The following is a 448,279-nucleotide window of genomic DNA, read 5'->3' on the forward strand; positions in this document are numbered from 1 at the left end:
TGATGCATCTGGTGGAATTGATTCTACAGGAAAAATTACTGAAGCTGGAACTGGTGATCCGATATCTGATTTTGCAGATATTGAAGAAGAGTTGATCATGTGGTATCATAAAATTTTGGAAGGAAATAGGGAGAAGGTATCCAAATTAATCCGCACAGGAACTGATGTTTCTGATGCAATTACTGATTTGTATCGTGGCATTGGTGTGAACAAGAATCATGTAAAAGAAACATTTGTCGCAACAGGATTGGAAGAAAAAGACTTTGATAATTTTGATATGGTTGATAGCAAGAAATTTGCCTCTTATCTGAGAAAAATTTCAAAACCTACATTGATAGTTGCAAACAAAGTTGATGTTGATGGTGCAGACAAAAATTTTGCAAGACTCAGAGAGCGCTATAATGATTCCATAGTTATTCCGGTAAGTGGAGACAGTGAATTTAGCCTAAGACGCGCTGAGCAGAAAGGATTGATAAAATACTCTCCTGGTTCTGAGCAATTTGAAATTATTAAATCTGAAGATCTAAATGAGAAACAAATTAGCGCCCTCAATTTTATCAAAAAGGGAATAATGGGCGAATACATGCGAACTGGCGTTCAATTTGCAATTAATGTTGCAGTATTCAAACTACTCAAAATGAACTCCATCTACCCTGTTGCTGATGAGACAAATCTTACTGATAAAAAAGGACGAATACTTCCTGATTTAATATTGCTAAAGGATGGAGCAACAATAAATGATCTTGCAAAAGAAATACACACAGATCTTACTAAGGGATTACTATATGGAAAAGATTTACGATACAATCTAAGATTGCCTGTTGATTACCAACTAAGAGATAGGGATGTAGTATCTCTAGTTAGTGCAGGAAAAAATAATTAGTCTTTTTTCTTGCTTCTCGGTTTTGTTCTCAAAACTGCCTTACAGCAAATACATCTGGTGTCATCAATTGACAAAAATATTCCACAAAATGTGCATCTCTTCTGTCCAATCTCATATCTGATTTTATTTGGAACTGCTTCTGCCCTATGCATTGTACAAATTCCTCTACATATTCTACCCATCCATCTCACCTCCATTGTGTTTTTTCCTGCCAAATGATGTGCCACATTCCTCACATGACATTCCAAACTCAAAAGATTCAATTTTATCATATCCGCAAACGATGCAAATTTTAATTTCTGGATTAACTATTTGTAAAAATTCTTCTTCTATCATTTCCTGAATTATTTCTTGTCTCATGGTTCTACTATGACTTTAGAATATATAAAATCCAGAAAATTTCTTAACTAGTGCTAATTCATGCCCAAAACCCCTGAAAAAATGTTATAATTAGGCACTATGAACTATTTTCTTTTTTACATAAATATCAAAAACTCTTTTGATAAATTATGCCACATATCGTATTTGGTGAAAGAATTGATCTTGAAGATTTTTCAAAAAAATTTACAGAGATATTTCAGAAAGAGCCATTTTTGATTAAAATAACGAATATCTTTATTGATAATGAGAAACTAACTGCTCTGTTACCAACTATTGTTATATCTGAAATTCATCAACAATTTTTGATAGAAATTTCAACACGAAAATCAAAAACTACAATTAGACTATACCCAAACACCGATCCTGAAAAAACTGATGGTGTGAAAACTTCAATGGCATTACTAGCACAACAAATAATGAACCATTATCCTGGATTTGAGATTACAAAAACAAATCTATCTGATTATCTATCTATGGTGATTAAAAATTGAATACTTTTACTATGGAGCGCTGCTCTTCTCTACCCCAAAACAAACTTTTTCAATTAAGCACTGATATAGAAAATTTTCATAATATAATGCCTGAGAATTTCAAATCCCTTGAAATCATAAAGGAAAATGATTATGGGAAGATTGTAATTGAAAAAATAAATTTTTTAGGAATTCCTTTAAAAATTAAAACAAAACATGTTATTGCCAAACCCAATGTGCATGAGATCCATATTTTAAGTGGACCAACTAAAGGGACTGTCTTTACTGAAACATATGTTCCATCTGGAGATGGAACCATAGTCTCTATTGAGGTAAAATTAATTCTTAGTGGATTTTTTCGTATGTTTGGTTTTTTAGAGGGCTATATCAAAAATAAAATGAGTGCTACCATGGATGAATTCATTATCTGTGCTGAGAAATTCGATGATTCTCTTAGCCCCAATCAGAATTAGCACTATGCAAATTTGTTAGCACTTGCATAAATAGTAAATTTTCAGAATGAACTTATGGGTAAAACTACTGTGATTATTGGTGCCGGCGTTGGTGGTTTGACTACAGGGGCCCTATTATCAAAACAAGGCCATATAGTCAGAATTTTAGAAAAATTATCCAAACTTGGTGGCAGAACAGCCTCTATGAAATACCGAAATCACATTCTTGACAATGGATTTCACATAATGCCTTTTTACAAAAAATCTGCTATTTTTAGCGTTTTAAAAGAAATTGGAATACAAGATAGACTGAAACTGGCCAAAGTAGATGATATTGCATTTCATTCTGATTCTGGATTTCACAAATACCCAAAAGGGATGATTGATCTATTACAGCTCTCTTTAATTCCTTTTAAAAGTAGAATAATATTACTCAAGCTTTTACTTCCTATGGCATTTTCATCTATTGAAAAAACAGAAGAGTGGGATGACAAATCCTTAACTGAAATTACAAAAAATCTTGATCCTGACACAAATGCATTTTTTGAGGCAGTCTGCATGCTGGCATTTGCAGATACTGCAGATCACATTTCGTTGGGTGAATTTGCAAGAACCATCATTCGGGCTAACCCCTTCAAAGGAGGCACAAGTGAATTTGCCTATCCTGATGATGGTGGCTATGATTCTATTTCGAGAGTTTTAGGAGATTATATTATTGAGAATAATGGTACCATTGAAACAAATCATTCTGTGCAAAAAATTATCATAGAAAATTCTAAAGTTATTGGAATTATTGAAAATGATGGTACTTTTTTTAAATCTGACTGCGTTGTGGTGTCATATCCTGCATATGTCGCTCTCAATCAATTATTTGATGAAAACACCATAGATAGAAAATTTATTGAAAAAATAAATCGTTTAGATAAGAAAACTGCCGTAGTAGAGGTTCATTTTGCACTAAGCTCTAAAATTGATTCTCGTCAGGTTGTTTTTCCAGTTGGTGATAATTATACAACAAAAGGAATTTTCTTTATTTCAAATATTACCCCATCTGTTTCCCCTGATGGGGAGCACTTGATCATAGCTGGTACTCCTGTTGAGCCATCTGTAGCAGATGACTCTGTAAAAATTAAAGAAATTGTGGAAAAAATGAAAGATGAAATTTCATCTATTTATCCTGAATTTAATTCATCTTTGCTTTGGGAAAGACCTATGGCTTGGAAACTTGTAGAATCCGTTGTAAAAGAGCCTGGAATGGTTTGGAAATCAAAAATGCCTCACGAAATTCCTGGAATTGAGGGCTTGTTTTTTGTCGGCGATTCTACTATTAGTTATGGTATAGGTACAGACTCTGCAGCGCACAGTTCAATTTTATGTACTCCTAAAATTCAATCATTTTTGAAATCTTGATTTTTTAGTTATAATTTTCTTAGAATTTTTGGAATGTCTTCAAGATTAATGTCTGAGACTACTTGGGCATCAAACTTTGGAATTTTTTCTGACTGGACTGCTCTTCCTCCAACTAATATCGGAATTTCATACTCACTCTTGATTTTTTTAATTAGTCTTTGAGCTGCTGGCAGGTTATCATCTATAGTGATTGAAATCATCACTGCATCTGGTTTATCATTTTCAATGAATGTTAGAATCGATTCAGTTGGGATTGATGTTCCTATATTGAATATTTTATACCCTTTAATCGTTAGATATGTTTCCAGCACATCACATCCTAAATGATGTTCCTCTCCCAACGGAACACAAATGAGAACTTTTTTCTTATTTCCAGAACCTGATACTCTATCCATAATTATTTTTACCAGCGTAAGAGCTATGTTGCTTGCAACATGCTCTGTGGCAATGCTAATTTTATTACTTGCCCAATCTTCTCCAACTTGATACATTACTGGTTTGAGAATTTTATCGAAAAAATCTGATGTGCTAAATATTTTTTCATATTCTTCATAAATTTTAATGCAATCTTGAATGTTGCCGTCAGTTAATTTTTTGTATAATTGCTTCTTTGATTTTTTAGATGCGTCTTCTCTTTTTTTGATGTCTTTTGGATTAAATGATGCAAGAACTGACAACACTTTAGGATCATTTCTATAGTCCACTGGAATGTCATCTTTTACAACTTCTGATGCTTTACCGAGATATTTTACAATCTCTTGTTTTGACGTGCTTTTCTTTGAATCCCATACGCTCTTTACAAGATATAGGTATTGATCAGATTTTACTTTTTTAGCCCTAATGTACACCATTACTTTATTCGTAAATATTTGGCATATAACTAATGCTAATCATGTTAACTAGTGCTAAGTAATCTGATCTATTTTTTTGCCTTGATAAAATCAACAATTGATAAAATTTCGCCCATTTCTGCCAAATGACCATAGCTTTTACCTTTAGCATTGGACATGGGTTTGTTATTAACACTGATGAATAGCATATTATCGCCATCTAGCGGAACTGTTATTCTTTTAATTTTGTCATATGATGCTATGGTATACAATCCTGAGCCAACAATTCCTGTAATGCGTGAATTTTCATTCCATGCCTCTATGGCTCTTGAAATAGTATGTTTAGTTTCTTCAAGAGGGACGATGTTTTTTACTCCTTTTCGCTGACTGTTCCAAAGAAATTCCCCCTTTTTATTGCAAACAGCTGCAAATCTAATGGACTCATTAAAATCCATTAGCATGTTGAGAAGTTTTTCGTATTTATCCACATGTATTGTACAGCAATTCTGTTAATAAATATTCTAAATTAGTAAACTAGTGGTAAATGAATGAGTTCATTAAAAATTTTGAGTTTTTAATTTCTTATAACATGAATAAAATATTCTTAAAAAAAATTCTGTTACTTATTCTTCAAATGTGTTGACAAAATCTACTATGGACATTATTTTTCCCATCTCTACTAATCTACCATAACTCTTTCTTTTAGTTTTAGCTAGTGGCTCATTATCTACGCTTACAAACAAAAGATGAAACGCATCTATTGGGATGGTGATTCTTTTAATTTTTTCAAAAGATGTAATGTGATACATTGCCCTTCCTAGATCATTTCTATCTTCAAATTTTGAGCGATCTATCCAATCTTCGGCTTCACGTTTCATTGCTTTTTTTGTCTCTGCTAATGGGACCTTTAGTTTAACATCATTTCTTTTACTGTGCCACAATATCTTTCCATCTGTATCGCTAATTGCTGCAAATCTGATGGAATTATTGTAATCCATCAACATGTCTAAAAGTTTTTCATAACGCCCCATTATTTCTAGTCCCATCTTAAAGAATAAAAACAATTGGATTATGGCACTATGCGAATTTTAAAAGGATAACTTATATCTCATTTTAAAATTAGTCAATCATGGATAGTCCATATACAGATTTTGTCGGTCAAGTTTGGGCAGAATTCCCACAACTTGCAGAATGGCATAATTTGGATAAATCTATTCTGCCTCTCTGGAAACTAGATAAATTCATCGAAGCCGGATATCATAATTTTTCGTCTGACCGAAAGTCCTTATTTCATCTTAGTAAGTTAATTGAGGCGTATGCACAAGAAAATAGTCAGCCCCTTTTGGCCTCTTTTGAAGAGGTAAAACGATACAAATTTGTTGAAAAAAGATATCAGGAGATGATTAAAACAATTCCAAAAATATGGGTTATCGCCAATTTTGGAAAAACAGAATTAAAGACACCTCCAAAAATACAAGTGTTGAATTGTGGAAACACCAATTTGGCAAAGGTATGGACTGTAATTACTAGAGGACCTTATGGCCCATTTGGTCTAATTGCTGAAGAATTTGAAGATGGAATGTTTAGAGGATTTTTTACACTAAATCCCAATGTTTGCAGATATGCCCTAAAGGTAATGGGCAAAACACTTGGTGCAAAATTTACAATCCAATAACTGATTAAAGTTTTAAACTAACGATGTATGAAAAATCATTATTTATTTTTCGAAGAGATTTAAGATTAAATGATAATACTGGATTGATTAAATCTCTTGCAAATTCAAAAAATGTTATCCCATGTTTTATTTATGATGATAATTTACTAAAAAATTCAACCATTTCTGAATTTAGATGGAATTTTCTTAACGAATCATTGTTTGATTTAGATTTGGAATTGAAAAAGAAAAAAAGCACTCTTCATCAATTCCGAGGAGATTCGTCATTGATTGTAGATGAAATAATTCAAAAATTTAATGTAGATGCAATATTTACAAATACTGATTTTTCAGAATATTCAAAATCACGTGATTCCAAGATTAATGAAATTTGTAAGAAAAATAAAATTGATTTTCATTTGTCCCTTGATTATCTTTTACATAATCCTTATGACATCAAGACCAATGATGAAAAACCATACATGATTTACTCTCATTTTTACAAAAAGGCACGTCAACTTGCAGTTAGACTTCCTTCAAAAAATTCTAAAAACAATTACTCTAATGCAAAAATTTCTAAAGTTAAAATAAAAATGCCCGAAATTAAAAATCCTATAATTCCAGGTGGTAGAAATGAAGGTCTAAAAATCCTGAAAAATTTAGAAAAATTCATAGACTATGATAAATTTCGAGATTTTCCAAGTCTCTGTCATACTACAACATTATCTGCTCATAACAAATTTGGAACTTTGTCTATTAGGGAGATTTATCATGCAATTGAGCAAAAATTAGGCTTAGATCATGTATTGATGGGTGAAATCTATTGGAGGGAGTTTTTTAACCATATTTTGTTTAATTTTCCGTGGTCTCAAACAAAATCTTTTAGAAAAAAATTCCAAAAAATCAAATGGACTAAATCTAAAGAAAATTTTTCTGCTTGGTGCGATGGTGAAACTGGGTTTCCAATTGTTGATGCAGGTATGAGACAGCTTAATCAAACTGGATTTATGCATAATCGAGTTAGAATGATTGTGGCTTCCTTTTTGACAAAAGATCTTCATATTGATTGGCGATTGGGGGAGCGATATTTTGCAAAAAAACTAGTTGATTATGATCCTGCCGTAAATGTTGGAAATTGGCAATGGACTGCATCCACCGGATGTGACTCTGTTCCGTATTTTCGAATTTTCAATCCTTGGCTGCAACAAGAAAAATTTGATTGTGATTGTTTGTATATTAAAAAATGGGTTACAGAATTAAATAAATTGTCTCCAAAAATTATTCATAATTTATGGAAATGTTTTCCTGAAGATTTGAATTACGTACGTCCTATAGTAAACCACAAAATTGAATCTGAAAAAACTAAATTGATATTCAAATCACAAAAATAAAAATGGATTTGTATTTATGAAAATTTCATAATGCTTCTTCTCTTGAAAAATTAAATTGAAATGTAAGTCAATGCTATGTGATTTTATTTATATAAAAATGGGCTTTGACTAATTCATATTTTTTTGAAAGTAAATCTGCCCCTATTGTATTTTATTTTTAGTTTGAGCTATTTGAACTTCTTTGACTCTGTTTCGAATTGTAACCGCACTTATTCCTGATATTTGAGAAAGCCGAGTTTGTGAAATTCTCTCATCGTTTTTCTTTACTGCAAGATATACTGCAGCTGCTGCCATCGACATTGGATGTTTTCCAGAATTTATGCCTGCTTTTTCACTAAATTCCAAAATTTTCCTTGCATCACGAATAGTCTTTTCAGAAATCTGTGCCTCACTTGATATACGTGATACAAATTCACATGGGTTATAAGATTCAGAATGAACTTCTAGATTCCTATAAAGAAGACGGTATGTTCTTTGAATTACTTTCTTTTTTATTCCTGATGCATTTGCAATATCATCTAAAGTTCGTGGTGTGTCTGTCATTCTACAAGCCATGTATACAACTGCACAAAGAATGGAATGATTTGAACGACCTGCAAGTAAATTTTTTTTGCTCAGCCTTTCTAAACAAGTATGCTGATTTTTCAACAACATATTCAGGTAAGGCAATCTTTGATCTAATGCCATCAAGAAATGTGAATGCCTTGATGAATGACTGTTTTGTAATTGCTGATTTACTATTTCTATCCCACATTCTTAATCTATGAAATGATTGCTTGTTTTTGGTGGAGAGAATTTTTCCTGAAGAATCTTTATTTTGAGATTGAATTGATGTGGATAATCCCATATCTGCCATCTTTAATGATATTTTTTGTCCAGTCCTTGATGAATTTTGATAATCCTCCATAGTACTGTTTTGACTCTCTGGGCCAAAATCCATAATTTTTTCAGTTAACACTTGTGCACAATTTCTACATGCAATTTCTCCGGTAACAACGTCCGTGATCTTAAAAAAATGTTGACAAGATTTTTCTAAATTCTTTTGTTTCATAATTGGTATGTGTTTTTATTGAATTTTAACCACAAACTAATTTGAAAATAGTGCTAAAATCACTTTGGATGAATTCTATATTTGATTGCTAACTTTTTTGGAAAATATGTCCTAAATTTTGGCACTAGTGATAAAATTATCACTAGATTATATACTATAATCACAAAAAATGTTTATGGCTGAAGAACAAGAATGGGCAAATTTGCTAGCAGAAATTTTTGAAAAACTCACTCAAAAACATGCCTCAATCACATATGACTTTGAGGATCTTGCTATGAATGGAAGAGTAGAAAAAGATGGCAAAGTAATCCCAACAGGCACAGTTGCCTTAACTGGTAAACTGACTATTACTGCAAAGTGAGGTAAATGAGATGAAAGACTTTCAATTACCTGCTTATTTTTTATCCTATTTGGAGCATGGCTCCGTTAAAGTCACCTGTAATGGTGATCCTTCTATAGATTTTATCGTTAAAGATGATTTAAGAATCATCGATGTAATTGACATTCCTATAGAAATAACAAAAAGACCTGGTTTAATTAAACAATTATCTGAAGCTAAAGATCTTGCAAGAAATCTTGACGATCAAAACATCACTTTGGAAATTAGATTAAAAGGAGAACTAGTTTTAAAACTAGGTCAAAGGGCAAATCCAAAACTTGCAAAAATCATTACACTCAGCAATCATATTGAAATTACTGATATCAAAAAATTAAAAAAATTGAGTGATGTATTTTAATTGAGTGATACTTTGATGGGATCTATGTCTACTGAAAAAACTGTATCCAGTCAATCTCCCTCTGCTATGAATTTAAAAAACACCCCCTACAAAATTATGGTTACAGGGTCTACTGGATTTATCGGTTCCAGATTAATATCTAATCTTACAAAAAACGGATATTTAGTCAAAGGAATGTCAAGAAAAAAAATACTCTCAACATCTAAAGTGAAATATGTTCAGGCTGATGTCTTTAATCCTCAAGAGATTGAACGTGCACTAAGTGGTGTTGATGTTGCATACTACTTACTCCATTCCATGGAGGGAAATAAAGAAGAGTGGAAAGAATTTGCTAATCGTGAAAAAATTCAGGCTCAAAATTTCTTAAAAGCTGCTACAAATGCTGGTGTTAAACGGATTATCTATCTTGGGGGTCTTGTAAATGATAGTTTATCGCTATCTCCTCACATGAAGAGTAGGAAGGAAGTGGGCGAGATTCTTGCTTCGGGTAATATTCCTGTAACTGAATTACGTGCATCATTGATTATTGGAGCCCAAGGCGGTTCATATGCAATGCTGCGATATCTTGTGGAGCGATTACCTGTAATGGTTTGTCCATCTTGGGTTAAATCTTTGGCACAACCTATAGCTGTAGATGATGTTATAGAATATCTTAGAGGTTGCATGGAAAAACCTGAAACATCTGGAAACATTTACGAAATTGGAGGACCTGATAAAATTACTTATGAGGAATTAATGAGAGTCTATGCCAAATATTTGGGGAAGAAACTCTTTGTAATACAAATTCCTTTTTTGACTACTCGCTTATCTTCATACTGGGTTGATCTAATAACGCCTGTAAAGGCATCTCTTGCAAGGCCATTAATTGATAGTCTAGTTCATGACACTGTAGTAACAGATGACAAAATATCAAAAATAATTCCTTTATCTCTAAAATCTGTAATTGAATCAATAGATGTTGCAACTAAAGAAATTAGAGAAAATCCTCCCCCAACACCACTTAAGGAAGAACGGACTGGGTTTATAATTAATCAAAAACTTTTGATGGCTTCATTAATTGCAATGGCTATACTTGGTACAACATACTACTGGTTAGATGATAGATCTGAACTTTTTGAACCTGTCTGGATGATTGCTGGTATTCTATGGTATGTTGCAATTATTTTTGCTATAATTTTTATCAAAAGCAAGACTCGATTAGGATTTCTAATTGGGGGTCTTGTATCTTGGATTACTTTGGCTTTTTGGTTATTTGATAACTTCTATGTTTTGTTTGATGTGTCTTTAATTGTGGATCAGCCTAACGAATTGATTACTATACGAAATTTCATTTGGACTGGCTTATCTGCAATAGCAGTTTTTGCCTCTCATAATACTTTCCATAAAGTAATTGATTATCAATTTAAAGGAAAACCCATTTGATATTTAACATTCATTCAGTGTACTAAAATCTTGAATGTGTGTAATACATTATGTCACTAGATTATGTTATTACCACTAGGATATTTTATTACCACTAGTTTTATATGCTAAAGGAACATAATACATTCATGTCTGTGCAATACAACAGTTTTCTAGATGAACTATGGAATGAGTTTCCTGGATTGTCAGAAAAAGAAATAACTGATATTACTGATCATAATCTCCTTTGGACTCTTGAAGAGTATATCAAGGCAGGGTATGTAAATTTCAAGACAGATAGAAAAGAGCTATATCGACTCAGCATTCTATTAGAAAATTTTGCTGTAAAAAATAATTCCCCCCTGTTAGCAACTTTTGAGACTGAAAAAAGATACAAGTACGTTGAAGACAGGTATATTGAAATTCTTCAAAAAATTCCTAAATCTTGGATTATAGGAAATTTCAATAATCCATTTTTAGCTAAGCAACCACCAAAAAATGCTCAAGTTGTGAGTTGTGATGGAACAAATATCTCTGATATGTGGATTGTAGTTACAAAAAATTCTACAGGCCCTTTTGGATTGTTAGCTGAAAATATGGGTGATGGTCAATACCGAGGATTTTTTTCAATCAGTCCGCCACTTATTCAAAAAGCGATTGAGAAAATTTCAAAATCTCTAAGAATTTCAATTGAAATTTAATTCCTGTTGATTTTTTAGCATTTCTCAAATTTTGATTTTGTGTCTTAATTGTTTTTAAAAGGCAGTTTTATGATTGACTCGATCTATATTGGGATAATCCCTAGTGCCAAACTAATTTTTTAAAGAAATACAATAAATGTTAATTCATTTTAAACAAATTATGGTTGATATTATTTGGGGTAATGGGAATGCTGTTTTTTCAAGTAATTCATTCGTTCTTAATGTAACCCATAGAAAGGATGGAAACAAATCTGAATACAAAGACCAAGAAAAAATTTTAATAAAATCTGCTGACATTCCTGGATTGTCCAATGGATCTGATCATTGGGATGAGGAACTTCTTAAAAATTCTGTAATTGGGGCTTTTCTAAAATGTGAAATAGAATCTAGAGGTGATGATGATGTGCTTATTGCCAAAGTTTCTCATTCTGGTGTAGGTGGATACTAGTGTGGAATGCAGAAATTTTTGACATTTCTGAAATTCATTCTATAAATATTGAATCTTTGATACATGGTAAAGTTCCTGCAATAATAATCCGGAATCTTTATGATAAAAAAATATGTGAAAAAATAGTTGAGAGATTAAAAAATTTTGAAAAATCTCCATTCCTAAATAATGAATCTAACCACATAGGGCCTTTTTTAATGTCATACACTACAAGAAAAGATGAGTATTTTACTGCTGCCAAAAAAAATGAAAAAATATTTGAATCTGTTTTCTCTCAATTACCATCTCCTATAATTAAAATACGTCACGCGATTGGATGTATTTTTCCTGATTACTCTGTATGCTCTGCAAGGGAATTAGAGAAATTATACTCTTCATGTATTATTAGAATTCATGAAAAAGGAAAATTCATTCCACTTCACAAAGATGATGTAAAATACGAAGGGAAAGAATACGGTATATCCAAAATTGATCATCAAATTTCATGTGTGCTTCACTTACAAGAATCTGAAAGTGGGGGGGATGTAATAATTTTCAAGAAAAAATGGATTAAAGAAAATGAGAAATTTCGAAATATTGACTTTGGGTATTCTCCAAAACTAGTAGACTCGGCTGAATCATTTCAAATCTCCAATATTGAATCTGGAGATCTGGTAATTATCAATCCGAATTATTATCATATGGTCACAAAAATTACTGGAAATTTACCCCGGATCACTCTTGGGATGTTTTTTGGAATTTTTAGGCATAACAATAGAATTTTTGCATGGGCGTAAAATTCCCAACTGCGCAATTGAATGCCTATTTACAATTGTGAAAATGAATCATTGGGTAATCTGAGATTGTGAAATTTTTCAGGATTGATTATCTTGGCTAAAATTTCTAATCCCTCTACAGTTCTTATGCTCGGCTTACTGAAAAATGAATTTGCATCAACTGCATAAATTTGATTATCGTTTACGGCCTTGAGAGAATTCCACGTTTCATCTTTTTTTAGAATCTTGTTGTATTCATGTACTGTTCGTTTTGTGTCAAAACCACATGGCATCATAATTATGATATCTGGGTCAGACCCAATAACTTCTTGAATATCTAGACGTCTTGAATGCTCTCCTATCTTGCTAATCATATTGATTCCTCCTGCCATCTCTATCATTTCAGGTATCCAGTGACCTGCTGTAAAAAATGGTTCAATCCATTCTATTGCTAATACTTTTGGTTTTTTACCACGCTGCTCTTTTTTGATATGGTGAATTCTTTTTTCGAGAGATTCTCTAATCTCTTTGGCCTTAGTCTCTTCAGATAATATTTTGCCCAACTCTGTAACTGATTGCATAATTTCATACATGTTGTGAGGATCCATTGAATGTAGCAGTGGCTTTGTTTGAAGAATTTCCAGAGCTTTGTTTATTTGATTTGTATATGCCGCACACACCTCACATGTTTCCTGAGATATAATTAGATCTGGATTTGCTTTTTTCAGATTGGTCTCATTAATTGTAAAGATGTCTTTTCCGTCATTTAGTAATTGACATGTTTTAGTATCAATTTCATTACTTGTTAATTCTTCTGAGTTGATCACTGAATTGATAATTATTGGTTTTGTTAATGCATCTGGGGGAAATGTACATTCATGTGTTACACCATAGAGATCATCTTGCACTCCGAACTCGTAAAGTAATTCAGTTGCACTGGGTAAAAATGAGACTATTCTTCTTGCCAATAATTATACAATAATTTGGAAGTTCTTAAATCCAATTATGTGCTATGCACATTATGAAACCCCAGTCTTGTAGAAATTGCGGAAAGGAATTGTGGCAAAATCAAAATGCCTGCCCAAATTGTGGACGTGAACGTGAACAAGAAGATCCAGAATAGCACTGTTTACTATCTGTCAATTCTCACTATCAGGCAAGTTAATAGGCTCATTTTGAGCATAAATTTTGTTGCAATCGAATTCTCAGGATATTAGACGTGCAATTTTAGCCAAATGGCATGAGACTCTTTCAAAACATGGAAATCTCTTTTCATCTGATTCAATAAGTGGAACTAGTCCTCCTTCTGTCTTTGTAGGCTCTTATAATTATCCCAAAGTCTTTGTTGGTCCAATGATCCCACCAGTTCATGGTGATACTAGTCTACTTGATAGCCCTGAAAGATGGGGAGGAAAATCATTAGAAGATATTGTAAATTTTAGATTAAATCTAGTCCGTGGAATACAAAAAGTCTCCATTGAACAAACAGAAGGAAAATACATTGAAAACCTTCAGGAAGTTGCAATGTCTTCAAAACCCATTGATACTGATTTGACATTTGAGAAACCTACCTCTGCTAACATTTCTCTTGATGGGGAGAGTGCACCATTTGGGCCAGTCGGGATTATTAATTCTGCAAAATTCTCTGGAAGCACTTCTGAAAAATCTATTGAAAAAACTTTCTATGACAAAGATTTGAAAGCACAAGATGCCGTATTGAATCTATATAATTCTGGAATTGAAATTTCAAAGATTCAAAAATGTTTTAGCATTGGAATGCTTGGTCAAAAAAGAAAACTGGTTCCCACTAAATGGAGTATCACTGCAACTGACGATATAATTTCCAAATCGCTTGTTGATGAAATTTTGGATTTTGGAATTATTGATTCCTATAGGGTTTTCTTCTTTGAGCATTTGGGAAATGTTTTCACTGTAATTTTATTCCCTCATAGATGGATCTATGAAATGATTGAGGCGTGGTATTCTAATGGCATCTTGGGTTTTGGCTCTGATTATGAGGATGCAAGAGGCATTGATCATCCCCCTGCAATAGCTGGGGCCTATTTTGCAGCCAAACTTGGAGTTTTAGAATATCTAATAAAAAATCAAATTCAATCTGGAGTGATAATTCTGCGAGAAATTCGACCTGAATATGCAATTCCTGTGGGTGTATGGCAAGTTAGAGAAGGAATACGTACAGCAATGAAACAAAACCCGATTATTTCAGACAGTCTTGATAATGCTTTAACAACTGCATCAAATAAAATGAGTATTAGTAAATCTGAATGGCTATCACATGGAAATATTTCCAAATTGCTGAGACAAAAAACAATGTCTGATTATTTTTAATTTTTAGAATTGCTTTTTGCTAAAATTTTAAACAAATTCCCTTCTTCCTGATTTGAATACAGTAAGAAATACGTCTGACTGGCAAGATATGTGGAATTGAATCTGTATATTATTGGATTTATCTCCGATAACAATCTTCCAAGTGTGATCTTTTCTTCCTGAAATTGTTTTAATAAATCAAAAAACATTTCTTTTTCTGACTGGCTGAAATTCTTTGAAAAAAATCCAAAAACATGTAGTATAACATTACAATGTGTTTTGATTGTAGGCTCTTTTTCTAATGCGATTATTAGATGTTTTTCGTATTCTGCAACTGTTTCTGATAATTGCCCTTTTTCATAATTTGCAACAATATGTCCTAATTTTTTCAATTCTTCTTGATCATGTGACATTATCATGAATTTGTTATTGGTTTGAAATGAAATAAGATCATTTATCTTGTTTGATTTTTTTACCTCTTCAAATTTGTCTAAAACAAATTCCTTTGCATCTTTTTCAGAAATATTATTACTGACTGAGTCTCTTACTTCTAATTTCTTACTCATTCTTAACATTCTATTCAATTTACATATAAGCAGGAATCATTGAATTTTGAATTACCACTATGATTTTCAATTTTTTTGAATTAATTACCACTAGAATATACTTTGGCACTAGCTTAAATATCATTAATTGAATTAATGAATAATGAAAAGCGCAATAACTGCAATCACATCTATTCTACTCATAAGTTCAGTTGCATCCTTTGCTTATGCCGAAGGTGTTCCTGCTTGGGTAAAGAACAATGCTGGCTGGTGGGCAGATGGCACTATAGCCGAATCAGACTTTATCTCCGGCATAGAATTCCTAATTAAAGATGGAATTATCGTAATTCCCCCAACAACCGTATCTTCTGAATCATCAGAAGGTGTTCCTGCTTGGGTAAAGAACAATGCTGGCTGGTGGGCAGATGGCACAATTTCTGATGGTGAATTTGTAAATGGTATTCAACATTTGATAAAGACTGGATTAATTTCAGTCTCCTCAAATACTGAGACTACACAAATGGTATCTGAAAAACCAAAGAGTGATGATTCTAAATTAGCTTCACTTGAAGCTGAATTAGAGAAATGCTCTGAAATCAAAAAAGCATATGATAGACTAAACTGTGAAAGATCTGCAAAACATGAGATATTGGCATATGAATACATGCTAATTTCTCAACCTTATCCAGTTGGACCAGTTACCTTCTATTGGCCAGGTTTTGGTGTTGAAGGAAATACCTTTGAAATCACTTCTTCAGGTCAGGCATTACTTAGTCTTAGGATGCTAGTTGAGAATACTGGTTCAAATACTGAGGCATTGTTTTGTACAGGACCTGCCGTGTGCAACTATGATGTTACAAATGGTGATAGAAATTTCAAGTATTCCGGAATGGATTTCACTAATGGTCAAGTTGTAATCAAACCTGGAGAGACTCAGATATTCAATATGTTCTTTGGACCAAATATTGGTGGCGGTGGAACTACATTTGAGTATGATTCTGGAAAAGAGTACTACTTTAGAATCATGGAATCCTTTGGAAGTGCTTCTATCCCATTAAATCTGGGATGACCACTTTTTTATTTTCTCTTATTTTTTACCACTAGTTTGAAATAATTACTTGTTTAAATATTCTCGGCGATAAGAAAACACGATGGATAAATTCCTAATAATATTTCCATTGATTGTTCTAAGTGCACCTTTGGCATTTGCTGAATCCTCAAATGTTGGTATAATTTATTGGGAAAAGGAAATTGTATCAATTAACTCATTTGCTGATATTATTGTAAAAGATAATGATATGAATAAAAAAGAATATCCGAACTTTGCCGATAAATTCACGATAACTGTTTGGTCTGACACTTCTCCTGATGGTCTGGAAATTCAAGTTGTTGAAAATGGTGTCTATAGCGGAATTTTTAAGGGAAGTGTTTACATTGCAGATTCTGGGGAGCCTACAAAAAATCGTCTCATCTCATCCCCTGGTGATGTCTTGTATGCAAAATATGTTGATTCGACTTTACCTGACGGAGGGTCTTCTGAAATTATTTCAGCTGCAGTTGTAAAAATTTCTGGTGAGGATATGAGTCCCATTTTAAATAAAATCGATCCTAGTATGCGTCATTTGAAAACCCCTCAAAGTGAAATACCTGCTTGGGTAAAGAACAATGCTGGCTGGTGGGCAGATGGCACTATAGCCGAATCAGACTTTATCTCCGGCATAGAATTCCTAATTAAAGATGGAATTATCGTAATTCCCCCAACAACCGTATCTTCTGAATCATCAGAAGGTGTTCCTGCTTGGGTAAAGAACAATGCTGGCTGGTGGGCAGATGGCACAATTTCTGATGGTGAATTTGTAAATGGTATTCAACATTTGATAAAGACTGGATTAATTTCAGTCTCCTCAAATACTGAGACTACACAAATGGTATCTGAAAAACCAAAGAGTGATGATTCTAAATTAGCTTCACTTGAAGCTGAATTAGAGAAATGCTCTGAAATCAAAGTGGGCTACAAGAGAATTGATTGTGAAAAGCCGCTCAAAAAAGCAATCGCTCTTTACAAATACCAAACAAATGCACAAAAATTTGAGATAGGGCCAATCACATATTATTGGTTTGGAGTAGGTTCTGAAGGAAATGGATTTGAGATTAGTCCTACTGGTCAAGCTATTTTATCAATTCGAATGCTTGCTGAAAACACTAGTTCTGAGATTACTGCACTACATTGTACAAGTCCTTCAATATGCAGTTATGATGTTTGGGATGGGACTAACGCCTTCAAGTATTCCGGGATGGATTTCACGAGTGGTGAAATTGTATTGAACCCTAATGATTCAAGAGAGTTTAACATTCTCTTTGGTCCGAACATTGGATATGGTGGAACTGAGTTCAAGTATGATCCTTCAAAGACATACTATTTTAGAATAAATGAGAATTTTGGCAGTGTGGATATTCCTCTAGAATTAAAATAGTATTTCTAATCTTAATTCGAACTATTGATGATTAGTTGCTTTGATGATAGAGATTAAATGCAGGATTTTAGTAATTACTGATTGTGAGTGATTCTGAAAATAATTTTTCTGCTTATGGGATTTACACCATCGAAGATAAAGCTGAGTTTTCATTTAATGGCGTTACTATAAAAATTGAAAAAATTGGCGAACATGTTTTCTCGTACCTTCGAAAAGACACTGAAGATAACCTACTAAAAAAAGTCATCCCTGTTTCTTCTTCTGAACTTACTTTAGAAATTTCGCCGATAAGGCCACTAAATTATCCTGCTAGACGAGCTTCACATGTATATCTTGATTTTGAAACTCCTATTTTTTTATCTGAAGGTTCTGCAGCAAGTGTTTTTGTTAGATGTCCTGTTGAAATAGGCGTTTTTCTAGTTCATGATGGGCGTAAGGATTCTTTGGATTGGGTTGATTGTGAACCACAAAATGCTAGATTTTGTCTTTATGGTTCTCCCGAATCTGGAACCCTTTGTAAATATGCACCATCAGAAATAGTGGATTCTTATGATGATTCAACTGCATATACAGATGGAATATTAAAAGTAGATCTGAAAAATGATTTGGATAAAGGATTGACTATATCTAAAATTGTTTTTGCAGCAAATGATGTTTCCGTATATTATAAAAATTCAAAAGCAAAGTTTGATTCATTAAAAGTTGTGTTAAAGAAAAAACTCACTATTGAAATTCTAGATGTTACAACAGAACCGATTCAAACAGATTGGGTAAAATCACCAACATTTGAAAAAGTTGAAAACATTAAACGTGTGGATATGGGAATTGAATAATGCCATTTGAATTTTTACAAAATTTAGATACAATTGAAATTGTTGGTGGTTTAACTTTACTTTCCTTACTCATTGGTGGAATAATAATGGGTGTTGGAATAATTATTGCGAGAACTTTTAGATTATTATTTACAAAATATTATGCACCAAAACTTGCACAAGATTCTGCAAAAAACCTTGGGAAATTAATTTACTTTGGAATTATCATATTGGCATTTTTAGTTTTTACCTCTACCACCGGTGTTGATTTTTCAGGATTGCTTGTTGCAGGTGGAATCTTTGGAATTGTAATTGGATTTGCAACACAGTCTGTTGTTTCAAATTTAATTTCTGGTATTTTCTTGATGGTTGAAAAGCCTGTAAAACAAGGAGATAAAATTGAGATTCCCGGTGCTGATGTGTCTGGAACCTTATTGGATATCAGTACATTCTCTGTACGGGTAAGGCGATTTGATGGTACGATTATTCGAGTGCCCAATGAGGTATTTTTTACATCCAATATTCGTTCTCTCTCCTCTACTCCAGTTAGAAGATCTGAGGCAATAATTGGAATTGCTTACAAAGAAGATATTGATGGAGCAATTTCTGTAATGGGGAAGGAAATTCGAAAGTCTATGCCTTTTGTTTTAACATTACCTGAGCCTGAATTTAGAATTAAAGAGTTGGCTGATTCAAGTGTGAATATTGAAATTCTTGTTTGGCATCCTAGAGATGATTGGGATAAAGTGGGCCCATCTTTACTTAAAGTTGCCAAAAAAGCTCTTGATAATGCTGGAATTGAAATTCCTTTCCCTCAGCGTGTAATATGGCAAGCAAAGCAATAAAAAATTTATTTTTCAATAATGCCTAACTGATTTTTCTTTGCTCTTCGTTTCTTGATTAGGGCAAACATAATCATTCCAACATTAATGATGGAAATTATTTCAATTAAATCCACTCCATACAGAAACCAATCAATAACTGGATGTACTCTTGATACAATCCCTGCCTCTAACATAATATCTGCATTCCATATCATATGTGGAACTTGAATAAATTGAATAATTGCAATTAAGATTACACTACCGAGTATTTTATTTTCATACCAATTCCAAAACTTATTCCATGCGTTCATAAATTAAATTAGTATTTTATTGTAATAAACACTGTGAAAATTAGATTGAACTAATTAGACTGAACTAATTTTTTTACGCACAGATTTCTCTTCGATTAGCTTGAGCTTTTTTCTTTTTATTTTTTTGATAACAAGTAATGTTGGAATTATTATCAATCCAATTAAAATTAAAATTGATATTGCAATTGATGTGTAATCATTAACAAACAATTTTGTTTCAAGCCATGATTTTGGTAAAATTATAAATATATTTTCACCTGAAAAGTCTTCAATCGTCCCAATGGCTAAACTATATTTTCCAGCCTGATTTTTTTCATCTGACACTACGATGAAATATTTGCCATCCTCGGGAATCTCTTTTGTAATTTCTTGTCTTTCCCAATATGTTACTTGACCAAATGGCTCATAAAATTCTCTTCCAGGAAAATCACCTTCATAGAAAAATTTTTCTGTAGTTTGTAATTCTGATTGTGACATGTCAATTTGTGTCGTTTTGGGATTGACAAAAAATAATGTTGGTGCATACTCTTCTAATCCTGAAACTTTTGGAATAACGATGCTTGCATAAAATGAATCTCCCTTTTTTGCATCAAAAACATAAAATTTTGCTTCATTTATGCCTAAATTCTCATAAATTGCCCATGAAATTTTGTGATCCGGGATGACTAGTGCTGAATCAAAATCTCTGTGGGAATCATCGTGTGAAATTAATTTGTGCCCATAAGCTGGACTTGATGCTACCGCAATAAGGAAAAGTATTGAAATAATAATTTTTTTCACAAGCAAATTATGTAAAATCACTATATTAAGAGGAATAAAAAAATTTAAGGTTAGCACTAGCAAAGACTTTGAGCACTATTAATATGCATAAAATGATGAAACAAATCATGAGTTTAGAGAGTATTCAAAAATCCAACAAGTGTGGAAAAGAATTCCAAGAGTGGTCATGCGACTTTTGTTATTCCAAATCCGTATTAGTGGGCCGATTGAGGTGAACATATGCAGAAGTTATCTCCTCATAAATTAGATAGTATGGTTCATGATAAGAAAATACCTATAAGACTTGCTTTTATCAAACCTGATGGGACACCAAATGTTATTTCATTGTGGTATGAAATTGAAAATGAAAAAATTTTTTGTGCAACTCAGAAGACTGCAAAAATAGTTTCATACCTAAAGAACAATCCAAAATGTGGATTTGAAATAGCTGCTGATAAACCTCCTTACAAAGGAGTTCGTGGGGATGGTGCTGTCAAAATTATTGAAGAGAAAGGTGCTGAAATACTTGAAACACTAATGAAAAAATACTTGGGTGAAAAAGAATCTACACTCTCAAAATTTTTACGAGATAATTCTAAATCTGAAGTAGCAATTGAAATCACTCCTAACAAATTATTCAACTATGATTACTCTAAAAGGATGAAGGATGCCTAGGAATTTGATCGATGAAGATAGATGCCCAACTTGTGGGTCAAAAAATTTTCAAAGCACAGACTCGGAAAAAAATCCTGATGGCACACAAATTCTGAAAAATCAATGTGATAATTGCAAAAAATTTTGGTATTCATGAGTAATTTTAGTTAGCACTAGTAGAAAAGTTACCTCTAGATTATATCTAAGAATCACCTAAAGGGTATTGAGGAGAAATGCAACAAACAACAAACAAAAAAACACCACAGCTAAAGTTTCTAGCGATCTTGGCTGTTGCCACTTCAGTCATACTAGTTTTGACTATTACTCCTTGGAACATAATTCCAACCCTAGTAACTGAAGATGTCACAGTAATTGCTGTAACTGACTACGGTTGTGTTGGAGAGTCCACTTTTGGACATTCCGTTGTTGTTTCTGCATGTGATGTAGGTGTTGGAGATACAGTCTCTGCAACATTTTATGTCCCTGCAATGGAACAAAACGGATACTATGATAGAATTGAGGACAAGCTAGAAATGGTTATTCCTTAATCACTATCTTTTTTATTTTTTATTCTCAGCTTTAATCTTTTCTTTTTTCATCCAAATTGTTTTTTCTTTATGATCAATTAATTCCACGTTCATCTCATTTAATTTATCCCGAATTTTATCTGCTTCTACAAATTGTTTTTCTTTTCTAAATGTCTCCCTTGATAGAATTAGACTATCAATTTCTTGCTTATTCTTTTCAGTCATTTGTGGAATTTGTAATCCTAAAATTTCAAGCATTCTTTCAAGTTCCTTTTTGATGGTGTGTGCATCTTCTTTGCCCAGAATTTCATCAGCTGCCATTCTGTTGGTCTCTTTTACTAGTTGAAAAAATGCCGATAGTGCTAGATGTGTATTGAGATCATCGTTTAGAGCATTATCAAAATCTTTACATGTCTTATCAATTATTGAATTGACTTTTTGATTATTTTCACTATTTGCATGAATCAATTCATAGTAACACGTTTCTACTTGTCTCCATTTGATGAGATTCTCTTTTAGTAATTCTTCAGAGTAGTCAATTGGCTTTGAGTAGTGTCCTGAAAGACAAAATAGTCTGATAATGTTAGGACCCCAGTTCTCAAGGACATGCTTGATTGATTTGATATTTCCCAGTGATTTTGACATTTTCTCACCATTAATTGTAACCATTCCTACATGCATCCATATCTTTGCAAATTGTGCACCAGTACATGATTCTGATTGTGCTATTTCATTTTCATGATGTGGAAAAATCAAATCCCTTCCTCCACCATGAATGTCAAAATTTTCTCCTAGATACTTTATGCTCATAGCAGAGCATTCGATGTGCCATCCAGGGCGACCTTTGCCCCATGGGCTATCCCAAAGAGGCTCTTTACCAGAGAATTTCCATACTGCAAAATCTAGTGGATCATTTTTAGCCTCGTCTACTTCTATTCTTGAGCCTGATTGGAGCTCATCTATTTTTTTCTTTGATAGCTTTCCATACTCTGGAAATTTTGATACTTCAAAATATACACCATTTTTTGTAATGTATGCAATTTCTTTTTTAATTAGTTTTTCAATGAATTCTATTATGTCTCCAATATGCTCTGTTGCCTTTGGATAGTTTGTTGCATGCTTTACGTTTAGCGCATCAAAATCTTTAAAATAATTTTCAATGTATCTTGTACTGATTTTTTCAGCTGTAGTGTTTTCTGAATTTGCTCGATTAATAATTTTATCATCTACGTCTGTAAAATTTTGGATGAATTCGATTTCAACATTTTTGTTTTCTAAACACCTTCTTAACACGTCAAAAACTATGACTGTTCTTGCATGGCCGATGTGGGACTCATCATAAACTGTTACACCGCATAAGTAAATTTTGATCTTTTTGGAAACGTCTAATTCCTGCTGTGAATTCAGTAAAGTATCTTGAATTTTCATTTCCTAATCTCTGTTGGGTTTTTGTGGAGGTAATCTTTTATGTTCACTGTTAATGTTTAATTGGTAAATTTTCTCTACAATTGATTTTTCAATTTGGGTTAATTCTGCTGTTTCATCAATTGTTTTTCTCTTTTCAAATAAACAATACAATATTGAATCAATCTCTTCATATGTTGCTCCTAATTCCTCTTCTGCAACATGGTCTTTCCACAAGTGTGGGCTACTCTTTTTTAAAATAACATTTTCTGGAACTCCTAGATATTTCGCAATCTCTCTTACCTGTAGTTTGTAGAGTGAAATTATGGGGGTAATATCTGATGCACCATCTCCGTGTTTTGTAAAATACCCCATTAGGTATTCACTTTTGTCACTCGAGCCTAAAACAAGATAGTTTTTGGAATTTGCATAGTAATACAAAATATTTGTTCTAATCCTTGCTCGCAGATTCCCCTTTGCCCAATCATTTGGCTCTAGGTACATCGAATATTCATTTACAATTGGCTTGATGTCAATTAACTTGTATTCAATTCCTGTAAGTGAAATCATTTTGAGGGCGTCATCTGTTTCTGATTTTGGAGTCATCGAGGTATCGGGCATTATCAACGCCATTGTTTTTTCTTTGATCTGTCTTTTGCATAGGTAAGCTAAAACTGCAGAATCGATTCCTCCACTTAGACCTAGAATTACTCCTTTTACATGATTTTTTTCAATTTTATCTGATAGAAACTTTTCAATTGTTTGTGTAATTGAAGCATAATCTTGATTTTTTATTTCATTGATAATCTCTTGATTCAATAATTACTTTTGATAATATCTGAGGATAAAAATTCTCCTTAAATTGAAGGAAAAACAGTTCATTTTGAACATACATTATTCCTTATAGTGAATTATCGATGAAAAATTACAGAAAAATCTGTGCCCTACAAAACCCATACCTAACACGAGGGAAGGGAATTTGTCCCTTCTCTTTATTGATTATCTAAAATCTCAAATGATGTTGAAGCAATTTCCTCATCATGGTATATCAGAATTATTTTATGAATTCCTATTACTGAATCATCTGTAATATGGTATGGCATGTAAATCTCGCCATTTCTTGCAGCATAAGTGCTGATTTCAATTTGAGATTCATCTGGTAAAATAATTACAAATGTGATTAATGATCCTCTGCTATAATCCTCGATGAATCCTGAAATGATTAGTTGTTGATAGCTGTATTTTGATTCAGGTTGCTTGAATTTTTCTTCATCTACTGTGACAAATGTCACCTCTTCTAATTCCTCTGCAAATGTAAATTGCATTAATCCGATTGCTACAATACCTAACAATAATGGAACGATTACTTTACTGCTCAATACTATTCTGTGACTTATTGACATTAAACCCTGAAGGAATTAATGGGGAAAACTTGGTTCCATAATGGAATTTTTTAATTATATTTGAAAACTAATGTAATTTTTAAAAATCTGTAATTTGATGCTATTTTAGACATCCACATAGATGCCATCGTCTCTTGCCTCAACTTTGTATGTTTCTAGTTTAACATCTTTTAGGTAGTCTGTAAGCTGGCCTGTTTTGATGTTATAGTGCCAGAAATGCAATGGGCATTCTACAATATCTCCATCTAGTTTTCCTGGGGCAATTGAGCCATCCTGATGAACACATAGATCATCAATTGCATGATATCCGTCTTGATTAAAGATTGCAATTTGTTTTCCATCAATTTTGAAGGCTTTTCCTTTTCCAGAGGCAACTTCGCCTTTTTCAGCAATCTTTTTCCAAGTCAACGATATTCTGACATTTTTGTCATTTATTTAGATTCGCATGATAGAATTTTATAGTGTAGCACAAGGCTCTGTTTATTGAGTAAAGTAAAATCTAGTTCAAAATTGATCAAAGAGGGAAAATTATCTTATGAATGGGCTAGATCTCACATGCAGATTCTCGATAATACAATTAACAGATTTAAAAAATCAAAACCGCTAAAGGGTATCACTCTTGGATTTTGTTTGCATATTACAAAAGAGACATCTGTTTTGCTAATGGGTGCAAAAGAGCTTGGCGCAACTGTTGCTTGCTGTGGTGGTAACCCTTTAACAACACAAGATGATATTGCATCATTTTTAGCTTCACAAGGAATTCATGTTTATGCATGGCATGGTCAATCTGTAAAGGATTATGATTGGTGCATTGATCAAGTTCTAAAACACAAGCCTACAATTCTAACTGATGATGGTGCAGACATGAACATCAAAGCTCATTTTGATAAAAGATTCAATAAAATGGAAATTCTAGGTGCCACAGAAGAAACAACAGCAGGTGTTACAAGAATTAGAGCTGTTGAAAATCAAGGCAAACTTCGCTATCCTGTTATTTTGGTAAACGAGGCATACACAAAACACATGTTTGATAATAGATATGGAACCGGACAAAGTACCATTGATGGTTATCTTCGAGCCATGAATTTACTTATGGCTTCAAAACGTGTAGTTGTAATTGGATATGGCTGGGTTGGCCGCGGTGTAGCATCAAGATTCCAAGGAATGGGCTCTAAAGTTATAGTTACTGAGATTGATCCTGTAAAAGCACTTGAAGCTCATATGGATGGTTTTGAAGTAATGCCAATGTCTCAAGCTGCAAAGATTGGTGATATGTTTGTCACATGTACTGGAATGACTAGTGTGATTAGAAAAGAGCACATACTCCAAATGAAAAATGGTGCAATCATGGGCAACGTTGGACACTTTGATGTCGAAATTGATAGTAAATTCTTGTTAAAACAATCAAAATCTGTAAAACAAGTGAGACCAAGTCTTGATGAATGTATTTTGAAAAATGGTAAAGTAGTTTATCTTATTGGCGAGGGTAGATTGGCAAACTTGGTTGCAGCAGAAGGACATCCACCAGAAGTTATGGCTCAATCATTTTCAAATCAAATCTTATCTGTTTTGTATATTCTTAAAAACCATAAAAAAATGGAAAATAAAATTATCAATGTTCCTGAAGAAATTGATAAACAAGTAGCAGTAGATGCTCTTGCTGCCATGGGAGTTAAAATCGATAAACTCACCCCTGAGCAAGTAAAATATGCAAACAGCTGGTAAAACTTCTTAACCTCAATACCGTTCTTCTCAAGTATTAATGAATAACAAAGCCATCATTACAAGTGCACTACCGTATGCTAATGGCGAAATACATTTAGGTCATGTTGCATCGACATATCTGCCCGCAGATGTCACCACTAGATTTCTAAAACTAAATGGAGTTGAGGCCTACTATGTTTGCGCATCTGATGATTTTGGTACACCAATCTTAATCCAATCTGAGAAAGAAGGTAAGACTCCTGCAGAATATGTTGCCCATTGGAATAAACGTGATTATGATGATTTTTCAGCATTTAACATCGAGTTTGATTATTTTTACAAAACTAGCTCGCCTGAAAATATTGCATTTGTTCAAGATGTTTTCAAAAAGCTCAATGATGCTGGGCATATTTATGAACAGGAAATCATACAATTCTATTGTAATAATGATAAAAAATTCCTTCCCGACAGATATGTAAAAGGAACATGTCCTCATTGTAAAGCTGAAGACCAATACTCTGATCTTTGTGAGAGTTGTGGCCGTGTACCTGAAGAGATTACTGATCCTAAATGTTCACTTTGTGGACAAGTCCCAACAAAAGAGAAAACAACACATTATTTTTTCAAACTCAAAAACTTTGGTGACTCTTTAACTAAATGGCTAGAAGAGAATGAACATCTTCAAAAGGATGTCAAAAAATATGTTCAAAACTGGATAAAATCTGGATTAATTGATTGGGATATCACACGTGATATAACTTGGGGAGTTCCAGTCCCACTAGGTGATGCAAAAGACAAAGTCTTCTATGGTTGGTTTGACAATCACCTCGCATACATTTCAACTGCATTAAAATTTCTAAATGATAAAGGAATTGATGGAAAAGAATTTTGGAACTCTGCTGATATCTATCACTTTATTGGAAAAGATATTGTGTACCATCACTATCTCTTCTTACCTGCAATGCGATTGGGCATAAATAAAGAATACAAGCTACCTGATTACATTCCAACAAGAGGGCATCTTACATTACAAGGAAAGAAAATTTCTAAAAGCAGAAATTGGTATATCGGATTAAAGGACTTTTTAGAATTTTACCCTGCAGATTATCTTAGATACTATCTTGTATCAATTAATCCTTATTCTCAGGATGACTTGAATTTTGATTGGGATGATTTTACAACTAGGATAAATTCTGAATTAATTGGAAATCTTGGAAACTTTGTAAATCGTGCACTGGGATTTACCAAAAAAGCATTTGATGGCAAAGTACCTGAGATAGAATCCTTTGATGAAAAAGATTCTGAAGCAGAAGATAAAATAAAAAATCTTGCTTTGGAACTTGGCTCCCTCTTAGAAGAAAATCATCTTGATAGGGCTTTGAAAAAAATAATGGAATTTTCGTCATTTTTTAACACCTATTTCCAACACAAGGAACCTTGGAAAAAAGGACCAGGAACTGCTAATTGTGTATATCTTTCCGTTAATGCAGCCCATAGTATTGCCATTGCCCTCTTTCCATTTCTGCCTGAATCTGCACAAAAAATCTGGACACAGCTAGGAATTCCTGAAAATATTGTTGATTCGTCATGGGGTAAAATTTCTGAATTTGCTGTACCAGCAGGTCATGTTCTGGGTGATGCTTCTCCTTTGTTTGTCAAAGTGGAAGAATCTGACATTGAAAAGCACAAGAAGCAATTAGGATCATTTGAGAAATGAGGCCTATTCCAAGAATTTCAACTAGGGGGTACTATGATCTATCAAATGGAAAAACTCTCAAAAATAATCCATATTATTTTTATCCAAAACCTGATTTTAAGAAATTAATCAATTCTAAGGAAATCACCATTATGATTCATGGATTAAGAAACGATAATGCAGGTGCTGTAGCCAAAGTAATATTGGCAAAAAACCGGTTACGAAAATTAGGCTATGTATTTCCTATAATTGGGTATAGCTATGATTCTAACACAAAAGGTGCCCATTTGATAAAACATGCAAAACATGCTCTAGCAGTCGGGCAAATAATTGCAAAGAAAAATGGACGAAATCTTGGTCTGTTTATTGAAGATTTCAAGAAATTAAGTCCTACTACAAAAATTAGATTGATGGGTCATTCATTAGGATCGCAGGTAATACTGAGTACCTTGGAGTATCTCTCAAAAAATAAACAAAATGTTGGCTTGATTGAAGGTGTTTATTTTTTTGGCGCATCAATTACCGAAGATGTACCTTCATCAAAAAAATATGGAAAAATTCTTCAAAACATTGTAAATAAAAAAATTGTTAACCATTATGCTCCTTCTGATGAAGTACTTGGTTGGGCAGATAATGAAAAATATGTCAAAGGTCCGTTGGGTCTTAATGGTGCTATTGGAAAAACAATCAGCAAATATCATCAAAAACTAGTAAAACCAAAAAATCATAGATTTGCAAGTTATGCTGCAGTATTATCTTCATTTCCGTGACTATTTTTAGCTAATTCGCTAAATTTTTAGCTTAAATTTAAAGTCAGTTTAATACCTATTTTTGTACATCATAACATATGAGCAAAAAAACAAATATCTGTTGTCTTGGATGTGGGTTTGGAAAAGCATACTTGGTAATGGATTTTAGATATAATGGCTTACGTGGTAATTGTCCTAATTGTGGGGGAAATTGGCCAGAATCTTAGCAATAAAGTAAAAAACAATGTGTTTAATCATTTGTTATGTTAGGAAATTATGATGCAGAAAAAATAGCATCTGTGTTTCTAGAATTATCAAGCGAGCAACGCCTTAAAATAATTCTCAGATTGGAGCAGGAAAAAACAAAGATGTCTGTTCTTGCAAAAGAACTTGATGCGACTGCTCCTGAAATACACCGAAATTTTACACGCCTTTCCAAAGCTGGATTAATTGAAAAAGATGTTGATGGTAATTATGGTTTGACAAATTTTGGCAAAACTGTATTTGCTCAAATTAATTCACTAATGTTTGTGCCAAACCACAAGAATTATTTTAAAAATCATACTTTCTCTACTCTCCCTAACAAATTTATTCAACGAATAGGTTCTCTTAATGAATCTGAACTTGTTACCGGTTTCATCAAAGTAATGGAACTTTGGAATGCTATTTACAAAAACTCTGAAGACTATCTTTACAATGTCTTAGTTGAAGTTCCCTATGATGCTAATTTGATCAAAACACTTACTGATAGACTAAAAAATAATGTAAAGATAAAATCTATTTTTTCTGAATCGGCTAATGTTTCCAAAGAAAGAAAATCTGTAATCAATCAATCTTTTTTCAAGAAATTCATTATGGATGAATCTATTAAAAGAAAAATGAATAAAAAATCAGCATTGTCCTTGTTTTAAATCAAAGAGAAGCTGGAATTTGTTTTCCAACTACTGACGGTGAAATTGATATGAGTAAGATGCTATATGGTGATTCTGCCTTGTTTCATGAATGGTGTTTTGATTATTTTGACTATCTTTGGAGGGATTCTAATTCTTTTCAAGAGACTAAACTTGGTCCTAATAATTAGGGTGTATTTACCACCTGAATTGATAACAATCATGAACATTTATCACTTTATTTTTTAATGATTTCCAAACAATTTCAGTTTTCCCTCTTTTCACATTAGTTTGAGGTGGTGGTTTTGCAAGGATTTTTTCACCCAATTGATTAATTTTGAGCGCTTTTGCCTCAATTCTGAAATTTTTAGGAATTTTAAAAACATATTTGAATTTCTTACATTTTGCTAAAAACACATATTCAAAAATTCTATCTGGCTCTTCCCAATCATATTCTAAAGTGATTAAATCTGATTTGTTATGCTTAATCGGTTTTGCAAGTTCAACTAAGAATTTTTTTTCAAGTGGTTTATTTGTGTCTGTATGCCCAATTCTTAATTTATTTCCTTTTTTGTCTTTCACTGTTAAATTGATATCTTTGAGATTGTCTTTTGGAACCTCTCCTCCAATCTCGTAATATAGATCTGTTAGTGGTTTCTTTGATATGTTTTTCACATCCCATACCCATGTGTGATGTGTCATCATGTTTTTTGTGTTGCTCACATCTAAGCGAATTTCAATATTTTTGAACTCAAATTTTTTAGTTGGATCGGCATCTTCTTCTAAATTGATTTTATCTTTTTTGGGTATGTGCTTATTTCCAAAAGTTTTTCCAAAAATATTGTATATTGATAATTTATCTCCGTGTTTTATTTGATATTCTCCAATTGGATGCATGATGCTTTCATATTCTGGTGCTAATTTACTAATATCATCACCAATTCTACCTGAAGCAAATATCTGATTCTCTTCACAAAGATCCATGACTCTACGTGCCATTATTATTCCTGGGCCCCAAACTGTATCTTCATTTTCAATATCTTTGATAAAATATACCGGGCCTGTATCTAGCCCTATTCTAATAAAAATTCTATCACTTACTCTGTGAGTTTTATTGTATTTGTTTAGCAATTTGTGTAGATCAGTGGCTAATCGTAATGGTTGTTCTGGACTTTCTGAAAAACCAATTGCCACCCCGTCCCCTGTAGGCAATATGACTGTCGTGTTGACATCTCTTTTTTTAAATGTCTCTGTATTTTGAATTTGTTGATTCAAAATGCTGATTTTCCTAATCTGAGCTTTTGTGGAATTTTTGGGATTTGAACTTCCTACAATATCTGTGAAAAACCAATGAAGCGTTTTTGTAAGTGTTTTTACTTCACTTACGGAAAATTCTTCTAATTTTAATAATTTATGAATATAGTTAACCGTGTTGATTTGCATTGAATTTAAAATCTCATAACTATTTGATGTTGGGGATGTTTTTAGAGTGATTCTGTTTTTCTTTAGTTCTTCTAAGAGCCAATCTTTTGTTTTTCCATACTCTTCCATCCGGCCCTGAATTTCTGCAATTTTTTTTACTTTGTTATTTGAATTTCTATGTTTTTTATTTATCAATATTTTTGACTATGTGTACCAGATAAAATCATTTTTCGTGATATTTACTCTAAACAACTCTCAGTTTTCTCTGATTTGGGTCTCAGTGGTTCTTAAAACCAATGCCTAAATTAAGACAGTTCCGCTTCCTTTTCCAAAACACTCGGTTTCATTTTCTATTTTCATACGTTCATACTGCTCTGAAACTATACATTATTGGATGTTTTGATTGCAGCTAATTTCTTCTCATTTTAGCTAAATACCCTATATGTTAATTTTCTGACATTGATTCCTCATGGGTAAAAACTTCTCAGATTTGTATGGTAATTCGTTGCCTGACAATTTTTTTGATTATGCTGAATTATCTCCATTAAATGCTGATTTGCCTGAATCTACAGGTTCTGTCCTTTTAGATGACTTGAAGCCACGTGAATATTCTGTTGCTTTTGATAGTAAGTGCAAGAGCTATTGCATTGGATGTGTGGATATGGTGAACTCTACTAAAATCTCTGCACATCTAGGAACAGGAAAAATCTCTCGCTACTACCAGATCTTTCTAAACTCCATGTCAAAAATTATTGGAGAATATGGTGGAACTGTAATCAAAAATATTGGGGATTGTTTAATGTATTATTTCCCTTCTTCTGGAAGATACAATAACACTTTTGGGTTTATGAGTTGCATTGAATGTAATCTGTGCTTAGTTGAAGCCCATGATTTTATTTGTGAGCAACTTCGTCAAGAAGGTTTACCAAACTTAGATTATAGAATTAGTTCTGATTATGGTGCTGTTTGTATTATGCAATCTACTGATTCATCCTCTCTTGACATGATAGGGCCTCCTGTTAACATGTGTTCCAAGATTAACCGAATTGCCAAACCAAATCAGGTTGTAGTTGGTGGGGACTTTCATCAAATGGCAAAATCCTTGAAAGAATACAATTTCAAATCTACGAGTGATTATTCCCTAGGGTACAAGTTTTCTTATCCTGTTTATTCAGTTTCGAGGAAACTTTGAGGTTTTTAGATATGAATGATAAATTAATATATAAACAAAATAAAATGTTCTTAATAGAGTATGTTCTTATTCTAGCAACAAATGTTTCCAATAAAATACTATTTGATTATTATGGGATTTGGAAGGAATGAAGTCCTTCTATAAAATCTATGTTTTAGTTTTCATTTCATCTATCTTATTGATTCCTGCGTTTCCATTACAGGATGCTTATGCTGTAACTACAATTGTATGGAGATTATCTGGTGGAATTGTTACTGGTGCTCCTCTGAACCAAGGGGATGCCTTTGGCACTGATTTTGTTTCAGTACGTGTCACTGATACAGATTTGGGTGCAAATGGAAATTCTCTTGAAACAATTAATGTTGTACTTACTGGAACTACTACTGGCGATTCTTTTACACTGACTCTTACGGAAACTGGAGATTCTGGTGTTTTTGACAGTGGAGATATTGTTTTGATGAACGGAAATGATAGATTTCTGACTTCTGATACTGGTACTGCTACAATTGCTGATGCGAACTGTTCTGGCGTATGTGATGTCGGTGCAATTGATACACTGGTTGGAGTTTCTGGCGTTGAGGGAATGGATATTTTCTCTGATGAAGATGGTGGAACAACACCCATCACTTTAACCTTGGTTGAAACTGGTTTAGATACTCGCGAATTCATTGCTTCATTTGATTTTGTTACATCTGGTACCTCAAGCGGTTCCTCTCTACGAGTGAATCCTGGTAGTGTTATCACCTATATCGATAATGAGGATTTTGAATTTAACAATGGTTACATTCTAGGCGGACCTGCAAATGAAGGTGCTATCTCTGTAGTTCCTCCAAGTGATGAAGTAATTTCTGCTGGTGAACATGTTGCCCGTGCTACCTATAATGGAGTATCTGCCGATTTGGATATTACTGATGACTTTGCTGGTGGGAGGGGTTCTGGCGGATTAATTCGTCCTGGATTGGTAGTTGATTCTGTTGCCCCTAGTCCCACTAATACTGAATCAAGTTCTGGGAGTGGTTGTTCTGGAGATTGCACTCCACCAACTGTTGGGGTTGATTCAAATTTGAAGAGAATTGTAGAAAATGGCTTTTCTTTTAATGGCAATCCTGTAAATGCTGAGTTGTATTATACCCCATATCCTTTAGTCACAGTCAATGTTGGCCAACAAAATAAGGTTGAACTGAAAATATTTGATGATGCCGGTTTTGAGAATATTGCGCATGTGGGTTTGGGGTTTGGTCTTGGAAATGGTGAATCCTTTGATAAAAGTAGGGTCACAATTAATTTAGATATGACCCGTGATGGACAAAATATCTTATCTAAGGTTGATCCTGAGAATGTTCTAGAAAATGTTGCAATAATTACAGACAAAGTCCCATGCAATTCTACTAGTTCTGTTTTGTGTCTAAAGGTGATGATATTTCATACTTTTCGAGCCCCTCTAGAATTTAATATGCTTGCAACATACATTTGGGATCATTCAAAGAATGCATGGCAAAATTACTATAATCATGGGATACACATTGAAGGTGATTCTTTGAATCCTCCAAAAGAATATTCTGGAATCCATAAAGGTCACCTCATTCATTTATTTGAAACAGGGAAAAATATGGCAATTGACAGTAGTGGAAATACTTGGACATTTGACAAAACTTGGAAAATGGATTATATCCCACTTGAAAAACCAATTGATGGCATTACACAACATGGGATTGATAGGAATAACGCATGGTTTGAATCTTACAAAAAAGGTCAAGAACTACTTGCTGAAGAAAAACTTGATCTAATGTTGGATGATTTAGAAACCGAAGAAAATTCTAAGCATGCCCCTCAAACACACTATGGCGATTTCTATAATTCATCAGAAAACATTCAACTACAATCTGATATAAAATTTCAAAAACTAAAGGCAAAATACATTTTTTCACAATTGTATGATGTAAAACATAATTTCCAAAAATGAAAATTTTTTATTATGTTTTGATTCCCTACATTGTTTAGATTCTTAAATTATGGCTGTTAATACTATGATTGAAATACCTTCTGATAATTGGGAATAGAAAATTACTTGATAAATTTAATATCTTTTAAAATCGTGCCTAGCTAGCCTTCTATTTCTCATTCGTGTAATTCTGTTTTCTGAAAGTTCTCTTTTACCATATTTTTTTTGTAGTCTTGAAATGTCTCTCGGATGCAATACGAAGGCATTTGGATGATCAAGAGATTTTGAAAAAGGCCACATTATGGCATCCTTACTTTTAATATCATGACGTAGTCCAATTTTATGTATAAATTCATGCATGAACACATGTAACAGTGATTCTGATTTAACTTTGGTCTTACTATCTTTTTTGTAATGTATGGGATCAATTAGTTTACCTGGTATTTGATCTCCATAAACTGTCCAAAAATGATTGTCATTAAAAACAATTTTTTTATGATCTGGTTTTTTTGATAAATCTCTTGGGATTAAGTGTGCATAAGCTAAAATTTGTGGATTTTTTATAAATTCAGGATCATCCTGTGTAAAATAGATATCTATATCTGTATTTTTTGAAATGTCTCTTTCTCGTTTGAATCTGATATTTTTAATATGAAGCCCTATGGCTCTTACTCCTACCACTACTGCTTTGGTTTGAATTTTTTTTGATTTGATATCTTTTGAATGTGAAATTATTTTGTATGTGACAATTCCATCTGGATATTTGTATGGCCATTCTAATTGCTCAATTTCATTTTTTTTCTTATTTTCATTTACCTCTAAAAATTCTTTTCCGTAATACCCATCAGGACTTTTTATAAAATGACATTTCACGGTGTGTTCTTTCCCAATAGTTAAAAATAAGACTAATAATTAACTTTTCATATGTTCTTATTTTTCAATAATATTTTAATAATAAAAAATTCATTTAATAATATTAATTTATAAAAATATTATAAAATAATATATTAAAATCTTAAAAACTTATAATCATTTTATAAAATGATCATAGTTATAGCATAGTATGAATATTTGATTCTGTTGGGCGGTATGGAAAAATTAATTGGTACTTCGTTGCCAATTTTATTTACTATATTATTTCTCATAAATACTCCTAATGTAAATGCTCAATCCGTTGAAGAATTTGGGTTTGATCAACATCCATATGTTGTAAGTTCTGCAACTCCCACTCATGGAGGTTTGATGTATTATAATTTTGATTTGGCAGGAAATGGAAATCCTAATGATTCAAAAGTTGCACAAATTATTAGTTCCTGTTATTCTGAACCTTTCCCTGTCTTCTTAAATGAAACATCTGGACTTGATGATGGGTGGCTATACAGTAAAAGAATAAATTTTGTAGATACATTGTGCCCTAATCCAAATTCAACTCCTCCTTCTACTACTAATGTTGATTTTGATATGCATGTGGATCCAACATCTACTGATCCTCTACAAGCAAACTTGACAACATCTGTATTTTTAACTGATTCTTCTGATATTGTGCCTCCTTCATTATCCGGTTTACAGTGGTCTCCGAAAAAATCTGATGGAAATTACGCTGTTTGTGTAAATGATGTTGATAATGATGCAATTTGTGACGAATTTGAAAACAATGTGAGCCATTTAGAGATAAATTATCCTCCAGGTACTTCCATCTACAAACTTAATGATACGACATCTCTTGGAAATTGTGACTATTTTGCATTGATAGATTCTTCAGTACCTTGTTCTGGTTCAGATAAGAAGGATCTTTGGATTGAATTTGATTATATGGAGAGTTTTCCACTTAATGATGATGCATTAAAAGATGTACGGGAATCCTTTTGGAAACATGATATTAGAGTTCATTTTATTGTTGATGAAGCAATTCCTAATCAAGAATACCTAAAACCCGGAGGTGTTAACCATTTTAGATTTTTTGGAACTGATCAAGTAAAATCATTCTATTTTGGAACTCCCACAGAGCGTGATGCTCTTGATTGGAATTCATTGGGGTGGAAACAAAAAAAGCAAGTGTTTCATTACGGTCTTTCGATAGATAAACAAAAAGGTGCTCCAACAACCTCAGGATTTGCTGAAAAATTAGGAAATGACTTTGGGATTTCTTATGGAGGGTGGCCAAGTGGAGTTCCTACTCATAGTGCTTATCAATCTGGGACAATAATGCATGAGATTGGACACAATTTGGGTCTTGACCATGGTGGTGATTATGCGGATCCTTTGAACTGTAAACCTAACTATGTTAGTGTCATGAGTTATTCCCGTCAACTTCCAACAATATATGCCCAACCGTTAATTGATTTTTCAAATGCTACAATTCAAAGTCTTGATGAAACACAACTCTCAGAAATTAATGGGATTGGAAATTTACCTGATGAATATTCTGATGGGGTGGTAATTGTTTATGGTCCAACTCCCGAATATATTGAAATTACAGAAAACAATCAAGATATAGATTGGAATCAAGATGGATCGATTGAACAATCCCCTGTTCAAGCTGAGATTAATTACTTAATAGATGAGGGATGTGGATTAGTTGAATACACTTCCCTATCCGGACATAATGATTGGGAATCTCTTAATTTTGATTCCAGAGGAACTGGAAATTGGGTTGATGGTAGGATGACTTCTCCTTGCAAATATGATCCTAAAGATGAAGGAAAATCTAATTCATGTAAATCTGACAACCCCTATCATGGAAACCCTATGGGTAAAAACATCTTATCCAAATATGCTGATACAAAGAACAAGAAAGATTTCATTCCTAACTGGAATGAACGTGTTTGGTTTGGAGGTGCTGAAGAATTTACCTCTGAATTAGCTCGTGAACATTTTCTGGCAAATGCCAAGATAATAAATAATACATTTCAGAATCTTCCTGATGAATCTTTTATAGATGATCCAAAAAGTATCAAAGAAATATACAAAAAAAGTATCAAGAAAGTTGTATCTCTAATTGAACAGCATGAATATGTGCAATCAGCTGAAGAACTAGAATCTTTACTTGGAACTATTGATGGAGAAAATGGTGATGACCTTATCAAATCTGATTTTACAACAAAACCCATAAAACAATTGAAAAATAGTATTTCTACTCAAGAATCTTTAGGATCTGGTGGCATTATACTATATAAGAACAAAGTTTCAAAATGCGAGAAAGACGAAGTTAGCGATAATTCCGGATTGTGCTTTAAAAAATCAGAATTATGCAAACCCAATCAAATTTTAGATGAAACAGGAGTATGTGTTCCCAAAGGAAATTTCTGTGGTTCTGGAACTGTGTATAAAGATGGAGTATGCTTGATGGAAGGAAAATCGCCTGGAAAGCAAGACTTGTCAATTGTTTACGGTAGCATTGGAGCAGTTATCGCATCTATCGCATTTGCAGTATTCATGGCATCAAAATATACTTCACTGAAATCTAAAATTTCAAAATAGCAAAAAGATCTTTTTAATGCTATTTTTTGAAATAACGGTGTACATACCAATTATGCGTTAATGCTTTATAGATTGATCAAATTAATGGCGATATATCAAAAATGAATGACATGAACCCTTGTAGGTATTCCATTTTATTTCATCTTCATATTGTTGATGATGCCTCAGAAAACCTAGATGATCTTTTTGAATACCCTTGCTAATTTTTTTAAATTTAATTTTGACATTTTTTTATTTGTCTTGATAATTTTGAATATTAGATAACTAGTATTTTTTTAAATAAAGTCTGATGTTTAGATAATTTTTAATACTATCCATTATTAATTATTATGATGATCATATATGATTAAAAAAATAATATTTTTTTCATTGATGATCTTTTCTTTAACTCCTTCAGTTTTTGCACAAGGCACATTTACAGAAGATCTACCAATAAATTCAAAGCCATCTGATTGGATTATTGTCATCATTGGTGTTCTTGGTGGACTTACTACGGCAGGTCTTGGAATTGCCAAAAATCACAATAAAATACAAGAAAACAGGAAAATATTGAAAGAGATTTCTCATACTGGTGATTCTGAAGTAAGTAACAAAGTAAAAGATAGTCTAAATGGTGTTTTACCAACAAAACTATCCTTTGATCCTAGCAAATTTTCAAGGACTCTTTTGGTGTCAACCCTAACATCCATCTTACTAGCTGCAGGTTCTGCAGTAGTATTTACTGAATTAAACCCTATTACTATGATAATGATTTATGCTGCGTCCATTGGAATGAGCAGTATTTCTAAACCGGGACATAGGTAGTTTTTTGATGTTGCCGAATTAAACAGATTCTTCTTAAAAAAGCCGGTATATATCTAGGGTAAACTAGTTAGAGTATGTTTAAAAAAATATTTGAAAAATTAAAAATTGGTACATCCAAGACAAAATCTTCACATGATGTAAATGCATTCACAGAATCTGAAAAAAAGAAAGAGGCCAAGCTAAAATGAAATATCAATGCAGAATCTGTAATTTTCATTGGGAAGGAAATTCTGATACATTTTCCAAGGTGCTCATTCATGAAAAGACTCACACAAAAAAGGTTTCAGCATAATGCTTACTTGCAACAAATGCTATAACAACCATCATGATCAGTGTATGGGTAAAGCTGGAATGTTTGATTGTGCTTGTGAATGTTTTAAAAAATCAAAATAATAATTTTTAATTAATTTATTTTTTATTGAAACTAATCGTAAACCATTAAGTTTTTCTCTTCAAGCAAACTATGAATTTGATTTACAGAGCGATGAATATCTTTTTCAATTCGTGCACCAACACATACTAGTTTTCCTGATGCAAAAATTAGAATTACTGTTTTTGGATCAAGCATTCTGTGTATCAATCCTGGGAATTGCTCTGGTTCATACATACTTCTTGGAAGTGTTCTTGCTGCTTGCTCCAAATTCACTTTGCCTCCAAGATTAATTGATGAGACGATATTTTGAATTGTAACTATGGGTTCGTTTTTGATTTTGATTTTCCCCTTTCTTAAATTTTGAACAACAATATTTACTGCCTTGATTGCCATCTCTTCTGATTTTGCACCTGTACATACCATTTTTCCTGAGCCAAAAAGTAGTGTGGCAGTTCTTGGTGTTTTTAGTCTGAATACTGCTCCTGGGAATTGCTCTGGATGATATTCCACATCTGGAAATTTTTTTGTTATATCTACAAGATCTAATTTCTGCTCAATTGTTGCAGATGCTACTACATTGACAATTGCTATTACTGGCTTGGTTTCTGTCATGTCTTTTTGGTTATTTATCGACTATATCTCCGTATCTTGGTCTAATCTGAGGCCTTTGTATCTATTTCTAATGGTCACTTCAGTCACATTTGAGGCTTCTGCGATGTCTCTTTGAGTTCTATCTTCCCCATTTTTGACACATGAGAGGTATAATGCAGCAGCTGCCAGCCCCATAGGATCTTTTCCTGCTGATTCCTCATGATCTTGAGCAATCTGCAGAACTTTGGCAGCATAGCGTTTAGTCTTCTCCGAAATGTCTAGTTTACTTGAAATTCTTGCAATACACTGAACTGGATTAACTACTGGCATCTTTAGTTCTAATTCTTGATGTAAAATTCTATAACATCGTGAAATATCTTTTTTCTTAATATTCCCTGCATCTGCGACATCTTTTAGAGTTCTAGGAGTTTCAGTATCTCTGCATGCTGCATATAATGCAGCAGCAATTAGGGCTGAAATGGAGCGACCTCTAACTAGACCTTTCTCCAATGCTTTTCTGTAAATGTATGATGCTTTCTCAATTACTGAATCTGAAAGTGATAATTTGTCTTTTAATGTTGATAGCTGACTGAGGGCTTGTCGTAGATTTTTATCTGCAGATGCATTGACTTTGCTCCTACTATCCCAAGTTCTTAGTCTCTCAATTGTACTTTTCATAGATGATGAAAGTGGTTTTCCAGATGCGTCTTTATTCATAGGACTGATAATTGTTGCAAGTCCTCTGTCGTGCATAGCAAGTGATGTTGGGGCTCCTGTTCTTGTAGGATCTGCTCCGCCTTCTTTTGAAAATGATCTCCACTCTGGTCCTGAATCTTGTAATGTCTCAGAAATTACAAACCCACATTTAGAACAAAATCTTTCTCCTGTAACATTGTCTGTTAACATGGATTTTTGTCCACAACGTCTACAAACACTATCTGCATTAACAGTTTCTAAAACCAAAAATATTACCACAATTGTTTATTTTATTTCCTATAATAACTGACTTATTTTGTGAATTTACTCAAAAATCCCTATTTTTTATTTTTCAGGCACGTTTAATGGTTAAAATAAAATCATTTTCTTACAAAAGAAAAACGCCTAGTGCTTGGGCAAGAATTGATATTATTCCAACAATGACAATCTTCATACCCAATTTCATATTATCTGTGATCTGCTTATTCCTATAATCTTTACAATAACCTACATTAACCCAAATTTTTAATTCAAAACTAATGGTACTATCTGTAAATTTTGTAGTTTTAGGCAAGCAAGATATTGCAGCTGAATTTGGAAAAAAAGGAACCGTAACTGATCTTTCACTTTATGACAGAAAAGAGTCTGATATAATCAAAACATGGGTTACTCCAACAGGTTTTCCAGAAAAAATTCAGCCATTATTTCAAGCAATCAACTTAGCAGAATATGTCGTTTTTTTAGTGGATAAATTAGATAAATTCACAGGGGAGCAAATTATTGCGTTAGACTCTCTAAAAAAAGAGAAAGGCATTTTATCTCATACCTTTGATGTTGATGAATCAAAATTAGATGCTATGATCAAAGGAACTGTGGTTGAAAATTATACCAAAGTTGATCATGATAAAATTAAAGAAGCAATGGATAAACTGGAGCCACAATCAAATGATGACCCTTCTGAGATGGTAATTGATCATTGTTTTGATGTGAAAGGTGTTGGGACTGTAATTTTAGGTAAAGTAACTCATGGAAAAATAAAACAATATGATAACTTGAAACTATACCCTGCAGGAATTGACGTCTTGATAAAATCCATTCAAATGCATGATGATCCTGTAGATGAATCTACTTGTCCTGCTAGAGTTGGACTTGCAGTAAAGGGTGCAAAGCCTGATGAAGTAGGGCGTGGAGATATAATTTCGCAAGAAGGTGCAGTAGATGTAAAAAATGAGATTGAACTTGATTTTAAAAAGAGCCCCTTTTACAAAAGTGAAATTTCAGAAAATCAGGGATGTTTAGTGAATATTGGATTACAAATTAAAGCTGCAAAATTCACATCTCTCTCTCCGCTAAAGCTAAAATTTGAAAAACCTGTTGCATGCAAGAAAGGTCAAATTGCAGTAATTCTAAAACCTGAATCTCCAACAATTAGAATTCTTGGAAGCGGAGCAATTCAATAGACTAATTTAATTAAATCAAATTAATTCATAAAGCATGCGCGGATTGATGATGGGAAGGTTTCAGCCTTTTCATTTGGGGCATTTGGATTTAGCAAAACAAATTCTTGATGAATGTGATGAACTAATAATTGCAATTACTAGTTCTCAGTTTAATTATTTAGAAAAAGATCCTTTTACAGCAGGTGAACGAATAGAGATGATTCATAATTCTCTAAAGGAATCTTCGTTGGATTTGACTAGGTGTTTTGTAGTATCAATTGAAAACCAATTCAACGTCGCAACTTGGGCATCATATCTAAAATCTACATTACCACATTTTGATAAAGTGTATAGTGGAAATGACTATGTCTCAATGCTACTTGCTGATTCGGGAATTGAGGTGGTGATTCCTAAATTTTTAGATAGGACTCAATTCAATGCCACAAGAATCCGCTCAATGATTATCTCTGATGAAAACTGGAAAGATTTTGTTCCAAATGCAGTTTATGATTTACTGACAAAAATTAATGCAAAAAATAGGCTTGCCGTAATTTCTATATCTGATACCAATCCTACAAAACATTAATGGAACCTATCAGAGCCTGTCCAATTTGCCCTAAGTGTGGCTCGAAAAGATTTGTCCGGCTACCTGGAGAAAAGGTTACTGTAAAGTGTCGTTCATGTGAAAAAATTATTGAAATCTAAATTTCATAGTTAATATTTGCAGCATTCTTAAAAAATTCATGGCAAAAACATGGAAGGATAACGAAATCAGCCTTGATCCAATTAAAGATCAAACTGTCGCTGTAATCGGTTATGGAATCCAAGGTGATGCACAAGCTAACAACATGAAAGACTCTGGTCTAAATGTAATAATTGGTCTTAAAGAAGGCGGTAACAGCTGGAAAAAGGCAGAAGCTGATGGTCACAAAGTAATGTCTGTTGCTGATGCAACAAAACAAGGAGACATTATACACATTTTGATTCCAGATATGATTCAAGGACAAGTATACAAGGATGAAATCGGACCAAATCTTTCTGAAGGAAAAGCATTGTCATTTTCTCATGCAGCTGCAATCTATTGGAAATGGATTGAAGCTCCAAGTAATGTAGACTTAATCATGGTTGCCCCAAAAGGACCTGGTTCAAAAGTTAGAGAAACATATCTTGATAATTTTGGAACTCCTGCAATTGTTGCAGTAGAACAAGATTTTACAGGAAAAGCTTGGGATAGAACATTAGGAATTGCAAAAGCAATTGGAAGTGCAAGAGCTGGATTGATCAAAACTGCTTTCAAAGAGGAAGTAGAAACTGATTGGTTTGGTGAACAAGCAGACCTTTGTGGTGGTGCAGCTTCTATGGTTACAAATGCATTTGAGACTCTAGTTGAAGCAGGATATCAGCCTGAAATTGCATACTTTGAAGTTTTACATGAGCTCAAACTCATCGTAGATATGATTCAGAGATATGGAATTAATGGTATGTGGAGACGTGTAAGTGAAACTGCGAGATATGGTGGTCTAACACGTGGCCCCATGGTAATGGATTCTGCAAATAAAGAAAATATGAAAAAAGTTCTTACCATGATTCAAGATGGTACATTCAACAACGAGTGGATTTCTGAATATCAGAAAAACGGTAAAGATGCATTTGACAAATACATGAAAGAATATGACGGACACCAAATTGAAAAAGTTGGTAAAGAAATGCGTAAAATGATGTGGCCTGATTCCACAGAATAATCTTTTTTTCTTATATTTTTCTTAATTTTGAAACGCCCGTTGTGATGTGGTTGATTATTGTTGGTAATGGTGTACCTGGACCAAATACATGATCAACTCCTGATTTTATAAGATCCTTATGATCAATGTCTGGGATTACTCCTCCGCCAACTATTAGAACGTCATTAATTCCTTTCTTTTTTAACGCCTTTACTACTCTTGGAAAAAGAGTTCCATGTGCGCCATTAAGCAAACTCATTGCAACAGCATCAACATCTTCATCTTCTGCAATCTGTGCAATTCTTTCTGGGGTTGCAAATAACCCTGAGTAGATTACCTCCATCCCTGCATCCCTAAATGCTCTACATAACACTAAAGCGCCTCTGTCATGACCGTCAAGACCTAACTTGGCAACTAATATTTTGATGCTTCGTGATGCAGTTTTTTGCTTCATGGTGATTTCTATATTTTGTAGGTTTTAAAGGGTTTATTTGATTTTCGTCAATCTATTTTTTTATGTGTAATGCTTTAATCTCTTCAAATATATTGATTCAAAAATTAGATTGTATCGGGAATAATAGGTATGACAGAAGATGTATGTGATTTTTGTAAAGGAGTTGGATCCTCTGGTCCAAACACCTGTGTGTATTGTAATGGAACTGGCGAATGGAATAATGCAGCTCAAGCATATGTGAAAAATCATATTTGTCAATGCATTGTACTTGATAGAAAGTTCTGCCCTGTTTGCAACAAGGCATGCCACCATGACACTTCGCTTAATCCTAAACAAAAAATTGATCCGGGCTATGGGGGGATGTCTAGTCCTGAAATATCTGTAATTGCGTAAATTCTAGCAATTTTGATGATTTGCGATTTTTTTCAAATAATACCTACCGTTCTTATAGTTGAGAAAGTCAAGTTAACTATGTCCGAAGATAGAAAAATGTACAAATGTACATGTTCTGACTGCGGCAAAGAATCTGAAGTTCCTTTTGAACCCAAAGCGGACAGACCAGTCTATTGCCGAGAATGTTTACCAAAACATCGCAATTGATGAATTTAGACTAGTTTCGTTTAATTAATTTTGAACTAAATTATTTCCAAGTATATCAAAAATCTTTTTTTCTTTTTTACAGAATTTGCGACTAGTTTCATATACTCAGTTTAAATTATGCGCCAATACGAATGCAATATGTCAAACAATTCTAAAGATACAATTTTCATTGGAAAAAAACCATTGATGACCTATGTCACATCAGCAATTATTCAATTAGCTACCATGCCTTTAATCACAATTAAAGCAAGAGGTATGACTATTGCTCATGCAGTGGATGTAGCTCAAATAGTACTGCAAAAAACAAAACCAGCATTTGTCATCGGCGATGTTAAAATTGGTTCAGAATCATTAGTATCTCAAGATGGTAAAAACCGAGATGTTTCATCAATTGAAATTTCGCTAAAAAGGGCAGAAGCATAAGGTTCGTTTAGATGGTAACTACCAATCAAGACTCTCTTTGTTTACGTTGCGGAAAAAATTCTTTGCTTACCGACGATGTTACAGGAGAAAGATTTTGTGGTAAATGTGGGTTTGTAATTTCTGAGACATCTCAAGATTCAGGTCCTGAATGGAGATCATTTTCAAAAGACGGTGGTGCAGATCCTGCAAGAACTGGTGCACCATCATCTTTGATGATTCACGACATGGGATTGTCCACAGTAATTAATCCAATTAACAAAGATGCTTCTGGAAAGCCACTTTCCACATCAATGAAAAGTACAATTGAGAGACTCAGAACTTGGGATAGTAGAAGTCAAGTTCATGAACCTATTGATAGGAATCTTAGACAAGCGTTAAGCGATTTAAATAAATTAAAAGACAAGGTTGCCATCCCTGCAAATGTTCTTGAAAAAGCATCATACATTTACAGAAAAGCTTTGGAGAAAAAACTTGTTCGAGGTCGTTCTATTGCAGCAATGATTGCAGCATCACTTTATGCTGCATGCAGAGACACTGAAACTCCTAGAACCCTAAAAGATATTGCTGATGCTGCAAATGTAAAACGAAAAGATATTGCAAGATGCTATAGATTACTTCACCATGAATTGGAATTAAAAATGCCTGTTGTAGATTCCATTCAGTGTATTGCAAGAATTTCAAGTAAACTAGACATTTCGGAGAAGACTAAACGTTATGCTGTTAAAGTTCTAAAAGATGCGCAGGAACGCAAAGAATCTGCAGGAAAAGATCCTATGGGACTGGCAGCTACTGCATTATACTTGTCATGTGTTCATAATGGGGTATCGATAACTCAAAGAGACCTTGCAGAAGCTGCAGGTGTTACTGAAGTAACAATTAGAAATCGATACAAGGGTCTCAAAGCAGATCAGAGTTCCAAATCAGAAATTTAGATTTCAATACTCTAACATTTGTCTTGCAGTGCACATGATTGCCTTCCCACTCATTATAACTCAAAATCGCCTACTTATAGTATGCAAATCCTAAATCAATTAAAAATCGAAGAGCCAGAAAGAAAAGAAGTTTTTCTTGAAATCTTATCTGACAAGTATTGTAGATTAATCTTAGAATCTATAATGAATTCCTCAAAATCTGCCATTGAGATATCTAGAGAACAAAAAATTCCTCTAAGCACTGTTTATAGAAGAATACAACAACTTCATGACTCACACATGGTTCGCACTTCAGGAGTAATTACTGAAGAAGGAAAAAGACTCTTCTTGTATAAGAGTAAAATCAAAGAAGTCAATACACGATTCTATGATGGAAAGATTACTGTTGATGTAGTATTCAACACAAACTAATCTTTCTCTGATTTTTAATAATCGTGTTCGCTAAAATCATTACCTAATGCAATTGATGCTACAACAGTAGATTCGGTTGTCTGTGATTTCATCTTTGTATCTGGTAAAAATTCATGAAATATCTCTTGTAGTAATTGCTCTGTGAAGATTGACCAATTACTTCCAAGCTCGTGTTGGATTACAAAATGATGTATGTTTCCTTCTATTCTATGGTCTGATTTCATTCCTGATGCTCGCATATAGTCTTCTAATGTTTCAATGCATCTTTTCAAATCATATCCTCCCTTGATAAATAAGACTGTGTCTTTAATTACGGGTTTTATTACATTGATAATTTCATTGATGTCTTCTGAACTCATCTCTGCTCCAAAAATATCTAAAATTTTCTTTGGTACTGGAATAATGCCTATTTTTTCTGTATATCTATCCCATTGAACATATTTTTCTAAAATTTGTCTTGCCATAACATTGTGTGATATGTTGTGATTATTTGCTTCTGCCTCTATCTCTTCAACTAGTTTTACTGGTAGGCGATAAGTTACACTTCGAGTTTTTTCTTTTTTTGGTGGATGCTGCTGTGACTTTATTGTTTTTGAATCCAATTAATAGAAATCAAAGTAAAATGAGGTTATAAGTTGGATCTATTGTTCATATGGTATTGTTATCGTAAATGATATTTGTTCTCAGCATTGATAATTGTGGATTATTTTATACCCTTTTTCTATTCATAATGGAATAAGGAGTCGCTAGAATTTGGTGAAATGAAATATGGGAAAATATTGTGAAAACTGTGGAAAATATATGAAAATTTCAGAATTAACTCATTGCTCAGATGAGTGTTTACTATCAGGCCTTAGTGATAGCATTTCTATATCTGAGAATAGCTTTAATGCAATTTCTTGGGATGAAAGATCAGATCCTTGGACATGATCTCGGAAAATGGAAAATCTACTTAAAGCCTAAGTAAAGTATCTCAGTCGTGGACGTCATTCCGATTAATTATGAATTAACTTTTGAGCCGGATCTTAAAAACTTCACATTTTCTGGTACCGAAATTATTACTGCAGATTGTAAAAAGTCTACAAGTACAATTTCTATGGATTGTGCTGAATTAAAAATAATCTCTTGCCATGTGCATTCTAGAGGAAATCCTGTAAAATCCAAAACGTCTCTTAATGCAAAAAAAGAAGAATTGCAGATCAAATTATCTGAAAAGATCAAAGGTAAAGTTATCATCAATATTGAATTTCAAGGAATTTTAAATGATAGACTCCTTGGATTCTATCGAAGTCAATACCAGCAAAATGGTAAAACAAAATATCTTGCTACCACACAGTTTGAAGCAGCAGATGCCAGACGTGCATTTCCATGTTGGGATAAACCTGAAGCAAAAGCTACATTTGAAATTTCAATAATTGCCGATAACAAATTCTCAGCAATTTCAAACATGCCAATTAAATCCAAGAAAAAAATTGGTAACAAAACAATTTACAATTTTACAAAGACTCCTATTGTGTCAACATATTTGATTTATCTTGGTGTTGGCGAGTTTGAGTATCTGACAGGAAAAGTTGGAAAGATTCAGATCAGGGTAGTGACAACAAAAGGAAATAAATCAAAAGGAAAATTCTCCTTAGAACTTGGAAAAAAACTTTTAACATCATATGAAAAATATTTTGGAATAAAATACCCTCTGCCTAAACTTGATTTAATTGCAGTACCTGACTTTGCAGCAGGTGCAATGGAAAATTGGGGTGCGATAACCTTTAGAGAAACAATTCTGCTTTATGATCCTAAAACATCATCGACTAGAACAAAACAATTCATTGCAGAGGTAATCTCTCATGAAATTGCTCATCAATGGTTTGGAAATTTAGTTACTATGAAATGGTGGAATGATTTGTGGCTCAATGAAAGCTTTGCCACTTTTATGGCTACAAAGTTTGTGGACAAATTTTATCCTGAGTGGGATTTATGGAATCAATTCATTGAGGATGCAATGAATGTGGCAATGAGTCTTGACTCGCTCAAAACAACACATCCAATTGATGTTACAGTAAATTCGCCTGCTGAAATTCGAGAAATCTTTGATGCTATTTCTTATGATAAAGGTGGATGTGTCTTGAGAATGCTTGAGCATTATGTTGGAGAGCCCAATTTCCAAAAGGGCCTAAAAAAATACTTGTCTGATTTCAAATACAAAAATGCTGAAGGGCAAGATTTGTGGAATGCAATTGGAAAGGCATCTGGGATGCCTGTTTCCTCTATGGTTCACACTTGGCTAAAACAACCCGGATTCCCACTAGTTGAAATTAATCAAGATGGAAATGTACTGAAACTAAAGCAAAAAAGATACTTACTTGAATCAGATAAAAAATTCAGTAAGGGACTGTGGTCTATCCCATTATCTTTAGGTATGGATGATGAATTTTCTAAAAAACTATTTACAAAAAAATCAATGTCTATCAAATTACCTAAAAATACAATAGGCTTTGTTGCAAACTATGGGCGAAAAGGATTCTATCGTGTAAAATATGATGAAGGAATTCTTCTTGATTTGAAAATGTTAGTAGATGAAAAAAGAATTCCTGGAATTGATAGATGGGCTATCCAAAATGATTTATTCTCACTTTGTGTTTCTGGGAATGAACAAATTCGAAACTATCTTGACTTTTCTGATGCCTATTTTGATGAAGATAGTTATCTTGCCACAGTTAACGTTGCACATAATCTTGCATCGTTGTACTTTAGAGCATTTAATGAAAAATTTGCCGAAGAGATTAGAAGTTACGCTGTGAATTATTTTAGAAAAATTTTATTTAATTTGGGATGGGAGCCAAAAAAATCCGACAAACACACTGATGCACTTTTACGCTCTTTTGTAATTTCTGCATTGGGAAAAATGAATGATGATGAGGTTACAGACGAAGCCATTAGGCGATATAAAAAATTCTTAAAATCCCCTAGTTCACTCTCACCTGATTTGGTGGAGCCTATCTGCTCAATTGCTGCATGGAATGGAAATTCAAAAACTCATGCAGAATTAATGCGTCTATACAAGAATGCAAAAACAATGGAGGAAAAACTCCGCTTCCTTGGTGCAATGTGTAGTTTCAAAGACAAAAAACTCTTAATCAAATCACTTGACTTTTCTCAAACTCCAAATGTTCGCTCACAAAATATGCAATTGCCTATCATGAAGGTTGCTACAAATCCATATGGTGATAAGGTTTTGTGGCCATGGTTGAAGAAAAATTGGAAAAAATTAAACAAAAAAGTGGGACATGGAAATCCTTTGTTTAACAGAATTGTTGCCAGTATCTCTTCTGTAGCTGACGACTCTATGGAAAAAGAAATTAAAACATTCTTTAAAAAAAATCCTACTCCTGGAACTGAGAGAACCCAAACACAGACACTAGAAAGAATTAGAATTAACTCAAAACTCCTAAGACGAATGAGACAAGAATTCAAAGATGGCTAAAAAACTTGGCCCTCCAATATTTCTTGGAATTTTTACTGTTTTAGCCTTAGTCTTTCTAACTGGTGGGGCGACAGATGACAAAGATGACCTGCGTCAAACTTTTCAGGTGGATGCTGTATACTATGATACTGGACATGTGGAGATTTCTTTCTTTGATAAATCTGAAAAAACCACTACTGTTGTAATGGAGATTCTTGGAATGGATGAGTCCTTTCAAAAAACTTTCTCTGATTCACAATTTATTGAAATTGTGCCATTCCCAACTGAACCCAAATATGGATGGGCAATACATCCTGTAGTTTTAGAAATTGATCATGCTGACTTTGGACATGTACAATTAAAAACCGAGATTCATCTGCTTGGTGATCCTGCACCTCCTGTAATCTATTCTAAACCCTAGATCAGATACAAGATTTTATTGCACCTCTGAAATCTACTTGTGTAATGGATATGCTAGTAGATTTGAAAAAAGGAAAGCGAGGCGCAATTGCCAAAGCTATAACAATTATGGAAAATGATCAAAAAGAATCTAAAAAAATAATAAAGAAAATTTTCAAAGATACTGGAAATTCTATCATAATTGGAATCACTGGCCCCGCAGGTGCTGGAAAAAGTTCACTGATTAACAAAACAGCAGTTGAGATGAAAAAATTAGGCACAAAGCCTGCCGTTCTTGCAATTGATCCTACTAGTCACGTTACTGGCGGTGCCATACTTGGCGATAGAGTTAGAATGACAGAATCCACAGATTCTGGAACATACATTCGGAGCATTGCTTCTCGTGGTGCTACTGGTGCAGTTTCTCGTTCATTACGAAACAGTATTAGAATTTTAGAATATGCAGGGTTTAATCCGATAATAATTGAAAGTGTTGGTGCTGGTCAAACTGAAGTTGAGATTTCTAATATTGCAGACATTACAGTTGTTGTCTTTAATCCCAATACTGGCGATAGTATCCAAACAATCAAAGCTGGCTTAACAGAAATTGGTGATATCTATCTTGTAAACAAAAGTGATCTTGCTGGAACAAATCAACTATTTGATGCAGTAAGAGATTTTATTGGAGATTCTGTTAGAAATCCTACTATCCTTAAGACATCTGTAAAAAAGAATTCTGGAATTACATTATTTGCAAAAACTCTCAAAGATATGATGAAATCTAAAAAGAAAGTAAAGTCGGAAAAAGACCAAAAAAGACTTGAAGCCGAACTAAAAGATATTGTTTTAAATAACATCAAAGAAAAGATGGATCATATGTTGGATTCTGATAAATCATTCTCAAAATACCTCAAAAAATTACAAGCAAAAACTATAGATCCTTTTGATGCCGGTGATAAAATTACAAAATCCCTGTTGAAGTGATAATATGGCTGCAAAAAAGTCTACAAAATCAAAAAGTCCTGAAAAGAAAATTTTCACTGATTCTTCTTTTCCTGTAAAGCGTATTTATCAAAAATCTGCTAAAAAAAGACCTGTTGAGGATGCAGGAAAATACCCTTTCACCAGAGGTATTCATCCAGGAATGTTCCGTGAACGATTCTGGACTATGCGACAGTATTCTGGATTCGGTGATGCAAAACTTACAAATGAACGATTCAAATTCATGCTTGAAAAAGGACAAACAGGGCTTAGTATGGCCTTTGATTTGCCAACTCAAATTGGTTATGACTCTGATTCTCCCCAAGCAGAAGGTGAAGTGGGAAAAGTCGGCGTATCAATAACATCCATCAAAGATATGATGACTGCCTTTGATGGAATTCCTCTTGGCAAAGTCAGTTCTTCGATGACCATTAATTCTACAGCATCTACTCTACTAGCATATTACATCGCAGTTGGAGAAGCTCAAGGATTCAAAAGTCATGAACTGCGTGGAACAACTCAAAATGATATTTTAAAAGAATACATTGCAAGAAATACCTACATTTATCCTCCGCAACCATCAATGCGATTGATTGGTGACATGATTGGTTACTGTGCAGAAAAAGTCCCATCATGGTATCCTGTTTCTATTTCTGGTTATCATATGAGAGAAGCTGGATGTACTGCAACACAAGAAGTTGCATTCACATTAGCAAATGCTATTGCATATATACAAACTTGTTTAGATGCAGGTTTGAAAATTGATGACTTTGCACCTCGACTTTCATTCTTCTTTTGTTGCACTATAGAATTCTTTGAGGAAGTTGCAAAGTTTAGAGTGGCAAGAAAAGTTTACGCTAAAATTTTAAAAGAAATGTTTCATGCAAAGAATCCTCGTTCACTACAACTAAAATTCCATACTCAAACAAGTGGTGAGTCATTAACCGCACAACAGCCAGATAATAATATCATTCGAGTTGCAATTCAAACAATGGCAGCTGTTGCAGGTGGTACTCAATCACTTCACACTAATTCTAGAGATGAGGCATTGGCTCTTCCTACTCAAGAGTCTGCAAAAATTGCGCTTAGAACACAGCAAATTGTTGCACATGAAAGTGGAATTACCAAAACAGCAGATCCTTTGGCAGGTTCTTATTATCTTGAAGAACTTTGTGACCAAATTGAAGACGGTGTGTGGAAGTATCTTAAAAAAATCCAAAAGATGGGTGGCTCTGTTAAAGCAATCGAGAAAGGATTCTTCCAGTCTGAAATTAGAGCTAATGCATATCGTTTAAAGAAAGAAATCGATGATGGTGAACGAATTATTGTTGGAATGAACAAATATGCTGAAGAAGAGGAGCAACCAGAATTACTTCGTATTGGCGGTGATGTGGAAATTCAGCAGAAAAAGGCACTCAAAAAATTACGCGACTCTAGAGACAAAAACAAATGGGAAAAAGCACTTTCTGCCATGCAAAGTGCTGCAGAAACTGAAGAAAATCTAATGCCATACATAATTACTGCTGCCAAGGCATTTGCTACAACTGGTGAAATCAGTAATACATTCCGAGAAGTCTTTGGGGAATATCGTCCAAAAGAGGTCTTTTGATTAGACTCTCTTGATTTTGTTTTAATTGTATATGCTAATTATTGGATCTTGCAATATAAAAATCGGCATAAAAATTCCCATCATCTTCATATTCTTTAGTATTAATTTCCATATTGTTTAATAGAGAAATAGTCTGTTCTTTTTCTTTAGGACCAGAAAAACTTCTTTGATGTATTGGTTCTATGTCGCTTTTCGCAATAGAGTAATCATACATCTCAAAAACTTCTTCAATATCTTTCATATCGAACATTCTGAGAATAGAGAATGCAAAGATTGGAGCAGTATACACTGTTTCAGATTCTTTTGAATTAGATTGTCTGTTTTTAATTACCTTTAGTAGATTTAAAAATGCCTTGTATCCAATGTAACCAACACAACCAGTTGCTATAATTAAATCCATTTTTGGTAATGATCCTAGTAGATTTAATTTATCATCTTCAAGATCAACATTCATGCCCCTCTCACACAAATTCATTTCTTCGGAGAATTTTAGAGCCTCTTCTGAAATATCTATTTGATAGAAATTTATGTTATCATTACTTGTACATTCTTCATAGAATTGCTTAATTTCTTTTTTTGTAGGTTCAGTTCCATTTAAAAAGAAATCACTCAATTCTGACATTGTTAAATTATATTTTATTAATGATGAGTTGATACCATAGGAACTTCCCAAGTCTAAAACATTAACTGGTCTAGATAATTTCTCTTCAAGTTCTTCTATGATGGCGTTATACAATATTTTTGTAGAATCTGATATGGAATATTTTAATCGATTCATTTCCTTTAGATAACTATGAGGAGAATCCTCTGTGTAAATATCTGTAAAATCTTTTTTTATTTTTAATTCATTCATGTTGGAGTAATGTTATTCTTTGACCCTTAATAAAACCAGTATGCTATTAGTGGTCATGAAACACAACTTTGATTGATTTTCAAAATACGAAATCAAATAAACTCGCTGATTCTCTAATTGATATTTCTTTAATTTGACCCATTTGACTCTACAAAATTGTTCTGAATCTTCCTCATTTGATGGCTAATTTGATGGCTAATTTGACTAAAAGGGTCCATCCTTAAGTGGGGTGATTGTAAATTAAATCATGACAAAAAGAATAGAGGAAGAATTGGCAGAAATGAATCGATTGAAAAGATTAGAATTGGAATTTCTGTTTTTCCAAGCTAGGTTGGATACTACTACACTTCAAAAATACCGTGATGCTTTATCAAATAAAAGCACTATTTCTGAAGATGTAGACCCTGAACTCCAATACGTTTGAATTTGAATAAATTTGATCCATTGAACTAGATTTATGCCATTTCACAAGACTTGTGTATTTGTTTAATTGGTTTTTGATTAAACTAAAATAAATCCATTAATACCATATATTGAGGATGTCTTTTAGATGAAAATTGATCATATTGCAATTGCAGTAAATGATGTTGAGGAATCAGCCAAAGTGTATCAACAAGCATTAGGTGTAGATAGCGTTGAATTCGAAACAGTAGAAACTGAAGGGGTTAAAGTTGCAATTATTCATTTAGAAAACGGACGTGTTGAATTAATGCAACCGACAAATGATTCTAGTCCAATTAAAAAATTCCTTGATAAAAAAGGACCTGGTTTACATCATATGGCTTTGGAAACTGATAACATTGAGGATGAAGTAGAAAGAATGGAAGGTTGTGGAATTCAATTTTTAGGCAAAATAAGACCTGGTTCTGCAGGAACTAAGGTTACTTTTATTCATCCAAAATCTCTTCATGGTGTGCTTGCAGAACTCTGCTCTCATCCTAAAGAATAATTATTTTATTACTTAACAAAACTACAATAATTAATTAAATTCAGACGTGAATTTTGAACTTTATAGTTTTTCATCTAAAAATTATTTTTGGTCTGGTTCTGTTATTTTTTTCATTTTAATTTCATCCATACAGACTGTACATATTTTTTCATTTTCAAATTCCATTAATTTACCCCTCATGTGTGCAGGCTTGCCACACTTTGAACATGTAAGAGAATAGTAATCGTCAATCTCCTTTATGCAAATTTGACAAAGTAGTTTGTCTATTCCATGATTTTTGTATTGTGTAATTTTACCAATACTTGTATCTGATTTATTGCATCTTTCACACGTATTTTCTTCATTTACCATGTTATTTTTAGATGTAGAGTATATTTATCAAAATGTGATCATTATCAAATGTGATTTTCAGAAGAGATTGGAATCTAATCTGAATCTTCTGAAATAATTATTGATGAGATTTACAAAACCCATGCTATTTTCATAATTCTGGATTTTATTCCATCATTTTCAAAGTATCTGATGCTGTTATAATTCCAATAATTTTTGATTTTTTTGTTACAAGAATACATTTTGAATATCTAATTAATGGAACTAGTACATTTGCTGGTGTGTCAAAGTCTACAATTGGCGGCACCGGATCCATCGTGTCTGCAAGTTTTGCCTTTTTTAGTTCTGATTCCCCCACATCTGCTAGGTGCTTCACTATTCCGTCTTCAGATACTACTCCTACAACTTCAGAATTACTAAAAACAGGAATTTGACTAATTGATAACTGGTGCATTTTTTTTATTGCATCGTGAAGAGTGTTGGATGGTTTTAGCTTTACTATATCTTTACTACAAAAATCCCCTGCTGTATGAGATGAAGACTCTCCCTCCAGTTTTGCAAGATTATCAAAAATTCTCTTTGCTGTTTCATAGCTTGGCTGACTCCTTCCTGATTCAATTTGATTAATCATTGAAGTACTAACTCCTGTCATTGTGGCTAGTTTTTTTTGTGTTATTCCAATCTTTTGTCTTATTTGCTTGATTGAATCAATCCGTGGTAACAAATCATTTTGAATTACTCTAGTTGGTTTTAAAATCTATAGTTTAACGATATGGTTTTGCTGCCTATGGGAAATTTTAAATTTCTTTGATTAGCGATTTTATGCTGGATATTGATTCTGCATTTAGTTCAATTTCCTTGTGTTTTTCTATCACATGCTGGGTTACTTTTTCCATAAGTTCTTCTTCTGATGGTGCAGTTGTATACCATCCACAATCTTTTCCTGCATCGGCACAGCTAATGCTTTTTGTCATGATGATGATATTTTGATTTGGAATTATTTATTTTTTCTTTTTCTTTGATTTTGCTTTTTTTGGCTGCTCAATTGCAGCTTGTGCTGCTGCAACAATGGCAATAGGAATTCTATGTGGTGATGCACTAACATAACTTAGACCAATACTGTGACAGAATTTAATGGAGTTTGGATCTCCGCCGTGTTCTCCACATATTCCAATCTCCATATTTGGTCGTAATTGACGCCCTGCTGATACACCTATTTTTATCAAACTACCAACACCGTTAACGTCAATTGATTGGAATGGATTTCTCTCAAGAAGTTCTTTCTCCATATATTCTGGAAGGAATTTCCCTTCTACATCCTCTCTACTAAAGCTAAATGTACCTTGTGTCAAATCATTGGTACCAAAACTAAAGAATTCTGCCGTAGTCGCAAGTTCATTTGCAGTAAGTGCTGCTCTTACAACCTCAATCATAGTTCCAAAATTAATTTTTAATTTCATCTTGTGTTTTGTTTCAGTCTCTTTTTTGATTCGGTCATAGATTCTTTTAATGTGGTTTAATTCTGCAATACTGCTAATTTGTGGGATCATAATTTGTGGGTGTGCCTTTACTTTTTTCTTTGTTAGTTCCACTAGTGCATCAAATACTGCACGAATTTGCATCTCATAAATTTCAGGATATGTGATTCCTACTCTAACACCTCTGTGTCCCATCATTGGATTGATTTCGGCTAATTCTCTTGCTCTTTTCAAAATAATTTCTGTTTTGTTAACTCCATCTGTATCTCCGCTTGCTTTTAATTTTTGAATCCTCTCTGTTAATTCTTCTGGATTGGGCAAGAATTCGTGTAGTGGAGGATCTAGTAATCTGATAGTTACCTCGTATCCTTCCATTGCTTGTAAAATCTCAATGAAATCACTTTTTTGTAATTGGCCTAATTTGGTTAAAATTTTACTTCGTTCTTCAATATTTTCAGCCATTATCATTTCTACAAATAAATTAATTCTATCACTGCCGTTGAACATTCTTTCTGTTCTGCATAACCCAATTCCTTGTCCTCCGAACTTCCTTGCGAGTTTTGCTCCTTCTGGAGTATCTGCATTTGCTCTAATTCCTAGTGTTTTGGTTTTTTGTGCCCAGTCTAAAATTTGCTCAAAGTCTTTTGTCATTTGTGGCTCTACAGTTGGGACTTCTCCAATAAAGACAGTTCCCGCACTGCCGTCTATTGTAATTGTATCTTTTTCTTTGATAGTTATTCCATTTGCAGTACATGTGTTGTTATCATAATTGATTTTTAATTCGGGGCATCCTACAATACATGGTTTTCCCATTCCTCTTGAGACGATTGCTGCATGGGATGATTTTCCTCCCAAACTAGTCAAAATGCCTTCTGATGAAAAGAATGCTGGAACATCTTCTGGTTTTGTCTCCTTTCTTACTAGAATTACTTTATTTCCTGAATCTCCTAATTCTATTGCTTTTTTTACATCAAACACTACTATTCCACTAGCAGCACCTGGTGATGCTGGAATTCCTTTTGCCAATTGTTTATAATTTTTAATTTTTGATTCATCCATTGTTCTATGAAGCAATGCTTCTAATTGTTGAGCCGGAATTCTTACAAGTGCTTTGTTTTTGTCGATTAATCTTTCTTTTACCATGTCCACTGATGTTTTTACAAGTGCACTGGCACTCATCTTTGCAGTCCTTGTTTGCAACAAGTAGAACTTGCCTTGTTCGATTGTAAATTCAATATCTTGTGGTTCTCTGAAATGTTTTTCTAACTTTGCACATGCATTGCTTAATTCCTTGTATGATTTTGGCATGTCTTTTTTTAGAAATTCAATGTTCTTACCCGTTCTCACACCTGCAACAACGTCTTCTCCTTGTGCATTTATGAGATATTCTCCCTCTAGCTCTTTTTTACCATTATTACCATTTCTTGTAAATACAACCCCTGTTGCACTATCATCTCCCATATTTCCAAATACCATTGCAACAACATTTACTGCAGTACCATTTGCAATGTCTTTTGTAATGTTATTTTTTTCACGATAAACTATTGCTCTTTCTCCCATCCAACTTTTAAAAACGGCCTCAATTGACAAAATCAACTGTTCATCTGGTGTATCTGGGAATTTCCTTTTTGTATGGTCTTCACAGATTTTTTTGTATTCTGATACGATGTTTTTTAATGATTCAACACTTAGTTTACTGTCATCTGTAACCCCTTGTTTTGCTTTTGCAGAGTCTAAGACATGATCAAATTTTTCATCATTTACTCCAAATACAACTTTGCCAAATAATTGAATAAATCTTCTATACGAATCCCATGAAAAACGTGGATTTTTTGTTTGTTCTGCAAAACCTTCAACTGTTTTCTCATTTAGTCCTAAATTCAAAATTGTATCCATCATTCCTGGCATTGATATTGCGGCACCCGAACGGACTGAAACTAGTAATGGATTTTTAGTAGAATTCCATTTTTTACCTGTCTTTTTTTCCATTTTTGCGATATTTTTCATTACTGCAGGCATTACATCTTTGGGGAGTTTTCTATTGTTATCATAATACTTGTTACAAACTTCAGTTGTGATCGTAAATCCTGGCGGTACTGGAAGTTTTAGACGGGTCATCTCGCTTAGCCCTGCCCCCTTTCCGCCTAGAAGCATTCTTTTTTTACTATCTGCTTCTTCAAATGCATAAACTGGCTTTGTTTTTACCATGCAAAAATTCGTAAATTTTTTGGCTTTTTAAACTAATGCCTTGGCAAATTCTGAAATTATTTTATTCCAATCTTTTGCCTTGATAATTCCGCTTGCAACTAAGATTCCTTTTGATCCTAATTCTATGGCCTTTGCCACATCCTCACCAGAAACAATGCCTGCACCACAAAGAAGTTTTGTTTTGTTTTTTGAATTATTTATTATGCTAGCAGCTTTTGAAATTAATTCTGGTTGTTCTTTTGATACTGCTTTTCCTGATCCAATTAATTCTGAGGGCTCTATTGCAATGTAATCTGGATTTAATTTAACATATTTTTTTACTTCTGCAACATCTTTTACACAAAGAATTGATACCATTTTCAATTCTTTTAATTTTAAAATCAATCTCTCAATTTCTTTACTTGAAATTCTATGCTCACTGTGATTAATTAGGGATCCTTTGACTTTTGATTTCTTTAGCAACTCTGGAATGATAAATCCTGTAGTACTTCCAATTTTAGAGTCATCAATATGCTGAGCAAATATTGGAATTGTACTACTTGCAACTAATCCGATTAAATGTTGAGGTGGGGATATTGCAATTTTTACTTTGTATTTTTTTGATATTTTTTCAGCCGTTTTTACAAATTTGATTATTTTGTCTCCCGAAATCTCTTCGTAATTTTTACAATTTATGACAAACATCTTTCTTTGAAATTTTTTGTATTGTATTTAATCCTTCATTCTGATTGAGATGCATTTGCTCTAATGTCGTATCTTTTTTTCATTCCTAATACAATAATCATTAGAATCAATCCTGACATGTTAGTTCCAATAATGAAAACATCTGAGACTATAATTCCATATAATAGCCATAAAATCGACCCGGCTGCAATGAAAATCATTAGAAATTTTGAAACATCTTTGAGTCTTTTAGTCTTGTAACCTTTGTAGATTTGTTCAACCCATCCCATTAAAATTAAAATTCCTGCTGATATGCCCAATAATGTTAGAAGTGTTCCATCGACTTCCATTACCTATTCTAACTCCAAAAAAATTCATCTAATCCTGTTTGTTTTGGCTTTCCTAAAATCGTGTCAAAATCCAAATCCATTGATGATGTAATTTGTTCCAATGTAGATTCCATAAACTCCATGTATTTTTTTGAATCAATCTCTTCTTTTTTTGCCATTTCTACAGGTTTCACACCTGGTTTGTTCAAAATTTTGATAAATGAAATCCTATCCCCTTTTTTTATTTCTCTAATTGTTTCCAATTGTTTTGCAGCCCTGATATGTTGAGGAATAGTTTTTGTATATTCTGATGGGGCTTTGCTGAGCATTACATTGAATGTTAAATCTTCTAATGGAATTTCTTTTGCCTCTACTTTTTTCCCGCATGTGGCAATCTTTTCTGAAATCTGCTGTTTAGCTTTAACGAAATCTTCAACTGTTTGAACTTTTGATAACACATCTAGTAATTCATAAAATAATTTTCTGATAAATGGTGGTGTATGTGATTTCTTTCCAGTAAGTCCTTTAACATCAACGCTTCCATCTTTTGTTACTCCGAGATAATTCTTCTTTCTATTACTTAGTACACAATATCTGTATGTTTTATCAATCTCTAAATCTACACCGTGATCTTTTTTTGCTTGCTCAATTACTGTCTGAATTTGTTCTTTGGTTGGTTTTTTAATAAATAGCGAATCCGTATCTCCGTATAATACTTCGATTCCTGCTGTTTCACATTTTTTAATTGTCTCTAAAATTGTATGTCTTCCTATGGCCGTAGTGGCTTCTGCAACTGGTAGGAAATATAGTGGGAATATTTCTGCACCCATTACCCCATAGCTTGCATTTAGAATGACCTTGAGCGCTTGACTGACCACTGTGTATTGCTGCCTTTGCTCATCAGTAAGGGTCTCTTTTTTTGATAAACTCTTGTAATAATTTACTCTCAAATCCCTTAGTGAACCAATAATCATTGATGTTAGTCCGTTTCTTTTAGAACATGCCCAATGATTTGTCTGCTCAATGATATTTTTTTTACATTCTTCATGAGAGCATCTTACTGTTTCATATGAGAGATTTCTGACTTTGATGATGCTTGGATATAGACTAGCAAAATCCATTACCACTACATCAAAATGAATTCCCTCTTTTGGCTCAACTACTAGACCGCCTCGATATTTCTTATCTTTAATCACTGCATCTGATAACACTCCTTCTGATCTTCTCTGCAATTCTTCTCTTTTTGGAATTAAGCAGTTTCTTCGTCTATGCTCGTAGTATAGCAGACTTCTAATCCATTGTGATACTCCCATTCTTGCAATATCGTCAATGGGCATTCTGCCAATTCTTGCAATGATGACTAGGAGATTCATCAGCAAGTCTTTGTTGAAACTGGTAAGCTCAAATGTTAGAAGCGCATCATTGTAACAATAATTTGCAGTTTGATATAGAGACAATTGGTCAAATTCTAAACCATAATCTATCTTTTCTTTACCAAGTAGAGCTTTAGAGACACTGTTTAGTGAAAAATTTGTATACTTTTGACTGAATGCGTAAATTTGAAATGAACGATTAGAAAGTGTTCTGTACAAATCAAGATGAACTCCTTCCTTTAATGTTGCAGAATCCCTCATCATGTAAAATGGATTTTCAGAGTTTTTTATCCCTAGTCGTTCTGCTCTGTTGTAAAGATAAGGCAAGTCAAACTCATCTCCGTTATATGTTACAACAAAAGGAAATTCTTTAATGATTTTAAATGCATCATGAATCATTTCTTTTTCTTTGTCTAAATCGTAAAATGTGATTTTGATATTTTTTTCTAATTCATTAATCCCTTCCTCAGTTCCTTCTGTTTTGAGAACAAAAATCTGATCAAATCCATCTGAACCTTTCATTCCAATTGCAGTAACTTTTTTTTCTGCAATTTTGGGATCCGGTATTCTTCCTATTTCAGCTTCGACTTCAATATCTACACTAAGTCTCTTTATTTTTGGAATTGGCTGGTTTAGTAAATCTGCCCAATCTGTAATGTATTTCTTAAATTCTTCAGCATCTACCATACTTTCACTGTCTACTTTATCCCACAGCAAACTTTTCAATGCAATTTTTACTTCATCAGAAATTTCCAAATCATGTGGTTTTAGCTTTTTGTCTATAATCTCGTAATATTTTCCTACAATCAGCTTTCTATCATAAAGATAATTTTCATAATATTTGATATCTGATTCCCATGTTTCAATTATGTTTCTGATACTCTTATCCCCTGTCGTTCCACCAATTGCCAGAGGATCTGCTACTGTAATTTTTGACATGTCAATTTCTTTATCTGTGATAAGATCAAATCTTTGAACGGTTTTAATTTCAAAAACATCCTCTCTTTCTTGAAGAAAGTCTAATTCGTCAGGTGATAATCTTGAATAACAATAAGGCTTGTGTCCTGTTTCATCCTTCCATAAAATTAGTTTTTGGGATTCAGGGTTGTAGAATTTCAAAACTGCAGATTTTGAATTGTTATCATATGTGGCAGATACGAGCATTGATGGGGACATTGAATCAACTTGCTCAGTATTTCTAAGATTTACTTGCATTTTCTTACACAGAATTCTCGTATTTGTCGACTAGCTTGCTTGCCCATTTTGAAATTTCATTTTTATCCAGTTGAATTACTTCTACTCCTGCCTCTTTTAGTAAATCATAATCTGTTTCTGGATAAGAGTCAAGACATACAAATTTTTTAATTCCAATCGTGATTGCCATTTTTGTGCATTCCAAACATGGCACAAATGTTGTGTACAATACTGCGCCTTTTATTCCAGCTTCAATCCCTAAAATTGCACAATGCATTATTGCATTTGCTTCTGCATGATTACAAAGACATCTATCTAATGATGCTCCTGATTCTATCTTGCCCTCCATTCTTAGCTGGCATCTTTTACATCCTCCTTCAAAACAATTTTTGATTCCAGGTGGGGTTCCATTATATCCTGTTGCAAGCTGTCTGTGATTTCTTACAATCACTGCGCCAACCTGTCTTGTCATGCAGTTTGAACGAAGCTTTGCCAATTCTGCTTGAAGCATAAAGTATTCATCCCATCCGGGTCTCTCAAAGGAATCACTCACACTGAATGTCTTAACCTGCTCAATATATGGATCACGTTAATTCTGATGTTTAGTGCGATCAATTTTGAATAATTTGAAAATACTTGAATGTAAAATACATAAACTTCTTTAATCTCGTGTGGTACTTTGTTTTATGGCAAGCTATTCTGCACAAGTGAACGTAATTCACAAAAAATTTGAAAATGCTGTTAAAAAAGCCAAATCAAAACAGGCTTTAAACAAAGCATACAGTATTCACAAAAAAGATCATGAGGCCTTATTGAAAAAACATCTTCGTGAAGAGACTGTGATGATTAACAAAGCAAAGAAAAAACTAGAATAAGATTTAGTTTTTTCAATTTTTCTTTTTTTTATTTCTTAATTTTTTGATGGTCTCATTTTAGACTATTTTGCTTTGAGCAATATTTTATGGGGTCTGTTTTGATGGTATTTTCTATTTTTAGGCCTCTCTAGGCTCAGATTTCCTTTAATTCTCAATTTTCTATTTTTGGTTTATCTGATTTTTCATGATGAAATATCTGCTCATTTTTGAGTAATGGATAGTATTTTGCTACACGAAAGCATAAAATCAATAAATTATGATTAATTATGTAAGTTGGAACAGTATCTTGAGAAAAAATATGTTCAAAAAAACTCTATAGAAAAACGTGATTATCAGGTAAATCTTGCAAATCAGGCAATTGATGAGAATTGCATTGTTGTTTTGCCTACAGGATTGGGAAAGACTGCTATTGCATTACAAGTAATCGCTGAATATTTGTCAAGGGGAACTGGTGGGATATTGTTTCTGGCTCCTACTAGGGTGTTGGTAAATCAACATTATGAATTCCTAAAAGAAAATCTTACACTGGATGATATTTCATTGATTACTGGAGAAGACACAATTCCGAAACGAACCAAACTTTGGAATAATAGTGTTATCTGTGCAACTCCTGAAATTGCCAGAAATGATTTGAATAGGGGAATTATTACTCCTGATCAATTCAGCCTTGTGATCTTTGATGAAGTTCATAGAACAGCTGGGGATTATGCATATTCTGGAATCGCTGAGAGTTTTGAAAATTCTCCTGCAAGAATTCTTGGAATGACAGCTACACTTCCAAGTGAAAAAGAAAAGGCAACAGAAATTTTGACAAAACTTAGAATTTCAAGTGTTGCTGAAAGAAGAGAGGATAGCCCAGATGTAAAACCTTACACTCAAGAAACTCATACTGAATGGATTAACGTTGAACTTCCTCCTGAACTAAAATCCATTCAAAAATTGTTGAAATTGGCATTGGATGAACGATATGCCACTTTGAGAAAAAATGGAATTAAAATGGCAGAGCAACAATCTCTTTCTGCTTTATTAAGAATCAGGCAATTTGTATTAAATCAGAATAGGCGCTCTGCAAAACCTCTCTTCACTGGAATTAGGATTCATTATGCTCTAAATATCCTTGAAGCCCATGGGATTACTCCTTTTCTAAAATTTTGTGAGCGTGCACAAGCAAAAAAAGGTGTAGGAATTAAGGAACTTTTTGAAGTAGATCCTAATTTTACAAGGGCAATTCATCTTGCAAAAGAAGCACAATCACAAGGAATCGAACATTCTAAAATTCCAAAATTAAAAGAAATTCTTGAATCTGTTCCAGGTAAGGCATTGATATTTACCAGCTATCGTGATTCTGTAGATCTTATTTTCAATAAATTAACTGAAATGGGAATTTCAGCTGGAATCTTAATTGGGAAAGCCGGTGATGCTGGTTTAAAACAAAAAAGCAGATTGAAACCGTACAAAAATTCCGAGATGGGATTTTTCAGGTACTTGTCGCAACACGAGTTGGTGAGGAAGGCCTTGATATTGCCGAAGTTAATCAAGTTATTTTTTATGATAATGTTCCAAGCTCAATTAGGTTTATCCAAAGAAGGGGGAGGACTGGAAGAAAGGATACTGGAAAACTAGTAGTACTAATAGCAAAAAATACCATCGATGAGACATATTATTGGATTGGAAAAAGAAAGATGACTGCAGCAAAATCCATGGGAGATAAAATGACAAAGGTATTGGAAAAAAACCACGAAATTGAATCTCAGAAAACAGGACTAGATGCATTTCTCTAGATTTTATATTGCTCAGAAATCTTGTGAATAATTTTTTGCTTTCTCTGAATGACTTTATTTTTCATACCTGATTCTAAGTGATGAATACTACTTTTTTTAGATGTTAGTAAATTCTCCAGTCTTAATTCAAATTGATTTTCTAGAAAACTCATTATCCTATCAAATCCTCCCCCAATTTCCAAATTCTCAAATGATTCTTTTGCAAGATTGGAGATTGATTTTTCAAGGTATTCTAGAATCTCTTCTAATGTTTTTTCATTTAATAAAACCACAGAAAATTTTATTTTTTGGCACTCAAAAATGTTGTTTATTTTATTTTGGTTTAAAGGATGTGGAAATTGATTTACTCGCTCTAAACTATTTTATGATATGCATTGTTGATGCCCACGAAAAATACAAAATCAAATGATATGGCAAAATTACTAAAAAAAGAAAAAGAATTGCACGGCCAAATTCAAGATGATTTTAAGAAAATCAGTCAGAAAATAGATGATGATTTTGAAAAAATAATAAAGTCAAAGTCTGCGTGATTTGGCCTACTCAAATCTCTTGATAATATGATACCCGAATTCTGTTTTAATTGGTTCTGAAATCTCCCCGATTTGCAACTTGAATGCTGCCTCTTCAAATGGTTTTACCATCATGCCTTTAGTAAAGTAGCCTAAACTTCCATCTTTTTTCGCACTACCTGAATCAATTGATAATTCTTTTGCTAATTTACCAAATTTTTCTCCTTTTTTTATTCTCTCCATTATTGCAAGTGATTCACTTTGTTTTTCTACTAGTATGTGTGAGCATTTAATTTTGATTGCCATTAATGGATTCGAAATTAACTAATTCTTAATTGTTTTCTCTCTTTTCTTTAAATTCTGTTTGATTTAATCTTCATGTTTACAATAAATACATAGAATGATTTAATATCTTAGTCATATATGATTGTATGATGAATGAGGAAATGAATCCTTCATTACTTGTCAAATTTAGATTTGTGGATGATAAGAAATCTGAAGTTGCATTATTGTCTTTTGAACAATATTCTAACATTAAAGAATTACCTATCACTAAGGAATGTAAAATTGTTAAAAACCAAAAACCAACCTTGTCAAAAAATGATGTCGCTGCAATAAATGCAAAGATCAAGCGACTATCAAAAACACACACTCAATCACTATCTGAATAACCTGTTTACTTAAATTACTTTAATTATTTGATTTTAATCTGCACTGATTCTGTTCCTTAACACAAATAATCCTACTAGAACGCATCCAGCTGATGCAATATTTAGTATAGTTATGTTTTCTGATAAGATGAAAAATGAATAGATTATGCTGAATACTGTGGTTGTGGCATAAATTAATACTGTGCGGACAGCCCCGATTATTCGTAAGGCAATAACAAAAAACATCATGGTGACACCAATTCCCAAATATCCTACAATTGAGATTATGGATAATTGTTCTAGATTAATATCAAAAGGAATTTGAAACAATAGCATTAATGTTAACGCCATTATAGCACCTGTACATGACATTATGTGTACAATATGTCTGGTCTTGATTGAGTCGCTAAGCTTTTTTGCGATAAATGTGTCTAAACAATAAAAAAATCCTGACATTATAATAAACAAATCCCCAATCATGAAATTTGATAATTTCCAATTGTTGTGATTCATATCTACTCCAACTGGAATGATAATTGAACCGATGACGATCAAAATAAAAGGCAACATTTCTTGCTTGCTTAATTTTTCTTTGAAAATCATTATTCCTAAAAGAATTGCAAAGATTGTTTCGGAATTCACTAAGATGGATGCGTTTGTTGCACTCGTTTCTTGTAATCCTAGTGTATAGCTTAGTGTTCCGGCAGATTCTGCAATTCCTAGTAAAATTAGTAGGATGAGTGTGGTTCTTCCTTTTTTTATGTTAGCTGATTTTCTGTCTGATTTTCTAAATGGTGAAAATAATAAACTATTGACTATGTATATCACAAACACTAGCATCATTGGATTTGGAACAATTGATGCTTCTGCAACCTGTTCTTCCATCAATGATTTGGGAATTACATTTGGTAGTGCTGAAAATGCAGCTGCCATTATTGCAAACAAAAACCCTACACCTACTGTCTTGTTTTGCAGTTTTGAAAATAGACTAATTTTTTTAATATCGAATTTTCTCATTTGTTGGTATACTTGATTTTTTTTATCCCAACTCATGGTATTTTTGCCCCATAATCCCAATAATGGTATTGATCTCGTAGTAGTTGTATGTTTTTATAAATACTGAAATAGTAGTGAGATCTTATGTTAATACTGCATGAACATTCCTGCTGAGTTTGATAAGTCTATACGTACTCTTCCGATGGAAGAGCGAATTGAAAAATTAGATGCAATTTTCAAAACTTCTAAGGATGAATCTGAGCGTTGGGATGCAGTTTGGCTTGCTGGTGAAATTCCTGTTGAGGTTGATTTGAAAGGCCCAATTTTTGAGATAATGTCTGATTTATTTGCGTGGGTTTTAAAAAATGATCCTAATGATGTAGTAAGACATGAAGTGTGTTATCAAATTGCTGCAAGAAATATGAGAAGGATAATTCCTGATTTGGCACATGCTGCAAATTATGATGTAAGCCCTCTGGTAAGACATGAGGCAACAGAATGCTTGATGATTATTAGAGCAATTGATCAAATTGAAGCTGTTGAAAGATCCTTGCATGATGAAAATGAAAGTGTTAGAAATACAGCTAAATTAGTTCTAAAACGAATGAAGAGATACAAATCTGATTTTAATGCAAAATCTGAATGGGTTTCAATTTAAATAATTTTTAGATGTTTAATCAATGCATAAATGATAAATAAATTTGCAACATACCATATTACTGTGACTGGGTGTGCATCAAAATACTCTCCAAAAATCTCCAAATGATAATACCACACATCTCCTGCAGCATTAATCATCAATCCAATTACTAGTAGGAGCCATACTGCTCCTAATACACCTTCTTTGAAAATCACAGCACCGACTATGGATAATGACAAGGTCACTGATGCAGAAACCACAAAAATCAAACCATAGTAAAAGTCAAAACCCAATTCTGTATCTGGAATGCTAATGGATAACACTACATATACTACTAAAGCAATAATTGGAATTATAACTAGTGTGATTTTTTGAAAAATTGAAAATCCTGAATGAAAAAATCTTATGTTGAGTATTAAGTGGATTAAAGTAAATGGATATACTGCAAAAAAGAATATGTCTGCAACTGAAGGGTAGGGTTCAATTCCAAATAATGTTTCCATAGAATAATATAATAATTCGGCAATGACGTATGCTGTAAATCCTAGCCCTAATGAAAAATAGGATTTTGCTAAAATACCTGTATCATTTTGTTTAGAAACTATGAATGAAAATAATGCGACAACACCTGCTAGAAAAACCGCAAAAATTGATGCAATTGCTCCTGCATCATCTTCGGAAACTACATTCATGGAAACAAAAATTCCTATTCCTAAAGATAGAATTCCAATTATTACTATTGGATTAATCGGATTTGAAATTTTATCCGGTACTATTTCTGGAATTTTCAATATAAAAAATCCATGCTGATTCAATTCATAAGTATGTTGATTTTCTCCCTAAATTCCTCAGAAATATGGTTTTTTTGAATTTAGGCATGTTTTCAATCAAATCCCAGATTTGGAACTGGCTAATCTGAAAATTAATTCCTAAAAAACCTAATATGCTAGTAATACTATCATATTTTTAATGTCAGGAACAGAACATCTGTTTTCAAGATCCCTTATTGAAATTATTAAAAAAGATCTTGGTTCTAAGACAATTCAAAAGATTGAAAACAGACTATTTGAGAAATTTGGGCTTTCTCTTTCCCAATCTGTGGAAGAATTTCATTCCTTAGATTTAGTACTGCGTGAATTTTTTGGCAAAGGTGCAGATGCAATTGAACGTAAAATGTTTGAAAAGATATTTGTAATTAAATCCAAAAAATCCAATGATCCTTGGTATTCATTATCTGACGAATATGTAAATTCCATTATCCTTGAAGCCTATGGTGATATGGATAAAAGAAAAATTCTTGAATCTGTTTCTGAAACACCAAAAATTATTAATGATATTTTAAAAGATTGTAATTTGCCCCGAACATCAGGCTATAGAAAAATAAATAATTTAATTGATGAAGGGCTATTGTTGAAAACTGGTCATATTGAAATCGATAATAAAAAAATTAGTGAATATTTGTGCATCTTTAATAATCTAAAGATTAACATCGAAAAATCAAAAATGACTATTGATGTTCAATTTTCTAAATCTGAACAACTGCGTAGCCCCATTCTTCAATCAGTTTAAAAATAATCATTTCATCTAAAATTTTCTCATATTGTTAATTTGTGTTATAAATTACGCATAGTAATAAAAGAATACCTTATTACTTAGTTTATCAATACCAAATATGGGATTGACCGTTCAAACATGTATTATTGTAGATGATGATGTTCAAATCACTGAACTATTTTCTGAATTGATGTCTCTCCAGGGATTAACTGTTCTAGCTACCGGTCATAATGGACTTGATGCGATAAAACTTTATGAAAAACATAACCCTGACGTTGTTTTCCTGGATGTGGAAATGCCAAAATTAAATGGAATTCAGGCACTAAAAGAAATCAAAGAAATTGACTCATCTGCAAATGTGGTGATTGTAACAGGTAGTACTTCCGGTGATATTGAAAAACAATTAAAAGAAAATGGTGTCACTGAAATTGTTTACAAGCCTTTTGATATTAAAAAAATTGGTAAAATCATTGAATCCCTTAACGATACTGTTTCAATCTATCAATAAACAAACTTTGTTTGAAATTTTATTTTAATCCCCAAGATACTTTGTTGTTTGGAATAATCTTCAAAAATGGAGCCTCATTTTCGTCCCATGGATCCTCTCTAACCCATTCAAATTTCTTGTGAAAAATATCATAATATTTTTTAAACTCTGATCCATTTTCAACAATTTCTACCTTCCCTTGAATACAAATTGCTTTATGATTCCCTGATTGGTATATGTCAATTACAATTCCTATTTTTGGATTATCTTTAATGTTTGAAAATGTTCTAGTATTGTAATCTGTGGCAACTAAAATATTATTTTCATGAAAAATAAATGATACTGGTTTTACATGTGGAATATTCTTATGTGAAGTTGCTATTCTTGCTTCTTCTAGTGATTCTAGAAAATCTATCTCTTTTTGATTAAATTCTATCAATTGAAAATTCGTTCTCTTATCTCTGGTATGTGTTTGTATACGATGTCTCTAATTTTCATCTGATCCTCTGGAGTAGGTGCCTCTTTTTGTGCACTAAGTATAGCACCGCCCATTCCAAGTGCCATTCCCATTACTATTCCATATACAAATTCTCGGGGGTTTTCAACCTTTAGTGTATCCTTGTTTTCATTAATGTCCTCAAGATAAGCTGGAATCGTAGATACTGCACCGTTAATTACTTGGATGATAATTTCTTCAAATGGATCTTCACTCATGCACAATTTCTTATGGAATTCTTAATAAATTTGTGCCTAAGATTTTTAATCCCGCCTTACTGAAAATGAATATGTTCTCACTTTTTACAACAAATGAGGCAAATGCTGCACTTCCTGATGTAATTAAAAAATTTGAATATGCGCTTTCCAAAAAGAATGAAGTATCAAAATTAGAGCAACAAATTCAGATGAGTCTTTCCACTACAAACTCATTTGAAGAATTTATCACATTAAAGCAGAAATTAAATTCAGCAGTTACAAAATTCTATGAAGCAGTAGAAATCCTGGAAAACACTGGAGTTTCTGTTAAAAGTATAGAGCAGGGTTTACTTGATTTTCCCTCAAAGCGATTTGATGAGGAGGTTTGGCTGTGTTGGAAATATGGTGAAACAGAAATAAAATTCTGGCACGAAAAAGATTCTGGTTTTATGGGTAGAAAACCAATTGAAGTAAACGACGAGTCTCTAGTCTGACTATTCCTCACTTGCTTTTTTGATAAAATTTTTGACATCAATTGTTTTGAGTGGCTTTGATGAGTCCCACAAGAATGAGCATAATGTGAAGATGTTATCTACCATTTCATTAGAATTTGTACATAACGAAAAGTCCGAATCAGATCCTGAATGTTGAGATGATGCGGCATGATCAGACATTATCATTTTTTTATCTTTTTGAACTATGATTCTTCCCTTTGATGGAAGCTTGCCAATTTTAGTTTCAGTGGCATTGAATCTTTTTACAAAAGGTGCTAGTTTTGGATCATTCATGTCTACTAGCAATCTCACTGTTCCTCCATTCTTTTCACAAATGCTAATTTTTTCTGGGATTGTGCTGTGGTACATTCTTGAAACATCATCCAAAGTTGTTGCTATGTAAATCGTATCTACAGAATTTTCAATTAATTGTGCAATATCTGCATAGATGTTTTGTCTTCCTTGAACAACTCTGAATGTAGGAACAGTGTTGATTTGGTTAGATGTAATTTCATCATTAATTTTATCAATAATTGCCTCTCCTAGTTTTTTGATTTTATTTACTTCGTCTTCTTTTTTGCTTAGTGCAATTTTTAATGCATCATGAGGATCTGATGCAATACATAATTTGGGACTAGATAATGTGGTTGAAATAATATTTCTACTTACAAGTCTATCGACTGTTCTGTACATTCTTGCTCTGTCAATATCGAGCTCTTTTGCAAGTGCGCTTGCGGTTATTGGGCCTGCTCTGAGTAAATTAAGGTAAACCTTCGCCTCCAAGTCATCGAGATCTAAAATCTCTTCAAGCTCTGTTGCAATTCTACTTACTTGATCTTGGTAAGACATCCCCTTATTTCTCCCATCTCTAACAACCTAGACTCGTTTTGTGTAATTGCATTTAGTATTTTCGCAGAACTCCTATGCTTTACAAAATATTTTCCCCTCATCATCGATAAAAAATTTAGATCATAATAGAACTAAAGGCTCTGTTTGTGCGATAGTACACACAAAAAACAAAATATGTTGTTTTGTTATTACAACAATTTTTTCTGATGTTCATTTTTTTGAACATTTTTTTCTGATTTTTACCAATATGTCATTTCATTATCTGACAATTTTTTTTAATAAATGTCTGATGTGAAAACTAGATTACATTAAATGCAATTACTGAAATGACAATCATTGCTACCACATGCTTTGTTCCAGCCACGTAAGAACCCGAGCCAATCTTGCCTGCCGCAAGACCTCCAAATACTGCTTCGATTATTGCCATGTTAAATAATGCTGATTCTAATTTTTCAATCTCCATGCTTGCAAGAGAGCCAAATAATCCCTGTGTGCCACTTCCTGATGCCAGTAATCCTTCCTGAACTTTTTCTATTTCTGTGAAAAAACTAGTAGTTAACAAAACTGCTACTGCGAGAAATACTGCAAACGAAATGTAAATTGTATATGTGTATGGCTGAAGGGCTGATTTTCTACTCTTTTCAATATTTTGCATATCTGAGACGTGTTTTTGAATCATTTCCAGATTTTCAGATACATCCCCCCCAATCTTCATTGCCATCTCAAGTAATACTGTCACACGTCGTGAAACCCTAGTCCCCGTTCTTTCTGCAAAATTCTCAAATGCATCCTCGATTGGAGTTCCCCAGCTTATGTTTGCTCTGAGATTTTTTAATTCAGGAGTTAATGCTCCTAGATTTCTTTCTCCTGCTTGCTCTATTGCCTTGATTAAATTTGCCCCACTTTGGACAGAGCTTAGAAGTGCAAGTAAAAAAACTGGTAAATTTCTATCAATACTGTCTCTTCTTTGCACCTCTTTTAGCTGGTGCACAGTTAAGGGAATAATTCCTACTAGTATTCCAAAAATTAATCCAACATCTCTGATTGTAGTTGAATCTGAATATTCTGAAAAATAAAAACTCATAGAAATTACACTAATTGATGCAATAATTGAAAATACGGCAGTTTTTAGAATCTCGTTTTTTAAGATTGATTCTTTTGGTTCGATTTTTGCTACTCGTCGTTTTTTTATTTTTCTTTTTTGTTTGCTTTGAACTCTTTCCATTTTCTTTACCTCTTTGGTACCATTGTATCCATCATGACTAGCATCAAAACTCCGCTAAGCGGAATTACTGCAAATGTTAGAATATTCATTAGTGTTATCAAATCAAATCCTGCAAGACTAGGGCTCATTATTCCCATAATTGATAGCATGATTACTGCAAGTAATGGAAATACAATTAGTAAAATTGTGTAAATTTCTGCAACACTACCTAATGATTCGGTAGTTTTTTGCATTAGCATCTTTTTTTCTTCAAGCTGAACTTTTGCAGTCGCATTAAAATATTCTTTGAGATCCCCTCCTGATTGAACAGTAACTACTGCGCCTTCAAGTAATTCCGAATATGGTCCTGTAGGAGTCCTATGAATCAAATCTTTAATTGCGCTAATCAAATCCATTCCTAAAATATCGATATTTCTTACAATGAATCTGGCATCTTTGACAATGTCCTCTTCTGTCTCCTCTTTTGCTATTGCCTTGAAAATTCCCTCTAGTGTGAGACCACTTGTTGCTAATGTTGACATATACCCAATAAAATGGGGTATCTCCTCTACGAGTTTTGAAGATCTATTTGTTACTCTGATTTTGGGAATCACTTGTAGTATTCCAAATGTGATTCCAAATAACATGAATCCTGCTAATACTGGAAGTAGAATACTCAGACTTGCTGGCTGTATATTGATAAATTGCGCTACAATTAATGCAAAAACTGCCCCACATATGCCGGCAATCAAACTAAAGAAAACCATACTTGAAACATACACTTCAAATGGAATTGGCATCATGGCTTGCTTGATTGATTTATCTAGTGATTTTAATTTTGGATGTAAAAATTTTACATGCTCATTTAGTAATTTGTAACTATACACATGAATTTGACCAACTGATTCTTCATCATTCTTTTTTTGTTTTTTCCCCATTACATTCATAATTACACCTCCAGTCTTTTTCTTTCATAGAATCTTTCTGGATCTGCATAATACTCCATTACATTTGCAGTTACTTCTTTATGATCACGAATATCATTTTTAACCATCCATTCTAACGCTAATCTTCTTTTTGTCAATTCATAATTGATTTTTTCTTCACTATCGCCATCTCGTTCTTTGAGTTTTCTAAAAATTACACTATTTCCCAAATAATCATGGGTATCTGTTTTTGGATTCCATTTGAAAATTTCATGCGTTCTAATTTCTCCAGTTGTTTCATGAATTCCATCTATTTCTGAAACATGAATAATCCTTCTAGCTGATTTGTTACCTACTCTGATTTTTAATTGAAGTGTGATTAGATCAAGGCTGTTTGCAATTAGTGCTTTTGGAACATCCATGGGAGATGATGTTAATCTGGTGAGTGTTGCATCAACAGAATCTGCGTGAATTGATGAAAATCCCCCGTGACCTGTCGCCATAGCCTGAAATAATGTGTATGCCTCTCGCCCTCTTGTTTCTCCCACAATTATGATATCTGGTCTTTGTCTGAGGGCTGCCCTTAGAAGATCAAATTGATTAATTTCCCCAATCTGTGTATCTGTAAAATTTTGACGTGATACAGCCGGAATCCAGTTCTCATGGGGCAGATTTAGTTCCTGTGTGTCCTCTATACTGACTACCTTTTCTCCAGGCTTGATAAATGAGGCTAGAGCGTTTAGTGCGGTTGTTTTGCCACTGGCAGTTCCTCCAGCAATAAGCATTGTTGATTTTTTCTCTGCCAAATACCACATGAATGCTGCAATATCTATCGAAATTGTCCCAAATTTTATCAAATCAATAATTGTTATCGGATCTGCTCTGAATCTTCTTATTGTGAATGTGCTACCTCGCTTGGTAATTTCATGTCCAAGTGTGAGGTTAATTCTACTTCCATTTGGAAGTGATGCATCAATAATTGGGTCTGCCATAGAGACATGTTTTCCACAAATGTATGCCATTTTTCTTGAAAAATTGTTTAGCTCTGCATCTTTTTCAAAGATGATGTTTGTCGGCATTGATTCATGTTCTCTGTGCCATATGTAGATTGGAATGTTTGTCCCATCACAACTGATTTCTTCAATCATATGGTCTCTCATCAATGGCTCTATTTTTCCAAGATGAACAAAATCCCTAATTGCATAATAATTAATTTTTGAAATATTTTTTTTGGAATATTTAATCTGTATTTTTTAATCATTGACGAAATTTTCTTTTTTAATCTCCTCTCTGCATCTTTTTTTGATTTAATATCTTGAAGTGATACTGTTAGCTCTGTCATTAATAATTTTTTAATAATTTCAAATGCCTTTTGATCTCTTTCAGATAATATCGGCTCAATTACTTGATATCTTAAACCTCCTTTAGCTGTCGGATCTTTAATAATTCCTGCATGTATCTCATTATTGTCCCATTCTAATTTCGATAAGGTCATGAATTGAGGGATTTTTGTATCTTTTTCTTCATTTTTAGAATCTGTTTCATTTTTATTTTTATCATGCTTGATTATTTCTTTAGGTTCAGCCTGTAATTTTTGCAATCCTGATAACTTTTCTTTGAATATGTTTAGCCTCAATTTCAGGTTTAATACATCTCTGATGCGTTTTAACGCATGTTCGTTCATATGAACAGCATTTTCCTTTTACTGCTCATCTGCTTAAGAAAACAACTGTGATGTCTGATATGTTCATACTTTATGAGGTGAAAAAAATTGTTTAGGAAAAAAAATAATGAAAATTCTAAACTCGAATCAAAATCGGGTCACAAAATAGTTGGTCTAGATAACATATCTTCAATTTTCAAGGGAAACTCAAATGAAGCAAAAATTGAGCCTAAAATAGAAAAATTAATTGAAGAATCTACTAGAATTGATGATTCTGATTCTCCAAAACCATCAACCAGTAAGGCAGTCAAATTAATTCAAGAAGTTCAAAAACTCAAAGATAGGACGATAACTCCATTTGTTGATTACAACGAGGGTCTGATTTTTTATCCAATTCTTTCAAAAATTGGAGAAGTTCAGGACAACATTACATGTCTGGATGATTTAGTTTCTGATGGAATTTTAGAGAAAAATATCTATGAAAAATTAATTGTTTGCCCAATTCATCCTGATACTCATTCATCTAGTGTTCGTCTTTATTGCCCAAAATGCCATTCATTGAATGTTGAAAAACTAAATCTGTTTGAACATAAAATATGTGGGTATATCACAGAAAACACAAATTTTGATTTTACAGATCCTGAAAACTCACGTTGCCCATCTTGCAAGAAATCAATTAAAAATTTTGAAAAAGAAATACGTGTTCCCGCAATGTGGTATCAATGCATTGATTGTGTTGAAAAATTTGATAACGCTGTAATCAAATTACACTGCAGAAAATACGAGCATGATTTTGATACAAATTCTGGACAATTTGTTCCAACATATTGCTATAAATTAAAAAATTCTGAATCTTCAATCAATTCTGATACTAATCAAATCAAAGATGATTTGCTAAAATTATTACAGGGATTCAACTTTGATGCAAATCTCAATATTCAGATAAAGGGTAAGAGCAATAATGTCCATGAAATTCCAATTTATGGAAAAAGCAATATTACTGGTGAATCAATACTGATCTTTATAAAAAATCAATCTGATGGAATTAATCAGTCCGATATGAATTCTATATTAGTTCCCAAACTTGACATTGATCCAACAAAGACATTGCTCTTGACAGTATCTGGAATTAATGACGGTGTTGAAAGTCTTGCAAAACATTATGGAATTCATTTAATTGCTGAATCTGATTTCTCTCAAATTATTACACGAGTAGAAAAATTTGTTTCTGATTGGTATTCTGAGAATGGTGGCAAAAAGTGAAAAATGTCTTTTCAAATCATTTCTTAAAAAATCGTAGAGCAGTCAGTCAAGTAATGGGTAGTGTGGTGATATTGGGAATTGTTAGCTCCGTAGGTTCCGTGATTTTATTTAATGGGATGAATAGCATTAGTGCTTTTACATATGATCTTTCTTTCCATGAGGCCTCAAAAAATCAAATTCATCGTGAAGATTTGGTATTTGAGCATGTCCGATTTGAGCCTAATACGGATAATTTAGAAATTGATTTGGCAAATATTGGCTCTGTTGAATCTACTATTGCCAGTATTACTATCATAAATATTGATAATCAGGAAATTATTACGAATTGGGTAGATCTAGATCAAACTATTCAGCTAAAAGACAATCAGCAAATAATTTTGGATCTAATTGATGACACTCAAATTATATTGGCTCAAGGTTCTGGAACATGGAATGATCCTGCCTATGTCAATTCTGAATATAGGATATCATTAACAACTACTAGGGGAAATTTCTTCACAACTGTAGCTAGTCCATTTAATACATAAAAAATGACATCAAAAAATCATTCTAGTACACAGAAAAAAAATTCTCGATTGAAAAATAGACGGGGAATTACTGATATTATCAGTACGATGATGTTAATGGCTGTAACTGTTACTGGTGCTAGCACATTAACTTATTTTATGAATGATGCATTTCTTTCTGGAAATTTAGGTACTACCTCAACTCTTGAGGCATCGTCTTTGAATATTTTGCTTTTAGCATATGATACTCGGGATTCTTCAGGATTACTGACATTGACTGATGTTGATAACAAATATGATTCCCTTTTGTGCCGTTCTGGGTGCAGTAGTAACCCAAATAATATTCCTGCTAATGATGGTACAGAATTTATTGTCATTCAAATTCAAAATAATAATCTTAATTCAATTTTTCTAGAACATCTTTCTATAAATGGCCAACGCTACTCTTGGGATATTTCTACATCTGGTGTTATGTTAGATACTACTATCCCATTAATCAACGGCAAATATCCTGCAGACGGAATGTTTTCAATTTTACCTGTTACCGTAGGACCAATTATTCAAAATGAAAATACTGAAATTCAAAGTGGGCAAACAGTAAACCTTCTTGTAAAATTAGATTCTGTTGGAACTGATATTCAATTGAATAAAGGGATTAGATTGCTTTTAAATTCGGGACAAATTCAACCTGTGGAATTTTTACTTGAAAGTGGTGGTGCACAATAAAATTCCAATTAAAGAATTTTGCAAAAAATAGACGTGGTCTTTCCTCTGTTGTTGGAGCATTATTCTTTACAGTATTGATGGTTGCTGGTTTCTCAGTTTTGAGTTTGGCATTGGATGCTCAAACTGATATTGTTACAACACAGAGAATAGTTTCAGATGTTGAGCTAAAAAAACAACAAGAACGATTTGGAATTGCCGTATCTACTGATTCTAGCAACAAATTAGATATTTCTGTGACTAATTTTGGTCAAAATCCAGTTGAAATCTCTAGTTTTTGGATTATTAACAAAACTCTTGCTACTCAACCTGCCACTCGTTATACTGTAAACTATGATGACTCTTTTGTTACGGGTGGAATTCCTTCATCAATACTTGCTTCTCAAACACTCTACATGATCCCTGATTCGTATGATATCAAAGTTATGTCTTCTTTGGGTACTATTGAAATTGCAGAATTAGTTGTAGGACCTGGCGGTTCTTCAGTTAATAATTTACGTTCTGTTCTTGTAACTGATCCGCCTGATGTAATTTTGGGACAAAATGTAACAATTGCAATGGTTGTGACAAATACTGGACAATTAAAAATTAATGATGTTGCACCTTCAAACATATCTGTTAATCCTTCAGGAGTCGTTGTTGGAACTTCTGGTCCTAATCTTCCTTCAGTTGATTTGATTCCTGGTGAATCTTTTTTGTTTTTGTGGGATTATAATATTGATGGGACTGCCGATACTAGTATTGATTTTTCAAATTTTGCAACTGGATTGGATGTAAATAATAATTTAATTCAGAGCAATATTGCATCTGACAAAAGTGTATTGCGGGATAGTGCAAATTCAACGTCTGAGGAATTAATTGTTCTGACACAAGATCTTCTGGCAAAACCTGAACTGTTCATTGTAATGCCTGCTCCTTTTGGTGAATCTGGACAACAAGGCGTATGGGGAATTAACGTTGTTAATCCTATTGAAAAAGATCTTGAAGTCAGTAAAATTGTGATCACTGCAACATCTACAAGATATACTGGCGGTGATGAAATTTTTACTGATAACAACGGTAATGCTTGTCAAGCAGAACATGTTGATTTAAGCTTGGGTGGGACATGGAGTTGTCCTATGCCTAATCAATTAATGTGGAAAAGTCTCAGTAGTCCTGTTTCTGTTCCTGGTTTATCGACTGTTCCGTTTTTAGCTCTAGTTGAACCTGGTTTCATTGGCAGTAGTGGGGATTTCCTTGAAACCGTCCCTGTTGATGTTAGTGTCTATACTACATTAGGACAATTTGGAAAATCAGGATACGGGACATCATATAATGAAGGATCTACGACATTACCAAATGTGTATCTTACAGATGTTCCAGGGTCTTCTAGTAATGCAAATATTCTTTCAAGTATTGACAGCATATCTAGTGGGAGTGTAGTTAAACTAAATGCCACTTTGACTGATTTTGATGATAATCTTAGTCATGTAATTCAAGCAACAGATTCTAGATTGATAATCAACGTCCCTAAAGGTTGGACCTCTCCTTCCATAATCAACGCTCCTGGATTCACAATGGATCCTATTGAAACATTTGCAGATGGCTCTTCACAAATAGTTGGAGTGCTAAATTCTGATATATCTAGTACTGCAGATACTCAAACTATAGAATTTCAAGTAACTGCTCCAACTGTTACTTCTACACAACTATATGTCATGTATGTTCTAGCAGATGGGATTAGTAGTGGGGATGTTGCTATTGGTCCATTAGCTGAAATAGTATTACAAGTAATTCCTTGAATATTTCTTAAAGTGATTTATAAAATTACTTTGTTTTTATTCTGAGAAAAAAAAGAAAAAATGATGTTATTGACCCATAGTTGGATCAATCATAACATAATTGATTTTGTAGACTTTGCCAGCGTTAAGTTCTGCACATCCAAGGAATACCATTAGATTATCTGTTGGATCTTCTGGTGGCATGTCCTCATCATCATATAGGAATTCCGATTCACTGTTGTGAGGTATTATTCTCTCTAGCGTGCATTCTGCATTCTCAGCCCCAATAAGTGGATCAAGCGTTTCTTCTACTACACTAAATAAGACAATTGTAGTAGTTGAACTAAGTTCCGAATCGACAATTCCGATGTTTCCTTCTGTTCCCATCATCTCTATACATGGCTCTGTTTTGATTCCATCTACATAATTATCACAACTATCTTTTGTTGGTAGACCTACACCGTCTCCGTCAATTTCAATTTCCATTGAATTATTTTGGAAGACTATGCCGCCTGGTCCGCCTGAACCATCCCCATTGTCATCATTATAGATTGTACATGAGACAGTTTTGTCTTTTTTAATCATAAATGATTCATTAGTTGTTGCTGGGCATTTCTTGTCTCCTGAAATGAGAACTTCGGAATATGATTCAGTGACTGTTGATGCAATTATTTGACTTAATTTGTAATCTCCCTTAGGAACTTCTACAGAATGTATGGATGGATCCAGTGAATCTTGAACCAAATCAAATGTAGCACCTAATTCATCAGTTACTTTGTATGAGAAATCTTCTAACATGGCTTTTCCGCCATTGTCTTTTGTAAGTGCATTTCTAATCACAATCATCCCTGTTTTTTCAGGTTCTGGATCATCCCCACATGTGAGAGGATTTGATGCCGAAATTGATGTTTTACCATCTTTCAAACCGTCTGTGATTTCTAGAGAATACCCATTATCACTTTCTGTTTGTCCGATGTATAGATCCTGTGAACATGATGTGTGTATTTCAATTGATGAAACTAGATCATCGTCATCATTTTCTACTATTTTGTAAATTGCAAAGACTGTGTTTGAATTTAACTTTTCTTTACCAAAACTGGATGATTCAATTTGATAATCCCCCATATTGGTAACATCTACAATACTTGTTAATTTTTTGTCTTCATTGCCTATGTAATTGATTTTCTTATAAATTTCAATTCTAAATTCACTGTCTATCTCTGAACTTGGGGTAGAAAATTTGAACTTTAGTGTGTCTGGTTTCTCACAATCACATGGATCTTTTGGAACATCTTCACCACAATCATCATCATAATTATATCCATAATATCCGTGATCACAATCATCATCATCATAATTGCCGCCATATGTTGAAAATGCATTTGGAGTTGCTGTTACAAATCCACCAATTATCAAAATTGATGCAATTGCTGAGATTGTCAAAGTCGTCTTTAATTTTGTCATTGCCTTGACATATTTTCATGACTACAAATCAGGGATGTTGTAATGTTTGAACAACATTTGAAGCTGCTGTGTTGTTTGAACACAAATTGCTTTAACATCTCTTTCGCTTTTAATAACTTTAGAATGACAAAACTACAGTCAAAACAAAACAAGTTGACTTCAAGAAGAGCAGTTGCTCCAGTTATAGCAACACTTCTTTTGGTAGCAATTGCCGTAGTAGGTGGAAGTATTGTCTTTGTGTTTTCACAAGGATTCTTTAGTTCTGCACAAATTAGTGGTTCACCCAACATCGAATCAATAAAGTTCACTGGTTATGATGCTTCAGATGGTGTTGATTTGTTAAACCATGATGGTACAACATTTTCTGCAGGAAACACTGCAGGCAATGGACTTGTAGTAGATGAAAATGTAGTAATCTACATACAAAGTAATAGTGTAGGCAAGCTTACGCTAGGTGAAGTACGATTTGGCGGTACTGTCTACAACTACACTAATATTGCTCCAACTACCGGTGATTACCAAATCCTTACAAGAGGTCCAGGTACCATTTTGACTACATCGTCACCAGAAATTCAGCCTGGACAACAGGTATCAATTATTCTGCAGCTTGACGAAAATATCAAAAATGGTAGAGATACTCAGTTGAAATTATCAACTGCAAACGGCGCCGTCTTTGTGGGAACTATAGTAGCTGGTCAGCAAAGTGGATAACTCCACCCTTTTTTCCTTTTTACGAAAAAAAAACGGAGTAAAAACTGAAAAATGGAGAAAAAAATGATTGCAAAAAAACCCCTTCTTTTCTTACTGGCTGTATCTTTCTTAATGGGAGGAAACATACATTCTGTATCTGGACAAAATTTAGAAGCTCTATCTGATTATTCTATCAAATTAGCAATATCTCCGTCTCACTTAGAAAGTGGTGTTGCTGAGCATGAAATAGGATATCTTTTTGTTTTAAGTAAACATGGTGTTCCTATAACCTCATCTTATGACGTACCTGTTAGTTTGAGTTCTGATGATCCTTCTATAGTATCTGTTCCCAATAAAATTATTTTAAAAGCAAACGAGGAATTTGTATCTTTTCCTATACGTACCACCGAAAAATCAGGGACTACTACAATCACTGCTAATCTTAATGGAAAAATCACCTTTCAAAAAATTGAAGTAGGAACTGATGAAACATATCTTCCTGATGATTTAATTTTAGAACTAAATCTCCCAACAAATAAAATGCATGTTAATTCTGAAATGCCATTTACTGTATTTTTAAAAACTTTAGATGGTATTAACATTCGTGCTCCTTATGACGTTGATATTATTTTAGAATATGATGGTCTTCTAGCTTCTAGCGATACTAAAGTATTGACAATTCACAAAGGCGAATATTATGCATGGGGGATTTTACAAGCTCATGATAAAGTTGGCAATACATTCCTCCGTGCCATTCATGAAGATTCTGGTCTTGATGTTGCGAAAAGCATTCAAATTTCATCTACCTTGCCTAGTGGATTAAAATTAACAATCTTTCCAAAACTAATACCTGCAGAAATTGATAGAACTCTGAATATTTTTGTTAGTGTGGTTGACTCAGATGGAAATCCTACCAAAACTCCAAATGATATCCCGCTTGATTTTTTTTCTAGTGAACAATATCCAATTGGTGACAATTTAGATAAATTTGGAAAATCTGAAAAACCGAAAATTAAAAAAGATCAATTTGGTTATCTTCTTCAACAAAAATATAGTTTGCAAAATTTACTCACAAATGATATTTTAATTGGTGTTAGCTCTCCTGGTCTTGGTACTGCAACAGACACTTTCCGTACGGTTGGTGAATCTATGGAAATGGATCAAAATCAACGTCTAGGTAATCATCATTTTGATGAAAAAGACTATGATACAACTGTAAATGTTTTTGGGTTAGATAAAATACCTAGTAATGCTACTGCATTTTTTACTTACCAATTATCATTAATTGAAGATGATGAAGATGATGATGGAATTAGGCCTGATGGAACTAAAATTGAAATTCATCCTGATTGTTTTGATGCATCTGATGAAGATTCCTCTGGTGAATCTGCTTCTGAAGATATAACTCGTAACACTGAATTAGATCCTGAAGATATGGTTCTCTACACAATTGATTGTTTAACTGATGGCGAACTCTATCCTATCCAATCCAATGAAAATTTGTATACTGATGGATTTATCCAAAAAATCAATGTTATTTCTAGTGATGAGAAATTAGCTACAATTGAGAATGGTGGTAAAATTATTAGTTCTTATTCTTATGGAACTGCAAAAATTTCTACTGGGCAAAAAACTGGACCTGTTAAAATATCTACATCAATTAATGGGATGGGTACTGGTTCATTTACTTCTCAAGTCATTAATACCCTAGAACAAAAGGAGGTGCGATTGTTTTCTCCTACTGGTGAAGAGAGTATAATTTTTGATCGTGATGGATTTTTTGATATGTTTTTAATAGCTTTGGATGAAAAAGAAAGACCAAAAATATTGAAGGAGGCTGGAAAATATTTGGTAACTCCTACAAATGGGCTGATTGAAATTGATAAAGGCTCAACATTCACTTTTTCTCAATTACGAAGTGATTCTTTTAATATTTCAGATTCTGAAACAAAAATTACTCTTACTGTAGAACCAATTGGTGAACATGCAAATTTAAATTTAGAAGGTAGCAAAACATTTGTTACTTTTCCAACATCGCAAATGCTGGTATCTTTACCTCTAGAAAAAATTAATGCAAACCATCAGCAAAACATGGGCGTTGTCCAACTAGTTGATTTTCAAGGAAATCCTGTTATTCCAAAATTTGATGTAAAATCTAAAATTGTCTCTTCAAAGGATTCAATCGTTAAAATTATTGATGATGCTGTAATCCCTCAAGGTTCTTCGTATGCAATATTCCCAATTAAAACTACTGGTTCTTTGGGTAGTGCAATAATTTCTGCAAGTGCTAAGGGCGTTAATGGAACTTCATTTCATGTAAATACTGCTTCATCTCAAATGCAATTGCAAGTTTTTACTGGTGGATTAGATAATGAAATTCCTTCTGACAATCCAGTTGAATTTAGATTATTTGTTGACGATGAAAATGCTGAGGCAGTATCTGGTGCCTCGTTAAAAATAATAACACAAGGTAATGCAGTGATTACTCCCGAAGTTGTAAGGACAAGCTCTGATGGCAGTGCCATTGTAAGTTTAACTGCATTTGAAGGACCAAACATTTCATTTGATATTATTGCAACAGCTGAAGGATATGCTGAAGGAAAAGATTCCTTTACTGTAAATGTTGATTCACCGGATAAAACCTTCGGAGGAATTGATCTGGAATTACCTGAATGGATTGTCTATCTTGTAATTGGGGGAATTTTGATGATAGGTGTTGTAGTCTTTATGTTCTTAAAGAAATCAAAAGCCGACTTGGAAGAAGATTGGGAAGAGGAGGAAGAGATATGATCTTTTATTTGTCAACTCTTCTCTTGTCTCTGCAGACCCCACAAAGATAATTTCGCTTAAACTCTTTTAATTCTATTTTAAATTCATCTGTTTCAAAATAAGATTCTCCTGTTTGGAGTCCTCCTGGAACAATTATTCCGCAATTACTACAGTGAATATCCACGTTGAATTTCACTCTTTTTTCATTTTCTAAAATTCTACCAATTATCATGAATTCATCTAATAATATTATTTCATATAAACAATAATGAGTCTGAAAACTCATGAATATTATACTGAAAAATTGTGACTATTTCTATGCTCTCTGTTTGGTTTCGAGTAATTAGGATCAGATTCCTTCTTGCATCAGTCATTGCAGTTTCTGTGGGTCTGGCGCTTAATTGGTGGCAAAATTCTTCAATAGATTTACTCGATATGTTATTGACTTTTGCAGGAGTGATGGCACTTCATGCAAGTGTTGACTTGCTAAATGATTTTTGGGATTTTAAGCGAGGAATTGACACTAAAACTAAACGAACTAAAATGAGTGGCGGTACTGGTGTATTGCCTGAAGGATTACTCAAACCATCCTCTGTGTATCGTGCAGGCATTGCATTTTTAATTATTGGCTCACTAATTGGTGGATACTTTGTATTTACAGATGGAATATTGATTGCAATAATTTTAGGATTTGCAATACTGTCTATCTATTTTTATTCTACAAAAATTGTTGATTCTGGATTAGGTGAATTCTTTGTAGCAGTAAAGGGCTCAATGATTGTTATTGGCACATTTTTTATTCAATCAGGACAAATCAACATAGAGTCAATACTTGGTGGAATTGTTGTTGGTTCTTTATCTTCATTAGTTTTATTCATTGCATCATTTCCAGATCATGATGCTGACAAGTCAAAAGGTAGAAAAACTCTGGTTATAGCAGTCGGAAAGAAAAAAGCATCCTACTTGTTTTGGGTTTTTCCGCTAATATCATATTGTGCAATAATTGTTGGAGTCTCGACAACTCTGTTCCCTTTATTGTCTTTGATTAGTTTGCTGAGTATTCCCTTAATGATGAAATCTGGCCTTGGATTGCAAAAAAACTATGACGCTGTAGATGATTTAGTGCCATACATGTCCTCTACTTTATTATTTGGTAGAATTACTGGTGCTCTGTTTGTGGCTAGTTTCTTAATTGACATTTGACGCTTTAGACATAAATTTAGCAGTTCTTTATGATTAACATGATTTCGGGATTTGCAACTAAGGAGGGAACCAAAAAATTTGCCCAAAACTCGAGTATAAATCAAGCAAATTTCAAGAATTTTGAAAATCTTACTCTCTCAAATGTTGGAATTGGAACGTATCTGGGAGATCCTGATTCAAAAACTGATGATTTAGTTACAAATGCCGTAAAACAATCCATCTTATCTGGTGTTAATGTTGTAGATACTGCAATTAATTATCGTGCCCAAAAAGCAGAACGTTCTGTTGGAAAAGCAGTGTCTGAATTAATTAAAGATGAAAAAATCTCTAGGGACCAATTGTTTCTAAGTACTAAAAATGGCTATGTTACAAATGATGCCGATGTTCAATTAGGCTTTTGGGAATATGTCAAAGAAGAGTATTCTCAAAAAGGAGTGATCAAAGAAGGTGACGTCACATCTGGGTATCACTGCATGACACTTCCCTACCTTTCTGATCAACTAGACCGTAGTCTAAAAAATCTAAACATGGAATGTGTTGATTTAATGTACCTGCATAATGCAGTAGAGGGGCAAATAAAGGATGTCTCAAAAGAGCAATTTTTAGAAAATTTAAAATCTGTTTTTGAATTGTATGAGCAAAAACGCGATGAGGGGAAAATTAAATTCTATGGTATGGCAACATGGGAATGCTTTAGAGTTGGAAAAGATAATCCTCAATACCTTTCTCTTGAGGATACTGTAAATTTAGCTAAAAAAATTGGTGGCGAAAATCACGGTTTTCGTTTTATTCAATTGCCCTTTAACATGCATTATGATCAAGCACTTCTTGGAAAAACCCAAATGATTAATGACAAACAAGTTTCAATTTTGGAGGCATCCTCATCATTGGGAATTGGCGTGTTTACTAGTGTCCCATTTATGCAAGGACGATTACTTGCTCCAGGTGTAATGCCTGAATTCAACGAACTCAAACCATCTTTGCGTGCATTACAATTTATTCGCTCATCTCCTGGAGTCTTGGCTCCTTTAGTAGGGCAGAAATCATCTCAACATGTGTCTGAAAATCTAGAAATTATGAAAATTCCTCCCATTTCTGAGGATGAATTCCTAGCCTTGGTCAAAAAACTAACTTCTTGATTACTATGCTATTTTCAAAAAATTTAATGGAAAAATAATAAATGAGCCATTGTTAGGAAATAGATTCATGTCTGCAAAGATTTATGATTATACGAAAATATGTGAATCTGTATTGTTGATTGATCCTAAAATTCGATTTGCAGGTGTCATTAATGAAAGAGGCAGATTGGTTGCTGGTGGAATGCGAGAGAACGTCGAACCATTAGAAAGTGAAAAAGACGATGAAATGATTTTCATGGAATTGGCTTTACGTGTAAAAATGAGAAAAGAATTTGATAAACAATTGGGACTCGTAAATTTTGCTATGGCTTCACGAGAACGTGCCTTAGCTATTAGTGTGCTGATTAATGATGATATTCTGTATGTAGTCTCAGAACCTGATTCTGATTATGGCATATTGCCTAAGAAAATTCTTGAGATAGTTCATTCATAGATTCCATTTCCATTTTTGGGAATTTATGATCTTATTAATTAGCAATCGGAATTCATAGTTACTAACATGGCAGTAAATGGTAAATTAGATACAAATTATTTAGCAATTACAGAATTAACTTCTGAGATTAATTCAATCGCTCGAAGATCTTTTGATGGTGGGAATAAAGAATTATCCCCATCTGATGTAGAACATATCTTGAGAATTACATCTGATGTTGTATCTAAAATTAGACCACAGCTCAAAGAAATAACGGTATAATCACGGCAGAATCATAAATACTATTCTCATTCATCACAAAGATGGATTTCTAACTGTATCTATAAATAGAAATTAAAAAGACAATTTTTGTGCCAGTAGATCCTGTATGTGGAATTGAACTTGATGAGGAGCTTGCATTACTTCATGAATATGGTGGAAAAAAATTCTATTTTTGTTGTAATGGTTGTAGACGAATTTTTATCAAAAAACCTCGTAAATACAAAAATAATACCTAGATTGGAAAAGCACCGCACATTCTGCAGAATTTAGAATTTTTAACTTCATGTTTACAATAGGGACATGCGTTACCTGGGCTTTTTACAGGAACTCCGAATAATTTCTTGTAAATTTCATAATAATGCATCGACTCCCTACTTCTGATGATTACCTCGTCTTCTTTCTCTGTTGTTAATTTTTTCTCTACATATTTTTCTTCATTTATTATAGATTCAAACAAACCAGTTAGTCCAGCAGTGCCTGAACCATCTTGCATTGGTGATTTTTCCCTCCATGTTATTTGCTGAGGCAAAAATTTCTCAAATGTTTTACGAAGTATCCATTTCCCATGTCTCTGCTTGCCCTCATCTCTCACTTTCATATCTGCTGGAATTTTTTTTGCTAGATCTATTACTTTGTCATTTAGAAATGGTGATTCTATATCAATTCCAATTTCTTTTCCAATCTTTTGAGTAGGAAAATGCATTACCGAACAAACTCGAGTAATTTCTGCTTCTAATTCATTTTCAGGTTTGTTTACAAGAAAACTATACCCTGCAAATAACTCATCTGCCCCATCTCCAGTAATGATTGATTTTTCTCCATTATCTTTTGCCCATTTTATCGCAAGATACATTACAACATTATTTCTAATTTCAATGTCGTTGAAATTTTTCAAAATCTTTATTGTCTCTTCAACTGCTTCAAGAATCTCGGCCGTTTTTACCTGATAAATAGTAAGATTCAAACCAAATTCCTTTGCTATTCTTTGACAATATGTTAGGTCTGTTGAAACAAAATCTTCTGCAATAATTGCTATTGCATTAGGTTTTCTATTTTTTAAGAAATATGCTATGATTGAACTATCTAACCCTCCTGATAGTGCTATCAAATTAGATTTGCATGAATTACATGACTCTTCTAAAACTTTGTAGAGTTCCTTGGAAGCATTATCCAACATAACTCAGTTTGCTCTGAAATTAAAATATCTATGCCTACTCAATTCCTTTGATTAAACATGCATTTCATTGCAAACTTAAAATATGTTATAGGATTTTTGGGAATTAATGCTTCTTCCTGCTGAAATTGAATCTAAAACTCTAATCCCAGCATTACGTGCAATACTTGCCAAAAAGCTTGCAGAAGATCATAATATTCGAGAAGATGAAATTTCAAAAATGCTTGGAGTAACTCAAGCAGCTATCAGTAATTACATTCGTGGAACAAGAGGTGACCCATCTTTAATTGCAAAACTTTTAGCAGAAGAACAAGTTGCGATAATGATTAATGAGCTCAGTGATAGTCTTTCATCTGACATGGCATATACTCCATCCAGTCTTTCAAAATTCATAGGCCTTTGTAATTATATTAAATCTAGTCTGCTAATTTGTGAGATACATCACAATCTTGAATCTAATATTGATGAGCAAGTATGCAAAGAATGTGAAAATATGCTTCTCAAAGGCCCTGGAAGCGTTTACTAGATTTTATTTAAAATAATTTCAATTGTTGATGTCATACTTCCAATTCCAGGAGCTTCAGCTGTGTCTAGAATGATTTTTTGAATTTTAGAATTCCCTTTAAGCATTTTTTCAGTAATAATATTTGCAACTGCAACTGCATTTGGGATTGAATTTCCTTTTGATTTTAAAATAACTTGATGCTTACTTCCTAATGTTGATAATACATCAATAGCTGATTGCATTACAGGATCATTTCCGATGTGTATTATGGTGCCCTCAGACTTTTCGGTCTGCTCTTGACCATACGGTTCAGTTGTCTCTTCCATGAGCATTATTCAACAATCAGCAATTTTTTGTTCTTTTAAGTTTTATCGACCAATGATTCATTTTTCAAAGTAATCAATTGGTATATTTTGAAAATCTCCGTTTGGAAGGACCCTTCTAATTGTAATTGGGATCACTCTTTGTTCTAGCTCCTCCATTGCAATATCTAATGAAATTCTTGCAGTTTTTGGAATCGGAATGAATGGTGGTGCACCTAATGATAGTTGTAAAGCTCTTGCACCCATAATTCTTGCTTTTTCAAATCTTGTAAGTGTTGGAGGTCCAATTGTAATTTTTCCTTTCTCACAAGGAATTTCTTCTGGTTCATGTTCTTCAACTTTTTCAACAACTTCTCTGTTTTCAATCTCTTTGATTCTTTTTTCAAGGCTCTCTTGATCTTTTTCACTTAATGGTTCTAAGCCTCCTTTTTTCTCTATTAATTTTCGATAAGTATCTAGTGCTTTGTTTAGTCCGGCATTTGATTCTGGTATGTCTTCTAGCGTTTCTACAACTTCTTCAGTTTGAGGCACATCTACCAATGGGGCTTCTTTAACATCAGACAAGTAACAAAATTTTCTTAAAACGTTATATAATCTAATCATTTTAAAGTACGAATTGAGTACATCTTCTGTTTCAAGAAAACAACTAATTTTAGAAATTCGAGGAAAAGCAAAAATTTCATGTGATCTAAAACGTCATTTGTCCCCCCGCACCGTTGGAACAATCATGAGATCTTTACCATTAGAAGGAAATGCTCATCTTTTAGGAAAAAGTATTTTGTATTTTGAAACTAATATTGATTCTGGAACAGAGAGGGCAAGATCTGAATTCAAAAAAGGAGATGTGGCATTTTTATCGTCTTCTGGAAGTGTCTGTTTTTTCCTAAATGACGTTGTTTCCGGAAAAACAATGACGCCAATTGGAAAATTAGGTGGTGATATTGATGCACTAAAGAATGTTAAATCTGGAGATGTATTGTGTATCTATGAAGAGACTGCTTGATACAAATGATGTCCTGAATAACCACCAACTCTTTTCACAGTTCCTTTAATTGCAGAATTTTTTAGAAATGCATTTGCTGCAGAAATTTTAACTCCTGTTTGCCTTGCAAGGTCTTGGACTGTAACTACTTTAGAATTTTGAATAATTTTCATCGCTTGTTGCTCATTAACTTGAACTGTAATCTCTGCTTTCTTTGGGCCACTTTCGCCTTTGTCTTTTTTACTTTTTTTAGTATCCTTGCTTCCAGCTGACTTATCCTTGTTTGCAGCTGTTGGCTTTTTTGCTCCGCCCATAAATCTAGAAAAAATATTCCTCTTATAAACGATGAAAAACTTTGATGTGTGGGATTCTTATAGATTTTTTTAAAAAATTTGAAATATTTTCAAGTATAAATAACATCTTGCTTATCAGTAATTATGGGAATTGTATCTAAAGGCGCAAAATGCAATGTTGACGGATGTGATCAAGATGGTGCTCGTTCCTTAAACACCGGAAAGGTGGAAAATGCAGGTCTGAGAGTAACCTCAACTGGTAAAAAAACAGTACTTTGCAAAGAGCACTATAAAGAATGGAAAAAAGAATCTAAAGACGATCGTGATCTTGAACGTGCAAGATTTGATAAATTTTAGTTATCTGAATTAATTTTAAGGGTTTTTAGAATAATCTTCTCTGAGTTTCTCATATAGCTTGTCTAATTTCTTGTATAATCTCTTTGGCACTCTTTTCTTTTGGTTGCTCAATACATACAATGCAAGAATTGGAAATGCAATTGTTGCATCAGCATAAACTGTAACCATTCCGTTATGGGCATCCTGAACCTTGCCCCAGCTTTTTCCTTCTTGAAGTGTTGCACCTGACAATCCTCCGGTATCCGGACGTGCATCAGTGATTTGAATAATGTAATCTTGTCCTCCATCTGCCCTTTTTAGAATTTGGTCTAATAATGGACCTGTTTGCTGAGCAGTATTTTTTGGAACTCCTCCACCCAATTCTAAAATCCCTGATTTCTTTGAGTCATAAAGAATTGCTGCCTGCTCTATTATCTCCCTTACAAAATCTAAATTGTAAATCTTGTCTTTGAGTCTGTGGACTGCTAAATTCAAGGCCAATGACGAATCCTTTATTGTAGATATGTAGACTGGAACATCATATTCATATGCAGACGTGACAAAACTTTTTTCTGGATGCTTTGATTTTTCTTTACTAATCTTTCCCATCAAATTACAAAACTCTGCAGTTGTAAACGGCTTGTCTGGGAAATCATCTCCAAACATATTTTGAATTAACTGATCTTCAGCCTCTAATGTTTCATTAAATTTAATGTATACATCTCTAATTCTAACAATTTCATTTTCGTATAATTTCATATCATCTACATCAAAACTCCCTTGTTTTACTGGCAATCCCCATGCAAAATGATCTTCATGATAAACATTCGCACCAGTTGTAATTATCCAGTCGACAAACCCTCTTTCAATTAATGTTTTAATTATTCCACCAAAACCTACAGGTGTCATTGCTCCAGAAACTGTAAGACAAATTGTGGCATCTTCTTCAATCATCTGGGCATAAAGTTTAGCTGCATCTCCAAGCTGTCGTCCATTATACCCTGTACTTGCATAAACCTCGACTAAATCCTCTATGGTCATATTTGGATCTAGTTTAATGTGAGGAATGTCTTTGCCATGAAATTCATGTGGGTCCACTTTGAAAAATAATTTTTTATTCTAAATAATACTTGCGGAAAGACTGTGATATGAATTGTTTTTCATTCAAATATTACTTAATTAGTGATGATCTGAAATAATACTGGATGAAAATAATTGATCTTCATGACCCTCAAAGAGTTGACAAATCTCCAGATGATGTAGAAATTTTAATGTCTTCAGGAAATTTCACTCAAGATGAGTTTGTAATTTCTAAGGTGGAATTGCGTCTTTACAATGAACGAATTGATACTGAATTGGGTACTTTTTCTCTAATTACCTCTTTTGTAGTGACTGACAAGGGTTCAGTGGAAATGATTTATGATGAAGGATTTCGTGGAGATAATCCTTTGAAAAGAACTAGAGAGTTTTTGATTTCAAACTTGGGCATATCTGCTTTGATATTGCGCTCAATAATTTGTCTGCGTGAAAAATTAGATTAACTCAAATTCCTACTGAGTATTCTTACTGATAATTTCTGCTTGTCCCTTAAGTAGAAAATTCTCTTTTTTGCCAATATGAAACAAAATACCAAAAAACATTCATTGCTATTAGCACTACCTGTGCTTGCAGCACTTGTTTTTGGAACAATTGGAACTTCTAATGCATTTGCAGAAGATGCAAGTTTTGGAATTGTTCCAGATTTGGTTTCACTTGAAAAGACTGATGCGTTTTTAGATGTATCATCTGAATCCCCAGTAGACAAAGCTGTAGTTCAATTTAGAGGCGGTACTGATGGATGGGCAATCATAGGTGGTCAAGCATATGATTCAAAAATCGGAATTACCGGAAAAGCTGTTCATCAAGGTGATGGCGTTTGGAAAATAAAATCCAAAGCTGACATTGCTGTAGAAAACAGACATGCTACTCTAGAATTGAAAGGTAAAGCAGTTGATGGAAAACTTCGACTACATGGAACTGGAACATTAGATGGCGGAGAACCATTTAGAATAATTCTAAGAGGTAATTATGCTCCAATCTATGACCAACCAGGAGATTTCGTACTTGACTGGTCAATGGCTAAAATACAAAACATGGAAAATGGATTTAGAATTCCATTAGCACAAAACGGTGTAATTCATGTAGAGCCAGTAATGTCTATTGAAGAATTAGATTCTTTAGAAAGTGAAATAAGTATTGAGGAGTAATCCTCTCTTTTTTTATTTTATTCATAATCTTTTGTTTAAGACTGTATACAATATTTGCATGGAGAAAATTTCTCTTTCAATGCTTCTTCAAGGATATCTGGAACAAAGTATGTTTTATCCTCTTTTTTCACATAGTAAATTTTGCAATCTGGAATCATACTGGCCAAATCATGAACTACCATATCTGATTTATTTCCAAGATATCCTACCATGATAAAGAATCATTCCATTTTGCTGTCATGTGTTATTTTATACTATATGTCCTATAAACTAGATGAAAAATTGAAGTAATACTATGATTTATTTTCTAAACACAAATTACATAATTTTTCAAAAGTCATGCTTTTGTTTGGCTTAAATTTATTCCCGCAATCTTCACATGTATTTTGTAAAATCAATTTTTCAACTGTGTCTTCATTTTGTGGGTTAGTCAATTATCCTCATTATTACTATTTGATTTATCCAGTTCATTTTTTAAATTATTATCACATTTTTTGATCTCTTCTTCTATTTTATTGATTTCTTCAATTGATAGGGTGAACTTGAATTCATCTTTTTTTGATGATTCCGCTTTGGATGTAATTTTATTGCTCGACATGTTTTACAATCCAATCTTTAACGGCCATATCTGTGCGATGATCTTGGCATCTTACATGAGGACATGGAATTAGTCTCTGACAATTCTCGTCTTCACATTTTCGATAATTTCCAGGAATGTTGGTGTTTTTAGGTGTTATTTGCAAATTATGAATTCCATTTAGAAATGTAATGCTGCTTTTTAGTTAATTTATGAAAAATCATTTTTTAAATTAAATTTTTAGATGCTTTTACATTCACACTTTTGTTGTTTTTCAAATCTAGGATATTTTAGCTTATGGCATACATCACAGTATAGTTGATTTGACACATCTATCTAATGCTGATTTGTGTATTAAGAGTATTGTATGATTCATCTACACTGAAAATTCAATCTTGTATATTTTAGAATCATTGGTTTTGCGATGTACTGATGTTGCCTTTAATATCAAGTATGTTTCCACATGTATCACATTCCCACTCTCCATTACAACTTAACTGGCTTGAATTCATGCCACTTGAAGTATTGCACACTTTACATCTTAATGACATTATTTTTATCCTTGTTAGTTTTCACTTTGGTTTTTGTTAAATGGTGTTTTTCATGTTCTCGTACTTTGTCAAACGTATCAACTGTTCCTTCCCAGTGAAAATCACATTCACTGCATTGATATTTCATTTTAGTTTCTCACATCTTTTTGGTGTGTTGGAAGTTTTTTGCTTGCTTGTCTTAAAAGATTCAAATTTTAATTTAATGATATTTTTTAACATACTTTTAGTAGCGTTCCTTTCATATATACCGGCGTAATTCAAATTAAAAAAATACTAGTAGCCTTCTTCTCCTGGGAAAAGAAGACACCAATAGTTTGCATTAGTCTTTGCAGATTTTTTTTGACCAATCTTACATGGTCCGAATACCTTTCCAGCAGATAACTCTGACTGGTAATTTGGAACTCTCTGAATCTGCTTAACTATTGCTGGTGTTACAAAAAATGAACTTACCATTTGATTGTTCACATCAAATGTCTCCACAGTATCTATTACATTGTAATCTGTCAATCCATCATCTCCGATGGCCTCCTTTGGGGTATACGGAGATGGTTTGCCTCGATTGGTTCGAAAGTCTTTGATGTTGATGATTTTGCCTAAAATCTTGCCTATTCCTACGGCTTTGGTTTGTTCCTGTGGTTTGTTGTAATCACCTAAATTGATTTGAGTTTGTGTCGTTTCGTTCATTTGTGATTCAACATGATTTACTTCGAATTCTAAATGAGTTGTGTCTTTTAAGAACTAGTGACGCCAAGTCAACAGTAATTCGACATTTTTCAAATTTTAATTATCATCAAAGAGGAAAATCTGACTAAATTTTCTAAAATTTCCAAAAATACTAAGGATTTTAAACTTAGGATAATTGATTTGAATACATGCGAATATTGCAACTTCATTGTGACAGCATAGAGTACACTCCGACAAAAAAAGAGATCAAATCTGCTGAGGACATTGAAAATCCTGAAACTCAAAGATTAGAAGAACTTGTGGTAGTTTTTGTCGCAATAGAAGATGGTGATGACTCTTCTGTAGCACAGGATGCTATTTCACAAATAAAAAACTCTATGGAAAAAATTGGCTGTAAAAAATTATTGTTATATCCATACGCTCATCTTAGTTCAAATCTTGCAAAACCTTCTACTGCTATTTCTTTGCTCAAAGAGATGGAGTCATCTGCGTCTGATCTTGATGTTTCTCATTCTCCCTTTGGATGGACCAAATCATACAAACTTCAAGTTAAGGGACATCCGTTAGCTGAAAGCTCCAAAGTTGTAACAAAAGATTCAGCTACACAAACTGAAGAACTTACTTCTGATGCGTTAAAGGGCGAATCAAAAATTAGATCTATTTGGAAGATAATGTCTCCTGATGGAACAATGTCGAACATTGGAGATTTTGATTTTACAAATCACAAAAAACTAGAATCACTGGCAAAATATGAATCCGCAAAGCAGCGTCATGTTGATGAGCCTCCACCACATGTTGCACTAATGAAAAAAATGGGAATTGCAGATTATGAACCGGCTTCTGATTCTGGCAATATGCGATTTTACCCTAATGGACGATTGATAAAATCTCTAATTGAACGCTATGTGACTGATAGAGTAAAAGAATATGGTGGATATGAAGTTGAAACACCAATCATGTATGATTCTGAACATCCAAGTATGGTTAGTTACTTTAATCGATTCCCTGCACGACAATACAATATTGATTCAGAAGGCAAAAAATTATTTTTGAGATTTGCAGCTTGCTTTGGACAATTCTTAATGGCAAATCAATACCAAATGTCTTACAAGAATCTTCCTTACAAATTGTATGAGCTAACCAGATACAGCTTCCGACGAGAACAATCCGGGGAACTAGTTGGACTGAGACGACTTAGAGCATTTACGATGCCTGATTGCCATGCGTTTTGCAAAAACATGGAACAAGCAGTAGAGGAAATTAAAGTTAGATTTGATTTATCTCAAAGTGTCCTAACTAATCTTGGAATTGATGGAAATGACTATGACATGGCAATCAGATTTACTGAAGATTTCTACAATGAAAATAAAACTGCCATAGAGGAACTAGTCAAGAAACATGGAAAGCCAGTGTTAGTTGAAATGTGGACAGAAAAATTCTTTTATTTTGTTCTAAAATGGGAGTTTAACTTTATTGATGGGCTTGGAAAAGCATCTGCTCTATCTACCGACCAGATTGATGTAGAAAATGGTAGCCGATATGGAATAGAATTCATTGATGAAAATAACACTCCGCAACATCCGATAATTTTGCACAATTCCCCTAGTGGTGCAATTGAGCGAATCATTTATGCACTACTTGAAAAGGCTGCAAAAGACTCCAAAGAAGGAAGAAAGCCACAATTCCCATTATGGCTAGCTCCAACACAAGTGAGAATTATTCCGCTAAATGCTGAATTTGACGAGTTTTGTAAAACACTATGTGAAAGAATATCTGTAAATAATATTCGAGTGGATATTGATGATAGAAATGAGAGTATTGGAAAAAGAATTCGTGAAGCAGAAAAAGAATGGATTAGATACATTTTGGTGATTGGTCAAAAAGAAGCAAATTCACAAAATCTTAGCATACGTGATAGAAAAACTGGTGATGTTCGCGAAATATCCTTTGATGATTTCCTAAATGAAATACATGAACAGACAAAGGAAAAGCCTTTCACGGGTTTGAATTTGCCAAAATATCTCTCAAAAAGACCTCAACTGATGGTGTAAAAAATGAGTTTTTTTGATTTATACATGAACAGGAATCCTCTCATTACTTCTTCAGATGATGACACAGAACCAGTAGCTACCATATTTGGAGTTCCTTTTGATTCCACTCACTCTTACAAACCTGGTTGCAGATTTGGACCTGATGCAATTCGTGATTCATTTAACAACATTGAGATATTCCATCCTGATCTTCAAGTTAATTTAGAGACTGTAAACATTGAGGATCTAGGAAATACGCGTCATACTGTTGTTGCATCAGAAATGATTGACATGGTAAAGAAAATAACTACTGAACTTGTTGCAAAACAACGACAGCTTTTCATTTTGGGTGGTGAGCACTCTATTACATTTGGCACATACACAAGTTTTCCAAAAGAAACAGGCTACATTGTATTTGACGCTCATTATGATTTACGCGATGAATTTGCAGATATCAAACTAAGCCATGCCTCTTACCTTAGGAGAATTGTAGAGGAGAGAGGCTCTGATAATATTTTACATGTTGGTGCTAGGGCATTTGTTAAAGAGGAATTGGAATTTCTTAAAGAAAATAATATCAAAACAATCTCTGATAGGGAGATTCGGGATGGAAAAGGACCCCAATTAGTAAAAGACTATGTATCTACTTTTGATGCGATTTATTCCAGTTTTGATCTTGATGTTCTTGATCCTGCTTTTGCTCCCGGCGTTGGAAATCCTGAGGCAGTAGGAATCACATCAAGGGAATTGTTTGACATGATTCATTCATTCCAAGATACAAAGGTAATTGGAGCAGATATTGTAGAATTAAATCCTTACCATGATAATGGCTCCACTGCATCACTTGCAGCAAAAATCATCTCTACATTAATTGCCATGAATCTCTCTCCAAATCAATAAAATTACTTTTCATTTGATTAAGTTTGGTTGCACTGTTGAGAAAATCTGGTATCTTCCTGTTTGATCTGATCAAACTATCTCTTATGAGTAAATTAATTTCAAAGTAATTAATGCATGAATTATTTAGTCAAGTTATGGATTCATTTGATGAATCAATGATGGAAGAATTAAAAAAAGAAATTAAGAAATTAGCAGAATAATCGTTAGTTTTTAGAATACGGGTATTTCGTATCTATTTTTTAAATCCTCTAAAATCAAGTTTCAGCTAAAGTTATAATCTAGATTAGAAAAAATTTGAATATGGGATTCAAAAAAGGCATTAACAAATGTGTAGAGTGCGAGAAGAAAATGAAAGAGGATCCTGATGAAACAGGTATGTGTAGTAAATGCGGTTCAGAACAAACTCGTATTGAAACGGCAATATACAAAGAATTACTCAATGAAGGAAGATTCCCATAACCTGGGTTCTGATATTGGGATTTTAGAAAAATTATAGACTTGAGCGTATTGGTGTTTAAGGTCTACTCTTTTGTTAATATTTTAGGCTCCATTAAGAGTCAGATGGGAATCGTACTGTTAATAACAGTGAGGTTTGCGGGATTATACCGTTGCTAAATAATCTAAGAGAGACACTTCGACCAACACTTGAAAAAATTGGAAAAGGATTTGCATCCACTGGATTATCGCCTAATTTTTGGACTGTTGTAGGTCTAGTAATTGCATTAATTTCGGCAATAGTTTATGGTCTTGGAATTGAATTTGGATTAATTATTGGAGGTGTATTGTTACTTGTTTCAGGATTTTTTGATATGGTTGACGGTCAAGTAGCTAGAGTAACTGGAAAAACTTCTAAAAAAGGCTCCTATCTTGATTCAATGTTTGATAAAATTGCTGAAGTTGCAATATTTTTAGGAATTTTGGTTGGGGGTTATGCAGAACCTTATCTTGTATTGCTTGCAATCACTTTGTCATTATTGGTAAGTTACGCTCGAGCAAAATCTGATGCAATTGGAATAAAGCTTCAAGGGATTGGTATTGGTGAAAGAGCAGAAAGACTGCTGGTAATTGCCATTGTTGGAATAATTGGGTTCATGGATATTGCAGTTCTAATTGTTGTAATAATTGCAGGGATTACTCTGATTCAAAGAATGATTTTTACTGCAAAAAATATTGCCGAATAATACTAACGAAGTTTACCGCGTTTTCTTCTATTGTCTTCTGATCTAATTTTGAGAATCTTAAAGTGAATAGCACAAGAAATACAATACCATTTCAAAACTGTTGGGGATGCAATGTATGCGCCTTGTGCACGTAGTTCTTTTGCTAAGGTGTGTTCTACTAAATTTAATCTAGATGTAACTTTTTTTGCTTTGTCTTTTGGAACTGTTTGACCACAGTTTGTACATTGAACTGTACCTGATGATCCTTTTCCTCCTTTAGTACGTCCTCTACTTGCACGCTTAAGTGGCATGCAAATAAACAATTTTGCCTACTTATATTCTTGTGGACAAAAATAATGCCTGTTTCTGGAATTTCCTGATTTTTCTGAGATTTTCCAAATTTTGAGAATGACTGCTTACGATTGATCATTTTGATCACCTTTATTGGTATTAATACAAAATCTGTACTAAATTTAATGCAAGAACAGGATCTAAACACTAAAAATTTCAAAAAGAATGAACTGGGTATTATTGAGCATATCAATGATGTGAGCTTGGAGTTCTCCTCTATGCTGGGATTGGATTTCCAGGCAGGGCAGATTTACATGAATTTGCTGCGAGTTGGACCGACCACTACTGGTGCACTGGCAAAAGAGATGAAAATTGATAGAAATAAAATTTATAGAATTATTGATGATTTAGTGAATTCAGGTTTTGTTTCAATGACTCTATCCAGTCCAAAACTATGCATCGCAACAGAGCCTGAAAATGCAATTGAGCTAGTCTTGCATAAAAAGAAAAAAGAGATAGATAAAATAAATAAATCTAAAAAAGAAATTATCCAAAAAATACAAAGTGTAGTTGCTGCACCACTTGGAACATCTATTCCTACATTCCGTGTAATTCAAGGATTAGACAATGTATATTCTAGTATTGGCATGTCTATAGAAAATTCCAAAGGTATAGTCTACATTGTGACCTCTATCAAAGATATCATTCGAATGTATCATAGTGATATTCCCGAAAAAATTAAAGTGTCTACACAAAATGGTGGCAAAGTCTTTGTAATAACAAATTCTGATGAGAAAAAAATGATTCCATACATTAAACGATTAAATGCCACAGACGTGAAAATCGGCAAGCTGCCATCAAATGGAAGGATATTGGCATTTGAAAATAAACAAATGTTCATGTCTGATTCTACAAACGCTAATGACTTTATGGATGAAAGTTCTGATATTTCGTTATGTACTGATGCAACAGAAATGACACATAACATCTCAAAACTATGTCAATTTTTGTGGGAGGTATCTTCCCCAATAAATCTAAAATGATAAATTATTTTTACAAAACAATCTCTAGACTTTATGACAACTCTTCAACTGACACACTAATGTTTAGCAAATCACTGATTTTAGTTGCATTCGTTGTGGAGATTAGCTGATTGGTAACAATACTACTTGCTGGGATGGATGATGTTGTAGTACATGCAGGTGTGCCCCCTGCTGATGGATTGAATACTCCTATTGGACCTTCCATTACTAGACACACCTCATACGAATGTGAATTTAGGGTATCTTCATTGCCTATTGAAAAATTTATTGCATCTGTCTCAATTACCCCGTCTTCTGCAACTTCTTGAATGAAATCAATTGATGTGATATTTACACTTGGGGCGGGTACTTCCACATTGTCACTTGCGCCAATCAAATTGAATGAAAGGGGTGTTGAGATACTAGCTCCGAAAGCCAGAGATGATGTTGCCAAAATTACCATTCCTACCAGAAAATAAATTATGAGACTACCCAAATTTTCTACTCCTATCGTTTTCTTTATTTTGTTTTATTCGAAAATCTAAGTTTTTTTTCCAAAGTAAACAATTCTAGATCTACGGAATGTTTTCAATTAAGACCGTGTTTGTAATATTTTACAATCAAAAATTCTGAAAAATCTGATAAATTCTCAACAAATTTGATCCATGTTTTAATTCTAGATCGAATTATTTGTAATGATAGTAATGCGAGGGCTTTGTCATAACTGCTTTAGGTCAGCCGTTGAGCTAGTTGTAGAAAAGGGTGTAATTATTTGCAAAGATTGCTTTAACAAAAAAATGCAAAAAACTAAATCTCTTATCTCCAAAAACAAAAAAATGAAATTAGCAGTATTTGCACATTGTGCTATAGATACCATTACTATAGATGGCTCAAATTATGAGCAAATTGGAGGCTCTGCTTCTTATTGTGGGATAACTGCACGACAATTCAAATTTGATGTTGATCTGTTTACAAAATTTGGTCCAGATTTTCCAAAGCAATATCTTTCTGAAAACAAAATAAATTTTATAAATTCCGAATCTAAAAAAAACACTACAAAATTTGCAATTAGTATTACTGGTTCAGATAGAACGCTTAAACTAGAAAACGAATGTGATGCTATAGACTATTCGTCTGTGAATGCTGATGGTCATCTAGTGAGCCCAATATATCATGAAATAACTGATGATGTTTTTAAAAAAATTAAAAATAATTCAAATTTCCTCTTTGTTGATCCTCAAGGGTTTTTGAGACAAAAAGATGATCAAAATAATATTGTTTTAAAAAATACTGAACTTGATTTATCTGGTGTCAATGCAATCAAGATAAACCCTGAAGAGGGGAAATGTCTTGTAAATGGAACTCATGATGAAATGATGCTGGCATTACAAAAAAAAGGCATTGAATATGTGCTTTTGACCAATAAGACTAATGTCTCTCTATTGGTTAAAGACAAAATTTACTCTATTACCCTTCCAAACAAAAACATTCATGATACTACTGGCATTGGAGATATCTTCTGTGCTACTTTTACATGTACTCTGCTAAAGGAAAAAGATTTTTTGTGGGCACTCTCATTTGCTGGTGGTGCTGCTCAAGCAGCACTTGACTCAAAAAATGTTGGCTTGCAAAAAATACCTTCAAAAGGAATAGTTCAAAATAATGCTGTGTATTTTTACAATTTAATTAAATTCCGAAATCTATGATTCTCTCTTTAAAAAAATCTATCTTCAAAGTTAAAATTTATTTTTAGATTTATGGATTCAAATTTTTAAAATCAAGACATTTAGGATCAAACTCATCTAGGTATCTTGGTTTTTTAGTCAAACTATCTTCCACCCAAATCTCACACGTTTCAGCATCAATGAATTCCCTATCTGCATTATTAGTAACTATTTGCAACATGAGAACGCCTAGAAGAACTATGATCAAAATTATTGGTAATTTTTTTGAAGAAATATCCACAAGTTTGCTCTGTAAATTTTTAAACTTAAGCCTATTGTTTGGAATGCTGTCTGGCAATTCATATTATTCTGGTCTTATTGTTGAAAACCAACAAAGACAAATATTGAAAAATCATTATATCAAAATTATGGATGGTCCCTCAGAAATTAACTCAGTCTATTGGGATGAGAGTACGAAATCTTGGAAATACAAGATGATTTCAGTTGAGGAATACCATGGGTTTGTAGAATGTCAGCATTGCAGAAAACCAATGTCCCATAATGTAAAATCTGATGGGGAATTCAAAGTAGTTTATGTAAAATGTGGTTGCACTAGAGATGGGTTTTAATTTTTAATTATTACATATCAACATGCTTAAGTTCATTATATTTGGAGAAAATCGGTGAATTCATTTGAATAATTTAATTATCATAATCATTGTGATAATAATTGCGATTGCTATTGGAATAATGGGTAATTCCAATTATCAGGAAGTTGCATCTATTCGAGATCAGAATAATCTCAAACTCACAATAGATGACTGTAAGAGATTATTTGATGTAGGAATTGAACGGTATGATTGTTTTGATAAATCTATCAATGCCTTTGGAACTGATGAGCAAAAACAACAATGGAGATTAGGATACTTTAATCCTTAAAAAAAATCGATTCAGTCTTCAAAAGGATTTTTCAACAAAAATCAGGATTATTCCATGACCAGACTAGTCATTATTCTTTTATTCTACTGAATTGATTGTTTCTTCTGTGCAAATAGGAATCTATGGTTCAGGAACTGCAGAAAATGCAGCAAAGATAATCAAAAAAATTTTGGATGAGAATGGAATTAAATCATTTCCAATGCCAAAATCTAAAGGAAAAACAACTGACTGTGTTATTGTATTGGGTGGTGACAAGGGAGTAAGAAATTATTTTCATAGGACTTTTGACTCTACCTCTCCTGTTTTGGGTATTAGTGAAGGGGAAGCAAGCGGATTTCTGGCACAGATTGAACTAAGAGAATTTTCATCGTTTGTTGGTATACTAAAAAAACAAAATTACACTGTTGAAGAAGTCCCAAGACTCGGTGTGAAGATTGATGGCAAAAATGTCTATCCTGTTCTAAATGATGTTGCGGTATTTTCATCAAAGAGCGCCATGCTTATGGAGCACACACTGAGAGTAAACGGTGAAGAAGTTTGGCACGATAATAGTGACGGAATAATTGTTTCTACGCCTATTGGCTCTTCTGCATATTCAATGTCTGCAGGAGGACCTGTCTTGTTTCAAGACTCTAAAGTCTTTGAAATAATTTCAGTAAACTCTCTTGATGTAACACGAAGACCGATAATTGTGTCAAATGAAAGTTTGATTGAAATTGATGATGTCTCTGCAAGATTACATTGTGAGGCAGTCCTTGATGGTCTTGATAGATTCAAGGTAAACAAAACAGTAGAGTGTACTCAGTTTTTCCCACCTGCAAAAATCATTCGTCTAAAAAAAGACTCTACTGCAATTTCTGCACTGGCAAAAAAAGTTCATTTGGCAGAAGAGCTACTCAGTATGCCACCAAGCTCAAAATTACTTCTAAAGACATTAGAATATGAAGGTGCATTAACCCAAAAGGATCTCGCAAATAAGACATTGCTACCAGATAGGACTGTTCGATTGGCATTAAGCCATCTACTGAAAAAGGGATATGTCAAAAAGAAAGTCTCTATTCGAGACGCTCGACAAAAAATTTACCAAATATCAAAAATTGAATAACTAAGCAAAGTCTCTGGATATCTTTCTTGTATGTGATGTATCATTTTCTGTTGCAATCCTGACTCTCTTCTCAATATCTTCTTTGAAACACTTATCAGAGCAAAAACCTTTGATTCCTATTTCGTAATCTTTATTGCATATTTTGCATTTTTTCATAAGTTATTCTGACTCGTTTTGATTTCATATATAGTGAAAACGGGAAATTCCCAATGTTGGAATTGCTTGAAATATAGATTATTTCTCAGATGCTGCTTTAAGAAATGCTGTAAAAGATTCCTCTGGATACCCTGGTCTACTATTGAATTCGGGATGGAATTGAACTCCTAGGTAAAACTTGTGAGATGGAATTTCTAATATCTCCATTCTTTTTCCTCCATCGCTATCAGCTGAAAATATCATTCCATTTTTTTCAAATTCTGGTATATACTTGCTATTGATCTCATATCTGTGTCTGTGACGTTTATTGATGGAATTTGAATTGTAAATTTTATGTGCATTTGTGTTTTCTTTAATCATTACTTCATTTGCACCTAATCTTAGTGAACCGCCCATGTCTGATACATCTTTTTGTTCTGGCAGTAAATCCACAATCGGGTTTTTGGTATCTGGTTTGATTTCTGTGGAATTACCATCCTCCAAATTCACCACATTTCGTCCAAATGCAATTGCTGCCAATTGAAATCCAAAACAAATTCCTAGATATGGTATATTTTTTTCGCGTGCATAGTTTGCTGTATTGATTATTCCTTCTGACCCTCTTGTACCGAAACCTCCAGGAACTAAAATGCCATCAAATTTTGATAAAATACTATAATCTGAAATTGATTCTGAGTCTATCCAATCAATGTCTACTGATTTTCCTATTTTTGCACCAGCATGTTTTAGTGCATGATTTACACTTACATAACTATCTGAAAGTGTTACATACTTTCCAACCATTGCAATCTTTACCTTTTGGTCTTCATGATTTTCCATATTCTGGGCAATTTCATTCCACTTGTCCCAATTTGCAGATGCATTGACCATTCCAACTTTGCCAAATTTTGTAAATATTGCATCCATGATTCCTTGATCATATAATATCTGTGGAACTTCAAAAATTGATTTTGCGTCATGGCATGATAAAACATCTTTTGGTGTTACATTTGTAAACATTGCAATCTTCTTTTTTGTTTTTTCCTCTAGCTGTAATGTGCATCTCACTGCCAAAAAGTCTGGTTGAATACCTATTCTTCTGAGTTCTTGTACACTATGCTGTGTGGGCTTTGTTTTTTGCTCTCCCACTACATCTAATGAAGGAGCTAAAGTAACATGAACGAAGATTACTCCTTGAGGACCTTCCTCAACTCTTAGTTGTCTGAGTGCCTCTAAAAATGGCAATGATTCGATATCTCCTACTGTTCCACCACACTCTACAATCAAAAAGTCTAGTTTTTCATCTTCGGCTATTTTTCTAATTCTATTTTTTATCTCATCTGTAACATGTGGAATTATTTGCACACATGCTCCAAGGTATTCTCCTTTTCTTTCTGCTTCAATTACTGATGAGTATACTTGAGCAGTTGTTATGTTGTGACTTTTTGGAATGTCTTGATTTAGAAATCTCTCATAATTTCCAATATCCATATCACACTCTCCTCCATCTTCTGTGACAAAGACTTCACCATGAGCTACTGGATTCATTGTACCTGCATCATAATTCAGATAAGGATCTATCTTTATGCAAGAAACTTTTTGGTCGGCTAACTGTAATAACTTTGCAATAGATGAGGTAGTTACGCCTTTTCCAAGGCCAGACATCACACCACCTGTAACAAAAATAAACTTTGTCTGCACATTAATGAAACGAGTATCTGGTTTTTGTATGTTTTGACGATCATAATGATTGAAATAATAGATTGATGTAACCTGATTGTGAGACTCTCATTATTTGCCTTGTCTATTTTTACTGTGTTTATTCTCAGTTCTAGTAGTATTGTTTTTGCAGAAACTACCTATGAAATTAAAATTCCTTCAGGTGCATCTGATCCTGGTGCCCCATTCTTTTGGTCTGAAAAAACAACTGGTGTGACCACTGGGATAATTACAGTTCATCCGGGTGATTCTGTTACTTGGGAAAATGCTGACACTGCATTTCATACAATTACATCTGTATCTCAGTCTGGTGAAGAAAATGGTCTGTTTGATAGCGGTTTTTTCACTGCAGGTGATTCATACACAAGACAATTTGATGAACTAGGAGATTTTTACTATTACTGTAGTCTTCATCCTTGGATGAATGGCGTGGTTCATGTCGTAAAGGATCCTGGGAGTGTTCAATCCATTTCTAATGTTGCTTCTGGATATACTGATGACGGCTTAGGCTTTGAAGTAAAATACGTTTTAGATACTCATCTTGCAAAGGCAGTTCATGTTGACCCTGATGGCCGCTCTTTGACATTTACAATTCCTGGTGAGACAAAAAATGAACAAATTTCGTTAATCTTGCCACCTAAATTAATTGAAAATCCAAATACAGCATGGGTAGATGGGGAAATGGTAGATATTGAAATAGAAGAAACATCCACTGGTTCAAAATTAATTATTCCTATTAAACCAAATTCAAAAGAAATCAAAGTAATGGGATCTTATGTAATTCCTGAGTTTGGATTTTTGGCAATGGCTGTTTTGAGTGTTGGACTTTTCTCAACTTTATTCATTGCTAGATCAAAATTTTCTTTTATTAGATAATTATACAATCGTTCAAAAATAATTCATTTTTTAAACGACTTTAAGAAATTAGAGACGACTATTTTTTATTTTTCCTAATGCATATACTATTGATAACTATCTAGTTTGGTGGTCATAACTGAAATAGAGTTCCCCCTCCGTGCAGTTTGAGAACCTGACCACCATATCTTTGACGGTATGGTTATTTTTTTAGAATTGTGTTCTTTTTTAGATTTTTTGTAAATGATGCAATCTTTGACTCTAGTTTGTTTTGAGAAGTTTTCTCTATCAATTTTAGATATGCACTGCCAACAATCACTGCATCTGCGCCTGCATTGATGTATTTTTTTACATCATCAGGCGTTGAAACCCCAAATCCTACCCCTATGGGAATTTTTCCCTTTGTATGTTTTTTGACATCTTTTATTGCCTTTAGTGTATAATTTTTAATTCCTGTTTTGACTCCTGTTGTGCCAAACACTGCTACTAAATACAAAAACCCTGTTGAAACTTTGGAAATTTTTTCAATTCTTCTCTTTGAAGTATTTGGAGAGATTAAAAATATTGTATCTGCATTATTTTTTGCAGCATCAATATACTCTTTTGATTCTTCAACAGACATGTCTGGAAGGATAAATCCATCGATTCCTGCCCTTTTTGCATCTTTGATAAATTTTGAATATCCTTTATGATACAAAATATTCGTATATGTCATTAGTACCAGTGGCGTATCTGTCTCTTTTCTAATTTTTTTAACTAGGGAAAAAAATTTGTTAATCTTTGTTCCTTTATCTAATGAGACAGTACTTGCATTCTGAATTACTGGGCCATCAGCTAATGGATCTGAAAACGGAAATCCTAATTCAATTATGTCAACACCTCCCTTTACCAGTCCTCTAACAGTTAAAATCGTGGCTTTTTCATTTGGGAATCCTGCCATGATGTATGAAATCAGCGCTTTCTGATTTTTCCTCTCTAACTCTGCAAATTTTTCTTTAATCTTTGACATTTTTATTCAAATAATTTTGTACTTCTTCTACGTCTTTGTCTCCTCTTCCAGAAAGCGTCACTACGATAGACTCTGATTTCTTTCCTTTCTTTGCAACTTTGATTGCCTCAGCAATTGCATGAGCTGATTCAAGAGCTGGAATAATCCCCTCTGTCCTTGTAAGCAAAAGGAATGCATCAATTACTTCTACATCTGTTGCTGAGTGGTATTTTATTCTCTTTGTATCCTTATAGTATGAATGCTCAGGGCCGACACCTGGATAGTCCAATCCTGCAGAAATGCTATGTGTTTCAGTAATCTGTCCTTCCTCATCTTGAAGAAGATATGTCATCATTCCATGCAGAACTCCTTTGGAGCCTGCAGAAAGTGTAGCTGAATGCATTTTTGATTTTAGCCCTTGTCCTGCTGCCTCCACTCCGATTATTTCGGCATTGGTATCTACTAGTGGATAGAATGTTCCTATTGCATTGGAGCCTCCTCCAACACATGCAATAACACTATCGGGTGCTTTGTTGTTGATTTTTTTCATCTGTACTTTTATTTCCTCCCCAATCACACTTTGAAAATCTCTTACCATGACAGGATAAGGATGTGGACCCACAGCTGAACCAAGAAGATAATATGTTGTCTCTACATTTGTAATCCAATCTCGAATTGCTTCATTAATTGCATCTTTGAGAGTCTTTGAACCTGATTTTACTGGATGCACTTTTGCTCCAAGTAAATCCATTCTAAAAACATTAAGCTTTTGTCTTATCGTATCCTTGTATCCCATGTATACTTCAGCTTTCATACCCAAAGCTGCACATGCCATTGCAGTTGCTACACCATGTTGCCCTGCACCTGTTTCTGCAATGATTCTTTTTTTGTTCATTTTTTTTGCAAGTAATGCTTGCCCTAGTGTATTGTTAATTTTATGAGCCCCTCCGTGTAGTAGGTCTTCTCGCTTTAGATAGATTTTAGCTCCTCCAAGTTTTTCTGATAAATTTTTTGCATAGTATAACGGAGTAGGGCGTCCTGCATACACTTTTAGATAATAGTCTAGTTCTTTTTTGAAATTTTTATCATTTTTGAACTTAAGATAATTCTCCTCTAATTCTTCAATTGCAGGAACGAGTGTCTCTGGAATGTATTTTCCGCCAAACTCTCCAAATCTGCCATTCTTAGGATATTTCAATATGCATTCACCAATTTTTTTACCTGTTCTTGAATGTTGTCGCTTTTCATTATACTAGAACCAATCAGAAATGCATCTGCGCCTAATTTTTTTAGGTAATTGATATCTTCTGGTGTCTCAATTCCGCTCTCTGATAGAATGACTCTTGTTTTTTCATATCCTTCAAGGACTTTTTCTGTGGTCTTAAGATCAATTTCTAGCGTATCTAGATTTCTGTTATTGATTCCAATAATGTCAGCTTCTGTCTTTAGTGCATTTTTAAATTCTTCTTTAGTGTGAACCTCCAGGAGAATTTCGAGTCCTTGCTTGTGCCCATAACTGATAAAATCATCGATATCTTTGAGGAATTTTTGATCAAATAGTGACTGTATTACCAGCATATAGTCGGCTCCTATCTTCTTTGCAGCATCAATCTGAACTTTATCAATCATGATGTCTTTCATTAGTAAGGGTACATCGACTGCTTGTCTTACCTTCATAAAATATTCTGGTGAGCCATTAAACAGATGCGGTTGAGTCAAAATTGATAATGCTTTTGCCCCACCCGCAATCATTTGACTTGCAATACTTACAGGATCTGATGTTGTTCTGATCTTTCCAAGTGAAGGTGATGCAAATTTTATTTCTGTTAAAAGCGTTGCATGTTGATTCGTCTTAATGATTTGTACAAAGTCTTTGTTAGATTTTTGCAAATCTGCATCAATCTCATACACTCCATCATTAATTGCCATTTGAGAGTTGTTTACGAGTTTTCTTAGAATGTTTTCTGCCATTATATCATCTCTTTTAATTTTGAAATATCTCCAGTGTCTGCAACAAATTTCTCTAATAATGAAAATGCTTTACCATCTTTAATTGTGTCTAATGCAATCGGTACTCCTTCTTCAAAATTATCTGCAATATTTGCAACAATCAAACCTCCTGCTGCATTAAGTGCGGTAGTCTCAATCATTGCTTGATTTGCAGTATTGTTTAAAACTCCCACAAATGATTTTATTGCATCCTCTCTAGTTTTAATTTGAATATCTTCTAGTTTTGATTTATGCAGACCTACAACTTCAGGATCAATTGCATTCATCAGAACTTTGTCATCTCTTAAAATGCATACGCGATTAACTGCACTGGTTGAGAATTCATCCATCCCGTCATCTGAGCGTACTGTCATAATGTTTTCTGCACCCTTTCTTTTTAGAATTGCAGGTAATCTGTCAAGAAACTCTGTTGAAAAAACTCCCACAAGCTGATTTTTTACTCCAGCTGGATTTGAAAGTGGCCCAAGTAAATTAAATGCAGTTCTTCTTCCTAACTGCTTTCTTGCATTTGATACGTACTTCATTGCAGGGTGAAATTTTTGTGCAAACATAAAGCAGATGTTGTGCTTTAGCAATATTTCTGAAATTTGTGCAGGATCTAGGCTCAAATCATACCCAAAATATTCAAAAATATCTGCACTTCCTGAAACTCCTGAGCTTGAGCGATTTCCGTGCTTTGCAACAATTCCTCCTGCAGCAGCTACTACAAATGATGCAGTGGTTGATACATTAAATGTCTGGAGTTTATCCCCTCCGGTGCCGCACATGTCAATTACAGTTCCTTTGTTTTTTGTATCTACTTTTAGCGAGTACTCTTGCATTTTATCTAGCATCCCCAATAACTCATCGTCTGTCTCTCCTTTTTGTGCAAGATTTGATAGAAACTCTGCATTTTGCTCATCATTTGTTTTCCCTGATAGAATGTCGGTCATGACAGAGTTCATTTGATCATAAGTCAGATCTGTCTTTTGTTGCAGTTTTGCAATAATCTCTGAAATCATTTCTTTTCTCCTGATTTTGGTTTTCGTTTAATTTCTTCAATAACTGTATCTAAGAATATCTGTGTGTCTTTTGGAATTTTCTCAAACTCTTCTTCTGAAAAACTCTCATAAAATACCCAGTCATCAAATTTTTTCATATAGTTTTGAAAATCAAATGGAATGTTGTTTTCTTTTGATGAGTCCTCTATTCCTTTTCCAACAGAGTATACAAATATCAGTGCCTCTCTGGGGTTTTCTTTTAGATATTCTCCAATGGTGTAAGGCTTTGGATTGTCAGAAATCACTCTTTTGTATAATATTGATTTTTCAATATTTTGCATTGTAGACTCTATTGTAAATGTCAAAAAATTATCTAATCCCTCTATCTCTTTTTTTAATTCAAATGAATTTAATTTTGTATTTTTTTTAACGCATTGCTCTACTAACATATGAATAAAATCATCTGGAATGCTTTCATCTGAATAGTATTTTGTAAATCCGTACACTGAAACTAGTTTTTCTCTGTCTGAAAGCAATTCAGTCATGATGATTCATCTCCTAGGCTCATTTTGAGCCTGATTTTCTCTCCTTTACTTGATTTATGAAGTTCTCTAGAATCTTTTTTCCGTCTTCAGTCATTATGGATTCTGGATGGAATTGAACTCCTTGAATGAGATATTTTTTGTGACTAATCCCCATAACTTCTCCATCATCCTCAGCTGTTGCTGTAACTTGCAAAATATCTGGAATAATTGTTTTGTCTCCAACTAAACTATGGTATCTTGTTGCCCTAAATGGATTCTTTACATTTTGGAATAACTCTGAATTTGAATGCTTTACCGGGCTAGTCTTTCCATGTCGAACACATCCTGCATTGGTTACTTTGCCGCCAAACGCATGAATAATTCCTTGGTGTCCTAGACATACTCCAAGAATTGGTGTTGTGGGCCCAATCTCTTTTATGACATCTGAGCATACTCCAAAATATTTTTTTTCCTCGGGAGTTCCAGGCCCTGGAGAAATTATTATTCCGTCATAGTTGTTATGTTTTATCTGCTCTAAAGTAATTTTGTCATTTCTAATCACTTTGCTTTCCACTCCCAATTCCCCTAGATACTGTGCAATGTTGTATACAAATGAATCATAATTGTCGATAATTAGAAATTTCATTTTGATGCCTCCTTTAATGCTTGAAGCATCGCCCCAGCTTTGTGTTCTGTTTCTTTGAATTCATTTTCTGCAATTGAATCTGAAACAATTCCTGCACCTGATTGTACAAATCCGTCATCACCGTCGATGAATATACTTCTAATTGCAATCGCAAAATCACAGCATCCATTGTATGAGAAATATCCCACGGCACCTGCATATGGCCCTCTGGCTTCTGTCTCCAACTCATCAATTATCTGCATTGCGCGAACCTTGGGGGCACCTGACACTGTCCCTGCAGGAAATACTGCTTGAAACGCATCAAACATGTCGTTTTCAGGAGCCAAATTTCCAACTACATGACTAACTATGTGCTGGACATGACTGAATCGTTTTATCTGCATTAATGATTCTGGATGAACACTTCCATACTTGCAAACTCGACCTATGTCATTTCTGCCTAAATCAACTAACATAGTATGCTCTGCCAATTCTTTTTCATCATTAATTAATTCCTCTTCTAGTTGTTTGTTTTTTTCTTCATCATCAGTAATTTTTCTTGTTCCTGCAATTGGAAATGTTTCGACTTTGTCATTTGTAATTCTAACAAGCATTTCCGGTGATGCACCAATGATTGTTTTTGTTCCTTGTTTTAAATGATACATGTATGGTGAAGGATTTAGTTTTCGTAAAGTTTTGTATAGTGTTAGATTATCCCCTTGATTTTTGAATGCAAATTTTCTAGATAATACTACCTGAAATATGTCTCCATCGTGAATGTATTTTTTTGCTTTGTTTACAATCTCTGAAAAAGTTGCTTTATCCATGTTCGGTGTTACTTCACTGGAGTGATACTCGCCAAACGTGTCATCATTCATTCTTAATTTATCAAATCTATTTTCATCATGATAAAAATAGAATAATTTCTTGTGTAAATTATCATAGAGTATGCCATCATCATAAATTCCAAACTCCATTAGTGGTTGTTTTGAATTGTGCGAATCTGCAATGTCTTCAACTAATCTTATTGCATCATAGTTTACCACGCCCACTGCTCCGCCTAAATATCGATAACTTTGATCATCTGATTTTCCTAAGAGTTTTTTTAGTTCTGAGAACGGGTCTGTAGTTTGAATGGTTTGGGTTTTACCATCTGAAATTATCTCTACCTTGTCTGAATACCCTTTAAGGATAATTTTTGGATCAAATCCCATCACAGATGTCTCAGCTAAAACTTCTGGTCCTGTCAATGACTCGAAGAGAAATGAATGTGAATAGTTTCTTGATATTTTATTATAAATTTGAAATTGGTTTTCAGATAAATCTAGGGGTATTACTTTTGCTTGAGCATTTCCAAAGGTGTCCACCCATAAACAAAATTCCAGTTCTTTATTATTTAAATTGATGAGTGGGTTTTGATGTCGTAGTTTTTGTTTAAAATTATTAATTTCTCAGGCATGATTACATTACCGTATGGTACGGTACCTTTATATCATATTTGATCGTATCAAAATTACCATGCAGGGGGTAAATCAGACTATGATGCATAATATGCAAAGTCTATCAAAATCACAAACATCTGTTTCAAAAATAGAGTGCTATGTATGTGGTAAGGGATTAGAAGATGGTCATTGCATTACTGCCAAGACGTTGCCTAATGGAACAGTTCTATTTTGTGATGTTCATTATTCGTTACAATAGGTGATAGTAATTTATTTTATGTTCTATTTTTTCAAAAATTTAATCAATCAACACTTTTTTTAGAAATCATATTCCCAAATGTTATTAGTATTTTACATGACTCATGATATCGTGTATCGATGATCATATTACAATTAGTGCAGCTACGTAAGGATGGTCTCCTACAAAAGATGCATACTGATATTGGAACAAGTGCTCCATCACATCTGCTACACGCATAAAAAATGCTCTTTGAGAGAATAACGTCATCCTTTGAATTTATGGACTGGTTTTGAGAAATGTTGGGGATATGTTTCTCATCATTGTAACGATTTTTGATAACACTTGTTTCTCTCAAAGAACTCATGAATTTATTTGGTAAATTTTGTTATATGAGAATTACCTTCATGCTGTGGCATGCCATATGCTATAGTAAAACTAGTTTCTGGTATTGAAATAGTATCATTGGAATGTTTTTCTGACTTTGAGTGATTTTTCCTTTCCGCTATCCCAGGATAATTTTATTGAATCAACATTTCCCGATGAAATTTCTGTCCAAAAGTCAGCGCACTGTTTTGACAATAGTTTTTTTGGCAATATGATTAAAGATTTTTCAGAATTTGATTGGAATAATATTTTGTTTTTTGATTTTTCCTCTTCATTGCAAACATGGTATTTTAAAAGATGATATTTCTCTCCAATTGATTTGTTATATGTCAGTTCAAATGATATGTTATTGTTTTGAGAAACTTTGATTATTGGTGGGGTAAAGTAAAGTTCAGAATTTGAATCTTTGAATAACTTTATGCAACTATCTATGATTCTGTTATTTTTGTACCTCTCTTTGTACATAACTTCTCCAAGTTTAATATAGTTGGAAAGATGATTTTTGCATCTAATTTCAGTAATGGTGGGCTTTTCCCCAAATGCTTCAGCCAAAAGATTTGGCATGATAATAGATGACATTAACATTAATCCTAAAACCATGCCCTTGCCCTTCAAACAAGCCATCCCAAAAACATCCAAAATTATTGTTATTTATCCAAAGATTTTGGACTGTGGCATGCCTAGAACCCCTATTTTTGCTAATCTTGCTTGGATGCTGTTCTAGTTTGGGTTATTTTTTTCCATGTAGTAGTAAAGTCAAAAATCTATTTGTCTATAGCGGAATTACTGTGGCATGCCTTTTTTTGCATAAATTAGTGATGTTTAAATTAATATCTAATTGATCCTGGCTAGTTAATCTCTTGAAAATCTCTTTGCTAATAATTGCAGTAATGTTTGCAATATCACTTACTTTCACAATAACTGGAATGGTTTCATTTGATTTGACAGTACAGGAAAGCAAGGAATTGTTGGGTTCAAGAAATGAAGGATTTGCATTTAATTTAATTCAAAATTTAGACAGACACATAGAAAACAGGTTAATTGATTTTCAGGAATTAACAAAGACTGAATTAATTCGAACCACACTGACTGAATCAAATAAAGAATTTGAAAGAATTGAAAATATCAAAGCATATTTGCAACTAAAGGAGCAAGAGATAGAGTTTACCGAAAGTAATCCTTTCATTGGAGGCATTTCAGATGTTGCACTGACAAGAGATCTCTTGGAAACTATTGAATTCTATCGAGATGAATATGGTTATGAAGTAGTAGAAGAACTATTTGTTACAAATGCATATGGGGCAAATGTTGCACTGGCAACTGGGACATCAGACTATTCTCAAAGTGATGAAGAATGGTGGCAGCAAACAAAAGAGACAGGAAAATATGTTGGGAAAATTAAATTTGATGAAAACTATCAAAACTATTCCATAGAATTTGCATACAGTATATTTGATGATGATGAGAATTTCATTGGAATTTTAAAACTTTTAGTGACACTTGATGTATTGCTAAATGATTTTGTTCAAGAAACTGATCTTCTGACCATTTCTGGCAGGGATGTTTTGCTATTAGATAATGACGGTACACAAATTTTTGCAAATCAAGAAATCTCATTGAATAACTCTCCTGTGTTCTTTTTCCCAACCCTGCAAAAGGGAAATGATGTTGGATTTTTTGAATTAGATGACGAGATAGATGACTTTCGTTTGATCTCTTATGCACAATCAACTGGGTATAGAACTTTTGAGGGATTTGGATGGTTTGTTGTAATTGAGCAAAACAGCTCATCAATTGTTAATGAATTTGTAGGCTTGCGCAATTCCATAATTGGCGTATCAATTTTAGGCATGATTGCATCAATTATTGGCGGATTTTTGATATCAAGCAATGTCTCCTCTCCGCTAAAGCAACTGGCAATTATTGCTGATTCGATTTCAAAAGGTGATTTTAAAATTAAAACCAAACCTTCCAAAATTGATGAAATCAACACCATTGGAAAATCATTTGATGATATGGCAAAAAATTTGCAAAAATTAATTAGAACAGAAAAAGAGTTGGCCGAAGCAAATGTCAAATTAAAAAATGAGAGACTGGCAGCAATTGGAGAAGTGTCAGCAAGTATGGCTCATAACATAAAAAACCCGTTGGCAACTGTTAAAAGTTCAGCTGAAATTTTACAAAAAAACTCAAAACATGATGGTGAATTAAATGGTGTCATTGAACGAATGAATCGCTCCATTGATACTATATCGCATCAAATTAACGATGTGCTAAACTATGTACGAGTGACTCCATTAGATGTAAAATTAATCTCAATCACTGAATTGATACAATCTGCAAAAAATTCTATTGAGATTCCTGATAATGTTTCATTTGTAATTCCTCAATCTGAAATTAAAATAAATGCCGATGTTGAAAAATTAGAGATTGTTTTTATTAATATATTCTTAAATGCAATTCAGGCATTAGGAAAAGATCATGGCAGTATATCCTGTACTATCGAGCAAAAAAATTCAACTGCAATTATTAAAATTCAAAATTCTGGACCTGATATTCCTGAAGATGTCTTGTCTCATATTTTTCAGCCTCTTGTGACCTCAAAGCAAAAGGGAACTGGTTTGGGTCTATCCACATGTAAAAATATCATTGAGCAACATAAGGGTACTATTACTGCTCAAAACAATCCCACCTGCTTTATCATTACACTACCCTTATCGTTGAATTAATCTATGAATGATTTTTCCGAAAGTTTTATCATGCTGATTTTTTAGTTTGATGTGTGTCACAGAAAAAAACCATACTGCTTGTAGATGATGATATTGATCTATTGGAAAATACGTCTTACATGGTAAAGAGTATGGGCTATGATGTCGTCACGGCCGAAGATGGCCTGGATGCAGTATCAAAATACAAAGAAATCTCACCAAATCTGACAATTATGGACATAAAGATGCCTAAAATGGATGGTTTTGATGCATTTTTTAAAATAAAACAATTTGATCCAGATGCAAACGTTGTATTAATCACTGCCTTTTCTATGGATGAAAAAAAACACTTGAAGGCAAAAAGCATGTTTCTACTTGGAACAATCCACAAACCCTACTCATTTGAGCAACTCGAAGAGATTGTTCTCAAGTATGCATAATTAATAGAATCTCTATTTTTAGCACTATACTTTTTCTAATTTTTTTAATCTGCTAAATCTCGTGTTGTAGAACTTGATGGCTTCATTGACAAACCCGTAATACCATTTTGCTATGTTTTTATCTTCTTGAATAATTTTCTTCCATTGCTTTATTTCCAATGATGAATGCTTTGATGATGTTCTAAATCTTGCAGGTACAAGCAAATTAGTGTAAAACCAAAATGATATTTGGTTTGCCAAATCTTCTTCATCTATCTGCTCGAAATTATTTTGATATTTTACATTCAAGTATGTCATTAATTCATAAACAGGAAAATTTGAAATCTTTGCTATCTGGATGTTATCCATGAATAACCCTGCAGCCAAATTCTTTAGTCTATAAACCTCGTTTCCTATGTTTGATTTTAGATATTCCCATTTGCCAAAAACCATTGGAAGAATATCTGAATATTTTTCAGCAATTTTATCAATTTGCTTATCTGTCAAATCTAAAACATCTAAACAATATAAAATTCCGTGTAGAGATAATCTGTATTGATCTGCAGGTGCCTTGACATGGCTCTTTCCATCTTTTACTACTAAACCTGATTCTAATAATCCGATTGTGTGTTTCCCTCTTGCCATTCTTCCTAGAAGAAGTCTTCTGTATTCTTTTTCCTTTGTTCTGATTCCACTTGAATCATCCAGATGTGTTTTTGCAATTCCCCATGTGGTAAGAGTGCCATTTAGTCCAAGTATTTCTAACATTCTTTGTACATTTTCGTGATGCTTTGTGCCCTGCTTTTTTCTAAAAGAGTAAGCTCCAAACAATCTTTGGGCCGTAGGTCTAGTGTACATTTTGTATGCGTGAAGATTACCGTAGACTGTTCCCTGTTCATTAGAAGGCATGCCACAAGTTGTTGGGCATAGTCAAATAATAACTATTCTCAAATCATTTAACATGCAAAGTCTAACTTTGAAACAAGGGCAATCTGAGCCTAAAACAAGTCTGGTAGAAACACCAGTAAAAGAAAGAGAAAAAATTCGACCTGAAATATTGTCTCTGCAAAACACGTCTGCAATGGATGTAATGGGATTATCATGGATATTTGTTGAGGATGATTACAGTTGATCCGAGAACTGATTTCTGCCATTTCAAAAAATATGAAAAAAGATAATTCGATTAAATTTGATTCAGAAATACTGGAATCATTCAAGTGAAAAAAATGAAGAATAACTTCCTGATGCATTTTTTAATTTTTACTGGATCATATGATTCAAAATTCTGTAATGACTCATACCCAATGTTTATCAGTAAACCTGACAAAATATCGACATGATACAACATAAGAAAATTTTTTCAATATTTCTTTCTATTTTAATCCTAAGCGGTAGTATTTCCCTTGCTAGTTTTTCTAATGTTGAAGCACAAACATCCTATCTTTATGTCTCAGCTTCAAATCCTTTATCTCAAAACCGTGTTGCTGGTCCACAAGTAATAGAAGTTGTAGTACGTGATCAAAATATTTCTGATACTGGTAAAGGACTGGGAGAACCTGATGTTACAATTAATGGAAAAGATTTGCGAATGACTCAGGCTACAGATGGAAATTGGTATGGTTATTTTTCTGATAGGCGACAAGCTCAGATTGCAGATAGCACAGTTGGTCTTACTGGAAAAGGACTTGACTTTGGAACCTTCTGTTCTAGAAATACTTCTGTCCTTGGAGTTTCTGTATCGGATACTGAAGGCATTGCAATTCCTGTAAGTGGTTCAGGCATTGGAGGTGAAAACGGCATTAACCCTCCTAATCAAATCACACAAGATTGTTCTTTGTCTTCACCCTACACAAAAAATTCGATGAATGTTGTAAGACAAGCAAAGGCAATGAATCCTGGAAACAGCATTGTCAAACTTGGACAAATTGGATTGACCTCTCAAGATCTGTGGCCATTTATTCAACTCTATGATTTTTCAAAAGGAGGAAACATAGAAATTCAATACAATAGGGGCGGTGGACCACAAAAGACTACTCTAACTTTTGACACTTCTGAAAAACTAGTCAAACATGAATTAGACAGGTCAACTTATCCAAGATCATCTGATGTTAATCTAAAAATAACAGATCTAACGCTTAACATTGATCCTACTGATGAAGATTCATGGTCATTTGGAACTTCATCAAGTCCATCTACATACTATTTACTTTATGAAGAATCCGGAAAAGTAGATTCTGATGGAACATCCGGCGCTGTTGATTTGGTGCCTTATCTCAGCTCTATGATGTTCAAAGACAATGGAATTCTAAAAATTAATCCTAGTACTCAGGGACAAGCAAATGTCATTACCATAAGAGACAATGATAATTCTGCAACAAACGGTGATGGTGAAATTGACATCTCCCTTATCTCAACATCAGCTGGCTCAATTGGGGCTGGCAAACAACCAGTAACAATAACTGAAACATCTCCCAATAGTGGAATTTTTACTACCTATGATCCAAACAATGATTCTGTCCTGATCACAACTCAAAATGCACAAAGAGGAACATCTGCAACAATTGAATACAACAAAAAACCTGTAACTCTGCTAATTGGATTTGGCAAGGGTGTCATATCACTTGATGAAACATTGAAAGGAACTGAATGGAATTCTGGTGAAGAGATGCCCGTAATTTTGATTGATTCTGATTCAAACAAAAATAATCTTGAAAAAGAGGATCTGGATTTGTTTAATCCTTTCTACAAGGCAATCCCTGCTCTGAGTACCGGTGATCCATTTACTTTGGGTGAAAGCGGCGTTGGCGATACAACAAAAATAAAATCTTCTTTTCTCTCAGGGTTTACTCTTACTCCCGTGTCTAACAAGTTTACTTTGTCCTCCTCAACTTTGGGAACAACTACGACCACATCAGTTGAAAAATTCAGTGACAGAGCACGAATTGATCCGACTACAACAACCAATGCAAATGCACTGGTAATAGATCTTAAAACTCCAATCAAGGAACTTTATGGTTCAATTAACAATCCATTTGATCCTGCAAAAAAATTCAAAGGATTAAACATGTTTAACTATGATATTCGTTCTTTGAACAATACAATACAGAATGTCGATGTTTATCTGTTAGTTAATGAATTGTCTTCTGACATTCTTGATTCTTCTGGAAATCCTGTAAATAATTTATCTGCAATAAAGATTGTATCTGATACTCGACTTCAAAATTTAATTAATCTAAATTCTACACAACAAGTTTCTAATCCTCAAACCCTTCATTCAAATTTATTTTCTCAATCTTACACTGGAAATGAGCCAATTGGATTGATGTTTACTTTTACTCCAATTCAAAACATTGGTATGGAAACTAGGCCTATAGTTGCTGATTTCTTTTCATATGGAATTCTAAATGATGGTCTTACAAAACAACAACGAATTGCAAATCAAATTGTACGTGTCGAAATGGAGGAATTGACAAAGGACTCTGGAAAGTTTAGGGGAAGTCTGGAATATATCATGCTAAACCAATTGAATATCTTTAATCCTGCAACATATGAAAAAATCAATCCAATTGATGACGAACCCATCTTTCTTGTAATTGATGAATTAAAAGGAAATGATGCTCCAAGAATTAATTTTAATGACTTGGGTTCTGATGGGGTACTAACTGCAATCTCAGACCAACAAGACGTACTTTCACATATGGGTATTGTAATTTTGTCAATAAAGTCATTCAAGCCTGGTGATACAGTTGGTGTGACGTTGCTTGACAAGGATCTAAATGTGGATTCAGACCTTGTTGATATCTATACCGTAGTTGATCCATCAAAATTTCCCAATGATGTGGCATCTGATACAGTCGGACTGCCAAATTTGGGAATGATGAAAAATGAGCCTTTTGGACAGCTATTGGAAATAACATTTGATGATGAACGTTGGTTAAAATCTACAGTCCCTTCTAATGGTAAATCATGCTCTGCAATTTCTGGAAGTGACGGGTTAGCTTCAACTGGATTTACTCTAGTTGAAACTGGACGGAAAACTGGGGAATTTGTCGGATCATTTAAGATTCCCTCTCAGTACTGCTCAAGAAATGATGGTGGTATAGTAAAATCTACAACAGGGGTGGACATTGGTGCAAGATACTATGATTTTCGAGGAACATCTAGTCAAGCTGCAGTAACCAGTGCTAGTGCAACTGTTGGTGCAACAAGTGGTTTGGTAAAACTGGATAGAAGTAGCTATCCAGTACCTGTGGGCTCTATTTCAGACTTTTTTGATACGGGAAAATCTTCCTCAACAAGACCTGATGGGCATTCTATCTTTCCTTTCCATCTAACTGCAATTACTAAAAATGGTGATACAAAGGCAATTGATTCTGGAGAAGAACTAGGACCCCAAGACACAATTCTTTATGTTCAAATTCATGATGCAGACTATAATCTCTCACCAAATGGGGAAGATACAATTTCACAAAACATTGTTGGGTCAAACGGACCAGTAAAAGTTTTGGTTACTCGCGGAACATCTAGCTTGCTTTTGGCTACAGCTGGCGGTGAAGAAGCAAAACAAGGAGTCATCACAACTGGAAAGAATACAAAAAGCGGAATTACTAGAGAACTAGGTCCAATTTTGGAGACTGCTCCAAGCTCTGGAATATTTCAGTTTAAACTCCCTCTGCGATACAGTGATGGACCGTCATCGACAAAATGTCCTCCTACAACCACATTCACAAAATTGGATAATACTAAAACTGGCGTTCTGTCACGATTTGATGCATCTCCCTCTACTGGGAATTACTGTATTTTGAAAGGCGATGTGATTACAGTAGAATACTCTGATCAAACCGATGCATCTGGTTCTCCAAGAACAGTAACTGGTTCTGCGGCATTTGATCTAAGGATAGGCTCTCTACAGTCCGATAAATCTTCATACATTATTGGACGTGATGTGATACTGACTTTGATTGATCCTGATCTTAATTTTGACTCTAAAAAGGCTGAAACACATTCACTTGATGTTTTAGAATGGGACTCCGATGATGCTAGGGTGACAATGGGTAATCTTGGAGGTGCAATTACTAAAAATGGAAAAATTTTCGATTCACAGCCATTTGGTCTTCGTGAAACAGGCGACTCTACGGGAATATTCCAAACCATTCTTAAAATTCCATCTGAAATTAATAACAAACCCGTAGATAGAGATGAAACAATTGAGATTACGTATACTGATTGGGGCACTTCTGGCTCTGACTTTGTAGGTAAGACAGACCAGAAGGTAGAACTCAAATTCTATACTTCTAATTTACAATCCTTGATTACACTAGATAAGAAAGTATACTCTTGGACAGAAAAAGTCTACATTACAATTGTTGCACCTGATCATAATTTTGATGAATACAAAATTGATCCAATAGGTCAAAATGAAAAAAATGAAATCAAGATATCTACTAGATCAAACAAGCTTTCACAATACAAACTTGTAGAGACTGGTACTGATACTGGAATATTTACAGGCGAAGTCATACTTACAGGATTCAAGCATGATGCTGATGGTAATCCTAGAACTGGCGATATAGACGGCATTGATACAATGCCTAGAACAGAACCTAAAAGTAAAGGGGGGCCGACAAATGGATTTTTAGAATCTAAACATGATGATGGGCTAACTGTGTCATTCAAATTCAATGACCGAGAAACAACAACCTCCTCAGCTCTGATTAGATGGAATATTGGTGCTGTAGAATGGATTCAGGGTGTAACCTCATCTAATGGTATTGGTGTGATTAGGGTTATTGATCCAGACATGAATCTAAATCCTGAAACAGTAAATACATTTACAATTGATGTGTGGTCTGATTCCGATCTTGGTGGGATAGATCTTACAGTAATTGAAACAGGGCCTGCAACTGGTATATTTGAAGGACAAGTCATATTGACCAGTAAGGACCAATCTTCTGGAAATAAACTTCGAGTATCTGATGGGGATACCATTACAGCAAAGTATGAGGACCATACGTTGCCAAAACCATATTCTACTGCAGATGAGCTAAAGATTTCAGCAACTGCATATGTGGGTCCAATCATTCCTCCTTTAGAGCGTATTCCAATATCCAATCCTAGAACTGTTGATTCTTTTGGAAATGTGCTAAATGATGTTTATGTTGATCAACAAGTCCAAATCACTGCAAATCTATTAAACAAAAATATTGCAAACCAACCTTTTACCTATCTGGTTCAAATTAATAACTCTACAAACTCTGTGGAATCCCTATCATGGATCACTGGAACTTTGTTAGAGGGTCAATCATTTTCCCCCTCTGTATCTTGGATTCCTGACAGTTCTGGAAAATACACTGCAACAATTTTTGTTTGGCAAACTCTTAGCAATCCTGTAGCTTTGAGTCCTCCAATCAAACTGGATATGATGGTAATTGAAAATTAAATAATTACATATAAGTTTTATTTGTATTGATAAATTTACAATTAATCTGAGATTTTAAACTGTTGTAATTTTAATGTCATCGAACAACTCTTCAGCTCTTTTGATAATTTTTTTGTCATCTGCATTAGGATCTGCAGATATTAGTACCAAATTATCTCCAATTGGAACACTGATGATTAGTTGTTTTGTTCTTCTTGATGCAATATAGTCAATTGGTCCTAATACATCATCTAGCTCTTTTCTCATCTTAAAGTCTAACTGCATCTGCATGTATGTCATTGAAATTTTTTCTTCTTCTATGAGAGGTGTTTTTCCTTTTTTGAATCCGCCCGCAACTAATCTTCCTAATTCATTTATCACTCCTACATGCCTTACGTTCTCATCTTTTGATAATTCATCACAGGCGTTATCTAATTTTGTGATATCCTCAGGTGATAATAATGCCATATTGATGTGGATTTGCTACTCTAATTTTAGGATTATTCATCATCATCTCCGTTGAAAAGTTTTCTCCTTTTCTTACGAACCATTGCACCCTACTCTTTTTTGAGTAACAAATTTTTGCCAGAGTTCCTTCATAACTATCTTAAAATTCTGAATATATTGATGTGGAAATGGAATTTCTGCTATGTGTTTGTTTGTTCTGGTTTTCTATTAAGGGAGTGAATTTTTGATTTTATTTTGATAATTCTAATCTAGCTGCACTCCTCTAAGAATTAGTCATGTGGTTGACTTCATAAGCATATATAATCAAGTAATTTTACTACTGTGTGGGTCTTTCCAATTCTGTTCTGTTAGGATTAAAAATTTTTCAGCCAAATTCAATCACTGGTAAGACGCTGGAATTTTTTGAATTTTTAAAATATGAGACAAAACCATTTCGAACTGATTCATCTCTATCAAAAGAGATTTTGTATGGGACAATTCCTAAAAGTAGCAAAATAAAACAAACCAAAACAGCAAAGACTCAAACAAAAAAACAATTTGAAGAATTTCTAAAGAATCTTGATAAAACACTTATGATTAAAAATTCTGATGAAGATCTTTCAGAAATTAAATGGGATGAAATTGATGATTTTTGTAGTTTACTTCGTTTGATTGAACGAAGTGATGAAAGAAAAGTTCGGTGGGCACTGTATAATCAATTTGTATCTGGAAATACTAAAATCACAATTGATACCTTGTCTAAATTACTAAAAGAATTTAAAATTAATAATTTGGAAAAGGTTCTAAATAAAATACTAAAATCTGAAACATTATCTGGCTTGGATGCAGAATTTGATGGAACTGCATTTACAATTAAACATCAACTTGGAGACAAACTTGTGTCTCATTATTTAGCTGATGCTATTGAAGAACCCTCTAGAAGATCTCCTGGTGAATTAGAAAAAGAAATTCTTGCATTGATTGATGAAGGCTCTTACTCTAACCAGGAAATTTCTCAAGCTTTAATGATTGATGAAGGACTTGTATCAAGAACAATTTCAAAACTACGTGATCAGGATAAAATTGTCTTATCTAGTTTTGGTCAACGTGGAATAAGATACTTTACCACAAATTGTGACAACTGCCCATTTGGAACAACAAAATCATCATGTAGAAAAGAAGCATTATCTTTTATCATTTCTGCCTTCATGAAAGATTATGATGTAGATCTTACTACAAAAGATTTTGATTCTGTAGAATCCAATCAGGCTCTTCTGAAAATTAAGCGAATTATCATGATGGCAAGAAAAGAAAAGAACACAAAACTAGAGCGCAATTTAAGCGAGAATCTTGATGACGTTCTTTCAAAAGTAGTTGACAAATTTATTGACATTGAATATCCTGATAAAAAATACCCAAATCTACCTGAAATCAATCTCAAAGTACCATCAAATATAGCAAATCTTCCCATATTGTATCAATTAGGGTTAAGAAAAGGTGCCCAGGGCGGAATTAGGTTAATGGATGAGATGCTTCACCTAGTATCAAAATCAATCAGCAAAGAAGACCGTGTAAAAATAAAAAAACATTCCTTGGTTGAGGCTAACAAGTTTCTACAGTATCTGGGACTGGACCGTAGAGATTCTAATTGATTAAATTCTAAACATGTGCAATTCGTAACTGGTTTTTATAGTTGAATAACAAAGAAGTCTTGTGAAATTAACAGGTTTATTCGTATTATTTCTAGTTGCCATACTATTTTCAAGTCCTTTAGTGTCTCAATCTTTTGCTGATGTCATTCCTCCAAAACAACAGATGAAACTCGATTACACTGCAGAACAAATTATCTGCGCTGAAGGCCTAGTCAAGATAACAAAAGCATCTTCTGGAAATGTGTCTTGTGTAAAACCTGAATCTGCTGAGAAATTATCTCAAATGGGATGGGCTAAAAAACTCACCGACCAAAATCTTGAAGAAATTAAAACAAAAAAAGTTACTAAAGGACAGGCTGCTGGAACAATAAATAAACTGTTTACTGTGAAACAATTATCTCCTTCTAAAACATCTGCTACTTCAACTAGCATTTCAGGATATGCATTTATTTTTGATGCATGTGCTAATGATAAAGTAATTCGTACACCTGAAATTTATGTGACATCTGATAGTGAGACTAAACAAGTAAAACTTGGAAGTATGATTAATGCAAACTCTTGCTATACTTCATCTGTTCTAATAAAAGCTGCAAATCCTGAATCTATAACTGCAAAATTATTGAATAAAGGTGGAATATCTGAAAAAATTTCTTCTCTAGAAACTAAAGTTGCTGATTTAAAATCTCAAATAAAAACTCTAAAACAAACTCTTCCAAAAACAGAAGAAAACCCAAATCCTGAAACAATTAACAACATTATCTCACTTAAAAAAGAACTCAATGATGTTCAAGATCAACTAAGAAGATATTTGGTAGCCTTGTATGTTCCTCCAAATGTCAAAGTATCAAAAATTGATTTTCCTAAATCCATAACTGGACAACCTCTTACTGGAATGACGACTAATCTCATATCTGTATCTGAATCTGTTGTAGTGCCAGTTTCCAGCAATCCTGATTTAAAAAGATTTAACGTCGTCTTTGAAGCGTGTTCGGGTATGGAACCTATACGTGTGCCAGTAATTACAGTAGACTCTGATTCTGATTCAGTTGATGTGAAACTTATTGATAGAATTATCCCTGAATCATGTCAAGTTGGCATTGGTAAAATTAATGCAGTAGATTCAGATACAATAATTGTCAGTATTAGTGAAAATTCAAGTATTTCAACACAAATTTCTTCCCTTGAAAAACACGTTGATGAACTACAACTTCAACTAGGTGAAAAAAGAAAAAGCTTAGGAGTATTAGTCTCAAAACAACTTGATTCAACTGGTGAAGAAGCAGCAGCACAATTAGCTTTGGATATAAGTGATTTGCGAAAAGAACTGTTGGAGACTAGAACCAAACTCTATGGTGTGATGTTGGGTCTTTAATTATTATCAAAATAAAGAGGTCATAAAAAATAAACCAACACCAATTAGAATATACTGATCTCTAATCAAATTGGTGGGTAGAAAATGAGAGAAAAGATTGGAATTATTGTTAATCGACTTGTTTATGGTTTTACGTTTGCCTTTTTGTATCAGATTGTAATTGGAATAGCTACATCGCTTCTTTCATTACCTTTGACTGGAAATATTCAAGATCTTATTTCTGGAGTCGAGCAGATTGATTCTCAACAGGGCCCGTGGCTTGTTGCATGGTGGATAATTTCTACAATCATCATTACTGTTATGGCATTAATGATTATTCGATACAAAAAATACCTGTCTCCATACAAAGGAGAAAAAAATATTGAAGTCCCTCCTAGAATTACAATAGTTACAGCAATTATTATTGGTGCTTTAATCTCATTCTTATTTTTCTTACTTGATTCTGTTATTGGATTATTTGCTAAAGCAGGAACTGCAACTGATGTTGAGGCAATTTATCAGGCAGCAATTGTTGGAGATTTTACTCCATTAGGAATAAGTATTATTTTTTCAATAATTGCAGGATTCATTATTGTTGGAGTTGCAGGTAAGACATCAAAAGTAAAAGAGATTACAAAAGATATTGGACTGCAAGATATTACCAAAATTTCAAAAATACTAAACAAAACAGCAACTCAAAAAGTATCTTTGGTTGACACCATTGGTCAAAGTCCTGGTGCACTCATTCATGTTGGCCAACAAAGAGTAGAAAATACTCGAATTGACATGATAGAATATGATAATCAAGAAATTATTGAAAAAAGTGATGTAAAAATTGAAGAGTGTTTAGAGTCCAAGGACAAACCAAACGTTTCATGGATTAATGTTATTGGCATACATGATCCAAAAATTATCGAAGCTTTTGGAAATAGTTTTGAAATTCATCCTCTTCATCAAGCTAACATTATGAATACAGAATTGAGACCTTCAATTGAAGTTTCAGATAAATATATCATGGTAATGCTAAAGATGCCTCATTATATTTCTGAAACAGGAAAACTTGAATTGGAACAAATCTCAATAATTATAGCAAAAGATCATGTGGTGACTTTTCAAGAAATCGAGGCTGATTTTTTTGATCAAATAAGAAAGCGAATTCGAAATAAAACAGGCACAATTAGGAATCAAAAGAGTGACTATCTAGCATATGCAATTATTGATGCCATAATTGATAGTTATTTCCTAGTTATAGAAAAAATAGGCGACATTACAGAAGAATTGGAAGAAGAATTAATGAAAAACCCTACTGCTGAAACCATGCAAACAATTCAAACATTAAAGCGCAGAATGATATCTCTGAGAAAATCCATCTGGCCTGCACGTGAAATTGTTGATTTTCTAGGACGTGATTCCACTATACTCATTTCAGATAACACTCGAACTTATTTGCGAGATGTATATAATCATGTAATTCAAGTAATTGATACTATCGAGGGACTACGAGATGTAATTGGGGGTATGTTAGATACCTATCTGTCAAGTGTTAGTAATCGAATGAATGAGGTGATGAAGACACTTACTATTATTGCAGCTATTTTTATTCCAATAACATTCATCGCTGGAATCTATGGAACTAATTTTATCTATGTTCCAGAATTACAATGGGAGTACAGTTATTTTGCAATGTTGACTGCTATGGCTATAATTACTGGAATAATGATAGCGTGGTTTAAACGAAAGAAATGGCTCTAAGTCATAAAACATCTAAAATAATTTCGTGATGACCTTTTGTATTTTATCATAGATTCTTTTATTATTTTATTCATTTGCCTCAATTCTAATGGAACTGTTTAAAACTACATAATCTAAACAATGGATGTCTCACGTGACTAACAAAACAATTCAGAGAGTATATGAAATTTTAGAGGGTACTACTAATGATAAAATTACAAAGAGTTTCCAAATTTTTATTATTACTTTAATTGCTGTTAACGTGCTAGTTGTAATTGTTGAAACTGAAGAATCTGTTTTAGATGAATATGGTTATCTGTTTACACCCTTTGAAGTTTTTTCTGTAATAGTTTTTACTGTTGAATATGTTGGAAGAATTCTTGTTTACAAATTAAATCCAAAATATAATAATTCTAAATTTGGGTTAGCTCGGTTGCTTGTTTCACCTATGATGCTAGTTGATTTAGCTGCAATATTGCCATTCTTCTTACCATTCGTTGTTACTGATACTAGATTCATTAGAATAATTCGACTTTTGAGACTATTTCGATTATTCAAACTATCGAGATATTCTGAACCAATGCAAACTCTTGGAATAGTATTTAAATCAAAAGCAGGTGATTTGGCAGTAGCCTTCTTTATTCTCTTTATTGTGTTGATTTTTGCATCTAGTTTGATGTATCATGCAGAGCATGAGGCACAGCCTGAGGTCTTCTCTAGCATACCTGCATCTATGTGGTGGGGAATAGTCACTCTTACAACAATTGGTTATGGCGATGTATATCCTGTCACAGTACCTGGTAAATTAATTGCTGCAGGTGTAGCTGTTATTGGGATTGCAGTTTATGCAATTCCTACTGGAATCATGGCCTCTGCATTTACAGAAGAATTAAGGCATAAAAGAGAGCAAAAAAACAATACATGTCCTCACTGTGGAAAAGACATCTCAGAAAAATAAAATATAATCAATACTAAAATTTTATTAAAAAAATTTAGAGTTACATCTCTACAAAAATATAATCTTTTTTTTGATTGGGGAGTAACTATTTCTTATTTTCTTCCTTGTTTGAACTATTCTCTTTCTCTATCTTCTTTTCAATCTCATCTGTCTCTTTCTCTATCTTCTTTTCAATCTCATCTGTCTCTTCAACTATTTTCTTCTCAAGATTCTCTTGCTTTGCTTCAATTTTTTCTACATGGACTTTGATTTTTTCATCAATCTGATCTTCGATTTGATCTTCTAGTTTTTCTTCTGCAACAGGTAGTAATTTTCTTTTCACCAAAAACAAGACTCGTAAAATAGCTTCTACAATTATTGCGTATATTACAAATCCTACGATATTACCTAAAAATGGAATAAAACCATATGCTCTATCAATAATGTCATCAGGTGTAAAGAAAATGTTGCTTGTAAGGAAAATACCTAATAGTGCAAATGGGATTAATTTTGCAAAGTCTTTTGCAAGATCTTCTTTGTAATATGCTGAAATTCTGACGGTTACTACAAGTGATATTACAATGAGAAAAACATGCTCTTTCGGAATATCTGGTGCCATGAAGAACAAAAATGTGGAATAGACGATAAACCAAACTAAAACTACCAATGGAAAAACTATGATGTATTTGAAAACGTATGCAATAATTGATGTTGCTTTTTTCCCATCAGTCTGATATTTTTTCAGACCTAATGGAATCATTTCTCGTCTAGCAATAAATCTGTAAAAATTCCAAATAAAAATTCCATAAACTACCATCCCAATCGAATACGCAATTAATTCTGTAAAGGATACTTCTATTCCAAATTGACTAGTAATATTTTCAATATCTGTAAAAGGAGCGATTAGATCATCATCAATGGGTATCCCACCAATTGTGACAAATGTTATTGGAAACTCTGCAATATTTCCATCAAAGTCTCCATGGACTATAGGGATGAACGGGATAAAAAATAGAAGAAATAGTATATGGATTGTTTTCAAAATATTCACATTAATCAGATACTCAAACTCTAAAAACTTTGTTAATGAAATTAAATTTTGTAAGGTACATCAAGTTTTGATATTTTTAATTACTTAAGATATTGATACAAATTGATTTAATTCAGTTCTAGGTCATATCCATCACCTTTATTATAATCATGAAATAATCTGGATTTAATGACTAAAACAATACTCTTAGCAATTTTCACAGTTGCTGTTTTACTTACAGGTACAATTGCAACCCCAATGGGATTGATTGAATCAGCTGAAGCCCTAAAAAGCAAAGGAAATTCAGCCAGTGCAATTAATTCAAAGAAGGTTTGTGGTGATAGACTCTGTTCTGAACCTGCTCCAGAAGTAAAAACTGAGGCAAAAAAGAAAGAAGAGGTAAAATCTGAAAAGAAATCAGAATCTGCTGAAAAAGCTAAAGAAGTACCAAAGAAAGACGCAAAGGCTGAAACAATGGAGAAATCTAAAGAAACAGCTTCACTCAAAGTTCCAAAAACCGTTACAGGTGTAATCACATCAGTCCAAGATCCAGGTCAAGGACATGAAGGACATCAACTTGCAATAATTCTACCTCCCAGTGAAAACACATATCGTGGACATCTAACCTACACTGCAACTGAAAACGTTCAGCTTGTAGCATTACATGGTCCACTCAAAGCTGGAATGGCAAAGGGACAACCAACATGGACAATGGATGGAAAAACAATGTTCGGCTTGACCTTTATTGATAAAGAAACTTCTTCAGGTGTTTGGCAGTTTACAGGAAATGCAGTTGCACTTCATACAAAAAACTCTGAACCATTCACTGTGACATATTCTGTTACATACACTGAAAATCCAGTAAGTGAAAAAGTAATTAGAGGAACAATAACATCACAGCAGGATCCTGGTATTGGACATGAAACACACCAACTTGCAATAATATTGGGACCAAGTAGTGGCAAAACATATTCTGGACATCTAACATATGATGCATCAGAGCCTGTGCAAATTGTAACCTTGATTGGACCGATGAGTAAAGGCGACCTGACTACAATGCCCTATTGGACTCCAGATGGTGAAACATACTATGGACTAGTATTAGTACCATCAAACGCAGCTGGTTCTACAGTGTTTTCAGGAAATGCTTTGGCACTTCATACCATGAATGAAACCCCATTCACTGTAAGCTACTCTCTAGTACTTACAAAATAATTTTTTTATTTTTTTAATTCATAATTTCAAGAATTACCAGATTTGGGCATATAATCAATTCATATCTCATTTAAATAAAATGAAAATAAGGGTATGTGATGAATAATAAATTATTTTTTACAGTCTTTTTCACTGTTTCTATATTATTACTTGGTGCAATGGCAATACCATTGAATATGGTCCAATCAGCTGAAGCATTAAAGGGACAAGGAGTCCCAACTTCACAATATGGTTCTGCAACTAAAGGAATTGTATGTGGAGATAAACTATGTTCTGAAGTTAAAGAAGAAACAAAGAAGAAAGAAGTAAAGAAAGAAGTAAAGAAAGAAGTAAAGAAAGAACAAGTTAAAACCGAAAAAAAAGATTCTGAAAAACAGAAACTTGCAGACAAAGCAATGTCTGAACAATCAAGATATGAAGAATTATCGTTACCTCCAAGAACAATAAAGACTGGAACAATCACATCTACACAAGATCCTGGCATTGGACATGAAAATCATCAACTGGCTATAATTCTTCCACCCTCTGAGAAAGTATATCGTGGAATGTTGACATATTCTGCATCTGAGGATGTTCAATTAGTTGTGCTTCATGGACCGCTAAAGCCTGGAGAAGATAAGGGACAAGCAATTTGGACTCCTGATGGAGAAACAAAATATGCTTTAACCTTTGTTCCAGTAAATAATATGGCAGGAACGTGGCACTTTACAGGAAATGCTTTAGCAGCACACACAATGAATGAAGATCCATTCTCAATATCTTACACCCTGGCATATAGGGAGCGAACTCTTTCTGATACGGTAAAAAGTGAAACAATCACATCTACACAAGATCCTGGTTTGGGACATGAAAATCATCAACTTGCAATTATTTTACCTCCACGTATTCCAGCATACTTTGGAACTGTGGGATTTTCTGCATCTGAAAATGTACAACTCATTGCACTACATGGTCCATTACAACCTGGAGTGAAAACTAGTGGACAAGCTACATGGTCTCCTGACGGGAAGACTGTTTATGCATTAAGCTTTATTGATAGAGATACTTCAATGGGAACTTGGCAAGTTACTGCAAATGCGATAGCTCTTCATACCATGAATGAAACCCCATTCACTGTAAGTTACTCTGTGGCAACAGGGCAATAATTCTTGAATTATGTTTATTTAACTTTGAATCTTAACAAATATGATGAATAAACTATTTCTTGTAATCCCTTTACTGTTAGTCTTAACTCTCGGTGTATCTTTTACTTATGCCGAATCTATTATTCCTGGATGGATAAAAAATACAGCTCTTTGGTATGGTCAGGATAAAATATCTGAGAAAGAATATTTGGAATCACTTAGATATTTAATTAATAACAAAATTTTATTTTTAGATGAGGCAGAAAAAAACACAGTACTTGATCCTACTATTACTTCAAATGAAGTTAGTGTGACAAAACCTAGGATTAACCAATGCTCCACATTATATCAATCATACAAAAATATCGGTAAAGCTCAATTCATTGCAAAATACGAACATGTGAATTATATTAACATCTGTGTAAAACTCTACCAAGATCCTATCTGGAATTATCAGGGTGGTGACAGGTTAGAACAATTAAATGCAAAATTTATTGAATTCGAGCAGAAAGCAAAAGAATCAAAACCAAAATTATCCTATGAGCCAAGCGTAAAGATTCTGTCCACGACAAAGATAGGTGAGGGAAAGTATGATGTAAAATTCAATGTGTGTGCAGGCGATAAAAAAATAGACAAAGCCAAAGTCCTAGTCAAATCTGCCATTGAATCAATACAAGTAGGTACAAACAAAGACATTCCTGAAAATGTGTGTAGGACGTATGTGACACAGCTTCATGCAAACAATGTTGCTAATATCCAAATTACGATTCTAGAACAAGTTTTAGAATAACTATAAGAAATAACAAAAAAAGATTCTATTACAGATGAAGTTTATTATTGTTAACAAATTTCTTGACTTGAATGTAAATTCCCAACTTTTTACTATGTTCCATGAATGAAGTTTATAAAAAGTAGTTATTTCGATAAATAAACATTGATTTGCTTTAATCAATTTTGTAAAGCCAAAATTTTGATAATTTCTTACCAACTATTTTGAATTAATTGCAATATTGTTCTCTTCAGGGTTGACTTAATCTAAAATGAAATCAATTCTATATTATTTTATTAACAATATTTGCATAATCAACACAAATGCTAGATTATCAAGAACCAACAGAGGATAAAAAAATCTATGATCCTGCCATTCATTGCAATTATTGTGGAGGTAAATTAGAACAATCTTCAGACTATTGTTCAGATCTTTGTAAAGAAAAAGATTCAGTTTGGCATAGCTAGGAAAATTTGTGGACGAATTGGAATTTTCAAACTATGATGAAAGTCAAGGGGGCTTGGAACAGCGTTTTGAAAAACTATATCCTGAATATGACTATTCCGTAAAAGCCTCTTCTAAAGAAAAGGATCAAAGAAAAAAGAAAAAAATGAAAATTATGGATTAAAATGATCAAACATGAATGTGAAATTTTTACCCATACTTTTCAAAAAAATCATTTTTCAAAAATCCATTTCTAAACGTATTTTTTCAAATCAATAACATTAAGGAAACAAATTAGAAATGCCAATTCAATCCCGACACAGTCCTATCAAAATTAGGAACATGACTCTTGAGGATATTAAAAAAGTCGTTCAATTACAAAAGGCAGCGTTTCCTTATATGGCAGCAGAAGGAGTCTACTGGAAACCAGAACAGCTAAAAGCACACTTGCAGATATTTCCTCAGGGTCAATTTGTAGCAGAATATAATGAAAAAATTATTGGCTCTTGTAGCAGTTTGATAATTTCTCTGGAACCCGAGTATAAAGAACATTCCTGGAAAGAAGCTTGTGGTGATAGTTTTTTCAAAAATCATAATCCTAAAGGAGATACATTGTATGGTGCAGATGTTTCATCTCATCCCGATCATAGAAGGTTGGGTGTTGCAACAAAACTGTATACTGCAAGGCAAGAATTAGCAATTAAACTAAATTTACGTCGAATTATTGCAGGTGGTAGATTGTTTAATTATTGTGAGTATTCAAAAGAATTCTCCCCAATTGATTATGTTGTCAAGGTAAAACGTCGTGAAATTAAAGAACCTGTTTTGTCATTTCAGCTAAGAAACCATTTCAAATTTGTCAAAATACTACCTAATTATATGAAGGATCCAAGATCACTCAACTATGCAACTTTTATTGAATGGAAAAATCCACACTTTAAAGAAAAATCATGATAATTGATTGCCATGTTCATGTAAACCAGTATGAACTTACTCAAAATGTTCCACTACTGGAAGACAGATTGGAAATGCTTCAATCTGAAATGACAAACAACAATGTTGATTATGCAATAATTTTATCATCATACAAAAATAACCCTCAAAGACCATCAACCGAACAAATTATTGATTCAATTAAAAAATATGATAACCTAGGTGTTGCAGCTGGATTTACAATCGAAAATCATACTGATGATGATTTGAAAAATTACAGTCAATTGATTAAAGATGGAAAAATTAAAGCCATGAAAATTTATTCTGGATATGAGCACTATTACCCTTATGATGAAAGATATCAAAAAGTCTATGACACTTGTATCGAATTTGATATTCCAGTAATGTTTCATACTGGCGATACATATTCTGAAAAAGGAAAATTGAGATATGCACGACCTCTTAATTTAGATGATGTGGCCGTTGATAACCCTGAGTTAAAGATTGTAATGTGTCATTTAGGCAATCCTTGGATTCAGGATGCTCAAGAAGTACTTTACAAAAATAAAAATGTCTATGCCGATGTTTCTGGATTAGTTGTAGGCTCTTTTGATCACTTTTTTGAAAAAATGATAAAGGAAAAAGTTGCAGAATTGATAAACTATGCAGGTGAGCCTAGATACCTTTTGTATGGGACTGACTGGCCAATCAGCTCTATGGACTCATATCTGAATTTTGTGGCTAAGCTAAACATCAAAAAACCGTTTCGGGATAATTTTATGTATAAAAATTCTAAAGAATTATTTAAAATTTCATAAATAAATAATTGAAATTAATTTTTAAGATATGTTCCCCGGTTTGGTTTAATTGTGGAGACATTAATTGATTTAATTTAGTTTTTAGTCAAATAGTGATTTGTTTAAAAGATAGTTGAACACAAATTGGTATTAGATAAAAAATGAGATGTTCAAACTGTGGAAATCAAGCGAGCTGGAGAGATCCTGATTGTAACAAATGTGATAAACCACTACATCAAAAAAACTGTAAAGGAAAATCATCTGATTGCAAATGTCATGAAATAAATGAACAGTTGTGGTCTCAGAAAAAAGCCTCTACTACTCAATAATCTCTAACATCATAAGGCAATCAAATCATTTTATTTCTTTTATTGTATTTTTAAAAAAAGGAAAAGATGGAAAAAAGATTCCACGTTAAAGTCCTTTTCTAGTTTTAATTAATCTGGAAAAGGATTGATGTTTGATTATCGTTTTCTTCCTTTGGTTTTTGTAGCGGTTTTCCTTTTTGGAGCGGCTCTGCGTTTAGGAGCAGCTTTTCTTTTTGGTGCTGCTTTTTTAGCTACAGTTTTTCTCTTTGGTGCACTACGTTTTTTTGGTGCAACAGTAGCTTTCTTCTTAGCTGCTACTGTTCGCTTTCTTTTTGAAGCTGTTTTTGCTGAAGCTTCTGCTTTTAACTTTGCATTTCTTTTTCTAGTTCTTGCAGCTTTAACTGCAGCTGCACTTCTTTGTGCTTTAGTTTGTGCCATTATGAATTTTTTTGAGATTTACTATGTCTTATACTAGAGCAGTGAAATATTTTTAGGCAAAAATACCTATTTTTATAATTGTTAAATTGTTAGAGATCTATTTTTAAGATTTTTTCAATTTACATGATCGTTAAAAATTAGGTTTATAGGTATGGTGATATTTTAAATCTTGAATAATTGAATAATTTGATATACATTTTATCCAAGGAAGAGCTGCAAAATTGAAATTAGAACAAATAGAAAATTCATTCAAACCAACACCAAACAAAAAATCGTCTATTGCAAAAAAGGGGATGGTTTCATCAGCATTCCCTGATGCGACAAAAGCTGGTGTTGAAATGCTCAAGAAAGGTGGCAATGCAATTGATGCTGCATGTGCTACTGCCATTGCATTAGGCGTGTGTGAACCACAGGCTTCAGGAATTGGTGGGCAATCTATGGCTATTATTCATTATAATGGAAAATCATTTGCGATAGATGGCTCTAGTCGTTCTCCATCTATGGCACATTCCTCAATTTACACAAAAACAAAAAATCGTAAACTTGGATACAAGGCAACTACTGTGCCTAGTACTCTTGCTCTAGTTGGATTTTTGCATGAACGATATGGCACACTGGAATGGCAAAAGATTATTGCACCTTCAATTCACATAGCAAAAAAAGGATACAAAATTACTCAACTACAGAACTCTTTGCAAGAAAGAGAATTGGAAAATTTTCTTTCAATTAAATCAAAATCTGGTGCAAAATATTTCCTAAAGGATGGTCTAGTCCCATATGCTGTTGGAGATAGATTTGTACAAGATGATCTGGCTCAAACACTTACTGCTATTTCTGAATATGGGTATCGTGTATTCTACCAGGGCAACATTGCTAAAAAAATTGATGAAGATATGAAAAAAAACTCATGGATTAATTCGTGAAGAGGATTTAGCATTCATTCCAGAACCACTAATTAGAAAACCAATTAGTAGAAAATATCGACATGTGACTGTATCTACATTGCCTCCGCCTGCAGCTGGGAGGACATTGCTTCTTACCTTGATGATGCTTAATCACTTACCATCCAAGTTTCTTCGTAGCTCAAAACCTAGCTCGTATCATTTTGTTGCTGAAACATTTAGAAAAGCGTTTTTGCATAGAGTACAACGTCCATTTAATCGACATACATATGATCAAATTCAAGATAAATTACACTTGCAAAGAACTTTTGCAAAACAGATGGCAGACTCTATCCATAATTCTATGGATGCAACACTGCCTATGATTGATCCTGATTTTGGAGGAGAAGATACTACACATCTTTCAACTATGGATAATGATGGTAATGCAGTAGGAATCACACAATCTGTTGAATTAGCATATGGCTCAAAGGCTGCCGCAGAAGGTATGGGATTTCTCTATAACAATTACATGTCTGCATTTGAGTTTACGACTCCGAACCATCCTTACTATATTAGGCCCAATGCAATTCCTTGGACATCGGTTTCACCTGCCTTGGTTTTTAATGATTCAAAACTTTGGATGGTGGTGGGAAGTCCTGGAAGTCAACGAATTTTTTCCACTATAACTCAGTTTCTTTCAAGAATCATTGATGGGGATTTGCCAATGGACCAGGCAATTATACGACCACGTTTTCATTGCTCCATTGGAGGTAATGTCAGCATAGAGGATGGAGGATTTAGAACTGAAATTATTGATTTTCTAAAAGACATGGGATACGAAATTTCTATTAAAGAGCGATATTCATTTTATCATGGAGCAATACATGCTACAATGAAACTGCAAACACAAGATGGCTTTCAAGGAGTTGCAGAAGTTAGACGCGATGGAACAGCAGAGGGATTAAATTAAAAAAATTACCTGTCTTATTATCAATTCCACATGGTGGCATCAGAAAACCTCTAGAACTTGATGGGCATCTCTCCATTACTAAAAAAGATCTTTTTGATGATTCAGATCCTTTTGTGATTGAAATGTATGATTTGGGTGACAAAGTTCAGCGTGTAATTAAATCAAAAATTGCAAGAGCGTTCGTTGATCTTAATCGTGCACCAGATGATTTACCGCCAAAAAATCCTGATGGTGTCATAAAAAGTTCAACATGCTACAAAAAACCAATTTATCATGAGAGAAAAGAACCTGATGATTCACTTCGAACCTTACTGTTGGAGATGTATTATTTTCCTTATCATAACTCCATACAAAAAAGTCTTGATGAATTAGAATTACAGTTGTGTTTGGATTGCCATTCTATGGCTGCAATTGCTCCTGGAATATCGCCTGATGCCAAGGACAATAAACGACCAAAATTCTGCATATCTAATAATGATGGTCAGACAGCATCACAAGAAATGATGGAGTTATTGGCCTCCTGTATATCTGAATCTTATGGAATTGATAGAGATGACATTTCCCTAAATGATCCATTTCATGGAGGTCATATTACTAGGACATATGGAAACAAACCTGTACCTTGGATTCAAGTTGAAATGAATAGAGATTTGTATCTAACAGAGCCTTGGTTTGATCAAGAACAATTAACAGTGGATCCTAAACATCTTGAGAAACTAAATAAACAATTTGAAAATACCTTGAATCTATTTTTTAAAAAATTCGATGGAGAAGATTCTTGACAGTAGAAGTTACAGAATTTCTTGCACTGTTGGCCCTACTGCTGGGTGGAGGAATGGTTGGTGCAGGAATTATGAAAAAAATAAAATTCCCAACTATTATCGGCTTTATCTTAATTGGAATGATTGCAGGACCTTATGGACTTGGAATTGTTGATGATGTTGAATTAATCAATCTTTTAGCTGAACTAGGAATAATTATTCTTCTCTTTGTTGTAGGGTTGGAATTCAGTCTTCAAAAATTACGAAAAGCTGGAATGAAAGCAATCACAGTTGGAATGACTGAATTATCAATAATGTTTTTTCTGGCATACATTGGAGCCTTTTCATTTGGCTGGTCCCATTTAGAATCTCTTTACCTAGCAGGAATATTGTCAATCAGCAGTACTGCTATCTCTTTACGAATAATGAGGGATCTTAAGCTAGTAAAAACAAAAGAATTTGATACTATTATTACAATTTTGATTGTTGAGGATCTTGCAGCAGTTTTACTTTTAGTTATTTTAGGCAATGCCTCTGAAGGAGCTACGCTCGATTTGACCGGTGTTGGAGTTTTGATTTTACAAAGTTTGACATTTTTTGTTATTGCGCTAGCTCTTGGAATTAAATTAATTCCAAAACTTTTGGAGAAGATTCATGGATTGGATATTCCCGAAGGCCCGTTTATCACAGCTCTTGCTTTGGGTTTTGGATTGGCAGTTTTGGCACATTTTCTAGGTCAAAGTTCAGCTATTGGCGCATTTATTATGGGAATGATTATCGCATCATCAAAACATTCTGAAAGCATTACGAAAAAAATTCTTCCATTAAGAGACTTTTTTGGTGTAATATTCTTCGTATCTATTGGAATGCTGGTAAACATTATGGCAATACCTGAGGTTGCCTTGATATCCATACCCATAATTATTCTAGCCGTTGTTGGAAAATTTATTGGAAATTTCTTTGGATCTTCAATTGGTGGTCATGGCATTGTTAGTTCTTCGACTATTGGGTCTGTAATGGTTCCTAGAGGTGAGTTTTCCTTTATCATGGCAAAGCAGGCTGTCGATAGTGGTTCCGTTAGAGATACTCTGTACCCAGTTACTATGTTGGTGACTCTTGCTACGATGCTCTGCATGCCATTACTGTTGAAAATATTGCCAACACTTGCAGATAAAAAAAGCCATATTCCAATGAATGTTTTAAACCCAATTCACATTGTTGGGAAATTTTTTAATAATTTGATGAATACTCCTGATGATAACAGCCAATTCAATATACTTTTGAAAAAGCATGGGCTGAAATTTTTTGTTAATCTGATGGTTGTAATAGCAATTCTTGCAATTATTGATTACTTTAATGATGATATAGTGACAATTATTTCTACACTTGGTATTCCCCTCCCTATTGAACCTGAAATACTTTTGACAATTATTAGCATATTGTTAATTATCTATCCTGTAATTGCAATGCTTGGTAAAATTGAAAATTTAGTTACAAGTATATCTGATATTTTATCTACCAAATTAATTCCTGCAGACACACAACGACTCGAAGAGAAACCACTCCATAGATTAATGAGAAATATTTTCTTTATTGGTTTTATTTTGATACTTATAGCTATCATGCAACCTTACATTGCAGATATTGTGGAACTTCCATTTTTGCCCTTTATCATATCTGGAATCGGGCTTACCATAGCAATAATTTTGATAGCCGATTCTGTATTTGTATTCCAAAAGCTATCTCACGGCCATATTATGGAAAGTTTGATGAAAGAAGATGAAACTTTTGAGCCTGAATAGTCTGAAGATCTTATTGACAAATTAGTATCTCCTAAGAATCAAGATGTTAAAATAATCGATTTGCATTGTTAATGTAGATATTGAGAATATATGGAAACTGAAAACAAGAAATCTGAAACTGATGAAAAAGTTATCGAGAAAAAGCAAGAAAAATTTGTAAATACTCTGGAAAAAAATTATTCAGATGCACTAGAGCATACAAAGAATTTTGGAAAAGACTCTATTGAAAAAATTAGCGAGGTTAGTTCTAGTGGAGCTAAATTCATAAAATCAAAACCTTATTGGGAATCTTTGAAAAGTAGGTCTCACAAAATCAAAGAAAAAACTTCTGAACAAGGTCTGGAATTTAAAAAAAATAGTCCTAAATTTTACAAGAAAATTAGTAATGCATTTTTTAATTTCTTTGAGACAATAGTAGGACGAATAAAACTTGGTACTCAATATGGTGCTCCCAGTCTTGAGATCCTAGAAAGACTCGCAAAACTAAATGAGCTTGGAATTATTACAAAAGAAGAATTTAACAGGAAAAAGAAAAAACTCTTAGAGAGAATCTGACAATGAGTAAAAATCTAATAATCTCTTCATTGGTGATAGTAATAGCAATTCTTGTAGGAATTTTAATTATGACTAATTATAGTTGGTTTACTCAAGAATGGTTAATTGGATTGGGTGTTGTTGTTGTTGGCTCTTCTGTAGAGGGCATTTTGATTTATCTAAAAATTCGAAAATGAACCTCACGGTATGTTTTATGTCAACTTTCTTTGATTTTCGTTTTGATTAGCAAAAATTTCTAATTCTTTTTATGAGCTTAAAAATTACTGAACAAAAAACCCAATTAACAAAGAATTGTTATCTTGAAGACTTTATTGGGAAAACTGTTTTTGATAGTAAAGGTCAGAATTGTGGTAAAATAAAATCTATTTTGATTGATAGGCAAAAATTTTCAGTGTCTGGAATTTTGGTCAAAAAAAGATTTTCAAAAGAATATTTTTTATCACAGGATTATTTTGAGGAATTCGCTGAATCTGGGCTTACCTTGAACTCGATCCCAATAAAGCCTGGAGACAAAGTTGCAGATGTTGATGGAAAGAATATTGGTCGTGTAGTTCAAATAAATCTAAATTCTGAGACCAATAAACTTGAGTCCCTTGAGATAAAATCGAAATTTAAATCTGTAATTATTCCATCTGAACGAATTATTGCAGTTGGGGATAAAATCAAAATAAAATTATTCTAAAGAAAAAACTTTGCAAATTAATCCAGAATTTATAATTTTTAAATAGATTTCTCATTATCTTTAATTACTTTAAACATGATTTACTGTATGGAAGCATACATTCTAATCAATTGTACATTGGGTAAAGAATCCACAATTATTTCTGAGCTAAAACAATTAATAGAAATAATTGAAATTAATGGTGTCTGGGGAAAGTATGATATTTTTCTTAAAGTTTCCACAACTGATCCCAACGGTGTTGAACAGGTAGTAAAGCGACTAAGAAATCATCCTGATGTAACTGACACCTATACCATGCATGTTCTTTATGGTCAGGGTGGGACAATAGACAATGGATGAAAAATCCACATGTGAAATAATTGACTTTATCAATGCCATATATCGTGAACAAATACCAGGTCCAGTTAAATTTGTGGTAAAAAGAAAAGCCAAAAAAATTGAAAAATTAAACCTAGATGATCTTCCTGAATCATTTAGAACATGCACTGTTGAGGAATTGTTCAAAATACTTAAAGAAGCTCATGAGAAAAAACTCTTAAATTTTTAATATATTTTAAAATCTAGTTGTTTCTCAACTCAAATTCCTTGAAATGCCTTAACATAACTACTTGTAAGGGAATTTTTCATTAATATTCAAATTAATCCGGAGAACTGTTTGAGAATTGTCGTTTGAGCCTATTTTGTATATTGGAATCTTACTCCTAGCTGCTAAACTATTTGGTGAAATTATGCATAGAATTAATCAGCCTACTATTTTGGGTAATGTTCTTGCAGGAATAATTGTTGGACCTGCCCTTTTTGCACTTGTACAACCTATTGATGAAATTGAACTTTTCATATCGATTGGAGTATTTTTCCTGTTTTTCTTAATTGGCCTTGAAGAAATTGATCTTGCAGGACTCTTCCGTGTTATTCGAGGTAGAATCTTTGCAGGCTCTGCAGCTGCATTTTTGATCCCTTTCATAGTGGCTGGAATTTTTGGAATGGCTTTGGATATGGATTTTATAAAATCATTTGCTATTGCAAGTGTAATCGCTGCCTCTAGCCTGGGAGTTACTGCCAAAGTTCTAAGTGATCTTGGAAAATTAAAATCTACAATTGGTCTTGAGATTTTTACTGTAGCTGCAATTGTTGAATTCATTGCAATCATTGTAACAAGTATTATGATTCAAATCAGCACAAGTGAAACACCCGAATTTTCAGAGTTTATCTGGCTATTTGTAAAAATGATCATATTCTTTGCAGTTGCAGGATTCGTATCTGTATTTATTTTACCTCGTTTTTTCCGTTACATAAAAAAACATCTGCAAGTAACACAAATTTATTTTGGTGTCGTAATTGGTGTCATACTGTTAGTTGCATATTTTGCAGAGGTCAGTGGAATTCATGGTGCAATTGGTGCATTACTTTTAGGAATTGCAATCTCTAGAATGAATAGGGATGATTATCATGAAATTTCAAAAAATGTACATGCAGTAGGGTATGGTATTTTTATTCCCATATTCTTTGCTGGAATAGGACTTCACTTCAGTACAGCGTTTCTTGATTTAGAATTATGGGTAATAGCTGGATTTCTTGTAATAATGATTGGCGTAAAATTCCTTGGCTCTTACATTGCAGTGCGTATTGCACAGATGCGACCTGCAACGACTGTTGCATATGGTGTCATGTCTAAAGGAGCAGTTGATTTGGCATTAATGCTGTCTTTGTTACAAGTTAATATTTTGAATAATAGTTTGTTCTCATTATTGGTACTTGGAACACTGATGACTATGATAATTTCTAGTGTTGAACTTCAGCGTAAACTAAAGAAAATAACAACTTTCAAAGTTGGAACTATTGAAATGGGGTTGGTTCCAGGTTATTTTAGAAGAGTGGTTTCAGATGTTACTGCAATGATGGTGATCAACACTGCATATCTAAAGACAACAAAGGATGTTACAATCAAAGACTTTCTTAAAAATAATACATTGGACAAAAGACCCTTCTTGGTTTTTGATGATAGTGATGAATTGGTGGGGGTTGTCTCAAAACGTGAAATAGACAAATCCCATAAAAAAACTCGTGATATCACAACTGTTGGTGATGTAATGTATGAAAAGGTCCCTACAGTATTGCCTAGTGAATATCTTTATTCAGTAATTCAAAAGATGAATTCTTACCCATTTGAAATGATACCTGTAGTAGATCCCGAAGATTTGAAAAAAGTAGTTGGCATTATTTCAAATCATGATATAATGAATTTATTAGTAGAACCAAAAAAATCGTGATTTAGAATAATTCGAATTAACTTTTAGGTATATGTTCTGCCTTTATTCTCTTATTGAAAACCAAACACGCCGTAAGATCTCCGCTTACGTTTACCATTGTTCTCGTCATATCTAAAATTCTATCAACACCTAACAATAGAACTATCCCAATTACTGGTACCCCGGCAGCTAGTAGGATGGATGATAAAATTACAATGCCAGCACCGGGAGCTGAAGGGGCGCCAATTGATGCCATAAGTGCAGTTACTGCAATTAGAATGATTGTCGTTGCACCCAACTCAATACTGAAAAGTTGTGCAAGGAAGAACACTGCAACAATTTGATATAATGCAGTACCATTCATGTTGATTGTAGCACCTAGTGGAATTACAAATTGAGATACTGCGGGTTTAACTTTCATCTTTTCTTCTGCTGTCTTTAATGAAACAGGCATTACAGCAGCTGAACTTGATGTCGAAAATGCAAGAAGAAGAGGATCTTTCATCATTTTCAATGTGGATATTATTGGTCTACGTGCAAATACTTTGATAATTACAATATATGCTAGCATCATTATGAAGAGTCCGATAACCACAGTTCCCATATATGCACCAAGTCCTACAAGTGCATCAAGTCCAACTTTTGATACGATATCTGCCATCAAACCAAATGCTGCAAGTGGTGCTAATCTCATTGCCCACGAAACTACTTTCATGGTAATTTCTTGAATTGATTCCAGCAAATCCGTTATTGACTCTGATTTTTTTTTAGGAAGAGAGATCATTGCAATTGCAACAAATAATGCAAAAATGATGATGCTCAGCATTTCCCCAGACATAAAGGATGTCAAAGGATTGCTGGGGATAATACCTATGATGTGTTGAGGAATGTCAAGAAAATTAAATTCTATATTTTCTACAAGTTGTTCTGTCTCATCAATTTCTAAACTTGATAGCATTGCTTCACTATCAACAAAATTTCCTGGGACTATTGTTGTAGCTACAAATACACCAATACCTAAAGCAATAACTGTGGTAATTACAAAAAATGCCGCAACAGAAATCCCCATAGTTCGAAGTTGCTCTACACTACCTGCTGACAAAAGACCTCTAATAATGGATGCAAAAATTAGAGGAACAATTATCATCTGAATGATTTTGAGGAATAAATGTGCAGGAATAGAAAGCCAAGTGGTGATAATTCCACTAGTGTCTTTATCTACAATTCCTGCTTCTGGACCTAGGACTAATCCTAGCAATAATCCCAAAAACAACCCAACAAGAACCTGTGCCCATAGTTTTTTCTTAACTAGGTATGAAATTTGAGGAATTTGGTGCTTGAAAGACTTTATGACCATGATTTTTGACATGCATTCAGTAATAATAAAAAGACGGATGTTCTCGAAGTTGAAAATCTTATTTTGCTTTTTAGTAGTGTGATGATGGATTATTGGTATTGAAACTTCTAATCTCACTTTTTGTGATCTCTGCTGCCGTAGTGGGTATTAGTGGTATGGGGATTTTTTTAGTAGAATCCCCTCATGAGGATGCCCAAATTACAAATTTGCTTGATGCATTTTGGTGGGCCTCTGCTACTGTTACTACCGTGGGATATGGCGATGTGGTTCCAGTTACAGAACTTGGAAGGGTCATGGGAATTGTTTTGATGTTTGTAGGAATTGCGATTATTGGTACTTTTATCTCTGCACTAGGTGCTTTACTTATTGGATCTAGATTAAAGAAACACGAGACTGTTGAATCTTCAACAAAGTCATTGATAATTAAGAAAATTGGCGATATTGAGAATTTGGAAAAACATGAGGTTGAATTGTTAATCTCTATGGTAAAAGACTTGCATGATGAAGCAAAAGATAATCGTCAAAAAAATTGAAATGGAATTTATTCTTATTATATCTCAATTTAAAATTTATTTTAATAATCGTCCGTTGACAAATCCTTTATGTAAGAAAATATTCTCTTAATCATGATAACCAGAAAAATCAAAAAAATTGTTATTCCATATGATGGTTCAATATATTCAAAACATGCATTTGACATGGCACTAAATTTGGCACAAAAATATAACTCAAAATTAATTCTACTCACATGTATTGAAAAGATTAACGGGAGTTGGTATGGAAAAGAATTCTCACATTTGTATCAAAAAGATGTAAAAAACTATCGAGAAAAAATCCTTAAAGAAACATCAAAATTAGAATTGATTTCTAAAAAGAAGAAAATCTCTACGACAACAAAAATCTTTGTAACTGATTCAATAGTTGAGCAAATACTTTCATTTACAAAATCCACCAAAGCTGATATGATTGTAATGGGCTCTCATGGAAGATCTGGGATTGATAAATTAATACTGGGTAGCATTGCAAATGGTGTTGTTCAAAGGTCTAAAATTCCTGTCTTGGTAGTAAGATAAACTAAAATACAATTTGTGGATTGAATGATCAAATTTCTTTATTTTCAAGAATGAGATTCTGAATATCCTTTAACTTTCTAAAAAATTACTCTAATTTGAATGGATTTTGTTGTTATTGAAATTATTGTAATTGGAATTTTAATATGCTTTTATGCTCTTTTTAGTGGGCTTGAAATTGCAATTGTTGGGGTCAGACGTTCTAAAGTTATTCGTATGTATAGAAAAAACATTCCTGGCTCATCACCTCTCTACAAATTAAAAATGAACCCTGCAATGATGACCTCTGGCGTTAATTTGGGAAATACTTTGGTTAACGTTGCATCTTCTGTTCTGGCAGCTGATGTTGCGATAAAACTACTTGGAAGTCAAGGAGTTGGGATAACTATTGGAATAATGACATTTGTAATTTTGATTTTTGGGGAAATATTGCCAAAGACATTTTGTAATGTTAATCCCGAAAAAGCATCTCTAAAATTAAGTGGAATTCTATTAGCATTCACTTATGTGATGTATCCTTTTGTCAAACTCTTAGAATACATCACGCGCTTCATCTTGAATCTTTTTGGCGGTTATTCACAAAGACCTAGACCAATAACTGAAGAAGAAATCAAGGAAGTAATAGATTTAGGCTATGCCGATAAAGCCATTGAAAAAGAAGAGCGTGATCTTGTGTATAATGCATTAGAGTTTGATGATAAACCAATTAAAGATGTTATGACTCCAAAAGAAAATGTTTTTTCATTGAATGGAACATTGACTTTATCTAAAACCATCTCAAAAATTAAAGAAAAGGGTTTTTCACGAATTCCCGTTTATGAAAAAACATCAGATAGTATTGTTGGAATATTGCATATTTGGGATATTGCCCGACTGGCTGAAATAAAATTTCCCACCACCAAAATAAGCACTTTGTCCCGAAAGCCTTTCTTTATTTATTCCAGTGAAAGAATTAGCCATCTTTTGATTGAACTCAAGAAACAAGATATGCATATGGCAATTGTTCTAAATGAGCAAGATCAACTGGTTGGAATAATCACTGTTGAAGATTTGTTGGAAGAAATTGTAGGCGACATTGTAGGAGAGGCAAAAAAATAATAAATTCATTTTTGAATTAATTGATTTTACACACAATTACTTAAATTCCTCAAATTAAGAAGTTCAATAATGGCTGAAATTACTCAAAAAGAACAAAATGATGATTTTGAAGTATTTGAAAAAGTTAACCAAAGATATTTTGCAGAAATAGAACATTCAGTCCCACATTTTCAGCAAACATTATTTGATTTACAAAATGAGTGCTACAAGAATTGGAAGAACGCCATTAGTGCAAATGTTGCATTACAGAAAGAACTTTTAGGGAATTCTGGTTTTAATTTCCCAATCCCGAAAATAACTCAGAAAATAATTGACAATGTTGGTGAAGAGATTGTAAAATATCGATTAGCGTCTATAAAGATTGCAATTTCATCAATAGAGTCTGTGACAAAAAATGTTAAAACATGGAATGACAATGCAAATGTCTTTGTTGATTTAAATCGAAAAATCATGCATAATTGCCTATCTCCATTCATCCCAAATTCCGATACTCAAAAATGAAAAAATCCCCCATCGTGAAATAATAATCTCAGTTCATCTTTTTATGGTGTCATGAGTTTTTTGTGGCATCTCTGAAATAACAAAAACACAATCAAGTCTTTTAATATGAAATCCCTGCTAAAAAATTCCTATTTTACTTTTCTTCAGGCTCGTTAGCTTTATCTCTTACCTTTTTGAGAATACAAAATTTACTTAGACTTTTTAGAAATCCCATAATAATAAACTATGATTAGTTCCTTATGTATGTTGAAAGTTAATACAATTACTAGTTTTCATCTATTTTTTTATTGTATTCATCAACTTTGATATTGTAATTGTCTATCTCTTTATTTTCGATATCTATGTCGTCTTCAAATAATTCTGGGTTTTCGTTTTTTGCACGCTCCATTAATTTCTTAAATGCATCTGGATCATCTTTTTGAAGTTCTAAGAGTATCTTTCCAATTGATTCATCTAAATTGCTCATACTTTGATTTGACAAATCTAGTATTTTTATTATTCTGAATTCGTATTAAATCCAGTTTTTGCTATTTTTTAGCATTCTTTGAATGATCATAAAGCATTCTTGCTTCTTTCCATTGATACCACACAAAATTCCATACCAAATCATCAATTGATTGTCTCTCTTCTTCGTTAAATTGTCTGTCTCTAAGATTAAAAATTATTTTACTTCTAATCATTCCTAGTCTTAGCCCTAGCATGACACATTCTCTGTTATTGTTTGGAAGTTCTTTTCCTCTGAAATTATTTGTTTTAGTGTCAAAAACATCAAAATGCTCATCATGCCAATTGAATTTTGATTTTTCAAAGATTTCAAGAATCAAAGAAATTGTGTCGTAATCTAATTTTTTCTTATCTAGTTTATCTTTGATGATTTCTTCTGCTTTTTCTTTTCTTTGTTTGTTTAGTTTCTTTTCTAAATCTTTGAGTTCTTTTGATAATATCTTATCCATGAATGTGGCCTTGTATTGATAATATATTGTCTCTTAATAACTCTAAAAAATTATTAATGAAATTGATTCTATTAAAGATATGCCGTTAGATAAAATTTTAGATACTGAGCTATATGCCTCGTCTCATAATTCAACAGTACTACATGTCAAAGGCAAACCTGTAGCATGCATTGTTGACAATGACCCTAATAATGAGATGCTTTTCAAATCCATTTCTGCGAATGATCTTCTAAAGGCAAGTCTAATTGGTTTTTTAAACAAACATGATGATTTTGGTCTTTTAATGGGATTCAAATTAAAGATTCAAACTGACTCTAGTTTTTTTGAATACACTGTGTATCCAAGTGATGATTTTGTTGAAACAGTAATCTTTGATGAATCGATTTTCATAATAAATGAAAAATTGGATCATCTTTTTTCATTGAAAAAAATTATGACAACTCAATTTATTAAAACAAAAACAGAATTTGACAAGTTAAAAAAACAAATTACTCAAAATACCTAGGAATTTTTAATTTCAAAATATTCAATAATTACTAATTTCCAAACTTTCTGATGGTCAATTTTTCTCAAATGCTGAAAATTAGGGAACCTGAATTATTAGATCGTGAAGATGGGCATTGGTATAAAACAAAATTTGATCAGATTTACCCTTCTATTAGCACCATTCTCTCAGCTACTTCTTCTGATACAAAACAAAATAGCCTAAAATCTTGGAGAGAAAATGAGCCTGCACATGAATACATTACTGCACAAGCCCAAGATATAGGAACTCAATCCCATAAAATAATTGAAGATTATCTGAGTAAGAGTTTGTCATTAGACGAGTTTGATTTACTTCCTATTGCTCATTTTAATAATTTAAAACCATACTTGGAAAATATTTCTAATGTTACATCTATTGAACAAAGAATGTATTCAGATAAACTAAAGGTTGCAGGTACCAGTGATTTGATTGCTGAGTATGACGGTGAATTATCAATTATTGATTACAAGACAAAAAGAAAGCCTCAGGTGGATGAATACATGTATGAATATTATTTGCAGACTACATGTTATGCCCAAATGTTTCAAGAAGTAACTGGAAGAAAAATCAACCAAGTGGTGATTTTAGTCAGTAGTGAAAAAAACACCCGCCAGGAATTCATAAAGACATGTGATGACTATATTGAGCCCCTTTACGAAAGAATTGAAAAATACTATCTGACTAGTCTTAATTGACCATATTTGTCAAGATCGTAAAACAAAGGCTTCTATAGTGTCTAGAGTGTTAGAAACAGAATATGAAATATCTCTGTAGAACCTGCAAGAAAAAATGTGATGACATCCCTACGCATATGATGAAAGTTCACAATTTCTCAAAAACAATTGTAGAGTCTCAGCTTAAGGCAAATCCTAATTGCTATAAAAATTCCTTTGAAATTATAGAATAGAAAGTAATTGATTTCATTTTAACCGCAGTCAAATAGAATTACCTTTATGTAGTATAATTTAAAAAATTATTTAGTTTCTATGAAAGTTGCACTAATCTATAATGAAAATGAAATTGATCCAAATGATGTAATCAATGTTTTTGGAATGACAACAAAAGAGCATTACAGTAAAAAGGCTGTTGAAAAAGTTGCACAGGCATTAGAGAAAGGTGGGCATACGGTAAAGGTGGTAGAAGGTGATATTCATCTTGCAGATGAATTGCGTGAATTTATGCCAAAAGTAGTTGCAGGTGACACTCCTGGTATGGTTTTCAACATGGCATATGGTATTCAAGGTCAGAATAGATACACACACGTTCCTGCAATGATGGAGATGTTGGGAATTCCTTACATTGGTTCAGGACCTGCAGGCCATGCAATTGTTCAAGATAAAGTAATGACCAAAATTGTATTGCAGAAAAATAATATTCCAACTCCTGGATTTTGGGTTTTCAGAACACCTGATGATAAACATGATGATTTAATTTTTCCAGTTATTGTTAAACCAAAACTTGAATCAACTTCAATGGGAATGGAGGTTGTAGATAACTGGGATGATCTTCGAGCCGCAGTTAAAGTGCAAATAGAAAAGTTTCAACAGGATATTCTAGTTGAACAATTTATTTCGGGAAGGGAGTTTGCAGTTGGAGTTTTAGGAAATTTCCCAAATGTTGACATTTTGCCTATTGTTGAAATTAATCTAGATAATCCTGATCAAATCCAAACCATTTCTGATAAAAAGAAAAAAGGTGGAGTTGATAAAACATGTCCTGCAAAATTATCCAAAGAAAAAACAGAAGAAATGCGTCAAATGTGTATAAACGCGTTTTCATCTTTGGGTTTGAATGACTACAGCAGAGTTGATTTCCGAATGGATAAAGATGAGAATCTATACATTCTTGAATTAAATTCTATGGCCAGTCTTGGACAAGGAGGTTCATTATTTTATGCTGCCAAAACTGCAGGTTACACATACGAATCTTTAATCAATAAAATTCTTGATGTTGCTGTTATCCGATATTTTGGTTCTTCTGTACCCCACCATGAAACTGAAACTGATTTAACACAACCTCTTCGTGTTGTATCAAGAACATATTTGAGAGGTCATCTTCAAAGTCTAAAAGAATCTTTGAGAGATTTTGTTAATCTAAATACACATGTGTATAATCTTGAGCATGTCAACCAACTTGGTGGATTACTTTCCAAAAGATTGAAGCATCTGGGATTTGAAGAACAAATTCATAGAGAATTAGATGTAGGTGATTTTCATTACTTTACGAACCATTCAGAATCACAAAATGATGTACTGATAATTTCTCATCTTGACACACACTATGGCCCTGATGATTTGATTAGTTATTATGAAAATAATGATCAAATTATTGGTTCTGGAATTGCTGAAAGTAAGGGCGGGTTGGTAGTGATGTTGGGCGCTTTGCATGCACTTCGCTTTGCAAAAAAACTCCGAAAAATCAAATGTGCTGTATTGCTTACCACTGATGATAGTTTGGGAGGACGTTACAGCAAGAGATTAGTCAATGAATATTCAAAAAAATCAAAGTACGTAATCGGATTAAAGTCTGGCAGTAAAGATGGTGGAATTATTACAACCTGTTATGGTAGAAGTGATTATCAAATCAGATTTACTGCAACCTCGTCTCAATCTGAATCTGACATTCATGGAATAATTCCAGTTTTGGCAAAAAAATTGCATGCACTTGAAAAACTTTCAAAGAATGAAGAAGACTACAAATTAAGAACCACTTCTGTAATTGCTAAAGGCTCTCATGGGCATACTCCGAATTATGCAACATTATCTTTAACTTGCAGTTATCAAACTGCAAAACTTGGAGAGATACTTGACACAAAAATTCAGACTATCATGAAAAAAAGAGAAGAAGGATCTAAAAAATTAGATGTTGCAATAAATAAAATACAAACAAGACCGCCAGTTTTAGAAGAGCCATCTGATACCAAATTCTATGAAATGGTTGAAGATCTTGCTAAAAAGCATGATGTGAAAATCAAAAAACATTGTCAAATTGTATCCTCTGATATTAGTAACGTTCCAAGTGAACTTCCAGCTTTGGATGGATTTGGACCTCTAGGACACAATTATCGCTCACCAAAAGAATACATCCTTCATGACAGCATTTTAGAGAGAGCAGCTTTATTGGCTTCGGTTTTATACAAATGCTCTGAGAAATAATCTCTCATCAGTACTGATGTCAAAAATTAAAAAAATTCTCATACTTGGAGGAGGATTTGGAGGAATTAATGTTCTGAGATTAATTCAAAATAAATTTAAAAATAATTCTAACATCAAAATAAGTATCGTTAGTCAGGATAACTATTTTTTGTATACTCCTATGCTTCCCCAGGTTTCTTCTGGATTAATTCATCCAAATGATATTACAGTACCAATTAGAAAATTATGCAAACAAGCAGAATTCTATCATGCTGCAGTATCATATATCGATATGAAACAAAAATTAGTTACTGTCACTCGTGAATTTGATGGTAAAGTACATGCATTAGAATATGATTATTTGGTGATAACTCTTGGTAGCAATACGAACTTTTTTGATAATGAAAATATCGAAAAACATGCATTTACGATTAAAACAGTGGAGGATGCCCTATCGATTAATTTCAATGTAATCAACATGCTTGAAAATGCAGCCCAGACATCTGACTTGGAATTCAAAAAGGAATTGATGACATTCACAGTTGTTGGAGGCGGATTTGCAGGCGTTGAAACAATGGGTGAGATTAATCAACTAGTCCGTGACTCTGTAAAAAACTTCTATCCGAGCATAGGCCAAGAGAATATTTCTATGAATCTGATAGCATCAAAAGATTACATATTATCTGAACTTGGTCCAAAGCTAGGTAAACTTGCTGGAAAATATCTGAAAAAGGCTGGCGTGAATGTACTTACTAAAACTAAGGCTGTGGATGCAGGAGAAGATTATGTCCAATTAGATAATGGAAAAATTATTCCGTGTATGACTTTAATTTGGGCTGCAGGTGTTGATGTGGAGCCTATTGTATCTGAAATCGATTGTATTCATAAAAAATCTGGTAAATTAAAAGTAGACAAATATTTGAAAGTTTTAGAACATGATCATGTTTTTGCATTAGGTGATTGTGCACTAATTACAAATCCAATTACTGGAGAAGCATATCCTACTACAGCTCAAAATTCGATTCATCAAAGTGTGACAGTTGCCAATAATTTGTTCTCAGTTATTTCTGGCAAATCAAATCTTAAAGAATATTCTTTTAAGAGTAAGGGAATGATGACTACGCTAGGCAGAAAAGTTGCCATTGCTGTTTTATTTGGGCGCCCAATTACTGGTTCTTTAGCTTGGTTAATCTGGAGAACTTATTATTTGTCACAATTACCAACTCTAGAAAAAAAATACCAGGTTGCAACTAGCTGGCTTGCAGATTTGTTGTTTAAACGTGATTTAACATTTATCGGTTTGATCAAAAGCAAATTTCTTACAAAAGTGGATATAAAATCAGATTCTCCTTCTGTAAAAGATTTTTTTAAATAAGATTTGACTTAACATTATGATTAGTCAAAATTTATTTTTGTTAATTGACTTAATCCCTAATGCAGTCAACTAACATTGTAATTAAATACTAAAGTTTGCAAACATTATCATGGCAGATGTAGATCCAAGTGCAGTTATTGGAAATAATGTAAAAATGCAAGAAAGCACAGTAATTGAAGGCGATGCTCACATAGGAGATAATTGTGATTTAGATAAAAGAGTAGTTATAGAAAAACACGCAACTATTGGCAGTGGTGTTAAGATGGGCATACACTGTGTTGTTGAAAGACATGTCACTGTTGGTAATGATTGTGTTTTTGGTAAAGAAAATGTAATAGAAAGAAATGCGACTATAGGTAATGGTGTGAAAATGGGAGACGATTGTGTTTTAGAAAAGGAAACAAAGGTACCAGATGGCTCAGATATTCCAACAGGAACAGTACTTTCTGCTGGACGTACATATCCTGATGGAACAACACTAAAAGCAAAATACTTCAAAAAGTAGGTTCATAAAATAATTTATCATGGCAGAAATTGATCCAAGTGCAAAAATAGGAAATAATGTTACTATGGATGATAGTGTGGAGATAGAAAGAGATACTCATATCGGAGATAATTGTGTCTTTGGAAAAAAAGTAGTGATTGAAAAAAAGGCTGTGATAGGCAATGGTGTGAAAATAGGAGATGATACAGTAATAGAAAAAAAAGTTCACATCGGTAGTGATTCTACAATTGGAACTAAAGTTGTAATTACAAAAAAATCAAGCATTGGCAAAGGTGTTACAATTGGCAATAATGTTGTGTTGGAAAAAAATGCCATTGTTAAAGATAATGAAGTTGTCCCAGATGGAACGTTAGTTAAAGAAGATACAATTTTTCGAAGTGATTCGAAAAAAAACGACCATCATTCATAGATAGGTTGCTTCATCATAATTCTAAATAATTCCGACTTAATCTATTCTAATCCTATCTTACTCTTTAAATAAACAGATCATTGCTAATTATCATGGCAGAAATTGATCCAAGTGCAAAACTAGGAAACAATGTTGCTATGGATGATAATATCGTCATACAAGGAAAAGTTCAGATAGGCAATGACTGTGTATTTGGAAAAAAAGTAGTGATTGAAAAAAAGGCTGTGATAGGTAGTAGAGTCACATTAGGAGATGAGTGTGTTATAGAAAAGGATGTCAACATTGGAGATGATTGTATTTTTGGAACTAACGTTGTAATAGAAAAACAGACAGTAATCGGCAAGGGTGTAAAAATAGGAGATGGTGTAGTAATAGAAAAAAACGCTACTGTTTTAGATAATGCAGTTATGTCAACAAATACTGTTCTTGAAGCTGGAAAGACTTTTCCAGAATAATTGTTTTGATAATAGAAAAGGATTCTAAGACTTCTGTTCATTTAATATACAAGAATGATTATTGGATATAGTTGAAATCCAATAAAATTACAAATCATTGCTGGAATGATTAAATGGTAAATCAACAAAACAAGGATGATTAATGTGGATCTGGAAAAAATCGAATCTTCTTTTACTCCTACTACTGATCAAAAATGTTCAAAATCAAAACATGGTATGGTATCATCAGCATTTCCTGATGCCACAAAAGCAGGAGTTGAAATGCTCAAGAAAGGAGGCAATGCGATTGATGCGGCATGTGCCACAGCAATTGCACTGGGAGTATGTGAGCCTCAATCATCTGGTTTAGGGGGTCAGTCACTTGCAATGCTCCACATTGATGGAAAAACAATAGCTCTTGATGGTTCTAGTCGTGCACCTTCGCTTGCCCATGCATCATTTTTTGAAAAAAAATCTACACGATTTATTGGATACAAAGCATCTACTGTTCCCAGCACTCCTGCAGTAATTGGATATTTGAATCAACATTATGGAAAATTAGATTGGGCTACAATCATTGAACCATCGATTAGGATTGCAAAAAGAGGATATAGAATCACACAATTACAACATGACATTCAAACAAAAAATCTGAACAAGTTTTTTCGGGTAAAATCTAATTCTGGTGCTAAATACTTTCTAAAAGATGGTTTAGTACCATATGATGTAGGTGATTTATTTGTACAAGATGATTTGAGTGAACTTCTAAAACACCTTGGTGAACATGGATATCAAACATTCTACCACGGAATGGTTGCAAAGAAAATTAATGAAGATATGCGAATTAATGAAGGATTTTTACATGCTGATGATCTTGCATTAATTCCTGAACCTATAGAGAGAAAACCTTTGGTGAGATCCTACAGGGGAATTCAAATTGTTACTATGCCTCCTCCCACAGCTGGAAGAACACTGCTTTTAGTCTTAATGATGCTAAACAATGTTTCATCAGAATTTCTCCGTAGTAAAAAACCACACTCTTATCATTTCGTTGCGGAAACTTTTCGCAAAGCATTATCCCACAGATCACAAAGACCATATGACCCAAACACATATCATCAAACTCGAGATACAACTCATCTTAGTTCAGCATTTGCAAGAACTCTTGCTGGCTCCATTAGAAACTCTGTTGATCCTTCCCTTCCTTTTGAAGATCCTGCCAAGGATCCTGATGAAACCACTCATCTATCTGTGATGGATGATGAAGGAAATGCAATTGGAATTACCCAGTCGATAGAATTGTCTTATGGTTCAAAAGCTGCAGCTGAAGGCTTAGGTTTTCTCTATAATAATTACATGTCTTGCTATGAATTTAAAAACACAAACCATCCGTTCTATTTACGACCTAACGCATCTCCCTGGACATCAGTATGTCCAACAATTGTAAATCATAACGATAAACCTTTGATGATTTTAGGAAGTCCTGGAAGTTCTAGAATATTTTCAGTGGTAAGTCATTTTCTTTCACGAATTATTGATGGGGATAATTCAATTGATATTGCTATGCTTAAACCCCGAATTCATTGTTCATTAGATGGCACAATAAGCATAGAGGAAGGATTTGCCGACGGTGAAGTTGTTCCTTATTTGAAAAATCTTGGCTATGAAATTGATCATCGGGAGCGATATTCGTTTTTCCTTGGTGCAATTCATGCTGTAATGAAATGTCAAACAAGTGATGAATTTCAAGGTGTTGCAGAAATCCGTCGTGATGGTACTGCAGAAGGAATATGATCTTTTATCTTATTCAAAATTGTTATCTTAATTGGATTCACGAATAAACGTATTTTTATCATCTACAAAGTTACCGCATGTTTCACAAAGCCAAAGCGTCGCATTTTCATCTTTCTTCCATTTTGGCAATCTTCTATTACTACATGTTTTACAAAATAACGACATAGTTCTTGCTAATTTTACTTCTATTTGTACCGGCGTTATTGGTTATGATGTGGGGGTTATTCGTTCCATATGGATTGGGTCTTGAGCCATGCAATCAAATCTTTGTACAGTCTGCTTTTTTGCATGTTTAAAACCCCGATTTCTAAATTCGTAGAAGATTTTACTGTCTTTGTATAGTTCTCATAAACTGCAAAAATTATCTTGTCTAGAAACATCTCATTTTGCATCTCTTTTTTAGCTAATTCTTCAGACTCTGTCATTGCAAAACTTGCAAATAAAACACCGTCCACCCAATATGCGTTTGCTGCTTCCAGTGACGACATCATTCCAATAAGGTCATCAAGATTCAGTTTGATCATATCTCGAACGTAAATTTTATCATATGGCTTGTGTATAAAATCCGTCATGAGATTTCTCTTTAATAGAGTCTAATGAGTATTTGGAAATTTTATAACTAGTTTTTCTATAAAAGAATCATGAGTGAAAAAAATAACGATTCCTTTGAGCATGATCTATTTGTTACAGAATTTCCAAAACAAAATTTTGGGATTGTAGATTATTTGCAAGGTAGAGTTCATTTTGCATTGCTAGATCAAATGAAACTCATGCATTCCTCTGGCATGTCTAAGATTGAAATCAAAGAAACAATTATTTCAACTGTCACTGAAATTGTGGAAAATTTTGAGCCTCAAAAAGAATCAAAAAGTTCTTGAATCCATTTTTCCAGATTCTGCCATAATGATCTTGTGACACTGGCAGTAGCAATTTGTATGTGGCATGTCGTGATCATTTCTGTATTTGCATTCTTTAGTATGCTCTATCATGGACATTTTTTGGAACCCTTTAGACTATGCCTTTGTAGGATCACGGCTTAGAATGTTTAGGATATGCTCGACTATTTGTTTTTGTCCTCCTTGCTGCGTATCAGTTCTTACTGTATCTGAACCCATGCTGACAAAAATCAAATTCTCATCTCCTAATGGAAAAGTTATTCTCGTAATCTTTTCAAATGCTGCAACAGCATAAAGCCCATTTCCAATTTTTGGAATCAATGCTTTTCGTCCTTTCCATGCATCTGCTGCTCTTCTCAATGATGACTCTGTCTCTTCTTGAGAAAGATAATTCGTTATTCCTTCTCTGTGATTTGTTGCAAGTATGTTTCCTTCAGTATCTGTTACTATGCTATGTCTGATGTTGATGTCTGAATCCATTATTCTCTGTAAGAGATTTTCAAAATTCATGCCAATTATAATGCAAAATATTACTTAAGTAATTCTGAAAAAATTATTCCTGATTTTTATATTCGAAATAATCTATAAAAGCATCATTGAGATTCTTTAGTAATTTTTCATCCTTAAATCCTGATTCTTTTAATTCATCCCATGATTTTTCTATCTCTTTTTTCAAAACGTATAGGGTTCTTTTATCATCACAGTGCATACTGAATTTATCACAATCTTGAATTTATTGGTGTCTTTAAATCACTGATTCTACTGGTACTGAAATTTTCTTTTTTGCAACTTTGACTGAAACCCATCCCACTATTGCCCCCGGTATGCACATTATTCCTAAAATCATTCCCAATGTTTCAGAAAATTCTGGAAGTAAATCATATCCTGAAACGCCACTAAATACGTAAAATTGGATAAATGACATCCCGATTAGTGGCATGCTGAAAATAAGAAATACTGATCCAATCAGCGCTCCTACGATATTTTCACCATACTTTCTGATTTTAATTTTCTTGCAAATTATTGCATCTGCAAGTATTGCAAAAGCCATTGGTAATACAAACCATGGAAGATAACCCCAAAGAAATTCTGCTGGAATAATATTTGATGTGACATTTAGAGTGATAAATACCGCAGTTACTAAAGATGCATTTCCAAATTTCTTTAATGATTTTGCTGAAGCCCAAAAAATTAGTGTACTGAAAAACGGCATAGTGCTTGCAGCAATTATTACAGCTACATATGGATCAGGATCAAAGTCTAGTGTGTCTCCTGTTGATATTGGCAGTGTAAATTGAAAGATAAATCCAATTGTGATGAACCATAAAACTCCATACGCGAAAATTAATGCAGGTTTTACAACTTTGAAATTAAGTGGAATTAATCTTGCTAATCCGATGGTTACTCCAAGAGTTTGAATTAAAATTCCAGTAATTAATGTCAGGTGTGTGGGGCTGAGCAGACCGTCTGTTCCAAACATTTCATGCCAGTAATAGTCTCCTGGACCTGCAGTTATCTGAAATAATCCTCCAATGATGATCAGCTTTAATCCAAGCGCAAAGGATTCCTTTCGTATTTCTTTATTTTTTACTAATGATATAATTGCAATTATTGCTGCAATCAATCCAATTCCGACTCCTGAGTATAGCACCCCGTGTGGTGGGGTGAAAAATGATTCTGGCGCGCCTAATTGGTGACTGGTAATGTCCCAACTACCACCCCAAGTCTGTAAAATTGTCCCAAATAATGCAATAATTAGAATAATTATGGTAACTTTGTATGACAAATCAACAATTTTCTTAAAAAATTACTTTATGAATTTTATGAATGAAAAAATAAGGCTTTAGAAAGCCTAAAGCCCCTCATCAGAGTTTTCTGATTTTTGTTTACACCAACAGTTAGAACTGCATGTGGAATTAATTCCTGGCATTTCAATCGTCTGAAATGAGCCAGGAGATTCCAATTACTTCTTCCCATGATGATTGGTTATTGTTATCTTGCATACTATGTGTATGGGAATTTTCTATTTAACACAGATGAATGATTTATCAGTATCAATACTATGTACAAATTAGTAGTGATTCTTTATATCTAAAATGAATTAATTTTTTTACCCGACCATAAATGGTGAGAACTTCAATTCAATTGAGTTTTGAATCTCACCATTTAATCTTGATTTTGTAAACTAGCGGTTTTTTCATAATAATATTCTTGTTTTTTCAATTCTTTTTCTGATATAATTCTGCATTTTCTCATGGGGACTAATCGTGAGATTTGCTCATACGTATTCATATCTCTCACATCTGCAGCATAAGCAATTTGGAGCAGTGGGGATTTTTCTTCAATCATTGGTTTTGCTTGCTCATATCCTCCACTTTGTCTCATCCCTGTTCTAAAAAGCCCAACATGGGTATTGCTTTTTGAAATTTGAGGATCCTCGTAGCAGCATATGGCAAACTCATCATCATCTTTTTCAATAATTGTCAACCTGGTAAATTTATCACTCCAATCTTCCACTTCTTTGGCAATTAGCATTGCCTCTTTTTTATCCTCAAACACTGTTGACACTACTAGTCTGTCTTTTTCATATGCCCATGAAATTCCATAGAAATTATTGTGCCAATCAATATCTAATGACATGCTTAATCGTCGAAAAATTATCAAATTAATGCTTTCGAATTTCTATTTTGGACAATCATCTGGCCAAAAAATCTGGATTATGCTTTGATTCATCCACTAGAATAATTAAAAAAAATTCAACTAGCACATTTTTTCGCATTCACATTGTCTGCTTGTAAACAAATTTTTGAATGCCTCGTACTTTGACTGGCCTATTGTTGGTTTTTCTCTTCCCACAATCTTGAATAAATTAATTCCAGTCTCAGCGCTAGTTCCTTTTAGTGCCCATGATCCATTCTTCATCAGATATGGCTGTGGGTTTTTCATTGACACCTTTTTTCGTGCCTTGATATCATATGCCTCTATCACTGACATGTCCCATTCTGTAATAGTAACTATTACAGAATCAGAGTAAATTTTTTCATAGTTTTTAGTTTAAAATTAATTTTTAAAAAATAAGATTAGGTGTGAGTTAAAGTGATCTTATCTCACATTCACATTCTTCACGCTTTCCACAAAAAGGGCAATTACAATCACAAAAAATTAAGGCTTGATTGCATGTTGGGCAATTTGTGTACTCTGCAAAATCCTCTCTCAAAATAACCGACCTCTCATGTTGGTAAACTGTTTTCAAAATTGATAAATCCCTCTACTTGGTTTCTGAAAATTAGTTTTGTTTTTTGATTTTAATTAAACACATGTTTGCAAACCTGCTCAAATTTCTTTTATATCTTGAATCCTATCTATTATTGACGACTTCGTATAGTGGTCTAGGCATGCTATAAACGATCACTATTCCAAGACGTCATTAATTTCGTTTTTTTAATAATGCATCTTCGGGTGTTTTTTCTTTGTTGGCTTCCCAATGCCAATTATGATGTTTCTTCCAATGATTATCTAATTCTTCGGTGGTGGGTTCTTTTCCAAGAGGCGTCCCACATAGTTTACACTGTTTCATTTTTAATCTCCGTTTTCTTCTTTTTTGGTTTTACAATTGGATGACACTGTGCTGGAAGATTTTCATCATTATCCATTGTCATTCTAGTGCTATGCTGAATTAAATTAAGAGTTTTGTTGTTAGATGGGCTATTTTGACTTCTTTTTTGATGTGGGCTTTTTCTTTTTTCCTGCATTGAATTTTTCTCTTTTTCGTTTATTTTCTAAATCCATAATCATGTATGTTTTTCCAGTTTCACATAATTTCATTTCACCTGTATATTCATCATGAATTGATTCTAGTGACCCACTTGATAGTAACTGACCCACAATATTCCAAGCTGTATCTTCTGAAATTTCAAATTTGTAATTAATTGTTGAGACTTTGGTAAAGTAACCGTTTTTGAATTTCTTAAAATAAACTGTTCAATTTTTTGCTCAGTTGTCAACGAAGGCTCTTTCTTGAATCTTCTAAATGGCCTTCTCTCAGACAATATTTCTCCCGATATTTTCTAGTATTTTAGTAGTCATTTGGTGTTGATGGTGTCCGGATCATTATTTCCTGGCAAGTATTTGTCCCCTAGTCGATCTTTCATTTTTTCATCAAATTCTTCTTGTAATCGCGTTAGATAGATTTCAGCTTCTGTTTCGTCATCTGGAATTCCGGTATCTGTGTCATAATTGAAACCTGTCGCTAAATGATAAAATCCCTCAAAGAACTCTTTGCAGTCAATCACATCTGCATTCGAATCAATCGACACTATCAAAAAGCCTTCATCGACTCTGAAATTAAGGCAAATTTCCTCCTCAATCATAATGTCTGCCATTACCGCCATGAGGTATGGTATGTGCTCATTATCCAGTTTGTTTTGGCCTTTCTCAGCTATCCATAATTCGTTTCCGTCTATCAAATTATCAAAAGATCTAACTGTTGTATCTCTGATTTCTGAATCAGTAAATGCTAATTTTGATTTCCATGATTGTTCATCATACTCTCCCGGTTTGACATATGCCATATCAAATCTCAAATCCTCATGAATTTGTTCAAATTCCCATATTTGCTTGTTAGTCCACATTGGGGAGAATTCATCTATGAGTTTCCTTGTGGTCTGATCCATTGCAATTTTTTCATTTTTCTAATGTTTATTCCTATCTTATTCTAGTTAATTCCTGATTTGAGGTATTCAATAGTACATTCTGCAAGTTCCTTGTCGTTATGTTTTTTTATATCGTGTTTGCAATTTGGGCATTTTCCTGTATGCTCTTCTTCAAATTCATCCCCCACTTGTTTCATGCAGCATTCCATTAATTCTGATGTAGAATGAGATTCCATCAAAAGCTTGCATGTTGGGCATTCGGTCATTACAAATTTTACCATTAATTGATTATTAATAAATTATATTTGAAATTTTTAAAGGGTTTTAGATGAATCTAGTTGGTAAGTTCAAAAATAAATTGCGATGTACTTGTAATGATGTAGTCTCCTTTGAACTAATTGATGAAATCGAATGTGACTGGGGAAGTCATGTAGTAATTCAATGTCCAAATTGTCAGGATCTTTTCTGCATAGACAATCTATGTCCTGCATTTGGAGATGTCTCCAAATTAGCAAATATCAACACGGGATTATATTCAAAAGATGAGCTTGAAAACTATCTGTCTAATTCACATCCAAATTGAAATCTTTTGGCCACAGATGACTTGGTAATCAATGTCGTATCGGATTACCAACATCCCAGCTTATCTATGGCAATGCCTTGAATCTGATTTTATCTTTAAAATAAAAAAAGTATGTAAAAATTGATTCATACCATCAAAAGATTCCATCTGGGAATTTACTGATTTTTTAATAGAAAGTCTTAGGTACTGATGTGGTTCTTGCCTAGATATTGAAAGGAATCATGGTGATTTTTGTAATTATTGGCATAATTGGATATGCCTGGCATTCTGATATGTTGCCGTTTGGTACTGAAAAAAATTCTGTCAAACTAACGCCTTCAGTTGAAAACATCCAACAAATTTCAAATGTTTTACTTTCACAAGAAGAACAAATAATTTATTATTCATACGAGAGTGTGCCGGAAATCCCAGACAAGGAAATCCCATTAAATGCATTGGATAAGGCAATTGCCACTTGGGAATCAAACAATCCTCAGTTGAAATTTGTTCTATCAGAAAACTCTAACATTGAGATTAAATGGCAAGAATATTCTTCTCCTACCCATACTGGACTAGCAACATGTAATTCAGTATTATTTGGAATGCTGAGTCACTGTGTATTGAATATTTCAGTTGGATCTGTTGATTGTAATGATAATTTTATTCAGAACGATGAGAATATGGTTGCCAATATTTTAATGCATGAAATTGGCCATGCATTAAAACTAGGACACACAGATGAGACTGGACACTTGATGTATTCTTTTGAATCCCCGCAAGAATCATTTGACGATATGGGGTATACAATTCCTCAAAGATTTGATGAATTGTATATTGGTCAGGAATTTTTACTGGAGGATCAAAAACAAATGAAGGCAGAAATTGAATCGCTGGAGAAAAAACTATCTGGTGAAAAATTACTTTATGATAAACTTCTAAAAGAATATCAGCATTATGAGAATAAATCCTTGTCATCAGATGAGTACCGCGATGCTACTGTATTATTTGAGAATCTAAAAGACAAAACTGAGCAAATAAATCAAATTATCCACAAACAAAATATTCTAATTGACAAGGTTAATGCAATTGTAAATCAATTGGGATGTAATCCTAACTTTGAAATTTTAGAATAATTAGCCAAATAATAAAATAAATCCTACTCCCAAAGCTGCAACTGAGATTCCCATTGTTATGTAAAATCTAGTATTCACAGATTAAGACAATTTCTTCTAAAATTAAAACGTTGATTGGTGGCATAAGGATAAACTCCTCTGTATAGCCACCACGAAGTTGTCTATTGATACTATGATATTGTATTATGTTACTGATTGTTTGTAATTAATCTCAAACAAGCCCAATCTATACCCCATATCTCCTTTACATAGGATTCTTTCAGGATTAACAAATCACATCCTTGCATTCAGGAAGTAGAAATGTAGTTAGAATAAATCCGCCTAGAATTGTAATTCCAAGTGTGATTAGTAACCCTGCAAACAGAGTTTTTTTATCGTCAAGTTTCATAACCATGAATTGCTTTTTCAAATATGATATATCAAGTAATTCTCATAAAATGGCTAGTGGTAATGACACAACAAATTCTAAACTTTAAAACGAATAAGTGAGTAATTGTTGCAGAAAACTCATGACTAGAATTTGTAAAAAATGTGATGTTGATATGAAAACAACATCTCTAAAGGCCAAAAGGCGAGGAAATGAAACCCAAAATATTCCAACTGAATACTATTGCCCAAAATGTGATCATGCTGAATATGAACACAATTAGATTCTGAAATGTTAAAATCAATACTGATTAGAATCACTGCTCTTGGTTTGCTTGTGGTGTTTTTAATTTTAGTTGGAAAATTCTTTCCTTAGGGTCTGAACTCTAATTATATCTTGATTTAATGCCTATTTTTAATCTACTACAAATTAGATGTTTTTTAGTAAATTCATGTTAAATGTCGCTTACCTAAATTCCTCAGTTTAGAAGATGAAAGCAAGCATGTTTGAAATCCTTTTGCATCGACTCTTTGGGAGTTACGGTTGGGTTTCAAACAAGCAATCATCTTGCTTTCATTATTTCTATTGATTTGACTGTTCAAAAATTCTTAAAATAAAACATGTCTTGAATTTTGATCAAAATGGGTTGAAAAAATGATCCAATTCCAATTTTTTGGTAAATTGAGCCTGATTTTAGGATGTTCAAACTGCACACACAGTTTCTTTTAGTCTCCTGTCCATATTGTATATTGAGTCATCCGTTTGACGGTATTCCTACGTTTGCCTTAACCGACCATACCCCTAGAATTCGTTTGCCGTCAAACATTTTTCTTTTACAATAAATATTTCAGTAATGAGAGCTAATCTACTATTTGTTGATAATCAAGTGCAAAGGAGTCAAAATCAATCACAAATATGATGCCTGTGAGTTTCTTCATGCCGGAAATTGGGGAGATTCAGAATTAATTGAACATCAAAAATTCCACAAATCTTTGGAGAATAGTGACTATGATTGGCTTGGATTTGATACATCGCAACCATTTGGAAAATTCAGTGGACGAGATGGGAAACGAATGTGATTCTAATGAATTTTGTATAATTTGTCAAAATCTCAATAATTTTATCCTCCGATAAATGTATCATATTATGAGTGAAAACGAAGTTATAGTTTGGACAAAGGACATATTTCTTCAGAGGTCTGATTTTAAAGCTGAATCTAATCCTGCAGCATTTGAGGATTCCCACAGTGTAATAAAATATCGATTCACATGGACGGTAAATTCTGAAAAAATAGACAACGATATTTTTTTTATAATTGAAAACATTCATCTTTCTGTAGAATTCTTTCCACATCTGTCTTGGTTTAGGATTTCCCAAGACACTGATAGTCTATTAAAACATGAACAGGGTCATTTTGATCTAGCTGAATTGGTAAAACGTGAAAATCTAAATGCATTACAAAATTCCTTTTATGGTAAACGATTTCCAACTAGGGGGCAAAATGAAGATCAGCAAAAACAATTTGCAAAAGAAGATTCAGGAAGAATGATTGCAGACAAAGTTGAAGAGTTAGAGAACCTTTTAGAAAAACGTCGTGAAGAATATGATTCTGCAACAGAGTTTGGAGAGAATACTGTGAAGCAATCCGAATATGATTCAGTATTTCAAAAATTAAGATAACTAAATTCTCTGTGTGTATCCCTGTTATTTGGATAGTATATTTTTAAGATTGTTTCTCAATAATTTTATTTTCAGGAATGGAATTGATGTAATTGACTAGACTTCTATAATATTTTAAATGAAAATCCAAGTCTCTGATTTCTGTTTGTTTTAATTCTTCAAGTTCTGGACCGAAATCTCTTGTTTCTTTTTGAATGTGGTTCAATGTATTCTCATTAACTTCAATCATGTGAAATAAACTGTGGAGAACTTCTCTTTTTGTCAGTGTTCTGTCGCATGATTTTTGTAATATTCTTTCAACCCAGTCCATACTGAATTTATTTAAAATTATTATATCTGCTCCTGAATTGGATTAATTCTGACCTTTACTCTACTTTTTTTACTTTAGGCTTGACTGGGTCTCTTTCTTCAGCCTTTTTCTTTCTATCCATGATTTCCTTGTTCCGCTCTATATCTGAATGAATTTCTACGTGTTCGTAAAGCTGCTCTTTTGATTCAAATAATTGTTCACAGTAATAACACTGGTGCATCCTCATATTACATTGATCTTAAATTAATAATTTACTCTAATTGTTACTCGTAGATGACTATTTTTTGTGATTTTGAGATAATTGAAAATTATTTTATGGTGTTTCTATTTGAATCTCAGAATTGCATGATGGGAAATTACCTGTCTCATTTTTGAAATCCTCAATTAATTTCATTTGGAATTCTTTTGGATTTTCTGTAAATACTCTTTGATATGATTGAGTTTTCTGCTTGCATTCATTTCCTTCAAAATCAGTATCTACGTATTTTGTAAATGTCTTCTCTAGATTGTCTGTCTGGCCAATGTATATTGGCTCTTTGCTTCTATTGTATAGGACATATACTCCGGCATTTGGTTTTACAAATTTTGCACTTTCAAGCCATACTCTCATTTTGTCATCTAGTAATTCCATAATATGAGTTAGTTGTACTAGATATTAAACTAGATTGCTCTATGATATCACTAGAACCTTCATGCTTTTAATATTGAGAAAAATTAGATTTGATCCTGTCCCTTTTAGAAAAATTTCCTACTCAATTCACTCCTCGTCAAATTCAAAAGGAGATAATTTCCAAAATTGAAGAGAATCTAAAATCAGGTTATAAAAAAATCATACTGTGTGCACCAACAGGTGTTGGAAAATCACTTGTAGGAGCTACTGTTTCAAGTTATTTTGATAGCTCTTTTACAGTGACTGCATCGAAGCATCTACAAGATCAATATATCAAAGATATTCCGTTTTTAAAACCTGTTAAAGGAAAACAAAATTTTCCATGTCTGAAATTGATGGATTCAGAAAAAGTTGAAAATGATAGACGGGCAATGCGATGGGGCCTAACATGTGATAAGGGTGTATGTCAAGAGAGAATCAGTAAAAACGGCAAAGAGGTGATTGAGGTTTGTAAATTCAAGCCAACAATCAAGCAAGTGGAGGACAAAACTCAGGATTCCCAATCATGTCACTATTATCTTCAAAAATATGATGCATTGACATCTAACCACTCTCTTTGGAATTACCACGCATTTTTTACAATTATGAAATTTAACAAAAAACTATTTGAAGATTATCTGGATAGGAAGGTGACTGTCTTTGATGAAGCCCATAAAATTGAGGATCAAATTATTCAGTTTGTAGGATTTGATATTTTCAGTGGTCAAGTGGATGAATGTAATCTGAATTCTGAAAAGTATGATTTCACGGATTTAGACTCTGTGATAAAATTAACTGATGATATGGCATATTCTTATGCAAAAAAAATTAAAGATATCAAAGAAAGTTCTGCATTTCAAAAAGAGCCTGACTATGAGTTGATCAGCGGACTTGAGAGGAGGTATAATCGTTCCGCCCAAGCAAAAATAGACATAATGACAGATAAAGAAAATTTTGTTGTAAATGATCCTGTTAAGGATTTTAATGGAAATTTCAGAACAATTTCTGTAAGGCCAATAGATGTTTCGAAATTTGCTAACGAATTTTTTGAAACTGAATATCAATTATTCATGTCTGCCACAATTGACAAATCAAGTTTTTGTGAAAATATGGGGTTGAAAAAAGACGATGTTGCATTTGTTGATACTGAAAAATCCCCCTTCCCAATTGAAAATAGGACAATTGATCTGCTAAACATTCGAAGATTAAGTTATGGCTCTACTAAAGAGGATGAACTTGAAGTAATCAAAACTATTGACAGAATTTTAGATGAGCATTCAAATGAAAGAGGGTTGATCTTAACATCCTCCATTCCTAGATGCCAAAAAATTCTTCAGAATCTTTCTCCAAAAAATGCATCGAGAATTAGAATATGTCATAGTAAAAACAAGGACGGAAAATCACAAGATGATGTAATTACCGAACATGCGTCAGATCCTTCTGGGGTTTTATTATCTTCATCACTTTGGGAGGGTGTTGATCTTAAAGATGACCTGTCAAGATTTCAAATAATTGCAAAAGTTCCATATCCTAATTACACTGAAAAGAGAACACGGGCAAAGATGAATAAATTTCCCTTATGGTATACTGCTCAAACACTGACTAAGATTTTGCAAGGGTTTGGCCGTTCTATTAGAAGTGATGATGACTGGGCAAAAACATATGTCTTGGATACTGCAGTAAACAATGTACTTTTCAAAGGACAACAAATGATTCCAAAGGCATACTATGATGTCTTGGGAATTGAAAATCAGTACTAGGCAAGTCTGAAAATACCATATACATGAAATTTGATTATCTTTTACAATATTCTTAAATTTGTTATTCTTTGAGATTACTCATGGAAGATGCTGATATTGCAAAACGTGACCATCAGCGAAATAAATCTGAAATTGTAAAGTTAGTAAAAGAAATGTTTCAACTGAAAAAATGGGGTGATGAAGAATACAAGAAAAAACTACAGGATTTAGTTGTTAAAGATGAAGAATTAGTTCAAGATGTAATTAGAAAAATAAAATTAGAAAAAGGTTTAGAATGATAGTTATTCTCAAAAAATAATCGTGTATAATAATTACAAAAAATAACCTGTAGTAGACAACAGTAATTTTATAGCATAATGTTATTTTTCTTTCCTGTTATCTCTAAGTACAATTAATGATCGCGATCTATAAAGCTTGTGGACAAATTGTTCATCTATGGGTTTGCAGTAGTTATAGCTCCTTGAGCTGCAGAGCCTACAAGTGTAGCATACTTTGCTAGTGCCCCATGGGTGTAGTTTGGTGTTGGTTTTGACCATTGTTTTCTCCTATTCTCCATCTCTTCTTCTGAGACGTGAAGATCAATAATGTTGGTTTCCGTATCTATTGTGATTTCATCATCGTTTTTTACTAGAGCTATTGGACCGCCAACATATGCTTCTGGTGCAACATGTCCTACCATGAATCCACGTGTTCCTCCTGAAAACCTTCCATCAGTTACCATTGCGACTTTTTTGCCTAATCCTTGCCCTACCAATGCTGCAGTTGTAGCTAACATCTCTCTCATTCCTGGGCCACCTTTTGGACCTTCATATCTGATTACTACAACATGTCCTTCATCTATCTCTCCTTTGGAAACTGCATCAAAGGCATATTCTTCTCTATCAAAAACACGTGCTTTACCTGTAAATTTGGTCATCTCTACTCCTGCAGTTTTGATTACTGCTCCATCTGGTGCAAGACTTCCTTTGAGAATTACTGCAGTACCAACTTGATGAATGGGATTTTCAACAGACCTTACTATGTGCTGTTCTACTTCTGGCATCTTAAATGAATTGAGATTCTCTTTGATTGTTTTTCCAGTTACTGTAATACAGTTTTCATTTAACAATCCTTTGTCAAGAAGTTTTTTCAATACAAAAGGAATGCCTCCAATTTTATCTAGAGAATTCATAACGTAATTCCCACCTGGTTTCATATCTGCTAAATGTGGTGTTTTCTTTCTTATTCTTTCAAAATCGTCATATGTCAAATCAATGTTAACTTCGTTTGCAAGTGCAAGTAAATGTAAAATTCCATTTGTTGATCCTCCGACAGAATTTAGCATGGTGATTGCATTTTCAAATGCTTCAAAACTCAAAATTTCTTTTGGTCTGATATTCATCTCTAGCAATTTTGCACATGCGACTCCTGTATCATATACCATCTTGTCACGTCTATCATCTTCTGCTGGCGGACTAGCGCTTCCTGGCAATGCAAGACCTATGGCTTCTGATATTGAGGCCATTGTGTTTGCCGTAAACATTCCTCCACAAGAGCCTGAATTTGGACATGCTGTGTTTTCGATATTTTTTAACGACTCTAATGATAATTGTCCGGAATCATATGCTCCTACTGCTTCATACACATCAACTATTGTAAGCTCTTGACCATCAAGCATTCCTGGCATTATGGTTCCTCCATAAACAAATACTGATGGCACATTCAGTCTGGCCATTGCCATCATGGTGCCTGGTAAACTTTTGTCACATCCAGCAATGCCTACAAGTGCATCATATTGGTGCGCTCTCACCATTAATTCGATAGAGTCTGCAATGACTTCGCGAGAAACTAGTGATGATTTCATTCCTTCATGGCCCATTGCAATTCCGTCACTTACTGCAATAGTTGAAAATTCTCTTGGTGTTGCACCAGCATCAGATACTCCTTCTTTAGCCTTGAGAGCTAATTTTGGAAGATGAATGTTGCAAGGGGTTGCTTCGTTTCCTGTATGACAAACACCGATAAATTGTTTAGATAAATCATCATCGTTTAATCCCATAGCTTTGTACATTGCTCTTTGTGGCGCACGAGATGTGCCTTCGACAACATTTTTGCTGGAAATTTCCATGATATGTAAATCCTAAATTGCTATAATTTAGACTTTATTGAGATTATTAATTGAAAAATTTTCACTGAGTTTAAATGGTAATCGGAATTGAGAAAAATATGGAACAAAAAGCTCTTGAATGCCCTGTTTGTAAAAGTAACAAAGCAACAATTGCTGGAGAAAATGTAAAACTAAGTGGGAGATTTGAAGACAAAGAGTTCCTTACAACTGAACTGACCGTTCTGCGCTGTACAAAATGTGGATATTACATGTTCTTTGATAAAATGGCTCAATTTACAACAAAAGAAGAATCTGAAAAATCTACTTGATTAGATCTCTGTTTTCTAATTTTAACAATAGTGCATCTATTTCTTCTGGAGTTTCGCCACCATACACAATTAGGATTTTATCGTCTTCTTGGATTTCAAGTTCTCTAATATCTGGTAACTGCTCTCCGTTTACATAAAATGAAAGTTTGTAGTCCTCATTTGTACAGAAACTTCTGCCATCTTGGAAAACAAAGCATTGATCATCTAGGCCAAGAGATAATGTTTCAAAGAGATATCCTAGAGTAACACCTGTTGCGTGTTTGTGGATAGTTGTCCCGTCCCTTCCTTCAAAATGAATCCAACTTGATTTGATTTGATAAGCTGGTGCTGAAAAATCAAATTCGTCGCCGAAAATTGAAACAAGAATTCCTGCGTGTGCGTGTTCACTTCCTAATGCGCCTGCGTTTTCTGGTCCGCCAGGTACATTATCTGTCATGTTGATAAATATCCATCCTGCATATCCTACAATTACTGCAATTACAGCTAAAACCCCTACTGCAATGAGGGTTTGTTTTCTTTTTTCTGCTGAATGTCTAGTGGCGTAATTATCACGTTTTTGTTCACGCTCTCTTCTTTCTTTTCGACCCATAGGATGCTCTGCGTTTGAAATTTACCCTAATTAACCATTCGATAAAAACAATAAATAAAATCAGAAAACGCTGATCAATATGGGTTGTATTTTTTGTGAAATTTTGGATGGGAAAAGAGATGGCCACCTACTCTATGAAGACAAATCTCACATTTCATTTTTAGACAAATATCCAATCGATGTAGGCCATAGCCTGATTATACCACGAGAGCATCATGAAAGGATCACAGATATGGATTCTGAGGATGTGGGAAAAATTTTCTCACTTGTACCCAAAATTGCTAATGCAATTTTAAAGGCAACAGGAGCTGATGCATTTAGTCTTGGTCAAAATAATGGAAGAGCTGCAAAACAAATTATTCCCCATGTCCATATACACATAATTCCAAGATATAACAGCAAGGGAAGCGTATGGACTAAACGGCAAATTTCAAATGATGATGAACTCGTTGAACTCTCAAAAAATATTCGCAGTTTTATTGTTTAGCCGTGACCTGGATTATATCTCAAAATAGCGCCAATTTTTCCCAAACTTGCAAGCATGTTTCCGTGTTCTGCACTACCAGAAATTACCTCTAATTGAGAACCTGTCTTTGCGGCTAACAATTCCAAATAATCCACAATGTCTTGTTCATTTACTTCTACTTCCATGGATTTGCATTCTGGACAAGGATTGTTTGCATATTCTGTTTTTTTAGGAATGACTTCAGGTCTTTCAACAAATTCTTCTCGAAAGTGTTTACATCTTTTACATTTTCCTTCCACTCTGTGCAAATTCGTATTGTCGGTGATGAGCAAAACTTTAACAACATTATTTTTTAAAAATTCGATTACTTCTTGCAACCCATATGATCCTTTTCCTGAATTTGTATTTATTTCTCTAAACAAATCTTCTACAAGTTTTTTCTCCTCAACCATCCTAAAGTCCCCTAAAATATCAGATGATTTTGCAAAAGCTTCTCTAATTCCTTCTCCTCCTGAATAAGATGCGTCAATTGTATTGATTATCATATTTTGTAATCTGTATTCAAGATAATTTCCATTAATGAAATCCTCTTTGGTTGGGCCTGGTCCTGAAATTACCAGTCCTTTGATTGGATAAATATCAATAAAATACTCCCTGGTGGTTTCAGCAATTCTGTTAAAATAATATGTTAATTCCATCTCTCTGAGTTTCTGAAATCTTTTTGCTGATTGTCCGCCTTGTCTGTGTTTTCCTGCAACACCAGAACCTGTTTGAGATAAAACTTCAATTTTGTCTCCGTGTAACAATCCCCATCCTGCATCCTTTGCATCAATTGCTAAAAATCCGATGAGATTGTCATCTTTTAGCATGTCTTTTAGAATATCTACATGAAAATGGTCATCGCATCTATACAGATACTGATTTAGATCTTTTGGCGGTTCAATCTCCCAGACAGTTACAACCTCGCTTCCCAATGGACCTCCGCCTTCCGGTGGCAGTGCACCACAAAAAACAACCAGGCCTCTATCTGGTGTTTTTTTGTACATTTTTAATCTCTGTACAACTTTACCCAAGGAATCAACAACATGTGATCTTGTAAGATCTGATTTGATGTTATCTGCTGTTCCTTGCTCTTGTTGAAGAGAGCCAATAATTTCATGAAGTTGTTTTCCTTTTGGAATGTACACTGTAATTAGTTCAGTTCCTCGCCCGGATTTTTTTGATAATTCTTCTAATGTCTTTCTAATTTTATAGAGTTTAACTGAATCTTGTTTTTCTACATCTATTTTCTTCATTTGTGGTTACTCCAGATCATGCGAATATTAATTTTGATTGCATTCATCAGATATCTTTTCAAATCACAGCTCATCGAATGTTTTTAGAAACACTTCAAGTGGCTGATTTCCTCTAATTTTGATAATTTTTTGATCATTGAATACTAAAAATGATGGCGTTGCATCGATACCTATCTCTTTTCCAAATTCATGCAGAGCAATTACTTTGTCCTGATATTTTTTATCATTGAGACATTTGTTAAATTCTTCAATATCTAGATTTGTTGAAACTGCAAATTTCTCAAGTGTTTCTCTTGTTATCCATCCTGTTCTTTCGCCGCCCCAATTTTTGTAGAGTTCATCATGGTATTCCCAATATTTTTCCTGATCATTTGCACAATACGATGCCTCTGCAGCTAATAGTGAATCAGGACCATTTAATGGAAAATCTTTGAAGACTAGTTTTACTTTGCCTGTTTTGATATAATCTTCATAAATGATATCTAAAGTATTTTCATGAAATTTGTAGCAAAATGTACATTGATAATCGCCCCATTCTAAAATTGTAATTGGTGCATTTGATTCTCCCAATATTGGTGAACCATTGTTGATTAATTTTGTAGCTGTAAATAATTTTGAATCATTTTCAGTTTCAGGAAAAAATACCATAAACATTCCTGTAATAATTCCTATGATTACTGGAATTGCCAATAGGTATATTTTTGTCATATTTTGTGAAAAATTATTACAACTAAATATCTTCGCTAATTTGTGGCCAAAGTCCACAATGCAGAATTTTTTGCAGAAATTTCTGCAACAAATGGATCATCTGATGATGAAATTATTATCACATCTCCTTCTTCAGGAAATAAATTCTCTAAAATATGTTTTTTAGTCTTTTTGTCTTTTCTAAAACAATCTTTATTGTCTCCGGGAAACACAAATCTATTTTCTTTAAACAAAACTGTTATGCACCCTGAAGAACCATACAAAATAGCATAATCTCTTTGCTCTAAACCTGAATTAATTGAAAAACCATATTTCTTTAGAATTATTGCATGGTTGTTTTTTCCAGTTACAACATCACATTTTTTTATTTTACATTCATTTGGAATAATTTGCTGAATTTGTTTAGATATTTTTTTACCTTTTTCTGTAAGGTAACTGCCTGATTTGGTAGTCTCTATCATCTGTGCTTCTTTAAGATGTGAGATCAAGGTTTTTACAGCACCTTCCCCCAAATGAATTTCTTTTCCAAATGTTGCTCTGCTTACAAATTTTTCTTTTGATAATAATTGGAGTGCCTTGAATACATGTGGTATGCTAAATGTTAGAACTTTACTGGATCCTTTCCTAGATACTATGTTTTGTAAAATTTGAATAGTTTTTTTCAGATCTTTTCTGATAATTAGTAGTTGTAAATCTTTTATAAATTGGACAAATTATCCAAGTGCTTAAATATATTCAGATAATGCTTTCAGTTATGTCTGAATTAAGACAAATTAATGTGTCTAAGACTGGTGTTTCAAAACTAGCAATAGTTGCACTAGCTATAATCTTTGCAGCAGGATTATTTGTTGTGGGATTTGATCAAGGACATATCTTTAGTTTAGTTTATGGAGAACAAGCATTCACTGATCTTTACATCCATGAACTCACTCATGATATGAGGCATGCAGCAGGCTTTCCCTGTCACTAGGAGTTCTTTTTCATGAAAACATCTCTTTTTATTATAATCGTGTTAATTTCAGGGGCGTTTGCAGGATTCATTCACGGTACAGTAAATTTTGCAATTGTAGAACCTTATCTTGATCAAGCAATTGGGATTGAAAATCAAAACCTATTTGATTCTGGTGAAGAAGAAGACACTCCTGATTTTTGGATAGAATATGAAGGGTATAGAGCATGGCAAAAAAGTGGGCAGATTCTTGCAGGAGTGATTCTGGGGACATCTGTGGGTGCATTATTTGGAATTGTTTTTGCATTATCTAGAAATTCATTACCTGGAAGTAATGACATCAAAAAGGCACTTGTTCTAGCTGGTGTCATGTGGTTTACTCTTTACATTATCCCATTTCTAAAATATCCTGCAAACCCCCCAACTGTGGGTGATGGTGAAACTGTAGTGTTACGTGCAATTTTATATCTTTCATTTATTGCAATTTCTGGATTTGGCGCTGTTGCATTTTACAAGATATCGAAGAAACTCCAAAACAAGAAAAAACTTGTATCATTGGTCGGTTACGCAGTTTTCATATCTACAGTATTCTTTGTAATGCCTGATAATCCTGATGAAATAACTGCCCCTATGAATCTGGTAAACGAGTTTAGATTAATGTCTGTTTTAGGCGTAACCTCTTTTTGGATATCTGTAGGTTTGATTTTGGGATTGTTTTGGAATAAATTTGAATCTCAAAAAGAAACCACTCCTCATTATAATTAATTGTTCTAATTCTTTAGAACGAGAACTATAACATCTCGTTTAAATATGCCAAAGTATTTTTGGGTATTTGCATGTCAAGAAGAATCACTTTACCTCAATTAAAAAAATATGATATCACTCAAAAAGTAATAGAAGCATTAGCAGATTCTGAATCTAGGGCAATTTTATTCTCAATAATTAAAAAAGGTAATACTGCTGCTGAACTTTCAGTTAAGCTAAAAATTCCCCTAAGCTCAGTCTACAAAAAATTAGGGGATCTTGAAGAATTAACACTAATCGAAGTTGAAAAATGGCTACTATCAGACAAGGGTAGAAAATACAAAGTTTATCGTAGTAGAATCAGTAAAGCCGACATTTCCATTAGAAAACCAGAACCAACTCTAACATTGGTATCAAATTGAGATGGTCTAATGTCAAAATCTAACATTATACAATTATCCGAGTTTGATATTACTCAAAAAATTATTGAATCTTTAACAAATGTCTGCACAAGAGCAGTTTTGTTTTCAGTAAAAAACAAATCAAAAGACGCAACTCAAATTGCAGATGAATTAAAAATTTCTTTATCTACAGTTTACAAAACTTTATCTGTTTTAGAGGATCTTGCACTTGCCGAAGTAGACAAATATGTTATTTCTCCAGAAGGTAAAAAAATTAAATTGTATCGCAGTAGAATAGGTAAGGTTGAAATCACCTTGGATAATTTGGAGCCAAGTTTGAATTTATATCCTAATACTGAAAATCCGAAATCTAATTGATGATCAAAGAACAGTTACTGTTCTCATTCCATAGACTTGGAATGAAAATCTGGAATGAATACCTACTTTAAATAACTTAGCTCATCCTAAGATTTTTGTAAATCATGAAACGACAAACAATATTGACATTGATTGCTGTAATTGCAGTGATTGGTGTTGCAACTGTTCCCTTGGCCCAAAACGTTCAAGCTGAAAGTTTAGTTCCTGAATGGATTAAAACGAATGCTGGCTGGTGGGCTGATGGTACTGTAGACGATACAACATTTCTAAATGGAATTAAATTCCTTCTAGAAAATGATGTCATCGACGTTTCATCTGAATCAAATGGCATTGATGTTGATACCTTGACCATTGGTTTTATTCCAGTTGAAAAAGCTGATGAATTAACTCCAAAGGCACAAGCACTGGAAAAATTTCTAGAGGCTGAACTTGGTATTGATGTTGAAGTAGTAGTTCCAACAAATTATGAGACAATTATTGAAGGAATGAGATTTGGTCATATTGATGCTGCCTTTATGGATACGGGACCCGGTTGGATTACCCATCAAAGAACCGGTGCAGAAGCCGTATTGGCTGAACTTGTTGCAGGTAAAGTAAATTATCAGGCAACTGTTTGGGCTTTAGCAGATAATGACTCTGTTAATTCAATAGAAGACACAGTAGGTAAACGTGTGGCCTTTACCAGTATTACTGGTTCGTCTGGCTTTGTTAGGCCTATGGGAACTCTAGTTACTGATGGTCACATAACCATTGAGGGTGACGATATAGTCGCCTTAGAATCTGCACTTGCAAATAACTTTGAAAGTTATACATTTGCAGGAGGTTACAAGGCTGCTTTACAATTGCTGCTTAATGGCAATGTGGATGTCGCATTTGGATCAGATATTGCTCCACAAAAGTATCTTGAATTAGAAGATCAAGTAAAATTACGTCCAGTTACAACAATTGGACCTGTACCATCACATGTATTCATGGTAAGTGCAGACATGTCAGAATCCACCAAAGAATCACTTGTTGATGCCTTAGTTGAACTCAATTATGATGAGCACAACTACATTTTGAAGGATTTGTATGGTGCAGAAGCTTTAGTTCCAACCACCACTACTATGCATATTGGTGAATTTGGTACCTTTATTGATTCATTGACTGGTCTTGATCAATTAATTCTTGACAAATACAACAAGAGCAAATAAAAACTGGACATCTTGAAATGAAACAAATTCAGATGACCAAAAACCCTCCTTTTTCATTAATTTCTACAAAAAAAATCATTCAAATGAATGATGTCTCTACATCTTATGATTCAAAAAACTTCGCACTTGAAAATATCAATATCTCAATTGACAGAGGTACAAATTATTCCATTGTAGGTCAATCGGGATCTGGAAAATCCACATTACTTAAACTAATGAACGGGATGATGATTCCAAGCAAAGGAACAATCAGAATTGATTATGTGTCACCAGATATCAATAATAAAAAATTCAAAAAAATGATGCACTCAATAGGATACATTCCTCAAAGCCTTGGATTGGTAAAAAACAGCACTGTTCTTGAAAATATATTACTTGGAGCACTACCTCGATTAAATAAAATCCAATCGCTATTCAATAAATTTCCAGAGCATGAAATTAAAGAAGCAATGAAAATTATTTCTCAAGTTGGATTGACAGGCAAAGAAAATCGCAAGGCATACATGTTAAGTGGTGGAGAAAAAAGACGTGTAGCAATTGCCAGAGCACTGATGCAAAAACCAACCATCTTGTTAGCTGATGAAATTGTTTCAGAATTAGATCATGTTACTTCGCGCGAAATTATGGATTTGATTGCAGAAGCTCAAAAAAGAATGAATCTAACAGCAATTATGGTTCATCATGATATACAACTTGCATTAGAATATGCAAATAGAGTGGCCGTAATAAAAGAAGGGCAAAAAATTCTAGAGATTGGCGTTGAAGGTGATACTATAGTTGACTTTCAAACTGGGGATATGAACAATGAAGAAATTATGGAGATGTATGCTGATGACTCCAAAAAATAACATCATCATTGGAATAATTATTGCATTGTTAGTTGTTGCATCATACAATGTTGATGCAAATCCAATTGAGTTTGTAGAAGGTTTACCAAATCTTGCAATCGTTGTAGATGAAATGCTTAAAGTTGAATCAAAGTACATTCCTACTGCACTTTGGGCAATGTTTGAAACCATTCAGATGGCATTTATTGGAACTGTTGTAGGTGTTGCAATCGCATTACCTCTTAGCATGTTGGCATCACGAAATCTAAACAGCAAGTATGTCTATGCTCCAACACGTGCATTGCTGGCAGCTACTCGAACATTCCCATCTATTCTTTGGGCACTTTTGTTTGTAATTATGGTCGGGTTAGGTCCGTTTGCAGGAGTTTTGGCTATAATCATGTACACCGTTGGATTTATTGCAAAATTACAATACGAGGTTATTGAGACTATAGATTCTGATCCAATGGATGCAATAAATTCTATAGGTGTTTCAAAATTTCAATTAATTCGATATGTTGTTATCCCTGAATCTGCATCGCATCTTCTAGGTCAAATGCTTTACATGTTTGATTACAATGTTCGTCAAACTAGTATTTTGGGGCTTGTTGGAGCCGGCGGTATTGGATTCTATATCATCAATTACATCAAATTCTTCGAATACGGAAAGGCTGCAGTTTTTATGATTGTGGTGCTGGTAACTGTCTTGTTAATTGATTGGATAAGTGTGAAGATTCGTGACAAATACATCATAAAATCGCAGCATGGAATGGAAGTTACAACAAAATAGTTTCTGAAAAATTTTTTTCTATGTGGTAATTTTATCTAACTGATTTGTTTCAGATGCAATCTTTATCTCTCTTGCAATTCTTTTACCCATACTCATTGATTCATTAAACAAAAGCGAATAGTATGGAGAACCGTCCATGTAGATGTTTGTACCTGCAACAATTCTTGCTGAAAACTCAAAAGATGTGAATTTTGCATTTTCATCATAGACCCCTTCTATACAAAACGGCCCATTCATCCCCGGAGATACAATTCTTCTTGATGCATCTACAAAATTTTCTCCCATTTCATAAACATCCTGCAAAAGTGATTCTCTTAAAACAAGTGGACTATTTCCAATTACATTAAAGGATGGAACTTTGGTTGATTTTAGTTGTTGCTCTGAAGGGATTCTTGCAAGACCTTCAATATCTGATTCATGTCTTTGATCAACTCCGAAGAATTCTAATTCGTCTTTTAGTGGCGAGTAAAAGAATTGCAAATATGCCAGTACCCCTGCCGCATACTCTTGAATGTAAAGTGTTTCATCTTTTGAAATTATTCCGTCTGCTATCAATTGATTTCTTTTTGTATTGTAATCTTCTTCATTTGCTGCCATAAAGTAACCCTTGCCCCCTGCAGCCCCTTGTCTTTTGACGATAACTAATTTCTCAATATCTTTAGGCTCCATGACTGGCTTTGGAACTGGGAGATTTGCCTCTCTCATCAATTTTTCTTTCATCTCTCTGTCTGATTCCCATCGTAGAATCCATTTATTTCCAAATACGGGAGTTTTGATGGATTCAATCTCTTCAGAACTCATTTGAGCAATTAATGTGCCGTGAGGAATTAACACTGCTTTGTTTTCTTCTAAAACTGATTGGCATTTTTGTTCCAAAATCTCTTTAAAAGAATCTACAAGGATTAATTCGTCAATAAATGGAAATCTTCTGTAAAGTTTCTCTCGTTTCTTTTCGCAAACAAGAATGGTTTTGAGGCCTTCATCTTTTGCACCTTTTAGCACCTGTAATGCACAATGAGATCCTAGTGTTGCTATGGCTACCATTACGATGTTTTTGATTATATTTTGTACCTTATGAACTATGTGCGGATGACACGTATTGAAATATCTCGTCAATCAACTCGACATTCAATTCTTCCTTGATATCTTCCGGAATTACTTTTAAAATAAAATCATATATTGTAGTGTTTTTAGGGAGACTGTCCCTTTCCTGTAAAAGCGAAAAAACGGCTATGCCATTTGAAATAATTGCTACCATTTTTTCTTTATCACTCAAAGGCATATTGTTCTTTGGGGAATGATGGTAATTTAATGTAAATCTAATTCAAAAGAAATTAGATAACTACTTTGAATATTATGTGATTGTGACTGGCTTGAATAATTCCTGTATTTTCATTTAAGATTTCTAGTTCAACATTGTGCCCTTCTCCCTCTTCTACAGGTTGCTGCATTGCGTGATATCCGACATATACTGCAGTAATGATAAACATTGCAATAACTAGTCCGATTAGGATATCCATCTTATTTTGATGTGGAATTCCTGTTGGCTATAAGCATTATGAAAATAATTCATTTTTTGGTGTAAAAATTAATTACACCATCAAATATGCAATAAAGTAAATTATGATAGAAACTGAATTAGGAAATTTACGTAGATCTCATTATTCTGATGAAATTACCTCATCAATGGATGGCACAAAGGTTACCATTATGGGGTGGGTTTTGACTATACGTGGGCATGGAAATATCAGTTTTGCAACAATTCGTGACAAAAACGGAGAAATCTCAGTTGTTGCAAAAAAAGGAGATTGTCCAGACGAGATACGTGAAACAATTTCTTCTCTAAAATCACATTCTTCAATTGCTGTTACTGGAAATGTAAAATCCTCAGAAAAAGCACCCAGTGGATATGAGATAATTCCTACAGAGCTGAGAGTGTTTTCAAATGTTGAAAAAATTCCTCCCTTTGAGCCAACTGCAAAGACTGTCAAAAATATTGACACAAGACTGGAAGTAAGGCCAATTGATCTTAGACGAACAATACTGCAACACATTTTCAAGACAAGAAGTTTAGTTTTAGAATCTATCAGAGATTATTTTGCAAACCAAAAATTTATTGAAATTAATACTCCGAAAATGATTGCGACAGCTACCGAAGGAGGGGCCGCATTATTTCCAATTTTCTATTACAACAAAGAAGCATTTTTAGCTCAGAGTCCGCAATTGTACAAGGAGCAATTGACCATGAGTTTTGAAAAAGTATTTGAGATTGCTCCTATTTTTAGAGCAGAGCCTTCAAGAACAAATCGACATCTTGCAGAAGCTATCTCCATTGATTTGGAAGAAGCGTTTGTTGATTACAATGATGTGATGAATAGAATTGAAGAAATCATAAAAATTTCAATTGAAACTGTAAATAACTATGCCAAAAATAACTCGGGAGTAGAATTTGACATACCTGCAATCCCTGATACCATTCCAAGGTATTCTTATGATGATCTAGTTGATAAAATGCAAAAAGCTGGAGCAAAAACAGAATGGGGAGATGATCTTTATCCATCTAATTTGAAAAAAATTGGTCTTGAAGGATTTTATTTTATCAAAGATTGGCCTCTTGCACCAAAACCATTCTACGTTAAAGACAGTAAATCAAACCCTAAAGTTTCTGAATCTTTTGATTTGATGTATGGTGATTTAGAATTGTCATCAGGAAGTACAAGAATTGAAAAACGAGATGAGCTTTCTGAGAGAATGAAAAACAAGGGTATGAAAACAGATGCCTTTGAATACCATTTGGGTGCCTTTGACTATGGTGTTCCACCACACGCAGGTTGTGGAATAGGTCTTGAGCGACTAATTATGGCGCTCACAGGCACAGAAAATATTCGAGATGTAACATTTTATCCAAGAGATGTTGACAGACTAACACCGTAGGTGAACTGAATGGTTACAGAAGAAGAAATAGAAACTGTCTCAAAATTAATGAAAATACCTATTGATAATCATAAAGAATATGTTGAGAAAGTCCATACGATGATTGATTATTTTGACATCCTAGATTCTGCAGGTGTTGAATCTGAAGAAATCTCAATGCAAGAAATCTCAATTTCAAAATTACGTGATGATGAATACATTCCATTTGATGAAAAATTAATTGAAAAATTAAATCACTACAAAAGGACATACGTTAGAGCACCAAAGATGTCTTCATGAATCTAAAAATTTCTGCCCTTGAATACATTCAAGAAGTAAAAAATGGAAATATTTCTGCAGAAGACTTTGTTGCCAAAACTATTGAGCAAATAAAACATATTGATGATAAATTACATGCTTTCTTATCCGTAAATGATAGTGCAGTTGATCAGGCAAGAGAGATTGACAAAAAAATAAAATCAGGCAATAAAGTTGGAGACTGCTTTGGAATGCCAATATCAATTAAAGATAATTTGTGCATAAAGGGAAATAAAACTACTTGTGCATCAAAGATGCTAGAAAATTTTGTTGCACCATATGATGCCACTGTTATTACAAAATTAAAGCAGCAAGATGCAATATTTGTTGGAAACGTAAACATGGATGAATTTGCCATGGGCCTTACTACGGAATTTAGCGCTTATGGTCCTAGTAAAAATCCGTGGAATACAGAATATGTTCCAGGCGGTTCTTCTGGGGGCAGTGCAGTATCTGTTAGTGCTTTTGAATGTGTGGCATCTCTTGGTTCTGACACTGGGGGTTCGGTTAGAAATCCTGCAAGTTTTTGCTCAACAGTTGGATACAAGCCAACATATGGCTTGATTAGCAGGTTTGGCTTAATTTCATATGCTAACAGTATTGAGCAAATTGGTCCATTAACTAGGACAGTAAAAGATTCTGCATTTCTTCTAAATCTAATTTCTGGAATTGATCCAAATGATAACACTACAATTGATAACGGAGATGAAGACTATCTCTCAGGCATAGATACAGGCATTGAAGGAAAAAAAATTGGTATTATCAAAGAGATGATTGGGGAGGGAATAGATCCTGCAGTATTGTCTGCAACAAAAGAGGCCATTTCAAAACTTGAAAAACTAGGTGCAGTTTGCGAAGAAGTCTCCCTTGATATGGTGAAATATTCTGTAGCGGCATACTATACAATTACTGCAACAGAGGCAGGAAGTAATCTTGCAAGATATGATAATCTGAGATATGGTTATGATTTTTCAGTTGAAGGTTATGAGTTTAATTCTTACATTTCAAAGGCAAGAAGAAAATTTGGCCCTGAAGTTACAAGAAGAATGATTCTTGGCGGATTTGTCCCATCTGCAGGTCATGCAGGAAAATATTTTCTTAAAGCATTAAAAGTGAAAAATAAACTTACAAAAGAAGTTAATGAAGCATTTAAGAAATTTGATCTTTTGATTGCGCCAACAGTGCCCATCCTACCATTTAAGATTGGTGAAAAAATAGATGATCCTGTATCTCTATTCCTAGTGGACATTAACACGGTAACTGCAAACCTTACAGGAAAACCTGCAATATCAATTCCTTTCTCACATTCAAATGGATTGCCAATTGGAATTCAACTTCTTGCAGATTCAAATCAGGATAAATTATTACTACGTGCAGCATATGCATTAGAACAAACTGTTACTTTACCGGGGGTACCAATATGACTATGATAGGTTTGGAAATTCACTGTCAGTTGACAAACTTACAAAGTAAGTTATTTTGTTCATGTAAGGCAAACTATAGGGAGTTTGAAATTAATGAAAACATCTGCCCAATATGTATGGGGTTACCTGGCAGTTTACCTAGACTAAACAAGGAGGCAGTGAAAAAAGCTACAATTATTGCTATGGCGCTAAATTGTTCTACTCCAGAGAAAATTGCTTTTTTTAGGAAAAATTATTTTTATCCTGATCTTCCAAAAAATTTCCAAATAACACAACTCAACATTTATGGCGATACAAGTGTTGGCGGTTCTGGTTCCATAATGATTGGCGATAAAAAAATTAGAATTACTAGAATTCAATTGGAGGAGGATCCTGGAAGGCTAATTTATGAGGGAAGTTCATCAAAAAACCAAATTACATTAGTAGATTACAATCGTGCAGGAACCCCCCTGGTTGAAATTGTCACAGAGCCAGACTTTGAGACTCCCAAGGAGGTAAGAGATTTTCTAAATATTTTGTCAGACATATTAGAAAATTTGGGGGTGGCAGATCCTAGTTTAGAAGGCGCAATGCGAGCAGATGCAAATGTTTCAATTAAGGGAGGCAAAAAAGTTGAAATCAAAAATATTGGTTCTTTTCATGATTTAGAAAAAGCCGTACATTTTGAGATAACTAGACAGGAAAGTTTGAGTTCTCGGGATATTCCAATTATGCAAGAAACACGTCATTGGGATGATAGACGAAAAATTACCGTATCCTCACGTTCCAAAGAAGAAGAACTTGATTATCGCTATTTCTTGGAAGGGGATATACCTTGGGTGAAGATTGATCCTCAAATTCAACAGCAATTAAAATTAGAGATGCCTGAAAGTATAAGTTCCAAAAAAGAGAGATATGTATCAAAATACAACATACCTGCACAAGTTGCTGATGTTTTATCTTCTGACAAATTTTATTCGGATTTATTTGAAAAATCACATACGGAAAAAACTGCGAAAGAAATTGCAAATATTATCACTACAGATCTTATGGGTCTAGTTGACACAAGAGAAAAACGCGAATCATCAAAACTTACTGCAACTCATTTAAAGGAATTAGCAGAGTCTATTCAATCAGGACAAATTTCTAGAAATTCTTCAAAAAATGCATTATATGAAATTGTTAAAACTGGAAAAGAATTATCTGTAATTATTTCTGAATTAGATTTGGGAAATGTCTCTGATGCTTCAGAATTGACAGACATTATCAAGCAAATAATTTCTGAAGAGTCACAAGCAGTTGAGCAAGCAAAGAGTAATCCTCAAACGATTAATTATTTGGTGGGTAAAGTAATGCAAAAAACAAAAGGAAAAGCAGATCCTACATTAACCTTGAATTTACTGAAAAAAGAAATCGGCATCCAATGACTGAACTATCGTTAGAAGATATTGAATTTATCAAAATTCTTGCAAATTCTGATGCCTCTATACTTCAGCGAGGCATGAATGATGCTACTAAACGAAGATTAGAGCAACAAATAGGCGTGATTTTGAGAGAATATTATCTAGAAAACACCATGAATGCCGATACCAATTGGACTGAAAAATTCCAAAAAGTAGGAATTACTGAAGATGATGGAAAATCAGCAATTGCATGTGCAAGGCGTTTGGGGATAGATATATCATAAATCTAAAAATCTTTTTACACTCTTTAGGTTTCTAAAGATTGAATCTTGTCAAATTTTGAATTTATTCCAAATGAAAAACAAATCCATGAATCTAATATTTTTCAATTTATGAAAAAGCATGGGATATCCACATTAGAGGAATTATCTCAAAAGGCAAAAGAAGATTTGGAATGGTTTTGGGAGTCTGTTGATAAAGATATCGGGATAGTTTGGGATGCGCCATACACAAAAACATTAGATGTTTCAAAAGGTATCGCATGGTCAAAATGGTTTGTAAATGGTAAGACAAACATTTACAAATCTTCGGTGGAAAAATATGCAAAAATTTATCCGAAAAAAATTGCATACCATTTTGTATCAGAAGATGGTTCGACATCTGAAATTTCCTACTCTGAATTAAATTCAAAAGTGTCAAAACTTGCAAATGCTCTAAAATCATTGGGTGTAAAAAAAGGAGATGTGATTGCAATCTATCTTCCAATGATTGAAGAAGCAATCTTGGCAATTCTTGCTGCTTCTAAGATTGGGGCAATTCAAACTACAATTTTTTCAGGATACAGTTCACAGTCATTGCATGTAAGATTGCAAGACTGTAAGGCAAAAATTCTATTTATTTCAGATGGGTTTTATCGAAAAGGAAAACCTATTTCGCAAAAAGAGATTATGGAAACTGCGATAAAAAACACCAATGTTGAAAAAACAATTCTTGTCTCATACAAAGGAGTTGATTCGCATACAGAATCTGAAAATATTATCTCATTTGAAAATATTATGTCTTCTCATGATGATTTCTGTGCTACTGAAATTATGGATTCTGAAGATCCTTTATTCATTCTATATACTTCGGGAACTACGGGGAACCCTAAAGGGGTAATTCACAGTCATGGTGGGTTTTCTGTTTTTGCAGGGCATCAATCTGCATATCTCATAGATACGCATGAAAATGACGTATTATTTTGGCCTGCAGATATTGGCTGGATTACAGGTCAAGTGTGGAATGTCTATGGGCTTTTAATCATGGGGGCTAGTGCAGTAATTTACGATGGAGCACTAGATTACCCAACACCAGATAGAGTCTGGAAAATGTTATCTGACTATGATGCAACAATCTTTGGCATATCCCCTACAGCCGTACGATTATTTAAAAAAAATAATGTAGAGCCTAGAAAATTATTTTCATTAGATAAAATAAAAAACATCCCTACAACTGGTGAGCCACTCGATGAAGATTCCTGGTGGTGGTTGTTTGATAAAGTGGGTAACAAAAAAATCCCAATAATGAATTTATCTGGCGGAACTGAAATTGGCGGTGCAATGTTATCTGTTTTTCCTGGAATGAAATTAAAACCCTCTAGTGTGGGGATTCCTGTTCCAGGAATGAATTTAGATGTATTTGATGAAGATGGTAATTCTGTAAGAAATGAAAATGGGTATTTGGTCATAAAATTCCCATGGCCTGCAATGACTCGAGGATTACTAAATGATGATGCACGATATATTGAGACTTACTGGTCACGATTTGAAAATATTTGGTTTCATGGTGATTATGTCTTCGTTGATGATGATAATTTATGGTACATGCGTGGAAGAACTGATGATGTGATCAATATATCGGGACATAGAATGAGTACTGCAGAAATTGAACATACTGTAATTTCTCATGAAAAAATTTCCGATGCAGCATCTGTTGCAATTCCTGATGAAATAACTGGTGAGGCTATTGTGATCTTTTTTGTTGCAGATAATAAATCCGAGACTGATCTTGAGACAGAAATATCAAAATACATATCTGAAAAGATTGGCAAAGTTGCAAAACCTAAATTTGTTTTTCAAATGTCAGATTTACCTAAAACTAGAACCGGAAAAATAATGCGTCGTGTATTAAAATCAAAATTATTGGGGATGGATATGGGGGATTTATCGTCTCTGGAAAATCCCCAGGTATTAGACGAAATAACAAAATTAGGTTGATAAAATCTCACTCGTTGATATTTTCTATTTCACGCGCCGTATCTAAATCTGATTCAGACTAGACAAATTATTGAAATTTGTAGTTGATCAACAAGTAGAAGACATTGAGATGCCTGAGAATCTCAAATTAAACACGTTTTTGCAAGAATTTCATTCGGATTGTCCTCACCCTGAGTGCAGTTTTGGATTTTATGGTTTTGCATTTGGACAGTCACCTTTTCCAGTACCTAAATTAATTCAAGAAGCACTGGTGAAAAATTCCGACAAGGGGGCTTATGCCCCAATTTCTGGCATTCCAGAACTGCGTAATGCCATTTCAAAATACAACAAGTATTACTTTGGAATGGATGTATCCCCAGAAAGAATCCATGTTGGACCCGGTACCAAAGAATTGATCTTTAACCTGCTGGAGATTTTACATGGAACAGTAATTTTGCCAACACCTGCTTGGTTAGGCTATCTACCTCAAATCAGATTTTTGAAGAAAAATTATCATATGCTCCCAACTGGTTCAAACAAAAAAATATCTCCAAATAATTTGAGAAGACTTGCGTTAAGATTACACGATAGACAAAAGATATTGATTCTTAATAATCCAAACAATCCTACAGGTCTACTTTATGACAAATTAGAATTAGAGGAAATATCTGATGTGTGCAGGGAGCAAAACATCACAGTAATTTCAGATGAAATCTATGCACAGACAACATATGATTTTTCTAAATTTGTCAGTATGGGAAAAATTTACCCTGAAGGAACATTTGTAACAAATGGTTTATCTAAATCACACGCTGCTGGAGGTTATCGTTTAGGATATGTAGTATTTCCACAACATGCAATAGATCTTAAAACACAATTCAAAAAGATTCTTGCAACAGAATACACTGCAGTTTCAACCCCAATTCAGCATGCTGCAGTAGCAGGATTTGAAATAAGTAAAGAAATGGATGAATATTTTCAAATTACTCGAAACATCCATCAGATTATGGGCGAATATACGTACCAGGCTTTATCCTCAATTGAAGGAGTTAAAGCCACAAAACCTGATGCAACATTTTATCTTTTGGCTGATTTTAACTATTATGCAACAGATTTACAAAAAGCTAAAATTTTCACATCTCAAAAATTATCTGAATCATTAATCATCCACCCATATCACACTGCAATTGTGGGTGGCGATAGTTTGGTTTTAGAAAGAACTGACTTCAGTGCAAGAATTGCATATGTAGATTATGATGGTTCCAAAGTTTATCAGAATTATCTTGATAACACACCACAAACCGCATCTGAAAAAGAAGAATTTGTAAAAAATAATGCCCCTAAAGTTGTTGCAGGAATTGACATGATCATTCAATTTTTTGAAAACATTAAAAATACATCTTTTATTGATTCACAAAATAAAAAAAATTCTCTGATTAATACTAGCTAATTTAGTTTTGATTTTAATTTATCATACTCTTCCAAAGTGATTTCACCTTTTGCCAATCTTATTTGCAAAATCTCTTTTGGATTACTTCCAATAATTGGCTGAATCAATTTCTTTCTGATTGTATCTTTGTTAATGGAAATTTGTTTTGTATTGGTATCTACTTTTTTCTTTATTCCAATCACTGCACCAAATAGTATTCCTATGCCTGCAATTGCAAGGGAAATCTCTGCAATCTCTGAATTATCTCCTACGGGTTTAATCTCTTGAACAATAGAGGATGCTTCTGCTTCGGGGATGATTTCCTGATCAATTAATCCCTGTACTGCAGAATTGATATTTTTTTCACGGTTTACGGCCTCTTCTATAGTCAATCCTGGGTAGTTTCGGTCAAACCATGACTTGTATGCAACTTCGTTATAGTATCTATCAATATAGTATTGAGGATCTTTGTTTGTGTCAACAAAATCCGCAGTTTTTGAGGAAATTACCTTTTCTTTTACAACCTCTTCATTGATTGAATTTTGTGGCGTATTGTTGTCATAGTTTACGGCCTCTTCTATAGTCAATCCTGGGTAGTTTCGGTCAAACCATGACTTGTATGCAACTTCGTTATAGTATCTATCAATATAGTATTGAGGATCTTTGTTTGTGTCAACAAAATCGGCTGGTGTGGTTATTGAAATATCTTCTATTTGTTGAACATTGTTAATTTCTTTATTGACTTGTTTTTGATTTTCATCTTCAATGACTTGTGATTTGATAGGAATTCCATTTAATGAAACACCAAAACTAGTTGTTATGCCTTTGGTCATATTAAGAATGAATCCAGTTGCATTGTACATTCCATGTTCAGAAAAATTATCATTGATTTTAATTATTTTTTCAAATGATTCGTCATGATTGATTATTGCCTGTGTTAATTGTACGAATTCATTATTTTGATCACGAATAACAATTGTTACTAGGCCTACTGAATCTTTTTCAACATTTCCTGAAAATTTAATTTGATCTCCTGTGTAAAATGAATTTGAATTTACTTGAAGATTTACAACTTCCCCAAATACAGGAGTTGTATTGATGATGATTAATAATGAGAATATCCCAACTGTAAAATGAGATAGTTTTTTTCCAATCATAGAAAAAATAAGTTATTTTTTGATTTAAAATGAGCGTATCATTCATTCAGATTTTTTCTAAGTAATAGTTAAATGCACAAAATTATTTTTTATTCCCATCTGTTGTCAATTGTTAAATGATTCTTTCTTGTTTCTGCCTCTAATTGACTTATTTTTGTTCTGATTTTATTTGATAAGATCTCTAGCACTTCATCAATTCCAGCAGCACTAAATTTGGTAGGTTTGCCAAATGTTGAAAAAACTACTCCCTTTCTTTGCAATGATGACAATAATCTGTAAGTTTCTGTTCTTGGAATATCCATCGCCTTGGATATTTCTGAGGCTGTCTCAATGCTGTTTTTGCTTAAAAACAAGTAAATCTTTGTTTCATCTGAAGAAAAATAGTAGTCAATTATCATGAGATTTAGTTTGCTAATTGTTTTTTCAACGCTTTCTGCAAACGTTTTCTCCTGATTATCCCCATCCATTAAGAAAGTATGAATTTAATTTTTACATTAACAGAAGTATGTTATTTGGTATTACATAGTATATTTTGAGCCTATCTTACAAGCCTAGAAATCGACCTAAGATGATATCACCATAAAATATTTGAATCAGAAAGCCGCCTGTAATTAGTAAAAGGTAGGGGATTCCAGGAGTGATCCAAGTATCAGATTTTGTACAAAAGTCTTGATTTTCGGCATGATGTAATTTCAAATTTAGTTTCTTTTTCCCCTTCTTTGTCTTTTCAATGGAAAATCCAAATTTTGGATTTTTAGCCCTATATCCCATCAATACTGCAATTATTTTCCTTCCTGTAGTTTCATCAAAACCTTCAAAAATATTTTCACCTTTAATCTGAGCTATCGTGTTTCTTAAAACATTGATGATGAATGGAATTACAAATAGTAACACAGCATTAGATAGTGTTGTAAATGGCGTAATGGGATTTTCACTTAATGTGGCCATTGGTGCAATTACTGCTAATGCGATTAGTGCAAATGCATCTGCTCCGCCAAAGAATCCTATTCTCCACATTATTATTACTATAGGTGCAATGATCAACGCAAATCCTAATGTGAGTAAATCAGACATTAAATCAGGGCTTAAGAAAATGAGTAAAAATCCAATCACTCCAAATACAATCCAAAAATAATCATGAATCTCTCTTTTCCATACATCGATTACTGATGCGACACCAAGCATAACTAAGGCAAGCCCAATACTGATAATGTGATAATCTGAGAATAACTCCATCTATTAATTTCTGATTTATTGAACTATATTTGAAATGAAATGAAAAAGTCTTTTCTTTTAGTCATATTTTTTCATGATTATTTAGAGTTCGTCTAAATAATTGAGATTATTTCTCTAGGTGTATTTTAGAATGTAAGAAGTCAATCTGAAGCAAATTTTAGGGCATATGGATCTTACAAAAATCACTATTTTGACTGAAAAAAATCAAAATTTAGAAATACTTTAAAAATACACGCCTAATTTAACATCTTTTTATCTAAAAAAGGGATAAAAACGATCAAGTCGATCTAAATAATTTAGCTTTACTACAATATAGTTTAGTGATTTCTTAAGGATGATCCTGAAAAAAGATGGCAAAAGACACAACTCAAGAATCAGTATTTGACTCATCGCCTGATTCTAAAATGTATGAGTACAAACTTTCTGTAGAAAAAGTTCAAACAAAATTATCTGAATACGGTTTAACATCTAATCAAAGCAAGGTTTTCATTTATCTAGGAAAATATGGCTCAAAGACTGCTCCTGAAGTTTGTAAATCTTTGAAATTGCCAAGAACAGAAACATATCATTTGCTATCTGCATTACAAAATAAAGGAATTGTCTCTGCTACATTTCAGCATCCAATCCAGTTTACTGCATTGCCTTTAGAGAAGGCTATTTGGACATTAGTGAATTCTGAAAAAGAACGAGTGAAATCTCTTGAAAGAATGGAGCAAGGATTGTCAAAATTATGGGATAACATTCCAACTTTTGATTCTATACATGCTGATGTGGAAGAAAAATTCCAGATGTTGCAAGGCTCCAATCAGATTCAATCAAAAATAACTGAAATGACTGATAGCCATAATGATGAATTCCTAATTCTAGGATCTGAAAAAGATTATCTTAAACTATATCATGGGGATTTTCTTGAGTCGTTTGTAAAATCAAAACAAAAATTTAGATTATTGAGCGGATGTTCTGACAAAACAGCATACATCTTTGATGATTTAGAAAGAAAGAATATTAAAAAATTACACAATGATATAGAAAACCACTTGTGTTTTATTTTAAAAGATGATGGCGAGATGTTGTTCTTTACTAAAAATGCCATGTCTCCTGATGAGCCATTTGCCATGTGGACAAATTCAAATTCAATGGTATATGCAATGAAATTATTATTTGAATCGTTGTGGACTAATTCAAAGAATATTCATTTGTAACCCTCGAAAAATATTTGTTAGATTCAAACTAGTACTCGTCTTTATATAGAAAATTTACTTCTTTTTCATTATAGATATGGAATCTACTTACTCAAAAGTAAAGACTGGAATTCCAGGATTAGATACTATAATTTCAGGAGGAATGAAAGCAGGACGTTCTGTTACTGTTACAGGCCCTCCAGGAAGTGGAAAGACTACCTTTGGGTTGCAATACCTCTACTCGGGTGCAAGAGATTTTGATGAGTCGGGAGTTTATGTTACATTATCTCAAAACATCCCAGAGATCAAAAATGACTGCATATCCTTTGGATGGGATTTTGACAATTTGATAACTGAGGATAAAATTTTGATGGTTGATGCAAGACCATTTAAAATTAAAGATGAATTGATTGGAAAAGATGATTCACTTTACAGGGGAGAGCAATTGCCTTTTGAGCATTTAACTAAATTAATTCTCAGTAGCATTAAAAGAATTGATGCTAAAAGAGTGGTAATTGACTCTGTAACAATTTTGTCCTTGCAATATTCAGATAAATTTAGTATGAGACAAGGATTGCAAGCAATGGTTCAAGCATTAGAAAACTTTGGCGTCACCAGTTTAATTCTATCTGAAAATTCTGAACATAATGAGATTCCATTAGAATGGTTTGTGACTTCTGGCATCATTCAACTTCGACATAGCAGATCAGGAGATACAATGGAGAGGACAATTCAGGTTACAAAAATGCGAGGAGTAAAGCATAGTGAGCAAATACATCCTGTCGAATTTAATTCGGATGGAATGCATTTACTCCATCCTAGACTTTTACCTTAATGATTTCTTTTTTCTAAGCTGAGCTGCAACTAATGGCAAAAATGCTCCAACATCTGAAACAATTCCTAAAGCTTGCCATGTTCCTCTGTCCATAAGTTTTGTAACTGTTGGTTGATTGATATCCACTACAATAACTTTGACATTTGCTGGAAGCATATTGCCTGTTGCGATAGAGTGAAGCATTGTTGAAATCATTATCACCATGCTTGCATCTTTTACAATTTTTTTGTATTCTCTTTGCGCTTGAGCCACATCTGTAATGACGTCAGGTAAAGGCCCATCATCACGAATTGATCCTGCTAAAACAAATGGAATTTTATTTTTTATACACTCGTACATTATTCCTTTCTTGAGTTTTTTGGATTTGACCATATTTGCAATAGAACCCGCTTTGAAAACTGCATTGATTGTATCCATGTGGTTTCTATGACCATGATATGCTAGTGTTGCATTATGAACATTCATGCCCAATGATGTTCCTAATGTGGCATACTCGATATCATGAACTGCAAGTGCGTTTCCAGCTAAAACGCCATCAATATACCCTGCTCTAATCAATTCTGAAACTGCATCATCTGCACCAGTATGTACAATTGCAGGCCCACCAACGATGACAATCTTACCCCCGTTCTTTTTGGTATTGTATATGTCATCTGCAACCTGTTTTGCAATATGCTGTGTTGGACGTTCACTGGAGCTTGAACTTCCCATAAATTCAAAAACATTAACTCCTTCTCTTGGTCGCTCAGGAGGTGTGATTTTAATTCCTTTTTCACCAACAATGATCTGGTCTCCCTTTTTAACATCTCTTACAGGTACACAAAACGCCCTGTTTTGTTTTACAACGATGCACTTGTCCATCATCATATTTTCTACCTGAATCCACTTGTTTTTATAGAAAACTTGAGTGTGATTGTTTGTAGTACTGTAAAAATTATCTGGCATGACATAGTTTTTTGGTGATTTTTTTAGTGTGATTTCTTGTTGTATTTTTGAAACTGCACCCTCTCTATACACAGTTTCCAAAATTTCATCTAGGTGCTTCTGATTTTTTCCTTTAACAAGTAATCTTGCAAAAGATTGATCTTTTTTTCTTTTACCAATATTGATTTCCTCTACTTGGAATTCTCCATGAAGATCCATAATTTTATCAAAGATCTTAGTTAGAATGGACGAATCAATCAAATGACCGCTAACTTGGATTTCTTGAGAAAATTTACTCATTTTATTTCACTCCACATTATGATAACTAAAGGTTACGTTTTTTCTTAAGGCTGATGACTAAACGGGAAGAATTACTTTGCCCTCAAATTTAGATATGTTATCCTCTTTGAATGCTTTTTCTAATTTTTCTTTTTGTTGCTGCGTAACTCCTTGCACGATGGTTTTGGAAGCACCTGTTTTGTCTACCAAGGCTAGTATGTATCCGCTATTATCAGTCAATACAAATCCTGCTGATTCATCTACAAACGCATACAAATTTTCTTCCCCTACAGGTTGCCACACATTGGATTTTGTATCTGATAAAGCCAATGCAGGCATTGCACGTCCATCTGTCAATTTATTGAGATACTCTCTTGCTTCAGCCACTCGTTTTTGTCCTAATTTTAGGGCCTGAAAATATTGCATGTTCTCAAATTATTGATTTGTTATAAAAACAATGTCTCTTCAAAAGATAGTTATAGAATCCTATCTTTTCTGACAGTATGCCTTTGACTAATAATGTGATCATAAAATTAAATGAGATTACAACTATGGTTGAAGATAAAACAAAACTAACAGAATCCGACATAGATGAAATTAAATCACTTTTTCAAAACCTTGTTGAAAACAATGAACGTTATGATATAGATGAAATTGAATTTTGGTTTGAAAATGAAGGTAGTTGGACTAGCAGAGAATCCAGAATCAGAATAGTCAATTTATCCAGTTACGTCCAAGACAAGTATCAACAAACTGCACATCTGAGAATAATTTCTGATGATGATTGTGGTTGCGGAAATTAAATTTCTAATTGTTCTAATAGTCTTCCTACAATCTTTGCGTTTTCTGTTCTTTCGCTCATTATTTCTTTTAGGCGAGTTTCATTTTTTGTATCTTCTGAAATTATCTTAAAATATTCTTCATCAAGATCATTGTTTGCTTGCAATCTTTTAATTACTTCAAATAATACCCCTATCACTTGTTTTTGAGCCTCAATTAATTCATCTTTACTTCGTTCAGACATTTTCAATTAATTATCATTAATGATCTGTGTAAATAATTCTTTTAATTTTTCATCATCAAGATCTTTTTTTGCTGATTCAAAAAACGATTCTAATTTTTCTGTTGAATGACCTTTCTTTTCATATGTCTTAGCTTGTAGCGCCATCTCCAATTTATCAATTTGATGTACCAGTTTTGATTCGGGTGAAATATGTTCTTGATACTCCCTCCAAATTTCAGAATATTTTGTTTTAATATTTTCAGGCAAGTCTTGAATTATTTTGGTAAATGCATCATTTTCCAATTCTTTCTTTTTTTCTTTGTTTAATTGATTGGGAGTAAAATCTCCGATTTGTGATTCAGCCAAATCATGAATTAATATCATCTTGAGAATTTTTTCTGAATTGTAATCGTTCATGTCCGAAACTACCATACCCATTACTGCCATAGAATACGAATGATCTGCAACGGATTCGGGGTTTTCCATAGATAGTTTATCTATCCATCCTTGTCTTGAAACATTTTTTAGATTTGCAGCGTTTTTTAAAAAATCTAATATCATTGATTTTTATTAATTAAGATTCTACTAATGAATTTTCATATTTTTCGAATAACATAATAGTTAATCCCGACATGAAATGTTGTTGAAAATATATACGAAAACAGGAGATGACGGCAACACTGGCGTTCAAGGTAATTTGCGAATATCCAAATCACATCCTAGAATTATTGCATATGGGACAGTCGATGAAGCCAATGCCGCATTGGGTATTGTCTTAACAAATTCATTAGATGAAGATATAGCTAATATTTTGACATTAGTCCAAAATGAGTTATTTTTGGTAGGAGCTGATCTTTCAAATCCCAATCTAAATGACATAAAAAACAGAGTTTCATTGGAAATGATTCAAAATTTAGAATCAACTATTGACAAATTTGAATCAGAGTTACCGCCTTTGACAAATTTTATCTTGCCGGGAGGAGATATCGCAGCTTCTCAACTGCATTATGTAAGAACTATTGTTAGAAGGGCAGAAACACACGTAGTCCAATTGAGTGAAAAAAATGAAATCAATTCAAACTGTATTATCTATCTAAATAGATTATCTGACTTTCTTTTTGTGGTTAGTCGTTTAATCAATAAAAGAAAAAATAGAGATGACATTCTCTGGAAGATCTAAAAAGACAAACTTTAATTCCTCAACTGATTGCATTTTTCTAAGTGCCAGGGTAGCTCAGCCTGGGAGAGCACTCGGCTGAAGACCGGGCTGTCGCGCGTTCAAATCTCGCCCCTGGCATTGACCTTTTTGTAATATTCAAAGCATAGAATTAGATCCTAAACTCCAATATGCTTAAGTTTAGAATTATCAGATTACAGTCATGACAGATAATGAAGAAAAACCTGACAAATATGAGACAATAATAATTGAATCAAAAGTTAGGGAAGGGATTTTTCATAAAGTTGTCAAGGATTTGGAAAGTGGAAAAGCTGTTTCCTGTTCTTGCAAATGCTGGAGTAAGGGGAAAAAGCCTTGTGTGGGTATGAGAACAGTAGGTTTTGATAGTTAGTAGCACTCATGCTCTTGAGAACAGACAATATGCTTAAGTTCAATATTCTGATATGAAGAACATTAGTTGAGCATCTATGAATTTTATCACAAAAAAAGTCTTGGAATTTCAATACAAAAAATTAGACGATTCTAAAAAAAGACTTAATCAACATTTAGAAAAAAGAGATTCTTTGATAAATTCCGATTCTGACTCTAAAAAAGAAATTGAGAAAATAGAAAAATACATTGGTATTTGGAATAAAAATATTCAAAAAATAGAAAAAGAAATCAAAAAAATTGAAGAAAAGAATCTTAGACTATGATTTTTTTGAGAACAGACAACATGCTTATTTTCATAAACATTATGAACATATGATGAGGGAAAAGAAAGTAATAAAAGAAAAATTTTGTATGTGCTGTAAATCAAAGGAAAACCTACAAGCTAGTATTAATCTCCTAAGCAATCCTGCCTATCTTTGTAGCAAATGCATATCAAATTATGATCGTTTGAAAAAGAAAAAATAAGGAAATTTCTTTATTGTCCAATTCTACACCATCATAAACCATTTTTGGGTATTTTGATGGTAAATGTAGTTGGGTTGTTAGTTACTTCAATTGAGCCGTGATGCATTTCTAAAAATTGTCTACATGTGGCCAATCCCAAACCAGTACCTGAATCCTTTGTGGTAAACATTGGTTCAAAAATTTCTTCAAGATTTTTCTCAGGAATTCCAGGTCCTGAATCAGTAATTTTGATTATTGCAAAATCTGCATATTCATCAAGGGTGATATTTACTTCACCTACTTCTCCTTTAACGCCAATTGCCTGAACAGCATTTTGTGTAATGTTTGTAATGATGCCTCTAATTTTTACCATGTCGCATCGAAGAACACAAGGTTTGAGTGATGAATTTAATTTAATCCCGGTAGGGAATTTTACTTCATTGATAGAATTTTTAATGATTTCTTGCAAATCGCAGGCAATTATTCTAAGTTCAGGTGTTCTGATAAAGCTCAGCACATCCGTGATTTGGTTTGTAATGTTGGAAATGGCTTCCTCCATATTCAGTATTGAATTTGTTAAAACAAGATCTTCATGGTTTTTTTGTTTTACCTTCATCAATTCGATTTGAGATTGTAAGATGGTTAACGGATTTCTAATATCATGTGCCATTTTTGAAGAAAGTTTTCCAATCATTTCAAGCCTATTTTCTTCAAATTTATTGAATTCTTTGGAAAAAGTTTCATCAAGTTGTTTTTGAGTTTTGGTAAGTGTTGATTTTGCTTTTTTGAGTGATTGTGCTTTGATAGTTAATTTTTGTTTTGTAATTTGATGTGATTTTTTTGCTTGTTCAATTTGTTGATTAATAACAATCAATTTTTTGCCCGTCTCATCTAGTTCTTCATCATCTATAGAAGTTAGTTCAATCTGTGTTTCATTTGATTGTTCTACATCCGAAAAATCACTTTTCTTTACTTTATCTTTCGATTGAATAGTCTTTTGATGGCTAATTTCGGCTGGTTTTGACCTTTTGAAGAACACTGTCTTCTGGGGTGCATTCATAGGGTCATTTTCGGAATTTTCCCTATGCATAAATTTTCTCATGATTTTGTATATCTAATTTCAAATATGAGGAGTCAGATGTTCAAATTATACAAACACTGATGATATGGTCAATACATCTATTCACTATTTTAATAGCATAATATGATAATATGGTGAGAAAATGATTGAAAACTTATCCAAAATCATCTATTATTACATAGAAAATAAGATATGCCTAATTCAAATTTATAGTTGTAATCTTTATTTTTTTAAAATATTAAAAATACAATAACAACTCATAGGTCATTAAAGACATCATTCAAGATTCAAGCACGATGAATGCATTATTTTTATTTTCTGAATTTTATTATTAATTTATTTAACATTTTGAAATTTATTTATGTTTAGATAATTACAGAAAAAATTCTTTTGAAAACACTAGAGTATTATTTCATAATGTTTGCCCATCTCTTGAATGTCTACTGCTTTCTTCAAAAGTTCTTTTGTTTTCTGATCAGTATTGGCACTTAATTCAAATCTACCTGATTTATCAATGTTAACAACATGTCCATGATATGTTCCTTTGTATAATAGAGGTTTGTCTATGTGTATTGTTGGTAGCGGCTCTTTGAATTTACATTCTTTTTTTGCCTGATTATTTTTTGATACAAATTGCTTTGTAACTGCCATTACAATAGCTCCCGGTTGAAATGGTTTTATAATAAAGTCTTTTGCTCCCCCGTTGATTGCATCTTCTACTAATTCTTTGTTTTCTCTTGTTGATGCAACTATGATGCGTGCATTAGGATCATAATTTATGATTGTCTTAATGGCTTTTATTCCGTCAACATTTGGCATCATAATGTCCATTATTACGATATCTGGCTCGTAATTGACATATTGAGAAACACCATCTCTTCCATCAACTGCTTCATAATAGTAATACCCGATTTCGGCATCATTGAGAACATACCTGATTTTCTCTCTAAATGCTCTTGAATCATCAACTATGAGAATTTTACAATAACGTAATTCAGCCAATTTACTTATCTTTATTTTCAAATAAATTTGGTAAAACAAATTGTTTGTAATTTTTTACAAACAATTACCCGTCTGAATTACTTTAGTATCGTTCAATCTGGGTGTTTCCTTTTATCAGCCAGAAATTTGGGATGCGGAATGACTGGACCAACAACAGATCTAACGGTTTGGAAATAGAAAAATTATCTTAACAGGCCCCAAGACATTTTTTTAAATTCTAATGATGATTTTCATCATCTTGAAATGAACGGCACTGAAAAACCATAAAAATAACAATGCATGAATTTTTGAAATAAATTTAATCATACAAAATCTTTAAAAACAAGGCAAACTCTTGTTTTTCGACATTCATGGCTGAAAAAAAAGCAGCAAAAAAAGCAACAGCAAAAAAAACTACTGCTAAACCAAAATCTAAAGCAAAAGTTAAAACAAAAACCCCCAAGACTGCAAAAACTACAAAATCAAAAGCAAAAACTACAAAATCAAAAGCAAAAACTACAAAATCGAAGGGTAAAAAACCAAAAGATGAACCAATCGGCGACATGGGTATTGTTATTGTCGATGATGATATAGAAATTGATCAAGAGAAGGTTAATGAAGAAAGAAGGGCATATCTCGAGGAAGCAAGATCTCAAGAAGCCTTTGACTAGGAATCTTTATCCGATCCTTTGATGTATACTATGTATGCGTGCTTTATGCCTGATAACAGTCAAACCCGGAAAGGTTGATTCGGTAGTAGCCATATTAAAGAAAAAAAGAAAGATTGTAAAGCAAATTATGGTTGTTACAGGAAGAGCAGACATTAGTGTACTTTTACAAGGAAATATTGATGAAATTAATGGAATGGTAATTGATTTTAAAAAAATAAAAGATATCGTTACTACTGAGACCCTAATCGAGGTGGAGGTGAATTTAGGATGGTGAGAGCAATAATTTTAGTAAAATCTCCCAAAAAACTCATTGCTGCCAGACTAAGAAAAATCACATCAATATCTGATTCATTTCCAACAAGCGGTCAATTTGATGCCGTCGCCATAGTTGATGTTCAAGAACTTAGCGAGATAAAAGAAGTGGCCACAGTTATTCAAAAAATTAGCGGTGTTGAGAGGACTGAAACCATGGTGGAAGTTCAATGACAATGGATTTAAACAACTTTGAGATAGACTAACTGTGAATATCAAAAAAGTGGGAAATGTCATATTGGCTGTAAAAGACATAGACAAATCCATACAGTTCTATCATGAACTAATAGGACTACCAATCAAAAATCAAAGAAGATCTTGGGTTGATTTAGGTACTACTGGAGCCATGTTGAGCTTGCATCCAGCATCATTGACTGCACAGCATGTTGGAAGTTCCATCGATAATGGAATTACAATAGGATTTCTTGTAGGCGATGTTCAATCAGCAATTGATGAATTAAAAGAAAAAGGAGTTAGAATTCATCGCGATATTGTTGAACGTGAAGCAGGAAAAAATGCAGTAATTTTAGATCCTGATGACTATCTTATCTCATTGTTTGAGCCAAACTTTGCAGATAAAGAACAACAAACTGGCGGATACCACGGATTTACACCATCTTAGATTATCTTTTTCAGACAAAGATTAATCTGAATCTTTTATTTTTCAAAAATTTCCTGTTTGAATTAATTTTTTAATATTATCGCCCTGGTCTTTTAAAACCTTGTTTAATATTACAATTATCTGCAGACGATTTTTGGAATTTTTTATCTGCAGGGATGTTTTTATTTTTTAATTTTTCAGGGAGTTCCTCCTGATTGATTATGAAAACTTTCTTTAGATGTGATTTCTGTTTGTAGTCACCATAAATGATGTTGGTTGGAGATGATTTTTTATCTGAATGAGGTTTTTTATTTTTTAATTTTTCAGGATTTTTCTTTGTCCACAAAATGTTTCCCATGTTATTGGAGGATGATTTTGCTATGTTGTAATCTCCTAAATATTTATTCATAATAATTCAAAATTCCAATTCTTAACAAAAAACAACTAGATTACTTTTTTAATAGATGCGATAATTTTCTCTAAACCTTTTTCTTTTCTGTCAATAGAAACATAAAATGTTACATTATTTTTTTGTAATATTACAATTGTAACTTTTTGATGTTGTAAAATCACATGTTCTAGTTTTCCAACTGTGCTTACAGTTTCTTTTCTTAAAGACATTAATGTAGAAATTATGAAGAATTCATTCTTTACTTGTTCAGATTTTAGTAGTGGTTTGAGATTGGGTTTAACCATACCTGTTAATGTTCTGCCATATGCATTAACAACTCCCGCATATCTGACGCTATTAGATATTTTCAGAATACTTTGACATTGTTTTCTATATTTTATTACAGTATCTTTCCATTTGTCAGCAGGAGTTTTAACCATAAAGCGATTTGATTAACGAAACTAATAAGGATTCTTACTGAAATTCAGAACTGAAAATTTTATTTTAATGATTTTTAGGTTTTGATTCTTTATCCAATTTTTTCTTTAATTCCAAATTTTCTTTTAATAATTTATCATTTTCATTTTGAAGTGTTTCTATAGAATTCTGTCTAGTGTATAGTGGGTGTCCTGGTGGAATAATTCCAGAACTCATTGTTAGTAATCCAGCAGCATGTTGCTGATAGAATTGTTGGAATCCCTGAAGTTTTTGGTTAATTGTACCTGCATTCTTTAGAAATTGTTCTTTCATAGGATTTTGGTGAATTTTGAACATTGGGTTTGCAATGCCTGGAGGCAATCGAGGGAATTGAAATGCCATGTGAGGAATGTTTGGATTTAATCCGTAAAGGTCTTGCAAGTGTTTTATTGCTATATCATCCACACAAATTGCTTGAATTTGCCATATTTCTGCATTACTTTAGGCGTTTGATATACTGTTTTGTAAAACCTCGGGCGTTTTTGCTCAAATTGAGCTGATCGCTGATCCTTATAGATTCGGTATTTTGATCGCAATTACGTATGATTGATTCGAATAAGACATGTCTAAAATGTAAAAAAGACATCAAAGAGAAAGATCTTCATAAAATTGTAATTTATGTTGTTCAAGAAAAATTTACCGAACATCATTATGAGCATGTTGAATGCCCTGACAAATTCACCGTTTAAGATTATTAAAAAAATGTTAGCCCTTTAGTTCATATACTTTGTAAATTTCTCCAGTCAATCTGGATCTAAACCTCCACTCATTATTTCTCCAAACGATTTCAAGAAATTGTTTTTGGGATGTAGGGTGCAATTTTTGATATACATCACTTCCAATTAAAATCTGATTTGGTTTTGCCATTCCTTGAATCTTTGCTGCAATATTCATAGCAGGTCCCATTAAATCAACATGAGAGTTTTCTGCATCTGCACCATACCTTACAACAATGTTTTGACCAAAATCTATTCCAATCTTTACCATCAAATCAGGATAATCATATTGATTTAGAATTGGATTAATTCCTTTTTGAATTACAGATATCATTGATTTTGCGCAGTTTACAGCATTGTCTGCTGCCAATAAGGAATTACCTTCTGCAACGAAATACCCAATCACTGCATCCCCTACAAATTTTAATACATAACCTTGATGTTGTCTGATTACTGATGCCATCTCTTGAGAAAATGAACTAACGATGATGGCAATTTTTTCAGCAGGCATTTCTAATGTCATAGTTGTTGAACCAACTAAATCCACATACAAAACAACCATATCTAATTTCAAAAATACATTTTTTCTTAGAAATTTCTCAGATTCATCTGCCATTCCAGAATACTCATATCCCTTTTTGAGAGATCCCCAAACACGTTTTTGAGTTTCTAAAATCATTGTTTCAAAATCAACTACACTATCTTTGTTTTTGCTTAGAAGCATATCTACCACATCCCTATTTTCAGAAGTCAAATTGGATTGTTGATTTTCATCGTGTTTTTCAGTCATCTGGATATCCTCACTCTAATGGAAAATCGATCTTACAGAAAATGCATTTGCCTCTAATGCCCTTATAGGTGGCATCATAATATTTGGCAATTTCTTTCTTACAATGAATGCATTGAAAGGGGATCTTATCCATGCCTAAAATACCAATTTTGGATATTTAGAGTTGATGAATGAAAAATTACATACAAAGATGTTATTTCAAGCAGAAAATCTGCCTATTTACGATGATTCTCAAATGAAGGTTTAAGGAGAGCAATATTTTGTTTATTTTTGTGCGTTTAGGAACACGATCCCCCAATGATTTCATCCAATTACTAAATCAAAAAAATGAAGTAATTCAAAAAAAATGCCTTGAAAAGATCTCTAATCTAACTAAAATGATCGACACAAAAGTAATGCTGGGAGATTCTACAATTACGGAACAAAAAACTTTTGATCCAAAACTTGTTACTGATTTTTTTCAAAAAATTAATGATTCACTCAAAGAATGGTCTGTACATGATGTATCAATTTCAAATAATGAGGATTTAAGAAGAATATTTACAAAATTTGAGATTATGGAAGGCAGTTATTTGATCTCAGGACACATATCATTGCAATTTCATGTTTTGCTGTATTACAAACCAGACCAAAGAGTTATTGATTCTCAAAAAGAATTAGCTGAGATTGTAGATTTGACTAAAAACAAAGAGCAAGAGCTATCAGACAACAGTGATCAATTTGTATTGAATAAATTAAAAGAAATGGGATACAAAGATTTTGATCATCAAAAATTATTTGAAGTATTTTATGAAAATGACGAGTTTAGAGAAAAAGTCTATGCAGAAATTGAAAAAGATGCAGGAGTTGATTTTAAAAAACTATCTGAAAAAAAGACAAAACTGTTTAATGAATTAGATTCTCTTTTAGTTGAAACATATCAGACAAGTCCTGTGATGATTGATGATGCAAGATTAGTGTCAGGTGAAGAAGGTTGTTTATGTACAATAGATTTGGAATTTGTAAAAAATGACATGAAGGAAGGGTTGTTTGATCCTAGAAAAATGTCAAACTCTGTAAAAGAAAAGATTTTGAAACGATTAGATGAATTTGAAAGTGTTTTAAATTAAGATCAAGGAACCGGAAAATGAGAATTTTCTCAAAGGGGAGTTCCGATCCCTTGATATGATTTGAACACAAATTTAGAACTATTTAGGCATTCCTGCAAATTTCAGCATTAAATTTGACTAAAATTGTAATTTTTCTATAGAAGAAGTCAAATACGGCGTTTCATTAGCAACATTTCCAATGAATCCATCATATGATGAAATTGTAAAGGCAAATTCATTACGAGGTAATGAAATTAGAAAGACCCCTCTAATTCATTCAAGTACATTTAGTGAATTGACAGATTCAGATGTTTTTCTAAAAGCGGAATTTAGACAAAAAACAGGTTCATTTAAAATTCGAGGAGCATATTACAAAATTCAATCACTTTCAGATGAAGAAAAAAAATACGGGGTTGTTGCTGCATCCGCAGGAAACCATGCACAGGGTGTTGCATTTGCATCATCCTTGGAAAAAATACCATGCACAATTGTTATGCCAAAAAATGCATCACCTGCAAAAGTAGCAGCGACAAAAGGATATGGTGCAAAAGTTATCCTTGAAGGAATAAACTATGACGAATCTTCTGCTAAAGCTCATGAGATTGCAAGTGAAACTAAGGCAACAATGATACATGCTTTTGATGATCCACAAATAATTGCAGCACAAGGAGTAATTGGATTAGAAATTCTTGAAGATTTGCCAGATGTAGATGAAGTGTATGTTCCAATAGGTGGTGGGGGATTAGCTGCGGGAACACTTATTGCAATAAAAGAAAAAAATCCAGACATTAAGGTAGTAGGTGTTCAATCAAGATCATTTCCTTCAATGTATGATTCGTTAAAACAAGGTTCTATCACATCAAGTGGAGGAGCACGTACTATTGCTGATGGTATTTCCGTTAAAGTTCCGGGACAATTAACATTTGGAATAATCAAAGAATTAATTGATGAAATTGTTCTAGTTGATGACACTGAGATTACCAAAGCAATGTTTCTATTGATGGAACGTATGAAATTTGTTGTAGAGCCGGCAGGAGCAGTAAGCTTGGCACATCTTATTTCAAAAAAACCATCTCCAGGAAAAAAAGTTGTTGCAGTTTTGGCAGGAGGAAATGTTGACATGTACCTTTTAGGACAAATCGTAGACAAAGGTCTTGCAGCAATGGGTAGATTACTGAAATTATCCATATTACTTCCAGATAGACCCGGAGCTTTCAAAGAAATTGTAGATGAAATAACACTTGCAAATGCAAATATTGTAGAGGTTGTCCATGATAGACTTAGTTCACATATCAATGCAGGTTCTGCAGGGGTAACTCTAAGTTTAGAAACACAGGGTCAGAAACAAGCTGATTTGCTAATTGAGTCACTGAAGAGGAAAAATATCCAATTCAAATTAATGACCTAGTATTATTTGAATTTCTTTTTGGCAAATTTAGAAAGGCCCTCTTTCTTTAATTGCTCTGATTCTTTAATTACAGAATTATGCTGTGTTGATTTGTGCTGTTTTAGCTTCTTTTTTAGCTCTGGGAATTCATTTGCAAGAATTTTCATTGCATAAATTCCGGCATTTCCTGCTTTGTTTATTCCAACAGCCACCACTGGAGAACCTGATGGCATCTCAGTGATTGATAACAATGAATCTAATCCTCCAAATGCTGAAAATTTTGATGAATCATTTTTTTTCGGATGCTTGTCGTTATAGACTAGTATTGGAACTCCTATTACGGGTATTACCGTATGTGATGCAATCATGCCGGGTAAATGTGCAGCACCGCCAGCACCTGCAATAATTACACTAAATCCCATTTTTTCTGCATGCTGTGCATATTCTGCTAATCTAGAAGGTGTTCGATGTGCCGAAACAATTTGATCTTCATGTTTGATTTTAAATTGATCTAATATTTCAGATGCACCTTGCATAACCCTACTATCAGAACTAGATCCCATGATTATTCCAACTAATGGTTTTTTGGAATATGTCATAATAATAGAAAAAACATGAGACTAATTATCTATAACTATTAGAAAAAATCCAACAAAGTTGTTCAAATCAACATTACCTATTTTTAATCGATACTTGATGGTGTTGTAATGGCAAAAGTTCTGGGAATTATTGGGGGAGGGCAACTTGGAATGATGATCACCGAGGCTGCAAAAAAAATGCCTGAATACATATCAAAAATTATTGTGTTGGATCCTACAAAGAATTGTCCCGCATCACAAGTAGGCGCAGAGCAGATCATAGCTGATTTTAAAGATAAAAACGCCATAATTGATTTAGCTAATAAATCAGATATCATAACTTATGAAATTGAATCAGGAGACAGTGATGTCTTAAAATCTGTTGAGAATAAAGCGGAAATAAATCCATCACCTGAAACATTAAAAATTATTCAAGATAAATTCTTGCAAAAGTCATTTTTATTAAAAAACAATATTCCAGTTCCTGATTTTCTTGAGATAAAAAATATCGATGATGTAAAAGCAGGATTAAAAAAATTTGGATTCCCTGCAATGCTAAAAGCACGTCGTGATGCGTATGATGGAAGGGGAAATTATAAAATCAATTCGGAAGAAGATATAGAGCCAGCATATGATTATTTCAAAGGACAGTCACTGCTCTTGGAAAAATTTGTATCATTTAAGATGGAAGTTTCAGTAATCGCATCAAGAAATACCAAGGGGCAAATTAAGACATACCCATTAGTTGAAAACATCCACGAAACAAGTATTTTGAGAGAAACAATTGCTCCAGCTAGAGTTTCTGAAAACATTTCAAAAAAAGCAGAGCAAATAGCTGAAAAAACAATGACTGTCTTAAAAGGTGCAGGCATATTTGGAATTGAAATGTTTGTAACAACAAATGATGATGTCATAATTAATGAGATAGCACCACGTGTACATAATTCAGGACACCACACTTTACAATCTAGTGAAACATCTCAATTTGAACAGCATCTTAGGGCAATTTTGGGATTAGAGTTAGGTGGCACCAAATTACTTTACAACACCATCATGTACAATATTCTAGGATCTAAAGAATTTCAGGGAGAATACAAGCCACTTGAAATTTCAGAGGATAATTTGTTTTTGAAAATGTACGGTAAGAAAATTTCAAAACCTCTTAGAAAGCTAGGTCATTTTAATCTGGTTGGAAGAAAAGGTGAATCCATCGATGAATTAATTAAAAAACTTGAGACGCTCAAAGACAGGGCAGCAGTACAATCAATCTGACTAAGTTTATTAATTGTGAAGAAAAAATTTCTATATGGCACTAACTGCTTCATTAATCCTTACTGGAATTGCAATAGGGTTGCTTGTACTTTATGCTGCAGATGTAGCAGTTGCAATGTCAACAGATAGTGATCATGGATTTTTACCATTAGATCACATGCAGAGAGGAATGGGTCTTGGAGGACCTGCATTAGTATTGCCAATAATTGCATTTTTCATTTCTAGAACGGAACCATCAAAGGGATTAGGTATTATGATAATTATCTCAGGTATCTTAATCGTTATTGGAGGTATTGTAGTTTTAGTAAACCCTGCACCTGCAGCTGAATCTTCAGACAGAGATCCAATTGCATCAATGGCAATGATGTTTATTCCTGCAGCAATCCAATTGGCTTTAGGTGGAATCAAGATTTCAAAATCCTAACTGAAAATACCATGCCAACATGTGCCAAATGTGAAAATGATGTCAAAAAAGTATATGATTGTGATCATACAGATTATGAAGAATATTGTGTAGAGTGTTATACTGAATTACACTACTATCTAACAGAAAAGGATTGAAACGATGCCAACCGACAGAGAAATTGCAATATACGCATTAGGTAAAACAGAAGGCGTGCACTCCATTGCAGAAACACTTGGAAAAGGTTTGGATGATGAGAAATACATTGAATCATGGAAGAAAACAATGAAAATGCTGGGAATTGATATGCCCCTAAAAGATCTTGAAAAAATTTACAATGAGTTTGCAATGAAAATGGAAGAGATTGTAAAAAAGGATGAAATTAAAAAACAGGAATAGAGAATTTTCATATACTCGAAAAATAAGCCAATTATATTGAAAGCAATAATCTTAGCAGGTGGACGTGGAAAAAGATTACGACCAATAACAGATTATGTCCCTAAACCCCTGGTTCCATTAAAAAATATCCCAATTATTGAATGGCAAATTAAATATCTAAAAAAATTTGGAATAGATGAAATAATTATCTGCACAGGTTACAAACAAGAAACAATCAAAAATCATCTTAATGTGAAAAAAATAGGAATGAAGATTAATTTTTCAGTTGAAAAATCACCCTTAGGTACGGGCGGAGCTATTAAAAAAGCGGGCAAAATGATCAATGAAAAATCTTTCTTTGTAATTAATGGAGACACTATAACAAACATCGATTTGAATAAACTGAAAAAAAAATCAAATGCAATTGCATCAATTGAACTACGAACTAATTTTGGCATATTAGAAACAGATGATGGTAAAATAACTAAATTCAGTGAGAAGAAAGAAATTTCAGATTCATGGATGAATGCAGGCATATATCATCTTGAGAAAGAAATTCTAAAAGACTTGCCCAGTAAAGGAGATATTGAAAAAACAGTGTTTCCAGATTATGCCAAAAAAGGAAAACTCAACACGGTCAAATTCAAAAATGTCAAATGGTATTCCATAGATTCATTCAAGGACATGGAAGAGTGCTCGTTAGAGATAGAAAAAATAATTAAATAAAAAAAGTAATTTTTTAAGCACCTGTTCTGTGAAGGGTCACCATCATGTATGCTACTTCTTCAACAAAGGGCTCATCTTTGCTCATAGATGCGTATTTTGTAGCATTATTCCAAAATGTTGGATCTTTAGTGGTTTCTTCAATTAATGATTGTTCAGTCAATACTTTGAATCATCATTTGTTCTCATAATACTCCACCTCAATGAAAATTAACTCATTTGTAAACAGATACACAGAATAATCCAATCCACAACAGTATTTTCATGCGTATTGGGTGTAGCTTAGGCTCATTGCTATCGATAAACAATGTTTTAGAATGCTCAGAGATCATCTCAAAAACTAATGTGGATGCTATATGGGTGCCTGAAACATGGGGTATGGAGAATTTTTCAATGCTAAGTGCAGTTTCAAATAAAACAAATAAACAAAAAATAGGTTCATCAATAATCAACATCTACTCCAGAAGTCCTGCAACTATTGCAATGGGTGCAGCAACAGTGGATGTTTTATCTGAAGGGAGATTAATTCTAGGATTAGGAACAAGTAGCTTACCAATCATAGAAGATTTTCATGGTAGTAAATTTGAGTCACCGTTACAAAGAATGAAAGAGTATGTTGAAATTATTAGGTTGGTTTTATCTGGAAAATTAGTAAATTACAAAGGAGAAATTTTCAATCTGAAAAATTTTACATTACTAATAAATCCAAAGAGAAAATCAATTCCAATTTATCTTGCTGCCATAAATCAAAAAATGGTGAATCTGGCATGGGATGTTGGAGATGGCATAATTTTCTATTTAAGACCAATTAATGAAATGAAAAATACAATTTCAAAAATGCAATCAAAGAAAAAAATAGATGTTACATGTCAAATAATCACTAGTGTTTCAGAGGATTCTGACGTTGCAATTAAACGAGCAAAAAAGACATTGGCATTTTATGTTTCTGTAGGAAAAATATATCGAGACTTTTTAGCAAAAAATGGATATAAAAATGAAACAGAATCAGTGTATGATGAATATAAAAAATCAGGCTTTAAAACAAATTATGAATTAATTACGGATTCCATGCTAAAATCATTAGCAATTGCTGGAACATCAGAAGAGTGTAAAAAACAACTTGTAAACTTTAGAAATTCTGGGATCGATTTGCCAATAATGCAATTCAATCCAATAGGCAATGTATCAGAATCATTTGGTTTATTCAAAAAGACATTTCTGGATGATTAAAATGAAAAAAGTAGGAATAATATCATATGGCATAACACCTTTTACAAAAGAGGATCAAAAAATAGAAACGGTTTTACTCAAATCGGTAAAAAATCTTTTTGAAAATAATTCAAGTGTTGATCGAAATGATATAGATGCAGTTTTAGTATCTACAAACAATAATGCAAAATATCTGTCTCCCGTTTTATCAGAAATGATGGGGATTCAGCCAAAAATTGCACATTCAATTGAAAGTTTATGTAATTCAGGCACAAATTCAATAGTTTCTGCATATTCATACATATCCTCAGGTTTGGCAGATATGGTTCTAATCTCCGGTGCAGAAAGATACGACAGTCCCGGACAAATATTAGAATGGGATAATTCAAGAGGGGAATACAAGCATCCAATTTACTGGGCATCAATTTTTACAAAATCCTACAAAAGAGAATTCTCAATTTCAAATGAAGATTTGGCAGTTGTGCCAGTTAAAAATCACAAACAAGCAAAAGAAAATCCAAATGCAATGTCTTCTAAAACATATTCAATAGATGATGTAATAAATTCTAAAAAATTAACAGACGACATAAGGCTATTGGATTGCTCAAGACCATGCACAGGCAGTGCATCAATAATCCTTGCCTCAGAAGATATTGTAAAAGAAAACACAGAACAGCCTGTATGGATAACAGGGATTGGTCAAAAAACAATTTCTGCAGGCTTTACTAAAAATATGTCATTGAGTTCTATGGAGTCAACAAAATTGGCAGGCGATACTGCATTAAAAATGGCAAATAGAAAAATTTCGGATATAGATACTGCAGAAATTCACGATGCATTCTCTGTGTGTGAACCAATGGCATTAGAATCACTGGGATTTGCAAAACCCGGAAAAGGTATCGATACCATTAAAGAATTACATGATACAAATAATTTTAAAATCAATCCTAGAGGAGGACTGATTGGTTCAGGACATCCACTTGGAGCAACAGGTATTGCTCAAACAATAGAAATCACCCAACAATTACAATCTAATGCCAATAAACGTCAGGTAGATAATGCCAATGTGGGATTAGTTCACAACATGTCAGCCGCAGCTACATCCTCAACAGTATTGGTGTTAGAAAAATGAGTTTTGAATCAGAATTATCTCAAGGTAGTTTTTACATTCCAGAATGCGTCAAATGTTCAATAATTATTTGGCCTCCATCCGAATTTTGCAATCAGTGTTTTGGGGAAATTGTACTTAGGAAAAAAATATCTGAAGGAAAAATAATTGAATTTTCACGAAAAGACGAAGAATATTTTTGCATAGTTGAATTTGAAAATCAAATTAGAGTGATGGCTAAAATGACAAATATTCCCAAGGTTGGACAAATGGTAAAAATACTGAAATCTGGAATTTCAAAAGGAAATTATTTTTTTGAAGTTACTTGAATTTTGTATAGATGTATGGAGTTTCAATCTTTTGATCAAATGTCCAAACTGTTGGAAGTGAAACAGAGTTTGTCACATCAAGATGATGTTTTTCAATAAGTGTGCTCCATCCACCATTTGCTAAATTACCCGATAATTGCCTTTTAGAATGTGTCCCAGCAAAAACTAAACCTGTGTTGTGTTTTAGATCAGAAATAGAATTGATCCTATCAATAATATTTGTGGCCAAAATATCACCACCCATTTGAGGTAGACCTCCTATGAAAAATATCGGATGAGTCAATTTGATTTGAGAATAATCAAATTCTAAAGCATCTGTGCATTTTGGATTAAAATTCTGATTTGTTAATGTGCAAATTTTTCCCTGTAATTCTACTAGCACATCATCAATTTCAATACTATGTGTGACTAGACTCAAAAGAGTTCCACAAAAAGCAATCCGTCCATCACCTGAACCAATATCGACTAATTCAGTATATCCCAAATGTTTTGCAAAACATGCCATGATATAAGCAGACATTATCCATGTAGGGTAGAAAGGCTGACAGCTGGTACCATGTTTGATGCTGTTTAGCCAATATTCGTTAATATCACCTTCATAAATTGTACATTGAACTCCCGAAATTTCTTGTTCAAATGAATTAAAGTAAATGGGATTTTTGTCTGCAAAATCATGAAGGGATTTCAAATTATTTTCATCTAGAGGAAATTCACTAGAAGGTAAAGAAGGTATTAACTCTTGAATGTGAGCACTACCAGTATAATTTTTTGCAAATTCTTGTTTAATTTTAATTAAATTCGATGTAATTTTATCCAACATTGTTTTTCTAAAATTAAGGATACAGATAAACTCATTGTGTGTTTGAGTGGTTTTTTGATAAAATTAATCGAATTTCATCTTCCACTTTTTTAATTTCATTGATGGTCGTAATTTTTAATTGTTCATTTTGTTTAATTTCATCATCCGTAGGATCCATTATTAATTGAAATTCTAAATGTTTGATGGTGTTTAGATAAAAATCACGTTGTTCGAATAATTTTTCAATAATTATTTCTGTCAGCGATTAATCTAACAATTAGGCGTATTTATGGATTAAAATGTTCGATGACTTCAAAATCATTGTAATACAATAGCCACCGAAATTCATTGCTGAATCATTTCAAATTGTTTTGTATTTTTTAAAAATGTTGATATGAAAATGACCTGAATCTGATATTTTATTGAGTTATTATGTAATTACCTTCTTTTCTATATCTATATTCAGAACAATATGAACATGAGAAGAAAAATACCATCATTTACAATTACACAGCAAAAAACTACAGCGGATAAAGCAACAAATAATCAAAAAGCTGCTAGAACTAGAAGGCAACGAGGATATCAATGGGAGGATACCATTGTAAAGCGATTTAATAATACAGATAACTGGAAAGCGTTTCGACTAGGTTCACCAAGTATTGCATTACCTGACGTTCTGGCAGTAAACACGGATAACAGCACAATTTTTACAATAGAGGCAAAATCAGGAACTAGTACATCATTACCAGTACCTGCAGATCAAATTGAAAGGTGCTTGTCATGGATTAAGACTTTTGATATTTATAAAAAAAGAAATGTGATTTTGGCGTTCAAATTTCTATCGAAAAAAAGGATCGATATAGGAAAATACGAAAGCAGAGAATTAAGGGAATTCTTTAAAATTTGGGACGAATCCTTGGAAATATCTGATTGCGTATGCACTTATGATGGGAAATTTTTTGCAAAGATTGATGGTAAAAGAAAAGAGTTGTTCCTAAATGAATGCAAAATGCCTTTTAAGACAAAACAAAGAACTAGTGCCTAATCGCACATTACTACAAATCGTTTTTTAAGGATAAGACGCAACTAAACATGTTGTCTGAAGAAAAAGCTGACATAGAATCAAATGAAATTAGTTCCGATTCACTACTTGAGACAGTATCTGATGCAGAAGTGAATTCCCGTGTAAGTTTTGAAGAGTTTACTGATGAAAGGATACTGATTAGTCATGATGCATTTGGAAATAAGCAAATGAAAATTAAAGTGCTCGAAGTATCTGATGAAACCCCTCCATCAAAATGGAAATTTGGTGATCGTGTTAAAGTTACAAAAATACTTGTTACAATTAAGCATCTAACAACACAACAAGTTGAAGAAGGTGAATTTGATATAGAATCTATAGAAAGAGAATTAGCTGAAAAAAGACATTATACATCAACAAACAGATGGATTCCTGCAAGTGATGTAAAAAATGGTTATGTAGTAGGATCAATGCATACACGATTAATCAGCGATGCTGCTGCATTAGATTATATCGTTTTTTAATTTAATAGTAAATTAAAAAATTTATGAAAATTCAAATGTGTGGTTTTTTATTTTAATTTATCATGAACTCGTCCGATGTTTTTCGTAAAAGAAATCTCACCAAAGTAAATTTTGATTATGAGGATTTGATTGGAAAAAACTTATCTGATTCCAACATGCGAGGGGTGAATTTAAAAAATAGAGATATTCATAGTGCAGATTTGAGTTGTACTGATTTGAGGGAAGCTAACCTAAGTGAATCCATTCTGTTTTATGTAAAATTAAGAGGTGCAGATATGAGAGGGGTCAATCTATCTAATGCAAAAATATGGGATGCAGAAATGTATGGAGTAAATCTTGGAGGGGCAGACATTAATGGAGCAGATTTATTTTATTCTGATTTAAGAAATGCAGATTTGAGCAATGCAGATTTGAGCGGAGTTAATCTCAGACATACAAACTTTGAAGGGGCAATTTTCACTTCAGCCAGTTTTACAAATACAAATTATGATTTACAGACACTATCTACAATTTCAGATAGTGCAAAATCAGTATTAAAAAAGAATGGTAGGTTATGGTAAAACATAATCCCACTATATCGTTATGGCTTTTTCAGAGTTTTCAGGAGTCTTTTTAGGGATATCAAAGATTTCCAGAGACTCCAAATGCTTTAGGTGCTTTGATATTAATCCTTCATCCCCCAAAGATATCAAAATTCTATCATTATGCTGAAAAACATATTCTCTGATGTCTGAAGTGTATTCCACCCCATTTACATAGAAAAACAATGAATGATTTTCTTTTGCACAAAATTTTTTGTTTTTACTGGATTCGTTATTTTTTAAAATTATGCAATCTGAAGTTAATTCCATACCAAATGATGAAAAAAGCATTGCAAGAGGAACATTTGTTGCATGTTTATGAATAAGATATGGATTGTCATTTTCAAAGTGAATGTATTTACTTGAGAGTTGAAATTGTGGAAGACCGAAATTTAGTTTAGTATCATCTACTATTACTGCAATTGCCGCATGGGCGTGTTCGCTTCCATATGTGCCAACATTGTATTGATTAACCAGTATTTGTTCAGGGGTTAAATTTAGAGTATTTTCAATAATTTGTGAATCAATATCTGTCTGATTTGCAAAATAAAACAAGTAGAATCCAGACGAAACAGTAATGAAAATCAACATAATTGAAAAAAATATCTTGGCATTTGATTTTGCCGGAATTTCTTCTGAGACAAAGATATCCAAATTACTTTCTTCCAGACGGCCAGGTAAACTATAATCAGAATCAATATCTTTTGGAAGGATCTTGTCAGCAGTCAATTAATTATGACATGACACTATTCTATAAATTTCCTAGATATTCATTATTTTAGTTTTGAACACCTGAAAAACATTATAAACAAAAGAATTTGAAAAACATCATGAGTTCAAAAGAGTTCGATGTTAACGGAACAGACTACAAAATAGTGTTAACAGAACAAGTAATTGGGCATGTAAATAACCTAAAATCACTATATAATGCAGCATATGAAGATCCTGAAAGTTTTGAAGACGTTAGTTCTGAAATTTCAAATACTATTAACGAGATAGCAAGCACAGTAGAACCCCCAGCAGAAGATAGTGATCTGGACGGATTAATTCAAGAAATCATTAAAGCCGTAGATAATAAAGCAGACGAAATTAAAAAAGAATTAGAAGCAAAAGAAAAACCGGCTAAAAAATCAAAATCTAAAAAATAGTCTCATTTGACTATAAACTCATAAAAATTTGGGGGATAAATTATATTCTAAATCAGATAATTTTAGTTATGTCAAAAAGCTGTGAATGCGGTATTTGTGGTCATCATAGTGAATCAGAGTGTCGTGAAAAAGAATGCAAATGTTGTTTGAATTTTCATGAAAGGTCAGGCCCTAAAAGAAAATAATAGATCTTAACATCAATCTTGTTCTTTATAGCAACTACATTTTTTTGAAACGTGTCTGGAACACCCAAATAATTTATGATCTTTGCATCCACATAAGATACATTTTTTTCCAGCAGTCATAATTTCTCCATCAGCCTTTCTGTATCAACAATCATTTTTTTATCTTCTAGTGCTTCTAGAATTTTTAATCTCATGTTTTTAATTCTATGAATATCCTCAGAATAGAGAGGAACCATTGTTTCAATTTCTTGCTCAAAAGAATAATTTTGTAAATATTGCCGAAATTTTGATTTTAATGGTTTAAAATCAGATGATGTGATTTTTTCAGCATCTATTTTATTTGTAATCACTTTAAGAAACCCATTAATTTTTAGCATTTCTTTTTTAAGATTTTGTAGATCTCCTGGCTTGTCTTGAATTTCATTGAGGTGATTGTAAGATTCAAGCATTTGAATCAGGATACTCTTGAGATGATCGTTGTAGGTTACCACAAATACTTGTAATTTGTATCCAATCTAAAGTTTAGGAAAAATAGCTTTACGGGTCTAAAAGTTACACATTTGCTTTAAATTATCACAAATTATTTGAAATGACAATGCAGGGAGATGCGTATCTAAAATGTATTGATCCTCAATGTGGTTTAGAATATCCAATTAAGAGTACAAATGTACAATGTACAGAGGGTCACCTGCTAGATGTAAAATATAAAAATAAACCGTCAACAGATTTAAAAGAAGTATTTTACAAAAGACGAAATTCTGAAGGCAGTATTTTTAATGAAAGTGGAGTATGGAGATTTAGAGAGTTACTGAATTTTTGTCAAATAGACACTGAAAATCTTGAGGAATGTTCAAAGTATTTAGTTTCATTAGATGGGGCAGAGGGAAGACAATCAAAGCCATATCAAATGTCAAAAGCTGCAGAATTCATAGGAATTTCAACTAAAAATTTATGGTTACAGCCAGAAGGATACAATCCAAGTGGATCATTCAAAGATAACGGGATGGTAACAGCAGTTACACATGCAAAGATGGTGGGTGCAAAAAAAATTGTCTGTGCATCAACTGGAAACACTTCTGCATCTGCAGGAATGTTTGCTGCAAATGAAGGGATTAATTGTGATGTATACATCCCATCAGGACAGATTGCACCAGGAAAGCTTAGCCAAGCATATCAATTCGGAGCTCAAATTTTACAAGTGGATGGTAATTTTGATGATGCATTAAAGCAGTCATTAGATGATGCCCAAAATCATGAAGGATATACTGTAAACTCAATTAATCCATTTAGAATTGAAGGTCAAAAAACAATTCCATTTAGAGCACTAGAATATCTCAACTGGGAATCTCCCGACTGGATTGTTTATCCTGGAGGAGCTTTGGGAAACACATCAAGTTGTGGAAAAGCACTAATGGAATTGTATGAATGGGGTTGGATTAAAAAAATTCCAAGAATTGCTGTGATCAATTCAGATGGGGCAAGTACATTATCAGATTTGTATAACGGTAAATTTGAAAATGAAGAGCTTAGATGGAATAAAGGAAAACCCAACATGGAATTAATTTCTAGATATTATGATCATTTAGATAAAGAAGGTATTAGACCGAAAACTAAAGCAACTGCAATTCAAATCGGAAGACCCGCAAATATTTTGAAAGGTTTACGTGCCTTAGAGTTTACAAATGGCGTAGCAACCACAGTTTCAGATTCTGAGATGCTCGATGGAATGTCTGTAGTTGGGTTAAACGGATTTGATTGTGAGATGGCATCTGGAGCATCAGTAGTTGGAATAAAGAAACTCATTGGTGAAGAGATTATCAAAAAAGATGATGTTGTTGTAGGCATTCTCACAGGTAGACAAAAAGATGCCATGCTGCCAGTAGAATATCATCAAAATCCAAATAATCTTTTTGCAATACCGCCAAAAAATTAAGCCGGCAAATTAGTTCAAATATTAATTTAGTTTTTGACATATCAAGAGTTAAATCCATGCGTTACACAAATAATACAACCAAAAGATGGTGCAAAATAACTAAATGAGTAATTCGTGTATTTCTAAAATATTCGTGAGGACAATAAAATGGTAGAACTTTGGGTGGAGCTTGCCGCATTAGCAGGACTAATAGGACTATCTGGTTTTTTTAGTGGTTTAGAAGTATCATTAGTTGGAACGAGTCAAGCTACAGTAGAACAACTAGTTAAGGAGAAAAGACGAGGTTCCAAAGCCCTTCAAAAACTCAAATCAAATCCAGGCTGGATGATGTCAGCTGTAAATCTTGGAAATAATTTAGTAAACATCGGTTCATCTGCTTTAGCTACTGTAGTTGCCATTAAATTATTTGGAGATAGTGGTCTAGGTATCGCAGTTGGAATTATGACATTTTTAATAATAATTTTTGGTGAAGTTACTCCAAAAACATATTGTAATGCCAATGCAACCAAAGTTGCACTTCGCTCAAGTGGAATTCTACTATTGTTTAGTTATGCCACATACCCAGTAGTATGGACATTGGAGAGAATAACCCGTGTAATGATCAGAATTACTGGAAGTGATTATCACCCACCAGCACTAACTGAAAAAGAAATCAAAGGAATAATTGATCAAGGGCATAGAGATGAAGCATTAGAAAGTCAAGAAAGAGATTTAGTGCACAGAGCACTAGAATTTGATGACACAGTAATTCGTGCCGTTATGACTCCAAGAATGAAAATGCAGTCACTTCCTGCAAAAATGCTGTTGTTTGAAGCTTTACCAATAATCAATCAAAATGCACATTCCAGAATTCCAATCTATGGTGAAACACATGATGATATCGTAGGATTTGTTCATGTGAGGGACGTGTTAAGAGAGCTTGAATCAGATAATAAGATGAAAACATTAGAACAGATTTCAAGAAAGCCTGTTTTTGTATCTCAAGAAAAAATGGTTACTGCATTACTAAGAGAGATGAAGGGTAGGAAAACACACATGGCAATAGTAATAGATGAACATGGTGGAGTGGAAGGTTTAGTGACCCTAGAAGATCTTATTGAAGAAATTCTTGGAGATATAGAGGATGAAACAGATTCCCCCCAAGTAATCAATTATCATTCTATAGACAAAGATACGATAATCACAACAGGGGAAATTGAAATTGAAAAAATTAATGAGATTTTCAAATCTGATTTACCCGAAGGGGATGATTACAGTACACTAAATGGATTACTGCATGAGAAATTACAAGACATACCTCAAGAAGGAGACAAATTAGAAATAGGAAAGGTGCGCATAATAGTTGAAAAAGTTGTAAAGAATCTACCTGAAAAAATTAGAATAGAACGTATTAAACAATAATTTATTTTTGAGCAAAACGCTCTTGCAATTTCTGCTTTTTTTCTTTCATATGAAAAATTGATTCAGTATGAGCAAATGATTCCTCATAAGATCTTCCAAACAACATTGCTTGTAAAAGCATATGATTTTCAGGAATAACTATGCCTGTTTGATCATCAGAATACATCATTTGAACAGTATCCCCAATAGACGTGGTCATATTTGCATGAATGTGAATCATGTTTGTGTCAGTAAAATTAAAGCCCATGCTTTGTGCATAATCTCGAATATCTTTTGTTCCTTTTGCAGTCCATATAGTCGCAACACCAAATTCGTTTGTAAAAAGTTCGTGAATTTCAGAGGGTTTGGGAGCAAGATCATTGAATCTAATATCCATAATGTGTAAATGCATTTGTCTTGTTGGCACCTTGATTGCCCTAACATAAAGTGGTGTATCTTTTCCAAAATACATCTTCACATCATCACCATGATGAGGTTTTTCAGACATTTCTATTGTATCGACAACATCTTTTTCTGTTTGCTCGATATCAGCCCAGCGTCTTATCAAAGTTACATCAAAACGAATTAGTTTATCTCCAAATTTGGCACGCAGTGGCTCTAAAATTCTACCCATCCCAGTGACATTACAACTTCCTTGCATAACATGCTGTTTACCTATGGCTTGATCATAATTTACTCTTGAATTAAACAATAAATCAGAAACAGATTCATCTCCGATAATTGATTCACCGCCTTGATAAATTGCAGGAATGTTTTTTGGTTCATAGAGATTTACTTTATTTTTATAACCATAACCACCAGGGGCAGCATCAATTACCAAGTCACAACTATCTAAAGCTGATGCAATAGTACCTGCAATTTTATAATTTGAAAAAGAGGTTATCTTGTTAGCTGGAACGTACACATCAAGTCCTTTTGAAATTGCAACGTCTACTTTTTCATCAGGAGAGTATTTGCCTACTCCAACAACCATTATCTCAGGATCGTCCTTTAGAAATGAAGTGATTCTACTGCCAATGGAACCATATCCATTAACAAAGACTTTATTCATAATTGCGCTATGTTTGACCCTTTTATTTAGATTAGTTCAAGGATATTACGATTTTATTTTCTAGGTCGTCTGCGCGGATTTTTCTCATAAAAAATCTCCACATTTTCATTCCATTTTTTGTTATCAGGTAAAAGTGAACGTGGATGAGGTTTTTTCCCATTTTTTGATAAAATATCACTATGTAAAACATAGAATTTGTCGATCTCATCAATCAAAACATCCAGAAATTCTGAAGCCTCTTTTGCCTCAATATTTTTTGGATCTTTGTGATTAAGAATATAGTTTGACAAGGTATCAATTTTTGCTTTTTTAATTTTAAATTCATCAAGAATTCTAGTTTCAAATGAAATCATTGTAATGAAGGTCTAATTCACTAGTGTATGTTCATTACGGTTATGATTAAAAAATAAGAATCAGGCATGGCAAAACATTATTAATTTTAGAAGGAATCAGGCATGGTAAAAAAGTAGACCGAAAGGAAAGTTTTGATGACTAAATCACATATAATCATAATTCAAAGATTAACAACAATTAACATTGGACAGAATTTTATTAATAAAAAAACTAGTAGATGCTATAAAATCATCAAAAGGAGATCCAGAAAGAAACAGATACCTAATCAGAGTCGTAAACAAAAATAAAGAAATTTCAAATTCAGATAAAGAATACCTAAAAAATCATTTAGGCATAAATATTTCAGGAAAAATAAAAGGATCAAAACATGTAAAAAAAATACCTAAAAAAGACAAGACGGTTTTCCTAAATCCAAATTTGATAAAATGTACAACATGTGATAAAGAAATTAAATTCATTGAAAAGTCAATCAGATATAAAAAAAAATGGCACCATGCAAATTGCATTCAACCAGTTTTAGAAGTTGAAAAATATGAAAGGCGGAATTCAGAACAAAGTGAATCAAGTAAAAAATCTCAAAAGCGAATTGATCCAATCTCAATACTTCTAACTGCAGCGATTTTTATGGTTTTGATTGGTTCTGTATTTTTCCTACTGGGACCAATAAGCATGATAGCAATGGGATTAGGAGGAGCAATTACGGTATATCATATGATCGGTGCAAGCGGAAAGTTATTTTCTAAGAATGTTTACGCAAGTAAAACGCCATCAGTATTTTTATTATTTTTGTTAGGTTCTCCATTTTTAATTGCCACATTGATTGCATATGAAGGATATACTTTACTGGAATCACCAGTAAGAATTATTCTACTTTGGGCAATGACGATTACATTTTGGTCTACAATGTTATTCGTACCAATGGCAGTTTTGAGTAAATATCGTGAAGATACTCAAGAAGAAATCAAATCATATCCAAAAATCAGCATAATAATTCCTGCATATAACGAAGAAAAAGTAATTCAACATACAATTGAAGCAATGATAGAGACGAAATATCCTAAAAAAGAAATAATTTTTGTAGATGATGGAAGTACAGATAAAACATTAACAATTGCAAATCAATTCAAAGACAAAATCAAAGTTCTGCATAAAGAAAACGGAGGAAAGGCATCTGCACTTAATTATGGAATAGTTTACTCTACAGGGGAAATTGTTGTGATTGTTGATGCTGATACAATAATTGGACGACATTCATTAAAAGAAATTGTAAAAGGTTTCCAAGTTAATGAGCATGTTGCAGCTGTAGCAGGCAATATCAAAGTCAGAAATAAGGTAAATTGGTTAACAAAATGCCAAGCATTAGAATACATTACTGGAATTCAGATTGTCCGAAGAGCTTTTGATGTATTTGGATCAATCACAATAGTTCCAGGGGCTTTGGGTGCGTTTAAGAAATCATATTTGACAGAAGCTGGTGCCTATGGAAAGGATACAATTGTAGAAGACTTTGATCAAACCATAAAATTATTGAAAGCAGGGTTAATTACGCAAGGTAGTTCAAAAGCTACTGCTTATACTGAAGCACCAAATACTTTCAAGGATTTTTTTGCACAAAGAAAAAGATGGTATCGTGGAAACATGCAGGTGTTAAAACGACATGCAGATGCTTTAACCAATCCTAGATTTGGATATTTACAAAGATTATCGCTACCGTATTTGTTTTTAGGAATGGTGATTACCCCAATCATAGGATTCACTTCTGCCATAAATGCAATTTTAGGGGTTGTTTTAGGGGATTGGTTGTACGTTCTCCAAATATCACTAATTTTTACAGTAGTACATTATCTAATGACAGCGTTAGCAATTAGAATTGATGATGAGGATCCAAAGTTGTTATTGCATGCAGGGTTTCTAGTATTTGGATTCAAACAGATTATAGATGCACTACTACTAAAAGCAATAATAGAGCAATTACGAAATAAAAAAGCAACGTGGACAAGTGCAAAAAGAGTAGGGATTTGATTTGATGAATAAAGTAATTATTTTTAGCATAATTTTTTCAGTTTTACTATCTGTAAATTATGTCGATAGTGCTCTTGCTGAAGAATCAGAAACAATCGAAGTAGAAATAAAATATACCAATGGAGACAGAGCAGATTTTAATGGAATGAAATTAATAGTTTATCAAGACTTTAACAAAGAACCTCTTTTAGAAAAAAATATGAGTAGCAATCCAGATGTCATCACGGTTCCAGAAAATCACAGATATAAAATTGAAGTTTATACAAATGGAATATTCGGAGATGTCGAATACATACAACTTGGAAATACTTCTAAAAAAGTCGTAATATCGATTCCAATATCTGGTGGAATTCAATTTGAAGTATTTTATAAAAACGGGGAAACTCCAATTGAGGGGGCCACATTAATTCTGAAATCGCCAGATAATTCAGAATTAGCAAGAGATGTCACAAATGATCTAGGTGAAACAACAAGATATTGGATTCAATCAACTACCAAAGAGGGAGATTATTACATTGCAGATGTGTACTTGGATGAGATATTCCTCACATCTTATTTTCCAATTAAAGTCCAATCAGGGCTTGCAGTTGATCAAAAAATAGTCACCAATATTTCAGAAATAGTCGAAGATTTAATCACCATTAATCTCTTTGATGGTTCTAAAAAAATTACCTCGAAAGATGGGGATTACCAAGTAGTGTTATTAGATAAAAATCAAAATCAAGTAGCTTCATCCAATCTAAGTTTTAGAGGAGATGCACAGTTTTCAAACCTAAAAACGGGAGCCTACACAGTTAAAATAAATTCAGACAAAAAAATAGATGACAAATTATGGCCACAAAACAATATCCAAATAATTGGAGATTCAAATAAGTTTAGTATTTTTAAAAATTCGGAGCAAGTTTTAAAGAAAGAAAAACCATTCTACTCATGCAACTGTATATCTTTTAGACTAGATGATGTTCAAGACTATTGGTTAGCAGACGCTCAAATAGAAATAATTAATTTGTTTGCAGAAAAAAAAATACCATTATCAGTTGGAGTGATAGGGAATTTAATTGGAGGAGATGAAAGAATTGTTTCAGTATTAAAAGAAAATTTGGCTAATAACAACATAGAGATTGTAAATCATAGTTGGAATAATGATGCACTAACAAATTTTGATGAAAAGATTCAAGAGGATAATATAGTAATGACGAATAATAAAATATTCGAAGTGTTCGGAGTCACCCCAAAAGCTTTCATTCCTCCTCAAAACCTCTATAATGAAAACACCGTAAACATTCTAAAAAGAAACGGGTTTACACACATAAATTCACATATTGATCGAGATGCCAAAACACAAAATATAGATGACATTTTTTTAATGTTCCAGCAATTACAGAAACTGGCGTTTTGTTAGATGATGTAAATTGGAAATTACAAGAAAAAGATCACATCAAAGAAGAAATAATTCAAAACATCGACGATAAAGGATATGCCATAATCATGATGCACCCACAAGAATTTTCTCTAAATGAAGCAGGGGAATATAGCAGTCCCAATCAAAAATCACTCACAGAATTAAGATTACTGTTAGACGAAGTATCTCAATTAGACGCTAAACTAGTAAAAATAACAGAAGTAATTCCAAAAACTGCCAAAATTAATCAAAACCAAACATCGGAACAAATAGGAAATACAGAGATAGAAATTGATGAAGATCCAACAGAAAAAATACCTGTAGAAGAAAAAATTGACTCATGCAAGTGTATCGCATTTAGATTGGATGATGTTCAAGATTATTGGCTGAACAATGTTCAAATTAGCATCATGGAGACATTTATTGAAAATAAAACTCCGTTGACAATTGGAATTATTGCAAACGCTTTTGGTAATGATCAAAAAATTACAGAGTATATTGTGAATTCTACTAAAAATAATGAAGGGTATTTAGAAATAGCAAGCAGGGGAATTGGATTAAATCCATTTACAAATTATGATAAAATAGAACAAAGTGAAAATCTTAAAGAATCCCTTGATAGGATTGAATCAATTTTAGATATCAGACCACATGTATTCCTACCACCTAACAACAAATTCAATGAAGATACATTCGACATATTAAAAGAAAATAACATTACACACATCAGTTCTAGTTTAACTAATGGAGATGAACCTCCATTCGAATTTAAAAATCAAGAATTCTACAGGTTTCCACAGATAACATCAACTGGGAAATATAATCCAACATCAAATACTTTTGAAAGAATTTCAAACGATATTATTATTGCCGAGTCCGAACAAGGTATTAGTAATTATGGATTTGCAGTGATTTCTATTCACCCACAAGAATTTTCAACGATAACAAATTCAACATATGCAAATTCAGTTAACCAAGAACAAATTATTGATTTAGAAAAATTAATCAAAGAATTCAAAGATAATGGCTACAAAATAGTGACTATTGGAAAAATAAATTCAAATCTAATAATCCTAGTACCAGAATGGATAAAAAATAATGCAGGCTGGTGGGCAGAAGGCACAATAGATGATAGCACATTTGTTCAAGGGATAGAATATTTAGTTAAAAACGGAATTATCAAAGTTTCAGAAAAATCTCAAACACAAACAGACTCTAAAACAGTTCCTGAATGGATAAAAAATAATGCAGGCTGGTGGGCAGAAGGCACAATAGATGATAGCACATTTGTTCAAGGGATAGAATATTTAGTTAAAAACGGAATTATTACATATTAACAACTTTGTAGATTTTACTTGTTTTCCATTTGCATTTCTCAAGTGGAAATTTATTATCACACTTTAAGCAAACATATTCCATAGATAGATCTGCATGAAATTCATTACAATCATTGCAGATGTAATGGTTTTGCATTACTCTGTGATCAACTCCCAATGCTTTAATTTCCTTTTTACAATTAGGACACAGATCTTTTTCGTATGAATTTTCATCAGAAATATTTCCACAGTCATAATGTTCAATTAATTTTCCTAATTTGAAATTTGAACTTTTACAAGAAGGACAAAAAAATCTTTGTTCAGTGTCAGTAGAATTACAACTGTTACACGTAATCTCTTTTATTTCATCTATAGTAATTATTTTTCCATCATTTTCTAACTTTTCAAGATGTTTTTGTACAGTAGAATCATTTTTGTCAACCATGTCTTCAATTTTACTTACACTTGCTTGTTTTACCATGATTAAGGCGCGTTCAATTTTCTCTTCAATGGATAAAGAAGCATCATTATTAGGTTTAGAATCAGTCAAAGTCTCAGAATCATTTGTGAAGAAGGAGTTTTCTTTTTCAATTGTAACGAGAACAGATTTTAAATTTTCAAATCTAATTGGTTTTTCAATATAATGACAAACACCAAGACGAATTAGATCTTTGATTCCTTCGTCACTTTTTTCAGTAGCTGTCTCTAAAATTACTCTAATGTCTGGTTGCTTTTCCAAAATTTGAGTCAACAATGAATGTGCATCCATATCAGGTAGCATATAATCAAGTAATACTATAGGAGCTTGCTTTTGAGAAATCAAATCACTTATGGTAGCCATGGCAACAGCGCCAGTATCACACGTATGGATCTGATGATAACCTAATTTTTCAAGATAATTTTTTAAAAGAAAGCCAATGGCAGGACTGTCTTCTACAATAACTATATGATTTTTTGGCGGCATAATGATTTCCGATTAGTAATAATGATAATAATTGTTTATAAAATAATGATCCTTTAGATTCGACATAGTAATGAAAAATTATGCAATTTTACCAATATTACTAATTTTGTCAATCGCCATGATTTCAATAGATAATGTCTATGGACAGGTAGATCTCTTAAGCGATATCTTGTTTTTACAGACAGGAGAAATCAGCACTGCAGAAAGTCAATTCCAGATAAGCAGTGATGTGGAGATTAGAGAGTTTTTTGGTGGGAATATAGTTAGGATATCGGGTCTGACGATTGAAGGATTTCCATATATCACATACTCAAGAATAATCGATGAAAAAACAGACACAAAAGGAATTATTTTCATTAATGGTAAATTTGTGAGTCTAAGTTTCATAGAAAAAACTATTGAAACTCAAAACACTGTTGAAAAACAAGATGATCTTGCAATTTTGGTTCAATACACTCAAAGGGTTTATTCAGAAAAATTTGTAAAGTTAGATATCAAAATTTTTGACAAAAAACAAAACAAGCTAAATGATTTTTATCAGAATTATGGACATATTCAAAATATAAACATCGGAGTAACCATAGTAAATGAAGACAATCAAGAAATTTTCTCCTCCAGTGGAATTACAAATGAAAATGGTCTTTTCCAGACAGAATATTTTATTCCAGAGAATTCTAAAAGAGAGACACTAACAGTAACTATTACTGCAGAAAGTGAAAATTCAAAATCATCCAAATTATTACAAGTATTTAGTTTAGGAGAACCATCCGATGACGGAAAATCATCATAATCAAGATATCACAAAAGACTAAATGTGTCAGAAATTTTATTTTTTTATTGATACACGGTCCATCACTTGGAATAGGGGCAATAATTGCATCAGTAGTAATTATTGTAGTATTTTTAGGATTTCAAGGAATTACTAATCAGTCAGAATTAACATTAGAACCAACCCCTCAAATTCAAGAATCAGGACCGGCAAAAATTACAATGAATACATTTTTGTCAAATGGCTCACCAATTCTTGGTGATGTAAATGCTCCAGTAACACTAGTGGAATTTGGAGATTATCAGTGTCATTTCTGTAATGTGTTTTTTCATACAACAGAAGGCAGTATATTAGAAAATTATGTTGATACAGGTAAAGTTCGAATGATTTTCAAAGATTACAACATCATTGGCCCAGATTCAGTTGCAGCATCTCATGGTGCTCATTGTGCAAATGATCAAAACTTGTTTTGGGAATATCATGATATTTTGTATTCAAACTGGACAGGGGAGAATAACGGATGGGCATCATCAGATAATCTTGTAAAGTTTGCACAAGAAATTGGGTTAGACATGAATGAGTGGTCTGAATGCATGAATGATCAAAAACATTCACAAGTAATTCTTGCAAGTAATGAAGATGCAAGACATCTTGAATTAACAGGAACTCCAGCATTCTTTGTAATTGGTCCTGATGGAAAAACCACGCGTATTTTTGGAGCTCAGCCTTTTGAAGTTTTTGAAAATATTTTTGAAATAGAACTAGAAAAATCAAAATAGCGATCAAATATTTAATAAATATTTCATAAAATTAGGAAAATTTCGTTCCTAGTTAGTTAGAATTTACACAATAACCTTATTAATGAAATATCGGAGCGAAGCTTATGGCAGCTGGTATTGACGATATTGCAATATACATACCAAGATTGTATATTGATGCAGCTGATTTTGCAAAAGCTAGAGGTCTAGACCCAGTAAAATTGCAAAAAGGTCTAGGGGTATCTCAAATGGCAATTGTTGATGCAAATCAAGACCCTGCATGCTTGGCAGCAAATGCATGTTTAAGAATAATGCAAAAAAATAAACTCTCTCCTGAAGATATTGGCAGATTGTATGTTTCAACAGAATCTGCATTTGACGAATCAAAAGCAATGAACTCATATGTTATCGGAATGCTTGAGCAAGTTTATGGTCAAGGTGCTTTTGAGCACTGTGGCGGAGTTGAAACAAAATTTGCATGTGTTAGTGGCTCATATGCGCTTTATGACAATACAAATTGGATTAGAGCCGGAGAAGCTGAAGGAAAGCATGCACTAGTAGTAGTCTCAGATATTGCAAAATATGACATGGGTTCTAGTGGAGAAATGACTCAGGGTGCAGGATCAGTAGTGATGCTGCTTAATGACAAACCACGTTTATTAGCATTTGATCCTAAAGTTACTGCAACATCGATTAAAGATGAATATGATTTTTACAGACCATTTGGAAAAGAAACACCGATTGTACATGGACAATATTCTAATTTACTATACATGATTCAAGTCAGAAAAGCATTAGAAGCATACAAGAAAAAAGTAATCTCAACAGGATTAATCAAAATAGAACCCGGCGAAACAATTTTAGATCATATGGATTACATCCACATGCATTTGCCATATAGTAACATGGGAAAGAAAGCATTAGCATATTTGGTTAGACATGAATGGCGTCAACTACCAAGATGGAAGAGAATCCTACAAGAGATAGGAGTAGAGGAGCCAAGACCCAAAGATCCACGCGGTACGATTGAATCAGTTTTAGCTGATGAAGAGTTTATGGCAAAAGATCATGAATTTACAAAACTCTTTACAAAAACTCAAGAGTATCAAGAAGTGTATGAATCAAAACTGTCAAGCTCATTAATCGCATCAAGTATGATTGGAAATTTGTATACTGCCTCATTGTATTTAGGATTTAGGAGTAGTTTAGAATATGAATTCCAAAAAGGAATTGATTTAGAATCAAAAAGAGTAGGATTTGGATCTTATGGAAGTGGAAGTAGTGCAATGGTATTCAGCGGAGTTATTCAACCAGAATACAAAGAGATTGTAAAAGACATGAATTTAGAAGCAGAGATTGGAGATAGAAAGAAATTGACATGGGAGGAATACGAAGAACTACATGAAAACAAACTACTTCCTGAAGAATCAATGGTTCATTCAAAAAAAGAGTTTGTACTAGTTAATGTGAATACAGATAAAGAATCCAGAGGCGAAAGACGCTACATCTTTAATGAATAAATTTTCTAAAAATAATTTCAAATTTCTCAAAACAGGTTTTAAAAACACACCATAATGATGAAAAATAGAGTTTTCACCGAATTAAAAAAACAGTCTATTTGATTACGGGTTTTTTGATTCCCCATTTTTGTTCAAATTCCTCTTTAGTAATAGGAATTTTGGATTTGCATTTTAGACACCTACGCATCTTAGTATGCTTGGAAAATCTTCAAACATGTGCTTCACTTTTTTGATGACAGTTCATGGTAACCTAAATTTTGTATTGACTTAAGCGTGTTGTTACTTGAATAATTCCAATTCTTGCAAAATTTTACTCATAGAATGCTTCCATCCCCTCATTGCATCAATATCATGGGGACGGTTTTCTTCCAATTCTTTTTTTTGTTTAAGAAGTTCCTGATGCCTCTTATCACCAATTCTATTCAATGTTCAAAACCTATCTAGGCGTTAAATTAAGCATGTGATGGGTAAAATAGATGTCAATCTCGATATTTCATTTGTTTTATTGTACAAACACTTGCTTATTATGACAAACGCCATAGGAAATTCATGAATTCAACTGCATGGAAATGCTACAGATGTGATTTGACTTTCAAAGAAAAGCCAATTGCCGCAATTCATAATGATCTATCACAACACCCTATTGGAAAAATAGAATTAATTTCAGGGTAAATCCAAATACAAGTGAATTTTTAAGAAATACAATACAATGTCAGATGAATCAAACCCCATCAAGGATTACATATTTCATTATATAGAAAACTCAGAATCAATTCCAAATTTAATGTCTGAGAAAAAATTTGATTTGATAATTGATGATATCATAGATAATTGTTATGATAAAATAATTGAAATGGATGAAAAAGATGAAGCAGTTGGAGTTTTGGCAACAGGGTTACTTCATTATTTATTAACAAATGCACTAATTGCAAGCCAAAGAAAGGTAAATCACAAAGAGATTGAGTTAGACATTGTAATTCCAGACATCAAAACATTAGAAAAAGATCAAAAAAAATCACTAGTAATTTGTATACCAAAATCTTCAGACCTCAAAGTAATTAATGATAAAATAACAGAATTGGAAAAAATTCAACATGAAAAGGAAAACATTTGGGTGATATTATCAGAAAACATACCAGTCACAAAAAAATCATTTCTTTTGTCTAAAGAAAACAACTCTTTTAGGAAAATCATCTATGAAATTGCACAGTTTACCAATGTGAGCGGTACAAGTAAATTCAAAATACTACGGATATGATTAACTAGAATTCAATATACAAAGACAGTATCTTCCCAGAAAATTTATTAGAATATCTAATCCCGTGTTAGTTTATCAAACACACAACTAGCCGTAAGATCACCTGTGACATTTACCATAGTTCTAATCATATCTAAAATTCTATCAACAGAAAGCAATAATAAAATTCCAACAGGTGGGATTCCAACTGTTATGAGTATCGTAGACAAAACAATTACACCAGCTCCTGGCACAGCAGGAGTTCCAATAGATGCCAAAAGCGAGGTTATTATTATAACCAATATAGATAGCATACTCAATTCAATAGCAAAAAGCTGTGCCAAAAAGAAGACAGCTATTACTTGATACAAGGCAGTACCATCCATATTCACAGTAGTTCCAAGTGGAATTACAAATTTTGAAACTCTTGTGTCTATCTTAAGATCCTCTTCAGCAGTCTTTAATGTCATAGGCATTGTTGCCATTGAGCTTGCTGTTGAAAAAGCTAAAGTTTGCGGATTACGAAATTTTGAGAATGTAGAAGATATAGGTCTCTTTGCAACAAACTTTAAGATCAATGCATATACCAACAACATAATACCAAGACCAAGAACAACTGTTCCCATATATGCCCCTAATCCAACCATGGTTTCAATTCCAACCGTGGCAACCATACCAACTATCAACCCAAAAACTGCAAATGGTACAATCTTCATAGAAATTAGTAAAATGTGCAATGTTATTTTTTGAATTGATTCCAATACATCCAGTAGAGGTTTGACAGATTCTTTTGGAAGGACTGCCATTGATAATCCTACAATGAGCGCCATTATCAAAATGCTAAACATCTGCCCTTCAAGATATGAGGAAATTGGATTTTTTGGAATAATGTTGGACACTACATTTGGGATGTCATCTAACGAAAAACCTTCTGTAACTTTCAATTCATCATCGGAAAGGTCATGTGTTTCTTGTAACGCAGTAAGATCTAAAATACTTCCAGGCGCTATAATTGATGCAAGCGATACTGCTACAAGTATTGCAATTGTCGTAGTAATTACAAAATATGTGGCAATTCCCAATCCAAGAGTTTTTAGTTTATCTTTTGCTCCTAAATTAGTAATAGCCACTACAATTGATGTGAAAATTAACGGAACGATAATCATCAAAATTATACTCAAAAATATGTTAGCAGGAATTTTGAGATAAGATGATAAAGAATCTAATGCGTCATCGTTTAGGCCAACACCAACATCCTCGCCTAAAATCAATCCAACTCCTAATCCAATGAGCAAAGAAAGTATTACTTGAATCCACAAATTTTTGAAAATATAATTCTTAAATGACATTTTATTCACTTTAAAATTAATTTCATGTTAAGATTTTTCTTAAAAATTTCATACATGGAAGAATCACTCAAGTCTCCGATAAAAGGAATTACGCCTAAGATAGGCACTCCAGTCAAATTCTTTAAATCACGTGTAAGTTCTTTTGTGTTGTATCCATCTGAATCAAAATCATTGATGATTATTCCCTTAATCGGGATTTTGTATTTTTTGCACATATCTACTGTCATGATAGTATGATTTACGGTTCCAACTTTAGTTCTAGCAACGATTATTGCAGGAATTTTCATTTCTTTAATCAGATTAGCAATAAAGTAATCCTTGAGAATAGGAGTCATAATTCCACCCATACCCTCAACTAGTAATATTGAATGAAGTTTCGAGAGTTTTTTAAAATTTGTCAGAACAGAATTAATGTTCGGTTTTATTTTGAGGGTTTTCCATGCAGTATAGGGGGAAGCTGGCATTGGGAAGAATTGAGGGTTTACTAGTTTCTCAGGATCATTTACTTGTGCAGATTTTGATAAAATCTCTACATCTTCGGATTTGAATCCCTTCTTTTGAGCAGTTCCAGCTGCAAATGGCTTCATCACACCAACATCAACACCCATTTTCCTCAAAGTCACAGATAATCCTGCAGTCACGTATGTTTTACCCACGTCAGTATCAGTTCCGGTTATGAAAAATGAGTTCATCAAGAATAAACAAAATGTGTAATTGATTAATCTTATCGTTTGGTTATTAAGAAGATTAGCAATAATAGATTTGTTTGAAGAAAACTAGTTTTGTTTGGCATCCAAACACACAGATGAAGGAATGGGATTCTTTTGATCAAATAAAAAGTGCAAAAGGAGTATGGCTGGTAGATTCTAAAGGAAACAAAATACTAGATGCCGTTGGTTCAATGTGGTGTAATGTTTGGGGACATTCAAATCCAGAACTAATCAACGCAATTACTACTCAAAGTAAAAAACTGCAGCATTCATCAATGTTCAATCTAACTAATGAACCTGCAGAAAAACTAGCAGAATACCTAGTAAAAATATCTCCAAAAATGAATAAAGTGTTTTATTCAGATAATGGCTCATCGGCAATGGAAATAGCCATAAAATTAGCATTACAATATTGGAAAAATATCGGAGAGAAAAATAAAACAAGAATAGCAACTCTAGAAAATGGCTATCATGGAGATACATTTGGTGCAATGTCAGTAGGATATGTTCCAGAATTTTTTGGAAAATTCAAAAAGCAGTTATTTACAACATTGCAATTTCCAGTTCCAAATAAATACAGAATTCCAAAAGAATTTTCTTTTTTAGATTATCAGAATCAATGTATAGAAAAAATTGAGAAAGAATTCTCACAAAAAAATAACATTGCGGCATTTATCATGGAAAGTGGCGCACAGGTTGCAGGTGGAGTAATAATCTATCCAAAAGATTTTCAGAGAAAAATAAGTGTATTATGTAAAAAATACAACGTACTTTTTGTTTTAGATGAAATTGCAACGGGTTTTGGAAGGCTTGGATCTATGTTTCAATACGAAGAACAAAAAAGCATACCTGACATAGTGGCATATGGGAAAATGTTAACAGGGGGTTATCTCACACTTGCTGCAACTTTAGCAAATAAAAAAGTATATGATTCATTTTTAGGAGAATTCAATGATTGGAAGCATCTATTTCACGGTCACACATACACTGGCAATCCCATTGCATCATCTGTAGCATTAGAAAATCTCAAGATGTATAAAAAATATAATTTAATTAAAAAAATCCAAAAGACATCAAAAGTTTTTGAGCAGCACTATCAACGAATTTCAGAAATTGATATTGTTGGAGATATTAGACATAAAGGAATGCTTATGGGAATAGAATTGGTATCAAACAAAAGAAAAAAGACGCCAATCACTACCAAAAAATCAATCAACAAAATATTTTTTGAGGAAGGGAAAAAGAATGGAATCTATCTGAGAACTCTTGGAAACATAGTCATGCTAGTACCTCCATTGGTAATAACTGAATCTGAACTAAATTTACTCTTAGAGAGAACCATCTCCACAATAGAATCAGCAAAATCCAAAATTATTTGACGGTTAACCCCCTTGATACAGATAGGTTAACCTTTCCATTATTGTTATAAATGGATTAATTATAATCATTATTATGAGTGCTCTAGAATTCATCCAAGAGTGTCAAGAAAAAGTATTTTCGGGAATCGGAATTTCATCAGATGATGCAAAAAAATTATTGGATATACCAGAAGAAAACCTAAAAGATTTAGCAAAATGTGCAAATGAAATTACTCGTGATTTCAATGGTAAAAAAGTTGACGTAGAACAACTAAACAACATAAAAAAAAATGCATGTAGCGAAGATTGTACATTTTGTGGACAATCAGCATTTTTTGATACTGGAATAGAAACTTACCAATTGCCATCACCTGAAGAAGTAGTAATCAAAGCACAAAAAGCAAAAGAAGAAGGTGCTGAATCATATTGTCTTGTTGCAGCATGGAGAGAACCATCAACAAAAGATTTTGAAAAAGTTTGCAAGATAATTAATGAAATAAATGATAAAGTAGGAATTACTGTAGAATGTAGTTTGGGATTTTTAACACCTGAGCAAGCAGCGAAATTAAAAGAACTTAAAGTGAAAAGATACAATCATAATTTAGAAACTGCGAAATCAAAATTCCCAGAAATTTGCACAACCCATACTTACGAAGATAGATTAAAGACGCTAGGAATTGCAAGAGAAGCAGGATTAGAATTATGTACTGGAGGAATTATCGGGTTGGGCGAAACAAGAGAGCAAAGATTAGAATTAGCTCTAGAATTAGGACGATTATATCCTGAAGAAGTAACGATTAACATTCTAGTAGCAATGCCAGGAACCCCATTAGAATTACAAACAGATCTTCCAAATTCAGAAATAGTAAGAATTTTTTCAGTGTTACGATTTTTACTGCCAGAATCAGTGATCAAGATTTCTGGAGGTAGAGAATCAAAACTAAATGATTCAGGGGAAGAGCTATTACAAAGTGGCGCTAACGGAATAATTACAGAGGGATACCTCACTATGGGCGGAAATGAGGCTAAAAAAGACCGTGAACTAATAGAGAAAATTGGCCTCCAATCATAAACTAGATTTTATTGATTCCGAATTAGAGAATTTAAAAAAACAAAATCTGTATAGAAAATTACGATATGGAAAATCAAAAGGTGCATACATCACCATCAATAATAAAAAATTACTAAATTTATGCTCAAATGATTACTTGGGAATTTGTACTAAAGAAATTCAAACTAACCAACTTCAATCAAGTTCAAGACTTGTATCAGGTAATGATGAATCATATAAAAAATTAGAAGAAATTCTTGCCAGACATAAATCTCAGCAGAATAGCCTTGTTTACCCCACAGGATATATGGCAAATTTGGGCGCAATCACCGCAATTGCAAAAAAAGATGACGTAATTCTAAGTGACGAGTTAAACCATGCAAGCATTATCGAATCATGCAAATTATCGGGGGCAAAAATTATCATTTACAAACATAACAACACCCAAGATTTAGAAAAGAAATTAAAAGTAAAAGCAAAAACAAGTTTGTAATTTCTGAAGGAATATTCAGTATGGATGGAGATTATTCCTCATTAAAAGAAATTGTAGAATTATCTGAAAAACAAAATGCGATTACAGTGATTGATGATGCGCATGGAGATTTTGTTGTTGGAAAAGATGGAAAAGGAACGCCAAATTACTTTAATGTTGGAAAAAAAATTGATTTGTATATTAGTAGTCTAAGCAAAGGATTAGGATCTTTTGGAGGATATGTTGCATCAAAAAATAACGTGATTGATTTATGTGTAAATAAATCAAAATCATTTATCTATACATCTGCACTTCCATCTATTTTGATCGAGTACTCAATTAAGAGATTCAAATCAAACAGAGAAAAACAAATGAAAAATTAGAAAAAATACTAATCAATTAATCAAAGGATTAAAGGACATTGGTTTTGAAATAAACTCTACAACGCATATAATTCCAATCATAATAGGAAATGAGAAAAAAGCAATGAAATTTGGAGAATTTTTAATGGACAACGGTATATTTGCACAGCCAATTAGATTCCCTACAGTTCCAAAAAATCAGGCGAGATTAAGAATTTCAGTAACAGCGTGGCTATCAGATAGAGATATTGAGAGATCACTTGAAATTTTTGAGAAAGCTTATAGAAAATTCAAATAATTAACGCATCATATCAAATCCACCAATTGCCGGAGATCCAACAATCACTGCAATAGTGATGACAATTCCTAATGCAATTCCCACTATAATGAATCGCTTGTTCATGCTAAAACTTGGACATACCCCAGATAAAAACGGATTGTAAACTTTTGGAATAAATATGGAAGAATGCTTTAAAGGAAAAATTACTAAATTAATTCATGGCTGAAATTACACTTGCAGTAGCCGCACTAGCAGGATTAGGATCATTTGTAGCACCATGCATTTTACCTATGATACCAGCATTTCTAGCATACATTTCTGGAACCACGCTTACGGAATTGAATCAAAAAGGTAATTCCAAAACAATTTCCGTAAACAGAACAAACATTGTATTGAATTCCATATTTTTTGTTTTAGGATTTTCAGCAGTGTTTTCAATATTGGGAGTAATAATTAACAGCGTTCTTGGAACTACCGCAGGAGAATTTGTAGATATACTAAATCAAGTTGGAGGAATTATTATTGTAGGTTTTGGGATTTTCTTACTGCTGTCTATAAAGATAAACAAACTAAACATGGAAAAAAAGTTCTTCCCGAAAATGAATAAAGCGAGTTATCCAATGTCATTTGTTTTTGGACTTGCGTTTGCAGTAGGATGGACGCCATGTGTTGGGCCAATATTGGGAACAATTCTCACACTAGCAGCAACTACACCATCTGTTGCATTTAATTTACTACTAGTCTACTCACTTGGTTTAGGGATTCCATTCATTTTGATTGGAGTGTTTTATTCCCGGGCAAATAGAATTATCCGCTCAATGAGCAAACATCTGAAATATTACAACATGATCCTAGGCGGATTTATTATAATTTTAGGAGTTCTGGTATTCACAAATCAATTGGCATATATTGCAAATTTTCCACTTCTCAACGAGTTAATCTTTTTAGGGTGAATAAATGAAATCTGAAATTAAAACTGCGTTGATTCTAGGAATTGTGATTGTAATAGGCCTGGGAATTACTAGTACTGCCCTATCTACTCTTGATCAAGAATCAAAGACAATTACCATTCAAGATACAAGCTCAAAGACAGGAATTGACAAATCAGGATTTAAAACTGCACCAGATTTAGTTGGAATTGCATATTATCTCAATACTACACCTGAAGAGCTAAAGGAGCAAATCAAAGACAAAGTTGTACTATATGATATTTGGACATACAGTTGCATTAATTGCGTAAGAACGCTCCCATACATTACAGCATGGGATGACAAATACGAAGAACAAGGATTGTTAATCATTGGAATTCATTCACCTGAATTTGAATTTGAGAAAAATCCAGATAATGTTAAAATGGCAATCGACAAACACGGTATAGATTATCCAGTTGTCATGGATAATGAAATGGAAACATGGAAAGCATTTGAGAACAGATACTGGCCAAGAAAATACATTGCAGATCATGAAGGGTATATCAGATATGATCATATTGGTGAAGGCAGATATCAGGAAACTGAAAAAATTATTCAGCAACTAGTAGAAGAAAGAGCAACGTCACTTGGAATTCAAATGTCTGCAGAGAAATCCCTGGTAGACATAGAAGAATTTGAACATACAGTTTTTAGAACTCCTGAGTTATACTTTGGATATCATTTTGCTCAAAATAGAAACCAGCTGGGAAGCAGTGAAGGTTTTCAACCCGGAAAAATTGTAAAGTATTCAGAACCTAGCAAAATTGATTTGCACAAGTTTTACCCTATAGGGGATTGGGAAAACTTTGAAGACAGTATGGAGCTAGTATCAGAAAACGGCTCAATCAAACTATTATACAATGCAAAAGAGGTAAACATCGTTACAGAAAACAATGCAGAATTAGAAATATTTCTCGATGGGAAACCACTTCCTATCGAATATGCTGGAAAAGACATTACTTATGATAACATATTGACAGTTTCAGAGGCTGGATTATACAACGTCATCAACAGTGAAGACAGTGCTTCACATACCCTTGAAATCAAAGTAAAGGGCAAAGGATTTCAGATATTTACATTCACATTCGGATAGTGTAACCAAAGCATAGTGTAACCCCAGTTACACCATCTATGGTGACAAATCTCTTTAAAAGAAATATTTTCAGTCAGATTAGGAAATTAAGATTTGATCAGTAATTCTTGGAATAAAGCAGAAGGAGAAAGTATCTCTCAAAAAGTTATGGGAAGGGTAAAGCCCGATGAACCACTAAAGAACAAAATCGACTTTGCCCAGAAGAAATTACAATTTCAAATATCAAAATTAGAATCAATTAATGAAAAATTACAGAAAAAACACGATATTATCTTTGAAAAGATTGTAAACGCACAGAGAAACAACAAGCCAAGTTATGCTCAGGCATATGCAGGCGAATTGACTCAGGTAAGAAAAATGAAAAACATGGTTAGTGGTGCAAAACTATCGATGGAGCAAGTAAAGCTTAGACTCGATACTGTTTCAGAATTAGGAGATGTGGTAGTTACTCTTAGTCCATGTATGTCAATTATCAAGGGACTGAGTCCATCACTTAGCGGAATTATGCCTGAAGCAAATGCATCAATGCAAGATTTGTCAGAAATTCTAGGCGATGTAATGTCAGGATCTTCTGTGAATATGGGAGATACAATGAGTGCAGGTGTTGAAACAAATGCAGACACATTAGCAATTCTAGAGGAAGCTCACAATGTAATTGCAGGTCAGACAAAATCATCCATTCCAGATGTTCCAGACAGTCTCAAAAAACAAATTGTTGAGAAAAAGACAGACATTTTCATTTAATATTGTATAATCAATGTTGGAAGGATTTATTCTATAAATTTAGAATCACATTTAAGAATTTACCAACAATTTAAAACAAATTTTTTTTCCATGTATCCAATGACTAAATCAAGAACATCTCTAATGCTAATTGCATTATCAATAACACTTCTCGGTTCCATCTCAATAGGGCTAATTCAAGAAAGTGAAGCAGCTAAAGGACAAGGGGTGCCATTACCTCAAATAGGCTCCAACAAAGTTTGTGGAGATAGACTCTGCTCCGAATCAGCTTCAAATCCTGTATCTCAAAAGGAACGCACAGTGGAAACAACTTCCGAAGATGTAGAGTGTAAAAGTAATGAGGGCAAAACACGAACCTATTACATTGCTGCAGACGAAGTAGAGTGGAATTATGCTCCATTGGGAATAAATCAGATGAAAGGACAAGAGTTTAATGAAGATGAAAATGTATTTGTTGAAAATTCTTCAGATAGAATTGGAAGTACCTACATCAAGGCATTATATCGTGAATACACAGATAATACGTTTTCAAAACTCAAACCAAGAGCTTCTGAATGGCAGCATCTTGGAACATTAGGACCAATAATACATGCCGAAGTATGCGACACAATCAAAGTTGTATTTAAAAATAATTCTGAGAAACTAGATTACTCAGTTCATCCACACGGAGTCTTTTATGATAAAGATTCAGAAGGTGCAGAATACAATGATGAAACATCTGCAAGTAACAAGTCTGATGGCATAGTTGCTCCAGGTCAAACTCACATCTACAAGTGGACAGTACCAGAACGTGCAGGTCCAGGACCAAATGATCCAAGTTCAATTATCTGGATGTATCATTCACATGTTGATTCTCCAATGGATACAAATTCAGGACTTGTTGGCCCAATGGTTGTAACATCTAAAGGAATGGCAGATTCTAATGGAAGACCAATTGGCGTAGACAGAGAAATGGTAAGTCTCTTTACAGTTTCTGATGAAAATTCTAGTAACTATCTCTGTGATAATCTAGAAAAATTCACTGAGGAAACTTGTGATAACGAAGAATTAGTTGGAGATGACGATTTTGCTGAAAGTAATCTCATGCATGGTATTAACGGATATGTCTATGGTAATTTACCAGGACAGACTGTTCATAAAGGCGAACATGTACGTTGGTATCTAATTGGTATGGGAACCGAAGTAGATCTGCACACACCACATTGGCATGGAAACACGGTCTTGTGGAATGGAATGAGAGTTGATGTAATGGAATTGATGCCAGCTAGTCTAAAAACAGTTGATTTTATTCCAGATAACGTTGGAACATGGATGTTCCACTGTCATGTCAATGATCATATCTCAGCAGGAATGATGTCACTATTCAAAGTGATATAATTTCATTTTTTTATTTTGATTTCTTTTTACTTTTTTGAATTAAAATTTTTTTTATTCTAGAAATTGTAGGATAGCTGTATCCTCGACGACGATAATTTGCAATCATCATCTTCCAGTTTTTCAATCTCCATTGAGCTTGCTCGGTAGTGACAGAATGAACTTCTTTTTGGATAATGCTTTTTCTGCCAACCTTTAGAGTTCCCGCATCTTTTGCAGACCATCTATTTTTTGCAAATTTTAATCCAGTAAGAATCTCAGTTACAGGCATTTCTTTGAAATATTCTTTTAATTTTTTTAATTCTGCATCAGAGGGTTTTTCAGAAATTGGTATTTCTATAGTGGTTTTAACCATGAATAATCTGGTTTCTTATGCTTTAAGAGAATCACGCTAAATCAGAATTAACAAAAATGGACAATAATAGAATTATTTTGACACTATTTTAGCAATTCAGGGGGATATTGGCATTTTTACATAGTGTGTTGTATAATCCAAATCCAAAAATAATTGCAGCAAAAGCAGCCAAAGGAATCAAAATGAATATTTTAGTTTTAAGACCCACATCAATAATGAAATATGTGGTTATAAAATTGTGACATTTTTACCCAACACTAATAGTAAAGATACCTTTTGTTTTTGGATCTTGTAGTAATGTAACCATGTCTCTAGGCAACAGATCAGATGCCTTATCACATTTAATTGCCAATGTTCTCGGACAAATAAAATCACTTTTTCGAATTACAATATCTTCAGTATGAGAAAGTATCAATTCAGGATGGCCTTTTCCCTCTAAAACAAATTCTTTATCTGCAACACGAATAGAAAATTTAATTTTTGATTCAGGATTTTTTAATTGGTTTTTTAATTCCAAAGGCAAATCGGCACAGCTAGAACTTGCATTAACGCCAATAATACAGTCACCTTGTGGAGTTAAATGAGATTCCTTTGTAATCTCAATTGTTTTTTGATGATTTGATCTAATATTTTCGTGTCCTGAAAATAAAATTTCAAATTTCACAATCATTAATAATTAAAAACTCAAATTAAACTTTACAAGTAATTCCTTACATCTAAAAAATTCATTGCTTCCATTTTTGTGCTTCAACAATGCATTTATCATAAAAATCAGGAGCGACATAATTACAAACTCTATCCTGGAATTTTCTAAAGAACTTTCCAAGGCATTCATATTGATTTTCCTCATCTTCAATATACGACAAACATGTTTGAGGGCTTCTTTTCATATAGGCAAAATTACTAATGCATTCTTGAGGATTATCAAATTTCATACACATATCTGGCTCATCCATTCGCAACGCAGAATTTACTTCTTTTACCAAAGATTTTTCTGAAGACACAGAGGTAAAAGAACCAATTATAGAAAATGCCAGAACCATAATTACTGCTATCATCATAATACCACCAATAGTAAAACCAAACATTGGATTCATTTTATAGATCTATAATATTGCAATAATTCTAATAAAATACAGGATATTTTATTTTGATAAACAGGATATTATATGTAAAAATCTTAATTTTAGAAAAATAAAGATACGATCAGTATTTTGTCGAGCCTATGGAAAAAAATAAAATCTTCCTCAGCGAGAGTACGGTTTAAATTGTACATTCAAAGCATTGGAATTAAATGCTTCCTGCACAACAAGGTTACGATAGAGCAATCACAGTATTTTCCCCAGATGGCAGATTATACCAAGTCGAATATGCCATAGAAACAGTACGAAGAGGAACAATTGCTGTTGGTGTGAAATGTAAAGATGGAATTATTATTGCAGTTGAAGAAAAACCAAGAAAATTACAAATTTCAAAAACAGCTCAAAAGATTTTTCAAATAGATGATCATGTAGGTGTTGCAGCGGCAGGATATATTCCAGATGCAAGAAGTCAAGTAGACAATGCACGATTCTTTTCTCAAAGTAACAAAATGATTTATGATGAATCAGTAGAGGTTGAAACTATTGCAAAACATTTAGCTGACCAATGTCAACAATATACCCAATATGCAGGAGTGAGACCTTATGGTGTTGCATTAATTCTAGGCGGAGTTGTAAATAACACCCCACAGTTGTATCTAACCGATCCTAGTGGAACTTACATTTCCTATGATGCAATTGCAATTGGTTCAGGCTCTGATCAAGTTACAGACTTTTTAGAAAAAACATACAAAGATGATCTTTCATTAGACGATGCTGCCACATTAGCTGCTGCTGGAATTTATCTATCAAGTGAGGATAAAGAAAGTACAAGTCACATCAGAATGGCACATATAAAAACAGAGACTGGTTTATACGAATTAGTTTCAGACGAGCAGATTGCAAATTATGCAAAAACTGCTAAAGAGAAATATCCACACGACCAAAAGTAATCATACAAGTGGTCTTAGGAGAATAAATCAAATGAAATTATCCGTTGCCATTCCAGAATCTGCATTATCTGACGAATCACTGAAAATAGATAAAACAAGAAAAATTTCAGTTCTTGCAAGAGCATGTGCAATTTTTAAGATTGACACAATATTCGTTTACCAAGAAGGGAACAACAGGAATGACGGGAGCTTGATGGTAATGATTTTAAAATATTTAGAGACACCTCAATTTTTGAGAAGAAGGTTATTTCCAAAGATGAATGATCTGAAATTTGCAGGAGTTTTACAGCCACTCAAAATTCCAAGTCACATCACTCCAGTTAATTCTAAGAAAATAATTCCAGGAGATGTAAGAGAAGGAATTGTAATTAGTGTCAAAGGTAAACGGTTTGTCGATGTAGGGATCAACCAATTAATTCCATTTTTTGGAAAGACATCCATAGGTAAAAGAGTAACAGTACAATTCAAAGAAGGATATCCAAAATTATCTGTAAAAGAAATTGATAAAGCAGAAATTCAGTCCTATTGGGGATATTCGGTAAAAGAGAGAGCAAATTTATTTTCGATATTGGCAGAATGGAAAGGCAACATCATCATAACATCAAGAAAAGGCAAAACTGCCACTAAAGAACAGATTGCAAAATATGTAAAATCAGATCAGCCAACACTCGTAGTTTTTGGATCTCCTGAGAAAGGAGTTCACGAAATACTTGGCGGTAAAATGAAAAACGTTCAAAATGCAAAATCATTGAACTTTTTTCCAAATCAAGCAACAGAAACTGTACGTCTAGAGGAGGCTTTACTTGGGACATTAGCAATAATTAATGCTCAAAGCACTTCATGATATGCCAGAGAAAAAAAATTTCCTATTATTTGCTATTGCATTAGGAGTAGCAGGAATAATTATTGGCGGAATAACAATTTGGAACATGGCAACAGATTTGTTAAACCCATAAAATTTTAGTCACTCATCGTTAACTTGGTTTTTTTTTCTGGTTAACGATGTCTCACATGGTTTAATAGAGGGATTTCAAGATGCGATTTATCCATGGGAGCTAGAAAAAACCATCAACCACGTAGAGGAAGTCTTGCATATTCACCTAGAGTGCGTGCAAAAAGTATGGAGGCACGTATTAGAGCATGGCCAAAATTAAATTCTGAAGAGCCAAAAATTTTAGCCCACTGCGGATTCAAAGCTGGATGTGTTCAGATAGTAAGTATTGATGATAGAGAAAAAGTTCCAAATGCAGGAAAACAGCTCGTTAGTCTTGGAACAGTCCTAGTTACACCACCAGTATTGATTTTAGGCATTAGAGGATATTCAAAAGATCATGACGGTATGCATGCAGAGTTTGATGTCTATGCAGAAGATATTCCAAAATACATTTCAAAAGAAATTACACTAAAAAACAAAGAAGGTGCATTGGAAAATGCAGAGAAATCAATTAAAAAAATAAAAGAAATTTTTGCAATAGTTGCAGTATCACCCAGAGCAGCAGGACTAGAACAGAAAAAACCTTACATTTTTGAAGCTTCAGTAAGTGGAGGAGACATACAAAAGCAGTTTGCTCATGTAAAAGAATTACTTGGAAAAGAAATTAAGATTGATCAAATTTTTGAAACGGGAGCAAGTGTAGATGTTGCTGCAATTACTAAAGGTAAAGGATGGCAAGGTGTAATTCAAAGATGGGGAGTAAAAAAGAAACAACACAAGTCAAGAAAGACAGTCAGAGAAGTTGGTTCTCTTGGTCCAATATCACCACAAAGTGTCATGTATACAGTTCCAAGAGCAGGACAAATGGGATTTCATCAAAGGGTAGAATATGATAAACGAATAATGATTATGGGTAATGCGGATGATAAACAAATTAAAATCAATCCAGACGGAGGGTTCAAACACTTTGGACTTGTTAAAGGTGATTTCATCATTCTAAAAGGATCAGTCCCAGGAACATATAGAAGATTAATCAAACTAAGAAGTCAAATTAGAAATGTACCAGCTAAAATCAATAAGCCAAACATTTTGGAGGTAGTAATCTAATGAAAACAGCAGTACATACTACAACTGGAACAAAAGATGGTGAAGTAGAACTACCCTTAGTATTTTCAACTCCATTTAGACGAGAATTAATTCACAAGGCTTTCACTAATTTAACATCCCACAAATTCCAACCACAAGGAAGACATCCATCTGCAGGTCAAGATGTTGTTGCAGATTCAAATGATCCTCCAACAGGTCAGGGTGTTTCCAGAGTTGCTAGAAGTACAGGTGGAGGCGGCGGAAGACAAGGTCAGGGTGCAGAAGTAGCATCTACCAGAGGTGGAAGACAAGCACATCCACCAATCGTAGGCAAAGTAATTTACAAAAAATTAAACAAAAAAGAAAATAAATTGGCATTGTGTTCTGCAATTGCTGCAACAGCATCAAAAGAACTTGTAGGTCAAAGAGGCCATAAAATTGAAGGCATAGAATCATTCCCAATTATCGTATCAGATGAAATTGAATCAATTTCAAAAACAAACGAAATGACAAAAATCCTAGATGCTCTAAAACTTACACAGGATGTAGAAAGATTAGAGTCTAGAAAACCACGTTCTGGACAATCAAGACTTAGAGGGAGAAGTAAAAAAGTTGGAAAAAGTGTTTTGTTTGTTACAAAAGACGATTCAAATATCAAAAAAGCAATTGGTGCATTACCAGGAGTAGAAGCAAAAAGTGTCAAAGATTTGAGTGTGCTTGATTTAGCACCAGGTTCTGATCCAATTAGATTAACAGTATATTCTAAATCAGCAATTGAAGAAATTGGAAAAATAAAATCAACACATCTAGAAGTTATGGTGAAAACACAATGAATGTAGATCAAGCAAGTAAAATCATCTTAAAACCATACATTACGGAAAAAACATTTGCCATGGTAGAAAATGAAAGTAAAATTTGTTTTATCGTAGAAAGATCTGCAAGTAAACCAGAAATTGCCGAGGCTGTAAAAGCTCTTTACAATCAAAACGTCACAAATGTCAACACTGCAAGAACAATTTATGGCAAAAAAGCATTTGTTCAATTTGAAAATACTGAAAAAGCCAGAGATTTGGCAACAAAGATAGGAATGCTATAATATGGACCACAAAACTCGAAGTACATTAACAGAGGAGAAGAAGATTGGTTAAAGAATTTCTATACAGAGGCATTCCAAAAGAGGAGCTTGACAGTATGTCCTTAGAAAAATTATTCTTATTATTCAATTCCAGACAAAGAAGATCACTTACAAGAGGAATTACCGATGGAAAGAGAAAATTGATTGAAGAAATAAAAGCTGCAAAAGCAGGCAAAGTAAAAAATCCTATCAAAACTCATGTTAGAGATTTGATTGTTTTACCATACATGGTAGGAGTTACAGTAAACGTATTTTCAGGAAAAGAGTTCCGTCCAGTAAACATCACAACAGAAATGATCGGGCATTACTTAGGAGAATACGTAATAACAAACAAGAGAGTTTCACACGGTGCCCCAGGTGTAGGTGCATCAAGATCCAGTCTCTACGTACCACTAAAGTGATTATTATGGGTAGATTCAATTACGCTTTCCAAAATTATGATGCAACGAAACATGTACGTTCATCATTAAGAGAAAAAGACATCTCACACAAACATGCACGTGAAGTTGCAGTTTCTATCAAAGGATTGTCAATTGAGAAAGCAAGAGACTATCTTCTTGCAGTAATTAACAAAAAAAGAGCAGTTGCATTTAGAAGATACAAAAATCAAGTTGGGCATAAAGCAGATCCTGGTATGATGTCAGGTCGTTATCCACAAAAAACCGCAAAAGAGTTTATCAAAGTTTTAGATAATTTAGAATCAAATGCAGAATACAAAGGAATGGATTTAGATAGATTAAAAATAGTAAATGCTACTGTTCACAAAGGCGTAATTGTAAAAAGATTCATTCCAAGAGCTATGGGAAGAGCAACTCCCAAAAACAACGTATTAACTCACGTAGAATTGGTGGCACAGGAGATTTAGAAATGTCAGCAGTCAAAAATGTAATTAAAGACAACTACAACATGATGCTTCTCAAAGATTATCTTAGAGAAGCAATTAAAGATGCAGGATTCTCACATGCAGAAATCTCAAAAACACCAGTTGGTACAAGGGTTGCACTACATGTAACTAGACCAGGAATTGTTATTGGAAGAAAAGGTTCTGGAATCAGAGCACTTACAGACAAACTTGCATCAGATTTCGGATTAAAAAATCCACAAATTTCAGTAGTGGAAATTGAAAAACCAGAATTAGCTCCAAGTGTAATGTGTAATAGAATGGCAGCACATCTTGAAAGAGGAACAGCATTTAGAAGAGCAACAATGTGGACATTAAAACAAATAATGGAAAATGGTGCAATGGGTGTCCAAATAACCATTTCAGGAAAACTTAGAGGTGACCGTTCTGCTTTTGAAAAACATACAGCAGGAATATTACCAAGAGCAGGCCATCACGCAGAAGTCATCGTTGCAGAAGACATTGCTCACGTAAAAACAGCCATGGGGTTAATTGGTATTAGAATAAGAATTGCAAATAAAGCTAAACTCGTTCCAGAATTTGAAATGAAAACCGAAAAAGCTATGAATACAAAACAAATCAAAGACAAGGGTACTGGAAAAATGCGAGACGAGACTGCAGCTGAAACAAAAGCTAGAACAGAATCAGAACAAATTGCACTTGAAGAAGAAAAAATGAAAGAACTTGAAACATTAGAAGAAGAGGAGGCACAATTGAAATGACCAGAATCAGCATGAAAACAATAAAGCAATTAAATGAAAAAGATCTTAAGAGTAAAATTCAAGAGACACGTAGTGAACTTGCAAAACTTAGAGTAGATGCCTCTAAAGGCACACTAAGAAAAGAGAGTGGCAAATTAAAACCACTACGTCACGACATTGCACGAATGCTAACCAGAATAAACGAGATGAAAAGAGAAAAATGATAACTGCAGATAATATTACATCACATGAATTCATAGGATTGAACACAGAGATTGTAAAATCTACCAATCCTCAAGTAATAGGATTAAATGGAAGAATCATTAATGAAACAAAATCAATGTTCACAATAAACACAATAAATGGCGATAAATCAATGGCAAAATCAACAAACAGTTGGAAATTTTCAATAAACAATAACGACATAGTAGTTGACGGTTCAAAAATTACTAAAAGACCTTTTGACAGATTAGGAGCTAAAGCATGACACGAGATATCGGATTAAAAGTAAAAGAACCAAAAGAGCAATGTACAGACAAACATTGTCCATTCCACGGAAATTTATCAATTAGAGGAAAACTCTTTGATGGAAAAGTTACTGGAAGTAAAGCTAAACAAACTATCACATTACAAAAAGATGCACCAATTTACTTTAGCAAGTTCAAGAGATATGCAAGAGGAACAAGTACAATTCACGCACACGTTCCAGAATGTATCGATGTTGAAACAGGAAATCATGTTTTGACTGCAGAGTGCAGACCAATATCAAAGTCTGTATCATATGTTGTTGTGGAGGTTAAAGCATAACATGGCAAAACAAGCAGGTAAAGGAGTAGAGGAATTCCGTCCATATGTTACCCGTTCAATTCCTGTAGGTGCAAATATTGTATGTGCAGACAACTCTGGCGCTAAAATTTTAGAAGTTATCAATGTTCCAAGACACAAAACAAGAGTGTCCAGACTTCCTGCAGCAGCTGTAGGAGATTTTTGCAATGTGGTCGTAAAGAAAGGACCGGCAGAATTAAGAAAACAAGTCTATGGAGCAGTTATTGTTAGGCAAAAATATGCAGTTCGTAGATTAAACGGTGTAAGAGTTTGTTTTGAGGATAACGCAGCAGTGTTGATTACACCTGAAGGAGAAACAAAAGGAACAGACATCAAAGGACCAGTAGCAGCAGAAGCTTCAGAAAAATGGCCAAGAGTAGCTAACTTGGCATCAATGGTGGTATGATAAAATGAAACCAACAAAAATGCGCAATAATATGATTTTTCGTGCAACATTTCAAACTAGAAGTAAACAACTTGGAAGCACATTATCAAAGGATCTTCGTAAAAAATATGGAAAGAGAAGTGTTCGTGCAATTGAAGGTGACAGTGTGACAATACTCCGAGGAGAATTCAAAGGAGTTGAAGGAAAAATATCCAAAGTATCTACTCAAAAAAGCAGTGTTGCAATTGATGGAGTAAAGAAAGAAAAAACTAAAGGAGATAAATTTGATGTTTATATTCACACATCTAATCTGTTAGTAACTTCACTTAGTACTGATGACAAATGGAGAATTTTAAAACTTGAGGGCAAGAATCCAAGCAAGCAACCTAAAGTGACACCTACAAAAGATACTCCAACTAAAGAAGAGCCTAAAGAAACAAAAGTAGAAGAAAAAAATGAAAAAAAGGAAGATGAGAATTAATGGTAAGTATAGCAGGCAGTAAAAAACTCAAACGTCAAATGGCCCCACAGTTCTGGGGAATTAACAGAAAAAGCAAACGATTTGTAATTACTGTAAAACCAGGTCCACATAAAAAAAGTCATGCAGTACCATCTGCAGTATTTCTAAGAGACATGTTAAACATCGTCACTAGTCTTAGGGAAGCAAAAAGTTCAATTTATTCAGGAAAGATAAAAGTAGACGGAATTGTTAGAAAATCACTTCATCATGCAATAGGGCTAATGGATGTTGTAGAGTTGGAAAATGTTTCAGAGGTTTATCGTTTAGTTCCTACTGAAGAAAAATTACTACAACCAATAAAGATTAACGAATCTGAGAAATCAAAAAAATTGGTCAGAGTCACAAGTAAGACTACCATCAATAAAGGGCAAACACAAATAGGATTTCATGATGGGCGTTCAATAATTTCAGATAGCAAAGTAAGTGTTGGAGATACATGTTTGATTCAAATTCCAGAAGTTAAAATTCTCGAAATTATTAAATTAGAAGTAGGAAGTCACGGTTTAGTAACACGTGGAAATAACACAGGTAAAGTAGGAAAGATTGAAACAATCGAAGAAGGAACATTCATTCTTCCAAAAAGAGTTATTCTAGCACTAGAAGATAGAAAAATCGAGATTCCTGCAGACATCATCATGTCAATTGGTAAAGGAGAGCCAGTTATTCAAATAAAGTGATCTTATGTCTCAAACTACAGAACCAGTAATGAAAAAAATCACTCTTGAGAAAGTAGTTCTCAATATGGGAGTAGGAAAATCAGGAGATGTAATCAATATTGCCAAAAAAGCACTTGATCAAATATCAGGAAAAAAATCATCATCAAGAGCTGCAAAAGAAACTCAAAGAGACTGGGGAGTTAGAAAAGGAGAGCCAATAGGTGTTGCAGTAACAATTCGAGGTAACGACGCAAAAGAATTACTAAAAAGATTGTTAGAAGCAAAAGGCAATGTCGTTAATGGAAAATCATTTGATAATTTTGGAAATTATTCATTTGGAATTAAAGAACACATAGACATTCCAGGAGTAAAATATGATCCACAAATAGGAATTTTAGGTTTAGGAATTTCAATTACACTTACACGACCAGGATACGGAATTAGAAATAGAAGTAAACACAAAGCAAGTGTTGGAAAAAAACACATCATTAGCAATCAAGAAGCAAAGGATTATCTAGTAAAAGAATTTGGAGTGTCAGTAGCATAATGGCAAAAGATAGATCATATGAAGCAACTGGAAGAAAAAAGCACGACTTTGGAAGAGGTTCACGATGGTGTAAAAGATGCGGAGATTATACAGCTGTAATTCAAAAATATGATCTAATGCTATGCAGACGATGCTTCAGAGAAGTCGCAACATCTTTAGGGTTCAGGAAAAATAAGTGATACAATATGCCAGCAACTAACATTTTAGCAAATCTATTCGTTACACTTTACAACAATGAAACAAGAAGAAAGGGAGACTGTGTTATTCTCCCAACATCAAAATTAGGTATCGAGGTTCTAAAAACACTCCAGAAAGATGGGTATATTGGAGAATTTGAGCACATTGATGATAAAAGAGGCGGTAAATTCAAAATCAAGTTATTGGCCAAAATTACAAAATGTGGAGCAATATCACCAAGATTCAAAGTAAAAAACGATGAATACAATAATTGGGAACAGCAATACTTGCCGGCATATGATAGAGGCATGTTATTAGTAACAACAAACCAAGGGGTAATGTCACATCATGAAGCATCAGAGAAAGGAATTGGAGGATTTTTGATAGGTTATGTCTACTAAGCAAATGGAGAAATTTCAGGATGAGATAATCATCCCAGAAGGAGTCAAACTTACACTAAACAAACACATGTTATCTTTTGTAGGACCACTAGGAAAAACCCACAAAAGTTTCAGAACCATCCCAGTTAACATAGAGATTGCAGAAAACAAAGTAATTCTAAATGCAATTGGAAGTAGAAAGAGAGACTATGCAATTCTGCACACTGCAAGATCCATTATTAGAAATATTTGTGAAGGTTTGGTAAATGGATATACAATTAAGATGAAAATTGTGTACTCACACTTTCCAATCACAGTAAAAGTAGAAGGAAAAAAAATTCTGATTGAAAACTTTCAAGGCGAAAGAGCCCCAAGAGTTACAAAAAGTGTTGGAAACACCAAAGTAATTCCAAAGGGCGAAGACGTAATTTTAACAGGTGAAGTGTGGACAGACATTACACAAACAGCAGCTAATATTGAACTTAAAAGTAAAGTAAAAAATAAAGATCACAGAGTTTTTCTTGATGGCATATATGCATTTGAGAAAAAGAAAGGTATAGAAAAATAAAATCTTAAGTTTTTCAAATGACCCTTGATCCTGAATTTCTCAAACAAACAACTGATTTGATAACTCAAACACTTGAATTGTATAAAGCTGCAGGAGCTTCTCCCAGAGTTGGGGAAACATGGGATTGTGAAAATATCGGTGATTTTTTGTGTGGATTTTTTGTTGGAGAGATGGTAGGTTCAGCACTTAGTGCATTTCAAATTGTGCATCAAAGAGAACCAACTGCAGATGAACATCTAGAAATTATTGAATTAGTTGAAAGTCATGCAAAAGAAATCAAAGAATTTTTTTCTAAATTCAATTAAGTTTTCCAACATATTTTGCTCTAAAATAGATAGTCGGAAAGATTAAATCACTTTTGCCAAGGTCTAAACTTGTGCCTCCCTAGCTCAGCGTGGTAGAGCAACCGGCTGTTAACCGGTTGGTCACCAGTTCAAGTCTGGTGGGAGGCGCGTTATTATTTCTAAACTCGAGTTTTGAAATATTATATTCCATATCTAATAGAACTAAATATAATATATTTCTAAATTCGAATTTAGAAATATTGATCGGTTGATAGCAATTAGTTTAGACAATTAGACAACATAGATCTAATAGATGATCGCATATCTAGAATAATGCAGGAGATTTACATTGGTCAGAACTAGAAGGGCCAACAGATATTGTGTGGATTGTGGCGCCAGACTAGTGTATTACCCAAGATTATCTAATCCAAAAGCACCAAACGAACACAGAGTTTTAGTTTATGCATGCCCAGACTGTACCAACGATTTTGAAAAGCCCAAAATGTTTTCAATCAGACGTAATCAAGTAGAGGATCCACTTGAAACCGTTGAGATAGAAATTACACAAATACAGAAAAAATCAATAGCTACAAAATAATCAGAAAAAGCATGGAACATACAGAAAAACCAAGAAGTAATGCGTGGTTTTTGCTACCTGTTTTTTTAGGAATTATCGGAGGGATAATTGCATTCTTTATTTTACGTAGGGATGATCCACGAAAAGCAAAGAATTGTTTGTATCTAGGTGTTGTATTAATGATTATTGGAATCATATTCAATATTTTGGCAGCTGCATCATTTCCAGGCATAGATTCTGGATTCAATGTCAATGTATGAGCAGTTACAAAATTGTTCTGTAAGTAACAATTTCAAATGTTTCTAAATTCGAATTTAGAAATATAGTTATTTCACAGTAGTAATCTAACGAATTTAGAATCATATAGAACTAATTTTGATGTTTTTACATGAGTGCATCAAGACTGAGAGATAGTGTTGAAAGATGGTTAATCCACGAAGGATTATCTTTTGAGGAAGTAAAAAATCCAGAGAACACTTTTCAGATTTTGGTAAAGCATGCAGGTCAGACAGGCATCCCCATAGAAATATTTGAGCCAAAAGGACAACAAGGGATTCTAGTAATAGGAGCCAAAGTAATAATGAAAAATAATCAAATTGTAAGATATTTGGGATTTAATGAGCAAGAAAAAGAGAATTTTGAGAAAAAAGTAGCAGATTACTGTTATTCCATTCAAGCGATAAACAAAATCATCACAGAGGACGGAAAACAGAAGATCGGAGTTTATGTCGTACTAGACGATAAAGAAAACATCAACCAACAAACAGTTTTTGATGCAATAGAGAGTGTATCAGAAAAACATGAAAAAACATCAAGATTTCTGTTAAAGACATTCTAAAAATAGACGATTTATCAATTCTACGCGGACCTTATATCAAAAAATCAGTATTCCATAATATGAAAAACAAAACTTCAAAATCAAAACCAAGAGAATTAACTCTATCCACAGCTGAGCTGTCAAGATTTGGAATGGGAGTAATGAGCAGAGCACTAAAAGTTGTCAATACTGCCAAAAAAGGAAAAATCACCATTAGAGTAGAAAGAGCATAATTTTTCTGGTTTTTGTTTCATAATTGGGGTAAAACCCCCCTTCTTTTTAGAACAAATGTATGTTCAAAAATGCACCCATAGAGGATAAGATTAGGATTATTCGAGATAATATGTGAAAGAAATCATTTTGCAGATGGGAGAATCGCTAATAACAGAATCATTTGATTCTACAAATAACATATTTGAAGAGTTTAGATTATTCTCATCAAGTTTATTTTTTCAAATAATGGACATGATCACTCCAATGTTTCAAAACTTAGTAAAATAGACAACTAAATGAAATTATGCCTAGGCGTTAAACCCCCCCTAAAAAATTACGTGTTTACTCACAAGATGAATTTTTTCAAAAACAGGCATTTGGAGGGGGGGTGTAACACTTGTGCCTGAATATGAAATGCAACCATAAAACCACCAAGCTCTCCCAGCTAAACATGTGTCATCTTTTAGAGTTATGCGTAAAAGCTAAACCCCCTAAATTTTGTTCAAAAAATAAAGAAAAAAAGATTAAGGATTCAAATCATGAACAACAATACCTAATGGAAGTCCACCATCAATCACAGATTCTGTTGGGAATGTGATTGGACAATCACCATCTACAACAATATCAAATGCTGCAGTAGCACTGCCAAGATTTCCAGTAAGTGCTGAATTTTTCACGTTTACTTTGACATTTTCATTATTGAATGCAATTCCACTTGTAGGTGCATCTGAGATTTCTGTAACACAGAAAGTACTCAAAGTTGTACTTGAACCTAGAACCACATTATGAGCGTGCCAACCATCCTTATTTTGCAAAGAATCTCTAACGTCATTTTTACCATCACCATCTACATCTGCATTGTGAGTAGTAATTGCAAATGCAGAGTTTGGACCATCAGCATATAACCATGCAAATCCCGCTAGAATTCCTGCTTGTCTAGGAACATCATCAGTTGCAGTAATTTTGAGGGTTGTTGTTTTAGAATTTTTTGCTACAACTGCATCATCTGTAATTCCTTGCCATGATGCACCAGTTGCGTAAGCATAACCCAAAACAGAAACGGTCAAAATAGCTGCCAATGTTGCTCCTAAAAGAACTGTTTTAGTCATTGGTACAAATCTCAAACAAGATAAATAAAAAATTAACTGAGAATAGTATGAAAATATGCACTATTTTGTGATATTGCCAAATAAATCCACAAGTTTTACTCAAAACCCCCAGGGTTTTCCGATCAAATCATGCCAAAAAATAGGCGTTTCAACTATATACCAAAAAAAATCAGCAAATTCATGGCAGGAATGGGTGTAATTATTGTGATTGGAGCTATCATAGCTTCAATGGTTGTTGCAAATTACATGTATACACAATATACCACAAACTACATCGAAGCAGTTGCAGGGAAACCAATCATCGTGGGACCAGTAGAATATACTCTTTCTTTTGAGGGAACTCATGAAGGAAGTAAAGAAGTAAAACCAGAAAACACGTTTGTAAAAATAGGAATTACTGCAAAAAACATCAGTAATGAAAAAACAATCATTTCAGGAGGGCAATTTTACATTGTTGATGAAAAAGAACAAAAACACGAAGCTGTATTTGGAGAATTTTCATCAAAAGATTTGTTTTTAGAAACTCTGGAACCAAACAAACCGATTGAGAGAACAACACAGTTTGACATTCCATATGATGAAGAAAAAAAATACAAAATAATTATTCGACCACAAAAAGATCAATCAACAGTGGATACTGCTGTTGTTTGCATTACAAATTGTTGATCGGAGAGCAAGAATTGTGTCAAATTTTTCTATAGTTAGTGTAGTAATGTGTGACTTTTACCATATAACACATATGATTTTTGCAAAAAGTTATGGCAGTATCCAAAGCCAAAAGAGCCGAAGCAGCTAAAAAAGCAGCAAGAACTCGAAAGAGGAATGCAGCTAAAAAAGCAGCAGAGGCACTAAAAGCAGCAGCAGCTCGAAAGAGAAAGGCAGCAGCAACTCGAAGGAAGAACGCTGGCAAAGCAGCTCCTAAAAGAAAGGCAGCTAAACGCAGAGCCGCTCCAAAGAGAAAAACTGCAGCTAAAAAAGCAGCTCCAAAGAGAAAGGCAGCTAAACGCAGAGCCGCTCCAAAGAGAAAAACTGCAGCTAAAAAAGCAGCTCCAAAGAGAAAGGCAGCAAAGAGGAAAGCAGCACCAAAAAGAAAAGCTGCTCCTAAACGCAGAGCCGCTCCAAAGAGAAAGGCAGCTAAACGTCGACGTTAAGCTGTCTATACTATCTTTTTTCTTATCTCACATGTTTAGCATATCATATTTCTAAACTCGAATTTAGAAACATTAGAAATTGCTACTCATTCATCTTTAATTCAGGCAAAACAAAAATTTTGTCTGGCTTAATTTTTAGTATGACTCTTTTTTCATCATCACGTTTGAATGGATAATGCTCTCGTCCCATGTATTGCCTTGTGAGTTTGTCTGCATGTTTGTATTCATAATCTGGAATTAATTCCTCAACAGTTCCACGAATTGTTGTCATGTCAAGAGGATTGTCTTTTGATACAACAGATACTGCGACACGTGGATCACGTAATACATTTTTGTGTTTTATTCTACCCTCCGCAGTATTTACAAGAACATATCCATCTTCAAAATTTGCCCAGACAGGTGAGACTTGAGGAGAGCCATCCTTCATTACAGTTGCAATGAAAACAAGATTTTTCTCAGAAAACAACTTTACAACTTTTTCTTCAATCATTTTTTCATTTCACCAATAATCTAAAGCTGCTCAGATGACATTTAGAATTTGTCGTGTTTTCTATTGATTTTTCATGAAATTCTTCATAATCATCAAATGTATCTTTGATCGCATTTGATGATTCATGAACATGAAAAATTAAATTTATCCTATTTGCTGTTTGATTTTTCAAGTACATTTGTCATCGCTCTATTCATAATTTCCATTACAAGATACTGTGAATAGTCTTCAGATTTTTTTCCTTTTGATTTTGTTTTTGGAGTTAGACCTTTGAGTATTTTTTCAATTTTTGTAGAGGTGTTATCGATTACCTTAGAGTATGTAGAGTCAAAATCCTCAGGCGTTTGAAAATCCAGTAACTTTGTTGACGTACTATAGTATTTTGTTATCGCACCTCGAGATTCCTCAATACGTGCAATTTCAATTAATCCTGATTCTTTTAGAATCTCCAAATGATGACGAACAGTTGTCAAGGCTTTTTTGTAACCTGTCTTTTTTAGAGCAGTTGAAATTTGGTCTGCTGACAATGCTTGATGGTATAAAATTTCCACAATTTTGGCTCGTGCAGGGTCTTCAATTGCACGTGCGTGTCCAATACTTGTCGTAACAATACGATTAACTTTGATTTGCTTTTCTAGTAACGTTGACATACAGAACTACCTCTAAATCTGATCTAAAAGATCCTCGTATCATATTTTTTTGTCCAATTGCATCAATTTTTGTTTACTTTAATCAATATTGTACCGCTATCAAAAATACCATCACCATTACAAATAATATTGTAATAAAATGTAGTATTATGACACCAGTACAATAATTTTAACACTGGTTGAATGTTAATAGTATTAGCTGAATTGTTTTTGTAATGGTTTTAAAATTTTAAAAAAATACTAAAAAAATAAAAATCAGGTAAACATTGTCGAAAAATAAGCATCAAGACGCTATTTTGAGGATTGTGAAAAATACAATTCGAGTTGAAAGAAAGATTCTATGCGTAGATTAAGAGTTTAATGAAGATACAATTTCTTGTTTGATATCTGCCAATCGATCGTTGAATACTTCCGAAATCAAACTCATCATTTTAAAAGTAGATTCAGCATTATTTTCTTGTTCAGTATCAGTAAGTTTGTTATTCAGATAGTTGGTTGCTTTTGCAACAAAGGAATGATACACCATTCCAAAAATACAGTCATCTAAATTGACATCCCAATGTTCAGAGTTCACCATATTTGTGTAAGAGGGAATTTGATTAATCACTATATCCAACAATGTTTGAATTTCTTTTTTATCTTCAACTGTAGCCATAACATTTCAATCCATTAATGGTTAAAGAGTATTTCCAGTTAGTTTTTCATATGCTATCACATAGCGCTCAGTCATTTTCTGTATGATATCATCGGGGATTTCAGGTGCAACAGGCTCTCGTCCAGCATCACGTTCATCATCAAATTCTTTTTGATACCCCTTTGCAGTTAGCCAATCACGTAAGAGTTGTTTATCATATGCCTCCTGTATTTCTCCAACAGTATACGAATTCTTTGGCCATAAACGATATTCATCAGGACCAATAGAATCGCCCAAGGTAATCTTTCCATCTAATATTCCAAACTCTAATTTCAAATCAGCTAAAATGAATCCGGCATTATCTGCAATAGATGCCATCTTTTTATAAATTTCAATAGAGGTTTTCTCCAACCATTCGTATTGCTCCTCAGTAACCAAATTCATCTCTAATGCTTTTTCTTTGTTAATTGGAATATCATGTTCTGATTTTGTAGTAGGATCAAAAAGTGGTTCAGGAAGTTTTGCAGCCAGAGTTGTATTTGTCCCTTCAGGTACGGAAACATCACCTTTTTTCCATCTACTTATCAGACTGCCATAAAAGTAGCCTCTAACAACACACTCTATTGGCAGCATCTTCATTTTTTTACAATAATTTCAGTGTCAGATTCTCGTCGGACAAAATGATTTGGTACGGATAATTCATTGAACCAAAATTCAGCGAATTTGCACAGTACTTCTCCCTTTCTAGGAATATTTTGCTTGAATTTTACATCATATGCTGAAACCCTATCAGAGAACTTGAAGAGTAATGTATTTTCATCCACATCATAAAGGTCCTTTACTTTTCCGCTAGTTAGAAACTTCAAACAATCATTACTGGATTTTATTGAATTTAACTGCTAGGAAAAATCAAGAACCCATCATCCCGACCATCTTGGGCATTTCTCTATATGCTTTATTTACAAAAATATCATTATCAGCACTAATCATTACATATTCCATAGGATTATCAGAAGGCGGAGAAACAATAATTTTTTCCCCAGAGTCAATAGTTCCCAAATCAAAAGTATCTCCTGCACCAAAATTTACACGTACATTAGTAAGAGGCTGATAACCTGTATTTTGTATAGTCACACGTCCCATCACAAAAAGACTTTGTTTATCCAATATAGGATCAACAAAAATATCATAATCCTGAGTTGATACAGATAATTTCAAAATATCCATACCAAAAATTACTGCCATAATTCCAATAGCAGCAATACCTATACCAATGATTGCAGTATACTGTTTCACGGATACTAGATTGTTTTTCTAATTATTAAGACTAATCAATAATTGGAATATAGTCTAAAATATTAAAAATTACGTGTTCCAGATACAGAATTTTTCAAAAATTGTGTGTTTTAAACAAGCTAGTGATAAAGTAATTTTTCAATTAATCAAAATTTATGAAAATACTCCATATTGATGACAATAAAGAGATTTTAGAGCCATTTGAGTTTTATTTTGAAATAAATGATGATTATGATTATACCCCATGTAAGGACCCAGAAAAAGGACTTGAATTAATTAAAAACGGAAACTTTGACATAATATTACTGGATTTATCAATGCCCAAAATGAGCGGTTATGAGATTATAGATATTCTTTATCAGAACGACGAAATTAAAAATAAAAAAATTGTAATTTTTTCTGCAAGTAATCAAAGTGAAAAAGAAATGAATGAGTTAATTAAAAAAGGGGTTCATTCTTGCCTACAAAAAACCATCCCAATAAATGAAATTTTAGAACATTTAGAAAAGTCATTGGGAGTATTGGATGTCACTACAAAATAGAACCAATAAAAATAAGAAATTAAATAATAATCAATACATCCTATATTTGTTAATACCTATTATCATACTGTCATGTTTATCAATATTAAGTACAAATTCAGAATTATTTGTACTTCAAGGATTAGATCATTTTTATTTTGAAATGTTTTCAGTTACTTTTGGAATAGTTGTTGCAATTTATTCACTATCAAGAGGTTATGCGCTAAAAGATAGATTCTCGCTATTTATAGGATTAGGTTTTTTTGTTTCATCTATAATAGATTTGCTTCACGGAGGGTTTTCATTAATACATTTAGGTGACACAAGTTTTGAAGAGTATTTCATCCCACAAACATGGGTAGCTGGAAGAATTTTGATGGGAATAGTAATGGCAATTGCAATTATAAAATTTAGTAAAGCAGAAAAAAATACTAAAAAACCAAAATCAATCAGCAAAGAAATTATCTATTACACAATATTTCTCTCAGGGCTAGCAAGTGTTGTAACAATGATTTCTTTAATACAACCGTTACCATTTCTTACAATTGATTCCATAATTAAAAGGCCGTATGAAATTTTGGCAGCATCACTATTTGTATTTTCAGCAATATTTTACTTTAAGCAAAAACTTCATCACTTAGATGATCCATTTTACAAAGGAGTCATACTGGTTTTAGTCATAGATATTTTTGGAAGTATTATAATTTCTACTTCAAGTATAGTATTTGATACTGCATTTAATGTGGCACATATTCTAAAAAATATTACATTTTTTATTTTTATTGCTACTTTATCATGGTCTTCAATTTATCACCACAAAATAAAAGAAAAATTCAACCAAGATCTAAATGAATCAAAAAAAGCACTGAATGAAGCATCAATAATTGCAATTACAGATGCAAATGGAATTATCACTGAAGTGAACGACAAGTTTGTCGAAATATCAAAATACAGTAGAGAAGAATTAATAGGATCAGATCATAATTTATTAAAATCAGGTTATCATTCACGGGAATTTTATAGGAAAATGTGGGGAACCATTACTTTTGGAAAAATTTGGAGAGGTGAAATTAAAAATAAAGCAAAGGATGGAACGTTTTACTGGGTACAGACAAACATCATACCAAACATCAATGAACAAGGCAAGATTGTAGGATACACAACAGTTAGAACAGACATTACTGAACAAAAAGAACAACAAGAAAGACTTGCAGGTATTGATGTCAAAAAAGATGAGTTTATGTCAATGATTTCACATGAACTAAAAACACCACTCAGTCCAATTATGAGTTGGTCAGGCATGTTATACGATGGAGTTTTAGGAGAAATGACAGAAAAGCAAAAACACGGAATTATGAAAATTCAAGAAAACTCTAAAGATTTGTTAAGTCTAATCAACGATATTCTAGATGTACATAAACTTGAATTAGGAAAAATGAATTTTACCATGACACATTTTAACATAAAAAAATTGTTATCAAATATTATTGAAGATTATAAATTATCAAGTTCCAATCATTGCACGTATTTGCTAGAGTCAGATGACATTATTATGAATTCAGACACTTCAAGAATAACACAGATAATCAAAAATTTTCTAAATAATGCCATGGATTTTCTTCCCGAAAATGATCCTAAAATCACTTTATCAGCAAGAAATGAAAATAATATGGTGGTAATTTCAGTCAAAGATAATGGAAAAGGAATTCCAAAGGAAAGTCAAAAGAATTTATTTAAAAAATTCTACCAAGTAGATACTTCTGCCACAAGAGAGCACGGTGGAACAGGTTTGGGATTATCAATTTGCAATGGAATTGCCATTGGATTAAGAGGTAAAATTGGGGTACACAGTGAGATAAATCAAGGATCCGAATTTTTTATAAAAATTCCAAGAAACACAACGATTGAATTAACCAATTAGAAATTACTTTATTGTTACGCCATTCCAAAATGCAACCATTCCTTTAATTTTTTTGGCAGCATCATTTGGCTCTTCGTAATACCATGCACAATCTTTGTTAGTCTTACCATTTACTGAAACGGAGTAATAATTAGCCATTCCTTTCCATCCACAAAAAGATGTAAAATCAGTCTTTTCAAAATACTCTTTTTTTATAGATTCAATTGGAAAGTAATGATTCCCTTCAACAACTACAGTATCATCACTTTCAGCAATAACTACATCATTCCATATTGCTTGCATGATATTCTAACCCATTAACTGTATTTAAAAAAATACCCTATTCCCCTTTCATTTCTTCTCTGCTTCTAAATTCAGGAGTTATGCCGAGTGATTCGTAATTTCCTGACGAGCAAGTAAAACACATAGAATCTTTTGGAATTCCGACAGCATTTGCAAGATTTTCAGCATCATTGTATCCCAAAAAGTCGGCGCCAATACTTTGGCGAACCATTTCCGTGATTTGCTCTTGATTCATTTCTTTTCCATTGGAAAATGTTGCAAGTTCTTCTTGAGAAGGAAAATCAATTCCAGCATAACATGGGAATTTAATTGGAGGATATGTAATTACCATGCTAATTTTCCTAGCTCCTGCTCTACGGAGTGCTTTGATTATTGCCTTGGAGCTAGTACCTCTAACCAGACTATCATCAATTACAACAACATGTTTACCTTCAATGATTTCCCTTATTGGAATAATCCATCGGTTAATTTCTATTCTGTCTGATTGATGAGGTTCAATGAAACTTCGTAGTGGCCCCTTTTTGCTATACCTATCTTTTAGAAGGCCTTCATCAAAAGAAACACCAAGTTCTTGAGCATATCCCAATGCAGCGGGTCTTGCAGAATCAGGTACAGGAATTACTAAATCAGCATCATTAATTGGAAATTTCTTTGCCAAAAATCGTCCAATATTCTTTCTTGCAACATAGATGTTTGTACCTTCCATGTTACTTGAGGGATGTGCAAAATAAGTGAATTCAAAAGAACAATGTGCACGTGCAGGATCATCAGAGAAACGTTCAGTTTCTAAACCATTTTTGCTTAATTTTATCAATTCACCAGGATTTACGTTTCGTTCTAGTTTTGCGCCAACTGCAGACACTGCAGAAGACTCAGACGCGACAATGTAAGTGTCATCAGATTCTTTATGACCTAGAACCATTGGACGAAATCCCTTAGGATCACGAGCAGCATAAACAGAATTATCATCAGAGATAAATGTAAAACAATAAGAGCCGACCATTTCATTTTTGAGAATTGAAAGTGCTTTTCCCATTTGACCATTCTCTGAAATTAATGCAACTAGTCTTTGAGCGGCAACAAGAGTGTCACTTGCATTTTGTGGTGTAAATGAGCACCCACCTACCAGATTAGATAATTCTTGTACATTTGCAATTGTTCCATTGTGTGCAATGCAAAGATCTTTTACTTTGAGTGGTTGGGCATTTTCTAATGAACTTCTACCCATTGTAGAATATCGAACATGGCCAATAACTGCAGAAGATGCATATTCCTCAGTTATTTTTTTAAATTCAGATGAGGCACCAGAAACCAATCCCAATCTCTTAAGTGGCGGTTTATTTGGAATTGCAAGACCCCAAGCTTCTTGTCCTCTATGTTGAAGTGCTCTTAATGCATCAATTACCATAGGAACTACATTAGTTCCACTAAGACTAAAAATTCCAACAACGCCACAATTTTCCTTAACCATGAAGTACCAAGTCCCCTAACGAATTTAACCAAGTTTTTTGTGCTTTATCAACTCTTAGATCAACGACGGATGTTACTCCATTCACAAATTGAATTCTGTCTCCTCCAAATTTACCTATTACTTGAATGAAACTTTGTTCTTTTTTAGCAAATCTTCTAATTTTTTCAGATTTTTCTTATCAAAAGATAGTAGATATCGAGAATGACTTTCAGAAAAAAGAATTCTAGCAACATCTAATTTTTCCCCAGGTACTTTTTCCAAGGATACTTTGCATCCGATCATATTTCTCATACATAACTCTGAGATGGCAATTGCCAGTCCTCCCTTTGAGCAGTCATGGGCAGATTTTAAGAGACCATTATCAATTACCTCCAATACGGATTTCATATTTTTCTTTGATTCTGAAAAAACTACAGTAGGACATTTCCCACCAATGAATTTATGAATATACTCAAAATATTCAGAGCCACCCATCTCATCTTTAGTATCACCAATAATTACGAGACAGTCATTTTCAGATATTTTTTGAGGAATCAGTGGTTTTTTATCAATGAGTCCCAAAACGCCAATTACGGGAGTTGGTTTTATTGGCCCTGAAGGAGTTTCATTGTATAGGCTAACTTTGCCACCAACACATGGAATCTTAAAGTCTTTAGCAAAATCAGTCAATCCCTTTAATGATTCTAAAAATGTCCAAAAGATTTCAGGATCTTTTGGGTTTCCAAATTGAAGATGATCAAGCATTCCAATGGGCTTTGCTCCTGTGCATACAACATTTCTGCAAGCCTCCTCAAAGCAGCCGATTGCACCTTCTCTGGGATTTATGTAACATTGTTTTGGATTGCCATCAATCTTTGCTGAAAGAAATTTCCCATTGTCCAATCTTAAAACAGATGCATCCCCTCCAGGCTTTACAACAGTTCGAATTCCTACTTCATGATCATATTGACTATAAACCCATATCTTACTTGCGATATTTGGTGATGCAAGTAAGTTCATCAATGTTTTTGAATAATCAGAAATATCTTTGAGTTTCTTTTCATTCTCAATTGTTTTCAGATATTCAGGTTTTTTTGATGGCAAATCAAGTAAAGTGGCATTTGCAACAACGTCAGTAGGTAAATTTGCAAATGTCTTTTTCCCTTTTTTTACATGCATTTGATTATCAGATGTAACATGACCAATGACAGAACATTCAATATGGAATTTTTTGCAAATGGTCTCAAGTTTTTTTAATTTAATTTTATCTGTAACAATTAGCATTCTCTCTTGAGATTCAGAAACCATAATTTCATCAGGATGCATGTCAGATTCACGAGTGTGAACTTTTTGAACATCCATCTCTATTCCAATATCTAATGCATCAGCTGTTTCGGAAATTGCGCAGGATAGTCCACCACCGCCAAGATCTTTCATGGCATGAATTAATTTCTGATTTCTAGCCTCCAAAACTGCCTCTATGATTAATTTCTCAATGAAAGGATCAGGGATTTGCACTGCAGAACGATCTTCTGATTCTAGGGAGTCAGAGGCAAATTGAGAACCACCAATTCCATCTCTACCAGTAGAGCCACCTAGTAAAACAACTAGATCACCTTTGTTTGCATGATTTTTTATCAAATTTTCTTTTTTGCCAAATCCTATTGCAGCAACATCAACAAGTGCATAGTTTTGATAACATTCATCAAATTCAACTTCTCCTCCAATTGTAGGAATGCCTAAACAATTCCCATAAGCCGCAACTCCACTTACTGCATTTTTGAATAACCATCTTGCTTGTTGATCTTTTTCAATATTGCCAAAACGTAAACCATCAAAGATTGCAATAGGTCTTGTGCCAGCAGATAAAATATCCCTAATCACACCACCCACACCAGTTGCAGCTCCACCAAATGGCTCCACAGCAGATGGATGGTTATGACTTTCAATATGAGCAGTTACTACATAGCCTCCACCTACATCTAAGACACCAGAATCATATCCTTTTTCATTAATTACAAGAGGTCCAGTCATTGGTAACATTTTGAGATGTTTTTTTGAGGATTTGTAGGAGCAATGCTCAGACCACTCAGCAGCTACGATTTGTAATTCAGTTGAAGTTGGATTCCTGCCAATTTTGGATTTTAATTCAGATAGCTCATGAGTTTCTAAACTCAATTACTAACACCCATTTTAGATAAAAGTGATTCAAAAATTAATGAAGAAGGTTTGTTATCTACAGGATTAATTTCAGATTCTACTGCTCTTTCTGGATGAGGCATCATGCCAACAACATTTCCATCTTCGTTACATACTCCTGCAATCCTATCAGTAGAACCATTTACAACTTGGCTATATCTAAAGACAATTTGATTTTTTTTCTTTAATTGTTTTAAAACGTCATCATCTGCATAGTATCTACCTTCTCCATTTGCAATTGGGATTGGGATTTTTTGGTGTAGTTTAAACTGATTTGTAAATGGAGTTTTATTATTTTCAACTATAAGATTGGTCCACTCACACATAAAATTAAGAGATTCATTTTTCATTAAAACTCCAGGCAACAATCCAGACTCTACTAAAATTTGAAATCCATTGCATACACCTAAAATTGGAATTCCTTTCTCAGCCATTTTTCGAACATCTTTAATTATCGGGCTATGAGCAGCAATTACACCTGCCCTAAGTCTATCCCCATAAGAGAACCCTCCCGGAAGAATAACAGCATCAATATTTTTTGGAAGAGGTTTTTCATGCCAAAAGTATTGGGCATCTAGATTAAACACATCTGTTAGAACATGATACATATCTCGATCGCAATTACTACCTGGAAAAACTACAACTCCAACTTTCACAATTATTTTCACAATCAGAGATATTTAATTTGAATTGAGACGAGAAAATTTTTGTCTGAGACTAAATCTTGATCGCAATAATCTATCCAGACATAAAGTAGGGTGTATTTTAGTTGGCAAAAACATCGATGGTTACTTTACTTACCATAGGATTGTAAATACGCAATTCATCACAAATTTCTTTTACTTTTAATTGAGCAGATTTTTTATCTTTTTCTTTAATAGTAAATTTTAGCATCTTTGCTGTTTTTATTTTTGATACTGATTTTTGAGTTCCTTTGAGAACCAAATCATTAAGAATCGTGTCGCCTTCAGGGTCACTTATTCCCGGTTTGTTTTCAATAGTTACGTGAACATCAAAAAGTGGCATTAATATTTTGCAAAATAAATTTGAGGTTAATCTATCTTCCGAAAAAATTTATGCTTTTATAGTTATTTTGAGATATTTGTCAGGTATCCGGTTCTGAGACTTGTATTGTTGCAGATATAACCAGCCCAGGATCGGCTACTTTGGATTAAAATTTTCTTTAACGTATTCAGTATATTTTCTGTATAGACCAGACTGATATCGAGGATTAACTACAATTAATAATTTATTTTTCAAATCTTCTTTTGATTGATACATGTCTTTTTCAACAATTCCTTTGGCATCTAAAGTCACACATACATCTTGCCACGAAAATACCTCATCAGGATCCCTGTTTGCAGTTGCATAGTAAACATACAGCAATCGTAGTTTGTTGTATTCATCAAGAGTCAAATCCTTCCCCATAACGTAATTTCTTTTCAAAGTATGAAAAAATTTCAAACCATCTGCAGTTAAAACATAATCAAAAAGTTTTGGATAATCATTAATTTCAATTGGGTAAAGGGGGTTTGTTTTGTCAGATTCCATAGTATTAGAAATAGTGTCAGTCCATGATTATAATCATATTTTGATCATGTTTTTAATGTCTTGAGACCTTCAGTTACAACCAAGTTGAGTACATGTGAAAAGCTTACAGATGAGGATGTATTCTTGATCATCTTTGCTTGAATACTCCTAAGTTTTTCTATATTAGATTGATTCATTACGACAGTGATTCTGTTTTTCACGTAAATATTGCCTTGATCTACTATTAAAACAACTAAGATTTTTCCAGTCTTACAGTATTGGAATTTATATCAGCACAATTTACAACAATCATAATGGCAAAAGGAAGAATGCGATATTGGAAGATCACTGCAGAAGAACTAGCCAGTTATTCATATGATGAAAGTAATTTGTTAAATTGGGAAATTAAATGTGTCAGAGAGCCTGAAGATGAGGCTATTTTTATCGGTGTTTTCATGTATAGAAAAGGCACTGCATATGACTATGAATCAGTCAAAGGAATCTGCTATTTTCATAATAACATAGATAGAAAAGAACTGCCTTCCATCACAAGTTTTCTTCAAGGAAAATTCAATGGAAAAGAGATGGAAAAAGGAGACAGGATATTCCTCAAGGATTCAAAGGAAATCTATTCTGCTAAAGACATTAGCGACTTGGCAAAAGAGATGGAATCTAAATTTAATACCAAAGCCATTATTTCTTTAGAATTTGAAGGGATTACTGCAGAGCAACTCAAAGAGGCAGGACTACCTGAAGCAAAATTATTGCCCATCCCCACTTAATTGATATAGTTTAGAAAACAAAGTTATCCAATGTCTGAATTGGATGGAATAAATCAGCATCTAGAAGAGCTAAGAAAAAGATTACTTCGAATTGTATTAATTATTGGAATTATCACAGTATTCATTTTAACTTTTCATGCCGAGCCTATCGAAGTTGCAGGAATTACAATGTATTATCCATTGCCTGAACCACTAAACAACATTGCAGCACAAATAACAAATCATATGAAAAATAATCTTGTTCCAGAAGATGTTCAATTAATTCAGACAGCTCCAGGACAAGCTTTCTTTGCACAAGTGTACATTGCAGCGCTAGTGGGGATTGTAGTTGGAATGCCAGTAATTGTAAAAGAATTGGTAGGATTTATCAAACCCGCATTAAAAGAAAATGAAATTCATGTTAGCAGAAACATTACACTTCCTGCTTTGGGATTATTCATTGCTGGTTGTGTTTTTTCATATAATTTAGTGATTCCATATATTTTGGATTTTTTATACAGATATGGTGAATCAGCAGGTCTAGTAACATTTCTTAACGTCATAGAATTTGTCACATTTGTTTTACAGTTTTTGCTGGCATTTGGTTTTTCATTTCAGCTTCCACTTGTAATGTATGCAATTTCTGTTTCAGGTATGGTTGATTCTGATTTTTGGAGAAAAAACATCAGATATGCAATTGTCATTATTGTGATCTTCGGAGCTGTTATCACTCCAGATGGGAGTGGTGTCACTATGTGGTTTATTGCAGGCCCAATGATTGCACTATATGTTATAGGCATGGCAGTGATTGAGCGTAAAGAACGCAAAAAGTTGAACACTTAAATCCAAATTTAATCAATTAAAAATACAATGTTAGGAATGGAATTATCAAATTTCATTGCAGGACAAGAATGGATCTTTATCATAATTATTGCAGTAGTATTCATTTTTGGTGCAAAAAAGATTCCAGAGCTTGCCAAGACCTTTGGTAAAGCTAAAGGAGAATTTGAAAAAGGAAAAATCGAGGCAGATAAAGATCTAAAGGAATTCAAAGAAGGCGTAAACAGTTCCTCCAAAGACAAAGAAATCAAATCAGACTAGTTTTCTGCATTTTTTACAAAATCATCTAAAATTTTACCATAATCTTGCTCATAGGTATTTTTCCCAAATAAGCTTGAAATTTTTAATTTACCTTTAATTTTAAAATCAACTTCAACCATAACTTTGGTTCCTTTCTCAAGTTCAAGGAATTTTTCTTTGAAGATACTGCCCTTTGCATCCCCACCAATTACAAAAACATCGTGAGATGTTGGAGAATTAGATACGTGTTTTGCCATTATCAGAAATTCCTTATCACCTAGACGCAGATATTCTTCTACTACTGAGATATTATTTCGAACAGAGCGAACTCGAATTGATGGGAAATGTTGTGGGAATAATTTTGGGAAATTCTCAAAATCAGAAAAAATGTTATAAACAGATTCCCTTTTTGCATCAATAATTCTTTCTAAAGAAAATTTTGGCAATGGTAATTTAGAATGTGCCCCATCGAGGGTATAAATCGTGCTCTATGTTAAATTGGTCCAAACATTTTCCAACACCGTGATTTACAATATCATCAATAGATTTTGGTTTTGTATAAAATTCCGTTACAGGAGGCAAAATAACAACACCTAATCTAGAAAGCTTTAGCATGTTTTCTAAATGAATTGCAGATAACGGAGTCTCTCTAACCATTAAAATTAATTTTCGAGATTCTTTAATGGTAACACCTGCAGCTCTTGCAATTAATGTATCATCATACCCATTAGCAATCGCTGCCAATGTCTTCATACTACAAGGAGCTACAATCATGCCATCAATTCTATGAGTTCCACTTGAAACACTTGATGCCATATTTTTCTCTTCAGAGAAATTAGATGCAAGTGATTTTACATGATCAATTGAATAGTCAGTCTCCATCGAGATACATTTCTCAGCCCATTCAGACATTATCAAGTGCGATTCAATATTTAATTTCTTGAGAGTCTCAAGCATCCTAATGCCATAGATAACACCGGTACTGCCAGTAATTCCAATAACTAATTTCAACATTGATTCTAGAGATGCGTAGTATTTTATGTATTAGATGTGAAGGAATGTTTGGCACTAGATATTTTGAGGATTGTCAGATTCTGCAAGTTCTTCGGATTCTTTTTTCATTTTTCTACGTTTTATCCACAATGAAATTCCCCCCACAGTCATGGCAGTAAGCAAAATAACTCCGGCCATCTGCAGTTCAAAATGATAAAACATATCTGAAATTGCACATTAGTTTAGGAAAAATCTTGTGATTTGTGCCGATCTTGGAAATTAGCTATATTAGCTCCCCATATCTAGGCATAATGTGATTAAAAGTTCTGAGATTAAAAAAATAGTTAATGACTACTCAGATGTCAAAATTGGGGTTCTAGGAAGTCATTCTGCACTAGAGATAATGGATGGTGCAAAAGATGAAGATTTTCAGACTACAGTTTTCTGCCAGAAAGGCAGAGAAGGACCATATCAAAGATTTGGTAGGATTGCAGACGAGATTATTGTTTTGAATAAATTCAAGGAAATGGCTTCGGCTAAAAATCAGAAAATGTTACGAGACTCAAATACAATCATTGTCCCGCACAGATCACTTACAGTTTATCTAGGTTACAAAACAATTGAAAATTCATTCAAAGTCCCAATTTTTGGAAATAGGAAATTATTCCAAGCAGAAGAGAGAACCGCAAAAAAAGGCCAGTATTACCTATTAGAAAAAGCCAGAATCAAATATCCAAAATTATTCAAGGATCCCAAAAAAATCAACAAGCCTTGCATAGTTAAAGTTCAAGAAAAAAACAGACCTCTTGAAAGAGCATTCTTTACTGTTTCATCATACAAAGATTTTGTAGAAAAATCAGAATCAAAGATTAAGCAAGGAGTAATCTCAAGAAAAGACCTTGAAAAATCAAGCATTGAGGAATTAGCAATTGGAACATACATGAATTTTAATTTCTTCCACACACCAATTTCTGACCAAGTCGATTTTATTGGAATTGAACGAAGATTGCAAACAAACATTCACGATTATAATGCATTACCTGCCAAACAACAATTAGACATTGATGTAGATTTACAAAATATCGAAGTAGGTCACACGCCAGCGAGTATCAGAGAATCCCTACTTGAAAAAGTCATAAAGATGGGGGACAAATTTGTAGATGCTGTTAAAAAAGAATATGCACCAGGTATCATCGGGCCATTTTCACTTCAAAGTGTAATTACAAAAGATTTAGAATTAATAGTATATGATGTATCATTGAGAGTTCCAGGAAATCCAATAGTTGCAACAACTAGTCCATATACAAAATATCAATATGGAACAACATTTGGAATTGGAAGGAGGATTGCCATGGAGATAAAACGAGCCCAGGAAGAAGGTCGTCTAGATGAAATAGTCACATAGATTTTTCAATACTAAATTGGGCCACATACTGGAAAATTCTAGATATTATTTTAAAACAAGATTTAGAACAAAGAAAAATTAAAGGCGCAAACCCCTAACTGCAGAACTATGAGAGATTCCCTCTCGTGGTCAAACGCCTAAGCCTTTGATTGCCTTTTTTCGTTCTGCGGGGCAGCGCAATCTAATCGCCAGATTTTTCAACTAACGACATCAATTAGTATAAGACAAATAAGTATTTAACATTTAGTATGATTATTTTGAATAAAAGTGATAAAAACTTGTAAATTTTAGTTAGGCACGGATAATTATTACATTAAGATCAATAAGGTTAGCACTAGCAGAAATTAAAAACGTCCCTAAAATATGATAATTCATAATTTCATATATGAGCAAAAGAGTCACCATAATGCTATCAGATAGTCTTGATAAAAAAATCAGATTAATTCAGGCTAAAAAGATCAAAGAGCACGCAATATCATATAGTTATTCAAAAACTATCAATGATATTCTAGAAAAATCTCTCTAGAAATTACAAAAATATATTTTCAGTTAAAACTGTAAAACTTTGTTAATTGGTTAGATTGGAAATATGCTGAATACCATTCGTTCTAATTTTGAATGATTAAAGCGGTTTGACATTCAAAATGGAATTGCTGATGCCAATTAACAATACAAACTCTTTAGTGGCCAATAATCAGAAATACTGTATGGGGAAAACTATTTTCATAAAAGAAATCATCACTATTTTAAATGAACCAAAACTTTGTCCAACATGTCAAAAAGAAGACAGACTAGAGAAGGGCACGGTCAGGGAAGAAAGATCAAATGGAAAAACAATCCTGTGCACTAGATGTGAGGCATTAACAGTAGTAACAAATCACAATTTAAAGAATGTAGAACTATCCTCAACCAAGGATGACATCATTATGCTAAAAGAGCCATATTTGATTAGAAAAGTAGGTTATTGATTATCAGTTTTTAGTGGAATTAGGTTTTCTTGTTGGCAGTTTTCTTGTCGATGATTTCCTTATAGATGCGTGTATCCTTTGTGTAGATTTTTTTGCAGGTATTCTTCTTCCACTAGCTGGGGCCAATCGAGTAGATAATAATCCTTTTTTATCTTCAAGAAGTGTAGAAATTATTTTGAGTCTAACATTTGCAAATTCCCAATCCTTTAGATTCGCATTCCGACATTCTTCTTTAATTATAAGACCTGCCAAACCATTACTCCAGATATGACGTTTAGTATCATACACTTCAATAATTTTTCCATGTTTTGTAATTTTGATTGCACCATGGCATCTTTGGATAATTTGCGATGCAACTCTTTGGTAGATTTTATCAAAATTAACCATAAGATTAACACATTGAATCATATCAAAAAGGTTCTGATTTTTTAGATTGGATAATATTATAGCATAGAAATTACATTAAAAACTGCTGATGATTAATCAACCTTCTAAGCTATACTGATAGATGATGAGTTTGCCGAATTATGAAGCATTTTTAAAATAAATCAAGACTGCATGTCAACAACACTGACTGCCATAGATAATGGTGGAGACAATGCTTCAGGATTGTCAATGCTTTCCCAAACAAAAACTTGGATATGATATGTTCCAGATTCTTTTGGAATCCAGGATTGTGCAGGTGAAAATGACTGGTTCGGTGACAAAGACCCAGTAAGCCAAGATAATGAGATTACAACATTATTGGCATTACTTACTTGTGTAATATACGCAAAATTTTGTTGGATGTCTTGATTGTTTGAAATATCAGCCACAATCATAATTTGTTCATCAACAAAATGGGTTTTAATTTCAGATGATGCTTCAGTCGTTACCGGATCAGCAAATGCATTGCCCAGACCAATCATCATTAGAAACAAGGAAAACACCAAAAATTTCATAACCAGTATTAATGGGATGTATATTTAATCTAGCTATTGGGAGAACTGCCTGAAAAATATCCAGAATATTCTATAATGTACAAAACACTATCAAATCAAATTAAAGTTCTGAATAAAAGAAAAGAAAATTCTTCTGCAGCAGAAATAGATGAGATAGAACAAAAAATTCAGAATTACAAATCAGAGATTTCAAGAATAAAGAAAATGTTTCCAGAGAATTTTTTTGAAGAGATTTAATTATTCATGAGAATGTTCTTGACCGCATCCACATTGATGATCATCGCCTTTAGCAGACATTAGTTTTTGCACCATTTCATCTCGAATTTTAAGTAAATCGCCAACTTGAGCTTTTAATGAGTTAGAATCCCAGTTAGTCTGACTAAGTTCTCTTACAACATCAATAATTTCAAGATCTACATTTAGCAAATTATCCATTAGTTGTTCTTGCTCATTCATGCAATTTTACAAATTTACTATGAAAAAAACTATACTAATCAACAGATAATTTCAGAAATTATGCTTCCATGCTTTCTTTTAGGAGGTTTTTTCTAACAAGTATAGGAATATTGTAAAATGCACCTAGAGCCATAGCGTCTGATGCTCGATAATTTCGTAATACTAGGTCTTTTTTGCCTGTAAAATACAGATTGGCACGCAAAACCTCTCCACTTTCATAGATTTTTACTTTAACTAGAACCAATTCATTTTCTTCACAAATCTCCTCAATCATCTTATAAATTGAAGGAGCAGATTCCCCATCGGTTTCACCAAAACTTGAGATATGTCTAGCAACTTCACCCGAAAAAGCCCTCATGTGAAATTCTTTTCCACTGTCAGATTTTAGGACAACCATCCCTTCTACAGCATATGGATCAACGAATCCAACATAATCAATTTTTACAGATTCATAATCAGGCTCTTGTGCTTGATCAATTTCCATCGTATTACGCATAAACTACCGCTTTAGAGCTTATAAAGATAGCAAATTTTTTAGATCAAAAATTCAACGAGGAACTTCTTAACTATTTTTATTCGATCAGTGGCTGTGCCTAACCCCAAATTATTTAAAATCAACAGCAGTGGATAGCTTAATGTCCGAAAATCCGGAACGTGCAGTATCATATGTTCTGAGTAAATCAGTTACAAAATACATGGACAAAGATGTTTTGATACTCAGTATGGAAACAGAAACAAGAGAAGCAGCTAGAATGTTGCGCCATTATGAAACAGACGACATAATTGTTACTGATGCAGATAACCTGCCAGTTGGAATTGTTACAGATGATGACATTCTAAGAAAAGTAAGTGATGTCACAGTTTACGCAGAAGCAACGAAACTTAAAGACATCATGACAACCCCACTAATCACAATTAATGAAAAATCAACTTTGCAAGATGCATTGCACATCATGCGAGATAACGGTATTAGAAAATTACCTGTCATATCAAAGAAAAATTTTGTAACTGGAATGATCTTTCAGGCAACTATTGCAAATGTGATTCGAGATGCAACTGGAACGCCACCACGTCTTTTGAGTCCTCCTGTAAAAGCTATTCTTGGTAATCTAGGATTTGTGTTACAATTTGCAGGAGTCCTATTACTGGTTCCAGCTATACTTGCAACAATTTTAGAAGATACCGTGATTGCCACGGGGATATATCTCACAACAGTTCTATTGCTAGTTACAGGATTCTTCCTAAACTCTTATGGAGAAAAATCAAGTCTTAATCTTCAGCAGGCATCAATTCTGGTATTTAGTAGTTTATTTTTACTAACCCTATTTGGCACAGTCCCATATCTGTATGTGCTGCCAAGTGATGAAACTAACATTGAAGCATTTTCAAATGCATTTTTTTCAAGTGCTGCAGGATTCACAACTGGTGGAATCTCATTATTTCAAGAGCCAGAAAATCTCTCTCAGAGTTTTACATTTTTCCGAAGTTATACCCAGTTAGTAGGAGGAATGAGTTTCATCTATTTGGTAATTACTGCGTTTTACCCAGAATCAAAACTACAATCAATGCGTGGTTTCATCTCAGGTAGAACATTACACATGAAGGAATTATTTCTAACAATTACAGTCATTTTTTCGATTTACATCGTTATTGTTGCAACGTTGTTGTATGTTTTTGGGGAAAACAACATCATAGACAATTTCTCATTAGCGATGAGTACGCTTGCAACAGGGGGATTCGTTCCAACATCTACAATACTGCATGATTTGGTATGGCAAGAACATTTGATATTGATGGGTGGGATGATTTTAGGAGCATTACCATTTACATTCCACTATGCATTTGTAAGAAAGAAATTCTTGTCTCCAAAATTAGGAAAAGAGGTATTGACATATTTTGCAATATTAGGGAGTGCAACAGTATTATTCATATCAATCAGCGGATTGGATCCATTACTAAGCGCATTTTATTCAGTATCGGCAAGTACAACTGCAGGATTGCAGATGAATAGTCTTGCGGGTTTAAGTGGAGGGGCACATGCAATTCTGATAATTTTAATGATAATTGGTGGATGTGGTTTTTCAACAACTGGGGGCCTAAAGATTTTCAGATTAATGCATTTGAGACACATTAGATCTTTTCTAAGTAAAGTAAAAAGGGCAGAATTACCAATTGAGACGAAAAAAGAAACCATTTCAACTTTGATCATATTAGCATTATTCCCAATAATTTCTGCAATTGCAGGGCTTCATCTTGCTGAAAGCGAACAAGTACCATATCAGGATGCATTCTTCGAAGCTGCTGGAGTCATTACCACAGGAGGACTATCAGCAGGGGTTATTGATTTAGAGACAGATCCTGCAACAAAAATCGTCTTTGGATTCTTAATGATTTTTGGCAGATTAGAAATTATTGCGATAATTTACATATTTGTGCCTAAACTAAGTTGAAAAATAATTATTTTTACCACAACTAGATACTCAGAACATCCATCATTTCATGTCAATTAACTACGAGTAGGTAAATTGGATAGAATTTAATTTCATTAGACAGAGGTAGAGATTATGGAGAGTCAATTTGAAAAAAGTTTGAGCAAAGGCAAAAAGTTAATCATACTAGGATTCATCACAATTGCAATTCTATTTTACCTATATTCAAGATATCAAGATCCTGAATTACTTACACCTGCAGCAATTGACTCAATACAGAGAATAGCCTATGGATTTTACATTACTTTAGTTGCAGCATTTGGGGCAATTACTATTGGATTGTATAGGTATTGTAAAGGCAAAGTTCTCGGAAAACAAAAAGATCTATCAACAATAATCGCATTAACTGTATGGAATTCAAAATCACGCAGAATATTTGTTGTGATATTTATCGGATATGGAATATTCTTCTCACTAATTTCAGGAACTTTAGTGTATCAGCCAGAAGTAAATTTTGCAATTCACTATGGTGCAACAATTCCATCAGGGTTTATCGCTCCATGCTGTGACGGTCCGGGATATATGCCAAAAATCATAGTATATCTAACAGAACACGTAGGATTGCAAATAATCCCAATAAATTTAGTATTGCAAATCACCGTCTCATATCTAGTCGGATTAAATGCTGCAATAGCTGTTAGTGCATACAGTATTTCAAAAAAGGGTAGAGGAATGAGCTCCATAGGGGCAGCAACAGGATTATTCATAGCATGTCCAACATGCGCAGGAACGTTTTTGTCAATATTTATTGGAACTGCAAGTGGAATTGCCCTATCAATAGCATTAGCGCAAATGCAGACATTTTTCATTGCAATCTCAATTCCAGTTTTAATTATCACACCATATGTAATGGCTAGAAAATTAAGGAATGCAGACGGTAGTTGTAAAATAGACACTAAGTGAATTTCTTGACTTCAGGAATTTTATGATTGCCGATATCATAACCATCACGTCTAAGATACTTTAGTGTAAGTTTGTACAATAATTCGTCATGTTCTACCTTATCTAAAATTTCAGTCCACAAAACCCTTCCATTTTCTTCTATGAATTTTTTAAAATCAGGATTCATAGATTCTGCTATATCTTTACATTCATCAAATGTTTTTCCGTTTTTATATGCACGAACACGTCTATCACAGCTATCCATACATGAATAATGTAAAAATTCTAAATAAACTTAGTTTACCAGGGTTCAAACAAATAGAAGATAAAAAATCAGGGAGTATGGGAATAACGTCGGCCTCAGAATATGTGGATTTTTTTGTAAATCTCAATATGGGTGAAAATGTTAGTTTGCTCAGTTTTATTAACAATGAGAAAACAGTACTCAAAAAAAATTTAGACTTGAAAAATATCGATAAAGAACCAATTAAGAAAGGAATAGAAATTTTAGAATTACTAGTAAAAGAGATTAATGATATTGGAGAAAAAGCAGTACTGGGAAAATATCATAAATAATCTTAGGGAAAAGCATGGACAAAAATTCACAGATAATTAGAACTGAAATTATTCGAATTCTTAATGAAAATGGGAAAATTCGAGGCACAGAACTAGCAAAAAGAGTAATTAAAAAAATGGGAAATGAAAAAACAGTGTATAGGGAAATTAGTGCATTAGTTGAGGCAGGCGAAATAGAAAAAAAAGTCCTCAGCAGATCACACATAGAATATGAATTGATAAATTTATACGAATCAGTTAACAATCAACTCAAAAATTTACATAAAGAGATTGAAACAGTCTATGAAGAAATAAAAAACTATAGTACGTTAAGTAATGAGGAGAAATTCTCATATCATGAAAGACTAAGAGCCATAATCCACTTGATACACATAGTCCAATCAACTGACGGAATAATGAAATTGTTATCATACTATCCAGCATTTAAAAAAGACAAAATGTTCTCACAAATTAATAGGAAGATTGAGGATTGCTGGAAAATAATCATGGAGGATATCGCACATCAGCCAGAAGAAGATTTCTTAAATGAAATACTTGCAAATTTGAGAGTATCACAAATGGATTCAAACAACGTTAATTGAATTTTTTTAGTTTCTCTACAATTACTTTGAGAATTTCTTCATCATCAAGTAGAATTAATGGGAAGTTATTCTCTTCACTGGCCTTACGAAATTCAGTGTCTTTGGTTACTATGATCATGTCATTCTCACGGGCATAATTAATGATAGAATAGTCAGAACCTAGTTTTTTGCCTTCTAACTGAAGTTTCCGTACACTTTGAGCATCATAACCTAGATTTTTTAAACGTTCATCCATTCCATCTAAATTTTCATCAACTAAAATTTTCATAATTTTTTATCATTCAAATTCAATATTAGTGTAAACATAAAGTAAATCATCAAATACTTATTTTCAATTAAAATATAAATTTCTCATGGATGTAAAAAAAGAGGATAAATCAGAGAGATCTAAAATTGAGCATATTGCATACTACAAGTCATTAACCCAAATCATTTCAAATATTCAAAAAGAAAAAGAGCAAGAAAACGAGCAAGCTGTCAAAGATCATCTAGATAACAGAATTGACGCGATGGAAAAAGACAGAATTAGAATAAAAGAGATGTTTCCAGAGATTAAAGAGGAAGAATGGAATGGCCACACCAACTGAAAAAAACCACAATAAGCACTTGGACTTGCTTCAAGACTACAAAATCCACCTCATAAAATACATCGAAGAGTTAGAAAAACTAGACAAGCAATCAGAATTTGCAAAAAAATGGAATGAAACCATCATAAAAGAAAGAAGACAAGAAGTTCAAGTTGTGGATAAAATCATAAAGAATTTGATTAGATTTTAATCATGATATTTTTGTGTTAAATCATAAAGATTATTACAAAAATTATCAACGTGTTCTGAAGATATACCATCAAACCATGCCAACTCTTTATCCATACTAAATTTTTTTGTATTAAATGGGATTTTAGCATGTATCAGTTCATCCTTGAATAATTGAATAATTTCTTCTTGCTCTTTTTTTGTTAGTTCATAATTACAAGTAATCAAATCAATTTGAACGTGATATTTTTCGTCATTGGGATTTATTCGTGCCTTGATGAATGGTTTGTTTAGCTGCTGGCACTCTCTGAAATGTTTGTCATACTCGAACATTTTAGAATCGCCAAGATATTTGTGAAAAGTCATTAGTTTGAAAGAAATTAAATAAACAATCTCTAAAGATTCAAAGTAATTTTCTTTATACGAGTAATTAATCTAATTTTTGCATCAATTGGCATTTCAGGTTCCATAGTAAAATACACGATGTTTCTTTTTGTATAAATTACCATTTGAGAGACTTTCTCTCGCTCTACATGGACATATCTAACCTTTCCAAGTGAACGATCAAATTCTTTTCTCATTGATCTTCGTTGAGCAACCTGCTGACAGAAATGTTCTTCCTCTTTTTGATTTTTAAGGTTGGTTTTACCAGTCTTCATAATAGCTTCACGTATGTTGCCTTTGGGATCAATAATAGCCGCAAATCTCATTTTAGGATCCAAGTTTAATATTTTCTGAACAATCTCCAAAAGATCAGTTTTTTTTGCAGATGCCATGTGAATTAAAAAATAATTTTGCTAAATATAAGCTATCAAACACTTTAAAGATAAAGTACGCAGAATTATAGTTAAATTCATTTGAGAATATGACAATTCATGAATGAATCAATTCTAAAGGTTCTGGAAAAATTAGAAGAACAGTCATCACTTGAAAAATCTAGGAAAGTCAATGTTTTACCAGAAGACAGGATGCTTGCAATAACCAAAGAAACAGGGGAATTACTTAACATGATTTTACGCCTAAAAAATGCAAAAAATATGCTAGAAATAGGCATGTCAGTAGGATATTCGACAATTTGGTGTGCAGAAGCAATCAAAGAGCATTCAGGGAAAATCATATCAATTGAGCACACCCCGTCAAAAATCAAAAGAGCTAAAGAAAATTTTCTAAAAGCCGGAATTGAAGACATAATCATCATCAAGGAGGGAGAAGCAATGAATATTCTAAAGGAATTTAGTAAGAAAGAAAACTACAGAAATTTTTTTGATTTTGTTTTAATTGATGCAGATAAGGAAAATATCATAGAATATTTTGACACAGTCCTTCCAATGGTTTCATTGCAAGGAGTGATAATTACAGACAATATGTTGTATCCAGAAAAATATAGAGAAGATATGAAAAAATATTCAAATTATTTAAAAACAAATCCCAACATCATAACCATAACATCAGAAATTGGAAATGGTGAAGAGATTACAATTAAAATAAAATGATTACTTTTTATCTTTTTTAATTTTTTTTGCAGAAGATTTCTTAGTTTGAGATTTTGTAGATTTGGACTTTTTTTCAAGGGATTTTAATTTTTTACTTTTGGCATCAATTTGTTTTTTAATTTTTTCTTGCTCTTGTTTTAATTTTTTATTTTTAATTTTAATTTGCTTTTCTATTTTTTCATGCTTCTTTCGGAGTGAATCATAAATTTTTTCTTCTTTTTTAATTTGGGCAGTTAATTTGATCTGAGATTTTAGTTTTTCCTTTTCTTGTTGGGTCTTTTTTGAAATTAGTTCTTTTTCTTTTGAAATGTGATTGATTAAATCAAGTCTACTTTCTTTAGCTTGAATTAATTCCTCTTCTTGTTTTTGAATTAATTTTCTTAATTTTTCTGATTCCTCAAATTTTGCTTTTTCTGCATTGACTTGAGAAACAATTTCTGCATATTCTGTTTTGGTTTTTTCCAATTCTTCTTGTTTTGATTTAATCTCATGGGCGATTTTTGCCTGCTCTGCTAGGCGTGATTTTTGCTCTTCAGCCATTATAGCTAATAATTTCTGTTCATGTTCTACCTGTTTTTCAATTTCTTCCTGTTCGATTTGAGCTTGTACCAATTGCTTTTTTTGCTCAGTTAATTCGGTTTTTATTTTATTTTTTTCAGTATCAATTTGTTTCAGTATTTTTTCCCTATCTTTTTTAACTTTGATTAACTCCTCTTTTTGGGAAATAATTTCTTGCGATAGTTTTGTTTGGGTTTGAATCCTTTCTCGTTCTTCTTTAATTTGTAATTCGAGTGTAGATTTTTCTTGGGTTAATTTTTGCTCATATTCTTTTCTGTGATTGATAAGTTGGGTTAATTTTGTACGCTGATGAGTAAGCTCATTAGAGATTTTTTCTTGTTGTTGAATTTTTTGTTCTTCATTTTGAATATGAGTGGAGATTTCTACAAGTTCTTTGGAATCATTATTTTGATTCCATCCCTTTGGCATACTTCCACGTATATCATTTTTTGATTCAGAAAGTATCAAATCTTCTTTGTGTTGTGAGGAATGTTTTGGTGTTTGAGTTAATTCAAGAACTCCATCTTGTGATCGAATAGATGAATTGAGTTTTGATTCTAGATATTTTATGTCAGATTGATAAAGTGATTTGTTATTTACAATCATGTCATGGATATGCTGTAATCTTCCAGGATCACCAACGCCTAACTCAATGAGTTCTTTAATTTTATACAGTAATTCATTGTCTTCATTACCAGATTCATCTTCAAGTGAGAAGGATGAGTTTAGTTTGCTTTCTAGATAAACTTGATCTGAGTGATATAGGGGCTCCCTATTTTTTACATATTCTAGTATGTGATACAATCTACCAGCATCACCATTACCAGAATCAATTAAGGAGTTTATTTTTTCAATGGTTTCGGTTAAGCTCAATTGGTTCAAGTTTTCTGGCCTCTTTTGATTCTTTTTTATATAATTTGGTAAAGATAACTGTTTAAAAAAAATTCACATATACATGAATTTTAGGTGATTTAGCACAAAATTCAAACCCAATTATTTTCACTAATGTAAAAACATTGCAAAGATCATCAGGCAAACTATTGCCGTTTATTAATTAGAACTAAATACCTTCGATATGAAAACAGGGTTTCCAGTAATTATAATAGGATCAGTCATGTTTGTTGCAGGTCTAGTAATGTTCTACTCTATAGAACTTGGTCAGACAGATTCAATTTTACGATTAATCAAAAACATTGGAACATTTATCGGTCTGGCTGGAATGGGTGTTACTTTGGCAGGAATTTTACTAAACTTGATTAGTAAAAATCAACAACCAATACAAGAAAATTTTGATGTATAATCACTAGGAAACATTAGGTAGTCATCAGAAAATATCTGTACATATTATTTCAAAACTAAATTATATCTTCAAATTTTAGATGGATTGTAAATGCCAGGCAAATTTTGGATTGGATCAATCTATTTGAAAGATGAGGGGGGTTATGAGATAGTAATCAAGTCATTGAATCATTATAGAAATAGACTGAAAACCATTGGTAATAGTCCAGAGTTAAAAGATGCGGCTGCAATGTTTTCATCAGTTTTAAATCAACAAGCAGTAAAAACAATCCCCAAAATTGATGAAATGTTACTAAAAATACAAAATAGTCTATCAGATACTAATGAATTGAAGAAATTAGAAGAAGATATTCCATTTATAGAAAAAGCCCTTTCTTGTTATGATGCAGACATAAAGAAAGCACAAGACACCGGTCACGAATATTTTGTGAAACTTATTGGTAATATGGTTGAAGCTAGAGACGATCTAAATACCATAAAAATTGCATTGCAAAAAATAAAACAATTTTCAGAATAATTTTACAATCCTTGCAAATACCAATCCAAGTATGGCATTAAAGCCTTGCATTGCTTCTTTTTTTCGGATTCATCATCTAAATCTAAAATCTTTTGCATTTTACCCTGAAGGTATTCAGATGTTAAATTGCTTTTAAATTCAGGCATCATTTTTTCTAGAACTTCTAGAATTTGTGTTGAAGATGCATTCTCAAAGTCATCAATGATCATAGAGACTTTTTCTGCTAACGACATAAGATTATTTTAAAAATCCCATTATTATTTGATTCAGCTAGAGAACGTCTTCATCATCCCAAGTAAGGCGAAATTTTCCAGTTACTCTAAACATGTGCAGTTTTCCACCTTTCTTGAAATTTAATTTATATGATTTATGTGAGGATTCTTCGATGTCTATACTGACATTGTCTTTTATGGTTTGAAAGACGATTGGATTATTAGAAATTTGTTTCCAGTCATTTTCATCAAAATCAAGGTAAAATTTTGTATATAACAATCCCATAATTATGGGTGCACTATCCCGAATAAATAACTAGATGAGATTCTATTTATTTAATGAATTTTGAGGCATCATAAATTCCAAATAACTGACTATAGCTGGAAATATAATCTCAGAATGAGGATCATTTCGAATTATTTCAAAAACCTTGTGAATTAGTTGTTGTATTTCCAAGTGCTCATCTTTGTACAATGTCTTTTTAGGATTTTTAACAGCATCCAAAATTGTAAATCCATTATCCGTTTGTAGCAGATTTCTTAATATCAAATTAGCCATGTTTATTTTTTCATCAATGTCTTTATGCGGATAATCAGTATCCAGTCGCTTAATCAGAGACTTTAAATCATGAAAATAATTTGTAGTGTTTCGTTCTACTTGATGTTGGGATTTTACCTCAAAATTGTTTGAAGGAGTATAAAATTTCATATTTGCTTTTGTAATTACAGTGATGATTTCTTTATCAATTAGCATATCGCGTGTTTTTTCAAATGTTGTTTTTGCCATAAATTCTGGAACAATTAATTTCATCAATGCATTATGGTGCAAATCTGGATTTTTTCGAATTATTTCAAGAACTATCCTCTCACGCTCATATGTTTTCAGATTAGGCTCATATTGACTCATTTTAACTAGGTCGACCTATATTATACAGGTCACCTATTAATCAATATCGGTCTTGAAGTTTACAGAGAAATTATCCATCGATATTAAATACAAATTTTGTGAGACAAATCACCTAACACATGTGGGGTTTGATGAGAAATCATCAATATTTCACAGTAAATAATACCTAATTTTTGTACGTTCAAGGCATTCAAACATCTGAATATTATCCCAAAAACTCATGAAGATTATGGGATTTTACAATTCAACTATTTTGGTGATTGAGGATAGTAAGGCAGTACGAATTATGCTATCTCAATATATTAAAAAAATTGGATTTAGCAAAATTATCGAATCTGAAACGGGTGAAGAGGGAATTAGAAAATTTAATGAATTAGTGGAGATTGAAATCACACCCATTGTTTTTGTAGGATATCATTTGCCAGACATGAGTGCAGCTGAAATAATTCCAAACATATTATCAAAAATGCCAATTACAAAAATTATTCTAGAAACATCAAAAGACAGACATGAAGAATCAGTTCGAAGCTTATTTTCATTAGGGATTTCTCATTATATGCCAAAACCATTACGTTTTGAAAATATGAAAGAGGTGATCAGAACAATAAAAGAGGAATTTGAGCTTGATGAGACATTGGGGGTGGAGACAGAATCAGATAGAATCAAGGAACATTTGAAAGCAGTTCATCGAACGAGCATAACTAGAATTTCACAAAATTGTGGATTGTCAACAAAACAAGTTTTAACATATTTACAGAAATTAAAGTCTAAAGGAGATGTCATGCAAATGAATTCAATTAGAGAAATTTTATGCTCCAATTGCAATTCAGTTAATACATCAACAATATTTTCTTGCCCAAAATGTGCAAGTTCAAATTTTTCTGAAACAAGATTAATAGAGCATTATGATTGTGGCTCAGTTCATCCAGATATTATGTTTAAAGATGATATTTGCCCCCAATGTCAAAAAGAGATCAAAGCATTAGGAGTGGATTATAGAATAATGTCAAATTTATTTATCTGTAAAGACTGCACAGAAAGATTCCCAAATCCAGATATTGATATGAACTGCATCAAATGTGGGAATAAATTTACCTTCTTTGATGGGAAATGGATTGACAGTCCAACATTCATGTGGATGAAAGAGCCATTAGAATCTGAGAATACTGATGAGGAAATCACCAATCAAGAGATTATGAATACAATTTCCAATTCAAATCAGATGGTATAATTTGTTTATTGTTTAAGCCCATATCCAATAAGCTTAAGTTTAGAATTATTCTAAAAAAAATCATGGATCTAAATGAATTGCATCAAAAAGAGATTGATTCGCTTAGAGATGAAAATATCGAATTGAGAAACAAAGTAAAAAAACTCGAAGAGAGAATTCAGGAATTAGAGAAAAAATGACCTCATTTGAAGAGAAAATTAGAGAAAAGATGGTAAAACAGAAAGAAAAGTATGAAGAATATAAGAAAAAAGAAGGGGATTCAGACCTGCTCTTTAATGAAAAAGACAATAAGAGCAAAATCAAAGATGAAGAATGACTGAAAAATCTACTGATGTTTACTCAGAAATTGATGAAGAGTTGGAGTTCACAGACGAGCAAACTCAAGAACTTTTGAAGTTAAACGAAAAAGAAATCCAAATTTTAATTCTTTCAGAATTAAAAAAAATCACATCACTTCTTAATCAAAGAAAATCAAAGAGATGAAACTTGAAATCATAATTGCGTTGATTTTGATTGGGACATTTGGAATAAGTGAATCATTTGCAAAAGAATCAAAAATTCCCAATTGGGTATTGCAGGTTTATGGCTTTTGGATAGAAGATAAAATTTCAGATGTAGAACTAGTTAATGCAGTAAAATTCCTAAATGAAAACAACATCTTGCCATTAGCACTACAAAAGGAATATGACTATAAATCAAATTTTTTATTGACTGTATTGTATGAAGACTTTGCATACAAAGAAAATTCGTGTGATGATGGATGGTATGTTACAGGATACTTCATACCTGTAGAATCAGATTACTCCAGTCATATATTCGAAATTAAAATTGATGATCATCTCTTCGAATATGATTATGATTTTGTAAATTCTGTGAAAATGGAAGGATGGGGCAGAACAAATGATGGGGATTATTTGGGGTGGTATTCAAATGAATTTCATCTAAATAAAATCCCGCTAGATAATTTTGGAAACTCACTAAAAGTTGGAACCATTGCCATTGATCCTTCATTATATGAATTAGGCTCAAAAATATTCATTTCAACTCTGCTTGAGCCATGGGATGAAGTAATTTTTACTGCCAATGATGTCGGAGAATCAGTAAAGAACAAGCACATTGATGTTTTTACAGGAGAAGGTAGTCAGGCTGAAGAGGAGACCTACAGGATTACAGGATACAACAATGTCGCATGTTTTATTGATGAATAATTTTCAGGTTTAATTTTTTAATATTCACTTTAGAATCTATGAATTTATGAATACTTTGGAGTTTGACACTATAATCATTTCAGCCATTGAAACTGGAATGTTTTCTTTATTTGAAATATCAAGAATTTCATCAACATGTAATTCTTTCAAGTGTTTTATGAATTCCTTCTCCTCAATATCATTTCGTTTGTAATTGCAAGAGGTGAAAACACAGTTGAAATTCATTGGTTTCGGTTGAATTTTGTGCATTTTTATCCTTTATTCATAAAATAGAGGACTTCTTTTAATGCTAAAAATGTCATTTCACATTATTGCAAAAAACATCCCTCATGTTCGGATTGATAGTTATTTTCTTTATTGGGATGATTTCAATTGTAACAGCTGACTCTGACGAACAGTATTTGGAGATCAAAAAAATCTATGATGATCAGAGATGGGATCTTGAAAAAGAATTCAAAGAAAAATTCAAAGAATCAAGTAATTTCTTTAAAGATCAAAAACAAGCAATCCAGGAAAAAAGTAAATCTGATCCAACATTAACTGCTGAACAAATCAATCAAATGCTAAGAGATGTTTTTTATGAGTTTGTTGATAGACAAGAAGAAATCAAAACAGAATACAAATCCAAAGTAGATGCACTTGATGCAATGTTTGAAAAAAAATTTGAAGAATTTGATGATGGGATTCCACTTTGGATTAAAAAAGTGACTGAATTAAGGAATGAAGGAAAAATCTCCGATTCCGAATATGTTAATTTTTTGTCATTTTTACTCAGTAATGGCATAATAGTAGATGAGCAATTGAGATTTTTATCTTAACTAAACGCATATTTTTTGACAATATTCCATTTGTCAATGTCTTCATGGAATTTTTGAATCCACATTCCAGTTACTTTAAAATGATCTTTGATTGAAATAGAATTTGCTAATTTTTGCTGCTCATCTTGATTCATTTTTTTGTAAATCAAACTTGCGTGTGGAATAAACTCATATTTTGAAAAATATTCAAGAGGTTCTGTTAATTTTTTGTTTATTCTTATCAATTGCTCATTTGGCTTAAATTCAACAAACAATGTCTTCCAAAAAACATCTGAATATGAAATTTTACTTTTTTCAATTACAAAAGATTTTTGCCCTTGGATACTATTTGTAACGATTTTATCTAATTTCTCAAGATCTACATCAACTAATCCATAAGCAGTAATGTGAGGTTTGAATGACTGAGAGTTATATTTTGTACTCAATTCTTGAATAATATTTGTAAAATACTCTGCATCATTTTTTTCAAATACAAACCAAACAGCATACATTATGATTTGGTTAAATTCTACAATTTTTAATTATAACGTGAGTTATTGCCAACTAACTACGCACAAAAGGGGACGTAATCGTTCATAAAAATAAATTTTCAGATTTCTAACAATTTTTGTTCTAGTTGTTCCATTTTTTCATCACCACATTCCTCTGTATTCTCAATTGCACAGAATTCCCGTACTTCATTAAATGCATCAAGACATGATTGTAATTCTTCAGGATTAAGATTGTCTTCACTACATGCAATCATCATTGCTTCATAATTTATTGTAAATTGCTCTAACATCCATCTTTTGGTATCCATGCTTTCTAAAATATCGAAATCACCAATACTAGTTCCAAAATAAACAATCCCTGCAAGTATGGGTAAAATCAGAAGAAATTTTAATTTAGATTTCATTATCGATGACATTGCCCAATTATTTGATTGACCATATTTATAGATCAAAATTTAGAATTATGAACTTGAACATATTGGAAAAAAATTAATCTTAATGAATAGCCTTTCTTACTTTTAATTGTCAATTCAGTGATTCTTGAATTCTATCGGTATCAGTAAACTGTCTGAACTGAACAATTTTGTTATCTTGGATATGATAAACATGTGAAAATGAAACATCAAAAGATTTCCCAGTATTTGAGATACCATGATATTTTCCAGTCACCATAATGTGGTCTTTCATATTTGAGATATTTTCTGGAATGGCATGAAATTCTTTAAAGTTTGATAACATTTTTGGAAAGTATTCATTGAAGACTGCATCTTTTCCTACAAACTTTCCTCCATTTGGCATACCATCAGCTAACTGCCATTCAATATTTTCGTCACACAAAGCAAGATAGGTCTCTTGGTCATTATTTTTGAAAGCATGATAGAATTTTTTTATCAATTCCACATTTGACATGAAATAATTTTTGAATAATGTAATAATAACTAATTTCCAACAAATAAACTCAAATCACAATCTTAGTTATTCCCAACTTTTTGGGAACAAAAAGAAATTTGCCCTTTTACTCTTTATCAATAAAAAGGCAGAGCCCCCCGTTTACGAATAAAATTATGACGGTTCTCGTAAAGCTTATTTCATAACCTCACAAAAACAGAACATATCTCAATCAACTAATCCTTATTCTAAACGAAAAATTCCTAAAAAATATGGATGGCCTATCATCATTTTTGTGATTGTAATCACAGTTGTAGTAAATGCTCATCAACATATTCCAACTGAAACTCCTGAGGAAAAAAAAGAAATCAATAGTTTTTTCACCGCAGCCATGATTTCTTTGCTTAGTGGAACTCTAATTTTGCTAAAAAAGGGATTGAATGAGAAATATGTCACAGATTCTTTTCAAATTTTACTTTTGATGATTACTCCGTTTTCTGCATTTATTCCTATTTTAGGTAAAGTTGAAACTTTTTGGATAATATTGCCAGTTTATTATGCTGTGATAACCTCTTGGTTTCTATTTGTTGATGATCTGGTTATAGGAAATACTGAAAGAGAGGAAGATGGAAATCGTAAAAGAAATGTTGAACAAAATTATGCTTTCAAAACAAACTTGAGAGTTTACATGATTCTAATGGGTTTGTCAGTGGCTATTTTTTATTGGTATTTTCTGCTTATTGTACCTCAAGCTAATAATGTTACAAATTGACTCAAAAAGGTCAGAAAAATCACTACAACATAAAATTTCTCAAAGGCTACGGTCACTCAATATCAGTAAAAGATTCCAAAATAATTCTCAAATCAAACCATGATCCATTTTCTAAACCAGAACAAGAAGAGTGGTTTGTCAAAAATATGCCTTATGAGAAAATAGTTCTTTCCGGTAAGGGATATGTTTCAACTGAAGCATTATCATTACTTTCTCAAAATAACAGAAATATCATTTTACTTGATAATCATGGAAAGCCAGTCAGTTTCTGTCATTCTATGATGGATTCACTGACTGCAACCAAATACCGCATGGCACAGTATGATACATTTCGAAATCCTGAGAAGTGTAAGTATCTGCGTAAGCAAATCATATCTGCGAAGCAACAATCCCAACTAAAACTACTCAGATTAATTGGCAGTGACATTACTGAACTCCCAGAGAAAGAGAATGCTTCGGCTAGAAAATATTGGTTAGAATTTGCTAAATTTATTCCTGAAAAATATAATTTTCAGTCACGAAATCAATCTCATATACGCAGTAGCAAGAATAATGCAACTGACATCATCAATGCTTTATTGAACTACGGGTATTCTGTACTGGCAGGGGAAATCTCAAAATTTGTTTGTGGGTTTGGGTTGGATCCTTATTTTGGATTCATGCACAAAACCCATACTGGATTTCAACCCTTAGTGTATGACATCATAGAACCATTTCGCTGGTTAGTTGATAATTCTGTTTATACTATTGCAAACAACAAAGAGAAGAGAAATAGAATCAAACTCAAAGAGTATAGTTACACAAAAGATGGAACTATAGTAATTGAGTATGCTTTGATCAAACGATTCTTGGAATTGTTAGAAAGGCAATTTTCTAAAGAAATAAAGTTTGACTTTAGGCACGGAAAGAAGACAAAATTGGGATTGAAATCCGTTCAAGAGATAACGGTTGGAAAAATTTACGTTCAAAATTTAATAGATTATTGTACTATGGAAAAGTCGATTTTTTGATTTAGGAATTCTACTTAGCCACTCAGTCACAAGATCACACATGTTTTTTGAGAAAATATTCATCATTGCAGTATATTTAGGAAAACTTACTTTGATCAGTACTCCTTTATCATCTTCGTAAACAAATTTTCCATGTTCCCACCACCATGATGAGTGACCTAGCATATTGCGAAGGTCTTTTGGAAATAAGTTTTGGAAATCTTTGAAACAAATTTCTTGGGAAATGCCTACAATTAATGTTCCAAGAGGTATTTTCAAAGAAATCTTTTGTTTCTTTTTACCAATTTTGACACCTTCTTTCAAATTTTCTATCAAAAATAGACGATGTGCTTCAATGTAGTTTAAACTATGAAAAATAAAATAATTTGCAATTAATCGCCTTGAGTGAATGTCATCAATAAAAAAACTATTTTTGTTATTATTTGAAAACTGTTTTAATTTATGTTGGTCGTTGAAAACCTTTTCAAATTCTTTGTAAGTCTTTCCTGACTCTTGGATATTTTTTAGGATATGTTGCGTTCTTACATTAAATTTTGGAAATTGTTTGTAATCGGTTAATCCATGTTTTTCTAAAAGATCAAAAAATTTTTTTATAATTTTTTTGTTGGTTTGTGTCGACATGGTATAAAGATATTAGAAAACTCCCAAAGATTTGAGAATTGAATCTAAATTGGAAATTATTGTGGTAATAGTCCCATGAGCACTAGGAACTGCCTGCAATATACCGTGAATTGATTTTAATCCGTCTGACACTATTTGTCTATTGGGTGAATCAGATTTGGTTTGCAATTCTATAGATTCTATTTGAGAAATAATTTTTTCTTTAACAGAATCTTGTAATGTTTCCATCGAATTTTTCATCTGAGAAATCAAATCATTAATGGCAGCTAAATCATTTTGTTTAATAGTTTGATTTGAATTAATCGTGCCCACTTGAAGATTTGAATTATTCATTTCCCCAACGGTTACATTGTAAACAGTTGTAGGTGATGCTTCATTAGAATCTGAATCATTATTATTTGATTCTGCTTTTTTTAGATTTTTATCAAATTTTTCTCTAGATTGTGCCATTAATTGATCTAATCTTTGATCATCAATCAAATCAGGATGGCTAGAAATTGCAAGATAATATGCAGTGTATTTTCCTGAATTGAGTTTTATAATACGCGTTTTATATGAAACCAAACTTGGGTGTGTATCATCTTGATGTTCGGAGAGTACTGATGAATACATACAAACTTTTTCAAATAATTGATTTAATCCAGTATGATCCACACGTCCATTATTTTTGTTGATTTCTAAAAATCGATTAAGAGATTTTTGATCAGACTCAAAATTTACAACAACATATGCTTCTCTATTTCTATTAGCCCAATCTTTGATATGATCCTGTAATCGATTAACTTCATCATCATATGGTGTAATGAATGCCATCACCATTCCAGTTTTAACTAATTCTTGAAAATCCACTTCATCTCCATTTCTAATACTGTCCCAAATTTTTCTTGGATATGGCACATCCATAAATGAAGTAATGTTTCCCCTAGGTTGTTGTTCTGCATCACTCATAATCCTTTTCAAAATTGTATGAACTTAAGCATATTGGAAAAAGTAATACACTAAAAAAATAACTAAGATCATGGAACTGGATGAACAATTAATTAAAATGGGAAAATTATGTTCGATTTATGAAAAGCAATTCCTTCAATTTAGCGATATTGTGCCTTATGTTGATAATGATTGGACTTTAACCAAATCTCCATTATTGGCTTCAATTCTACTGGGCATTGGACCCCAAATAGAGGCAATGACCAAAATAATTTTCAATGCTTTGGGATTCACAACAGAAAAAAACAAACCTGGGTTTTGGGATTATTATCCCGAATTAAACCAGAAGAGGATGTTTACTAGTCATTCAGTCATTCTTAAAAATTCAGCATATCAAGGATACAAAATACTTCATCCATTTAACGAATTAGGAAGTAATACAGACAATGTTATGTGGTGGGAGGCATACAATAAACTCAAGCATTCTCTTCCGGAAGGATTAGAATATGGTTCATTACAAAACACAATTCATGGACTTGCCGCTCTTTCAAGTCTTTTACATATTGCATATGAAATTAAATTAAATTTAACAAAAGAGCGTGATTTTATTTTGGATTCAAAAAATTGGCATATTACAAATTTGGGAGTTTTTGAAGGTAGAAATGAATGGCCCCCAGTTCAAAATCCATTACATAAAATTTTAGATTGGAAGTCTGAATTATTTTTCTTTGATAACGTATTGACACTTCGTGTTTAATGAAAATGTATGCAACACAGATGAATGATACTCAAATGGAATTGGTCTAAAAACATGGCAAAAAAATCACAGTGGACTGGTGGAATATTAGGAGTTGCACGTTTTTCTTATAGAATAATCGACAATCCGCCAACGTTAAAAATCAGATATTCAATGCCTGAAGGATCGGGAATTTGTACTGATGTAAACCATTCCATGATACGTCCTTTTAGAAAAATTCTTAATGATGCAAAATATCCCGGAAAAATCACATATGTTTTCATTCGTGATGAAAAAAAGTATCATGTACTAGGAGCATTTAGCCATACCAACAGAAACATCATATTTTTCCCTGGTGTGGTAGACAAAAGACTTCTCAATTTTGGAGAAGATGAGTTATTATCAAATGGAATTGAAAAACACGTAGATCATTTTACGCTAGAGAATAATTTGGATTCTTGGCATGTTACTGTTCAAGAAAAAGAATTTGACGGTACAAGATTCAAATCACAAAAAACAAAAAAAATTGATGAAAATAATTACTTGTGGTTCATTTTCAAGATATCTGATTTGAATAAAATGGATTTATTACCAAAAGAATTAAGGTTTGAACTTTATGAGTCTCTTGATGAAATAAAGCGAAGATTGCCAATAATTACAAAGGCCCGGGAAAATGGAATATTTCAAGTTACAGAATTAAATGATAAAGAAAAAAGTCCTTTTTTTTGGTATGTAGAATTTTTTATTTCAAAATCAAATAAAAAAGAAGACCATCCTAAATCGCCAGTCATAGTAATGCCTAACAAAGATACAAAAATTTTAGAAGGTAGAAAAAAAGCCATGATGCGTACTCATCAAGTTTTTTTGGATGGATTTGATGGCTCTGTTTTTGTCCGAGTTTCAAAAGTTCAAGGAACCATTAATAGTCATATAATTTTTGAAAGTGGTCAAAACATAATTCCTAGCTCTAAATAATTTTACTATAAGTTTCTGAAATAATTCAACTGTTGGTTGTGTGGGGCTAAATTCCTTGTCAATTTCATGACCAAAACTTGCAGTCTACCAATTTGATTTCCGTTTGATCATAGAGATTTGTTATGAGATTATTTTCAAATATGCGTAATTAGCCTCGATATAGATTATTTTAAATTAAAAATCAACTATCGATTTAAGAATAATTATCAGATACAAGAATAAACAAGAAAAATAAACTCAAGTTTAGAAAAACAAGAATAACACAATAACCAACAACAAGTATTCAAGAAAAAACAAGACTGCAACAAATGAGTAAGACAAAACAAGAAACAGTTCTTAAATTCAGCACAATAGATGAGGCCGAAAAGAAACTCTATGAGATGATAAAATCAGGAACAAACTTTCGAGAAATCGCAAAGACTGGCTTTGATATTTCAGGGAACATAAAGCGATACAATCCCTCACAAATCAGCAAAATTAAGGCTAAATTTGAGCCTAAATTGCCTGAAAACAATCGAGATCCAGACAAGGCAAAAGTATTTTCATTATTCAAGAAAAACAAGAAACCAACTGATGTAATCATTGAGACTGGCCTGAATTACGAATATGTTAAAAAATCATATGAAGAATATTTAGAGTTTGAAGAGAAAATGCTAGTGCCAAAATACTGGATAAATAATTTGGTAAATTATGCTGATGGGATATCCGAACAAGTTGGAAAAAACAAACTAGGCCATATTCACTATGCATTATCTGTTGCACATAACTCTCATGTAGAATTACAAAAACACATCTACTATTGCTGTGTATGTGAAGAACAAATTCCAATCAAGGATAAAACATTACAGGCTGCATGTGATTATTTGTCTCAGAAATGGGGGCATGCAGAATGTATCAAAAATCAATAATTTACTTCAGAGTTTTTTGAATTTCTTTATACCATACTGATGATTCATTACTGTATATGCTAGCAAAAATCTCTGACCATTCGTCGGGTTTTGATTCGTCTGTGAGATATAATTCATAAAATCTATCTTTTAATTTTTCAAATTTTTTTTCAAACTGTTTATTCTTAATAGATGGAAATTGTTCAAAAAATTCTTTCCAAAAAAGTTCAATTCCCCCAATAACTTTCATAAAAGATGAAAAAGAATTAGCTCGTTGTAGTGCATTAAGCTTAATATTTTTCTTATCATATAAGTTCAAATGCTCTTCTAGTTTTTTCAATTCATAATCGGATAAAAATGCAATAAGACTTTCAGAAAGTTTAGATGATTTTGTAGCATAATGAACATTTTGTTTATCCACTTGTGTCCTAACAACAATTTTATTTTTTACCATTCTTTTCAAAGTTTCTCTGAATGGTCTATCCGAACATGTTTTTGGAACAACTAATTTTTTTAATTCTCCCCAACGTAACGAGTTGTGTTTTTTAATTTCCTTGTAAATTGCGTTTTCAATATAATCCAAGTACCCCTCTCCTAAGTACCCTAGGGTACATAATGTACCCTATAAGAATACTCCTAACATAGATTATAGTATGAACAAAGTAAAGAATATGCCTAAGACAGGCATAAAAATCTCCAAAAACAAGGTTTCCGAGTTTATTGAAACCAAATTTGGATCTAGAGCAGTATCCGATATGAACAAATCTCGAGTCATTGCTCTTCCAAAAGTTGCACTATCAAACATGTGTGATAATTCAGAACCTACAAGATTAGAAGTATCTTTAGTTCAAAAACAAGGTGAACAGTTTATCAAGTTATCACCTTGTACATGTGGAAACCCTAAAGGAGGTAAAAAATGAGTCAAACACACACCCCATTTCTTAAATGGGGACAATACATGTCAAAATCTGAAAAAAATCCAGATACGCTACTAGTCAAAGTTACTGAAACAAATATTTCCAAATCGGAATATTCAGAAAACGTTCCAGCGATAGTAGATGGAGAGGAAAAAATTATTCCTCTACATAGTTTTGAATCTGCAAACAAAGGGTTGTTAAAACTATGGCTAAAGGCCAAAAACGATGGAAAACTAGTCGTTGGAACAACCTTCAAGATTTTGACATGGATAGGAACTTCAAAAAAGAATAAAAACAGACCAATAAGACGATTCAGATTCAAATTCTGAATTTCTTTTCTTTTTTTAGGTGATGATAATGATTAATGATAAAAAGAAACTATTAGAACAGCTTGAAGCACTAAAGTTATTCCCAAATAATAACTTGGTAAAACAATTACGAAAACAAATCAAAACAAAACTAAAGCAATTAGATATAAAAAAATCAAAACCAGAAATTTCCATTTCAGAAAAACACGCAATTGCTAATGCTAATCGCTCAGCCAAAGTAAAACGAACCTGGAACTATGTAAAACAAATTCAAAAGAATTTCCCAAATCTCACCATCAAAGAGATACGATCCCAGCTCAAAGTAAGAGCACAAGGACAAAAAACATCAATTCCTGATGCAATATGGCAGAATCCCTCCCCATAAGTGATAGCAAGTCCCTTACAGGATTATACACTACAGGTCATCAAGACAGAAGATATGCCAATTCCAAACTACGCCAAATCTGTGCATTAGATACAGAGACTCATGATGGAGATATTTTCCTAATTGCAGACTCTGAGGGCAATTATTTAGATAAAATCACGCCTAAATCAGTCATAAAATGGCTATTTTCCAAAAGATATGAAGGAACTTGGAACTTTTTTTACAATCTAACCTTTGATGCAGGAGTAATTTTGAAACTCTTAGGTGAGAATCTAAAGTCATATCTAAAAACTAGGTCTCTTGATTTTTCCTTTGAGGGTTATTCCATACAGTACATTCATGGAAAGAAACTTGCAATAAAAAAAGGACATCACAGTACAGTCTTTTTTGATATTGCACAGTTCTATCACATGAAACTAGTTGACGCATATCAATCAAACATTGGCAAATTACCTGAAGAGTATCTAAAAATGAAACAAAAACGCTCACATTTTACAAAACGGTTCTATAATAGAAACAAACAGCAAGTGAGAAATTATTGTATCACTGATTGTATACTAACTAAAAGACTTGCAGAAAAATGGATTACACTATTTCATGATGCATTTGAGTTTTATCCTAATCGATGGATTAGTTCAGGATATCTGGCAGAAAAAGTTTTGATAAATAATGAAATAGATATTCCAAAGTTTAACACTGTCCCATATAAGATTCAGGAATTAGCATTCAGGTGTTATTTTGGCGGGAGGTTTGAGATGCTAAAGCGAGGATTCATTGGGACAGGATACATCTATGATATTAATTCTGCATACCCATATGCACTAACTAAAATCCCGAATCTATCAAAAGGAAGATGGATAAAACGAAAATCAATTCATCCAGATTCAAAACTAGGCTTCTTTAGAATTAAAGCAGACATTCCTGATCTAAAACATGTTCCACCATTCCCATTTAGAAACAATAACATGATAATTTTCCCCAGTGGAAAGTTTGAAACATTCTGTACATTACCTGAACTGTTGGCATGTAATGATGAATCCATGTATGAAATCATTGATTCATATCAATTCATTCCAGATGTAGAGGAGTATCCTTACAAAAATTTCATTACAGAAATGTATCAAAAGAGACTGAAACTAAAACAAGATGGTTCACCATTGCAACTACCAATCAAATTGATTCTAAATTCTATTTATGGGAAAACGGGTCAGAGAATTAATCGAAAGATAGGTAATCTGTTTAATCCGATAATATTTTCAGCCATTACTGGCCATGCCCGTGCTCAACTGTATGAATTTGTTCAAAAGCACAAAATTGAGCGTGAAATTGTGGCTTTTGCCACTGATTCTGTATGTACAACTAGGAAGATAACCTCTAGCTCAAATGAGCTAGGGGTCTTTAGTTTGGATAAATCTGGTGATGATGTATTTTTCTTACAAAACGGCATTTACAGAATAAATGGCAAATGGAAGCAGAGAGGATTGGGCCATTTAGGAACTAAAGAGATTGAGCATCTAGATACGGTGGAAAAAGATGGAAAGTTATTTTACAAGTTCAAAGTGCTTCGAGCAGGTCAATTACGTTCATCTATTATTCAAAACAATATTGAAGGAATTGGTAAATTTTCCGAGATAACAAGACAGATTGATCTTAATGCAGATAACAAAAGGATATGGCTTGGAAATTTGAAGAATATTGATGAAGAAACTGTAAATTTTTCTATTTCTATTTCTTTAAATCATTTCAAAAATATTTGAAAAATGATGGATAATAGGTGGAAGTATGTCATCAGCAGTATTGTTTTTATCACCTGTATTGGTATTCTGTATTTTCTATTGACTATTGATTTTCAAGACAATTCATTTATGATCTATCCTATAAATGAAAGCGTCAAAGTACATCATCTTTTTTTAATTCCTGTTTTAACATATTTTGTTTTTTTCATCGTTTGGATGATTACAAAAAAATATGTTGCAGAATGTCTGGAGAATTTAATTTACAACTGGCCCAAAAAAGGCCTTATAAAAATAATTGATTCCAATACTAGAGATGATATTATTGGTTTTTTTATTCTTAGTACTGTTATTACAGGTTTTGTCTGGTATGTGTTAGGGATATCAACCTCAGAAGTGTTTCTTGCGTTAGTCCCATTCACCGAATTAGTTCCAGAACTTTATGTACCATGTGAAGCATTGGCTCAAATTTTAGATGATTTTTTTGGGGATATAGAGTATATCCTTTTGTTAATTGGTCCAATTTGGGTATTAATTCTAAAAAGAAGTAGACAGTATGAAATAAAACATTCTAAGGAAAATAAACAAAGAGGATTTAGAACATTAGTGTTGTTTTTTTGGGCAGCCATAGCATTATTTGCTGCAGATAATAGTTTTGAATTAGGATGTGATAATGATAGGCCTCCAGGAATATATCTTCTACCACCATCCCCAGCTTATAATTTGTTAACAGATATGATTTCTGCTCTAATTTATGGGGGATTAATTACTCTGTTTATTTTTGTGTTAAACAAATATTTTACAAAATGGTTTAACTTAGAAAAAAATTAATTTTTAATTTTTGTTTTAATAAATTTCATTACTAACTTTATTTCTTTAGGGATTTTATTTTCAGATAGTAGTTCAGTTATATGTTCTGTTGCCCTTAACGGTTTACTGTCTTTAGAAGTTGTACTTGTTTGTAAAGACCCCTCCAAATCTTTTATCAGAACATACATGTTGTGTTTCCGTGCAATTGTATTTAGTTTTTTTAATAAATTATCATCATACCAATATCTTGTAATAATTTTATCAGTTCTTGATTTTTCTTTTTTAGGTATGATGGAAGATCTAATTTTTTTAATAAAAGACTTTTCGGATTGTGAAAGTCCTTCTGATTTCTCTATTGCATTAATTGCAGAAGAGGTAATTACTTCTTGGCCATCTATGAAAATTTTTCTAGTACATTCCATCAAACTATCATAATCCAACACAGAAGTGTGGGGAATTTTTAGTTTCTTGACTAATTTTAGCAATAATGAAAAAGAATCTTTTCCACCCACATCAAGTATCATCCATTCATTATCTTCTATATTGGGACCATCAAGTTGATTATCTGTCAAATATCTATCGGTTTTTTCAATAACGATTTTATCTGAAGGACCTTCAACAAGTACCACTCCATGTTGAAATAATATTGAGCGTATTTCAGAATTATATAATCTAGTGAGTGTCTTTTCACGTTCATTTGTATTCATAGAATCAATAATTTCTTTCAAATTCACTACGGTTGATCCTGGTTTTGGAGATGTAATTTTCCATGAGTTCTTAAAATTTTCTGGATTTAGTAAATATGGAGAATGAGTAATCAAGATAACTTGATTTTTGTTCTTTGAAATTGCTTTTTGTATTAATTGTAATACTCTTCTTTGTAAAATTGAATGTAAATTCAAAGCTGGTTCATCTAATAGAAGTACTTTGTTTTTGTGACCAATTACAGCTGTTAACAAAATTGCTAATTCAATAATCCCTGCAGCCGCAAATTCAATTGGAATCGGAATGTTGTTTTTTATGACTTGGACATACAAATGATCTTTGACAATTTCAATTTCCTCATCAGCCATAGCGATATTTGTAGCATTGTCTAATCTATCAAATTCTTTTTCTAATTCTCGTAAGTGTCGTTTTTTAATTTTGGATTTAATTGGTTTAACTTGTACCTCTAACTCTAAACCGTTTGTAATTTTTTTAAATTCATTTGTAACTTCTCTATATTGGGTTTTTAATTTAGGATTATCACTATTTGCTAAAGAAAAAAGAATCTTTGCTAAATTTTCACCAGAAATATTTATCATTTCATCAAAATATTGAAGATCTTTGGGACTTTGGATCACTTTTGGCCTAGCTCTAATATCCGATGTTTTAATTATGGATTTTTTAAAAATATGTGAAACAATGTCTACAAAACTTGCACTCTCATCTTCTGGACTTACTGAGCGAATAAAATTCCTTGTTCTGATAAATTCTGGAAATGTCTCCTTGTTAGCTTCAAATTCAGTTAGACGAAAACCTCCAAATTCAGAAGATACGCTATCTTCAGTAATTTCTAAAATATGATCAAAAACATTGTAAGAGAAATTATCCAAATTGGGTAATTTTTGTTTGATATTTAAAATACAATCATTCAGTTTTGGAATTTCATTTCTAGCCTGAGTTAAAATAATATCTGAAATATTTCTAATAGTATGACTGTCTCGTTTTTTTAGATTATTTGTTAATCGATAACTTTGAAAATATAGATATTGGTTATTCTTGTTAAATTTAAAATAAATGTCTGGAGGGTAACGTGATTTTCCTTCAGTATCAACAACAATTGTTAGTTCCTCACAAAAATCAGAGAAAAATTTTTCCCCTTTACCAAGTAAAATTTTTTTAAGAATCTCTAAATTTCGTCTTTGATTTTCCTTTTCTTTAGGCCTAATATCTTGATGAATGATTGCACATACAAGAAAATTTAATAAAATCTCTTTTTCTTCTTGATCAAATTTTATGTCGATTTCAATTTCATAAGGTTTCTCAAAATCCAAATTATGATAATAAGCTTCGGCAGGAACATTTCTTTGATTGATGTGACGTTTAACTAATTCAATTGCCCTAAACACATTAGTTTTTCCAGAATCATTGGGCCCTACAATTGTATTTAGATCTGAAAATTCTAATTCCTGCATTTTTGTTCCAAATGATAAAAAATTTTTTAATCGAATTCGAATAATTTGCATGATTCATAATGTAATATCTATGGATTATAACGATTATCTATCTTTAAATTCAATTTTAATAATACCAATAAGAAAATCATATGTTGCTAAATTATACTATTAATGAATTCTATCCAAAAAGTAAGATCTGGAAGGATTTTCACGTAGCAAACAGAGGGGGAATTAGACCTAGTATAGATCAAAATTTGGTAGTAGTATTCTTAGATGCACCTAATCCGAATCCGAAACCAGGGCAAGATCATAATATCTATCATGATAGATATGATACAACAACTGGTGTTTACTACTATACAGGAAGAGGGCAAGAAGGAGACCAAACTCCAACGGGTCCAAACAAATGGTTAATTGATTCAAATAAAAATAAAACTACAATTCACCTATTTAGACAATATTCACTTGGTAGTTTACATCAATACATTGGAAAAGTAAAAGTCGTAAAAGTTGCTCAAGAAACTCAACAAGATCATCGTAAAATAAACCGACTTGTCTATGTATTCTCATTACTACCAGAAGCAGATGCAATTGTTACTGAAGAAGATGCATTTCAAAGAGAAATCGATTATCAATTAACTACAACAAAAAAAGAATCCAAAGAACAAATTAAAAAAAATATTGCAAATATGGATAAACTTACTACAAAACGAGGTAGTAAAACAAGAACCATTACTGTTAGAACTAAAACTGAACATGTACGATATAGAGGAATTGTTTTAGAATTAAGAAAATTATTTGATGAAAAATGTCAGATATGTAAAATTCCTCATTTTGAGAAAAAATCGGGCAAATATGCAGAAGTTCATCACATCATTCCCTGGGCTAAAAGTCATGATGATTCAAGTAAAAATTTGATAGTGATTTGTGCGAATTGTCATAGAAAAATGCATTATGCAAAAGATGTACAAAGAATGAAAATGTATGAAGAATTAATTCATAATTATCCTAATACATCATATTGTACACCTGATTTTTATAAGAAATACTAAACCGTGAGAAAGAAAAGATATGTTGCAGGAATTGAAGAGAAACTAATGGTATGAAAGAATTAGATAAAAAAACCAATGCACTAAATCAAAGTGGCGCATTTTTACAATTTCATGTATTAAATGAATTAACAAAAAAACATTGGGAAACGACTGTTGAAAAACCGGTTTCTGCAGCACCTTTTTTAACTCATCCAGAAAAACAATCGCTCATATACGCTCATTTGTTGGCAGATCGTACAATACCTGCAGATCATTTTGCAAAAGCAATGTCTGATTCACAGTTACTCTCAATGAAACAAGAAACTTCTGTGGATATTGATGCCACAAAAGTAATTCCAATTGAATTTGATCCAACTATTGTATTTAGATTATGTGTGGAAGTTAAGAAAAATGATCCTCGTTATAGTGATTGGTGTTTTTTCCAACTAAAACAAAATACAGAACCTATGAGGGTAATTTCTAAAAATATTAGAAGAGATGGAAGAATAGAACTTTTCAATATTAGTAAAACAGATAGACATGGAGATCCGATTTTTGTTCAAACAAACCAGTATCCTCATTGGAGTATTTTCAAACATGACATATCTGATTTTGCTTTGGCATTACAAAATGAGCAGATAAAACCAGAATATTTTCGTTCTGAGAAAACCAAAGTAGATGAAACCGCTAGGCAAATAATCAAAGGAACTTATGGTTGTATATTGGATGATATAATCAAACAAGTAAGTTCTGGAAATGGATATTCTAATTCCCCAAATATTTACATCCCAATAATAGTAACAAATGCCAATTTGTATTTGTGTAAATTTGATTTGGAGGATATTGATACTTCGATGGGTCATATTACTAAAGATCCAAAATATGAAAAAGTGGATTCAATTATTTATGAACACCCCACACCAAAAGAAGTTCAATTCCCTCAACCCCTTTCAAGTAGATTAGATGAATATTCAAGAGAACAGATAGCAAAATGGCATGTACTGATATTATCTCCAAAAGGATTCACAGAATTTTTAGAAAATCTTGATAAAATTAAAAGTATGATATAATTTTTGTTTTAGAGATTTAAATTCTAAATCAGATAGCGTAATTTTTACGATTGCCGTGATAAAATCACTGACAGCAATATTCTCTTATTTTATTATTTTGTTGTTTTAATTTTTCAACACCATCTAAAATATTATTGAAATTTTAAAAAACCATGGCCAAAATCTATGGTCGGGCAGATACTGAAAAGAGGCTCTTAGACAAACTTCCCAAAGAAGTCAAATCAATTGATGATATGGATATTGTAAAAAAAGAATTCAAAAAACAATATCATTCCATTGAAGACAAAGGATTAATCAATAAATTCTCCAGATGGAGAAAAAAACGACAAATAAATAAAATTCAAAACAACAAGGATACCCCCCTCCATTCAGGCACAAAAGGAGAACTGCGTGCACTAGATACTCTATCGAAACTTGATGATAATCATCATATTTTCTGCGGTGTTATCATGGAGTTACCTCATTATGTTACATACAATGGTAAAAAGAATCTAAAATCTGCTCAAATGGATTTTGTTGTAGTATCAAAGAGAGGAATATTTCCAATCGAAGTCAAAAACTGGACTGATACTTACATTTTCAAACACAGGGCAAATGGTGGACTAGAACCACATGAGCAAGCAGAACGTGCAGGACGAGTTTTGTGGATTTCTCTCAAATCATGGCGCGATCCAAAACAACCCATGGTTACTAGTGTCTTGTTGACCCTTCAAGGAAACATGAAATATAATCCTACATACAAATTTGTTGTAGTAAAAGACTTGATTACAATTAATCAATGGATAGAAAAACGAAAAGAAATATTCTCAGAAAAAGATGTGCAGAGAATTGTGGACAGAATAAAAGATCATGTTACAAAGTAGTATTTGTTGATTTTACTTAGTAATAATTTATTTTGTTATTATGATTTTTTAAGATTATCGATAAATTTTTGAATTTCAGAATTAAGTAAATTATCCTTGTCAATGAGTTGTTTTCTTTTTAGCAAATCTAAGAAAAATGACACTAACATTGGGTCCATATTCGTTTTAGCAATAAGTTGTCCTTTTGTTGTTTTTCCATCATATACATATTTTAGAATAATTGCTTCAAAAATGGTAGTAGTACGCATTGCAAATTCGTCTTTAATGAATTCTTTAATTTCCTCACTAAACTCTGGTTTTTCAATATCTCTATAGAAAATTTTTGCACCCAAAATATTATACAGAAAGATTACCGGATAATACAAAATCCAAACAAAGAATCCACTAGTAATTAATATCATTACTAAAAATATAGTAGAAATTCTTTGGATTTCAGATAATTGATAAATATATGCTGAATGATTTTCAGATGTTATCGTTGCTTCTTTTATCTTCACGTTAGCGATATCAGAATTAATTGTACATTTTAGATTTGGAGACATTCTATCAAATTCAATTAGATGCCTATTTTCACCAAGTGAAGAAATTGTTCCCTCTATGCAGTTTTGTAAAGTGATATTTGCAGTATTGTTGAGAGTCACAAAAGCTTTAACATTTGATGCCTGAATCAATCCAAAATTGTTTAGGGTGATAGATGATTCAGAAATTAAATCATCAGAAATTTCAAAATGAACTAAAATTTCATTCATAAAATTCCCTTGTGCAATAACTAATGAAATAATTGTAATAATTATGGTAATTGCAAATTTTGTATTATCCAATAATCATCAGAATAATTATATAAATTTAAGAGTGTTTTATGCCAGAATCATCAGAACTTATGGATGATCATTGTCGATATAATCTAAAGATTTTTCTTTAACAATTTTACCAGAACCGTGGCATTTTCTGCGTTCTCTCTTGTGGTATAGTAATCTCATGGTAGTAATTGTAGTACTTTTTGTTACAGGTATATGAAAACCATTATTTCGAGAATTACTCCTTACAATAAAAGCTGAAACTTTACGTTTACAATAATGACATCTTGTTTTTCTTACTTTATCACTAGGATGCCAAATATGCATAATCATACTAGAGCCTGATTTTATGCATTTTCTACTAAAAAAGCCCTCTTTTTTGTGATGCTCAAGTTTGATTGTTTTGTTAATCTTTGTACCTTTGATACTTGTGGTGCCAAGAGATTCTGAAAGTACCTCTGCTTTGATTTTCTTTTTACATCTAGTACACTTTACTGTCTCAGTTTTGATTCCTATCTGAACCACAATTCCGATGAGAAATACATCTTGATAAAGAATTTTGAGAATTTTTAGAACTTATGGGGAGTATCTTATTTTTACGAGTGATTTTGAATTATTTTCTTCTTTCAAATTTTCTTTTCAATCCAACAAATGCAGAACCTAAAATTGGGATGCTGAGTACTCTCTCTAAAACATCTAACAAACCTTCAGATCTAGGAAATAGGAAAAATGCAGATAGACTATCTGTAACTCTGCCCACTAAATGACATTCATCAGAAACAGCACAATATCCTGTATAGTTACGCAATACAAGAAATGATAAAATCAATACAGGTGCCCAAACTGCTAATGGAAGAAAATAACTTTCACTATACAATGACAAATATTTATGAATAGAATACATGATAGAAGATAATTTCTCACGAACAGACCCCTTTTGAAGTCCTTTTTTTAAACACTCTAATTCACCTATGAAAAAATTAGATGCTTCAGTAAATCGCAATCTTGTTTCGTAATTTTTTCTTAATTGCGCATAAATATCTGATACATCATCATAATTTTTATTTTTTTCAAGCATTAATTCATTGATTATTACTTTACGCCACATTCGCTTGGGTGACAACCACTTTACATTGTTAAATTCAAAATTTTGTAAGTTTACACCTAAAAATGAAACTCCTTCCAAAACAACTGGTTCATTCACCTTCCCAGATACACGAACTCTTTGACGCATTGTTGAAAAATCAAAGTTAATAGGGATTTCATAACCCAGGGTTTTGATTTTTGCAGTATTTATTTTAGGAAATTTCATGTACGCTAGATCTAATTCACCATGAAAATCAACATATGAAAAATTGGCATTAATGAATTCTCCTCTAGACAAATTTGTTGCCCCTTCAAAACTTGCAGATGAAAAATTAATTCTATCATGACATCTCATTCCAGGCATAAATGAAGATTGTGCAAATTTTGCACTCGAAAAATTCCCCCATTGCAAAAATATGCTTTCATAAAAATTTGCACCCATGCGAAATTTACTACCTACAAAAATCGCATCTTCCTTAAAGGTAGTTTTGAAAAAAATAGGAGTCTCAGAAAAATCACAAAACTGAAAATTTACTACTTTTTCAAATGTTGTATAATAGAAACTAGTTATAGTTGTAAAATACACATTAGCAAAATCTACGGCTTCTTCAAAATATGCAAATTCACAATGAATCTCCGCATGAATAATTTCTGGCCATTCAAACAGCGGAATATGAAAACCTACTAAATACAATGGACGGTGTTGTTCTAGTTGCTCTTTTATCATATCTCTAACTTGACTGTCGTGACTTTGTTTGCGTTCTTTCCAAAAAGTAGGATGATGAAATTTACAAAAACCACTATGATCAAATTCTTCATAGGGACAATCATAAGTTCCAGAGAATAATTTTGCATTATATGAACAGCCCATAATTCAATTGGGAATTATGAACATAATAAAGTACTTTACGACAACTGTCATAATTTCATTCGTAAAAAGGAATTGAATCATTCTTTGAAAAATAATTTGATTTAGATCGTGTTATAACATTTAATTTCCCAAATTTTCTGACTAATATTATGCCGGGGTAGCTCAGCCTGGTTAGAGTGCCAGTTCGCTTGGTAATCTCTAACGGTTCTCCAACTAAGGCAATACTCATAATCTGGAGGTCGTGGGTTCGAAACCCACCCCCGGCATTACAGCCTTTTTTTATATCAAATAGTAAGAAATAGACAGATTTTTTGAGATATTCCCAAAGATCTGAGAATTATTAATGACTGATTTTAGAGACAATGCCTTGCCACATTTCCAACAATTATTTTGTTCAGGATTATTTTGCATCTCACAGATACTACATTTTATTGGCGAACCTCTACTTTCTGCCCTTGATAATCCATAATATTTTGTCATTGCATTATCGACATCTTTGTGAGTGAGATGAACATATCTTCCAGGGACTTTGGAATATGAACTCCATCCATGTCTGTCTCTCATTTGCGCATCTGTCAAATAATTTGCAGCATCAGTTGCAGCTGAATGTCTAAACAAATTCAAATTAATTGGTTTTTTCAGTTTTGCAATCCTTGCTCTTCTTTTTATCATGGCGTTAGCTGCTGCATGAGTCATAGAATCTCCAAAATTTCTCTTACTTGTTTTAATCCAAAGTGGTGCATCATAATTGTCTCTTAATGGATGAACGTTAAGCCAAGATGACAATGAGGGTCCAGACTTTATTAGACGAACAATCCTCGTCCCAGTCTTTCCACTTACTTGGATTAGTGCGCCAAGATTATCAAAGTGTACATGATGAATCTGCAAATTAAGAATCTCTGCAGGTCTGGTTCCTGCTTCTAAATGACAGTCAATGAATGCTCTGTCACGTAAATTCCCATTACATGCATCAAGTAGTTTCAGTCTATCTTTTTGTGAAATCAGGTCTTTTCTTGCAAGTTTGTTGAATACTAGATGAGTTCTAATCTGTTTTGTTTCAGGTGGGTCACCAACTTCGATGTAACTTCGGGACCCGAGTTTGAACCATCTAAAAAATATCCGTAACATCTTTTTATGATCATACGAATAAAATGTCTCTTTGCCTAGTTTGTCACAGAATTTTTTTGAAATCTGCAATGCAATTTTTCGAATGTCTGATTTTGTGGCATCTTTCCAGTCTTTTTTGAGCATTTTGCTAAGGGTCAGAATTGTTTGTAGTTGTTTGACTTGGGTGGCTTTAGCAAGGGATTGAATAATCATCTCTTGGTGATATTTGCTAATGAGTTTTTGATTATTTTGAGATAATTCTTTTTTGATTTTGTTTTGTATTCTTTTGATTTGAGTGTTGTAATAGTGTGATACTTGGTCTTGCGCTAGTTCATATTTTTGCAATGAGGGAATTATTGTTTTTGGGATTAATAAGAAGGATGTTCGGTGCCGCCCCTTTTTCTAGTATACTGTCATAATTTTATTCGTAAACGGGGGGCTCTGCCTTTTTACTCTTTATCAATAAAAATAGAATGCCCCCCGTTTACTCGTAAATTTAGACGGTAGACTAGGATTATGACGAGAGTTCGTTGGAAAGTCTTTAAGATTAAGTATGATTATGTGAAATTTGGTGAAAACATATTAGAGATATTCTAAAAAATAATTTAACTTTAGTTGTTGCAATATTGACTTTCTTTGCTTCAATGATGATGTTAGCAACTGCCTTAGAAACTAGTGATACCACAACACAAATGCTTGCAGAAATCGGGAGATTGGTAGAAAATAACAATAAACAACTTGAAGTTTTAGAAGATACTGGAGATACCATAGAACACCAAAGCATTCTAAGTGAATACAATTCTTCAGGTCCATTTCAAGTAATAATTTCAAGATGTAATGATAGTGAAAAATGGGACGCGGATGGAAATTATTTAGGTATGTTTTATAGCTTTAAACCAACTGTGATTACAAAAGATGGAAATGAATCCACAGTACCATTTAGAATATTTGCAGATTTAGAATTCAGAGACAAAGAAAACAAAAGAGATGGAGTGGCAAGAAATGACTTTGCGGAAATAGGACTACCATCTTATGTATATAATATTGAAAAATCAGGAGGAGATATAGAAGTTAATATTCAATCCATTTTAGATTATGCTAAAGAATCCGGATTTGAGTATGTGCATGTTGATTTTGAGTATGATTTTCAGCCTATATCCCCTGTAAAAGATAATGCAGGATTTGGTCAACAACAAGATGGGAAGCCATTTCCAATGGTATTGTTCAAATTACATGATAATGGAAAATGGCATGTTGAAGACTTTGAAGAACAGTATCCTTGTAGAAGTTGATTGATTCAGAAACTCATTTAATGAAATTCAAGAATTTTTTGGTTTGATTGTAACCATTTTATCTGAACCTTTACACAATTGATTTCCTTTGTGATGTTTGTGGATTTTGATTTTGTACGTTTTCCATTCTTCAGATCCTAAATCATCTTCGTATGTATGATTAATCGTTTTGACCTTATGGCCATGTTTCCATTGTTGACACCATGCACAGAAGACTTTTTCATTCATTTTGTAATGTCCTACTTTACTCTGCCAATTAATCTAAACACTGCCTTTTCTGAATGTAGAATTTGTTCTAGCAATTTTAATTTGTTCTTCTGAAAGATTTTCCCCATTGGTGTATTCTTCCATCAAATTCCCAGGATCATCTTATTGTGCTGATTTTATTTTCTAGATCATTAATAAAATGAATATTTACAGATAATTCTATAGCAGTCATGATTTTGAATAATTTTGATTCCATTTTTTTGTCTGAGTTTTAAAAAATTCAATTGCCTTTTTGTTTTTGATTTTACCTTTTCTATACCACATTACATCTTCTGACATATTATAAGCACAATTTATGAAATGCCATGTCGTATCCCATAATGTTTCAAAATAATCCGCATTTTTTCTAATTTTATGAGGGGTTTGAAGAGTGTGTACTAGAGTATTTCTCAATGAAAAGATCTCTTGAAATTTATCCCAATTATCAATAAGATGGATTTCACTTTCAGGAACTATATTGTTTTTTATTCCAAACCTTATCCAATCATGTAATGTATCAAAAAAATTCAAACCCAATAGATTGGAAAATACTTTGTTTATTTCAGAAGAATTTTGAAAGTTAAAGTTTGCAGCTATAATTTTTCCCTTGGTAAAATCTTTCTTTTGAATTTCTTTAAAATATTTTATCGGAATAGGAATTTCAGAACCCTGAAACAATCGTTCAACATTTAGATCATAATCATCTACTAACCAAGCAATATTATTTTGTAGATATGATTCAACTATAGTCACCAATCTTATAATGATGTATTTTTTAAGTTGTTTTGAGATTTTTACATTTCGTTTATCTAATTCACGTATTACATCTCGTAATTCATTATCCATTACATTTGATAATGTGGAATTTGGAATGAGTTTATCAAAATTTTTAATTTTATGAATATCTAACATTGGGTGTTTTCTAAGTTTTGTCAAATTGATTATCCCTCAATTGGTTCTAACGGTTTTAAGTCCATTGAAGTCAAGCCTTTATCTATCATTTCCTTAATACCTCCAAAATGTTTAGTTAATGTCTCATCATTATAAAATGAAACAATTCCATTTAGGGAGAGAATTGCTTGGTCAGTAAGAGAGGACGAATATTGATTTGTAACATTTTGGATTTCCTTTAACCATGTATCTACCTGTTTTCGTTCATCTGCGATTCTTTTGTCATGATCAGATAGGCGTTCAGACTCGGGTGTAAGTAATAATTTTCTCAAGTCATACATTGAAGAATATGCTAAGACACATGGGATGTGCATTGCATCCTGAGCTGCAAATTTCTTCTGAATTTTGTCATGTTCTTCTTTTTGCAAATACTTTTGTTGATAATCCTCAATTTTTTTCACCTCTTCAAGAATTTCAGTAATCCTATCTTGTTGCTCTTGTGATTTTTCTCTTTTACCTCCTTCATAGATTAAGATAGCAGATGCAATAGCAAGGCCTATTCCTATTTCTACTACCAGGGTTGCCCAGTTTGCCACATCCCAACCATCTTTGACTGGAATTTGTAAAGAAAAAGACAACACAGTCAAAGAAACTCCAATCCCGACTGCTATTCCAATGAATACCCATGAAATTTTTGCAGTAATTGGGTCCCTTTCCCTATTTTTCTTCAATTTCTAATAATTTTACAAAATAACTAGTAATTATGATATTCGTACAATGTTATAATCTGTAACAAATAGCTACAAAAGCTAATTGTAGCTATTTGTAGCTCTTTTGTTACGAATGAAACGTTGTTTCAAACAGCTACAATTCATGCGTAATTAGCTACAAAAGCTGTTTTTAGCTATTTGTAGTGCGTGACAATCCAAAAACAGAGATATTTTATTACAGAATCAAATTAGTTACAAAAACTAATTGTAGCTAAATGTTCTGTTTTGAAACAAAATTAAGTAATTTTGGAATGAAATAACATAAAATCATCTAATTTTATAATTGTAAAATTTACAATCTGCTATTATTGATAGAATTTGTTTACGTCAAAAACTTACGTAAATCTTTACGCAGTAAAGTTGTAAACTTTTTCAAATCAGTAAAATTTACAATATTTTACTAACAAATTTACACATTATTTACTAGTAAATACTCAAATTTGCTCTTTAGTAAAATGATTTAAAGAAATTGGCATGGAATTATTGTATTGTTTTTGATTAATATCATTAATTTTTCCTAACCATAATCTCTTTCTGTCTGCATTGAGATTTACTTTTTTTGTTATAGTCATAATTTTCCCGATATCTTTGATATTATTTTGAATAATCCCCGAACGTAGTCTTGTGTTTCTTTTAATGGCAATTTTATAGAATAGTTTATCATCCTTCTCAAATGTTTCCAAGTGTTCGATCTCTTTAGAACCTAGTTTACCAAACCCTCTTTGTTTCCAAACACCATTGAATCGATAAAAACCATTTTGTAGGTAAAATGTATCATTTGCAGCTCCATCAAATGAAAATTCTCCTAGTTTCTTTGAATTAATGTTTAGTTTCTTTGTAACACAGATAGAATCCGTTGCAAATGCTATGGTTTGTTTCTCTAGATTGTTCTCTGTAATGAATCGGTATAGTTGTGCTCTAGTATGCCCTGTAATTGATGCAAAAATTACAGGATTGAATAAATTTCCGATTATTCTGTTTACTTTTTGCCCAGTTTTACCATAAATAGAATTGAGAATTATTTTGAATGGTTTTTCTAAAGGATTATTTTCATTTTTGAGTTTGATGCGTTTTTCATAGAGGGATTCTATGAATTTGCAGTATGGTTTTATGGTGTTGTTAGGCACAAATTGATATCCTTCAAGAATCCTGTACTGAGAGTCATCTCTACAGGCTTGAAGTTCTGCTAACGTACAATATGTGATAAATTTCCCTGAAGGGAATAAAATATTCTGATTAGCCCTAAATGCAAAAGGTGGAATTATTTCATCATCTGGAATATCTGCTAAAATCTTGAAGAATCCTAGTTTGGCTTTTTCATGAATTGATTTTCTTTTTACCCATTTACCATTATCAAGATCAGGTAGTTGGGATATTGCATATGGATATGCAGAATTGATATCGTAAAGGTAAGATTTACCGACAAATCCTCGTTTTATCATCTCAAATCTTCCTCCAAAATAACTTCGAAAAGCTAAATCTTGAATAGAGTAAGGAATAGAGTCAAACTTTGGAAAGAATACATCATTATTGATTAGAACTTTTTCTGCTAGATATCCTGAACTTGGCCACTTTGCAGGATAAAATGAAAATGCATTATGGAATAAGGATATCCAATGTTCCGCCAGTTTCTTAGTTAGGATGCAATCTTGAATACAATAATTTCTAATTTTCTTCTTGTTATGACTGTAAAACCATTTAGAGAATTCTGCACGTTTTGTTTTTAGTGATAAATACTCTTCAGGTAAAGATTCTATATTTTCTTCATATGCAGCAGCTAATGATTTACCAAAAAACTGAGCAATATCAAAAAACAATACACTATGATGTCCTTTTTTAATTCGAAGTAATTTTGATGGGATGTATTCTAGTTTGAAATCATTCCAGTGAAATTCTAGTTTTCTACTCAAATTGTATCTGAACAGTTCTTGATCAAGAAGTTTGAGAATTACTTCAGCATCATATGCTAAATTGTAAAAGAAATTCCAAGTATTTTGATATTTTTTGGAGAATAGAAATTGTATTACCGATTCAGGAGTAATATTATCAAGAAATAATCCATCAGAATCAGCAATCAGAAAAATATCTCCATGACGTGTTTCAGTATCTAATGCATTGATTTTCCGCAATTTTGAGTATGCAGAATTACGATTTTGAGGCCTTTTTGTGCGTAATCGGCCCAAATCTTTGTAATCTGTTACGGGGATGGATTCTGCCATATCACATCCGGTATTGATACTGATTTTCCTTTACGTCTCTGAGATAGTTCTGAGCGAATTTGTTTGTAGGATAAATTGGGAAAGTTATTTCTAATTTGTCTAATATAGTTGTGATATCGTCGGAGTTTTCCTGCTCTAGATTTGTTTTTGTTTTGTTTTTTCTTTTCTTTTTGTGGAATGTCTAATTTTTTTAGTTTAGATTTGATTTGTTTACGTAATTCTTTGACATGTTTATTGTTTGGAAATAACTTTAATGCTTCTAGTTGTTGCAGTAACTTTTGTTTATCTTTCATAGTAATCACAAAAAAAGAAAAGAGTTAGAAGACTAACTCAAATCTTCTAATTGGTCTTTGATTCTTTGATAGACCTAACCATGTCTTTAAGACAAATTCTTTACCCGGAGTAATTAATTTGTCAGTAATTCCTCGCCTCCAAAGTCTCAGGAGGGATTCATTTACTGAATCATGGGATTTCAAAGGAAGGATTACTTCATTCCATTCCTTGTCACTTTTTTGTAAAACTACGACATTTGTTGAAAAATCAGTGTCAAAGGTATCTAGTTCTTTTACCTTAAACTCTACAATGTCTGGTTTTGTTTTTTCATTGGATCTGAATGATCCATATTTTATGTAAGGGATTTCATCCATGATTAATGTATCATGTTAGAGTTGACATATTCCACCAACATTTTACTAGTCAAAATTAGGTGGTAAAGATTAGAATAAACATCAAAAAAGAAATCGTGAAAATAATTCATGAAAACGAGGGTATTGGCACAAATGAAAGTTTCACTTTATTTAAAAAAACTCATGGAAAGATACTATCCAATCCCACATATCTCAAAAAAATTAGAGAGTTAAAAGAAGATAAAAAAATATACGAAATTAAAGATACCAAAGGTCACAAAATAAAACTTGTATCTTTAGCAAGAAAAAAGCAAATTGATGTTATTTTTAGAGACTATAATCGAGAGTTTAAAAATTTCAAATCTAGACTTGACATATATGATAAATTAAAGCCAAACCTCTTAGATGAACAAAAGATCTGTCTATTCGCTAATTTCTATACATGTTATTGGATAATGGTGTGGAAATTAAACGAAATTCCTGATTTTTTGGAAAAACCAGCCATAAAACAACTAAAACAAGATATGAAAGACTTTGAACCTGAATTATTCGTCTATTTTCTAGAAGCTGGAGATTACACTAGAATTACAAGATTAGGTGAAGACGAATTAACTGATCAGTATTTTGAAACAATTAAAAAAATCGATCAGATTCTCTTAAAGTAAATCTTAATTCACTGTTTCAAAGAATTTTTGAGTATTTCGCCATTTGATGTTAGCATTAATGTCTAAAACTTTACTGATGTTATTTTTTAATAATCCTGCAGTATTTTGAAATTTTTTCTTTCTTTTTTCAAATTTTACATCTTCAATATAATTATCTGCAGTAGAGGCCCAATCTACAACCCAAGCATTTTGCTCCAAAGTTTCTTTTGTTGGTATATCATATTTTTTATATCTACTTTCTAATTGAGATTTCGGCATATTTTCAATTATCGAATGAGCACTTGGTGCAGCTGAAATTCCAATCCATTGTGGAATAGTATTGTATTCAACTGCTTCATCTATGGCCTTTCCAATAATGAATTCATTTCCTTTGTAATAATAGTCTCCAAAAGAAATTGAACCACGAATCGGGCGTTCTAGAATCATACTATCAATTATTGCACTAGAGAGAATCGGAGATAATTCAAATAATGTTTTTTGTTTATTGTATGGTTGTATAGCAATTATTATTGTGTCAGAAAATGTCATGAATGAATAATCTCTAGTGTTTAATTTCTTGATTTCTTGTTCAAAATTTTTTGTATAAGTAGACCATGAGTTAATTATTTTGTTTTTCTCTTTTTCTCTATTCCATATTCCTTTAGTTCCTAATGCATCTAAGAAGACCACAATTCCTGTTTGTTTTGGTACAGTTTCTGATTTTCTTTGTTGTCTTGCAAGTTTTTTTGATTCAAGAACTGTATTATAAAAATCTCTGAATTTTTTGTAATGGTCCATCAGGTATTTTGTATCAATATATTCTAGATTTTTTTTAAGAAGTTTTTTACCTAATTTTGTTGTCTGGTAATATCCTCGCTTAGGAACCGTCACAAGACCTGCATGCTCCAGATAATTCCTTGCCCAAAATGCACGATTTTTTAATTTTGTCTCTGGACCACTTTTTTTGCGTTGATTTCTTTGCTTTTCAGTAAGTTTGAATTGTTTTGCCAATTTTGTTTCTGCGTCAGAAACTGAGATTTCGTTATTTGATCCTATTTCCAACATAGGCCACATTAATCGTTCAAAATCAATTTTTGCCAATTTACAGCTACTTTCTATCAGAAATTAATAACATTTCACACCTGCAGGCATAAAGATACATCAAAAAAGTAAACTTCCTGCTCAATGAGCGATCACACCTTGCAGGATATACCTATCTTGAAATTATCAAACCTTGGCATTAATTGAAAAAGCAAAATCACTAGTTCATCCTAGAAACACCCTCAATGATTTGCCCACTGTTGATTGGCTAAAAGCAACTCGTTCATGGTTTATGATGAGGCCAAAAGGGAGAGGTTCAAAAATATCTCATCCTGCAAGTTTTCCTGAAGAATTAGTTGCAAATTATATTCAATTTTTCACAAAAAAGAATGCACTCGTGCTAGACACCTTCCTAGGTTCAGGAACTACCACTCTAGTTGCAAGACAGCTGCAGCGAAATGCAGTGGGTATTGAATTAAACAAAAAATATGCTGAATTATCCCAAGAGAGATTAAATGAATTCCCAGAAAATAACACAAAACAACTAGTGATTAATGATGATTCTAGAAATTTAAAAAAAATATTCAAAAAACAAGGAATCCCCCAAATTGATTTTTGTATTACATCTCCTCCATATTGGAACCAATTAAAAAACAAGGGACTCAAAAATACTGTAGATAGATCAAAGAGTAGAAAAAAATTAAATCTTGATGTCGACTATGGTTCTAATTCAAAAGACATTGGAATGATTGATGAGTATGATTCGTTTTTAGATGCACAAGATGAAATTTTTGACAAGGTCTATGATCTGATGAAGCCACGAGGGTATTTGCTTGTAGTTACAAATAATGTCTACAAGGGCGGTAGAATGTGGCCATTAGCATTTGATACGGTAACTAGACTATCAAAGAAATGGGTTCCAAAAGATGAGCAAATTTGGTGTCAAGACAGCAGACGATTACATCCATTTGGAATGTTTCATAGTTACATTGGAAACAGAGCACATCACTATTGTTTGATATTTCGAAAGGAGTAATACATTCAACAAAATTGATTAAGATCATAAGAGAATATGCACTATGAGTTCCGTTTTACAAATAAATCAGTTTGAATCAAAATTTCAATCTTGTCGAAATCATATAAACGGGGAAGGTGGAGAAAAAATCTCTGAACAATACAGAGGCTATGTTTGGAATGATGTAACCCCTGAACCCCATCTGTCAATAGGATTGCCTTTTGGTCCTGTGGGTTACAATTACTGTGATAGTGGAAGATATATCTATTTGAAAAAAGTGAAAAACCTTCCAGATTCTTCTCCAGATAACGCAAATAGAATTCGGGGCAGGATTTTACATGACAGTGTTATGGATTTTTTGATATTTCAAGAAGATATATCGAAAATACTGAAGTAAAAAGTTTAGATGTAAAAAAACATCTGAATAGAAAAAAAACCAAAATGCTACAAGATATTAAAAAAGAAATATCTAAACCTTCCAATAAATTAAAACAAAAAGAAATCAAAGAAATCCTGAAAGATTGTGATTCAGTTCTAGAATTTGAGAGTAATCAATTATCCTCTAGAATTCATTATTTTATTTCTAGAAATGAATCTATCACAAAATCTTCATTGATTCAACATTCTGTACCGATAGTTTTGAATGAAGAAATAAAAGAAGCAAAGGCAATGGGATTTGCAGACAAAATAACACCTGATTTTGTTTTTCATAAAGAAAAAGCAATTGGAGATATGAAAACATATCAATTTGATCAAAAAGATCAATCTTACAAATTAGCAATTACTGGATATGCTCTAGCATATGAAAAACAACACAATGAAGACATAGATTGTGGATTTATTCTGTATTGTTTACCTCACAAGAATCGGTTTACTCCTTTATTTGAATTAGAAGTATTTCCTATTAGCGATGTTTTACGAAAAAATTTTATCGAAAAAAGAAATCGACTTGCACAAATGGTATACAAAAAAATTAAACCAAATCTAGCTACTAAATGCCCCGAATCCTGTCCCTATCTTTCGAAATGCGCTCCTGGAAAAAGTAGAATTGACAAAAATAAATAAAGAATTATTGGATTTTAAGGGTTCTCCAAAAATCATTTTGGAATCATTACAAATTTTTCAAAAACATCCTAAACAATGGGAAAAAATTCAACAAGAATTAATTCAAATGGCAATTAAAAAAGAAATCAAAGCAATTCCCAGAGTAATTATATCTGCATATATTACTCCGATGTTAAGAAATTTGAAATTAATTTATGGTGAAGGCACAGATATTAAAATCACAAATGATGGAACTCAATGCATAGAAGCATTTTTAAAAAATTCTGAAGAAGGTTATAAAAAAAGACTTGCATATCAAACTATCAAAATTGATGAAGAAAATATCCGATTAATCCCTTATTTAATGAGGCACCACAATAAGATTGAAAATTCTGTATCTCTAAATGATTTGAAAGATGAATTGTTCTCTATAGGTGTTCCAAATGCAAAAAAACCTACTCCTGTTGGCAGTTGGATTCAACTCCTTACCTTTGTTGAATTGGTGTTTATGTATAATAAAAAATTCTATGTTCGTGAATCGCAGTATGAAACTATGCTCAAAGGAGAAAATAAACCAAAAAAATCAGATATTGAAAAAGCCTTCAAAAATGCTGCAAATGTACTGAAATCACCCAATACATCTTATGTGTCAATTCCTGAATTCAGAGATCAAGTTTGTGAAGAATTAAGGATAAGTTCTTTTACATTTTATAATATTCTCAAAAATAATCCTTATAGTATTGGGAAAACCCGATTAATGTTCGCAACTCCAATCAAGAAGACGCCTGGAGGAATTATAATTGGAAACAAATACTATTATTTTATATCAGTATATCCTTAGTACAATAGATATGTCTTATTCAAAATTTAATCTAACTTCAAATCCTTTCCTTGAAGAAAAACATACTTTTCCAATGGTTGGACGAAAAAAAGATTGGGATAAGATAAAAAATGTGACCGAAGAGTTGCTTACTGCAGATAGTTGTGGAATTATCACAATTTATGGAGATTATGGAATGGGTAAAACATTCACTTTATTAAAAATGCAAGAAGAATATCAAAAAAATAAAGATTCTGGTAAAGTTATTTTCTTGAAAACAATTGAAACTGGAATTCCTACAAATTTTTTGAGTGATTTGTTGATTCGAATTACTAGAAATATTGGGAAAGATGAAATGGTCAAATTAGCAAAACGTGTTGATTTTGTTTCATTAGATATTGATAATACATTGAAAAATGTTCTGATAAATTTATCTGATGGAAACGAAATTTCTTGGAAGTGGTTTATTGGAAGAAGTATTACCAACACAGAATTAAAACAAATTCAGGCTGAATTTAAAATCAAAGACAATTATGAAACATTTACCGTTTTCTTAGATTTCCTAAAATTCCTCTATGTAGCAGGATGTCAAAATATGATTCTGTTGTTTGATGAATGGGAATATCTACTTTCAAGAGCATCCATTGATCAAGTTAGAACTATTGTGCGGGATTTACAGAAATTATGGGACGGATATAATGAATGTCGAGCTTCAAATATGAAATTATGTAAAATAATTTTTGTTATTGCATCATCCATTGGATCTTGGAGAATCTTCTTAGAGATGATTGATAAAGATGTCAGTAAAAAAGGAGGCGGAGGTACAGAAACTTTTATGAGAAGAATTCCGGAAATGGCAAAGATTAACTTATCCCCCTTTGCTCTTTCAGACGTAAAAAAATTCATTATTAATAGATTGAAAGAATATCGTTTAAAACCATCAAGTGATGATTTGTTTCCGCTTACTAATGATTATGTTCAGTTTATCACCGAAATATCCTGGGGAATCCCAAGTAGTATTCTTAGCAAAAGTGCATTAATTATAAAAGAAGCTTCTGATGGAGAAATTAAACAAGTCACTACTGATTTTTCAAAACAAATTCTGAAAAATCATGGAATTCTACGAGAGTTGGAAGAAGTGGGACCTATTGCAGAATAACAAATTGAATTATGAGTTTTTACATATGTACAGGTAAATCATTAAGAGTTTTTATCAACATCGAAAACTTTCTTAGTGATTCCATTAAATTAAAATTTTTTTTAATTTTTAAAGAATCAATTAATAAAAAATCATTTAAACTTGATGTTAATTTATCTCCTAATGATGATGGCTTAACATTAACAAAGACCATAATCATAAAAGAGCAATTTGAAAATTTCAAAAAAAATGAATCGCTAGGAGTGATCAAAATTAGATCTTCCAAAATCAATAAGGATTTTAATTTGCCTGAAGCTATCTGTGTATCACCTGAGGAATCTTCTGATTCGTATCTAGGAGCAAAGGTTACGCTAACGAATAACAATGTTTATGTTCAGTATCGAAAATAATGGTCAATAATTGTCACAATAAAATTTTTCACAATCGTTAATTCTTCTAAATTATTCAATCCAGTTTTCTTTGATCTACCAAACTTAAATTCTACTTCTTTTTTAATTTGAAAATTCCTCTCCAATTTCTCCAAAAAATTCTTTTTTACTCTATCTGATAGAACTACCATCCCATCCCGAGTATAAACAAAATCAGATAACCTCATCTTGTATCGATTATTGGTTGCATGTGCAATATCATAAACTGAAGATTCTACTACCCAACGAAATGGTTCTATTACATCATACACTAGTGACATAAATCCCGAATGATTCTTGTGCATATATCCAAAGTATGGGTCTAGGCCAAATCCACAGACATACTTGCAAATCTCTCCTGCAAGTACGGAATATCCATAATTTAGCAAACCATTGATGGGGTCTGATGCATTTCTCTTTGTTATACGAATAGAGGATTGATTACGAGATTCGAATCCAAATCTCTCATTAAACAGAGTGGCATAATATCGAAAGTACACATTTGCACTTGATTTCTCTATGGATTCATAATTCTGAATAGTAATTTCAGATATTTTCTTTTGTAATGTTTGAATTATTTTCTCAGAATCTTTTCTTTCTAATGATTTCAGAAATCTAATCTGAGATTCCAATTTGTCATGAATTGTTTTTCTTGATAACTCTCTACAAACTTCAGGTTTTCGGAAATTATCATATTGTGCAATTCTATACTTACTAGCAGTGCTACTCTCCATCACTCCATTGATCAAAGAGATGGGCTTTCCGAAACTATCTGTAATGATGACATTTCTATAATGACTAGAAAGTAGTGCTAATGCATCTGTACTAACATAACCTTTTCCTGAAATCAAAATTTTCTCATATGGTAAATTTGTGATAAACCATTCTTCAGTTTCTTGGGAATGAGAAAAAGGATCAAGGCCATTCTTTAGTATCAGTTTGTGATTTTTTACACTAACTGAAACTCCATAGCCTGTTAAGACCTTGATGTTATAGTGGTTTTTTCTTCCTCTTAGGGTCATCTTTAGGAAATAAACCCATTTTCAACTCCAAGGCAGCAGTGTATTTGCTGTATGCGGACAATGCTTTGCTCATATTGTCTGCCATTCTTACTACAATCTTTACTAGATCAAGTGTGTAATCAGATGATTCTATTGAATCCATAGTTTTAGGATCTTTTGTAGTTGTTAGTTTGTCATGTTCTGCAAAAGATTCATTGACTTTGGCATTTGCATCCTCAACTGCCTCTCTGAGTTTTTCAAGTTTGGTTTTTCTTGTCATTAAGAAACCATGATGAACATTATGATCTTAAAGAATTTGCAAAAAATAATAATCTGAAAAACTTCCTAGTTATCGTCTAAATTTACGAGTAAACGGGGGGCATTCTATTTTTACTCTTTATCAATAAATTCGTTAACGCCTGGTGGATCTGGTGCAAGGCCTTTTCTCTTTCTAATATCGGCAACTGCTGCAGATAACATAGATTTTGGAACTTCAGTCCATTCCTTAAAGGAGGTGTTCCATGTTGCACGTCCTGCTGTCTGACCTCTCATTTCTTCAGATAATGTGAATGTTTCAGAAGCTGGAATCTCACCAGTGATGATACTTGATGCACCCTTTTGTGACATGTCAAGTACTTTGCCTCTCTTTCCAGAAAGAACTGTTGCGACGTTTCCAACCAAATCAGTAGGAACACGAACTTCAATAGCTAAAGTTGGCTCTAATACTGCAGTTCCCGCAGTTAGTAATGCGCCCATACATGCTCTACGAGAAGCAGGACCCAATTGTGAGAGTCCTCTGTGAGCTGTGTCTTCATGAGGAACAAAGTGAGTAAAGATAAACTTGCAATCCCTCATCTGTTCTTTACAGAGAGGTCCTTCCTTCATTACTTCTTCAAATCCAGAATTGATTGAATCAGTTGATTCCTGTACAAACTGCACACCCTTAGTTCCGTTAATCAAAACATTTCCACGAGAATCAAATTTCATAACCCTCTTAATTGTATCAGTATCCCATCCAGCTTTCTTTAGTAGTTCTGCAACAACCTTCTTGTCTTTCATGTCACTGATTTCACCAGTTCTTAGCATGTGAGCAATTTCAGGCTCTAGTGGTTCTACTTTCATGAAAATTTTATTGTGTCTGTTTGGAGATTTTGCCATAATTGGTTCACATGGACCCTTAACAGTTTCTCTATAGTTAATCAAAGGTTCAGATGTTACAATTTCACATTTTGCATCTTGAATTCTATGTGTAGCAACATCAAGATGTAAAACTCCCATTCCCGCAACAATTGTCTCACCACTTTCCTCATCGATTTTGACGATAAGGTTTGGATCTTCAATTGTTAATTGCTTAAGAATTTCAACAAGTTTAGGTAAATCTTTAGGATGCTTTGGCTCTATTGCAATTTGAACTACAGGTTCTGAGACATAGTGAACTCCTTCAAACATTGGAATATCTTTAATAGATGATAAAGTATTTCCTGCCCTAGCTTCAGTTAATCCAAGTAATGCAGGAATGTTTCCAGCTCCGAGTTCTCCGACTTGTTCTCTTTGGTTACCCATAAAGAAATTTACAGATTGTACACGTCCCTCTCTTTTTGCATCAATAATGTTAATTGTTTGTCCGTCTTTGATTTTTCCTGAAAATAATCTACCAATAGCAACAGGACCAGCTGCAGGATCTAACACCATGTTTACAATCATCATAATTGTTGGACCTTCATCACTGCATGCAAGCAATGCTTTTCCAACATCAGATTCCAAATCACCTTTCCAAATTTGAGGAATCCTATATTTTACGGCTTCATGTGGTGCTGGATGATGTTTTACAACCATTCCAAGTACTGCATCAGCTAGTGGTGCTTTTTCTACTAACTCTTCAACTTTTTCATTTTCATATGCATCAATGACGTCTTTAAATGAAATTCCACGCTCTTTCATCAAATCAAGATTAATTGCCCATCTATCCTTTGCAGAGCCAAATGTTACACTTGCATCTTGGATTGATACTTTCCATTTTTCTTTGTATTCAGGTTCTGCATATGTGTCAATTAACTGATTAAAGTTTGATACAACATCTGCTAATTGCTGTTGCATTTTTTCAGGAGTTAATCTTAGTTCTTTGATGAGTCTATCAACTTTGTTGATAAACAAAACAGGTTTTACACGTTCTTCAAGAGCCATTCTTGTTACAGTTTCAGTCTGAGTCATAATTCCTTCAACTGCATCACATACTACAACTGCACCGTCAATTGCTCTGAGGCTTCGAATAACCCTTCCACTAAAATCTACGTGTCCAGGAGTATCAATCATGTTTATGACATACTCTTTATCATTTTTTGAAAAGTGTAATGTGACATTTGCTTGGTAAATTGTAATTCCTCTTGCTTGCTCTTCTTTGTCAAAGTCCATTGCCAAAGCTTTACCAGCTGCTGATGGTGCAATAATTCCAGAGTTTGCCAAAAGGCTGTCACTCATCGTAGTCTTACCATGGTCAACGTGAGCAATAACACCAAAGTTACGAATTTGGTCTTTGTTCTTGATAATTTTAAGAACCTCTCCGGTTGACTTGAATTTTACCATATTCGCAGACCCTAGTATTCAGGTATTAAACCTTAGCCTTGTAAAAGATCAATAGATCATTTGGTTTGAAACATTTCGGATTTTCTCTTCTGTAACAAAATGGCATTCGTTCTTTTTTTGTTTTTTTGCCTCGTTAAGTGAAAGCATCTGAGAGAAAAACGTGTAGTAAATCATTTGAGAGATTTTGTCAGATGGTACATTTGGGTTAATTACATTTATTCCAATTTTTTCAAGGTTTTTCACAAGTTGTTTAGTGTGCAAGTTCTTCTCCTCAAAAACAATCACAGTGTCACCTTTTTTTAAAGAAAATAATTCCATGTGTGAAAACTGCTCTGTTTTGCAGTAATGCGCATCATAGCCTAAAAGTTCATAGAATTTTGCAGCACAGTACATTGCCAATGGGTAAGTGTAGAGATTTCCTAAAATAAACAGCCTTTTTGAAATTTTTGCTTTTTTTGCATCAGATTGTGCTTTAAAAAATAATTTATCATTTCTTGGAATGGTTATTTTTTTGACTAGAGAAATACAAGTCAGGGCACTTTCTAAAAATGATATGCTTCCCGCAGTAAATACACCCGTATTAGAAGATGTTAGCAATAGGGTTTCATCAGATGCCTTTGCCAATTTACTCTTAGGTTGGGATGTTATTGCAGTTGCTTTTTTTGCAGTCTTTGCAACCTTGATGTTGGAAATTGTATTTCCAGAAATGGATACAAAATAGACATGCTTTGATTTTACAAGTTCCTTATTTCTGTACAAATCCAACGGATCCATTGCTTTTACCATTCCATTAGAAAATGATTCTGCCAACATTGATGACACAAGTGAATCGCCACTGCCAGAAAAGAAAATATTTTTTTGAAGGTTTTGAGAAATTATTTTTTGTTTTTTAAAAGATCTCAAGAAATCCAATTGTAATTCAATGTCTTTCTCATATGCTACAATTGAATTCATAATATCACATAATTTCCAGCATATATTAGAAAAACGATTCATAGTGGGTTTTGGTATTTATTACGAGAATTTAGAAAAAAAGCATGAAAATTTCTGTAGGTCACACTCCAGACTCTGATGATGCATTCATGTTTTATGGAATGTTCACAGGAAAAGTTCCATCACCGGATTTTCAGGTAAATCATGTAATTGAAGACATTGAGAAATTAAATCGTAAAGCTACAGATCCAGAATTAGATGTAACTGCAGTTTCAGTTCATGCATGTGCATACATCCCAGGATACACCATACTGAGAAGTGGCGGAAGTTTTGGAATTGGATATGGACCTATTGTCACTGCAAGAGAACAAAAATCAATTGATGAATTAAAAAAGGCAAAATTGCCATTCCAGGAAAAATGACATCTGCATTTTTGCTACTTCAACTAATGATTGGAAAATTTGATTATGTAGAGATGAATTTTAGCGATATTCCAGAAGCTGTAAAATCAGGCAAAGTGGATGCAGGTTTGGTAATTCATGAAACACAGCTGTCTTATGAGCAAGAAGGAAATGTAAAAATTTTAGATGTAGGGGAGTGGTGGGACAAAACAACAAACGGACTACCAGTTCCATTAGGAATCAACGTAATGAAAACATCCCTAGGAATGGAGACGATTGTAAAGTTTGACAAATACCTCCAATCATCAATAGAGTTCGGATTAGAGAATTTTAAGGACGCAATAGATTATGCAATGCAGTATTCTAGAGGAAAACCTCAAGACCTGATTGAAAAGTTTGTCAAAATGTATGTCAATCAAGTAACAGTCAACATGGGCGATCCTGGTGAAGAATCAATCAGGCGACTCTTTGAAATGGCTAAAGAGAGGAAATTAGTTCCAGACTTTGAACTCAGCATAGCCACCAAGTAATTATAGAACAAAAAAATTTTGAAAGTATGGGAGACGGAATCGGCGGTGCTGTAATTGGAATCCTAACAAATAATGTATTTGAATTACTTGTAAGTCATACACGGAAAGACAATCAAGAAGAATACGGAAAGGTTGAAAAAATAATGATTGGGAAAGTCGACGACCCCGAGCAACCACAATACGGAGATACAACAAAGGAGGATCTTGAACGTGCATTGAAAGGAAAATTTGTATCTTGTAATGTGCAGTACAGAGATTCAAAAACAGATGTTCTTGTCTGCAATGTTTTTGTCCAAAGACCACCTGAAGGATTCTAAAATAAGAAAATACCTAATATATGGTGAGACCACATCTAGTGTTATCCATGGTTCTAGTTGATAAAAAAATGCTTGTAGGTGGTCTTGCAATGATCATCGTAGGATTCATACTCGTAGTAAATATCAGTGCGTCAATGCCTGCTGGGCAAGCTGGAATGACTGAAGAAGAGGCAGTTGATCTGCTAATAGCACAACAAGAAAATGAGGATTATACCACATTGGCGGGAATTTTGATTGGCGTTGGATTTTTACTGGTATTGATAAGTTTTGGTGCCAGAAGGAAAAAAGACAGTACAAAAAGAAAAGAAAAAAAGCCAGCCGAGTAATTTCAAGTAAATTTTACTTTCGATATAATTCAAATTTCTTTTTACAATTACCACAAAATCTTTGTTTAGTTTTTCTGCTTTCAGTTCCTAGTGGAGAACCACATCTATCACATTTTTCTTTAATCATTTTCAGTTTTTGATTCCCAGTAGGATTTACTCATCTTTTCATTAAAAGATGACAGGAGTATATGTAACTAATCATTTTTTTTCAACTATATTCAATTAGGTCACCAACAGAATAAAGAAATTGTGACTAAACAAAAAAGGGGAATGATTATTCCTTATAATGTACTAGTAAGGCATTATCCAAAACAGGTAAAACTGCAATGATAGAATCGCCTTTTTTGGATAGAAAATCATTGACAACATCTTGAAGGTAAACTCCTTCAGATAGCTGTTTGGATTCAAAGTAACGAATTTTATGAATCATCATTGTCTAGAAGGGATCTATCAATATTAACAATTTAAAATGGAATAATAGCACTAGAATTCAAAAATTGTTTCCTAATATACTAGATTGAGCTTTAACAAGTATGAAGTATTGCCATGATTGCCTAACCCCAATTAACAGAAATTCATCTGAAGAGTATTGTAGTTTTTGTAAACGCGACAGAGAAGCCAAAGTAATAAAGTCAGCACCATAATAATTTTCTAAGCATTTACTGCATGGAAGATATAATTATGAAAAAGCATGAACTAGTTTTATCTTGATTCAAGCTGAAGTTTCAATATACCCAATGGCTACAAAGACTACAAGTGCTAGTTTTTACATTGCAAAGGCAATTGAATCAATTCAAAAAGTTGAGAATTTGAGACATCAGATTAATCCAATGGGGACAATTTTAGAATCAGGCGATATTGACGTAATCAATGGAGCGGTAAAAACGATGATGGAAACAGTTCACAATCTAGGAATTGCAAGAGTTGAAGTTGTAATCAAAATTGATTCAAGAAGAGACAAGCATGTAAAGATGGAAGAAAAACTAGATTCGATTAAAAAACAGATGAGTTAGAATTGTTTTAAAATTCCAAAGTGAGTATTCCTCTGTGATGGGGAACGTCCAATTTCTTTTACCATCGTAGCTAATTCTTCTACAGATGAAGCCGTAGGTTTTCCTGCTGCACGATAAATTTCCTCAGAGAATGCAGTTCCAACCAAATCACTTCCACCATTAGATAGTGCAACTTGTGCTAATTTCTTACCATATGCAACCCAGTAAACGGAAATATTGTTTACAACATTTGCAAGCATCAATCTTGACAGTGCGATTATTCTCAAATCATACAGTGATGAGCATTCATTGTTCACCAGATGTTGTTGTTCTAATTCAGTATTATCTAAACTAAATTTTAATGGAATCAAAGTAAGAAATCCTTTTGTCTTTTTTTGCAATTCTCTAATTTTTATGAGATGATCAATTATGTGCTCAGGTTTTTCTATATGACCATACAACATTGTCACATTGCTTTGAATTCCCATATTATGGGCTTCTTCAATAACATCAAGCCATTGTTGACCTGTGCATTTTCCTCTTACAATCTTATCACGAATATCAGGATGAAACAATTCAGCTCCGCCGCCGGGCATTGAATCAAGTCCAGCAGTTTTAAGACGAGAAAGAATTTCCTTGGTAGAATTTTTAGTTAGTTTTGATAAAAAGTAAATTTCAGCTGCTGTGAGTGCTTTGATATTTAGTTGAGGATGTTTTTGTTTGATAAATTTCATCATGTCTTCATAATATTCTAAAGGTAGTGTAGGATGAAATCCCCCAACAATATGAACTTCAGTAGCACCCATCTGCTCGGCAATTCCTACTCTTTGCTCAATTTCTTGAGGTGTCAGCGTATATGCATCATCTGCACCTTCCTTTCTATAGAAAGCACACATTTGACAACTTGCAGCACATACATTTGTGTAATTCATGTAGTAGGATGCTGCAAAAGTGACTGTATCTCCAACTAGTTTTTTTCGAGTATTGTCTGCTACTGCTCCAAGAATGTGTTGATTTTCATAATTCATCAATTCAAGGCCATCTTTGTATGAGAGTTCTTCTCCTGCAATTGCACGATCTAAAGCTTGAGAATCTCCAACTAGCTGCTCTAACACAATTTATCACGAGTTTATCAGGATATATTCCTTATAGTCTCAAGAGATAAGTAATCCAGAATATCATCATAATCATGGTACTCCCATTAGTCGATGAGAATAAACCGAAATGTTACTTGTGCCACGAGGGATTTGAAAACATTGAGAAATTAAGAGAGCATCAAAAGTTACAACATAAAGAATTTCTAGAATCCCATGAAGAAGACATCAAAAGGCAACCAGCTCCTGGCGATGTTACTGTGTTTTAGATTTCTTCTCTTTAATGGATTTCAATAGATCTTGAGCAATTTGCTTGGATATATCTGCCAAGTCAAAATGTTTGTCTAGAGAGAGTGCTTTTTTGAAAAGTTTTAGAGCGTCCTGTAATCGCCCCATCTCCCCTAGTGATAGCCCTTTGTAAGCAAGTGCCATGGCACATTTTTTATCAATCTTTAGTGCCGCATCATAGCACTTTATAGCATCTGAATATTTTTGATCAGAATGCAATGCTGCACCCTTGTTTAGCAATGCATCAATAAAATTAGGCGAAATTAAAAGTGCCTTGTCATATGTTCGAATAGCTTGTTTGAGTCTCCCCATATTTTGTAAGGTCACACCTTTGTCCACCAGAGCGTTAATGTTATCAGGGTCTTTTTTTAGAGCCAAATTGTATAGTTTTAGAGCATCATCAAAATTTTCCTCATCTGCAAAATCAAATGCTTGTTGTAACATCTTATCTACTTCATCACTCACAATGTCTGATAATATTTTGTTTATAATATAGATTAAGTAAAAGTAAACATGATTTCGCTATTACTCTATCACAGGACAAATTCTATCAGGATTAAATTACTTTGAATGAAGGTTTTTCTTTCCGTATGTGATTGAACAACTTGGTTATGCCTACAAACCTTGTAACGGCAAAGTTCGGTTAAAAATCATGAATATAAAGTAGATGAATTATTCGTATGTACAAAATTATGACGCATGTTTATCTCTAGGATCAATTTTTAACGATTTGTTAAAGCAATCCATGGATTCCTCGTATCGCCCCAAGCTCCGAAGTGCCACACCTTTGTAATTCCAAAGATCAGGATCATTTTGATTCAAAAGTAGTGCTTGCTCAAAACAACCCAGGGCTTCATCGAATTTTCCTTCATTTAACAAAGTTTGACCTTTTTTTACAAGTTCTTCGATTTGGCCCACAAATAACATGAAGGAGTTATTCTATTAAAATTGAAACCAATTTTATCTATACCATATGGGTAAAACTAAACAAATTTTCAAATTTTAGATCAAAATTTAAATAAATTTTTCACTATAGTAAGTTATGACTCTAGATGAGACAGATGAGAGAATTCTCAAAAATCTAATGATGGATGCCAGGCAATCAGCTAGACAGCTGGCACTAAAACTTGGAATGTCAACTGTTACGGTATTATCAAGAATAAAGAAATTGGAAAAAGAGAAGATTATCAAAGGATATACTGCAATTATTGATCATGAAAAAATAGGGTATTCATTAACTGCAATTATTGAGGTAATTGCAAAAAATGACAAAATTGTGGGGGTTGAAGAAGAAATATCAAAATTTGAAAATGTGTGTGGAGTCTATGACATTACAGGATCAACTGATACAATAGTAGTGGCAAAATTCAAAGAGAGAAACGAATTAAGCAAGTTTGTAAAGGGTCTCGCATCAATTACAAATGTGGAGAATACAATCACACATGTAGTTCTGAATACTGCTAAAGAAGATTTTCGATTGACTTAGGATGATAAAATGAAACGATTCAGTGTTTTTCTAATATCAATAATGATTCTAGGGGCATCACAAATTGCTCATGCTCAGTCAAACAATCTAGATATGGAACTTGAAGTAACAGATGAGGAGAAAATTATTCTTTTTTCAGGTTTTGCCATTGCAGTAATTGGGATATTTTTATTTTTGGCAAGAGACATTATTCTTCGTAAAAAAACATCTTATGATAAGGAAGAACATGAATCAAAAAAGGAGAAAACCTATGAAAAATATCATTCAGATTGGGGAGACGATTATGAGGAATTGGGAACAAGAAAGAATACTAAACAAGATAAAGAATTTCGAGATGCTGCATTAAACAATGAACTTCCAAATTACTACGAGATACTAGGAATTTCAAATGATGCAACAAAAGAAGAGATTAAACTAAGGTTCAGGGAATTAGCAAAGAAAACTCATCCAGATAAAACAAAAGAAGATTCAGAAGAAGAGATGATTAAACTAAACAAAGCATACGAAGTGCTTTCAGATGAAGAGAGTAGAGAAAGATACGATAAATATCTCAAAGTAAATTAAATAGAATTTAGTTTAACAATAATCATACTAAGTTCAATTGAATTTGGGGTTTGAACACTATTTGTAAGATTTGTAAAGATTTCAAGAGTCACAGGTTTTCCTTTGTCATCAATTTGTGTAGTTATTATTAATTCACCAAATTCAGTGTTTGGCCCAAGCATTTTTTTTGTCAATAAAGGAACAATGGATAGATCTTCTACAACACCCTTCATTTTGTAGGCAAACGTATCAGAAAAATAAACCCCGCCACGTGTAGTAGGCTCATTTACAGGAATAGGAGAATTAGTAATACTGACAGAAATAAGCTGGAAAGACAGATTATTTAATTTCAGAGTAAAGTTTAGGGGGTGATTCTCATTTTGAGACATCAAAGTTTCAAGCAAATCAGCATCAACAGACATTGGAATCGATTAATTCATAATTCTATTGAGTGTTTCGTGAAATTTCAAGACTTTATGAAAATCAGACAAACCACAGATGAAATGATTGTCAAATTGTGAAAAATTGTACATTATTTTTAGAATCAGAGATCATGTTTAAAAATAGGAATAGTTTTCTTTTGGTATTGCAGCAATTTGCAAGTACACATTCAATGAGAAATGAAATTCTCAATCTAATGGTGCAAAAAGGGATTGAGGATGACTGCTATGTCGAGATGTTAGATTATACAATCGACCTCTTCGAAAGCCAAGGGCTTGGAACGGATTATTACGGATATCACAATATCAATCATGAATTAGAGGTAACTTATTTTTCACTTTTGGCATCCAGTCAAAATAGAATAAAATTCTCAGATGAAGATATAAAATATCTATATGTTGCAGCATTGTTTCATGATTTTGATCCTCAAAAAAGTGTAGATAAGCCCCACGAAGAAAGTGTTCTGAAATTTATCTCAATGGACAAAAAACTTAGCGAGTTGATAAATACTGCAAAAATTGATTTGGAAATAATCAAGGTCTTAATTTTAAGAACAACATATCCATGGAGCGGGCAGTTAAAGAAAAATGCAGAAGAGCAGATTACACAATGTTTCGAAAATTCAGATTTGACAAGAAACAATCTCCCATATCAAGAGCATGTAATGGCTATGGGATGGTATCTCTCAGTAGTGGACAGAATAAGCGGTTATGCTTTAGGAGATTTTTCAAAAGCGATGGAAATGGCAAAGATGAACGCACATGCGCTTGCTTGGAGACCATCATTAATAGTTAGAAGTGCAGTTGCATATTTTGAAGAATTACTGAATAAAGAAACAGAGATGGCAAAAGCAATTTTGAAGATTCTGCCAAAAGAGATGAGAAAGAATTTTTTCGACACTGTACTTGCATTTATGAAATTAAGACAGCAAGAAATTACAATTCAAGCAGATTGTTCCTATGAAAACGTCAAATTAGTACCAACAATAGAGGCAATGTCCACAAGAAATGATCCAAAATTCATCGAGACACTATATGAAATATTTTTACAGTTACCAAAGCCATTACAATTTCAAAAAGAGAATTTTGAAAATTCTGTAAAAGATCCAGAAATAGTTATCAACACCTTAAGATTGAATGATAAAAACGGTGAGATCATTGGTTTTTCAAAAGGAGGACCACTAGAAAAATATCAATTGCGTGAAGAGATTAGAGATGAGAATTACGGTTTAGGAAATACAATATTTTTAGAGCCTCTTGCATTAAAGATGGGGTATTGGGGTCTCAAAGGAGGAAGTGAGATGAGACATCTCTTCATAATGCAAGCACATTCTATGAAATACAAATTTCTAACAAGTTTTGCGTTAAGAGATGTAATTAGAGCAAGAGTAGACAAGGAGCAGGCAGAATTTGTCACATTGTTTGATCCTGAAAGATGGGATTACTATAGAATCATAATTTAGATTCATTCTATGAAAAAATCAATAATAAAATCATTAGAATCATCAATAGCAGGAGATGTATTTTCCCAAAAAGAGTTCAGAGATTATTACTCTGTAGATGCTAGTTCCTATCAAATTATTCCAAGGGTAATTGTAGTTCCAAAAGACGAAAAAGACGTCATTAAAACAATTCAGATTGCAAAAAATCACAAATCATCTGTTACGGTAAGAGGTGCAGGCACTGGACTTGTTGGAAGTGCATTAAACGCCGGAATAATACTTGATTTAAGAAATTTCAATTCTGTAAAAATTACAAAAAATAGTGTCATAGTAGGTCCAAGTGTAGCCAAAGGCTATCTAGATAAAAAATTATCAGAGTACAACAAATTTTTTCCACCAAATCCATCCATCGGGTCTTTTTGTTCAGTTGGAGGAATGATTGGAAATAATTCCAGTGGGAGTAGGAGTTTAAAATATGGAAGTGTCATTGATAATGTTTCAGAGATTACTTTTATTGATGGGAATGGAAAAAAGATAACACTTCCAAAAAACAACAAAGTTTCAAAAAAAATACTAGGGTTTGCAAAAAATATTGACATTAAAAAATTTCCAAATGTGTCAAAAAATTCATCAGGTTATAGAATAGATAAAATAAAATCAATCAAGGATTCTCATAAAATAATTATTGGCTCTGAGGGAACGCTGGGAATAGTCCTGTCAATGAGATTAAAAATAAAGGACAATCCAAAAAAAAGAGTTCTATTCATAATTGAATACAAATCAATCACAGATGCATCAATGAATTGTATAAAAATAAACCAAACTAAACCTTCAGCAATTGAATTTGTAGATAAAACTACATTGAAACAAATTAATTTTAAATTTTCCCCAAAATCCAAATGTCTACTTTTTGTAGAATATGATGAAAAAATAAAATTAAATGAAAAAAAACTAAACTCCATAGTTTCAGGCAATATTGTAAAGAAAGTAGAAAAAGATTTTGAAATTAATACATGGTGGAGATACAGAGATTCATCATTACATTATAGTCTTAAAGCCATTAAAAAAGAGCAAAGAATACCCCACATCATTGAGGATGCAGCAGTCCCTCTAGAGAGCCTATCTGAAATTTTTACAATTCTAAACAAGATAAATAAAAAATACAAGACAAAATCTATCGCATATGGACATGCAGGTAATGGAAATATCCACATTAGGCTAATTTCAGATAAGAAAGAAATCATCATTATCAAAAAAATAGCAGAAGAATATTTTGATGGGATTATCAAACTGGGAGGAACGATAACTGCTGAGCATGGAGATGGTCTTGCACGCTCAGAATTTGTAAAAAAGCAATACGGAAAAGAAAATTATAAAATATTCACAGAAATCAAACGGTATTTTGACCCACAAAAAATTCTGAATCCAGGAAAAATCATTACAACGAAAAGTACGATTATTAAAAATTTAGAAAAGTTCTAAAGAATTTCACATTAATCGATCAAATTGATGTAGAAACGCTTTATTAACTAAAAATTGAGCAAAAACGCGTGATAACAAGAATATTGAGTGTGTTTGTCATGGCATCTATTATTTTTGGTGTCACTTCAGCATTTGCAATAAGCGAATTGGAAAGAGCATCCATGAATGATCCAAGATTAGAAAATGCATTCGGCCAACCTATCACAGATAATGTAAATGTAAATCAACAAATTCAGATCTCAGCAGACATTACAAACAATCAGCCAAAATCTCAAAATTTTGTATATCTTGTTCAAATTATAGATGAAGGAGGAATAGTAGTATCTGTAGGTTGGATCAGTGGACAACTAACACCAGATCAAAAACTCAATCCATCACTTTCATGGACACCAAAAGATTCAGGTGAATTTATTGCAGAAATTTTTGTTTGGGAAGGATTAGTAAATCATAATGCATTAACAGATTTTTCAAAATTAAACATCAATGTAAGTTAAAAATTTTAAGAAAATAATCGTACCAAAATGATCAGTATTTAAAAAATTCGAATAAATTATTCCTATTTTGAACAAAAATATCCCGTTACGAAAAATATTGTTTTGCAACGGTACGATTAAGATCTGAGGTTTGCCTATTAGTAAAAAAAGTTCAACTAGTTCTTGCTAATATAACCTTGAGCCTAATGCCATTATGACAATAGGATATTGTGTAAAGTGCCGAGATAAACGAGATATCGATGGCGCCAAACCATACACCATGAAAAATGGAAAACCTGCAATAAAGGGTACATGCCCAACATGCAGCACAACCATATTCAGAATCGGCAGAGGATAAATTTCTTAAAAAAGAAATTCAATACTGCCATTCATCAGTAAGACCATTCCATAAGGAACGCATTGGGGATGGATCTTTTTCTATTTCTTCTGTAATTCTATTTTTCAATACAAAAAAGAAATTCTCCAATGCATCAATCCCACCATCAGCATAAAGCTCATGACCAATTTCTGTGATTCTTTTATGTTTTTCAGGAATTTCAGAAGATTCAGGGTTTTGAAGACAAAAAGTCATCAAATCAATTAATTCTTCTTCAAGCATCATATCCATTGAATTAATGGATTTCAACGTGACTAAAACATGTTTTGACATCAAAATGGAATTAATTGAATAGTAAAGTTGTGTTTATCTCTTAGGCAATACAGAAAATCTTAAGTTCGTACCATTTACCCAAAATTATTGAAAACATTATTCAAAGGTGTAATCATAGTAGCAGGAATTATTTTTGTTGCTCTTTTAGTATTGAATGTTCTTAATTCTTAGGTTCTAAACTCCAATATACTTAAGTTCAAAAATCATGAGAATTCTGAAGTAAGATTAACCGTCAAAGAGTGAGATTATGAGTAGTAGAAAATTAGAACAAGATCTTCAATTTCAACCGATTTCATTTTTAGAACATTTTTCACATAATACAGGTTTGTCTTGAGCATAAACTAATTTTGCATCTTTTTCTGTTACCCCACACTTAAAACATTCATTAACTCTTACCATATTTCATCTTGAATTTTCTGATATTTATTTTAGAACAGAGCCAACCACAGCAATAACAACCATTGCAATTCCAACTAATATCACCCATCTTGCAACAGTGTTGGATAGGATGTTAGATAATATCATTAACGATTTTTCCCTATTCTTAAATTAGAATACTATGAGATAAGAGTTTAGAATCCGTTAGGCATGTGAAGTCAATTAAATTTTTTGAGTTCAAGCATAAAATCCATAATTAAGAGAGATTTTTCAGTTCAATTTACATTTTATGTGTATATAATGATTTGAGCACATAGAAAGAAACAATTTTGAATAGCCTCAAAACACACACTTTATGGAACCATCAGATATTGTTGATGAGGTAAATGCTCTACTAAAACTCAGAGTAGGTGATGCATATAGATTAGAACACATCAAACAAGCATATATCGAAAATAAAACCATCTGGGTTACAGATCAAAATTATCTACAGCGCATGAAAGAAAAATACCTCAACAAACAACAGGTAGTGAGCAGCCCAGAAGATAACGAAAGTAGTGATGAATTTGAAAATAAAGAAACAATTCATTGTTGGAAATGTGGAAAAAAAACGCCATTAGGTGCAAACTTTTGCATGCTTTGTGGATCATCACTATTTGAAGTTGGAGCAAATAGCATTCAGCACCAAAAAGTGCCTGCTTCAATTAACCAGTTCAAAGGAATAGGATTGAAGATGCCAATAATAATAGGAATTCCAGTTTTGATTTTGATTATTGTCGGAGGGGCTTATGGTTTAGGATATTTTGATAATACGTTTGAGAGATATGATTCAGTTGATTCAGAAGTACTTCATTCAAAGGAAACAGAATCTAAAACAATCTTATCGTCCACTGAGAGTGACTCAAAATGCGGACCAGGTACAATATTTGATTCGGATTCAAACTCTTGTGTGTTAGATAGCGGTTTAGAACCAGAAGAAAATTCAAAATGCGGACCAGGTACAATATTTGATTCGGATTCAAACTCTTGTGTGTTAGATAAATAAAAAACCAATCTAAAGAGGAGAGATTAATTTCAGATTATTAATTTTGTACTAGTTCTTCATCTACAATTTTTTGAAGTGTTTCCATCGTATAGGGTTTTGAAAGAACAGGTATATGCAGGCTATTTAATTTTCCAAAAGTATCAGAAGTGGTATCAGCAGTCACAGCAACAATTTTTGCAGAATCATCAATTTTATTGATTCCATCGATTGCAAAAAATCCATCATATTTCGGCATTCTCATATCTAAAAAGACAATGTCAGGTTTTAAATTTTGGAACAGTTCAATTGCCACCTTGCCATTTTCTCCAACACCGATTACTTCAAGACCACATATCTCAACCATTTGAGATAAAAGGAATTGGTGGCTTTTCATATCGTCTATTATAATACAAGTATGTTTTACTTCACTGACCATCATATAATCACCAATAATCTTCAAGTTTAATTGGATTAAAGAGGAGGTCTGCTCAATTTGAGCAGAGTTTTTCAGATTTTCTCTATATCCTAGTTGTTTGTATGGCATTACAAACAATTTGTTTTATCAATTTTATTACAATCTAAAATATGAAGAAAATCTATTTCTACGAATCAAATCCAGAGCCTCAGGTCTGGGAAAAAATTATTGATAATGTAGAAGGAAAAACACAGTATGAAACACCTTGGAAACTCGTAAGTCAATAAATGATAATCACAATCCAAGGAAAGTTTTTTTCAAACTCAAAACAAATGTCTACAAAATAGTTAATTTGTAAAAAATAGGCTTGTCAGCATTCGTTTAATGATAGTTATATCAAATGGTTTGTAGATAACGGCAGTAACCTTTAACGTATTCATCAGATACGACTCGCCTGCCAGTAAATCACCTGTAACGACAACAATTTTTGCATCAGGGTTTTTTTTCAAAATATTTTTGATTCCATAAAATCCATCAAATTTAGGCATGATCAAATTAATAAAAATCAAATCAGGGCGATGTTTTTCATACATATCAACTGCATCTTGACCATTACTACCTGTAACCAAAACATCAAGGCCAATCATATCTAATAACTCACAGAAACTACTTACTGTTTCAGGATCATCATCAACTACAACACAACTAACCATTTTGTATATTCATAACATCACACTATATAAGATAATGTCTTAGTAAAATGAGAGGTTATTCTCCAACAAACTCTCCCCATTGCCTTCCAAGTTTAGAAATGACCCGGAAAGCCAATCGGTCAATATTGACATTAGATTCTGCAACTAACATTATGACCTTGTCATAAACTGGAAAACTCATGATCACAACATGTTCTCTTCGAGATGCAGAATATTTTACATATCCTAATTCTTCATTGAATTTTTTTCTTTTTGCCACCCTAGAAGCAAGTTCTTTTGAAACGGATTGCAGTTGCTCTTCACTAAGCCTTATACTCATTCCTGGCTTTTGACCTCCAGCTAACAATGCACCAGATTCATCTAAAAGTCCAGCATAACGAATTTCATCATCATCTAAAATATCCTGACATTTTTTTTCATATTCAGAAATATCTAATTTTTTTTCAGGCATAATACCGAGTATTCGAGTATTTACCATATTACTTTAAACCGCTTTTAGTCTTTGACATTATTTGTCAAATTATCTAAATCAGAATTTGGCTCTTCTCTTATTTTGCTTGCAATCAGTACAGTGAACACCATAAAAGAAATAGTTCAGAAACATATATCAGAACTAGTTTGTTCAAACTGCACTTACAAAATAAATTCAATTTTTAAAAAAACTTTGAAATCTAACATCCATTTAAAAAAACAAAATTATTTTAAACGACGATAGATTTCTTTGAATTCTAGTGACAGATTGTATGAGATGTTTAGCAGATGTGTTAGTTGGTTCATAGATGTTTTATCATGACCCAATTGTCGTAATATAGTCAGAGCCTTTTGCGGGGAACTAACAGACAAAGGACTTTGGCCAGACCAGGATTTAAAAGCACTTTCAACATCCAATGAAAAATTCAAAACAAATTCTTTCCAATTGGGCATAGATTTGAGGGCCTTTTCATTCAATAATACGTGGGATAATTCACGGAACTCATTTTTTCTATCAACGTATAGCATTTCAAGTGCCGCTTCAATTTTTTTTCTTCAAATTGCGAAGTGTTTAACATGTACATTCCAGAAATACTCATAATCACTTATTGTCATTATAAAAGATAAATCAAGTAGTTGATTCTCTGAAAAGATGTTAAAAAAAAGCAGTAATAATAAACAAATGTAAAGAATTTAAAAATAAAAAAAGAGATCCTATTGGAATGGATCGATAAATGGACAGTTAACTATGTGATCACTATCCATTGGACGTGCAATACCAATGTTGATCAAGCCAGCTTCCTCGTACGCGTTCATATCATCAATGGTTTCCAATAGCTGTGCATTTGCATCATCTTCCCAGCCAATCATAAAGATCCTCCACATCGGAGAATAGTTTGCATCGCCAGGGGCACCCGCTGCAATTCCAGGCTGGAATCCTAATGGGCCAGTACCAGTCAGACCATTTTTGAATTGATACAAGTCTACTGCTGCTGAATTTGCAATCAAGCTTGCAGATGTTGGTGAACTTACAACACCCATCATTCCGGCAGGACCACTAGGAGTAGCATCTGTTACAATGTAATAGATTGTTCTACCGTCAGGACCCCATCCACGATGAGCTATGAAAGTTACTGTCATCTCTTCTGTATCGATATCAAGAACTTGGCCACCACCATAAGGAGTTTCATCGGTCAAAGTTTTGTCTTCTTTAACCATCATCTGACCTTCAGGCCATACAATTTGTGGCATATTCAAAACCACATTAACTGGAGTTAATGTAATTTCTTCGTTATCAGCTGCTTCCATAATCATTGCATCTGAATCAAGTACTCTTGGTGTTACACCATCATTCCATGTTACATGTACATGTGATGTTAAGGCACTGTACACATCTGTTTGTGCAGGAGTGCTTGTGAAAACTTCACCTTGAAAACCATGTACGCCATTACCCTCTATTCCGTTAGTGAACATGTAGGTTTTTGAAAGTGCTTCTTTAGGAGCGTTCTTCAATAGTGGTGCAAGTTCTACTTTCCAACCTTGATTTTTTGTAATGATTTCTGCATGAGTAGGATCACTTGAATCGGTGATGATAAAGTAAACATTTTCACCGTTGTAGTATCCATGGTGCATAGGGATTGTTGCTGGAACGTTAGTTCTAGATAATCTAAGTTCAGAACCCAAGTTAGCTTCAGTTTTCTTTTCCATCATGTTGTCTTTCATCATAGAATGATCTTTTTCCATCATGTTGTCTTTCATCATAGAATGATCTTTTTCCATCACGGGTTTTTCAACTGGAGCTACAGGAGTGGTTTTACTGCCTTGATCAGATTCCCAAGCAGCTTTACCACCGGGATAATTAGAGCATAGGTCTAATCCACAAATACCAGTACTAGAACCATATTGAGAGGTTTTAGTTCCTTTGCTTTTGAGGGCATCGGCATCTGTGAAATAATCAGTTCCCAAACCTGTTGCAAACAAGGGTAAAATTGCAAGCAATGCAATGTATCTTAGACTCTTGTTCATGGTTTGAAAAGAAGATTTTTTCTTTAAAAGAATTTATCCAAATCATACAGGGAGTTCAGAAAATCTATTTCCAACATAATCCCAGTTAACAACATTCCACCATGCATTCACATAATCTGCTCTTTTATTTTGATATTTCAAATAATATGCATGCTCCCAAACATCCAATCCCAACAAAGGTGTTTTTTGAACAACCCAAGGACTATCTTGGTTTTGAGTAGTGATGATTTCAATTTTATTATATGTCTGATTAAAGACCAACCAACACCAACCACTGCCCTGAATTGAAAGGGCTTTTTCTGAAAATATTTTTTTGAAATTATCAAAGCCATCAAAATACACATCTATTGCCCCATCTATTTTTCCGCTAGGTCTTCCTTCACTATCAGGAGTCATTGTTTCCCAAAACAATCTATGGTTTTCAAATCCACCACCAAAAAAATTGATTGAACTTCTTCCAGATTCAGGTATAGACGTAATCTCAGACAGAATTGATGAAATATACTTTGGATGGGATGTACCGCCAATTTCTGCCAGGGATTTGTTTAACCCATCAACATATGCTTGATGATGTTTTTGATGATGAATTTTCATTGTTGCTGTATCAATGAATGGTTCTAGTTCATCATATCCATAGGGCAATCTCGGAAGTTCGTATCTAACCACAGAACAAATTTCGGTCATCCACATATATTCTTCAAGACAAAAATAGGTAATGATGATTAATTCAGATAGGAATAAAATATCATGAGAAGGCTTGGCACAATTGATTTGGAAATTTTAGATTTAGCTATGAGTGTAAATGGAACCTTTAATGAGAACAATCTTGAGAATTCAGAATTAAAGAGATTAGGTGTTGGAAAAATTCTAGATTCATTAGCATCACTCAAAGATAGGAAATTTATTTCGCTAAATAATAATGGCTCCTTTTCTATAACAGACATTGCAAAAGAAATTCTTTGGGGGAATATTCCAACATGGGCAAAAATTTTACGCCTACTTCAAATCAAATCATGTAGTCTAAAACAGATAATTGAGATTCTCAGAATATCTGAAGATGAAATCCTAGAGAATTTGGAAAAATTAAGGAAAAATCAATTTGTGTTAATGTCTCCACAAAGACAAGAAGAAAAAATAGTTAAAATTTATGAAATACTTCCGGAGGGAATTGAAGAGATTGATGAGACAGAACAAAAGGGTTTTGAAAAGACAGAATTTTCAGGTCCAACTCCAGAGTTAGAGATCACTAGATTAATTGATGAAATTCTAGTAATCACACAGAATTCTAAATTAGAGCAATCTGAAAAAAACAGTATTGATGAAAAACTTTCAAAATTAAAAAATAAATTAAATGTGTAATTATTTGGAATTTATTTTATCTTGAATTTGTGCCAAGATTAATTCTGCCTTATCCTTATTTTCATAATTGTCAGTTGACTCATCCATAATTTCATCAATCTCATAACTCTTATCAACCAGAATATTGGCCACATGATCATCAAGTGTCCCCGCACCTATCAAATAATATGCAAAGACAGTATTTTTTTGACCAATTCTATGAAGTCTATCTTCTGCCTGTCTATGGATTGCAGGACTCCAATCAAGCTCGGCAAAAATCACGTATTTTGCTCTAGTCAAATTAATTCCCACATTTCCAGCACGGATACCTGCAATCATAAGTTTGGATTCCCCTTTTTGGAATTTATCAATTTGATCTTGCCTAAAGGAATCAGATTGTCCGCCAATTATTGAAACAGGAGAAAACTCCTCGAGACTCTCATTTAGAAGTTTATGAATTACTTTGTGATGGCAAAACACCACAACACTTTCTTCAATCTCCATGATGTTTTTAACAAAATTAATTACGTGTGGAAGTTTTGCAAGACCTGCAATCTGCCTTTCACTTTGAATTGCTCTATGGTAAGAAGCGGATTTTGAAAATTCATTTTCTGCAACTTTTTGTTCCTCCTCAAGCTTTTTCCAGATTTTATCAAGCTCTTCAAGATAGTAATCAGTATCAGCTGCAATTACTTCTTTGTAACGCACCTTATCTTTTAGCTCTTTTAGTACATCGGATTTCTTTCGCCTTAGCATCACATGTTTTTGTAATTCGTTTCTAAGAGATGCACGTTTATTCTCCAAAACAATTGCTTTTCCTTTTTCATTAACATAACAAAAGTATTCACAGAATTCTTTAAAGCTTCCAAGTAGTCCCGGTTTGATAATATCAATAATAGGCCAGATTTCAGAACCTCGATTGTAAATGGGAGTACCAGACAATCCAATTCTATACAAGATTGATGGAAGTGCTGCAAGTTTTTTTACTGCTTTGTATTTTTGAGTAGTCTTTGACCTCAGATTGTGGACTTCATCACAAACTATTGTACGAAGACCCACCTTCATCAAATCCTCAGATCTCTTTAAGAGTAATTCATAATTAATAATGTAAATATCAGTTTGTGGTAATTCTCGAGATTTCCCAGTTCGTATAATTGTGACACTGGGGGATTCTGAATCTAAAATCCTACCATTTCTGCTCTTTTTCTTTAGGAATTTTTCAATTTCTCTTTCCCAATTGTTTAATGTAACTAGTGGTGCAACAACAAGAATAGGAAAAGTTTGTTTTTCAGTTGAGACATATGACAAGGTTTGAACGGTTTTCCCCAAGCCCATCTCATCAGCTAACAATGCATTACCAGATGATTTCAGTAAGAAATCCAGACCCTCCTTTTGAAAATTCAATAGTTTTCCACGAAATTGTTCTCCTGCTTTTGCTTTCTTGAGTTTGTGTTTTATTGGAGGTAAGGTAGGTTTTGGAGCATAAGTTTTAACAATTTTTCGTTGCCAAATGGTTTTTGATAAAATTTCTAAAGGGTATCTATCCATAATGAGTTTTAGTTGTTTTACGTTTTCCGTGTTATCCGTAATGATTACTTCATTAACATTTTCTCCATACCATGCTTCAGGAACTAGCCTTGAAATCATATTTACGGCACGATCACCTGTGATTTTCCAACACCAGATTTTAGAATATTTGTCAAGAACATACTCTAATGTCCCAATGTTTTCCATGGATGTTTCCATAATTTGTCGATAGAAAGTTTTTTTGCCTTATGAATCTTGATATTTTTCACGATCACCGAAAAAAAGAACCGTGATCTAAAAGAGTTAAAATAAGATGCATGTTTACCATTATGGAAAAACTCGTTCAACTCCCAGGCTCAGAAAATGGATCATCGTAATGAAAAGAAGGATTGTTCGCAAAATCAAATCTTATGAAAAAAACAAATTAGAATTCCAATAATGTTTAAAAGTTTGACAAATGCGATTCCATCAAAAAAACTTGGGCAAATAGAATGGCTTTAATTTTACAGAAAATCACAGAACACCATATTCCTATCAACGGATTATAACATATCTTTAAAATTCATTAAATTTCAGAGTCAATGTGGAGTTTATTCAAAACGAAGAACCAAATGTTGAGAAACCAATCATCATAGCTGCAATGCAAGACATGGGTAATGTAGGAAGCATTGTAGTGAATTTCATCAATGAATCATTAAGAACAAAAACATTCAGAACTGCAAAAACACCATATCCAACATATGTAGTTGATAATGGAGGATACATTGATCTCCCTGATGAAAGTTGGGAATACAAATACACAGATGATTTAATCATATTTGGAGGCGGAAAGGGTCAGCCACAAAGCAATAGTGAATTAAATGCATTGTGTCAAGATGTAATGGATATTGCACAAAAATATTCTGCAAAATTCATTTACACGTTAGGAGGATTCCATACTAACATACCACTAAACAACAATCCAAAAACATACATCACTACAACATCAACAGAGTTAACAAAACAGATGGAAACCCTAGACGTCAACACGACTCCTCAAAAATCCATAATCACAGGATTTAACGGATTGATTTTGGGATTTGCAAAAAAAATAAAATTCACGGAATTGGCATGTATGGGGAACTAAATGAGCCTGAAATTCCACAATACAGAGCAGCGATAAGTATCATTAAAACTATTGAAAAATTGACATATAGGAAATTGGGGGATACTAGCCAATTAGAAATAATGGCTCAAGAGATCGAAAGAAAATTCAAAAATTAAAATCAGTGGGAACTTCCAACTGGATGGGGTTCAGTATTTTCATCATGGCAATCACAACTGCATAGATGTGTTTTATGATTATTCATACAATCAATGCATTCAAAATGCTTCCTTGTCTCACATGCAGCACAAATCATCCTACTGATCATAAAATATAGATGAATTTGAATTTTTTCTATAGCCTAGTATTCTACTTCACTTCGTTTAAGAAGACTTTCAGTCAGCTCAACATACCCCTGTGGATCAACTTCTTTTTGCAAAGCCTTTGTCTATATTTATCAGATAAATAGAATGAAGATGGGCATTTAGAATATCGTCGTATTTATAGGGGGGTTTTTGTAATATCGATCACACAATTCTTGAACTTTTTTACATCTTTTTCATTTCGTGCATTTGGAGGCAGCATGAAGATTTTTGAAATAGGCAAAATTCCAACAGCAGGGGTAGCCAATGAAAATTTTGAGCAGTGTTGGCTGTATCGTGCAATTTTACTAATTATTCTTGCAGCAAAATAATCTATAGTGTCCATAGCATGATCAGGAGGTGTAAATCCTGTCTCAATTTCAATGATGGTATCCCCATCGCCTTTTTTAGCAAAAATGTCACATACCAAAATATCTGAAACGTCTTTTTCAACTTTAACAGAATATCCTCTAGAAATCAAATTACTTGCACAGATTAATTCCAAAATAGAATGATTGATTTTTACCAAATTTTTTTGATACATTTCAGTCAATTGTTTGCAGACATTGTTAAGCCGGCAGACGTCCTTTTCTTTTAGGCCAGTGGATAATTTTTCAGTCATTTGATTAACATCGTTTTGAAATTTTACCAAGTCCATGATTGAAGATATGATAAATCTGCTAGTTTAAGAGTAGCTGGAAATCAAAATTATAGTCCAAAAAAGAGTCAAAATTACTCAAATAAAATTAAAAAATGGCTAATTTTTATTCATACATCGTCTTAACAAGTAAAATCCAAAGAGTGTGACGTGTACAATAACAGGCTCGCAATTATCGGATTATTTTCATTTTTGATGGTGTTCTCAGTTGTATCTACTGCTCAAGCAGAGTTATGGGAATTAGTAATTGAGGTTAATGCGGAAAAAGGGGCAATTTATTCAGGAGATTCAGTTATTATCACAGGCAAGGTTGTAGACCAAGCATACAAGCCAATTAGAGGTGCAGAGGTTTTCATCAAGGCAGGATCTTACACTACAAAAGCATTCACTGATCCATGGGGAGTGTTTAAAGGAGAAATTAAAAACTTTGAGAGGATACCTGGAACTTACATTGTCAACGTCATTGGCTCATGGTATGGCATGACAGGATTATCAACTACAGAATTTCAAGTAAAGGGAGAAGTATCTCAAGTGTCAATGCTACAAGAAAAATTATCCACAGATGAAGCTAGAAAATATCTAAGCTCAAATGAAAGCGACTTTGTCAAAAACCCAATTGGACAGACATTATTCAAATATTATCATAAATTGTTAGACGAATTAATCTCAGAACAAAAGATTGCCCTAAAACCTTCAGAAGATAAAATTTTCATAGAGCAGCAAAGATTGATTGCCGAAAATCTAAGGAATCAAGCAATTGATGAGTTCAAACCAGGTGCAGGTACATACGGGGGAATTCAATACAATGATTACATTGATAGCTTAAATCCAGAAATCAAAGATCTAGTAATTAGCCAACTCAACTTTACAAAGAATAATTTTGAGGAAGCTCAAAAAATCAGAGATGAGATTCTAGCAAATGGGGGAACATATGAAGATGCAAGACAAGCATATCTCGATAGAATATCCATACCAAAAGAAATTCTAGAAGAGTTCAATCAAGAAAAGGTTGAACAAGAATTAGAAGAAGAATCAGAAGAAGAACCAACAGAAGAGAATTCAGAAAACCAATGAACGATTGATAACTTCTACGCGGACCTTATATTCAAAATTACACAATAAAATTTGATGAAAATAGATATCCCATTATCTTGTCCAACATGTGGCGGAAAAATGTATTCGGTTAGTTATGAATCATCATTTACCATTCTCAAGAAAAGAAGTTGGCAAGTATGCAAAGAGTGTAACTTTGAGAGAAATTCCGAAGAGTTCAAAAAAACCATCTGCTGTGCATAACAGCATTTTCCTTTTTCTAAACAATTTTTAATCCACAGTAAATACAAAAGACAGATTGAAAATTTTACACAAGCCTACATGCATTACCTGCAAAAAAGCAATTACAGAGATTCAAAGGATGAAGACAGATATTGAAAAAAGAGACTTTTTCAAAGACCCACTATCAGAGGCAGAATTGAAAAAAATCATCAAAATGTCAGGAAAAACACCCTCAGAATTTCTCAGAAAACGAGACAAAATGTTCAAAGAGTTAGATTTAGGAAATAGCAAAAAAACAGATTCTCAAATTATCAAACTGATGGTAAAATATCCAGGACTGATTATGCGTCCCATAGTGATTTCTGGGAACAAGGCATTTGTGGGAAAGTTTGATTCAAAAAATCTAAAATAATTCAAGATTCTTTTTTGAATATTCTTATCGCTTCTAAATGAGAGCAATTGGCCTTTAGTCCTTTTCCATGATGAAATTTATAGAAATTTTTGAATCCAGGGCATTCGCAGGTATCAGATGTAACAAAGTATGATTTGTCAGGATCTGATGAGGATTTTACCTGAAACAAATCATCATCAATTTTAACAACACCACCGCTTTCAACTAGTTTTTTTGCTTTTTTGATAGTATTTGCACTCATAACATTTCTAAAGTAACGGTCATCTTTTATTCTTTAATTTTTTCATCACGTTTGCCCATTCTAAATCATCCTGAGACATTGCATTCTCATATAGAAGTTCAAATGTCCATGCCAAAATCTCACTCCAAATTGCTTTGAGGGACTCATCATCAGTCCAAATTATACTAGTTTTTACAGCATTCATTGCAAGAATATTGTTTCTGTTCTTTACTGGTTTCTTATCCCATTTTTTTAGCACTCTGTCACAAAATTCTAAAATCTCAGGTTTTGTTAAAACAAGTTTATCAGGATCAAATGTCTTTTTTTTAACCACAAAAAGAATGTAACAAACTAAATTATAATATTTTAAAAACCGTAAATTTCTCATATGTTCATAAAATGCTTATATCAAATGAAGACGTAACTATACAAGACGAGAGACTGCTTTTCTGCCTTGATTAGCGCCTAGAATTCGTTTCTCTCTCGTCAGTGTTTCATCAAATGATTTTCTGAACTCGTCCAATCTGCCCATCACTTAATTCAACTTTAATCCCATGTGGATGAAAATTACTCGAAGTTAGAATCCTCTTTACAGTTCCATTAGTTAGATTTCCTGTTCTCTGATCTTTTTTGAGAATTATCTGAACTGAAGTGCCAACAGATATTTTGTTTCGTGGAGGAATATCTACCAATAAAAAATATCAGAATATGAAGACTCTAAATCTTTGTATTAGAAAATAAAGGAGTTTTGAAAATTACTCAAAACGATTTTTAATTTTGTTTGTGATTTTGGAAACATTCTCTGCAATAAACAGGTCTGTCGTCTTTTGGTTTGAATGGTATTTGACAATCATTTCCACAGTCACCGCATTTTGCGTCAAACATTTCTCGTGGTCTATCATCTCTTCTACCAAATCTAGAACCTCTGTCACCACCATAACCGCCGGATCTACCGCCAAATCTTCCACCAGATCTTGGTGCTGGTTTGTGATTTTGGAAACATTCTCTGCAATAAACAGGTCTGTCGTCTTTTGGTTTGAATGGAACTTGACATTCATTTCCACAGTCACCGCATGTTGCGGTGAACATTTCTCTTTCTCTATCAAAGGACATGTCTTTCTAATTGAGATACATTTCTGCCGTAATTAAACTGTGGGAAAAACATCTAATGTTATAAACTAATTCTCTTCCTTGAAAATAGTGAGTATGAAAAGATACGTGGCCACAAGAATGGCTACGATGTTTGGTGTTTTGATGATCACTTTGTTGATTACAATTTCTCTTGTAGGCTCCAATATGGATACCATACTAAAGCAAGGAATAGTTTTTCAGGTCAGAGCGGAAATTACAGAAAATCCAGCCATTGCAGAGAGTTTTTCATCTGTAGACGAGTTTGAGGCATTTGTTCAAGCCCAAATAGACCAAAGAACAAAGATTCTAGGACTGGATGAGCCATGGTATTCACCTCAACGCATAGGAATAACAATGTACAAGATACTACTGCTGGATTTTGGTCATGCCACATTTCTAACAAGTGATGAGGGTTCATCAAATGTTAAAGACATACTTTTTGAGAAGCTTCCAAGAACAGTTTTACTTTTTACTACTGCAACAATAATTATCTCAATCATCGGAATCTTCCTAGGCGCTCTATCAAGTAGTAAAGTAGGTTCGGTAATCGATAGAATAACGTCCAGTTTTGCAATAATTAGCTCTAGTTTTCCTGTTTGGTGGATTGGTATGCTGATGATATTCTTGTTTGCATTCACATATCAGATATTTCCTGCAAGAGCAACACCAGACATCCCATCTTCAGATCCGGGATACATTGGCTCTTTGCTATATCATATGGCTTTACCGTTAATCACAATTGTAATGATTGGTTTCGGATCTTGGGCTTATTTGGTAAGAAATTTCATGGTAGGAATTATGCAAGAAGATTTCATCATGGCGAAAAAAACAATAGGGATTTCGCAGAAAAAAATCATATACACACATGCCCTAAAAAATGCAGCACCGCCGATCGTTACAATATTGGCACTTAGCTTATCAGGTTCTCTTGGAGGCGCAATAATTACAGAAGCAGTATTTGATTGGCCAGGGATGGGAAGATTGTATTTTGAGGCAATTACAGTTATGGATCTTCCAGTAATCATTGGTGCGACATATTTACTCACAGTATTCTTTTTGATCAGCATATTCATTGCAGATTTGCTTTATGGTTATTTTGATCCCAGAGTGAGAACAGGGCAATGAGCGGCATTACACCTCAGGAAATAAAGCGAGAATTTCTAAAGAGTAAGATGGGGATTGCAGGCATTACAATTCTCACGATATTGATAGTCACATCAATTATTGCAATGATTGTAATTCCAATTGAGACATTTCAGGAATGGAATAACCCAGGGAGTTGGATTCTATATCCAAAAGTAGCAATTCCAATTTGGATAAATCTATTCATGGTTGAGAAAATTCCTGAGCATAAAATTTTAGAAGATCCAAATATTCAAAATATTTTGCAAGATGAGATATCCCTTACATCACATCAGTTTGGCTTAAATTTTGATTATGATTATTTCCCTAACGATTTCATCTATGTATTTTCATCAGAGTATTCAGGATCCCCCCTATTGAAAATGTCAGTGATTAGACCAGATGGAGAAAAACTTGAATTATTATCAACATCACTTCCACATTCTACTTCAAAAACAATTCATAGTGAAAGAATCTTTTCCACAGATTCAGCTATAAAGAAAAACTTGGTTCTGCAATCAGAGAAATTTCAATTCCCCCTTGAACGATTGTCAGCTGAAGATATTGTATTTTCAAAAATTCAATCAAATGAACCCTTAAAGGGAAACTATGTTTTTTCTGTAGATTTGTATGGTGTGAATTCTGAAAACCAGATCCATGAATCAAAACTAATCATCGGAGGGAAAGCTTTTGGAATAATGGGAACTGATGAATTGCGAAGAGATTTAGCTGTAGGACTACTCTGGGGAACTCCACTTGCTCTATTCATCGGGATAGTTGTTTCAATTGCATCTGTAGTGATGGGCTTATTGTACGGAGTCTATGCAGGATTCAAAGGTAAAAAGACGGATGAAACCATGATGAGATTCAACGATGTGATTTATGCACTGCCAGCTCTACCATTCCTAATTATTTTATCAGTCACAATTAGTAATAGCATATTTTTGATGATAGGGTTTTTGATGATATTTGGATGGGTGGGAATTGCAAAGGTTGCAAGGAGCATGTCACTTCAGATTAAGACTAGAGGGTATGTGGATGCAGCAAACATGATGGGTCAAAAGGACTCGAAAATAATTTTAAAACATATTTTGCCACAATTACTTCCATATGCTTTTGCAAGCATTGCAATTTCAGTCCCAGCTGCTATTACCACAGAAGCTGGATTGAGTTTTCTAGGTTTAGGAGATCCTTCATTTCCAACATGGGGTCAAATTTTGCATGATGCCAATACATTTGGTGCTGCTGCAAGAGGATTATGGTGGTGGATTATGCCTCCAGGGGTCATGATTGCAATAACAGGGCTAGCATTTGTATTCATCGGAAATGCGCTAGATGCAATAGTTAATCCAAAGTTGAAAAGATAATAAAATCAGAGTTCAAATTTTCGAATCAATTCAATATTTGCATCATTCAATTTTATCGAATAGCAAGAGGAGTTGTCATCATTGATTGCTGCTAACTTGTTGGCAAATACTTTTTTGCTGTGACCTCCTTCAGATGCTTTGTCTGACTCGTCAAAGCAAATGGGCATTTTTTTCATGTTGATATCATTTTTTAAAAGAAACGCAATGAATTTTTGGTAATTATCAGTGTTAACCCAATCTATGTTTTTTTCTTTACTTGTACCAATCCATATTTCAATAGAGTTTTGGTATAGAACTTTTTTTCTTAATTCCTCTAGTGCCATATTCCTATAACCATCAAAAATCAGCGCGTTGCATCTTGGAACCACATCTTGGACAAGTTCCACCTTTGTGTTTGTTGTTGCAAACAAGACACACATACTTTACGCCACTAGAACCGCCTTGGGAACCCATTCCGAAGAATCCGCCTCCGCCAGTTCCAGAATCACTACCACCATAGCCGCGCATACGACTCATGTATCGTTTTCTTAGAAATAATGGAAATACGATAAATATTCCAAGTGCTGCTGCCAAACCAAATGGAAATGGCAGAATCATTTGTAATCCAATACTAATAGCTAAGGATGCACCTAGGAAAAGCAAATAAGTTTTGTAATTAAACATATGAATAAAAGTACCTTGAAAAAGGTTATAAAGTTTTGTCAGTTATTTTCAGTTTACTCCACAGGATTTTTTCATTTTGAGATAATTGACAAGGGCACACTATTCCCACTACTATCCCACGCGAAAATTGAATCATCATCATAAGGAGATTTCACAATTAGTGAAATCAAGCCAAAAAAATTATGCAAATCAGTTACTGACGGCTCCGCAGAACCACTAGGATGTGAATGTACAATTCCAATATAGCTCATATCAAAAGGCAAAAAGGAATGTGGGAATCCTGCAAAGGTAGGACCAGTTTCGCTAAAGGGTGGAATCACCAATCCATTAATAGTTATTTCACCATTTTTTGATTTTCCCTTTAGTATTAGGATGCCTTCATTTGGATGCTTCATTTGGCAAAAAGAAAGAATGCTATCAAGTACATCTTTTTGTATCAAAACCTGACGTTCAAATTTTTTCTTTTTAAAAAGCACAAAAATTCACCAGTTTCAAACTAATTTAATTTAAGATGAATTAATGACATATCTCGTGTTTGAAAATTGCTTGAGTTTTTCTTCAATTTGGCGAATTAGTTGAGGTATCTTGGTATCAATTTCTCGGATATCATTTTCAGCCATATCCAATCTATGTGAGGCATCTTCCTTTGATGAGATATTTTTTTCCAGATCATGCTCAAAAGAAACTAGGTCTTTGGGTTTTAGAGACTTTAAATCATTTTGCATGGATTCAAATTTTTCATAATATTCTTCAACCTGTTTTAAAAATCCATCAAGGGCGTCTTCTGTTTCAGTAATTTGAGACAGAGTCTTGCCAACATCTTTGACAGATATGGATTCAGAAGATACTGCTTTTCTAACGTTTTCTAAAATCACAATAACAGCATCCTTATTTTTTCGAATAAGAGCTTTAAACGGATCAGCATTTAATTGAGACAAAATACTTTGTTGCTCTTTATCTAATGACGAAGCATATTCATATCTACTCAAAGGACGAGAGATTTTTGTAAATTGAGTATCAATTTCATTTTTAATTTTTAATCTCTGCTTACTAAAATCATCTATAGTTTTTTTTAATTCAAGATATTTTTTGTAATTTTCAGAAGACTTGATTTCTTTGATAGAATCTTCAATGGATGAGATTTTTGATTCAAGTGAATTTGTGTTTTCTTTGGTTTCCTGAATCTTTTTTTCATTTTTGATTCGAGTCTCTTTTAGTGTTTTAATTTGCTCAAGAAGGGAATTAATTTGATCAGCAGCAGATTGCGTTTTTTCAAAATTATTTAGAATCTGATGAATTTCAGAATGATTCATGTTCATTACCTCCAGGTTATTTTTTAATTGAGCTGCATATTTTTTTGCAAAAATATGGATAACTCGGGTTTGTCGTCCTAAAACATCGCCTACTTTTTTTAAAATTTGATTGAGAGTAGTGTCTAATTTGTGAGCATCATCAATTGACGATATCTCAGGAATTGTAGTAACCCCTTTTTTTATAATGTCAATTACTTGCTTTTTACCTCTTACAACAATTATTGCAAGATGCTTATCAATATCATCTACGTTAAGATTATCCTTTTCTAGGACCTTTCCAATGTTTGTCAACTCATCAATTAATGGAGAAGTGTTATTTCTCAAAATCTTAATTTCAGAAACAGATTGTGATTTTCTTAATTGAGTCAGATCACTTACGATTTGTGGTACATCAGAAAGACTGATGTCTTTATCCTTTGGAGTATCTTCTACTGGCACTTGAGCCTGTTTTTTTTTACCCCATCCAAAGACCATTTGATAATATTGTACTCGGGGGATTAAAAATTGTTGTACAACTAAAATTTAAAATCATACAAATTTGAGAGAATTACATGGCAAAAACTGTTAAAAAATCATATAATTCAGGTTCAGTTAAAAAAACTATCACAATTAGAGCTTCAAAGGATAAGGTTTGGAGAAAAATTAGCAATATTGTTGGATTACCCACGTGGGTAGTTGACGTAAAAAAGACAGTTTTTCTTTCCAAAAAGAAGAAAGGGATAGGCGCTGTTAGACTAATTACATTTGCAGATGGAAACAAGATCGAAGAGCATGTTGTAGCTTGGAAGGACAAGGAATCTTTCACATATGTTGCAACTGAAGGGTTACCACTACGAGCATATGTTGCAACAATTTCCATCAAAGCGAAAACTAGCAAAAGTGTAGAATTGACATGGCAATCCTATCTAAACAGTAAAAAAATGTCTCAAAATCAATTCCTTCAATTCCTAGCATTTATGGGATCATTTTATGATGCATCATTAGAAAATCTAAAAACATTGCTTGAAAAATAGTACTAGGTAATTGTCAGGTCAAACTGTAAATACAATAAATCTGAAAATAACATTATGAGTGATATGAGATTTATCCTAATTGGCATAGGACTTACTTTTGCAGGATTTTTGGTTTTAGGGATTTTTGGTGAAAATTATCAGGCTGCAACATTGGAATCAGATGAATTTGGCACATGCTATGAATATTTTGAGGACAAGCCACCTGCCGAAATTAATTGTTCATTTAAGATTCTTGATCAGACAGTATTCTTTTCTGTTGTGATTGCCCTCATTGGTGCAGGTGTTATTTCACTAGTTAAAGGTGCAAAGGGAGACTGGGACAATAAAGTAAATCCGGAAGACATGGTGGGTCCAGGAACTCAAAATGAAGATTCCCCAAAAGATGACAAATAAAATCAGTTATTCTTTTTAGATTTTAGTTTTTGATAGTATTCGGGGTTATCTTCTTCCATTCTTTGAAAATAAACTTCTTCGTATGGCATTTTTCTCTCAGAATAATATATCCAAATTTGCATTTAACCTTAAGGAATGATTTCTACTTGAGCAGTCATGAGATATTTTTTCAAAATTTGTTTAAAAACAGAATTATGTCATTTCGATGATATTTTTCATCGAGAGCACCATATCTCCAATTTCAGCCATTCTTTGATCAAATTGAGAGTCAGATAATTCAGTAGGTTTGTTTAGAGTAATTACGACATCAGAAAAATCACCATTAGAAACAACGCGCATTGGAACATCCCATTTAGATTCCTCATCGACATATTGGTGGTCCAAAATTCCTAATGACTTGTTTTCATTAAATTTGAGTTTAGATTTTCCGTGAGGGCCAGTAAATGACCACCACCCATCTTCGGTAATTTTAGCATCAGGCATCATTTTTGGCGGAACTTGTAAAATTGCATCAAATGCATCGCCTGTCTTCTTTTTTACAGTAATAGTAATAGTTCTAGATCTAGTCATAGCAAAAATATCACTTTGTCGTTAAAAAGGATATAGTAGAAATTATAGTAATCTTATCTCAGTGTCTATTTGTTTAGAAACTCACGGATTTTTTTTAAATTTGAGACATTTGACTCGTGAAACATTACCATAGATTCTGCCAAAGAATCAGGAAGAACATGCTTTAGATTATCAACTAATTCATCCCCACTTGTAATCATATTATCAATGAGTTTTTCAATCTCATTTTTTTCATCAGTCATATGAACTCCATATAGACATAATCTTAATTAAATTTTCAAGCAATAGATGTAATCACTAGTTATCTTTTTTAATTAAAGTTGCAGTAGAGCGGACATTTTTCATCTTTTGGATATTCCATGAAACAATCTCACGTACTTTTTCAAAATTCTCAGCTTGTAATTTTACCATCATGTCATGAGTTCCAATTGTTTCAAAGACATCGACAACTTGCTCTATCTGTTTTAGTTCTTCAATAATTTGTTCTTCAGAACCCAATTCGCAATTTAGCATAACATAAGCATCAGTCATGAATCTAACAGTTAGTTATGATTATTTAAAGATAATAATTTTAGGCAGTCCTACCACACAACATGAACCAGATCTTTGAGATTTCTTCTGGGTTTGGGGAACTTTGTTTGCTCAGGATATCCAATACACAAAACAGATGATGGAGTATGTTCTGTTCCAATAATATCCATTACTTTTTTCTCATCAAACATCCCAATCCAAATTGAACTTAATCCTAATGCTTGAGCGGCAAGCTGAGAATAGCCTGCAGCCAATGTGGCATCCTGAATTGCAAATTTAGCTAAAATATCATCAGGAAAGTCAAATTTTACTCTTGAAGGATTTTTGCAAAAAACCAAAACTACAGGGGCATTAACATAGGGTTGTTTGTTACATGCCTCAACTAGAAGTTTTTTCTTTTCAGGACTTTTTACGTAGAATATTTCAAATCCCTGAAAGTTACCAGCAGTAGGTGCAGTATCAGCTGCTGCAATAACTTTGTCAATCTTTGTAGTTTCCACGGGTTTGTCTGAGAATTTTCTCGTCGAACGCCTCTTTGCCATTACAGCAAACAAATCAGTATCTACAACTTCGGTAGGTGCAGATTGCAAAATAAAATCAAGTAATTGGTTTCTCACATTTGGATTATCAGAAACGGGAATATCTGAAGGCTCATATCCTAAAGGGAAAATTTTCTCTTCTTTTTTTTCTGAATCCACATTTAGATTACAAAAAATATCTTATTAAAGAATTAGAATAGGGAAAAGATTTGATTTGTAGATCTCATTCAGGATCAAAACTATCACAGCCAGAAGTACAAGGCTTATTCATTACTCCCTCACAGGCACCCAAATCATTATGCATGATTCTGTGATGTCCACATACTTTGCATTTTTCTCTGAAATGAGAGATTAATTCTGCTGTCGAAATTCCTGATTCATGAATTTTTGTTTCAGTCTCACTAGTCATGATTGCTTGTTTATTCAAGTGACTTTAAACATTTTGAAGAGTGAGATTAGAAAAAAATAATTGGAAAGAATCTCAGGATATAGGAGCAGTTGCTCTAATCACCCACAACATCTTTTCATGTTGTTCAATCAACTCTGAAAAAATCGCTTGTTCCCATATCATGAAAACTCTGATCAGACTTTGCAAGATCTGCTCGCAGATCTCGAATTATGGATTCATTGTCTTCAGCCAGATTTGAAAACATTGTTTCATCATAAGGATGACAGGTTTATACGACATATTGAATTTCAGTTAATTATTGAGGCAAAAAATAATTTTTGTATTGATTCCAGTACTAGTTGTAATTACAGTTTTTTCATTTAATTTTCAAGACAGCTTTGCAGAGACAAGAATGGAATGCAGAAGTATGGTGATGAATGATAAATCACTGACTCCGGTTGAGAGACATTATGCGCTAAAAACGTGTGACCCGCAAAAAACTGAATCGTCTTTTCAAAAATACTATACAGAAGAATTACATAATGAGTGCACAAGAACGTTAAAAGAAAAAACTCATCTTAATCCAATTACAAGATTAAATGATCTTAAGGAATGCAGCAAACTACAAAAACATGATTCTTCATCAACAGCACAAAAACTTACAAAATTTTCTAGGACTACAATTGAATTCTGTGATGAGAAATATGAGATATATCTCTTAGTGGGGGCCAAAAAAATGTGGAATCAAGCTGGAGGAAAAACAGTAAATTGTCTAAAATTGTATGAAGCTCCTATGTGGAATTCTACTGCCAGTGACAGGAAAATACAATTACAGAGTTTCCTTTTAGAACAAGAAAAACAAAGTGTTGATGAAGCTGAAGATTTAAGACAGAAGGGAATTGAAGAGGCACAATTACGCAAACCCGTTTTATTACATCTAAAACCCTTGTTTGAGGAACAAAAAGAGGAAATTCAACTTATGGAACAACAATTACAAGAAAAAAACATGATTCTAGATTATTCAAAGCAGAGTTTTTTTAATGAAAAATATGAAGATTGTTCTAAAATTATTTATGATAAAACAATGTTGACAGGTGAAAAAGTGTATGCGTTAGATAAATGTCTCAATGCTGAATCTTCCACCATTACATTTGATGATGAAGTAATTTTAGAACATAGTAAAAATCTGGTTCGATTGTGTGAGCAATCCTATGAGATTTTTCTTAATTTAAGCATAGAAAACTACTATGCTTCTATGAATAATCCACTAGCAAATGAATGTGTGGAACTATACAAAAATCCCATATGGGAATATAATAAGAGTAACAGAATTCAAGTAATTGAAGAATTTGTTTATGACAAAACTCTAAAGGATAATTATGATTATCTAGATAGAATAAATTCTGTTACAGATGCAAATCTAAGTTCAGGGATGCTTCTTGCATTATCTGATTTATACCAATATCAGAAACAAAAAATTGAGATATTAGAAGATTTTCTAATGCAAGATAATTAAAAAATACATCAAATGCCAGGTATGTAGTACAAAAAGGTCGACTCCCTGTTAAGTATCCGAAGAGATTTGTTCTAAGATGATACGCCCCATCCACGATTAACCAGTTTTTCAAAACTTGATTCTTTTACACAGCTAAGTGAGTTAGTTGTCTTTTTTATTATCTCCATATACCCCTGTTTGCAGGATTCCTCGCTAATTGAAATAGTCGTTATAGGTTTTGTTTTGGATTCTTCATCATCACGAATATCACACTTATCTCCTTTTTTGATAACTTCAGTACCACAAATCTTGTAAGGACTAGACCAGTGCCAAGATCCAAATGCAGGAGACAAGGGTATCAACAAAATGAGGATAATTGCAGAAATTACTAAAATCTTCATGATTTTATTTCATAATATTTTCTATATTAAAATTCAAGATGATTTTGCTAGTGCCAAAAGTATTTGTTTCAAAATATTATTTTATGATGTAAAGCGCGCCGGGAAAGGGATTCGAACCCCTGCACGCTTTCACGTAGCCGTTTTCGAGACGGCCGCCTTACCACTTGGCTATCCCGGCATCTAGTCTGAGATTTTCTCCATAATAAAGCAAATTAGAAAATAGTTTACTAGATTTTATCAATATCAAATAGTTCATCATTGAATTTCTTTATGATCTGCTCTTTAGTTTTGTTCCACTCTTCTTCAGATACAGTATCTGAAAAAATTGATGAAAAATTATCAAACGAATTAGATCCTAAAGAGGAAAGAATTTCAGTTCTTTCATTATCAGATAGAGGAAAATAGGAAACAATCTTCATAATTTTTCCATCAGGATTTGTCTTTAAATCAAAAATTTTCTCCTTTAATACAGGAGAAATATTCAATTCAGTCCCCATGATTTGCAAAGAATTTTAGACTATTAATACTGATTTTACAAAAAAATCAAATAAAAAATTTGGAAAGATAAACACAAAAAAGAACAGAATTCCAGTAAAATACGATGGGATTAAATCTAAAAGATTTAGTAGTCAGAGAAAAGACAACCCTAGAAGCGTTTTCAACCAAGGTTATTGCTATTGACGCATACAATGCAATTTACCAATTTCTAGCAAGCATTAGAGGGCCTGATGGCTTGCAATTATCAGATTCTGAGGGAAGAATAACCAGTCATTTGAGCGGATTACTTTACAGAAATGTTAATTTTCTGTCATTAGGGATAAAACCAGTCTATGTATTTGATGGGAAGCCGCCATCACTAAAAACAGCAGAAATTGAGCGCAGAAAGCAGATCAAAAAAGATGCCACAGTAAAATACGAAAAAGCAGTTGCTGCTGGAAATATGGAGGATGCAAGAAAATATGCTCAGCAGACAACTAGTATGAAAGATGGAATGGTAAAAGAATCAAAACAAATTCTCACATACTTTGGCATTCCCTATATCGATGCACCATCAGAAGGAGAAGCAACTGCAGCGCATCTTACAAACACAGGACAAGCTTTTGCATCAGCAAGTCAAGACTTTGACTCTATTTTATGTGGAGCAAAAAGACTAGTTAGGAATTTTACAAACAGTGGGAGAAGAAAAATACCAAACAGAAACACATACATCGACATTGTTCCTGAAATTATCGAAACAGGAAAAACTCTCAAAGAATTGGAATTAACAAGGGAAGAACTAATCGATGTAGGAATTTTGATTGGTACAGATTTTAATCCAAATGGTTTTGAGAGAATTGGCCCAAAAACTGCACTAAAAATGATCAAGCAGTATTCAAGATTAGAAGACATACCTCAAATTCAAGAGCAGTTGCAAGAAATTGATTTTGAGCAGATAAGAAAAATTTTCCTAAATCCCGAAGTTGCAGAGGTAGACGAGATTGTTTTTAATGATGTAGATTATGAGGGAATGACAAATTATTTGGTAAAAGAAAGAAGTTTTTCAGAAGATAGAATTCAATCAACACTTAACAGACTAAAAAAAGCATTAGAGAAGAAAAGTCAGAACCTAGATCAGTGGTTTTAACTTATGATGATGGGTTTTTTGGAAGTGTAATTGTAAATGTTGTGGGATTATTTTTCACATTGATTGAACCACCATGCATTTCAATAATTTGTTTGCAAGATGCAAGTCCCAATCCCGTGCCTTCCTTTTTTGTGGTAAAGAGAGGGCTGAAAATCTTTTCCATGTTTTCGTCAGGGATTCCAGGTCCCGAATCTTCTATAGAGATGGTGACATCCGAATTTGAATCAGTAACAGTCAAAGAAACAGTTCCTTTTGTGCCTACGGATTGCACTGCATTATGAATAATATTTGTTAAAATCACCCTCATTTTTGTAGCATCACATCTTACTTTGCAATTTTTAGACGATACATTCAGTTCAATCTCTTCAGGAAATGATACTTCATTCACAGAGTCATCTACAAGTGTTTTCAAGCTGCATAGTTTCAAATCAAGTTTTGGATCTCGAACAAAATCCAAAACATCATTTATTTGATCAGTGATATGTAAAATTGCATTTTCCATTCTAACTTGATGTAGACATTAATTCGTCTTCATGTTTTTTGTGTCGAATTTTCATAAGATCAACTTGACTTTTCAATACTGTAAGAGGATTTCGAATGTCATGTGCCATTTTTGAAGACATTTCTCCAATGATTTCTAAATTCTTTGTTTCAAAGTCGTTTGACTTTTTTTCAATGTATGTAGTTAATTCTTGTTGTCTTTTGAACAAAGAATCTCTTGATTTTTTTACGGATTCTGATTTTGATATTAATTTTTTGTGAATTGCATCATACATCTTTATTTCTTTATCAATATCTTTTTTTAGCTCCCGTAACTTTTTGTTAAATTTTTCAGGATGAGCAAATTCTGATAGAGAGTCAGGAAAGATATCAGAGAGTCTTTTATCAATTTCTTTAAGTGATCTTAAATTGTTTTTTGATGATTCTGTTTTTTGTACAGTTTCTTGTGGAGAGGGCTTATTTTTTGTAAAGAATACTGTTCTTGTAGGGGCATTCATCGGATCAATATCAGAATTATTTGAATTTTCACGATGAAGGTATTTTCTCATACTTGCAAAATCAAAAATTAGATAATGATTTCTTATGTGTCTGAATTGAACAGATTAGTTTAGATGATTTTTAGTTTAATTACTAGTCTTATCTAATCAAAAAAATGTCTCAGACAGCAGCTAGAAAAACGCTCAAAGATGCCCCAGTAATGTGGAGAAGGATTAACTCCATTGGGATTATTTTGGATTGCAATTCCACATATGCGTCAAATTTAGGGTATGCAAAATCCGAGATTCTAGGCAAGCCTATCTTTGAGCACATATCCAAAGATTCCTGGACGGCCATGAATGAGTCACTAAAGGCATGGTTTGAGACAGGCAAGGTCACAGATAGAAAAATCACATTCAAAAGACAAGACGGAAGCACATTTCAAGGATTACTTCAGGCTACAAGCATTTATGATGAAAACAAGAATCTGCTAGGAAGTAACACGGTAATATTTGATCTTACAAAAATGAATGACGATAAAATAAAAGAATATGGAGAATTTTTCAAAGAAGCAAAAAACAAGCTTGATGAAATTAAGGAAAGAGAATACGATAATCTAGATGAAAACTCAAAATCAGAGTATGACGGATTAAAGAAAATGTTTGACATGCTTTTGCAAGTTAATCTTTCGGAATTAAAATAATCTAGCCAGAATTCTTCTTGAGGGATTTTTGAATATCATCAAACGCGCTTTGAACTTCAGTTACAGCTGCACCATCTTCTAAAGTACTCACATCACCAATTTTTTCATTGTTTGCAATTGCTTTTAGTAGTCTTCGCATAATTTTTCCACTTCGTGTTTTTGGTAGTTTTGAAACAAAATAGATTTGTTTTGGCGTTGCAATTGCGCCAATATCGTTTCTGATTTTTTCTGAAATTTCTTTTTCCAGTATTTTAGTATCAAACACTCCTTGTTTTAAAACAACAAACGCGATAATCACCTCTCCTTTAACCTCATCGGGAATTCCACAGACTGCAGATTCTGCGACATCGTGATGAGATACAATGCAGCTTTCAAGTTCTGCAGTCCCTATTCTATGTCCTGCAACTTTTAAAACATCATCTGCGCGACCAAGTAGCCAAAGATATCCATCATCATCTCTTAGAGCATAGTCTCCAGGATAGTAACAGTTCTCATATTTTGACCAGTAAACGGTTTTGTATTTTTCATCATCGCCCCATAATGTCAAAAGCATTCCAGGCCAGGGGTTTTTTACTACTAGGTATCCTTTGGTGTTATCTGGAACATCATCTCCATTTTCATCGACCACAGAAATATTTACACCGGGAATTGCACGTGTACCAGATCCTGGTTTCAAAGGTATTGTCTCTAGCCCAGGCAATGGAGAGATTAGCATTCCTCCAGTTTCTGTCTGCCACCAGGTATCAATAATAGGACATTTTTCCCTCCCAATTATTTTAAAATACCACTTCCAGACTTCAGGATTTATCGGCTCACCTACAGTTCCAAGTAATCTCAACGAAGAAAGATCAAACGAATTTGGAATGTCATCACCGAATTTCATAAACATCCTCAACGCAGTAGGTGTTGTGTAAAAAATTGTCACACGATATTTTTGTAAAATATCCCACATTCTTGAGGCATCAGGAAAATCAGGTGCACCCTCATACATCACCTGAGTTGCACCATGTAGAAATGGAGCATATACTACATAGCTGTGCCCTGTTACCCATCCAATATCAGCCGTACAAAAAAACACATCAGAGTCTTTAATGTCAAATGCCCACTTGAATGTCGAATACAAATGTGTCAAGTAGCCACCAGTTCCATGTAAAACTCCTTTTGGTTTTCCAGTGGTACCTGAAGTATACAGAATGTAAAGAGGGTGATCACTATCTAATTTTTCTGCATCACACTGATCTGATGCATTATTCATCAAATCATTCCAGAGTTTATCCTTCGAGGAAAGAGAAATTTCATTTTTTGTCCTTTCCAAAACCACAACATGTTCTACAAACTCCGAATCTTTGATTGCCTCATCGATTACATCCTTTAGTTTGACAATTTTCCCACGTCGATATCCACCATCTGCAGTAACAATGACTTTGGATTTTGAGTCAGTCACTCTGTCTTTTATTGATGCTGCACTAAATCCTGAAAAAATTACTGTATGAGTTGCACCGATTCTGGCGCATGCCATCATTACAATTGGCAGTTCAGGGACCATCGGAAGATAGATAGTTACTCTATCGCCTTTTTTCACACCAAGTGATTTTAGGACATTAGAGAATTTTTTTACTTGAGAGAACATCTCACCATAAGTGATGTTTCTAGACTCGCCATTCTCACCCTCCCATAGAATTGCAGATTTTTCAGATTTAGTCTTTTGATGTATATCTAGGGCGTTGTATGAGGCGTTAATTGTGCCTCCAACAAACCATTTTGCAAAAGGAGGCTGCCAATCCAGAGCCTTCTCCCAAGGAGAAAACCACGAGAGGTTTTTGGCCTGATCATCCCAAAATGACACGAAATCAGATTCGGCTTTTTTTCTTAAATTGACATCATTATTTCCAAGACCAATATCATATATTTTATCCATCAAAAAGTCTATGAAAGTAGATCTTTCTAAGTGTTAAAAAAATAATTAAAAAAATTATTGTGCTTCCATTCTAGCAAGCCAATCGTTATCATTGTCGTCTTTGGATGTTTCTGCTGTCACCTGTTGGGGTGGTTCTGGAAATGCAAATGCTGTTTCAGATTCAGTAGGAGGTTCAGGGATTTTATTAACTCCTGCTTCAATAGGTTCTGAATGCGTGATTATTGATTCGGTTGGTGCTTCTGGAAGAATTGTCTGAACTACTTGTTGTGGCTCAGGTGTCTCCAGATATGAAACGGCAGATTCTTGGATGTCTGGTGTCGGAGGTGCTGTAATCTCTGTTACTTCTGATTCAAGGTCAGCAATTCTACTCTTTACATTTGAGATTTCAGCTGTTTCGTGTGTTACATGTTCAATTATTTCAGTTGTACATGCTTTCACGGTCTCAAATGTTGCATCAGAGATTTCATTACTCTTGAATTGTACCTTTGCATCAAAGGATAACATTTTTGCAGACTTCATTTGTTCATCTAACTCTGTCAATCTTGCCTCAAGTTTGGCTTTGATTTCTCTTTCTGTCTCATCTAATGATGCAAGTTTTGACTTGTATTTTTCATGAATGATTTCTGCATCCACTTTCATGTCATCATTTTCAGAAACAATATCTATCAATGCCTTTAGACGACGTATTGTTAGTTGTTTTTCACGAATGAGTCTTTGAGAATCGAGTCTCCATTTTGGAATAAAAATAACAACATCGCCTTGTACTACAAGTTGCTCATATTGGATTTGCTGTAATCCTTGAGAACCGCAATCAATGCCAACGGATTGAATACTTCCGTCAATGTCAGTTATTGTTCCTACGACTTTACCCATGAATGTTCCGTACATGTCTTTGACGTTTTTACCGATTATTTCGATATCGTCGTGGGTCATGTGTGATTGTTTAGAGATTTGTATAACCGACAAAGTGTAAGTAATGTTTTTGGTTTTGGTAAGATTAAATTCACAAACTTTCTTCCTGAGGATTTTAGTAATTTTAAAATTTAGATATGAAAAAGGAGCCTCATGATACAAAAAGAAGAACTTGAACAGATTCTGAATTTTGTTGCCAGCAGATGGGTAGAAACTGCAAAAGATCCAAATAGCAAAGCTATGCAAAGTCTCCCAGATGATTTCTGGATGAATTCAATTGGCGGAAAAACAGCAAAGAAAGGATACTGGGTTACAACATTGATGTATACTGAAAATGAAGCTGATGCAGCATCTTTCAAAGAAGTGTTATTGAGATGGCAAGCAAAAGGTCAAGATAAAAACAGAGACAAGGGTCCCGATCTAATTCAAATTGGTAAAAAGAAATAGACTATTAATAATTGGAATCCCAGAGTTCGGTATTGTCGGAATTTTCAGCAAGTGAAAAAAAAATTTTATCAGATCACTTTTCCAACACTGAAGGAAATGTTTTTGCAATAATTACTCCAAGACAAGTAGATCGTGGAGCACTGATGTCACGATATAGTAGAACGGACAAAAGTATGAGAAGAATATTTCTCGATGAATTTTTAAAAAATAAAAACAGGGGAGAGGAATTCTACAACAGAGTTCTTTTAGAATATGGAGATGACTCTGTTGCAGAACTAGGTGAAGCTCAAATTGCAATCGAAGGATTATCTAACATAGCAGTAAAAAAAATAGAAGATAGACGGATAGGATTATCATATTTAGAAAAATCTTCAAGGTATGTTGCATGGAACAAAAAAGAAAAAGGAAAGTATAGGTTTTACAGAGATGCAGAAATTTCCAAATCAAAATATGCAGACATGTATGAAGACACATGTAATTTTTCTTTTGATGTCTATTCAAAAAACATAGAGCCAATGATAAATTATGTAAGAGAAAAATATCCAATTGAAAAATATAGTTTTAAAGATTCAACTGATGGAAAAGAAAAAACATTTTCTAAATTAAAAAGTGAGTCAGACATTAAATCTGCCAACATGATTTACAAAGGATCTACAAAAGCTAAAGCACTTGACATACTCAGAGGTTTGCTTCCCGCATCAACTTTAACAAATGTTGGCATCACAGGTAATGGTCGTGCATTTGAGTATCTTCTAACAGTATTGGGAGCATCTGAATTAAAAGAAGAGCAAGATTTAGCCTCAAAAATCAAAAAAGAGCTTGACACCACAATCAAGTCATTTGTTAGAAGGGCAGATGACAAATACGGAAAGGCATTTCAAAAATATCTCAAAGACATCAAAATAAAATCAAAGGTAATTGCAAAAAAACAGATAAAGTCAACCCCCACTGTGGGATCAATCACAAAACTAGTAGATTACGAACCAGAAAAAAATGCAATTGATAAAATCGTTACCAGCATAATTTACGAGCAATCACCAAGCACATCCTATCAAAACATAATGTCACAAGTAAAGAAGATTCCAATCCAAGAAAAAAATAAAATCATATATGATTTTGCAAAACTACGAAAAAATAGGCGACATAGGCCATCAAGGGCATTTGAATCAGTGTACTATACATTTGACTTGTGTAATAATTTTGGAATGTTCAGAGATTTTCACAGACATAGGGCATTAACACTTGAGAGACAGCTTCTTACCACAGATCATGGATACAGCATTCCAAATGAGATTAAAATTCTCGGAATTGAAAAAGATTTCAAAGACTGCATGCAAAACACAAAAAAGACTTTTGATAAAATTAGAACAAAGTACCCTGAACAAGCACAGTATGTAGTAAACTTTGCATACAACTATCCATATTACATGAAGTTTAATCTTAGAGAAGCTTGTCATTTGATCGAGTTAAGAACTGTGCCACAAGGACACATCGATTATCGACGTGTTGCACAACAAATGTTTCAAGAGATAAACAAAGTACATCCAGTTTTAAGCAAAATAATGAATTTTGTAGATTTAAAAGAATATGATTTAGAACGATTTGAATCAGAAAAAAGAACTGAAGAAAAAAGAAAAAAGATGAAAAAATAAGACAATCTTCTAATATTGAAAAAAACCAATAAAATCATGGTAGAAAAGATTTCTGAAAATCCTGAAGAGTGGAAAGAAAAATTGACACCAGATCAATACGAAATATGTGTCAATCACGGAACAGAGCCGCCATTTTCTGGAAAATACAACAATACAAAACTGGAAGGACATTTCAAGTGTGTCTGCTGTGGAGAAGAACTATTTTCATCTGATGCAAAGTTTGATTCCGGTTCTGGATGGCCAAGTTTTTGGGAGCCAGTTTCTGAAGAAAAGATAGAATATGTTTCAGATACGGCATACGGAATGGTCAGAACTGAAGTTAATTGTAAAAAATGTGGCGCTCACCTGGGGCATGTCTTCGATGATGGTCCAAAGCCCACTAATCAAAGATACTGTATCAACTCAGTTTCATTGCAGCATGAAAAAGACCAAGAATAATCTAATCAAAACAGTGTATTTTTTGAACAAACAAGAAATTATGTATATAATTTCAAATTAAAACACATGAGCAGTGCAAAGTGTGATCATTATTGGACACAAAATGGATCCTTTTTCTGCATTCATTGTGGTGCAGATATCAGTAGAGCAGTAAATCAGCACAATTCTTGAAAATTATTTATTCAAATCCATCTAGCCTCAAAATTCAGTTAAAACAAAAAGGAATTGACTAAGAATATTTATGAAAGCACAAAAGCAATCCAGTCTATGATACAAACATTGTCAAATAGACATGTTCAAAATAATGATTTGTCAGATACCAGTAGCGATAAAATAATTTCCAATAATGATTGCTGTATGAATTTAGTACACAGGGATGAAATGATTTGAGGATAATCCTGTGCGGATTTGGCGTTGTTGGCCAAAGTCTTGTAAAGTTATTTGAGTCAAGATCAGATGATCTCTATTCAAAATACGGATTGAAACCAAGAATAGTAGGGGTTTTTGACAGTAAAGGGAGTGCAGTAGATTCATCAGGATTGAATTTCAATAAACTAATTGAAGTAAAGAAAAAGTTTGGCACAGTAAAAAATTATTCAGATAAAAAAAATTCAATGACAGGAGTTGAAATGCTAAAAAATGTCGAAGCTGATGTACTAATTGAGACTACTGCCAGCAATTACAAGGATGCAGAGCCAGGAATGACTCACATTATCACTGCAATGAAAAAAAGGATGCATGTGATTTCCGTAAACAAGGGCCCTCTAGCATTGGCATTTCCATCCCTAATGGAACTTGCAACATACAATCAAGTTATGTTCAAATTTAGCGGTACTGTGGGAGGAGGAACTCCAATTTTAGATTATGCAAAAAACAGTTTGAGTGGAGAAAGAATCACATCATTTGCAGGAATTCTTAACGGAACTACAAATTACATTTTATCAAATATGGCAACAGGTTTATCATTTGATGAAGCACTAAAGGATGCTAAGAATAAAGGATATGTCGAAGCTGACGAATCTTTAGATTTGGACGGATTAGACGCTGCTGCAAAACTAGTAATTCTTGCAAACTGGATCATGGGAATGAAAGTTACACTGCCTGACATTGATTGTACAGGAATTCGTAAAGTAACAACAGACGATATCAAAAAAGCAGAAAAGAACAATTGCTCAGTTAAATTAATCGCATCTTGCAACAAGGAGCTTGTTGTAGGCCCTAAAGAAATATCAAATGATGATCCATTATGTGTTAACGGAACGCTTAATGCAATTGCTTTCACATCAGAGCATTCAGGCACTCAAACCATTATCGGTAGAGGTGCAGGAGGTATGGAAACTGCTAGTTCCATTCTAAGGGATTTACTTGACATCAGACAAGAGATATCCAGAACTTGAAGTCAAACCTAATTTCAAAGAGTGAAACTGCTGCACTATTAAAAGCAGTCTCTGAAAAATGGAATATGGAGTTTCCCAAAATTAAAAATCTCAAAGTACATCAAATTTTAGAGGATGCACAGATAATTACTGGTAATGGAATAAAGATTCTCAAAATTAATGATGATTATCTGCCATTTTTGTCAGAGACTAAAATGCTAGAAAGATTTCCCAGTGTAATGGTAGACATGGGAGCCGTGAAATTCATGTGTAAAGGTGCCAACGTAATGAGGCCTGGAATTAAAAAATTCACAGAATTTGAAAAAGATCAACTTGTTTGTATCATAGAGGAATCTCAGCATAAGTTTCTAGCAGTTGGAAAGGCAATGGTATCTAGTTCAGAGTTGGAAGAAATGGAAAAAGGCGAAGTAATAAAAAACATCCACTATATTTCAGATAAATTTTGGGAAACGGGAAAAACAATTTACGATTAAATCTAACATTTTATTTTCCGAACAAACTCTTGTAAATTTTTAATGTGTGTTCCCTCCCAATAGATTTGATTGCACCCATCACATCTCCAGAATTTATCATGATACTCTAGAATTCTTTCCTGAATTTCATTTTTTATTTCTGATTTGTTAATTTCAGATGTTGTAGAATTGCATTTAGGGCATCTTGCAACGTCTCCTGAAATTTCAGCAAATTCCAAATTTATTTTTTGAAGAATCTCTTGAAATTGTTCAATTTCGTCTTCTTTAGATACATGTACAGATAAAAGTCCCATTTTTTCTGCACGTCTAATCAGATTCTGATCTTTTGAGATGATTATTCTGTCTTCATTTTTAGATTTTTCCAATAATTCCAAATCATCAACATCAGAAGAGTATTCAGAATCAAATCCCAGAAGACGTAATTTTTTGGCAATATTGCCAAGCATCGCATCAACAAAAAACAACATTTGCAAACACTGTTAGAAAATTAATTTTATTTGATTGATTCAGTGAATTCTTCAGTACCGTCTTTTGTAATTACAAGAATATCCAAACCATCACCACTTGCAGAATCTCTTAATGCTGCAGAACGAACTGCACGTTTTGCCAAATCAATTGCCTCATCTTTTGTCATGTTTGGCTTGAACTGAGGATCTAATACACCCAATGCCATTTCTGCACCTGTTCCAACTGCTGCATATTCATCTGGAAGAACAGAGCCAAGTGGGTCTAGTGTATACATTATTGGTTTGTCTACAACACCTCCAACTATTACCTGAGTAAGTAATGGGAAGTATCTTCGCTCATACATCATATTTGACATCATTTTTGCCACTGTATTTGGAGGGATATCTCGTTTGAGTTCCATTTTCCTTATTTTGGCAAGAGCGGCGATTTGAAGTGTCAGGATTTGCATATCAGCTACAAGCCCAGCACATGTTGCACCAACTTTATTCGTAATAGGAAAAGTTTTCTTTGTGGATTTACTTACGAGGAAATTACCAAAGGCAATCCTTTTTTCGCTTGCAAAAACTACGCCACCATCAAAAGTAATTCCAACAGCAGTTGCCCCTGGCATATACATTGACATATTTCAAATAATTTTGCCGCATAATAAAGGGCTTTCTACATTTTACGCTCAAGTAATAGGCAAAATAATTATAGTAAAACAATCAGATTATCATGATGACTACAGCAGAGATTAATGGTAAATTTCTAAACGACGTAGTCTTCATGGGGCTAAGATCAGCATTAGGTGTGATCTTTATTGTTCACGGCATAGGAAAATTCAATCCGGGTTTTTCAAACTTTTTGACAAGTTTGGGAATTCCAGTGGAGATGCAAATTCCAATAGCACTTGCAGAATTAGTTCCAGGAATCTTGTTAATTTTCGGGGTTCTCAGCAGACTTTCTGCAGCATTAATTTCAATCATAATGTTAGGTGCAATATTCTTAGTCAAAGGAGCTCAAAGCTTAACAGGTGACAAAGGAGTAGAGATTGATCTTATTCTTTTGGCAGGAGCACTAGTAATTATGATTGTAGGACCAGGAAGAATTTCAATTGCTCATGTAATTAAAAAAATACCCAGATGTTTACATTAGGTTTTTCCAAAGTTTTGCATAATCAAACAAATGCATTTTGTAGTTTTCTTTAACAAATCTACTCTAGCAAATTCATTTGGAGAATGAATCTTTGAAAACATGTATGTGCTTCCAATAGAAATGCATGGAGCTTTTAAAATATCAACAAAGGGAAACATCGGGCCTGTTCCAGCATTAGACACATTAAGAATTGATTTTCCAAAAACTTTGTCTGCAGCATCTTTTACTTGAGAAACAAAAGGATCTGATGAATCAGTTCTAGCTGCTGCCTCACCATGATAGATTTTCATTTTGACATCAGAGAAGCCTTTAGACTTTAGATGATTTTTTAATCGCATAATCTGTTTTTTTGGGTCCATTTTAGGTACGAGTCTAAAATCAATTTTCACTAATGCATTTCCAGGAAGAACAGTTTTTGCGCCATCTCCGGTATAGCCTGATACAAATCCAGCAATATTACACGTAGCCCCTCCCACTAAGGCCTTTTTTGCATTTATTCCACTCTTATTACCCAAAAAAGATTTTATTCCAAATTCATTTTTGAATACTGTTTCATCAAATGGTTCATTTCTAATAATTTCTAAATCTTTTTTTGAAAATGCAGTGACCTCCTTGTACCAATCTTTTATGAGGATTTTACCATCAGAATCACGCAATGTCTTTAAAGCTTCAATTAATCTCCATGCAGGATTTTTTATCAAAGCAGCTAAACTAGAATGAGCATCTATGTTTGATTCAGTTACAGATAATTCTACAAATAGCAATCCTTTCATTCCAAGACCAATGATTGGCCTATTTTCTGAATCCACATACCCAAATTCCCAAATCACACCATCGCAAGAAAATTTCTTTTTGTATTTTTTCAAGTACTCTTCAATATGAGCACTTCCTGTCTCCTCTTCTCCTTCAATTACAAATTTTATGTTGCATGGTACATCACCTGTTGTTTTCAAACAGGCCTCCACAGCTTTGATTCTAGTGATTAATTCGCCCTTGTCATCTGTTGCCCCCCTACCAAAAATTTTGTTTCCTTTTCTTTTTCCACTGAACGGAGGATCATCCCATAAATCAAATGGTTCTGCAGGTTGAACGTCATAGTGATTGTAAAACATCAAAGTTTTTGAAGAGTTTTGTTTTGACTTTATCTCTCCGTAAACTAGAGGAGCCACACCTTTTTTCAATCTCAAGATTTCAGAAGGAATTCCAGATTTTTTTAGTATCTTTGAAACAAGTGTTGCACATTCTTCAATACCTTCATTTTTTGCAGAAACGCTTGGTTGCCTAATCATAGTTTGGAGATCTGAAATCAGATTTGCCATATTAGTGTCCACATGTTTCAGAGTATTCATACTAGTCACACAATTTTGTCAAATGGCTTCATTGCTGCAGGTATTTCATCTAGCAGATCCATAGAGGTCATATGCAATCCAAGTTTCTTTTGAACTGCTTTTCCTGCCAAGCCATTGATGAAAGTTGCAGCTGCTGCAGATTCCAAAGGTTTTCTATTCTTTGAGAGCAATCCTGCAACCAATCCTGAAAGCACATCACCTGTTCCCCCAACTGTCATTGCAGGAATTTTTTTCTCATAAAGATAAGTCATAGTTCCATTTGAGATTACATCAGTTGCGCCTTTGAGTAAAACAGTGATCCCATTTTCTTTGGCTTTTTTCTCTACAAGTTTTATTCTCTCATTTTTTGAGTTTGATGGTGCTTCTCCAAACAATCTCTTAAATTCACCTGCATGCGGTGTCACTACAACATTTTTGTTTGGCAGCAATGGCAAAACTTCAGGAATAAGCGCACTTGCATCAAGGGATAACCTAACGTCCCTATCTAATAGAGATTGTACAAGATGCAGTAAAGCATTTCGTTCTTGAATTGCAAGACCCATTCCAATTGTGGCAGAATCAAGATTTCTAGGTAATGCTCCCAATAGTTTGTTTACTGCACCACGAGTCAATTTTTGATCAACTAGAGGGATGACGATAAGATTTGGAGATATCGACCTAGTTGGGGCCACATTGATGTTGGGAACAGAGGTGTAAACTAAATCAGTACCACATCTGAGTGCGGCAATTGAAGACAGTATTGGAGCCCCATGATAGATGTAGCTTCCACCAATTACCAAAACTATGCCATTTTCGCCTTTACGAGATTTTGCTTTTCTAGGTGGGATGAATTTTTTTACTATTGATAATGTGAGATTTTTTGCAACCATTACTAAATATCATAAGAAATAGATGAATAAAACTTGTTTTAAACGAATTAACGTCTAAGATGATTTTTTACTTGCTTTCTTGGCAGGTTTTTTTGCAGATTTCTTGATAGGTTTCGGAGTTTTTTTAGCAGCCTTTACAGTATCAGATTTGTCAGAGATTTTTCTTGATGCCCTATCAAAAAATGCTTTTCTAGCAAAACATAGGTAGGTAGTATGTCCAATACCCTGAAAAGAATGACGAGTTTTTCCATCTCTTGCTTCAATAGTACGTAAAATATGTTCAGTTGATTCTATATCAGTAAATTCATTATCTACTAGAGCCATAGTTAATTTTTCTAATTGATTCATAGTAGGACAAATTGCAAAAATACTTCCACTGCCTTTTAGCATCTTTCTTACTTGAGGAATGACAACCCAAGGATCACCTAAATCAATTAAAGCAACATCCATATCTTCCAGTGGTAATTTTTTTGCAGTTTTTAGATCCAAGTTATGTTGTGTAACATATTTTGAAACACCAGCCTTTTTGATATTTTTTTCTGCAATTCTCATAAAGTTAGCATCAACATCAAAAGTGTAGACATGCCCACGTGGTTTTACTATGTTGGCAACAAAAGAAGTAAGCGAGCCACTACCAGTGCCAATCTCTAAAATCTTTTGACCACTACCAATTCCAGCTCTTGCTACGATGTATCCCAAATCTTTTGGATATACAATCTGCGTACCGTGTTGAATTTTCATTACATAATCAAACATCGTAGGTTCAAGAAGGTAGACGTACTTGTCTTTGTTTGTGATTAATCTGGAACCATATTCTTTTCCTATTGCATCAGAGTGTTTTATTATACCAATGTGAGTATGAAATGATTCTTTTTTTGAAATTTTTGCAAGCCATTTTTTAGAATGATTAAAGTAGAACAGTACGGGAGAATTTTGCTTTATTTTTGCCATGAATTTTCCCTAAAAATTTTAGATAAGAATCTACTGGTTAATTCAAAGTCTTATCTACTTCAAAAAACCACCATATGTGCTGATGATTATGTCAACGGGTTCTCTCTGATTTCCTCAAATTTGATGAATCTTGCCGAATTATGAAGCCTTTTTCTTCTTCATGTAAGAACGGTATTTTAAAAAAATAATCAAGCATACTCAAATGTGCAAATTGATTGATCGTACGTTTAGAAAATTAACCTAAAAGTAATAATTTTTGGCCCCGATTTTTTAACAAAAACAGAGTTCTAAGACAATCATTGAGTCAGAGACATCTCGCGGTGTTAGCTGGAAGAGCCCAATGCTCACATAAACTAGTTAATACATTTCAGAGTCTCCAAAGTAAAGGAGACTGACTTTTTTTCCGTGGCAGATTTCAAAAATCAATCAGTATTTTAATACCAAACAAGGCACCATAGACTGATGACTGAGATTCAATTAGCAGGTTCAGGTGGATGGGTAAATGCAGATCTTACAGATGAGCAAATTACCAAGTCAAAACTTGTCCCAAACATAGACAAGCATTTTTTGGCATCACTTGAAAAACTCGATACATCAAAAATGTTAAAACATTTTTGCAATCAATGTAATTCTGAATTTGATGGCCCCACACAGATTCAGATCGAAGAGAAACCAAATGAGGCAGTAGCAGACGGCTTGACATTGATTGAAAGAGGTCAATACACATGTCACAAATGCAATTCAATCATTGGGGAATACAGAGTATTTCAGAAAAAAGAATAGTCAACATATTCTAAATTATTTCGTTATTTTTAAGAGCCCAAATAATGCGTATTCATTAAATAAAGCAATTTTATAGAAACAGCATGGCAAATCAAAAATGCGTATCATGTGGAATAGGCTTCTTTTCCCCAACGGGTTCAGACAAATGTTCCAAATGTTCAGGTAAAGAATCTCAAGGTCATGAAGGTCATGATTCCTGTGGTTGTGGACACAGCCATTAATTCCTTTTTTCTATTACACGCATATATTGCACATTAGGTAATTTTATTCATGGTGAAAACTTCTGAAGAAATGAAAAGTCTAGTAGAAGATTACATCAAGATTACTAACATCAAATACGAAGATCAGACAGAAAAAGTTAGAGAGAAAAGCAAGGTTGTAGAATGGCAATTTCACATAGGTGCTAATGTAATTGTCAGTAAAAATACAAACAGAGACGACAGAATACAAGTAAATGTAAACATGAGATTTCCTCCAGAGGATGCAAAGTTATTGGTTTTGAAAAATCCATCATTCTCAAAAGCAATAATGGAAATTAGTGAGATATGCACAACTTGTGGAGTGGGCCACCAGTGGATGAAAGACAAAGAAGACATCATAGGACTAGCGATTTTTTCACATGTTGATGAACAGATTTTAGACAGAATCTCATTTCATAATACATGGGATAATGTTGCCAGAGTATCAGGGCATGCACAAAAAATTCTGCGTGCAAATTTTAGCGGCTTTCCAACACCAAACACGACTGATGATACCATAGACAAGTCAATGTATGGCTAAATTTCTAATGTTTTTTTAAAATTTCACATTTTGGGCATTTGAATCCATTAGTTTTATCACCGCAGGATTCACAATGAAGGTTTACTTTGATATAATCAAATTTTGAAGTTTTAGTATATTTTATAGACAATGCTATGAATAGAGATATTCCAAGTGCGATTCCAATCCACAGTAAAACCATCAGATAGATTGCATATCAATTTGAATTAAATCAGAATGTTTTCATATTAAACAAACAAATAATTAGAAAATCAAAAATTTGTTTAGATTTTAAAAATACAAAAAGAGTTTCATTAGAAAAATAGATACTTTGAAGAGCAGATAATCTGAATCTTACCAACGATAAAATAGTTCACAGAAAACATAATCACATGAAAGAAATTTCCATAGAGTTATTATTAAAAAATATGAATCAAGAGAATAACTACGAAGATGACATATGGAGAACATGTTTAGATGAGAAAGGAAAAAGATACAGAAGAAAAGACATTAGCAATTCATTGAAAAAATTAGAAGCATTAGGTTTCATCAAAAAAACTAAACTCTCAGGCACAGATATACACTATAACAAATCATCTTATCTCGACTCTAATGATTATGTGGGATTTGTAAATGATGTGATGTTCACTAATGAATCAAAAATAAAAGAATCCTTAAAAAAATTAGAATTTAAGAAAATATTTGTAGAAATATCTAAAGATTTGAATTCATATAAAATAGCAAATCAAAGTAAAGCAAACTATGAAAACCTGCTAGATGCGTTTTCAAATTTGACAGAGTTAGCATCGGCAATAGAATTAGTCAATAAAACAAGTAAAAATGAAGAATTAAAAAATAAACTAAAGACTTGCCATTCAGAGATTAAAGAAACCCTAGAACAAACTAATGAGAAAATCATCAGAGAAAGAAAATCAAATGAAATCATCATTATTCAAAGACGTTTTGCAGGAAGAATTCCAAATCCAGGATTCCTCAAGCTGTAAATCACTTCAAGCATAGCATCAGGAAAACATCAGTAAAGAAACAATCACAGTGGTTGAAGAATTACCGAATGCCATCCAGTAGAGAAGCCTTCATAACCCTTTGATTTGCAATGTGCAACAATTACTTCAGAATCCCCTGAGGAAATAATTTGATAATTCTTTGTATCATCAAGTGAGTGCAACAAATCACTGTCAAAAGTAAAAGTATTACTTTTGTTTTCTGATAATACATCCCCATTAGAATCTAAAACAAGTAAATTGGTAGATTTAATTTCATTTTCACGAAGAGGGGTTTGATCAAAAAGAGTTTTGATAAATCGCTCCCAATCAAACATTATGCCAAGAATGCCTATCACCTTATCTGATGCATCCCCATTTTTATGAATCTTGGATGAAAAGACCAGGTTTGTTGACATTCCAGATTCTTGTTGCTTACAAATTGTATCAAATCCATATTCTTTTTCATTGTTTTCTAAGGTATTTTTAAACCACGACATCTCTTTCACATTTCCCTCCCCAATAGAATTTGACGAGCCCTTTGCAATTATATTTCCAAATGTATCACACACAATCAGATTGTCATAAACAGTGTAAAATTTTAAAATAGTTGCCAATCTTGATGTGAGGAAATCTTTAGCATCATTTGTTTTTTCATTTAGTGCTCGTAGTATGCTGCTTTCAGTTGCCCACCAACGCACATCCGCTGTTCGCTCATAGAGTGCTCTATCAATTAAATCAATATTGGTAAATGAAAGATTAGATAGTCTATTGCCTCGAATTATTTTAGAGTTTAATGAGATAAAGGAATAAAGTTCAGATAGTTTTTTTTCAGTATTAGAATCCATCATAGATGTAATTGAAGAGGTAGTTTTTGAGAGATCACTCATGAAAGTTGAGATTACACTAAAACCTCTTCCCGCATCTCCAACTTTGGCTGATTCTATTGCAGCGTTAAGAGACAATACATGGGTATCATCATTGATTTTTTCAATTTCACATATGGCTTTTTTTGTTTCCTCTGAAAGATTTGAAATTAATTCATTAACAGTCTCTAGAGATTCATTGTCACTATTAGAAAAGTCACGGATTTGAGAGTCATCATCCATGTCTTGGATAATTAACGAATGCCAGTTTTCTGATTTGTATCCTTCAAATCCGGGGGAAAGTGCATGGCAAACCAATTTTTTATGCCAGTTTTTCTCCACAATTTCAAAACCTTTTTCTTTTTTGAATAGTTCATCTCTTCCAGTAAATTGGATATTTTGCTGAAGTATTCTATCTTTTGTGTCAGCAATTACAGTTCCATCATTATCACAAATCAAAATTCTTGTTTTGTCAATTTCTTCAGGCAGTAACGGAGTATCATGAACTATTCTTTGAACAAATTCTTTCCATTTGAATACAGCTCCTATCACGCCAATTACTCTTTTCTGAGGATCACCATCTTCATGAACCTTGCAAGAATACACCATAGTAAAATCATCATTAATTGCAGGAGATTTGTGTACAGAATCAAATCCAAAATCCTCACCATTTTTTGTATTCATTGCGGATCTAAACCATGGTTTATCAGAAAAGTTTCTACCAGTCAGACGGAATTTATCCTCTGCAGATGCTATACATAGTCCGTCGCTATTGCACAAAATTAGATCATAGTAAACAGTATATGATTTTAAAATTACACCTAGCCTATATTTTGCATCATTAAATTTAGAATCATTTTCCTCAAGAAGAGAATTTATCAAAATTTCATCAGTTGCCCACCAACGAACATCAGCTGCGCGCTCAAATAGATTTCTGTCAACAAGTCGAATGTTTGTCAAAGCAAGATTAGTTAGTCTATTTCCCTGAATACTGATAGATTTTGTTTTTATGACTTTGGAAATATTTTCTATTTCTTGAATAGTTTCTTCCTTCATTTTGTTTAAGACATCATCTGTTTTTCGACTTAATTCATCGATTGATTCTGATACTACCAAAAAATTTCTTCCCACATCGCCTGCACGATTAGCTTCAATTTTTGCTGTAGTGGATAACATACTAGCACGACGCGTAATTTCTTTAGTGGATTTTAAAGCACGGCTTATTTCGTTTCCAATATCAGTAGTTTGATCTACTACTTGCTTGAAAAAATTATCTCTAGTATCCTTATTCTCTTTAGTGGCAATATTTTGGGATGTGCTCAATATCATAAAATATTATTAAACAAACATATTTTCAAGTTCAGTCACAATGAACAAACATCACACAAAATATAAAAAATAGCCATTTTTTTCAAGAAAATATAGAGATCATCTAGTAAAACAAGAAATATGGATTTGATGAAAAAACTAGTCGCAAAACAAGGATGTAGAGTCAATATCAGAACCAATTGACATGTCAGAGTATTCCTCAGGATTTAGAGAATAGCAAACTTGTGGTTCAAATTGAATTACATGAGCTTCTTTTTCAGATAAGGATTTTGTTTTTGGGGAAAGATTTGTCTTTAAAATATTCTCAATTACAGAGTCTCTGATTTCTGATTTGGTTGGCTCATCAGTTATGTATGAAGCTGAACCTTTGAACTGATATCCTTCCAAGTCATTTTTGTTAAAAACAGAAATTGTCACATAAGGGTTTACTTGGATATTTTTGAATGATTTGTGTTCAAAAAAATCTAACCAGTAAATTGCATCTTCTTCTACTTTGAAAAAAATTCTGGGGGATATATTTACAAATTTAGTTTCACCAATAGTCCCAACTACAAAAATACCTTGCTCATCAATGAATTTTTTAATAGAATCAGGAATTTTTACCATAATAAAACTTAGATTTTAAATGTATTAAAGACATCTACAAATTTCAAATAGTAAAAACAGATCCGTTATATTTGTAAAACGCGTATTGAATGCATGAGCATACATTGTGAATGCGGTATTTGTGGACACGTTGCAGAACAAGAATGCATAATTAAAGAATGCCAGTGTTGCACAAATTTCCACATACGTTCAGGATAAAACAAAGTTTTCAGAAATTTTATTCATGCAAATAATTTAATTTTGAATTAGAATCATTCATGAATATCATCAATGAAATTCAGATCAACATACTTTAATTTGCGACATCGAGTTATGATTCACATGAGTTCAGAATCCAAAAATGAAAAATTTCTGATTGTCGCGTTCCCTAGTGTGGGCTTAGTAGGATCTTTTGCAATATCATATCTTAGCGCCCAATTACAAATGAAGGATATAGGAGAACTAGAAATCTCAGAGATTTCCCCATCATACGTAATTGAAAAGGGAGAAGCTTATGGACCTATTAGAATATACAACAAGGACAATATTTATGCAATTTTAGCTGGAATTCCCATCAATATTCAAACAACATTTGAATTAATTAAAAAATCCATAGACTTTGCAAAACGCAACAACATTTCCAAAATAATAATTCCAAGGGGATTAGAAGTGGACAAAAATTTCAAAGGAGACCCAGTCTCATATGGACTTGCAGTCAACAAAAATTCAAAATCGGCATTAGATGAAATTAACTTACCCTCAGTTCCAGGAGCAACAGTATTCGGTGCCGATGCAAGTGTAATTTCTGCATTAAAAAATTCAGATGCAACGGCCATTATTTTGTATACTACTTGCCGAATGATGATGCCTGATGATGATGCAATCATAAAGTCAATTAAAACGCTATCAGACATAATCAGAGTCAAAATAGATACTGAAAAATTCGAAGAGCGCCTGGAGAAAATCAACAGGGAGAATCAGAAGATAATAGAAGAGACTAGAAAATATTATGAAAACTCATCTGGAAGATCCACAGTCACCCCAACTCCGGGCATAGGTTAATTGTTTAATTAAAAATGATTCTTCCTTGAAACCTTCAATCTAACCCATAAACTCTATTCTATCAGATTCTAAAATCATACAAATATCCCATGGAGTGATTACCTGATCTTGATAAACCACACATGGATGCGGCATCAGATACATCAACTTTGAAATTTCTGTCAGATTCATATCTTTAGAAACTTTTGTAGCTTCTTCCAGTTTAAATGATTCTTCGAATTTTCTTTCTAAAAATTTTACATTTCTAAAAAAATCAAAATCCTTTGCAATGCTCTCAATTAATAGACGATCACTGATAAAGTAATTCGTATCTTTTAGCAATAATTTTCGAGTATTATTTTTCAGCATCAATTCAATGATTTCTTTAATTGAGTTGCCTTTTTCAAAGAAAACCACATTTTTTTTAGGAAATTCAGATAGTGTGAAATCAGATACACAGTTTGCACCGATTTCTAAGAGTTTTCTTCCAGATATGGCAGAATATCCTCCCAGATGATTTGGAATTATAGAGAATGCACGTCGTGTATTCTTCCAAGTAGTAAGAAGTTCACCAAGAGTAGATTTTTCAGAAGAAATTACTAGATTTTTATCAAAAATTTCTTCAACAGTAACATTATCAAAAAAATTCGAAGTTGGATTTTTAAAGATATTTTCAATTATTTCTTTGCCTCCTATGACTCCAATTGGCACTTCATCGCCTTCAGTAACCACAAGAGAATCAGTAAAGGATTCTAAATAATGGATAAGCATACCTGTTGCAACCCACATTTTATTTTCTTTTCTAATGCTAACAGCAGGAGTAGAAGTGAATGTTAAAGGGAGAAGTTCTTTTAGAGTTTTATTTGCAATAGTCACAGATTGTCATTTCTTTAAAGCAAGTTAAATATTTACACAAACAGGTGATTCTCAAAAATGGAATTCATCTGAAAATAACCTATGAAACCAAAGGAGTTTAGAGAACACCCAATTCAGCAATAGAACATATCATATTATACAGTGAATCCCAGAGTCCAGATTATTAGAATGGTAGCAAAAAATGATGCAATTTCATTGCATAAAAAACTAAATGGGAAAATATACATCGAAAGTAAAATTCCAAAGATAACAAATGAGAATCTGCAGCTAATCTACACTCCAGGAGTTGCAGAAGTATGTACGGAAATTTTCAAACATCCAAAATCAAAATATGAATTAACAGGAAAAGGAAATAATGTTGCAATAATTACAGATGGTACAAGGATTTTAGGATTAGGAGATATCGGTCCAGATGCAGCATTACCTGTAATGGAAGGAAAGGCAGTTCTCTATAGAAAATACGGTAAAATTAATGCATATCCAATATGTCTTGCAACAAAAGAGAAGAAAAAAATCATTGAAACAATAGTAGCATTAGAGCCAGTATTTGGTGCGATTAATCTTGAAGATATTGAGTCGCCCAAAGTTTTAGACATATCAAAAGAAATAGCAAAAAAGATATCCATACCAGTATTTCATGATGATCGACATGGAACCGCAGTTGTAACATTAGCAGGACTTCTAAATTCATTAAAGATCGTTGAGAAAAAAATATCTCAGATCAAAGTTGTGATAGCAGGGGCAGGGTCTGCAGGTTATTGCATTGCAAAATTACTCCATTACGCTGGATGTAAAAATATTATCGTGCTTGATTCAAAAGGTGCAATATACAGGAACAGAAAAGTAAACATGGACGAATACAAGGTAGAATTAACAAAATTTACCAATAAAAATGAGAAAGGGCAGTTATCTGAGACAATAAAAAATGCAGATGTATTTATCGGCGTATCTGGAATTAAGGATCTTCTAAAACCCAAAATGATTAAAGAGATGAATCAAAGTGCAATAATTTTTGCACTGACTAATCCTCATCCAGAGATTGATCCAAATGTTGCAAAAAAAGCGGGTGCAAGAATAATTGCAACAGGAAGTTTCAGATATGAAAACAAAGTAAACAATGCAATTGTTTTTCCTTATTTGATGAGAGCAATCCTAGATTTAAAAATACAAAAAATCACTTTGGAGATACTATATGCCACAGCATTAGCAATTGCAGGTGCAGTTTCAGATAAAAAACTCTCAGAAAAATGCATAATTCCATCAATTAATGAAAAAACACTTCAACAAAAAATCACCAATGCCCTAGAAAAAATCAAAAGATAGGAAATCAGAGAAAGATTCACCATAATTTAAAAAAATAATTTTCAGGTTTTTGAAAAGCAAGGTTTATTGGTTTAATGTATTAATTCAAGAGTAATTGGTTTGCACGCCAACAAACCCTAGAGTGGCAACATTGTTGTTACTCTAGGACATTACATTCTATCAGGAGCAGTAATGCCCAAAAGATTCAATGCCTTTTCAAGGGTTATTTTAAATGAATTAACTAAACATAAACGTGAATTTTCAAGATTTTCATCTCCAAGTTCTAAAACCTTAGAATGCTCATAAAAAGAATTGAACGAAACTGCCAAATCATGACAATATCTTGCAATTACTTTAGGAGACAGATTTTTTGCAGCATCACGTACTTGTAAATTAAAAAAACCAATTTTTTTAATCAAATCAATTTCAGATTTCTCTTTGAGTAGAGAAAAATCTACATCGATTGTGGGATTACGATTTGATTTCTCCAAAATTCTAGAGGCTCTAGCATGAGTGTACTGGATGTATGGAGCAGTGTCCCCCTCTAAACTAAGAGATTTTATTAAATCAAACGTGATGATTTTGTCCAAATCTTGTTTTATCATTTCATAGCGTAAAGTTGCAACAGAGACATTATGAGCAATTTTTTCAATTTCTGAGACATCCATTTGAGGATGTCGCTTTTTCGTTTCTTCTTTTGTTTTATCTTTTAGTAGCTCATATACAGAATCTGCATTTACATACAATCCTTTTCTTCCAGACATTTGAGCTTGCTTTCCTTCAGTATCCAGTCCAAGTGTCTTGGCAGTTTCTGAACTAAGAGTTACAGACTCATAACCAAGATGAACATATGCATCAGGGACTGACTTGAATTTACCCATAAGGGATGTAATGATTTTTTGCAGTCTTGCCTGACGAGAATCAATTACTGTAACTACTTTTTCTCCAGAAAAATTTTTGGGCATTACGTGATTCTTGTTCAAAGTAGTTTGCCAAAGGTCTTTAGAATCAGGCTGCTTCTTTTCATATTTTTCATAGTTAAAGGGATCTTCAAGTAATCCCAGTTTCCATGCAGCATATGGGATATCCTTTGCAATGTATGTTGCAGTCCCATTACTTCTGACAATTACCTTGTCATCCTCTTTATCATCACCTCTAATGACCCAACAACCAGCATTTTTTCCTTCTTTTTCAAATTCAATTAAAGACATTTCCTTGAGTTTTTCAAATATTTCATCCCATAATCCAGAACGAATGATTTGAGATTCAAAATTTAGACAATCATATGAGACTCCTAAATTCCAACATGTTTCAAGCTGACCCTCTAAAACTTTTCTTGTAATTTTATCTGCAAATTTTGCAGTTTCAGAATCCCCATCCTCAAGTTCTTTTAGAACATTTTTCCTAATTTCTTCAAGACTAGGATCTTGTTCGTATTTTTCAGTAGTTTTGACATAAACATCATCACCACAATAATGATCGAATTTCTTTCCATTTGGAGATTCCTCATCAAATCCAAAGTGTTTGAAACCAACTATGATATCAGCTACTTGCAATCCAGAATCATCAATATAGTTTAGAACATTAACTTGGTAATTTGATTTTTTTAAAATTCTTGATATAGTATCGCCGATTATGATGTTTCGTATATGTCCAATGTGAAGAGCTTTGTTAGGATTTACACTAGTATGCTCAACAACAATTGTTGAATTGTTTCCAATATCAACATCACCGAATTCATCAAGATAAGATTCAGACAAAATTAATTGATTTAGTTTCTCCCAATCTGCAAAGAAATTCAGATAACCAGATGGATGTGCCTCAGATTTCAAAACAAGTGTGTTGATACAATTCTGAAACTTTTCTGATAGTAATTGAGCAATTTCCCTTGGGCTTTTTTGGAGTTGTTTTGCAAGTAAGAATGAAACATTTGAGCTTACATCACCGAATCCGGGTTTTGCAGGTTCAACAGAAAATTTTACATCAGATATTGAGAGTTCATCAAGTATTTTGTTGAGATTATTTTCAATTTCATCAATTATTGATTTGAAAGTCATACTATATCTCAGATAATTTAGGTGCTAATTTATCTAATGCCTCAATTACTCCATCTCCTGCATTAGCATTTACAGTCATTGTAGCCTCAGATTTTACTAGATCAGATGCATTTCCTAGAGCAATACTAGTTTTAGCTATTTTGAATAAAGGAATGTCTGTTGCACTATCACCAATTGCTATGACTTCATTTCGTAGGATAGAATATTTTTCCATAATTTTTGAAAATCCAGTACCTTTGTCAACATCTGGTGAATTTATGTGAAAGGCGTATTGACTATCAGATAATTCAACTTCAATATTATTTTCAGAGAGTATTTTTTTTGCAACATCTAAATCAAATGTTCTCTCCAAAACAACCTCAGTCATTCTAGGAAAAACGGGTTTTTCTTTAACATTTTCAATATTATTTTCTATTACTTTTAAGGCGGTTTTACATTCTTCAATGTTTCCCAACAAAACATGATCATTTGAATCAAAAGTAAGGCATCCACCATTTTCGCCAACAGTAATTTTTGTGGTACCGCCAAATACTGAAAGTAAATACCCCTCAATTGACGATCTACCCGTAACAAAGATCACATTGTGTCCCATATTGGTCAAACGTCTAAGTGCATCAAGAGCATCTAAATGGATTCGCCCTCCACCATTTTCAGTAATTGTTCCATCAATATCCACTGCAAAGGTCTTCTTTTTCACAAAATTCATTTTTTAAACCGAATAATATTTGCTACGTAATGAAAATCTAAGATTTTAACATCAAAATCTTTTCAGTGATCTTCTCAGATACAAATATGGCAATTATGCCCATAATTATTGCAGGTAAAACAGTATACATCAAAACAGTTTCAATTAATTCAAAATATACAAAATAGATCAAGCTTGGTGAAACCAATTTTCCAAGTAGACTCTCATTGAAAGTATACATCACATAGGGATAGTAAATCATGTAAAATACAGAGCCTAACAATCCACCAACAAAAATCATAGATTTTCGAGATTTATTGACTTTCAAAAGAATATCAGGAATTACAAAAGGAATTAAATTTAATGAGTAGAATTGTATTGAATCAAATAAGGCAAAATTTGGAACAATTGCAGTAGAACTGTAAATTAATAAAAACAGGCCTCCAAGTAGGCTCATCATTCCAAATCTGGAATTAGATAATCGGAAAATTAACAACATTGAAAATGAAATTAAAAATGGAAAAGCCAGACTTGCTACAAAAAATGCAAATGTAGGTTCAGGATTTAATTGAAAATAATCAGTATTGGAAAAAGGTAACGATAAGGAAGAAATTATTCCAGATCCAGATAACCAGATTGGTAAGACAGCTAAGATTAACAAGTATGAAAAAATAGATTTAGCATTACGCATTTTCAAATATCTTGAAATGCCTACCATTCCACCCATACTACACATGAACATTCCAAGTATCAAGGTCAAGTGAGGAGGACTAAGTAAACCATCTAAACCAAAATTTGAATGCCAAACAAAATCAAAGGGGCCAGCACCAACAAGCAACCCAATTCCAATTAATTTAATTTTTAGAGGCAAAAAATAGTAGTCTTTAGAATTTTGTAAATTGTGCCAACCAAAAAAAGAAAGTACTACACCAATTAGAGATATTGCAACACCAGTATACATCAAAGCATGTGGAGGTGAAAAAAAAGACTCAGGGCGGTTTAACAGGTGATTCGTAATATCCCAACTTCCACCTACTGTCACTAGTAATATCCCAAAACTTGTAAAAATACTTCCAAAAAGAAAAATTTTCTCAGAGTAAATTTTTAAAAACTTTTTTGGAAGATCAGACTGTGAAAGAGGCATGACTATTGTATTATTTCATAAAATATTAGGGATTTACATTTACTGAATAATCTAAAACATATTCATCTTGATGGTCTAAAATCCCTGAATCAGGATAATGCGACAGGCTACTGGTATGTGGAATATCAATAGATTTTACATAGATCGTAAAGATGCCTATTTTTTCAGGTGTAATAATTAAATCTAGATGATTTTTTGCACCAGGCAAAATTGGTCTATTCATAGCTTCAATTGAAGGGTATTTTGCAATTGTAGATTCCAAACCACCGCTATATTTGGCACCAATTTCATCACCTACTTCAACATGAACTGAAGATTGTGTAAAATCATATGTTGCAATCTCCACAATACCATCAATTTTGGAAATAGTTGGAAATGATGTAGAAAGAATATGGATATCACCATAATCACCTCGGTTTTCTGAAACTATATTCAGCCTAAAAGAATCACCTAAGAAAATATCCGAATCAGACATAACTACTTCAAAATAGGGTTGAGGAACAAGTTGTTCATTAGAAAGATATCTTTCAGGCAATATGAAAATTGTCAAACTAAAATAAACAATAATGAAAATACCAATTATCGAGTAAATCAAAATTTTTCGCATATGAACTAGAAATCAATTACTGTTAAAAAATGATAAGAAAAGCAATCAAAAAGCAAAGACATCTTATTAGAAGAGAAAAGAAAACCAATGTATGATAAGTAATAGGATTTTATTTGAAAAGATTACAGCATGAGTTGAATAGTATTGGGAATTCCTGAAAAAATTAAAGCCATTCAAGATGAGATGGCAAAAACTCAGATTAACAAAGCTACAGAACATCATATTGGTCTACTAAAAGCAAAGATTGCAAAGCTGAAAAGAGAGCAAGAAGCTGACGTTACTAAAAAATCAGGGATGAAACAAGATGGGTTTGATGTAAGGAGAAGCGGAGATGCAACAGTGGTGTTTATCGGATTACCTAGTGTTGGAAAATCAACATTACTAAACAAAATGACAGGTGCCAAATCAGCAGTGGGAGCTTTTCAATTCACGACATTAACAGTTGTTCCAGGAATGATGGAATATAGAGGTGCAAAAATCCAAGTCTTAGACCTCCCAGGAATTATCAAAGGTGCATCCACAGGTAAAGGATTAGGAAAGAGAATTTTATCCGTAGCGCGAACTGCGGATCTTGTTCTTTTGGTATTGGATGTTTTTCAACCATTTCACGAGGATGTGCTTACCAATGAATTAGGAAACATAGGAATTAGACTCAATCAATTACCGCCAAATATTACAATAGAAAAAGCATCAATGGGAGGCATTGCAATTGCACAACAAGTAAAATTAACAAAAATTACTGAAAAACATCTTAAAGATATTTTACATCTCTATGGTATTGTTAGTGCACGTGTTGTAGTACGAGAAGATTTAACATCAGAGCAGTTAGCAGATCATATTGCAGGAAACATTAGTTATTCAAAAGCACTTACGATTTTAAATAAAATAGATTTGGTAGATAAAGAATTTTTAGAAAATTTAAAAACAAAAATAAAATCAGATGTTATTGAAGTATCAGCAAATGCAGATATCAATATTGAATTTCTCAAAGAAAAGATCTATGAAAAATTAAAATTCATCAGAATATACATGCGACCAAAAGGTGGAGAAACTGATTTTAAAGAACCACTAATTGCAAGGGAGGGAGACACAGTAGAAGACATCTGTAACAAATTACATCGTAGATTGAAACGAGAATTCAGATATGGTCTTGTATGGGGTAAGAGTGTAAAATTTGGTGGACAGAGGGTAGGATTGAATCATATTTTGATTGATGAAGATGTCTTGACAATCATCAAAAGACGCTAAAATTATTTTTAAAAATTAATCATAAGATCAATAAAGAATGGAAAAATAATTAATTTTTCAAGAAAATAAAAAAATAATTTTATTTTATGGGGAATTGTCACGATATGTGTATTAAATAGAGATCAAATAGGTTGAATCTAAAAAAATTATGAAAATACATTTTCAAAAATTAAACGATCAGAAAAAAAATTCATTATAATTACTTGAGAAATTGTAATCAAATTGTGTAAATTTCTTTAGTTTAACCACTGAAAAACAATGAAAATGTCGATTCAGTATGGCAGCTAAACGAAAAGCAGCTCCAAAGAGAAAGGCAGCAACTAAACGCAAAGCCGCTCCAAAGAGAAAGGCAGCAAAAAGAACTGCAGCTAAAAAAGCAGCTCCAAAGAGAAAGGCAGCAACTAAACGCAAAGCCGCTCCAAAGAGAAAGGCAGCTCCAAAGAGAAAGGCAGCAACTAAACGCAAAGCCGCTCCAAAGAGAAAGGCAGCTCCAAAGAGAAAGGCAGCAACTAAACGCAAAGCCGCTCCAAAGAGAAAGGCAGCTCCAAAGAGAAAGGCAGCAACTAAACGCAAAGCCGCTCCAAAGAGAAAGGCAGCAAAAAGACGATAATATCGCCAAATTAACAATCGTCATTTAGAGACGAATTGTTTTCATTTTTCTGAATTAAGTAGTGCAAACTTTAGACAAAATTTTGAGTGTTGCTTTGATAAACTATTTTGATAGATTTTCATTACAACAGAAATTTTTGTCAACAAATCACAAATACGATTGAAAAAAATCCTTATTTTCTTATTCTGAACTTTACACTACAAAAAAAGGTGAAAATATTAAAAACAAAATTACATTATACAAAAATATATTTTCTAGTTTCAAATGAAATAGATTTTAAAAATTATCAATAAAGATAACTCATCAATTTAATTTGTTCTTCAGTAGAGATTACATTTTTGTTTGTCAAAATTTCTAGCAAGTCTTTGAACAATGCTTTTTGTTCAGAAGACATTCCACCGGCAGGACCTTTTTCTCCAGGTGGTCCAGGTGGACCTCTTGGACCGGCAGGACCTACGGGTCCTTGTTCCCCTACGGGTCCTTGTTCACCAATAGAGCCTATTGGACCTGTAGGACCTCTTTCTCCTTGTGGTCCTTGAATTCCTTGTGGTCCTTGTGGACCTTTTTCTCCAGAAGGACCTGTAGTTCCCCGCTCACCTTGTGAACCTTGTGGACCTTGTGGACCTTTTTCTCCAGGAGCACCAATTGGACCTGTAGGACCTTTTTCTCCAACAGGTCCTATTGCACCTTTTTCTCCTTTTTCACCCTGAGGTCCAGGAACTCCTGTAAGACCCTTAGAACCTGCAGGACCTTGTGGACCTTGTGGACCTTTTTCTCCGATTGGACCTTCAACACCTTTGTTTCCTTTTTCTCCAACAGGGCCAGGTGGACCAATAGGTCCTTTATCGCCGGGTGGACCATTTGGTCCTGTTAATCCTTTATCGCCAAGGGGTCCGGGCGGACCATTGGGTCCTTTATCACCAAGGGGTCCAGCTGGACCTTTTTCTCCAACAGGGCCAGAAGGACCTTGAAGACCTTTTTCTCCTTGTACTCCAGAAAGTCCGGTTGGGCCTTTATCGCCGGGTGGACCATTTGGTCCTGTTAATCCTTTATCGCCAGTTGGTCCTTGTTGACCCTTGTCTCCTTTTTCTCCAGGAGGGCCTCTTAATCCAGAAAGTCCTTTGTCACCAGTTGGTCCTGTAGAACCTGTTTCACCTTTGTCACCTATTGGTCCTTTTAATCCAGGTGGACCTTTGTCACCAACAGGGCCAGTAGCACCTTTGTCTCCTTTGTCTCCTGGAGGGCCAACAATTCCTTTGTCACCTTTGTCTCCTTTGTCACCAGTAGAACCCTTGTCACCGGTAACACCTTTGTCACCAGATAATCCTTTTTCGCCAGTTGGTCCTTTGTCACCAGTTGCTCCTTTGTCACCAACAGGGCCAGGCGGACCATCAGGTCCTTTATTTCCAACAGGTCCTTGTGGACCGGGAGGGCCAGGTGGACCTTTGTCACCAACAGGGCCAGGCGGACCATCAGGTCCTTTATTTCCAGGCAAACCAGAGGTTCTTGAAGAACGAACATTAGATTTTGTTACTGATGATTCTTTTTTATTTTCAGATGCCATAGGTTTAGGTTCGTATTTAGATTCAGATTCATTTGCGTCAGATGAAGATGCCGAAGTTTGTTTTAATTTAATATCAAAAACAGAATGCAGTGAAGAGAATAGATCTACAACAACTATCCAAATGGTGTCAAGTGTTGCAATTGATGATGGAAGCGGATTATCAGGAGAACCAAGTTTCTCAGAAAACATCCCATCATTAACTCTAAGATGGAAATTTCCTCTCCATAAAGAAGGGAATTTTTTAGAAAATAGAGCCTCATCAGAAGGTCTACTATCTGTGATTGAAATTTGAACTTCATATACGCCTGATTGTTTAAAAGGAGACCGTCCCTGAACTTCTAATCTAGGTTGAGATGACACATTCGTTTCTGTATTTTTCAAGTATTTCTGTATTTAGATGCTTGAATCAGAATATAGGTAAAAAATGAACATATTTTCAATTAAGGATGGTATTTATCTAGATAAAACGCCAATTTGAGCTAGTGAAGAAACCTTTCGGGAAAAAATCAAAGGAAGTTAAAGAATCCTCTGTAAAAAAGGATAAAGTTGAAGAGACTAGCCTAGTTGATTCAGACTATAATCGTAAGAAATTATTCAAAAAAGGAATCAATTTGATGGCAGATGAAAAATTGGAAGAGGCAATAGTTGTATTTGAGCAAGCATTACGAATTGAACCAGATAACATAGAGACTTTAATGAAATTAGGTTATGCAAGATTTCATATCGATGATCACGGTGAAGCATTAAAAGTATATGATAAAATTCTGGAGATAGATGTTACAAATCCAGAAGCATGGAATCTAAAAGGATTAGTACATTATGAACAAAAGAATTTTTCAAAAGCTCTTGATTCAGTTGATAAAGCAATTGAATCAGATCCAACATATGCAATGGCATGGTATAACAAAGCATGTTTCTTGTCATTGCTAAATCAAGTACCAGAAGCACTAGAAGCACTAAAACGTTCAATTGAAATTGATGTTAAAAATGCAAGAAGATCAATTCGAGATAAAGATTTTGCAAATGTTAGAATTGAAGAAGGATTCAAAAGAATTCAAGAAGTAGTAGTTTTAGAATCAGTCAGACAAGGATATCACACATTGGGTGCCATAGTATGGACAACATTTCTAGATAAAGCTGATGCAGAATCATCTTTAAGGAAATTATTAGAAAAAGGATTAATCGTACAGAATGAAAAACGTGACGGTCTAAGTAAAATTCCAATTTATGATCTTGCACCAAACATTGCAGAGAAAATGGGAAAAGAAAAGAAGGGATTATTTGGAATTACAAGAAAAACTTTACCAAAACCAGTAAAGAATTTGAAAGAGCTAAGCCATGCAATTCAATCAGTTAGAGAAGCAATAGAAGATGGAGATGTTGAAAAAACAATAGAGGTGTTTGATATTTTCATAAACCCATCAAAATCAGGAGAACAAATGATAGAGAATTTCTTTGATGAACATCGAGAAATAAGATTATGGACAATCAGACTAAAAGATAGAGGTGAAGATTATCTAATTGAAAATAAAGAAAAAATGTTAATCCTTTTTGACAACATAGAAGTAACAATAACTAAAAAGCTTAGAAATGAAATTAATTATTCAGCAGATAAATCCCAATAATTTGCATCTTCCTGTTTTTGTGTAGGTTTTTGAAGACTTTTCCATTCCTTAAATGAGCGAACATATAATTTTGCATTAGGCAAACCTGCAGATTTTAGTGCATAGTATGCTAAACCAGAAAGAGTGCCAACACTTCCACAATAAGTAATAATTTCTGAATCACCAGTAATTCCACGATTATCAAGTAATCGTTTCATATCCTCTTTTGAGCGCAAAATATTATCATTACTTGCAAGAGTCCTATAAGGAAGGCTAATTGCTCCAGGAATATGTTGTTCAAGAAAATTTAATCGCTCTCTGTTATCAATTAGAATAACATCATCACGGCTTTTTGCACTTTCTAGATAATCAGATGTAGCTAATATTTCAGGTCGTAGATTCATTGAATGTTCTTTGGTTTGTATTTCAGGAATTTTAGAATCATTTTCTAGCCCAAGTGATTTCCAATGACTATAAGTTGTTTCAAGCAGTGTTACATCAGAATGTCCAAGATATTCCAATGTCCATGCAACTCTTGAGGCTAACGCACCAAATGTATCATCATAAACAACAACACGGGTTTCATCATCAATGCCCATAGAGTTTACGAGTTTTATAACACGCTCAGGGCTATCGTCAGACAAAAGATTTGCCAAAGGTAAATTAACTGCAGAAGGAATATGATCTTGTTTGTAATCACCTTCACGTCGGACATCTATTACTCGAACACTTTTGTCTCGTATTTCTGAACGTAGAGAATCAACATCAGTTGTAATTTTACCAGATTCTGTCAAGCAGCACACTCACCCTTTCCAGTTTTTGTGTGATAACTTGTATCGCTACCGTAATCAAGATAGAAATCCGGATCTTCTTGTATTGTTGGAGGAGTAATCAGTGGCTCGATGATTTTTTTAATATCACTGATCGATTTAATATCAGAATCTTCATTACCATTTACTACTCTATGAATCCAGGATTTGAGAGTGTCATCAGATTTCTTTTTTTCTTTAAACAGTTCAATAATTTTCAGAATGACAGGTATGACTCGTTTTGCAGGTACTCTAACACAAGTTGCTCCAAGCATCGTATCCCCATCAGAACGGCCACCCAAAGACATTTGGTAATTTGGATACATATCTTTTCCAACACGTGCACCGCCTCCAAAGAAACCAATGGTTGCAATACCGTGTTGACCACAAGAATTAGGACATCCACTTATCTTAATTGAGGCATCGCTAAGATCATCATCCTCATCTAGTTTTAATTCCAGAAATTTTCTCTGGATTTCTTTTGCCAATCTATGTGAATTCGTCAAAGCAAGATTACAGGAAGTAGTGCCAGAGCAGCCAATAGGAGCAGTCATAGTTAAGGCACCAGACTTTGCAAGTCCAACCTCAAGTAATTTAGAATATAATTGAGGTAAGTCATCTTCTAGCACATAACGTAGTGCAACATTTTGTACAAATCCACATCGTGCCTTACCTTCAGAGGAAAAGTCACGGATAATATCACCTAATGCATTTAATTGATTTGAAGTTATATCACCAGCTTCTAGAGTGATAAACACTGAACGATAATCAGATTGTTTTTGTTTTACAGTGTTTGTTTTTAGCCATCTAGCATAACCATCAGGAATTGAATTACCACTTTCATCGGTAATTCTAATTGGTCGTTTTATTTCATCAGGTGTTGTGTCAACATCAAGTTGTGTTACAACAGATTGAGTAGCCCGTACAATTGCCCTTTCTTTGAATACAAGATTTTGGAATTTCTCCCAACCCATGTCGTTTACCAAATAACGCATTCTATTCCTTGCAAGATTTTTTCTATCACCTAATCTATCAAATATTCTCATTACAGCAATAGAGGTATAAAGTAAATCTTCTTCAGGTGTGAATTCTTCTAATTGATGTCCAACAAATGATTTGTTACCCAATCCACCACCAAGGAATATTTTGAATCCTCTTTGAGAAGAGCCATCAAGTTCTCTTATCTGTGGAATTAATCCAACATCAACCATCCTTACCATTCCATGTTTTTCACAACATGTAAAATTGAATTTAAATTTGCGCGGAAGGTTTTGAGCCATTGGATTTCTTAAAAAGAATCTGGCTGTTGCTAGTGCATAAGGAGTAGAATCAAATTTTTCATCAGGGCAAACACCGGATAGCGGGCTACACATAACATTACGTACTGAATTACCACATGCTTCTCTAGATGTCAGACCTACTTCAGCAAGACCTCTAAAAATTTCAGATACATCTTCTAGAATTACCCAATGTAATTGAATATTTTCTCGAGTTGAAAAATGGGCACTGCCAATAGAATACTGTTCACTTAATTGAGAGATTTTTTCAAATTGGTGTGGATAAATTTCACCGGCAGGTAGTTTGATTCTAACCATGGCATAATCACCAGTCATTCTCGTACCATATGCACCATGTTGAAGCCTAAATCGTCTAAAACTATCCTCATCATATTTTCCTTGACGGAACATCTTTACTGTTTTAGCAAAATTATCTGCCTCCTCAATCCTACCCCAATTAATTTTAGGCTTTACAGAATCAGGAGAAGATTGTTTAAGATCAGATATTGTCAATACAAAGAAATTTCATTTAGTTTGGTTATAAATTTTTGATATAGGGATGTTTTAGTATAGAAAATTTTGAGAATATACATAATTTTCCTGCTTTTTTAAAACCACATAAGAATTAGTTATACCTAATTTTTTCGAAATGTGGGAAAGTATTAATTGTTAAGAGAATGAATTCATCCCATGCAAGAAGCAACAGTAGCAGAACAATCTAATAAAATATTTACAGATGTAAAAGAAGTTGAAATTACACGTGCGATTGCAAATGAATTTCATGATGTATTAATAGACAGAGCTGACTCAGATGTCATAATTATAGGAGCTGGTCCAGCAGGATTAACAGCTAGTAGAGAATTATCTAATATGGGTTTCAAAGTTCTCGTAATTGAACAAAATAACTACCTAGGCGGAGGATATTGGTTAGGCGGATACATGATGAATCCAGTTACAGTAAGAGAGCCAGCCCAGAAAATCTGGGATGAGTTAGGAGTACCATACAAAAAAGTTGCAGAAGGATTGTATCTAACTCCAGGACCACACGCAGTATCAAAATTAATTGCAGCAGCATGCGATGCAGGAGTAAAATTCCTTCAACTAACAAAATTCGACGACCTAGTATTGAAAAATGGCAGAGTCGCAGGAATTGTTGTGAATTGGATGCCAGTGTCAGCTTTACCACGAAACATAACTTGTGTAGATCCAGTTGCATTAGAGGCAAAAATCATCATCGATGCATCAGGTCACGATTCTGTTGCAGTAAAAAGACTCGTAGATAGAGGATTAGCCAAGTGGAAAGGAATGGAACCAATGCATGTCAATGACGGAGAAGAACATGTTGTTCATAAAACAGGTGAAGTTTATCCAGGATTGATTGCAGCAGGTATGTCAGTTACTGAAACACACGGACTAGCAAGAATGGGCCCAACATTTGGTTCCATGTTATATTCAGGTAAAAAAGCAGCTGAAATAACAGCAGCAAAAATCAAAGAGTTAGAAAGATAAGTCATCAAGACATATCTTTTTTATTGAAAATTTCTAAAATTATTCTATATGATGAACCAACAGTTCCTGAAATTCAATTAGATAGATTAAGAAAGTTTCTTGGAAACACGTTTCAAATTACAATTGAAATAAGAAAGAATTTGTTCAATAACTTAGATGATAAGACATATGAAAAAATTGCAAGCATTAGAATTTCAGACATTAAGAAACCATTTCAGAAACATTCTACTTCAGATGAAGATGTTTTAGTAGAAAAAAAGAGCATAGACATGTCTCAAGAAAAAGAACCCCCATTATATGATGGAGTGGAATTACAAAAAATTATTTCAGAAGTAATTCCAGATAGTGAAAATAGAAGAGATATACTAAACGTGGTTTTTACAAATAAGATTTCATGCACATTTGATGAATGTGATTATAGATATCATGCAAGAGCTTTGATTAGTTCCAATCCTGTAATAATTTCAACTACAGGCATGATAGAGGCCCCAGCAAAACCAAAACAATACTATCTGGATTTAATGACAAACTTTTCAGAAGATGCAATAGACGAAATCAAAAAAAGATACAAAGGCCAATTTTTAGAATATCATGATTCACGTTTATCAGAAATCGCAGAAGGCTACCTATTACAAGCCATTATGTATTATGAAACAGGAGAGGCGTTTTGCGATAATTCAGACTGCAGATTGTTTAATTCTCACTGGCAAGAAGAACTCATCCATTCCCAGATAGACAACAAAAAATTGTGTGAAAAACACCAAGAAATTCTAAATCAATTTAAACAGAATTAATGTCATCACGAATTTTTTTAGAAGATTCTTTTAACATTGATGATTCGGATTCATCAAGAACAATTGTATGTATTTCAGAAACGCCATTTTGATTAATTTTTACAGGAACACCCATTGCCACATCATTTTCACCGTATTCACCCTCAAGAACTACCGATGCCGTAAGAAATAGTTCTCTGGTATTGATGATGGTATTAATTACATCGTAGACATTTTTTGCAATACCAAACTGAGATCGGCTCTTATAATTTCTCAGAGTCTTCCAATAGTTTCGAATATCAAAAGTAATGTATTTTTTTTCAACATCATTAATCATAGAAGACAGAGATTTTCCTTCAACAGTTACGTTTGAAAAAATAGGAACCATTGAATCACCATGCTCCCCAAGAACTAATGCATTATTTATTGAGGATTGAGGCACAGATAATTTTTCTGATACAAAATAACGAAATCTGCTTGAATCAAGGCTTGAAGCAATGCCAATTACTTTAAATCTAGAAAAACCAGATTCTTTTTGAAAAAAATATGTCAAAACATCGGGAGGATTTGAAACCATTAAAATTATTGCAGATGGGCAATACTGTTTAATTTTTTTTGCAATCTCTTTTATCATATCTACTTGCGGATTTTTATTTTCGGTCCTTGATTTCGTGTATGAAACAGTACTTGCAGCTATAACTACAATGTCTGAACCAGATAATTCAGCATAGTCATCTGTTCCATGTATCGAAAATTTTGAAGATGCAGGGATTGCATTTGCAATATCCAATGATTCACCAATGGCTTTATCTCTACTACGATTGATCAACAAGACATCATCTAGTGCGTTTGCGACACAAAGGAATCCAATTGATGCACCAACTCGGCCGCTGCCAATTATTGAAATCAATTAAAACACAACCTGTTTATTTTACAATTAAAACAGGACAGCGAGTTTTTTGCGACACTCCATTTGCGACACTACCTAAGAGAACTTTATCAAAACCAGTTCTCCCATGAGAACCAATTACAATTAGATCATGTTTTCTTGATTTTGCAAAAGTTACGATGTCATTTACAACAGATTTTGAAGTGATTATCTGGGTTTTGATAGAAATGTTATTTTTCTCTGCAATAGATTCCAGTTTTTCAACATGTTTTTTTGTTACTTTGCTCTGTTTTTTAATTAATTCTTTATCGGCTCTTGCGTCATAATATTTGTGATGCCAAGCATCACCTTCAAGACATGTGAGAAGAGTTACTTTTGATTGATATTTTTTTGCCACATCTAATGCAACTTTAAAAGATCTAGTTGATTGATTGGATAGATCAAACGGAACAAGAATATTTTGAAACATTTCAAAACTCTTCCTTTTTACGAATGCTTTCCCTCTGACGCTTATTCTCACGATCAGAATATTCTCCTTCTAATTTTCGGCTTAATTCATCAGCAATTTTTAGAATATCCCAACCAGATGCAGTGTAAATCAATGTATTTTTGGAAGTCTTGACAGTTGCAGTAGCATCATAATGGGTTTTTGAACCTTCAGGATTTTGAAATTCTACTGTAATTTTTGCCTCAATGATATTTGATAACACTTTTTGAACTTTCTCCAAGGCAGAGCCAAACTTAGAAGAAAGTACTTCGTTTGCAGGTTCATCTTTGGATAAACCAATTACATACAAAGGAACAGGATCTGCCATACATTATTGGTATCATCTAGAAGTAAATATCTTTCTCAGTAATTACCAAATATGAAATTCAATGATGAATGTATTAATCCTTAATTAAGAAATAAAAATTAGAGAGATATTGGATGTCAAAGATATTAAATTATCAGAATTAATTTCAAAACCAATCACAGTAACGCAAAATACAACATTATTAAAAATCAGAGAGAGTCTATTAAAAAATAGAGTAAAACGTGTAGTTATTGTAGATAAGAAAAAACCTCTGGGCGTAATTACTGAAAAAGACATTGCAAAAAAAATCTATGAGTTAGGTTCAAAACCAATCAGTTCAGTAATAGCAAAGGAGTTTATCCCTAAGAAATTATTTACAATGACCCAAGACAATACTGTAACTCAATGTGCAATGATGATGAAGAAACATCGAATCAGTCTTGTCATCATCACAAATAAAGATGATACACTGCAAGGGATTGTAACTGAAACAGATCTAGTAAAAGCAGTCCTTACAAAAGAATCAACACCATACAAAGTTTCAGAAATTATGGAAAAAAATGTCATTACTGCATTACCAAGTGATCCTATATTACACATAGAAAGCCTATTACTGAAATATGCCATATCGAGAGTAATTATCAAAAGGAATCAAACCCCTGTAGGAGTCATCACATTCAGAGATTTTGTGCCTGCAAAAATACCTCAATGGATTGCAGATTCAGCTGATCCAAAAGAAGTTCAAGAATATAAATTCAAAAAAGGTTTAGAAGAAATTCATTCAAATCAAATGAGTTACCTGTTTCCATTTCATGCAACAGATATCATGTCATCCAACCCAATCACTGTAGACATAAATGATGATGTCAAGGTCGCAGTAACTTTAATGGTAAAGCACAACATTAGTGGGCTACCAGTAGTCAAAAAATCAAAATTAGTAGGCATTATTACAAAATCAGATATTGTAAATTCCTTAACAAAATAATTTTAGAAAAACAAATTACTTTACTATCATTATTGAACAAGATGAAGATTGACTAAGCTTATTTGAAACACTGCCAAGTAAAAATCGAGCAACAGTCCCCAGTCCTTTGTTACCGACAACAACCAAATTACATTTTTCTTCCTTGATTACTTTATCAATTTCATTTACAATGTTACCTTCTTTGATCAGAGATTTTCCACTAATTCCATTTTTAGAAAGAACCTCATTTGCATCACTCAGAATTTTTTTACCATATTTTCGTAAAAGTTGCAAGTATTCCTTACGATCTAAAAGATTTACAGGTATTGATTTTTCAACAACATAAATCAAAACAATTTGTGAGTCAAACGCATGTACCATTTCACATGCCCTTTGTAGAGCTTTTTTAGAATATTTTGAGCCGTCTAAAGGTACTAGGATTTTTTTAAAATTATTCATTTTACAATCAAAACCGGTTTTTTGGATTTGTGTAATACATAATTTGAAACACTGCCCAAAAACATTTCTTTTACACTTCCCCTTCCTCTTGCTCCAATAACTACCAAATCAACTTTATTTTTACTATTATTTACAAACCTTGCAATATCATATCCAGGATCACCTGCAAGAGATTTACCAGTTAATTGAATACCTTTTTTTGCTGCACGGACTTTTGCCTGTTCAAGTATTTTTTTTATTTCTTTCATTGTGTTAAAATCTAAGAAACCAAGTGGGTGGAGAGCATATATTCCAGGCATAGATTTTACTGCCAAGGCAGTAATTGTTCCATTTGATTGTCTTGCAAGATGAATTGCCATATCCAATCCACGAAAAGAGTTTTTTGAGCCGTCTAAAGGTACTAGGATTTTCTTTGTTTTTATAACCATATAGAATTTATCTCAATTGATAACTTAAAAGCATTCAGTGATTTTCCATGATGATTTTCAAGTATGATAATTTAGAAATCATATCATATAATTGAAAACAATAATTTTACCATGGAAGGAAGTACTTTTGTTAATGAAGTAATGACTAAAACTGTCTTAACTGCAGATAAATCTGTATCAATACAAGATGCCGCACAAAAAATGAAAGAGTTGAAAATAGGATGTGTAATTATCACGGAAGATTCTAAACCCATAGGAATTATCACTGAAAGGGATTTTGTTACAAAAGTTGCGGCTGAAGGCAGACCGTTATTTACAGAGATTTCAGAAGTAATGTCGTCTCCATTAATAACGATTGAACCTGAAGAGACAATTTGGGAAGCTTCAGAAATTATGAAAGAAAAAATGATTCACAAGTTACCAGTCAAAGAAAATGATGAGATTATAGGAATTGTGACCACTACAGACATTGTAAAATTATCAAGTGTCGGATCAGACTCGGAAATGCGCAGAATATGTGATCAAATAATTTTGAGAATGAAAGACTAATAATCAAAAAAAGATATTCACTTAAATTATTGAAAAAAATCTATCAAACATCATGATGGCAGCTGACGCAGGTGCAACAGTACTTGAAACAAATGATAGCGATCCTATGAAACCAGATAAGGCTAAAACAAAATTTGACGTAATAATTATCGGTGCAGGGCCATCAGGGTACACTGCAGGGATTTATTGTTCTAGAGCAGGTTACGACACATTGATTTTATCAGGCATACTTCCAGGTGGCCAATTAGTAAATACAACAGAAGTAGAGAATTACCCAGGATTTGAAAATGGGATAATGGGTCCAGATTTAATGATAGACATGAGAAAGCAATCTCAAAGAATGGGAACAACAATTATTGATGATGAAGCAGTTGATGTAGATTTTAGACGCAGCCCATTCAAAGTTTTAACAAGTTCTGAAGAATATGAGGGGCGTGCAGTAATCATCGCCACAGGTGCCAATCCAAGAAAAATGGGATTGGCAGGAGAGCAAACATTTGCAGGAAAAGGTGTTTCATATTGTGCAACATGTGATGGACCATTTTTTAGGAATCAAGAGATAGTTGTTGTTGGAGGTGGAGATTCAGCTATAGAAGAGGCAACGTTTCTAACAAAATTTGGCACAACTGTCCACATTATTCATCGAAGAGATGAACTGCGCGCAAGTAAAGTAATGCAAGAACGGGCATTTAATAATGAAAAAATAAAAATCCATTGGGACTCAGCTGTAACAGACATCAAAGGTGATCAAAAAATGCAACAAGTTATTATTAAAAATCTAAAAACAAACGAAGAATCAACAATTAATGCAGGAGGTCTTTTTGTTGCAATAGGGCATGAACCAAATACAAAATTATTCAAAGGACAAATAGATTTGGATGATGAAGGATATGTTGTCTTAAAAAATAAAACTCACACCAACATTGAAGGGGTTTTTGCAGCAGGAGATGTTCATGATAGAAGTTACAGACAAGCAATTACTGCAGCAGGTTATGGATGCATGGCTGCAATTGATGTCGATAAATATCTAACAGAAAGCGCAGACAAAAAAGAATGAAGAATGCACTATGCAAAAAGTGTCTAAAAAAATTTCAACAAAAAGAAATCTTTACAATTCAGCAATTCCAATATAGGAAGATTCCCACATACAGTTGGTCTCTTGATTATTTCAAAAAATTAGGAATTGATGAATGGGATTCCTTCTGCAGTAATTGCATACTAGAGTATTCCAAAAAATCCAAAGACGAATGGAATAAATTAAAAGTTTAAACAATTTTGCAGGCAATTAGGTAGTAAGTCATGGACAATACAGATAATCTTAAAAATTCAATAAATGACGCTAGCGGAAAACTTGCAAAAGTAGGAACAGAATTAGCAAAAATCAAATTTAGTTACAAGGTTGAAGAAAAAGCATCCAAAGATTATTGGATGAAAAGAATGAATGAATTCAAAAATCACAATGATAAATCTTTAGAATATTATAATCAAGTTCATGCCATGATGAATTTAGTTAACAAGGAAGAATCACAAATGTTTCTATTACGCATAAGTAAATTTCGACAATTAGGTTTGGAATTATTAGAAATCATGCAAAAAATCAAAGATAATCCATCAATAACAGATCCTAAAGACAAACAGCAAAGTCAATGGAGTAAAGAAATTAAAAACAATCTAAACGAACAAAGTGGAAAATGCCTTAATCATGAAAGAGACATGAATCAAACGTTTAGAGATTTTTATCAAAATCAATTAAAGCAAATTCTAGATTCCTAGTATGCCAAATCAGACATATGTTTTGCCTTTTTCAAAGAATTTTCAAATTCCTCTTCAGTCATGACATTTTGTAAAGCATAAACACTCTTGAACTTTCTTCCATCATCAGCAAAAATTCCCACTACACAAGCATCTCCATCAACAGGGTATTTTTTCATACATGCATAAACTGCTGCAGATGAGGGGCTAATCAAAAGTTGATCTTTTTCAAAAACATCTTTTACAACATCAAATGCTTCTTTATTATCAACAGAAACCCAATCATCAACAACGTTTTCACGTTTTAAAAATAAATCAGGTTTTGCAGATTCTTCAAAGTTTCGCCATCCTTGAATTAAGTGATTTTGTTGTGGTTGGCAACCAATTATCTTAACATCAGGATTTTTTTCTTTAAGAAAAGTTCCAATTCCTGTAATTGTTCCACCAGTACCAACACCTGTAAAGAAATGAGTTATTTTTCCTTCTGTCTGTTTCCAGATTTCAGGACCAGTTCCAACATAATGACCCTTGAAATTTGCCTCGTTTGCATATTGGTTTGGGGAATAATATGTGTCAGGTCTTGATGATGCAATAGAAGTTGCTAATGCAATACTTTGATCTGTTCCAGCACCAACTTTAGGACACAAATCATCACTTGTTTCAAACACTTTAGCCCCGAGATTCCTAATGATATCTTTGGTCTCATTACTGGCTTTTTCAGGAATTACAATCTCTACTTTATACCCCAATACATTTGCAATACCAGTTAAGGCAATTCCAGTATTGCCAGAAGTAGGTTCTATGATAATGCTTTTTCCTTTAGTTAAAATTCCTCGCTCTTCACCATCTTTAATCATCCAATATGCAGCTCTGTCTTTTACAGAACCAAATGGATTATGCCCTTCCAGTTTTGCAAAATATTCAACATTATCATGAGAAAGTGAATTTAATTTTACGAGAGGAGTATTTCCCACTCTACTCAAGACATCTGTATCAGTAACAGTAGTCATTATTCCGGTTATTTCACCTTTTTAATTTGAAATGTAATTACATTTCCATCTTTTGATAAATCCAATAACTCATGACCGTTTCTTGTAACCCATCTAGAAATATCATCTTCAGCAGCAGGATCATCAGCAGAAACAGTCAAAGTTTCACCAACTTGCATTCTTTCAATTTCAATTTTTGTCCTAAACACAGGTTCAGGACAAAACAATCCAGTTGCATCTAATTTTTTTTCAGTAGAATCAGACATCGATATCTAATTCATCAAAGGCGTTTTGTCATATTAAAATCTATTTGAGTTTAGCTTGTCCTACTTTATCTTACAATGTCATTTTGAAAATAGTAGCAAGGTTTCTATCTTTCATAAAACTAGGATCCTGATTTTGTAGATTGATTTTTTGTGAAATTCGTCTCATCGAATAAAGTGCAATTTTGTAGAATAATGGCCACATAGAACTATTCTGATTTGAATCATATAATCTTAATAGTAATGTGAAAAGCCATTTTGCATTTGGATAATGTTCTGAAATATAATCAACTATGTATTCTTTAGAATTATTAATTTTGTATTTTAGATGATCCAGGGTTTCTGATTGTGAGACATAACCTGTTTGAGAAACACGGATGTCCCCAGATTTCATTGCTTGTAAAATATCATCAAGATTATTTTCAGAATTAATCACATTAACACATCTTCCAAGAGTTGATAAAACATGTGAATCACTACCGGCAACTTGAGTCATGTTATTATCTAGAGCAAATTGAGTGGCACGAGCGTTTGATAAAATATCAACGTTATTACTATTGAAAACCTCAACCATATCACATTTTTTTGCATTATCACGCAACGCGTTAATCAAACCAAATGGATGTGGAGCAGATGAGACACCACCCTGATCTCGCACTTTATCAATTACTTCTTCAAGAGATATTCCTGTAGGAATTTCATCATGAATGCCATAGGCTAAAACATGAGCCCCATTATCGATTGTTATTTCTTCAGCAGGGTACACATTAATTTTTTTGAATTTCTCATGATCATTTTTGTATTCAAGCAATTGACGGTACCCATCAAGCGTATTGTGATTTGTTACAAAAATTGCATCCAATCCCAAATTAAATGAACGTTCAAGTTGATCACGTATTGAGATATTACAATCATATGAAGGTTCACCTTCACCCACATGGAAATTTGAAAATGAGTTATGACAATGTAGTTCAGTAGCAATAGACATTTTCACATAATATAGGTCTCTTTTGATTATTAACCCTATTGAAAAATAGAACTATCTGAAAAGGTCTTCGTGTTCAGGCCGAATTATTTCATCTATAACATGATCTTGAATTTCAAATGAGTAACCACGAACTATAGTGATAGGGATTTTTAGGGATTTGCCCATCACTAGTTCTGCAGCCGATGAAATCTCATCAGCTACAGCAATTGCAGTGACACGTAAAATCTTTTGAAATGAATCATGTGTACCAGCATAATCAATTATTGGATTTAATCCAGAAATACCTATGGCACAATTAGTTTGACCCATTCTAAAAGGACGTCCAAAGGTATCAGAAATAATAACAGCCACATTTTTGTTAGTTTGTTTTAAAATATTGAAACGAATTGATTCAGCAGAGATATCTGAATTAATTGGCAATAGTGTCGCATATCCTTCTTGCACATTACTTTCATCAATACCCGCATTTGCACAAATAAATCCATTATTTGTTTCAACAATTAAAATTCCATTTTTCATTCGTACAATTCGTTTTGATTCAGATAAGATTAATTCAACTAGACGAGGATCTTTTTGATATTGAGAGCCAATTCCTTGAGATAATAATGAAGGTTCAACAGTAGATAATTTTACAATTCTTCCCTCTTGTTTTGAGATTATTTTTTGTGCGATTACTAAAATATCACCATCATGTAATTGGCAAGATCCCATTACCAATTCAGATATCTCGTCTGATGGTTCTATTTCTTTTTCAATGAGAACAGGAATAATTTCCAAGTAAGAGTACTAAAAAGATGACCTAAAAAATTGTTTAGGCAGGGGTTATTGTTTCCAGTTCCATTTTGTAATGCTTGTTGATAATATCTAAAACTTTTGAGAGATCTTTTTCTTCCAGAGTAGTAGTAGCCAAGTCTTTGACTAAATCCTGAGCCCTATAAGCAATACCTAATCCACAAATATCAAATAGTTTTACATCATTTGCCCCATCAACAACACAAACAATATCCTCTTTTTTCTCACCCCATTCTGCAATTTTTATTTTAGCAGACTTTGATTTATCAGAATCAACATGAATTACAACACCATCCAATTTCCCATCTTTGAATTTTAATTCGTTTGAATAAACATAATCTAATCCTAATTCTTTTTGCAATCTATCCATCATTAATGTGAATCCTCCAGAAACTGCCATGAGTTTCCATCCAGCAGATTTTAAGACTCTACAAAGTTCCTTTGCGCCAGTCATTATAGGTAATGCATCTGCTACTTCCTGACATGTTTTTTCATCAAGACCTCTAAGTGCAGCAACTCTTGTTTTCAAGCCTTCTTCCCAGTTGATTTTACCCTGAATTCCTTGTTTGGTTATTTCCCAAATCTCATCTTCTTTGTTTAGTTTTTCTGCAAGAATAGGAAGGTATTCTTCATCATATAAAACACCTTCAACATCAAAAATTACAAGCAATGGATTTCTGATTTGGAAAAAAATTGCTAATTATATTAAAGTTTAAACTTTTTTGAGATCCAAAAAACGCTAGTAATAAATCACCGTTTGTTTTATGGTTATACATGGCAGAATTAGAACACAAATACGAAGTAGACATCAATGAAAAAGAAGGAAGACAAAAACTGCCTCAAGAAGTCAAAGATGAATTAAAAGCATCAGGCATGATGGATGAAAAAGGGAAATTGAAACTTAAAGGCGTTAGTCCAAAAATGCTCAAAAAAATGAAGCAAGAGTATGTAGACTGTCCAGTTTTAAAAGAAGAAATTCAGTTTATCCAGTGTTTTGTGTGCCCTAATTTCCAAAGTAGAGTGATGGGTAAAGTTCTCTGTAAAGGGGATGCACTTTAAAATTCTGAAATAAATTCTAACAGTAAAATTCTCACGAAAGGCTCATTAGTTAAATTAATTCTTGGACTTTTAGTTTGAGTAAAGAAGATGTCGGAATCACAGTTTCAAAAAATGCAGATTTTAGTGAATGGTATACCCAGGTTGTTCTAAAAGCAAAACTTGCAGATTATGCACCTGTTAAGGGATTAATTGTTCTAAGACCAGACGGATATTCTATTTGGGAATCATTAAGAAGCACATTTGATAAAAAATTTGCAAAAAATGGGATAAGAAACGGATTTCTACCAATATTAATTCCAGAATCTTTGTTAGGAAAAGAACAAAAACATTTTGCAGGATTTAATCCAGAAGTATTTTGGGTTACTCATTCAGGGACAAATGAAATTGGAGATAGGCTTGCTCTAAGACCAACATCAGAGACCTTGGCATATACAATGTATGCGAAATGGATTCAAAGTTGGAGGGATTTACCATTAAAAATCAATTTTTGGAATACAGCATTGAGGGCAGAAATCAAAGCAACAAAGCCATTTCTAAGAACCTCAGAATTTTTGTGGCAAGAAGGTCACACGGTTCATACAACTCAAGAAGAAGCTGAAAAAGAAGTGATGAAGATTTTAGAGATTTACAAAAACACTGTTGAAGAAGAATTGGCAATACCAGTAACAACAGGAAAGAAAAGTGAAAAAGAGAAGTTCGTAGGAGCAGTATATACAACCACAATGGAATCAATTATGCCAGATGGAAAAGCATTGCAGATGGGAACATCTCATTTTCTAGGACAGAATTTTTCAAAACCATTTGAAGTAAAATTTGCAGATAAAGATAATGTAGAGCATTTTGCTTGGCAGACTTCATGGGGAGTTTCATGGAGATTAATTGGTGCGATGATAATGGCACACGGTGATGACAAAGGTCTAGTATTGCCACCTAATGTCGCACCAACTCAAGTTGTGATTGTTCCAATTTACAAAAATGAAGAAGGAAAAGAGAAAGTACTATCCAAGGTAGATGAAATTAAAAAACAGTTAGAAACAAAAGAAATTCGTGTACACGTAGATGATAGAAGTGGTCTATCTCCAGGTTACAAATTTAATGATTGGGAATTAAAAGGAGTACCATTAAGAATAGAGATAGGACCTAAAGATATTGAAAAACAAAGTATTGTAATTGCAAAAAGACACAATAGAGAAAAATCAACTTTGAGTTTTAATGAAATTGAAAAAATATTCACAATATTACAAGAAATTCAAAAGGAGATGTTAGAAAAGGCCAAAGAGCAAGCAAAAGAAAACACAATAGAGATTTCAAATTATGACGAGTTTAAATCAAAAATTGAGAGGGGAGGATTCTTCAATGCTCCTTGGTGCGGAAAATTAGAATGTGAAGAAAAAATTAAAGAAGAAACTGGAGCAGATATTCGGGTAATTCCATTTGGAAGTGAAAATGAAGATCTGAAATGCATGTACTGTAAAGAACAGAGTCTGTCAAAACCTGTTTTTGCTAGAGGGTACTAGAACAAATTCAGCCACAAATATAATAATAGATTAAAATAATTTTTCAATAATGTCCTCAAATCAGGAATTAGATCAAAAAAATGCGGTTTTAGAACAATTTAGAGAAACTCGAAGTAGGACATTAGAACTTGTAAAAACTTTGGAGAAAGATGATTTTGTTGTTCAGACGGCATCATATATGAGCCCACCAAAATGGCACATCGGTCACGTTAGTTGGATTTACGAGGCCATTATGAGTAAAATAGACAAAAATTATGAGTTTTATTCAAAAGAATTTTCAGAATATCTTAATTCATACTATCAACAATTTGGAGTTCCACACGATAAGGGCTTAAGGGGAGTAGTATCACGACCCACAGTTGATCAGATATTTCAATATTTTAATACAATTAATCAAAGAGTAGAGCGTTTTATTGAATCAAAAAATATCAGTTCTGAGGAAATGAGATTAATCATCATGGGTTTCCATCATGAATGTCAACATCAAGAGCTTCTAGTATACGACTTGCAGCATCTTTTAGCAGAGCAATATAATCCTGTTAAGAAAAATAAAATCTCAAAACAAAGCAATCCAGAAAAAAGATCAGTTAGAATCAATGGAGGTCTTTACACCATGGGATATAACGGAGATGACTTTTGTTATGACATTGAACTTCCAGAACACAAAGTATACCTTAATGATTTTAAGATAGACGTTTTTCCCATTACAAACGAAGAATATCTAAAATTTGTAGAAGACGGAGGATATGATACATACAAATTTTGGCTATCAGATGGATGGGAAAAAGTAAAAGAGAATAATTGGAGTGCACCAATGTATTGGGAAAAAATTGATGACGAATGGCATGTCAGAGACTTTTTAGGGATTAGAAAAATCAATCCAAATGAACCTGTATGTCATGTCAGTTATTATGAAGCAGATGCATACTGTAAGTGGGCTGGAAAAAGACTTCCTACTGAGGCAGAATGGGAAAAAGCTTCATGCTGGAATGAGGAAAAAAGTGAAAAGACAGTCTATCCTTGGGGAAATGACAAACCAACAAACGAAAAATGTAATTTACTTGAATCATATGTTTGGGGATGCTCAGAGATTGGCACATATCCAAACGGTGCAAGTCAATATGGATGTCAGCAAATGATTGGAGATGTTTGGGAATGGACTTCATCAGAATTTACTGGATATCCAGGATTCAAATCAGGATTTGACGAGTATAATGACAAATGGTTTACAAATCAAAAAGTTTTGAGAGGAGGATCTTTTGCCACACCAGAAATGTCAATTAGAGGAAGTTATAGGAATTTTTTCAGATTGGATGAACGTTGGCTACTATCAGGTTTTAGATGTGCAGAAGATATCTAATTCTTAGATATCAAAGTTAGTGAAAAATGGCTCTTATCATCTAACCATGTATGTTTAATTTCAAACCCCACATCATCTAGAAGTTTGTTAATTTGAGATAATCTATACTTGTGAGAGTATTCTGTATGTATCAATTCATCTTTTTCCAATTTCAACATAAGGTTAGATTTAGAAATCACTACAGATTGATCAACTAGAGATTTCAAATACATCTCAATCCTTTGATCATTTTCGTTATACAGAGAATGGTGTGAGAAATTTTTTAAATTAAAATCAGCATCCAGTTCATCATTGATTCTTGAAAGAACATTCAAGTTAAATTCTGCAGTAACACCCTGTGAATCATTGTATGCAGATTCCAAAATCTGCTTATCCTTTACCAAATCAAGTCCAATGAGAAAGAGATCCCCTTTTTTCATTGTGGAGTTTATTTTTGTAAAAACTCATATCCATCCTTTGGCGGGAAATTTCCAAAACTAGAACCTAAAAATAAAATTAAATTTTTCTTATCATCATAGTCTTTTAAAAATTCTAAACCTCCCTCATAGGTGTCAATTATTCCAGTAATATGCAAATTTTCATAATCACGCAGGAGATCCTCTGAACTTTCTGCAAGAATCTCAGAAATATCAATTGGAAAATATTCAACAGACCCATATAATTTTGAGAAAATATCAAGGATTATTCGGGTCTTTACAGATGCGCCACTGCCTAATTCAACGACTCGGAATGTTTGATTAAGATATGAAGGCAACTCATCTTTGAGGTTATTTAAAATCATTATTTCAGTCTTAGTAGGATAGTATTCAGGTAATGTGCAGATTTTTTCAAACAAATCTGAGCCTTTTTTATCATAGAAGAACTTGGGAGAAATGAATTTGCCAGTTCTATTCAAACTGAAAGAAATCTCTTCAGCAAAGGTTTTTTCTATTTTACTGGAATGAGGTTTGAAATATTGCAGTCTATCATCAATTATGAATTTTTTATAGTTAAGATTTTTTTGTAAAGTATCATTCAAGTATTAATTCAGACTTAATTAACATAAATGCGTTATCCTAAATTTTATGCGTAAATCATATTTCTTGATATACTTCTTTATTCAACAATAGTCAATGGTTGAAATTCTAAGAGTTGAGCGTTTGAAAAAATATTTTATTAAAAAAGGAATGTTTGGAGGAAAAACTGCAACAGTTAGGGCAACTGATGATATTTCTTTTTCACTTGAGGTTGGAGAAGTTTTAGTATTGGCAGGTGAGTCAGGTTCTGGAAAATCAACCATAGCTAAATTAATCCTAAGATCAATTGAACCTGACACGGGGAGAATCTTTTTTGAAGGAAATGAAATAGATAACGAAAAAAAGAATTTAGATAAAATCAGAATGAATTGTCAAATGATTCATCAAGACCCATATGATTCCATTAATCCTAGAATGAAAATTGGAGACATTGTTGCAGAGCCTTTAGAAATTCACAAAATTGGAAACAAGCAAGATAGAGTAAAGAGAGTAATCGAAGTTTTACAAGAGGTAAAACTTGAACCTGCCCAAGAAATAGTAAAAAAATACCCCCACATGTTATCAGGAGGACAAAGGCAAAGAATAGTTCTAGCACGAGCCTTGGCATTAAAACCTAAAATCATCATTGCAGATGAGCCAGTTTCAATGCTGGATGTTTCAATTAGAGCTGAAATGCTCGAATTAATGCACGAATTACAGAAAAAATACAATATTTCATTCATCTACATCACACATGATTTGGCAACTGCTAGGTATTTTGGACAAAAAATAGCAATCTTGTATATGGGAAAAATTGTTGAAACGGGTCCAATTAACCAAGTCTTGCTAAAACCAAAGCACCCATACACTCAAGCATTAATTGATGCAATTTCAGAGCCAGATCCAGATAATCTAACGAAAGAAAGGAAGATCAGGATTAAAGATGCAACTTACGAAGACACTTCCCAAGGATGTAGATTTAGAGCAAGATGTCCCTATGTAATTGAGAAATGTATTGAAGAACCAGAGTTGTTAGAGATTAGTGATGGCCAATTTTCTGCATGTCACATAAAATTAGACTAGGACGTTTTTACAGATGGCATTCGTTTATCTTTGTAAGTAACAACATTTGAAACACCATTCTTTGGAAACACACCATAGATCAACTTAGCTTTCTGTATTACAGAATCTTTGAGTGAAACCATTATGAATTGACTTTCTTTTGATCTTTCTTCTAAAATTTTTGCAAGTCTTTCAGAGTTTGGAGCATCAAGATGGGCATCAACCTCATCAAACAAGTAAAACGGAGATGGTTTTAGTTTTTGTAATGCAAGAACAAATACAATAGCTGCCAAAGTTTTTTCACCGCCACTAATTGATGTTGATTCTCTTTTTGGTTTGTTAGGGAATTGAATCAAATAAGAAATTCCAGAATTGAATATATCATCTTCATTCTGTAATTCCAACCAAGCATTTCCTTCAGTCATTTTATTGAAAATTAAACGGATTTCCTTATCGACTTTGTCAAATGCATCCAAGAATGTTTGCCGCTTATCTTTCTCAATATCTTCAATGAATTTAACAATGGAATTTCTCTCCTCCTCAAGAGAATTCTTTCTTGTGGACATTGAACGATATCCATATGAGACTTCAAGATAGGTTTCAGGGGCCTTGGCATTTAGTGCATTAAGTGTATTTAGTTCTGCAGTCAGTCCTTGAACAATAGATTCAACATCAAATGTTTCCATATCCTTATCAAAACCAAATGCAGATAGAAGTTGTTTGAGTTTTACTTCATTTTCAACTAAATCATGCAAATCCCTATTCAATGAATCAGTTTGACGTTCCAATGAATTCATTTGCTTTGTAATCTCCCTATCTTTTTCAGATAAAATTTTTGAGTTTGTCATCATACTCTTTTAGATTTTCAATTGAGGAACCAGATGTGGAAATTAGATCTTGTTCTTTTTCTCTTAATTTGATTAAAACTTGACTTTTTGATTCTTTTTGTTTTTCCAAATCCAAGATTTTTTGTTCTAGTTCTTTGTATTCTAATTTCAGGGAATTTTCTTCATTGGACAAACGATCGAATTGAGACTTTTCTCGGTTATCTTGGGTTTGCAAAGTTGTTTGTTGAGAAGATTTATCACGGTATTCATTCATTATTGTGGTGTATAGTTTTTCAATTTCGGCTTTCTTTAGGTTAATTTTTGATAATTCATTTGCAATTCGAGTTTGTTCTCCACTAGCATAATTTTCCTCGACAATTGCAATACGCTGACGAAGTGATTCTACATGAGATTCAGATGTAGAAACTTCAGACTCAATAGTTTCATTTCTCGAAGTCAGTTCAGAGATTCTTTTTGTCAATTGATCTTTCATGGTGATTGCAGAACTAATTCTCGATTTTAGATTTTCAAAATTTTCATTAGCCGATGTTAGTGAATTTTCAGAGATGGAAAGTCTATCAGAATAAGATTGGATTGAATCATCTAATTTATTCAAAGAATGTTTTTTCTTTAACATGTATTTTTTGATCAAACCAATAGACTGGAATAAGCCATCAATATCACTACTCATTGAAATCAATTTTGTTAGTTTAGAAATCTTTGAATTTATGTCAATTACAACGGTTCCTCCTTTTGCCTCAAAGAATTCACCATCCAGAGTAACTGCTTTGTAACCCATTTGAGACACATCATAGCCAGATTCGCGAGATTCAGTAAGGACAATATTTCCAAACAAGAATGTTTTGAGAGCAGAGTAGGCAGCATCACAGTTTACATAATCCGCAAGAACACCAATCACTCCAGATTTTTTAGGAAGTTTTAGATTGAATTGAGGAATTGCATCAAGTGGAATGATTTTTAGTTTTGGCAAATTTTTACTTCGGGCAACTTCTGCAATTCCAAGTAATGTTGCAAAGTCCTTTACAACAATTGCTTTAATCCAATCAGAGCTTACAGCCATAACAGAGCGTTCATATTTTTTGTCCCAAGAAATCATCTCATATACTAATCCCTCTATTCCAAGTTTGTCGGCATCTTCTTTTAATTTTGCAACTGTGTAATCTTCATGCATGAATCCTTTTACGGTTTTTATTTTAGATTCGTATTGAGTTGCTGCCTTGCTGGATTTTTCTAAAATTAATCCTAATTCATCCATGTCATTGTTAATTTTTAATTTTCTTTCACGTAGTTTTGAAATTCTAGATTTTAATTCAGAGATTGTGGCAGTATGATTATTAATCATAGACTCTAATTGAGATTTGTATTTAGTTAGTTTTGCAATATCTTCTTCTAATTCTGAAAACTTTGTAGAATTAGTTTTTATTTTAACGATGGATTCATCTTTTTCATTTTGTATTTTAGATAATTTTAGTTCAGATTGGTTTAATTCATTTGTCAGTGACTTTATCTTATTATCAATTTCAGATTTTTTAGCTGCAGCTTTTGATTGTGCGTTTAGGACATCATTTCTTTGTGAATCAATAATTTCTAAATCAGCATTAATTTTGTTTTTCTTTGAATTTGTTTCTTCAATTGACTCTTTAATTTTATTTATCTGAGAATTGATATCATTTCTTACTTGATTAATCTCTTCAATTTCATTTTTAATTTCTGGAATTCGAAGTTCGATTTGTTGAATCCTTTTCTTTGATGCAGATATTGTTGAATTATCAATTTCATATTGTTCCATTGCAGAACTTATTTCTACATCAAGGGATGCTTTGGCCTGACTATAGTCATTAGCTTCTGCCATCAATTTCGATTTTTCAGTTTCAAGAGATTCAATTTCTGCACGCAATGCAGTTCTTTCTTCGTCAAATTTTGTAATTTCAGAAGTTAGAGTGTGTAAAGAGGATTCTTTAGAAGATTTTTGCTCAGAAATAATTTTCATTTTATTGGCAGCAGCTATTGCCTTGTAACGATTTAATTCTCGCTCTAAAATATCGTGTCGTAATTTTTGATTTCGTTCTTCTTCAAGTTCATCAATTCTTTTTTTAATTTCACCCATTTTTGCAAGGGCTATCTCTAATCGTCTATCTGCTTCATCAAGTTGTTTTACCGACTCGGTCTTTTTTTCATCAAAATAGGATAATCCAATTAAATCCTCAATAGTTTTCCTTTTTTCCTCTGATGTGAATTCAGAGATTCTAGTCACAGTTCCTTGTTGAACAGCATTAAGTTGGCCAAGTCCTGCATTTGCCATATCTAGTAAATCAAGAATATGGCTTCTGTTGGTTTTCTTTTTATTTAGATAGTAAGAGTTTTCCCCATTTTCATCCATTTCTCTTGTTATTTCAACTAGATCTGAATCTACAGGGATTTTTCTATCCGAGTTATCAAAGTGAACACTTGATCTTGCCATTTTTGGGCCACGGCGATTTCCCTCAATATCATGAATTAATGAACGAAGTTTATCGACTCTCATTACTTTGGGTTTATTTTCACCCATTGCAAAAATAATGGCATCCAAAATGTTACTTTTACCAGATCCGTTTGGGCCTGAGATCGATACAAGTCCAGGTTCGAATTGAACCACAGTATTCTTAAATCCAAAGGATTTGAAGCCAAAGATCTCTACTTTTTTAACATGAACCAATAACAACAATTTCACATTAGATAGGATAATCGATGGTTAACAAGTTTAGTTGACAGAATTGAGTAATTTTTCTTGTTTTGTTATCATATTTTTCGTAACGGTTAGGCCTAACAAATCATATCATGTAATTCAAAACAAATTGATTCGTAATGATAGAATGTTTAGAATTTCTTCTCATCATTTAAAAATTCGAGTTAGGCACGATGCAGGTATTTTTATTAAATTAAAAAGTGGTTTCAGGCTTTATCGGGATTTCCCTTGAACACCTGAAGCACACAAACGATAGGACGGTGTTAAAGTAACTACAACAAAAAATATCTTAACATCTTGTGTGTGTACTAAAAACAAACAGGAAGTTTTTGAAATATAGTATGATCGGATGAATTATTGTTTTCAATAAATTATATCAGAGGAGTTGTGATAAACCCCACAATAGATCCGGCCATAAATAGGAATAAATTTTTTGAGAATTTCATCGGGTTGATAATAATTCTAGATAATATAATAAATAATATCGATTGTATGGATTAAACGATCATCCAATATAATTAAAAGAAGACGGAAACCTTTCTAATTTATTGATTTTAGGGCCACCTATAATTACCGATAATGGATTCTAAAATTATGGTCAAATTAGGAGTGATTCAAACAAAATCCTATGATTCAAATCAAAAAGGAATATCAAAAGTATCAGAGATCTTAAAAAAACTCGGCAGAAAAGAGACAGAAATAGTATGCCTACCCGAACAATGGTTAAAAAATAATGAAATCAAAGATTTTGATTTGGAATTTTTAGAATTTAAGAGAATTGCCAGAGATTTTGCAATGACGATAATACCAGGGGCATTTTATGAAATCAAAAAAAATACATCAATCATCTCCCCAATAATAGGACCAGAGGGGGAATTCATAGGTAGGCAGGAGAAAATCCATCCTTTTGATTATGAACGAAAAAATGTAAAGCCTGGAAAAGAGGCCAAAATTTTCAATACATCGTGCAAGTTTGGGATAATCATCTGCTATGATATGGTATTTCCTAATGTTGCCAACATTCTTACAAAGAAAGGGGCCCAGGTATTATTTTCACCAAGCAGAATTGTTAGGCGAGGTATTGTTCCTTGGCAGATGTATGTTCAGATCAGGGCATTGGAGAACAGAATACCCATTATTGCTGCAAATGTAGAGAATAAAAAATATGGTGGGAATAGCATCATTGTAGATCTATCAGAAAATAACAAAATTATGACAACAAACATGATCAAACTAAAAGGCGAAAGTCAAAAAAGCAAAGAATTTGAACTTGAGAAATACGAATCAAGTAGAAAAATTAGATTTTCAGATTCAAACAAATTTCAATAGTTAATTGCCAGCAACAAACTTTTCACATTCACTTTTTGCTAAAGCATCAGAAGTTTGTTCTATTGGGTGCTTCATCAAATAAGCACTAGCAGGTTTAATTGGACCACCGACGCCCCTATCAAGTGCAATCCTAGCTAATCTAATTGCATCAATTACAATTCCTGCAGAGTTTGCTTTATCATCTACTTCCAAACGAACTTCCATGTTGTAAGGAATGTTTGCCCATTGACGACCTTCAATTCTCATAAACATTAACTTAGTGTTACCTAAAAATGGAATAAAATCAGATGGGCCAACATAGATTTGATCATCATCTAATCTTTCTCGAAGCTGGCTTTGAACACTTTCTGTTTTAGAAATTCTTTTTGAAGCTAATCTATCTTGTTCTTTCATATTTAGAAAATCAGTATTTCCACCAACATTGATTTGGTAGGTTTTTTCAATTTTAGTTCCTCTGTCACTACATAATTTTGCCAGTGTTCTATGTACAATAGTTGCGCCAACTTGACCTTTAATATCATCACCAATACATGGGATGTTCTTTTCTTCAAACTTTTTTGCCCATTTTTCATCAGATGCAATGAATGAAGGAATACAGTTCACAAAAGCAGTGTTAGTATCCAGACAAATTTGAGCCCAAAATTCAGTAACTTTGTCTGAACCTACAGGCAAGTAAGATACGATGATTTCAACTCCTTTCTCTTTGATAATTTGTTTAACCTCTTCAGTGATTTGTTCTACAGATTTTGGATTTTCAATAGGTTTAATTCTATTTTCAACCCAAACCCCCACTCCGTCTAAAATTGGGCTTTCATACACCATAGCATCATTATGTGGTAAATCTTCTTTAGCAATCCAATCAACCATATTTGGAAATGCATAGATTGCTTCATGAAGGGGTTTACCAACTTTATTTTCACCAACATCAAATCCACAAACAAAATCAATATCATGAATTCCATATCCTGCTAATTTATCATGAATAATTCCAGTAACTTCTTGAGAAGGATTTTTTCTATAATATTCAATTCCTTGAATTAAACCAGAAAAACAATTTCCAATACCAACTAAACCAACTTTTATTCTATCAGACATTTGAAATTTGGTATTATTAGGCGGGTTTAAAGTTTTCTTACTCGACAGAATGAAATTGTTTCTTGAAGGCAGAATTTTATACTTGGCATCAACAACCAAACTAATGGTAGAGCCGGGTCGTCCAGTAAAAGACATAGAAATAGATTCCAATACATCTTTAGTGGAAATTTTTGAAGAATTATCTCAATCAGGGGGATTTGAATCCGTAAACCTATCAGACGGATTGGAAATTTTGTCAGAGATGATTTCAGATAAACAGTGTTTGCGATTTGTTTCATTTGTTGGTGCAGTAGTATCGACCGGACTAAGAGGAATAATCAAAGATATGATAAAAAACAAATGGTTTGATGTTGCAATCACAACATGTGGTGCATTAGATCATGACATTGCAAGACATTTTTCACATTACAAAGAAGGAACATTTACGATGGATGACATGGAATTGGCAGATCAAAATATCCATAGATTAGGAAATGTGCTTGTTCCAATGGATAGTTATGGTCCACTCATCGAAGAGAAAATGCAGGCATTTTTAGAAGAAGAGTATCAAAAAGGAGTAAAAGAAATGACCACTGCAGAGATTTGTAAAATGATTGGAAAACATCTAGGTGAAGATTCATTTCTTTATTGGGCACAGAAAAACAACGTAAGCGTAGTAGTTCCAGGAATAATGGATGGTGCAGTAGGGAGTCAAATTTGGCTTTTTGCACAAAAGCACAGCGATTTCAAACTTAACATGACGGGAGATGCAGATTTACTTTCAGGATTTATTTTCAAAGCCGAAAAATCAGGAGCATTTATGATTGGCGGGGGTATTTCAAAACATCACACATTATGGTGGAATCAATATAGAGAAGGGTTAGATTATGCATTTTACATCACTACTGCACAAGAATTTGATGGGAGTCTTAGTGGAGCCTTGGTCAGAGAAGCAATTTCTTGGGGAAAAGTAACGCAAAAAGCTAAACAATCAACACTACATGCAGAAGTAACAACAATTTTGCCATTTATTTATGCAGCATTAATCAAAAAATTACAAAAATAGTTTTGAATCTAGATAAACCCTCTTATCTAATCACTACAGAGATATTCTATTGACTTCTGAAATTAAAATTAAAGAGATAAAATCTGTGAATCTTGAAGGAGGGTACTTAATTGATGGATTTCCTTCAGTAGGATTTAGCAGTGCAATTGCAACAGAGTCAATGATACACACATCAAATTTTGAGTTAGCAGGTATTATTGATTCAGAAAAATTTCCACCAATAAGCGTGATAAAAAATGGGAAGCCAAATTATCCAACTAGGATTTTTGTTAATGAGGATCTTAAAGTTGCAATTTTTTTATCATATCTAACACTTGAACAATCTTTACACAGAGTTACAGCTAGAACTATGTTTGAATGGGCAAAAAAACACAAGATCGAATTAATTCTCAGTAGTGTAGCAGTTAAAGATCCTAATGGAAATGAAGAGATGATTGGAATTGGAAGTACTGAATCAGCAAGAAAGAAAATAAGAGATGCGGGATTAAAAGTATTAGAACACGGTACAGTTCCAGGAATTCCCGGAGTTTTGTTAAATGAAGGAAGTGTAATAAAACAGGATGTTGTAGTAATAGTCTTTCACACAAAGGGGGAAGGTCCAGATTTTAAATCGAGTGCAAATCTTTGTATGGCTATGTCAAAATTAATCCCAGGTGCCTCATGCAACATATCATCATTACAAAATGAGGCAGAAAAAGCTGAAGAAGTAATAAAAGAAGCACAGGTAGAATCAAGCCAGATCAAAGATTCAATGTATAGATAAAATTTTTCAATTAATGTTTAATTCAGATTTTAATTTCTTGTAATCAGTAGAAAATGGAACAATTTTTAGAATTTGCAGTACTAGTTATTGCCATTTCAGCATCAGGAGTAATGGCACCAGGTCCATTGTTTGCAGCAAACATATCATATGGATTAAGAGACGGTACAAGATCGGGAATTAAGATGGCCGTTGGCCATTCAATTGTAGAATTTCCATTAATCATACTATTAGGAATAGGAGTGTTTTCTTTAGAAATATTTCCTGAATTTAGAACAGTAATTTCAATTTTAGGCGCAATAACACTTTTCATTTTTGCAATTCTTCAAATTAGAACAGTTTTTTCAAGAAAAGAAATTTCAGAGATTAAACCAAAACAGAGTCCACTAATTGCAGGGGTTTTACTTAGTGCATTAAATCCATTTTTCATAATATGGTGGCTTACAATTGGTTTTAAATTAATTTCAGATGCAATGTTGATTTGGGCATTTGCCGGAATTGTAATTTTGTTCGGTTTACATATATGGATGGATTTTGTGTGGTTAGGAGTAATATCATTTCTTGCTTCAAAAAGTTCAAAGATACTATCGAATAAAAACTACAAAGTATTGATGGTTTGTTTGAGTTTGGTATTAGTGTATTTTGGAATAGTGTTCTTGACAGATTCGATATATTAACTGCAATCCAAAATTTCTATTTCAGGTTCACATGAATCATTAAATGAATCAATTTTTTCAACAATTATTTCACACAATTCAGGATCAAGTGATTTTTCATACGAGAAAATATCATTTAGTATCAACATATGTTGAATCCCACATGAATTTCCTGTAAAACTAAGGAGTACAAGAATGAATAAAATCAATAATGCAAATAGAAATAAATTTTTTAAACTAATTTTTTGAAATATCAATTTCCATTGTAGAAACATTTCGTTGTTTCCCATCTTGCGAAGTAAGAGAATCAGAAGAAATTCTTACATCACTAATAACATACCCAACTGAATCCATTCTTTTTACAATCATTTGAGAAACATCAACTGCTTGCGTAATTCTTTTACCTCTAGCTTTAATCGTCACAGTTGGCCTAGTAGAAAGTTGAGTTAAAGTTGCAGAAACATATGTCATTATAGGTTTAGTACCAACAAAAATCACATCACGCTCTTCAGAAGGAGGATGAGTTTCAGCAGCATCACTTTTTGGTTCTGGTGTTGGTTCAGGTTCTGGTGTTGGTTCAGGTTCTGGTGTTGGTTCAGGTTCTGGTGTTGGTTCAGGTTCTGGTGTTGGTTCAGGTTCTGGTGTTGGTTCAGGTTCTGGTGTTGGTTCAGGTTCTGGTGTTGGTTCAGGTTCTGGTGTTGGTTCAGGTTCTGGTGTTGGTTCAGGTTCTGGTGTTGGTTCAGGTTCTGGTGTTGGTTCAGGTTCAGATTTAGTTCTAGAGTCAAATTCGGATAAAATGTCTTCAGCATCTTTTGATTTTTTAGGGTCGCTCAATTTTGAATTCCTGTCATTACAAAACTTTCTCCGGCGTTTATTAATTTTTCAGGTTTTGCCCTTTGAGATAGTCTTCAAGTAATTTTTCAAGATCATCTTCATTACTAGCTTTTCTTATTTTCTCAACCAAATCCTCTTGTTCAATCTCATAGCAATTTAAGACATCTTGAGAATCTTTGAAAACCAGCATTGCTTTATTTTTAAAAATACAATGATAGAGTTTTTCTTTTTCCATTTTCTCAGGTTTTAAATTGACTCCGTTTTCATCAGCAGAAACTGGATAATCCATAAAATTATGACATGGCATCAGTATTTAGATGAATACACAATACAGTAATAATCAAAACAACATTGAAAAATATTGGAAACGAGAGTAGTTTTCCACATAGATTTTGATTATTTTTATGCTCAGTGTGAGGAGACAAGATCACCAGAATTAAAAACAAAGCCAGTATGTGTTTGTGTTTTTTCAGATAGGGGAGGAGATAGCGGTGCAATTGCCACGGCTAATTATGCTGCAAGAAAATTTGGTGTAAAATCAGGCATTCCAATTTCATTTGCAAAGAAAAGATTAGAAGATAGGAAGGATGCAGTATTTTTGCCAGTAGATTTTGAATTTTATTCTGAAATGTCACAAAAAGCAATGGAGGTTATGAAATCTAACGCAGATATTTTTGAATATGTTGGAAGAGATGAAGCATACCTAGATGTAACAAAACGAGTAGATGGAGATTTTAAAAAAGCAAGTCACCTAGCACAGCAAATTAAAAATTCCATTAGAGAAAAAATCAAACTTAGTTGTTCCATTGGAATTTCACCTAACAAATTAATTTCCAAAATTGCATCAGATTTTAGAAAACCAGACGGTCTTACAGTTGTAACTCCAGATAACATGAATGAATTTTTAGAACCATTAAAAATCAGGTCAATTCCAGGAATTGGTAAAAAAACTGAACAGAGATTTAGTGAGATGAAATTAGAAACTATACAAGATTTAAAAAAATTGGATGTTTTTACCTTGAATAAAGAGTTCGGGAGAAAGAGTGGAACTTACATCTACAATGCAGTGAGAGGAATTGACACCGAACCAGTCAAAGAAAGAGAGGCAAGCATACAATATAGTAAAATATCTACATTGAAAAAAGATTCTAAAGACTATCAATTTTTGTATGAAAATATTGTTGAATTATCTAAAGAAGTACATAATGTGTTAATGAAAAATAATAGAATGTTCAAATCGGTCGGAATTCATATTGTTCAATCAGATTTATCAATTAAATCAAAATCTAGAATGCTCAAAAATCCAACAAAAAGTCTGGAGGAACTACAAAAAAATGCTGATCAATTACTAAAAGAAGCTTTAGAAAATCAAAAAGATACAATTAGAAGATTAGGAGTTAAAGTTTCGGAGCTTTCAGAAGTTCAAGGTCAAAGCAGCATTACAAATTATTTTTAAATTAGGAACTCATTGTTCAAGTTTTTTCATTCTTCTTGATTCTATCAATATGACCACCAGAATAAATGCAAATAGCCACGGCAAAAACATAATTTCGCCTGCAATTTTGTGGTATTCTTCCCAAGCCACAGGATCTGTTGTTACCTTAAGAGCATACCAAGATAATGAAAAGATTCGAATCAGATTAACAGTGATTGTTCCAATTATCCCTAAAACAAAATACATTATTTTTCGGGGTCTTGGAATATTCAATTTTAGCATGAATGCTCCAATGACTAATGAAAAAATGATAATACTATGAACACCTGCAGATGGCCAAAATACTTGTAAAGCCATAGAACCATGATCACCCCGAAGGAACATGACATTGTCTTTTGCCACTGCAGTTCCTAGATCAAGAACTGTGATAATCCACACATTTGCTTGAACAAAGTATGGAACAACATATTGTAATGGACCCAAAGTATCATATGGGAAAAATGCATCAAGGGAAAGAATAATTGCAGTGCCAATTAAAAAGATCGGTCCAGCTGGTGCAATTCTAATCCATCGCTTGCCAAAGAAAATAGTCAATGCAGCAACAACAAAAATTGCCATTACAACAAAATCCCACATCCATGTCCAGGAGTAAATTAATTGCACATCAAACTGCTCGGCTGATTCAACAAGATACTCTCTTAAACCATACTCTAATGAAATTAAATATCCAATAGTTAGAATTGCCATAGGAATAACTGTGAGTAATCGTTTTTTTGATAGGACAATTTTAAGACCAATTAATTCAGCTACTACGAAAACAAGTGCAAAGAAATAACCTCCCCGACCTTCATTCCAACTCCATGCTATAGAATCAGGATATGCAATCATCGAGAAAAGAATTGGACTTGCAATTATGATAATTCCGAAAATAAGATTCCAATTCTGCATTAGTTAAACCTAAAAAATGGCAAATAAATAGCTGAACTTTGTAAGTTTTGAAAATTTATTCATAAATTAAAATTGGAAAAAGAGCCACTAATCTTCGGCATCTTCAATTTCATCTGCCTCAGGATCTCTCCTACTTGGCCTGATTGGAACATAAATGAATGTCATAAATTCTATTCCCAAGACTCTAACATACATTCAAAGGTTGTAATTATTTGCCTAATTGGTAATTTCTAGTGCATTAAGATGAAGGATCAAACTTGCATTCAATTTTCAGGGATTTTATTGTTGTAAAGTATGTGATAGTCAAAATTCCAATGGCAATTATTCTAATTGGTATTTCATAATTTGTTAAAAATGCAGTTGCAGTGGCCCCTACTGATCCAAATGTTGAGATTACAGCAAATCCAATTGGCCCACAACTACATGCACCTGCAGCAGCACCAATGACAGATCCAAATATTCCGCCGCTAATTTTTTGTTTAGATTTTTTAAGAATATTAATTCGAAATATGTTCATTGGTAAAACTAAAGCAGATAAAAAAGAAATTGTTAAAATTAGAATAAATCCAAATTCAGTACCAGAAGGAATGTGGCTTACTACATATGGCTCTAAGAATATGTATTCAGATAAAATTAGCAGGCCCACCATCATAGATGAAAAAATAATAATTGCTAAAAGAAGATATTTGAAATTTGAAAATATCAGAGTTGTTACAGATGTCATCTATGCCATTGTGTCCAATATTTGTTTGAACACTGAAAATGGTTGTGCACCACCAAGTTGCTGCTGTCCGTCTGGTCCTACAATAAAGAATCCAGGAGTTCCACGTACACCATTATCTCTTGCTTGTTGTGTATTATACTGCACACGTTTAGAATATTTTCCGGAATCAAGACAGCTTTCAAAAAGTTCCATGTCAAGACCTAAACTAAATGCAAATGCTTTTAGTCGTTCAGAATTTGCCCATCCTCCATCAATTTTTGATTCTTGTGAGATGTAAAGTAAGTCATGGTAATCCCAATACATCCCTTGATCTTCAGCACAGTATGATGCTTGAGCTGCTTTTGGAGAATCTTTTCCTAAAAAGGCCATGTCAACAAAAACTAGATTTGCTTTTCCAGTTTCAATGTAATCACGTGTTATCGCAGGCTTGGTATTATGAAACCAATTATAACATTGATGGCATTGATAATCACCAAATTCAACAATAGTTATTGGAGCAGAAGGATCTCCCAAAATTGCAGAACCCATAGCTGTAGAAATGGTTCCGTGTGTTCTACCCATATCAAGATTCACAGATTCTGAAGGAGAGGATGAAAGGGATGCTGCAACACCTGCAATAATTCCAATAACAATTACGCCTAGAATTACAGCTTTTTTGTTCATATTTCAAAACAGAGTTAATTGGTTAAAAAAACTTATTCCAAATTACGGGATGACTTTCTTTTAAACAAATTTACAAATTTTGCAATTGCAATATCAATTGGACACATCTCACATACCATCTTTGATGAATGCTGATCAAGATGTTTTTCAAATTTTTCTCTAGATTCTAAAACTAGATCACATTTTTCACAATAGACTTTTTTGGTATTATTCTTTGATGGATTGTCCACTATTTTTTTGGGTAACTAGTGCTTATAAAGATCCTGTTGAAAATCAAGATGTGCTAAAAAGTCTGGACAAATTTGTTACAGGATTTTTTGTAGTAGTATTTGGTATTTTATGGTATTGTAGTTCAAAGTATCAAATCAAACAGAGTCACTACACAATCGTAGTACATGATATTTTTGGAAAAGAATCCAAGATTAACGGAATAAGAACAAGTTTTAGAACATTGGAAGTTACACAAAGTTACATTTCAGAATATCAAAAACGTTTTGAAGGATATAGTTTTTCACTTGCACAAGAGATTCCAATAATCAAAAACCCAGCATTTAAAATTTTTAAAAAAATTCAAAGATAGTGAATTCTCATGTGAACATTAAGTTCAACTTCATATTTTGTAACATACCCACAATGAGTACACGAAAACATATCAGATTGCTTCACAGTTTCTCTTTCTATCACTCTTCCTGAAATTGATGTTATGTTAATTCTCTCATTATTTGAGATCACAGCAAAATTTTTTCCTTCATCAATAGAGTCCAAGTATTCTTTAATGGATGAAATCACCAAATCAACATCAATAGGATCATCATCAAAAGTAGAAAGTGTGAATTGATGTTGTTTTATTGTGGGAATAGCTTCCACTTTATCTGCAACATACACTAGCAATTCATTTTTTATTGAAGAAATATCCTTGCAATCAATTGTAAGCATAAGATTTCAAGAAGTTGTCAATATTTTAGTCTAACAATAATTGAAAATGATTATTATGGTTGGCAGTGTCTGTGAATAGAATGGGAGATTCAGAAACATTTGGAGTTGAGAAAGGTCATGGCGAAGAGGTCGTGTCATGGCTAAACAGTCAGGCCAAGAAACAAGGGGTAAAACTTGAAGCAAGACTATACGGATATGAAATTTCTACAAAAAATTTTGGAGATTTTGAAATGTTTTCATGGATGGGGGATGTTCAAATTGCTAGAAAAATGATTATCAAAGCCAGTAAAAGATTCAAGGTACGAGTTATTGAAGGAGGGTACAAACCAAAAGAAAAATTACTGAGATTAAAAAAATTTGATTTTGCCAAAGTCAAAAAAGGAGAAAAGACAATAGGTCAATTAGAATTTTCAGCACCAAGATTTGGAAATAGTCAATGGGAGATACAAAATGAAGAACGTCATTGAGAGATTAATTCATAGGAAGTGCAATAAGTGAAAAAGGTAGGAATTATTGGATTAGGAATGTTAGGGAATGCAGTAGCACTGCATTTGTTGGATTCAGGTTTTGAAATAACAGTTTACAACAGATCAAAAGAAAAAACATTACAAATCAAAGAGAAAGGTGCAAGAGTTGCTTCATCGCCAAAAGAGGTTGCAGAGCAAGTAGAACTGCTAATAATTGTAGTAAAAGATGCAGAAGCAGTAAAACAGGTATCTTTTCAAAAAGATGGAATTGTTGAAGGTAAAAATGAAAAATTAATTGTTGCAGATATGAGTACGATAAATCCATCAGAATCAAAAAATATTTCAGAAAAATTTCTTGGGCACAATATAAAGAAATTAGATATTCCAGTGATGGGAGGACCAAATGTTGCAATTACTGGAGACTTAGTAATGATGGCATCAGGAGATAAGAAAACATTTGAAAGTTGCAAAGATGTTTTTGAGAGAATTGCAAACAGAGTATTTTTCTTAGGGGAAAGTGGAGTGGCACATTCAGTCAAATTGGCTATGAATCTTCAAATAACTATGCTAGCACTTGCTCTATCAGAAGGAATTACACTTGTAAAAAAATCAAATGTTGAACCTGAAAAATTTCTTGAAATTTTAAACTCGACTTATTTTAAAACAGGGATGAGTGAAAAAAAGGCATACAAAATGGCAAAAGGCCAATATGAAGCCACATTCACTCTTGCAAATCTAAAAAAAGATATCAGTACGATTACAGAGACTGCCAAATCTTTAGGAGTGAAATTACCAATGACTGAGAAGGCTGAAGAAGTTTACGGAGATGCCCTAAATGAGGGATTGGGAAATGTAGACTATACAGGAATAATCGAATACATTAAAAGAATTAATGATTCAAAATAAAACCAAAATCACGAATAAAATTAAACAAAAATTCTATAAGTTACGGGTTCTTTGTGTTAGTATGAGATTAAGTGATAAAGTTGCCATAGTAACTGGTGCATCAAGTGACATAGGCAAAGGGATTGTGAAAAGATTTATCGAAGAAGGGGCAAAAGTAGTTCTAGTTGCAAGAAATCTAGAAGGCTTAGAAAAAGCAAGAAAAGAGATCGGAAATGAAGAGTCAACAGCTTCAGTTACATGTGATTTGACTGATGAATCCCAAACACTACAGGCAGTAAATCAAATCATGGACACTTATGGTAAAATAGACATTTTAGTAAATAACGCCGGAGCAATAAATGACCCAGTACACTTTCATGAAATGAAGGATATGGAAATTAAAAAACTCATTGATGTGAATTTGTTAGGAGTCTTCCATATGACAAAGGCAGTGCTTTCAAAAATGTCAGATGTGAAAAAGGGTTCTATTGTAAATATTGGTTCAATATCAAGTGAAAGGGCAATACCAAGAGTTCATTTGGCAGTTTATTCAGCTACTAAAGCCGCAATTTCCATGTTTACAAAATCAATTGCAGTCGAATATGCTAGAAGAAATATCAGATGCAATTGTGTGAATCCAGGAATAATTAATTCAGGAATGATTAAACCATATTTAGACGATCCCCAAGCAAGGAAAGTTCTCGAAGAAAGATTACCACTTGCAAGAGTTGGAGAACCAGTAGATGTTGCAAATGCTGCACTCTATTTAGCATCAGACGAAGCAAATTGGGTAACAGGCACCATTCTCAACGTGGATGGTGGTAAGACTGCCTCAGAAGGATAATCCTTTTTCAAACAATCTTTTTGCAAGTAGTTGTGAGACGCGAATAGGTTCTGGAATAGAACCATGTAATGTTATATCATTAAGAAGATGCTTAACGTCATTTAAGGTACAACCTTCCTTTCTAACAAAAATATCATGAGAGGTATGCAAAGTAATTTTCTCTCGTTTATTCAATTTATTATATTCAAAAATTTTGGATTCAGATGAATTTGGGAAATGATGTTTAATAGCATCTTCAATTCCAAGAGAATCATTGTATGAAACTCCAATGATTGGAATTTGTAGGGAATCAAATAATTTTTTGATATCTATAATGTTATACATCGAAACTATCAAGCCAGAGATCAGCACATAACTTACATCAGGTCTATCTAGTTCACCATACATTTTAAGAATAGAATCAGTGGCATCATCACCACCCAATGTTGCACTTCCAAAAACAAAATCATCAATAATGAAATCTCGTCTCATTACAATTCCAGATAAAATAGAATTTGATGAATTAGGGGCAAAGCTTTCAGCTATTGCAAGCCCCCTTAATCCCTTTTTTTCAAGATGGAGGGATCTCATTGTTTTTTGTCCTCAAATATGCACGGTAGCTCAATCCCGTAATTACCATTACAACGCCAGTAATTACAGACCACATTACAAAAGATGAGATTTGAGATTCATCCACAAATAATTAAAAAAATAGTTACCATCTAAAGTTTCTGTTGGAATAAAAAATAGATATTCAAGCAGGGCATGAAACATCTAAATAGATTTGATGCAGACGAAAAATATGCCCGAATTCATATGTCCTGACTGTGGAAAACGTCTTTTTCATGAAAATGAAACAACCCTAAAGGTTGAAGAGACAATACACTCTAAATTCTGCAGAAAGAGTGAGGGAGAAACTCATAGTTACATGCACAGAGATCCAGCACATATGGAAACATTTGATTCAGAAAGAGAAAACGACTCAACAGGCACTCCAGTTTTAAAGAAATAAGGTTCAAAAAAATTCCTCAAAATTATATCCTAGCTGCTTTAGATTTAGTTAAGTTGGATGAAGAACATCATTATGACTTGGTTGTGGTGGGAGGAGGCCCAGCAGGCTCTTCAGCAGCATTTGCGGCGGCAAAGAATGGAATCAAAGTTGCATTATTAGAAAAAGAAAACTCGATTGCAGAAACAGTCAGAACAAGCGGAGTCACGTGGATTAAAAATATCAAAGAGTTTGGGATCCCAGATGATTGTTTTAATCCGATTAAAAATTTCTCATTTTGTTCACCAAATAATGAAGTTATGATTAGTGACTCAGTTCCACGAGCAGCTGTTTTAGACGTTAGAAAATCATACAGGTGGTTAGCACAACAAGCAAAGGAATCAGGGGCAGATATTTTTTTAAAAGTAAATGTTAATAATGTAATTAAAAACGAGGAAGGAGATATCGTAGGAGTTACAGGTATTGGACCTAATGGAAAAATTACATTTCATTCAAAAGTAGTAATTGATGCAAGCGGATTTCCATCCACATTATGCAAGGCAATGGGGTTTGTATCCCAGTGGAAGCGATTTGGTGCAGGAGCAGAATACGAAGTAAAAGCAGAAAATGTAGAGTCAGACACATGGTGGCTAATGGTAGGTCAACAATACTCACCAGCTGGATATGCCTGGATTTTTCCTCTAGGCAACAACATTGTTAGAATTGGAGTAGGAGTTGGAAAACCAGAATCAGATGTAGACCCAACTCAAAGACTCAAAGAACTTATGGATTCCAAGGTTGGCCCAATAAAAAAACTAGGAAAGTTAACACCAATTGAATTTCATTATGGATTAATTCCAAATGATGGTTTATCAAGAGACACTGTTTTTAATAATTTAATTTTAGTTGGAGATTCTGCAGGTCAGGCAAACCCATTAGTTTTAGAAGGGATAAGATACGCAATAAAATTCGGCAGAGTTGCAGGAAAAGTTGCATCAGAGGCAATAAAATCAGGAAAAACAGACAAAGATGCATTGAAGCCATATGAAGAAAATTGGAGGAAAGCGATTGAATCAAAAATAAATTCAGCAGGCAAAGTACAAGACAGATGGATTGGACTATCGGATGAAGAGTGGGATAAAGAATTAGACATTATCAAAGAATTGAATTCAGAAGAGTTCATTGATTTTATTAAAGCAGAATTTGGATTATCAAATATGGTAAAATTAGCAACGCATCATCCAAAACTTGCAGTAAGACAGCTCTTCAATTTAGTAAAAGGGAAAAAATAATTACTTTACATTAAAAAAATCAGTTACACGAAGATCGTGATATTCTAATTGTATAACATAAAGACCTGGATCAAATGGTTCAGATATTATTTCAGAGAACAACCCTGAAGAATTATCCTTCAGAGCAATCGCCTCTACAAGATTCCCTCTCTGATCAAAAATGTCAACAAACAGGTCCTCTCTAAAAGAAATTGTCTTCTGAACTGCACCTGACACAATCAATTTATCATTTTCATAGGATGCTTCAATGACTGCGGTTCTGGAGCGAATTGGAAGATATCGTTCTATTATTAGCTTTAATTCATCAATATTTTCATCTACACTTGCTGCATCTTTGTCAATAAAGCCAGCTTTAATTTCAGTGATCACAGATGAAAAGCGAGGATTACTAGCGAAATCATCACCGCCAAATTTTTCGGCAAATGATTCAAGTTCTTCAAACTCTCGAGCTAATTCAACTAAGTTCAAATCTGATGCACTGTATTTGTAGTCAAATTCTTCTTCAACATGAACAATTTGGGTCGCCTTTGAATCCTGGTACTGCAGCATCACCACATAGAGACCAGGATCAGTTGGAGCAATCCACTGAGTGTAAAAATTACCTTGTTTTGTATCAGTGAATTTTAAACTACTATGAGTACTACCATCCATATTGAAAATAGTTACGTATAGATTTTCACGTCTATCAAAAACAGATTTTTCAGTAGCACCATTTAGAACCCAGATATCTTTTTCAGCATCAAAGGAAATATCATAAATGATTTTTGGATTTTCTAAAACCAAATACTCACTAAGGTAGTCCCCAATCTGTGAGATTTTAGATTCTGCATCAACAAAATTTGCAATGCTGATTAGTTCATTAGCATCATCCATCATTTTATTATATTCATCGACATATGCAGAAAATTCACTGTTGTAAAAAGTAGAAACCATATTTGAGAAGGCATCAAGTTTTTTACGGAATTCAATTCGCTTTATTTCATCTGCAGTATATCCAACATCAGAACCAAGAGGATCATTTGCATATGCTTGTGAAACATCAGTCCATTCTACAAATAATTCGCGCACTAAGAAATCAGCTTGATCAAGATCATTTTTGATTACAAGGTCTCGTACATCATCTATTTTCTCATTAAACTTGTCAGTGAATTCAATATAGTTTGGTAAGAAACGATTCTTTGTCAAACTAAGTTCAACTAAATTTTCAAGTGATTTTGCACGCTGTAGAATATCACTTGCACGTACTTTGAATGCATCTTTATCATATGAATCCAAATCAGATTTTATTTGAGGGGCCTTTTCACTCACCCAAGTTAGTAAAACTTCAATTCTATCAATTCGGGTAATTGAGGGGTTTCCTGATTCCATTTGTTTGGCCGTATCCAAAATTTTGAGCGCATTATCAATCAAAAACAGATTTTCATAATCTGCTTGAAGTTCAGCTTTTTGTTTCATAGTATTATATTGAAATTCTAAAACTAACAATGGGTTTCGTTTTTCTCTTAATTCAGTCATGGATTGATCAAATTCAGATACAATTTCTAAGATCTCATCAGCAGATTCAGCATTTTCCACCCTTTCTAGTAGTGATTTCCAATCTTCCACAAGAGAAGAATCAATTCCACTTGATTGTGAAATCTCAACACTCTTGTTAATTCTGGATGATATGTCAATGATTTGAGCCATCTGTATTATTTCAGATTCTGAATCCAAAATGTTTTGAACTGACGTTGCCAGAGCTAAATCAGTTTCTAAATTATCCCAATCAGGTATGATCAGATTAGCAAGATCACTGTTTTCTTCAGAATCATTTGAAATAAATCGTTCAACATTATCTAATTCTCGCAGTAAGACTGCAGCTTGGTGCAATTCAGAAACACGGGTTTTTGATTCAATTAACTCAGCAATTGACTCTTTACTCATCAAAGATGGTTTAAGGGACTCCCAATCATTTTGAACCAATCGATAAAGGTCACTTTGTTTTCTTGATACAACATCAAGATATCTTGATTTTGAAAGAATATCTATTAGTTCACTTAGTTCATCAGAGTAAATTGGAGCAGTGCCCCGTGCAAAAATAAATCCCACTTCATTTTTCACAGGTTTGCTCATTACAGTGTCAGATTTTTTCATCAAGTTTAACAATGTCTCCTCTAACTCATCAAATGTAGGAGTTTTTTGATTGCTTGTCTTTTCAGGATTTACATTTCTAATATCCACAAATACATCACTTAACAAATCGATGGCTGTTGTTTTGTCACCAATTTGATAGTAAAATATTGCTGTATAGGTTGTTTCATCAATGGACTTTGCAATATCAAAAGAAATTTCATCATCATCTAATAATTGTTGAACAGAATCAAGCGAAGAGGATACTGCGGGTCTAATTAACGGATCAACATCAAGAATTAAGTCATCTGCAAAAAATTCAGTCCATAAATTAACATATGTTGATTCTAATTCAGACAGATTATTGGATGTTTGATTAGATATTGGGGATGAAACATTAAACAAATCACTGATTAATGATGCTTGATCATTTACCAATTTTTGCGCCATTGAAATTTTTTCATCGTTATTAGGTTCTGAAAAAGTTGATGATGATACAGTAAATGTTGTTGATTTGGCATAGTCACCATAAAACAATTTAATTTCATATTCACCAGAAATGCCACAAATCCTTCCTTTCAGTGGAATTACATCAGTGATGAAAACCCCATTTGATAAAGGCATGAGTTGCTGGATTTGACATAAATCTCCTTGAGGATTAAAAATTTGCATAATTAAAAATGAGTCGTCAGTAATACTTGCAATAGTACCATAAATGAAAAGAGGTTCACCACTCTCATAACTTCCAAAATCATCAAGAATTGTAATCCTATCAGGGCTCTGAGCAGTCGCATATACAGGCATCAGCAATATTACCATTAGGCTCAGAACTACTGGAAATTTCCCCATAAAGTTACAAACCGAGATTAATCATACTTAAAACTTGAGTAGCTATGATATGCGAATCCCTACTCCACACAATCAAGCCATGGCAACTACAGTAAAGTAGTTGCCAGACTTGATTTTTGGCACAGTGTTGGCATGGTTGGTATTTTTCGATATACAAATTGAATGGAATTGCTCGATTGTGCACTTTGTACAATTTTTACAAATCATGCTATTTGGCTTCAAGCAATAGGAGCATTTGGTATGCTCATATAATTTTCCACCACAGTTTCGGCATGATTCATCAGGCAATTCTTTTCAAACAAAATTAATTTAAATAAAATATAAGAAGCACGTAGAAGTCGTTCATATCAATCATCAGTGAAACGAAAACTAAAATGAAATAACAAGTCATGAGAGTTATGGATGGAGTTAGAAAAACCTTTGATGAATGGGCTCAAAATGGAAGAGCGGAATTGATGGAGGTAGAGCACGGAAAGAATGTTTCAAAATTTTTACAAACCATATCATTTGAGAAACCATTTACGTTTCTAGATGTTGGTTGTGGAAATGGATGGGTAGTAAAGAAAATTTCAAAGGAGAAAAATTGCAGAAAGGCAGTAGGCATTGACAAAAGTAAAAAGATGGTCATACAGGCAAAACAAAAAAAAGAGAGTAAGAAAGAAGAATTCATCCATACCAATATAGAATCAATGAAGTACAAAGGGAAGTTTGATTTTATTTTCTCAATGGAATCAATTTATTATGCAGATTCAATTGATGTTGCCTTAAAAAAAATATTTAAAATGTTAAAACCCGGGGGAAGTTTTTTCTGTGGGACTGATTTTTACTCAGACAACAAGGCTACAGCAAAATGGGCAAAGATTATGAAAATACAAATGCATTTGCATTCAAAAAAAGAATGGAAAGAGTTTTTCAAGAATGCGGGGTTTATTACAAAAACAAAGCAAATCAAAGATTTGAAAAGTAAGAAAAAATGGAAACGTGAATTTGGAACATTGTTCATTATAGGCACAAAGCCTCAAAGGTAATATTCAAATTCAATCAAGATACCAAACTATCATGTGAGCTGGAGCACGACACGCTGCTACGGCAGAGGAAACTCCTCCCTCCATACAGGAAATGTGATCCGGAGATGGATAATCAGAGATGATTGGCAACGGAGCAGAAAAAAATCCAATATGGCGTACTATGATGGCAAAACCTGAGGTTTCCATAGAAGGAATGAAAAAAGCCGCCCCACATGGAGCAAGGCCAAACAGAACTTAAAGTTCCTGTACTAGGTTCAGGTAGGCTGCAAAGCGAAATATCGTGAAAACAGAAGGAGGGTTACTCCCAGCACACATTTTTTTAATTTTTAAAATTTTAACTCATTGATTGAGCATTTTCTTTACAAATCTCTGCTGCACATCCGCATGATGCATCACATAGACATGAGCCCTGCATTTCACAATCACATTCAGAGCCCATTTCAGCAGATGCAGCACATCCACATGCTGCCTCCTCACGGTTAGCCATTGTTGGAGGAGGGGTAGTTGTTTCTTGAGGTGCTGTATTTTCATAAACACTTCTTGTTTGTTGATAATCAGTTTCATCTTTTAGTTGGGCCTCACCTCTATTGGTTTGGTAACCACCAGATGATGCACTAGTTTGGTAACCTACTAATCTACTAGGATCAATTCCTTGTTGACCAACTTTTTCGTTTTTAAGAGATCTGCTACTTACAAAGAAAAATGCAATTCCTGCAACGGCTGCCAATCCAGCCATTCCGTATACAATGTAAATTGGAAAGTCACCAGTGGATGTTGTTCCATAACCTTCAGGAGTAGTTGGCGTAACACCAGCAATTTCAAGACCATCAAGAACATCTATTGAACCAAATCCAATCAAAGATAATGTAGCTGTATCTGATGATTGTACACTTCTAACAACATATCTTTCATCAGCATCAATTTCTGCAGTAAATACTCTTTCTACTTGTCTGCCTTCTCTAATACTACTTTCACCCATAGTCCAACTAGATACGACAAATCCAGAAATTGACTCATCCAATCCAAATGTTCCAGCATCTACATTGATACCAGTTGGATCAAACAAAAAGTGCCAATTTGTAAGGGGTTGTTGTAAAATAAAATCAGCATTAATTATAGGTCTATGAAGAACTTGTTCTGCTTCTGTTCCAGCAAATACAGCATAAACTTCAGGCTCTTGGTCTCTTAGCATGTTAATTGGAATGTTAATCTCGACACCATCAATGTTAATTTCATCATTTACAGTCATTCCTCTCCAGCCCAAATCAACTAAACTTCTTTGGGAATCTTTTGTAATCACATAACCAGAAAGGGTTCCTTCAAGGAGGACTTTGTAATCTATTGAGGTATTGATGTTTCTTCCTTTAAGAAAGAATTCATAAGCCACATTCAAATCGGTAATTTTTGCATGACTTCCATCATCAGATAATTTTTGATTTAGTTTATTCATTAAATCTTGAACGCCAGGATTTGAAGAATCTGCAACTCCGGCAACAGTCCATTCATTTCCACGTAGTACATCAAAGAGTTGCCCGCCATTAGGATATTCAATAAAGACAGTTTTTAGATAATTTATAGCGAATGGAGATTCGTCAGCATTTGGATTAATTCGTGCATCCAATTGTGCAGCCCATGCAGGACTAGTAGTACCAAATACAACAAGCCCAACAAGCAAAACTGTTAAAATTACAGCCCTAGACACGAGTAAAATCCACAAAATAACAGTAATAAACTTATCCTAAGTTAAATGATCGCAATCTTTTGAAAAAGTAATATGAGGTAATAAAACAAAACTAGATAGTTTTAGGGGAAAATGGTATGATCACAGTATTAGCAGGAGGAACAGGTTCAGTCAAATTAGTAAGAGGACTGGTAGCTCAAGAGTCCAAAGTTAATGTGATCAGCAATGTCGGAGATAATTATTGGCTTTATGGTCTCTATGTTTGTCCAGATATCGACACCATCGTTTACGGTTTAGCAGATTTACTTGATCAAGAAAGAGGTTGGGGAATGAAAAAGGATACCTTCAACTTTTTACGTCAAATGGAAGTTTTTGGAGAAGAGACATGGTTTAGAGTAGGAGATAGAGATGCTGCAACACATTTGATTAGAACTAACATGCTAAAAAATGGAAAAAATCTCAGCGACATTACAAAATGGATGTGTGAGAAATTTGCAGTAAGTGCCAACATCATTCCAGTTACAGATAACAGTATTGAAACTAGGATTACAACAGACAAAGGAGAATTACACTTACAAGAATACTGGGTAAAGCATAGGGGAAAAGATCCAGTTTTAGGAATCCAATATATCGGGGCCGATAAAGCACGACCAAACCCAGAAGCAGTAAATGCAATCCATGATGCAGACATGGTTATTTTGGCTCCAGGAAATCCACTTACATCAATTGGGCCAATGTTACAGATTAAAGGCATTAGAAAAGAATTATCAAAAATTAAGAAAAAAGTTGTTGCAGTAAGTCCACTAATTGGAGAGAATGCAATAAGCGGACCCGCAGCAAAATACATGCAAGCAGCAGGAATTGAATCTAATGCTTATGGATTGGCAAAAATGTATTCAGATGTATGCTCCAACATAATCTTAGATTCAAAAGACAGATTACTTACAAAGAAAATTCAAAGTTTAGACATGAGAGTTTTTGAAACTAAAATCACTATGAAAAATAAATTAGCTGAAGACGCATTAGCAAATTTCATTTTAAAACAAGTCCACGTTTAATTTGAAAATAGCTGCAATAATACCTGTAAAAACTTTCTCCAATGCAAAGACACGTTTAGATTTATCTCCAGCAAAAATTGAAAATTTGTGTGAGATAATGCTAGAAGAAATTCTACATACAATTTCAATTTCCCCTCAAATTGATAAAACAATCATAGTGACAAAAGAAGAAAAAGCAATTGAGATTGGAAAAAAATTCAACGCAGTAGTATTGATTGATGAAAAAGAGGAAAGTGTCAATAGTGCAGTATCAATTGCAGACAAATACCTTTTAGAAAACAAATATGATGCATCCATTGTATTCCCTCAAGACATCCCATACATCAAAACACAAGATATTGATTTTATGTTAAACTACAAAGCACCACCTAATTTTGCAATAATTATTCCTTCAAGAAGATTTGATGGAACAAATGCCCTTGCAAGAATGCCAATTGATTTAATGGAAACCCATTATGATGAAGATAGTTACAAAATCCATATGAATACCGCAAAAGAGCACACGCTAAATGTTGCAATGGTTTTCGTTAAAAGAATAATGTGGGATGTAGACAATATAGAAGATTTGAAATTTTTATTAGAACAAAACGAAAAACCACATATCGCAGAAAAAATTAAAAAAATCCTAGAGATTAATTGAAAATATTATTTTCCTAAGATCAAAAAAACCAGTTGAGATCACCAACAAACTTATAAACAATAATTTAGAAAATTTTAAATAGTATCATTAAAGGTTTTGTGAGAAATAAAGATGGTTAAAAAAGTAAATCCAAAAGACAGATGCCCAAGATGCGGGCAAGGAACAGTTGTTACAGATGCCAATACAGGGGAGAATTTTTGTGGAAAATGTGGATTTGTAATTACAGATAAAGTTGAAGAGTCAGGACCAGAATGGAGATCATTTTCAAATGAAGGTGAAAACAAAAGCAGGGCAGGAGTTCCAACATCACTGGCAATGCACGATATGGGTCTAGCCACGGTAATCAATCCACAAAATCGAGATGCAACAGGAAAACCATTAACTGCTTCAATGAAGAGCACAATTGAGAGATTAAGAACTTGGGATAGCAGAAGTCAAGTTCATGAGCCAGTGGATAGAAATTTCAGACAAGCGTTTAGTGAATTGGACAGATTGAAAGACAAGCTTGCAGTAGGGGACGCAGTAATTGAAAAAGCAGCATACATTTACAGAAAAGCATTAGAGAAGGGCCTGGTAAGAGGACGCTCAATTTCAGCATTAATCGCATCTGCACTTTATGCAGCATGCAGAGATACAGAAACACCACGAACTCTAAAAGACATTGGCCAAGCAAGCAACATCAAAAGAAAAGACATTGCTAGATGTTACAGACTATTACTAAGAGAATTGAATTTAAAAATGCCAGTAGTTGATCCAATCAAATGTATTTCAAGAATTGCAAGTAAGGCAGGACTATCAGAAAAAACAAAAAGAAAGGCAACTAAAATTTTACAAACTGCTGAAGAAAATAAAATTTCAGCAGGAAAAGATCCAATGGGATTAGCAGCTGCTGCACTCTATGTAGCATGTGTCACAAACGGAGAAAACAAAACACAAAGAGATGTTGCAGAAGCTGCAGGAGTGACCGAAGTCACAATTAGAAATAGATACAAAGGCTTGAAAGTAGCATTAAATCTCTAAGGAAGGCTCTTTTTTAGAATAAAAACGATTTACAAATAAAATTGAAACAGAGACAACTCCAGATATTAGCAACAATATTTCCAAGGAAGACATTAGGGGGTAAGAGAATGCTTCCTCAATTGAAATGGAGTTTAATTGTGAAATGAAATTTGCATAAGAGAAGACAAAATAATTCATAGCCCAATGAATCAAAAGAGAGGCCACAAATCCATACCTCAGATAAACCCATCCCAATACAATGCCACTAGCAGCGGCTTGGGCAAATTTTCCTTCAGTCCAAGATTCAGCAAATGCAATATGAGCAAATCCAAAGAAAATACCTACAAAGGCAATTAGCAAAAATGCTTTTTTGTAATCATAAATTTTTAGTGAACTAGGAGCCCATAAACATTTGATAAAATATTTGGGAGAAGATTTGTGTGAGTATAACGCAAACAGTGGAATGCCTATCAAAATTAGGCGAAATCCAAATTCTTCAATCAAAGGTGCAAGTGAGACGTAAAAGAACTGAATCAGATTATTGTCATCGAGAGGAGGTACAGTCACTATGCCGAATGCCTCTTGGACGAAATTAATTACTACAGAAACCAGGATTAAGATTGAAAACCATTTTGTAATTCCAATCATATAGTTTGTCGAGGTGTTAAATTTTCCAAAAGAGATTATCGATGAAATTGATTTTAAAAATCCATGTTTTGGACCTAAAATTGCAATTGTAAATAGCGCAGCATAAAAAATCCACAAAACAACAAATGCATCTCCAATGGTCACATCCAGTGGAGATTGATAAAAGTCGGTACCGTCAAAAATACTCAGATGTGTTATAGGATATTCAAAATTAATATCATCTCCAATGTCGCTTTCAAAAACAATGTAGATTCCCATAGGAAATGAAACCAGCAGTAAACCAAGAATAATTGATTGTAATGCAGTAAACGGAATTCCAAGGAATTGAAGAAGTCTATTGGAATGTTCCAATGTATTCTAATGTAATTCTATAGTGTCTGCAGCAAAACCCAAATTAATCAAAGTGTCTTTGATACTATCTCTATGATCACCCTGTAAGAAAATGTAACCTTCTTTGGCAGTACCACCACAAGCATATTTGTTTTTTAGTTCTTTGGCGACAGTTTCTAAATTATTTAGTTTAGGATCTAGCCCTTCAATCATAGTACCTTTTTTCTTAAATCTTCTAGTTTCTAATCTAATAATTATTTTAGTGCTATCTTTGGCAAGTTCACCACATGCACACAAGTCTTCTGGTAGACCACAAGTATTACAAATTACTGCCATTCGTTCGAAATAAATTCAATTGTACGCACTATTAAGCCTTGTTTGAATTATTCATACAAATTAAAAATAAACGGATTTTTTAGATAGAAAATCAAAGAACAGTAATGTCAAAAGATCTTACAAAAAAAGCTGCTGAAATGCTGTTAAATGGTGCAACATTACTTGGAGATCCGTGTCCATATTGTAGAGGAGTTAGAGTAATGAAAGAAGGGCATGCATTATGTATCAATTGTGGACGGGAGCCAGAAAAAAAGGACATTAAATTAGAAGAATCACCTCAGAGCAAAAAATCAGGACTAGAAGAAACTCTTGAAAGGAAATTGCAAGTACTCTCAAAAGAACTTGAAGGAGAAGCAAACCATGAAAAACAGCAGGAAATTCTAAAATCAGTTAATTCAGTGCTAGAAACATTAGAAAAAATCAGAGGAAAACAATAAAGTTTTTATGTAAAAATTCGGATGTCGAGGTATAATGAGTAGCAACAAGAAATCAGCACCACTTCCAGCATCAAGTGGAGGATTGATGAGATTCTTTGAAGATGAAACAAAGGGATTCAAAATAGATCCAAGAATAGTAGTATCCATTCCAATTAGTTTAATCGTAGTTTCATGGGTAATTGATCTTTTCCTAGCTCCGTGAAGAAACAATGGAACAAGAATCAGACGATGTTTCAAATATACACAATAGGTTCTCCCTTACTCTAGTTAATCCATCATCACATTATTTTTCATTAGTTGTATCATTAGTAGTAGCCTCAGTGATGGTTCTTGCAACATATTTTGGTTATTTGGGCAATCTAGGTTTTGAGCAAAATTGGTACAGGCTGCCAATTGTGTTAGGAGTACTAGTTGCAACCCAGTTACTAGATACAAGATTTTCAAAGAAAAAAGAATTTTCAAAGTCACTGCATTCATCACTTTTTGGAAACATGTTATGGACAGTAACTGTTCTGATGGGCATACTGTCAAGTGTTGTTTTAGCAAAAGAGATAGAATTATTCTTTATAGTTTTTGGATTATTACTTTTTGCAAGTTTCAGAATAGGAATTTACACTACAACGCTTGGAGCAAGTCTCAAAAAAGCCTGGGCAATTTGTTTCATCCAGCCATTGGCAATGTATTTTGTATTAATCCCACAAGATATGTGGCTCTCAATACTTTACGAGCCAGTAGGATTAGCATACGGGATTTCATTTATGATAATTGCCAGTGTATGGTCAGTTCTTACAGATAGAGCTGGTAGGCCAGGGATGGAGAGCACACATAAAACAATTCAGGCATATCTTGCATCACAAGGAAATGATTTCGAGGATGCCGAAGAACTAATGGAGCAACGCTCAAGCGAAACCAAAGTCACCACATCACAATTAAGATTGTCATCACCCAATGGAAAAACAGACTTTAGAATGGTGTTACCAGAGATACATCCAGGACCATATCACCCAGTAGGAGGAAGTAACATCCCATATTTGATTTACAAAAATTTATCATCATCTGCAATGGTAATGCACAGCATTTCTGATCACTCGTTGAATTTGCCATCAAGAAATGAAGTGGAGAGTTATTTAAAAAAAATAGAAGACAGTAAAGTCAAAGAAGAAGGATTGCATTGCACAGAACCAGTAACAGTTCAAATAAACAAAGCAAGAGTCACAGGATTACTATTTGGTAATAATCCATTGTTGTTTTTGTCCCTATCACCACATGGTATGGAAGACATTCCAAGTTACATGAAAACAGAGATTGAGCAGTATGCTGAGAATAGAAATTATGCAAGAGCGATGATAGTGGATTGCCATAATGCAATGGGCGAGGAGATTTCAAAAGAAGACGGGGAAGACATGTTAAAAGCTGCCAAGTCTTGTTTAGATTCTCTGATTACAAAAGAAAGTTACCCAATAGAGTTCGGTTATGCCAATTCTGATGACATGGATGTTTGGACAGAGGATTTAGGAATGGGTGGATTAGGAGTGGTATGCTTGGTAATTAATTCAAAAAAATACTTTCTAGGTTGGGCAGATGCAAACAATATGGAAAACGGAATCAGAGAGAAAATTATAGATAACTTTTCCAAAAGAGACTATAATTTGTTAGAAATTTGTACATCAGATACTCATTATGCACCAGTAAAAGCTAGAAACAGGAATGGGTATTATCAATTAGGATTAATCACAAGTGCTGACAAACTTTCAAAGTGGTTTTTAGAGATTGCCAAGGTTGCAGAATCAGAAACAACAACTGCAAAATTTGAAATTTTAGAAAATGAGGCAAATGTCAAAGTCATGGGGCAGGGAATATACGAAGACTATTCAAAAGCACTAGATAATTCATTAAAAATTACAAAAGCATTTGTCATAGGCGGAGTACTGTTTTTCATAACTAGTTTGTTTCTATAGTCTTCATCTGATCAATATTTCCATAAAATTCATCAATAAATGAAGAGAATTGAAAAATTGGAACGATTGGGACATTTTCAATGAAGTTTATTTTATCTTCATATAATGTAACAATTACAGGTACTGCCATCGAACCGGGAGTTTTTTCTACATAGTGTTTTGTTCTCTCAATTTGTTTTTTAACTGCAGTTTGTAATGCTGAAGAACTGTATCGTTTCCAATGTTTGCAATCAATTAAAATTGCAATACCCAATCTAATTCCAATTACATCAATTTCCATACGAGGTTTTGTAAGAATCATATTTTTTATGACTGCAAAATTTTTAGACGATAATATTTCCCCAGTTAAACCTTCAAAATCCCTCCAATCAAGAGCAACGGAAATTTCATCTATAGGATGGCCTTTCTCAAGTAATTTGACCGCAATTTTTAATTTGTCACCATCTTCAAAATAATAATTTTCATCTTTTTTTGAGCCAATATCATTTTTTATAAATTCTTCAAGAATCATTTTAGAATCAGCAAGACTCATTTTTGTAACAGCTGAAAAATCCTCAGCAGATACACCACCTTGAATAACACCACTCAATCCATTGACCATCTTAGGGTAAATTTTCAACTTTATTTTTTGACTCATGGAGTGATATAGGTTTTAAGAACTATTAACTGGAAGTTATTATGATATAGATTTTATTACAAGCTTTTAAAAATAATAGCATGAAAAAATTGCTAGTCATACTGCTAGCTCTTTCAATTATAACTTTGATGAATAGTGAAGCATGTGCAGAAAAAAATACATTTTTTGATTCAGTTAAATTCATTCAATATTTGGATGAAAATACAGCATTAGAAGAAGTAAGAAATGGAAATCTTGATGTGTATTATTATAGAATTGCATCAGACAGATTAGAAAATCTTCAATCAAGAGAAGGGTTACAGGTTTTTGATTCTACAGGAGGATCATATAGCATATTAGTGAACCCTGCAGAATCAGAAAAATTCAATCCGTTTTCAAATAGAGACATCAGATTTGCATTGAATTATTTGGTAGATAGAAAATTAATTGTAAATGAATTGATGGGCGGGTACGGAGCCCCGATTATTTCTTACTACAGCCCATCAGATCCAGAATATCTCACCATTATCAAGCAGTTGGAATCATTTAATTTTAAATTCAATCCTACCCTTGCTAATGAAATAATCACCAAAGTCCTAGAAGAGAAAGGAGCCCAAAAAATTGATGGAAAGTGGCAAATTTCAAGCAATCCTATAGAAATTACGATTTTCATAAGAAGTGATGATCCTGTTAGAAAATCAATTGGTGAAATATTATCAGTTGAACTGGAAAAGATTGGATTTACTGTCAAAAAAGATTTTGGTGATTTAAACAAAGCATTTGTCGTAGTGTATGGCTCCAATCCTTCAGATTTGAAATGGAGTTTATACACTGAAGGATGGGCTCGCTCTGCATTTGTAAGATATGATTCAGTGGGACTGGGGCAGATGTACTCTCCTTGGTTTTCAAACATGCCAGGATTTAACGATATGTCATATTGGAATTACAAAAATGACAAATTAGATTCATTGACTCAAAAAATTTACACAGGTGATTTTGAATCATCAGAAAAAAGATCCGAATTAATTCAAGAAGCAGTTGTTGAAGGGATTAATGAGTCAGTCAGGGTTTTTTTAGCAAGTAAAGTTGATCAATATGTAGCAAATGAGAAAGTTTCAGGAATTGTAAATGACTTTGGTGCAGGAGTTCCAAGTAGATTCACACCAATTAATGCTAAAAGTAACAGTGACGAATTTGTAATTGGAGTCAAACAAATCTATCAAGGAGCTTGGAATCCAGTTATGGGATTAACAGATAGTTATAGTAGACACATTTGGGGAATCATATCAGATCCTGGAACATTCAAGCATCCGTTCACCGGTGAGACAATTCCTGTTAGAGCAAATTGGAAAGTAGAAACGGCAGGGCCTAATGACAAACTTGGCATTCCAATCGAATCAAAAATATGGAATCCAATATTGCAGGAATGGTCTAATGTAAAAGAAGATTCAGAGGCAATAAGCAAAATAACATTTGATTTTAAATTTAGTAATTGGCACAATGGAGAAGAAATGGACATGAATGATATTCTTCATTCATTATATTTTACAATAGAATGGGGCACACAGACGGATGAAAATGATAGAACATTTGATACAGAATTCACTCCAAGAGCTGCTCAGAGTATTCAGACAATCAAAGGAGTGAATGTGATTGATGAGGATACCATTGAGGTTTACGTAGACTATTGGCATTTTGATAAAGGAGAGATTGCAGAATGGGCATTATTGTGGAGTTCAATGCCATGGGAAATAATTGATGCAATGGAAAAAGCAGTAATTGACGGAAAAGCCTCATTTTCAAGATCAGGCGCTACAAGTAAAAATGTAAGCTGGCTATCATTAATCATTCCAAAGGATTCAAATACCATCAAAGGTTATTTGCAAGAATTCAAAAATACACACTACATTCCAAATGCGCTCAAAGACTCTAGAGATTCAGAGTATTTTCAAAACAGATATGATTCATCAATTAAATGGGTTGAGGCCAATAATCATGCAGTAATTAGCAATGGTCCTTTTTATCTTGAATCATACTCACCAGAATCAAGAACAATAACAGTTAAAGAATTCACTGATGAATCATATCCATTTAAAATTGGAAAGTGGGAGCAATTTGAAAAGGCAAAGTTTCCAGAAATCAAAAAAATAGATATGAAAAACACATTACAAAAAGGAGCAGAACTTAACATGATTGTAAATGCAGAAAATTCAGACAGTGTTCTTTACTTTTTAACAAATAGTGATGGGAATATGATTTCATCAAAGAAGATTGAGATAGATGGCGGAGACATTACAATTAGCATACCATCTGAAACTACAAAAGATTTAGGAGTGGGGGCAAGCAACATCAAAATATTTGCAATTTCAAATTCTGTGCTAAAACCGGATTTTTATGAATCAAGTTTTATTGTAACAGAAAAGGAAGAAAAATTACCCACAAACATTCCTAGCAACAAAGTTTTTGTAGAAAATGAATCAAACATGTGGTTTTTGATAATCCCAATAGTAGTGATTTTTCTAAGCATAATTTTCTTAAAGAAGAGACTTCAAGCCAAACCATAATCCTTTAGTATAAAGTCTATTTGCGACTCATTTTCAAGTTTAGAGTATTCTTCAAAGAGATTTTGATTTAATTCGTAAAAGGTATGGCCCCATTTGAATTTGTCAAGTAATTCTAAACCTTGCTCTTTATCACCGAGAATTATTAATGATGCAGATAGTGCTTCAGCAGTAGTCAGCTTGTTGAGTTTTGAATAATTTACAGGATTACCTGCAAGTAAAGGAGGAAGTTTTCTTTTAATCCCATTAAATTTTTTTGAAAAAGCCTGGTCTGCAAGATTCCACGAACAATCAATCCCAATTATAGAATTAATCAAGAATTTATCTTTGGGGAGAAGTGTCTTTTCTGAGAACGGATCTAAGACCAATCCTTTAGTTCCAATTTTTTTTATGTTTTTAGCAAGACCAAATTTGACCATTTTAGCAGCCGTGCACTTTTTTGGATCATCCTGATAAAACATTAAAACTTGTAATTTCATTTTAATCAACAATACAATACAGAGTATTTTGGATTTACTCTAGAGTTTTGTATGTGATTTTGTAATAGAAACGAGATGCCTGATCATCTTTGATAATCTCAACATTCCAATTTGTGTCAGACAAAAATGCATCAGATGATACAGGCAAAATACTGAATTTCTCCAATCGAACATCAGGGCCACTATACCTTACATTCAAAGAAACTCCATCAACTTCAACAACATCATAGATTTGTCCAGGTTTGCGTGTAGATTCACTCACAAAACAGTCAGCATCAGGTCCAATAATACAAATTCCAGTTTCACTTGAAATTCGGAGATTGACATTTGATTCATCTCCTCTGGTAGGAGTAATCAAAGAGCCTGAAATTACACGTGGTGCAACTGTTTGGTCATTTACAGTTTTTTCAGCAGTAAAAATAGAAATTGCATCTTCAGAAAGTCTATTTTCTTTCTCAATTAGCGTATCTAATTTCGGAGTTTTTGGTTTTTCAACTACATTGAATTTAATTGATTTTGCTTCAAAATCAGCATCAACTAATGCTTCGTATGAGCCAATTGCTGAGGGGGATGAAGGAATGGTGAATTGGTATGTAAAGGTACCAGAGGAACTAGGGCGTATTGTAGTTACAGGGCCATGACTTTTACCACAAATAAAAGAGCCACAAGATATTTCGCTACCTGTTTTTTTAGCAACGCTTACTTCAAATTTTTCAAGATAGATTAGTTTGTTAGGTTTTCCAGTAATTACCACTACATCCCCTGGATAGTATTCAGATTTATCAGTGAATAGTAAGAGAGACAGTGGTGCATCAAGACCAAAAGTGAAATCATTTACAACTGAAAACGTTGTTTCGGTTCTAGTATTTCCATACGATGCTTTTACAGTATAACTTCCTTCAGCAAATATTGTTGCAGGAAGTTCAAAGAGGCTTGTAAAATCACCACCTTGTGTTGGATAAACAGAGGATTCATGAATCTGTTTGTATGGGAATTTTCCATCAACAACTTTAATTGATACTCTCTCAGGAACAACAAGACCTTGATCACCTTGAACACGTTTGATAATATTTCCTACTACCTTTAGTTTTTCACCAGCCTTGTATAATGATTTTTCAGTTGTTACAAAGATAGGGGTTTTTGACAATGTGTCGTTTTCAGGATCAGGGGATACTTTGAAGAAAAGAACATTGTTTTGAGAAGCTGTTGATACTTTGATTTTATAGATTCCAAAATTAGATTTTTTAACATCTCTTTCCTTGTCATCAATCTTTGAACTTTGAGTTTTTTCAGAAATTGGAGTTCTCCAATCAAATGAAAATCGTTGTTCATTTACAATTGCCCCTTGATCAGTTCTTGTTCCATCAGGTCTTGTAATTGTAATGACTACAGAATTATCACTAGTAGGAGGCAATATTCCAGTAAGACGAACTGTTTCGCCTAGACCATAGACTTCTTTATCAGTAGAGATAATTGCCCCGTCTTTCAAATCAAGAGAATTTGCAGTTTCAAAACTAGTAGAAGCTGATAGTCCTTCATACTTTGCTTGCACAAGGTATTTTCCTTCAGAGAAAATAAGTTTGCTCAACTCAGTTGTCACAGAAAATATTCCAGAGGATTCAGGAATTGCAGTAAAATCATACCCTATTGAAACACCACTGGTAGATAGTTTTCCTGCATCAGCTGATCCTATAATTTGTAAGGGTTTGCCATCTTCAGTCAAGATTTTTACTTTAACAGGTTCTGTTTCAAAACTGGCTCGAGATACAGTATTTGCTATTTGTCCTGTGATAATGATTTTTTTATCCAAACCAAATTCATAGATGGATTTATCAGTGAATACAGTAAGAGGAGTGGTTGATTTCACATATGTGGATGGATCTTTTACCACTTGAATAAATTTAGTTGCAGAGCCAATATCTTTACTGACCTTTATAGAATAACCCCCTAATCGAGTGTCACTTTGTGGGATTTTAAAAGAATATTTGAATTTGCTATCTCCATCCAATCTCACAACGTCGAGGATTTTCAGTGTGGAGCCACCACCAGTACTTCCACCCAAAGAAAGATTCTTGGTCTGAATAATTTCTAAATTAAAGGAATCTACCCATTTGTCATTTAAACGACCAGTAATGTTTACAGTTTCACCAAGTCCATAAACTTCCTTATCAGTCCAAAGTGAAATAGGCACATTTTCTTTGACATCCGTGTTTACATCAAAATAAATCAGTGCAGATTTGTCAAAATATTCAGCGTACACCTCATATGT

At 33.2% G+C, this 448,279-nt stretch carries 564 protein-coding genes, 4 tRNA genes, 1 other RNA gene and 8 pseudogenes (2 of these 577 running past the window's edge); 327 read left to right on the forward strand and 250 right to left on the reverse strand.

Features of this window, described 5'->3' with window-relative positions:
* Positions 1-883, forward strand: the 3' portion of a protein-coding gene (locus NADRNF5_RS04595) for a redox-regulated ATPase YchF (protein WP_048115985.1). It extends 332 nt beyond the left edge of the window; only the last 883 of its 1,215 coding nucleotides appear in the window; its start codon lies off the left edge, out of view; its stop codon occupies positions 881-883.
* On the opposite strand, the gene NADRNF5_RS04600 is transcribed toward NADRNF5_RS04595, so the two are convergent.
* Positions 880-1,065, reverse strand: coding sequence for a hypothetical protein (locus NADRNF5_RS04600; RefSeq protein ID WP_048115986.1), 186 nt, complete (start codon positions 1,063-1,065; stop codon positions 880-882). The genes NADRNF5_RS04595 and NADRNF5_RS04600 overlap by 4 nt on opposite strands.
* Positions 1,058-1,243 (reverse strand): hypothetical protein, encoded by a 186-nt coding sequence (locus NADRNF5_RS04605; RefSeq protein WP_048115987.1) that lies wholly within the window; start codon positions 1,241-1,243, stop codon positions 1,058-1,060. The genes NADRNF5_RS04600 and NADRNF5_RS04605 overlap by 8 nt, the downstream gene beginning before the upstream one ends.
* Before the next feature lie 149 nt (positions 1,244-1,392).
* Between NADRNF5_RS04605 and NADRNF5_RS04610 the strand changes: the two genes are divergently transcribed.
* The 3 genes from NADRNF5_RS04610 to NADRNF5_RS04620 are packed head-to-tail and all read left to right on the forward strand — an operon-like array spanning position 1,393 to position 3,596.
* The gene (locus NADRNF5_RS04610; RefSeq protein ID WP_048115988.1) at positions 1,393-1,755 is read left to right on the forward strand and encodes a hypothetical protein; all 363 of its coding nucleotides are present in this window, start codon (positions 1,393-1,395) and stop codon (positions 1,753-1,755) included.
* Positions 1,752-2,207, forward strand: coding sequence for an SRPBCC family protein (locus tag NADRNF5_RS04615; protein ID WP_048115989.1), 456 nt, complete (start codon positions 1,752-1,754; stop codon positions 2,205-2,207). Before NADRNF5_RS04610 ends, NADRNF5_RS04615 begins: the two co-directional genes overlap by 4 nt.
* 54 nt (positions 2,208-2,261) lie before the next feature.
* Complete coding sequence (locus NADRNF5_RS04620; RefSeq protein WP_048115990.1) at positions 2,262-3,596, forward strand: phytoene desaturase family protein; 1,335 nt, start codon at positions 2,262-2,264, stop codon at positions 3,594-3,596.
* Positions 3,597-3,604: 8 nt separating this feature from the next.
* On the opposite strand, the gene NADRNF5_RS04625 is transcribed toward NADRNF5_RS04620, so the two are convergent.
* The 3 genes from NADRNF5_RS04625 to NADRNF5_RS04635 form a co-directional block, all read right to left on the reverse strand.
* Positions 3,605-4,447 carry a cobalamin B12-binding domain-containing protein gene (locus NADRNF5_RS04625; protein WP_048115991.1) on the reverse strand — a complete coding sequence of 281 codons (843 nt, stop codon included), beginning with the start codon at positions 4,445-4,447 and terminating at the stop codon, positions 3,605-3,607.
* A gap of 68 nt (positions 4,448-4,515) precedes the next feature.
* Positions 4,516-4,914, reverse strand: a complete 399-nt coding sequence (locus NADRNF5_RS04630) for a hypothetical protein (RefSeq protein WP_237089346.1) — start codon at positions 4,912-4,914, stop codon at positions 4,516-4,518.
* 135 nt (positions 4,915-5,049) lie between these two features.
* Positions 5,050-5,472 carry a hypothetical protein gene (locus NADRNF5_RS04635; RefSeq protein WP_237089347.1) on the reverse strand — a complete coding sequence of 141 codons (423 nt, stop codon included), beginning with the start codon at positions 5,470-5,472 and terminating at the stop codon, positions 5,050-5,052.
* 83 nt (positions 5,473-5,555) lie between these two features.
* Here NADRNF5_RS04635 and NADRNF5_RS04640 point away from each other — a divergent pair, with 83 nt between their 5' ends.
* Both NADRNF5_RS04640 and NADRNF5_RS04645 read left to right on the forward strand, forming a co-directional pair.
* Entirely contained in the window at positions 5,556-6,101 is a 546-nt protein-coding gene (locus NADRNF5_RS04640) for a hypothetical protein (RefSeq protein ID WP_048115992.1), read from the forward strand.
* 23 nt (positions 6,102-6,124) lie between these two features.
* On the forward strand, positions 6,125-7,471 hold the full coding sequence (locus NADRNF5_RS04645; RefSeq protein ID WP_048115993.1) for a cryptochrome/photolyase family protein: 1,347 nt from the start codon (positions 6,125-6,127) through the stop codon (positions 7,469-7,471).
* Positions 7,472-7,612: 141 nt separating this feature from the next.
* Here NADRNF5_RS04645 and NADRNF5_RS11550 read toward each other — a convergent pair whose 3' ends face one another.
* Positions 7,613-8,125 (reverse strand): transcription initiation factor IIB, encoded by a 513-nt coding sequence (locus NADRNF5_RS11550; protein ID WP_237089348.1) that lies wholly within the window; start codon positions 8,123-8,125, stop codon positions 7,613-7,615.
* A complete protein-coding gene (locus tag NADRNF5_RS11555; RefSeq protein WP_237089349.1) occupies positions 8,016-8,522 on the reverse strand; it encodes a transcription initiation factor IIB family protein in 507 nt (168 codons plus the stop codon). The genes NADRNF5_RS11550 and NADRNF5_RS11555 overlap by 110 nt, the downstream gene beginning before the upstream one ends.
* 175 nt (positions 8,523-8,697) lie before the next feature.
* Between NADRNF5_RS11555 and NADRNF5_RS04655 the strand changes: the two genes are divergently transcribed.
* From NADRNF5_RS04655 to NADRNF5_RS10685, 6 genes are all read left to right on the forward strand, one after another.
* Positions 8,698-8,883 (forward strand): hypothetical protein, encoded by a 186-nt coding sequence (locus NADRNF5_RS04655; protein WP_048115994.1) that lies wholly within the window; start codon positions 8,698-8,700, stop codon positions 8,881-8,883.
* 10 nt (positions 8,884-8,893) lie between these two features.
* Positions 8,894-9,259 (forward strand): hypothetical protein, encoded by a 366-nt coding sequence (locus NADRNF5_RS04660; protein ID WP_148313067.1) that lies wholly within the window; start codon positions 8,894-8,896, stop codon positions 9,257-9,259.
* A 24-nt stretch (positions 9,260-9,283) separates the two neighbouring features.
* The gene (locus tag NADRNF5_RS04665) at positions 9,284-10,681 is read left to right on the forward strand and encodes an NmrA family NAD(P)-binding protein (protein ID WP_237089350.1); all 1,398 of its coding nucleotides are present in this window, start codon (positions 9,284-9,286) and stop codon (positions 10,679-10,681) included.
* Between the two features lie 128 nt (positions 10,682-10,809).
* The gene (locus NADRNF5_RS04670) at positions 10,810-11,361 is read left to right on the forward strand and encodes a hypothetical protein (RefSeq protein WP_048115996.1); all 552 of its coding nucleotides are present in this window, start codon (positions 10,810-10,812) and stop codon (positions 11,359-11,361) included.
* Between the two features lie 160 nt (positions 11,362-11,521).
* Complete coding sequence (locus NADRNF5_RS04675; protein WP_148313068.1) at positions 11,522-11,809, forward strand: hypothetical protein; 288 nt, start codon at positions 11,522-11,524, stop codon at positions 11,807-11,809.
* Positions 11,809-12,585 carry a 2OG-Fe(II)-dependent halogenase WelO5 family protein gene (locus tag NADRNF5_RS10685; RefSeq protein WP_052661877.1) on the forward strand — a complete coding sequence of 259 codons (777 nt, stop codon included), beginning with the start codon at positions 11,809-11,811 and terminating at the stop codon, positions 12,583-12,585. Before NADRNF5_RS04675 ends, NADRNF5_RS10685 begins: the two co-directional genes overlap by 1 nt.
* Before the next feature lie 29 nt (positions 12,586-12,614).
* Here NADRNF5_RS10685 and NADRNF5_RS04685 read toward each other — a convergent pair whose 3' ends face one another.
* Entirely contained in the window at positions 12,615-13,532 is a 918-nt protein-coding gene (locus tag NADRNF5_RS04685; protein ID WP_048115998.1) for a cobalamin-binding protein, read from the reverse strand.
* Between the two features lie 53 nt (positions 13,533-13,585).
* Here NADRNF5_RS04685 and NADRNF5_RS11905 point away from each other — a divergent pair, with 53 nt between their 5' ends.
* Both NADRNF5_RS11905 and NADRNF5_RS04690 read left to right on the forward strand, forming a co-directional pair.
* A complete protein-coding gene (locus NADRNF5_RS11905) occupies positions 13,586-13,687 on the forward strand; it encodes a zinc-ribbon domain-containing protein (RefSeq protein ID WP_425339008.1) in 102 nt (33 codons plus the stop codon).
* Positions 13,688-13,755: 68 nt separating this feature from the next.
* Positions 13,756-14,913: an Nre family DNA repair protein gene (locus NADRNF5_RS04690; protein ID WP_048115999.1), complete on the forward strand. Its 1,158-nt coding sequence runs from the start codon at positions 13,756-13,758 to the stop codon at positions 14,911-14,913.
* Here the strand turns inward: NADRNF5_RS04690 and NADRNF5_RS04695 are convergent.
* Positions 14,910-15,458, reverse strand: a complete 549-nt coding sequence (locus NADRNF5_RS04695) for a DUF1722 domain-containing protein (protein ID WP_048119051.1) — start codon at positions 15,456-15,458, stop codon at positions 14,910-14,912. The two genes, NADRNF5_RS04690 and NADRNF5_RS04695, sit on opposite strands and share 4 nt — an antisense overlap.
* A 142-nt stretch (positions 15,459-15,600) precedes the next feature.
* Between NADRNF5_RS04695 and NADRNF5_RS04700 the strand changes: the two genes are divergently transcribed.
* The 4 genes from NADRNF5_RS04700 to NADRNF5_RS04715 all read left to right on the forward strand — a co-directional run bounded on the left by NADRNF5_RS04700 (position 15,601) and on the right by NADRNF5_RS04715 (position 19,568).
* The gene (locus tag NADRNF5_RS04700; RefSeq protein WP_048116000.1) at positions 15,601-16,506 is read left to right on the forward strand and encodes a hypothetical protein; all 906 of its coding nucleotides are present in this window, start codon (positions 15,601-15,603) and stop codon (positions 16,504-16,506) included.
* 82 nt (positions 16,507-16,588) lie between these two features.
* Entirely contained in the window at positions 16,589-17,911 is a 1,323-nt protein-coding gene (locus NADRNF5_RS11560; protein ID WP_237089351.1) for a hypothetical protein, read from the forward strand.
* An 83-nt stretch (positions 17,912-17,994) separates the two neighbouring features.
* The gene (locus tag NADRNF5_RS04710) at positions 17,995-18,744 is read left to right on the forward strand and encodes a DUF432 domain-containing protein (RefSeq protein ID WP_237089352.1); all 750 of its coding nucleotides are present in this window, start codon (positions 17,995-17,997) and stop codon (positions 18,742-18,744) included.
* On the forward strand, positions 18,744-19,568 hold the full coding sequence (locus NADRNF5_RS04715; RefSeq protein WP_048116002.1) for a mechanosensitive ion channel family protein: 825 nt from the start codon (positions 18,744-18,746) through the stop codon (positions 19,566-19,568). Before NADRNF5_RS04710 ends, NADRNF5_RS04715 begins: the two co-directional genes overlap by 1 nt.
* Positions 19,569-19,573: 5 nt before the next feature.
* On the opposite strand, the gene NADRNF5_RS04720 is transcribed toward NADRNF5_RS04715, so the two are convergent.
* Both NADRNF5_RS04720 and NADRNF5_RS04725 read right to left on the reverse strand, forming a co-directional pair.
* Entirely contained in the window at positions 19,574-19,858 is a 285-nt protein-coding gene (locus NADRNF5_RS04720; RefSeq protein WP_048116003.1) for a hypothetical protein, read from the reverse strand.
* A 54-nt stretch (positions 19,859-19,912) separates the two neighbouring features.
* A complete protein-coding gene (locus NADRNF5_RS04725; protein WP_048116004.1) occupies positions 19,913-20,638 on the reverse strand; it encodes a hypothetical protein in 726 nt (241 codons plus the stop codon).
* Positions 20,639-20,857: 219 nt separating this feature from the next.
* Between NADRNF5_RS04725 and NADRNF5_RS04730 the strand changes: the two genes are divergently transcribed.
* Together NADRNF5_RS04730 and NADRNF5_RS04735 are read left to right on the forward strand one after the other, a co-directional pair.
* Positions 20,858-21,292 carry a pyridoxamine 5'-phosphate oxidase family protein gene (locus NADRNF5_RS04730; protein WP_048116005.1) on the forward strand — a complete coding sequence of 145 codons (435 nt, stop codon included), beginning with the start codon at positions 20,858-20,860 and terminating at the stop codon, positions 21,290-21,292.
* A gap of 212 nt (positions 21,293-21,504) precedes the next feature.
* Positions 21,505-21,819: a hypothetical protein gene (locus tag NADRNF5_RS04735; RefSeq protein WP_048116006.1), complete on the forward strand. Its 315-nt coding sequence runs from the start codon at positions 21,505-21,507 to the stop codon at positions 21,817-21,819.
* Between the two features lie 12 nt (positions 21,820-21,831).
* Here the strand turns inward: NADRNF5_RS04735 and cysS are convergent, their stop codons facing one another.
* The 4 genes from cysS to NADRNF5_RS04755 all read right to left on the reverse strand — a co-directional run bounded on the left by cysS (position 21,832) and on the right by NADRNF5_RS04755 (position 25,013).
* The gene (gene cysS, locus NADRNF5_RS04740) at positions 21,832-23,226 is read right to left on the reverse strand and encodes a cysteine--tRNA ligase (protein WP_048116007.1); all 1,395 of its coding nucleotides are present in this window, start codon (positions 23,224-23,226) and stop codon (positions 21,832-21,834) included.
* A 3-nt stretch (positions 23,227-23,229) separates the two neighbouring features.
* Positions 23,230-24,021: an NAD+ synthase gene (locus tag NADRNF5_RS04745; RefSeq protein WP_048116008.1), complete on the reverse strand. Its 792-nt coding sequence runs from the start codon at positions 24,019-24,021 to the stop codon at positions 23,230-23,232.
* A 173-nt stretch (positions 24,022-24,194) separates the two neighbouring features.
* Positions 24,195-24,581: a hypothetical protein gene (locus tag NADRNF5_RS04750; protein ID WP_052661878.1), complete on the reverse strand. Its 387-nt coding sequence runs from the start codon at positions 24,579-24,581 to the stop codon at positions 24,195-24,197.
* Between the two features lie 129 nt (positions 24,582-24,710).
* Positions 24,711-25,013 carry a Rieske (2Fe-2S) protein gene (locus NADRNF5_RS04755; RefSeq protein ID WP_048116009.1) on the reverse strand — a complete coding sequence of 101 codons (303 nt, stop codon included), beginning with the start codon at positions 25,011-25,013 and terminating at the stop codon, positions 24,711-24,713.
* A gap of 75 nt (positions 25,014-25,088) precedes the next feature.
* Here NADRNF5_RS04755 and NADRNF5_RS04760 point away from each other — a divergent pair, with 75 nt between their 5' ends.
* From NADRNF5_RS04760 to NADRNF5_RS04775, 5 genes are all read left to right on the forward strand, one after another.
* Complete coding sequence (locus tag NADRNF5_RS04760) at positions 25,089-26,330, forward strand: adenosylhomocysteinase (protein WP_048116010.1); 1,242 nt, start codon at positions 25,089-25,091, stop codon at positions 26,328-26,330.
* A 37-nt stretch (positions 26,331-26,367) separates the two neighbouring features.
* The gene (gene metG / locus NADRNF5_RS04765; protein WP_048116011.1) at positions 26,368-28,026 is read left to right on the forward strand and encodes a methionine--tRNA ligase; all 1,659 of its coding nucleotides are present in this window, start codon (positions 26,368-26,370) and stop codon (positions 28,024-28,026) included.
* Positions 28,023-28,775: a DUF726 domain-containing protein gene (locus NADRNF5_RS04770; RefSeq protein WP_048116012.1), complete on the forward strand. Its 753-nt coding sequence runs from the start codon at positions 28,023-28,025 to the stop codon at positions 28,773-28,775. The genes metG and NADRNF5_RS04770 overlap by 4 nt, the downstream gene beginning before the upstream one ends.
* Before the next feature lie 77 nt (positions 28,776-28,852).
* A complete protein-coding gene (locus NADRNF5_RS11775; protein ID WP_257719709.1) occupies positions 28,853-28,981 on the forward strand; it encodes a hypothetical protein in 129 nt (42 codons plus the stop codon).
* Positions 28,982-29,017: 36 nt separating this feature from the next.
* A complete protein-coding gene (locus tag NADRNF5_RS04775; RefSeq protein WP_052661879.1) occupies positions 29,018-29,665 on the forward strand; it encodes a transcriptional regulator in 648 nt (215 codons plus the stop codon).
* 177 nt (positions 29,666-29,842) lie between these two features.
* On the opposite strand, the gene NADRNF5_RS04780 is transcribed toward NADRNF5_RS04775, so the two are convergent.
* Positions 29,843-31,261, reverse strand: coding sequence for a nucleotidyl cyclase domain-containing protein (locus NADRNF5_RS04780; RefSeq protein WP_052661880.1), 1,419 nt, complete (start codon positions 31,259-31,261; stop codon positions 29,843-29,845).
* Between the two features lie 274 nt (positions 31,262-31,535).
* Here NADRNF5_RS04780 and NADRNF5_RS04785 point away from each other — a divergent pair, with 274 nt between their 5' ends.
* Positions 31,536-32,258: an adenylate/guanylate cyclase domain-containing protein gene (locus NADRNF5_RS04785; protein ID WP_048116013.1), complete on the forward strand. Its 723-nt coding sequence runs from the start codon at positions 31,536-31,538 to the stop codon at positions 32,256-32,258.
* Positions 32,259-32,385: 127 nt separating this feature from the next.
* On the forward strand, positions 32,386-34,221 hold the full coding sequence (locus NADRNF5_RS10690; RefSeq protein WP_148313069.1) for a hypothetical protein: 1,836 nt from the start codon (positions 32,386-32,388) through the stop codon (positions 34,219-34,221).
* Between the two features lie 114 nt (positions 34,222-34,335).
* Here NADRNF5_RS10690 and NADRNF5_RS04795 read toward each other — a convergent pair whose 3' ends face one another.
* Positions 34,336-35,073, reverse strand: a complete 738-nt coding sequence (locus NADRNF5_RS04795; RefSeq protein ID WP_048116014.1) for a matrixin family metalloprotease — start codon at positions 35,071-35,073, stop codon at positions 34,336-34,338.
* 216 nt (positions 35,074-35,289) lie between these two features.
* Here NADRNF5_RS04795 and NADRNF5_RS04800 point away from each other — a divergent pair, with 216 nt between their 5' ends.
* Both NADRNF5_RS04800 and NADRNF5_RS04805 read left to right on the forward strand, forming a co-directional pair.
* On the forward strand, positions 35,290-37,680 hold the full coding sequence (locus NADRNF5_RS04800) for a zinc metalloprotease (RefSeq protein WP_148313070.1): 2,391 nt from the start codon (positions 35,290-35,292) through the stop codon (positions 37,678-37,680).
* A 342-nt stretch (positions 37,681-38,022) separates the two neighbouring features.
* Positions 38,023-38,484, forward strand: a complete 462-nt coding sequence (locus NADRNF5_RS04805; protein ID WP_048116016.1) for a hypothetical protein — start codon at positions 38,023-38,025, stop codon at positions 38,482-38,484.
* Between the two features lie 424 nt (positions 38,485-38,908).
* Here NADRNF5_RS04805 and NADRNF5_RS04810 read toward each other — a convergent pair whose 3' ends face one another.
* On the reverse strand, positions 38,909-39,469 hold the full coding sequence (locus NADRNF5_RS04810) for a TATA-box-binding protein (protein WP_048116017.1): 561 nt from the start codon (positions 39,467-39,469) through the stop codon (positions 38,909-38,911).
* A 21-nt stretch (positions 39,470-39,490) separates the two neighbouring features.
* Positions 39,491-40,411, reverse strand: a complete 921-nt coding sequence (locus NADRNF5_RS04815) for a transcription initiation factor IIB (protein ID WP_082051987.1) — start codon at positions 40,409-40,411, stop codon at positions 39,491-39,493.
* A 272-nt stretch (positions 40,412-40,683) separates the two neighbouring features.
* Here NADRNF5_RS04815 and NADRNF5_RS04825 point away from each other — a divergent pair, with 272 nt between their 5' ends.
* The 3 genes from NADRNF5_RS04825 (at position 40,684) to ilvC (ending at position 43,325) form a co-directional block, all read left to right on the forward strand.
* Entirely contained in the window at positions 40,684-41,604 is a 921-nt protein-coding gene (locus NADRNF5_RS04825; RefSeq protein WP_048116019.1) for an EF-Tu/IF-2/RF-3 family GTPase, read from the forward strand.
* 34 nt (positions 41,605-41,638) lie between these two features.
* Entirely contained in the window at positions 41,639-42,169 is a 531-nt protein-coding gene (locus NADRNF5_RS04830; protein ID WP_048116020.1) for a nicotinamide-nucleotide adenylyltransferase, read from the forward strand.
* Positions 42,170-42,302: 133 nt separating this feature from the next.
* Entirely contained in the window at positions 42,303-43,325 is a 1,023-nt protein-coding gene (gene ilvC / locus NADRNF5_RS04835; RefSeq protein ID WP_257719710.1) for a ketol-acid reductoisomerase, read from the forward strand.
* 10 nt (positions 43,326-43,335) lie between these two features.
* Here ilvC and NADRNF5_RS04840 read toward each other — a convergent pair whose 3' ends face one another.
* On the reverse strand, positions 43,336-43,758 hold the full coding sequence (locus NADRNF5_RS04840) for a cobalamin B12-binding domain-containing protein (protein WP_048116022.1): 423 nt from the start codon (positions 43,756-43,758) through the stop codon (positions 43,336-43,338).
* Positions 43,759-43,887: 129 nt separating this feature from the next.
* On the opposite strand from NADRNF5_RS04840, the gene NADRNF5_RS04845 reads away from it, so the two are divergent.
* From NADRNF5_RS04845 to NADRNF5_RS04860, 5 genes are all read left to right on the forward strand, one after another.
* Entirely contained in the window at positions 43,888-44,151 is a 264-nt protein-coding gene (locus NADRNF5_RS04845; RefSeq protein ID WP_048116023.1) for a hypothetical protein, read from the forward strand.
* Between the two features lie 96 nt (positions 44,152-44,247).
* The gene (locus NADRNF5_RS10900; protein WP_237089364.1) at positions 44,248-44,358 is read left to right on the forward strand and encodes a CxxC-x17-CxxC domain-containing protein; all 111 of its coding nucleotides are present in this window, start codon (positions 44,248-44,250) and stop codon (positions 44,356-44,358) included.
* Between the two features lie 138 nt (positions 44,359-44,496).
* Complete coding sequence (locus NADRNF5_RS04850; RefSeq protein WP_048116024.1) at positions 44,497-44,781, forward strand: AlbA family DNA/RNA-binding protein; 285 nt, start codon at positions 44,497-44,499, stop codon at positions 44,779-44,781.
* Positions 44,782-44,792: 11 nt separating this feature from the next.
* Complete coding sequence (locus NADRNF5_RS04855; RefSeq protein WP_048116025.1) at positions 44,793-45,713, forward strand: transcription initiation factor IIB; 921 nt, start codon at positions 44,793-44,795, stop codon at positions 45,711-45,713.
* 81 nt (positions 45,714-45,794) lie between these two features.
* Positions 45,795-46,124, forward strand: a complete 330-nt coding sequence (locus NADRNF5_RS04860; protein ID WP_048116026.1) for a helix-turn-helix domain-containing protein — start codon at positions 45,795-45,797, stop codon at positions 46,122-46,124.
* 14 nt (positions 46,125-46,138) lie between these two features.
* On the opposite strand, the gene NADRNF5_RS04865 is transcribed toward NADRNF5_RS04860, so the two are convergent.
* Positions 46,139-46,726: a hypothetical protein gene (locus tag NADRNF5_RS04865; RefSeq protein WP_082051988.1), complete on the reverse strand. Its 588-nt coding sequence runs from the start codon at positions 46,724-46,726 to the stop codon at positions 46,139-46,141.
* Between the two features lie 166 nt (positions 46,727-46,892).
* Between NADRNF5_RS04865 and NADRNF5_RS11115 the strand changes: the two genes are divergently transcribed.
* The 5 genes from NADRNF5_RS11115 to NADRNF5_RS04885 are packed head-to-tail and all read left to right on the forward strand — an operon-like array spanning position 46,893 to position 52,573.
* Positions 46,893-47,054, forward strand: a complete 162-nt coding sequence (locus NADRNF5_RS11115) for a hypothetical protein (RefSeq protein WP_160289386.1) — start codon at positions 46,893-46,895, stop codon at positions 47,052-47,054.
* A gap of 49 nt (positions 47,055-47,103) precedes the next feature.
* Complete coding sequence (locus tag NADRNF5_RS04870) at positions 47,104-49,605, forward strand: M1 family metallopeptidase (protein WP_048116027.1); 2,502 nt, start codon at positions 47,104-47,106, stop codon at positions 49,603-49,605.
* Positions 49,598-50,005 (forward strand): hypothetical protein, encoded by a 408-nt coding sequence (locus tag NADRNF5_RS04875; RefSeq protein WP_048116028.1) that lies wholly within the window; start codon positions 49,598-49,600, stop codon positions 50,003-50,005. The genes NADRNF5_RS04870 and NADRNF5_RS04875 overlap by 8 nt, the downstream gene beginning before the upstream one ends.
* Positions 50,006-50,049: 44 nt before the next feature.
* Entirely contained in the window at positions 50,050-50,967 is a 918-nt protein-coding gene (gene meaB, locus NADRNF5_RS04880) for a methylmalonyl Co-A mutase-associated GTPase MeaB (RefSeq protein WP_048116029.1), read from the forward strand.
* A gap of 4 nt (positions 50,968-50,971) precedes the next feature.
* Entirely contained in the window at positions 50,972-52,573 is a 1,602-nt protein-coding gene (locus NADRNF5_RS04885; RefSeq protein WP_048116030.1) for an acyl-CoA mutase large subunit family protein, read from the forward strand.
* Between the two features lie 34 nt (positions 52,574-52,607).
* On the opposite strand, the gene NADRNF5_RS04890 is transcribed toward NADRNF5_RS04885, so the two are convergent.
* The gene (locus NADRNF5_RS04890) at positions 52,608-53,426 is read right to left on the reverse strand and encodes a hypothetical protein (RefSeq protein ID WP_048116031.1); all 819 of its coding nucleotides are present in this window, start codon (positions 53,424-53,426) and stop codon (positions 52,608-52,610) included.
* Between the two features lie 247 nt (positions 53,427-53,673).
* On the opposite strand from NADRNF5_RS04890, the gene NADRNF5_RS11305 reads away from it, so the two are divergent.
* Together NADRNF5_RS11305 and mce are read left to right on the forward strand one after the other, a co-directional pair.
* Positions 53,674-53,850: a hypothetical protein gene (locus NADRNF5_RS11305; protein WP_192828357.1), complete on the forward strand. Its 177-nt coding sequence runs from the start codon at positions 53,674-53,676 to the stop codon at positions 53,848-53,850.
* 126 nt (positions 53,851-53,976) lie between these two features.
* Positions 53,977-54,375, forward strand: coding sequence for a methylmalonyl-CoA epimerase (gene mce, locus NADRNF5_RS04895; RefSeq protein ID WP_048116032.1), 399 nt, complete (start codon positions 53,977-53,979; stop codon positions 54,373-54,375).
* Between the two features lie 81 nt (positions 54,376-54,456).
* Here mce and NADRNF5_RS04900 read toward each other — a convergent pair whose 3' ends face one another.
* From NADRNF5_RS04900 to NADRNF5_RS04930, 8 genes are all read right to left on the reverse strand, one after another.
* Positions 54,457-54,726: a hypothetical protein gene (locus NADRNF5_RS04900; protein WP_048116033.1), complete on the reverse strand. Its 270-nt coding sequence runs from the start codon at positions 54,724-54,726 to the stop codon at positions 54,457-54,459.
* Between the two features lie 145 nt (positions 54,727-54,871).
* Entirely contained in the window at positions 54,872-55,429 is a 558-nt protein-coding gene (locus NADRNF5_RS04905) for a CBS domain-containing protein (protein WP_048116034.1), read from the reverse strand.
* 73 nt (positions 55,430-55,502) lie between these two features.
* A complete protein-coding gene (locus NADRNF5_RS10905; protein WP_082051989.1) occupies positions 55,503-55,679 on the reverse strand; it encodes a DUF1059 domain-containing protein in 177 nt (58 codons plus the stop codon).
* Between the two features lie 27 nt (positions 55,680-55,706).
* Positions 55,707-58,391, reverse strand: a complete 2,685-nt coding sequence (gene ppdK / locus NADRNF5_RS04910) for a pyruvate, phosphate dikinase (protein WP_048116035.1) — start codon at positions 58,389-58,391, stop codon at positions 55,707-55,709.
* A gap of 27 nt (positions 58,392-58,418) precedes the next feature.
* Entirely contained in the window at positions 58,419-59,075 is a 657-nt protein-coding gene (tpiA, locus tag NADRNF5_RS04915) for a triose-phosphate isomerase (RefSeq protein ID WP_048116036.1), read from the reverse strand.
* Positions 59,076-59,110: 35 nt separating this feature from the next.
* A complete protein-coding gene (locus NADRNF5_RS04920) occupies positions 59,111-59,404 on the reverse strand; it encodes a SemiSWEET family sugar transporter (RefSeq protein WP_048116037.1) in 294 nt (97 codons plus the stop codon).
* Positions 59,405-59,412: 8 nt separating this feature from the next.
* Entirely contained in the window at positions 59,413-61,971 is a 2,559-nt protein-coding gene (locus NADRNF5_RS04925; protein WP_048116038.1) for a DNA-directed DNA polymerase I, read from the reverse strand.
* Positions 61,972-61,975: 4 nt separating this feature from the next.
* Entirely contained in the window at positions 61,976-62,461 is a 486-nt protein-coding gene (locus NADRNF5_RS04930; protein WP_342399217.1) for a deoxycytidylate deaminase, read from the reverse strand.
* Positions 62,462-62,636: 175 nt separating this feature from the next.
* On the opposite strand from NADRNF5_RS04930, the gene NADRNF5_RS04935 reads away from it, so the two are divergent.
* Together NADRNF5_RS04935 and NADRNF5_RS04940 are read left to right on the forward strand one after the other, a co-directional pair.
* Entirely contained in the window at positions 62,637-62,825 is a 189-nt protein-coding gene (locus NADRNF5_RS04935; RefSeq protein WP_048116040.1) for a hypothetical protein, read from the forward strand.
* A 273-nt stretch (positions 62,826-63,098) separates the two neighbouring features.
* Positions 63,099-64,606, forward strand: a pseudogene (locus NADRNF5_RS04940) (DEAD/DEAH box helicase).
* Here the strand turns inward: NADRNF5_RS04940 and NADRNF5_RS04945 are convergent.
* Positions 64,603-64,878, reverse strand: a complete 276-nt coding sequence (locus tag NADRNF5_RS04945) for a hypothetical protein (protein ID WP_048116041.1) — start codon at positions 64,876-64,878, stop codon at positions 64,603-64,605. The pseudogene NADRNF5_RS04940 and the gene NADRNF5_RS04945 overlap by 4 nt on opposite strands.
* Positions 64,879-64,986: 108 nt before the next feature.
* Between NADRNF5_RS04945 and NADRNF5_RS11310 the strand changes: the two genes are divergently transcribed.
* A complete protein-coding gene (locus NADRNF5_RS11310) occupies positions 64,987-65,136 on the forward strand; it encodes a hypothetical protein (protein WP_192828358.1) in 150 nt (49 codons plus the stop codon).
* A gap of 6 nt (positions 65,137-65,142) precedes the next feature.
* Here the strand turns inward: NADRNF5_RS11310 and NADRNF5_RS04950 are convergent, their stop codons facing one another.
* Complete coding sequence (locus tag NADRNF5_RS04950) at positions 65,143-65,421, reverse strand: peptidylprolyl isomerase (protein ID WP_048116042.1); 279 nt, start codon at positions 65,419-65,421, stop codon at positions 65,143-65,145.
* Between the two features lie 125 nt (positions 65,422-65,546).
* Here NADRNF5_RS04950 and NADRNF5_RS04955 point away from each other — a divergent pair, with 125 nt between their 5' ends.
* Positions 65,547-65,786: a hypothetical protein gene (locus tag NADRNF5_RS04955; RefSeq protein WP_048116043.1), complete on the forward strand. Its 240-nt coding sequence runs from the start codon at positions 65,547-65,549 to the stop codon at positions 65,784-65,786.
* 33 nt (positions 65,787-65,819) lie between these two features.
* On the opposite strand, the gene NADRNF5_RS04960 is transcribed toward NADRNF5_RS04955, so the two are convergent.
* On the reverse strand, positions 65,820-66,818 hold the full coding sequence (locus tag NADRNF5_RS04960; protein WP_148313072.1) for a DMT family transporter: 999 nt from the start codon (positions 66,816-66,818) through the stop codon (positions 65,820-65,822).
* Positions 66,819-66,918: 100 nt separating this feature from the next.
* Between NADRNF5_RS04960 and NADRNF5_RS04965 the strand changes: the two genes are divergently transcribed.
* A complete protein-coding gene (locus tag NADRNF5_RS04965; RefSeq protein WP_048116044.1) occupies positions 66,919-67,419 on the forward strand; it encodes a HEAT repeat domain-containing protein in 501 nt (166 codons plus the stop codon).
* Here NADRNF5_RS04965 and NADRNF5_RS04970 read toward each other — a convergent pair.
* Positions 67,416-68,192: a histidine kinase gene (locus NADRNF5_RS04970; RefSeq protein WP_148313073.1), complete on the reverse strand. Its 777-nt coding sequence runs from the start codon at positions 68,190-68,192 to the stop codon at positions 67,416-67,418. The genes NADRNF5_RS04965 and NADRNF5_RS04970 overlap by 4 nt on opposite strands.
* Positions 68,193-68,370: 178 nt before the next feature.
* On the opposite strand from NADRNF5_RS04970, the gene NADRNF5_RS04975 reads away from it, so the two are divergent.
* Both NADRNF5_RS04975 and NADRNF5_RS04980 read left to right on the forward strand, forming a co-directional pair.
* Positions 68,371-68,970 (forward strand): hypothetical protein, encoded by a 600-nt coding sequence (locus NADRNF5_RS04975; protein WP_048116045.1) that lies wholly within the window; start codon positions 68,371-68,373, stop codon positions 68,968-68,970.
* 103 nt (positions 68,971-69,073) lie between these two features.
* Entirely contained in the window at positions 69,074-69,463 is a 390-nt protein-coding gene (locus NADRNF5_RS04980) for a response regulator (protein ID WP_048116046.1), read from the forward strand.
* Positions 69,464-69,482: 19 nt separating this feature from the next.
* On the opposite strand, the gene NADRNF5_RS04985 is transcribed toward NADRNF5_RS04980, so the two are convergent.
* Both NADRNF5_RS04985 and NADRNF5_RS04990 read right to left on the reverse strand, forming a co-directional pair.
* Positions 69,483-69,881 carry a pyridoxamine 5'-phosphate oxidase family protein gene (locus tag NADRNF5_RS04985; protein WP_048116047.1) on the reverse strand — a complete coding sequence of 133 codons (399 nt, stop codon included), beginning with the start codon at positions 69,879-69,881 and terminating at the stop codon, positions 69,483-69,485.
* Positions 69,878-70,156 (reverse strand): hypothetical protein, encoded by a 279-nt coding sequence (locus NADRNF5_RS04990; protein ID WP_048116048.1) that lies wholly within the window; start codon positions 70,154-70,156, stop codon positions 69,878-69,880. The genes NADRNF5_RS04985 and NADRNF5_RS04990 overlap by 4 nt, the downstream gene beginning before the upstream one ends.
* Positions 70,157-70,221: 65 nt before the next feature.
* On the opposite strand from NADRNF5_RS04990, the gene NADRNF5_RS04995 reads away from it, so the two are divergent.
* A complete protein-coding gene (locus NADRNF5_RS04995) occupies positions 70,222-70,629 on the forward strand; it encodes a DUF2203 domain-containing protein (RefSeq protein ID WP_237089354.1) in 408 nt (135 codons plus the stop codon).
* On the opposite strand, the gene NADRNF5_RS05000 is transcribed toward NADRNF5_RS04995, so the two are convergent.
* The 5 genes from NADRNF5_RS05000 to NADRNF5_RS11565 form a co-directional block, all read right to left on the reverse strand.
* On the reverse strand, positions 70,630-71,478 hold the full coding sequence (locus NADRNF5_RS05000; protein ID WP_048116050.1) for a TrmB family transcriptional regulator: 849 nt from the start codon (positions 71,476-71,478) through the stop codon (positions 70,630-70,632).
* A gap of 298 nt (positions 71,479-71,776) precedes the next feature.
* Positions 71,777-72,703 (reverse strand): type II secretion system F family protein, encoded by a 927-nt coding sequence (locus tag NADRNF5_RS05005; RefSeq protein ID WP_048116051.1) that lies wholly within the window; start codon positions 72,701-72,703, stop codon positions 71,777-71,779.
* Between the two features lie 5 nt (positions 72,704-72,708).
* Complete coding sequence (locus NADRNF5_RS05010; RefSeq protein ID WP_237089355.1) at positions 72,709-73,620, reverse strand: type II secretion system F family protein; 912 nt, start codon at positions 73,618-73,620, stop codon at positions 72,709-72,711.
* An 11-nt stretch (positions 73,621-73,631) separates the two neighbouring features.
* Positions 73,632-74,756, reverse strand: a complete 1,125-nt coding sequence (locus tag NADRNF5_RS05015; protein ID WP_237089356.1) for a type II/IV secretion system ATPase subunit — start codon at positions 74,754-74,756, stop codon at positions 73,632-73,634.
* Between the two features lie 20 nt (positions 74,757-74,776).
* Positions 74,777-75,292, reverse strand: coding sequence for a hypothetical protein (locus NADRNF5_RS11565; RefSeq protein ID WP_237089357.1), 516 nt, complete (start codon positions 75,290-75,292; stop codon positions 74,777-74,779).
* An 87-nt stretch (positions 75,293-75,379) separates the two neighbouring features.
* Here NADRNF5_RS11565 and NADRNF5_RS05020 point away from each other — a divergent pair, with 87 nt between their 5' ends.
* The 4 genes from NADRNF5_RS05020 to NADRNF5_RS11570 all read left to right on the forward strand — a co-directional run bounded on the left by NADRNF5_RS05020 (position 75,380) and on the right by NADRNF5_RS11570 (position 79,544).
* Entirely contained in the window at positions 75,380-76,534 is a 1,155-nt protein-coding gene (locus tag NADRNF5_RS05020) for a TackOD1 domain-containing metal-binding protein (RefSeq protein WP_048116053.1), read from the forward strand.
* A gap of 53 nt (positions 76,535-76,587) precedes the next feature.
* Complete coding sequence (locus tag NADRNF5_RS05025) at positions 76,588-77,061, forward strand: hypothetical protein (RefSeq protein ID WP_082052030.1); 474 nt, start codon at positions 76,588-76,590, stop codon at positions 77,059-77,061.
* A 48-nt stretch (positions 77,062-77,109) separates the two neighbouring features.
* Positions 77,110-77,766: a hypothetical protein gene (locus NADRNF5_RS05030; RefSeq protein WP_237089358.1), complete on the forward strand. Its 657-nt coding sequence runs from the start codon at positions 77,110-77,112 to the stop codon at positions 77,764-77,766.
* Positions 77,767-77,843: 77 nt separating this feature from the next.
* Positions 77,844-79,544, forward strand: a complete 1,701-nt coding sequence (locus NADRNF5_RS11570; RefSeq protein ID WP_237089359.1) for a hypothetical protein — start codon at positions 77,844-77,846, stop codon at positions 79,542-79,544.
* A gap of 66 nt (positions 79,545-79,610) precedes the next feature.
* Here the strand turns inward: NADRNF5_RS11570 and NADRNF5_RS05040 are convergent, their stop codons facing one another.
* Positions 79,611-80,987: a hypothetical protein gene (locus NADRNF5_RS05040; RefSeq protein WP_048116057.1), complete on the reverse strand. Its 1,377-nt coding sequence runs from the start codon at positions 80,985-80,987 to the stop codon at positions 79,611-79,613.
* Positions 80,988-81,110: 123 nt separating this feature from the next.
* Here NADRNF5_RS05040 and NADRNF5_RS05045 point away from each other — a divergent pair, with 123 nt between their 5' ends.
* Entirely contained in the window at positions 81,111-81,698 is a 588-nt protein-coding gene (locus NADRNF5_RS05045) for an archaellin/type IV pilin N-terminal domain-containing protein (protein ID WP_048116058.1), read from the forward strand.
* A 63-nt stretch (positions 81,699-81,761) separates the two neighbouring features.
* Positions 81,762-84,467 carry a hypothetical protein gene (locus tag NADRNF5_RS05050; protein ID WP_192828359.1) on the forward strand — a complete coding sequence of 902 codons (2,706 nt, stop codon included), beginning with the start codon at positions 81,762-81,764 and terminating at the stop codon, positions 84,465-84,467.
* A gap of 4 nt (positions 84,468-84,471) precedes the next feature.
* Here NADRNF5_RS05050 and NADRNF5_RS05055 read toward each other — a convergent pair whose 3' ends face one another.
* Positions 84,472-84,678: a hypothetical protein gene (locus tag NADRNF5_RS05055; RefSeq protein WP_048116060.1), complete on the reverse strand. Its 207-nt coding sequence runs from the start codon at positions 84,676-84,678 to the stop codon at positions 84,472-84,474.
* Between the two features lie 86 nt (positions 84,679-84,764).
* On the opposite strand from NADRNF5_RS05055, the gene NADRNF5_RS05060 reads away from it, so the two are divergent.
* From NADRNF5_RS05060 to NADRNF5_RS05080, 5 genes are all read left to right on the forward strand, one after another.
* Positions 84,765-85,649, forward strand: coding sequence for a prenyltransferase (locus NADRNF5_RS05060; RefSeq protein ID WP_048116061.1), 885 nt, complete (start codon positions 84,765-84,767; stop codon positions 85,647-85,649).
* Positions 85,650-85,687: 38 nt separating this feature from the next.
* Entirely contained in the window at positions 85,688-86,788 is a 1,101-nt protein-coding gene (locus NADRNF5_RS05065; RefSeq protein WP_048119087.1) for an aldo/keto reductase, read from the forward strand.
* Between the two features lie 67 nt (positions 86,789-86,855).
* Positions 86,856-87,221, forward strand: coding sequence for a DUF6659 family protein (locus NADRNF5_RS05070; RefSeq protein ID WP_048116062.1), 366 nt, complete (start codon positions 86,856-86,858; stop codon positions 87,219-87,221).
* Positions 87,222-87,287: 66 nt separating this feature from the next.
* On the forward strand, positions 87,288-87,482 hold the full coding sequence (locus NADRNF5_RS05075) for a hypothetical protein (RefSeq protein ID WP_048116063.1): 195 nt from the start codon (positions 87,288-87,290) through the stop codon (positions 87,480-87,482).
* An 89-nt stretch (positions 87,483-87,571) separates the two neighbouring features.
* A complete protein-coding gene (locus tag NADRNF5_RS05080) occupies positions 87,572-87,718 on the forward strand; it encodes a YHS domain-containing protein (protein ID WP_048116064.1) in 147 nt (48 codons plus the stop codon).
* On the opposite strand, the gene NADRNF5_RS05085 is transcribed toward NADRNF5_RS05080, so the two are convergent.
* Positions 87,715-88,659, reverse strand: coding sequence for an asparagine synthase C-terminal domain-containing protein (locus NADRNF5_RS05085; protein ID WP_237089360.1), 945 nt, complete (start codon positions 88,657-88,659; stop codon positions 87,715-87,717). The two genes, NADRNF5_RS05080 and NADRNF5_RS05085, sit on opposite strands and share 4 nt — an antisense overlap.
* Before the next feature lie 106 nt (positions 88,660-88,765).
* On the opposite strand from NADRNF5_RS05085, the gene NADRNF5_RS05090 reads away from it, so the two are divergent.
* Positions 88,766-89,182: a transcriptional regulator gene (locus NADRNF5_RS05090; protein ID WP_048116065.1), complete on the forward strand. Its 417-nt coding sequence runs from the start codon at positions 88,766-88,768 to the stop codon at positions 89,180-89,182.
* On the opposite strand, the gene NADRNF5_RS05095 is transcribed toward NADRNF5_RS05090, so the two are convergent.
* Both NADRNF5_RS05095 and NADRNF5_RS05100 read right to left on the reverse strand, forming a co-directional pair.
* A complete protein-coding gene (locus NADRNF5_RS05095) occupies positions 89,179-89,493 on the reverse strand; it encodes a DNA-binding protein (protein WP_048116066.1) in 315 nt (104 codons plus the stop codon). The two genes, NADRNF5_RS05090 and NADRNF5_RS05095, sit on opposite strands and share 4 nt — an antisense overlap.
* A 51-nt stretch (positions 89,494-89,544) precedes the next feature.
* Positions 89,545-90,048: a DNA-directed RNA polymerase subunit K gene (locus NADRNF5_RS05100; protein ID WP_048116067.1), complete on the reverse strand. Its 504-nt coding sequence runs from the start codon at positions 90,046-90,048 to the stop codon at positions 89,545-89,547.
* 52 nt (positions 90,049-90,100) lie between these two features.
* Here NADRNF5_RS05100 and NADRNF5_RS05105 point away from each other — a divergent pair, with 52 nt between their 5' ends.
* Positions 90,101-90,487: a cyclophilin-like fold protein gene (locus tag NADRNF5_RS05105; RefSeq protein WP_048116068.1), complete on the forward strand. Its 387-nt coding sequence runs from the start codon at positions 90,101-90,103 to the stop codon at positions 90,485-90,487.
* On the opposite strand, the gene NADRNF5_RS05110 is transcribed toward NADRNF5_RS05105, so the two are convergent.
* Positions 90,469-90,780 carry a 30S ribosomal protein S25 gene (locus tag NADRNF5_RS05110; protein ID WP_048116069.1) on the reverse strand — a complete coding sequence of 104 codons (312 nt, stop codon included), beginning with the start codon at positions 90,778-90,780 and terminating at the stop codon, positions 90,469-90,471. The genes NADRNF5_RS05105 and NADRNF5_RS05110 overlap by 19 nt on opposite strands.
* A gap of 123 nt (positions 90,781-90,903) precedes the next feature.
* On the opposite strand from NADRNF5_RS05110, the gene NADRNF5_RS05115 reads away from it, so the two are divergent.
* Positions 90,904-91,116, forward strand: a complete 213-nt coding sequence (locus tag NADRNF5_RS05115) for a hypothetical protein (protein WP_048116070.1) — start codon at positions 90,904-90,906, stop codon at positions 91,114-91,116.
* 15 nt (positions 91,117-91,131) lie between these two features.
* On the opposite strand, the gene NADRNF5_RS05120 is transcribed toward NADRNF5_RS05115, so the two are convergent.
* Positions 91,132-92,193 carry a homospermidine biosynthesis protein gene (locus tag NADRNF5_RS05120; protein WP_048116071.1) on the reverse strand — a complete coding sequence of 354 codons (1,062 nt, stop codon included), beginning with the start codon at positions 92,191-92,193 and terminating at the stop codon, positions 91,132-91,134.
* A gap of 107 nt (positions 92,194-92,300) precedes the next feature.
* On the opposite strand from NADRNF5_RS05120, the gene NADRNF5_RS05125 reads away from it, so the two are divergent.
* Positions 92,301-92,636 (forward strand): hypothetical protein, encoded by a 336-nt coding sequence (locus NADRNF5_RS05125; protein WP_048116072.1) that lies wholly within the window; start codon positions 92,301-92,303, stop codon positions 92,634-92,636.
* A 75-nt stretch (positions 92,637-92,711) separates the two neighbouring features.
* The gene (locus tag NADRNF5_RS05130; protein WP_048116073.1) at positions 92,712-93,341 is read left to right on the forward strand and encodes a hypothetical protein; all 630 of its coding nucleotides are present in this window, start codon (positions 92,712-92,714) and stop codon (positions 93,339-93,341) included.
* A gap of 35 nt (positions 93,342-93,376) precedes the next feature.
* Here NADRNF5_RS05130 and NADRNF5_RS11315 read toward each other — a convergent pair whose 3' ends face one another.
* From NADRNF5_RS11315 to NADRNF5_RS05135, 5 genes are all read right to left on the reverse strand, one after another.
* Complete coding sequence (locus NADRNF5_RS11315) at positions 93,377-93,553, reverse strand: hypothetical protein (RefSeq protein WP_192828361.1); 177 nt, start codon at positions 93,551-93,553, stop codon at positions 93,377-93,379.
* Positions 93,554-93,771: 218 nt separating this feature from the next.
* Positions 93,772-93,939 carry a hypothetical protein gene (locus tag NADRNF5_RS11120; protein WP_160289387.1) on the reverse strand — a complete coding sequence of 56 codons (168 nt, stop codon included), beginning with the start codon at positions 93,937-93,939 and terminating at the stop codon, positions 93,772-93,774.
* Entirely contained in the window at positions 93,926-94,084 is a 159-nt protein-coding gene (locus NADRNF5_RS11320; RefSeq protein WP_192828362.1) for a hypothetical protein, read from the reverse strand. Before NADRNF5_RS11320 ends, NADRNF5_RS11120 begins: the two co-directional genes overlap by 14 nt.
* Before the next feature lie 368 nt (positions 94,085-94,452).
* A complete protein-coding gene (locus tag NADRNF5_RS11575) occupies positions 94,453-94,596 on the reverse strand; it encodes a hypothetical protein (protein ID WP_237089361.1) in 144 nt (47 codons plus the stop codon).
* Between the two features lie 146 nt (positions 94,597-94,742).
* The gene (locus NADRNF5_RS05135; protein WP_048116074.1) at positions 94,743-95,153 is read right to left on the reverse strand and encodes a hypothetical protein; all 411 of its coding nucleotides are present in this window, start codon (positions 95,151-95,153) and stop codon (positions 94,743-94,745) included.
* A gap of 188 nt (positions 95,154-95,341) precedes the next feature.
* Here NADRNF5_RS05135 and NADRNF5_RS05140 point away from each other — a divergent pair, with 188 nt between their 5' ends.
* From NADRNF5_RS05140 to NADRNF5_RS05150, 4 genes are all read left to right on the forward strand, one after another.
* A complete protein-coding gene (locus tag NADRNF5_RS05140; protein ID WP_048116075.1) occupies positions 95,342-97,204 on the forward strand; it encodes a threonine--tRNA ligase in 1,863 nt (620 codons plus the stop codon).
* A gap of 3 nt (positions 97,205-97,207) precedes the next feature.
* Positions 97,208-98,083: an agmatinase gene (gene speB / locus NADRNF5_RS05145; protein WP_048116076.1), complete on the forward strand. Its 876-nt coding sequence runs from the start codon at positions 97,208-97,210 to the stop codon at positions 98,081-98,083.
* 300 nt (positions 98,084-98,383) lie between these two features.
* A complete protein-coding gene (locus tag NADRNF5_RS11125; RefSeq protein WP_160289388.1) occupies positions 98,384-98,542 on the forward strand; it encodes a hypothetical protein in 159 nt (52 codons plus the stop codon).
* A gap of 149 nt (positions 98,543-98,691) precedes the next feature.
* Positions 98,692-99,264 carry a CDP-alcohol phosphatidyltransferase family protein gene (locus NADRNF5_RS05150; protein WP_048116077.1) on the forward strand — a complete coding sequence of 191 codons (573 nt, stop codon included), beginning with the start codon at positions 98,692-98,694 and terminating at the stop codon, positions 99,262-99,264.
* 2 nt (positions 99,265-99,266) lie between these two features.
* Here the strand turns inward: NADRNF5_RS05150 and NADRNF5_RS05155 are convergent, their stop codons facing one another.
* The gene (locus NADRNF5_RS05155) at positions 99,267-99,554 is read right to left on the reverse strand and encodes a 30S ribosomal protein S26e (RefSeq protein ID WP_048116078.1); all 288 of its coding nucleotides are present in this window, start codon (positions 99,552-99,554) and stop codon (positions 99,267-99,269) included.
* Positions 99,555-99,719: 165 nt separating this feature from the next.
* Between NADRNF5_RS05155 and NADRNF5_RS05160 the strand changes: the two genes are divergently transcribed.
* On the forward strand, positions 99,720-100,577 hold the full coding sequence (locus NADRNF5_RS05160) for a TrmB family transcriptional regulator (RefSeq protein ID WP_048119105.1): 858 nt from the start codon (positions 99,720-99,722) through the stop codon (positions 100,575-100,577).
* A 31-nt stretch (positions 100,578-100,608) separates the two neighbouring features.
* On the opposite strand, the gene NADRNF5_RS05165 is transcribed toward NADRNF5_RS05160, so the two are convergent.
* Entirely contained in the window at positions 100,609-101,052 is a 444-nt protein-coding gene (locus tag NADRNF5_RS05165; RefSeq protein ID WP_148313074.1) for a hypothetical protein, read from the reverse strand.
* A gap of 340 nt (positions 101,053-101,392) precedes the next feature.
* Here NADRNF5_RS05165 and NADRNF5_RS05170 point away from each other — a divergent pair, with 340 nt between their 5' ends.
* Positions 101,393-102,262, forward strand: a complete 870-nt coding sequence (locus tag NADRNF5_RS05170; RefSeq protein ID WP_048119108.1) for a PfkB family carbohydrate kinase — start codon at positions 101,393-101,395, stop codon at positions 102,260-102,262.
* A 49-nt stretch (positions 102,263-102,311) separates the two neighbouring features.
* Here NADRNF5_RS05170 and NADRNF5_RS05175 read toward each other — a convergent pair whose 3' ends face one another.
* On the reverse strand, positions 102,312-102,521 hold the full coding sequence (locus NADRNF5_RS05175; protein ID WP_048116080.1) for a hypothetical protein: 210 nt from the start codon (positions 102,519-102,521) through the stop codon (positions 102,312-102,314).
* Between the two features lie 43 nt (positions 102,522-102,564).
* On the opposite strand from NADRNF5_RS05175, the gene NADRNF5_RS05180 reads away from it, so the two are divergent.
* The 3 genes from NADRNF5_RS05180 to NADRNF5_RS05190 all read left to right on the forward strand — a co-directional run bounded on the left by NADRNF5_RS05180 (position 102,565) and on the right by NADRNF5_RS05190 (position 104,264).
* Entirely contained in the window at positions 102,565-102,849 is a 285-nt protein-coding gene (locus tag NADRNF5_RS05180) for a hypothetical protein (RefSeq protein WP_237089362.1), read from the forward strand.
* A gap of 64 nt (positions 102,850-102,913) precedes the next feature.
* Positions 102,914-103,159 (forward strand): hypothetical protein, encoded by a 246-nt coding sequence (locus NADRNF5_RS05185; protein WP_148313075.1) that lies wholly within the window; start codon positions 102,914-102,916, stop codon positions 103,157-103,159.
* Positions 103,160-103,265: 106 nt separating this feature from the next.
* Positions 103,266-104,264, forward strand: a complete 999-nt coding sequence (locus NADRNF5_RS05190) for an NAD(+)/NADH kinase (protein ID WP_048119127.1) — start codon at positions 103,266-103,268, stop codon at positions 104,262-104,264.
* A gap of 234 nt (positions 104,265-104,498) precedes the next feature.
* On the opposite strand, the gene pyrG is transcribed toward NADRNF5_RS05190, so the two are convergent.
* A complete protein-coding gene (gene pyrG / locus NADRNF5_RS05195) occupies positions 104,499-106,100 on the reverse strand; it encodes a glutamine hydrolyzing CTP synthase (RefSeq protein WP_048116081.1) in 1,602 nt (533 codons plus the stop codon).
* Positions 106,101-106,178: 78 nt separating this feature from the next.
* On the opposite strand from pyrG, the gene NADRNF5_RS05200 reads away from it, so the two are divergent.
* Positions 106,179-106,994 carry a plastocyanin/azurin family copper-binding protein gene (locus NADRNF5_RS05200; RefSeq protein WP_048116082.1) on the forward strand — a complete coding sequence of 272 codons (816 nt, stop codon included), beginning with the start codon at positions 106,179-106,181 and terminating at the stop codon, positions 106,992-106,994.
* Positions 106,995-107,175: 181 nt separating this feature from the next.
* On the opposite strand, the gene trpA is transcribed toward NADRNF5_RS05200, so the two are convergent.
* The 7 genes from trpA to NADRNF5_RS05235 are packed head-to-tail and all read right to left on the reverse strand — an operon-like array spanning position 107,176 to position 113,467.
* The gene (gene trpA / locus NADRNF5_RS05205; RefSeq protein WP_048116083.1) at positions 107,176-107,982 is read right to left on the reverse strand and encodes a tryptophan synthase subunit alpha; all 807 of its coding nucleotides are present in this window, start codon (positions 107,980-107,982) and stop codon (positions 107,176-107,178) included.
* Positions 107,969-109,159, reverse strand: coding sequence for a tryptophan synthase subunit beta (gene trpB / locus NADRNF5_RS05210; protein WP_048116084.1), 1,191 nt, complete (start codon positions 109,157-109,159; stop codon positions 107,969-107,971). Before trpB ends, trpA begins: the two co-directional genes overlap by 14 nt.
* Entirely contained in the window at positions 109,156-109,932 is a 777-nt protein-coding gene (locus NADRNF5_RS05215; protein WP_048116085.1) for an indole-3-glycerol phosphate synthase TrpC, read from the reverse strand. Before NADRNF5_RS05215 ends, trpB begins: the two co-directional genes overlap by 4 nt.
* Positions 109,932-110,972, reverse strand: a complete 1,041-nt coding sequence (gene trpD, locus NADRNF5_RS05220) for an anthranilate phosphoribosyltransferase (protein WP_048116086.1) — start codon at positions 110,970-110,972, stop codon at positions 109,932-109,934. Before trpD ends, NADRNF5_RS05215 begins: the two co-directional genes overlap by 1 nt.
* Positions 110,969-111,496, reverse strand: coding sequence for a hypothetical protein (locus NADRNF5_RS05225; RefSeq protein ID WP_048116087.1), 528 nt, complete (start codon positions 111,494-111,496; stop codon positions 110,969-110,971). The genes trpD and NADRNF5_RS05225 overlap by 4 nt, the downstream gene beginning before the upstream one ends.
* A gap of 19 nt (positions 111,497-111,515) precedes the next feature.
* Positions 111,516-112,121 carry an anthranilate synthase component II gene (locus tag NADRNF5_RS05230; RefSeq protein WP_048116088.1) on the reverse strand — a complete coding sequence of 202 codons (606 nt, stop codon included), beginning with the start codon at positions 112,119-112,121 and terminating at the stop codon, positions 111,516-111,518.
* Entirely contained in the window at positions 112,118-113,467 is a 1,350-nt protein-coding gene (locus NADRNF5_RS05235; RefSeq protein ID WP_048116089.1) for an anthranilate synthase component I family protein, read from the reverse strand. The genes NADRNF5_RS05230 and NADRNF5_RS05235 overlap by 4 nt, the downstream gene beginning before the upstream one ends.
* Before the next feature lie 151 nt (positions 113,468-113,618).
* Between NADRNF5_RS05235 and NADRNF5_RS05240 the strand changes: the two genes are divergently transcribed.
* On the forward strand, positions 113,619-113,801 hold the full coding sequence (locus tag NADRNF5_RS05240) for a hypothetical protein (RefSeq protein WP_192828363.1): 183 nt from the start codon (positions 113,619-113,621) through the stop codon (positions 113,799-113,801).
* Between the two features lie 441 nt (positions 113,802-114,242).
* Here the strand turns inward: NADRNF5_RS05240 and NADRNF5_RS05245 are convergent, their stop codons facing one another.
* Positions 114,243-114,791 carry a hypothetical protein gene (locus NADRNF5_RS05245; protein WP_148313076.1) on the reverse strand — a complete coding sequence of 183 codons (549 nt, stop codon included), beginning with the start codon at positions 114,789-114,791 and terminating at the stop codon, positions 114,243-114,245.
* A gap of 248 nt (positions 114,792-115,039) precedes the next feature.
* On the opposite strand from NADRNF5_RS05245, the gene NADRNF5_RS05250 reads away from it, so the two are divergent.
* Both NADRNF5_RS05250 and NADRNF5_RS05255 read left to right on the forward strand, forming a co-directional pair.
* A complete protein-coding gene (locus tag NADRNF5_RS05250; RefSeq protein ID WP_237089363.1) occupies positions 115,040-116,896 on the forward strand; it encodes a sensor histidine kinase in 1,857 nt (618 codons plus the stop codon).
* A gap of 53 nt (positions 116,897-116,949) precedes the next feature.
* The gene (locus NADRNF5_RS05255; protein WP_048116091.1) at positions 116,950-117,315 is read left to right on the forward strand and encodes a response regulator; all 366 of its coding nucleotides are present in this window, start codon (positions 116,950-116,952) and stop codon (positions 117,313-117,315) included.
* A gap of 24 nt (positions 117,316-117,339) precedes the next feature.
* Here the strand turns inward: NADRNF5_RS05255 and NADRNF5_RS05260 are convergent, their stop codons facing one another.
* Positions 117,340-118,203, reverse strand: coding sequence for a hypothetical protein (locus NADRNF5_RS05260; protein ID WP_048116092.1), 864 nt, complete (start codon positions 118,201-118,203; stop codon positions 117,340-117,342).
* Here NADRNF5_RS05260 and NADRNF5_RS05265 point away from each other — a divergent pair.
* Positions 118,202-118,426 (forward strand): hypothetical protein, encoded by a 225-nt coding sequence (locus NADRNF5_RS05265; RefSeq protein WP_048116093.1) that lies wholly within the window; start codon positions 118,202-118,204, stop codon positions 118,424-118,426. The genes NADRNF5_RS05260 and NADRNF5_RS05265 overlap by 2 nt on opposite strands.
* Before the next feature lie 204 nt (positions 118,427-118,630).
* Positions 118,631-123,733 carry a hypothetical protein gene (locus tag NADRNF5_RS05270; RefSeq protein WP_048116094.1) on the forward strand — a complete coding sequence of 1,701 codons (5,103 nt, stop codon included), beginning with the start codon at positions 118,631-118,633 and terminating at the stop codon, positions 123,731-123,733.
* Between the two features lie 54 nt (positions 123,734-123,787).
* Here NADRNF5_RS05270 and NADRNF5_RS05275 read toward each other — a convergent pair whose 3' ends face one another.
* Positions 123,788-124,180 (reverse strand): DUF6659 family protein, encoded by a 393-nt coding sequence (locus NADRNF5_RS05275; protein ID WP_048116095.1) that lies wholly within the window; start codon positions 124,178-124,180, stop codon positions 123,788-123,790.
* Between the two features lie 323 nt (positions 124,181-124,503).
* On the opposite strand from NADRNF5_RS05275, the gene NADRNF5_RS05280 reads away from it, so the two are divergent.
* The 4 genes from NADRNF5_RS05280 to NADRNF5_RS05295 all read left to right on the forward strand — a co-directional run bounded on the left by NADRNF5_RS05280 (position 124,504) and on the right by NADRNF5_RS05295 (position 129,851).
* Positions 124,504-125,811 (forward strand): helix-turn-helix domain-containing protein, encoded by a 1,308-nt coding sequence (locus NADRNF5_RS05280; RefSeq protein ID WP_192828290.1) that lies wholly within the window; start codon positions 124,504-124,506, stop codon positions 125,809-125,811.
* 61 nt (positions 125,812-125,872) lie between these two features.
* Positions 125,873-127,183, forward strand: coding sequence for a hypothetical protein (locus NADRNF5_RS05285; protein ID WP_048116096.1), 1,311 nt, complete (start codon positions 125,873-125,875; stop codon positions 127,181-127,183).
* An 84-nt stretch (positions 127,184-127,267) separates the two neighbouring features.
* Entirely contained in the window at positions 127,268-128,914 is a 1,647-nt protein-coding gene (gene corA, locus NADRNF5_RS05290; protein ID WP_048116097.1) for a magnesium/cobalt transporter CorA, read from the forward strand.
* 124 nt (positions 128,915-129,038) lie between these two features.
* Positions 129,039-129,851, forward strand: a complete 813-nt coding sequence (locus tag NADRNF5_RS05295; RefSeq protein WP_425338992.1) for an ion transporter — start codon at positions 129,039-129,041, stop codon at positions 129,849-129,851.
* Between the two features lie 85 nt (positions 129,852-129,936).
* On the opposite strand, the gene NADRNF5_RS10700 is transcribed toward NADRNF5_RS05295, so the two are convergent.
* Entirely contained in the window at positions 129,937-130,872 is a 936-nt protein-coding gene (locus tag NADRNF5_RS10700) for a hypothetical protein (protein WP_052661885.1), read from the reverse strand.
* 177 nt (positions 130,873-131,049) lie between these two features.
* Between NADRNF5_RS10700 and NADRNF5_RS05305 the strand changes: the two genes are divergently transcribed.
* The 7 genes from NADRNF5_RS05305 (at position 131,050) to NADRNF5_RS05325 (ending at position 136,163) form a co-directional block, all read left to right on the forward strand.
* Positions 131,050-132,075: a hypothetical protein gene (locus NADRNF5_RS05305; RefSeq protein ID WP_048116098.1), complete on the forward strand. Its 1,026-nt coding sequence runs from the start codon at positions 131,050-131,052 to the stop codon at positions 132,073-132,075.
* A 98-nt stretch (positions 132,076-132,173) separates the two neighbouring features.
* Positions 132,174-133,220, forward strand: a complete 1,047-nt coding sequence (locus NADRNF5_RS05310) for a hypothetical protein (RefSeq protein ID WP_048116099.1) — start codon at positions 132,174-132,176, stop codon at positions 133,218-133,220.
* A gap of 43 nt (positions 133,221-133,263) precedes the next feature.
* The gene (locus tag NADRNF5_RS05315) at positions 133,264-133,989 is read left to right on the forward strand and encodes a hypothetical protein (RefSeq protein WP_052661886.1); all 726 of its coding nucleotides are present in this window, start codon (positions 133,264-133,266) and stop codon (positions 133,987-133,989) included.
* Between the two features lie 302 nt (positions 133,990-134,291).
* Complete coding sequence (locus NADRNF5_RS11130; protein WP_160289389.1) at positions 134,292-134,435, forward strand: hypothetical protein; 144 nt, start codon at positions 134,292-134,294, stop codon at positions 134,433-134,435.
* Between the two features lie 8 nt (positions 134,436-134,443).
* A complete protein-coding gene (locus NADRNF5_RS11135; protein ID WP_160289390.1) occupies positions 134,444-134,596 on the forward strand; it encodes a hypothetical protein in 153 nt (50 codons plus the stop codon).
* 116 nt (positions 134,597-134,712) lie between these two features.
* The gene (locus NADRNF5_RS05320; RefSeq protein ID WP_237089199.1) at positions 134,713-135,366 is read left to right on the forward strand and encodes a GNAT family N-acetyltransferase; all 654 of its coding nucleotides are present in this window, start codon (positions 134,713-134,715) and stop codon (positions 135,364-135,366) included.
* The gene (locus NADRNF5_RS05325) at positions 135,363-136,163 is read left to right on the forward strand and encodes an amidohydrolase family protein (protein ID WP_048116102.1); all 801 of its coding nucleotides are present in this window, start codon (positions 135,363-135,365) and stop codon (positions 136,161-136,163) included. The genes NADRNF5_RS05320 and NADRNF5_RS05325 overlap by 4 nt, the downstream gene beginning before the upstream one ends.
* Positions 136,164-136,606: 443 nt before the next feature.
* Here NADRNF5_RS05325 and NADRNF5_RS05330 read toward each other — a convergent pair whose 3' ends face one another.
* Positions 136,607-136,888: a hypothetical protein gene (locus tag NADRNF5_RS05330; RefSeq protein ID WP_048116103.1), complete on the reverse strand. Its 282-nt coding sequence runs from the start codon at positions 136,886-136,888 to the stop codon at positions 136,607-136,609.
* A 221-nt stretch (positions 136,889-137,109) separates the two neighbouring features.
* Here NADRNF5_RS05330 and NADRNF5_RS11710 point away from each other — a divergent pair, with 221 nt between their 5' ends.
* The 10 genes from NADRNF5_RS11710 to NADRNF5_RS05370 all read left to right on the forward strand — a co-directional run bounded on the left by NADRNF5_RS11710 (position 137,110) and on the right by NADRNF5_RS05370 (position 144,812).
* Positions 137,110-137,811: a gamma-glutamyltransferase gene (locus tag NADRNF5_RS11710; RefSeq protein ID WP_250634618.1), complete on the forward strand. Its 702-nt coding sequence runs from the start codon at positions 137,110-137,112 to the stop codon at positions 137,809-137,811.
* 31 nt (positions 137,812-137,842) lie between these two features.
* The gene (locus tag NADRNF5_RS11715) at positions 137,843-138,742 is read left to right on the forward strand and encodes a gamma-glutamyltransferase (RefSeq protein ID WP_342399218.1); all 900 of its coding nucleotides are present in this window, start codon (positions 137,843-137,845) and stop codon (positions 138,740-138,742) included.
* On the forward strand, positions 138,733-139,524 hold the full coding sequence (locus NADRNF5_RS05340) for an N-formylglutamate amidohydrolase (RefSeq protein ID WP_048116104.1): 792 nt from the start codon (positions 138,733-138,735) through the stop codon (positions 139,522-139,524). The genes NADRNF5_RS11715 and NADRNF5_RS05340 overlap by 10 nt, the downstream gene beginning before the upstream one ends.
* The gene (locus NADRNF5_RS05345) at positions 139,521-141,305 is read left to right on the forward strand and encodes a cation:proton antiporter (RefSeq protein WP_048116105.1); all 1,785 of its coding nucleotides are present in this window, start codon (positions 139,521-139,523) and stop codon (positions 141,303-141,305) included. The genes NADRNF5_RS05340 and NADRNF5_RS05345 overlap by 4 nt, the downstream gene beginning before the upstream one ends.
* 90 nt (positions 141,306-141,395) lie before the next feature.
* Positions 141,396-141,860, forward strand: coding sequence for an SHOCT domain-containing protein (locus NADRNF5_RS05350; RefSeq protein WP_048116106.1), 465 nt, complete (start codon positions 141,396-141,398; stop codon positions 141,858-141,860).
* A 2-nt stretch (positions 141,861-141,862) separates the two neighbouring features.
* Positions 141,863-142,036 carry a hypothetical protein gene (locus NADRNF5_RS11325; RefSeq protein ID WP_192828291.1) on the forward strand — a complete coding sequence of 58 codons (174 nt, stop codon included), beginning with the start codon at positions 141,863-141,865 and terminating at the stop codon, positions 142,034-142,036.
* A gap of 71 nt (positions 142,037-142,107) precedes the next feature.
* Complete coding sequence (locus NADRNF5_RS05355) at positions 142,108-142,542, forward strand: PRC-barrel domain-containing protein (protein ID WP_048116107.1); 435 nt, start codon at positions 142,108-142,110, stop codon at positions 142,540-142,542.
* 87 nt (positions 142,543-142,629) lie between these two features.
* Positions 142,630-142,881 carry an Lrp/AsnC ligand binding domain-containing protein gene (locus NADRNF5_RS05360; RefSeq protein ID WP_048116108.1) on the forward strand — a complete coding sequence of 84 codons (252 nt, stop codon included), beginning with the start codon at positions 142,630-142,632 and terminating at the stop codon, positions 142,879-142,881.
* Positions 142,874-143,089 carry a hypothetical protein gene (locus NADRNF5_RS05365; RefSeq protein WP_048116109.1) on the forward strand — a complete coding sequence of 72 codons (216 nt, stop codon included), beginning with the start codon at positions 142,874-142,876 and terminating at the stop codon, positions 143,087-143,089. Before NADRNF5_RS05360 ends, NADRNF5_RS05365 begins: the two co-directional genes overlap by 8 nt.
* Before the next feature lie 115 nt (positions 143,090-143,204).
* On the forward strand, positions 143,205-144,812 hold the full coding sequence (locus NADRNF5_RS05370; RefSeq protein ID WP_048116110.1) for a cation:proton antiporter domain-containing protein: 1,608 nt from the start codon (positions 143,205-143,207) through the stop codon (positions 144,810-144,812).
* Between the two features lie 16 nt (positions 144,813-144,828).
* Here NADRNF5_RS05370 and NADRNF5_RS05375 read toward each other — a convergent pair whose 3' ends face one another.
* Positions 144,829-146,148 (reverse strand): dicarboxylate/amino acid:cation symporter, encoded by a 1,320-nt coding sequence (locus NADRNF5_RS05375; protein WP_048116111.1) that lies wholly within the window; start codon positions 146,146-146,148, stop codon positions 144,829-144,831.
* Positions 146,149-146,246: 98 nt separating this feature from the next.
* Here NADRNF5_RS05375 and NADRNF5_RS05380 point away from each other — a divergent pair, with 98 nt between their 5' ends.
* The 4 genes from NADRNF5_RS05380 to NADRNF5_RS05395 all read left to right on the forward strand — a co-directional run bounded on the left by NADRNF5_RS05380 (position 146,247) and on the right by NADRNF5_RS05395 (position 148,817).
* Positions 146,247-146,681: a potassium channel family protein gene (locus NADRNF5_RS05380; protein WP_160289391.1), complete on the forward strand. Its 435-nt coding sequence runs from the start codon at positions 146,247-146,249 to the stop codon at positions 146,679-146,681.
* 93 nt (positions 146,682-146,774) lie between these two features.
* Entirely contained in the window at positions 146,775-147,221 is a 447-nt protein-coding gene (locus tag NADRNF5_RS05385) for a universal stress protein (RefSeq protein WP_048116113.1), read from the forward strand.
* A gap of 99 nt (positions 147,222-147,320) precedes the next feature.
* A complete protein-coding gene (locus NADRNF5_RS05390) occupies positions 147,321-148,316 on the forward strand; it encodes a hemolysin family protein (protein WP_048116114.1) in 996 nt (331 codons plus the stop codon).
* A 69-nt stretch (positions 148,317-148,385) separates the two neighbouring features.
* Entirely contained in the window at positions 148,386-148,817 is a 432-nt protein-coding gene (locus NADRNF5_RS05395; protein WP_048116115.1) for a hypothetical protein, read from the forward strand.
* 265 nt (positions 148,818-149,082) lie between these two features.
* Here the strand turns inward: NADRNF5_RS05395 and NADRNF5_RS05400 are convergent, their stop codons facing one another.
* Both NADRNF5_RS05400 and NADRNF5_RS05405 read right to left on the reverse strand, forming a co-directional pair.
* On the reverse strand, positions 149,083-149,283 hold the full coding sequence (locus NADRNF5_RS05400) for a hypothetical protein (RefSeq protein WP_048116116.1): 201 nt from the start codon (positions 149,281-149,283) through the stop codon (positions 149,083-149,085).
* Positions 149,284-149,344: 61 nt separating this feature from the next.
* A complete protein-coding gene (locus tag NADRNF5_RS05405) occupies positions 149,345-149,770 on the reverse strand; it encodes a hypothetical protein (RefSeq protein WP_048116117.1) in 426 nt (141 codons plus the stop codon).
* Positions 149,771-149,849: 79 nt separating this feature from the next.
* On the opposite strand from NADRNF5_RS05405, the gene NADRNF5_RS05410 reads away from it, so the two are divergent.
* The 8 genes from NADRNF5_RS05410 to NADRNF5_RS05445 all read left to right on the forward strand — a co-directional run bounded on the left by NADRNF5_RS05410 (position 149,850) and on the right by NADRNF5_RS05445 (position 157,947).
* Positions 149,850-150,275 (forward strand): hypothetical protein, encoded by a 426-nt coding sequence (locus NADRNF5_RS05410; RefSeq protein ID WP_048116118.1) that lies wholly within the window; start codon positions 149,850-149,852, stop codon positions 150,273-150,275.
* A gap of 68 nt (positions 150,276-150,343) precedes the next feature.
* Positions 150,344-150,991 carry a PD-(D/E)XK nuclease family protein gene (locus tag NADRNF5_RS05415; RefSeq protein ID WP_237089200.1) on the forward strand — a complete coding sequence of 216 codons (648 nt, stop codon included), beginning with the start codon at positions 150,344-150,346 and terminating at the stop codon, positions 150,989-150,991.
* A 291-nt stretch (positions 150,992-151,282) separates the two neighbouring features.
* Positions 151,283-153,451, forward strand: coding sequence for a M20/M25/M40 family metallo-hydrolase (locus NADRNF5_RS05420; RefSeq protein WP_048116120.1), 2,169 nt, complete (start codon positions 151,283-151,285; stop codon positions 153,449-153,451).
* A 16-nt stretch (positions 153,452-153,467) separates the two neighbouring features.
* Entirely contained in the window at positions 153,468-154,805 is a 1,338-nt protein-coding gene (locus tag NADRNF5_RS05425; protein WP_052661887.1) for an NAD(P)/FAD-dependent oxidoreductase, read from the forward strand.
* 109 nt (positions 154,806-154,914) lie between these two features.
* Positions 154,915-155,310, forward strand: coding sequence for a hypothetical protein (locus NADRNF5_RS05430; protein WP_048116121.1), 396 nt, complete (start codon positions 154,915-154,917; stop codon positions 155,308-155,310).
* 19 nt (positions 155,311-155,329) lie between these two features.
* Positions 155,330-155,719 carry a DapH/DapD/GlmU-related protein gene (locus NADRNF5_RS05435; RefSeq protein WP_052661888.1) on the forward strand — a complete coding sequence of 130 codons (390 nt, stop codon included), beginning with the start codon at positions 155,330-155,332 and terminating at the stop codon, positions 155,717-155,719.
* A 92-nt stretch (positions 155,720-155,811) separates the two neighbouring features.
* Positions 155,812-156,174, forward strand: a complete 363-nt coding sequence (locus NADRNF5_RS05440) for a DapH/DapD/GlmU-related protein (protein WP_048116122.1) — start codon at positions 155,812-155,814, stop codon at positions 156,172-156,174.
* A 144-nt stretch (positions 156,175-156,318) separates the two neighbouring features.
* Positions 156,319-157,947, forward strand: coding sequence for a gamma-glutamyltransferase family protein (locus NADRNF5_RS05445; RefSeq protein WP_048119150.1), 1,629 nt, complete (start codon positions 156,319-156,321; stop codon positions 157,945-157,947).
* 221 nt (positions 157,948-158,168) lie between these two features.
* On the opposite strand, the gene NADRNF5_RS05450 is transcribed toward NADRNF5_RS05445, so the two are convergent.
* Complete coding sequence (locus NADRNF5_RS05450; protein ID WP_048116123.1) at positions 158,169-158,519, reverse strand: hypothetical protein; 351 nt, start codon at positions 158,517-158,519, stop codon at positions 158,169-158,171.
* Between the two features lie 69 nt (positions 158,520-158,588).
* Between NADRNF5_RS05450 and NADRNF5_RS05455 the strand changes: the two genes are divergently transcribed.
* Positions 158,589-158,825 carry a hypothetical protein gene (locus NADRNF5_RS05455; protein WP_048116124.1) on the forward strand — a complete coding sequence of 79 codons (237 nt, stop codon included), beginning with the start codon at positions 158,589-158,591 and terminating at the stop codon, positions 158,823-158,825.
* Positions 158,826-158,960: 135 nt separating this feature from the next.
* Here the strand turns inward: NADRNF5_RS05455 and NADRNF5_RS05460 are convergent, their stop codons facing one another.
* From NADRNF5_RS05460 to NADRNF5_RS05490, 9 genes are all read right to left on the reverse strand, one after another.
* Positions 158,961-159,353 carry a hypothetical protein gene (locus NADRNF5_RS05460; RefSeq protein ID WP_237089201.1) on the reverse strand — a complete coding sequence of 131 codons (393 nt, stop codon included), beginning with the start codon at positions 159,351-159,353 and terminating at the stop codon, positions 158,961-158,963.
* Positions 159,354-159,396: 43 nt separating this feature from the next.
* Positions 159,397-159,552 carry a hypothetical protein gene (locus NADRNF5_RS11330; protein ID WP_192828292.1) on the reverse strand — a complete coding sequence of 52 codons (156 nt, stop codon included), beginning with the start codon at positions 159,550-159,552 and terminating at the stop codon, positions 159,397-159,399.
* 36 nt (positions 159,553-159,588) lie between these two features.
* Positions 159,589-160,629, reverse strand: a complete 1,041-nt coding sequence (locus tag NADRNF5_RS05465; RefSeq protein ID WP_237089202.1) for a hypothetical protein — start codon at positions 160,627-160,629, stop codon at positions 159,589-159,591.
* A 380-nt stretch (positions 160,630-161,009) separates the two neighbouring features.
* Positions 161,010-161,483 carry a hypothetical protein gene (locus NADRNF5_RS05470; RefSeq protein WP_048116126.1) on the reverse strand — a complete coding sequence of 158 codons (474 nt, stop codon included), beginning with the start codon at positions 161,481-161,483 and terminating at the stop codon, positions 161,010-161,012.
* A 120-nt stretch (positions 161,484-161,603) separates the two neighbouring features.
* Complete coding sequence (locus NADRNF5_RS05475) at positions 161,604-161,837, reverse strand: hypothetical protein (RefSeq protein WP_048116127.1); 234 nt, start codon at positions 161,835-161,837, stop codon at positions 161,604-161,606.
* Between the two features lie 433 nt (positions 161,838-162,270).
* Complete coding sequence (locus NADRNF5_RS11335) at positions 162,271-162,420, reverse strand: hypothetical protein (RefSeq protein ID WP_192828293.1); 150 nt, start codon at positions 162,418-162,420, stop codon at positions 162,271-162,273.
* Between the two features lie 128 nt (positions 162,421-162,548).
* On the reverse strand, positions 162,549-162,728 hold the full coding sequence (locus tag NADRNF5_RS11580; protein ID WP_237089203.1) for a hypothetical protein: 180 nt from the start codon (positions 162,726-162,728) through the stop codon (positions 162,549-162,551).
* Positions 162,729-162,925: 197 nt separating this feature from the next.
* Complete coding sequence (locus NADRNF5_RS05485; RefSeq protein ID WP_048116128.1) at positions 162,926-163,516, reverse strand: hypothetical protein; 591 nt, start codon at positions 163,514-163,516, stop codon at positions 162,926-162,928.
* A 41-nt stretch (positions 163,517-163,557) separates the two neighbouring features.
* Complete coding sequence (locus NADRNF5_RS05490) at positions 163,558-163,776, reverse strand: hypothetical protein (RefSeq protein ID WP_237089204.1); 219 nt, start codon at positions 163,774-163,776, stop codon at positions 163,558-163,560.
* Between the two features lie 47 nt (positions 163,777-163,823).
* On the opposite strand from NADRNF5_RS05490, the gene NADRNF5_RS05495 reads away from it, so the two are divergent.
* The gene (locus NADRNF5_RS05495) at positions 163,824-164,078 is read left to right on the forward strand and encodes a hypothetical protein (RefSeq protein WP_048116129.1); all 255 of its coding nucleotides are present in this window, start codon (positions 163,824-163,826) and stop codon (positions 164,076-164,078) included.
* A gap of 221 nt (positions 164,079-164,299) precedes the next feature.
* A complete protein-coding gene (locus tag NADRNF5_RS05500) occupies positions 164,300-165,190 on the forward strand; it encodes a matrixin family metalloprotease (protein ID WP_237089205.1) in 891 nt (296 codons plus the stop codon).
* A 265-nt stretch (positions 165,191-165,455) separates the two neighbouring features.
* On the opposite strand, the gene NADRNF5_RS11780 is transcribed toward NADRNF5_RS05500, so the two are convergent.
* Positions 165,456-165,584: a hypothetical protein gene (locus NADRNF5_RS11780; protein ID WP_257719689.1), complete on the reverse strand. Its 129-nt coding sequence runs from the start codon at positions 165,582-165,584 to the stop codon at positions 165,456-165,458.
* 115 nt (positions 165,585-165,699) lie between these two features.
* On the opposite strand from NADRNF5_RS11780, the gene NADRNF5_RS11140 reads away from it, so the two are divergent.
* From NADRNF5_RS11140 to NADRNF5_RS05510, 3 genes are all read left to right on the forward strand, one after another.
* A complete protein-coding gene (locus tag NADRNF5_RS11140) occupies positions 165,700-165,840 on the forward strand; it encodes a hypothetical protein (protein ID WP_160289392.1) in 141 nt (46 codons plus the stop codon).
* A gap of 589 nt (positions 165,841-166,429) precedes the next feature.
* Entirely contained in the window at positions 166,430-166,636 is a 207-nt protein-coding gene (locus NADRNF5_RS05505; RefSeq protein ID WP_237089206.1) for a hypothetical protein, read from the forward strand.
* 67 nt (positions 166,637-166,703) lie between these two features.
* Complete coding sequence (locus NADRNF5_RS05510) at positions 166,704-167,237, forward strand: hypothetical protein (RefSeq protein ID WP_048116131.1); 534 nt, start codon at positions 166,704-166,706, stop codon at positions 167,235-167,237.
* Between the two features lie 43 nt (positions 167,238-167,280).
* On the opposite strand, the gene NADRNF5_RS05515 is transcribed toward NADRNF5_RS05510, so the two are convergent.
* The 3 genes from NADRNF5_RS05515 to NADRNF5_RS05525 all read right to left on the reverse strand — a co-directional run bounded on the left by NADRNF5_RS05515 (position 167,281) and on the right by NADRNF5_RS05525 (position 168,178).
* Positions 167,281-167,547 carry a hypothetical protein gene (locus NADRNF5_RS05515; RefSeq protein ID WP_048116132.1) on the reverse strand — a complete coding sequence of 89 codons (267 nt, stop codon included), beginning with the start codon at positions 167,545-167,547 and terminating at the stop codon, positions 167,281-167,283.
* 55 nt (positions 167,548-167,602) lie between these two features.
* A complete protein-coding gene (locus NADRNF5_RS11340; RefSeq protein WP_048119159.1) occupies positions 167,603-167,767 on the reverse strand; it encodes a hypothetical protein in 165 nt (54 codons plus the stop codon).
* A gap of 93 nt (positions 167,768-167,860) precedes the next feature.
* The gene (locus NADRNF5_RS05525; RefSeq protein ID WP_048116133.1) at positions 167,861-168,178 is read right to left on the reverse strand and encodes a GIY-YIG nuclease family protein; all 318 of its coding nucleotides are present in this window, start codon (positions 168,176-168,178) and stop codon (positions 167,861-167,863) included.
* 89 nt (positions 168,179-168,267) lie between these two features.
* On the opposite strand from NADRNF5_RS05525, the gene NADRNF5_RS05530 reads away from it, so the two are divergent.
* Both NADRNF5_RS05530 and NADRNF5_RS05535 read left to right on the forward strand, forming a co-directional pair.
* Complete coding sequence (locus NADRNF5_RS05530; protein WP_237089207.1) at positions 168,268-169,956, forward strand: helicase C-terminal domain-containing protein; 1,689 nt, start codon at positions 168,268-168,270, stop codon at positions 169,954-169,956.
* 80 nt (positions 169,957-170,036) lie between these two features.
* The gene (locus tag NADRNF5_RS05535; RefSeq protein ID WP_048116134.1) at positions 170,037-170,234 is read left to right on the forward strand and encodes a hypothetical protein; all 198 of its coding nucleotides are present in this window, start codon (positions 170,037-170,039) and stop codon (positions 170,232-170,234) included.
* Between the two features lie 155 nt (positions 170,235-170,389).
* On the opposite strand, the gene ilvD is transcribed toward NADRNF5_RS05535, so the two are convergent.
* The gene (gene ilvD / locus NADRNF5_RS05540) at positions 170,390-172,063 is read right to left on the reverse strand and encodes a dihydroxy-acid dehydratase (protein WP_048116135.1); all 1,674 of its coding nucleotides are present in this window, start codon (positions 172,061-172,063) and stop codon (positions 170,390-170,392) included.
* A gap of 98 nt (positions 172,064-172,161) precedes the next feature.
* Here ilvD and NADRNF5_RS05545 point away from each other — a divergent pair, with 98 nt between their 5' ends.
* Positions 172,162-172,371 (forward strand): hypothetical protein, encoded by a 210-nt coding sequence (locus tag NADRNF5_RS05545; protein ID WP_048119165.1) that lies wholly within the window; start codon positions 172,162-172,164, stop codon positions 172,369-172,371.
* Here NADRNF5_RS05545 and NADRNF5_RS05550 read toward each other — a convergent pair.
* Complete coding sequence (locus tag NADRNF5_RS05550) at positions 172,364-172,960, reverse strand: hypothetical protein (protein ID WP_048116136.1); 597 nt, start codon at positions 172,958-172,960, stop codon at positions 172,364-172,366. The two genes, NADRNF5_RS05545 and NADRNF5_RS05550, sit on opposite strands and share 8 nt — an antisense overlap.
* 79 nt (positions 172,961-173,039) lie before the next feature.
* Between NADRNF5_RS05550 and NADRNF5_RS05555 the strand changes: the two genes are divergently transcribed.
* Positions 173,040-173,447, forward strand: coding sequence for an HIT domain-containing protein (locus tag NADRNF5_RS05555; protein WP_048116137.1), 408 nt, complete (start codon positions 173,040-173,042; stop codon positions 173,445-173,447).
* Here the strand turns inward: NADRNF5_RS05555 and prf1 are convergent.
* The 3 genes from prf1 to NADRNF5_RS05570 form a co-directional block, all read right to left on the reverse strand.
* A complete protein-coding gene (gene prf1, locus NADRNF5_RS05560) occupies positions 173,444-174,721 on the reverse strand; it encodes a peptide chain release factor aRF-1 (RefSeq protein WP_048116138.1) in 1,278 nt (425 codons plus the stop codon). The genes NADRNF5_RS05555 and prf1 overlap by 4 nt on opposite strands.
* A gap of 63 nt (positions 174,722-174,784) precedes the next feature.
* The gene (locus NADRNF5_RS05565; protein WP_048116139.1) at positions 174,785-175,429 is read right to left on the reverse strand and encodes a DsbA family protein; all 645 of its coding nucleotides are present in this window, start codon (positions 175,427-175,429) and stop codon (positions 174,785-174,787) included.
* Between the two features lie 35 nt (positions 175,430-175,464).
* A complete protein-coding gene (locus NADRNF5_RS05570) occupies positions 175,465-176,130 on the reverse strand; it encodes a DUF4443 domain-containing protein (RefSeq protein ID WP_342399219.1) in 666 nt (221 codons plus the stop codon).
* A gap of 53 nt (positions 176,131-176,183) precedes the next feature.
* Between NADRNF5_RS05570 and NADRNF5_RS05575 the strand changes: the two genes are divergently transcribed.
* The 7 genes from NADRNF5_RS05575 (at position 176,184) to phnE (ending at position 180,711) form a co-directional block, all read left to right on the forward strand.
* A complete protein-coding gene (locus NADRNF5_RS05575) occupies positions 176,184-176,399 on the forward strand; it encodes a CbtB domain-containing protein (protein WP_048119174.1) in 216 nt (71 codons plus the stop codon).
* Between the two features lie 12 nt (positions 176,400-176,411).
* A complete protein-coding gene (locus NADRNF5_RS05580) occupies positions 176,412-177,143 on the forward strand; it encodes a CbtA family protein (RefSeq protein WP_048116141.1) in 732 nt (243 codons plus the stop codon).
* 71 nt (positions 177,144-177,214) lie between these two features.
* Complete coding sequence (locus NADRNF5_RS05585; RefSeq protein ID WP_048116142.1) at positions 177,215-177,544, forward strand: helix-turn-helix domain-containing protein; 330 nt, start codon at positions 177,215-177,217, stop codon at positions 177,542-177,544.
* Between the two features lie 9 nt (positions 177,545-177,553).
* A complete protein-coding gene (locus NADRNF5_RS05590; RefSeq protein ID WP_048116143.1) occupies positions 177,554-177,901 on the forward strand; it encodes a winged helix-turn-helix domain-containing protein in 348 nt (115 codons plus the stop codon).
* A gap of 104 nt (positions 177,902-178,005) precedes the next feature.
* On the forward strand, positions 178,006-179,094 hold the full coding sequence (locus NADRNF5_RS05595; RefSeq protein WP_192828294.1) for a phosphate/phosphite/phosphonate ABC transporter substrate-binding protein: 1,089 nt from the start codon (positions 178,006-178,008) through the stop codon (positions 179,092-179,094).
* A 17-nt stretch (positions 179,095-179,111) separates the two neighbouring features.
* Positions 179,112-179,942, forward strand: a complete 831-nt coding sequence (locus NADRNF5_RS05600) for a phosphonate ABC transporter ATP-binding protein (protein ID WP_048116145.1) — start codon at positions 179,112-179,114, stop codon at positions 179,940-179,942.
* Positions 179,926-180,711: a phosphonate ABC transporter, permease protein PhnE gene (phnE, locus tag NADRNF5_RS05605; protein ID WP_048116146.1), complete on the forward strand. Its 786-nt coding sequence runs from the start codon at positions 179,926-179,928 to the stop codon at positions 180,709-180,711. Before NADRNF5_RS05600 ends, phnE begins: the two co-directional genes overlap by 17 nt.
* A gap of 18 nt (positions 180,712-180,729) precedes the next feature.
* Here phnE and NADRNF5_RS05610 read toward each other — a convergent pair whose 3' ends face one another.
* From NADRNF5_RS05610 to NADRNF5_RS05620, 3 genes are read right to left on the reverse strand one after another with little or no spacing between them, the layout of a single operon-like run.
* Positions 180,730-181,755 carry a formate--phosphoribosylaminoimidazolecarboxamide ligase gene (locus NADRNF5_RS05610; protein WP_048116147.1) on the reverse strand — a complete coding sequence of 342 codons (1,026 nt, stop codon included), beginning with the start codon at positions 181,753-181,755 and terminating at the stop codon, positions 180,730-180,732.
* A 28-nt stretch (positions 181,756-181,783) separates the two neighbouring features.
* A complete protein-coding gene (locus NADRNF5_RS05615; RefSeq protein WP_048116148.1) occupies positions 181,784-181,993 on the reverse strand; it encodes a hypothetical protein in 210 nt (69 codons plus the stop codon).
* Between the two features lie 52 nt (positions 181,994-182,045).
* Complete coding sequence (locus NADRNF5_RS05620) at positions 182,046-182,231, reverse strand: hypothetical protein (protein WP_048116149.1); 186 nt, start codon at positions 182,229-182,231, stop codon at positions 182,046-182,048.
* A gap of 103 nt (positions 182,232-182,334) precedes the next feature.
* Here NADRNF5_RS05620 and aspS point away from each other — a divergent pair, with 103 nt between their 5' ends.
* The 7 genes from aspS (at position 182,335) to NADRNF5_RS05655 (ending at position 190,432) form a co-directional block, all read left to right on the forward strand.
* Positions 182,335-183,645 (forward strand): aspartate--tRNA(Asn) ligase, encoded by a 1,311-nt coding sequence (gene aspS / locus NADRNF5_RS05625; RefSeq protein WP_048116150.1) that lies wholly within the window; start codon positions 182,335-182,337, stop codon positions 183,643-183,645.
* Between the two features lie 9 nt (positions 183,646-183,654).
* The gene (locus NADRNF5_RS05630; RefSeq protein ID WP_048116151.1) at positions 183,655-183,924 is read left to right on the forward strand and encodes a hypothetical protein; all 270 of its coding nucleotides are present in this window, start codon (positions 183,655-183,657) and stop codon (positions 183,922-183,924) included.
* On the forward strand, positions 183,921-185,366 hold the full coding sequence (gene gatA, locus NADRNF5_RS05635; RefSeq protein WP_048116152.1) for an Asp-tRNA(Asn)/Glu-tRNA(Gln) amidotransferase subunit GatA: 1,446 nt from the start codon (positions 183,921-183,923) through the stop codon (positions 185,364-185,366). The genes NADRNF5_RS05630 and gatA overlap by 4 nt, the downstream gene beginning before the upstream one ends.
* Positions 185,363-186,772 (forward strand): Asp-tRNA(Asn)/Glu-tRNA(Gln) amidotransferase subunit GatB, encoded by a 1,410-nt coding sequence (gene gatB, locus NADRNF5_RS05640; protein ID WP_048116153.1) that lies wholly within the window; start codon positions 185,363-185,365, stop codon positions 186,770-186,772. The genes gatA and gatB overlap by 4 nt, the downstream gene beginning before the upstream one ends.
* On the forward strand, positions 186,769-187,032 hold the full coding sequence (locus NADRNF5_RS05645) for a hypothetical protein (RefSeq protein ID WP_048116154.1): 264 nt from the start codon (positions 186,769-186,771) through the stop codon (positions 187,030-187,032). The genes gatB and NADRNF5_RS05645 overlap by 4 nt, the downstream gene beginning before the upstream one ends.
* Before the next feature lie 45 nt (positions 187,033-187,077).
* Positions 187,078-189,003 (forward strand): AMP-binding protein, encoded by a 1,926-nt coding sequence (locus NADRNF5_RS05650; protein WP_048116155.1) that lies wholly within the window; start codon positions 187,078-187,080, stop codon positions 189,001-189,003.
* A 70-nt stretch (positions 189,004-189,073) separates the two neighbouring features.
* Positions 189,074-190,432, forward strand: coding sequence for a pyridoxal phosphate-dependent aminotransferase (locus NADRNF5_RS05655; protein WP_048116156.1), 1,359 nt, complete (start codon positions 189,074-189,076; stop codon positions 190,430-190,432).
* Here NADRNF5_RS05655 and NADRNF5_RS11585 read toward each other — a convergent pair.
* From NADRNF5_RS11585 to NADRNF5_RS05675, 3 genes are all read right to left on the reverse strand, one after another.
* Entirely contained in the window at positions 190,429-191,568 is a 1,140-nt protein-coding gene (locus NADRNF5_RS11585; protein WP_237089209.1) for an SHOCT domain-containing protein, read from the reverse strand. The genes NADRNF5_RS05655 and NADRNF5_RS11585 overlap by 4 nt on opposite strands.
* Before the next feature lie 89 nt (positions 191,569-191,657).
* Positions 191,658-192,035, reverse strand: a complete 378-nt coding sequence (locus NADRNF5_RS05670; RefSeq protein WP_052661889.1) for a helix-turn-helix domain-containing protein — start codon at positions 192,033-192,035, stop codon at positions 191,658-191,660.
* A gap of 76 nt (positions 192,036-192,111) precedes the next feature.
* Positions 192,112-192,804, reverse strand: a complete 693-nt coding sequence (locus tag NADRNF5_RS05675) for an A24 family peptidase C-terminal domain-containing protein (RefSeq protein WP_048116157.1) — start codon at positions 192,802-192,804, stop codon at positions 192,112-192,114.
* Positions 192,805-193,154: 350 nt separating this feature from the next.
* Here NADRNF5_RS05675 and NADRNF5_RS05680 point away from each other — a divergent pair, with 350 nt between their 5' ends.
* Together NADRNF5_RS05680 and NADRNF5_RS05685 are read left to right on the forward strand one after the other, a co-directional pair.
* A complete protein-coding gene (locus tag NADRNF5_RS05680; RefSeq protein WP_048116158.1) occupies positions 193,155-194,006 on the forward strand; it encodes a TrmB family transcriptional regulator in 852 nt (283 codons plus the stop codon).
* A 76-nt stretch (positions 194,007-194,082) separates the two neighbouring features.
* A complete protein-coding gene (locus NADRNF5_RS05685; protein WP_048116159.1) occupies positions 194,083-194,820 on the forward strand; it encodes an RAD55 family ATPase in 738 nt (245 codons plus the stop codon).
* Here NADRNF5_RS05685 and NADRNF5_RS05690 read toward each other — a convergent pair.
* Together NADRNF5_RS05690 and NADRNF5_RS05695 are read right to left on the reverse strand one after the other, a co-directional pair.
* Positions 194,812-196,044, reverse strand: coding sequence for an ornithine cyclodeaminase, nickel-pincer nucleotide-dependent (locus NADRNF5_RS05690; RefSeq protein ID WP_048116160.1), 1,233 nt, complete (start codon positions 196,042-196,044; stop codon positions 194,812-194,814). The two genes, NADRNF5_RS05685 and NADRNF5_RS05690, sit on opposite strands and share 9 nt — an antisense overlap.
* 57 nt (positions 196,045-196,101) lie before the next feature.
* Positions 196,102-196,449: a hypothetical protein gene (locus NADRNF5_RS05695; RefSeq protein ID WP_048116161.1), complete on the reverse strand. Its 348-nt coding sequence runs from the start codon at positions 196,447-196,449 to the stop codon at positions 196,102-196,104.
* A 125-nt stretch (positions 196,450-196,574) separates the two neighbouring features.
* Here NADRNF5_RS05695 and NADRNF5_RS05700 point away from each other — a divergent pair, with 125 nt between their 5' ends.
* The gene (locus tag NADRNF5_RS05700; RefSeq protein WP_237089210.1) at positions 196,575-196,826 is read left to right on the forward strand and encodes a hypothetical protein; all 252 of its coding nucleotides are present in this window, start codon (positions 196,575-196,577) and stop codon (positions 196,824-196,826) included.
* On the opposite strand, the gene NADRNF5_RS05705 is transcribed toward NADRNF5_RS05700, so the two are convergent.
* Together NADRNF5_RS05705 and NADRNF5_RS05710 are read right to left on the reverse strand one after the other, a co-directional pair.
* Positions 196,823-197,047: a hypothetical protein gene (locus NADRNF5_RS05705; RefSeq protein WP_048119185.1), complete on the reverse strand. Its 225-nt coding sequence runs from the start codon at positions 197,045-197,047 to the stop codon at positions 196,823-196,825. The genes NADRNF5_RS05700 and NADRNF5_RS05705 overlap by 4 nt on opposite strands.
* Before the next feature lie 6 nt (positions 197,048-197,053).
* Positions 197,054-197,587, reverse strand: a complete 534-nt coding sequence (locus NADRNF5_RS05710) for an HD domain-containing protein (RefSeq protein ID WP_048116163.1) — start codon at positions 197,585-197,587, stop codon at positions 197,054-197,056.
* Positions 197,588-197,663: 76 nt separating this feature from the next.
* Here NADRNF5_RS05710 and NADRNF5_RS05715 point away from each other — a divergent pair, with 76 nt between their 5' ends.
* The 4 genes from NADRNF5_RS05715 to NADRNF5_RS05730 all read left to right on the forward strand — a co-directional run bounded on the left by NADRNF5_RS05715 (position 197,664) and on the right by NADRNF5_RS05730 (position 198,898).
* Positions 197,664-198,206 (forward strand): cob(I)yrinic acid a,c-diamide adenosyltransferase, encoded by a 543-nt coding sequence (locus tag NADRNF5_RS05715; RefSeq protein WP_237089211.1) that lies wholly within the window; start codon positions 197,664-197,666, stop codon positions 198,204-198,206.
* Positions 198,207-198,249: 43 nt separating this feature from the next.
* A tRNA-Phe gene (locus NADRNF5_RS05720) sits at positions 198,250-198,323 on the forward strand.
* Between the two features lie 82 nt (positions 198,324-198,405).
* The gene (locus NADRNF5_RS05725; protein WP_048116165.1) at positions 198,406-198,594 is read left to right on the forward strand and encodes a hypothetical protein; all 189 of its coding nucleotides are present in this window, start codon (positions 198,406-198,408) and stop codon (positions 198,592-198,594) included.
* 76 nt (positions 198,595-198,670) lie between these two features.
* Positions 198,671-198,898: a hypothetical protein gene (locus NADRNF5_RS05730; protein ID WP_048116166.1), complete on the forward strand. Its 228-nt coding sequence runs from the start codon at positions 198,671-198,673 to the stop codon at positions 198,896-198,898.
* Between the two features lie 233 nt (positions 198,899-199,131).
* On the opposite strand, the gene NADRNF5_RS05740 is transcribed toward NADRNF5_RS05730, so the two are convergent.
* Entirely contained in the window at positions 199,132-200,169 is a 1,038-nt protein-coding gene (locus tag NADRNF5_RS05740; protein WP_237089212.1) for a sensor histidine kinase, read from the reverse strand.
* A 390-nt stretch (positions 200,170-200,559) separates the two neighbouring features.
* Positions 200,560-201,162 (reverse strand): response regulator, encoded by a 603-nt coding sequence (locus NADRNF5_RS10705; protein WP_052661891.1) that lies wholly within the window; start codon positions 201,160-201,162, stop codon positions 200,560-200,562.
* A gap of 350 nt (positions 201,163-201,512) precedes the next feature.
* Between NADRNF5_RS10705 and NADRNF5_RS05750 the strand changes: the two genes are divergently transcribed.
* The 4 genes from NADRNF5_RS05750 to NADRNF5_RS05765 are packed head-to-tail and all read left to right on the forward strand — an operon-like array spanning position 201,513 to position 202,746.
* Complete coding sequence (locus NADRNF5_RS05750) at positions 201,513-201,812, forward strand: hypothetical protein (protein WP_048116168.1); 300 nt, start codon at positions 201,513-201,515, stop codon at positions 201,810-201,812.
* 34 nt (positions 201,813-201,846) lie between these two features.
* Positions 201,847-202,086, forward strand: coding sequence for a hypothetical protein (locus NADRNF5_RS05755; RefSeq protein ID WP_048116169.1), 240 nt, complete (start codon positions 201,847-201,849; stop codon positions 202,084-202,086).
* Entirely contained in the window at positions 202,080-202,298 is a 219-nt protein-coding gene (locus tag NADRNF5_RS05760) for an Lrp/AsnC ligand binding domain-containing protein (RefSeq protein WP_048116170.1), read from the forward strand. The genes NADRNF5_RS05755 and NADRNF5_RS05760 overlap by 7 nt, the downstream gene beginning before the upstream one ends.
* Before the next feature lie 34 nt (positions 202,299-202,332).
* A complete protein-coding gene (locus tag NADRNF5_RS05765; protein WP_048116171.1) occupies positions 202,333-202,746 on the forward strand; it encodes a VOC family protein in 414 nt (137 codons plus the stop codon).
* A gap of 76 nt (positions 202,747-202,822) precedes the next feature.
* On the opposite strand, the gene NADRNF5_RS05770 is transcribed toward NADRNF5_RS05765, so the two are convergent.
* The 3 genes from NADRNF5_RS05770 to NADRNF5_RS05780 all read right to left on the reverse strand — a co-directional run bounded on the left by NADRNF5_RS05770 (position 202,823) and on the right by NADRNF5_RS05780 (position 203,998).
* Positions 202,823-203,134: a hypothetical protein gene (locus NADRNF5_RS05770; protein ID WP_048116172.1), complete on the reverse strand. Its 312-nt coding sequence runs from the start codon at positions 203,132-203,134 to the stop codon at positions 202,823-202,825.
* A gap of 35 nt (positions 203,135-203,169) precedes the next feature.
* Positions 203,170-203,556, reverse strand: a complete 387-nt coding sequence (locus NADRNF5_RS05775) for a hypothetical protein (RefSeq protein ID WP_048116173.1) — start codon at positions 203,554-203,556, stop codon at positions 203,170-203,172.
* 64 nt (positions 203,557-203,620) lie between these two features.
* Complete coding sequence (locus NADRNF5_RS05780) at positions 203,621-203,998, reverse strand: hypothetical protein (RefSeq protein ID WP_048116174.1); 378 nt, start codon at positions 203,996-203,998, stop codon at positions 203,621-203,623.
* Positions 203,999-204,135: 137 nt separating this feature from the next.
* Here NADRNF5_RS05780 and NADRNF5_RS11345 point away from each other — a divergent pair, with 137 nt between their 5' ends.
* Positions 204,136-204,282 carry a hypothetical protein gene (locus tag NADRNF5_RS11345; RefSeq protein ID WP_192828295.1) on the forward strand — a complete coding sequence of 49 codons (147 nt, stop codon included), beginning with the start codon at positions 204,136-204,138 and terminating at the stop codon, positions 204,280-204,282.
* Positions 204,283-204,298: 16 nt separating this feature from the next.
* Here NADRNF5_RS11345 and NADRNF5_RS05785 read toward each other — a convergent pair whose 3' ends face one another.
* The gene (locus tag NADRNF5_RS05785) at positions 204,299-205,099 is read right to left on the reverse strand and encodes an adenylate/guanylate cyclase domain-containing protein (RefSeq protein WP_048116175.1); all 801 of its coding nucleotides are present in this window, start codon (positions 205,097-205,099) and stop codon (positions 204,299-204,301) included.
* 272 nt (positions 205,100-205,371) lie between these two features.
* Between NADRNF5_RS05785 and NADRNF5_RS05790 the strand changes: the two genes are divergently transcribed.
* Both NADRNF5_RS05790 and ilvA read left to right on the forward strand, forming a co-directional pair.
* Positions 205,372-206,208 (forward strand): hypothetical protein, encoded by an 837-nt coding sequence (locus NADRNF5_RS05790; protein ID WP_048119196.1) that lies wholly within the window; start codon positions 205,372-205,374, stop codon positions 206,206-206,208.
* A 178-nt stretch (positions 206,209-206,386) separates the two neighbouring features.
* Positions 206,387-207,595, forward strand: coding sequence for a threonine ammonia-lyase (gene ilvA, locus NADRNF5_RS05795; RefSeq protein ID WP_048116176.1), 1,209 nt, complete (start codon positions 206,387-206,389; stop codon positions 207,593-207,595).
* 2 nt (positions 207,596-207,597) lie between these two features.
* Here ilvA and purE read toward each other — a convergent pair whose 3' ends face one another.
* Complete coding sequence (purE, locus tag NADRNF5_RS05800) at positions 207,598-208,173, reverse strand: 5-(carboxyamino)imidazole ribonucleotide mutase (protein WP_048116177.1); 576 nt, start codon at positions 208,171-208,173, stop codon at positions 207,598-207,600.
* Between the two features lie 108 nt (positions 208,174-208,281).
* On the opposite strand from purE, the gene NADRNF5_RS05805 reads away from it, so the two are divergent.
* From NADRNF5_RS05805 to NADRNF5_RS05820, 4 genes are all read left to right on the forward strand, one after another.
* Positions 208,282-209,424: a 5-(carboxyamino)imidazole ribonucleotide synthase gene (locus NADRNF5_RS05805; protein ID WP_048116178.1), complete on the forward strand. Its 1,143-nt coding sequence runs from the start codon at positions 208,282-208,284 to the stop codon at positions 209,422-209,424.
* Positions 209,425-209,458: 34 nt separating this feature from the next.
* Positions 209,459-209,848 carry a hypothetical protein gene (locus NADRNF5_RS05810; protein WP_048116179.1) on the forward strand — a complete coding sequence of 130 codons (390 nt, stop codon included), beginning with the start codon at positions 209,459-209,461 and terminating at the stop codon, positions 209,846-209,848.
* Positions 209,849-209,989: 141 nt separating this feature from the next.
* Positions 209,990-210,226, forward strand: a complete 237-nt coding sequence (locus NADRNF5_RS05815; RefSeq protein WP_048116180.1) for a hypothetical protein — start codon at positions 209,990-209,992, stop codon at positions 210,224-210,226.
* A gap of 36 nt (positions 210,227-210,262) precedes the next feature.
* Positions 210,263-210,931, forward strand: coding sequence for a nucleotidyltransferase family protein (locus NADRNF5_RS05820; protein ID WP_048116181.1), 669 nt, complete (start codon positions 210,263-210,265; stop codon positions 210,929-210,931).
* Positions 210,932-210,944: 13 nt separating this feature from the next.
* Here the strand turns inward: NADRNF5_RS05820 and NADRNF5_RS11350 are convergent, their stop codons facing one another.
* Complete coding sequence (locus tag NADRNF5_RS11350; RefSeq protein ID WP_192828296.1) at positions 210,945-211,091, reverse strand: hypothetical protein; 147 nt, start codon at positions 211,089-211,091, stop codon at positions 210,945-210,947.
* A 101-nt stretch (positions 211,092-211,192) separates the two neighbouring features.
* Here NADRNF5_RS11350 and NADRNF5_RS05825 point away from each other — a divergent pair, with 101 nt between their 5' ends.
* The 3 genes from NADRNF5_RS05825 to NADRNF5_RS05835 are packed head-to-tail and all read left to right on the forward strand — an operon-like array spanning position 211,193 to position 213,574.
* Positions 211,193-212,158: an LLM class flavin-dependent oxidoreductase gene (locus NADRNF5_RS05825; RefSeq protein ID WP_048116182.1), complete on the forward strand. Its 966-nt coding sequence runs from the start codon at positions 211,193-211,195 to the stop codon at positions 212,156-212,158.
* A 1-nt stretch (position 212,159) separates the two neighbouring features.
* Positions 212,160-213,269 (forward strand): thiolase family protein, encoded by a 1,110-nt coding sequence (locus NADRNF5_RS05830; protein ID WP_048119200.1) that lies wholly within the window; start codon positions 212,160-212,162, stop codon positions 213,267-213,269.
* Positions 213,266-213,574 (forward strand): PhlB family protein, encoded by a 309-nt coding sequence (locus NADRNF5_RS05835; protein ID WP_048116183.1) that lies wholly within the window; start codon positions 213,266-213,268, stop codon positions 213,572-213,574. The genes NADRNF5_RS05830 and NADRNF5_RS05835 overlap by 4 nt, the downstream gene beginning before the upstream one ends.
* On the opposite strand, the gene NADRNF5_RS05840 is transcribed toward NADRNF5_RS05835, so the two are convergent.
* Positions 213,567-214,394 (reverse strand): hypothetical protein, encoded by an 828-nt coding sequence (locus tag NADRNF5_RS05840; protein ID WP_048116184.1) that lies wholly within the window; start codon positions 214,392-214,394, stop codon positions 213,567-213,569. The two genes, NADRNF5_RS05835 and NADRNF5_RS05840, sit on opposite strands and share 8 nt — an antisense overlap.
* Positions 214,395-214,851: 457 nt before the next feature.
* On the opposite strand from NADRNF5_RS05840, the gene NADRNF5_RS05850 reads away from it, so the two are divergent.
* The 3 genes from NADRNF5_RS05850 to NADRNF5_RS05860 all read left to right on the forward strand — a co-directional run bounded on the left by NADRNF5_RS05850 (position 214,852) and on the right by NADRNF5_RS05860 (position 216,478).
* Positions 214,852-215,418, forward strand: a complete 567-nt coding sequence (locus NADRNF5_RS05850) for a PDDEXK family nuclease (protein WP_192828297.1) — start codon at positions 214,852-214,854, stop codon at positions 215,416-215,418.
* A 47-nt stretch (positions 215,419-215,465) separates the two neighbouring features.
* Positions 215,466-215,918, forward strand: coding sequence for a hypothetical protein (locus NADRNF5_RS05855; RefSeq protein WP_048116187.1), 453 nt, complete (start codon positions 215,466-215,468; stop codon positions 215,916-215,918).
* A gap of 62 nt (positions 215,919-215,980) precedes the next feature.
* Positions 215,981-216,478, forward strand: a complete 498-nt coding sequence (locus NADRNF5_RS05860; protein WP_048116188.1) for a pentapeptide repeat-containing protein — start codon at positions 215,981-215,983, stop codon at positions 216,476-216,478.
* Between the two features lie 12 nt (positions 216,479-216,490).
* Here NADRNF5_RS05860 and NADRNF5_RS05865 read toward each other — a convergent pair whose 3' ends face one another.
* The gene (locus NADRNF5_RS05865; RefSeq protein ID WP_048116189.1) at positions 216,491-217,228 is read right to left on the reverse strand and encodes a hypothetical protein; all 738 of its coding nucleotides are present in this window, start codon (positions 217,226-217,228) and stop codon (positions 216,491-216,493) included.
* Between the two features lie 101 nt (positions 217,229-217,329).
* On the opposite strand from NADRNF5_RS05865, the gene NADRNF5_RS05870 reads away from it, so the two are divergent.
* The gene (locus NADRNF5_RS05870) at positions 217,330-217,647 is read left to right on the forward strand and encodes a hypothetical protein (protein ID WP_048116190.1); all 318 of its coding nucleotides are present in this window, start codon (positions 217,330-217,332) and stop codon (positions 217,645-217,647) included.
* A gap of 301 nt (positions 217,648-217,948) precedes the next feature.
* On the opposite strand, the gene NADRNF5_RS05875 is transcribed toward NADRNF5_RS05870, so the two are convergent.
* Positions 217,949-218,281 carry a hypothetical protein gene (locus NADRNF5_RS05875; RefSeq protein ID WP_237089213.1) on the reverse strand — a complete coding sequence of 111 codons (333 nt, stop codon included), beginning with the start codon at positions 218,279-218,281 and terminating at the stop codon, positions 217,949-217,951.
* A 146-nt stretch (positions 218,282-218,427) separates the two neighbouring features.
* Here NADRNF5_RS05875 and thrC point away from each other — a divergent pair, with 146 nt between their 5' ends.
* A complete protein-coding gene (thrC, locus tag NADRNF5_RS05880) occupies positions 218,428-219,765 on the forward strand; it encodes a threonine synthase (RefSeq protein WP_048116192.1) in 1,338 nt (445 codons plus the stop codon).
* 147 nt (positions 219,766-219,912) lie between these two features.
* Complete coding sequence (locus NADRNF5_RS05885) at positions 219,913-221,166, forward strand: hemolysin family protein (RefSeq protein ID WP_048116193.1); 1,254 nt, start codon at positions 219,913-219,915, stop codon at positions 221,164-221,166.
* A gap of 1 nt (position 221,167) precedes the next feature.
* Here NADRNF5_RS05885 and NADRNF5_RS05890 read toward each other — a convergent pair whose 3' ends face one another.
* Complete coding sequence (locus NADRNF5_RS05890) at positions 221,168-222,217, reverse strand: type II glyceraldehyde-3-phosphate dehydrogenase (RefSeq protein WP_048116194.1); 1,050 nt, start codon at positions 222,215-222,217, stop codon at positions 221,168-221,170.
* Positions 222,218-222,270: 53 nt separating this feature from the next.
* Positions 222,271-222,570 carry a hypothetical protein gene (locus NADRNF5_RS05895; protein ID WP_048116195.1) on the reverse strand — a complete coding sequence of 100 codons (300 nt, stop codon included), beginning with the start codon at positions 222,568-222,570 and terminating at the stop codon, positions 222,271-222,273.
* 184 nt (positions 222,571-222,754) lie between these two features.
* Here NADRNF5_RS05895 and NADRNF5_RS05900 point away from each other — a divergent pair, with 184 nt between their 5' ends.
* From NADRNF5_RS05900 to NADRNF5_RS05910, 3 genes are read left to right on the forward strand one after another with little or no spacing between them, the layout of a single operon-like run.
* Positions 222,755-224,593: a glycosyltransferase family 2 protein gene (locus tag NADRNF5_RS05900; protein ID WP_048116196.1), complete on the forward strand. Its 1,839-nt coding sequence runs from the start codon at positions 222,755-222,757 to the stop codon at positions 224,591-224,593.
* Positions 224,594-224,597: 4 nt separating this feature from the next.
* Positions 224,598-225,995 carry a polysaccharide deacetylase family protein gene (locus NADRNF5_RS05905; protein ID WP_148313077.1) on the forward strand — a complete coding sequence of 466 codons (1,398 nt, stop codon included), beginning with the start codon at positions 224,598-224,600 and terminating at the stop codon, positions 225,993-225,995.
* Entirely contained in the window at positions 225,989-227,332 is a 1,344-nt protein-coding gene (locus NADRNF5_RS05910; protein ID WP_052661893.1) for a polysaccharide deacetylase family protein, read from the forward strand. Before NADRNF5_RS05905 ends, NADRNF5_RS05910 begins: the two co-directional genes overlap by 7 nt.
* Here NADRNF5_RS05910 and NADRNF5_RS05915 read toward each other — a convergent pair.
* On the reverse strand, positions 227,322-228,275 hold the full coding sequence (locus NADRNF5_RS05915; RefSeq protein WP_048116197.1) for a TackOD1 domain-containing metal-binding protein: 954 nt from the start codon (positions 228,273-228,275) through the stop codon (positions 227,322-227,324). The two genes, NADRNF5_RS05910 and NADRNF5_RS05915, sit on opposite strands and share 11 nt — an antisense overlap.
* A 70-nt stretch (positions 228,276-228,345) precedes the next feature.
* Between NADRNF5_RS05915 and NADRNF5_RS05920 the strand changes: the two genes are divergently transcribed.
* From NADRNF5_RS05920 to NADRNF5_RS05930, 3 genes are all read left to right on the forward strand, one after another.
* Positions 228,346-229,065 (forward strand): hypothetical protein, encoded by a 720-nt coding sequence (locus NADRNF5_RS05920; RefSeq protein WP_048116198.1) that lies wholly within the window; start codon positions 228,346-228,348, stop codon positions 229,063-229,065.
* Positions 229,066-229,112: 47 nt separating this feature from the next.
* Positions 229,113-229,823, forward strand: a complete 711-nt coding sequence (locus NADRNF5_RS05925) for a DsbA family protein (RefSeq protein ID WP_048116199.1) — start codon at positions 229,113-229,115, stop codon at positions 229,821-229,823.
* Between the two features lie 104 nt (positions 229,824-229,927).
* Positions 229,928-231,322 carry a hydroxymethylglutaryl-CoA synthase family protein gene (locus NADRNF5_RS05930; RefSeq protein ID WP_048116200.1) on the forward strand — a complete coding sequence of 465 codons (1,395 nt, stop codon included), beginning with the start codon at positions 229,928-229,930 and terminating at the stop codon, positions 231,320-231,322.
* Positions 231,323-231,601: 279 nt separating this feature from the next.
* Here NADRNF5_RS05930 and NADRNF5_RS11355 read toward each other — a convergent pair whose 3' ends face one another.
* Positions 231,602-231,748, reverse strand: a complete 147-nt coding sequence (locus NADRNF5_RS11355) for a hypothetical protein (RefSeq protein ID WP_192828298.1) — start codon at positions 231,746-231,748, stop codon at positions 231,602-231,604.
* A 123-nt stretch (positions 231,749-231,871) separates the two neighbouring features.
* On the opposite strand from NADRNF5_RS11355, the gene NADRNF5_RS11785 reads away from it, so the two are divergent.
* Positions 231,872-231,994: a hypothetical protein gene (locus tag NADRNF5_RS11785; protein WP_257719690.1), complete on the forward strand. Its 123-nt coding sequence runs from the start codon at positions 231,872-231,874 to the stop codon at positions 231,992-231,994.
* Between the two features lie 37 nt (positions 231,995-232,031).
* Positions 232,032-232,580, forward strand: coding sequence for a hypothetical protein (locus NADRNF5_RS05935; protein WP_048116201.1), 549 nt, complete (start codon positions 232,032-232,034; stop codon positions 232,578-232,580).
* 56 nt (positions 232,581-232,636) lie between these two features.
* Here the strand turns inward: NADRNF5_RS05935 and NADRNF5_RS05940 are convergent, their stop codons facing one another.
* Positions 232,637-233,908 carry a dicarboxylate/amino acid:cation symporter gene (locus NADRNF5_RS05940; RefSeq protein ID WP_048116202.1) on the reverse strand — a complete coding sequence of 424 codons (1,272 nt, stop codon included), beginning with the start codon at positions 233,906-233,908 and terminating at the stop codon, positions 232,637-232,639.
* A gap of 5 nt (positions 233,909-233,913) precedes the next feature.
* Positions 233,914-234,600: a dethiobiotin synthase gene (gene bioD, locus NADRNF5_RS05945; RefSeq protein WP_048116203.1), complete on the reverse strand. Its 687-nt coding sequence runs from the start codon at positions 234,598-234,600 to the stop codon at positions 233,914-233,916.
* Positions 234,601-234,674: 74 nt separating this feature from the next.
* Between bioD and bioA the strand changes: the two genes are divergently transcribed.
* From bioA to NADRNF5_RS05985, 8 genes and pseudogenes are all read left to right on the forward strand, one after another.
* Positions 234,675-235,997 (forward strand): adenosylmethionine--8-amino-7-oxononanoate transaminase, encoded by a 1,323-nt coding sequence (gene bioA / locus NADRNF5_RS05950; RefSeq protein WP_082051991.1) that lies wholly within the window; start codon positions 234,675-234,677, stop codon positions 235,995-235,997.
* 73 nt (positions 235,998-236,070) lie between these two features.
* Complete coding sequence (gene bioB, locus NADRNF5_RS05955) at positions 236,071-237,048, forward strand: biotin synthase BioB (protein ID WP_048116204.1); 978 nt, start codon at positions 236,071-236,073, stop codon at positions 237,046-237,048.
* A 136-nt stretch (positions 237,049-237,184) separates the two neighbouring features.
* Positions 237,185-237,882, forward strand: a pseudogene (locus NADRNF5_RS11910) (aminotransferase class I/II-fold pyridoxal phosphate-dependent enzyme).
* A 49-nt stretch (positions 237,883-237,931) separates the two neighbouring features.
* Positions 237,932-238,159, forward strand: a complete 228-nt coding sequence (locus tag NADRNF5_RS11915) for a hypothetical protein (RefSeq protein ID WP_425339012.1) — start codon at positions 237,932-237,934, stop codon at positions 238,157-238,159.
* A 200-nt stretch (positions 238,160-238,359) separates the two neighbouring features.
* Complete coding sequence (locus NADRNF5_RS05970; RefSeq protein WP_048116206.1) at positions 238,360-239,094, forward strand: cytochrome c biogenesis CcdA family protein; 735 nt, start codon at positions 238,360-238,362, stop codon at positions 239,092-239,094.
* A gap of 4 nt (positions 239,095-239,098) precedes the next feature.
* Positions 239,099-240,205: a redoxin family protein gene (locus NADRNF5_RS05975; protein WP_048116207.1), complete on the forward strand. Its 1,107-nt coding sequence runs from the start codon at positions 239,099-239,101 to the stop codon at positions 240,203-240,205.
* Positions 240,206-240,298: 93 nt separating this feature from the next.
* The gene (locus NADRNF5_RS05980) at positions 240,299-240,949 is read left to right on the forward strand and encodes a Snf7 family protein (RefSeq protein WP_048116208.1); all 651 of its coding nucleotides are present in this window, start codon (positions 240,299-240,301) and stop codon (positions 240,947-240,949) included.
* A gap of 99 nt (positions 240,950-241,048) precedes the next feature.
* Positions 241,049-242,326, forward strand: coding sequence for a multicopper oxidase domain-containing protein (locus NADRNF5_RS05985; RefSeq protein ID WP_202812729.1), 1,278 nt, complete (start codon positions 241,049-241,051; stop codon positions 242,324-242,326).
* A 10-nt stretch (positions 242,327-242,336) separates the two neighbouring features.
* Here the strand turns inward: NADRNF5_RS05985 and NADRNF5_RS05990 are convergent, their stop codons facing one another.
* On the reverse strand, positions 242,337-242,678 hold the full coding sequence (locus NADRNF5_RS05990; RefSeq protein WP_048116209.1) for a hypothetical protein: 342 nt from the start codon (positions 242,676-242,678) through the stop codon (positions 242,337-242,339).
* A gap of 107 nt (positions 242,679-242,785) precedes the next feature.
* Between NADRNF5_RS05990 and NADRNF5_RS11790 the strand changes: the two genes are divergently transcribed.
* Positions 242,786-242,920: a hypothetical protein gene (locus NADRNF5_RS11790; protein WP_257719691.1), complete on the forward strand. Its 135-nt coding sequence runs from the start codon at positions 242,786-242,788 to the stop codon at positions 242,918-242,920.
* A 5-nt stretch (positions 242,921-242,925) separates the two neighbouring features.
* Here the strand turns inward: NADRNF5_RS11790 and NADRNF5_RS05995 are convergent, their stop codons facing one another.
* Both NADRNF5_RS05995 and NADRNF5_RS06000 read right to left on the reverse strand, forming a co-directional pair.
* Positions 242,926-243,342: a DUF371 domain-containing protein gene (locus tag NADRNF5_RS05995; protein WP_048119219.1), complete on the reverse strand. Its 417-nt coding sequence runs from the start codon at positions 243,340-243,342 to the stop codon at positions 242,926-242,928.
* A 61-nt stretch (positions 243,343-243,403) separates the two neighbouring features.
* Complete coding sequence (locus NADRNF5_RS06000; protein ID WP_237089214.1) at positions 243,404-243,739, reverse strand: hypothetical protein; 336 nt, start codon at positions 243,737-243,739, stop codon at positions 243,404-243,406.
* A gap of 233 nt (positions 243,740-243,972) precedes the next feature.
* On the opposite strand from NADRNF5_RS06000, the gene psmA reads away from it, so the two are divergent.
* The 25 genes from psmA (at position 243,973) to NADRNF5_RS11145 (ending at position 255,436) form a co-directional block, all read left to right on the forward strand.
* Positions 243,973-244,710: an archaeal proteasome endopeptidase complex subunit alpha gene (gene psmA / locus NADRNF5_RS06005; protein WP_048116211.1), complete on the forward strand. Its 738-nt coding sequence runs from the start codon at positions 243,973-243,975 to the stop codon at positions 244,708-244,710.
* Between the two features lie 31 nt (positions 244,711-244,741).
* A complete protein-coding gene (locus NADRNF5_RS06010; RefSeq protein ID WP_048116212.1) occupies positions 244,742-245,554 on the forward strand; it encodes a putative RNA uridine N3 methyltransferase in 813 nt (270 codons plus the stop codon).
* Entirely contained in the window at positions 245,535-245,666 is a 132-nt protein-coding gene (locus NADRNF5_RS11795; protein ID WP_257719692.1) for a hypothetical protein, read from the forward strand. Before NADRNF5_RS06010 ends, NADRNF5_RS11795 begins: the two co-directional genes overlap by 20 nt.
* Positions 245,667-245,758: 92 nt before the next feature.
* Positions 245,759-246,751 (forward strand): 50S ribosomal protein L3, encoded by a 993-nt coding sequence (locus NADRNF5_RS06015; protein WP_048116213.1) that lies wholly within the window; start codon positions 245,759-245,761, stop codon positions 246,749-246,751.
* The gene (gene rplD / locus NADRNF5_RS06020) at positions 246,751-247,563 is read left to right on the forward strand and encodes a 50S ribosomal protein L4 (protein WP_048116214.1); all 813 of its coding nucleotides are present in this window, start codon (positions 246,751-246,753) and stop codon (positions 247,561-247,563) included. Before NADRNF5_RS06015 ends, rplD begins: the two co-directional genes overlap by 1 nt.
* On the forward strand, positions 247,560-247,826 hold the full coding sequence (locus NADRNF5_RS06025) for a 50S ribosomal protein L23 (RefSeq protein ID WP_048116215.1): 267 nt from the start codon (positions 247,560-247,562) through the stop codon (positions 247,824-247,826). Before rplD ends, NADRNF5_RS06025 begins: the two co-directional genes overlap by 4 nt.
* Before the next feature lie 44 nt (positions 247,827-247,870).
* A complete protein-coding gene (locus tag NADRNF5_RS06030) occupies positions 247,871-248,266 on the forward strand; it encodes a 30S ribosomal protein S19 (RefSeq protein WP_048116216.1) in 396 nt (131 codons plus the stop codon).
* A gap of 5 nt (positions 248,267-248,271) precedes the next feature.
* Positions 248,272-248,730, forward strand: a complete 459-nt coding sequence (locus NADRNF5_RS06035) for a 50S ribosomal protein L22 (protein ID WP_048116217.1) — start codon at positions 248,272-248,274, stop codon at positions 248,728-248,730.
* A 2-nt stretch (positions 248,731-248,732) separates the two neighbouring features.
* A complete protein-coding gene (locus NADRNF5_RS06040) occupies positions 248,733-249,488 on the forward strand; it encodes a 30S ribosomal protein S3 (protein WP_048116218.1) in 756 nt (251 codons plus the stop codon).
* The gene (gene rpmC / locus NADRNF5_RS06045; protein WP_048116219.1) at positions 249,485-249,691 is read left to right on the forward strand and encodes a 50S ribosomal protein L29; all 207 of its coding nucleotides are present in this window, start codon (positions 249,485-249,487) and stop codon (positions 249,689-249,691) included. The genes NADRNF5_RS06040 and rpmC overlap by 4 nt, the downstream gene beginning before the upstream one ends.
* Positions 249,688-249,954 carry a ribonuclease P protein component 1 gene (locus tag NADRNF5_RS06050; RefSeq protein WP_048116220.1) on the forward strand — a complete coding sequence of 89 codons (267 nt, stop codon included), beginning with the start codon at positions 249,688-249,690 and terminating at the stop codon, positions 249,952-249,954. The genes rpmC and NADRNF5_RS06050 overlap by 4 nt, the downstream gene beginning before the upstream one ends.
* Complete coding sequence (locus NADRNF5_RS06055) at positions 249,951-250,274, forward strand: 30S ribosomal protein S17 (RefSeq protein WP_048116221.1); 324 nt, start codon at positions 249,951-249,953, stop codon at positions 250,272-250,274. The genes NADRNF5_RS06050 and NADRNF5_RS06055 overlap by 4 nt, the downstream gene beginning before the upstream one ends.
* A gap of 1 nt (position 250,275) precedes the next feature.
* The gene (locus NADRNF5_RS06060; protein ID WP_048116222.1) at positions 250,276-250,698 is read left to right on the forward strand and encodes a 50S ribosomal protein L14; all 423 of its coding nucleotides are present in this window, start codon (positions 250,276-250,278) and stop codon (positions 250,696-250,698) included.
* Between the two features lie 4 nt (positions 250,699-250,702).
* Positions 250,703-251,158: a 50S ribosomal protein L24 gene (rplX, locus tag NADRNF5_RS06065; RefSeq protein ID WP_048116223.1), complete on the forward strand. Its 456-nt coding sequence runs from the start codon at positions 250,703-250,705 to the stop codon at positions 251,156-251,158.
* Complete coding sequence (locus tag NADRNF5_RS06070; protein WP_048116224.1) at positions 251,158-251,874, forward strand: 30S ribosomal protein S4e; 717 nt, start codon at positions 251,158-251,160, stop codon at positions 251,872-251,874. Before rplX ends, NADRNF5_RS06070 begins: the two co-directional genes overlap by 1 nt.
* Positions 251,875-251,878: 4 nt before the next feature.
* Complete coding sequence (locus tag NADRNF5_RS06075; protein WP_048116225.1) at positions 251,879-252,400, forward strand: 50S ribosomal protein L5; 522 nt, start codon at positions 251,879-251,881, stop codon at positions 252,398-252,400.
* Positions 252,400-252,579 carry a 30S ribosomal protein S14 gene (locus tag NADRNF5_RS06080; protein ID WP_008300270.1) on the forward strand — a complete coding sequence of 60 codons (180 nt, stop codon included), beginning with the start codon at positions 252,400-252,402 and terminating at the stop codon, positions 252,577-252,579. Before NADRNF5_RS06075 ends, NADRNF5_RS06080 begins: the two co-directional genes overlap by 1 nt.
* Positions 252,580-252,585: 6 nt before the next feature.
* Positions 252,586-252,978: a 30S ribosomal protein S8 gene (locus tag NADRNF5_RS06085; RefSeq protein ID WP_048116226.1), complete on the forward strand. Its 393-nt coding sequence runs from the start codon at positions 252,586-252,588 to the stop codon at positions 252,976-252,978.
* Positions 252,968-253,525: a 50S ribosomal protein L6 gene (gene rplF, locus NADRNF5_RS06090; protein WP_048116227.1), complete on the forward strand. Its 558-nt coding sequence runs from the start codon at positions 252,968-252,970 to the stop codon at positions 253,523-253,525. The genes NADRNF5_RS06085 and rplF overlap by 11 nt, the downstream gene beginning before the upstream one ends.
* A gap of 17 nt (positions 253,526-253,542) precedes the next feature.
* Positions 253,543-253,830: a hypothetical protein gene (locus tag NADRNF5_RS06095; RefSeq protein ID WP_048116228.1), complete on the forward strand. Its 288-nt coding sequence runs from the start codon at positions 253,543-253,545 to the stop codon at positions 253,828-253,830.
* A 73-nt stretch (positions 253,831-253,903) separates the two neighbouring features.
* A tRNA-Asn gene (locus tag NADRNF5_RS06100) sits at positions 253,904-253,977 on the forward strand.
* 181 nt (positions 253,978-254,158) lie between these two features.
* Positions 254,159-254,407, forward strand: coding sequence for a hypothetical protein (locus tag NADRNF5_RS06105; protein ID WP_048116229.1), 249 nt, complete (start codon positions 254,159-254,161; stop codon positions 254,405-254,407).
* An 11-nt stretch (positions 254,408-254,418) separates the two neighbouring features.
* On the forward strand, positions 254,419-254,646 hold the full coding sequence (locus tag NADRNF5_RS06110) for a hypothetical protein (RefSeq protein WP_048116230.1): 228 nt from the start codon (positions 254,419-254,421) through the stop codon (positions 254,644-254,646).
* Positions 254,647-254,774: 128 nt separating this feature from the next.
* The gene (locus NADRNF5_RS06115; protein ID WP_048116231.1) at positions 254,775-255,224 is read left to right on the forward strand and encodes a DUF2299 family protein; all 450 of its coding nucleotides are present in this window, start codon (positions 254,775-254,777) and stop codon (positions 255,222-255,224) included.
* A 59-nt stretch (positions 255,225-255,283) separates the two neighbouring features.
* Entirely contained in the window at positions 255,284-255,436 is a 153-nt protein-coding gene (locus tag NADRNF5_RS11145; protein WP_160289393.1) for a hypothetical protein, read from the forward strand.
* Positions 255,437-255,940: 504 nt separating this feature from the next.
* On the opposite strand, the gene NADRNF5_RS06120 is transcribed toward NADRNF5_RS11145, so the two are convergent.
* On the reverse strand, positions 255,941-256,525 hold the full coding sequence (locus NADRNF5_RS06120; protein WP_048116232.1) for a hypothetical protein: 585 nt from the start codon (positions 256,523-256,525) through the stop codon (positions 255,941-255,943).
* Between the two features lie 180 nt (positions 256,526-256,705).
* Between NADRNF5_RS06120 and NADRNF5_RS06125 the strand changes: the two genes are divergently transcribed.
* Positions 256,706-257,191, forward strand: a complete 486-nt coding sequence (locus tag NADRNF5_RS06125) for a DUF4352 domain-containing protein (RefSeq protein ID WP_048119222.1) — start codon at positions 256,706-256,708, stop codon at positions 257,189-257,191.
* 92 nt (positions 257,192-257,283) lie between these two features.
* The gene (locus NADRNF5_RS06130; RefSeq protein WP_048116233.1) at positions 257,284-257,676 is read left to right on the forward strand and encodes a hypothetical protein; all 393 of its coding nucleotides are present in this window, start codon (positions 257,284-257,286) and stop codon (positions 257,674-257,676) included.
* 82 nt (positions 257,677-257,758) lie between these two features.
* Here NADRNF5_RS06130 and NADRNF5_RS06135 read toward each other — a convergent pair whose 3' ends face one another.
* The 5 genes and pseudogenes from NADRNF5_RS06135 to NADRNF5_RS06155 all read right to left on the reverse strand — a co-directional run bounded on the left by NADRNF5_RS06135 (position 257,759) and on the right by NADRNF5_RS06155 (position 260,746).
* Positions 257,759-258,163, reverse strand: a complete 405-nt coding sequence (locus NADRNF5_RS06135) for a PPOX class F420-dependent oxidoreductase (protein ID WP_048119225.1) — start codon at positions 258,161-258,163, stop codon at positions 257,759-257,761.
* A 152-nt stretch (positions 258,164-258,315) separates the two neighbouring features.
* Entirely contained in the window at positions 258,316-258,816 is a 501-nt protein-coding gene (locus NADRNF5_RS06140) for a winged helix-turn-helix domain-containing protein (protein WP_048116234.1), read from the reverse strand.
* Between the two features lie 349 nt (positions 258,817-259,165).
* Entirely contained in the window at positions 259,166-259,471 is a 306-nt protein-coding gene (locus NADRNF5_RS06145) for a hypothetical protein (protein ID WP_048116235.1), read from the reverse strand.
* A gap of 21 nt (positions 259,472-259,492) precedes the next feature.
* Positions 259,493-260,274: pseudogene (purC, locus tag NADRNF5_RS06150) on the reverse strand (phosphoribosylaminoimidazolesuccinocarboxamide synthase).
* An 85-nt stretch (positions 260,275-260,359) separates the two neighbouring features.
* Complete coding sequence (locus NADRNF5_RS06155; RefSeq protein WP_048116236.1) at positions 260,360-260,746, reverse strand: hypothetical protein; 387 nt, start codon at positions 260,744-260,746, stop codon at positions 260,360-260,362.
* A gap of 155 nt (positions 260,747-260,901) precedes the next feature.
* Between NADRNF5_RS06155 and NADRNF5_RS06160 the strand changes: the two genes are divergently transcribed.
* Together NADRNF5_RS06160 and NADRNF5_RS06165 are read left to right on the forward strand one after the other, a co-directional pair.
* Positions 260,902-261,288, forward strand: a complete 387-nt coding sequence (locus NADRNF5_RS06160; protein ID WP_048116237.1) for a response regulator — start codon at positions 260,902-260,904, stop codon at positions 261,286-261,288.
* Entirely contained in the window at positions 261,272-263,188 is a 1,917-nt protein-coding gene (locus NADRNF5_RS06165) for an ATP-binding protein (protein ID WP_048116238.1), read from the forward strand. Before NADRNF5_RS06160 ends, NADRNF5_RS06165 begins: the two co-directional genes overlap by 17 nt.
* A 3-nt stretch (positions 263,189-263,191) precedes the next feature.
* Here the strand turns inward: NADRNF5_RS06165 and NADRNF5_RS06170 are convergent, their stop codons facing one another.
* From NADRNF5_RS06170 to NADRNF5_RS06195, 6 genes are all read right to left on the reverse strand, one after another.
* Positions 263,192-263,470 carry a DUF427 domain-containing protein gene (locus tag NADRNF5_RS06170; RefSeq protein ID WP_048116239.1) on the reverse strand — a complete coding sequence of 93 codons (279 nt, stop codon included), beginning with the start codon at positions 263,468-263,470 and terminating at the stop codon, positions 263,192-263,194.
* A 37-nt stretch (positions 263,471-263,507) separates the two neighbouring features.
* Complete coding sequence (gene purF, locus NADRNF5_RS06175; RefSeq protein WP_048116240.1) at positions 263,508-264,941, reverse strand: amidophosphoribosyltransferase; 1,434 nt, start codon at positions 264,939-264,941, stop codon at positions 263,508-263,510.
* 117 nt (positions 264,942-265,058) lie between these two features.
* The gene (purL, locus tag NADRNF5_RS06180) at positions 265,059-267,098 is read right to left on the reverse strand and encodes a phosphoribosylformylglycinamidine synthase subunit PurL (protein ID WP_237089217.1); all 2,040 of its coding nucleotides are present in this window, start codon (positions 267,096-267,098) and stop codon (positions 265,059-265,061) included.
* Positions 267,095-267,775, reverse strand: coding sequence for a phosphoribosylformylglycinamidine synthase subunit PurQ (purQ, locus tag NADRNF5_RS06185; protein ID WP_048119228.1), 681 nt, complete (start codon positions 267,773-267,775; stop codon positions 267,095-267,097). The genes purL and purQ overlap by 4 nt, the downstream gene beginning before the upstream one ends.
* A gap of 109 nt (positions 267,776-267,884) precedes the next feature.
* Positions 267,885-268,145, reverse strand: a complete 261-nt coding sequence (gene purS, locus NADRNF5_RS06190) for a phosphoribosylformylglycinamidine synthase subunit PurS (RefSeq protein WP_048116241.1) — start codon at positions 268,143-268,145, stop codon at positions 267,885-267,887.
* A 135-nt stretch (positions 268,146-268,280) separates the two neighbouring features.
* Positions 268,281-268,670 (reverse strand): hypothetical protein, encoded by a 390-nt coding sequence (locus NADRNF5_RS06195; RefSeq protein WP_048116242.1) that lies wholly within the window; start codon positions 268,668-268,670, stop codon positions 268,281-268,283.
* Between the two features lie 293 nt (positions 268,671-268,963).
* Between NADRNF5_RS06195 and NADRNF5_RS06200 the strand changes: the two genes are divergently transcribed.
* From NADRNF5_RS06200 to NADRNF5_RS06210, 3 genes are read left to right on the forward strand one after another with little or no spacing between them, the layout of a single operon-like run.
* Positions 268,964-269,431 carry a hypothetical protein gene (locus tag NADRNF5_RS06200; RefSeq protein ID WP_048119231.1) on the forward strand — a complete coding sequence of 156 codons (468 nt, stop codon included), beginning with the start codon at positions 268,964-268,966 and terminating at the stop codon, positions 269,429-269,431.
* 30 nt (positions 269,432-269,461) lie between these two features.
* Positions 269,462-270,253 carry a twin-arginine translocase subunit TatC gene (tatC, locus tag NADRNF5_RS06205; protein WP_048116243.1) on the forward strand — a complete coding sequence of 264 codons (792 nt, stop codon included), beginning with the start codon at positions 269,462-269,464 and terminating at the stop codon, positions 270,251-270,253.
* Positions 270,254-270,280: 27 nt separating this feature from the next.
* Entirely contained in the window at positions 270,281-270,511 is a 231-nt protein-coding gene (locus NADRNF5_RS06210; RefSeq protein ID WP_048116244.1) for a Sec-independent protein translocase subunit TatA/TatB, read from the forward strand.
* On the opposite strand, the gene NADRNF5_RS06215 is transcribed toward NADRNF5_RS06210, so the two are convergent.
* The 3 genes from NADRNF5_RS06215 to NADRNF5_RS11800 are packed head-to-tail and all read right to left on the reverse strand — an operon-like array spanning position 270,508 to position 271,681.
* The gene (locus tag NADRNF5_RS06215; RefSeq protein ID WP_048116245.1) at positions 270,508-270,936 is read right to left on the reverse strand and encodes an SRPBCC family protein; all 429 of its coding nucleotides are present in this window, start codon (positions 270,934-270,936) and stop codon (positions 270,508-270,510) included. The genes NADRNF5_RS06210 and NADRNF5_RS06215 overlap by 4 nt on opposite strands.
* Positions 270,937-270,943: 7 nt before the next feature.
* Positions 270,944-271,501 (reverse strand): UbiX family flavin prenyltransferase, encoded by a 558-nt coding sequence (locus tag NADRNF5_RS06220; RefSeq protein ID WP_048119234.1) that lies wholly within the window; start codon positions 271,499-271,501, stop codon positions 270,944-270,946.
* Between the two features lie 57 nt (positions 271,502-271,558).
* A complete protein-coding gene (locus NADRNF5_RS11800; RefSeq protein ID WP_257719693.1) occupies positions 271,559-271,681 on the reverse strand; it encodes a hypothetical protein in 123 nt (40 codons plus the stop codon).
* Between the two features lie 115 nt (positions 271,682-271,796).
* Here NADRNF5_RS11800 and NADRNF5_RS06225 point away from each other — a divergent pair, with 115 nt between their 5' ends.
* From NADRNF5_RS06225 to NADRNF5_RS06230, 3 genes are all read left to right on the forward strand, one after another.
* On the forward strand, positions 271,797-272,888 hold the full coding sequence (locus tag NADRNF5_RS06225) for a formate--phosphoribosylaminoimidazolecarboxamide ligase family protein (protein WP_048116246.1): 1,092 nt from the start codon (positions 271,797-271,799) through the stop codon (positions 272,886-272,888).
* A gap of 385 nt (positions 272,889-273,273) precedes the next feature.
* Positions 273,274-273,414, forward strand: a complete 141-nt coding sequence (locus NADRNF5_RS11360) for a hypothetical protein (RefSeq protein ID WP_192828299.1) — start codon at positions 273,274-273,276, stop codon at positions 273,412-273,414.
* A gap of 181 nt (positions 273,415-273,595) precedes the next feature.
* Positions 273,596-273,856, forward strand: coding sequence for a hypothetical protein (locus NADRNF5_RS06230; RefSeq protein ID WP_048116247.1), 261 nt, complete (start codon positions 273,596-273,598; stop codon positions 273,854-273,856).
* A 3-nt stretch (positions 273,857-273,859) separates the two neighbouring features.
* On the opposite strand, the gene NADRNF5_RS11595 is transcribed toward NADRNF5_RS06230, so the two are convergent.
* Positions 273,860-274,243: a hypothetical protein gene (locus NADRNF5_RS11595; protein WP_237089219.1), complete on the reverse strand. Its 384-nt coding sequence runs from the start codon at positions 274,241-274,243 to the stop codon at positions 273,860-273,862.
* A gap of 161 nt (positions 274,244-274,404) precedes the next feature.
* Positions 274,405-274,767, reverse strand: coding sequence for a hypothetical protein (locus NADRNF5_RS06240; RefSeq protein WP_425339013.1), 363 nt, complete (start codon positions 274,765-274,767; stop codon positions 274,405-274,407).
* Positions 274,768-274,833: 66 nt separating this feature from the next.
* On the opposite strand from NADRNF5_RS06240, the gene NADRNF5_RS06245 reads away from it, so the two are divergent.
* Positions 274,834-275,034: a hypothetical protein gene (locus tag NADRNF5_RS06245; protein ID WP_048116249.1), complete on the forward strand. Its 201-nt coding sequence runs from the start codon at positions 274,834-274,836 to the stop codon at positions 275,032-275,034.
* On the opposite strand, the gene NADRNF5_RS06250 is transcribed toward NADRNF5_RS06245, so the two are convergent.
* Both NADRNF5_RS06250 and NADRNF5_RS06255 read right to left on the reverse strand, forming a co-directional pair.
* Positions 275,035-275,253 (reverse strand): hypothetical protein, encoded by a 219-nt coding sequence (locus tag NADRNF5_RS06250; RefSeq protein ID WP_048116250.1) that lies wholly within the window; start codon positions 275,251-275,253, stop codon positions 275,035-275,037.
* A gap of 58 nt (positions 275,254-275,311) precedes the next feature.
* A complete protein-coding gene (locus NADRNF5_RS06255; protein WP_048116251.1) occupies positions 275,312-275,737 on the reverse strand; it encodes a bifunctional nuclease family protein in 426 nt (141 codons plus the stop codon).
* Between the two features lie 151 nt (positions 275,738-275,888).
* On the opposite strand from NADRNF5_RS06255, the gene NADRNF5_RS06260 reads away from it, so the two are divergent.
* Together NADRNF5_RS06260 and NADRNF5_RS06265 are read left to right on the forward strand one after the other, a co-directional pair.
* On the forward strand, positions 275,889-277,703 hold the full coding sequence (locus NADRNF5_RS06260; RefSeq protein WP_048116252.1) for a potassium transporter TrkG: 1,815 nt from the start codon (positions 275,889-275,891) through the stop codon (positions 277,701-277,703).
* A gap of 114 nt (positions 277,704-277,817) precedes the next feature.
* Entirely contained in the window at positions 277,818-278,645 is an 828-nt protein-coding gene (locus NADRNF5_RS06265; protein ID WP_048116253.1) for a hypothetical protein, read from the forward strand.
* Here NADRNF5_RS06265 and NADRNF5_RS06270 read toward each other — a convergent pair.
* On the reverse strand, positions 278,638-278,889 hold the full coding sequence (locus NADRNF5_RS06270) for a hypothetical protein (RefSeq protein ID WP_048116254.1): 252 nt from the start codon (positions 278,887-278,889) through the stop codon (positions 278,638-278,640). The two genes, NADRNF5_RS06265 and NADRNF5_RS06270, sit on opposite strands and share 8 nt — an antisense overlap.
* Positions 278,890-278,891: 2 nt before the next feature.
* Between NADRNF5_RS06270 and NADRNF5_RS06275 the strand changes: the two genes are divergently transcribed.
* Positions 278,892-279,200 carry a hypothetical protein gene (locus NADRNF5_RS06275; RefSeq protein WP_237089220.1) on the forward strand — a complete coding sequence of 103 codons (309 nt, stop codon included), beginning with the start codon at positions 278,892-278,894 and terminating at the stop codon, positions 279,198-279,200.
* A 14-nt stretch (positions 279,201-279,214) separates the two neighbouring features.
* Positions 279,215-279,781, forward strand: coding sequence for a hypothetical protein (locus NADRNF5_RS06280; RefSeq protein WP_048116255.1), 567 nt, complete (start codon positions 279,215-279,217; stop codon positions 279,779-279,781).
* Here the strand turns inward: NADRNF5_RS06280 and NADRNF5_RS06285 are convergent.
* Positions 279,774-280,049: a DUF5615 family PIN-like protein gene (locus NADRNF5_RS06285; RefSeq protein ID WP_048116256.1), complete on the reverse strand. Its 276-nt coding sequence runs from the start codon at positions 280,047-280,049 to the stop codon at positions 279,774-279,776. The genes NADRNF5_RS06280 and NADRNF5_RS06285 overlap by 8 nt on opposite strands.
* Positions 280,050-280,134: 85 nt before the next feature.
* Here NADRNF5_RS06285 and NADRNF5_RS06290 point away from each other — a divergent pair, with 85 nt between their 5' ends.
* Positions 280,135-280,368 carry a hypothetical protein gene (locus tag NADRNF5_RS06290; protein WP_048116257.1) on the forward strand — a complete coding sequence of 78 codons (234 nt, stop codon included), beginning with the start codon at positions 280,135-280,137 and terminating at the stop codon, positions 280,366-280,368.
* Positions 280,352-280,558 carry a hypothetical protein gene (locus NADRNF5_RS06295; RefSeq protein WP_048116258.1) on the forward strand — a complete coding sequence of 69 codons (207 nt, stop codon included), beginning with the start codon at positions 280,352-280,354 and terminating at the stop codon, positions 280,556-280,558. Before NADRNF5_RS06290 ends, NADRNF5_RS06295 begins: the two co-directional genes overlap by 17 nt.
* On the opposite strand, the gene NADRNF5_RS06300 is transcribed toward NADRNF5_RS06295, so the two are convergent.
* Positions 280,555-280,902 carry a hypothetical protein gene (locus NADRNF5_RS06300; RefSeq protein WP_048116260.1) on the reverse strand — a complete coding sequence of 116 codons (348 nt, stop codon included), beginning with the start codon at positions 280,900-280,902 and terminating at the stop codon, positions 280,555-280,557. The two genes, NADRNF5_RS06295 and NADRNF5_RS06300, sit on opposite strands and share 4 nt — an antisense overlap.
* Positions 280,903-280,931: 29 nt before the next feature.
* The gene (locus tag NADRNF5_RS06305) at positions 280,932-281,312 is read right to left on the reverse strand and encodes a DUF6659 family protein (RefSeq protein WP_048116262.1); all 381 of its coding nucleotides are present in this window, start codon (positions 281,310-281,312) and stop codon (positions 280,932-280,934) included.
* A 99-nt stretch (positions 281,313-281,411) separates the two neighbouring features.
* Between NADRNF5_RS06305 and NADRNF5_RS06310 the strand changes: the two genes are divergently transcribed.
* Positions 281,412-282,029, forward strand: a complete 618-nt coding sequence (locus NADRNF5_RS06310; protein WP_048116264.1) for an O-methyltransferase — start codon at positions 281,412-281,414, stop codon at positions 282,027-282,029.
* Here the strand turns inward: NADRNF5_RS06310 and NADRNF5_RS06315 are convergent, their stop codons facing one another.
* The gene (locus tag NADRNF5_RS06315) at positions 282,030-283,460 is read right to left on the reverse strand and encodes a coiled-coil domain-containing protein (RefSeq protein ID WP_237089221.1); all 1,431 of its coding nucleotides are present in this window, start codon (positions 283,458-283,460) and stop codon (positions 282,030-282,032) included. It abuts the gene before it with no gap.
* A gap of 202 nt (positions 283,461-283,662) precedes the next feature.
* Here NADRNF5_RS06315 and NADRNF5_RS06320 point away from each other — a divergent pair, with 202 nt between their 5' ends.
* Positions 283,663-283,887 carry a hypothetical protein gene (locus NADRNF5_RS06320; RefSeq protein ID WP_048116268.1) on the forward strand — a complete coding sequence of 75 codons (225 nt, stop codon included), beginning with the start codon at positions 283,663-283,665 and terminating at the stop codon, positions 283,885-283,887.
* 90 nt (positions 283,888-283,977) lie between these two features.
* Positions 283,978-284,403, forward strand: coding sequence for a hypothetical protein (locus tag NADRNF5_RS06325; protein WP_048116270.1), 426 nt, complete (start codon positions 283,978-283,980; stop codon positions 284,401-284,403).
* Between the two features lie 2 nt (positions 284,404-284,405).
* Here NADRNF5_RS06325 and NADRNF5_RS06330 read toward each other — a convergent pair whose 3' ends face one another.
* From NADRNF5_RS06330 to NADRNF5_RS06340, 3 genes are read right to left on the reverse strand one after another with little or no spacing between them, the layout of a single operon-like run.
* Positions 284,406-284,636 (reverse strand): hypothetical protein, encoded by a 231-nt coding sequence (locus NADRNF5_RS06330; protein WP_048116272.1) that lies wholly within the window; start codon positions 284,634-284,636, stop codon positions 284,406-284,408.
* 37 nt (positions 284,637-284,673) lie between these two features.
* Positions 284,674-284,901 carry a hypothetical protein gene (locus NADRNF5_RS06335; RefSeq protein WP_048116274.1) on the reverse strand — a complete coding sequence of 76 codons (228 nt, stop codon included), beginning with the start codon at positions 284,899-284,901 and terminating at the stop codon, positions 284,674-284,676.
* A 42-nt stretch (positions 284,902-284,943) separates the two neighbouring features.
* Positions 284,944-285,522: a hypothetical protein gene (locus NADRNF5_RS06340; protein ID WP_048116277.1), complete on the reverse strand. Its 579-nt coding sequence runs from the start codon at positions 285,520-285,522 to the stop codon at positions 284,944-284,946.
* A 229-nt stretch (positions 285,523-285,751) separates the two neighbouring features.
* Between NADRNF5_RS06340 and NADRNF5_RS06345 the strand changes: the two genes are divergently transcribed.
* The 4 genes from NADRNF5_RS06345 (at position 285,752) to NADRNF5_RS10710 (ending at position 287,961) form a co-directional block, all read left to right on the forward strand.
* Positions 285,752-286,753, forward strand: a complete 1,002-nt coding sequence (locus tag NADRNF5_RS06345) for a TackOD1 domain-containing metal-binding protein (protein ID WP_048116279.1) — start codon at positions 285,752-285,754, stop codon at positions 286,751-286,753.
* 175 nt (positions 286,754-286,928) lie between these two features.
* On the forward strand, positions 286,929-287,069 hold the full coding sequence (locus NADRNF5_RS11365; RefSeq protein ID WP_192828300.1) for a hypothetical protein: 141 nt from the start codon (positions 286,929-286,931) through the stop codon (positions 287,067-287,069).
* Positions 287,066-287,236, forward strand: coding sequence for a hypothetical protein (locus tag NADRNF5_RS11150; RefSeq protein WP_160289394.1), 171 nt, complete (start codon positions 287,066-287,068; stop codon positions 287,234-287,236). Before NADRNF5_RS11365 ends, NADRNF5_RS11150 begins: the two co-directional genes overlap by 4 nt.
* Positions 287,233-287,961 (forward strand): 3D domain-containing protein, encoded by a 729-nt coding sequence (locus tag NADRNF5_RS10710; protein ID WP_052661895.1) that lies wholly within the window; start codon positions 287,233-287,235, stop codon positions 287,959-287,961. The genes NADRNF5_RS11150 and NADRNF5_RS10710 overlap by 4 nt, the downstream gene beginning before the upstream one ends.
* Positions 287,962-287,997: 36 nt before the next feature.
* Here the strand turns inward: NADRNF5_RS10710 and NADRNF5_RS06355 are convergent, their stop codons facing one another.
* Positions 287,998-288,186, reverse strand: a complete 189-nt coding sequence (locus NADRNF5_RS06355; RefSeq protein ID WP_048119260.1) for a hypothetical protein — start codon at positions 288,184-288,186, stop codon at positions 287,998-288,000.
* An 86-nt stretch (positions 288,187-288,272) separates the two neighbouring features.
* On the opposite strand from NADRNF5_RS06355, the gene NADRNF5_RS06360 reads away from it, so the two are divergent.
* On the forward strand, positions 288,273-288,779 hold the full coding sequence (locus NADRNF5_RS06360; protein ID WP_148313078.1) for a hypothetical protein: 507 nt from the start codon (positions 288,273-288,275) through the stop codon (positions 288,777-288,779).
* On the opposite strand, the gene NADRNF5_RS06365 is transcribed toward NADRNF5_RS06360, so the two are convergent.
* The 3 genes from NADRNF5_RS06365 to NADRNF5_RS06375 all read right to left on the reverse strand — a co-directional run bounded on the left by NADRNF5_RS06365 (position 288,776) and on the right by NADRNF5_RS06375 (position 290,179).
* Positions 288,776-289,270, reverse strand: coding sequence for a hypothetical protein (locus NADRNF5_RS06365; RefSeq protein WP_048116283.1), 495 nt, complete (start codon positions 289,268-289,270; stop codon positions 288,776-288,778). The two genes, NADRNF5_RS06360 and NADRNF5_RS06365, sit on opposite strands and share 4 nt — an antisense overlap.
* Positions 289,271-289,368: 98 nt before the next feature.
* Entirely contained in the window at positions 289,369-289,674 is a 306-nt protein-coding gene (locus tag NADRNF5_RS06370; protein WP_237089222.1) for a hypothetical protein, read from the reverse strand.
* Between the two features lie 121 nt (positions 289,675-289,795).
* Positions 289,796-290,179 carry a nuclear transport factor 2 family protein gene (locus NADRNF5_RS06375; RefSeq protein WP_048116285.1) on the reverse strand — a complete coding sequence of 128 codons (384 nt, stop codon included), beginning with the start codon at positions 290,177-290,179 and terminating at the stop codon, positions 289,796-289,798.
* 274 nt (positions 290,180-290,453) lie between these two features.
* On the opposite strand from NADRNF5_RS06375, the gene NADRNF5_RS06380 reads away from it, so the two are divergent.
* Together NADRNF5_RS06380 and cas1 (NADRNF5_RS06385) are read left to right on the forward strand one after the other, a co-directional pair.
* Entirely contained in the window at positions 290,454-290,930 is a 477-nt protein-coding gene (locus NADRNF5_RS06380) for a hypothetical protein (RefSeq protein WP_048116287.1), read from the forward strand.
* On the forward strand, positions 290,927-291,940 hold the full coding sequence (gene cas1 / locus NADRNF5_RS06385; RefSeq protein ID WP_048116294.1) for a CRISPR-associated endonuclease Cas1: 1,014 nt from the start codon (positions 290,927-290,929) through the stop codon (positions 291,938-291,940). Before NADRNF5_RS06380 ends, cas1 (NADRNF5_RS06385) begins: the two co-directional genes overlap by 4 nt.
* Here cas1 (NADRNF5_RS06385) and NADRNF5_RS06390 read toward each other — a convergent pair.
* Together NADRNF5_RS06390 and NADRNF5_RS06395 are read right to left on the reverse strand one after the other, a co-directional pair.
* Complete coding sequence (locus tag NADRNF5_RS06390) at positions 291,902-292,561, reverse strand: hypothetical protein (protein WP_048116296.1); 660 nt, start codon at positions 292,559-292,561, stop codon at positions 291,902-291,904. The genes cas1 (NADRNF5_RS06385) and NADRNF5_RS06390 overlap by 39 nt on opposite strands.
* 12 nt (positions 292,562-292,573) lie before the next feature.
* The gene (locus tag NADRNF5_RS06395; RefSeq protein ID WP_048116298.1) at positions 292,574-293,509 is read right to left on the reverse strand and encodes a hypothetical protein; all 936 of its coding nucleotides are present in this window, start codon (positions 293,507-293,509) and stop codon (positions 292,574-292,576) included.
* 97 nt (positions 293,510-293,606) lie between these two features.
* On the opposite strand from NADRNF5_RS06395, the gene NADRNF5_RS06400 reads away from it, so the two are divergent.
* From NADRNF5_RS06400 to NADRNF5_RS06410, 3 genes are all read left to right on the forward strand, one after another.
* A complete protein-coding gene (locus tag NADRNF5_RS06400; RefSeq protein WP_160289395.1) occupies positions 293,607-294,245 on the forward strand; it encodes a hypothetical protein in 639 nt (212 codons plus the stop codon).
* Between the two features lie 54 nt (positions 294,246-294,299).
* Entirely contained in the window at positions 294,300-295,199 is a 900-nt protein-coding gene (locus NADRNF5_RS06405; RefSeq protein ID WP_148313079.1) for a hypothetical protein, read from the forward strand.
* Positions 295,200-295,507: 308 nt separating this feature from the next.
* The gene (locus NADRNF5_RS06410) at positions 295,508-296,107 is read left to right on the forward strand and encodes a hypothetical protein (RefSeq protein WP_048116302.1); all 600 of its coding nucleotides are present in this window, start codon (positions 295,508-295,510) and stop codon (positions 296,105-296,107) included.
* A 1-nt stretch (position 296,108) separates the two neighbouring features.
* Here the strand turns inward: NADRNF5_RS06410 and NADRNF5_RS06415 are convergent, their stop codons facing one another.
* Positions 296,109-296,669, reverse strand: a complete 561-nt coding sequence (locus NADRNF5_RS06415) for a hypothetical protein (RefSeq protein WP_048116304.1) — start codon at positions 296,667-296,669, stop codon at positions 296,109-296,111.
* A gap of 70 nt (positions 296,670-296,739) precedes the next feature.
* Between NADRNF5_RS06415 and NADRNF5_RS06420 the strand changes: the two genes are divergently transcribed.
* The 5 genes from NADRNF5_RS06420 to NADRNF5_RS06440 all read left to right on the forward strand — a co-directional run bounded on the left by NADRNF5_RS06420 (position 296,740) and on the right by NADRNF5_RS06440 (position 300,260).
* Positions 296,740-297,006, forward strand: a complete 267-nt coding sequence (locus NADRNF5_RS06420) for a hypothetical protein (RefSeq protein WP_148313080.1) — start codon at positions 296,740-296,742, stop codon at positions 297,004-297,006.
* A complete protein-coding gene (locus NADRNF5_RS06425) occupies positions 297,003-297,332 on the forward strand; it encodes a hypothetical protein (RefSeq protein ID WP_048116308.1) in 330 nt (109 codons plus the stop codon). The genes NADRNF5_RS06420 and NADRNF5_RS06425 overlap by 4 nt, the downstream gene beginning before the upstream one ends.
* Before the next feature lie 28 nt (positions 297,333-297,360).
* Positions 297,361-297,696, forward strand: a complete 336-nt coding sequence (locus tag NADRNF5_RS06430) for a hypothetical protein (RefSeq protein ID WP_048116315.1) — start codon at positions 297,361-297,363, stop codon at positions 297,694-297,696.
* Positions 297,675-299,453, forward strand: coding sequence for a DNA polymerase (locus NADRNF5_RS06435; protein ID WP_048116317.1), 1,779 nt, complete (start codon positions 297,675-297,677; stop codon positions 299,451-299,453). The genes NADRNF5_RS06430 and NADRNF5_RS06435 overlap by 22 nt, the downstream gene beginning before the upstream one ends.
* Before the next feature lie 195 nt (positions 299,454-299,648).
* Positions 299,649-300,260: a hypothetical protein gene (locus tag NADRNF5_RS06440; protein ID WP_148313081.1), complete on the forward strand. Its 612-nt coding sequence runs from the start codon at positions 299,649-299,651 to the stop codon at positions 300,258-300,260.
* On the opposite strand, the gene NADRNF5_RS06445 is transcribed toward NADRNF5_RS06440, so the two are convergent.
* The gene (locus tag NADRNF5_RS06445; RefSeq protein ID WP_048116321.1) at positions 300,257-302,467 is read right to left on the reverse strand and encodes an AAA family ATPase; all 2,211 of its coding nucleotides are present in this window, start codon (positions 302,465-302,467) and stop codon (positions 300,257-300,259) included. The two genes, NADRNF5_RS06440 and NADRNF5_RS06445, sit on opposite strands and share 4 nt — an antisense overlap.
* A gap of 80 nt (positions 302,468-302,547) precedes the next feature.
* Here NADRNF5_RS06445 and NADRNF5_RS06450 point away from each other — a divergent pair, with 80 nt between their 5' ends.
* From NADRNF5_RS06450 to NADRNF5_RS06460, 3 genes are all read left to right on the forward strand, one after another.
* Entirely contained in the window at positions 302,548-303,450 is a 903-nt protein-coding gene (locus tag NADRNF5_RS06450; RefSeq protein ID WP_048116323.1) for an HNH endonuclease, read from the forward strand.
* 50 nt (positions 303,451-303,500) lie between these two features.
* The gene (locus NADRNF5_RS06455; protein WP_048116325.1) at positions 303,501-304,499 is read left to right on the forward strand and encodes a hypothetical protein; all 999 of its coding nucleotides are present in this window, start codon (positions 303,501-303,503) and stop codon (positions 304,497-304,499) included.
* A 152-nt stretch (positions 304,500-304,651) separates the two neighbouring features.
* Entirely contained in the window at positions 304,652-305,362 is a 711-nt protein-coding gene (locus NADRNF5_RS06460) for a nuclease-related domain-containing protein (protein ID WP_048116333.1), read from the forward strand.
* Between the two features lie 38 nt (positions 305,363-305,400).
* On the opposite strand, the gene NADRNF5_RS06465 is transcribed toward NADRNF5_RS06460, so the two are convergent.
* From NADRNF5_RS06465 to NADRNF5_RS06475, 3 genes are all read right to left on the reverse strand, one after another.
* Complete coding sequence (locus tag NADRNF5_RS06465; RefSeq protein ID WP_048116335.1) at positions 305,401-306,183, reverse strand: hypothetical protein; 783 nt, start codon at positions 306,181-306,183, stop codon at positions 305,401-305,403.
* Positions 306,184-306,240: 57 nt separating this feature from the next.
* A complete protein-coding gene (locus NADRNF5_RS06470) occupies positions 306,241-306,684 on the reverse strand; it encodes a hypothetical protein (RefSeq protein ID WP_048116337.1) in 444 nt (147 codons plus the stop codon).
* An 88-nt stretch (positions 306,685-306,772) separates the two neighbouring features.
* The gene (locus tag NADRNF5_RS06475; protein WP_048116339.1) at positions 306,773-308,116 is read right to left on the reverse strand and encodes a pentapeptide repeat-containing protein; all 1,344 of its coding nucleotides are present in this window, start codon (positions 308,114-308,116) and stop codon (positions 306,773-306,775) included.
* A 151-nt stretch (positions 308,117-308,267) separates the two neighbouring features.
* Here NADRNF5_RS06475 and NADRNF5_RS06480 point away from each other — a divergent pair.
* Positions 308,268-308,382, forward strand: a tRNA-Met gene (locus NADRNF5_RS06480).
* A 13-nt stretch (positions 308,383-308,395) separates the two neighbouring features.
* Here the strand turns inward: NADRNF5_RS06480 and NADRNF5_RS06485 are convergent.
* Positions 308,396-309,568 carry a tyrosine-type recombinase/integrase gene (locus NADRNF5_RS06485; RefSeq protein ID WP_052661896.1) on the reverse strand — a complete coding sequence of 391 codons (1,173 nt, stop codon included), beginning with the start codon at positions 309,566-309,568 and terminating at the stop codon, positions 308,396-308,398.
* 281 nt (positions 309,569-309,849) lie between these two features.
* Between NADRNF5_RS06485 and NADRNF5_RS06490 the strand changes: the two genes are divergently transcribed.
* Entirely contained in the window at positions 309,850-310,515 is a 666-nt protein-coding gene (locus tag NADRNF5_RS06490) for a hypothetical protein (RefSeq protein WP_148313082.1), read from the forward strand.
* A 27-nt stretch (positions 310,516-310,542) separates the two neighbouring features.
* Here NADRNF5_RS06490 and NADRNF5_RS06495 read toward each other — a convergent pair whose 3' ends face one another.
* From NADRNF5_RS06495 to NADRNF5_RS06520, 6 genes are all read right to left on the reverse strand, one after another.
* On the reverse strand, positions 310,543-310,743 hold the full coding sequence (locus NADRNF5_RS06495) for a hypothetical protein (RefSeq protein WP_048116344.1): 201 nt from the start codon (positions 310,741-310,743) through the stop codon (positions 310,543-310,545).
* A 207-nt stretch (positions 310,744-310,950) separates the two neighbouring features.
* A complete protein-coding gene (locus NADRNF5_RS06500; RefSeq protein WP_148313083.1) occupies positions 310,951-311,697 on the reverse strand; it encodes a hypothetical protein in 747 nt (248 codons plus the stop codon).
* Between the two features lie 5 nt (positions 311,698-311,702).
* On the reverse strand, positions 311,703-312,383 hold the full coding sequence (locus NADRNF5_RS06505) for a hypothetical protein (RefSeq protein WP_048116348.1): 681 nt from the start codon (positions 312,381-312,383) through the stop codon (positions 311,703-311,705).
* A gap of 473 nt (positions 312,384-312,856) precedes the next feature.
* The gene (locus tag NADRNF5_RS06510) at positions 312,857-314,641 is read right to left on the reverse strand and encodes a DNA polymerase (RefSeq protein ID WP_048116350.1); all 1,785 of its coding nucleotides are present in this window, start codon (positions 314,639-314,641) and stop codon (positions 312,857-312,859) included.
* Entirely contained in the window at positions 314,620-314,934 is a 315-nt protein-coding gene (locus NADRNF5_RS06515; protein ID WP_048116352.1) for a hypothetical protein, read from the reverse strand. Before NADRNF5_RS06515 ends, NADRNF5_RS06510 begins: the two co-directional genes overlap by 22 nt.
* 24 nt (positions 314,935-314,958) lie before the next feature.
* Entirely contained in the window at positions 314,959-315,288 is a 330-nt protein-coding gene (locus NADRNF5_RS06520) for a hypothetical protein (RefSeq protein WP_048116354.1), read from the reverse strand.
* Between the two features lie 59 nt (positions 315,289-315,347).
* Here NADRNF5_RS06520 and NADRNF5_RS06525 point away from each other — a divergent pair, with 59 nt between their 5' ends.
* Entirely contained in the window at positions 315,348-315,932 is a 585-nt protein-coding gene (locus NADRNF5_RS06525) for a hypothetical protein (protein WP_048116356.1), read from the forward strand.
* Positions 315,933-315,935: 3 nt separating this feature from the next.
* On the opposite strand, the gene NADRNF5_RS06530 is transcribed toward NADRNF5_RS06525, so the two are convergent.
* A complete protein-coding gene (locus NADRNF5_RS06530) occupies positions 315,936-317,012 on the reverse strand; it encodes a winged helix-turn-helix domain-containing protein (RefSeq protein ID WP_048116358.1) in 1,077 nt (358 codons plus the stop codon).
* A 133-nt stretch (positions 317,013-317,145) separates the two neighbouring features.
* Between NADRNF5_RS06530 and NADRNF5_RS06535 the strand changes: the two genes are divergently transcribed.
* From NADRNF5_RS06535 to NADRNF5_RS06560, 6 genes are read left to right on the forward strand one after another with little or no spacing between them, the layout of a single operon-like run.
* A complete protein-coding gene (locus NADRNF5_RS06535) occupies positions 317,146-317,988 on the forward strand; it encodes a DNA methyltransferase (protein WP_048116360.1) in 843 nt (280 codons plus the stop codon).
* Positions 317,989-318,031: 43 nt separating this feature from the next.
* Positions 318,032-318,364 carry a CRISPR-associated protein Cas4 gene (gene cas4, locus NADRNF5_RS11720; RefSeq protein ID WP_048116362.1) on the forward strand — a complete coding sequence of 111 codons (333 nt, stop codon included), beginning with the start codon at positions 318,032-318,034 and terminating at the stop codon, positions 318,362-318,364.
* Between the two features lie 23 nt (positions 318,365-318,387).
* Positions 318,388-319,032 carry a CRISPR-associated protein Cas4 gene (gene cas4, locus NADRNF5_RS11725; protein WP_257719711.1) on the forward strand — a complete coding sequence of 215 codons (645 nt, stop codon included), beginning with the start codon at positions 318,388-318,390 and terminating at the stop codon, positions 319,030-319,032.
* On the forward strand, positions 319,016-319,852 hold the full coding sequence (locus NADRNF5_RS06550; protein ID WP_048116366.1) for a hypothetical protein: 837 nt from the start codon (positions 319,016-319,018) through the stop codon (positions 319,850-319,852). Before cas4 (NADRNF5_RS11725) ends, NADRNF5_RS06550 begins: the two co-directional genes overlap by 17 nt.
* Positions 319,812-320,990: a hypothetical protein gene (locus NADRNF5_RS06555; protein ID WP_048116367.1), complete on the forward strand. Its 1,179-nt coding sequence runs from the start codon at positions 319,812-319,814 to the stop codon at positions 320,988-320,990. Before NADRNF5_RS06550 ends, NADRNF5_RS06555 begins: the two co-directional genes overlap by 41 nt.
* Positions 320,991-321,001: 11 nt before the next feature.
* Entirely contained in the window at positions 321,002-321,379 is a 378-nt protein-coding gene (locus NADRNF5_RS06560) for a hypothetical protein (protein ID WP_048116368.1), read from the forward strand.
* On the opposite strand, the gene cas1 (NADRNF5_RS06565) is transcribed toward NADRNF5_RS06560, so the two are convergent.
* The 4 genes from cas1 (NADRNF5_RS06565) to NADRNF5_RS06580 all read right to left on the reverse strand — a co-directional run bounded on the left by cas1 (NADRNF5_RS06565) (position 321,364) and on the right by NADRNF5_RS06580 (position 325,935).
* Positions 321,364-322,419 carry a CRISPR-associated endonuclease Cas1 gene (gene cas1 / locus NADRNF5_RS06565; RefSeq protein ID WP_048116369.1) on the reverse strand — a complete coding sequence of 352 codons (1,056 nt, stop codon included), beginning with the start codon at positions 322,417-322,419 and terminating at the stop codon, positions 321,364-321,366. The genes NADRNF5_RS06560 and cas1 (NADRNF5_RS06565) overlap by 16 nt on opposite strands.
* Positions 322,388-322,678, reverse strand: a complete 291-nt coding sequence (locus tag NADRNF5_RS06570) for a hypothetical protein (RefSeq protein ID WP_048116370.1) — start codon at positions 322,676-322,678, stop codon at positions 322,388-322,390. Before NADRNF5_RS06570 ends, cas1 (NADRNF5_RS06565) begins: the two co-directional genes overlap by 32 nt.
* Positions 322,679-322,788: 110 nt before the next feature.
* Positions 322,789-324,981, reverse strand: a complete 2,193-nt coding sequence (locus NADRNF5_RS06575) for an elongation factor EF-2 (protein WP_048116371.1) — start codon at positions 324,979-324,981, stop codon at positions 322,789-322,791.
* 48 nt (positions 324,982-325,029) lie between these two features.
* The gene (locus NADRNF5_RS06580; protein WP_048116372.1) at positions 325,030-325,935 is read right to left on the reverse strand and encodes a sugar isomerase; all 906 of its coding nucleotides are present in this window, start codon (positions 325,933-325,935) and stop codon (positions 325,030-325,032) included.
* An 83-nt stretch (positions 325,936-326,018) separates the two neighbouring features.
* Here NADRNF5_RS06580 and NADRNF5_RS11730 point away from each other — a divergent pair, with 83 nt between their 5' ends.
* From NADRNF5_RS11730 to NADRNF5_RS06595, 4 genes are read left to right on the forward strand one after another with little or no spacing between them, the layout of a single operon-like run.
* A complete protein-coding gene (locus NADRNF5_RS11730) occupies positions 326,019-326,336 on the forward strand; it encodes an MqnA/MqnD/SBP family protein (RefSeq protein ID WP_250634619.1) in 318 nt (105 codons plus the stop codon).
* The gene (locus tag NADRNF5_RS06585) at positions 326,333-326,845 is read left to right on the forward strand and encodes an MqnA/MqnD/SBP family protein (protein WP_250634620.1); all 513 of its coding nucleotides are present in this window, start codon (positions 326,333-326,335) and stop codon (positions 326,843-326,845) included. Before NADRNF5_RS11730 ends, NADRNF5_RS06585 begins: the two co-directional genes overlap by 4 nt.
* A 26-nt stretch (positions 326,846-326,871) precedes the next feature.
* Positions 326,872-327,162, forward strand: a complete 291-nt coding sequence (locus NADRNF5_RS06590; RefSeq protein ID WP_048116374.1) for a hypothetical protein — start codon at positions 326,872-326,874, stop codon at positions 327,160-327,162.
* A gap of 47 nt (positions 327,163-327,209) precedes the next feature.
* The gene (locus NADRNF5_RS06595) at positions 327,210-327,488 is read left to right on the forward strand and encodes a hypothetical protein (protein ID WP_048116376.1); all 279 of its coding nucleotides are present in this window, start codon (positions 327,210-327,212) and stop codon (positions 327,486-327,488) included.
* Positions 327,489-327,762: 274 nt separating this feature from the next.
* Here the strand turns inward: NADRNF5_RS06595 and NADRNF5_RS11370 are convergent, their stop codons facing one another.
* On the reverse strand, positions 327,763-327,921 hold the full coding sequence (locus NADRNF5_RS11370) for a hypothetical protein (protein ID WP_192828378.1): 159 nt from the start codon (positions 327,919-327,921) through the stop codon (positions 327,763-327,765).
* Between the two features lie 274 nt (positions 327,922-328,195).
* On the opposite strand from NADRNF5_RS11370, the gene NADRNF5_RS06600 reads away from it, so the two are divergent.
* Positions 328,196-328,501, forward strand: coding sequence for an MTH1187 family thiamine-binding protein (locus NADRNF5_RS06600; RefSeq protein WP_048116379.1), 306 nt, complete (start codon positions 328,196-328,198; stop codon positions 328,499-328,501).
* Here NADRNF5_RS06600 and NADRNF5_RS06605 read toward each other — a convergent pair.
* A complete protein-coding gene (locus tag NADRNF5_RS06605; protein WP_048116381.1) occupies positions 328,498-329,595 on the reverse strand; it encodes a radical SAM protein in 1,098 nt (365 codons plus the stop codon). The genes NADRNF5_RS06600 and NADRNF5_RS06605 overlap by 4 nt on opposite strands.
* A 74-nt stretch (positions 329,596-329,669) precedes the next feature.
* Between NADRNF5_RS06605 and NADRNF5_RS11375 the strand changes: the two genes are divergently transcribed.
* On the forward strand, positions 329,670-329,843 hold the full coding sequence (locus NADRNF5_RS11375) for a hypothetical protein (protein ID WP_192828301.1): 174 nt from the start codon (positions 329,670-329,672) through the stop codon (positions 329,841-329,843).
* On the opposite strand, the gene NADRNF5_RS06610 is transcribed toward NADRNF5_RS11375, so the two are convergent.
* Together NADRNF5_RS06610 and NADRNF5_RS06615 are read right to left on the reverse strand one after the other, a co-directional pair.
* Positions 329,830-330,306: a tetratricopeptide repeat protein gene (locus tag NADRNF5_RS06610; RefSeq protein ID WP_192828374.1), complete on the reverse strand. Its 477-nt coding sequence runs from the start codon at positions 330,304-330,306 to the stop codon at positions 329,830-329,832. The genes NADRNF5_RS11375 and NADRNF5_RS06610 overlap by 14 nt on opposite strands.
* Before the next feature lie 246 nt (positions 330,307-330,552).
* Positions 330,553-330,780, reverse strand: coding sequence for a tetratricopeptide repeat protein (locus NADRNF5_RS06615; protein ID WP_048119267.1), 228 nt, complete (start codon positions 330,778-330,780; stop codon positions 330,553-330,555).
* A gap of 124 nt (positions 330,781-330,904) precedes the next feature.
* Here NADRNF5_RS06615 and NADRNF5_RS06620 point away from each other — a divergent pair, with 124 nt between their 5' ends.
* Together NADRNF5_RS06620 and NADRNF5_RS06625 are read left to right on the forward strand one after the other, a co-directional pair.
* Positions 330,905-331,348, forward strand: a complete 444-nt coding sequence (locus tag NADRNF5_RS06620) for an Lrp/AsnC family transcriptional regulator (protein WP_048116385.1) — start codon at positions 330,905-330,907, stop codon at positions 331,346-331,348.
* 9 nt (positions 331,349-331,357) lie between these two features.
* Positions 331,358-331,912 (forward strand): DnaJ domain-containing protein, encoded by a 555-nt coding sequence (locus NADRNF5_RS06625; protein ID WP_048116387.1) that lies wholly within the window; start codon positions 331,358-331,360, stop codon positions 331,910-331,912.
* Here the strand turns inward: NADRNF5_RS06625 and NADRNF5_RS06630 are convergent.
* Positions 331,909-332,313 carry a hypothetical protein gene (locus NADRNF5_RS06630; RefSeq protein WP_048116389.1) on the reverse strand — a complete coding sequence of 135 codons (405 nt, stop codon included), beginning with the start codon at positions 332,311-332,313 and terminating at the stop codon, positions 331,909-331,911. The two genes, NADRNF5_RS06625 and NADRNF5_RS06630, sit on opposite strands and share 4 nt — an antisense overlap.
* 164 nt (positions 332,314-332,477) lie before the next feature.
* Here NADRNF5_RS06630 and NADRNF5_RS06635 point away from each other — a divergent pair, with 164 nt between their 5' ends.
* The 4 genes from NADRNF5_RS06635 to NADRNF5_RS11380 all read left to right on the forward strand — a co-directional run bounded on the left by NADRNF5_RS06635 (position 332,478) and on the right by NADRNF5_RS11380 (position 336,086).
* The gene (locus tag NADRNF5_RS06635) at positions 332,478-333,794 is read left to right on the forward strand and encodes an HD domain-containing protein (protein WP_237089223.1); all 1,317 of its coding nucleotides are present in this window, start codon (positions 332,478-332,480) and stop codon (positions 333,792-333,794) included.
* A gap of 9 nt (positions 333,795-333,803) precedes the next feature.
* Positions 333,804-335,255 (forward strand): FAD-binding oxidoreductase, encoded by a 1,452-nt coding sequence (locus NADRNF5_RS06640; protein WP_048116391.1) that lies wholly within the window; start codon positions 333,804-333,806, stop codon positions 335,253-335,255.
* 68 nt (positions 335,256-335,323) lie between these two features.
* On the forward strand, positions 335,324-335,749 hold the full coding sequence (locus NADRNF5_RS06645) for a hypothetical protein (RefSeq protein ID WP_048116392.1): 426 nt from the start codon (positions 335,324-335,326) through the stop codon (positions 335,747-335,749).
* Positions 335,750-335,942: 193 nt separating this feature from the next.
* Positions 335,943-336,086 (forward strand): DUF5679 domain-containing protein, encoded by a 144-nt coding sequence (locus tag NADRNF5_RS11380; protein ID WP_179372675.1) that lies wholly within the window; start codon positions 335,943-335,945, stop codon positions 336,084-336,086.
* 18 nt (positions 336,087-336,104) lie between these two features.
* Here NADRNF5_RS11380 and NADRNF5_RS06650 read toward each other — a convergent pair whose 3' ends face one another.
* Positions 336,105-336,356 carry a hypothetical protein gene (locus NADRNF5_RS06650; protein WP_048116395.1) on the reverse strand — a complete coding sequence of 84 codons (252 nt, stop codon included), beginning with the start codon at positions 336,354-336,356 and terminating at the stop codon, positions 336,105-336,107.
* A gap of 775 nt (positions 336,357-337,131) precedes the next feature.
* On the opposite strand from NADRNF5_RS06650, the gene NADRNF5_RS06655 reads away from it, so the two are divergent.
* Entirely contained in the window at positions 337,132-337,821 is a 690-nt protein-coding gene (locus tag NADRNF5_RS06655) for a zinc-ribbon domain-containing protein (RefSeq protein WP_048116397.1), read from the forward strand.
* A gap of 37 nt (positions 337,822-337,858) precedes the next feature.
* Here NADRNF5_RS06655 and NADRNF5_RS06660 read toward each other — a convergent pair whose 3' ends face one another.
* From NADRNF5_RS06660 to NADRNF5_RS06685, 6 genes and pseudogenes are all read right to left on the reverse strand, one after another.
* A complete protein-coding gene (locus tag NADRNF5_RS06660; RefSeq protein ID WP_052661897.1) occupies positions 337,859-338,344 on the reverse strand; it encodes a response regulator in 486 nt (161 codons plus the stop codon).
* A gap of 218 nt (positions 338,345-338,562) precedes the next feature.
* The gene (locus NADRNF5_RS06665; RefSeq protein WP_048116399.1) at positions 338,563-338,928 is read right to left on the reverse strand and encodes a response regulator transcription factor; all 366 of its coding nucleotides are present in this window, start codon (positions 338,926-338,928) and stop codon (positions 338,563-338,565) included.
* Positions 338,929-338,983: 55 nt separating this feature from the next.
* Positions 338,984-339,379, reverse strand: coding sequence for a DUF6659 family protein (locus tag NADRNF5_RS06670; protein WP_048119276.1), 396 nt, complete (start codon positions 339,377-339,379; stop codon positions 338,984-338,986).
* A gap of 245 nt (positions 339,380-339,624) precedes the next feature.
* Positions 339,625-339,998 (reverse strand): annotated as a pseudogene (locus tag NADRNF5_RS11605) (hypothetical protein).
* A gap of 115 nt (positions 339,999-340,113) precedes the next feature.
* The gene (locus NADRNF5_RS06680) at positions 340,114-341,424 is read right to left on the reverse strand and encodes a DUF7482 domain-containing protein (RefSeq protein ID WP_048116403.1); all 1,311 of its coding nucleotides are present in this window, start codon (positions 341,422-341,424) and stop codon (positions 340,114-340,116) included.
* Between the two features lie 42 nt (positions 341,425-341,466).
* The gene (locus NADRNF5_RS06685; protein ID WP_048119279.1) at positions 341,467-342,090 is read right to left on the reverse strand and encodes a superoxide dismutase; all 624 of its coding nucleotides are present in this window, start codon (positions 342,088-342,090) and stop codon (positions 341,467-341,469) included.
* Between the two features lie 81 nt (positions 342,091-342,171).
* Between NADRNF5_RS06685 and NADRNF5_RS06690 the strand changes: the two genes are divergently transcribed.
* The gene (locus tag NADRNF5_RS06690; protein ID WP_048116404.1) at positions 342,172-342,783 is read left to right on the forward strand and encodes a hypothetical protein; all 612 of its coding nucleotides are present in this window, start codon (positions 342,172-342,174) and stop codon (positions 342,781-342,783) included.
* Here the strand turns inward: NADRNF5_RS06690 and NADRNF5_RS06695 are convergent, their stop codons facing one another.
* Complete coding sequence (locus tag NADRNF5_RS06695) at positions 342,784-344,508, reverse strand: DEAD/DEAH box helicase (protein WP_048116406.1); 1,725 nt, start codon at positions 344,506-344,508, stop codon at positions 342,784-342,786.
* 364 nt (positions 344,509-344,872) lie between these two features.
* Here NADRNF5_RS06695 and NADRNF5_RS06700 point away from each other — a divergent pair.
* Positions 344,873-345,552 (forward strand): annotated as a pseudogene (locus NADRNF5_RS06700) (PAC2 family protein).
* A 182-nt stretch (positions 345,553-345,734) separates the two neighbouring features.
* Here the strand turns inward: NADRNF5_RS06700 and NADRNF5_RS06705 are convergent.
* Positions 345,735-346,393: pseudogene (locus tag NADRNF5_RS06705) on the reverse strand (hypothetical protein).
* Between the two features lie 195 nt (positions 346,394-346,588).
* Between NADRNF5_RS06705 and NADRNF5_RS06710 the strand changes: the two are divergent.
* The 3 genes from NADRNF5_RS06710 to NADRNF5_RS06720 are packed head-to-tail and all read left to right on the forward strand — an operon-like array spanning position 346,589 to position 348,080.
* Positions 346,589-347,467 carry a hypothetical protein gene (locus NADRNF5_RS06710; RefSeq protein WP_048119281.1) on the forward strand — a complete coding sequence of 293 codons (879 nt, stop codon included), beginning with the start codon at positions 346,589-346,591 and terminating at the stop codon, positions 347,465-347,467.
* A 54-nt stretch (positions 347,468-347,521) separates the two neighbouring features.
* Entirely contained in the window at positions 347,522-347,689 is a 168-nt protein-coding gene (locus tag NADRNF5_RS06715; protein ID WP_192828302.1) for a hypothetical protein, read from the forward strand.
* A 55-nt stretch (positions 347,690-347,744) separates the two neighbouring features.
* Positions 347,745-348,080, forward strand: a complete 336-nt coding sequence (locus NADRNF5_RS06720; RefSeq protein WP_048116408.1) for an arsenate reductase family protein — start codon at positions 347,745-347,747, stop codon at positions 348,078-348,080.
* 1 nt (position 348,081) lies between these two features.
* Here NADRNF5_RS06720 and NADRNF5_RS06725 read toward each other — a convergent pair whose 3' ends face one another.
* From NADRNF5_RS06725 to NADRNF5_RS06740, 4 genes are all read right to left on the reverse strand, one after another.
* Positions 348,082-348,321 carry a hypothetical protein gene (locus NADRNF5_RS06725; protein ID WP_048116410.1) on the reverse strand — a complete coding sequence of 80 codons (240 nt, stop codon included), beginning with the start codon at positions 348,319-348,321 and terminating at the stop codon, positions 348,082-348,084.
* A gap of 19 nt (positions 348,322-348,340) precedes the next feature.
* Positions 348,341-348,634, reverse strand: a complete 294-nt coding sequence (locus NADRNF5_RS06730) for a hypothetical protein (protein ID WP_048119284.1) — start codon at positions 348,632-348,634, stop codon at positions 348,341-348,343.
* Between the two features lie 163 nt (positions 348,635-348,797).
* Complete coding sequence (locus NADRNF5_RS06735) at positions 348,798-348,992, reverse strand: YwbE family protein (protein WP_048116412.1); 195 nt, start codon at positions 348,990-348,992, stop codon at positions 348,798-348,800.
* Between the two features lie 79 nt (positions 348,993-349,071).
* On the reverse strand, positions 349,072-349,413 hold the full coding sequence (locus NADRNF5_RS06740) for a CxxC-x17-CxxC domain-containing protein (RefSeq protein ID WP_048116414.1): 342 nt from the start codon (positions 349,411-349,413) through the stop codon (positions 349,072-349,074).
* Positions 349,414-349,506: 93 nt separating this feature from the next.
* Here NADRNF5_RS06740 and NADRNF5_RS06745 point away from each other — a divergent pair, with 93 nt between their 5' ends.
* Together NADRNF5_RS06745 and NADRNF5_RS06750 are read left to right on the forward strand one after the other, a co-directional pair.
* A complete protein-coding gene (locus NADRNF5_RS06745; RefSeq protein ID WP_048116416.1) occupies positions 349,507-350,556 on the forward strand; it encodes an ABC transporter permease in 1,050 nt (349 codons plus the stop codon).
* Positions 350,553-351,920: an ABC transporter permease gene (locus NADRNF5_RS06750; protein WP_048116418.1), complete on the forward strand. Its 1,368-nt coding sequence runs from the start codon at positions 350,553-350,555 to the stop codon at positions 351,918-351,920. Before NADRNF5_RS06745 ends, NADRNF5_RS06750 begins: the two co-directional genes overlap by 4 nt.
* Positions 351,921-351,925: 5 nt before the next feature.
* Here the strand turns inward: NADRNF5_RS06750 and NADRNF5_RS06755 are convergent, their stop codons facing one another.
* The 4 genes from NADRNF5_RS06755 to NADRNF5_RS06770 all read right to left on the reverse strand — a co-directional run bounded on the left by NADRNF5_RS06755 (position 351,926) and on the right by NADRNF5_RS06770 (position 354,370).
* Positions 351,926-352,243 (reverse strand): hypothetical protein, encoded by a 318-nt coding sequence (locus NADRNF5_RS06755; RefSeq protein ID WP_048116420.1) that lies wholly within the window; start codon positions 352,241-352,243, stop codon positions 351,926-351,928.
* Between the two features lie 13 nt (positions 352,244-352,256).
* On the reverse strand, positions 352,257-352,583 hold the full coding sequence (locus NADRNF5_RS06760) for a hypothetical protein (protein WP_048116422.1): 327 nt from the start codon (positions 352,581-352,583) through the stop codon (positions 352,257-352,259).
* A gap of 71 nt (positions 352,584-352,654) precedes the next feature.
* Entirely contained in the window at positions 352,655-353,059 is a 405-nt protein-coding gene (locus tag NADRNF5_RS06765) for a Mov34/MPN/PAD-1 family protein (RefSeq protein ID WP_048116424.1), read from the reverse strand.
* Between the two features lie 30 nt (positions 353,060-353,089).
* Positions 353,090-354,370: a coiled-coil domain-containing protein gene (locus tag NADRNF5_RS06770; protein WP_048116426.1), complete on the reverse strand. Its 1,281-nt coding sequence runs from the start codon at positions 354,368-354,370 to the stop codon at positions 353,090-353,092.
* Positions 354,371-354,447: 77 nt separating this feature from the next.
* On the opposite strand from NADRNF5_RS06770, the gene NADRNF5_RS06775 reads away from it, so the two are divergent.
* Both NADRNF5_RS06775 and NADRNF5_RS06780 read left to right on the forward strand, forming a co-directional pair.
* The gene (locus tag NADRNF5_RS06775) at positions 354,448-354,909 is read left to right on the forward strand and encodes an SRPBCC family protein (protein WP_048116428.1); all 462 of its coding nucleotides are present in this window, start codon (positions 354,448-354,450) and stop codon (positions 354,907-354,909) included.
* 63 nt (positions 354,910-354,972) lie between these two features.
* Positions 354,973-355,302, forward strand: a complete 330-nt coding sequence (locus NADRNF5_RS06780; RefSeq protein WP_048119287.1) for a hypothetical protein — start codon at positions 354,973-354,975, stop codon at positions 355,300-355,302.
* Between the two features lie 192 nt (positions 355,303-355,494).
* On the opposite strand, the gene NADRNF5_RS06785 is transcribed toward NADRNF5_RS06780, so the two are convergent.
* The 5 genes from NADRNF5_RS06785 to NADRNF5_RS06800 form a co-directional block, all read right to left on the reverse strand.
* A complete protein-coding gene (locus NADRNF5_RS06785; RefSeq protein WP_048116432.1) occupies positions 355,495-355,872 on the reverse strand; it encodes a hypothetical protein in 378 nt (125 codons plus the stop codon).
* Positions 355,873-355,937: 65 nt separating this feature from the next.
* The gene (locus tag NADRNF5_RS11385) at positions 355,938-356,114 is read right to left on the reverse strand and encodes a hypothetical protein (protein WP_192828303.1); all 177 of its coding nucleotides are present in this window, start codon (positions 356,112-356,114) and stop codon (positions 355,938-355,940) included.
* A 55-nt stretch (positions 356,115-356,169) separates the two neighbouring features.
* Complete coding sequence (locus NADRNF5_RS06790; protein WP_048116434.1) at positions 356,170-356,403, reverse strand: Lrp/AsnC ligand binding domain-containing protein; 234 nt, start codon at positions 356,401-356,403, stop codon at positions 356,170-356,172.
* Positions 356,404-356,453: 50 nt separating this feature from the next.
* Positions 356,454-357,101, reverse strand: coding sequence for a nitroreductase family protein (locus NADRNF5_RS06795; protein WP_048116437.1), 648 nt, complete (start codon positions 357,099-357,101; stop codon positions 356,454-356,456).
* Positions 357,102-357,165: 64 nt separating this feature from the next.
* Positions 357,166-357,351 (reverse strand): hypothetical protein, encoded by a 186-nt coding sequence (locus NADRNF5_RS06800; RefSeq protein ID WP_048119290.1) that lies wholly within the window; start codon positions 357,349-357,351, stop codon positions 357,166-357,168.
* Positions 357,352-357,649: 298 nt separating this feature from the next.
* Between NADRNF5_RS06800 and NADRNF5_RS06805 the strand changes: the two genes are divergently transcribed.
* Entirely contained in the window at positions 357,650-358,846 is a 1,197-nt protein-coding gene (locus NADRNF5_RS06805; protein ID WP_048116439.1) for a hypothetical protein, read from the forward strand.
* 71 nt (positions 358,847-358,917) lie between these two features.
* Here NADRNF5_RS06805 and NADRNF5_RS06810 read toward each other — a convergent pair whose 3' ends face one another.
* The 3 genes from NADRNF5_RS06810 to NADRNF5_RS06820 form a co-directional block, all read right to left on the reverse strand.
* Complete coding sequence (locus NADRNF5_RS06810) at positions 358,918-359,226, reverse strand: hypothetical protein (protein WP_048116441.1); 309 nt, start codon at positions 359,224-359,226, stop codon at positions 358,918-358,920.
* A gap of 96 nt (positions 359,227-359,322) precedes the next feature.
* A tRNA-Ser gene (locus tag NADRNF5_RS06815) sits at positions 359,323-359,404 on the reverse strand.
* Positions 359,405-359,453: 49 nt separating this feature from the next.
* Positions 359,454-359,723, reverse strand: coding sequence for a hypothetical protein (locus NADRNF5_RS06820; protein ID WP_048116443.1), 270 nt, complete (start codon positions 359,721-359,723; stop codon positions 359,454-359,456).
* 104 nt (positions 359,724-359,827) lie between these two features.
* Here NADRNF5_RS06820 and fen point away from each other — a divergent pair, with 104 nt between their 5' ends.
* On the forward strand, positions 359,828-360,850 hold the full coding sequence (fen, locus tag NADRNF5_RS06825) for a flap endonuclease-1 (protein ID WP_048116445.1): 1,023 nt from the start codon (positions 359,828-359,830) through the stop codon (positions 360,848-360,850).
* Between the two features lies 1 nt (position 360,851).
* Here the strand turns inward: fen and NADRNF5_RS06830 are convergent, their stop codons facing one another.
* Entirely contained in the window at positions 360,852-361,352 is a 501-nt protein-coding gene (locus NADRNF5_RS06830; protein WP_052661898.1) for a sensor histidine kinase, read from the reverse strand.
* Between the two features lies 1 nt (position 361,353).
* A complete protein-coding gene (locus NADRNF5_RS10715; protein WP_052661899.1) occupies positions 361,354-361,899 on the reverse strand; it encodes a hypothetical protein in 546 nt (181 codons plus the stop codon).
* A 104-nt stretch (positions 361,900-362,003) separates the two neighbouring features.
* On the opposite strand from NADRNF5_RS10715, the gene NADRNF5_RS06835 reads away from it, so the two are divergent.
* Positions 362,004-362,531 (forward strand): PAS domain-containing protein, encoded by a 528-nt coding sequence (locus NADRNF5_RS06835; RefSeq protein WP_048116447.1) that lies wholly within the window; start codon positions 362,004-362,006, stop codon positions 362,529-362,531.
* Position 362,532: 1 nt separating this feature from the next.
* Here the strand turns inward: NADRNF5_RS06835 and acs are convergent, their stop codons facing one another.
* Entirely contained in the window at positions 362,533-364,449 is a 1,917-nt protein-coding gene (acs, locus tag NADRNF5_RS06840; protein ID WP_048116450.1) for an acetate--CoA ligase, read from the reverse strand.
* 54 nt (positions 364,450-364,503) lie between these two features.
* Positions 364,504-365,382, reverse strand: a complete 879-nt coding sequence (locus tag NADRNF5_RS06845) for a CdvA-like protein (RefSeq protein WP_048119293.1) — start codon at positions 365,380-365,382, stop codon at positions 364,504-364,506.
* 132 nt (positions 365,383-365,514) lie between these two features.
* Between NADRNF5_RS06845 and NADRNF5_RS06850 the strand changes: the two genes are divergently transcribed.
* From NADRNF5_RS06850 to NADRNF5_RS06870, 5 genes are all read left to right on the forward strand, one after another.
* Entirely contained in the window at positions 365,515-365,808 is a 294-nt protein-coding gene (locus tag NADRNF5_RS06850) for a hypothetical protein (RefSeq protein WP_048116453.1), read from the forward strand.
* Positions 365,809-365,840: 32 nt separating this feature from the next.
* Positions 365,841-367,460, forward strand: a complete 1,620-nt coding sequence (locus NADRNF5_RS06855; protein ID WP_048116455.1) for an FAD-dependent thymidylate synthase — start codon at positions 365,841-365,843, stop codon at positions 367,458-367,460.
* 36 nt (positions 367,461-367,496) lie between these two features.
* The gene (gene msrB, locus NADRNF5_RS06860; protein ID WP_048116457.1) at positions 367,497-367,898 is read left to right on the forward strand and encodes a peptide-methionine (R)-S-oxide reductase MsrB; all 402 of its coding nucleotides are present in this window, start codon (positions 367,497-367,499) and stop codon (positions 367,896-367,898) included.
* A gap of 386 nt (positions 367,899-368,284) precedes the next feature.
* A complete protein-coding gene (locus NADRNF5_RS06865; protein WP_048116460.1) occupies positions 368,285-369,295 on the forward strand; it encodes a homoserine dehydrogenase in 1,011 nt (336 codons plus the stop codon).
* Entirely contained in the window at positions 369,292-369,768 is a 477-nt protein-coding gene (locus NADRNF5_RS06870) for a PUA domain-containing protein (RefSeq protein WP_048116463.1), read from the forward strand. The genes NADRNF5_RS06865 and NADRNF5_RS06870 overlap by 4 nt, the downstream gene beginning before the upstream one ends.
* 2 nt (positions 369,769-369,770) lie before the next feature.
* On the opposite strand, the gene NADRNF5_RS06875 is transcribed toward NADRNF5_RS06870, so the two are convergent.
* Complete coding sequence (locus tag NADRNF5_RS06875; protein ID WP_192828304.1) at positions 369,771-370,235, reverse strand: Mut7-C RNAse domain-containing protein; 465 nt, start codon at positions 370,233-370,235, stop codon at positions 369,771-369,773.
* Positions 370,236-370,261: 26 nt separating this feature from the next.
* The gene (locus NADRNF5_RS06880) at positions 370,262-370,858 is read right to left on the reverse strand and encodes an Ntn hydrolase family protein (protein ID WP_237089225.1); all 597 of its coding nucleotides are present in this window, start codon (positions 370,856-370,858) and stop codon (positions 370,262-370,264) included.
* 95 nt (positions 370,859-370,953) lie between these two features.
* Here NADRNF5_RS06880 and NADRNF5_RS06885 point away from each other — a divergent pair, with 95 nt between their 5' ends.
* Positions 370,954-371,370, forward strand: coding sequence for a DoxX family protein (locus tag NADRNF5_RS06885; RefSeq protein ID WP_048116473.1), 417 nt, complete (start codon positions 370,954-370,956; stop codon positions 371,368-371,370).
* Here NADRNF5_RS06885 and NADRNF5_RS06890 read toward each other — a convergent pair.
* The 3 genes from NADRNF5_RS06890 to NADRNF5_RS06900 are packed head-to-tail and all read right to left on the reverse strand — an operon-like array spanning position 371,367 to position 374,539.
* A complete protein-coding gene (locus NADRNF5_RS06890; protein ID WP_048116476.1) occupies positions 371,367-372,719 on the reverse strand; it encodes a M20/M25/M40 family metallo-hydrolase in 1,353 nt (450 codons plus the stop codon). The genes NADRNF5_RS06885 and NADRNF5_RS06890 overlap by 4 nt on opposite strands.
* A gap of 5 nt (positions 372,720-372,724) precedes the next feature.
* Positions 372,725-373,588, reverse strand: a complete 864-nt coding sequence (locus NADRNF5_RS06895) for an NAD(P)H-hydrate dehydratase (protein ID WP_048116478.1) — start codon at positions 373,586-373,588, stop codon at positions 372,725-372,727.
* A gap of 54 nt (positions 373,589-373,642) precedes the next feature.
* Positions 373,643-374,539 (reverse strand): tRNA (adenine-N1)-methyltransferase, encoded by an 897-nt coding sequence (locus NADRNF5_RS06900; RefSeq protein ID WP_048116481.1) that lies wholly within the window; start codon positions 374,537-374,539, stop codon positions 373,643-373,645.
* A gap of 462 nt (positions 374,540-375,001) precedes the next feature.
* Here NADRNF5_RS06900 and NADRNF5_RS06905 point away from each other — a divergent pair, with 462 nt between their 5' ends.
* The 4 genes from NADRNF5_RS06905 to NADRNF5_RS06920 all read left to right on the forward strand — a co-directional run bounded on the left by NADRNF5_RS06905 (position 375,002) and on the right by NADRNF5_RS06920 (position 377,085).
* Entirely contained in the window at positions 375,002-375,322 is a 321-nt protein-coding gene (locus tag NADRNF5_RS06905) for a hypothetical protein (protein WP_048116485.1), read from the forward strand.
* An 83-nt stretch (positions 375,323-375,405) separates the two neighbouring features.
* A complete protein-coding gene (locus NADRNF5_RS11390) occupies positions 375,406-375,543 on the forward strand; it encodes a hypothetical protein (protein ID WP_192828305.1) in 138 nt (45 codons plus the stop codon).
* A gap of 49 nt (positions 375,544-375,592) precedes the next feature.
* Positions 375,593-376,102: a hypothetical protein gene (locus NADRNF5_RS06910; RefSeq protein WP_048116488.1), complete on the forward strand. Its 510-nt coding sequence runs from the start codon at positions 375,593-375,595 to the stop codon at positions 376,100-376,102.
* Between the two features lie 371 nt (positions 376,103-376,473).
* Complete coding sequence (locus tag NADRNF5_RS06920; protein ID WP_048116494.1) at positions 376,474-377,085, forward strand: hypothetical protein; 612 nt, start codon at positions 376,474-376,476, stop codon at positions 377,083-377,085.
* Between the two features lie 44 nt (positions 377,086-377,129).
* Here the strand turns inward: NADRNF5_RS06920 and NADRNF5_RS10720 are convergent, their stop codons facing one another.
* Both NADRNF5_RS10720 and NADRNF5_RS06930 read right to left on the reverse strand, forming a co-directional pair.
* Positions 377,130-379,271: a methyl-accepting chemotaxis protein gene (locus NADRNF5_RS10720; protein ID WP_160289397.1), complete on the reverse strand. Its 2,142-nt coding sequence runs from the start codon at positions 379,269-379,271 to the stop codon at positions 377,130-377,132.
* Positions 379,272-379,415: 144 nt separating this feature from the next.
* Positions 379,416-379,883 carry a pyridoxamine 5'-phosphate oxidase family protein gene (locus tag NADRNF5_RS06930; protein ID WP_048116497.1) on the reverse strand — a complete coding sequence of 156 codons (468 nt, stop codon included), beginning with the start codon at positions 379,881-379,883 and terminating at the stop codon, positions 379,416-379,418.
* A 321-nt stretch (positions 379,884-380,204) separates the two neighbouring features.
* On the opposite strand from NADRNF5_RS06930, the gene NADRNF5_RS06935 reads away from it, so the two are divergent.
* Positions 380,205-380,924, forward strand: a complete 720-nt coding sequence (locus NADRNF5_RS06935) for a PAC2 family protein (RefSeq protein WP_160289398.1) — start codon at positions 380,205-380,207, stop codon at positions 380,922-380,924.
* Between the two features lie 39 nt (positions 380,925-380,963).
* Here the strand turns inward: NADRNF5_RS06935 and NADRNF5_RS06940 are convergent, their stop codons facing one another.
* A complete protein-coding gene (locus NADRNF5_RS06940) occupies positions 380,964-381,779 on the reverse strand; it encodes a CBS domain-containing protein (RefSeq protein ID WP_237089226.1) in 816 nt (271 codons plus the stop codon).
* 168 nt (positions 381,780-381,947) lie between these two features.
* Between NADRNF5_RS06940 and NADRNF5_RS06945 the strand changes: the two genes are divergently transcribed.
* Positions 381,948-383,102, forward strand: coding sequence for an NAD(P)-dependent malic enzyme (locus NADRNF5_RS06945; protein ID WP_048116502.1), 1,155 nt, complete (start codon positions 381,948-381,950; stop codon positions 383,100-383,102).
* A 149-nt stretch (positions 383,103-383,251) separates the two neighbouring features.
* Here the strand turns inward: NADRNF5_RS06945 and NADRNF5_RS06950 are convergent, their stop codons facing one another.
* From NADRNF5_RS06950 to NADRNF5_RS06965, 4 genes are read right to left on the reverse strand one after another with little or no spacing between them, the layout of a single operon-like run.
* Complete coding sequence (locus tag NADRNF5_RS06950; RefSeq protein WP_048116505.1) at positions 383,252-385,138, reverse strand: arginine--tRNA ligase; 1,887 nt, start codon at positions 385,136-385,138, stop codon at positions 383,252-383,254.
* Position 385,139: 1 nt separating this feature from the next.
* The gene (locus tag NADRNF5_RS06955) at positions 385,140-385,835 is read right to left on the reverse strand and encodes a phosphoglycolate phosphatase (protein WP_048119301.1); all 696 of its coding nucleotides are present in this window, start codon (positions 385,833-385,835) and stop codon (positions 385,140-385,142) included.
* Between the two features lie 46 nt (positions 385,836-385,881).
* Positions 385,882-386,967 (reverse strand): hypothetical protein, encoded by a 1,086-nt coding sequence (locus NADRNF5_RS06960; RefSeq protein ID WP_048116508.1) that lies wholly within the window; start codon positions 386,965-386,967, stop codon positions 385,882-385,884.
* 25 nt (positions 386,968-386,992) lie between these two features.
* On the reverse strand, positions 386,993-387,502 hold the full coding sequence (locus tag NADRNF5_RS06965) for a hypothetical protein (RefSeq protein ID WP_160289399.1): 510 nt from the start codon (positions 387,500-387,502) through the stop codon (positions 386,993-386,995).
* Positions 387,503-387,718: 216 nt separating this feature from the next.
* On the opposite strand from NADRNF5_RS06965, the gene NADRNF5_RS06970 reads away from it, so the two are divergent.
* Both NADRNF5_RS06970 and NADRNF5_RS06975 read left to right on the forward strand, forming a co-directional pair.
* Positions 387,719-388,822: an OBG GTPase family GTP-binding protein gene (locus tag NADRNF5_RS06970; RefSeq protein WP_048116513.1), complete on the forward strand. Its 1,104-nt coding sequence runs from the start codon at positions 387,719-387,721 to the stop codon at positions 388,820-388,822.
* Positions 388,823-389,099: 277 nt separating this feature from the next.
* Entirely contained in the window at positions 389,100-389,432 is a 333-nt protein-coding gene (locus tag NADRNF5_RS06975; RefSeq protein WP_048116517.1) for a hypothetical protein, read from the forward strand.
* 286 nt (positions 389,433-389,718) lie between these two features.
* Here the strand turns inward: NADRNF5_RS06975 and NADRNF5_RS06985 are convergent, their stop codons facing one another.
* Positions 389,719-391,356, reverse strand: a complete 1,638-nt coding sequence (locus NADRNF5_RS06985; protein ID WP_048116522.1) for a collagen-like domain-containing protein — start codon at positions 391,354-391,356, stop codon at positions 389,719-389,721.
* 122 nt (positions 391,357-391,478) lie between these two features.
* Between NADRNF5_RS06985 and NADRNF5_RS06990 the strand changes: the two genes are divergently transcribed.
* The gene (locus NADRNF5_RS06990; protein WP_048116524.1) at positions 391,479-392,621 is read left to right on the forward strand and encodes a tetratricopeptide repeat protein; all 1,143 of its coding nucleotides are present in this window, start codon (positions 391,479-391,481) and stop codon (positions 392,619-392,621) included.
* Here NADRNF5_RS06990 and NADRNF5_RS06995 read toward each other — a convergent pair.
* Both NADRNF5_RS06995 and NADRNF5_RS07000 read right to left on the reverse strand, forming a co-directional pair.
* Positions 392,597-393,394: a sulfurtransferase gene (locus NADRNF5_RS06995; protein ID WP_048116526.1), complete on the reverse strand. Its 798-nt coding sequence runs from the start codon at positions 393,392-393,394 to the stop codon at positions 392,597-392,599. The genes NADRNF5_RS06990 and NADRNF5_RS06995 overlap by 25 nt on opposite strands.
* Positions 393,391-395,199: a nitrite/sulfite reductase gene (locus NADRNF5_RS07000; protein WP_048116529.1), complete on the reverse strand. Its 1,809-nt coding sequence runs from the start codon at positions 395,197-395,199 to the stop codon at positions 393,391-393,393. The genes NADRNF5_RS06995 and NADRNF5_RS07000 overlap by 4 nt, the downstream gene beginning before the upstream one ends.
* Before the next feature lie 177 nt (positions 395,200-395,376).
* On the opposite strand from NADRNF5_RS07000, the gene NADRNF5_RS07005 reads away from it, so the two are divergent.
* On the forward strand, positions 395,377-396,195 hold the full coding sequence (locus NADRNF5_RS07005; RefSeq protein ID WP_048116532.1) for a sulfide-dependent adenosine diphosphate thiazole synthase: 819 nt from the start codon (positions 395,377-395,379) through the stop codon (positions 396,193-396,195).
* 23 nt (positions 396,196-396,218) lie between these two features.
* A complete protein-coding gene (locus tag NADRNF5_RS07010; protein WP_048116542.1) occupies positions 396,219-396,989 on the forward strand; it encodes a DUF6775 family putative metallopeptidase in 771 nt (256 codons plus the stop codon).
* Here the strand turns inward: NADRNF5_RS07010 and NADRNF5_RS07015 are convergent.
* The 3 genes from NADRNF5_RS07015 to NADRNF5_RS07025 are packed head-to-tail and all read right to left on the reverse strand — an operon-like array spanning position 396,976 to position 398,672.
* Complete coding sequence (locus NADRNF5_RS07015; RefSeq protein WP_048116545.1) at positions 396,976-397,878, reverse strand: malate dehydrogenase; 903 nt, start codon at positions 397,876-397,878, stop codon at positions 396,976-396,978. The genes NADRNF5_RS07010 and NADRNF5_RS07015 overlap by 14 nt on opposite strands.
* A gap of 16 nt (positions 397,879-397,894) precedes the next feature.
* Entirely contained in the window at positions 397,895-398,326 is a 432-nt protein-coding gene (locus NADRNF5_RS07020; RefSeq protein ID WP_048116549.1) for a universal stress protein, read from the reverse strand.
* Between the two features lies 1 nt (position 398,327).
* On the reverse strand, positions 398,328-398,672 hold the full coding sequence (locus tag NADRNF5_RS07025; RefSeq protein WP_048116552.1) for a hypothetical protein: 345 nt from the start codon (positions 398,670-398,672) through the stop codon (positions 398,328-398,330).
* A 109-nt stretch (positions 398,673-398,781) separates the two neighbouring features.
* Here NADRNF5_RS07025 and NADRNF5_RS07030 point away from each other — a divergent pair, with 109 nt between their 5' ends.
* Positions 398,782-399,636, forward strand: coding sequence for a CBS domain-containing protein (locus tag NADRNF5_RS07030; protein WP_048116555.1), 855 nt, complete (start codon positions 398,782-398,784; stop codon positions 399,634-399,636).
* A 15-nt stretch (positions 399,637-399,651) separates the two neighbouring features.
* Here NADRNF5_RS07030 and NADRNF5_RS07035 read toward each other — a convergent pair whose 3' ends face one another.
* Both NADRNF5_RS07035 and NADRNF5_RS07040 read right to left on the reverse strand, forming a co-directional pair.
* Positions 399,652-400,074 (reverse strand): universal stress protein, encoded by a 423-nt coding sequence (locus tag NADRNF5_RS07035; protein ID WP_048116558.1) that lies wholly within the window; start codon positions 400,072-400,074, stop codon positions 399,652-399,654.
* The gene (locus tag NADRNF5_RS07040; RefSeq protein ID WP_048116561.1) at positions 400,071-400,502 is read right to left on the reverse strand and encodes a universal stress protein; all 432 of its coding nucleotides are present in this window, start codon (positions 400,500-400,502) and stop codon (positions 400,071-400,073) included. The genes NADRNF5_RS07035 and NADRNF5_RS07040 overlap by 4 nt, the downstream gene beginning before the upstream one ends.
* Before the next feature lie 111 nt (positions 400,503-400,613).
* Here NADRNF5_RS07040 and NADRNF5_RS07045 point away from each other — a divergent pair, with 111 nt between their 5' ends.
* The 4 genes from NADRNF5_RS07045 to NADRNF5_RS07060 are packed head-to-tail and all read left to right on the forward strand — an operon-like array spanning position 400,614 to position 402,824.
* A complete protein-coding gene (locus NADRNF5_RS07045) occupies positions 400,614-401,051 on the forward strand; it encodes a CBS domain-containing protein (protein WP_048116564.1) in 438 nt (145 codons plus the stop codon).
* A 52-nt stretch (positions 401,052-401,103) separates the two neighbouring features.
* Entirely contained in the window at positions 401,104-402,108 is a 1,005-nt protein-coding gene (trxB, locus tag NADRNF5_RS07050; protein ID WP_048116567.1) for a thioredoxin-disulfide reductase, read from the forward strand.
* Positions 402,105-402,320, forward strand: a complete 216-nt coding sequence (locus NADRNF5_RS07055) for a hypothetical protein (protein ID WP_048116575.1) — start codon at positions 402,105-402,107, stop codon at positions 402,318-402,320. Before trxB ends, NADRNF5_RS07055 begins: the two co-directional genes overlap by 4 nt.
* Before the next feature lie 30 nt (positions 402,321-402,350).
* Positions 402,351-402,824, forward strand: a complete 474-nt coding sequence (locus NADRNF5_RS07060; RefSeq protein WP_048116578.1) for a hypothetical protein — start codon at positions 402,351-402,353, stop codon at positions 402,822-402,824.
* Here the strand turns inward: NADRNF5_RS07060 and NADRNF5_RS07065 are convergent.
* From NADRNF5_RS07065 to serB, 5 genes are all read right to left on the reverse strand, one after another.
* Positions 402,821-403,813 carry a cysteine synthase family protein gene (locus NADRNF5_RS07065; RefSeq protein ID WP_048116582.1) on the reverse strand — a complete coding sequence of 331 codons (993 nt, stop codon included), beginning with the start codon at positions 403,811-403,813 and terminating at the stop codon, positions 402,821-402,823. The two genes, NADRNF5_RS07060 and NADRNF5_RS07065, sit on opposite strands and share 4 nt — an antisense overlap.
* Before the next feature lie 8 nt (positions 403,814-403,821).
* On the reverse strand, positions 403,822-404,058 hold the full coding sequence (locus NADRNF5_RS07070; RefSeq protein ID WP_048116584.1) for a sulfurtransferase TusA family protein: 237 nt from the start codon (positions 404,056-404,058) through the stop codon (positions 403,822-403,824).
* A gap of 70 nt (positions 404,059-404,128) precedes the next feature.
* Positions 404,129-405,043 carry a PHP-associated domain-containing protein gene (locus NADRNF5_RS07075; protein ID WP_048119304.1) on the reverse strand — a complete coding sequence of 305 codons (915 nt, stop codon included), beginning with the start codon at positions 405,041-405,043 and terminating at the stop codon, positions 404,129-404,131.
* A gap of 51 nt (positions 405,044-405,094) precedes the next feature.
* The gene (gene cofE, locus NADRNF5_RS07080) at positions 405,095-405,820 is read right to left on the reverse strand and encodes a coenzyme F420-0:L-glutamate ligase (RefSeq protein WP_048116587.1); all 726 of its coding nucleotides are present in this window, start codon (positions 405,818-405,820) and stop codon (positions 405,095-405,097) included.
* Between the two features lie 34 nt (positions 405,821-405,854).
* Positions 405,855-406,505: a phosphoserine phosphatase SerB gene (serB, locus tag NADRNF5_RS07085; protein WP_048116590.1), complete on the reverse strand. Its 651-nt coding sequence runs from the start codon at positions 406,503-406,505 to the stop codon at positions 405,855-405,857.
* A gap of 104 nt (positions 406,506-406,609) precedes the next feature.
* Here serB and NADRNF5_RS07090 point away from each other — a divergent pair, with 104 nt between their 5' ends.
* From NADRNF5_RS07090 to egtB, 3 genes are all read left to right on the forward strand, one after another.
* Positions 406,610-406,894 carry a hypothetical protein gene (locus NADRNF5_RS07090; protein WP_048116593.1) on the forward strand — a complete coding sequence of 95 codons (285 nt, stop codon included), beginning with the start codon at positions 406,610-406,612 and terminating at the stop codon, positions 406,892-406,894.
* 74 nt (positions 406,895-406,968) lie between these two features.
* Positions 406,969-408,411, forward strand: coding sequence for a proline--tRNA ligase (gene proS, locus NADRNF5_RS07095; protein WP_048116596.1), 1,443 nt, complete (start codon positions 406,969-406,971; stop codon positions 408,409-408,411).
* Positions 408,412-408,460: 49 nt separating this feature from the next.
* The gene (gene egtB, locus NADRNF5_RS07100; protein ID WP_048116599.1) at positions 408,461-409,771 is read left to right on the forward strand and encodes an ergothioneine biosynthesis protein EgtB; all 1,311 of its coding nucleotides are present in this window, start codon (positions 408,461-408,463) and stop codon (positions 409,769-409,771) included.
* Here egtB and egtD read toward each other — a convergent pair.
* A pseudogene (gene egtD, locus NADRNF5_RS11860) lies at positions 409,768-410,789 on the reverse strand (L-histidine N(alpha)-methyltransferase). The gene egtB and the pseudogene egtD overlap by 4 nt on opposite strands.
* Positions 410,790-410,883: 94 nt before the next feature.
* Here egtD and NADRNF5_RS07110 point away from each other — a divergent pair.
* Positions 410,884-411,849, forward strand: a complete 966-nt coding sequence (locus NADRNF5_RS07110; RefSeq protein WP_048116602.1) for an oligopeptide/dipeptide ABC transporter ATP-binding protein — start codon at positions 410,884-410,886, stop codon at positions 411,847-411,849.
* Here the strand turns inward: NADRNF5_RS07110 and NADRNF5_RS07115 are convergent.
* Positions 411,846-415,371 (reverse strand): annotated as a pseudogene (locus tag NADRNF5_RS07115) (chromosome segregation protein SMC). The gene NADRNF5_RS07110 and the pseudogene NADRNF5_RS07115 overlap by 4 nt on opposite strands.
* Before the next feature lie 624 nt (positions 415,372-415,995).
* On the opposite strand from NADRNF5_RS07115, the gene NADRNF5_RS07120 reads away from it, so the two are divergent.
* Positions 415,996-416,730 (forward strand): carbon-nitrogen hydrolase family protein, encoded by a 735-nt coding sequence (locus tag NADRNF5_RS07120; protein ID WP_048119307.1) that lies wholly within the window; start codon positions 415,996-415,998, stop codon positions 416,728-416,730.
* On the opposite strand, the gene NADRNF5_RS07125 is transcribed toward NADRNF5_RS07120, so the two are convergent.
* Positions 416,731-417,825, reverse strand: coding sequence for an inositol-3-phosphate synthase (locus NADRNF5_RS07125; RefSeq protein WP_048116605.1), 1,095 nt, complete (start codon positions 417,823-417,825; stop codon positions 416,731-416,733).
* 103 nt (positions 417,826-417,928) lie between these two features.
* Here NADRNF5_RS07125 and NADRNF5_RS07130 point away from each other — a divergent pair, with 103 nt between their 5' ends.
* From NADRNF5_RS07130 to NADRNF5_RS07140, 3 genes are read left to right on the forward strand one after another with little or no spacing between them, the layout of a single operon-like run.
* Positions 417,929-418,870, forward strand: a complete 942-nt coding sequence (locus NADRNF5_RS07130; protein WP_048119310.1) for a deoxyhypusine synthase — start codon at positions 417,929-417,931, stop codon at positions 418,868-418,870.
* A 49-nt stretch (positions 418,871-418,919) separates the two neighbouring features.
* Positions 418,920-419,633, forward strand: a complete 714-nt coding sequence (locus tag NADRNF5_RS07135) for a proteasome assembly chaperone family protein (protein WP_048116608.1) — start codon at positions 418,920-418,922, stop codon at positions 419,631-419,633.
* Between the two features lie 53 nt (positions 419,634-419,686).
* Entirely contained in the window at positions 419,687-420,307 is a 621-nt protein-coding gene (locus NADRNF5_RS07140) for a LysE family transporter (RefSeq protein ID WP_048116612.1), read from the forward strand.
* Here NADRNF5_RS07140 and NADRNF5_RS11805 read toward each other — a convergent pair.
* From NADRNF5_RS11805 to NADRNF5_RS07155, 3 genes are all read right to left on the reverse strand, one after another.
* On the reverse strand, positions 420,304-420,435 hold the full coding sequence (locus tag NADRNF5_RS11805; protein WP_257719694.1) for a hypothetical protein: 132 nt from the start codon (positions 420,433-420,435) through the stop codon (positions 420,304-420,306). The two genes, NADRNF5_RS07140 and NADRNF5_RS11805, sit on opposite strands and share 4 nt — an antisense overlap.
* An 88-nt stretch (positions 420,436-420,523) precedes the next feature.
* Positions 420,524-421,120 (reverse strand): AlbA family DNA/RNA-binding protein, encoded by a 597-nt coding sequence (locus NADRNF5_RS11920; RefSeq protein WP_192828306.1) that lies wholly within the window; start codon positions 421,118-421,120, stop codon positions 420,524-420,526.
* 40 nt (positions 421,121-421,160) lie between these two features.
* Positions 421,161-421,409 (reverse strand): hypothetical protein, encoded by a 249-nt coding sequence (locus tag NADRNF5_RS07155; RefSeq protein ID WP_048116620.1) that lies wholly within the window; start codon positions 421,407-421,409, stop codon positions 421,161-421,163.
* Positions 421,410-421,481: 72 nt separating this feature from the next.
* On the opposite strand from NADRNF5_RS07155, the gene dinB reads away from it, so the two are divergent.
* Positions 421,482-422,576 carry a DNA polymerase IV gene (gene dinB, locus NADRNF5_RS07160; protein WP_048116623.1) on the forward strand — a complete coding sequence of 365 codons (1,095 nt, stop codon included), beginning with the start codon at positions 421,482-421,484 and terminating at the stop codon, positions 422,574-422,576.
* A 9-nt stretch (positions 422,577-422,585) separates the two neighbouring features.
* Here the strand turns inward: dinB and artG are convergent, their stop codons facing one another.
* The 4 genes from artG to NADRNF5_RS07180 form a co-directional block, all read right to left on the reverse strand.
* Positions 422,586-423,503, reverse strand: a complete 918-nt coding sequence (gene artG / locus NADRNF5_RS07165) for a thaumarchaeosortase (RefSeq protein ID WP_082051994.1) — start codon at positions 423,501-423,503, stop codon at positions 422,586-422,588.
* A gap of 238 nt (positions 423,504-423,741) precedes the next feature.
* The gene (locus NADRNF5_RS07170; RefSeq protein ID WP_048116626.1) at positions 423,742-424,227 is read right to left on the reverse strand and encodes a hypothetical protein; all 486 of its coding nucleotides are present in this window, start codon (positions 424,225-424,227) and stop codon (positions 423,742-423,744) included.
* A complete protein-coding gene (locus NADRNF5_RS07175) occupies positions 424,228-424,890 on the reverse strand; it encodes a DsbA family protein (protein WP_048116629.1) in 663 nt (220 codons plus the stop codon).
* A gap of 32 nt (positions 424,891-424,922) precedes the next feature.
* Positions 424,923-425,120 (reverse strand): hypothetical protein, encoded by a 198-nt coding sequence (locus NADRNF5_RS07180; protein WP_048116632.1) that lies wholly within the window; start codon positions 425,118-425,120, stop codon positions 424,923-424,925.
* Between NADRNF5_RS07180 and NADRNF5_RS07185 the strand changes: the two genes are divergently transcribed.
* Entirely contained in the window at positions 425,108-425,470 is a 363-nt protein-coding gene (locus NADRNF5_RS07185) for a hypothetical protein (RefSeq protein WP_237089232.1), read from the forward strand. The genes NADRNF5_RS07180 and NADRNF5_RS07185 overlap by 13 nt on opposite strands.
* Here the strand turns inward: NADRNF5_RS07185 and NADRNF5_RS07190 are convergent.
* On the reverse strand, positions 425,461-425,826 hold the full coding sequence (locus NADRNF5_RS07190; RefSeq protein WP_048116635.1) for a C2H2-type zinc finger protein: 366 nt from the start codon (positions 425,824-425,826) through the stop codon (positions 425,461-425,463). The genes NADRNF5_RS07185 and NADRNF5_RS07190 overlap by 10 nt on opposite strands.
* An 80-nt stretch (positions 425,827-425,906) precedes the next feature.
* Between NADRNF5_RS07190 and NADRNF5_RS07195 the strand changes: the two genes are divergently transcribed.
* From NADRNF5_RS07195 to NADRNF5_RS07205, 3 genes are all read left to right on the forward strand, one after another.
* Positions 425,907-426,293: a hypothetical protein gene (locus tag NADRNF5_RS07195; RefSeq protein ID WP_048116638.1), complete on the forward strand. Its 387-nt coding sequence runs from the start codon at positions 425,907-425,909 to the stop codon at positions 426,291-426,293.
* Positions 426,294-426,320: 27 nt separating this feature from the next.
* Positions 426,321-427,199 carry an NAD(P)-dependent oxidoreductase gene (locus tag NADRNF5_RS07200; protein ID WP_048116641.1) on the forward strand — a complete coding sequence of 293 codons (879 nt, stop codon included), beginning with the start codon at positions 426,321-426,323 and terminating at the stop codon, positions 427,197-427,199.
* Between the two features lie 61 nt (positions 427,200-427,260).
* Positions 427,261-428,022: an SDR family NAD(P)-dependent oxidoreductase gene (locus NADRNF5_RS07205; RefSeq protein ID WP_048116652.1), complete on the forward strand. Its 762-nt coding sequence runs from the start codon at positions 427,261-427,263 to the stop codon at positions 428,020-428,022.
* Here the strand turns inward: NADRNF5_RS07205 and NADRNF5_RS07210 are convergent.
* Complete coding sequence (locus NADRNF5_RS07210; RefSeq protein WP_048116655.1) at positions 428,011-428,592, reverse strand: endonuclease dU; 582 nt, start codon at positions 428,590-428,592, stop codon at positions 428,011-428,013. The genes NADRNF5_RS07205 and NADRNF5_RS07210 overlap by 12 nt on opposite strands.
* Complete coding sequence (locus NADRNF5_RS11810; protein ID WP_257719695.1) at positions 428,573-428,698, reverse strand: hypothetical protein; 126 nt, start codon at positions 428,696-428,698, stop codon at positions 428,573-428,575. The genes NADRNF5_RS07210 and NADRNF5_RS11810 overlap by 20 nt, the downstream gene beginning before the upstream one ends.
* A 105-nt stretch (positions 428,699-428,803) precedes the next feature.
* Between NADRNF5_RS11810 and NADRNF5_RS07215 the strand changes: the two genes are divergently transcribed.
* Positions 428,804-429,013, forward strand: a complete 210-nt coding sequence (locus tag NADRNF5_RS07215; RefSeq protein WP_048116658.1) for a hypothetical protein — start codon at positions 428,804-428,806, stop codon at positions 429,011-429,013.
* Positions 429,014-429,066: 53 nt separating this feature from the next.
* Complete coding sequence (locus NADRNF5_RS07220) at positions 429,067-430,281, forward strand: NAD(P)/FAD-dependent oxidoreductase (protein WP_048116661.1); 1,215 nt, start codon at positions 429,067-429,069, stop codon at positions 430,279-430,281.
* On the opposite strand, the gene NADRNF5_RS07225 is transcribed toward NADRNF5_RS07220, so the two are convergent.
* The gene (locus NADRNF5_RS07225) at positions 430,282-433,239 is read right to left on the reverse strand and encodes a hypothetical protein (RefSeq protein ID WP_237089233.1); all 2,958 of its coding nucleotides are present in this window, start codon (positions 433,237-433,239) and stop codon (positions 430,282-430,284) included.
* A gap of 398 nt (positions 433,240-433,637) precedes the next feature.
* On the opposite strand from NADRNF5_RS07225, the gene NADRNF5_RS07230 reads away from it, so the two are divergent.
* Positions 433,638-434,267 carry a class I SAM-dependent methyltransferase gene (locus tag NADRNF5_RS07230; RefSeq protein ID WP_048119325.1) on the forward strand — a complete coding sequence of 210 codons (630 nt, stop codon included), beginning with the start codon at positions 433,638-433,640 and terminating at the stop codon, positions 434,265-434,267.
* Positions 434,268-434,300: 33 nt separating this feature from the next.
* Positions 434,301-434,580, forward strand: an RNA gene (rnpB, locus tag NADRNF5_RS10795) — RNase P RNA component.
* Between the two features lie 21 nt (positions 434,581-434,601).
* Here the strand turns inward: rnpB and NADRNF5_RS07235 are convergent.
* Positions 434,602-435,969, reverse strand: a complete 1,368-nt coding sequence (locus NADRNF5_RS07235) for a hypothetical protein (RefSeq protein ID WP_048116664.1) — start codon at positions 435,967-435,969, stop codon at positions 434,602-434,604.
* Between the two features lie 116 nt (positions 435,970-436,085).
* Here NADRNF5_RS07235 and cofD point away from each other — a divergent pair, with 116 nt between their 5' ends.
* The 3 genes from cofD (at position 436,086) to NADRNF5_RS07250 (ending at position 438,666) form a co-directional block, all read left to right on the forward strand.
* Positions 436,086-437,006 carry a 2-phospho-L-lactate transferase gene (gene cofD / locus NADRNF5_RS07240; RefSeq protein ID WP_048116674.1) on the forward strand — a complete coding sequence of 307 codons (921 nt, stop codon included), beginning with the start codon at positions 436,086-436,088 and terminating at the stop codon, positions 437,004-437,006.
* Between the two features lies 1 nt (position 437,007).
* The gene (gene cofC, locus NADRNF5_RS07245) at positions 437,008-437,646 is read left to right on the forward strand and encodes a 2-phospho-L-lactate guanylyltransferase (protein ID WP_048116677.1); all 639 of its coding nucleotides are present in this window, start codon (positions 437,008-437,010) and stop codon (positions 437,644-437,646) included.
* 111 nt (positions 437,647-437,757) lie between these two features.
* Positions 437,758-438,666 carry a transcription initiation factor IIB gene (locus NADRNF5_RS07250; RefSeq protein WP_048116680.1) on the forward strand — a complete coding sequence of 303 codons (909 nt, stop codon included), beginning with the start codon at positions 437,758-437,760 and terminating at the stop codon, positions 438,664-438,666.
* On the opposite strand, the gene NADRNF5_RS07255 is transcribed toward NADRNF5_RS07250, so the two are convergent.
* Both NADRNF5_RS07255 and yciH read right to left on the reverse strand, forming a co-directional pair.
* Positions 438,655-439,644, reverse strand: coding sequence for a CPBP family glutamic-type intramembrane protease (locus NADRNF5_RS07255; protein ID WP_048116683.1), 990 nt, complete (start codon positions 439,642-439,644; stop codon positions 438,655-438,657). The genes NADRNF5_RS07250 and NADRNF5_RS07255 overlap by 12 nt on opposite strands.
* Before the next feature lie 6 nt (positions 439,645-439,650).
* Positions 439,651-439,959 (reverse strand): stress response translation initiation inhibitor YciH, encoded by a 309-nt coding sequence (gene yciH, locus NADRNF5_RS07260; RefSeq protein ID WP_048116686.1) that lies wholly within the window; start codon positions 439,957-439,959, stop codon positions 439,651-439,653.
* A 104-nt stretch (positions 439,960-440,063) separates the two neighbouring features.
* On the opposite strand from yciH, the gene NADRNF5_RS07265 reads away from it, so the two are divergent.
* From NADRNF5_RS07265 to NADRNF5_RS07270, 3 genes are read left to right on the forward strand one after another with little or no spacing between them, the layout of a single operon-like run.
* On the forward strand, positions 440,064-440,396 hold the full coding sequence (locus NADRNF5_RS07265) for an Sjogren's syndrome/scleroderma autoantigen 1 family protein (protein ID WP_048116688.1): 333 nt from the start codon (positions 440,064-440,066) through the stop codon (positions 440,394-440,396).
* A 34-nt stretch (positions 440,397-440,430) separates the two neighbouring features.
* Positions 440,431-440,598: a preprotein translocase subunit Sec61beta gene (locus NADRNF5_RS10920; protein ID WP_082051996.1), complete on the forward strand. Its 168-nt coding sequence runs from the start codon at positions 440,431-440,433 to the stop codon at positions 440,596-440,598.
* 7 nt (positions 440,599-440,605) lie between these two features.
* The gene (locus tag NADRNF5_RS07270) at positions 440,606-442,354 is read left to right on the forward strand and encodes a DUF2070 family protein (protein ID WP_048116697.1); all 1,749 of its coding nucleotides are present in this window, start codon (positions 440,606-440,608) and stop codon (positions 442,352-442,354) included.
* On the opposite strand, the gene NADRNF5_RS07275 is transcribed toward NADRNF5_RS07270, so the two are convergent.
* Positions 442,338-442,991, reverse strand: a complete 654-nt coding sequence (locus tag NADRNF5_RS07275; RefSeq protein ID WP_048116700.1) for a hypothetical protein — start codon at positions 442,989-442,991, stop codon at positions 442,338-442,340. The genes NADRNF5_RS07270 and NADRNF5_RS07275 overlap by 17 nt on opposite strands.
* Before the next feature lie 80 nt (positions 442,992-443,071).
* Here NADRNF5_RS07275 and NADRNF5_RS07280 point away from each other — a divergent pair, with 80 nt between their 5' ends.
* On the forward strand, positions 443,072-445,534 hold the full coding sequence (locus NADRNF5_RS07280) for an ABC transporter substrate-binding protein (protein WP_048116703.1): 2,463 nt from the start codon (positions 443,072-443,074) through the stop codon (positions 445,532-445,534).
* Here the strand turns inward: NADRNF5_RS07280 and NADRNF5_RS07285 are convergent.
* Together NADRNF5_RS07285 and NADRNF5_RS07290 are read right to left on the reverse strand one after the other, a co-directional pair.
* A complete protein-coding gene (locus NADRNF5_RS07285) occupies positions 445,519-446,010 on the reverse strand; it encodes a DUF367 family protein (RefSeq protein ID WP_048119327.1) in 492 nt (163 codons plus the stop codon). The two genes, NADRNF5_RS07280 and NADRNF5_RS07285, sit on opposite strands and share 16 nt — an antisense overlap.
* Before the next feature lie 34 nt (positions 446,011-446,044).
* Positions 446,045-448,279 carry the 3' portion of a lamin tail domain-containing protein gene (locus tag NADRNF5_RS07290; RefSeq protein ID WP_048116706.1) on the reverse strand. 1,053 nt of this gene lie beyond the right edge of the window, so 2,235 of the gene's 3,288 nt are visible here — the last part of the coding sequence; its start codon lies off the right edge, out of view — the gene reads right to left on this strand; the stop codon is at positions 446,045-446,047.

The organism is Nitrosopumilus adriaticus, from assembly GCF_000956175.1.
Lineage (GTDB): Archaea > Thermoproteota > Nitrososphaeria > Nitrososphaerales > Nitrosopumilaceae > Nitrosopumilus > Nitrosopumilus adriaticus.

Excerpts from the sequence above, each read along its gene's own strand:
- NADRNF5_RS04600 (WP_048115986.1), bottom strand. The coding sequence starts at position 1,065 with ATGGGTAGAATATGTAGAGGAATTTGTACAATGCATAGGGCAGAAGCA.
- NADRNF5_RS04605 (WP_048115987.1), bottom strand. The coding sequence starts at position 1,243 with ATGAGACAAGAAATAATTCAGGAAATGATAGAAGAAGAATTTTTACAA.
- NADRNF5_RS04610 (WP_048115988.1), top strand. The coding sequence starts at position 1,393 with ATGCCACATATCGTATTTGGTGAAAGAATTGATCTTGAAGATTTTTCA.
- NADRNF5_RS04620 (WP_048115990.1), top strand. The coding sequence starts at position 2,262 with ATGGGTAAAACTACTGTGATTATTGGTGCCGGCGTTGGTGGTTTGACT.
- NADRNF5_RS04625 (WP_048115991.1), bottom strand. The coding sequence starts at position 4,447 with ATGGTGTACATTAGGGCTAAAAAAGTAAAATCTGATCAATACCTATAT.
- NADRNF5_RS04635 (WP_237089347.1), bottom strand. The coding sequence starts at position 5,472 with ATGGGACTAGAAATAATGGGGCGTTATGAAAAACTTTTAGACATGTTG.
- NADRNF5_RS04640 (WP_048115992.1), top strand. The coding sequence starts at position 5,556 with ATGGATAGTCCATATACAGATTTTGTCGGTCAAGTTTGGGCAGAATTC.
- NADRNF5_RS04645 (WP_048115993.1), top strand. The coding sequence starts at position 6,125 with ATGTATGAAAAATCATTATTTATTTTTCGAAGAGATTTAAGATTAAAT.
- NADRNF5_RS11550 (WP_237089348.1), bottom strand. The coding sequence starts at position 8,125 with ATGTTGTTGAAAAATCAGCATACTTGTTTAGAAAGGCTGAGCAAAAAA.
- NADRNF5_RS11555 (WP_237089349.1), bottom strand. The coding sequence starts at position 8,522 with ATGAAACAAAAGAATTTAGAAAAATCTTGTCAACATTTTTTTAAGATC.
- NADRNF5_RS04655 (WP_048115994.1), top strand. The coding sequence starts at position 8,698 with ATGGCTGAAGAACAAGAATGGGCAAATTTGCTAGCAGAAATTTTTGAA.
- NADRNF5_RS04660 (WP_148313067.1), top strand. The coding sequence starts at position 8,894 with ATGAAAGACTTTCAATTACCTGCTTATTTTTTATCCTATTTGGAGCAT.
- NADRNF5_RS04665 (WP_237089350.1), top strand. The coding sequence starts at position 9,284 with ATGTCTACTGAAAAAACTGTATCCAGTCAATCTCCCTCTGCTATGAAT.
- NADRNF5_RS04670 (WP_048115996.1), top strand. The coding sequence starts at position 10,810 with ATGTCTGTGCAATACAACAGTTTTCTAGATGAACTATGGAATGAGTTT.
- NADRNF5_RS04675 (WP_148313068.1), top strand. The coding sequence starts at position 11,522 with ATGGTTGATATTATTTGGGGTAATGGGAATGCTGTTTTTTCAAGTAAT.
- NADRNF5_RS11905 (WP_425339008.1), top strand. The coding sequence starts at position 13,586 with ATGAAACCCCAGTCTTGTAGAAATTGCGGAAAGGAATTGTGGCAAAAT.
- NADRNF5_RS04695 (WP_048119051.1), bottom strand. The coding sequence starts at position 15,458 with ATGAGTAAGAAATTAGAAGTAAGAGACTCAGTCAGTAATAATATTTCT.
- NADRNF5_RS04700 (WP_048116000.1), top strand. The coding sequence starts at position 15,601 with ATGAAAAGCGCAATAACTGCAATCACATCTATTCTACTCATAAGTTCA.
- NADRNF5_RS11560 (WP_237089351.1), top strand. The coding sequence starts at position 16,589 with ATGGATAAATTCCTAATAATATTTCCATTGATTGTTCTAAGTGCACCT.
- NADRNF5_RS04715 (WP_048116002.1), top strand. The coding sequence starts at position 18,744 with ATGCCATTTGAATTTTTACAAAATTTAGATACAATTGAAATTGTTGGT.
- NADRNF5_RS04720 (WP_048116003.1), bottom strand. The coding sequence starts at position 19,858 with ATGAACGCATGGAATAAGTTTTGGAATTGGTATGAAAATAAAATACTC.
- NADRNF5_RS04730 (WP_048116005.1), top strand. The coding sequence starts at position 20,858 with ATGCAGAAGTTATCTCCTCATAAATTAGATAGTATGGTTCATGATAAG.
- NADRNF5_RS04735 (WP_048116006.1), top strand. The coding sequence starts at position 21,505 with ATGCAACAAACAACAAACAAAAAAACACCACAGCTAAAGTTTCTAGCG.
- cysS (WP_048116007.1), bottom strand. The coding sequence starts at position 23,226 with ATGAAAATTCAAGATACTTTACTGAATTCACAGCAGGAATTAGACGTT.
- metG (WP_048116011.1), top strand. The coding sequence starts at position 26,368 with ATGAATAACAAAGCCATCATTACAAGTGCACTACCGTATGCTAATGGC.
- NADRNF5_RS04770 (WP_048116012.1), top strand. The coding sequence starts at position 28,023 with ATGAGGCCTATTCCAAGAATTTCAACTAGGGGGTACTATGATCTATCA.
- NADRNF5_RS11775 (WP_257719709.1), top strand. The coding sequence starts at position 28,853 with ATGAGCAAAAAAACAAATATCTGTTGTCTTGGATGTGGGTTTGGAAAA.
- NADRNF5_RS04775 (WP_052661879.1), top strand. The coding sequence starts at position 29,018 with ATGTTAGGAAATTATGATGCAGAAAAAATAGCATCTGTGTTTCTAGAA.
- NADRNF5_RS04785 (WP_048116013.1), top strand. The coding sequence starts at position 31,536 with ATGGGTAAAAACTTCTCAGATTTGTATGGTAATTCGTTGCCTGACAAT.
- NADRNF5_RS10690 (WP_148313069.1), top strand. The coding sequence starts at position 32,386 with ATGAAGTCCTTCTATAAAATCTATGTTTTAGTTTTCATTTCATCTATC.
- NADRNF5_RS04800 (WP_148313070.1), top strand. The coding sequence starts at position 35,290 with ATGGAAAAATTAATTGGTACTTCGTTGCCAATTTTATTTACTATATTA.
- NADRNF5_RS04805 (WP_048116016.1), top strand. The coding sequence starts at position 38,023 with ATGATTAAAAAAATAATATTTTTTTCATTGATGATCTTTTCTTTAACT.
- NADRNF5_RS04810 (WP_048116017.1), bottom strand. The coding sequence starts at position 39,469 with ATGACAGAAACCAAGCCAGTAATAGCAATTGTCAATGTAGTAGCATCT.
- NADRNF5_RS04825 (WP_048116019.1), top strand. The coding sequence starts at position 40,684 with ATGGTACTATCTGTAAATTTTGTAGTTTTAGGCAAGCAAGATATTGCA.
- NADRNF5_RS04830 (WP_048116020.1), top strand. The coding sequence starts at position 41,639 with ATGCGCGGATTGATGATGGGAAGGTTTCAGCCTTTTCATTTGGGGCAT.
- NADRNF5_RS04840 (WP_048116022.1), bottom strand. The coding sequence starts at position 43,758 with ATGAAGCAAAAAACTGCATCACGAAGCATCAAAATATTAGTTGCCAAG.
- NADRNF5_RS04845 (WP_048116023.1), top strand. The coding sequence starts at position 43,888 with ATGACAGAAGATGTATGTGATTTTTGTAAAGGAGTTGGATCCTCTGGT.
- NADRNF5_RS10900 (WP_237089364.1), top strand. The coding sequence starts at position 44,248 with ATGTACAAATGTACATGTTCTGACTGCGGCAAAGAATCTGAAGTTCCT.
- NADRNF5_RS04850 (WP_048116024.1), top strand. The coding sequence starts at position 44,497 with ATGTCAAACAATTCTAAAGATACAATTTTCATTGGAAAAAAACCATTG.
- NADRNF5_RS04855 (WP_048116025.1), top strand. The coding sequence starts at position 44,793 with ATGGTAACTACCAATCAAGACTCTCTTTGTTTACGTTGCGGAAAAAAT.
- NADRNF5_RS04860 (WP_048116026.1), top strand. The coding sequence starts at position 45,795 with ATGCAAATCCTAAATCAATTAAAAATCGAAGAGCCAGAAAGAAAAGAA.
- NADRNF5_RS11115 (WP_160289386.1), top strand. The coding sequence starts at position 46,893 with ATGGGAAAATATTGTGAAAACTGTGGAAAATATATGAAAATTTCAGAA.
- NADRNF5_RS04875 (WP_048116028.1), top strand. The coding sequence starts at position 49,598 with ATGGCTAAAAAACTTGGCCCTCCAATATTTCTTGGAATTTTTACTGTT.
- meaB (WP_048116029.1), top strand. The coding sequence starts at position 50,050 with ATGGATATGCTAGTAGATTTGAAAAAAGGAAAGCGAGGCGCAATTGCC.
- NADRNF5_RS04885 (WP_048116030.1), top strand. The coding sequence starts at position 50,972 with ATGGCTGCAAAAAAGTCTACAAAATCAAAAAGTCCTGAAAAGAAAATT.
- NADRNF5_RS04890 (WP_048116031.1), bottom strand. The coding sequence starts at position 53,426 with ATGAATGAATTAAAAATAAAAAAAGATTTTACAGATATTTACACAGAG.
- NADRNF5_RS11305 (WP_192828357.1), top strand. The coding sequence starts at position 53,674 with ATGACAAAAAGAATAGAGGAAGAATTGGCAGAAATGAATCGATTGAAA.
- mce (WP_048116032.1), top strand. The coding sequence starts at position 53,977 with ATGAAAATTGATCATATTGCAATTGCAGTAAATGATGTTGAGGAATCA.
- NADRNF5_RS04900 (WP_048116033.1), bottom strand. The coding sequence starts at position 54,726 with ATGGTAAATGAAGAAAATACGTGTGAAAGATGCAATAAATCAGATACA.
- NADRNF5_RS10905 (WP_082051989.1), bottom strand. The coding sequence starts at position 55,679 with ATGACAAAAAGCATTAGCTGTGCCGATGCAGGAAAAGATTGTGGATGG.
- ppdK (WP_048116035.1), bottom strand. The coding sequence starts at position 58,391 with ATGGTAAAAACAAAGCCAGTTTATGCATTTGAAGAAGCAGATAGTAAA.
- tpiA (WP_048116036.1), bottom strand. The coding sequence starts at position 59,075 with ATGTTTGTCATAAATTGTAAAAATTACGAAGAGATTTCGGGAGACAAA.
- NADRNF5_RS04920 (WP_048116037.1), bottom strand. The coding sequence starts at position 59,404 with ATGGAAGTCGATGGAACACTTCTAACATTATTGGGCATATCAGCAGGA.
- NADRNF5_RS04925 (WP_048116038.1), bottom strand. The coding sequence starts at position 61,971 with ATGCAAGTAAATCTTAGAAATACTGAGCAAGTTGATTCAATGTCCCCA.
- NADRNF5_RS04930 (WP_342399217.1), bottom strand. The coding sequence starts at position 62,461 with ATGCTTCAAGCAGAATTGGCAAAGCTTCGTTCAAACTGCATGACAAGA.
- NADRNF5_RS04935 (WP_048116040.1), top strand. The coding sequence starts at position 62,637 with ATGGCAAGCTATTCTGCACAAGTGAACGTAATTCACAAAAAATTTGAA.
- NADRNF5_RS11310 (WP_192828358.1), top strand. The coding sequence starts at position 64,987 with ATGCCCACGAAAAATACAAAATCAAATGATATGGCAAAATTACTAAAA.
- NADRNF5_RS04950 (WP_048116042.1), bottom strand. The coding sequence starts at position 65,421 with ATGGCAATCAAAATTAAATGCTCACACATACTAGTAGAAAAACAAAGT.
- NADRNF5_RS04955 (WP_048116043.1), top strand. The coding sequence starts at position 65,547 with ATGATGAATGAGGAAATGAATCCTTCATTACTTGTCAAATTTAGATTT.
- NADRNF5_RS04960 (WP_148313072.1), bottom strand. The coding sequence starts at position 66,818 with ATGAGTTGGGATAAAAAAAATCAAGTATACCAACAAATGAGAAAATTC.
- NADRNF5_RS04965 (WP_048116044.1), top strand. The coding sequence starts at position 66,919 with ATGAACATTCCTGCTGAGTTTGATAAGTCTATACGTACTCTTCCGATG.
- NADRNF5_RS04975 (WP_048116045.1), top strand. The coding sequence starts at position 68,371 with ATGTCAGGAACAGAACATCTGTTTTCAAGATCCCTTATTGAAATTATT.
- NADRNF5_RS04980 (WP_048116046.1), top strand. The coding sequence starts at position 69,074 with ATGGGATTGACCGTTCAAACATGTATTATTGTAGATGATGATGTTCAA.
- NADRNF5_RS04990 (WP_048116048.1), bottom strand. The coding sequence starts at position 70,156 with ATGAGTGAAGATCCATTTGAAGAAATTATCATCCAAGTAATTAACGGT.
- NADRNF5_RS04995 (WP_237089354.1), top strand. The coding sequence starts at position 70,222 with ATGAATATGTTCTCACTTTTTACAACAAATGAGGCAAATGCTGCACTT.
- NADRNF5_RS05000 (WP_048116050.1), bottom strand. The coding sequence starts at position 71,478 with ATGTCTTACCAAGATCAAGTAAGTAGAATTGCAACAGAGCTTGAAGAG.
- NADRNF5_RS05005 (WP_048116051.1), bottom strand. The coding sequence starts at position 72,703 with ATGGAAAGAGTTCAAAGCAAACAAAAAAGAAAAATAAAAAAACGACGA.
- NADRNF5_RS05010 (WP_237089355.1), bottom strand. The coding sequence starts at position 73,620 with ATGGGGAAAAAACAAAAAAAGAATGATGAAGAATCAGTTGGTCAAATT.
- NADRNF5_RS05015 (WP_237089356.1), bottom strand. The coding sequence starts at position 74,756 with ATGATTGAAGAAATCAGTTGTGATGGGACAAACATTCCAATCTACATA.
- NADRNF5_RS11565 (WP_237089357.1), bottom strand. The coding sequence starts at position 75,292 with ATGAACGAACATGCGTTAAAACGCATCAGAGATGTATTAAACCTGAAA.
- NADRNF5_RS05025 (WP_082052030.1), top strand. The coding sequence starts at position 76,588 with ATGGGTAGTGTGGTGATATTGGGAATTGTTAGCTCCGTAGGTTCCGTG.
- NADRNF5_RS11570 (WP_237089359.1), top strand. The coding sequence starts at position 77,844 with ATGGTTGCTGGTTTCTCAGTTTTGAGTTTGGCATTGGATGCTCAAACT.
- NADRNF5_RS05040 (WP_048116057.1), bottom strand. The coding sequence starts at position 80,987 with ATGACAAAATTAAAGACGACTTTGACAATCTCAGCAATTGCATCAATT.
- NADRNF5_RS05045 (WP_048116058.1), top strand. The coding sequence starts at position 81,111 with ATGACAAAACTACAGTCAAAACAAAACAAGTTGACTTCAAGAAGAGCA.
- NADRNF5_RS05050 (WP_192828359.1), top strand. The coding sequence starts at position 81,762 with ATGATTGCAAAAAAACCCCTTCTTTTCTTACTGGCTGTATCTTTCTTA.
- NADRNF5_RS05055 (WP_048116060.1), bottom strand. The coding sequence starts at position 84,678 with ATGATAATTGGTAGAATTTTAGAAAATGAAAAAAGAGTGAAATTCAAC.
- NADRNF5_RS05060 (WP_048116061.1), top strand. The coding sequence starts at position 84,765 with ATGCTCTCTGTTTGGTTTCGAGTAATTAGGATCAGATTCCTTCTTGCA.
- NADRNF5_RS05065 (WP_048119087.1), top strand. The coding sequence starts at position 85,688 with ATGATTTCGGGATTTGCAACTAAGGAGGGAACCAAAAAATTTGCCCAA.
- NADRNF5_RS05070 (WP_048116062.1), top strand. The coding sequence starts at position 86,856 with ATGTCTGCAAAGATTTATGATTATACGAAAATATGTGAATCTGTATTG.
- NADRNF5_RS05075 (WP_048116063.1), top strand. The coding sequence starts at position 87,288 with ATGGCAGTAAATGGTAAATTAGATACAAATTATTTAGCAATTACAGAA.
- NADRNF5_RS05085 (WP_237089360.1), bottom strand. The coding sequence starts at position 88,659 with ATGTTGGATAATGCTTCCAAGGAACTCTACAAAGTTTTAGAAGAGTCA.
- NADRNF5_RS05090 (WP_048116065.1), top strand. The coding sequence starts at position 88,766 with ATGCTTCTTCCTGCTGAAATTGAATCTAAAACTCTAATCCCAGCATTA.
- NADRNF5_RS05095 (WP_048116066.1), bottom strand. The coding sequence starts at position 89,493 with ATGCTCATGGAAGAGACAACTGAACCGTATGGTCAAGAGCAGACCGAA.
- NADRNF5_RS05110 (WP_048116069.1), bottom strand. The coding sequence starts at position 90,780 with ATGGGCGGAGCAAAAAAGCCAACAGCTGCAAACAAGGATAAGTCAGCT.
- NADRNF5_RS05115 (WP_048116070.1), top strand. The coding sequence starts at position 90,904 with ATGGGAATTGTATCTAAAGGCGCAAAATGCAATGTTGACGGATGTGAT.
- NADRNF5_RS05125 (WP_048116072.1), top strand. The coding sequence starts at position 92,301 with ATGAAAATAATTGATCTTCATGACCCTCAAAGAGTTGACAAATCTCCA.
- NADRNF5_RS05130 (WP_048116073.1), top strand. The coding sequence starts at position 92,712 with ATGAAACAAAATACCAAAAAACATTCATTGCTATTAGCACTACCTGTG.
- NADRNF5_RS11315 (WP_192828361.1), bottom strand. The coding sequence starts at position 93,553 with ATGGTAGGATATCTTGGAAATAAATCAGATATGGTAGTTCATGATTTG.
- NADRNF5_RS11120 (WP_160289387.1), bottom strand. The coding sequence starts at position 93,939 with ATGTCGAGCAATAAAATTACATCCAAAGCGGAATCATCAAAAAAAGAT.
- NADRNF5_RS11575 (WP_237089361.1), bottom strand. The coding sequence starts at position 94,596 with ATGAAATATCAATGCAGTGAATGTGATTTTCACTGGGAAGGAACAGTT.
- NADRNF5_RS05135 (WP_048116074.1), bottom strand. The coding sequence starts at position 95,153 with ATGAACGAAACGACACAAACTCAAATCAATTTAGGTGATTACAACAAA.
- NADRNF5_RS05140 (WP_048116075.1), top strand. The coding sequence starts at position 95,342 with ATGCGAATATTGCAACTTCATTGTGACAGCATAGAGTACACTCCGACA.
- speB (WP_048116076.1), top strand. The coding sequence starts at position 97,208 with ATGAGTTTTTTTGATTTATACATGAACAGGAATCCTCTCATTACTTCT.
- NADRNF5_RS11125 (WP_160289388.1), top strand. The coding sequence starts at position 98,384 with ATGGGATTCAAAAAAGGCATTAACAAATGTGTAGAGTGCGAGAAGAAA.
- NADRNF5_RS05155 (WP_048116078.1), bottom strand. The coding sequence starts at position 99,554 with ATGCCACTTAAGCGTGCAAGTAGAGGACGTACTAAAGGAGGAAAAGGA.
- NADRNF5_RS05160 (WP_048119105.1), top strand. The coding sequence starts at position 99,720 with ATGCAAGAACAGGATCTAAACACTAAAAATTTCAAAAAGAATGAACTG.
- NADRNF5_RS05170 (WP_048119108.1), top strand. The coding sequence starts at position 101,393 with ATGAAATTAGCAGTATTTGCACATTGTGCTATAGATACCATTACTATA.
- NADRNF5_RS05180 (WP_237089362.1), top strand. The coding sequence starts at position 102,565 with ATGCTGTCTGGCAATTCATATTATTCTGGTCTTATTGTTGAAAACCAA.
- trpA (WP_048116083.1), bottom strand. The coding sequence starts at position 107,982 with ATGTCAAAGATTAAAGAAAAATTTGCAGAGTTAGAGAGGAAAAATCAG.
- NADRNF5_RS05215 (WP_048116085.1), bottom strand. The coding sequence starts at position 109,932 with ATGGCAGAAAACATTCTAAGAAAACTCGTAAACAACTCTCAAATGGCA.
- trpD (WP_048116086.1), bottom strand. The coding sequence starts at position 110,972 with ATGATTTCAGAGATTATTGCAAAACTGCAACAAAAGACAGATCTGACT.
- NADRNF5_RS05225 (WP_048116087.1), bottom strand. The coding sequence starts at position 111,496 with ATGACTGAATTGCTTTCAGACAGAGAAAAACTAGTTTCAGTGTACGGA.
- NADRNF5_RS05230 (WP_048116088.1), bottom strand. The coding sequence starts at position 112,121 with ATGAAATTTCTAATTATCGACAATTATGATTCATTTGTATACAACATT.
- NADRNF5_RS05240 (WP_192828363.1), top strand. The coding sequence starts at position 113,619 with ATGCAGGGGGTAAATCAGACTATGATGCATAATATGCAAAGTCTATCA.
- NADRNF5_RS05245 (WP_148313076.1), bottom strand. The coding sequence starts at position 114,791 with ATGGCTTGTTTGAAGGGCAAGGGCATGGTTTTAGGATTAATGTTAATG.
- NADRNF5_RS05265 (WP_048116093.1), top strand. The coding sequence starts at position 118,202 with ATGCCACAAGTTGTTGGGCATAGTCAAATAATAACTATTCTCAAATCA.
- NADRNF5_RS05260 (WP_048116092.1), bottom strand. The coding sequence starts at position 118,203 with ATGCCTTCTAATGAACAGGGAACAGTCTACGGTAATCTTCACGCATAC.
- NADRNF5_RS05270 (WP_048116094.1), top strand. The coding sequence starts at position 118,631 with ATGATACAACATAAGAAAATTTTTTCAATATTTCTTTCTATTTTAATC.
- NADRNF5_RS05275 (WP_048116095.1), bottom strand. The coding sequence starts at position 124,180 with ATGGCATTATTATCACCTGAGGATATCACAAAATTAGATAACGCCTGT.
- corA (WP_048116097.1), top strand. The coding sequence starts at position 127,268 with ATGAGAGAAAAGATTGGAATTATTGTTAATCGACTTGTTTATGGTTTT.
- NADRNF5_RS05295 (WP_425338992.1), top strand. The coding sequence starts at position 129,039 with ATGTCTCACGTGACTAACAAAACAATTCAGAGAGTATATGAAATTTTA.
- NADRNF5_RS05305 (WP_048116098.1), top strand. The coding sequence starts at position 131,050 with ATGACTAAAACAATACTCTTAGCAATTTTCACAGTTGCTGTTTTACTT.
- NADRNF5_RS05310 (WP_048116099.1), top strand. The coding sequence starts at position 132,174 with ATGAATAATAAATTATTTTTTACAGTCTTTTTCACTGTTTCTATATTA.
- NADRNF5_RS05315 (WP_052661886.1), top strand. The coding sequence starts at position 133,264 with ATGAATAAACTATTTCTTGTAATCCCTTTACTGTTAGTCTTAACTCTC.
- NADRNF5_RS11130 (WP_160289389.1), top strand. The coding sequence starts at position 134,292 with ATGCTAGATTATCAAGAACCAACAGAGGATAAAAAAATCTATGATCCT.
- NADRNF5_RS05320 (WP_237089199.1), top strand. The coding sequence starts at position 134,713 with ATGCCAATTCAATCCCGACACAGTCCTATCAAAATTAGGAACATGACT.
- NADRNF5_RS05325 (WP_048116102.1), top strand. The coding sequence starts at position 135,363 with ATGATAATTGATTGCCATGTTCATGTAAACCAGTATGAACTTACTCAA.
- NADRNF5_RS05330 (WP_048116103.1), bottom strand. The coding sequence starts at position 136,888 with ATGGCACAAACTAAAGCACAAAGAAGTGCAGCTGCAGTTAAAGCTGCA.
- NADRNF5_RS05350 (WP_048116106.1), top strand. The coding sequence starts at position 141,396 with ATGGAAACTGAAAACAAGAAATCTGAAACTGATGAAAAAGTTATCGAG.
- NADRNF5_RS11325 (WP_192828291.1), top strand. The coding sequence starts at position 141,863 with ATGAGTAAAAATCTAATAATCTCTTCATTGGTGATAGTAATAGCAATT.
- NADRNF5_RS05355 (WP_048116107.1), top strand. The coding sequence starts at position 142,108 with ATGAGCTTAAAAATTACTGAACAAAAAACCCAATTAACAAAGAATTGT.
- NADRNF5_RS05360 (WP_048116108.1), top strand. The coding sequence starts at position 142,630 with ATGGAAGCATACATTCTAATCAATTGTACATTGGGTAAAGAATCCACA.
- NADRNF5_RS05365 (WP_048116109.1), top strand. The coding sequence starts at position 142,874 with ATGGATGAAAAATCCACATGTGAAATAATTGACTTTATCAATGCCATA.
- NADRNF5_RS05375 (WP_048116111.1), bottom strand. The coding sequence starts at position 146,148 with ATGGTCATAAAGTCTTTCAAGCACCAAATTCCTCAAATTTCATACCTA.
- NADRNF5_RS05385 (WP_048116113.1), top strand. The coding sequence starts at position 146,775 with ATGATAACCAGAAAAATCAAAAAAATTGTTATTCCATATGATGGTTCA.
- NADRNF5_RS05390 (WP_048116114.1), top strand. The coding sequence starts at position 147,321 with ATGGATTTTGTTGTTATTGAAATTATTGTAATTGGAATTTTAATATGC.
- NADRNF5_RS05395 (WP_048116115.1), top strand. The coding sequence starts at position 148,386 with ATGGCTGAAATTACTCAAAAAGAACAAAATGATGATTTTGAAGTATTT.
- NADRNF5_RS05400 (WP_048116116.1), bottom strand. The coding sequence starts at position 149,283 with ATGAGCAATTTAGATGAATCAATTGGAAAGATACTCTTAGAACTTCAA.
- NADRNF5_RS05405 (WP_048116117.1), bottom strand. The coding sequence starts at position 149,770 with ATGGATAAGATATTATCAAAAGAACTCAAAGATTTAGAAAAGAAACTA.
- NADRNF5_RS05410 (WP_048116118.1), top strand. The coding sequence starts at position 149,850 with ATGCCGTTAGATAAAATTTTAGATACTGAGCTATATGCCTCGTCTCAT.
- NADRNF5_RS05415 (WP_237089200.1), top strand. The coding sequence starts at position 150,344 with ATGCTGAAAATTAGGGAACCTGAATTATTAGATCGTGAAGATGGGCAT.
- NADRNF5_RS05420 (WP_048116120.1), top strand. The coding sequence starts at position 151,283 with ATGAAAGTTGCACTAATCTATAATGAAAATGAAATTGATCCAAATGAT.
- NADRNF5_RS05425 (WP_052661887.1), top strand. The coding sequence starts at position 153,468 with ATGTCAAAAATTAAAAAAATTCTCATACTTGGAGGAGGATTTGGAGGA.
- NADRNF5_RS05430 (WP_048116121.1), top strand. The coding sequence starts at position 154,915 with ATGGCAGATGTAGATCCAAGTGCAGTTATTGGAAATAATGTAAAAATG.
- NADRNF5_RS05435 (WP_052661888.1), top strand. The coding sequence starts at position 155,330 with ATGGCAGAAATTGATCCAAGTGCAAAAATAGGAAATAATGTTACTATG.
- NADRNF5_RS05440 (WP_048116122.1), top strand. The coding sequence starts at position 155,812 with ATGGCAGAAATTGATCCAAGTGCAAAACTAGGAAACAATGTTGCTATG.
- NADRNF5_RS05450 (WP_048116123.1), bottom strand. The coding sequence starts at position 158,519 with ATGACGGATTTTATACACAAGCCATATGATAAAATTTACGTTCGAGAT.
- NADRNF5_RS05455 (WP_048116124.1), top strand. The coding sequence starts at position 158,589 with ATGAGTGAAAAAAATAACGATTCCTTTGAGCATGATCTATTTGTTACA.
- NADRNF5_RS05460 (WP_237089201.1), bottom strand. The coding sequence starts at position 159,353 with ATGAATTTTGAAAATCTCTTACAGAGAATAATGGATTCAGACATCAAC.
- NADRNF5_RS11330 (WP_192828292.1), bottom strand. The coding sequence starts at position 159,552 with ATGCACTGTGATGATAAAAGAACCCTATACGTTTTGAAAAAAGAGATA.
- NADRNF5_RS05470 (WP_048116126.1), bottom strand. The coding sequence starts at position 161,483 with ATGTCATTAGATATTGATTGGCACAATAATTTCTATGGAATTTCATGG.
- NADRNF5_RS05475 (WP_048116127.1), bottom strand. The coding sequence starts at position 161,837 with ATGTCAGTGATAGAGGCATATGATATCAAGGCACGAAAAAAGGTGTCA.
- NADRNF5_RS11335 (WP_192828293.1), bottom strand. The coding sequence starts at position 162,420 with ATGAAACAGTGTAAACTATGTGGGACGCCTCTTGGAAAAGAACCCACC.
- NADRNF5_RS05485 (WP_048116128.1), bottom strand. The coding sequence starts at position 163,516 with ATGGATCAGACCACAAGGAAACTCATAGATGAATTCTCCCCAATGTGG.
- NADRNF5_RS05490 (WP_237089204.1), bottom strand. The coding sequence starts at position 163,776 with ATGGTAAAATTTGTAATGACCGAATGCCCAACATGCAAGCTTTTGATG.
- NADRNF5_RS05495 (WP_048116129.1), top strand. The coding sequence starts at position 163,824 with ATGAATCTAGTTGGTAAGTTCAAAAATAAATTGCGATGTACTTGTAAT.
- NADRNF5_RS05500 (WP_237089205.1), top strand. The coding sequence starts at position 164,300 with ATGGTGATTTTTGTAATTATTGGCATAATTGGATATGCCTGGCATTCT.
- NADRNF5_RS11780 (WP_257719689.1), bottom strand. The coding sequence starts at position 165,584 with ATGGTTATGAAACTTGACGATAAAAAAACTCTGTTTGCAGGGTTACTA.
- NADRNF5_RS11140 (WP_160289392.1), top strand. The coding sequence starts at position 165,700 with ATGACTAGAATTTGTAAAAAATGTGATGTTGATATGAAAACAACATCT.
- NADRNF5_RS05510 (WP_048116131.1), top strand. The coding sequence starts at position 166,704 with ATGAGTGAAAACGAAGTTATAGTTTGGACAAAGGACATATTTCTTCAG.
- NADRNF5_RS05515 (WP_048116132.1), bottom strand. The coding sequence starts at position 167,547 with ATGGACTGGGTTGAAAGAATATTACAAAAATCATGCGACAGAACACTG.
- NADRNF5_RS11340 (WP_048119159.1), bottom strand. The coding sequence starts at position 167,767 with ATGCACCAGTGTTATTACTGTGAACAATTATTTGAATCAAAAGAGCAG.
- NADRNF5_RS05525 (WP_048116133.1), bottom strand. The coding sequence starts at position 168,178 with ATGGAATTACTAGATGACAAAATGAGAGTATGGCTTGAAAGTGCAAAA.
- NADRNF5_RS05535 (WP_048116134.1), top strand. The coding sequence starts at position 170,037 with ATGGAAGATGCTGATATTGCAAAACGTGACCATCAGCGAAATAAATCT.
- ilvD (WP_048116135.1), bottom strand. The coding sequence starts at position 172,063 with ATGGAAATTTCCAGCAAAAATGTTGTCGAAGGCACATCTCGTGCGCCA.
- NADRNF5_RS05545 (WP_048119165.1), top strand. The coding sequence starts at position 172,162 with ATGGAACAAAAAGCTCTTGAATGCCCTGTTTGTAAAAGTAACAAAGCA.
- NADRNF5_RS05550 (WP_048116136.1), bottom strand. The coding sequence starts at position 172,960 with ATGGGTCGAAAAGAAAGAAGAGAGCGTGAACAAAAACGTGATAATTAC.
- NADRNF5_RS05555 (WP_048116137.1), top strand. The coding sequence starts at position 173,040 with ATGGGTTGTATTTTTTGTGAAATTTTGGATGGGAAAAGAGATGGCCAC.
- prf1 (WP_048116138.1), bottom strand. The coding sequence starts at position 174,721 with ATGAAGAAAATAGATGTAGAAAAACAAGATTCAGTTAAACTCTATAAA.
- NADRNF5_RS05565 (WP_048116139.1), bottom strand. The coding sequence starts at position 175,429 with ATGACAAAAATATACCTATTGGCAATTCCAGTAATCATAGGAATTATT.
- NADRNF5_RS05575 (WP_048119174.1), top strand. The coding sequence starts at position 176,184 with ATGTCTGAATTAAGACAAATTAATGTGTCTAAGACTGGTGTTTCAAAA.
- NADRNF5_RS05580 (WP_048116141.1), top strand. The coding sequence starts at position 176,412 with ATGAAAACATCTCTTTTTATTATAATCGTGTTAATTTCAGGGGCGTTT.
- NADRNF5_RS05585 (WP_048116142.1), top strand. The coding sequence starts at position 177,215 with ATGTCAAGAAGAATCACTTTACCTCAATTAAAAAAATATGATATCACT.
- NADRNF5_RS05590 (WP_048116143.1), top strand. The coding sequence starts at position 177,554 with ATGTCAAAATCTAACATTATACAATTATCCGAGTTTGATATTACTCAA.
- NADRNF5_RS05595 (WP_192828294.1), top strand. The coding sequence starts at position 178,006 with ATGAAACGACAAACAATATTGACATTGATTGCTGTAATTGCAGTGATT.
- NADRNF5_RS05600 (WP_048116145.1), top strand. The coding sequence starts at position 179,112 with ATGAAACAAATTCAGATGACCAAAAACCCTCCTTTTTCATTAATTTCT.
- phnE (WP_048116146.1), top strand. The coding sequence starts at position 179,926 with ATGACTCCAAAAAATAACATCATCATTGGAATAATTATTGCATTGTTA.
- NADRNF5_RS05610 (WP_048116147.1), bottom strand. The coding sequence starts at position 181,755 with ATGGTAGCCATAGCAACACTAGGATCTCATTGTGCATTACAGGTGCTA.
- NADRNF5_RS05615 (WP_048116148.1), bottom strand. The coding sequence starts at position 181,993 with ATGCCTTTGAGTGATAAAGAAAAAATGGTAGCAATTATTTCAAATGGC.
- NADRNF5_RS05620 (WP_048116149.1), bottom strand. The coding sequence starts at position 182,231 with ATGGATATCCTAATCGGACTAGTTATTGCAATGTTTATCATTACTGCA.
- aspS (WP_048116150.1), top strand. The coding sequence starts at position 182,335 with ATGATAGAAACTGAATTAGGAAATTTACGTAGATCTCATTATTCTGAT.
- NADRNF5_RS05630 (WP_048116151.1), top strand. The coding sequence starts at position 183,655 with ATGGTTACAGAAGAAGAAATAGAAACTGTCTCAAAATTAATGAAAATA.
- gatA (WP_048116152.1), top strand. The coding sequence starts at position 183,921 with ATGAATCTAAAAATTTCTGCCCTTGAATACATTCAAGAAGTAAAAAAT.
- gatB (WP_048116153.1), top strand. The coding sequence starts at position 185,363 with ATGACTATGATAGGTTTGGAAATTCACTGTCAGTTGACAAACTTACAA.
- NADRNF5_RS05645 (WP_048116154.1), top strand. The coding sequence starts at position 186,769 with ATGACTGAACTATCGTTAGAAGATATTGAATTTATCAAAATTCTTGCA.
- NADRNF5_RS11585 (WP_237089209.1), bottom strand. The coding sequence starts at position 191,568 with ATGATTGGAAAAAAACTATCTCATTTTACAGTTGGGATATTCTCATTA.
- NADRNF5_RS05670 (WP_052661889.1), bottom strand. The coding sequence starts at position 192,035 with ATGGATGGGGATAATCAGGAGAAAACGTTTGCAGAAAGCGTTGAAAAA.
- NADRNF5_RS05675 (WP_048116157.1), bottom strand. The coding sequence starts at position 192,804 with ATGGAGTTATTCTCAGATTATCACATTATCAGTATTGGGCTTGCCTTA.
- NADRNF5_RS05680 (WP_048116158.1), top strand. The coding sequence starts at position 193,155 with ATGGCAAAAGACACAACTCAAGAATCAGTATTTGACTCATCGCCTGAT.
- NADRNF5_RS05685 (WP_048116159.1), top strand. The coding sequence starts at position 194,083 with ATGGAATCTACTTACTCAAAAGTAAAGACTGGAATTCCAGGATTAGAT.
- NADRNF5_RS05690 (WP_048116160.1), bottom strand. The coding sequence starts at position 196,044 with ATGAGTAAATTTTCTCAAGAAATCCAAGTTAGCGGTCATTTGATTGAT.
- NADRNF5_RS05695 (WP_048116161.1), bottom strand. The coding sequence starts at position 196,449 with ATGCAATATTTTCAGGCCCTAAAATTAGGACAAAAACGAGTGGCTGAA.
- NADRNF5_RS05700 (WP_237089210.1), top strand. The coding sequence starts at position 196,575 with ATGGTTGAAGATAAAACAAAACTAACAGAATCCGACATAGATGAAATT.
- NADRNF5_RS05705 (WP_048119185.1), bottom strand. The coding sequence starts at position 197,047 with ATGTCTGAACGAAGTAAAGATGAATTAATTGAGGCTCAAAAACAAGTG.
- NADRNF5_RS05710 (WP_048116163.1), bottom strand. The coding sequence starts at position 197,587 with ATGATATTAGATTTTTTAAAAAACGCTGCAAATCTAAAAAATGTTTCA.
- NADRNF5_RS05715 (WP_237089211.1), top strand. The coding sequence starts at position 197,664 with ATGTTGTTGAAAATATATACGAAAACAGGAGATGACGGCAACACTGGC.
- NADRNF5_RS05725 (WP_048116165.1), top strand. The coding sequence starts at position 198,406 with ATGACAGATAATGAAGAAAAACCTGACAAATATGAGACAATAATAATT.
- NADRNF5_RS05730 (WP_048116166.1), top strand. The coding sequence starts at position 198,671 with ATGAATTTTATCACAAAAAAAGTCTTGGAATTTCAATACAAAAAATTA.
- NADRNF5_RS05740 (WP_237089212.1), bottom strand. The coding sequence starts at position 200,169 with ATGCATAGGGAAAATTCCGAAAATGACCCTATGAATGCACCCCAGAAG.
- NADRNF5_RS05750 (WP_048116168.1), top strand. The coding sequence starts at position 201,513 with ATGGCTGAAAAAAAAGCAGCAAAAAAAGCAACAGCAAAAAAAACTACT.
- NADRNF5_RS05755 (WP_048116169.1), top strand. The coding sequence starts at position 201,847 with ATGCGTGCTTTATGCCTGATAACAGTCAAACCCGGAAAGGTTGATTCG.
- NADRNF5_RS05760 (WP_048116170.1), top strand. The coding sequence starts at position 202,080 with ATGGTGAGAGCAATAATTTTAGTAAAATCTCCCAAAAAACTCATTGCT.
- NADRNF5_RS05770 (WP_048116172.1), bottom strand. The coding sequence starts at position 203,134 with ATGAATAAATATTTAGGAGATTACAACATAGCAAAATCATCCTCCAAT.
- NADRNF5_RS05775 (WP_048116173.1), bottom strand. The coding sequence starts at position 203,556 with ATGGTTAAAACTCCTGCTGACAAATGGAAAGATACTGTAATAAAATAT.
- NADRNF5_RS11345 (WP_192828295.1), top strand. The coding sequence starts at position 204,136 with ATGATTGATTCGAATAAGACATGTCTAAAATGTAAAAAAGACATCAAA.
- NADRNF5_RS05785 (WP_048116175.1), bottom strand. The coding sequence starts at position 205,099 with ATGACTGAAAAACACGATGAAAATCAACAATCCAATTTGACTTCTGAA.
- ilvA (WP_048116176.1), top strand. The coding sequence starts at position 206,387 with ATGAATCCATCATATGATGAAATTGTAAAGGCAAATTCATTACGAGGT.
- purE (WP_048116177.1), bottom strand. The coding sequence starts at position 208,173 with ATGACATATTCCAAAAAACCATTAGTTGGAATAATCATGGGATCTAGT.
- NADRNF5_RS05805 (WP_048116178.1), top strand. The coding sequence starts at position 208,282 with ATGGCAAAAGTTCTGGGAATTATTGGGGGAGGGCAACTTGGAATGATG.
- NADRNF5_RS05810 (WP_048116179.1), top strand. The coding sequence starts at position 209,459 with ATGGCACTAACTGCTTCATTAATCCTTACTGGAATTGCAATAGGGTTG.
- NADRNF5_RS05815 (WP_048116180.1), top strand. The coding sequence starts at position 209,990 with ATGCCAACCGACAGAGAAATTGCAATATACGCATTAGGTAAAACAGAA.
- NADRNF5_RS05825 (WP_048116182.1), top strand. The coding sequence starts at position 211,193 with ATGCGTATTGGGTGTAGCTTAGGCTCATTGCTATCGATAAACAATGTT.
- NADRNF5_RS05830 (WP_048119200.1), top strand. The coding sequence starts at position 212,160 with ATGAAAAAAGTAGGAATAATATCATATGGCATAACACCTTTTACAAAA.
- NADRNF5_RS05835 (WP_048116183.1), top strand. The coding sequence starts at position 213,266 with ATGAGTTTTGAATCAGAATTATCTCAAGGTAGTTTTTACATTCCAGAA.
- NADRNF5_RS05840 (WP_048116184.1), bottom strand. The coding sequence starts at position 214,394 with ATGTTGGATAAAATTACATCGAATTTAATTAAAATTAAACAAGAATTT.
- NADRNF5_RS05850 (WP_192828297.1), top strand. The coding sequence starts at position 214,852 with ATGAGAAGAAAAATACCATCATTTACAATTACACAGCAAAAAACTACA.
- NADRNF5_RS05855 (WP_048116187.1), top strand. The coding sequence starts at position 215,466 with ATGTTGTCTGAAGAAAAAGCTGACATAGAATCAAATGAAATTAGTTCC.
- NADRNF5_RS05860 (WP_048116188.1), top strand. The coding sequence starts at position 215,981 with ATGAACTCGTCCGATGTTTTTCGTAAAAGAAATCTCACCAAAGTAAAT.
- NADRNF5_RS05870 (WP_048116190.1), top strand. The coding sequence starts at position 217,330 with ATGAGTTCAAAAGAGTTCGATGTTAACGGAACAGACTACAAAATAGTG.
- NADRNF5_RS05875 (WP_237089213.1), bottom strand. The coding sequence starts at position 218,281 with ATGCTTGAATCTTACAATCACCTCAATGAAATTCAAGACAAGCCAGGA.
- thrC (WP_048116192.1), top strand. The coding sequence starts at position 218,428 with ATGCAGGGAGATGCGTATCTAAAATGTATTGATCCTCAATGTGGTTTA.
- NADRNF5_RS05885 (WP_048116193.1), top strand. The coding sequence starts at position 219,913 with ATGGTAGAACTTTGGGTGGAGCTTGCCGCATTAGCAGGACTAATAGGA.
- NADRNF5_RS05890 (WP_048116194.1), bottom strand. The coding sequence starts at position 222,217 with ATGAATAAAGTCTTTGTTAATGGATATGGTTCCATTGGCAGTAGAATC.
- NADRNF5_RS05895 (WP_048116195.1), bottom strand. The coding sequence starts at position 222,570 with ATGATTTCATTTGAAACTAGAATTCTTGATGAATTTAAAATTAAAAAA.
- NADRNF5_RS05905 (WP_148313077.1), top strand. The coding sequence starts at position 224,598 with ATGAATAAAGTAATTATTTTTAGCATAATTTTTTCAGTTTTACTATCT.
- NADRNF5_RS05915 (WP_048116197.1), bottom strand. The coding sequence starts at position 228,275 with ATGCCGCCAAAAAATCATATAGTTATTGTAGAAGACAGTCCTGCCATT.
- NADRNF5_RS05920 (WP_048116198.1), top strand. The coding sequence starts at position 228,346 with ATGAAAAATTATGCAATTTTACCAATATTACTAATTTTGTCAATCGCC.
- NADRNF5_RS05930 (WP_048116200.1), top strand. The coding sequence starts at position 229,928 with ATGGCAGCTGGTATTGACGATATTGCAATATACATACCAAGATTGTAT.
- NADRNF5_RS11785 (WP_257719690.1), top strand. The coding sequence starts at position 231,872 with ATGAATTCAACTGCATGGAAATGCTACAGATGTGATTTGACTTTCAAA.
- NADRNF5_RS05935 (WP_048116201.1), top strand. The coding sequence starts at position 232,032 with ATGTCAGATGAATCAAACCCCATCAAGGATTACATATTTCATTATATA.
- NADRNF5_RS05940 (WP_048116202.1), bottom strand. The coding sequence starts at position 233,908 with ATGTCATTTAAGAATTATATTTTCAAAAATTTGTGGATTCAAGTAATA.
- bioD (WP_048116203.1), bottom strand. The coding sequence starts at position 234,600 with ATGAACTCATTTTTCATAACCGGAACTGATACTGACGTGGGTAAAACA.
- bioB (WP_048116204.1), top strand. The coding sequence starts at position 236,071 with ATGAGTGCTCTAGAATTCATCCAAGAGTGTCAAGAAAAAGTATTTTCG.
- NADRNF5_RS05970 (WP_048116206.1), top strand. The coding sequence starts at position 238,360 with ATGGCTGAAATTACACTTGCAGTAGCCGCACTAGCAGGATTAGGATCA.
- NADRNF5_RS05975 (WP_048116207.1), top strand. The coding sequence starts at position 239,099 with ATGAAATCTGAAATTAAAACTGCGTTGATTCTAGGAATTGTGATTGTA.
- NADRNF5_RS05985 (WP_202812729.1), top strand. The coding sequence starts at position 241,049 with ATGACTAAATCAAGAACATCTCTAATGCTAATTGCATTATCAATAACA.
- NADRNF5_RS05990 (WP_048116209.1), bottom strand. The coding sequence starts at position 242,678 with ATGGTTAAAACCACTATAGAAATACCAATTTCTGAAAAACCCTCTGAT.
- NADRNF5_RS06000 (WP_237089214.1), bottom strand. The coding sequence starts at position 243,739 with ATGATGATAGCAGTAATTATGGTTCTGGCATTTTCTATAATTGGTTCT.
- psmA (WP_048116211.1), top strand. The coding sequence starts at position 243,973 with ATGCTTCCTGCACAACAAGGTTACGATAGAGCAATCACAGTATTTTCC.
- NADRNF5_RS06010 (WP_048116212.1), top strand. The coding sequence starts at position 244,742 with ATGAAATTATCCGTTGCCATTCCAGAATCTGCATTATCTGACGAATCA.
- NADRNF5_RS11795 (WP_257719692.1), top strand. The coding sequence starts at position 245,535 with ATGCTCAAAGCACTTCATGATATGCCAGAGAAAAAAAATTTCCTATTA.
- NADRNF5_RS06015 (WP_048116213.1), top strand. The coding sequence starts at position 245,759 with ATGGGAGCTAGAAAAAACCATCAACCACGTAGAGGAAGTCTTGCATAT.
- rplD (WP_048116214.1), top strand. The coding sequence starts at position 246,751 with ATGAAAACAGCAGTACATACTACAACTGGAACAAAAGATGGTGAAGTA.
- NADRNF5_RS06025 (WP_048116215.1), top strand. The coding sequence starts at position 247,560 with ATGAATGTAGATCAAGCAAGTAAAATCATCTTAAAACCATACATTACG.
- NADRNF5_RS06035 (WP_048116217.1), top strand. The coding sequence starts at position 248,272 with ATGGGTAGATTCAATTACGCTTTCCAAAATTATGATGCAACGAAACAT.
- NADRNF5_RS06040 (WP_048116218.1), top strand. The coding sequence starts at position 248,733 with ATGTCAGCAGTCAAAAATGTAATTAAAGACAACTACAACATGATGCTT.
- rpmC (WP_048116219.1), top strand. The coding sequence starts at position 249,485 with ATGACCAGAATCAGCATGAAAACAATAAAGCAATTAAATGAAAAAGAT.
- NADRNF5_RS06050 (WP_048116220.1), top strand. The coding sequence starts at position 249,688 with ATGATAACTGCAGATAATATTACATCACATGAATTCATAGGATTGAAC.
- NADRNF5_RS06055 (WP_048116221.1), top strand. The coding sequence starts at position 249,951 with ATGACACGAGATATCGGATTAAAAGTAAAAGAACCAAAAGAGCAATGT.
- NADRNF5_RS06060 (WP_048116222.1), top strand. The coding sequence starts at position 250,276 with ATGGCAAAACAAGCAGGTAAAGGAGTAGAGGAATTCCGTCCATATGTT.
- rplX (WP_048116223.1), top strand. The coding sequence starts at position 250,703 with ATGAAACCAACAAAAATGCGCAATAATATGATTTTTCGTGCAACATTT.
- NADRNF5_RS06070 (WP_048116224.1), top strand. The coding sequence starts at position 251,158 with ATGGTAAGTATAGCAGGCAGTAAAAAACTCAAACGTCAAATGGCCCCA.
- NADRNF5_RS06075 (WP_048116225.1), top strand. The coding sequence starts at position 251,879 with ATGTCTCAAACTACAGAACCAGTAATGAAAAAAATCACTCTTGAGAAA.
- NADRNF5_RS06080 (WP_008300270.1), top strand. The coding sequence starts at position 252,400 with ATGGCAAAAGATAGATCATATGAAGCAACTGGAAGAAAAAAGCACGAC.
- NADRNF5_RS06085 (WP_048116226.1), top strand. The coding sequence starts at position 252,586 with ATGCCAGCAACTAACATTTTAGCAAATCTATTCGTTACACTTTACAAC.
- rplF (WP_048116227.1), top strand. The coding sequence starts at position 252,968 with ATGTCTACTAAGCAAATGGAGAAATTTCAGGATGAGATAATCATCCCA.
- NADRNF5_RS06095 (WP_048116228.1), top strand. The coding sequence starts at position 253,543 with ATGACCCTTGATCCTGAATTTCTCAAACAAACAACTGATTTGATAACT.
- NADRNF5_RS06110 (WP_048116230.1), top strand. The coding sequence starts at position 254,419 with ATGGAACATACAGAAAAACCAAGAAGTAATGCGTGGTTTTTGCTACCT.
- NADRNF5_RS06115 (WP_048116231.1), top strand. The coding sequence starts at position 254,775 with ATGAGTGCATCAAGACTGAGAGATAGTGTTGAAAGATGGTTAATCCAC.
- NADRNF5_RS11145 (WP_160289393.1), top strand. The coding sequence starts at position 255,284 with ATGAAAAACAAAACTTCAAAATCAAAACCAAGAGAATTAACTCTATCC.
- NADRNF5_RS06120 (WP_048116232.1), bottom strand. The coding sequence starts at position 256,525 with ATGACTAAAACAGTTCTTTTAGGAGCAACATTGGCAGCTATTTTGACC.
- NADRNF5_RS06125 (WP_048119222.1), top strand. The coding sequence starts at position 256,706 with ATGGCAGGAATGGGTGTAATTATTGTGATTGGAGCTATCATAGCTTCA.
- NADRNF5_RS06130 (WP_048116233.1), top strand. The coding sequence starts at position 257,284 with ATGGCAGTATCCAAAGCCAAAAGAGCCGAAGCAGCTAAAAAAGCAGCA.
- NADRNF5_RS06140 (WP_048116234.1), bottom strand. The coding sequence starts at position 258,816 with ATGTCAACGTTACTAGAAAAGCAAATCAAAGTTAATCGTATTGTTACG.
- NADRNF5_RS06145 (WP_048116235.1), bottom strand. The coding sequence starts at position 259,471 with ATGGCTACAGTTGAAGATAAAAAAGAAATTCAAACATTGTTGGATATA.
- NADRNF5_RS06160 (WP_048116237.1), top strand. The coding sequence starts at position 260,902 with ATGAAAATACTCCATATTGATGACAATAAAGAGATTTTAGAGCCATTT.
- NADRNF5_RS06165 (WP_048116238.1), top strand. The coding sequence starts at position 261,272 with ATGTCACTACAAAATAGAACCAATAAAAATAAGAAATTAAATAATAAT.
- NADRNF5_RS06170 (WP_048116239.1), bottom strand. The coding sequence starts at position 263,470 with ATGCAAGCAATATGGAATGATGTAGTTATTGCTGAAAGTGATGATACT.
- purF (WP_048116240.1), bottom strand. The coding sequence starts at position 264,941 with ATGGTTAAGGAAAATTGTGGCGTTGTTGGAATTTTTAGTCTTAGTGGA.
- purS (WP_048116241.1), bottom strand. The coding sequence starts at position 268,145 with ATGCCACTTTTTGATGTTCACGTAACTATTGAAAACAAACCGGGAATA.
- NADRNF5_RS06195 (WP_048116242.1), bottom strand. The coding sequence starts at position 268,670 with ATGGAATCTGACAAAACAAACCCCCTTTACCCAATTGAAATTAATGAT.
- NADRNF5_RS06200 (WP_048119231.1), top strand. The coding sequence starts at position 268,964 with ATGGCAAAAGGAAGAATGCGATATTGGAAGATCACTGCAGAAGAACTA.
- tatC (WP_048116243.1), top strand. The coding sequence starts at position 269,462 with ATGTCTGAATTGGATGGAATAAATCAGCATCTAGAAGAGCTAAGAAAA.
- NADRNF5_RS06210 (WP_048116244.1), top strand. The coding sequence starts at position 270,281 with ATGTTAGGAATGGAATTATCAAATTTCATTGCAGGACAAGAATGGATC.
- NADRNF5_RS11800 (WP_257719693.1), bottom strand. The coding sequence starts at position 271,681 with ATGGCCGGAGTTATTTTGCTTACTGCCATGACTGTGGGGGGAATTTCA.
- NADRNF5_RS11360 (WP_192828299.1), top strand. The coding sequence starts at position 273,274 with ATGAGCAAAAGAGTCACCATAATGCTATCAGATAGTCTTGATAAAAAA.
- NADRNF5_RS06230 (WP_048116247.1), top strand. The coding sequence starts at position 273,596 with ATGGGGAAAACTATTTTCATAAAAGAAATCATCACTATTTTAAATGAA.
- NADRNF5_RS11595 (WP_237089219.1), bottom strand. The coding sequence starts at position 274,243 with ATGGTTAATTTTGATAAAATCTACCAAAGAGTTGCATCGCAAATTATC.
- NADRNF5_RS06240 (WP_425339013.1), bottom strand. The coding sequence starts at position 274,767 with ATGATGATTGGTCTGGGCAATGCATTTGCTGATCCGGTAACGACTGAA.
- NADRNF5_RS06250 (WP_048116250.1), bottom strand. The coding sequence starts at position 275,253 with ATGAATGAGCAAGAACAACTAATGGATAATTTGCTAAATGTAGATCTT.
- NADRNF5_RS06255 (WP_048116251.1), bottom strand. The coding sequence starts at position 275,737 with ATGGAAATTGATCAAGCACAAGAGCCTGATTATGAATCTGTAAAAATT.
- NADRNF5_RS06260 (WP_048116252.1), top strand. The coding sequence starts at position 275,889 with ATGTCCGAAAATCCGGAACGTGCAGTATCATATGTTCTGAGTAAATCA.
- NADRNF5_RS06265 (WP_048116253.1), top strand. The coding sequence starts at position 277,818 with ATGGAGAGTCAATTTGAAAAAAGTTTGAGCAAAGGCAAAAAGTTAATC.
- NADRNF5_RS06270 (WP_048116254.1), bottom strand. The coding sequence starts at position 278,889 with ATGGATAGCTGTGATAGACGTGTTCGTGCATATAAAAACGGAAAAACA.
- NADRNF5_RS06275 (WP_237089220.1), top strand. The coding sequence starts at position 278,892 with ATGAATAATGTAAAAATTCTAAATAAACTTAGTTTACCAGGGTTCAAA.
- NADRNF5_RS06280 (WP_048116255.1), top strand. The coding sequence starts at position 279,215 with ATGGACAAAAATTCACAGATAATTAGAACTGAAATTATTCGAATTCTT.
- NADRNF5_RS06285 (WP_048116256.1), bottom strand. The coding sequence starts at position 280,049 with ATGAAAATTTTAGTTGATGAAAATTTAGATGGAATGGATGAACGTTTA.
- NADRNF5_RS06290 (WP_048116257.1), top strand. The coding sequence starts at position 280,135 with ATGGATGTAAAAAAAGAGGATAAATCAGAGAGATCTAAAATTGAGCAT.
- NADRNF5_RS06295 (WP_048116258.1), top strand. The coding sequence starts at position 280,352 with ATGGCCACACCAACTGAAAAAAACCACAATAAGCACTTGGACTTGCTT.
- NADRNF5_RS06300 (WP_048116260.1), bottom strand. The coding sequence starts at position 280,902 with ATGACTTTTCACAAATATCTTGGCGATTCTAAAATGTTCGAGTATGAC.
- NADRNF5_RS06305 (WP_048116262.1), bottom strand. The coding sequence starts at position 281,312 with ATGGCATCTGCAAAAAAAACTGATCTTTTGGAGATTGTTCAGAAAATA.
- NADRNF5_RS06310 (WP_048116264.1), top strand. The coding sequence starts at position 281,412 with ATGAATGAATCAATTCTAAAGGTTCTGGAAAAATTAGAAGAACAGTCA.
- NADRNF5_RS06320 (WP_048116268.1), top strand. The coding sequence starts at position 283,663 with ATGAAAACAGGGTTTCCAGTAATTATAATAGGATCAGTCATGTTTGTT.
- NADRNF5_RS06325 (WP_048116270.1), top strand. The coding sequence starts at position 283,978 with ATGCCAGGCAAATTTTGGATTGGATCAATCTATTTGAAAGATGAGGGG.
- NADRNF5_RS06330 (WP_048116272.1), bottom strand. The coding sequence starts at position 284,636 with ATGTCGTTAGCAGAAAAAGTCTCTATGATCATTGATGACTTTGAGAAT.
- NADRNF5_RS06335 (WP_048116274.1), bottom strand. The coding sequence starts at position 284,901 with ATGGGATTGTTATATACAAAATTTTACCTTGATTTTGATGAAAATGAC.
- NADRNF5_RS06340 (WP_048116277.1), bottom strand. The coding sequence starts at position 285,522 with ATGAGTCAATATGAGCCTAATCTGAAAACATATGAGCGTGAGAGGATA.
- NADRNF5_RS06345 (WP_048116279.1), top strand. The coding sequence starts at position 285,752 with ATGGGATTTTACAATTCAACTATTTTGGTGATTGAGGATAGTAAGGCA.
- NADRNF5_RS11365 (WP_192828300.1), top strand. The coding sequence starts at position 286,929 with ATGACCTCATTTGAAGAGAAAATTAGAGAAAAGATGGTAAAACAGAAA.
- NADRNF5_RS11150 (WP_160289394.1), top strand. The coding sequence starts at position 287,066 with ATGACTGAAAAATCTACTGATGTTTACTCAGAAATTGATGAAGAGTTG.
- NADRNF5_RS10710 (WP_052661895.1), top strand. The coding sequence starts at position 287,233 with ATGAAACTTGAAATCATAATTGCGTTGATTTTGATTGGGACATTTGGA.
- NADRNF5_RS06355 (WP_048119260.1), bottom strand. The coding sequence starts at position 288,186 with ATGAATTTCAACTGTGTTTTCACCTCTTGCAATTACAAACGAAATGAT.
- NADRNF5_RS06365 (WP_048116283.1), bottom strand. The coding sequence starts at position 289,270 with ATGTATGCTGTTTGGTTTGTATTTGAAAAAAATGATGCAGAGTATTTT.
- NADRNF5_RS06370 (WP_237089222.1), bottom strand. The coding sequence starts at position 289,674 with ATGAAATCTAAATTAAAATTTCTTCTGATTTTACCCATACTTGCAGGG.
- NADRNF5_RS06375 (WP_048116285.1), bottom strand. The coding sequence starts at position 290,179 with ATGTCAAATGTGGAATTGATAAAAAAATTCTATCATGCTTTCAAAAAT.
- NADRNF5_RS06390 (WP_048116296.1), bottom strand. The coding sequence starts at position 292,561 with ATGTCGACACAAACCAACAAAAAAATTATAAAAAAATTTTTTGATCTT.
- NADRNF5_RS06395 (WP_048116298.1), bottom strand. The coding sequence starts at position 293,509 with ATGAGTGATGCAGAACAACAACCTAGGGGAAACATTACTTCATTTATG.
- NADRNF5_RS06400 (WP_160289395.1), top strand. The coding sequence starts at position 293,607 with ATGGGAAAATTATGTTCGATTTATGAAAAGCAATTCCTTCAATTTAGC.
- NADRNF5_RS06405 (WP_148313079.1), top strand. The coding sequence starts at position 294,300 with ATGGCAAAAAAATCACAGTGGACTGGTGGAATATTAGGAGTTGCACGT.
- NADRNF5_RS06410 (WP_048116302.1), top strand. The coding sequence starts at position 295,508 with ATGAGTAAGACAAAACAAGAAACAGTTCTTAAATTCAGCACAATAGAT.
- NADRNF5_RS06420 (WP_148313080.1), top strand. The coding sequence starts at position 296,740 with ATGAACAAAGTAAAGAATATGCCTAAGACAGGCATAAAAATCTCCAAA.
- NADRNF5_RS06425 (WP_048116308.1), top strand. The coding sequence starts at position 297,003 with ATGAGTCAAACACACACCCCATTTCTTAAATGGGGACAATACATGTCA.
- NADRNF5_RS06430 (WP_048116315.1), top strand. The coding sequence starts at position 297,361 with ATGATTAATGATAAAAAGAAACTATTAGAACAGCTTGAAGCACTAAAG.
- NADRNF5_RS06435 (WP_048116317.1), top strand. The coding sequence starts at position 297,675 with ATGGCAGAATCCCTCCCCATAAGTGATAGCAAGTCCCTTACAGGATTA.
- NADRNF5_RS06440 (WP_148313081.1), top strand. The coding sequence starts at position 299,649 with ATGATTACAAAAAAATATGTTGCAGAATGTCTGGAGAATTTAATTTAC.
- NADRNF5_RS06445 (WP_048116321.1), bottom strand. The coding sequence starts at position 302,467 with ATGCAAATTATTCGAATTCGATTAAAAAATTTTTTATCATTTGGAACA.
- NADRNF5_RS06450 (WP_048116323.1), top strand. The coding sequence starts at position 302,548 with ATGTTGCTAAATTATACTATTAATGAATTCTATCCAAAAAGTAAGATC.
- NADRNF5_RS06455 (WP_048116325.1), top strand. The coding sequence starts at position 303,501 with ATGAAAGAATTAGATAAAAAAACCAATGCACTAAATCAAAGTGGCGCA.
- NADRNF5_RS06460 (WP_048116333.1), top strand. The coding sequence starts at position 304,652 with ATGGCCAAAATCTATGGTCGGGCAGATACTGAAAAGAGGCTCTTAGAC.
- NADRNF5_RS06475 (WP_048116339.1), bottom strand. The coding sequence starts at position 308,116 with ATGGGCTGTTCATATAATGCAAAATTATTCTCTGGAACTTATGATTGT.
- NADRNF5_RS06495 (WP_048116344.1), bottom strand. The coding sequence starts at position 310,743 with ATGAATGAAAAAGTCTTCTGTGCATGGTGTCAACAATGGAAACATGGC.
- NADRNF5_RS06510 (WP_048116350.1), bottom strand. The coding sequence starts at position 314,641 with ATGGCAGAATCCATCCCCGTAACAGATTACAAAGATTTGGGCCGATTA.
- NADRNF5_RS06515 (WP_048116352.1), bottom strand. The coding sequence starts at position 314,934 with ATGAAAGATAAACAAAAGTTACTGCAACAACTAGAAGCATTAAAGTTA.
- NADRNF5_RS06520 (WP_048116354.1), bottom strand. The coding sequence starts at position 315,288 with ATGGATGAAATCCCTTACATAAAATATGGATCATTCAGATCCAATGAA.
- cas4 (WP_048116362.1), top strand. The coding sequence starts at position 318,032 with ATGAGTTCCGTTTTACAAATAAATCAGTTTGAATCAAAATTTCAATCT.
- NADRNF5_RS06560 (WP_048116368.1), top strand. The coding sequence starts at position 321,002 with ATGAGTTTTTACATATGTACAGGTAAATCATTAAGAGTTTTTATCAAC.
- cas1 (WP_048116369.1), bottom strand. The coding sequence starts at position 322,419 with ATGACCCTAAGAGGAAGAAAAAACCACTATAACATCAAGGTCTTAACA.
- NADRNF5_RS06570 (WP_048116370.1), bottom strand. The coding sequence starts at position 322,678 with ATGACAAGAAAAACCAAACTTGAAAAACTCAGAGAGGCAGTTGAGGAT.
- NADRNF5_RS06575 (WP_048116371.1), bottom strand. The coding sequence starts at position 324,981 with ATGGTAAAATTCAAGTCAACCGGAGAGGTTCTTAAAATTATCAAGAAC.
- NADRNF5_RS06580 (WP_048116372.1), bottom strand. The coding sequence starts at position 325,935 with ATGAATTCAATTGTAGCATATGAGAAAGACATTGAATTACAATTGGAT.
- NADRNF5_RS11730 (WP_250634619.1), top strand. The coding sequence starts at position 326,019 with ATGAAAATTTCTGTAGGTCACACTCCAGACTCTGATGATGCATTCATG.
- NADRNF5_RS06585 (WP_250634620.1), top strand. The coding sequence starts at position 326,333 with ATGACATCTGCATTTTTGCTACTTCAACTAATGATTGGAAAATTTGAT.
- NADRNF5_RS06590 (WP_048116374.1), top strand. The coding sequence starts at position 326,872 with ATGGGAGACGGAATCGGCGGTGCTGTAATTGGAATCCTAACAAATAAT.
- NADRNF5_RS06595 (WP_048116376.1), top strand. The coding sequence starts at position 327,210 with ATGGTTCTAGTTGATAAAAAAATGCTTGTAGGTGGTCTTGCAATGATC.
- NADRNF5_RS11370 (WP_192828378.1), bottom strand. The coding sequence starts at position 327,921 with ATGATGATTCATAAAATTCGTTACTTTGAATCCAAACAGCTATCTGAA.
- NADRNF5_RS11375 (WP_192828301.1), top strand. The coding sequence starts at position 329,670 with ATGGTACTCCCATTAGTCGATGAGAATAAACCGAAATGTTACTTGTGC.
- NADRNF5_RS06610 (WP_192828374.1), bottom strand. The coding sequence starts at position 330,306 with ATGTTACAACAAGCATTTGATTTTGCAGATGAGGAAAATTTTGATGAT.
- NADRNF5_RS06620 (WP_048116385.1), top strand. The coding sequence starts at position 330,905 with ATGACTCTAGATGAGACAGATGAGAGAATTCTCAAAAATCTAATGATG.
- NADRNF5_RS06625 (WP_048116387.1), top strand. The coding sequence starts at position 331,358 with ATGAAACGATTCAGTGTTTTTCTAATATCAATAATGATTCTAGGGGCA.
- NADRNF5_RS06630 (WP_048116389.1), bottom strand. The coding sequence starts at position 332,313 with ATGTCTGTTGATGCTGATTTGCTTGAAACTTTGATGTCTCAAAATGAG.
- NADRNF5_RS06640 (WP_048116391.1), top strand. The coding sequence starts at position 333,804 with ATGAAAAAATCAATAATAAAATCATTAGAATCATCAATAGCAGGAGAT.
- NADRNF5_RS11380 (WP_179372675.1), top strand. The coding sequence starts at position 335,943 with ATGACAATAGGATATTGTGTAAAGTGCCGAGATAAACGAGATATCGAT.
- NADRNF5_RS06650 (WP_048116395.1), bottom strand. The coding sequence starts at position 336,356 with ATGGATATGATGCTTGAAGAAGAATTAATTGATTTGATGACTTTTTGT.
- NADRNF5_RS06655 (WP_048116397.1), top strand. The coding sequence starts at position 337,132 with ATGGAACCATCAGATATTGTTGATGAGGTAAATGCTCTACTAAAACTC.
- NADRNF5_RS06660 (WP_052661897.1), bottom strand. The coding sequence starts at position 338,344 with ATGCCATACAAACAACTAGGATATAGAGAAAATCTGAAAAACTCTGCT.
- NADRNF5_RS06665 (WP_048116399.1), bottom strand. The coding sequence starts at position 338,928 with ATGGTTAGTTGTGTTGTAGTTGATGATGATCCTGAAACAGTAAGTAGT.
- NADRNF5_RS06670 (WP_048119276.1), bottom strand. The coding sequence starts at position 339,379 with ATGCCTGAAAAAAAATTAGATATTTCTGAATATGAAAAAAAATGTCAG.
- NADRNF5_RS06680 (WP_048116403.1), bottom strand. The coding sequence starts at position 341,424 with ATGAACAAGAGTCTAAGATACATTGCATTGCTTGCAATTTTACCCTTG.
- NADRNF5_RS06690 (WP_048116404.1), top strand. The coding sequence starts at position 342,172 with ATGAGAAGGCTTGGCACAATTGATTTGGAAATTTTAGATTTAGCTATG.
- NADRNF5_RS06695 (WP_048116406.1), bottom strand. The coding sequence starts at position 344,508 with ATGGAAACATCCATGGAAAACATTGGGACATTAGAGTATGTTCTTGAC.
- NADRNF5_RS06710 (WP_048119281.1), top strand. The coding sequence starts at position 346,589 with ATGGTGTTCTCAGTTGTATCTACTGCTCAAGCAGAGTTATGGGAATTA.
- NADRNF5_RS06715 (WP_192828302.1), top strand. The coding sequence starts at position 347,522 with ATGAAAATAGATATCCCATTATCTTGTCCAACATGTGGCGGAAAAATG.
- NADRNF5_RS06725 (WP_048116410.1), bottom strand. The coding sequence starts at position 348,321 with ATGAGTGCAAATACTATCAAAAAAGCAAAAAAACTAGTTGAAAGCGGT.
- NADRNF5_RS06740 (WP_048116414.1), bottom strand. The coding sequence starts at position 349,413 with ATGTCCTTTGATAGAGAAAGAGAAATGTTCACCGCAACATGCGGTGAC.
- NADRNF5_RS06745 (WP_048116416.1), top strand. The coding sequence starts at position 349,507 with ATGAAAAGATACGTGGCCACAAGAATGGCTACGATGTTTGGTGTTTTG.
- NADRNF5_RS06750 (WP_048116418.1), top strand. The coding sequence starts at position 350,553 with ATGAGCGGCATTACACCTCAGGAAATAAAGCGAGAATTTCTAAAGAGT.
- NADRNF5_RS06755 (WP_048116420.1), bottom strand. The coding sequence starts at position 352,243 with ATGGCACTAGAGGAATTAAGAAAAAAAGTTCTATACCAAAACTCTATT.
- NADRNF5_RS06760 (WP_048116422.1), bottom strand. The coding sequence starts at position 352,583 with ATGTTTAATTACAAAACTTATTTGCTTTTCCTAGGTGCATCCTTAGCT.
- NADRNF5_RS06770 (WP_048116426.1), bottom strand. The coding sequence starts at position 354,370 with ATGGTCTTTGGATGGGGTAAAAAAAAACAGGCTCAAGTGCCAGTAGAA.
- NADRNF5_RS06775 (WP_048116428.1), top strand. The coding sequence starts at position 354,448 with ATGGCAAAAACTGTTAAAAAATCATATAATTCAGGTTCAGTTAAAAAA.
- NADRNF5_RS06780 (WP_048119287.1), top strand. The coding sequence starts at position 354,973 with ATGAGATTTATCCTAATTGGCATAGGACTTACTTTTGCAGGATTTTTG.
- NADRNF5_RS06785 (WP_048116432.1), bottom strand. The coding sequence starts at position 355,872 with ATGACTAGATCTAGAACTATTACTATTACTGTAAAAAAGAAGACAGGC.
- NADRNF5_RS11385 (WP_192828303.1), bottom strand. The coding sequence starts at position 356,114 with ATGACTGATGAAAAAAATGAGATTGAAAAACTCATTGATAATATGATT.
- NADRNF5_RS06790 (WP_048116434.1), bottom strand. The coding sequence starts at position 356,403 with ATGACTGATGCTTATGTTATGCTAAATTGCGAATTGGGTTCTGAAGAA.
- NADRNF5_RS06800 (WP_048119290.1), bottom strand. The coding sequence starts at position 357,351 with ATGACTAGTGAGACTGAAACAAAAATTCATGAATCAGGAATTTCGACA.
- NADRNF5_RS06810 (WP_048116441.1), bottom strand. The coding sequence starts at position 359,226 with ATGAAGATTTTAGTAATTTCTGCAATTATCCTCATTTTGTTGATACCC.
- NADRNF5_RS06820 (WP_048116443.1), bottom strand. The coding sequence starts at position 359,723 with ATGGGGACTGAATTGAATATTTCTCCTGTATTAAAGGAGAAAATTTTT.
- fen (WP_048116445.1), top strand. The coding sequence starts at position 359,828 with ATGGGATTAAATCTAAAAGATTTAGTAGTCAGAGAAAAGACAACCCTA.
- NADRNF5_RS06830 (WP_052661898.1), bottom strand. The coding sequence starts at position 361,352 with ATGGAAAATGCAATTTTACATATCACTGATCAAATAAATGATGTTTTG.
- NADRNF5_RS10715 (WP_052661899.1), bottom strand. The coding sequence starts at position 361,899 with ATGAGAAAATACCTTCATCGTGAAAATTCAAATAATTCTGATATTGAT.
- NADRNF5_RS06835 (WP_048116447.1), top strand. The coding sequence starts at position 362,004 with ATGTCTCAGACAGCAGCTAGAAAAACGCTCAAAGATGCCCCAGTAATG.
- acs (WP_048116450.1), bottom strand. The coding sequence starts at position 364,449 with ATGGATAAAATATATGATATTGGTCTTGGAAATAATGATGTCAATTTA.
- NADRNF5_RS06845 (WP_048119293.1), bottom strand. The coding sequence starts at position 365,382 with ATGACCCACGACGATATCGAAATAATCGGTAAAAACGTCAAAGACATG.
- NADRNF5_RS06850 (WP_048116453.1), top strand. The coding sequence starts at position 365,515 with ATGATACAAAAAGAAGAACTTGAACAGATTCTGAATTTTGTTGCCAGC.
- msrB (WP_048116457.1), top strand. The coding sequence starts at position 367,497 with ATGGTAGAAAAGATTTCTGAAAATCCTGAAGAGTGGAAAGAAAAATTG.
- NADRNF5_RS06875 (WP_192828304.1), bottom strand. The coding sequence starts at position 370,235 with ATGTTGTTTTTTGTTGATGCGATGCTTGGCAATATTGCCAAAAAATTA.
- NADRNF5_RS06880 (WP_237089225.1), bottom strand. The coding sequence starts at position 370,858 with ATGTCAATGTATATGCCAGGGGCAACTGCTGTTGGAATTACTTTTGAT.
- NADRNF5_RS06885 (WP_048116473.1), top strand. The coding sequence starts at position 370,954 with ATGACTACAGCAGAGATTAATGGTAAATTTCTAAACGACGTAGTCTTC.
- NADRNF5_RS06890 (WP_048116476.1), bottom strand. The coding sequence starts at position 372,719 with ATGAATACTCTGAAACATGTGGACACTAATATGGCAAATCTGATTTCA.
- NADRNF5_RS06895 (WP_048116478.1), bottom strand. The coding sequence starts at position 373,588 with ATGGTTGCAAAAAATCTCACATTATCAATAGTAAAAAAATTCATCCCA.
- NADRNF5_RS06900 (WP_048116481.1), bottom strand. The coding sequence starts at position 374,539 with ATGGCAAAAATAAAGCAAAATTCTCCCGTACTGTTCTACTTTAATCAT.
- NADRNF5_RS06905 (WP_048116485.1), top strand. The coding sequence starts at position 375,002 with ATGACTGAGATTCAATTAGCAGGTTCAGGTGGATGGGTAAATGCAGAT.
- NADRNF5_RS11390 (WP_192828305.1), top strand. The coding sequence starts at position 375,406 with ATGGCAAATCAAAAATGCGTATCATGTGGAATAGGCTTCTTTTCCCCA.
- NADRNF5_RS06910 (WP_048116488.1), top strand. The coding sequence starts at position 375,593 with ATGGTGAAAACTTCTGAAGAAATGAAAAGTCTAGTAGAAGATTACATC.
- NADRNF5_RS06920 (WP_048116494.1), top strand. The coding sequence starts at position 376,474 with ATGAAAGAAATTTCCATAGAGTTATTATTAAAAAATATGAATCAAGAG.
- NADRNF5_RS06930 (WP_048116497.1), bottom strand. The coding sequence starts at position 379,883 with ATGGTAAAAATTCCTGATTCTATTAAAAAATTCATTGATGAGCAAGGT.
- NADRNF5_RS06935 (WP_160289398.1), top strand. The coding sequence starts at position 380,205 with ATGAGTTCAGAATCCAAAAATGAAAAATTTCTGATTGTCGCGTTCCCT.
- NADRNF5_RS06945 (WP_048116502.1), top strand. The coding sequence starts at position 381,948 with ATGGTAGCAAAAAATGATGCAATTTCATTGCATAAAAAACTAAATGGG.
- NADRNF5_RS06950 (WP_048116505.1), bottom strand. The coding sequence starts at position 385,138 with ATGACTTTCAAATCAATAATTGATGAAATTGAAAATAATCTCAACAAA.
- NADRNF5_RS06960 (WP_048116508.1), bottom strand. The coding sequence starts at position 386,967 with ATGCCTCTTTCACAGTCTGATCTTCCAAAAAAGTTTTTAAAAATTTAC.
- NADRNF5_RS06975 (WP_048116517.1), top strand. The coding sequence starts at position 389,100 with ATGGCAGCTAAACGAAAAGCAGCTCCAAAGAGAAAGGCAGCAACTAAA.
- NADRNF5_RS07005 (WP_048116532.1), top strand. The coding sequence starts at position 395,377 with ATGCAAGAAGCAACAGTAGCAGAACAATCTAATAAAATATTTACAGAT.
- NADRNF5_RS07020 (WP_048116549.1), bottom strand. The coding sequence starts at position 398,326 with ATGTTTCAAAATATTCTTGTTCCGTTTGATCTATCCAATCAATCAACT.
- NADRNF5_RS07025 (WP_048116552.1), bottom strand. The coding sequence starts at position 398,672 with ATGGCAGATCCTGTTCCTTTGTATGTAATTGGTTTATCCAAAGATGAA.
- NADRNF5_RS07035 (WP_048116558.1), bottom strand. The coding sequence starts at position 400,074 with ATGAATAATTTTAAAAAAATCCTAGTACCTTTAGACGGCTCAAAATAT.
- NADRNF5_RS07040 (WP_048116561.1), bottom strand. The coding sequence starts at position 400,502 with ATGGTTATAAAAACAAAGAAAATCCTAGTACCTTTAGACGGCTCAAAA.
- NADRNF5_RS07045 (WP_048116564.1), top strand. The coding sequence starts at position 400,614 with ATGGAAGGAAGTACTTTTGTTAATGAAGTAATGACTAAAACTGTCTTA.
- trxB (WP_048116567.1), top strand. The coding sequence starts at position 401,104 with ATGATGGCAGCTGACGCAGGTGCAACAGTACTTGAAACAAATGATAGC.
- NADRNF5_RS07055 (WP_048116575.1), top strand. The coding sequence starts at position 402,105 with ATGAAGAATGCACTATGCAAAAAGTGTCTAAAAAAATTTCAACAAAAA.
- NADRNF5_RS07060 (WP_048116578.1), top strand. The coding sequence starts at position 402,351 with ATGGACAATACAGATAATCTTAAAAATTCAATAAATGACGCTAGCGGA.
- NADRNF5_RS07065 (WP_048116582.1), bottom strand. The coding sequence starts at position 403,813 with ATGACTACTGTTACTGATACAGATGTCTTGAGTAGAGTGGGAAATACT.
- NADRNF5_RS07070 (WP_048116584.1), bottom strand. The coding sequence starts at position 404,058 with ATGTCTGATTCTACTGAAAAAAAATTAGATGCAACTGGATTGTTTTGT.
- NADRNF5_RS07075 (WP_048119304.1), bottom strand. The coding sequence starts at position 405,043 with ATGTCTATTGCTACTGAACTACATTGTCATAACTCATTTTCAAATTTC.
- NADRNF5_RS07090 (WP_048116593.1), top strand. The coding sequence starts at position 406,610 with ATGGCAGAATTAGAACACAAATACGAAGTAGACATCAATGAAAAAGAA.
- egtB (WP_048116599.1), top strand. The coding sequence starts at position 408,461 with ATGTCCTCAAATCAGGAATTAGATCAAAAAAATGCGGTTTTAGAACAA.
- NADRNF5_RS07110 (WP_048116602.1), top strand. The coding sequence starts at position 410,884 with ATGGTTGAAATTCTAAGAGTTGAGCGTTTGAAAAAATATTTTATTAAA.
- NADRNF5_RS07120 (WP_048119307.1), top strand. The coding sequence starts at position 415,996 with ATGGTCAAATTAGGAGTGATTCAAACAAAATCCTATGATTCAAATCAA.
- NADRNF5_RS07125 (WP_048116605.1), bottom strand. The coding sequence starts at position 417,825 with ATGTCTGATAGAATAAAAGTTGGTTTAGTTGGTATTGGAAATTGTTTT.
- NADRNF5_RS07130 (WP_048119310.1), top strand. The coding sequence starts at position 417,929 with ATGGTAGAGCCGGGTCGTCCAGTAAAAGACATAGAAATAGATTCCAAT.
- NADRNF5_RS07140 (WP_048116612.1), top strand. The coding sequence starts at position 419,687 with ATGGAACAATTTTTAGAATTTGCAGTACTAGTTATTGCCATTTCAGCA.
- NADRNF5_RS11805 (WP_257719694.1), bottom strand. The coding sequence starts at position 420,435 with ATGTTGATACTAAATGATATTTTCTCGTATGAAAAATCACTTGATCCT.
- NADRNF5_RS07155 (WP_048116620.1), bottom strand. The coding sequence starts at position 421,409 with ATGGATTATCCAGTTTCTGCTGATGAAAACGGAGTCAATTTAAAACCT.
- artG (WP_082051994.1), bottom strand. The coding sequence starts at position 423,503 with ATGCAGAATTGGAATCTTATTTTCGGAATTATCATAATTGCAAGTCCA.
- NADRNF5_RS07170 (WP_048116626.1), bottom strand. The coding sequence starts at position 424,227 with ATGACATCTGTAACAACTCTGATATTTTCAAATTTCAAATATCTTCTT.
- NADRNF5_RS07175 (WP_048116629.1), bottom strand. The coding sequence starts at position 424,890 with ATGAACAAAAAAGCTGTAATTCTAGGCGTAATTGTTATTGGAATTATT.
- NADRNF5_RS07185 (WP_237089232.1), top strand. The coding sequence starts at position 425,108 with ATGGATTGTCCACTATTTTTTTGGGTAACTAGTGCTTATAAAGATCCT.
- NADRNF5_RS07190 (WP_048116635.1), bottom strand. The coding sequence starts at position 425,826 with ATGCTTACAATTGATTGCAAGGATATTTCTTCAATAAAAAATGAATTG.
- NADRNF5_RS07195 (WP_048116638.1), top strand. The coding sequence starts at position 425,907 with ATGGGAGATTCAGAAACATTTGGAGTTGAGAAAGGTCATGGCGAAGAG.
- NADRNF5_RS07205 (WP_048116652.1), top strand. The coding sequence starts at position 427,261 with ATGAGATTAAGTGATAAAGTTGCCATAGTAACTGGTGCATCAAGTGAC.
- NADRNF5_RS07210 (WP_048116655.1), bottom strand. The coding sequence starts at position 428,592 with ATGAGATCCCTCCATCTTGAAAAAAAGGGATTAAGGGGGCTTGCAATA.
- NADRNF5_RS07215 (WP_048116658.1), top strand. The coding sequence starts at position 428,804 with ATGCCCGAATTCATATGTCCTGACTGTGGAAAACGTCTTTTTCATGAA.
- NADRNF5_RS07225 (WP_237089233.1), bottom strand. The coding sequence starts at position 433,239 with ATGGGGAAATTTCCAGTAGTTCTGAGCCTAATGGTAATATTGCTGATG.
- NADRNF5_RS07230 (WP_048119325.1), top strand. The coding sequence starts at position 433,638 with ATGGATGGAGTTAGAAAAACCTTTGATGAATGGGCTCAAAATGGAAGA.
- cofD (WP_048116674.1), top strand. The coding sequence starts at position 436,086 with ATGATCACAGTATTAGCAGGAGGAACAGGTTCAGTCAAATTAGTAAGA.
- NADRNF5_RS07250 (WP_048116680.1), top strand. The coding sequence starts at position 437,758 with ATGGTTAAAAAAGTAAATCCAAAAGACAGATGCCCAAGATGCGGGCAA.
- yciH (WP_048116686.1), bottom strand. The coding sequence starts at position 439,959 with ATGGCAGTAATTTGTAATACTTGTGGTCTACCAGAAGACTTGTGTGCA.
- NADRNF5_RS07265 (WP_048116688.1), top strand. The coding sequence starts at position 440,064 with ATGTCAAAAGATCTTACAAAAAAAGCTGCTGAAATGCTGTTAAATGGT.
- NADRNF5_RS10920 (WP_082051996.1), top strand. The coding sequence starts at position 440,431 with ATGAGTAGCAACAAGAAATCAGCACCACTTCCAGCATCAAGTGGAGGA.
- NADRNF5_RS07270 (WP_048116697.1), top strand. The coding sequence starts at position 440,606 with ATGGAACAAGAATCAGACGATGTTTCAAATATACACAATAGGTTCTCC.
- NADRNF5_RS07275 (WP_048116700.1), bottom strand. The coding sequence starts at position 442,991 with ATGAGTCAAAAAATAAAGTTGAAAATTTACCCTAAGATGGTCAATGGA.
- NADRNF5_RS07280 (WP_048116703.1), top strand. The coding sequence starts at position 443,072 with ATGAAAAAATTGCTAGTCATACTGCTAGCTCTTTCAATTATAACTTTG.
- NADRNF5_RS07285 (WP_048119327.1), bottom strand. The coding sequence starts at position 446,010 with ATGAAATTACAAGTTTTAATGTTTTATCAGGATGATCCAAAAAAGTGC.